The sequence below is a fragment of the Streptomyces erythrochromogenes genome (genome assembly GCF_036170895.1).
Taxonomy (GTDB): domain Bacteria; phylum Actinomycetota; class Actinomycetes; order Streptomycetales; family Streptomycetaceae; genus Streptomyces; species Streptomyces erythrochromogenes.
In genome coordinates this window covers 2,845,387-3,300,353 of sequence record NZ_CP108036.1, presented here as the reverse complement: position 1 = coordinate 3,300,353, position 454,967 = coordinate 2,845,387, and the positions used below count along the sequence as shown (strand labels likewise).

421 protein-coding genes, 3 tRNA genes and 1 riboswitch (2 of these 425 only partly in view) are annotated in these 454,967 nt (G+C 72.0%); of the genes, 256 read left to right on the top strand and 168 right to left on the bottom strand.

The window, feature by feature from the left end; genetic code table 11:
• On the bottom strand, positions 1-53 hold the start of the coding sequence (locus tag OHA91_RS14705) for a DUF4307 domain-containing protein (protein ID WP_328739344.1). The gene continues 361 nt to the left of window position 1, outside the view; the window shows 53 of its 414 coding nt (coding positions 1-53); it begins with the start codon at positions 51-53; its stop codon lies off the left edge, out of view.
• 107 nt (positions 54-160) lie between these two features.
• Here OHA91_RS14705 and mca point away from each other — a divergent pair, with 107 nt between their 5' ends.
• Positions 161-1,042, top strand: a complete 882-nt coding sequence (gene mca, locus OHA91_RS14700) for a mycothiol conjugate amidase Mca (protein WP_031149797.1) — start codon at positions 161-163, stop codon at positions 1,040-1,042.
• A 2-nt stretch (positions 1,043-1,044) separates the two neighbouring features.
• Positions 1,045-1,272, top strand: coding sequence for a hypothetical protein (locus OHA91_RS14695; protein ID WP_031149799.1), 228 nt, complete (start codon positions 1,045-1,047; stop codon positions 1,270-1,272).
• A gap of 614 nt (positions 1,273-1,886) precedes the next feature.
• On the opposite strand, the gene OHA91_RS14690 is transcribed toward OHA91_RS14695, so the two are convergent.
• Positions 1,887-5,171 carry a tetratricopeptide repeat protein gene (locus tag OHA91_RS14690; RefSeq protein WP_328741136.1) on the bottom strand — a complete coding sequence of 1,095 codons (3,285 nt, stop codon included), beginning with the start codon at positions 5,169-5,171 and terminating at the stop codon, positions 1,887-1,889.
• A gap of 244 nt (positions 5,172-5,415) precedes the next feature.
• On the opposite strand from OHA91_RS14690, the gene OHA91_RS14685 reads away from it, so the two are divergent.
• The 6 genes from OHA91_RS14685 (at position 5,416) to OHA91_RS14660 (ending at position 15,800) form a co-directional block, all read left to right on the top strand.
• On the top strand, positions 5,416-6,726 hold the full coding sequence (locus OHA91_RS14685; RefSeq protein ID WP_328739343.1) for a recombinase family protein: 1,311 nt from the start codon (positions 5,416-5,418) through the stop codon (positions 6,724-6,726).
• A gap of 47 nt (positions 6,727-6,773) precedes the next feature.
• Complete coding sequence (locus tag OHA91_RS14680) at positions 6,774-8,840, top strand: thioredoxin domain-containing protein (RefSeq protein WP_328739342.1); 2,067 nt, start codon at positions 6,774-6,776, stop codon at positions 8,838-8,840.
• 242 nt (positions 8,841-9,082) lie between these two features.
• Positions 9,083-10,423, top strand: coding sequence for a glycosyltransferase (locus OHA91_RS14675; RefSeq protein WP_328739341.1), 1,341 nt, complete (start codon positions 9,083-9,085; stop codon positions 10,421-10,423).
• Positions 10,420-12,090 (top strand): ArnT family glycosyltransferase, encoded by a 1,671-nt coding sequence (locus tag OHA91_RS14670; RefSeq protein WP_266498218.1) that lies wholly within the window; start codon positions 10,420-10,422, stop codon positions 12,088-12,090. The genes OHA91_RS14675 and OHA91_RS14670 overlap by 4 nt, the downstream gene beginning before the upstream one ends.
• Before the next feature lie 6 nt (positions 12,091-12,096).
• A complete protein-coding gene (locus OHA91_RS14665) occupies positions 12,097-13,332 on the top strand; it encodes a glycosyltransferase family 2 protein (RefSeq protein ID WP_328739340.1) in 1,236 nt (411 codons plus the stop codon).
• Positions 13,333-13,355: 23 nt separating this feature from the next.
• Positions 13,356-15,800 carry a galactose oxidase-like domain-containing protein gene (locus OHA91_RS14660; RefSeq protein ID WP_328739339.1) on the top strand — a complete coding sequence of 815 codons (2,445 nt, stop codon included), beginning with the start codon at positions 13,356-13,358 and terminating at the stop codon, positions 15,798-15,800.
• A gap of 55 nt (positions 15,801-15,855) precedes the next feature.
• Here the strand turns inward: OHA91_RS14660 and trhA are convergent, their stop codons facing one another.
• Positions 15,856-16,596, bottom strand: coding sequence for a PAQR family membrane homeostasis protein TrhA (gene trhA / locus OHA91_RS14655; RefSeq protein WP_266498214.1), 741 nt, complete (start codon positions 16,594-16,596; stop codon positions 15,856-15,858).
• A gap of 211 nt (positions 16,597-16,807) precedes the next feature.
• Here trhA and OHA91_RS14650 point away from each other — a divergent pair, with 211 nt between their 5' ends.
• Entirely contained in the window at positions 16,808-18,643 is a 1,836-nt protein-coding gene (locus tag OHA91_RS14650) for a phosphoenolpyruvate carboxykinase (GTP) (RefSeq protein WP_031149818.1), read from the top strand.
• Positions 18,644-18,777: 134 nt separating this feature from the next.
• On the opposite strand, the gene OHA91_RS14645 is transcribed toward OHA91_RS14650, so the two are convergent.
• The 4 genes from OHA91_RS14645 to OHA91_RS14630 are packed head-to-tail and all read right to left on the bottom strand — an operon-like array spanning position 18,778 to position 23,265.
• Complete coding sequence (locus OHA91_RS14645; protein ID WP_031149820.1) at positions 18,778-19,389, bottom strand: hypothetical protein; 612 nt, start codon at positions 19,387-19,389, stop codon at positions 18,778-18,780.
• Entirely contained in the window at positions 19,376-20,989 is a 1,614-nt protein-coding gene (locus tag OHA91_RS14640; RefSeq protein WP_328739338.1) for a substrate-binding and vWA domain-containing protein, read from the bottom strand. Before OHA91_RS14640 ends, OHA91_RS14645 begins: the two co-directional genes overlap by 14 nt.
• Positions 20,986-22,173, bottom strand: coding sequence for a toxic anion resistance protein (locus OHA91_RS14635; RefSeq protein ID WP_031149824.1), 1,188 nt, complete (start codon positions 22,171-22,173; stop codon positions 20,986-20,988). The genes OHA91_RS14640 and OHA91_RS14635 overlap by 4 nt, the downstream gene beginning before the upstream one ends.
• A 15-nt stretch (positions 22,174-22,188) precedes the next feature.
• On the bottom strand, positions 22,189-23,265 hold the full coding sequence (locus OHA91_RS14630; RefSeq protein WP_328739337.1) for a substrate-binding domain-containing protein: 1,077 nt from the start codon (positions 23,263-23,265) through the stop codon (positions 22,189-22,191).
• 143 nt (positions 23,266-23,408) lie between these two features.
• Between OHA91_RS14630 and OHA91_RS14625 the strand changes: the two genes are divergently transcribed.
• Positions 23,409-23,849, top strand: a complete 441-nt coding sequence (locus tag OHA91_RS14625) for a hypothetical protein (RefSeq protein WP_328739336.1) — start codon at positions 23,409-23,411, stop codon at positions 23,847-23,849.
• Positions 23,850-23,869: 20 nt separating this feature from the next.
• On the opposite strand, the gene OHA91_RS14620 is transcribed toward OHA91_RS14625, so the two are convergent.
• From OHA91_RS14620 to OHA91_RS14610, 3 genes are all read right to left on the bottom strand, one after another.
• Entirely contained in the window at positions 23,870-24,514 is a 645-nt protein-coding gene (locus OHA91_RS14620; protein WP_328739335.1) for an RDD family protein, read from the bottom strand.
• A gap of 231 nt (positions 24,515-24,745) precedes the next feature.
• A complete protein-coding gene (locus OHA91_RS14615) occupies positions 24,746-25,138 on the bottom strand; it encodes an SCO4983 family protein (protein WP_031149832.1) in 393 nt (130 codons plus the stop codon).
• A gap of 159 nt (positions 25,139-25,297) precedes the next feature.
• Entirely contained in the window at positions 25,298-26,509 is a 1,212-nt protein-coding gene (locus OHA91_RS14610; RefSeq protein WP_031149834.1) for a pyridoxal phosphate-dependent aminotransferase, read from the bottom strand.
• A gap of 418 nt (positions 26,510-26,927) precedes the next feature.
• Here OHA91_RS14610 and OHA91_RS14605 point away from each other — a divergent pair, with 418 nt between their 5' ends.
• From OHA91_RS14605 to OHA91_RS14595, 3 genes are all read left to right on the top strand, one after another.
• The gene (locus tag OHA91_RS14605) at positions 26,928-27,140 is read left to right on the top strand and encodes a hypothetical protein (RefSeq protein WP_031149837.1); all 213 of its coding nucleotides are present in this window, start codon (positions 26,928-26,930) and stop codon (positions 27,138-27,140) included.
• A 1,341-nt stretch (positions 27,141-28,481) separates the two neighbouring features.
• Positions 28,482-28,958 carry a macro domain-containing protein gene (locus OHA91_RS14600; protein WP_328739334.1) on the top strand — a complete coding sequence of 159 codons (477 nt, stop codon included), beginning with the start codon at positions 28,482-28,484 and terminating at the stop codon, positions 28,956-28,958.
• Between the two features lie 99 nt (positions 28,959-29,057).
• Positions 29,058-29,432, top strand: a complete 375-nt coding sequence (locus OHA91_RS14595; protein ID WP_328739333.1) for a hypothetical protein — start codon at positions 29,058-29,060, stop codon at positions 29,430-29,432.
• Between the two features lie 59 nt (positions 29,433-29,491).
• Here the strand turns inward: OHA91_RS14595 and OHA91_RS14590 are convergent, their stop codons facing one another.
• Complete coding sequence (locus OHA91_RS14590; RefSeq protein WP_266498197.1) at positions 29,492-29,950, bottom strand: nitroreductase/quinone reductase family protein; 459 nt, start codon at positions 29,948-29,950, stop codon at positions 29,492-29,494.
• Between the two features lie 106 nt (positions 29,951-30,056).
• Between OHA91_RS14590 and OHA91_RS14585 the strand changes: the two genes are divergently transcribed.
• Positions 30,057-31,016 (top strand): LysR family transcriptional regulator, encoded by a 960-nt coding sequence (locus OHA91_RS14585; RefSeq protein ID WP_031153389.1) that lies wholly within the window; start codon positions 30,057-30,059, stop codon positions 31,014-31,016.
• A gap of 106 nt (positions 31,017-31,122) precedes the next feature.
• Here OHA91_RS14585 and OHA91_RS14580 read toward each other — a convergent pair whose 3' ends face one another.
• Positions 31,123-31,308 (bottom strand): hypothetical protein, encoded by a 186-nt coding sequence (locus OHA91_RS14580; RefSeq protein ID WP_030034983.1) that lies wholly within the window; start codon positions 31,306-31,308, stop codon positions 31,123-31,125.
• 179 nt (positions 31,309-31,487) lie between these two features.
• On the opposite strand from OHA91_RS14580, the gene OHA91_RS14575 reads away from it, so the two are divergent.
• Positions 31,488-32,834 carry a carbohydrate-binding protein gene (locus tag OHA91_RS14575; protein ID WP_031153386.1) on the top strand — a complete coding sequence of 449 codons (1,347 nt, stop codon included), beginning with the start codon at positions 31,488-31,490 and terminating at the stop codon, positions 32,832-32,834.
• An 86-nt stretch (positions 32,835-32,920) separates the two neighbouring features.
• Here OHA91_RS14575 and OHA91_RS14570 read toward each other — a convergent pair whose 3' ends face one another.
• From OHA91_RS14570 to OHA91_RS14560, 3 genes are read right to left on the bottom strand one after another with little or no spacing between them, the layout of a single operon-like run.
• Positions 32,921-33,937, bottom strand: a complete 1,017-nt coding sequence (locus OHA91_RS14570; protein WP_037632972.1) for a YdcF family protein — start codon at positions 33,935-33,937, stop codon at positions 32,921-32,923.
• 23 nt (positions 33,938-33,960) lie between these two features.
• Complete coding sequence (locus tag OHA91_RS14565; RefSeq protein ID WP_328739332.1) at positions 33,961-35,541, bottom strand: N-acyl-D-amino-acid deacylase family protein; 1,581 nt, start codon at positions 35,539-35,541, stop codon at positions 33,961-33,963.
• A 10-nt stretch (positions 35,542-35,551) separates the two neighbouring features.
• A complete protein-coding gene (locus OHA91_RS14560) occupies positions 35,552-36,838 on the bottom strand; it encodes an amino acid deaminase (protein ID WP_031153380.1) in 1,287 nt (428 codons plus the stop codon).
• A gap of 147 nt (positions 36,839-36,985) precedes the next feature.
• Here OHA91_RS14560 and OHA91_RS14555 point away from each other — a divergent pair, with 147 nt between their 5' ends.
• Together OHA91_RS14555 and OHA91_RS14550 are read left to right on the top strand one after the other, a co-directional pair.
• Positions 36,986-37,738, top strand: a complete 753-nt coding sequence (locus OHA91_RS14555; RefSeq protein ID WP_328739331.1) for an IclR family transcriptional regulator — start codon at positions 36,986-36,988, stop codon at positions 37,736-37,738.
• Positions 37,735-38,145 carry a RidA family protein gene (locus tag OHA91_RS14550; protein ID WP_328739330.1) on the top strand — a complete coding sequence of 137 codons (411 nt, stop codon included), beginning with the start codon at positions 37,735-37,737 and terminating at the stop codon, positions 38,143-38,145. The genes OHA91_RS14555 and OHA91_RS14550 overlap by 4 nt, the downstream gene beginning before the upstream one ends.
• A gap of 84 nt (positions 38,146-38,229) precedes the next feature.
• On the opposite strand, the gene OHA91_RS14545 is transcribed toward OHA91_RS14550, so the two are convergent.
• Together OHA91_RS14545 and OHA91_RS14540 are read right to left on the bottom strand one after the other, a co-directional pair.
• Positions 38,230-39,561 (bottom strand): M14 family metallopeptidase, encoded by a 1,332-nt coding sequence (locus OHA91_RS14545; protein ID WP_031153373.1) that lies wholly within the window; start codon positions 39,559-39,561, stop codon positions 38,230-38,232.
• A 125-nt stretch (positions 39,562-39,686) separates the two neighbouring features.
• A complete protein-coding gene (locus tag OHA91_RS14540; protein WP_328739329.1) occupies positions 39,687-41,378 on the bottom strand; it encodes a chitinase in 1,692 nt (563 codons plus the stop codon).
• Positions 41,379-41,838: 460 nt separating this feature from the next.
• On the opposite strand from OHA91_RS14540, the gene OHA91_RS14535 reads away from it, so the two are divergent.
• From OHA91_RS14535 to OHA91_RS14475, 13 genes are all read left to right on the top strand, one after another.
• Positions 41,839-42,747: a hypothetical protein gene (locus tag OHA91_RS14535; RefSeq protein ID WP_408059169.1), complete on the top strand. Its 909-nt coding sequence runs from the start codon at positions 41,839-41,841 to the stop codon at positions 42,745-42,747.
• Positions 42,748-42,797: 50 nt separating this feature from the next.
• Complete coding sequence (gene cpaB / locus OHA91_RS14530) at positions 42,798-43,499, top strand: Flp pilus assembly protein CpaB (RefSeq protein ID WP_328739328.1); 702 nt, start codon at positions 42,798-42,800, stop codon at positions 43,497-43,499.
• A 7-nt stretch (positions 43,500-43,506) separates the two neighbouring features.
• Positions 43,507-44,784 (top strand): AAA family ATPase, encoded by a 1,278-nt coding sequence (locus OHA91_RS14525; protein ID WP_328739327.1) that lies wholly within the window; start codon positions 43,507-43,509, stop codon positions 44,782-44,784.
• Between the two features lie 3 nt (positions 44,785-44,787).
• On the top strand, positions 44,788-45,171 hold the full coding sequence (locus OHA91_RS14520) for a TadE/TadG family type IV pilus assembly protein (protein WP_328739326.1): 384 nt from the start codon (positions 44,788-44,790) through the stop codon (positions 45,169-45,171).
• 1 nt (position 45,172) lies between these two features.
• Positions 45,173-45,568 (top strand): TadE/TadG family type IV pilus assembly protein, encoded by a 396-nt coding sequence (locus OHA91_RS14515; RefSeq protein ID WP_051893320.1) that lies wholly within the window; start codon positions 45,173-45,175, stop codon positions 45,566-45,568.
• Positions 45,565-46,914, top strand: coding sequence for a CpaF family protein (locus OHA91_RS14510; RefSeq protein ID WP_328739325.1), 1,350 nt, complete (start codon positions 45,565-45,567; stop codon positions 46,912-46,914). The genes OHA91_RS14515 and OHA91_RS14510 overlap by 4 nt, the downstream gene beginning before the upstream one ends.
• Positions 46,911-47,849: a type II secretion system F family protein gene (locus tag OHA91_RS14505; RefSeq protein WP_031153362.1), complete on the top strand. Its 939-nt coding sequence runs from the start codon at positions 46,911-46,913 to the stop codon at positions 47,847-47,849. The genes OHA91_RS14510 and OHA91_RS14505 overlap by 4 nt, the downstream gene beginning before the upstream one ends.
• A gap of 13 nt (positions 47,850-47,862) precedes the next feature.
• Positions 47,863-48,753 carry a DUF5936 domain-containing protein gene (locus OHA91_RS14500; protein ID WP_031153360.1) on the top strand — a complete coding sequence of 297 codons (891 nt, stop codon included), beginning with the start codon at positions 47,863-47,865 and terminating at the stop codon, positions 48,751-48,753.
• Positions 48,753-49,466 carry a response regulator gene (locus OHA91_RS14495; RefSeq protein WP_031153358.1) on the top strand — a complete coding sequence of 238 codons (714 nt, stop codon included), beginning with the start codon at positions 48,753-48,755 and terminating at the stop codon, positions 49,464-49,466. The genes OHA91_RS14500 and OHA91_RS14495 overlap by 1 nt, the downstream gene beginning before the upstream one ends.
• A gap of 110 nt (positions 49,467-49,576) precedes the next feature.
• On the top strand, positions 49,577-49,786 hold the full coding sequence (locus OHA91_RS14490; RefSeq protein ID WP_031153356.1) for a hypothetical protein: 210 nt from the start codon (positions 49,577-49,579) through the stop codon (positions 49,784-49,786).
• The gene (locus OHA91_RS14485; RefSeq protein ID WP_031153354.1) at positions 49,786-50,436 is read left to right on the top strand and encodes a pilus assembly protein TadG-related protein; all 651 of its coding nucleotides are present in this window, start codon (positions 49,786-49,788) and stop codon (positions 50,434-50,436) included. Before OHA91_RS14490 ends, OHA91_RS14485 begins: the two co-directional genes overlap by 1 nt.
• A 29-nt stretch (positions 50,437-50,465) precedes the next feature.
• Positions 50,466-51,050: a hypothetical protein gene (locus OHA91_RS14480; RefSeq protein ID WP_031153351.1), complete on the top strand. Its 585-nt coding sequence runs from the start codon at positions 50,466-50,468 to the stop codon at positions 51,048-51,050.
• Between the two features lie 4 nt (positions 51,051-51,054).
• Entirely contained in the window at positions 51,055-51,690 is a 636-nt protein-coding gene (locus OHA91_RS14475; RefSeq protein ID WP_031153349.1) for an OmpA family protein, read from the top strand.
• 1 nt (position 51,691) lies between these two features.
• Here the strand turns inward: OHA91_RS14475 and OHA91_RS14470 are convergent, their stop codons facing one another.
• The 3 genes from OHA91_RS14470 to OHA91_RS14460 form a co-directional block, all read right to left on the bottom strand.
• Positions 51,692-52,024, bottom strand: coding sequence for an SCO4225 family membrane protein (locus OHA91_RS14470; RefSeq protein ID WP_051893319.1), 333 nt, complete (start codon positions 52,022-52,024; stop codon positions 51,692-51,694).
• A gap of 131 nt (positions 52,025-52,155) precedes the next feature.
• The gene (locus OHA91_RS14465) at positions 52,156-52,629 is read right to left on the bottom strand and encodes a carboxymuconolactone decarboxylase family protein (protein ID WP_031153344.1); all 474 of its coding nucleotides are present in this window, start codon (positions 52,627-52,629) and stop codon (positions 52,156-52,158) included.
• Positions 52,630-52,730: 101 nt separating this feature from the next.
• On the bottom strand, positions 52,731-53,258 hold the full coding sequence (locus tag OHA91_RS14460) for a TetR/AcrR family transcriptional regulator (RefSeq protein ID WP_031153342.1): 528 nt from the start codon (positions 53,256-53,258) through the stop codon (positions 52,731-52,733).
• Positions 53,259-53,368: 110 nt separating this feature from the next.
• On the opposite strand from OHA91_RS14460, the gene OHA91_RS14455 reads away from it, so the two are divergent.
• The 4 genes from OHA91_RS14455 to OHA91_RS14440 all read left to right on the top strand — a co-directional run bounded on the left by OHA91_RS14455 (position 53,369) and on the right by OHA91_RS14440 (position 56,858).
• Positions 53,369-53,779, top strand: a complete 411-nt coding sequence (locus OHA91_RS14455; RefSeq protein ID WP_031153340.1) for a nuclear transport factor 2 family protein — start codon at positions 53,369-53,371, stop codon at positions 53,777-53,779.
• 175 nt (positions 53,780-53,954) lie between these two features.
• Complete coding sequence (locus tag OHA91_RS14450) at positions 53,955-54,782, top strand: alpha/beta fold hydrolase (RefSeq protein ID WP_328739324.1); 828 nt, start codon at positions 53,955-53,957, stop codon at positions 54,780-54,782.
• Between the two features lie 347 nt (positions 54,783-55,129).
• A complete protein-coding gene (locus tag OHA91_RS14445; protein ID WP_328739323.1) occupies positions 55,130-56,044 on the top strand; it encodes a hypothetical protein in 915 nt (304 codons plus the stop codon).
• 85 nt (positions 56,045-56,129) lie between these two features.
• Entirely contained in the window at positions 56,130-56,858 is a 729-nt protein-coding gene (locus tag OHA91_RS14440; protein ID WP_328739322.1) for a hypothetical protein, read from the top strand.
• A 208-nt stretch (positions 56,859-57,066) separates the two neighbouring features.
• Here the strand turns inward: OHA91_RS14440 and OHA91_RS14435 are convergent, their stop codons facing one another.
• The gene (locus OHA91_RS14435; protein ID WP_030829799.1) at positions 57,067-57,648 is read right to left on the bottom strand and encodes a TetR/AcrR family transcriptional regulator; all 582 of its coding nucleotides are present in this window, start codon (positions 57,646-57,648) and stop codon (positions 57,067-57,069) included.
• Between the two features lie 125 nt (positions 57,649-57,773).
• Between OHA91_RS14435 and OHA91_RS14430 the strand changes: the two genes are divergently transcribed.
• The 3 genes from OHA91_RS14430 (at position 57,774) to OHA91_RS14420 (ending at position 60,996) form a co-directional block, all read left to right on the top strand.
• A complete protein-coding gene (locus OHA91_RS14430) occupies positions 57,774-59,435 on the top strand; it encodes a DHA2 family efflux MFS transporter permease subunit (RefSeq protein WP_328739321.1) in 1,662 nt (553 codons plus the stop codon).
• Positions 59,436-59,700: 265 nt separating this feature from the next.
• Positions 59,701-60,537 (top strand): polysaccharide deacetylase family protein, encoded by an 837-nt coding sequence (locus OHA91_RS14425; protein WP_328739320.1) that lies wholly within the window; start codon positions 59,701-59,703, stop codon positions 60,535-60,537.
• 129 nt (positions 60,538-60,666) lie between these two features.
• A complete protein-coding gene (locus OHA91_RS14420) occupies positions 60,667-60,996 on the top strand; it encodes a hypothetical protein (RefSeq protein WP_030850475.1) in 330 nt (109 codons plus the stop codon).
• 57 nt (positions 60,997-61,053) lie between these two features.
• Here OHA91_RS14420 and OHA91_RS14415 read toward each other — a convergent pair whose 3' ends face one another.
• Positions 61,054-62,235 (bottom strand): serine hydrolase domain-containing protein, encoded by a 1,182-nt coding sequence (locus tag OHA91_RS14415; RefSeq protein ID WP_051893316.1) that lies wholly within the window; start codon positions 62,233-62,235, stop codon positions 61,054-61,056.
• 145 nt (positions 62,236-62,380) lie between these two features.
• On the opposite strand from OHA91_RS14415, the gene OHA91_RS14410 reads away from it, so the two are divergent.
• Positions 62,381-63,007: a hypothetical protein gene (locus OHA91_RS14410; RefSeq protein WP_328739319.1), complete on the top strand. Its 627-nt coding sequence runs from the start codon at positions 62,381-62,383 to the stop codon at positions 63,005-63,007.
• Between the two features lie 159 nt (positions 63,008-63,166).
• On the opposite strand, the gene OHA91_RS14405 is transcribed toward OHA91_RS14410, so the two are convergent.
• From OHA91_RS14405 to OHA91_RS14395, 3 genes are all read right to left on the bottom strand, one after another.
• A complete protein-coding gene (locus OHA91_RS14405; protein WP_328739318.1) occupies positions 63,167-64,453 on the bottom strand; it encodes an extracellular solute-binding protein in 1,287 nt (428 codons plus the stop codon).
• A 275-nt stretch (positions 64,454-64,728) separates the two neighbouring features.
• Complete coding sequence (locus OHA91_RS14400) at positions 64,729-65,346, bottom strand: SMI1/KNR4 family protein (protein ID WP_031153317.1); 618 nt, start codon at positions 65,344-65,346, stop codon at positions 64,729-64,731.
• A 59-nt stretch (positions 65,347-65,405) separates the two neighbouring features.
• A complete protein-coding gene (locus OHA91_RS14395) occupies positions 65,406-65,762 on the bottom strand; it encodes a DUF192 domain-containing protein (RefSeq protein ID WP_031153314.1) in 357 nt (118 codons plus the stop codon).
• Positions 65,763-65,797: 35 nt separating this feature from the next.
• Between OHA91_RS14395 and OHA91_RS14390 the strand changes: the two genes are divergently transcribed.
• Positions 65,798-66,547: an A24 family peptidase gene (locus tag OHA91_RS14390; protein ID WP_328739317.1), complete on the top strand. Its 750-nt coding sequence runs from the start codon at positions 65,798-65,800 to the stop codon at positions 66,545-66,547.
• A 141-nt stretch (positions 66,548-66,688) separates the two neighbouring features.
• Here the strand turns inward: OHA91_RS14390 and mgrA are convergent, their stop codons facing one another.
• Positions 66,689-67,726: an L-glyceraldehyde 3-phosphate reductase gene (gene mgrA, locus OHA91_RS14385; RefSeq protein WP_328739316.1), complete on the bottom strand. Its 1,038-nt coding sequence runs from the start codon at positions 67,724-67,726 to the stop codon at positions 66,689-66,691.
• A gap of 129 nt (positions 67,727-67,855) precedes the next feature.
• On the opposite strand from mgrA, the gene OHA91_RS14380 reads away from it, so the two are divergent.
• The 6 genes from OHA91_RS14380 to OHA91_RS14355 all read left to right on the top strand — a co-directional run bounded on the left by OHA91_RS14380 (position 67,856) and on the right by OHA91_RS14355 (position 74,342).
• A complete protein-coding gene (locus tag OHA91_RS14380) occupies positions 67,856-68,617 on the top strand; it encodes an isoprenyl transferase (protein WP_030850457.1) in 762 nt (253 codons plus the stop codon).
• A 332-nt stretch (positions 68,618-68,949) separates the two neighbouring features.
• Complete coding sequence (locus OHA91_RS14375) at positions 68,950-70,266, top strand: PhoH family protein (RefSeq protein ID WP_031153308.1); 1,317 nt, start codon at positions 68,950-68,952, stop codon at positions 70,264-70,266.
• A gap of 445 nt (positions 70,267-70,711) precedes the next feature.
• A complete protein-coding gene (locus tag OHA91_RS14370; RefSeq protein ID WP_031153306.1) occupies positions 70,712-71,404 on the top strand; it encodes an aggregation-promoting factor C-terminal-like domain-containing protein in 693 nt (230 codons plus the stop codon).
• 129 nt (positions 71,405-71,533) lie between these two features.
• Positions 71,534-72,910: an AI-2E family transporter gene (locus tag OHA91_RS14365; protein WP_031153304.1), complete on the top strand. Its 1,377-nt coding sequence runs from the start codon at positions 71,534-71,536 to the stop codon at positions 72,908-72,910.
• A gap of 33 nt (positions 72,911-72,943) precedes the next feature.
• Entirely contained in the window at positions 72,944-73,627 is a 684-nt protein-coding gene (locus OHA91_RS14360; protein ID WP_328739315.1) for a hypothetical protein, read from the top strand.
• A 10-nt stretch (positions 73,628-73,637) separates the two neighbouring features.
• Positions 73,638-74,342, top strand: coding sequence for a hypothetical protein (locus OHA91_RS14355; RefSeq protein WP_328739314.1), 705 nt, complete (start codon positions 73,638-73,640; stop codon positions 74,340-74,342).
• A 62-nt stretch (positions 74,343-74,404) separates the two neighbouring features.
• On the opposite strand, the gene OHA91_RS14350 is transcribed toward OHA91_RS14355, so the two are convergent.
• Positions 74,405-74,941: an alkyl hydroperoxide reductase gene (locus OHA91_RS14350; protein WP_266498101.1), complete on the bottom strand. Its 537-nt coding sequence runs from the start codon at positions 74,939-74,941 to the stop codon at positions 74,405-74,407.
• A gap of 3 nt (positions 74,942-74,944) precedes the next feature.
• Positions 74,945-75,499 (bottom strand): peroxiredoxin, encoded by a 555-nt coding sequence (locus tag OHA91_RS14345; RefSeq protein ID WP_030850437.1) that lies wholly within the window; start codon positions 75,497-75,499, stop codon positions 74,945-74,947.
• A 92-nt stretch (positions 75,500-75,591) separates the two neighbouring features.
• Here OHA91_RS14345 and OHA91_RS14340 point away from each other — a divergent pair, with 92 nt between their 5' ends.
• Positions 75,592-76,584 (top strand): hydrogen peroxide-inducible genes activator, encoded by a 993-nt coding sequence (locus tag OHA91_RS14340; protein WP_276566254.1) that lies wholly within the window; start codon positions 75,592-75,594, stop codon positions 76,582-76,584.
• Between the two features lie 54 nt (positions 76,585-76,638).
• Here the strand turns inward: OHA91_RS14340 and OHA91_RS14335 are convergent, their stop codons facing one another.
• From OHA91_RS14335 to OHA91_RS14315, 5 genes are all read right to left on the bottom strand, one after another.
• Positions 76,639-78,993, bottom strand: coding sequence for an FtsX-like permease family protein (locus OHA91_RS14335; protein ID WP_328739313.1), 2,355 nt, complete (start codon positions 78,991-78,993; stop codon positions 76,639-76,641).
• Positions 78,990-79,679: an ABC transporter ATP-binding protein gene (locus tag OHA91_RS14330; protein WP_031153290.1), complete on the bottom strand. Its 690-nt coding sequence runs from the start codon at positions 79,677-79,679 to the stop codon at positions 78,990-78,992. Before OHA91_RS14330 ends, OHA91_RS14335 begins: the two co-directional genes overlap by 4 nt.
• On the bottom strand, positions 79,676-80,200 hold the full coding sequence (locus tag OHA91_RS14325; RefSeq protein ID WP_030850425.1) for a PadR family transcriptional regulator: 525 nt from the start codon (positions 80,198-80,200) through the stop codon (positions 79,676-79,678). Before OHA91_RS14325 ends, OHA91_RS14330 begins: the two co-directional genes overlap by 4 nt.
• Before the next feature lie 107 nt (positions 80,201-80,307).
• Positions 80,308-80,541, bottom strand: a complete 234-nt coding sequence (locus tag OHA91_RS14320) for a hypothetical protein (protein ID WP_031153287.1) — start codon at positions 80,539-80,541, stop codon at positions 80,308-80,310.
• Positions 80,538-81,446, bottom strand: coding sequence for an SPFH domain-containing protein (locus tag OHA91_RS14315; RefSeq protein ID WP_031153285.1), 909 nt, complete (start codon positions 81,444-81,446; stop codon positions 80,538-80,540). The genes OHA91_RS14320 and OHA91_RS14315 overlap by 4 nt, the downstream gene beginning before the upstream one ends.
• 232 nt (positions 81,447-81,678) lie before the next feature.
• Here OHA91_RS14315 and OHA91_RS14310 point away from each other — a divergent pair, with 232 nt between their 5' ends.
• A complete protein-coding gene (locus tag OHA91_RS14310; RefSeq protein WP_328739312.1) occupies positions 81,679-83,961 on the top strand; it encodes a transglycosylase domain-containing protein in 2,283 nt (760 codons plus the stop codon).
• Positions 83,962-84,045: 84 nt separating this feature from the next.
• Here OHA91_RS14310 and OHA91_RS14305 read toward each other — a convergent pair whose 3' ends face one another.
• The 3 genes from OHA91_RS14305 to OHA91_RS14295 form a co-directional block, all read right to left on the bottom strand.
• Positions 84,046-86,277 carry a SpoIIE family protein phosphatase gene (locus tag OHA91_RS14305; RefSeq protein WP_328739311.1) on the bottom strand — a complete coding sequence of 744 codons (2,232 nt, stop codon included), beginning with the start codon at positions 86,275-86,277 and terminating at the stop codon, positions 84,046-84,048.
• Positions 86,278-86,585: 308 nt separating this feature from the next.
• Positions 86,586-87,305, bottom strand: a complete 720-nt coding sequence (gene fomD / locus OHA91_RS14300; RefSeq protein WP_031153277.1) for a cytidylyl-2-hydroxypropylphosphonate hydrolase — start codon at positions 87,303-87,305, stop codon at positions 86,586-86,588.
• A 112-nt stretch (positions 87,306-87,417) separates the two neighbouring features.
• On the bottom strand, positions 87,418-88,821 hold the full coding sequence (locus OHA91_RS14295) for a class II fumarate hydratase (protein ID WP_328739310.1): 1,404 nt from the start codon (positions 88,819-88,821) through the stop codon (positions 87,418-87,420).
• Positions 88,822-88,929: 108 nt separating this feature from the next.
• Here OHA91_RS14295 and OHA91_RS14290 point away from each other — a divergent pair, with 108 nt between their 5' ends.
• Positions 88,930-90,456 (top strand): ricin-type beta-trefoil lectin domain protein, encoded by a 1,527-nt coding sequence (locus tag OHA91_RS14290; protein ID WP_328739309.1) that lies wholly within the window; start codon positions 88,930-88,932, stop codon positions 90,454-90,456.
• Between the two features lie 101 nt (positions 90,457-90,557).
• On the opposite strand, the gene OHA91_RS14285 is transcribed toward OHA91_RS14290, so the two are convergent.
• Complete coding sequence (locus OHA91_RS14285) at positions 90,558-91,325, bottom strand: glycerophosphodiester phosphodiesterase (RefSeq protein ID WP_031153270.1); 768 nt, start codon at positions 91,323-91,325, stop codon at positions 90,558-90,560.
• A 53-nt stretch (positions 91,326-91,378) separates the two neighbouring features.
• Here OHA91_RS14285 and OHA91_RS14280 point away from each other — a divergent pair, with 53 nt between their 5' ends.
• Positions 91,379-91,735 (top strand): hypothetical protein, encoded by a 357-nt coding sequence (locus tag OHA91_RS14280; protein ID WP_328739308.1) that lies wholly within the window; start codon positions 91,379-91,381, stop codon positions 91,733-91,735.
• On the opposite strand, the gene OHA91_RS14275 is transcribed toward OHA91_RS14280, so the two are convergent.
• Both OHA91_RS14275 and OHA91_RS14270 read right to left on the bottom strand, forming a co-directional pair.
• Positions 91,736-92,347 carry a hypothetical protein gene (locus OHA91_RS14275; protein ID WP_328739307.1) on the bottom strand — a complete coding sequence of 204 codons (612 nt, stop codon included), beginning with the start codon at positions 92,345-92,347 and terminating at the stop codon, positions 91,736-91,738. It lies immediately after the preceding gene.
• A 142-nt stretch (positions 92,348-92,489) separates the two neighbouring features.
• Complete coding sequence (locus tag OHA91_RS14270) at positions 92,490-94,154, bottom strand: fumarate hydratase (protein ID WP_031153263.1); 1,665 nt, start codon at positions 94,152-94,154, stop codon at positions 92,490-92,492.
• A 157-nt stretch (positions 94,155-94,311) separates the two neighbouring features.
• On the opposite strand from OHA91_RS14270, the gene OHA91_RS14265 reads away from it, so the two are divergent.
• A complete protein-coding gene (locus OHA91_RS14265; protein WP_031153261.1) occupies positions 94,312-94,971 on the top strand; it encodes a DUF1707 SHOCT-like domain-containing protein in 660 nt (219 codons plus the stop codon).
• A 157-nt stretch (positions 94,972-95,128) separates the two neighbouring features.
• Positions 95,129-95,536 carry a WhiB family transcriptional regulator gene (locus tag OHA91_RS14260; RefSeq protein WP_031153259.1) on the top strand — a complete coding sequence of 136 codons (408 nt, stop codon included), beginning with the start codon at positions 95,129-95,131 and terminating at the stop codon, positions 95,534-95,536.
• 216 nt (positions 95,537-95,752) lie between these two features.
• On the opposite strand, the gene glpX is transcribed toward OHA91_RS14260, so the two are convergent.
• Positions 95,753-96,784, bottom strand: coding sequence for a class II fructose-bisphosphatase (gene glpX / locus OHA91_RS14255; protein ID WP_031153256.1), 1,032 nt, complete (start codon positions 96,782-96,784; stop codon positions 95,753-95,755).
• 249 nt (positions 96,785-97,033) lie between these two features.
• On the opposite strand from glpX, the gene OHA91_RS14250 reads away from it, so the two are divergent.
• Both OHA91_RS14250 and OHA91_RS14245 read left to right on the top strand, forming a co-directional pair.
• On the top strand, positions 97,034-97,552 hold the full coding sequence (locus OHA91_RS14250; protein ID WP_266499838.1) for a DUF4245 domain-containing protein: 519 nt from the start codon (positions 97,034-97,036) through the stop codon (positions 97,550-97,552).
• A 60-nt stretch (positions 97,553-97,612) separates the two neighbouring features.
• On the top strand, positions 97,613-97,912 hold the full coding sequence (locus OHA91_RS14245; RefSeq protein ID WP_328739306.1) for a hypothetical protein: 300 nt from the start codon (positions 97,613-97,615) through the stop codon (positions 97,910-97,912).
• 282 nt (positions 97,913-98,194) lie between these two features.
• Here OHA91_RS14245 and OHA91_RS14240 read toward each other — a convergent pair whose 3' ends face one another.
• The 4 genes from OHA91_RS14240 to OHA91_RS14225 form a co-directional block, all read right to left on the bottom strand.
• Positions 98,195-98,788 (bottom strand): malonic semialdehyde reductase, encoded by a 594-nt coding sequence (locus OHA91_RS14240; RefSeq protein ID WP_031153248.1) that lies wholly within the window; start codon positions 98,786-98,788, stop codon positions 98,195-98,197.
• 98 nt (positions 98,789-98,886) lie between these two features.
• On the bottom strand, positions 98,887-99,105 hold the full coding sequence (locus tag OHA91_RS14235; RefSeq protein ID WP_328739305.1) for an exodeoxyribonuclease VII small subunit: 219 nt from the start codon (positions 99,103-99,105) through the stop codon (positions 98,887-98,889).
• A 54-nt stretch (positions 99,106-99,159) separates the two neighbouring features.
• Positions 99,160-100,464 carry an exodeoxyribonuclease VII large subunit gene (gene xseA / locus OHA91_RS14230; RefSeq protein ID WP_328739304.1) on the bottom strand — a complete coding sequence of 435 codons (1,305 nt, stop codon included), beginning with the start codon at positions 100,462-100,464 and terminating at the stop codon, positions 99,160-99,162.
• Positions 100,465-100,497: 33 nt separating this feature from the next.
• Positions 100,498-101,880 (bottom strand): APC family permease, encoded by a 1,383-nt coding sequence (locus OHA91_RS14225; protein WP_266498064.1) that lies wholly within the window; start codon positions 101,878-101,880, stop codon positions 100,498-100,500.
• 95 nt (positions 101,881-101,975) lie between these two features.
• Between OHA91_RS14225 and OHA91_RS14220 the strand changes: the two genes are divergently transcribed.
• Both OHA91_RS14220 and ppgK read left to right on the top strand, forming a co-directional pair.
• On the top strand, positions 101,976-102,980 hold the full coding sequence (locus OHA91_RS14220) for a 4-hydroxy-3-methylbut-2-enyl diphosphate reductase (protein WP_381626218.1): 1,005 nt from the start codon (positions 101,976-101,978) through the stop codon (positions 102,978-102,980).
• A gap of 21 nt (positions 102,981-103,001) precedes the next feature.
• Positions 103,002-103,739: a polyphosphate--glucose phosphotransferase gene (gene ppgK, locus OHA91_RS14215; protein ID WP_031153238.1), complete on the top strand. Its 738-nt coding sequence runs from the start codon at positions 103,002-103,004 to the stop codon at positions 103,737-103,739.
• Between the two features lie 27 nt (positions 103,740-103,766).
• Here the strand turns inward: ppgK and OHA91_RS14210 are convergent, their stop codons facing one another.
• Positions 103,767-104,204 carry a DUF6542 domain-containing protein gene (locus tag OHA91_RS14210; protein ID WP_381732854.1) on the bottom strand — a complete coding sequence of 146 codons (438 nt, stop codon included), beginning with the start codon at positions 104,202-104,204 and terminating at the stop codon, positions 103,767-103,769.
• 213 nt (positions 104,205-104,417) lie between these two features.
• Here OHA91_RS14210 and ychF point away from each other — a divergent pair, with 213 nt between their 5' ends.
• On the top strand, positions 104,418-105,506 hold the full coding sequence (gene ychF, locus OHA91_RS14205) for a redox-regulated ATPase YchF (RefSeq protein ID WP_031153234.1): 1,089 nt from the start codon (positions 104,418-104,420) through the stop codon (positions 105,504-105,506).
• A 39-nt stretch (positions 105,507-105,545) separates the two neighbouring features.
• On the opposite strand, the gene OHA91_RS14200 is transcribed toward ychF, so the two are convergent.
• From OHA91_RS14200 to OHA91_RS14190, 3 genes are all read right to left on the bottom strand, one after another.
• A complete protein-coding gene (locus tag OHA91_RS14200) occupies positions 105,546-105,845 on the bottom strand; it encodes a type II toxin-antitoxin system RelE family toxin (protein WP_266498054.1) in 300 nt (99 codons plus the stop codon).
• The gene (locus tag OHA91_RS14195) at positions 105,838-106,107 is read right to left on the bottom strand and encodes a type II toxin-antitoxin system Phd/YefM family antitoxin (protein WP_266498053.1); all 270 of its coding nucleotides are present in this window, start codon (positions 106,105-106,107) and stop codon (positions 105,838-105,840) included. Before OHA91_RS14195 ends, OHA91_RS14200 begins: the two co-directional genes overlap by 8 nt.
• Before the next feature lie 258 nt (positions 106,108-106,365).
• Positions 106,366-106,980, bottom strand: coding sequence for an antibiotic biosynthesis monooxygenase (locus OHA91_RS14190; RefSeq protein ID WP_031153228.1), 615 nt, complete (start codon positions 106,978-106,980; stop codon positions 106,366-106,368).
• A gap of 331 nt (positions 106,981-107,311) precedes the next feature.
• On the opposite strand from OHA91_RS14190, the gene OHA91_RS14185 reads away from it, so the two are divergent.
• A complete protein-coding gene (locus OHA91_RS14185) occupies positions 107,312-107,458 on the top strand; it encodes a hypothetical protein (RefSeq protein WP_189972167.1) in 147 nt (48 codons plus the stop codon).
• A 92-nt stretch (positions 107,459-107,550) separates the two neighbouring features.
• Here OHA91_RS14185 and OHA91_RS14180 read toward each other — a convergent pair whose 3' ends face one another.
• On the bottom strand, positions 107,551-108,132 hold the full coding sequence (locus tag OHA91_RS14180) for a Uma2 family endonuclease (RefSeq protein ID WP_031153226.1): 582 nt from the start codon (positions 108,130-108,132) through the stop codon (positions 107,551-107,553).
• Between the two features lie 130 nt (positions 108,133-108,262).
• Here OHA91_RS14180 and OHA91_RS14175 point away from each other — a divergent pair, with 130 nt between their 5' ends.
• From OHA91_RS14175 to OHA91_RS14165, 3 genes are read left to right on the top strand one after another with little or no spacing between them, the layout of a single operon-like run.
• Entirely contained in the window at positions 108,263-108,871 is a 609-nt protein-coding gene (locus tag OHA91_RS14175) for an HdeD family acid-resistance protein (RefSeq protein ID WP_031153224.1), read from the top strand.
• A 55-nt stretch (positions 108,872-108,926) separates the two neighbouring features.
• Positions 108,927-109,307, top strand: a complete 381-nt coding sequence (locus OHA91_RS14170) for a PadR family transcriptional regulator (RefSeq protein ID WP_051893312.1) — start codon at positions 108,927-108,929, stop codon at positions 109,305-109,307.
• Complete coding sequence (locus OHA91_RS14165) at positions 109,304-109,873, top strand: hypothetical protein (RefSeq protein WP_328739303.1); 570 nt, start codon at positions 109,304-109,306, stop codon at positions 109,871-109,873. The genes OHA91_RS14170 and OHA91_RS14165 overlap by 4 nt, the downstream gene beginning before the upstream one ends.
• Positions 109,874-109,901: 28 nt before the next feature.
• Here the strand turns inward: OHA91_RS14165 and OHA91_RS14160 are convergent, their stop codons facing one another.
• Complete coding sequence (locus tag OHA91_RS14160; protein WP_328739302.1) at positions 109,902-110,945, bottom strand: SMP-30/gluconolactonase/LRE family protein; 1,044 nt, start codon at positions 110,943-110,945, stop codon at positions 109,902-109,904.
• Between the two features lie 89 nt (positions 110,946-111,034).
• Between OHA91_RS14160 and OHA91_RS14155 the strand changes: the two genes are divergently transcribed.
• From OHA91_RS14155 to OHA91_RS14140, 4 genes are all read left to right on the top strand, one after another.
• The gene (locus OHA91_RS14155; RefSeq protein WP_209441521.1) at positions 111,035-111,472 is read left to right on the top strand and encodes a MarR family winged helix-turn-helix transcriptional regulator; all 438 of its coding nucleotides are present in this window, start codon (positions 111,035-111,037) and stop codon (positions 111,470-111,472) included.
• Between the two features lie 360 nt (positions 111,473-111,832).
• Positions 111,833-112,873: an alpha/beta hydrolase gene (locus OHA91_RS14150; protein ID WP_245240169.1), complete on the top strand. Its 1,041-nt coding sequence runs from the start codon at positions 111,833-111,835 to the stop codon at positions 112,871-112,873.
• 1,407 nt (positions 112,874-114,280) lie between these two features.
• Positions 114,281-115,327, top strand: a complete 1,047-nt coding sequence (locus OHA91_RS14145; protein ID WP_266498040.1) for an alpha/beta hydrolase — start codon at positions 114,281-114,283, stop codon at positions 115,325-115,327.
• An 8-nt stretch (positions 115,328-115,335) separates the two neighbouring features.
• On the top strand, positions 115,336-116,115 hold the full coding sequence (locus tag OHA91_RS14140) for a trypsin-like serine peptidase (protein ID WP_245240115.1): 780 nt from the start codon (positions 115,336-115,338) through the stop codon (positions 116,113-116,115).
• A 39-nt stretch (positions 116,116-116,154) separates the two neighbouring features.
• On the opposite strand, the gene OHA91_RS14135 is transcribed toward OHA91_RS14140, so the two are convergent.
• The 3 genes from OHA91_RS14135 to OHA91_RS14125 all read right to left on the bottom strand — a co-directional run bounded on the left by OHA91_RS14135 (position 116,155) and on the right by OHA91_RS14125 (position 119,252).
• Positions 116,155-117,093 carry an EamA family transporter gene (locus OHA91_RS14135; protein WP_031151350.1) on the bottom strand — a complete coding sequence of 313 codons (939 nt, stop codon included), beginning with the start codon at positions 117,091-117,093 and terminating at the stop codon, positions 116,155-116,157.
• 44 nt (positions 117,094-117,137) lie between these two features.
• Positions 117,138-117,956: an isocitrate lyase/PEP mutase family protein gene (locus tag OHA91_RS14130; protein WP_266498034.1), complete on the bottom strand. Its 819-nt coding sequence runs from the start codon at positions 117,954-117,956 to the stop codon at positions 117,138-117,140.
• A gap of 183 nt (positions 117,957-118,139) precedes the next feature.
• Positions 118,140-119,252, bottom strand: a complete 1,113-nt coding sequence (locus OHA91_RS14125; RefSeq protein ID WP_266498031.1) for a threonine synthase — start codon at positions 119,250-119,252, stop codon at positions 118,140-118,142.
• A 197-nt stretch (positions 119,253-119,449) separates the two neighbouring features.
• Here OHA91_RS14125 and OHA91_RS14120 point away from each other — a divergent pair, with 197 nt between their 5' ends.
• The 8 genes from OHA91_RS14120 (at position 119,450) to OHA91_RS14085 (ending at position 129,440) form a co-directional block, all read left to right on the top strand.
• Positions 119,450-121,027: a S8 family peptidase gene (locus OHA91_RS14120; RefSeq protein ID WP_328739301.1), complete on the top strand. Its 1,578-nt coding sequence runs from the start codon at positions 119,450-119,452 to the stop codon at positions 121,025-121,027.
• A 161-nt stretch (positions 121,028-121,188) separates the two neighbouring features.
• Complete coding sequence (locus OHA91_RS14115; protein WP_328739300.1) at positions 121,189-122,364, top strand: DUF4190 domain-containing protein; 1,176 nt, start codon at positions 121,189-121,191, stop codon at positions 122,362-122,364.
• 137 nt (positions 122,365-122,501) lie between these two features.
• On the top strand, positions 122,502-123,254 hold the full coding sequence (locus OHA91_RS14110; RefSeq protein WP_031151360.1) for a GntR family transcriptional regulator: 753 nt from the start codon (positions 122,502-122,504) through the stop codon (positions 123,252-123,254).
• A gap of 487 nt (positions 123,255-123,741) precedes the next feature.
• The gene (locus OHA91_RS14105; RefSeq protein ID WP_030664389.1) at positions 123,742-123,927 is read left to right on the top strand and encodes an SPOR domain-containing protein; all 186 of its coding nucleotides are present in this window, start codon (positions 123,742-123,744) and stop codon (positions 123,925-123,927) included.
• A gap of 39 nt (positions 123,928-123,966) precedes the next feature.
• Entirely contained in the window at positions 123,967-124,386 is a 420-nt protein-coding gene (locus tag OHA91_RS14100; protein ID WP_031151362.1) for a (deoxy)nucleoside triphosphate pyrophosphohydrolase, read from the top strand.
• 154 nt (positions 124,387-124,540) lie between these two features.
• Complete coding sequence (locus OHA91_RS14095; RefSeq protein ID WP_031151364.1) at positions 124,541-124,981, top strand: ATP-binding protein; 441 nt, start codon at positions 124,541-124,543, stop codon at positions 124,979-124,981.
• A 197-nt stretch (positions 124,982-125,178) separates the two neighbouring features.
• Positions 125,179-127,809: a SpoIIE family protein phosphatase gene (locus OHA91_RS14090; protein ID WP_167344721.1), complete on the top strand. Its 2,631-nt coding sequence runs from the start codon at positions 125,179-125,181 to the stop codon at positions 127,807-127,809.
• Between the two features lie 242 nt (positions 127,810-128,051).
• The gene (locus OHA91_RS14085) at positions 128,052-129,440 is read left to right on the top strand and encodes a hypothetical protein (RefSeq protein WP_328739299.1); all 1,389 of its coding nucleotides are present in this window, start codon (positions 128,052-128,054) and stop codon (positions 129,438-129,440) included.
• Positions 129,441-129,557: 117 nt separating this feature from the next.
• Here the strand turns inward: OHA91_RS14085 and OHA91_RS14080 are convergent, their stop codons facing one another.
• On the bottom strand, positions 129,558-130,268 hold the full coding sequence (locus OHA91_RS14080) for a PspA/IM30 family protein (protein WP_031151371.1): 711 nt from the start codon (positions 130,266-130,268) through the stop codon (positions 129,558-129,560).
• A 59-nt stretch (positions 130,269-130,327) separates the two neighbouring features.
• Positions 130,328-132,391 carry a TPM domain-containing protein gene (locus tag OHA91_RS14075; protein ID WP_408059237.1) on the bottom strand — a complete coding sequence of 688 codons (2,064 nt, stop codon included), beginning with the start codon at positions 132,389-132,391 and terminating at the stop codon, positions 130,328-130,330.
• Between the two features lie 153 nt (positions 132,392-132,544).
• On the opposite strand from OHA91_RS14075, the gene OHA91_RS14070 reads away from it, so the two are divergent.
• Positions 132,545-132,784: a hypothetical protein gene (locus OHA91_RS14070; protein WP_031151376.1), complete on the top strand. Its 240-nt coding sequence runs from the start codon at positions 132,545-132,547 to the stop codon at positions 132,782-132,784.
• A 54-nt stretch (positions 132,785-132,838) separates the two neighbouring features.
• Here the strand turns inward: OHA91_RS14070 and OHA91_RS14065 are convergent, their stop codons facing one another.
• The 4 genes from OHA91_RS14065 to OHA91_RS14050 all read right to left on the bottom strand — a co-directional run bounded on the left by OHA91_RS14065 (position 132,839) and on the right by OHA91_RS14050 (position 136,672).
• Positions 132,839-133,609 carry a succinate dehydrogenase/fumarate reductase iron-sulfur subunit gene (locus OHA91_RS14065; RefSeq protein WP_031151378.1) on the bottom strand — a complete coding sequence of 257 codons (771 nt, stop codon included), beginning with the start codon at positions 133,607-133,609 and terminating at the stop codon, positions 132,839-132,841.
• Positions 133,606-135,507 (bottom strand): fumarate reductase/succinate dehydrogenase flavoprotein subunit, encoded by a 1,902-nt coding sequence (locus tag OHA91_RS14060; protein WP_031151381.1) that lies wholly within the window; start codon positions 135,505-135,507, stop codon positions 133,606-133,608. Before OHA91_RS14060 ends, OHA91_RS14065 begins: the two co-directional genes overlap by 4 nt.
• 1 nt (position 135,508) lies before the next feature.
• The gene (locus OHA91_RS14055; RefSeq protein WP_031151383.1) at positions 135,509-136,333 is read right to left on the bottom strand and encodes a hypothetical protein; all 825 of its coding nucleotides are present in this window, start codon (positions 136,331-136,333) and stop codon (positions 135,509-135,511) included.
• 114 nt (positions 136,334-136,447) lie between these two features.
• Complete coding sequence (locus OHA91_RS14050) at positions 136,448-136,672, bottom strand: hypothetical protein (protein ID WP_031151385.1); 225 nt, start codon at positions 136,670-136,672, stop codon at positions 136,448-136,450.
• A gap of 348 nt (positions 136,673-137,020) precedes the next feature.
• Between OHA91_RS14050 and OHA91_RS14045 the strand changes: the two genes are divergently transcribed.
• The 17 genes from OHA91_RS14045 to OHA91_RS13965 all read left to right on the top strand — a co-directional run bounded on the left by OHA91_RS14045 (position 137,021) and on the right by OHA91_RS13965 (position 158,918).
• Complete coding sequence (locus tag OHA91_RS14045; RefSeq protein ID WP_328739298.1) at positions 137,021-139,360, top strand: ABC transporter family substrate-binding protein; 2,340 nt, start codon at positions 137,021-137,023, stop codon at positions 139,358-139,360.
• A gap of 334 nt (positions 139,361-139,694) precedes the next feature.
• On the top strand, positions 139,695-141,599 hold the full coding sequence (gene typA, locus OHA91_RS14040) for a translational GTPase TypA (RefSeq protein ID WP_328739297.1): 1,905 nt from the start codon (positions 139,695-139,697) through the stop codon (positions 141,597-141,599).
• 472 nt (positions 141,600-142,071) lie between these two features.
• A complete protein-coding gene (locus OHA91_RS14035; protein ID WP_245240116.1) occupies positions 142,072-143,727 on the top strand; it encodes a peptide ABC transporter substrate-binding protein in 1,656 nt (551 codons plus the stop codon).
• Positions 143,728-143,958: 231 nt separating this feature from the next.
• Positions 143,959-144,852, top strand: a complete 894-nt coding sequence (locus OHA91_RS14030; RefSeq protein WP_234331132.1) for an ABC transporter permease — start codon at positions 143,959-143,961, stop codon at positions 144,850-144,852.
• Between the two features lie 24 nt (positions 144,853-144,876).
• On the top strand, positions 144,877-145,800 hold the full coding sequence (locus tag OHA91_RS14025; protein WP_031151395.1) for an ABC transporter permease: 924 nt from the start codon (positions 144,877-144,879) through the stop codon (positions 145,798-145,800).
• A gap of 9 nt (positions 145,801-145,809) precedes the next feature.
• On the top strand, positions 145,810-146,901 hold the full coding sequence (locus OHA91_RS14020) for an ABC transporter ATP-binding protein (RefSeq protein WP_078959323.1): 1,092 nt from the start codon (positions 145,810-145,812) through the stop codon (positions 146,899-146,901).
• Positions 146,894-147,946: an ABC transporter ATP-binding protein gene (locus tag OHA91_RS14015; RefSeq protein WP_031151400.1), complete on the top strand. Its 1,053-nt coding sequence runs from the start codon at positions 146,894-146,896 to the stop codon at positions 147,944-147,946. The genes OHA91_RS14020 and OHA91_RS14015 overlap by 8 nt, the downstream gene beginning before the upstream one ends.
• Before the next feature lie 142 nt (positions 147,947-148,088).
• A complete protein-coding gene (locus OHA91_RS14010; RefSeq protein ID WP_037632486.1) occupies positions 148,089-149,015 on the top strand; it encodes a GNAT family N-acetyltransferase in 927 nt (308 codons plus the stop codon).
• A 107-nt stretch (positions 149,016-149,122) separates the two neighbouring features.
• Positions 149,123-150,751, top strand: coding sequence for a peptide ABC transporter substrate-binding protein (locus OHA91_RS14005; protein ID WP_031151405.1), 1,629 nt, complete (start codon positions 149,123-149,125; stop codon positions 150,749-150,751).
• A 70-nt stretch (positions 150,752-150,821) separates the two neighbouring features.
• On the top strand, positions 150,822-151,745 hold the full coding sequence (locus OHA91_RS14000; protein WP_031151407.1) for an ABC transporter permease: 924 nt from the start codon (positions 150,822-150,824) through the stop codon (positions 151,743-151,745).
• An 85-nt stretch (positions 151,746-151,830) separates the two neighbouring features.
• Positions 151,831-152,757 carry an ABC transporter permease gene (locus tag OHA91_RS13995; protein ID WP_209441503.1) on the top strand — a complete coding sequence of 309 codons (927 nt, stop codon included), beginning with the start codon at positions 151,831-151,833 and terminating at the stop codon, positions 152,755-152,757.
• A gap of 12 nt (positions 152,758-152,769) precedes the next feature.
• Positions 152,770-153,753, top strand: a complete 984-nt coding sequence (locus tag OHA91_RS13990) for an ABC transporter ATP-binding protein (protein WP_031151411.1) — start codon at positions 152,770-152,772, stop codon at positions 153,751-153,753.
• Positions 153,746-154,810, top strand: a complete 1,065-nt coding sequence (locus tag OHA91_RS13985) for an ABC transporter ATP-binding protein (RefSeq protein WP_031151413.1) — start codon at positions 153,746-153,748, stop codon at positions 154,808-154,810. The genes OHA91_RS13990 and OHA91_RS13985 overlap by 8 nt, the downstream gene beginning before the upstream one ends.
• A gap of 360 nt (positions 154,811-155,170) precedes the next feature.
• A complete protein-coding gene (locus OHA91_RS13980; protein WP_030036986.1) occupies positions 155,171-155,365 on the top strand; it encodes a hypothetical protein in 195 nt (64 codons plus the stop codon).
• An 85-nt stretch (positions 155,366-155,450) separates the two neighbouring features.
• Positions 155,451-156,347 (top strand): N-acetyl-1-D-myo-inositol-2-amino-2-deoxy-alpha-D-glucopyranoside deacetylase, encoded by an 897-nt coding sequence (gene mshB / locus OHA91_RS13975; protein WP_031151417.1) that lies wholly within the window; start codon positions 155,451-155,453, stop codon positions 156,345-156,347.
• Positions 156,344-156,727: a DUF6113 family protein gene (locus tag OHA91_RS13970; RefSeq protein WP_037632487.1), complete on the top strand. Its 384-nt coding sequence runs from the start codon at positions 156,344-156,346 to the stop codon at positions 156,725-156,727. The genes mshB and OHA91_RS13970 overlap by 4 nt, the downstream gene beginning before the upstream one ends.
• Before the next feature lie 205 nt (positions 156,728-156,932).
• Complete coding sequence (locus OHA91_RS13965; protein WP_456293582.1) at positions 156,933-158,918, top strand: hypothetical protein; 1,986 nt, start codon at positions 156,933-156,935, stop codon at positions 158,916-158,918.
• 366 nt (positions 158,919-159,284) lie between these two features.
• Here OHA91_RS13965 and OHA91_RS13960 read toward each other — a convergent pair whose 3' ends face one another.
• Both OHA91_RS13960 and OHA91_RS13955 read right to left on the bottom strand, forming a co-directional pair.
• Positions 159,285-160,010 carry a transglutaminase family protein gene (locus OHA91_RS13960; RefSeq protein WP_245240119.1) on the bottom strand — a complete coding sequence of 242 codons (726 nt, stop codon included), beginning with the start codon at positions 160,008-160,010 and terminating at the stop codon, positions 159,285-159,287.
• Between the two features lie 65 nt (positions 160,011-160,075).
• Complete coding sequence (locus tag OHA91_RS13955) at positions 160,076-161,062, bottom strand: GNAT family N-acetyltransferase (RefSeq protein ID WP_266497992.1); 987 nt, start codon at positions 161,060-161,062, stop codon at positions 160,076-160,078.
• Positions 161,063-161,179: 117 nt separating this feature from the next.
• Between OHA91_RS13955 and fdxA the strand changes: the two genes are divergently transcribed.
• Both fdxA and dapC read left to right on the top strand, forming a co-directional pair.
• Positions 161,180-161,509 (top strand): ferredoxin, encoded by a 330-nt coding sequence (fdxA, locus tag OHA91_RS13950; protein ID WP_030027294.1) that lies wholly within the window; start codon positions 161,180-161,182, stop codon positions 161,507-161,509.
• 109 nt (positions 161,510-161,618) lie between these two features.
• Positions 161,619-162,737 (top strand): succinyldiaminopimelate transaminase, encoded by a 1,119-nt coding sequence (dapC, locus tag OHA91_RS13945; RefSeq protein ID WP_031151428.1) that lies wholly within the window; start codon positions 161,619-161,621, stop codon positions 162,735-162,737.
• A 67-nt stretch (positions 162,738-162,804) separates the two neighbouring features.
• Here dapC and OHA91_RS13940 read toward each other — a convergent pair whose 3' ends face one another.
• Entirely contained in the window at positions 162,805-163,170 is a 366-nt protein-coding gene (locus tag OHA91_RS13940) for a hypothetical protein (protein WP_031151430.1), read from the bottom strand.
• A 245-nt stretch (positions 163,171-163,415) separates the two neighbouring features.
• A complete protein-coding gene (locus tag OHA91_RS13935; RefSeq protein WP_328739295.1) occupies positions 163,416-164,399 on the bottom strand; it encodes a hypothetical protein in 984 nt (327 codons plus the stop codon).
• Positions 164,400-164,486: 87 nt separating this feature from the next.
• Between OHA91_RS13935 and dapE the strand changes: the two genes are divergently transcribed.
• Both dapE and OHA91_RS13925 read left to right on the top strand, forming a co-directional pair.
• Complete coding sequence (gene dapE, locus OHA91_RS13930) at positions 164,487-165,566, top strand: succinyl-diaminopimelate desuccinylase (protein WP_031151436.1); 1,080 nt, start codon at positions 164,487-164,489, stop codon at positions 165,564-165,566.
• Positions 165,567-165,630: 64 nt separating this feature from the next.
• The gene (locus OHA91_RS13925; RefSeq protein ID WP_030962557.1) at positions 165,631-166,389 is read left to right on the top strand and encodes an LOG family protein; all 759 of its coding nucleotides are present in this window, start codon (positions 165,631-165,633) and stop codon (positions 166,387-166,389) included.
• A 272-nt stretch (positions 166,390-166,661) separates the two neighbouring features.
• Here OHA91_RS13925 and folP read toward each other — a convergent pair whose 3' ends face one another.
• Entirely contained in the window at positions 166,662-167,522 is an 861-nt protein-coding gene (folP, locus tag OHA91_RS13920) for a dihydropteroate synthase (RefSeq protein ID WP_031151439.1), read from the bottom strand.
• 76 nt (positions 167,523-167,598) lie between these two features.
• Between folP and OHA91_RS13915 the strand changes: the two genes are divergently transcribed.
• Both OHA91_RS13915 and OHA91_RS13910 read left to right on the top strand, forming a co-directional pair.
• Entirely contained in the window at positions 167,599-167,955 is a 357-nt protein-coding gene (locus OHA91_RS13915; protein WP_266497982.1) for a DivIVA domain-containing protein, read from the top strand.
• On the top strand, positions 167,952-168,530 hold the full coding sequence (locus tag OHA91_RS13910; protein ID WP_328739294.1) for a DNA-3-methyladenine glycosylase I: 579 nt from the start codon (positions 167,952-167,954) through the stop codon (positions 168,528-168,530). The genes OHA91_RS13915 and OHA91_RS13910 overlap by 4 nt, the downstream gene beginning before the upstream one ends.
• A 24-nt stretch (positions 168,531-168,554) precedes the next feature.
• Here the strand turns inward: OHA91_RS13910 and chcB are convergent, their stop codons facing one another.
• On the bottom strand, positions 168,555-169,358 hold the full coding sequence (gene chcB, locus OHA91_RS13905; protein ID WP_031151445.1) for a 2-cyclohexenylcarbonyl CoA isomerase: 804 nt from the start codon (positions 169,356-169,358) through the stop codon (positions 168,555-168,557).
• 333 nt (positions 169,359-169,691) lie between these two features.
• On the opposite strand from chcB, the gene OHA91_RS13900 reads away from it, so the two are divergent.
• Both OHA91_RS13900 and OHA91_RS13895 read left to right on the top strand, forming a co-directional pair.
• Positions 169,692-169,859 (top strand): DUF3117 domain-containing protein, encoded by a 168-nt coding sequence (locus OHA91_RS13900; RefSeq protein WP_003966491.1) that lies wholly within the window; start codon positions 169,692-169,694, stop codon positions 169,857-169,859.
• 126 nt (positions 169,860-169,985) lie between these two features.
• Positions 169,986-170,603 (top strand): hypothetical protein, encoded by a 618-nt coding sequence (locus OHA91_RS13895; protein WP_266497979.1) that lies wholly within the window; start codon positions 169,986-169,988, stop codon positions 170,601-170,603.
• 55 nt (positions 170,604-170,658) lie between these two features.
• Here the strand turns inward: OHA91_RS13895 and OHA91_RS13890 are convergent, their stop codons facing one another.
• On the bottom strand, positions 170,659-171,321 hold the full coding sequence (locus tag OHA91_RS13890; RefSeq protein WP_030032218.1) for an O-methyltransferase: 663 nt from the start codon (positions 171,319-171,321) through the stop codon (positions 170,659-170,661).
• A gap of 177 nt (positions 171,322-171,498) precedes the next feature.
• Between OHA91_RS13890 and sigE the strand changes: the two genes are divergently transcribed.
• The 5 genes from sigE (at position 171,499) to OHA91_RS13865 (ending at position 175,784) form a co-directional block, all read left to right on the top strand.
• A complete protein-coding gene (gene sigE, locus OHA91_RS13885; protein WP_136232968.1) occupies positions 171,499-172,278 on the top strand; it encodes an RNA polymerase sigma factor SigE in 780 nt (259 codons plus the stop codon).
• Positions 172,275-172,943 (top strand): zf-HC2 domain-containing protein, encoded by a 669-nt coding sequence (locus tag OHA91_RS13880; RefSeq protein WP_328739293.1) that lies wholly within the window; start codon positions 172,275-172,277, stop codon positions 172,941-172,943. The genes sigE and OHA91_RS13880 overlap by 4 nt, the downstream gene beginning before the upstream one ends.
• Positions 172,944-172,997: 54 nt before the next feature.
• A complete protein-coding gene (locus tag OHA91_RS13875; protein ID WP_037632489.1) occupies positions 172,998-174,341 on the top strand; it encodes a S1C family serine protease in 1,344 nt (447 codons plus the stop codon).
• A 118-nt stretch (positions 174,342-174,459) separates the two neighbouring features.
• Positions 174,460-174,894, top strand: a complete 435-nt coding sequence (locus tag OHA91_RS13870; RefSeq protein ID WP_328739292.1) for a sec-independent translocase — start codon at positions 174,460-174,462, stop codon at positions 174,892-174,894.
• A gap of 137 nt (positions 174,895-175,031) precedes the next feature.
• Positions 175,032-175,784, top strand: coding sequence for a hypothetical protein (locus OHA91_RS13865; RefSeq protein WP_031151450.1), 753 nt, complete (start codon positions 175,032-175,034; stop codon positions 175,782-175,784).
• 96 nt (positions 175,785-175,880) lie between these two features.
• On the opposite strand, the gene OHA91_RS13860 is transcribed toward OHA91_RS13865, so the two are convergent.
• The 3 genes from OHA91_RS13860 to OHA91_RS13850 all read right to left on the bottom strand — a co-directional run bounded on the left by OHA91_RS13860 (position 175,881) and on the right by OHA91_RS13850 (position 179,037).
• Positions 175,881-176,996 carry an Mrp/NBP35 family ATP-binding protein gene (locus OHA91_RS13860; protein WP_031151453.1) on the bottom strand — a complete coding sequence of 372 codons (1,116 nt, stop codon included), beginning with the start codon at positions 176,994-176,996 and terminating at the stop codon, positions 175,881-175,883.
• An 87-nt stretch (positions 176,997-177,083) separates the two neighbouring features.
• On the bottom strand, positions 177,084-177,680 hold the full coding sequence (locus tag OHA91_RS13855; protein ID WP_051893199.1) for a DUF1003 domain-containing protein: 597 nt from the start codon (positions 177,678-177,680) through the stop codon (positions 177,084-177,086).
• Positions 177,681-177,765: 85 nt separating this feature from the next.
• Positions 177,766-179,037: a magnesium transporter MgtE N-terminal domain-containing protein gene (locus OHA91_RS13850; protein WP_031151459.1), complete on the bottom strand. Its 1,272-nt coding sequence runs from the start codon at positions 179,035-179,037 to the stop codon at positions 177,766-177,768.
• A 187-nt stretch (positions 179,038-179,224) separates the two neighbouring features.
• Between OHA91_RS13850 and OHA91_RS13845 the strand changes: the two genes are divergently transcribed.
• A complete protein-coding gene (locus OHA91_RS13845; protein WP_245240117.1) occupies positions 179,225-180,016 on the top strand; it encodes a hypothetical protein in 792 nt (263 codons plus the stop codon).
• A gap of 25 nt (positions 180,017-180,041) precedes the next feature.
• Here OHA91_RS13845 and OHA91_RS13840 read toward each other — a convergent pair whose 3' ends face one another.
• Positions 180,042-180,557, bottom strand: a complete 516-nt coding sequence (locus OHA91_RS13840) for a hypothetical protein (RefSeq protein ID WP_031151464.1) — start codon at positions 180,555-180,557, stop codon at positions 180,042-180,044.
• A 31-nt stretch (positions 180,558-180,588) separates the two neighbouring features.
• The gene (locus OHA91_RS13835) at positions 180,589-181,704 is read right to left on the bottom strand and encodes a magnesium and cobalt transport protein CorA (protein WP_266497956.1); all 1,116 of its coding nucleotides are present in this window, start codon (positions 181,702-181,704) and stop codon (positions 180,589-180,591) included.
• A gap of 378 nt (positions 181,705-182,082) precedes the next feature.
• Here OHA91_RS13835 and OHA91_RS13830 point away from each other — a divergent pair, with 378 nt between their 5' ends.
• The 4 genes from OHA91_RS13830 to OHA91_RS13815 all read left to right on the top strand — a co-directional run bounded on the left by OHA91_RS13830 (position 182,083) and on the right by OHA91_RS13815 (position 185,020).
• On the top strand, positions 182,083-182,667 hold the full coding sequence (locus OHA91_RS13830) for a suppressor of fused domain protein (protein ID WP_031151470.1): 585 nt from the start codon (positions 182,083-182,085) through the stop codon (positions 182,665-182,667).
• Positions 182,668-182,727: 60 nt separating this feature from the next.
• Positions 182,728-183,372 (top strand): DUF6758 family protein, encoded by a 645-nt coding sequence (locus OHA91_RS13825; protein WP_031151472.1) that lies wholly within the window; start codon positions 182,728-182,730, stop codon positions 183,370-183,372.
• A 102-nt stretch (positions 183,373-183,474) separates the two neighbouring features.
• Complete coding sequence (locus OHA91_RS13820; protein WP_266497952.1) at positions 183,475-184,338, top strand: PHP domain-containing protein; 864 nt, start codon at positions 183,475-183,477, stop codon at positions 184,336-184,338.
• Between the two features lie 76 nt (positions 184,339-184,414).
• A complete protein-coding gene (locus OHA91_RS13815; protein ID WP_266497949.1) occupies positions 184,415-185,020 on the top strand; it encodes a MarC family protein in 606 nt (201 codons plus the stop codon).
• A 75-nt stretch (positions 185,021-185,095) separates the two neighbouring features.
• On the opposite strand, the gene OHA91_RS13810 is transcribed toward OHA91_RS13815, so the two are convergent.
• From OHA91_RS13810 to OHA91_RS13800, 3 genes are all read right to left on the bottom strand, one after another.
• The gene (locus tag OHA91_RS13810; protein ID WP_167344722.1) at positions 185,096-185,248 is read right to left on the bottom strand and encodes a hypothetical protein; all 153 of its coding nucleotides are present in this window, start codon (positions 185,246-185,248) and stop codon (positions 185,096-185,098) included.
• A gap of 96 nt (positions 185,249-185,344) precedes the next feature.
• Positions 185,345-186,202 carry an alpha/beta fold hydrolase gene (locus tag OHA91_RS13805; protein WP_031151480.1) on the bottom strand — a complete coding sequence of 286 codons (858 nt, stop codon included), beginning with the start codon at positions 186,200-186,202 and terminating at the stop codon, positions 185,345-185,347.
• Between the two features lie 101 nt (positions 186,203-186,303).
• Positions 186,304-188,307 (bottom strand): DEAD/DEAH box helicase, encoded by a 2,004-nt coding sequence (locus OHA91_RS13800; protein WP_456293595.1) that lies wholly within the window; start codon positions 188,305-188,307, stop codon positions 186,304-186,306.
• A gap of 471 nt (positions 188,308-188,778) precedes the next feature.
• Here OHA91_RS13800 and OHA91_RS13795 point away from each other — a divergent pair, with 471 nt between their 5' ends.
• A complete protein-coding gene (locus OHA91_RS13795; protein WP_328739290.1) occupies positions 188,779-189,537 on the top strand; it encodes a ferritin-like fold-containing protein in 759 nt (252 codons plus the stop codon).
• Positions 189,538-189,641: 104 nt separating this feature from the next.
• Here OHA91_RS13795 and OHA91_RS13790 read toward each other — a convergent pair whose 3' ends face one another.
• The 4 genes from OHA91_RS13790 to OHA91_RS13775 form a co-directional block, all read right to left on the bottom strand.
• Entirely contained in the window at positions 189,642-189,944 is a 303-nt protein-coding gene (locus OHA91_RS13790) for a hypothetical protein (RefSeq protein WP_031151487.1), read from the bottom strand.
• A 109-nt stretch (positions 189,945-190,053) separates the two neighbouring features.
• On the bottom strand, positions 190,054-190,281 hold the full coding sequence (locus OHA91_RS13785) for a DUF3107 domain-containing protein (protein ID WP_031151489.1): 228 nt from the start codon (positions 190,279-190,281) through the stop codon (positions 190,054-190,056).
• Positions 190,282-190,449: 168 nt separating this feature from the next.
• Positions 190,450-191,088, bottom strand: coding sequence for a TetR/AcrR family transcriptional regulator (locus OHA91_RS13780; RefSeq protein WP_031151491.1), 639 nt, complete (start codon positions 191,086-191,088; stop codon positions 190,450-190,452).
• A gap of 136 nt (positions 191,089-191,224) precedes the next feature.
• Positions 191,225-191,440, bottom strand: coding sequence for a hypothetical protein (locus tag OHA91_RS13775; RefSeq protein ID WP_031151494.1), 216 nt, complete (start codon positions 191,438-191,440; stop codon positions 191,225-191,227).
• Positions 191,441-191,573: 133 nt separating this feature from the next.
• Here OHA91_RS13775 and OHA91_RS13770 point away from each other — a divergent pair, with 133 nt between their 5' ends.
• The 12 genes from OHA91_RS13770 to moeZ all read left to right on the top strand — a co-directional run bounded on the left by OHA91_RS13770 (position 191,574) and on the right by moeZ (position 205,555).
• Positions 191,574-192,569: an alpha/beta fold hydrolase gene (locus tag OHA91_RS13770; protein ID WP_031151495.1), complete on the top strand. Its 996-nt coding sequence runs from the start codon at positions 191,574-191,576 to the stop codon at positions 192,567-192,569.
• A gap of 5 nt (positions 192,570-192,574) precedes the next feature.
• Positions 192,575-194,005 carry a DUF3152 domain-containing protein gene (locus OHA91_RS13765; protein ID WP_031151497.1) on the top strand — a complete coding sequence of 477 codons (1,431 nt, stop codon included), beginning with the start codon at positions 192,575-192,577 and terminating at the stop codon, positions 194,003-194,005.
• 69 nt (positions 194,006-194,074) lie between these two features.
• A complete protein-coding gene (locus tag OHA91_RS13760; protein ID WP_312847296.1) occupies positions 194,075-194,170 on the top strand; it encodes an Ms4533A family Cys-rich leader peptide in 96 nt (31 codons plus the stop codon).
• 185 nt (positions 194,171-194,355) lie between these two features.
• Entirely contained in the window at positions 194,356-196,095 is a 1,740-nt protein-coding gene (locus tag OHA91_RS13755) for an ABC transporter substrate-binding protein (RefSeq protein ID WP_031151500.1), read from the top strand.
• Positions 196,092-197,078 carry an ABC transporter permease gene (locus OHA91_RS13750; protein ID WP_031151502.1) on the top strand — a complete coding sequence of 329 codons (987 nt, stop codon included), beginning with the start codon at positions 196,092-196,094 and terminating at the stop codon, positions 197,076-197,078. The genes OHA91_RS13755 and OHA91_RS13750 overlap by 4 nt, the downstream gene beginning before the upstream one ends.
• Positions 197,075-198,067, top strand: a complete 993-nt coding sequence (locus OHA91_RS13745; protein ID WP_266497935.1) for an ABC transporter permease — start codon at positions 197,075-197,077, stop codon at positions 198,065-198,067. Before OHA91_RS13750 ends, OHA91_RS13745 begins: the two co-directional genes overlap by 4 nt.
• Positions 198,064-199,707, top strand: a complete 1,644-nt coding sequence (locus OHA91_RS13740; protein ID WP_266497932.1) for a dipeptide ABC transporter ATP-binding protein — start codon at positions 198,064-198,066, stop codon at positions 199,705-199,707. The genes OHA91_RS13745 and OHA91_RS13740 overlap by 4 nt, the downstream gene beginning before the upstream one ends.
• Positions 199,708-199,899: 192 nt before the next feature.
• Positions 199,900-201,522, top strand: coding sequence for a GT4 family glycosyltransferase PelF (pelF, locus tag OHA91_RS13735; protein WP_266497929.1), 1,623 nt, complete (start codon positions 199,900-199,902; stop codon positions 201,520-201,522).
• Entirely contained in the window at positions 201,519-202,424 is a 906-nt protein-coding gene (locus OHA91_RS13730) for a hypothetical protein (protein ID WP_328739289.1), read from the top strand. The genes pelF and OHA91_RS13730 overlap by 4 nt, the downstream gene beginning before the upstream one ends.
• A gap of 135 nt (positions 202,425-202,559) precedes the next feature.
• Positions 202,560-203,570 (top strand): NAD-dependent epimerase/dehydratase, encoded by a 1,011-nt coding sequence (locus tag OHA91_RS13725; protein ID WP_031151513.1) that lies wholly within the window; start codon positions 202,560-202,562, stop codon positions 203,568-203,570.
• Positions 203,558-204,313: a spherulation-specific family 4 protein gene (locus OHA91_RS13720; RefSeq protein ID WP_031151516.1), complete on the top strand. Its 756-nt coding sequence runs from the start codon at positions 203,558-203,560 to the stop codon at positions 204,311-204,313. The genes OHA91_RS13725 and OHA91_RS13720 overlap by 13 nt, the downstream gene beginning before the upstream one ends.
• Positions 204,314-204,376: 63 nt before the next feature.
• On the top strand, positions 204,377-205,555 hold the full coding sequence (gene moeZ / locus OHA91_RS13715; RefSeq protein WP_031151519.1) for an adenylyltransferase/sulfurtransferase MoeZ: 1,179 nt from the start codon (positions 204,377-204,379) through the stop codon (positions 205,553-205,555).
• A gap of 97 nt (positions 205,556-205,652) precedes the next feature.
• Here the strand turns inward: moeZ and OHA91_RS13710 are convergent, their stop codons facing one another.
• From OHA91_RS13710 to OHA91_RS13700, 3 genes are all read right to left on the bottom strand, one after another.
• Positions 205,653-207,257, bottom strand: coding sequence for an alpha/beta hydrolase (locus OHA91_RS13710; RefSeq protein WP_266497920.1), 1,605 nt, complete (start codon positions 207,255-207,257; stop codon positions 205,653-205,655).
• 81 nt (positions 207,258-207,338) lie between these two features.
• Positions 207,339-207,734: a protoporphyrinogen/coproporphyrinogen oxidase gene (locus OHA91_RS13705; RefSeq protein WP_031151524.1), complete on the bottom strand. Its 396-nt coding sequence runs from the start codon at positions 207,732-207,734 to the stop codon at positions 207,339-207,341.
• 184 nt (positions 207,735-207,918) lie between these two features.
• Complete coding sequence (locus tag OHA91_RS13700) at positions 207,919-210,726, bottom strand: lysylphosphatidylglycerol synthase domain-containing protein (RefSeq protein ID WP_328739288.1); 2,808 nt, start codon at positions 210,724-210,726, stop codon at positions 207,919-207,921.
• Positions 210,727-210,845: 119 nt separating this feature from the next.
• On the opposite strand from OHA91_RS13700, the gene OHA91_RS13695 reads away from it, so the two are divergent.
• From OHA91_RS13695 to nudC, 5 genes are all read left to right on the top strand, one after another.
• Positions 210,846-211,211 (top strand): MGMT family protein, encoded by a 366-nt coding sequence (locus tag OHA91_RS13695; RefSeq protein ID WP_031151529.1) that lies wholly within the window; start codon positions 210,846-210,848, stop codon positions 211,209-211,211.
• Between the two features lie 267 nt (positions 211,212-211,478).
• The gene (locus OHA91_RS13690; protein WP_408059236.1) at positions 211,479-215,291 is read left to right on the top strand and encodes a UvrD-helicase domain-containing protein; all 3,813 of its coding nucleotides are present in this window, start codon (positions 211,479-211,481) and stop codon (positions 215,289-215,291) included.
• A 71-nt stretch (positions 215,292-215,362) separates the two neighbouring features.
• Complete coding sequence (locus OHA91_RS13685) at positions 215,363-219,040, top strand: ATP-dependent DNA helicase (protein ID WP_328739286.1); 3,678 nt, start codon at positions 215,363-215,365, stop codon at positions 219,038-219,040.
• Positions 219,041-219,049: 9 nt separating this feature from the next.
• A complete protein-coding gene (locus tag OHA91_RS13680) occupies positions 219,050-220,474 on the top strand; it encodes a dipeptidase (RefSeq protein WP_328739285.1) in 1,425 nt (474 codons plus the stop codon).
• Positions 220,475-220,525: 51 nt separating this feature from the next.
• Positions 220,526-221,467, top strand: a complete 942-nt coding sequence (gene nudC / locus OHA91_RS13675; RefSeq protein WP_030962498.1) for an NAD(+) diphosphatase — start codon at positions 220,526-220,528, stop codon at positions 221,465-221,467.
• Between the two features lie 111 nt (positions 221,468-221,578).
• Here nudC and OHA91_RS13670 read toward each other — a convergent pair whose 3' ends face one another.
• Positions 221,579-221,839 (bottom strand): mycoredoxin, encoded by a 261-nt coding sequence (locus OHA91_RS13670; RefSeq protein WP_031151539.1) that lies wholly within the window; start codon positions 221,837-221,839, stop codon positions 221,579-221,581.
• A gap of 170 nt (positions 221,840-222,009) precedes the next feature.
• On the opposite strand from OHA91_RS13670, the gene OHA91_RS13665 reads away from it, so the two are divergent.
• The 5 genes from OHA91_RS13665 to OHA91_RS13645 all read left to right on the top strand — a co-directional run bounded on the left by OHA91_RS13665 (position 222,010) and on the right by OHA91_RS13645 (position 225,852).
• Positions 222,010-224,175, top strand: a complete 2,166-nt coding sequence (locus OHA91_RS13665; RefSeq protein WP_167344723.1) for an ATP-dependent DNA helicase UvrD2 — start codon at positions 222,010-222,012, stop codon at positions 224,173-224,175.
• Between the two features lie 167 nt (positions 224,176-224,342).
• Positions 224,343-224,666 (top strand): hypothetical protein, encoded by a 324-nt coding sequence (locus tag OHA91_RS13660; protein WP_381626056.1) that lies wholly within the window; start codon positions 224,343-224,345, stop codon positions 224,664-224,666.
• 183 nt (positions 224,667-224,849) lie between these two features.
• On the top strand, positions 224,850-225,221 hold the full coding sequence (locus OHA91_RS13655) for a WhiB family transcriptional regulator (protein WP_030029453.1): 372 nt from the start codon (positions 224,850-224,852) through the stop codon (positions 225,219-225,221).
• Positions 225,218-225,547 carry a hypothetical protein gene (locus tag OHA91_RS13650; protein ID WP_031151546.1) on the top strand — a complete coding sequence of 110 codons (330 nt, stop codon included), beginning with the start codon at positions 225,218-225,220 and terminating at the stop codon, positions 225,545-225,547. Before OHA91_RS13655 ends, OHA91_RS13650 begins: the two co-directional genes overlap by 4 nt.
• Before the next feature lie 98 nt (positions 225,548-225,645).
• Entirely contained in the window at positions 225,646-225,852 is a 207-nt protein-coding gene (locus OHA91_RS13645) for a hypothetical protein (protein ID WP_031151548.1), read from the top strand.
• Positions 225,853-225,864: 12 nt separating this feature from the next.
• Here OHA91_RS13645 and OHA91_RS13640 read toward each other — a convergent pair whose 3' ends face one another.
• Together OHA91_RS13640 and OHA91_RS13635 are read right to left on the bottom strand one after the other, a co-directional pair.
• A complete protein-coding gene (locus OHA91_RS13640) occupies positions 225,865-227,193 on the bottom strand; it encodes an ABC1 kinase family protein (RefSeq protein ID WP_031151550.1) in 1,329 nt (442 codons plus the stop codon).
• A gap of 75 nt (positions 227,194-227,268) precedes the next feature.
• On the bottom strand, positions 227,269-228,423 hold the full coding sequence (locus OHA91_RS13635; protein WP_328739284.1) for a ThiF family adenylyltransferase: 1,155 nt from the start codon (positions 228,421-228,423) through the stop codon (positions 227,269-227,271).
• Between the two features lie 224 nt (positions 228,424-228,647).
• On the opposite strand from OHA91_RS13635, the gene OHA91_RS13630 reads away from it, so the two are divergent.
• The 4 genes from OHA91_RS13630 (at position 228,648) to OHA91_RS13615 (ending at position 232,528) form a co-directional block, all read left to right on the top strand.
• A complete protein-coding gene (locus OHA91_RS13630) occupies positions 228,648-229,187 on the top strand; it encodes a M48 metallopeptidase family protein (RefSeq protein ID WP_031151554.1) in 540 nt (179 codons plus the stop codon).
• A gap of 223 nt (positions 229,188-229,410) precedes the next feature.
• On the top strand, positions 229,411-231,054 hold the full coding sequence (locus OHA91_RS13625) for a TerD family protein (protein ID WP_328739283.1): 1,644 nt from the start codon (positions 229,411-229,413) through the stop codon (positions 231,052-231,054).
• Between the two features lie 20 nt (positions 231,055-231,074).
• Positions 231,075-231,755, top strand: a complete 681-nt coding sequence (locus OHA91_RS13620) for an AIM24 family protein (protein ID WP_031151560.1) — start codon at positions 231,075-231,077, stop codon at positions 231,753-231,755.
• A 17-nt stretch (positions 231,756-231,772) separates the two neighbouring features.
• The gene (locus OHA91_RS13615) at positions 231,773-232,528 is read left to right on the top strand and encodes an AIM24 family protein (RefSeq protein WP_031151561.1); all 756 of its coding nucleotides are present in this window, start codon (positions 231,773-231,775) and stop codon (positions 232,526-232,528) included.
• Positions 232,529-232,602: 74 nt separating this feature from the next.
• On the opposite strand, the gene OHA91_RS13610 is transcribed toward OHA91_RS13615, so the two are convergent.
• Entirely contained in the window at positions 232,603-233,136 is a 534-nt protein-coding gene (locus OHA91_RS13610) for an NUDIX hydrolase (RefSeq protein WP_328739282.1), read from the bottom strand.
• Entirely contained in the window at positions 233,133-234,551 is a 1,419-nt protein-coding gene (locus OHA91_RS13605; RefSeq protein ID WP_031151565.1) for a zinc-dependent metalloprotease, read from the bottom strand. Before OHA91_RS13605 ends, OHA91_RS13610 begins: the two co-directional genes overlap by 4 nt.
• A 194-nt stretch (positions 234,552-234,745) precedes the next feature.
• Between OHA91_RS13605 and OHA91_RS13600 the strand changes: the two genes are divergently transcribed.
• The 4 genes from OHA91_RS13600 (at position 234,746) to OHA91_RS13585 (ending at position 238,146) form a co-directional block, all read left to right on the top strand.
• Entirely contained in the window at positions 234,746-235,924 is a 1,179-nt protein-coding gene (locus OHA91_RS13600; RefSeq protein ID WP_031151567.1) for an SDR family oxidoreductase, read from the top strand.
• 100 nt (positions 235,925-236,024) lie between these two features.
• Positions 236,025-236,486, top strand: coding sequence for a molybdenum cofactor biosynthesis protein MoaE (locus OHA91_RS13595; RefSeq protein ID WP_031151569.1), 462 nt, complete (start codon positions 236,025-236,027; stop codon positions 236,484-236,486).
• A 165-nt stretch (positions 236,487-236,651) separates the two neighbouring features.
• Positions 236,652-236,867 carry a hypothetical protein gene (locus OHA91_RS13590; RefSeq protein WP_031151570.1) on the top strand — a complete coding sequence of 72 codons (216 nt, stop codon included), beginning with the start codon at positions 236,652-236,654 and terminating at the stop codon, positions 236,865-236,867.
• A gap of 187 nt (positions 236,868-237,054) precedes the next feature.
• Positions 237,055-238,146, top strand: coding sequence for a YlbL family protein (locus OHA91_RS13585; protein ID WP_031151572.1), 1,092 nt, complete (start codon positions 237,055-237,057; stop codon positions 238,144-238,146).
• A 45-nt stretch (positions 238,147-238,191) separates the two neighbouring features.
• Here OHA91_RS13585 and OHA91_RS13580 read toward each other — a convergent pair whose 3' ends face one another.
• The gene (locus tag OHA91_RS13580) at positions 238,192-238,761 is read right to left on the bottom strand and encodes a PPA1309 family protein (protein ID WP_078959330.1); all 570 of its coding nucleotides are present in this window, start codon (positions 238,759-238,761) and stop codon (positions 238,192-238,194) included.
• A gap of 131 nt (positions 238,762-238,892) precedes the next feature.
• Here OHA91_RS13580 and OHA91_RS13575 point away from each other — a divergent pair, with 131 nt between their 5' ends.
• The 4 genes from OHA91_RS13575 (at position 238,893) to OHA91_RS13560 (ending at position 244,122) form a co-directional block, all read left to right on the top strand.
• A complete protein-coding gene (locus OHA91_RS13575) occupies positions 238,893-241,769 on the top strand; it encodes a UPF0182 family membrane protein (RefSeq protein ID WP_051893190.1) in 2,877 nt (958 codons plus the stop codon).
• A gap of 52 nt (positions 241,770-241,821) precedes the next feature.
• Positions 241,822-241,895: transfer RNA gene (locus OHA91_RS13570), tRNA-Met, on the top strand.
• Between the two features lie 192 nt (positions 241,896-242,087).
• Positions 242,088-243,944 (top strand): tetratricopeptide repeat protein, encoded by a 1,857-nt coding sequence (locus OHA91_RS13565; RefSeq protein ID WP_107064719.1) that lies wholly within the window; start codon positions 242,088-242,090, stop codon positions 243,942-243,944.
• A gap of 104 nt (positions 243,945-244,048) precedes the next feature.
• Positions 244,049-244,122: transfer RNA gene (locus tag OHA91_RS13560), tRNA-Met, on the top strand.
• A 121-nt stretch (positions 244,123-244,243) separates the two neighbouring features.
• Here the strand turns inward: OHA91_RS13560 and OHA91_RS13555 are convergent.
• Positions 244,244-244,660, bottom strand: a complete 417-nt coding sequence (locus OHA91_RS13555; protein WP_031151582.1) for a Fur family transcriptional regulator — start codon at positions 244,658-244,660, stop codon at positions 244,244-244,246.
• 130 nt (positions 244,661-244,790) lie between these two features.
• On the opposite strand from OHA91_RS13555, the gene OHA91_RS13550 reads away from it, so the two are divergent.
• Positions 244,791-246,260, top strand: coding sequence for a catalase (locus tag OHA91_RS13550; RefSeq protein WP_328739281.1), 1,470 nt, complete (start codon positions 244,791-244,793; stop codon positions 246,258-246,260).
• A 69-nt stretch (positions 246,261-246,329) separates the two neighbouring features.
• On the opposite strand, the gene OHA91_RS13545 is transcribed toward OHA91_RS13550, so the two are convergent.
• Both OHA91_RS13545 and hisN read right to left on the bottom strand, forming a co-directional pair.
• A complete protein-coding gene (locus OHA91_RS13545) occupies positions 246,330-246,722 on the bottom strand; it encodes a CBS domain-containing protein (protein WP_031151587.1) in 393 nt (130 codons plus the stop codon).
• Positions 246,723-246,894: 172 nt separating this feature from the next.
• Positions 246,895-247,698, bottom strand: a complete 804-nt coding sequence (gene hisN / locus OHA91_RS13540; RefSeq protein WP_031151589.1) for a histidinol-phosphatase — start codon at positions 247,696-247,698, stop codon at positions 246,895-246,897.
• 156 nt (positions 247,699-247,854) lie between these two features.
• Here hisN and OHA91_RS13535 point away from each other — a divergent pair, with 156 nt between their 5' ends.
• Positions 247,855-248,397 (top strand): TetR/AcrR family transcriptional regulator, encoded by a 543-nt coding sequence (locus tag OHA91_RS13535; RefSeq protein WP_031151592.1) that lies wholly within the window; start codon positions 247,855-247,857, stop codon positions 248,395-248,397.
• Here the strand turns inward: OHA91_RS13535 and OHA91_RS13530 are convergent.
• The 4 genes from OHA91_RS13530 to OHA91_RS13515 form a co-directional block, all read right to left on the bottom strand.
• A complete protein-coding gene (locus OHA91_RS13530) occupies positions 248,363-248,686 on the bottom strand; it encodes a DMT family transporter (RefSeq protein ID WP_030658800.1) in 324 nt (107 codons plus the stop codon). The two genes, OHA91_RS13535 and OHA91_RS13530, sit on opposite strands and share 35 nt — an antisense overlap.
• A 101-nt stretch (positions 248,687-248,787) precedes the next feature.
• On the bottom strand, positions 248,788-249,798 hold the full coding sequence (gene rsgA, locus OHA91_RS13525) for a ribosome small subunit-dependent GTPase A (RefSeq protein ID WP_031151595.1): 1,011 nt from the start codon (positions 249,796-249,798) through the stop codon (positions 248,788-248,790).
• A gap of 8 nt (positions 249,799-249,806) precedes the next feature.
• A complete protein-coding gene (gene aroA / locus OHA91_RS13520; protein WP_328739280.1) occupies positions 249,807-251,165 on the bottom strand; it encodes a 3-phosphoshikimate 1-carboxyvinyltransferase in 1,359 nt (452 codons plus the stop codon).
• Positions 251,166-251,229: 64 nt separating this feature from the next.
• Positions 251,230-251,943 (bottom strand): M50 family metallopeptidase, encoded by a 714-nt coding sequence (locus OHA91_RS13515; protein WP_031151599.1) that lies wholly within the window; start codon positions 251,941-251,943, stop codon positions 251,230-251,232.
• Between the two features lie 53 nt (positions 251,944-251,996).
• Between OHA91_RS13515 and OHA91_RS13510 the strand changes: the two genes are divergently transcribed.
• From OHA91_RS13510 to def, 8 genes are all read left to right on the top strand, one after another.
• Positions 251,997-252,815 carry an SOS response-associated peptidase gene (locus tag OHA91_RS13510; RefSeq protein ID WP_031151602.1) on the top strand — a complete coding sequence of 273 codons (819 nt, stop codon included), beginning with the start codon at positions 251,997-251,999 and terminating at the stop codon, positions 252,813-252,815.
• 25 nt (positions 252,816-252,840) lie between these two features.
• Entirely contained in the window at positions 252,841-253,491 is a 651-nt protein-coding gene (locus tag OHA91_RS13505) for an alpha/beta hydrolase family protein (RefSeq protein ID WP_031151604.1), read from the top strand.
• A gap of 294 nt (positions 253,492-253,785) precedes the next feature.
• Positions 253,786-254,430 (top strand): sigma-70 family RNA polymerase sigma factor, encoded by a 645-nt coding sequence (locus tag OHA91_RS13500; protein WP_031151607.1) that lies wholly within the window; start codon positions 253,786-253,788, stop codon positions 254,428-254,430.
• On the top strand, positions 254,427-254,732 hold the full coding sequence (gene rsrA / locus OHA91_RS13495) for a mycothiol system anti-sigma-R factor (RefSeq protein WP_030658812.1): 306 nt from the start codon (positions 254,427-254,429) through the stop codon (positions 254,730-254,732). Before OHA91_RS13500 ends, rsrA begins: the two co-directional genes overlap by 4 nt.
• 203 nt (positions 254,733-254,935) lie before the next feature.
• Entirely contained in the window at positions 254,936-256,471 is a 1,536-nt protein-coding gene (locus OHA91_RS13490) for an HD-GYP domain-containing protein (protein WP_328739279.1), read from the top strand.
• Positions 256,468-257,727 (top strand): HD domain-containing protein, encoded by a 1,260-nt coding sequence (locus OHA91_RS13485; protein WP_031151609.1) that lies wholly within the window; start codon positions 256,468-256,470, stop codon positions 257,725-257,727. Before OHA91_RS13490 ends, OHA91_RS13485 begins: the two co-directional genes overlap by 4 nt.
• 120 nt (positions 257,728-257,847) lie before the next feature.
• Positions 257,848-258,840, top strand: coding sequence for a tetratricopeptide repeat protein (locus tag OHA91_RS13480; protein ID WP_031151610.1), 993 nt, complete (start codon positions 257,848-257,850; stop codon positions 258,838-258,840).
• Positions 258,841-258,923: 83 nt separating this feature from the next.
• Positions 258,924-259,568, top strand: a complete 645-nt coding sequence (gene def, locus OHA91_RS13475; RefSeq protein ID WP_031151611.1) for a peptide deformylase — start codon at positions 258,924-258,926, stop codon at positions 259,566-259,568.
• Positions 259,569-259,740: 172 nt separating this feature from the next.
• Here def and OHA91_RS13470 read toward each other — a convergent pair whose 3' ends face one another.
• Complete coding sequence (locus OHA91_RS13470; protein WP_031151613.1) at positions 259,741-260,706, bottom strand: helix-turn-helix domain-containing protein; 966 nt, start codon at positions 260,704-260,706, stop codon at positions 259,741-259,743.
• An 81-nt stretch (positions 260,707-260,787) separates the two neighbouring features.
• On the opposite strand from OHA91_RS13470, the gene OHA91_RS13465 reads away from it, so the two are divergent.
• Entirely contained in the window at positions 260,788-261,012 is a 225-nt protein-coding gene (locus OHA91_RS13465; RefSeq protein WP_037632503.1) for a hypothetical protein, read from the top strand.
• Between the two features lie 99 nt (positions 261,013-261,111).
• Here OHA91_RS13465 and OHA91_RS13460 read toward each other — a convergent pair whose 3' ends face one another.
• The 6 genes from OHA91_RS13460 to OHA91_RS13435 form a co-directional block, all read right to left on the bottom strand.
• Entirely contained in the window at positions 261,112-262,128 is a 1,017-nt protein-coding gene (locus OHA91_RS13460; protein WP_031151615.1) for a ribonucleotide-diphosphate reductase subunit beta, read from the bottom strand.
• A complete protein-coding gene (locus tag OHA91_RS13455; RefSeq protein ID WP_031151616.1) occupies positions 262,128-264,509 on the bottom strand; it encodes a ribonucleoside-diphosphate reductase subunit alpha in 2,382 nt (793 codons plus the stop codon). The genes OHA91_RS13460 and OHA91_RS13455 overlap by 1 nt, the downstream gene beginning before the upstream one ends.
• A gap of 134 nt (positions 264,510-264,643) precedes the next feature.
• A riboswitch (cobalamin riboswitch) is annotated at positions 264,644-264,765 on the bottom strand.
• A gap of 51 nt (positions 264,766-264,816) precedes the next feature.
• Positions 264,817-265,314, bottom strand: a complete 498-nt coding sequence (locus OHA91_RS13450; protein WP_328739278.1) for a GNAT family N-acetyltransferase — start codon at positions 265,312-265,314, stop codon at positions 264,817-264,819.
• Positions 265,315-265,479: 165 nt separating this feature from the next.
• Positions 265,480-265,677, bottom strand: a complete 198-nt coding sequence (locus OHA91_RS13445; RefSeq protein ID WP_030016682.1) for a CstA-like transporter-associated (seleno)protein — start codon at positions 265,675-265,677, stop codon at positions 265,480-265,482.
• Positions 265,674-267,920: a carbon starvation CstA family protein gene (locus OHA91_RS13440; RefSeq protein WP_408059167.1), complete on the bottom strand. Its 2,247-nt coding sequence runs from the start codon at positions 267,918-267,920 to the stop codon at positions 265,674-265,676. The genes OHA91_RS13445 and OHA91_RS13440 overlap by 4 nt, the downstream gene beginning before the upstream one ends.
• A gap of 102 nt (positions 267,921-268,022) precedes the next feature.
• Positions 268,023-268,787 carry a GntR family transcriptional regulator gene (locus OHA91_RS13435; protein ID WP_031151618.1) on the bottom strand — a complete coding sequence of 255 codons (765 nt, stop codon included), beginning with the start codon at positions 268,785-268,787 and terminating at the stop codon, positions 268,023-268,025.
• Positions 268,788-269,076: 289 nt separating this feature from the next.
• Here OHA91_RS13435 and OHA91_RS13430 point away from each other — a divergent pair, with 289 nt between their 5' ends.
• From OHA91_RS13430 to OHA91_RS13415, 4 genes are all read left to right on the top strand, one after another.
• Positions 269,077-270,357 (top strand): extracellular solute-binding protein, encoded by a 1,281-nt coding sequence (locus OHA91_RS13430; RefSeq protein ID WP_031151619.1) that lies wholly within the window; start codon positions 269,077-269,079, stop codon positions 270,355-270,357.
• A gap of 127 nt (positions 270,358-270,484) precedes the next feature.
• Positions 270,485-271,504 carry a carbohydrate ABC transporter permease gene (locus tag OHA91_RS13425; RefSeq protein WP_031151620.1) on the top strand — a complete coding sequence of 340 codons (1,020 nt, stop codon included), beginning with the start codon at positions 270,485-270,487 and terminating at the stop codon, positions 271,502-271,504.
• Positions 271,501-272,397 (top strand): carbohydrate ABC transporter permease, encoded by an 897-nt coding sequence (locus OHA91_RS13420; RefSeq protein ID WP_078959332.1) that lies wholly within the window; start codon positions 271,501-271,503, stop codon positions 272,395-272,397. Before OHA91_RS13425 ends, OHA91_RS13420 begins: the two co-directional genes overlap by 4 nt.
• A gap of 7 nt (positions 272,398-272,404) precedes the next feature.
• Entirely contained in the window at positions 272,405-273,907 is a 1,503-nt protein-coding gene (locus OHA91_RS13415; protein ID WP_328739276.1) for a glycoside hydrolase family 3 protein, read from the top strand.
• Positions 273,908-274,025: 118 nt separating this feature from the next.
• On the opposite strand, the gene nagB is transcribed toward OHA91_RS13415, so the two are convergent.
• A complete protein-coding gene (nagB, locus tag OHA91_RS13410; protein WP_328739275.1) occupies positions 274,026-274,811 on the bottom strand; it encodes a glucosamine-6-phosphate deaminase in 786 nt (261 codons plus the stop codon).
• 260 nt (positions 274,812-275,071) lie between these two features.
• Between nagB and OHA91_RS13405 the strand changes: the two genes are divergently transcribed.
• Positions 275,072-275,938 (top strand): leishmanolysin-related zinc metalloendopeptidase, encoded by an 867-nt coding sequence (locus OHA91_RS13405; protein ID WP_266497825.1) that lies wholly within the window; start codon positions 275,072-275,074, stop codon positions 275,936-275,938.
• An 80-nt stretch (positions 275,939-276,018) separates the two neighbouring features.
• Here the strand turns inward: OHA91_RS13405 and OHA91_RS13400 are convergent, their stop codons facing one another.
• A complete protein-coding gene (locus OHA91_RS13400; protein ID WP_031151625.1) occupies positions 276,019-276,780 on the bottom strand; it encodes an SDR family oxidoreductase in 762 nt (253 codons plus the stop codon).
• An 83-nt stretch (positions 276,781-276,863) separates the two neighbouring features.
• Between OHA91_RS13400 and OHA91_RS13395 the strand changes: the two genes are divergently transcribed.
• Positions 276,864-277,454, top strand: a complete 591-nt coding sequence (locus OHA91_RS13395) for a TetR/AcrR family transcriptional regulator (RefSeq protein ID WP_328739274.1) — start codon at positions 276,864-276,866, stop codon at positions 277,452-277,454.
• A 356-nt stretch (positions 277,455-277,810) separates the two neighbouring features.
• Positions 277,811-279,280 carry a sensor histidine kinase gene (locus OHA91_RS13390; RefSeq protein WP_328741133.1) on the top strand — a complete coding sequence of 490 codons (1,470 nt, stop codon included), beginning with the start codon at positions 277,811-277,813 and terminating at the stop codon, positions 279,278-279,280.
• A gap of 171 nt (positions 279,281-279,451) precedes the next feature.
• Here the strand turns inward: OHA91_RS13390 and OHA91_RS13385 are convergent, their stop codons facing one another.
• Entirely contained in the window at positions 279,452-279,709 is a 258-nt protein-coding gene (locus tag OHA91_RS13385) for a WhiB family transcriptional regulator (protein ID WP_003953983.1), read from the bottom strand.
• Positions 279,710-280,032: 323 nt separating this feature from the next.
• Positions 280,033-280,998, bottom strand: coding sequence for a diacylglycerol/lipid kinase family protein (locus OHA91_RS13380; RefSeq protein ID WP_031151628.1), 966 nt, complete (start codon positions 280,996-280,998; stop codon positions 280,033-280,035).
• Between the two features lie 85 nt (positions 280,999-281,083).
• Between OHA91_RS13380 and OHA91_RS13375 the strand changes: the two genes are divergently transcribed.
• Positions 281,084-281,530 (top strand): hypothetical protein, encoded by a 447-nt coding sequence (locus tag OHA91_RS13375; RefSeq protein WP_037632507.1) that lies wholly within the window; start codon positions 281,084-281,086, stop codon positions 281,528-281,530.
• 7 nt (positions 281,531-281,537) lie between these two features.
• On the opposite strand, the gene OHA91_RS13370 is transcribed toward OHA91_RS13375, so the two are convergent.
• The 3 genes from OHA91_RS13370 to OHA91_RS13360 all read right to left on the bottom strand — a co-directional run bounded on the left by OHA91_RS13370 (position 281,538) and on the right by OHA91_RS13360 (position 283,446).
• Positions 281,538-282,548, bottom strand: a complete 1,011-nt coding sequence (locus OHA91_RS13370; RefSeq protein WP_063835548.1) for an RNA polymerase sigma factor SigF — start codon at positions 282,546-282,548, stop codon at positions 281,538-281,540.
• Between the two features lie 11 nt (positions 282,549-282,559).
• On the bottom strand, positions 282,560-282,973 hold the full coding sequence (locus OHA91_RS13365) for an ATP-binding protein (RefSeq protein ID WP_030012703.1): 414 nt from the start codon (positions 282,971-282,973) through the stop codon (positions 282,560-282,562).
• Between the two features lie 212 nt (positions 282,974-283,185).
• Complete coding sequence (locus OHA91_RS13360) at positions 283,186-283,446, bottom strand: UBP-type zinc finger domain-containing protein (protein WP_031151631.1); 261 nt, start codon at positions 283,444-283,446, stop codon at positions 283,186-283,188.
• Positions 283,447-283,501: 55 nt separating this feature from the next.
• Here OHA91_RS13360 and OHA91_RS13355 point away from each other — a divergent pair, with 55 nt between their 5' ends.
• Positions 283,502-285,082 (top strand): Na+/H+ antiporter, encoded by a 1,581-nt coding sequence (locus OHA91_RS13355; RefSeq protein ID WP_031151632.1) that lies wholly within the window; start codon positions 283,502-283,504, stop codon positions 285,080-285,082.
• Positions 285,083-285,138: 56 nt separating this feature from the next.
• Here OHA91_RS13355 and OHA91_RS13350 read toward each other — a convergent pair whose 3' ends face one another.
• The 4 genes from OHA91_RS13350 to OHA91_RS13335 form a co-directional block, all read right to left on the bottom strand.
• Positions 285,139-286,032 carry a 1-aminocyclopropane-1-carboxylate deaminase/D-cysteine desulfhydrase gene (locus tag OHA91_RS13350; RefSeq protein ID WP_328739273.1) on the bottom strand — a complete coding sequence of 298 codons (894 nt, stop codon included), beginning with the start codon at positions 286,030-286,032 and terminating at the stop codon, positions 285,139-285,141.
• 37 nt (positions 286,033-286,069) lie between these two features.
• Positions 286,070-286,660: an N-acetylmuramoyl-L-alanine amidase gene (locus OHA91_RS13345; RefSeq protein WP_031151640.1), complete on the bottom strand. Its 591-nt coding sequence runs from the start codon at positions 286,658-286,660 to the stop codon at positions 286,070-286,072.
• 128 nt (positions 286,661-286,788) lie between these two features.
• Positions 286,789-287,985 carry a globin domain-containing protein gene (locus tag OHA91_RS13340; RefSeq protein WP_328741132.1) on the bottom strand — a complete coding sequence of 399 codons (1,197 nt, stop codon included), beginning with the start codon at positions 287,983-287,985 and terminating at the stop codon, positions 286,789-286,791.
• Between the two features lie 157 nt (positions 287,986-288,142).
• Entirely contained in the window at positions 288,143-288,598 is a 456-nt protein-coding gene (locus tag OHA91_RS13335; protein WP_328739272.1) for an RrF2 family transcriptional regulator, read from the bottom strand.
• Positions 288,599-288,833: 235 nt separating this feature from the next.
• On the opposite strand from OHA91_RS13335, the gene OHA91_RS13330 reads away from it, so the two are divergent.
• The 5 genes from OHA91_RS13330 to OHA91_RS13310 all read left to right on the top strand — a co-directional run bounded on the left by OHA91_RS13330 (position 288,834) and on the right by OHA91_RS13310 (position 292,938).
• The gene (locus tag OHA91_RS13330) at positions 288,834-290,240 is read left to right on the top strand and encodes a family 2B encapsulin nanocompartment shell protein (protein ID WP_031151643.1); all 1,407 of its coding nucleotides are present in this window, start codon (positions 288,834-288,836) and stop codon (positions 290,238-290,240) included.
• A complete protein-coding gene (locus OHA91_RS13325; RefSeq protein ID WP_381626282.1) occupies positions 290,237-291,289 on the top strand; it encodes a family 2 encapsulin nanocompartment cargo protein polyprenyl transferase in 1,053 nt (350 codons plus the stop codon). The genes OHA91_RS13330 and OHA91_RS13325 overlap by 4 nt, the downstream gene beginning before the upstream one ends.
• A gap of 126 nt (positions 291,290-291,415) precedes the next feature.
• Positions 291,416-292,009, top strand: a complete 594-nt coding sequence (locus OHA91_RS13320; RefSeq protein ID WP_031151645.1) for a GNAT family N-acetyltransferase — start codon at positions 291,416-291,418, stop codon at positions 292,007-292,009.
• A 100-nt stretch (positions 292,010-292,109) separates the two neighbouring features.
• Positions 292,110-292,694, top strand: a complete 585-nt coding sequence (locus OHA91_RS13315) for a dihydrofolate reductase family protein (protein WP_031151646.1) — start codon at positions 292,110-292,112, stop codon at positions 292,692-292,694.
• A gap of 43 nt (positions 292,695-292,737) precedes the next feature.
• On the top strand, positions 292,738-292,938 hold the full coding sequence (locus OHA91_RS13310; RefSeq protein WP_031151647.1) for a hypothetical protein: 201 nt from the start codon (positions 292,738-292,740) through the stop codon (positions 292,936-292,938).
• A gap of 1 nt (position 292,939) precedes the next feature.
• Here OHA91_RS13310 and snpA read toward each other — a convergent pair whose 3' ends face one another.
• Positions 292,940-293,608 (bottom strand): snapalysin, encoded by a 669-nt coding sequence (snpA, locus tag OHA91_RS13305; protein ID WP_031151648.1) that lies wholly within the window; start codon positions 293,606-293,608, stop codon positions 292,940-292,942.
• Between the two features lie 210 nt (positions 293,609-293,818).
• Here snpA and OHA91_RS13300 point away from each other — a divergent pair, with 210 nt between their 5' ends.
• Positions 293,819-294,754: a LysR family transcriptional regulator gene (locus tag OHA91_RS13300; protein ID WP_031151649.1), complete on the top strand. Its 936-nt coding sequence runs from the start codon at positions 293,819-293,821 to the stop codon at positions 294,752-294,754.
• Here the strand turns inward: OHA91_RS13300 and OHA91_RS13295 are convergent.
• Complete coding sequence (locus tag OHA91_RS13295; protein ID WP_328741131.1) at positions 294,673-295,590, bottom strand: hypothetical protein; 918 nt, start codon at positions 295,588-295,590, stop codon at positions 294,673-294,675. The two genes, OHA91_RS13300 and OHA91_RS13295, sit on opposite strands and share 82 nt — an antisense overlap.
• 153 nt (positions 295,591-295,743) lie before the next feature.
• Between OHA91_RS13295 and OHA91_RS13290 the strand changes: the two genes are divergently transcribed.
• Both OHA91_RS13290 and OHA91_RS13285 read left to right on the top strand, forming a co-directional pair.
• Positions 295,744-296,685 (top strand): DUF4097 family beta strand repeat-containing protein, encoded by a 942-nt coding sequence (locus OHA91_RS13290; RefSeq protein ID WP_031151651.1) that lies wholly within the window; start codon positions 295,744-295,746, stop codon positions 296,683-296,685.
• 1 nt (position 296,686) lies between these two features.
• Complete coding sequence (locus OHA91_RS13285; RefSeq protein ID WP_031151652.1) at positions 296,687-297,586, top strand: PadR family transcriptional regulator; 900 nt, start codon at positions 296,687-296,689, stop codon at positions 297,584-297,586.
• A gap of 107 nt (positions 297,587-297,693) precedes the next feature.
• Here the strand turns inward: OHA91_RS13285 and OHA91_RS13280 are convergent, their stop codons facing one another.
• The 4 genes from OHA91_RS13280 to OHA91_RS13265 all read right to left on the bottom strand — a co-directional run bounded on the left by OHA91_RS13280 (position 297,694) and on the right by OHA91_RS13265 (position 300,894).
• A complete protein-coding gene (locus OHA91_RS13280) occupies positions 297,694-298,266 on the bottom strand; it encodes a Clp protease N-terminal domain-containing protein (RefSeq protein WP_031151653.1) in 573 nt (190 codons plus the stop codon).
• Positions 298,266-298,475, bottom strand: coding sequence for a helix-turn-helix domain-containing protein (locus tag OHA91_RS13275; protein ID WP_030013034.1), 210 nt, complete (start codon positions 298,473-298,475; stop codon positions 298,266-298,268). The genes OHA91_RS13280 and OHA91_RS13275 overlap by 1 nt, the downstream gene beginning before the upstream one ends.
• Before the next feature lie 57 nt (positions 298,476-298,532).
• Positions 298,533-299,495, bottom strand: a complete 963-nt coding sequence (locus OHA91_RS13270; RefSeq protein WP_328739270.1) for a zinc-binding dehydrogenase — start codon at positions 299,493-299,495, stop codon at positions 298,533-298,535.
• A 196-nt stretch (positions 299,496-299,691) separates the two neighbouring features.
• Entirely contained in the window at positions 299,692-300,894 is a 1,203-nt protein-coding gene (locus tag OHA91_RS13265; protein ID WP_031151655.1) for an NAD(P)-dependent malic enzyme, read from the bottom strand.
• Positions 300,895-301,420: 526 nt separating this feature from the next.
• Between OHA91_RS13265 and OHA91_RS13260 the strand changes: the two genes are divergently transcribed.
• The 3 genes from OHA91_RS13260 to OHA91_RS13250 are packed head-to-tail and all read left to right on the top strand — an operon-like array spanning position 301,421 to position 304,125.
• On the top strand, positions 301,421-302,383 hold the full coding sequence (locus OHA91_RS13260) for an ABC transporter substrate-binding protein (RefSeq protein ID WP_031151656.1): 963 nt from the start codon (positions 301,421-301,423) through the stop codon (positions 302,381-302,383).
• 39 nt (positions 302,384-302,422) lie between these two features.
• On the top strand, positions 302,423-303,364 hold the full coding sequence (locus tag OHA91_RS13255; RefSeq protein WP_031151657.1) for an amino acid ABC transporter permease: 942 nt from the start codon (positions 302,423-302,425) through the stop codon (positions 303,362-303,364).
• Positions 303,364-304,125, top strand: coding sequence for an amino acid ABC transporter ATP-binding protein (locus OHA91_RS13250; protein ID WP_030849853.1), 762 nt, complete (start codon positions 303,364-303,366; stop codon positions 304,123-304,125). Before OHA91_RS13255 ends, OHA91_RS13250 begins: the two co-directional genes overlap by 1 nt.
• 107 nt (positions 304,126-304,232) lie before the next feature.
• Here OHA91_RS13250 and OHA91_RS13245 read toward each other — a convergent pair whose 3' ends face one another.
• A complete protein-coding gene (locus OHA91_RS13245; RefSeq protein ID WP_328739269.1) occupies positions 304,233-305,033 on the bottom strand; it encodes a class I SAM-dependent methyltransferase in 801 nt (266 codons plus the stop codon).
• 82 nt (positions 305,034-305,115) lie between these two features.
• Between OHA91_RS13245 and OHA91_RS13240 the strand changes: the two genes are divergently transcribed.
• Positions 305,116-305,745: a CGNR zinc finger domain-containing protein gene (locus OHA91_RS13240; protein WP_031151659.1), complete on the top strand. Its 630-nt coding sequence runs from the start codon at positions 305,116-305,118 to the stop codon at positions 305,743-305,745.
• On the opposite strand, the gene OHA91_RS13235 is transcribed toward OHA91_RS13240, so the two are convergent.
• A complete protein-coding gene (locus OHA91_RS13235; RefSeq protein WP_031151660.1) occupies positions 305,649-306,071 on the bottom strand; it encodes a S24 family peptidase in 423 nt (140 codons plus the stop codon). The genes OHA91_RS13240 and OHA91_RS13235 overlap by 97 nt on opposite strands.
• Before the next feature lie 171 nt (positions 306,072-306,242).
• Between OHA91_RS13235 and sodN the strand changes: the two genes are divergently transcribed.
• Positions 306,243-306,638, top strand: a complete 396-nt coding sequence (sodN, locus tag OHA91_RS13230) for a superoxide dismutase, Ni (protein ID WP_030036761.1) — start codon at positions 306,243-306,245, stop codon at positions 306,636-306,638.
• A 175-nt stretch (positions 306,639-306,813) separates the two neighbouring features.
• Here sodN and OHA91_RS13225 read toward each other — a convergent pair whose 3' ends face one another.
• Positions 306,814-306,999 carry a DUF6104 family protein gene (locus OHA91_RS13225; protein ID WP_010061466.1) on the bottom strand — a complete coding sequence of 62 codons (186 nt, stop codon included), beginning with the start codon at positions 306,997-306,999 and terminating at the stop codon, positions 306,814-306,816.
• Positions 307,000-307,133: 134 nt separating this feature from the next.
• Here OHA91_RS13225 and OHA91_RS13220 point away from each other — a divergent pair, with 134 nt between their 5' ends.
• The 7 genes from OHA91_RS13220 to fxsT all read left to right on the top strand — a co-directional run bounded on the left by OHA91_RS13220 (position 307,134) and on the right by fxsT (position 320,573).
• Positions 307,134-309,302, top strand: a complete 2,169-nt coding sequence (locus tag OHA91_RS13220; RefSeq protein ID WP_031151661.1) for a VMAP-C domain-containing protein — start codon at positions 307,134-307,136, stop codon at positions 309,300-309,302.
• A gap of 41 nt (positions 309,303-309,343) precedes the next feature.
• Entirely contained in the window at positions 309,344-310,381 is a 1,038-nt protein-coding gene (locus tag OHA91_RS13215) for an AAA family ATPase (protein WP_266497783.1), read from the top strand.
• 6 nt (positions 310,382-310,387) lie between these two features.
• Positions 310,388-313,729 carry an SAV_2336 N-terminal domain-related protein gene (locus OHA91_RS13210; protein WP_328739268.1) on the top strand — a complete coding sequence of 1,114 codons (3,342 nt, stop codon included), beginning with the start codon at positions 310,388-310,390 and terminating at the stop codon, positions 313,727-313,729.
• A 100-nt stretch (positions 313,730-313,829) separates the two neighbouring features.
• Positions 313,830-314,027 (top strand): FxSxx-COOH cyclophane-containing RiPP peptide, encoded by a 198-nt coding sequence (gene fxsA, locus OHA91_RS13205; protein ID WP_031151664.1) that lies wholly within the window; start codon positions 313,830-313,832, stop codon positions 314,025-314,027.
• A 771-nt stretch (positions 314,028-314,798) separates the two neighbouring features.
• Complete coding sequence (locus OHA91_RS13200; protein ID WP_328739267.1) at positions 314,799-316,223, top strand: FxsB family cyclophane-forming radical SAM/SPASM peptide maturase; 1,425 nt, start codon at positions 314,799-314,801, stop codon at positions 316,221-316,223.
• Positions 316,220-317,476, top strand: a complete 1,257-nt coding sequence (locus OHA91_RS13195; protein WP_328739266.1) for an HEXXH motif domain-containing protein — start codon at positions 316,220-316,222, stop codon at positions 317,474-317,476. The genes OHA91_RS13200 and OHA91_RS13195 overlap by 4 nt, the downstream gene beginning before the upstream one ends.
• A 64-nt stretch (positions 317,477-317,540) precedes the next feature.
• Positions 317,541-320,573: an FxSxx-COOH system tetratricopeptide repeat protein gene (fxsT, locus tag OHA91_RS13190; protein ID WP_031151667.1), complete on the top strand. Its 3,033-nt coding sequence runs from the start codon at positions 317,541-317,543 to the stop codon at positions 320,571-320,573.
• 583 nt (positions 320,574-321,156) lie between these two features.
• Here fxsT and OHA91_RS13185 read toward each other — a convergent pair.
• The 5 genes from OHA91_RS13185 to OHA91_RS13165 form a co-directional block, all read right to left on the bottom strand.
• A complete protein-coding gene (locus OHA91_RS13185; protein WP_266497771.1) occupies positions 321,157-321,387 on the bottom strand; it encodes a hypothetical protein in 231 nt (76 codons plus the stop codon).
• Between the two features lie 791 nt (positions 321,388-322,178).
• The gene (locus OHA91_RS13180) at positions 322,179-326,051 is read right to left on the bottom strand and encodes a multifunctional oxoglutarate decarboxylase/oxoglutarate dehydrogenase thiamine pyrophosphate-binding subunit/dihydrolipoyllysine-residue succinyltransferase subunit (RefSeq protein WP_031151669.1); all 3,873 of its coding nucleotides are present in this window, start codon (positions 326,049-326,051) and stop codon (positions 322,179-322,181) included.
• Positions 326,052-326,322: 271 nt separating this feature from the next.
• A complete protein-coding gene (locus OHA91_RS13175) occupies positions 326,323-327,414 on the bottom strand; it encodes a HAMP domain-containing sensor histidine kinase (protein ID WP_381624761.1) in 1,092 nt (363 codons plus the stop codon).
• Complete coding sequence (locus OHA91_RS13170; protein ID WP_030028984.1) at positions 327,411-328,151, bottom strand: response regulator transcription factor; 741 nt, start codon at positions 328,149-328,151, stop codon at positions 327,411-327,413. Before OHA91_RS13170 ends, OHA91_RS13175 begins: the two co-directional genes overlap by 4 nt.
• A gap of 213 nt (positions 328,152-328,364) precedes the next feature.
• Entirely contained in the window at positions 328,365-330,131 is a 1,767-nt protein-coding gene (locus OHA91_RS13165; RefSeq protein ID WP_328739265.1) for a glycoside hydrolase family 3 protein, read from the bottom strand.
• 152 nt (positions 330,132-330,283) lie between these two features.
• Here OHA91_RS13165 and OHA91_RS13160 point away from each other — a divergent pair, with 152 nt between their 5' ends.
• A complete protein-coding gene (locus OHA91_RS13160; RefSeq protein ID WP_031151672.1) occupies positions 330,284-330,919 on the top strand; it encodes a TetR family transcriptional regulator in 636 nt (211 codons plus the stop codon).
• Here OHA91_RS13160 and OHA91_RS13155 read toward each other — a convergent pair.
• Positions 330,906-331,256, bottom strand: coding sequence for a hypothetical protein (locus OHA91_RS13155; RefSeq protein ID WP_328739264.1), 351 nt, complete (start codon positions 331,254-331,256; stop codon positions 330,906-330,908). The genes OHA91_RS13160 and OHA91_RS13155 overlap by 14 nt on opposite strands.
• A gap of 243 nt (positions 331,257-331,499) precedes the next feature.
• On the opposite strand from OHA91_RS13155, the gene OHA91_RS13150 reads away from it, so the two are divergent.
• The 5 genes from OHA91_RS13150 (at position 331,500) to OHA91_RS13130 (ending at position 337,962) form a co-directional block, all read left to right on the top strand.
• Complete coding sequence (locus tag OHA91_RS13150; RefSeq protein WP_328739263.1) at positions 331,500-332,888, top strand: hypothetical protein; 1,389 nt, start codon at positions 331,500-331,502, stop codon at positions 332,886-332,888.
• A 170-nt stretch (positions 332,889-333,058) separates the two neighbouring features.
• Entirely contained in the window at positions 333,059-333,937 is an 879-nt protein-coding gene (locus OHA91_RS13145; protein WP_328739262.1) for a sulfurtransferase, read from the top strand.
• 96 nt (positions 333,938-334,033) lie between these two features.
• Positions 334,034-334,792, top strand: coding sequence for a DUF4097 family beta strand repeat-containing protein (locus OHA91_RS13140; protein ID WP_031151676.1), 759 nt, complete (start codon positions 334,034-334,036; stop codon positions 334,790-334,792).
• Between the two features lie 168 nt (positions 334,793-334,960).
• A complete protein-coding gene (lon, locus tag OHA91_RS13135) occupies positions 334,961-337,384 on the top strand; it encodes an endopeptidase La (protein WP_031151677.1) in 2,424 nt (807 codons plus the stop codon).
• A gap of 137 nt (positions 337,385-337,521) precedes the next feature.
• Positions 337,522-337,962, top strand: coding sequence for a MarR family winged helix-turn-helix transcriptional regulator (locus tag OHA91_RS13130; RefSeq protein ID WP_031151678.1), 441 nt, complete (start codon positions 337,522-337,524; stop codon positions 337,960-337,962).
• 71 nt (positions 337,963-338,033) lie between these two features.
• On the opposite strand, the gene OHA91_RS13125 is transcribed toward OHA91_RS13130, so the two are convergent.
• Positions 338,034-338,807 (bottom strand): protein phosphatase 2C domain-containing protein, encoded by a 774-nt coding sequence (locus tag OHA91_RS13125; RefSeq protein WP_266497749.1) that lies wholly within the window; start codon positions 338,805-338,807, stop codon positions 338,034-338,036.
• Positions 338,808-339,206: 399 nt separating this feature from the next.
• Between OHA91_RS13125 and OHA91_RS13120 the strand changes: the two genes are divergently transcribed.
• From OHA91_RS13120 to OHA91_RS13100, 5 genes are read left to right on the top strand one after another with little or no spacing between them, the layout of a single operon-like run.
• A complete protein-coding gene (locus OHA91_RS13120) occupies positions 339,207-342,248 on the top strand; it encodes a sensor histidine kinase (RefSeq protein WP_328739261.1) in 3,042 nt (1,013 codons plus the stop codon).
• On the top strand, positions 342,245-342,733 hold the full coding sequence (locus tag OHA91_RS13115; protein WP_031151681.1) for a roadblock/LC7 domain-containing protein: 489 nt from the start codon (positions 342,245-342,247) through the stop codon (positions 342,731-342,733). Before OHA91_RS13120 ends, OHA91_RS13115 begins: the two co-directional genes overlap by 4 nt.
• Entirely contained in the window at positions 342,730-343,119 is a 390-nt protein-coding gene (locus OHA91_RS13110; protein WP_031151682.1) for a DUF742 domain-containing protein, read from the top strand. Before OHA91_RS13115 ends, OHA91_RS13110 begins: the two co-directional genes overlap by 4 nt.
• Entirely contained in the window at positions 343,100-343,720 is a 621-nt protein-coding gene (locus tag OHA91_RS13105) for a GTP-binding protein (RefSeq protein WP_031151683.1), read from the top strand. The genes OHA91_RS13110 and OHA91_RS13105 overlap by 20 nt, the downstream gene beginning before the upstream one ends.
• A 12-nt stretch (positions 343,721-343,732) precedes the next feature.
• Entirely contained in the window at positions 343,733-345,028 is a 1,296-nt protein-coding gene (locus OHA91_RS13100) for a styrene monooxygenase/indole monooxygenase family protein (RefSeq protein ID WP_328739260.1), read from the top strand.
• Here the strand turns inward: OHA91_RS13100 and OHA91_RS13095 are convergent.
• A complete protein-coding gene (locus OHA91_RS13095) occupies positions 344,944-346,137 on the bottom strand; it encodes a C40 family peptidase (protein WP_328739259.1) in 1,194 nt (397 codons plus the stop codon). The genes OHA91_RS13100 and OHA91_RS13095 overlap by 85 nt on opposite strands.
• 1,424 nt (positions 346,138-347,561) lie before the next feature.
• On the opposite strand from OHA91_RS13095, the gene OHA91_RS13090 reads away from it, so the two are divergent.
• Together OHA91_RS13090 and OHA91_RS13085 are read left to right on the top strand one after the other, a co-directional pair.
• Positions 347,562-348,317, top strand: coding sequence for a hypothetical protein (locus tag OHA91_RS13090; protein ID WP_328739258.1), 756 nt, complete (start codon positions 347,562-347,564; stop codon positions 348,315-348,317).
• Between the two features lie 81 nt (positions 348,318-348,398).
• The gene (locus OHA91_RS13085) at positions 348,399-348,863 is read left to right on the top strand and encodes a hypothetical protein (protein WP_328739257.1); all 465 of its coding nucleotides are present in this window, start codon (positions 348,399-348,401) and stop codon (positions 348,861-348,863) included.
• Here OHA91_RS13085 and OHA91_RS13080 read toward each other — a convergent pair.
• On the bottom strand, positions 348,829-349,254 hold the full coding sequence (locus OHA91_RS13080) for a hypothetical protein (protein ID WP_158714748.1): 426 nt from the start codon (positions 349,252-349,254) through the stop codon (positions 348,829-348,831). The genes OHA91_RS13085 and OHA91_RS13080 overlap by 35 nt on opposite strands.
• Positions 349,254-349,661 (bottom strand): DUF6325 family protein, encoded by a 408-nt coding sequence (locus OHA91_RS13075; RefSeq protein ID WP_037631829.1) that lies wholly within the window; start codon positions 349,659-349,661, stop codon positions 349,254-349,256. The genes OHA91_RS13080 and OHA91_RS13075 overlap by 1 nt, the downstream gene beginning before the upstream one ends.
• Before the next feature lie 106 nt (positions 349,662-349,767).
• Here OHA91_RS13075 and OHA91_RS13070 point away from each other — a divergent pair, with 106 nt between their 5' ends.
• Positions 349,768-351,138: an FtsW/RodA/SpoVE family cell cycle protein gene (locus OHA91_RS13070; RefSeq protein ID WP_031148200.1), complete on the top strand. Its 1,371-nt coding sequence runs from the start codon at positions 349,768-349,770 to the stop codon at positions 351,136-351,138.
• Positions 351,135-352,604, top strand: a complete 1,470-nt coding sequence (locus OHA91_RS13065) for a penicillin-binding transpeptidase domain-containing protein (protein ID WP_328739256.1) — start codon at positions 351,135-351,137, stop codon at positions 352,602-352,604. Before OHA91_RS13070 ends, OHA91_RS13065 begins: the two co-directional genes overlap by 4 nt.
• 80 nt (positions 352,605-352,684) lie before the next feature.
• On the opposite strand, the gene OHA91_RS13060 is transcribed toward OHA91_RS13065, so the two are convergent.
• The gene (locus OHA91_RS13060) at positions 352,685-353,797 is read right to left on the bottom strand and encodes a ferritin-like domain-containing protein (RefSeq protein ID WP_328739255.1); all 1,113 of its coding nucleotides are present in this window, start codon (positions 353,795-353,797) and stop codon (positions 352,685-352,687) included.
• A gap of 168 nt (positions 353,798-353,965) precedes the next feature.
• Between OHA91_RS13060 and OHA91_RS13055 the strand changes: the two genes are divergently transcribed.
• From OHA91_RS13055 to OHA91_RS13045, 3 genes are all read left to right on the top strand, one after another.
• Entirely contained in the window at positions 353,966-354,895 is a 930-nt protein-coding gene (locus tag OHA91_RS13055; protein WP_031148206.1) for an AurF N-oxygenase family protein, read from the top strand.
• Positions 354,896-355,130: 235 nt separating this feature from the next.
• Positions 355,131-355,844 carry a TetR/AcrR family transcriptional regulator gene (locus OHA91_RS13050; RefSeq protein ID WP_031148208.1) on the top strand — a complete coding sequence of 238 codons (714 nt, stop codon included), beginning with the start codon at positions 355,131-355,133 and terminating at the stop codon, positions 355,842-355,844.
• A 10-nt stretch (positions 355,845-355,854) separates the two neighbouring features.
• Positions 355,855-356,127: a hypothetical protein gene (locus OHA91_RS13045; protein WP_031148210.1), complete on the top strand. Its 273-nt coding sequence runs from the start codon at positions 355,855-355,857 to the stop codon at positions 356,125-356,127.
• Positions 356,128-356,323: 196 nt separating this feature from the next.
• On the opposite strand, the gene OHA91_RS13040 is transcribed toward OHA91_RS13045, so the two are convergent.
• The 3 genes from OHA91_RS13040 to OHA91_RS13030 all read right to left on the bottom strand — a co-directional run bounded on the left by OHA91_RS13040 (position 356,324) and on the right by OHA91_RS13030 (position 359,285).
• Entirely contained in the window at positions 356,324-357,556 is a 1,233-nt protein-coding gene (locus OHA91_RS13040; RefSeq protein ID WP_266499813.1) for a sensor histidine kinase, read from the bottom strand.
• Positions 357,557-357,648: 92 nt separating this feature from the next.
• The gene (locus tag OHA91_RS13035; protein ID WP_328739254.1) at positions 357,649-358,491 is read right to left on the bottom strand and encodes a hypothetical protein; all 843 of its coding nucleotides are present in this window, start codon (positions 358,489-358,491) and stop codon (positions 357,649-357,651) included.
• Positions 358,492-358,652: 161 nt separating this feature from the next.
• Positions 358,653-359,285: a hypothetical protein gene (locus OHA91_RS13030; RefSeq protein ID WP_266497719.1), complete on the bottom strand. Its 633-nt coding sequence runs from the start codon at positions 359,283-359,285 to the stop codon at positions 358,653-358,655.
• Between the two features lie 201 nt (positions 359,286-359,486).
• Between OHA91_RS13030 and OHA91_RS13025 the strand changes: the two genes are divergently transcribed.
• Positions 359,487-360,365: a nuclease-related domain-containing protein gene (locus tag OHA91_RS13025; protein WP_328739253.1), complete on the top strand. Its 879-nt coding sequence runs from the start codon at positions 359,487-359,489 to the stop codon at positions 360,363-360,365.
• A gap of 110 nt (positions 360,366-360,475) precedes the next feature.
• Here the strand turns inward: OHA91_RS13025 and ku are convergent, their stop codons facing one another.
• Positions 360,476-361,624, bottom strand: a complete 1,149-nt coding sequence (ku, locus tag OHA91_RS13020) for a non-homologous end joining protein Ku (RefSeq protein WP_266497715.1) — start codon at positions 361,622-361,624, stop codon at positions 360,476-360,478.
• 31 nt (positions 361,625-361,655) lie between these two features.
• Between ku and ligD the strand changes: the two genes are divergently transcribed.
• Together ligD and OHA91_RS13010 are read left to right on the top strand one after the other, a co-directional pair.
• Positions 361,656-362,552, top strand: coding sequence for a non-homologous end-joining DNA ligase (ligD, locus tag OHA91_RS13015; protein WP_031148222.1), 897 nt, complete (start codon positions 361,656-361,658; stop codon positions 362,550-362,552).
• On the top strand, positions 362,552-363,445 hold the full coding sequence (locus OHA91_RS13010; RefSeq protein WP_266499810.1) for an ATP-dependent DNA ligase: 894 nt from the start codon (positions 362,552-362,554) through the stop codon (positions 363,443-363,445). Before ligD ends, OHA91_RS13010 begins: the two co-directional genes overlap by 1 nt.
• A gap of 48 nt (positions 363,446-363,493) precedes the next feature.
• Here the strand turns inward: OHA91_RS13010 and OHA91_RS13005 are convergent, their stop codons facing one another.
• Both OHA91_RS13005 and OHA91_RS13000 read right to left on the bottom strand, forming a co-directional pair.
• A complete protein-coding gene (locus tag OHA91_RS13005) occupies positions 363,494-363,889 on the bottom strand; it encodes a DUF6479 family protein (protein WP_031148226.1) in 396 nt (131 codons plus the stop codon).
• Positions 363,890-363,912: 23 nt separating this feature from the next.
• Positions 363,913-364,956 (bottom strand): XdhC family protein, encoded by a 1,044-nt coding sequence (locus tag OHA91_RS13000; RefSeq protein ID WP_078959173.1) that lies wholly within the window; start codon positions 364,954-364,956, stop codon positions 363,913-363,915.
• Positions 364,957-365,234: 278 nt separating this feature from the next.
• Between OHA91_RS13000 and OHA91_RS12995 the strand changes: the two genes are divergently transcribed.
• The gene (locus tag OHA91_RS12995) at positions 365,235-365,825 is read left to right on the top strand and encodes a hypothetical protein (RefSeq protein WP_328739252.1); all 591 of its coding nucleotides are present in this window, start codon (positions 365,235-365,237) and stop codon (positions 365,823-365,825) included.
• A 125-nt stretch (positions 365,826-365,950) separates the two neighbouring features.
• On the opposite strand, the gene OHA91_RS12990 is transcribed toward OHA91_RS12995, so the two are convergent.
• Positions 365,951-366,022, bottom strand: a tRNA-Arg gene (locus tag OHA91_RS12990).
• Positions 366,023-366,089: 67 nt separating this feature from the next.
• Here OHA91_RS12990 and OHA91_RS12985 point away from each other — a divergent pair.
• From OHA91_RS12985 to OHA91_RS12865, 25 genes are all read left to right on the top strand, one after another.
• Positions 366,090-366,602, top strand: a complete 513-nt coding sequence (locus OHA91_RS12985; protein WP_078959174.1) for a response regulator — start codon at positions 366,090-366,092, stop codon at positions 366,600-366,602.
• An 82-nt stretch (positions 366,603-366,684) separates the two neighbouring features.
• On the top strand, positions 366,685-367,671 hold the full coding sequence (gene nrtL, locus OHA91_RS12980; RefSeq protein ID WP_266497688.1) for an ArgS-related anticodon-binding protein NrtL: 987 nt from the start codon (positions 366,685-366,687) through the stop codon (positions 367,669-367,671).
• Between the two features lie 19 nt (positions 367,672-367,690).
• The gene (gene lysA / locus OHA91_RS12975; RefSeq protein ID WP_031148235.1) at positions 367,691-369,082 is read left to right on the top strand and encodes a diaminopimelate decarboxylase; all 1,392 of its coding nucleotides are present in this window, start codon (positions 367,691-367,693) and stop codon (positions 369,080-369,082) included.
• Positions 369,083-369,209: 127 nt separating this feature from the next.
• Positions 369,210-370,511 carry a homoserine dehydrogenase gene (locus tag OHA91_RS12970; protein ID WP_030853572.1) on the top strand — a complete coding sequence of 434 codons (1,302 nt, stop codon included), beginning with the start codon at positions 369,210-369,212 and terminating at the stop codon, positions 370,509-370,511.
• A 6-nt stretch (positions 370,512-370,517) separates the two neighbouring features.
• Positions 370,518-371,588 carry a threonine synthase gene (gene thrC / locus OHA91_RS12965; RefSeq protein WP_031148238.1) on the top strand — a complete coding sequence of 357 codons (1,071 nt, stop codon included), beginning with the start codon at positions 370,518-370,520 and terminating at the stop codon, positions 371,586-371,588.
• Between the two features lie 335 nt (positions 371,589-371,923).
• Positions 371,924-372,850 carry a homoserine kinase gene (gene thrB / locus OHA91_RS12960; RefSeq protein WP_030660261.1) on the top strand — a complete coding sequence of 309 codons (927 nt, stop codon included), beginning with the start codon at positions 371,924-371,926 and terminating at the stop codon, positions 372,848-372,850.
• 431 nt (positions 372,851-373,281) lie between these two features.
• Positions 373,282-375,384 (top strand): transcription termination factor Rho, encoded by a 2,103-nt coding sequence (gene rho, locus OHA91_RS12955; RefSeq protein ID WP_328739251.1) that lies wholly within the window; start codon positions 373,282-373,284, stop codon positions 375,382-375,384.
• Positions 375,385-375,744: 360 nt separating this feature from the next.
• Complete coding sequence (locus OHA91_RS12950) at positions 375,745-376,848, top strand: LCP family protein (RefSeq protein ID WP_031148245.1); 1,104 nt, start codon at positions 375,745-375,747, stop codon at positions 376,846-376,848.
• A gap of 195 nt (positions 376,849-377,043) precedes the next feature.
• Positions 377,044-377,262 (top strand): 50S ribosomal protein L31, encoded by a 219-nt coding sequence (gene rpmE / locus OHA91_RS12945; RefSeq protein WP_030008686.1) that lies wholly within the window; start codon positions 377,044-377,046, stop codon positions 377,260-377,262.
• Positions 377,263-377,389: 127 nt separating this feature from the next.
• Positions 377,390-378,469, top strand: coding sequence for a peptide chain release factor 1 (gene prfA, locus OHA91_RS12940; RefSeq protein ID WP_031148248.1), 1,080 nt, complete (start codon positions 377,390-377,392; stop codon positions 378,467-378,469).
• Between the two features lie 48 nt (positions 378,470-378,517).
• Positions 378,518-379,363 carry a peptide chain release factor N(5)-glutamine methyltransferase gene (prmC, locus tag OHA91_RS12935; protein WP_030853584.1) on the top strand — a complete coding sequence of 282 codons (846 nt, stop codon included), beginning with the start codon at positions 378,518-378,520 and terminating at the stop codon, positions 379,361-379,363.
• Between the two features lie 49 nt (positions 379,364-379,412).
• Positions 379,413-380,060: an L-threonylcarbamoyladenylate synthase gene (locus OHA91_RS12930; protein WP_328739250.1), complete on the top strand. Its 648-nt coding sequence runs from the start codon at positions 379,413-379,415 to the stop codon at positions 380,058-380,060.
• Positions 380,057-380,689, top strand: coding sequence for an arsenate reductase/protein-tyrosine-phosphatase family protein (locus OHA91_RS12925; protein ID WP_030853590.1), 633 nt, complete (start codon positions 380,057-380,059; stop codon positions 380,687-380,689). The genes OHA91_RS12930 and OHA91_RS12925 overlap by 4 nt, the downstream gene beginning before the upstream one ends.
• A gap of 385 nt (positions 380,690-381,074) precedes the next feature.
• The gene (locus OHA91_RS12920) at positions 381,075-382,304 is read left to right on the top strand and encodes a serine hydroxymethyltransferase (RefSeq protein ID WP_328739249.1); all 1,230 of its coding nucleotides are present in this window, start codon (positions 381,075-381,077) and stop codon (positions 382,302-382,304) included.
• A gap of 104 nt (positions 382,305-382,408) precedes the next feature.
• Entirely contained in the window at positions 382,409-383,755 is a 1,347-nt protein-coding gene (locus tag OHA91_RS12915) for an MraY family glycosyltransferase (protein ID WP_209441480.1), read from the top strand.
• Positions 383,756-384,332: 577 nt separating this feature from the next.
• The gene (locus tag OHA91_RS12910; RefSeq protein ID WP_031148258.1) at positions 384,333-384,770 is read left to right on the top strand and encodes a hypothetical protein; all 438 of its coding nucleotides are present in this window, start codon (positions 384,333-384,335) and stop codon (positions 384,768-384,770) included.
• A 210-nt stretch (positions 384,771-384,980) separates the two neighbouring features.
• Positions 384,981-385,817, top strand: a complete 837-nt coding sequence (gene atpB, locus OHA91_RS12905; RefSeq protein WP_037631884.1) for a F0F1 ATP synthase subunit A — start codon at positions 384,981-384,983, stop codon at positions 385,815-385,817.
• A gap of 81 nt (positions 385,818-385,898) precedes the next feature.
• The gene (atpE, locus tag OHA91_RS12900; protein ID WP_030768902.1) at positions 385,899-386,129 is read left to right on the top strand and encodes an ATP synthase F0 subunit C; all 231 of its coding nucleotides are present in this window, start codon (positions 385,899-385,901) and stop codon (positions 386,127-386,129) included.
• A 51-nt stretch (positions 386,130-386,180) separates the two neighbouring features.
• Positions 386,181-386,714: a F0F1 ATP synthase subunit B gene (locus OHA91_RS12895; protein ID WP_031148263.1), complete on the top strand. Its 534-nt coding sequence runs from the start codon at positions 386,181-386,183 to the stop codon at positions 386,712-386,714.
• Positions 386,711-387,526 carry a F0F1 ATP synthase subunit delta gene (locus tag OHA91_RS12890; RefSeq protein WP_031148265.1) on the top strand — a complete coding sequence of 272 codons (816 nt, stop codon included), beginning with the start codon at positions 386,711-386,713 and terminating at the stop codon, positions 387,524-387,526. The genes OHA91_RS12895 and OHA91_RS12890 overlap by 4 nt, the downstream gene beginning before the upstream one ends.
• A 129-nt stretch (positions 387,527-387,655) precedes the next feature.
• The gene (atpA, locus tag OHA91_RS12885; protein ID WP_031148267.1) at positions 387,656-389,251 is read left to right on the top strand and encodes a F0F1 ATP synthase subunit alpha; all 1,596 of its coding nucleotides are present in this window, start codon (positions 387,656-387,658) and stop codon (positions 389,249-389,251) included.
• A gap of 20 nt (positions 389,252-389,271) precedes the next feature.
• Positions 389,272-390,189: a F0F1 ATP synthase subunit gamma gene (locus OHA91_RS12880; protein ID WP_031148269.1), complete on the top strand. Its 918-nt coding sequence runs from the start codon at positions 389,272-389,274 to the stop codon at positions 390,187-390,189.
• Positions 390,189-391,631 (top strand): F0F1 ATP synthase subunit beta, encoded by a 1,443-nt coding sequence (gene atpD, locus OHA91_RS12875; protein WP_031148271.1) that lies wholly within the window; start codon positions 390,189-390,191, stop codon positions 391,629-391,631. The genes OHA91_RS12880 and atpD overlap by 1 nt, the downstream gene beginning before the upstream one ends.
• 132 nt (positions 391,632-391,763) lie before the next feature.
• The gene (locus OHA91_RS12870) at positions 391,764-392,135 is read left to right on the top strand and encodes a F0F1 ATP synthase subunit epsilon (protein ID WP_030027381.1); all 372 of its coding nucleotides are present in this window, start codon (positions 391,764-391,766) and stop codon (positions 392,133-392,135) included.
• Positions 392,136-392,298: 163 nt separating this feature from the next.
• On the top strand, positions 392,299-392,745 hold the full coding sequence (locus tag OHA91_RS12865; RefSeq protein WP_030660312.1) for a DUF2550 domain-containing protein: 447 nt from the start codon (positions 392,299-392,301) through the stop codon (positions 392,743-392,745).
• Positions 392,746-392,845: 100 nt separating this feature from the next.
• Here the strand turns inward: OHA91_RS12865 and OHA91_RS12860 are convergent, their stop codons facing one another.
• From OHA91_RS12860 to OHA91_RS12850, 3 genes are all read right to left on the bottom strand, one after another.
• A complete protein-coding gene (locus tag OHA91_RS12860; RefSeq protein WP_266497661.1) occupies positions 392,846-394,747 on the bottom strand; it encodes a glycoside hydrolase family 18 chitinase in 1,902 nt (633 codons plus the stop codon).
• Between the two features lie 125 nt (positions 394,748-394,872).
• Positions 394,873-395,526: a response regulator gene (locus OHA91_RS12855; RefSeq protein ID WP_031148277.1), complete on the bottom strand. Its 654-nt coding sequence runs from the start codon at positions 395,524-395,526 to the stop codon at positions 394,873-394,875.
• A complete protein-coding gene (locus tag OHA91_RS12850) occupies positions 395,523-396,707 on the bottom strand; it encodes a sensor histidine kinase (protein WP_381624895.1) in 1,185 nt (394 codons plus the stop codon). The genes OHA91_RS12855 and OHA91_RS12850 overlap by 4 nt, the downstream gene beginning before the upstream one ends.
• A 163-nt stretch (positions 396,708-396,870) precedes the next feature.
• Between OHA91_RS12850 and OHA91_RS12845 the strand changes: the two genes are divergently transcribed.
• Positions 396,871-397,446: a hypothetical protein gene (locus tag OHA91_RS12845; RefSeq protein ID WP_031148281.1), complete on the top strand. Its 576-nt coding sequence runs from the start codon at positions 396,871-396,873 to the stop codon at positions 397,444-397,446.
• Positions 397,447-397,452: 6 nt separating this feature from the next.
• Here OHA91_RS12845 and OHA91_RS12840 read toward each other — a convergent pair whose 3' ends face one another.
• On the bottom strand, positions 397,453-398,025 hold the full coding sequence (locus OHA91_RS12840) for a cob(I)yrinic acid a,c-diamide adenosyltransferase (protein WP_031148283.1): 573 nt from the start codon (positions 398,023-398,025) through the stop codon (positions 397,453-397,455).
• A gap of 214 nt (positions 398,026-398,239) precedes the next feature.
• Here OHA91_RS12840 and OHA91_RS12835 point away from each other — a divergent pair, with 214 nt between their 5' ends.
• From OHA91_RS12835 to OHA91_RS12825, 3 genes are all read left to right on the top strand, one after another.
• Positions 398,240-399,088: a 3-hydroxyacyl-CoA dehydrogenase family protein gene (locus tag OHA91_RS12835; protein WP_031148285.1), complete on the top strand. Its 849-nt coding sequence runs from the start codon at positions 398,240-398,242 to the stop codon at positions 399,086-399,088.
• 172 nt (positions 399,089-399,260) lie between these two features.
• Positions 399,261-399,584 (top strand): STAS domain-containing protein, encoded by a 324-nt coding sequence (locus OHA91_RS12830; protein WP_031148287.1) that lies wholly within the window; start codon positions 399,261-399,263, stop codon positions 399,582-399,584.
• 191 nt (positions 399,585-399,775) lie between these two features.
• Positions 399,776-402,379, top strand: coding sequence for an ATP-binding protein (locus tag OHA91_RS12825; RefSeq protein ID WP_328739248.1), 2,604 nt, complete (start codon positions 399,776-399,778; stop codon positions 402,377-402,379).
• Positions 402,380-402,431: 52 nt separating this feature from the next.
• Here OHA91_RS12825 and nucS read toward each other — a convergent pair whose 3' ends face one another.
• A complete protein-coding gene (nucS, locus tag OHA91_RS12820; RefSeq protein WP_031148292.1) occupies positions 402,432-403,103 on the bottom strand; it encodes an endonuclease NucS in 672 nt (223 codons plus the stop codon).
• Between the two features lie 219 nt (positions 403,104-403,322).
• On the opposite strand from nucS, the gene OHA91_RS12815 reads away from it, so the two are divergent.
• On the top strand, positions 403,323-403,715 hold the full coding sequence (locus OHA91_RS12815) for an SCO5389 family protein (RefSeq protein ID WP_030037139.1): 393 nt from the start codon (positions 403,323-403,325) through the stop codon (positions 403,713-403,715).
• Positions 403,716-403,738: 23 nt separating this feature from the next.
• Here OHA91_RS12815 and OHA91_RS12810 read toward each other — a convergent pair whose 3' ends face one another.
• Entirely contained in the window at positions 403,739-404,770 is a 1,032-nt protein-coding gene (locus OHA91_RS12810) for an LLM class flavin-dependent oxidoreductase (protein ID WP_031148295.1), read from the bottom strand.
• A 229-nt stretch (positions 404,771-404,999) separates the two neighbouring features.
• On the opposite strand from OHA91_RS12810, the gene OHA91_RS12805 reads away from it, so the two are divergent.
• Positions 405,000-405,326, top strand: a complete 327-nt coding sequence (locus OHA91_RS12805) for a hypothetical protein (protein WP_031148297.1) — start codon at positions 405,000-405,002, stop codon at positions 405,324-405,326.
• A 41-nt stretch (positions 405,327-405,367) separates the two neighbouring features.
• Here OHA91_RS12805 and OHA91_RS12800 read toward each other — a convergent pair whose 3' ends face one another.
• The 7 genes from OHA91_RS12800 to mce all read right to left on the bottom strand — a co-directional run bounded on the left by OHA91_RS12800 (position 405,368) and on the right by mce (position 415,673).
• Positions 405,368-406,204 (bottom strand): ABC transporter permease, encoded by an 837-nt coding sequence (locus OHA91_RS12800; protein WP_031148299.1) that lies wholly within the window; start codon positions 406,202-406,204, stop codon positions 405,368-405,370.
• Complete coding sequence (locus OHA91_RS12795; RefSeq protein ID WP_031148301.1) at positions 406,201-407,316, bottom strand: ABC transporter ATP-binding protein; 1,116 nt, start codon at positions 407,314-407,316, stop codon at positions 406,201-406,203. Before OHA91_RS12795 ends, OHA91_RS12800 begins: the two co-directional genes overlap by 4 nt.
• A 153-nt stretch (positions 407,317-407,469) precedes the next feature.
• Positions 407,470-408,246, bottom strand: coding sequence for an ABC transporter permease (locus OHA91_RS12790; RefSeq protein ID WP_031148303.1), 777 nt, complete (start codon positions 408,244-408,246; stop codon positions 407,470-407,472).
• A 2-nt stretch (positions 408,247-408,248) separates the two neighbouring features.
• Entirely contained in the window at positions 408,249-409,262 is a 1,014-nt protein-coding gene (locus OHA91_RS12785; RefSeq protein ID WP_031148305.1) for an ABC transporter ATP-binding protein, read from the bottom strand.
• Positions 409,263-409,362: 100 nt separating this feature from the next.
• The gene (locus OHA91_RS12780; protein ID WP_030660359.1) at positions 409,363-410,301 is read right to left on the bottom strand and encodes a coiled-coil domain-containing protein; all 939 of its coding nucleotides are present in this window, start codon (positions 410,299-410,301) and stop codon (positions 409,363-409,365) included.
• 196 nt (positions 410,302-410,497) lie between these two features.
• Entirely contained in the window at positions 410,498-415,054 is a 4,557-nt protein-coding gene (gene scy, locus OHA91_RS12775) for a polarized growth protein Scy (protein ID WP_328739247.1), read from the bottom strand.
• A 190-nt stretch (positions 415,055-415,244) separates the two neighbouring features.
• Entirely contained in the window at positions 415,245-415,673 is a 429-nt protein-coding gene (gene mce / locus OHA91_RS12770) for a methylmalonyl-CoA epimerase (protein ID WP_031148310.1), read from the bottom strand.
• Positions 415,674-415,808: 135 nt separating this feature from the next.
• On the opposite strand from mce, the gene OHA91_RS12765 reads away from it, so the two are divergent.
• Together OHA91_RS12765 and meaB are read left to right on the top strand one after the other, a co-directional pair.
• Positions 415,809-417,008 carry an acetyl-CoA C-acetyltransferase gene (locus OHA91_RS12765; RefSeq protein WP_266497642.1) on the top strand — a complete coding sequence of 400 codons (1,200 nt, stop codon included), beginning with the start codon at positions 415,809-415,811 and terminating at the stop codon, positions 417,006-417,008.
• A 77-nt stretch (positions 417,009-417,085) separates the two neighbouring features.
• Positions 417,086-418,066: a methylmalonyl Co-A mutase-associated GTPase MeaB gene (gene meaB, locus OHA91_RS12760; RefSeq protein WP_031148315.1), complete on the top strand. Its 981-nt coding sequence runs from the start codon at positions 417,086-417,088 to the stop codon at positions 418,064-418,066.
• 40 nt (positions 418,067-418,106) lie between these two features.
• Here the strand turns inward: meaB and OHA91_RS12755 are convergent, their stop codons facing one another.
• The 5 genes from OHA91_RS12755 to OHA91_RS12735 all read right to left on the bottom strand — a co-directional run bounded on the left by OHA91_RS12755 (position 418,107) and on the right by OHA91_RS12735 (position 421,449).
• Positions 418,107-418,688: a PepSY domain-containing protein gene (locus tag OHA91_RS12755; RefSeq protein WP_328739246.1), complete on the bottom strand. Its 582-nt coding sequence runs from the start codon at positions 418,686-418,688 to the stop codon at positions 418,107-418,109.
• 116 nt (positions 418,689-418,804) lie between these two features.
• Positions 418,805-419,281, bottom strand: coding sequence for a MarR family winged helix-turn-helix transcriptional regulator (locus OHA91_RS12750; RefSeq protein WP_031148319.1), 477 nt, complete (start codon positions 419,279-419,281; stop codon positions 418,805-418,807).
• A gap of 64 nt (positions 419,282-419,345) precedes the next feature.
• Positions 419,346-420,146, bottom strand: coding sequence for an AIM24 family protein (locus OHA91_RS12745; protein WP_031148321.1), 801 nt, complete (start codon positions 420,144-420,146; stop codon positions 419,346-419,348).
• A gap of 14 nt (positions 420,147-420,160) precedes the next feature.
• Positions 420,161-420,811 (bottom strand): AIM24 family protein, encoded by a 651-nt coding sequence (locus tag OHA91_RS12740; RefSeq protein WP_031148323.1) that lies wholly within the window; start codon positions 420,809-420,811, stop codon positions 420,161-420,163.
• Entirely contained in the window at positions 420,811-421,449 is a 639-nt protein-coding gene (locus OHA91_RS12735) for an AIM24 family protein (protein ID WP_031148325.1), read from the bottom strand. The genes OHA91_RS12740 and OHA91_RS12735 overlap by 1 nt, the downstream gene beginning before the upstream one ends.
• Positions 421,450-421,636: 187 nt before the next feature.
• On the opposite strand from OHA91_RS12735, the gene OHA91_RS12730 reads away from it, so the two are divergent.
• From OHA91_RS12730 to OHA91_RS12710, 5 genes are all read left to right on the top strand, one after another.
• On the top strand, positions 421,637-421,981 hold the full coding sequence (locus OHA91_RS12730) for a DUF3817 domain-containing protein (protein ID WP_031148327.1): 345 nt from the start codon (positions 421,637-421,639) through the stop codon (positions 421,979-421,981).
• Positions 421,978-422,277: an MTH1187 family thiamine-binding protein gene (locus tag OHA91_RS12725; protein WP_031148329.1), complete on the top strand. Its 300-nt coding sequence runs from the start codon at positions 421,978-421,980 to the stop codon at positions 422,275-422,277. Before OHA91_RS12730 ends, OHA91_RS12725 begins: the two co-directional genes overlap by 4 nt.
• Positions 422,278-422,442: 165 nt before the next feature.
• Positions 422,443-423,141 carry a hypothetical protein gene (locus tag OHA91_RS12720; protein ID WP_266497634.1) on the top strand — a complete coding sequence of 233 codons (699 nt, stop codon included), beginning with the start codon at positions 422,443-422,445 and terminating at the stop codon, positions 423,139-423,141.
• Positions 423,138-423,827 carry a DUF4166 domain-containing protein gene (locus tag OHA91_RS12715; protein WP_328739245.1) on the top strand — a complete coding sequence of 230 codons (690 nt, stop codon included), beginning with the start codon at positions 423,138-423,140 and terminating at the stop codon, positions 423,825-423,827. Before OHA91_RS12720 ends, OHA91_RS12715 begins: the two co-directional genes overlap by 4 nt.
• Positions 423,824-424,456, top strand: a complete 633-nt coding sequence (locus OHA91_RS12710; RefSeq protein ID WP_031148335.1) for a TetR/AcrR family transcriptional regulator — start codon at positions 423,824-423,826, stop codon at positions 424,454-424,456. The genes OHA91_RS12715 and OHA91_RS12710 overlap by 4 nt, the downstream gene beginning before the upstream one ends.
• 108 nt (positions 424,457-424,564) lie before the next feature.
• On the opposite strand, the gene OHA91_RS12705 is transcribed toward OHA91_RS12710, so the two are convergent.
• Together OHA91_RS12705 and OHA91_RS12700 are read right to left on the bottom strand one after the other, a co-directional pair.
• Positions 424,565-425,623, bottom strand: coding sequence for a glycoside hydrolase family 6 protein (locus tag OHA91_RS12705; protein ID WP_031148337.1), 1,059 nt, complete (start codon positions 425,621-425,623; stop codon positions 424,565-424,567).
• A 124-nt stretch (positions 425,624-425,747) separates the two neighbouring features.
• Positions 425,748-426,743 carry an ArsR/SmtB family transcription factor gene (locus OHA91_RS12700; protein ID WP_031148339.1) on the bottom strand — a complete coding sequence of 332 codons (996 nt, stop codon included), beginning with the start codon at positions 426,741-426,743 and terminating at the stop codon, positions 425,748-425,750.
• 95 nt (positions 426,744-426,838) lie between these two features.
• Between OHA91_RS12700 and OHA91_RS12695 the strand changes: the two genes are divergently transcribed.
• From OHA91_RS12695 to OHA91_RS12675, 5 genes are all read left to right on the top strand, one after another.
• Positions 426,839-428,092 carry an MFS transporter gene (locus OHA91_RS12695; protein ID WP_408059165.1) on the top strand — a complete coding sequence of 418 codons (1,254 nt, stop codon included), beginning with the start codon at positions 426,839-426,841 and terminating at the stop codon, positions 428,090-428,092.
• Positions 428,093-428,113: 21 nt separating this feature from the next.
• On the top strand, positions 428,114-428,623 hold the full coding sequence (locus OHA91_RS12690; RefSeq protein WP_030853700.1) for a MarR family winged helix-turn-helix transcriptional regulator: 510 nt from the start codon (positions 428,114-428,116) through the stop codon (positions 428,621-428,623).
• A gap of 63 nt (positions 428,624-428,686) precedes the next feature.
• Positions 428,687-429,016, top strand: a complete 330-nt coding sequence (locus OHA91_RS12685) for a DUF3817 domain-containing protein (protein ID WP_031148341.1) — start codon at positions 428,687-428,689, stop codon at positions 429,014-429,016.
• 87 nt (positions 429,017-429,103) lie between these two features.
• Entirely contained in the window at positions 429,104-430,804 is a 1,701-nt protein-coding gene (locus OHA91_RS12680; protein ID WP_328739244.1) for an acyl-CoA mutase large subunit family protein, read from the top strand.
• Positions 430,805-430,866: 62 nt separating this feature from the next.
• A complete protein-coding gene (locus OHA91_RS12675; RefSeq protein WP_031148345.1) occupies positions 430,867-431,262 on the top strand; it encodes a hypothetical protein in 396 nt (131 codons plus the stop codon).
• Between the two features lie 30 nt (positions 431,263-431,292).
• Here the strand turns inward: OHA91_RS12675 and OHA91_RS12670 are convergent, their stop codons facing one another.
• The gene (locus OHA91_RS12670; RefSeq protein WP_031148348.1) at positions 431,293-431,913 is read right to left on the bottom strand and encodes a TetR/AcrR family transcriptional regulator; all 621 of its coding nucleotides are present in this window, start codon (positions 431,911-431,913) and stop codon (positions 431,293-431,295) included.
• Between the two features lie 250 nt (positions 431,914-432,163).
• On the opposite strand from OHA91_RS12670, the gene OHA91_RS12665 reads away from it, so the two are divergent.
• The 4 genes from OHA91_RS12665 to OHA91_RS12650 all read left to right on the top strand — a co-directional run bounded on the left by OHA91_RS12665 (position 432,164) and on the right by OHA91_RS12650 (position 436,374).
• Positions 432,164-433,162, top strand: coding sequence for a tetratricopeptide repeat protein (locus OHA91_RS12665; RefSeq protein WP_078959178.1), 999 nt, complete (start codon positions 432,164-432,166; stop codon positions 433,160-433,162).
• 628 nt (positions 433,163-433,790) lie between these two features.
• Positions 433,791-434,432, top strand: a complete 642-nt coding sequence (locus OHA91_RS12660; protein ID WP_031148352.1) for a DUF6230 family protein — start codon at positions 433,791-433,793, stop codon at positions 434,430-434,432.
• Positions 434,433-434,540: 108 nt separating this feature from the next.
• The gene (locus OHA91_RS12655) at positions 434,541-435,128 is read left to right on the top strand and encodes a DUF6114 domain-containing protein (protein ID WP_031148354.1); all 588 of its coding nucleotides are present in this window, start codon (positions 434,541-434,543) and stop codon (positions 435,126-435,128) included.
• The gene (locus tag OHA91_RS12650; RefSeq protein ID WP_031148357.1) at positions 435,118-436,374 is read left to right on the top strand and encodes a hypothetical protein; all 1,257 of its coding nucleotides are present in this window, start codon (positions 435,118-435,120) and stop codon (positions 436,372-436,374) included. The genes OHA91_RS12655 and OHA91_RS12650 overlap by 11 nt, the downstream gene beginning before the upstream one ends.
• 99 nt (positions 436,375-436,473) lie before the next feature.
• Here the strand turns inward: OHA91_RS12650 and pyk are convergent, their stop codons facing one another.
• The 3 genes from pyk to pta all read right to left on the bottom strand — a co-directional run bounded on the left by pyk (position 436,474) and on the right by pta (position 441,340).
• Entirely contained in the window at positions 436,474-437,904 is a 1,431-nt protein-coding gene (gene pyk / locus OHA91_RS12645; protein ID WP_031148359.1) for a pyruvate kinase, read from the bottom strand.
• A 61-nt stretch (positions 437,905-437,965) separates the two neighbouring features.
• A complete protein-coding gene (locus OHA91_RS12640; protein ID WP_031148361.1) occupies positions 437,966-439,180 on the bottom strand; it encodes an acetate kinase in 1,215 nt (404 codons plus the stop codon).
• A gap of 69 nt (positions 439,181-439,249) precedes the next feature.
• Positions 439,250-441,340: a phosphate acetyltransferase gene (gene pta, locus OHA91_RS12635; RefSeq protein ID WP_031148364.1), complete on the bottom strand. Its 2,091-nt coding sequence runs from the start codon at positions 441,338-441,340 to the stop codon at positions 439,250-439,252.
• 232 nt (positions 441,341-441,572) lie between these two features.
• On the opposite strand from pta, the gene OHA91_RS12630 reads away from it, so the two are divergent.
• The gene (locus OHA91_RS12630) at positions 441,573-442,598 is read left to right on the top strand and encodes an ATP-dependent 6-phosphofructokinase (protein WP_266497611.1); all 1,026 of its coding nucleotides are present in this window, start codon (positions 441,573-441,575) and stop codon (positions 442,596-442,598) included.
• Between the two features lie 133 nt (positions 442,599-442,731).
• Here the strand turns inward: OHA91_RS12630 and OHA91_RS12625 are convergent, their stop codons facing one another.
• Positions 442,732-443,355, bottom strand: a complete 624-nt coding sequence (locus OHA91_RS12625) for a helix-turn-helix domain-containing protein (RefSeq protein ID WP_408059235.1) — start codon at positions 443,353-443,355, stop codon at positions 442,732-442,734.
• Positions 443,356-443,749: 394 nt separating this feature from the next.
• Here OHA91_RS12625 and OHA91_RS12620 point away from each other — a divergent pair, with 394 nt between their 5' ends.
• Positions 443,750-444,142 carry a MerR family transcriptional regulator gene (locus OHA91_RS12620; protein WP_031148372.1) on the top strand — a complete coding sequence of 131 codons (393 nt, stop codon included), beginning with the start codon at positions 443,750-443,752 and terminating at the stop codon, positions 444,140-444,142.
• A gap of 22 nt (positions 444,143-444,164) precedes the next feature.
• Positions 444,165-444,509 carry a thioredoxin family protein gene (locus OHA91_RS12615; protein WP_031148374.1) on the top strand — a complete coding sequence of 115 codons (345 nt, stop codon included), beginning with the start codon at positions 444,165-444,167 and terminating at the stop codon, positions 444,507-444,509.
• Here OHA91_RS12615 and glgB read toward each other — a convergent pair.
• From glgB to OHA91_RS12595, 4 genes are all read right to left on the bottom strand, one after another.
• Complete coding sequence (gene glgB, locus OHA91_RS12610) at positions 444,499-446,787, bottom strand: 1,4-alpha-glucan branching enzyme (protein ID WP_031148376.1); 2,289 nt, start codon at positions 446,785-446,787, stop codon at positions 444,499-444,501. The two genes, OHA91_RS12615 and glgB, sit on opposite strands and share 11 nt — an antisense overlap.
• Positions 446,784-448,235 (bottom strand): maltokinase N-terminal cap-like domain-containing protein, encoded by a 1,452-nt coding sequence (locus OHA91_RS12605; RefSeq protein ID WP_063835520.1) that lies wholly within the window; start codon positions 448,233-448,235, stop codon positions 446,784-446,786. Before OHA91_RS12605 ends, glgB begins: the two co-directional genes overlap by 4 nt.
• 178 nt (positions 448,236-448,413) lie before the next feature.
• Complete coding sequence (gene treS, locus OHA91_RS12600) at positions 448,414-450,132, bottom strand: maltose alpha-D-glucosyltransferase (protein ID WP_031148380.1); 1,719 nt, start codon at positions 450,130-450,132, stop codon at positions 448,414-448,416.
• Complete coding sequence (locus OHA91_RS12595; protein WP_031148382.1) at positions 450,129-452,123, bottom strand: alpha-1,4-glucan--maltose-1-phosphate maltosyltransferase; 1,995 nt, start codon at positions 452,121-452,123, stop codon at positions 450,129-450,131. Before OHA91_RS12595 ends, treS begins: the two co-directional genes overlap by 4 nt.
• Before the next feature lie 874 nt (positions 452,124-452,997).
• On the opposite strand from OHA91_RS12595, the gene glgP reads away from it, so the two are divergent.
• Positions 452,998-454,967, top strand: the 5' portion of a protein-coding gene (glgP, locus tag OHA91_RS12590) for an alpha-glucan family phosphorylase (protein ID WP_031148384.1). Its footprint extends 667 nt past the window's final position; the window shows 1,970 of its 2,637 coding nt (coding positions 1-1,970); the start codon lies at positions 452,998-453,000; its stop codon lies beyond the right edge, outside the window.

The window sequence follows — 454,967 nt, the reverse complement described above, 5'->3', positions numbered from 1 at the left end:
TCCGCCGACCGGCCGTACCGGCCCTCGGGCAGTCCCTCGCGCACCGCGCTCATGATCTTTTCCTCTCGCTGGGGAGGGTGGGTCATCCCTGGAATTTTCCGTCCCCCAGTTCGGTCACTATAGAAGCCGAGTGTCGCGCCGAATCGCAGAGGATCCTGTTTTGACCGAGCAGCTTCGACTGATGGCCGTCCACGCCCACCCCGACGACGAGTCGAGCAAGGGCGCGGCCACGATGGCAAAGTACGTGTCCGAAGGGGTCCCCGTCATGGTCGTGACCTGCACGGGCGGCGAACGGGGCTCCGTACTGAACCCCAAGCTCCAGGGCGACAAGTACATCGAGGAGAACATCCACGAGGTCCGCGCCAAGGAGATGGAGGAGGCCCGCCAGATCCTCGGCGTCGAGCAGGAATGGCTCGGCTACGTCGACTCCGGCCTCCCCGAGGGCGACCCGCTGCCCCCGCTCCCCGAAGGCTGCTTCGCCCTCGCGGACGTCCACGAGGCCGCAGGCGAGCTCGTCAAGAAGATCCGCGCGTTCAAGCCGCAGGTCGTCACCACGTACGACGAGAACGGCGGCTACCCGCACCCCGACCACATCATGACCCACACCATCTCGATGGTGGCCTTCGACGGAGCGGCCGACACCGAGAAGTACCCCGAGGCCGAGTACGGCCCCGCCCACCAGCCGCAGAAGCTGTACTACAACCAGGGCTTCAACAAGCCGCGCACCATCGCCCTGCACGAGGCGATGCTCTCCCGCGGCCTGGACTCCCCCTACGGCGAGTGGCTGGAGCGGTGGAAGGAGTTCGAGCGCAAGGAGCGGACCCTCACCACCCACATCCCCTGCGCGGACTTCTTCGAGATCCGCGACAAGGCCCTCATCGCGCACGCCACCCAGATCGACCCGGACGGCGGCTGGTTCCGCGTCCCCATGGAGGTCCAGAAGGAGGTCTGGCCCACCGAGGAGTACGAGCTCGCGAAGTCGCTCGTCGACACCTCCCTCCCCGAGTCCGACCTCTTCGCGGGCATCCGGGAGAATGCGTAGCTATGAGCGCTACGCAGGCAGCACTGACCCAGCTCCTTCCCCTGGCGGGTGACACCTTCGACAAGAACAAGGTGACGCCCGGCATCCTGGGCTTCCTCGTGTTCGCGGCCCTCGCAATCGGCGTGTGGGCCCTGATGAAGTCCATGAACCGGCACATGGGCCGGGTCGACTTCGAAGAGGCCCCCGAACCGGCCCCCACCGCCACCCCCGCGGCCAAGCCGACCGCGTAGGGCGCCCGCAGGTCCGGGCGGCCCTCCCCGGCCCGCGACACCGGCCACGAGCCGCCCCCGAGTACGCCGCCCCGCCCACGACGGTGGGGCGGCGATCGCGCATGGGCGCACCCCCCTGCCCGCACGGGACGCCAGCCGGGGCCGCGGCCCCCGAGGCCGGACCACGCGGCCCCCGGCGCCGCCACGTCCGGCCGAACCCGTCCGGCCGCCGCCCGGACCCAGCGACCCCGCCGGCCGCCGCCACGCGGCCGCGACGGCCGGCCGAGTCTCTCGGTCCCGCAGGCCGCCGCCCGGACCCTGCCACCCGGCCGGCCGGCTCCGCCGTGCAGCCGTGGCCGGCGAGCCCCGGCGGTCACGCCGGCCGACCCCGCGGCCCCGCCGGCCGTCGCCCGGTGCCAGCAACGGCCGAGCCTTGCGACCCGTCCGGCCGCCGCCCGGGCCCAGCGACCTATGCCCGCCGCCCGGTCGTACAGCCGCAGCCGCCGAGCCTCCGCCACCCCGCCGGCCGGACCGTGCCGCCACCGGGGCGGTGCGAGCCCTGAGCCGCGACCGCCGCCCTGGGGGCGCCGGGGGCGGGGCGAGGGCTGCGCCCCGGGCCGGCCCGGCCGGACCGCTCACCCCCGCGGCACCCCCATGACCTCCCGCGAGTGCAGGTTCGGCACCAGACCCAGCCGCCACGCCTGCCAGCCCTCCGCCGGATCCACACCCCGGCCCAGGATCACCCCGTACGTCTCCAGACAGTCCACCAGCCGGCCGTCACGCGCCGCATGCGGCGCCTCCACCAGCCGCACCAGCTCCACCCGCGCCTCCTCCGGAACCCCCGGCCCCGCCAGACCCACGTACGGCAACAGCGTGCACCGCAGGAACCGCGCCCAGTCCTCCCCGCGCCGGTCCCCGTACGAGATGAACAGCCGCACCGCCTCCTCGCACAACCCCAGCGCCTGCGACAACCGCCCGTTGCCCGCGTCCACCACCGCCAGCTCCAGGCACGTCCACGCCTCACCGTGCGCCAGCCCGATCCGCTGGAAATCCGCCCGCGCATCCACCAGCAACTGCCGGGCGAAACCCGAATTCTTCAGGTTCCCCGTCTGCGCCGCCCGCTGGTCCCGCGTCACCCGACCCGAATGGTGCCGGGCGTGCGCCAACCCGTACACGTCCCGCATCCGCGAGAACATCGTCCGCGCCCGCTCCAGCTCCCGCACCGCCTGGTCCCGCTCGCCGCTCACCTCCAGCGCCTGCCCCAGGTAGTACTGCGTCCACGCCTCCCCGCGCGCGTCCTCCGCCTCCCGATGCCGCGCAAGCGCCTCCCGCAGCCGCTCCACCGCCGGCCCCGGATCCCCGTCCACCACCCGCGCCCGCCCCAGCTGCGTCAGCGCCCAGGCCTCGCCGCGGTCGTCCCGCGTCCGCCCGTACAACTGCAACGCCAGGTCCAACTCCTTCTCCGCCTGCTCCACCTCACCGAACCGCAGGTGCACCTGCCCCAGCTGGAAATGCGCCCACGCCTCCCCGTGCACGCTCTCGCTCTCCCGGTGCAACGCCAGCGACGTCTCCAGCAGCCGCGTCGCCTCCGCCAGATGCGCCAGATCCCGCTCCACCGCCGCCAGCGCGTGCAGACCCCACGCCCGGTCACCCGCCAGCTCCGCCGGCTCCTGCAGCACCAGCGCCTCACGGATGCGCACCGCCGCCTCCGGCAGATTGCCCTGATGGTGCAGCGTGATCCCGAGCGACACCAGCGCCATCGCCGCCCCCGCCTCCTGATGGGCCTCCATGTACTGGTCCACCACCGACGTCAGCGTCGTCCGCGCCTTGTCCAGCTCACCCAGCTGCCGCGCCGCGATACCCGTACGCCACTGCACCGACCGCACCAGCCGCCCCTGCTGCCCCTCCTGGCCCTGCCGACCCGCCGCCACCGCCTGCGTGAGCTCGTCGATCTCACCCAGCCGGTACAGGTCCCCGCGCAGCAGACAGAAGTCGCACAACGCCCCCAGCAGATCCAGCACCGCCTGCTGGTCCACCCCCTCCGAATGCCGCAGCGCCGCCGTGATGAAACTCGACTCGTCGTCCAGCCACCGCAGCGCCGCATCCAGCGAGACGAAACCATGCCCGCCGAACTGGTTCGCCCGCGTCGACATCTTCCCGTCGACCATCCGGATCACCGAGTCCGCCAGCTGCGCATAGTTCCGGATCAGCCGCTCGTGCGCCGCCACCGCCTGCGCCCGGTCCTCGTCCGACGCCAGCCGCGCCGCCGCGTACGCACGCACCGCGTCATGCATCCGGAACCGCTGGCCCCGGACCCGCTCGATCAGCCCCGCCTCCCACAACTCCTCCAGCGTCCGCAACGCCGCCTGCTCCGGTACGTCGGCCAGCGCGGCCGCCGCCGCACCACCCAGCGAGGCCCGCCCCGCCAGCGGCAACCGCCGCAGCAGCAGCCGGGCCGGCTCGGCCAACCGGGCATCCGCCGCCCGCAGCGCCGCCTCCACCGGATGCACCCCGGCCCCGGTCCCGGCCCCGACCCCCTCACCGGCGGGAGCCCCCACACCCGCACCCACCAGTGGAGCCAGCATCCGCAGAGCGAGCGGCAACCCGCCACTCACCCCCACCACCGCAGCCACCCCGGCCGCGGCCCCCTCACCAGCCACCGACTCCGGCGCCGCCGCCCGCACCAGCTCCGCCGCCTCATCCCCGTCCAGCCGCTCCACCGGCAGCTGATGGACCCACGCCGCCAGATCCCCCGGCAGCTCCAACGGCTCCCGCGCCGTCACCAGCACCAGACTCTCCGAACGCTCCGGCACCAGCATCCGCACCTGCGCCGCATCCACCGCATCATCGAGCAGCACCGTCACCGGCAACCCCCGCAAGTGCTGGTGGTACAACTCGCCCAACCGCCTCACCTGCTGCTCCGCCGAAGCACCCTCCCGGAACAACAACTGCTCCCGCGGCGCACCCAGCCGGTTCATCAGGTGCAACAGCGCCTCCCGCGTCGACAGCGGCGCCTCGCCCGGCTCCCCGCTCGGCGAACCACCCCGCATGTCCACCACACACGCACCCCGGAACTGGTCCCGCAGCGCATGCGCCGCCCGCAACGCCAGCGCCGTCCGCCCCACCCCCGGTTCCCCGTGCAACACCACGACCACCGGGCGCGTCTCCGTACTCGCCCGCGCCGCCTGCACCCACTGCGCGATCCGCGTCAGCTCCGCCCGCCGCCCCGCGAACCGGTCCGCCACATCCGGCAACTGCCCGAACGACTGCTCCAGCGCACTGCGCCGCCGGGCCTCCGCACTGCGGTCCGCCCCCCGCAACTGCCCCGCCGTCCGCGCCGACGACAGCGCCACCGGCCGCGGCGCCCGCGCCGCAGCCGCCACCGCACGCTGCTGCTCCAGGAACGGACGTATCCCGCGCACCTCCAGCGCCGACAGCCACTGCAGCTTCAACTGCTCCGCCCCGCCCGGCCGGCCCAGCTCCCCGGCCCGCCGGTTCGCGGCCGGCACGTGCAGCGCCGTCACCTTCGCCACCGTCGCCACCGCCCCCGCGATCCCGACGACGGCGCCCGTCGTCAGCGCCGTACCCGCCGCGACACCCAGCGACAGGTCCGCCCCGACGGCCGCGGCCGCCGCGACCGCGGTCACCAGCACCGCCGTCGACGTGTTCCCCCGCCGGAACGCCTCACCCAGCGACTGGTCCCCGGCCGCCGCCTCGTCCAACGCCCGCACGTACGACTCGTACTCGGGCGCCGCACTCGCGGCGAGCGCGTCCAGTGCCTCCCTGCCGCGCGCCAGCAGCGCCGCCCTGTCCACCACCGCCCCGCCCGCGGCATCCGCCGAGCCCGCCCCCCGCCGGACCGCCTCGTCCACGGCCCGCTCCAACAGACGCTCGGCCTCACCACGATGGCTGTCCCGCATCGGCATCCCCCTCAGAGAGCTCCGGCAACGTGCCCCAAGTGTCCTGCGGGACTCCTCCGCGCGCGAGGGAATCTGAGCTAGTTCAGAGGGAAGCGGTCATTCCTTCGCACGGCCGAGCCGAAACAGACCAACTCCCCTGCACCCAAGGCCGCATGGCGATACGCCCGTTCCCCCGGGCGTAACCCCGCGAGGCGTTCGCGCGTTGTAGCGAACATCGCACCAACTCTCGACGGGGAAACGCTCCATGGACCAGATACCGGTCGCCTCCTACGCCCGAACCTCGCAGGACACCCCCCACCGCGACGCACGCGGCGTACGCCACCAGCACCGCATCAACGAACGCACGGCGCGCGAGCACGGCTGCGTCGTGGTGGCCACCTACACCGACAACGCACGCAACGCAACCAAGGACGACCGGGAACGCCCCGCCTTCGACCACCTCCTCGCCGACCTCCATCGGGGGCACGCCTTCGCGGCCGGGCCGCTGCGGGGCGTCGTAGCGGTCGCGGACGACCGCCTCTACCGCAGGCCCGAGGACTTCATCCGCTTCATGGCGGCGCTCACCTCGGCACCGGGGCGGGTCTACGTGGCCCGGGAGGGCCTGCGAGATCCGTACACCAAGGCCGGACTGCTCCAAGGTGCCGCATGTCTCCAAGGTGCCGCCGCCGAGGGGGAGATGCGCAGCCGCCGGGTCCAGGACTGGCACTGGTCGCGGGCCATGGACGGGCTGCCGCACAGCGGCCCGAGGCCCTTCGGGTGGCTGCCGGACCGGCAGACGCTGCATCCGGTGGAGTCGGAACTCGTCCGCAAGGCGATCGAGGACCGGATCGGCGGGGCCTCCATGGGGCAGGTGGTGCGCGAATGGGATGCGCAGGGGATCACGGGAACTCGTGGGGGTCGTCTGGCCCCCCAATCGGTCACTCAGATCATCACGGCTCCGAGGGTGTGCGGCTTCCGAGCCAACCGGGGCGAGCTGCTGATCGATCCCGACACCGGAAGTCCGCTGGTCGGGGCGTGGCAGGCCATCGTCCCGCCCGAGCAGTGGAGAGCGGTCTGTGCGACCTTCTCGGCCGGAAGCCTCTACATGCACCGGGGTCCGCTCAGTCCACGCCTGACCGGCCGGGCGGCGGGACCGAAGTATCTCGCCACCGGGTTCGTGCGTTGCGGGGGTCGACTTGCGGGAGGCGACGACTGCGGTCAGCTCATGGGAGGCGCCAAGAGCCCGCGCAGTCGCACGAGTCCGTACAACTACATCTGCATCGCAGGGCGTGGCTGTGGTCGGTGTGCCATCAGCGGGCCGCTCGTCGAGGCCGCTATCGAGAGGCTCCTCTTCCCCGAGGAGGGGCAGGGTCGCATCCGGCTGCCGGAACCGATGCGCTTGCGGTGGCAGTCGGGTGAAATGGCTTTCGAAGAGAAGCGGAAGGTGATCGCTTCGGTCTTCGGTCACCTTTTGATCAGACCAGGTAGGAAGGGTTGCGGGACCTGGGACTACTCTCGCGTGGTCCCGGTCTGGAAATGGGCCGATCGCATCAAGGGCGCCGAACCGGCGGCCTGATGGCCAGGTCATGAGCCTCGCACGGGGTGGTGCGGCAGGATGGGCCCATGCCGAATCGCCTTGCGAACGAGACCTCGCCGTACCTGCTCCAGCACGCGGACAACCCCGTCGACTGGTGGCCGTGGTCGCCGGAGGCCTTCGCCGAGGCGCGCGAGCGGGGCGTACCCGTTCTGCTAAGCGTTGGGTATAGCTCTTGTCACTGGTGTCATGTCCTCGCGATCGAGAGTTTCCAAGATGAACTGACCGCCGCATACATGAACGAGCACTTCGTCAACATCAAAGTGGACCGGGAAGAGCGGCCCGACGTCGACGCCGTCTACATGGAAGCCGTGCAGGCCGCCACCGGGCAGGGCGGGTGGCCCATGACCGTCTTCCTCACCGCGGACGCCGAGCCGTTCTACTTCGGGACCTACTTCCCGCCCGAGCCCCGGCACGGGATGCCCTCCTTCATGCAGGTGCTCGAAGGCGTGCGGGCCGCCTGGGTGGGGCGGCCCGAGGAGGTCGCCGAGGTCGCGCAGAAGATCGTGCGGGACCTGGCCGGGCGGCAGCTGGACTACGGGAAGGCCGGGACCCCGGGGGCCGAGGAGCTCGCGCAGGCGCTGCTCGGGCTGACGCGCGAGTACGACGCCGTGCGCGGCGGGTTCGGCGGGGCGCCGAAGTTCCCGCCGTCCATGGTGCTGGAGTTCCTGCTGCGCCATCACGCCCGCACCGGGTCCGAGGGTGCGCTGCAGATGGCCGCCGACACCTGTGAGGCGATGGCGCGCGGCGGGATCTACGACCAGCTCGGCGGCGGGTTCGCGCGGTACTCGGTGGACCGGGAGTGGGTGGTCCCGCACTTCGAGAAGATGCTCTATGACAACGCCCTGCTCTGCCGGGTCTACGCCCACCTGTGGCGGGCCACCGGTTCGGAGCTCGCGCGGCGGGTGGCGCTGGAGACCGCCGACTTCATGGTCCGGGAGCTGCGGACCGCCCAGGGCGGTTTCGCGTCCGCCCTCGACGCCGACAGCGAGGATCCGCTGACCGGCGAGCACGTGGAGGGGGCGTACTACGCCTGGACGCCGGACCGGTTGCGGGAAGTGCTCGGCGAGGACGACGGGGTGCTGGCCGCCGGGTACTTCGGGGTGACCGAGGAGGGCACCTTCGAGCACGGCGCGTCCGTGCTCCAGCTGCCCCAGGACGGGCCGGCGGTGGACGCGGAGCGGATCGCCGGGATCAGGGAGCGGCTGCTGGCGGCGCGGGCGGAGCGGCCCGCGCCGGGGCGGGACGACAAGGTCGTCGCCGCGTGGAACGGCCTGGCCATCGCGGCGTTGGCGGAGTGCGGTGCGTACTTCGATCGGCCCGACCTGGTGGAGCGGGCGACCGAGGCCGCGGACCTGCTGGTGCGGGTGCACTTCGACGCGGCCGCCGGCCGGGCTCCCCGTCTCGCGCGGACCAGCAAGGACGGGCACGTGGGTGCCAACGCGGGGGTGCTGGAGGACTACGGCGACGTCGCGGAGGGTTTCCTCGCCCTGGCGGCGGTGACCGGTGAGGGGGTGTGGCTGGAGTTCGCCGGTTTCCTGCTGGACCTGGTCCTGGACCGCTTCACCGCCGAGGACGGGTCGCTGTACGACACGGCGCACGATGCGGAGAAGCTGATCCGCAGGCCGCAGGATCCGACGGACACGGCCGCGCCGTCCGGGTGGACGGCGGCCGCGGGCGCGCTGCTCTCGTACGCGGCGCACACCGGTTCGGAGGCGCACCGTACGGCGGCGGAGCGGGCACTCGGGGTGGTGCAGGCGCTGGGTCCGCGCGTGCCGCGTTTCATCGGGCACGGGCTGTCGGTGGCCGAGGCGCTGCTGGACGGGCCGCGCGAGGTGGCGGTGGTCGGGCATCCGGAGGATCCGGCGCGGACGGCGCTGCACCGGGCGGCGTTGCTGGGGACGGCTCCTGGTGCGGTGGTGGCGGTGGGGCTGCCGCAGCCCGCGGAGGGCGGCGAGGGGGAGTTCCCTCTTCTGGCCGAGCGCACACTGGTGCACGACCTTCCGGCGGCGTATGTGTGTCGACATTTCGTCTGCGCGCGGCCTACGACGGACCCGGTCGAGCTGGCGGAGCAGTTGGGTGCGGTTCGTCCCTGAAGTGCCCGGAGTGCCGTCAATTCCGTTTGTGTATATGTCGATTCAGAAACACGTATTTCATCGACGCTGAGGCTGGATGTCATGTTCCCTGCCTAATCTCATGGCTTCGGGAGTCACCGGGACGGCGCGCTGGGGGGTGCGTCCGGGGGGAAGCGGGGCGGCGGCGGGCCGGGGGGCCTGCCGCGAGTCTCCGGGGGGTTTTCTGATCGCCGCCTGGGGGTGGCGGGTCTGTGGGGGGCCTTTTGTACACGTCTGTGTTCATTGCTGTCATTTCACTGGCGCTCTTCTGGATGGCCGCGTTCACGCTCTGGTGGCAGATGCACGCGTGGCGGACGCCGGAGACGCTCGCCGCCACGCGCTTCGACCGTCCCGACGGGGAGGGGCGCCTGGCGTTCTCGCTGCTGCTGCCCGCCCGCCACGAGCAGGCGGTGCTGGAGCACACCATCGACCGGCTGCTGGAATCGAGCCACACCGACTACGAGATCATCGTGATCGTCGGGCACGACGACCCCGAGACCGCTGCCGTCGCCGAACGGGCCGCGGCCCGCGAGCCGGCCCGGGTGCGGGTGGTCGTCGACCACCACGAGACGAAGAACAAGCCGAAGGCCCTCAACACCGCCCTGCCGTCCTGCCGCGGCGACATCGTCGGGGTCTTCGACGCCGAGGACCAGGTCCATCCCGAGCTGCTGGCCCACGTCGACCACGCCTTCCGGTCCACCGGTGCCGACGTGGTCCAGGGCGGGGTCCAGCTGATCAACTTCCACTCCAGTTGGTACAGCCTGCGCAACTGCCTGGAGTACTTCTTCTGGTTCCGCTCCCGGCTCCACCTGCACGCCGAGAAGGGGTTCATCCCGCTGGGCGGCAACACCGTCTTCGTCCGCACCGAGGTGCTGCGCGAGGCCGGCGGCTGGGACCAGGACTGCCTGGCCGAGGACTGCGACCTGGGGGTGCGGCTGTCGTCGGTCGGCAAGAAGGTCGTCGTCGCCTACGACTCCGACATGGTGACCCGCGAGGAGACGCCGGGCTCGCTGGTGAGCCTGTTCAAGCAGCGCACCCGCTGGAACCAGGGGTTCCTGCAGGTGTACCGGAAGAAGGACTGGCAGCAGCTGCCCGGCCGGGGCCAGCGCTGGCTCGCCCGCTACACGCTGATGACACCGTTCATGCAGGCGGCGTCGGGTGTGATCATCCCGGTCAACTTCGCCGTCGCGGTCTTCCTCGACGTCCCCGTGGGCATCGCGATCATCACCTTCCTGCCCATGATCACGGCGATGGTGACGTTCGTCTTCGAGATCGTCGGCCTGCACGACTTCGGCCGGCAGTACGGCCTGCGGGTCCGCTTCGTGCACTACGTCAAGCTCGTGGTCGGCGGCCCGTTCTACCAGGTGATGCTCGCGGGCGCAGCGATCCGTGCCGTCTGGCGCGAGCAGCGGGGCCGCAACGAGTGGGAGCTGACCAGTCACACCGGCGCCCATCTGACGACCGTCCCGGCCGTCACCGTCCCGGCCGTCTCCGCAACTGCTTCCGCCTCCGCAACTGCTTCCGCCTCCGCCTCCACCGCGATCCGAGAGGACAGCCGCCAGTGACCGCCACCCTGCCCACGGCCACTGCCCCCGGGCCCGGGACCGAGACCCCGGCCGTCCCCGCCCGGCGCACCGCGGCCGGCGGGCTCGGCGTCCGTCCGGCCCCGCCCGTCCGCCCGCTCGTGCGCTTCCGCTCCTCCCGCCCCGACCTGCTGCTGTGCGGGGCCCTGCTGCTCGTGATCGTCGCCGTCCAGGGCTGGAACATCACGAACTTCCCGACGCTGAGCGACGACGAGGGCACCTACCTGGCCCAGGCGTGGGCGGTCCAGCAGGGCGAGGGCCTGGCCCACTACACGTACTGGTACGACCATCCGCCGCTCGGCTGGATCCAGGTGGCGGCCCTGACGTACCTGCCGTCGCTGTTCGTCCCGGAGTGGATGACCGTCGCACCGATGCGGTTCTCGATGCTCGCGGTGTCCGCCGCCTCCTCGGTGCTGCTGTACGTGCTGGCGCGCCGGCTGTGGCTGCCGCGGTGGGCGGCCGGGCTCGCGATGGCGCTCTTCGGGCTGTCGCCGCTGTCCGTGGTCCTCCAGCGGGAGATCTTCCTCGACAACATCGCCGTGATGTGGATGCTGCTGGCGTTCTGCCTCGCCGCGTCGCCGAACCGCCATCTGTGGCACCACTTCGCCTCCGGGCTGGCGGCCGCCACCGCCGTCCTCACCAAGGAGACGATGCTGGTGGTGCTGCCGGCGCTGCTGGTGACGATGTGGCGGCACAGCCACCGCGACACCAGGAAGTTCGCCGTTACCGGGGCCGTCACCGCCTGTGCGCTGATCGGCCTGTCGTACCCGCTGTACGCCCTGCTCAACGGCGAGTTGCTGCCGGGCTCCGGCCACGTCTCGCTCATCGACGGCATCACCTACCAGATGGGCCGCGAGGGGTCCGGTTTCATCCTCACGCCCGGTTCCGGTTCGAACGGGGTGTTCCGGTCCTGGCTGTACTACGACACCGTCCTGCCGCTCGGCGGTCTGGCCGGCGCGGGGCTGCTGATCGTCACGGTGCGCTGGTCGGTGACCGCCCGGGCGCTGGCCGGTCCGGCGCTCGCCGCCGTCATCCTCGCCGTCGTCGCGATGCGGCCGTCGGGCTACCTGCCCGCGATGTACGTGATCCAGGCGCTGCCGTTCCTCGCCCTGGTCCTGGCGGGCGGCGCGGCCAGCGTCACGCACGCCGTGCTGCGCCGCCGCCGCGGGGCCGGGGCGCGCGGGGTGCGGGTGTGGGTGCGCTGGGCGGTGCTCGGCGTACTGGCCGCGTCGGCGGCCGTGTACGTGCTGCCGCGCTGGTACGAGGGCAACCGCACCGCGCTGACGGTCGACGCGAACGGCCCGTACCGGCAGGCCGCGGCGTGGCTCGGCAGCGAGGTCGCCGACCCCGCGGGGACCCGGGTGCTGCTCGACGACGCGCTCTGGCTGGACGCCGTGCACCACGGTTTCGAGCCGGGGCCGGGCGCCATCTGGTTCTACAAGGCCGACCTGGACCCCGCGGTCACCAAGACCCTGCCGGGCGGCTGGCGGGACATCGACTACGTGGTTTCCTCGCCCACGGTGCGCCGTGACGCGGTGGAGCTGCCCACGGTGAGGGCCGCGCTGGAGCATTCGACCGTGGTGGCCGTCTTCGGTTCGGGTGAGGACCGCATCGAGATCCGCCGCACCGACCGCGAGAGTGGGAGCTGAGCCGCCATGAGCGAGGACCTGTGGTCCCTGCGTGCCCCGGTCGATGCGGAGCAACACGCTCCGCGCGTTGTGGCCGGCAGTGTCACCCTCATCATCCCGACCTTCAACGAGGCAGGGAACATCGTGGAGTTGCTGCGCCGACTCGGGCAGGCGCTCCCGGGCGACCGGCCCTGCGCGGTGCTGTTCGTGGACGACTCCACGGACGACACCCCCGCCGTCATCGAGAAGGCCGCCGCCGACCATCCCTTTCCGGTGTCGGTCCTGCACCGGGAGGTGGCCGAGGGCGGCCTGGGCGGGGCGGTCGTGGAGGGGATCGGGCGGGCGGACACCGACTGGATCGTCGTCATGGACGCCGACCTGCAGCACCCGCCCCACCTGGTCCCGGAACTCGTCGGCGAGGGCGAGCGCACCGGCGCCGACCTCGTGGTCGCCTCCCGCTACATCAGCGGCGGCAGCCGGGCCGGGCTCGCCGGGAGCTACCGCGTCGCGGTGTCCCGCGGTGCGACGTGGCTGACGAAGGGGCTCTTCCCGCGGGCGCTGCGCGGGATCAGCGATCCGATGAGCGGGTTCTTCGCGATGCGCCGCTCGGCGGTGACCGCCGGAGCCCTCGAACCGCTCGGCTACAAGATCTTGTTGGAGCTGGCGGTGCGCTGCCGTCCGGCCGCGGTGGCGGAGGTGCCCTTCGTCTTCCAGGAGCGCTTCGCGGGGGAGTCGAAGTCGACGGCGCGTGAGGGCATGCGCTTCCTGGCGCACCTGGCGTCGTTGCGTTCGGCGGCCCCGCTGGCGCGGATGATCGGCTTCGGGCTGATCGGGCTGACGGGTTTCGTGCCGAACCTGGCGGCGCTGTGGCTGCTGACGGGCGCGGGGATGCACTACCTCCCGGCGGAGATCGTCGCGAACCAGGCCGGGGTGCTGTGGAACTTCGTCCTCATCGAGGTCCTGCTCTTCCGGGAGCGGCGCCGGCACCGTCACTGGGCGGACCGGGTGGGCCGGTTCGCGCTGCTCGCCAACGCCGATCTGCTGCTGCGCATCCCGCTGATCGCGGTGTTCGTCGCCCAGCTCGGGATGGGGGTGCTGCCCGCCACGGCGCTGGCGCTGGTGACCACCTTCGTCCTGCGGTTCGCGGCGACCGAGGCCCTGGTCTATCTGCCGCGCCGTACGTCCCCGGTCGACGGGTCCCGGGTCGATGCGTCCCGGGTCGATGCTTCCCCGTCCGATTCGGGGCGTCACACCAGGAGTTGAGCCGCACAGAAAGGAACCTTTCCATGCGTCCGATCTTCCGGCGGAGGGCGGGGCGGCGTGCCGCACTGCTCGCCGTCGGGGCGATGACCGCGGGTCTGCTGCTCACCGCACCGCAGCAGGCCACGGCCGGTCCGCCCAATCTGCTCTCCAATCCCGGTTTCGAGACCGCCGGCGCCGCCGGCTCCGACATGCCGTCCTGCTGGTCCAAGTCCGGCTGGGGCGACAACGACTTCACCTTCTCGACCGTCGCCGACGCGCACAGCGGCACCAAGGCGATGAAGGTGTCCCTGACCCGTCGGGTGGACGGCGACCGCAAGGCGCTGGTCACCGAGAACACCACGTGTGCGCCGACGGTGACGCCGGGCAGGCAGTACGACCTGTCCGCCTGGTACAAGTCGAACACCCCGGACGTGTCGGTGACGGTGTTCCGCCGTGACACGACGTCGGGCTGGCAGTACTGGACCGACCTGCAGAATCCGCCCGTCAGTGCCGGGTGGGCGCGTACGGAGGTCCGTACGCCGGTCGTCCCGCCGAACACGGACAAGATCGCCTGGGGTCTGTCGGTGTACGGCGTGGGCACGCTCACCTCCGACGACTACGCGCTGGAGGAGGTGGGGGCGGTCCCTCCGCAGCCGGCCTGTTCGGGTACGGCGGAGGAGTGCGCGAAGGGCAAGTGGCAGGTGATCCCGGCGCAGAACCCGGTGCGCTCCATGCACGCGGTCGTGCTGAACGGGGGCACCTCCCAGGCCGGAGGCTCTGGGGGCGGCAAGGTGCTGCTGATCGCGGGCTCGGGCAACGACATCGCGCAGTTCAACGCGGGCACCTTCACGTCCGCCGTCTACGACCCTGCGAACGGGTCGTTCAAGACCATCCCGACGCCGGTCGACATGTTCTGCGCGGGGCACGTGCAGCTGTCGGACGGCCGGGTGCTGGTGATGAGCGGGAACAAGGGCTATCCGTCGGCCGACGGTTCGATCGGCTACCAGGGGCTGAAGGACTCGTACACCTTCGACCCGGTCACCGAGACGTACACGAGGACGAACGACATGAACGGCGGGCACTGGTATCCGTCGGCGACGGTCCTCGGCAACGGTGACGTGATCTCCTTCGGCGGGCTGAAGGAGGACTCCACGGGCAACGTGACCGCGGAGAAGTTCTCGGCGGCGCAGAACAAGTGGCTGCCGATGAACGAGGTCAACCAGACCTGGTCGTACTGGGGCCTGTACCCGTCGATGATCCTGATGCAGGACGGGCGGCTCTTCTACTCGGGCAGCCACACCTTCGGCAACGGCACCCCGGGGACGGGTGCCTCGATCTACGACTACGACGCCAACACCATCACCGACGTGCCGGGCCTGCGCAACAAGGACGAGCGGGACGAGTCGGCGAGCGTGCTGCTGCCCCCGGCCCAGGACCAGCGGGTCCTGACGATCGGCGGCGGCAACAACGAACGCAACCCGGCGGCGAACCGGATCACCGACATCATCGACCTGAAGAAGCCGAGCCCCGCCTACACGGCCGGCCCGGACCTGCCCCAGGGCCTGGTCGACACGGGCACCGGGAAGCGGCCGCAGACCGGCGCCGAGGGCAAGATGTACGTCTCGGCGGTGCTGCTGCCGGACGGCAAGGTGCTGGAGACGGGCGGCGGGCTGCACGACCGGGCCGACCCGGTCTTCGAGGCCTCGTTCTTCGACCCGGCCACCAACAGCTACCAGGCGGGCCTGGCGACCGATCCGATCCCGAGGACCTATCACTCGGCGTCGTTCCTGATGCCCGACGGGCGGGTCATGTCGGTGGGCGACAACCCGGGCAACGGCACCTACAACCACAACGTGTCGATCTACACGCCGCCGTACCTGTTCAAGGGCGCCCGCCCGCAGATCACCTCGGTGATCGACACGCAGTGGGTGTACGGGGACACGCAGCGGATCACCGTGAACCGGCCGATCGCCAAGGCGGAGCTGATCCGCCCGGCGGCGGTGACGCACTCCTCGGACCCGAACCAGCGGTTCGTGGACCTGCCGATGACGGTGGACGGCAACAACATCGACCTGAACGTCACGAGCAACCCCAACCTGGCGCCGCCCGGCTGGTACATGCTCTTCGCGGTCGACGCCAACGGCGTCCCGTCGATCGCGACGTGGGTGCACCTGGGCGGTCCGTCCGCGCTGGCGGCCGCCCAGGAGCAGCCGTCCGCGCACGAGCACACCTTCGCGGACAGGCTGGGGCCGGCCAAGCAGAACCCGGCCCAGCGGGACTCCGTCCCGGTCCCGCCGAGCGTGGCGGGCTGCGACCGGCACTACGGCACGGCCAACGTGTGCGTGCCGACCCGGTTCCCGGCCGAGGTGAAGGCGACGACGAAGGCCCGCTGCGAGTGGCTGGCCTCCCACGCGTACCCGAAGCGCCTGAAGGTCAACGGCAGCGATCCGCTGCGGCTGGACCCTGACGGCGACGGCTACGCCTGCTGAACGCACGGAGGAGGGGCCCGGCCGCGAGGGTGCGGCCGGGCCCCTCCCGGCGGGCTCAGTGCTGGTAGGCGGCGAGCGAGATGCCGACGTAGTGGGCGACGAAGGCCGCGAGGGTCAGCGAGTGGAAGACCTCGTGGAAGCCGAAGAAGCGGGGGGAGGGGTTGGGCCGCTTCATGCCGTAGATGACCCCGCCGACGCTGTAGAGGAGGCCGCCGACGATCACCAGGACGAGGACGGCGATGCCGCCGGTGCGCATGAAGTCGGGCAGGAAGAAGACGGCGGCCCAGCCCATGGCGATGTAGCAGGGGGTGTAGAGCCAGCGCGGGGCGCCGACCCAGAAGACGCGGAAGGCGATGCCGGCGGCGGCCGCGATCCACACCGCCCACAGCAGGGTCCGGCCGGTGGAGGGCGGGAGCAGCAGGACGGTCAGCGGGGTGTAGGTGCCCGCGATGATCAGGAAGATGTTGGCGTGGTCGAGCCGTCGCAGGATGGCTTCGCCGCGCGGGCCCCAGGTCCCGCGGTGGTAGACCGCGCTCACGCCGAAGAGCAGGCAGGCGGTGAGGATGTAGACGCCGCAGGCGACGCGGGCCCGGGTCGAGTCGGTGAAGGCCATCAGCGCGAGGCCGGCGACGACGACGGCGGGGAACATGCCGAGATGGAGCCAGCCGCGCAGCAGCGGCTTGGCCTCGATTGCGGACTCGACGGCTTCCGCGGCCTCGATGACCGGGGAGGCCGCGGCGGCCTCGGGGGCCTCGGGGGCGGGGACGGCGGCGGCGTCAGAAGTCATGCGCGCCATGCTACCTACGGGTCCGTAGGTTTCCGCTCATCCTCTTTACGGAAGATTGACGGACGTGGCAATGCTCACGTGAGAGGCCCTCTGGACATATGCGCACATCCACCGGATGATCAGATGAGTGCGGTCGACACCGGATGAGCGGAGCGCGAAGCGTCCGGGTCGCAGCCCCCACGGGGCCTACACCAAACAAACCCCTCAACAAGGAGCAATCGTGGCGCGCGACAACGCGGCTCCCACCATCCCGACGACTCACCAGGAGCTGATCTCCTGGGTGGACGAGATCGCAGCCCTCACCCAGCCGGACCGCGTCGTCTGGTGCGACGGCTCCGAGGGCGAGTACGAGCGCCTGTGCGAGGAGCTCGTCGCCAAGGGAACGTTCAAGAAGCTCGACGAGACGAAGCGCCCGAACTCCTACTACGCCGCCTCCGACCCCTCCGACGTCGCGCGCGTCGAGGACCGGACCTACATCTGCTCCGAGAAGGAGGAGGACGCGGGCCCGACCAACCACTGGAAGGCCCCGGCGGAGATGAAGGAGATCTTCGCGGGAGAGAAGGGCATCTTCCGCGGCTCCATGAAGGGCCGGACGATGTACGTCGTCCCGTTCTGCATGGGCCCCCTCGGCTCCGAGCTCTCCGCGATCGGCGTCGAGATCACCGACTCCGCCTACGTCGCCGTCGCCATGCGCACCATGACCCGCATGGGCAAGCCCGTCCTCGACGAGCTCGGCACCGACGGCTTCTTCGTCAAGGCCGTCCACACCCTCGGTGCTCCGCTGGCCGAGGGCGAGGCCGACGTGCCGTGGCCGTGCAACACCACCAAGTACATCTCGCACTTCCCCGAGTCCCGTGAGATCTGGTCCTACGGATCCGGCTACGGCGGCAACGCCCTGCTCGGCAAGAAGTGCTACGCCCTGCGCATCGCGTCCGTCATGGCCCGCGACGAGGGCTGGCTCGCCGAGCACATGCTCATCCTCAAGCTCACCCCGCCGGCCGGCGAGGGCGAGGCCGTTGAGCCGACGTACCTTGCCGCCGCCTTCCCGTCCGCCTGTGGCAAGACCAACCTCGCCATGCTGGAGCCCACGATCCCCGGCTGGACGGTCGAGACCATCGGCGACGACATCGCCTGGATGCGCTTCGGCGAGGACGGCCGCCTCTACGCGATCAACCCCGAGGCCGGCTTCTTCGGCGTCGCCCCCGGCACCGGCGAGCACACCAACGCCAACGCCATGAAGACCATGTACGCCAACACCGTCTTCACCAACGTCGCGCTCACCGACGACGGCGACGTCTGGTGGGAGGGCATGACCGAAGAGGCGCCCGCCCACCTGATCGACTGGAAGGGCAACGACTGGACCCCGGAGTCCGCGACCCCGGCCGCCCACCCCAACGCCCGCTTCGCCGTCCCGGCCTCCCAGTGCCCGACGATCGCCGCCGAGTGGGAGGACCCCAAGGGCGTCCCGATCTCCGCGATCCTCTTCGGCGGCCGCCGCGCCTCCGCGGTGCCGCTGGTCACCGAGTCCTTCGACTGGAACCACGGCGTCTTCATCGGCTCGAACATCGCCTCCGAGAAGACCGCCGCCGCCGAGGGCAAGGTCGGCGAGCTGCGCCGCGACCCCTTCGCCATGCTGCCGTTCTGCGGCTACAACATGGGCGACTACATGGCCCACTGGGTCAAGGTCGGCGCCTCCGCGGACGCCGCCAAGCTCCCGAAGATCTACTACGTGAACTGGTTCCGCAAGAACGACGCGGGCAAGTTCGTGTGGCCCGGCTTCGGCGAGAACAGCCGCGTCCTGAAGTGGATCGTCGGCCGCCTCGACGGCACCGCCGAAGGCGTCGAGACCCCCATCGGCATCCTGCCGACCAAGGACTCCCTCGACCTCGACGGCCTGGACCTCCCGGCCGAGGACCTCGACTTCCTCCTCACCGTCGACAAGGAGGTCTGGCGCGAGGAGGCCGCCCTGGTCCCCGAGCACCTCAACACCTACGGCGACCACACTCCCAAGGAGCTGTGGGAGCAGTACCACGCACTCGTGGAGCGCCTGGGCTGAGCCGGGACACGCCCTGAGGAAGGGCACGCCCTGAAACAAGGGCCGATGAACGTGGGAGCCCCCGACCAAGCGGCGTCCCACCGCTGTGGGAGCCCCCGACCAAGCGGCGCCCACCGCAGCACCGACCCGTCCCGTCAGGAGCGTCCGCGCTCCTCCAGGTAGGTCGTGTGCGTCTGCTGACGGCGGGCCTCCACCTCGTGGAGGCCCGCCGTTACGCGTTGCGCCTCCTCGCGCAGGAGCCCCAGCTGCCGCTCCAGATGCCGCTCCGGCGACTCGCCGCCCGGCGCCATCCGGCTCCACCAGCGGGTCCGGTTGTACGCGTCCACGCTCTCCGGCACGTCCTGCCGGACCGCCCGCGACACCGTGTGCACCGCCTCCGGGTCGGCCGCCAGCACATCCGCCACCCACCCCGGCTCCAGCAGCGCCCCGTACAGCTCCAGCAGCTCCGCGAGCGCCTCCCCGGGCCCCGACGGCAGCTCCACCCCGGCGACGTACCCGCGCAGCCGCCCGAAGTCCTCGCGCAGGACCCCGAGCTCCTCACGCGGATCGAAGGGCGGCGGCGCCGTCCGCTCCGGCGGGGCGATCAGCGCGCCCGCCCCGTACAGCCCGGCGACCACCAGCGGCCAGTACGCACCGGCCACCCCGGCCAGGGTGAGGGCCAGCCCGGCCACCCCGCAGGCCGAGCCGGCCAGGTTCTTCCTCGACTCCAGGTACGTCAGGACCCCGGTCGCCCTACTGGTAGCCACGGATCTCCTCGAAGGCTCCGGCCAGCGAACCCTTCCCGCCGGTGGCGTCGAAGAGCCTCCCGCCGGTCAGTTCGGTGATGTGGGTGAGCTCCTTGCGGTCCGAGTCGCCGAACAGCACGGCGAAGACCGGCGTCCGCTTCTGCGCCTGGGGCAGCTTGGCGTAGAAGGAGTCGAAGTGCTCGGCCCCGACGCCCTCGGTGTTCTCGCCGTCCGTCATCAGCACGATCGAGGTGAAGGCGTCGGTGCCGCCCTTGCCGAGCTGCTCGTACGCCGCCTCCAGGCTGCCGTAGACCGCCGTCCCGCCGTCCGGCTCCAGCGACTTCACGTCCCGGCGGATCGCGTCCAGGGCCGGCCCCGGATTGCCCGGCTCCACCACGTGCGTGTTCACCTCCTTCACCTTCGACCCGAAGGGCAGCAGCGTGACCTCCTCGCGGTCCCGGAAGCGCCGACCCGTACCCGAAGCGCCCGTGCCCGTCAGGTCGGTGAGCGCCGACCTCAGCCGCCCGATGCGGTCCTCCTCGCTCATCGAACCCGAGGTGTCCAGCACGTACACCGTCCGCGACGGCCTGCGCAGCTCGTTCTCGTAACTGGCCAGCAGCCCGTCTGCGACGACGCGCGAGCCGGGGAACGGCAGCTCGCGCCGCTTCTCCTGGTCCAGCCCGGCGGCCGGCGCCACCCCGGCCGCGACCGGCCGGCGGAAGGTCTGCCCGGTGATCGCCTGCTGCGCCTGCGGGCCGCGCAGGTAGTCCGTCAGCGCCCGCCCCGCATCACGGGCCCCGGCCGGGGCCGAGGTCAGCAGGGTCAGCGGGTAGTGGGCCGTGACCACACCGTCGCGCGGCCGGACCACCGTCAGCGGGGCGCCGGAGCCCTTCGCGTCACGGTTCATGGACAGCAGCACCGACTCGTAGTTCACCAGCGCGTCCACGTCCCCGCGCTTGCCGTACGCGGCCACGAGCCAGCCCGAGGAGCCCGACGTCAGCTTCTGCCCGGCGAAGAACTCCTTCAGCCGGGGCGTCGCCGCCTTCACGTCCGCGTCGCTCAGCGCCGCCTGCGCCCCCGACAGCCCCGAGGCCACCGAGACCAGCGCGGAGAAACCGGAGTTGGAGCGCACCGGGTCGGTCATCCCGTACGTCAGCTTCCCGGCGGCGACGGCCTCGTGCACCGCCGGCCAGGTCACCTCCCCGGGCTGCCAGCCGAGCCGGGCCAGCGCCTCCGGCTTCACCCCGAGGGCGACGGGCGAGGACATCACCGGGGTCTCGCTGGAGAGCTTTCCGACGGCCTCGGGCCGCAGCCGCAGGTAGTCGTTGGAGGAGAGCCAGATCGCGTCGTACTTGCCGTCGGCCTGCCCGGAGGCGACCTGCTCGGCGGCGTCCAGCGTCCCGGACCACGTGAGCTTCACGGTGACGCCGGTCGTCTTTCGGGCCTGCTCCAGCACCGGCTCCATGTCCGCGAGCTCGCTGGAGGCCAGCACCCGCAGGGTTCCCTCCCGGTGGGCCGTCTCCGCCGGCCCCGCGGGCCCGTCGGAGGTGCAGCCGCTCGCGCCGACGAGCGAGGCGAGGACCAGACCGGCGATCCAGGCGCGGCCCGTACGCCCCCTCACAGGGCACCGCCCTCAAGGGCACCGGCGGTCCGCGTCCGCGCCAGGTACGCCGACGCGTTCTGCAGCTCACCGGCCAGGGACTCCACCGTCGCCGCCATGTTCTCGGTGGCCTGCACCTTGAAGGTGTCGATCGCGTCCAGCGTCTTGTAGATCTGCGCGAAGGCCGTCCGCAGGGTCTCCGCGCCCACCGCCGGATCGGCCGCGATCCGCTGGATCTCGCCGCTCTGCGCGGACAGCATGTCCGCGTTGCCCCGGATCAGGCCCTCCGTGGTTCCCTTCAGGGCGTTGACCTGCTCGATCACCGTGCGCTGGCTCTCCAGCGCCGAGGCCAGCATCACCGCGATGCGCAGCGCCGAGACGGTGGTCGTGGCCGCCCGGTCGACGCCCTTGATCAGCTCGTCGTTGTTGCGCCGGACCACGTCCATCGCCAGGTAGCCCTGGGCGCAGACGGCCAGCTGCGTCAGCAGGTCCTGGTGCTTCTGCCGGAGCGGGAAGAGCACGTCCGCGCGCAGCGCGTCGGCTCCTTGCGGGTCCGTGTGCTCGGTCTCGGCGACCCGCTGGGCGACGGCGCCGTCCAGGGCCTCGGTGAGGACCGCGTACTCCTGGAGCTTGCCCATCGTCTCCCACAGTCGGGAGCGCTCGGTGTGCAGGGCCGCGTTGTCGCGGCGCAGCTCGTCCTGGCCGCTGCGCAGCGCCCCCACGATCCGGTTCAGGGTGGCCTGCGAGGAGGCGTACTTCGCCACGTGGTCGCGGAACCTGTTGCCGCCCGGCAGCTTCGCCAGCAGCTTGCGGGCGCCCTTGACGGGCGTGTCCCGCGGGTCGAGGTCCTCGACCGTGCGCCGCAGCTCGACCAGGGAGCCGGCGACGCGCGCCTGGGCGTCGCCGCCGCCGTCGGAGCCGAGGGAGCGCACGGCCCGCTCCAGCATCCGGTTGGACTGCTGGGCGGCGGTGCGGATGTCGGCCGAGCCGAGTGCGGTGATCTCGCCGATGCGCTGCGCGAACTCGGGGGAGCGGGCGTCGGTCCCGGCGAGCGAGCCGACGTACTCTCCGGCCCTGCGGGCCATCTCGTCGTGGACGCCGTCCTGGAGCGGTACGAGTCCGGCGGCCTGCTCCTTGCGGACGGGGGCGACGGGCTCGGGGGCGCTGAGGACGAGCGGGGTGTCCTCGGGAGGTGTCAAGGTCATGTGTCTGAAGTCCCCCTAGCCCTTGGCGCGCTGGGCGAGCGCCATGAGGATCTTGACGGTGGGTGTGCCGACCTGGCGGATCCCGGTGAGTCCCGGGTTGAGGTGGTCGGCGTGCGGGGCGGTGGCGGCGGTGAACTCGGCCACGCCGTCCTGCGGGCGGAACCCGCGGAGCACGGCCAGCTCGCGCAGTCGCGGATCGGTGGCCAGGACCGAGCCCAGCTCCTTCGCGTCGTCGCTGAGCGGTACGAAGGTGTGCGCCGTGTTCACGGTGGTGTCCGGGTAGAGCACCACCATCTCGCCCGGGTCCTGCTTCTGCAGCAGCAGCGAGGCGACCTGGGACTCGTACACCAGGATCAGCGGCTCGCCGCTGCCGCTGATGAAGGCCCGGAAGGGGTCGTCGCTGCTGGTCTCCAGGGCGCCCTGGACGGAGATCAGCTTGCGCATCAGCGGCGCGGTCCGCTCGATCCCGGCGTCGTCCGCGACGACGCTGTTGCCGTTCGCGACGTTGGAGGCGGCGGCGAGGAAGAGCGCGCCGGAGTTGGAGGAGGCCGGGTCGGTGGTCTTGACGAACACCGTGCCGGTCAGCTCGGCGTGGGCGGAGGAGCCGGGCAGCTGCTGCCAGGTGCGGTCCTCGGCGGCGGCCTTGAGGAAGGGGCCCATCAGCAGGGTCCCGGAGTTCTTGCCGGTCATGGCGGCGAGACCGCCTGCGGCCAGCACCTCGGCCGCGCCCGGCCTGGCGATCACGACGAGCGGGGAGTAGAAGGGCTTGGTCTCCTGGGCTCCCTTGAGCCCGGCGGCCGCCGCGACCTCCTTGGCGGGTTCACTGCTGCCGGGGAAGGCGAAGTCGAAGTCCTTGAGGGCGAGTTGGTCCATCGCCCAGGAGCCCGAGGTCTCCGTCTTCACGATGTAGCCCTTGGCGGCAAGGGCCTTGACGACGTCGGGGTCGCGGAAGAAATCGGACTTCTCCGAACCGATGACGCCACGCACGGTCTTCGTTGCCGTGGATTCTGGGTGTTCCTGCCCCTGCAGTGCGACGTAGAGCGCGCCGCCGATCAGGAGGAGGCCCAGGAGGATTCCTAGGATGCGTCTCACGGGTGCAGCGTGCTCACGGAAACCCACATTCCGCGCCGTCTTGAGTGAACGTCAGGTGTCCAGGCGGTCCCACTTCGAAATGCTGTGTGAGTTCGCGGGTGCTGGTGGGCGGGGCGGCCGCCCGGGAGGATCGGGGCATGGGCGTGAGCGCGTTGAAGTGGCAGGGCTGGCTGGTCGGCCTGGTGACGATCGCCGGGCTGCTGGTGTTCGCCCCGCTGGGCCTGTACGTGTGGGCGAGCGGCGGTGAACCGCAGGAGACGCCGCCGCGGGCGGCGGTCCAGGACGTACGGGTCACCGGCTGCCGTGTCGATCCGGCCAGCCGGCGGGTGGCGGCCGCGGTGGAGGCGACCGGGCGGGCCGAGGGCGCCGGCGCGTACGTCGTGACGGTGGAGTTCCGTGACCGGGCCGAGGCGGATCCGGGGCGGCGGGCCGCCCAGGCGCTGGTGCGGATCCCGGGGGTGGCCCCGGGCGCGACCGAGTACGGGGAGGCGGTCGGCCCGGTGTGGCCGGTGGCGACGGTGCCCTGGTGCGGTGTCGCCGGCGCGGAGTTCACGCGGGCGACCCCGACACCGGGGCTTCCGTAGCCGGTGGGTCGGGTGCCCGGTCAGCCGTTCTTGTTCACCTTGACGACGACGGTGCTGCACACCTTGTCGGCGAAGGTCTGCTTCTTCTCGTCCCACAGCGGCCACAGCCAGCCGAGGTAGCAGGAGATGCTGTCCAGGAAGTGCGCCAGCTTGCGGACGAAGGCCATGCCGAAGCCGAGCGTGGCGCCGTCGGCCTCGCGGTGCAGGCTGATGCCGACGACCTTCTTGCCGATCGTCTGGCCGGTGGTGCCTTCCTTGTAGACCTGGAAGAGGCCCATGCCGATCGTGTACAGGAAGCCGACGAGGCCGAGCACCGCGCCGACGCCGCTCTCGCCGCCGTCGATGGCGACGCCGATGCCGGTGAGCGCGTACATCGGGGCGACGATGATCAGGGCGTCGAGCAGGTACGCGCCGAAGCGCAGGCCCCAGTGGGCCAGCGGCGGCATCCCGACGGGCATGCCGGGCATGCCCGGAGGCGGGTACGCGCCGTAGGCCGGCGGCGGCGGGGTCTGCTGCGGGTAGCCGTACTGGGGGGCCGCGCCCGGCGCCGGCTGCTGCGGGTAGCCGTACTGCGGGGGGACGCCCTGCGGGGCCTGCTGGCCGTAGCCGGGCTGGCCCTGCGGGGGCTGCTGGCCGTACGGGTTGTTCGGATCGCCGAAGCTCATTGGCGCATCTCTCCAGGGTGCTCGATCGGGGACGAAGCGGAGTGGAGGAGATGGTTCATATGAGCGGCCTCCCCCGTGCTGCCGCGATGTTTCAGCCAACATCGTGTTCGGCAGGTCGGGATCTGTCCAATTCATTGCCCGCGCGACGGGCGGCGGGCGGGCCCGGAAAGGGCCTGCCCGAGGGGTCATGGCGCCCGGTCCGGAGCCTCCGCGGCCCCGGACCGGGGCCGTCTAGAGGGCGCCGGCCAGGTCCAGGGACTCCAGGGCGGCGGCGTGCGCGTCCATGCGCTCGGCGGCGAGGATCGCGACGGTGGTGTCGGCGCGGGACGCGGCGACGAGGAGTGCGCGGGCGGCGAGGTCATGGGCGCGCTGGTGCAGCGCGGCGGCGTCCCCCGCGGGGCCCTGGGGTGCCCGGGCCGGCTGGTCCCCGCGCAGCCGGGTCACCTGGGCGGCGATCTCGGCGGCGGCCTCGTCGAGCCCGAGCTCGTCGGTGACGGCGAGGAGGGCCGCGAGGTGGCCGGCGAGCTGGATGCCCAGCGCTTCGCCGCGGCTGCTGTGGGGGTAGTCGACCGTGGTGCCGCCCATGCGCTGGACGACCGGCTTCGTGCGGATCGGCTCGTACATGCGGAGGCCTCCTGCCTGGTCAGGAGACCATCCTACATTGGATTGGTTCTAAAGTTGAGCTGAATCCTGTTGTTGTCCGAGGATGCGCGGTCCGGCGGCTTGATCCGGCTGCCGGCCCGGTGGCCGGTCGGTCGGCCGGTCGGCCGGTCGGGCAGCCGGTCAGGCCTGGCTGTAGCCGTCCAGGAAGTTCCCGATCCGGGTCACGGCGTCGGCCAGGTCCTTGGCGTTGGGCAGGGTCACGATCCGGAAGTGGTCGGGCTCGGGCCAGTTGAAGCCCGTACCGTGCACGACCATGATCTTCTCGGCCCTCAGCAGGTCCAGGACCATCTGCCGGTCGTCCTTGATCTTGTAGACCGTCGGGTCCAGCTTCGGGAAGGCGTACAGCGCGCCCTTCGGCTTCACGCAGGAGACGCCCGGGATCCGGGTGAGCAGGTCGTGCGCGACGTTGCGCTGCTCCAGGATCCGCCCGCCGGGCAGGACCAGGTCCTCGATGGACTGCCGGCCGCCGAGTGCGGTGGCCACCGCGTGCTGCGAGGGCATGTTCGCGCACAGGCGCATGTTCGCGAGGATCGTGAGGCCCTCGATGTAGTCGGTGGCGTGCTTCTTCGGGCCGCACACCGCCATCCAGCCGGCCCGGTAGCCCGCGACCCGGTAGTTCTTGGACAGGCCGTTGAAGGTCAGCGTCAGGACGTCCGGGGCGATGGCGGCCGTGTTGAAGTGCTGGGCGCCGTCGTACAGGATCCGGTCGTAGATCTCGTCCGAGCAGACGATCAGGTTGTGGCGGCGCGCGATGTCCGTCAGCCCGCGCAGCATCTCCTCGTCGTAGACGGCGCCGGTCGGGTTGTTCGGGTTGATGATCACGATCGCCTTGGTGCGGTCGGTGACCTTGCGCTCGATGTCGGCGAGATCCGGCATCCAGTCGGACTGCTCGTCGCAGCGGTAGTGCACGGCCGTGCCGCCGGCCAGGGAGACGGAAGCCGTCCACAGCGGGTAGTCCGGTGCCGGGACCAGTACCTCGTCGCCGTCGTCGAGCAGCGCCTGCATCGACATCGTGATCAGCTCGGAGACGCCGTTGCCGAGGTAGATGTCCTCGACGTCCAGCTCGATGCCCTTGGTCTGGTAGTGCTGCATGACCGCGCGGCGCGCGGACAGCAGGCCCTTCGCGTCGCCGTAGCCGTGGGCGGTGCCCAGGTTGCGGAGCATGTCCTCGAGGATCTCCGGCGGGCACTCGAAGCCGAAGGCCGCGGGGTTGCCGGTGTTGAGCTTGAGGATGCGATGACCTGCTGCTTCGAGCCGCATGGCCTCTTCGAGCACGGGGCCGCGGATCTCGTAGCAGACATTGGCGAGTTTGGTTGACTGGATCACCTGCATGACGGGAGCTTACGGGCCCGGGTGCGGGCTCGACCTGCCTTTTCGCCCGGAGACTCGAAGGTTGTTTTGTCCTGATTGGCGCGATGGGTGGGTGACCGTGCGCTCCTCCCTTGGAATCCGGGGCCGCGGCCGCACTCCGGCCTGCGGAATGGGTGAGGCGAACTCCGGGGAAGCGATGCGTGTTGCCCTCGTCACCTTGGGGGATCGGGGCGGGCGCGGGGTGACTGAGTGTCCGGGTCGAGTGCCCGGGTTGAGTGCGCGGGCTGAGTATGCGGGCTGAGTACGCGCACTCATGCGGCCGCCGGGCCCGCGGGGGAGGGTGGAGTCCTGAACCAGGGCGAGCGATGCGAGCGAGCGAGCGATGCCTGAAGCGGCGGCGAGTGAGGGGCGCGGGGCAGTGGAGTTCCTAGTCGGTGACATGGCGATCACCACGATCGGCACGGATGGCGACGACCGGGCGATCGAGTTCCTGGTCAGGCCGGAGGGAACCCCGGAGGAGGGGCACTTCGCGATCTTCCGCGAGCACGGCCGCGGCTGGGAGGACGCCCGCCTGACCATCGACCCCGCGGCGGGCAGCGTCCCGGTGGCCGCGGTCGAGTGGGCGGTGGAGTTCGCCCGCGAGTACCTCTGAGGGGTACGGGCTCCCCGCGGGCGGGGCCTTCACCCCCGCGGCCCCCGCGCCCCGGGGCGGTGGTTGCCCACCCGCCCCCAGGGTGCGGCGGCGTGGGAGTGCGGCGGAAGCCGGTGGGGCGGGACAGGGAGGGCGCTGCGGTGGTGTGGGGCGGTGTTTCGGCGGGGCGGGATCAGGGATGTGCTGGGGGTTTCCCGTCAGTCCCATCGTCTCTCCGGTTCGTGCCGGCCCGTCAAGGGCGCTCCCTTCGGTCGCGTCGCTTCGCGATGTCGCTGCGCTCCACCCTTGACCGACCGTCCCGCCCCGGAAATCCGAAAGACTGCCGGGAAGCCCCCAGAGGGACGGGCCGGGGGATCAAGACACCATCGGGGCGGTGCCCTGCCCGGGCGGAGCCCGGTGCGCCTCCAATCGCTACGCGCTCCTGCCCGACGGCGTCCGCGGGCCCCTTGGGCTGGACATAGGCCGCCCCAAATCGCTACGCGCTCCTGTCGGAAGGCGTCTGCGAGCCTCTTGGGCTGGACATAGGCCGCCATCGATCGCTACGCGCTTCTCCGAGACTGCGTCCGGCCCTTGTTCGGGGCTGGGAGGGGTGGATTGGAGGGGTGGGAGGGTGATCCATCGGCTGAGTCGATGCCAACCCCCATCAAGGGCGAGGTGGCATCCCACTTGCCCGCCCATATGGGGGCAACTGGGGCAATCTGTCGGCTCTTTGGGGCGCGCATCCACCTACACCTGGATTGGCATCGCCTCAGCCGTCATCTGGCGCTTTTCCTCCCCCAGACCGCCCTCGAACGCCGTCTATGAGGAGCGAATCGGGCCCCTGCGGCCTATTACCAGCCCCAGACGGTCTGCAGTCGCGTGATCGAGGAGCGCGTAGCGATCGATGGCGGCCTATGTCCAGCCGCAGAGGCTGGCAGACGCCGAGCCGTGAGGAGCGCGTAGCGATCTGGGGCGCACCGGGCTCCGCCCGGGCAGGGCGCCGCCCCGATGGTGTCTTGATCCCCCGGCCCGTCCCTTTGGGGGCTTCCCGGCAGTCTTTCGGATTTCCGGGGCGGGACGGGCGGTCAAGGGTGGAGCGCAGCGACATCGCGAAGCGACGCGACGAAGGAGCGCCCTTGAGGGACCGGCACGAACCGGAGAGACGATGGGACTGACGGGAAACCCCCAGCACATCCCTGATCCCGCCCCGCCGAAACACCGCCCCCACACCACCCCGCACACCTCGGGTGCCGGTCCGGCCCGATCGGCCCGATCGGGCTGGACCGCCCGATCGGCCTGCCTTGGTCGCGCTCGGCCCTTATTGCCTTCGGCGTTGTCGGCGGGGCGGCTTACCTTCGGGTCATGAAGCCGTTGAGGATCATCGCGGGGGACGCTACGAGTCCCCAGGCCAAGGGGCCCAAGATCATCGCCCACGTTTGCAACGACCTCGGCGGGTGGGGGAAGGGCTTCGTGCTGGCCGTCTCGAAGCGGTGGCCCGAGCCGGAGGCCGCGTACCGGGCCTGGCACCGGGGGCGCAGTGGCAACGACTTCGGGCTGGGCGCCGTGCAGGTGGTGCGGGTGAAGCCCGACGTGTGGGTGGCCAACATGGTCGGACAGCGCGGGATGCGCATCGGGAGCGGCGGCCCGCCGATCCGCTACGACGCCCTGGAGCGCTGTCTGGCCGCGCTGGCCGGGCATGCCGTGGAGCTGGGCGCGGGCGTGCACATGCCGAGGATCGGCTGTGGGCTCGCGGGCGGCAGCTGGTCGCGGGTCGAGCCGCTGATCACCGGGGCGCTGTGCGAGCGCGGCGTGGCGGTGACCGTCTACGACCACGGCTGATCCGCCACGCCGACGGCTTTCGGAGGATCGATTCTCCGCGGGCGGCCCTCCTAGGGTCGTGCCCGCAGACCTCCCGGTCCCCTCCGAAGGGTTTCCCCGATGAAGCTCCGCAATGCCGCGGCCGCCGCGGTCGCAGCCTGCGCGCTGGTCCTCTCCCTGCCCGGTTCGGCCCTGGCCGCCGAAGGCCAGTTCCACTACAAGTACACGGACGACTTCGGCCAGGAGCAGCGCGTGATCCTGGACGATCCGGACAGCGGCGAGTGCATCAACCTCTACGCCGTCGGCTCCGACGACGTGGAATCCGGCTACGCACCGCAGAACCAGACCGACTCCTGGGCGACCGTCTACGCCGACGCCGACTGCGCGGGCTCCGAGTGGCGGCTGCGCCCCATGGGCCGGCCCGCGACCGACCACCTCAGGGTGCGCTCGGTGCGGTTCGAGGTCCGGGACGAGCCCCGCAAGGGCACCCGCTAGGTCGTCTCTTTCGGATCCTGCCGGGCCCGCGCCGCCCGGCAGGATCCGGAAGAGGCGGCCTAGCGGCCGGGGAGGCGTTCCAGGATCACCAGGGGGATCTCGCGGGGGCGGGCGGCGGCCTGGTCGTCCTCGAAGGGGGGCCAGAGGGCGGTCATCATCTCCCAGTACACCTCCCGTTCCGTCGCGGTGGCGGTGTGCGCCGTCGCCTCGATGACGGCGGCGCCGACCTGGAGGCGGACCTCCGGGTGGGCGGTGAGGTTGCGGTACCAGCGGGGGTGGTCCGGGGCGCCGTCGGCGGAGGCCACGACGAGGAAGCGGCCCTCGTCCTCGCCGTAGATCAGCGGGGTGCGTACCGTGGTGTCCGTGGCGCGGTCGAGCGTGGTGAGCAGCAGGGTGGGGACTCCGTGCCAGAGGTGCCCGTCGGCGCCGGCGGTGCTGACGTAGGCGCGGACATGGTCGAGCTGCGGACCGGGTCGCGGGTCCGTGGGGTGGTCCCAGTCGACTTCGAGTGTGTGCATTTACCTGTCCTTAGGGTTGTGGCCCCCTGGCGGCTAACGAGCATTAACGATTCTGGATGCGTACGACCCATAGCGCACGTCTATAGGTCTGAACCAAGCTCCTCGTATGGATCTGGAGCTGAGGCACCTCAAGATCGTCAGGGCCGTCGCCGACGCCGGCAGCCTGACCCGGGCCGCCACCGCGCTCGGCCTGGCGCAGCCCGCGCTCAGTACGCAGCTGAAGCGGATCGAGCGGGCGCTGGGCGGCATGCTGTTCGTGCGCGGGCGGGAGGGCGTACGGCCCACCGCGCTCGGGGAGCTGGTACTGGAGCGGGCGCGAGTGCTGCTGCCCGCGGTGTGCGAGCTCCAGGAGGAGGCCCAGCGGTTCGCCCGGCAGGGGGCGCCGGGCTACCGCCTCGGCGGGACGCACGGACCGCTCCTCGGCGCACTCGTGGACCGGCTCGCGCGCGGGGAGCCCGGTGTGCCGGTGACGACGTACACCTCCTGGTCGGAGAAGGAGGTCGCCGGGAGCGTCGCCGACGGGCGGCTGGACTTCGCGCTGGTCGGCGTCTGCGGGGAGAGCGCGCCGCCCGAGCCGGGACGGCTCGCCTGGATGGAGGTGGCGCGCGACCCGGTGCACGTGATGCTGGCCGAGGACCACCCGCTGGCCCTGGCCCGGGCCCCGCGGGAGTCGGTGGAGCTGGCCGAGCTGGCCGCCGAGGCGTGGACGGACGTCCCCGGCGACGGGTGCTTCGGCGACTGCTTCGCCGCGGCCTGCGTGCGGGCGGGATTCACGCCCGCCTGCGTCTACGAGACCGACACCGCCTCCTGTGTGCACCTGGTGCAGGTGGGGCGGGCCGTCGGCCTGTGCCGGGCCACCTTCCCGGTGACCCCGGGGGTGGTCACGCGGCCGCTCGCCGGGACGCCGCTGGTGTGGCGGCACGTGCTCGGGTGGCATCCCGCCGCGCGGGTCGCTGCGCGGGCTGCCGATGTGCTGGGCCATGCGAGGGCCGCGCATGCGGAGGCTCTGGCGAGGGCGGCCGGGGGGTCGGGCCTGCGGGCGGCCGCGCCGTCGCCTGCCGCCTAGCCGGGCTGCGGCGGGGCTGGACGAACGGCTCCGCCCCGGACCCGCGCCTCGATCGCCGGCGAGGCTGGAGGGCGGGGCCGGGGCGGGTGGGGCAGCCTTCGGGCGGCTACGGCAGGTAGCGCTCGATGACCTGCGGGCCCTCCTTCTCGATCAACTTGCGGGCCTTCTCGACCCGCTCCGGAGTCGGGTCGTGGCCTGTCGCCATCACGAGGTCCTCGGGGTCGTACGGCCGTTCCCCGCCCGTGAAGAGCCGGTCCGACCGCGTGGGCTGCTCGTCGGGTTCACTGACCATCGCGTACCTCCTACGTATTCCCCTGGCCCCATACTCCGGCCGCCGCCCCATGAACGCACGTCGGCCGCCGCGGGGCCGCGGGCATAACACCGGGGGAGGGGCCAACCGGCAGCTCCCGCGGGCAGGTTCGGATTTCTACGGTTTCCGCAGACCCCCACCGGAAACCGAGGAGATCCCCCATGCTCAAGCGACACGCCCGCGCGGCGTGTACCGCCCTGGCCGCCGCCGGGCTGCTGCTGGCCGGGACGGGCGGCGCCACCGCCGACCCCGCCCCCGCAGTGCCCTCGGCAGCCGCCACCCTGCGCACCGCCGACGCCGCCCCCGAGCTGCTCGCCGCCATGCAGCGCGACCTCGGCCTGACCCCCACGCAGGCCAAGGCCCGTCTCGCACACGAAGCCGAGGCCGGGGCCACCGCCGCCCGCCTCCGGGACCGGCTCGGCGCCGCCTTCGCCGGGGCCTGGGTGGACGGTGCCGACTCCGCCGTACTCACCGTGGCGACGACCCGGGCCGCCGACACCGCCGCGATACGGGCCACCGGGGCCCGGGCGCAGCTCGTCACCCGAGCCCTGGCCGACCTCGACGGAGCCAAGGCCGCCCTGGACCGGGCCGCGGGCCCCGCGACCCCCGTCCGCTACGTCGACCCGCGCTCCAACACGCTCGTCGTGGAGGAGGCCGAGGCGGGGGCCGCCGCCCGGCTGCTCGCCGCCACCGGTACCGACGCGGCCCTGGTCACGGTGGTCCGTACGGCCGAGGCCCCGCGTCCGCTCCACGACCTGCGCGGCGGGGACGCCTACTACATGAACGGCAGCGGCCGCTGCTCCGTCGGGTTCCCCGTGACCAAGGGGACCGTGAACGGCTTCGCCACCGCCGGGCACTGCGGGCGTGCCGGGACCACCACCACCGGGTTCAACCAGGTCGCCCAGGGCTCCTTCCAGGCGTCGGTCTTCCCGGGCAACGACATGGCCTGGGTCGCGGCGAACGCCAACTGGTCCTCGACCCCGTACGTGAAGGGCAGCGGCGGCGCGAACGTGCAGGTCGCCGGCTCGGTGCTGCAGCCGGTCGGGGCGTCGGTGTGCCGGTCCGGCTCGACCACCGGATGGCACTGCGGCACGATCCAGCAGCACAACACCAGCGTCACCTACCCCGAGGGCACCATCTCCGGCGTGACCCGTACGACGGTCTGCGCCGAGCCGGGCGACTCCGGCGGCTCCTACATCTCCGGGAGCCAGGCCCAGGGCGTGACCTCGGGCGGCTCCGGCAACTGCTCCAGCGGCGGGACCACCTTCTTCCAGCCGCTGAACCCGATCCTGTCGGCGTACGGGCTGACCCTCAAGGTCAGCGGAAGCGACCCGGGCCCCGGGCCCGGCCCCGAGCCGGAGCCGGGCGGCACCTGGAAGGCCGGCACCGTCTACGCGGCCGGCGCCACCGTCACCCACGGCGGCTCGACCTACCGCTGCATCCAGGGGCACCAGGCCCAGACGGGCTGGGAGCCGCCGAACGTCCCGGCGCTCTGGCAGCGGGTCTGACGGACCCGCTCGAAGCCGGGAACGGTGCCGTGACTGCCAAGGGGGGAGTCACGGCACCTTCCCCGTTCGCGCGGGGCGGCCGCCGGTCAGACGAGGACCGCGGCCAGCGTGCCGAGCGCACCGAAGACGGCCAGCAGGCCGCAGATCGACAGGTTGACCGTCCGGTGCTCCCAGAAGACCGCGACGAACTCGCGGATGGTGGCGCTCGGCCAGTAGTACTTCGCGGTGGGAGAGCCCAGGACCTGCCCGTTCACGCCGGTCTTGCGCGCCAGCATCGCGGCCCGGAAGGCGTGGAAGTTGTTGGTGACCACCACGCACCGGTAGCCCGGATCGTGGGCCTCCATGATCTGCCGGCTGAAGAGCATGTTCTCCTCGGTCGTGGTGGACCGGTCCTCCAGCACGATGTGCTCCGCCGGCACGCCCTCCGCGATCAGCCAGTCCGCCATCGCCCGGGCCTCCGCGACCTTCTCGTCCGAGCCCTTGCCGCCCGAGACCAGCAGCACCGGCGGCCGGCCGCCGCGGGCCAGTTGGACCTCGTAGATCTGCTGCCCCTTGCGCAGGCGCGAGGCCAGCAGCGGCGGCACGCGGTCCCCGCCGATCAGGCCCGAGCCCAGCATGACCACGTGGTCGACGTCGCCGCGCACCTTGATCCGGCCGTAGAGGTAGGCGTAGCCGAGGAAGCAGAAGAAGACGAAGGAGATGTAGCCGGCGACGACGGTGAGGGTCCCGGCGATGCCGCCCAGTACGGGGGAGCCGACGACGCCGACGAGGACCAGCAGCCCGATCAGAGCGAAGATCGCGAGGCCGGCCAGCAGCGACAGCAGGTTGGCCGGGCGGAAGCCCTCCTTGCGGACCATCGTCATGCCGTTGCGGACGAGGAGGACGCCCAGGGCCAGGATGCCGAACGCCGGTGCGGCGAAGGTGAGCACGACGACCGTGACGGCCGCCCAGAAGGGAAGTTTGGCCACCTGGAGGAAGAGGGCGGAGAAGGCGGTCAGGAAGGTCAGCCCCAGGAGCACGGCGTTGCTGAAGCGGCGCCGGTCCTGTCTGACGCTTATGCAGAACGCGAGGAAGAGCAGGGCGGCGAGGGCGAAGGCGACCATGGCGCCCATCGTAGGCGGCGGATCTACCGGGAAACGTGGCCGGTTCTGCGCACCGACCGGCCTGCCAGCACCTGGGTCCGGTGCCCGTCGCGCATGACGAACCGTCCCGAGATCAGGACGTGCGGGATGCCCGCGGGCAGGGTGCGGGGCCGCTCGTACGTGGAGCCGGCCGCGACCGTGTCGGGGTCGAAGAGGACGAGGTCGGCGCGGTGTCCCACGCGGACCAGGCCCCGGTCGGGCAGGCGCAGCCGCGCCGCGGGCCGGCCGGACAGGTGCGCGACGCACTCCTCCAGGGAGAGCAGGCCGAGTTCGCGGACGTAGTGGCCGAGGTAGTGCGGAAAGGTGCCGTAGGCCCGCGGGTGCGGCTTCGCGCCCTGGAGGATGCCGTCGGAGCCGCCGGTGTGGGCGCGGTGGCGCATGATCGCCCGGACGTTCTCCTCGTGGCCGACGTGCTGGAGGACCGTCGGTGCGAGCCGGTCGCCGATCAGGAGCCGGCGGGCGGTGTCCCAGCCGTCCACGCGGGTGCCGACGTGGGCGGCGTACGCGGGATCGGCGACGCCCGAGACCTCGATCGTCGACCAGTCGACGGGGACGCCGTGGCAGCCGTCGGCGCCCTCGTGCTCCAGGGCGTGGCGGATCCGCTCCGCCAGGGCGTCGTCGCGCAGCCGGGCCAGGACCGCCTCCGGACCGCCCGCGTTCGCCCAACCGGGCAGCAGCGCCACGAGGGTGGTGCAGCCGGGGGTGTACGGGTAGCTGTCCAGGGTGATGTCGGCGCCCGCGTCCAGGGCCGCGTCGAGGAGGGCGAGCAGTGCGCCCGCCCGGCCCTCGTTCTCGCCGAAGTTCATGGTGGCGTGCGCGAGGTGCAGGGCGCAGCCCGCCTCCCGGGTCAGGTCGACCATCTCGGCGTAGGCGGCGAGGGCGCCCCGGCCGTAGCTGCGGTGGTGGGGGCAGTAGTAGCCGCCGTACCGGGCCACCACCCGGCACAGTTCGGTCAGTTCGGCCCCGGAGGCGTACATGCCGGGGGTGTAGGTGAGACCGGAGGACATGCCGACGGCGCCCTGGGCGAGGCCGTCGGCGACGAGGGCGCGCATCCGGTCCAGCTCGGCCGCGGTCGCCGGGCGGTCGTCCCAGCCGACGACGTGGGCGCGGACGGTGCCCTGGGGGACGAGGTAGGCGGCGTTGACGGCGATGCCCTCGCCGCCGAAGCCGCGGTCCAGCCGGTCGAGGTACTCGCCGACCGTGCGCCAGTCGAAGTCGACGTCGTCGCCGGGGCCGTTCCAGCCGGTGATCGCGGCCCGCACCCCGGCGAGGGTCCGGTCGTCGACGGGCGCGTACGACAGGCCGTCCTGGCCCAGGACTTCGAGGGTCACGCCCTGGGCGGCCTTCGCGCTGTGGTCCGGGTCGCGGAGCAGGGCGAGGTCGCTGTGGGCGTGCATGTCCACGAAGCCGGGGGCCAGGGCGAGACCGTGCGCGTCGACGGTCTCGCGGCCGCCGGACAGCCTGCCGACGGCGGCGATCCGGCCCTCGTGGACGCCGACGTCGGCGGTGTACGAGGGGCCGCCCGTGCCGTCGACGACACGGGCGCCCCGGATGACCAGGTCCACCGGCCGGTGCCTAGAAGAAGGTGCGGACGTAGTCGGTGACGGTGCCGTCGGCCTCCACCACCGGGATCAGCGGCCACTTCTCGAAGATCGTGCAGGGGTGGGACATGCCGAGCGCCACCCAGTCGCCGACCTGGACGTCGTCGGCCGATCCGGTCTCCAGCCAGGCGTGCTGGTCGGACAGCTTGACCACGCGGATGCCGGTGGCGGGCCGCTCCTCGCCGGTGAGCGGGTCGCGGACCAGTTCGGCCTCGGGCAGGCCCAGGTCGTAGGCGATGTCGCGCTTGCCCGCGTTGACGAAGGCCTGGGTGGGGGAGGGGCGGGAGACGACCTGGGTCCACAGGCGGAACGCCGGGCGCAGGCCGCCCTCCTCGGGGTGGCGGTTGAAGGGGGTCAGGCGGGTGTACCAGCCGTGGTCGTGGGAGACGTACGCGCCCGAGCGGAGCAGCTTCAGGACGGGCCGGGAGAGCTCGGGGAGCTCGGCGAAGACGTCGGCGACGGCGTCGAACCAGGCGGAGCCGCCGGCGCTGACGACGATCTCTTCGAGGTCGGCCGCGAACCGGCCGGCCTTGTCGAACTCGACGGCGAGGGCGGTCAGCCGGCGCAGGTACGCGTGGACGCGCGCGGGGTCGGCTTCGGGGACCTCGGCCTCGTAGCCGGCCATGCCGACCAGGCGCAGGGTGGTGGTCGCGGCGACCGCGTCGGCGACGGCGCGGCAGTCCTCGTCGGTGCGGGCACCGGTACGGGCGCCCTCGCCGGCACCGAGCTCGACGACGACGTCGACGCGGGCGGGGGCGCCCTGCAGGGCCCGGTCCATGAGCTGTACCCCGCGCACGGAGTCGACGTAGCAGACGAAGCGGAAGCCGGGGTCGGCGGCGAGCTCACCGGCCACCCAGCGCAGCGCGGCCGGATCGACGAGCTCGTTGGCGAGGAAGATCCGCTGGATGCCGAAGGCGCGGTAGACGCGGGCCTGGTGGGGGACGGCGGCGGTGATCCCCCACGCGCCGTGGTCCAGCTGGCGGCGGAAGAGCTGCGGGGACATGCAGGTCTTGCCGTGCGGCGCGAAGGCGAGGTCGTGGCGGGCGGCGTAGGTGCCGAGGGCGGCGAGGTTGTGCTCCAGCGCGTCCGCGTCGAGTGTCAGGACGGGAGTGGTGAACCCGCCGGCGTGCAGGTCCCGGCGCTGGGCCGCGAGCTGCCCGACGGTCAGGCCGTCCGCCTGGGCGTCCGGGGGGAGTCCCTTGAACCGGTGGTCCACCGGCTCGTCGGCGAGGTCCTTGACGGGGTCGCTGGCGCTGGCCATGCGGATGCCTCCCGGGTGTGTTGCGTTGGCTGCAACGGTCGTTGCGTGTACCACTGCATGCTGTCTAACATCCCGGGTGACGGCGGGTCAACGCTGCTCGGTGCGCCGGAGGGCCGGTGGTGCGGCGACCGTGGGAAAGGGCAAGCGATGAGCCAGTCGGTCGAGAAGGCGCTCGGCATCCTGCCGCTGCTCGCGCGGGGGCCCGCCGGACTCGGCGACGTGGCCGGCGCGCTCGGCGTGCACAAGAGCACCGCGCTGCGCCTGCTGCGCACCCTGAACGAGGGCGGGTTCGTCTACCGCTGCCCCGACGGCCGCTACCGCCTCGGCGCGCGCCTCTTCGCGCTCGCCGCCGAGGCCATCGAGAACCTCGACGTCCGCGAGGTCGCCCGCCCCCATCTGGCCGAGCTGAACCAGGCCACCGGGCACACCGTTCACCTCGCCCTGCACCAGGACGACGAGGTCGTGTACGTCGACAAGGTCGACAGCCGCTACCCGGTGCGCATGTACTCCCGTATCGGCCGGCCCGTGCCCCTCACCGTCGCCGCCGTCGCCAAGCTGCTCCTCGCCGACCTCCCCGAGGCCGAACGCCGGGCCCTCGCCCACCGCATCGAGTACCCCCGCTACACCGTCCGCTCCACCCCGGACGCCGAGGCCTTCCTGCGCGAACTGGACCTCGTACGGGAACAGGGCTGGGCCGCCGACCTCGGCGGCCACGAGGAGTCGATCAACTGCCTGGGCGCGCCCGTGCGCGGTCCCGACGGGCGGGTCGTCGCCGCGCTGTCCGTCTCCGCGCCCGGGGTGGTCGTCCCGGCGGAGGGGCTGCTCGAACTGCTGCCGCAGGTGCTGCGCACCGCCGGTGCCATCAGCCAGGACTATTCAGGAGTACAGGAGACAGCGTGACCGAGAAGACCGCCATCACCCCCGCCACCCACACCGCGGCGCCCGCGAAGTTCTCGCACGGCGTACGCAAGGGGAACATCCTGCAGGTCGCCGGCCAGGTCGGTTTCCTCCCGCACGTGGACGGCCGGCCGCCGACCCCCGCGGGTCCGACGCTGCGCGAGCAGACCCTCCAGACGCTGGAGAACGTCCGCTCCGTCCTGGAGGCCGGTGGCGCGGGTTGGGACGACGTGATGATGATCCGCGTCTACCTCACGGACACGGCGCACTTCGCGGAGATGAACGGCATCTACAACGCCTACTTCGAGGAGCAGGGCCTGAAGGAGGCCCCGGCCGCCCGCACCACCGTGTACGTGGGCCTGCCGGACGGGCTGCTCGTCGAGATCGACGCCCTCGCCGTCCTGGGCTGAGGCCCCGCCGCGCGCGAGCGGACGCCCCGCCGCGCGAGGGGGACGCCCCCCTGGCGGCGGGGCGCCCCCCGGTTCAGGTGACGGCTACGAGCAGTACTGGGCTTCCTTGCCGATCGAGCGGTACATGCAGTCCGCGTTCTCCAGCAGCTGGAGCACCGCGTCCTTGTTGCGGGCGGTCTCGCGGTCGATCACCTCGTCCGGCGGGTAGAAGCCGCCGCCGCCGCTCTCCGGGTACATCTCGAAGGTGTAGGAGAAGATCTTCTGGTTGCCCCACAGCCAGTCGTCGATCGTGCCGTCGGTGATGTACAGGTCGCTCGACTGCTCCGGCGTGTAGCCGTTGCTGGCGGCCATGCTGGTGCCGATCTTCTTGTAGACGGCGAGGTCGTCGGCGGTCAGGCCCGGGGCGGTGTCGTTGTAGGTGTAGCCGAAGGGCCACAGCACGAGCTCGCTGTAGGTGTGGAAGTCGATCGCGGCCTTGATCTGCTGCTTGCCGCCGACCACCCGGCTGCGCACGAAGTCCGAGACGACCTTCACCTCGGGTGCCGACTCGGCGGCCGCGCCCCGGTAGGTCTCGGAGCTCTTGCTGCTGCTGGAGCCGCCGCAGCAGCCCCACTTGTAGTTCCAGTTCCGGTTCTCGTCGGTGCCGACGTAGGAGGATCCGGAGTTCGGCTGCCGGTTCTTGCGCCAGGAGCGGTAGGAGCCGGTGGCGATGTCGTATTCGCCGCCGTCGGGGTTGAGGTCCGGGACGATCCAGATCTCGCGGCCGTTGACGGCGTTCGCGACCCGGGAGTCGGTGCCGTACTTGGAGGTGAACTCCTTGAGCAGGTACAGCGCCATCTCGACGGTCAGGTGCTCGCGGGCGTGCTGGTGCGCGGTGAACAGCACCTCGGGCTCGGACTCGTCCGTGGCGACGTTGTCGCTGATCTTGATGGCGAGGAGGTCGCGGCCCTGGTACGACTTGCCGATCACCCGCTTGGAGGCGATCGCCGGGTACTGCGCGACGAGCTGGTTGATCTCGGCGGTCGCCTCGGCGTAGTTGTGGTACTTGGAGTCCGCCGAGGGGAAGTCCATCGGGCTCGCCGCGACACCGGGCAGCGAGCGGTCCGGGGGCCCGGGCAGGGCGGTCAGCTTGTAGCCGAGCGCCTTCAGCTTCTTGGCCTGCATGGTGTCGGCGCTGACCACGACGGTGTGGTCGTCCACCTCGTCGATGGAGACGCCCGTACCGAGCAGGGCGGTGCGGTCGGCGACGGTGGAGGGGCCGTGGATCCGGTACTGGACGATGGCCTCGTCCTGGGTGGCGGTCGACGGGCTGGGCGGTGGCGCCGCTGTCGCACTCATGCCGTAGACGGGTGCGCCGAGCGCGATCGCCAGCAGGGCCGCCGTCAGGCCGGCCCTCCGGCGGGTATGGAGCCGCATGCGTTCTCCTGGGTGGGGAGTGTGGGGGTAGCCGTGCGGACGCGCTCAGCGTCCTCTCGTGGCATGTCCCGGTCAAGGACCTCAGGTGCCGGCCGAACCGATCCGGCCACCCCCACACGTACCGCCTACGGGAGCCCGTGGACCTTGGGACCCACCGAGTTCGACCAAGCACTACCCGCCTTGGCGTCCCAGTTGGTCGACCAGGTCATCGCGCCGCGCAGCCCCGGGTAGGTCTTCGACGGCTTGAAGGATCCGCAGTTCGTGCCGCGGGTCAGGCAGTCCAGGGCGTTGTTGACGACGGTCGGGGAGACGTAGCCGCTGCCCGCGCCGCTGGGGGAGGCCGGCACGCCGATGCCCACCTGGGAGGCGTCGAGGCCGCCCTCCAGCTGGATGCAGGCCAGCGCGGTGAGGAAGTCGACCGAGCCCTGGGAGTAGACCTTGCCGTCGCAGCCGTTCATCGAGCCGCTGTTGTAGTACTGCATGTTGACGACGGTGAGGATGTCCTTGATGTTCAGCGCCGTCTTGAAGTAGCCGCCCTGCGTGGACTGCATGTCGATCGTCTGCGGGGCCATGGTGATGACGAGCGAGGGCCCCGCCTTCGCGGACAGGGCGCGTAGCGCCTGCGTCATGTAGGTGGGGTTGAGGCCGTTCTCCAGGTCGATGTCGATGCCGGTGAAGCCGTACTCCTGCATCAGGGCGTGGGCCGAGTTCGCCAGGTTGGTCGCGGAGGCCGAGTCGTTGACCGTGATGGTCCCCTTCTCGCCGCCGATGGAGAGGATGACCGACTTCCCGGCCGCCTTCTTCGCGGCGATGTCGGCCTTGAACCGGTCGACCGTGTAACCGCCGAGGCCGGCCGAGTCGAGGTTGAAGGTGATGGCGCCGGGCGTGGAGGTGGCGTCGGCGAAGGAGACGGCGATGATGTCGTACTGCGCGGAGACGTCGGAGATCTTCTGGACGGTCGCGCCGTTGTTGAAGTTCTGCCAGTAGCCGGTCAGGGCGTGCTTGGGGACGGCCGGGTTGCCCGGGTTCCCGCCGCCGGTCGTGGTCCCGGTGACGGGTGCGGACTTCGGGCCCTCGCCCGCCGTGTTGTACGCGCTCACCTGGAAGGAGTACGAGGTGGAGGGCGCGAGGCCGGTGACCGGGGTGGAGGTCCCGGACACGGTCTGGACGCGGGCGCCGTCCTGGTAGACGTGGTAGCCGCTCGCGCCGCCGACGGCGTTCCACGAAAGGGTGAGTCCGTTCGCGCTCTGGCCGGAAACAGCGGTCCCGGCCGGTGCGCCCGGGATGCCCGGGCCGGGGTCGGTGCCCCCGCCGCCGTCCGGGCCGAAGACGCTGAAGTCGTCGACGACGTAGGCCGGCTGGCCGTACCAGCCGTGGGTGTAGACGGTGACCTGGGTGGTGGAGGGGCCGGTGGTGAAGGTGGTGGAGAGCTTCTGCCAGCCGCCGCCCGAGCCGGGGGTCCAGGTCGAGACGTCCTGGGTGCCCGTCCCCGTCGCGCCGAGGTAGACGTAGCTGCCCTGCACCTGCGTGCTCAGCGTGTACGTCGAGTTCGGCTTGACCGTGACGGTCTGGCTGCAGCGGGCGTTGTCGGAACCGGCCGGGGTGGCCTTCAGGGCGCCCGCCCCGGAGTGGACGGGCGAGGAGACGGCGGTGCCGCTCCCGCCGGAACAGGACCAGTTGGCGAGACCCGACTCGAAGCCGCCGTTGCGGGCGACGTTGATGTCCGCGGCCTGTGCGGCGCCGGCGGCGAGGGCCGTCAGCGCCCCGGCGGCGACGGTGACGGCGAGCGGCAGGGAGAGGGAGCGTATGCGGTTCACGTGGGCTCCGTGGGGGGAGGTGTGGTGGGGAGGGGAGAGCCGGGCCGTGGGGGGTGGGGCCGACTCACGGCGTGCGCTGCCAAGTTGGTCCAGACCAATCCCCGTGTCAAGAGTCTTCGCAAAGTGGCTTGAAATGGCTGAATGTGCGATCCCTGTTGTCCGGGTTTCCCGTCACCTGTGACCGGTGCCTTACGCACGGGAATCACCAAGCCCCTGACCTGCCAGGGGTGACGCGGTTATGGTGCTGGGGCAAGGGGGGATGGGCGAAGGCCGTCCGCGGTCGCGCAGTGGTGCGTGAGCGCGACGCGGCTGCGACGCGTCCCCGTCGAGCGCGCGAACGTCCGGGCGTACGGGGAGAACGTGGGGGAACGGGGGAATTCGCGTGCCGACCGCCATCGCAGTCACCAGCGACGATCTGGTGCTTCCGGCCCCTGACCGGCACACGCCGGGGGCGGCCCTAATGCACCCGCCCGAACAGCACGACCTGGAGTCCGCACTCGCCGGAACCAGTGCCCTGCTGGAGCGGCACGGCCACCTCGTGGCCCTCGTACCGCCCTGGCTCCCGCGCTCCACCGTCCAGCGGCTGCACACCGTCCGGGCCATCCTGGAAACCGACCGGATCGCGCTGCTCGACATCGATCTGCCGCCGCTGGGCACGGCTCTGCTGGCCCGTCAGCTGCGCCAGCTCAGCGTCTGCGACTTCAGCCCCGGAATCATCGCCTCCGCTGCCCGGCTGCTGTCCCACTACATCTACGCGGGCGCCCTGCTCGGCTCGGTCGCAAAGCTCGACCGGGTCCGCGTGCCCGTCGGGCTCGGGTCGCACGCCCGGTCCTGGTCGCCGAGCGCGCAGTTCGCCGTACTCGCCCACCCGACCCCGCACCTCGCCAAGCTGGGCGCCTCCGGCGGCGGACGCGGCGGGGCCCACGGCGGGTCGCAGCGCGCCGGGTCGCAGCACGGGGGCTCCCGCAGCGGCTCTCCCGGCGGATCCCGGGGCAGCTCTTACGGTGCGGCGCCGGTCCTGCCCGCCGGGCCCGACTTCGCCACCCACCTCACCTTCGCGCGCGGGCAGCTCGCCTCCGACTGGGTCGCCGCCGAACTCGGCCCCGCCTGGCAGGTGCAGGGCGTCATGGAGAACCCGCTGCCGGCTGCCTCACCCGCCTGGTGGGGCACCCCCAAGCTCGTCGAGTTCGCCGCCGGCATCCCCGACCTGTCCGTGCTCTACCAACTGGTCGCCTCGGTCCGCCGCGAGCAGTGCCGCTGGTGCGGCCTCGAACTCATCGGCGACCGATGCGGCTTCTGCGCCGCGCCGCTCACCGCCCCACCGCCGTCCGCGGCGACGCCGGCGAACACCGGCCGCTCCAGACCCTGACCGACGACCGAACGTACGAATGAAGAAAGAACGGCGAGGTAGTACGGCCTATGAACTCACGCCAGCGCCGCGGCGTCATTCTGCTGCTCCTGTCGGTCCTGTGCGCCCTGGGGGCCTTCGCCGGAGTCCTCGTGGTGATCGGCGACGTCAATTCCAAGGTCGGGTCCGAGGTCGTCGCCTACCGCGCCAAGGCCGACATAGCCCCGTACAGCCCGCTGGGGGCCGGCCAGTTCGAGGAGATCAGGATCCCCGAGCGGTGGCTGTCCGACACGGCCGTCACCGACCTCGGCGCGCTCAAGGACAAGATCGCGCTCACCACCCTGAAGAAGGGCTCCCTGCTCCAGACGGACATGTTCGTCGACCGGCCGCAGCTCCAGCCCGGTGAGCAGGAGATCGCCATCATGATCGACGCGGCGACGGGTGTGGCCGGGAAGATCACCTCGGGCGCCAAGGTCAACATCATCGCCACCTTCAAGGGCGCCAAGGACACCGAACCCTCCCGTTCGGTGATCATCGTCGCCAACGCCCGCGTCCTGAACGTCGGCAGGCTCACCGCCCTGGAGAAGGACAGCGACCGCAAGGGCCCCGCCGAGGCCGTCCCCATCACCTTCGCCCTCAGCACCAAGGACACCCAGCGCGTCGCGTACGCCGAGTCCTTCGCCGAGCACGTGCGCCTGGCCCTGGTCGCCCCCGGCACCGACTCCGCGCCCGCCGCCGGCGACCGTACGTACACCCTCGACGGGGACAGGTGAGGCCCGGATGACCACGCGAATCCTTCCCGCGGTCGGCGACCCGGACGCCGCGCGCATCTTCTCCACCCTGCTGAGCCAGCTCCCGTCGGCGGAGCCCTCCCCGTCCGTTCCCGACTCGACCACGCTGCTCGACACCCTCGCCCGGCTCGCCGTCGACTCCCTCGACGAACTCCCCGAGGTGGTCCTCGTCCACGAGCGGATCGGCCCGGTGCCCGCACTGGAGCTCATCCGGGAAGTCGCCCTCCGCTTCCCGGCGGTGGGGGTCGTCCTGGTGTCCTCGGACGCCGGACCGGCGCTCTTCTCCGCCGCCATGGACTCCGGCGCCCGCGGCCTCGTCGGCCTGCCGCTGTCCTACGACGAGCTGGCCGCCCGCGTCCAGGCCGCCGCCCAGTGGTCCGTGGGCGTCCGCCGGCACCTGGGCCGGGGCGCCGCCGACGCCGACGCCCTCACCGGGCCGGGCGGGCGGGTCGTCACGGTCACCGGGGCCAAGGGCGGCGTGGGCACCACCTTCACCGCCGTCCAGTTCGCCCTGGCCGCCGCCGCCTCGGGCCGGCGCACCGCACTGGTCGACATGGACCTCCAGGCCGGCGACGTAGGCTCGTACCTCGACGTGCAGTTCCGGCGGTCCATCGCCGACCTCGCCGGCATCCAGGACGTCTCGCCGCGGGTCCTCCAGGACGCCGTCTACGAGGACCGCACCGGGCTCGCGCTGCTGCTGGCCCCGGCCGACGGCGAACGCGGCGAGGAGGTCGACGACCGGGCCGCCCGCCACATCGTCGGCGCCCTGCGCGGCCGCTACGAGCTCGTCGTCGTCGACTGCGGGACCCAGGTGACCGGAGCCAACGCCGCAGCGGTGGAGATGGCGGACGTCGCGGTCCTGGTCACCACGCCCGACGTGATCGCGGTACGGGCCGCCAAGCGCATGGTCCGGCTGTGGGAGCGGCTCCAGGTCCGCAAGGCCGAGGACACCGCGATGGTCGTCAACCGCTGGAGCAAGCACACCGAGATCCAGCCCGCCCTGATCGAGAAGATCACCAAGACCCGCGCCACCCGCACCCCCGTCCCCGCCGCCTTCAAGGAACTCCAGGCCGTGGTCGACGCGGGCCGCGTCCAGGACCTCGACAACCGCTCGACGGTCAAGCAGGCCCTGTGGACCCTGGCCGGCGAACTCGGCCTCCTGGCCGCCCCGGACACCCCCGCGGCGGCCCCCGCCCCGCCGGGCGGCGCCCTGACCCTGCGCGCCGCGGGCACGGTGTCCCGCCTGCGCCGCGGCCGGGAGGGCTGACGGATGCGCAAGCCCGCCCGGAGAGGGACCCGGGGCGACCGGGGCGACCGGGGCCAGGTGGCGATCGAGTTCGTCGGCACGGTGCCGCTGATCCTGCTCCTGGTGGCGGCGGTGTGGGAGTGCGTACTGATCGGCTACGCCTTCTCCCTGGCGGGCAACGCGGCGGACGAGGCGGCCCGGGCGGGGGCGGTGCACGGGGACGCTGCGTGTGTGGCGGCGGCGAAGGAACACATCGGCGACGCCTGGAGGATGTCCGCCCAGTGCACCGAGTCGGGCGACATCGTCAGGGCCACGGTCCGCCTCAACCTCCCGCTCCTCCACCCGGGTATCGACATCGGCGTCCCCATCGAGGGCGAGGCCGGCTCCCCGAAGGAGAGGGAGGACTGAGATGGACCGGTTGCGGAGAAGGAACTCCACCGGGACGAAGGACCGGGGCCAGGCGGCCCTTGAGTACGTCGGCTTCCTTCCGTTCCTGCTCCTGGTCGCGCTCTGCGGGATCCAGCTGGGCTGGGCCGCTTACGTCGTGCAGCAGGCGCAGACCGCCGCCCGTACGGCGGCGCGCGTCGAGGCCCGCGAGCCCGGTGCCGGAGGGGCCGCCGGCCGTGCGGCGATCAGGGAGGGACTGCGTGGTGCGAGCACACTCATCGACATCGCGAAGTCGCCCGACGCGGTCACGGTCACGGTCACCATCCCGATCAAGTCCATCGTGCCCGGCGTGGGCGGCTCGTCGGTGACACGTACCGCCGTCATGCCCAACGACGACCCCGAGGTGACCGGACCATGAGCCTGCGTTCCCGGGTCAGTACCCCCGACGACCGCCACGGCCCGCGCGAGGACGGCCGGCTGGTCTCCTCCTACCGCGCCAAGCTGCTGGAGGAGATCGACCTCGCCGAGATGTCGGCGCTCGCACCCGCCGAGCGCCGGGCGCGCCTGGAACGCGTACTCGGGCACATCATCAGCCGCGAGGGCCCCGTCCTCTCCACCGTCGAGCGCGCGCAGCTCATCCGCCGCGTCGTCGACGAGGCCCTCGGACTCGGCGTGCTCGAACCGCTCCTCGAAGACGCCTCCATCTCCGAGATCATGGTCAACGGCCCCGACCAGATCTTCGTCGAGCGGGCCGGCCGCGTCGAGCAGCTTCCCATCCGGTTCGCCTCGCACGAGCAGCTCATGCAGACCATCGAGCGCATCGTCTCGACCGTCAACCGCCGCGTCGACGAAGCCAATCCCATGGTCGACGCCCGCCTGCCCAGCGGCGAGCGCGTCAACGTCATCATCCCGCCGCTCTCCCTGACCGGCGCCACCCTCACCATCCGCCGCTTCCCGCGCGCCTTCACCCTGCACGAGATGATCGCCCTCGGCTCCCTCGACGAGCAGATGCTCCTGCTGCTCTCGGGGCTGGTCCAGTCGAAGATGAACGTGATCGTCTCCGGGGCCACCGGCACCGGCAAGACCACCCTCCTCAACGCCCTCTCCGGTCTGATCCCGGAGGGCGAGCGCATCATCACCATCGAGGACTCCGCCGAACTCCAGCTCCAGCAGGCCCACGTCATCCGCCTGGAATCACGCCCGGCGAACGTGGAGGGCAAGGGCCAGATCACCATCCGCGACCTCGTACGCAACTCCCTGCGCATGCGCCCCGACCGCATCATCGTCGGCGAGGTCCGCGGCGGCGAAACCCTCGACATGCTGCAGGCCATGTCCACCGGCCACGACGGCTCGCTGGCCACCGTCCACGCCAACAGCTCCTCCGACGCCCTCACGCGCCTGCAGACCCTGGCCTCCATGTCGGAGGTCGAGATCCCCTTCGAAGCCCTCCAGGACCAGATCAACAGCGCCGTCAACGTCATCGTGCAGCTGACGCGCTTCGGCGACGGCTCGCGCCGCATCACGGAGATCTCCATCCTCGAATCACACGGCCGCGAACCCTTCCGGATCACCACGGTCTGCCGGTTCGCCGCCCAGCCCATGGGCCCGGACGGCCGCGTCCACGGCTACTTCGAGTACTACCCGCTGCCCCGCCGCATCGCCGAACGCCTCTACATGAACAACCAGCCCATCCCGCAGGCCTTCGGCGTCGCGCTGCCCGACGACCCCCTCACCACCCCGCACATCACACGGACCGCCCTGTGAACCCACTGATCCTCCTCACCCTCGGCGTCACGCTGCTGGCCTGCGTACTCGCGGTCGTGGGCCTCCAGGCGTACGCGGCCGGCCGCGCCCAGCACGCCGCCCTCGTCGAACGCCTCTCGGCGAGCGGCCTGCCCGAACCGCTCGGCCGGGTGCGCCGCTTCCGGAAGATCGACCGCCGGCTGCGGCGGACCGCGCTGGGGCGCCGCATCGAGATCAAGCTCGCCGTGACCGGCCTGGACCTGACGGTGGGCGAGTTCTTCGTCTACATGTGCGCGGCCGTCGCCGGACTCTGGATGGTTTCGGCCTCCTTCCTGGCTCCCTTCTTCGGACCGGTGGCCGGGCTGATCGGCCTGTGGGCGGCCAACGCCTTCCTCAACTGGCAGCGCACCAGGCGCACCGAACGGTTCGTCAACCAGCTTCCCGACCTCGCCCGTATCCTCGCCAACGCCACCCAGGCCGGGTTGGCCCTGCGCACGGCCATCGGGATAGCCGCCGAGGAGCTCGACGCCCCTGCGGGCGAGGAACTGGCACGAGTCGCCGACCGGCTCGCCGTGGGCCACTCCATCGAGGAGTCCCTGGGCGAGATCGCCGAACGCCTTCCGTCGCGCGAGCTGGTCGTCCTCGTCTCCACTCTCGTCCTCTCGGCCCGGGCCGGCGGCGCGATCGTGGACAGCCTGCGCAACCTGACGGTGACGCTGGAGCAGCGCAAGGAGACCCGTCGCGAGATCCGCACCCAGCTGTCCCAAGTCACGGTGACGGCCTATCTGGTACCGGTGATGGGCGTCGGCTCGCTGCTGCTGGTGGACACGATGATGCCGGGCGCCCTGGACCGCATGACTGGTTCCGTTATCGGTCAGACCGCGGTCCTGGTGGCCATCGGCCTCTTTGCGCTCGGCTTCGTCCTCATCCGCCGCCTGTCCAAGATCGACGTATGAGGAGGCCGGGATGATCGCTCTGCTTCTGGCATTGGCCGTTGCCCTGTCGGTCCTCGGTGCCTTCCACGGCATCCGGCTCTACCGCGCCGACGTGAAACTACCGACGGATCTGGCGCTCGCCCTGGAGGTCGGCGCGACCCGTACCACCGTGGTCGGCTCCCTCGTCGACAGGGCCGGCATCCGCTACGCCCCGCTGATACTGCGCCTCATGGGCCCCGAACGGGTGGCCCGTAAGCGGCGACAGATCGACAGTGCCGGGAACCCGTCCGGCCTCACCATCGACCGCTATGCGGCCCGCCGAGCCGTCTACGCTTTCCTCGGCGCGATCGGCGCCTTCTCGATGCTTCTCAACGGCCAGCTGATCCTGTCGCTGCTCATGGTCGCCTTCGGCTTCTTCTGGATCGAGGTGGGTCTCTGGTCGGCCATCCGGATCCGCCGCGACCACATCGAGCGGACCCTCCCGGACTTCCTCGACGTCCTCGCCGTTGTGGTGAGCGCTGGTCTGGGATTCCGTCCCGCGCTCGAGCGGGTGGCGGACAAGTACAAGGGCCCGTGGTCCGACGAGATCCGGATCACCCTCCAGCAGATGGCCATGGGAGTCAGCCGTCGGCAGGCGTTCGACGAGCTGCGCCGACGCAACGACTCCGAACAGGTCGCGCAGTTCGTCACGGCCCTCCAGCAGGGTGAGGAACTCGGGTCACCCATCGTCGAGACACTGATCGCGATCGCCGAGGACATGCGCCGCACGGATGCCCAGAACGCTCGCCGCCGGGCAGCGCGGGCTGTCCCGCGGGCGACGCTCGCCGTCACGATGTTCATGCTTCCCGGGACGATGATCCTGCTGATCGGCGGGTTCGTGTACGGAGCGAACGTCGACTTCGGCGCGATGCTCGGGGGCGGCTGATGCAAGTGGTGCCTGCTCCGGTGCCGACCCCGATCCGCGTCCTGGTCGCCGATGCCAACCCGGTCGTCCGGGCCGGCCTGGCGGCGCTGCTGAATGCCATCCCCGACATCGAGGTGGCGGCAGCCGCATCCGACGGGCGCGCGGCTCTTCACATGACGCGCCTGCATACCCCGGATGTGGTTCTCCTGGACGTGCGCATGCCCGGCGTGGACGGCATCTCGGCCCTGCCGCACCTCGTGCAGCTCGCTCCGGTACTGATGCTGACGTACAGCCAGGAATCCGAAATCGTCAGGGAGACCCTGCTCCTCGGTGCGGGTGGCTACCTGGTACACGGCGAATTCACGCCGGACCAGCTGGTCGCGGCAGTAAGGGACGTTCGCGCTGGCCGGGCGCACTTCAGCCCGACGGCGGCGAGCGCGGTCCTCGCCGAGCTACGGGCCTCTTCGCACGCGCAACGAACTGTGGCACAGTCGTCGGAGCACCACCGTCTCAACCGCATTGAATTCGGGCTGAGTTCGCGTGAGGAGGAGGTCATGGATCTCATCGCGTCCGGGATGAGCAACCAGCAGATCGCGGCCACCTGCTTCATCAGCGAGAAGACGGTCAAGAACCACATCAACCGCATCTTCGCGAAGCTCCGGAGCGCGACGCGCAGCGAGGCGATAGCGCGTTGGCTGGGAACCGCCCGTCCAGGGGTGACGGGACATGGGTAGACGGAGTGCGCAGTGGGTCCGTATTTGGGCCCCGGGGCCCTTTGCACCTGCTGGTACCTCGCCGTACCGTCCGCGAATCGACAACGGCGCCGGCCCTGGAGGGGACCCAGATGCAGAATTTCAAGCTGCTCAAGTCGATCGTCGAACGGCAGAACCGACTGCGGGCGGGGCGAGGAGGAGACGAGGGCCAGACGGTCTTCGAGTACCTGGGGATCATCGTGATCATCGTGCTGATCATCGGGGCGATTGTGGGCTCCGGCCTTGCCGCTGCCATCGCCAACGCCATCACGCAGGCCCTGGCGGACATTACGGCCAACTAATGCTCGCGGGGTCGGCGCGCGAACGAGGGCAGGCCTTCCCCGTCTACGTCGTGGTGATCACGGGCCTCCTGTTCGCCGCGTTCGCCTTCGTCGTCGTCGGAATGGCCGGAGCCACCCGCAGCGAGGCGCAGGGGGCTGCGGACGCGGCAGCGCTCGCGGCTGCCCGGGAAGCGCGGGATCGGGCATTCACGGGTGTGGACCTGCTCGCCCTCCAGCAGAGCGACTGGGAGGCGATCCTCGATGGCGACCGCCTGGGTGGGGCAGGGGCATGCGCGAAGGCCTACTCTTTCGCGGCCATGAACGACGCCACCGCGACGTGCCAAGCGAACATCCCGGAGTTTCTGGTTTCGGTGACGACCAATGGCACGGTCGGACGTTCGGTGATTCCCGGCACTGAGGGGATGCACGGCCGAGCTGAGGCCAAGGCCGTGATCGAACCGCAGTGTTCTCTGAAACCGGTTCCGACTCCGACGCCTGCGCCTACGCCGACCCCGACGTCCTCTCCTGACCCTGGAGGCGGCGGTGCCGGAACACCTCCGTCCGTCGGCTTTCGCTGCAAGGGTGGTGTGGCACTCACGGTCGACCCGGCGAAACCCGGTTCGTTGACCCAGCTGGCGAGGAAGCTCTTCAGCGTGCGACTGACCGATTGAAGCGTTCTAGAGACAAGGAAGCGGCGTACATGAGCATTCGGCAGAAGGTGAAGGTCCGTGGGGGAGCGGCCGTAGCGGTTGCGGCGCTCTTGGCCCTCGCGTTGGCCGGATGCGGAGGAAACGAGAAGCCGAAGGAGCAGCAGAAGCCCTCCCCCGGTCAGAACCAGGGGAGCACACCTCAGAAGTCTGCGCCGACGGGGGACGGGAGCCCTGCCCCGGTCGAGGTGATCGCTACGACGCAAGGCCAGTCCGGCATCGTCCTAGAGATCAACTCTGCGGAACGCGACCAGGACGGCTACCTCACCGTCAACGGTCGCATCAAGAACACCGGTTCCACGCCCTTCGCGCAGACAGCTGCTTGGCGGGGCGACGAGAAGACTGCCAGCCCGGCCTCGGTCGCAGGAGCCACCATCGTCGACAACGCAGGCAAGAAGCGGTACTACGTTCTGCGGGACACTGAGGGACGGTGCGCATGCACCACCGGGCTCATGGTGATCAAGGCTGGAGAGTCCATCCCCTTCTTCGCACAGTTCCCCGCACCGCCGACCACCACGACCGAGGTCGTTTTCGGGCTGCCCACGTTCGCCGCGACCCCCATCAAAATCTCCGGGTGACGCCATGACTACACGCCATCGCACCACCGCAGCCTCGGCCGTTGTCGGTCTCGTCATAGCCGGCGTCCATTTCGCCGGCGTCAGCAGCGCGCACGCCGACGACGTCAGTCCGTCCGTACCCCCCGGGACGGAGGCATCCGCATCCGCGCCCGTACCCGTCAAGGCCGACTCCCCCCGCCTCAAGCTCCCGCAGGGCGGTACGCTCGCGCCGCCCAAGGTGCTCGATCTGGTCGAGGTCGTCGAGGACCTCGGCGGTGAGCAGCGGCGGCAGGAGACGAACGAGACCGTCATGATGGCGCTGCAGTCCGAGGTGCTGTTCCCCGAGGACAGTGCCGTGTTCAACGCGCAGGCGGCCGCCCGGATCCAGGCCATCGGGAACGAGATCAACCAGTCCAAGGCGACCCGCATCCGGGTCTTCGGCTTCACCGACGACCAGGGCAGCTACGAGCACGGCAAGGAGTTGTCCAAGCGGCGGGCCGACGCCGTGCACGGCGAGCTGGCCAAGACCGTGACGAACCCGAGCGTCGTCTTCGACGTCCGCGGCTACAGCGAGGACTACCCGATCGCCGACAACGGCACAGAGGAAGGCCGCAAGAAGAACCGCCGGGTGGAGATCACCTTCCCGCGCGGCGCCGGCTGAGTCAGCTCGGCCGCGGTCCGGCGGGCCGCGGCCGCTGCCGGAGGCGGCCGCGGGAGGCCTCCACGATCGTTCCGAGTACGAGGGACTGGACCAGCACGCACAGGACGAGTTCGGTGATGAAGAGCCACGCCGCAGGCTGGCCGTCCCCGTGGATCAGCGCCATGAGCATGAACAGCGGGAACGCGCACAGCGCGGGCAGCACCCACACGAACCCGGGATCCTGGGCGAACAGCGTGACGGCCGTCGCGACGGCGACGGCGACACCGACGAGGCCCAGGTAGATCGCCGAGGCGGGGTTCGCGAAGGTCAGGCGGGCGAGCGTGCGAGCGGTCATCGGTTTCCCCAGGTGGTGTGGACTCCCTCCATGGTCCGCAAGACCCGGGGGCCTGTCCTGAGTACGCGTACCCAGACCGGCGAGGCCGGGGTACGCGTACCGCGCCGTACGGCGCCGACCCGGGGGAGGGGTCAGCCGAACTGTCCCGGCTGGTAGTCGCCGGCCGGCTGCTGGATGATCACGTTCATCCGGTTGTAGGCGTTGATCAGCGCGATGAGGGACACCAGCGCGGCCAGCTGGTCCTCGTCGTGGTACTTGGCGGCGTTCGCCCACGCCTCGTCCGTGACCCCGCCGGCCGCGTCGGCGATGCGCGTGCCCTGTTCGGTCAGCTCCAGGGCCGCCCGCTCGGCGTCGGTGAACACCTTCGCCTCGCGCCAGGCCGCGACCAGGTGGAGGCGCTGCGCGCTCTCCCCGGCGTGTGCGGCGTCCTTGGTGTGCATGTCGGTGCAGAAGCCGCAGCCGTTGATCTGGCTGGCCCGGATCTTCACCAGCTCCTGGGTGGCGGGCGGGAGGGTCGAGTCCGAGACGACCTTGCCCGCGGAGTTGATGTACCTCGCGAACTTGGTGGCGACGGCGTTTCCGTAGAGGTGGAGTCGGGCGTCCATGCTGGTCTCCTGGTCTGCTGCCGTGTCGACGGTTACGCAGCTCTGACGGATGCCATCGGGCGGATGTGACGGCCCACGGTGGCATGCGGAAGTGACCTGCGTCACTGTCGCAGGAGGGTCTCCGCGACCTCGCGCGCCCTGAGGGCCGGTTCCGGGCCGGGGCTCAGGGCCGCCACGGTCGTCGCGCCCTCGACGAGGATCAGCAGCTGGTCGGCGAGCGTGGGCGGGGCCCCGGCCGGGACCAGTTCGGCCAGCAGGGCGCGGAGCTCGGCCTTGTGGACGCGTACGACCTCGGGCGCGGCCTCGCCGAGCTCTCCGTACGCGTTCAGGAACGCGCAGCCCCGGAAATCCGGCTCCGAGAACCACCGCGCCAGCCAGTCGAAGACGGCGGGGACCGGCTCCGCCGCGCCCGCCACCGCCTCGCGCAGGCCGGCCGTCCAGCGCCGGTCGCGGCGTTCGAGGTATGCCGTGACCAGGGATTCCTTCGCCGGGTAGAGCCGGTAGAGGCGCTTGAGGGGCACTCCGGACGTGGTGCGGATGCGGTCCATGCCCACCGCCTGGATGCCGTGGCGGTAGAACAGCTCCTCCGCCGCGTCCAGCAGCCGGGTCCGTGCCTCTTCGTCGTCCATGAGGGCAGCGTAGCCCGATTTCCCTTGCGGCGAGAACGGTCGTTCTCCTAGGGTGGGCGCCACGTGGAGAACGATCGTTCTCCACACCCTCCGACCCGGAAGGATGCACCATGTCCCGTCCGCCCCTGCCCCCCTTCACCGAGGAATCCGCCCGCGCCAAGGTCCAGGCCGCCGAGGACGCCTGGAACAGCCGCGACCCCGAGCGCGTCGCCCTCGCCTACACCGAGGACTCCGTCTGGCGGAACCGCGACCGCTTCCTGGCCGGCCGGGACGAGATCCGCGCGTTCCTCGCCGACAAGTGGGAGCGCGAGCTCGACTACCGGCTGCGCAAGGAGCTGTGGGCCCACACCGGCAACCGCATCTCCGTCCGCTTCGAGTACGAGTGGCACGACGCCTCCGGCCAGTGGTGGCGCAGCCACGGCAACGAGCAGTGGGAGTTCGACGACGACGGCCTGATGCGCCGCCGTGAGGCCAGCATCAACGACGTCCCGATCACCGCCGAGGACCGCCGGATCCTCTGAACGGACGGCTGGGTGCGGGCACTCGGGCGCGGGTCGGGGTCCGAGTACGCCCGGGCCCCGACGAGCCCGACGCCGTTCTGGTCCGCCGCGACCCCGGTTCCGTAGCCGGCCCGTCTGACAAGATGATCAGAGCTCCGCGGGGAGGCCGGCAGGGCATCGGACAGGGGGACCAGGCATGGCTCGGACTCGTGTGAACGGCGTCGACCTCTTCTACGAGATCAAGGGCGAAGGCGAACCGCTCGTGCTCGTCCACGGCTCCTGGACCGACCACCACAGCTGGCACGCCGTCCTGCCGCACCTCACCCGCGCCCACCGCGTGCTCGTCTACGACCGCCGCGGCCACAGCCGCAGCGAGCGCCCGCCGGGCCAGGGCACGCGGGCCCAGGACGAGGACGACCTGGCCGCGCTCGTCGAGATGCTCGGCGCCCCGGTCCACGTGGCCGCGAGTTCCTTCGGCGGGTCGGTCGCGCTCGGCCTCGCCGCCCGGCGGCCCGAACTGCTGCGCAGCCTCGCCGTCCACGAGCCGCCCCTGACCGCCGTCGTGGCCGGCGATCCGGAGCTCGACCGGCTGATGCGCCAGGCGCAGGCCCCCATCGACGCCGTCATGGCGCAGGTGCGTGCGGGCGACTCCGAGGCCGGTGCGCGCCGGTTCGTCGAGGAGGTCGTGTTCGGGCCGGGCGCGTGGGACGGCATGCCCGACCCGGCCCGGCGGACGTTCGTGACCAACGCCCCCACCGCCGCGGACGAACAGGGGGACCCGGACTGGAACACCGTGGACCTCGCCCGGCTGGCCGGTTACGCCGGCCCGGCGATGCTGAGCAAGGGCACCGACAGCCCGCAGTGGTTCGGCGCGATCGTCGACCGGCTCGCGCGGGTGATCCCCGGGGCGCAGGCGCGGACCCTGCGCGGCGAGGGACACGTCCCCCACCTCACCGCCCCGCAGCGCTACGCCGACAACCTCCTCGCCTTCCTCGCCTCGACGAGCTCCGCCCCCAGTCCCTGACCGCCTGGCGGGGTCGGCTCGGAGCGTCCCGCGAGCCCTGCGGCGACGCCCGCACCCGGGGTGAGCCGGACCCGGAGCGGGGTCGGCCGGAGGCGTGTGGCCCGGCCTGAGGGGCATCGGCAAGGTCGAAGCCGGACGCGGGCGCGGACGTGCCGCGAACGGAGGCACCGAAGGTCGCCCCCCGGCCACCAACAGGGTCCCGGAGCGCGAATCGGCCGGAGTCGGCGGTCGCGGCGGCGGCGACGCCATCCGCCCCGGCTCCGACATCTCCGACCCCTTCCACGCCCTGGACAACGGGGTCAGCTGCGGGCAGAGAAGGCCCTGGCCATCTACAACGGGACCTATCCGTGACGTACACCCTCCTTACTGTCGACTTAATCAGCCCCAAGGCCATGGCTCCCGCGCTCGCAGGATGCCTCGGCATCGCGGTCGGCGATGTGGATGTGGCCGACCCCGACGGCGACCCCGACGTCCGGAATTGGGATGCACTCGTTTCGTGCGAACACCGGGCAGTTTTCGGTGATGTCTCGTGGTCGCTGGACATCTACGCCGACGAGCGGGTCGCCCGACGGACGCCGGAGTCCGATCTTGCCGTGAGGTTCGCGAGAGCCGCAGGGACGACCGTCCTGTTTCCCGCCTCGGAGGCGCCTCCCAGCGCCTTCTGGGTGGCGACGCAGGAGGGTTTGCTCACCCGTGCCCGGCTGGAGCTCTCAGACGGCGAACCTCACCGCTATGCGGTGACCGCTGTCGAAGCACCCGTGGCGCAGCTCCCGCGAGCGACTGTCACGCGCTTCGCCGAGATCGTGCGAGAGCAGCGGCCGCCCACTCCGCTGGTCGATTCCTTCGGGGCCTCGGTGGAGCGGATGAGGGAGTCGGCTTCCGAACCGGCGCGGTCCGCCTTCGACGACAGCACGCGCAGCCCCCTGTGGGCTGCGAGGGACAGTCTGGTTGCATGGGAGAGGGTCATCGTGCAGATGGAGTCCGGTTGGGCGCCCTCGGGTTGGTATCCGGCCGAGCTCTATCGTGAGCGCCTCCAGGCGCGCGATGTGCTCGCGGACATCGGGAGCCTCTTGCCCAGTGAGGTGTCTGTTCTGCTTGACGAGACCTTGGAACGGTTGGACGGACGTTTTGCCGCGGCCACAGAGGACGATGAAATGGGCCTCCTGCGCAAAGAGCTGTCCGTGGACACTTCACTCGACCAGGCGCCGACCGGTTGGTGGTGGCACCGCCGCCCGGCCCCCGTACCGTGGGAGCAGACCTGATTCCTCGACTGTCCCCCGGCCGGCCCGAACGCCTCCGGAGCCCGGCGGGAATCGAGCTCAAGTGACCGACCGGACCGCATCCGTCATGTTGAATCGGCTCCGTGCGGTGGAGTGGGTCGGTGACTGGGACCACGTGCTCGCACGCGTCATGTCCCGGCGCGTTCTCATGCGCGAGTACCTGAGGCGCGCCGCCCTGTGGGCGCAGGAGTATTCGGCCGAAAGCGCCTGGCCCTTCTTCGATGTCTCGGAATACGTGGACCCCGGGTTCCGTCTTTCACCCGAAACGGCAGCGGAACTCGACGCGTACCTGGGCCGTGTGCCGGGTTCGGAGATCCGGGAGACGTGTGCGGGCGCCGTACGCCTGGCAGAAATGCGCGAGCAGAACCCGGCCGCGCTGCCCGACCTGCCGGACCTCTATGAACCGCTGGTCCTGTTCTACGAGCGGGGCGGGGAGTTCGTACGGGACAACGCGGGCGGCCTGGACCTGACCGGGGTGTCCTTCCGTCCGGGAACCCCGCAGGGAAACCTGAGCACTCCGCCCTTCCGGGCGCTCAACGAGACGGTGCTCGATGCTCTGGATGCCAGAGGCCGTGTCTCGTACTACGCCGTCGACGGGCCCCAGGCCCTCCTCGTGCGGCGCCGCGTGGTGCGGGGCGAGCGCCACGACGAGCTGTTCGGCCCGGACCTGCGCTGGGAGCCGACGGACCGCCTCCCGGAGACGGAAGAGGCGATCAAGGGTGCAGGCCTGGTCCCGCTGGACGAGATCGCGGCGGCCGAGCTCATCGGTGACGCGGTGGACCGGGCGTCCCGTTAGCCGGATCGTGCGCCGGCCGAGCTGCGCGGTCGGCGCGAACCGGCTCCGTGGGCAGGCCGGCTGGTGAACAGGGTGCCAAGCCGCTCGCCAGGCGGAGTTGACCTCCGCCTTGCTGCAGCCGGTCCTAGACCCCGGTTCCTCTGCGCCCGGGCGTTCGCCTATTCGTTGGTCAGGGGTGGGAGTCGCTCTGAGGGTGGGGCCGGCGCCGCTACGACTCCTCGTGATGCGCCTGCGTGATGAGGTCCGTGGCGACCTCCAGGGCGGCCAGGCGGGTTTCCTCCGGGTCGCCCTCGACGTGCTGGAGGAACATCATTCCGGCGTGCAGCGTGAACAGGGCGCTGACGCAGCGCACCTGGTCCGTCAGCGGGCCGTCCTCCGTGCGCAGCAGCTCCACCAGGCGGTACAGCCGCTTCTTCACGGTCTCGCCGATGCTCAGCTCGCGCGTCGTGGCCTGGTTCTCCTGCATGAAGCGGTACAGGGCGGCGCCCGCCGCCATCGCCTCGCTGTAGCGGCGCAGCACCTCACGCTTGGTCTCCAGGGTGCGCGGCTGCTGCTCCGCCCACTTGATCAGCTCGTCGATGGGACGCGTGACGTCCTCGAAGAGGCTGATGATGATGTCTTCCTTGGTCTTGAAGTGGTAGTACAGCGCCGCCTTCGTGACCTCCAGCCGCTCCGCGATCTCGCGCAGCGACGTCTTCTCGTACCCCTGCTCGACGAAGAGCTCCAGTGCGATGTCCTGGATGCGCTGGCGCGTGTCGCCACGACGGCGCTGCGGACTGCTGCTGGACATGACTCTCCTCGATTACTTACTTGACGCCCGGCAAGTTACGGGTCTACGGTCCCCAGTGTAGTGAACTAGCCGGTCGGCAAGTAAGTGCCGTTCCGGCAGGTAGTACCCAGGGGAGTGGACAGGAAATGGTGGAGACAAGCAAGCCCGCGGAGACCTCGCAGGAGGTGAAGCCACGCAGCGTGCGGGTCGTCCTCATGGCCCTCATGATCGCAATGTTGCTGGCGATGCTCGACAACATGATCATCGGAACGGCGATGCCCACCATCGTCGGCGAGCTCGGCGGCCTGGCGCACCTGTCCTGGGTGGTGACCGCGTACACCCTGGCCACGGCCGCCTCCACCCCCATCTGGGGCAAGATCGGCGACATGTACGGCCGGAAGGGCTCCTTCCTCACCTCGATCGTCATCTTCCTGATCGGCTCCGCGCTCAGCGGCATGGCCCAGGACATGGGCCAGCTCATCGGCTTCCGCGCGATCCAGGGCCTCGGCGCCGGCGGTCTGATGGTCGGCGTCATGGCGATCATCGGCGACCTGATCCCGCCCCGCGAGCGCGGCAAGTACCAGGGCATGATGGCCGGCGTGATGGCCCTCGCCATGATCGGCGGCCCGCTCGTCGGCGGCACCATCACCGACCACATGGGCTGGCGCTGGTCCTTCTACATCAACCTGCCCCTGGGCGCCGTGGCCCTGGCCATGGTGACCGCCGTACTTCACCTGCCCAAGCAGGCCGAACGGCAGCGCCCGAAGATCGACTACCTCGGCGCCGCACTGCTGACCGTCGCGATCACCTCCACCGTCCTGGTCACCACCTGGGGCGGCACCGAATACGACTGGGCCTCCGCCGAGATCATCGCCCTCGTCATCGTCGGCGTGGTGTCGACCGCCGCGTTCCTCTACGCGGAGACCAAGGCGGCCGAGCCGGTCATGCCGCTGCACATCTTCCGCAGCCGCAACTTCACCCTGATGTCCGTGATCGGCTTCCTGGTCGGTTTCGCCATGTTCGGCGGCGTGCTCTACCTCCCGCTGTTCCAGCAGTCGGTCCAGGGCGCCTCCGCCACCAACTCGGGCCTGCTGCTCCTGCCCATGCTGCTCTCGATGATGCTCGTCTCGCTCATCGCGGGACGCGTCACCACCAACAGCGGCAAGTACAAGATCTTCCCGATCGTCGGCGGCGGGCTCATGGTCGTCGGCATGTTCCTCCTCGCCACCATGGACACCGGCACCACCCGCCTCGTGTCCGGCCTCTACATGGCCGTCCTCGGCGCCGGACTCGGCTTCCTGATGCAGATCACCATGCTGGTCGCGCAGAACAGCGTCGAGATGAAGGACATGGGCGTCGCGTCGTCCTCGGCCACCCTCTTCCGTACGCTCGGCGGCTCCTTCGGCGTGGCCCTGATGGGCTCCCTCTTCACCTCCCGGGTCACGGACGCCATGTCCGAGCGCCTGGGCCCGGAGGCCGCCGGAGCCGCAGGCTCCGCCCAGCTGGACGCGGCGAGCCTGGCGAAGCTGCCGGAGGCCGTGCGCGAGGCCTACCAGCACGCGGTCGCCGCCGGCACGCACTCCGCGTTCCTGCTCGGCGCGGCCGTGGCCGTACTGGGCTTCCTGGCGGCCTGGTTCGTCAAGGAGGTCCCGCTGCGGGGCGCGGGTCCGGCCCCGGCCGACGACAAGTCCGCCCCGGCCGGCGGCAAGTCCGTCCCGGCCGACGGCAAGTCCGTCCCGGCCGACGACAAGTCCGCCCCGGCCGAGGCCAAGTCCGCCTCCGCGGCGCAGGAGTCCCTCGCGCACTGACCCGCGCGGACCCCACCGCACACGATCCCGGCCCCGGGGACGCACGCGTCCACCGGGGCCGGGGTCGTTTTCAGCCACGCCCGTCCGGGAAGGAGAGGTGGGCGATCAAGGACCAAAGTCCCATGAGCCCCATCGGTCCTGTCAGTCCCATTACGGGGAATTTATGGGTGATTTGACTGGAACTCCACTGCGGCGACGGACGTCCTGATCCACGGAACGCTCGCACAGCGGAACGCTCGCACAGCGGATGGGGAGTGGACGGTTCATGGGTTTCTCGGCGTACACGAACAAGAAGGGCGTCCGGGCCGGTGCGGCCGTCGTCGCGTCGGCCGTCGCCGTGGCGGCGACGGTCTGGGGGGTGGCGACCCTCGTGGAACCGGGAAGCGCCGGTGCGGCCTCCCGGCAGAACGCGGCCCAGCCGAACGGAACCGACAAGTCCGGCCACGGCCCGGCGGGTCGGCCGGGGGCGCAGCAGGGGATACCCGAGGGCATAGCCCACTCCTCCGAGAGCGGCGGCAACGCCGTCAACATCACCATCGACGACGGCCCCGACCCCCGCTGGACCCCCCAAGTGCTCGACGTACTGCACAAGTACGACGTCAAGGCGACCTTCTGCATGGTCGGACCCCACGCCAAGGCCCACCCCGACCTCGTCAAGAAGGTGGTCGCGGCCGGCCACCGGCTCTGCGACCACACCATGGCCCACGACACGGCCATGGACAAGAAGCCCGTCGACTACCAGGAGCGGCAGATCCTGGACGCGAAGAAGCTCATAGAAGAGGCCGCGGGGGGCGGCGCGAAGGTCGAGTACTACCGGGCCCCCGGCGGCGCGTTCACCCCCGACAGCCGGCGCATCGCCGCCGCGAACGGGATGCGCCCGCTCGGCTGGAACGTCGACACCAAGGACTTCCAGAAGCCCGGCACGGCCGCCATCGTCGACGCCGTCAAGCGCGAGATCGGCAACGGCCCGACCGTCCTCTTCCACGACGGCGGCGGCAACCGCGCCCAGACCGTCGAGGCCCTCGACCGGGTGCTGGCCTGGCTCAGGGACCAGGGCCGGCCGACCGGCTTCCCGGTCCGCACCGCCCCCGACACCCCGTGAGCCGCCGTCCGCCCGGCCGCCCCTGACACGCCGTCCGCCGCGCGAACGGGTGAGGGTCGACGACGCGGACCCGCCCGCGTTGTTACCTGGTCGGGCACGGACGAACGTACGCCCGACCAGGAGGCTCCTGTGGCCATCGCCCCCGGCAAACTGTCCGACCCCGTGGTCGGCGCCCTCGTCACCGCCGTCAACGCGCACGACAAGGACGCCTTCCTGAAGCTGCTGACGGCCGACGCCACCATGTCCGACGACGGGTCGGACCGCGACCTCCACGACTGGGTCGACCGGGAGATCTTCGACTCCAGGGGGCACATGGACGTCCTGTCCGAGTCCGACGGCGGCCGCGCTCTCGTCATCGACTACCGCAACGACACCTGGGGCGAGATGCGCACCGCCTGGCGCTTCACCATCGCCCCCGGCGGCGGCCGCATCAGCCGCTTCGAAACCGGCCAGGCCTGACCCGCACGGGTCGGGCCCACGGGCCCGACCCACAGCGGCCGGGTCCGCCCGCCCGCTCTACAGGCCCCGCGCCACTTCCAGCACCGCCGCCGTCAGGCGCCCGTTCTCCGGGGCCAGCCCGCCCGGGAAGCCGTAGCGGCGGCGCGTGTACCCGTACGCGATCCCCGTGACCGGGTCGGCGAAGCCCTGCGCGCCCGCCGCACCGCAGTGCCCGAAGGCCTGCGGCCCCACCGCGGGCTGCCGCTCGAAGCCCAGCCCGAAGTGGTCCGTCTCCCCGGTCAGGACCTCCTGGCCCGGCGTGTGCAGCCTCGCGACCTCGGCCGCCGTCTCCGGCTTCAGCAGCGCCGCCCGGGCACCCACCTGGCTGATCGCCGCCGCGTACAGGCCCGCGACGCCGCGCGCCGAGCCGATGCCGCCCGCCGAGGCAGGACCGAGCTCCCGCGTCCGCGGGTGGTTGGCGTGGGCGACCAGGTCCATCGGCGGCTCCCGGTGCCAGTTGAAGGCCACCGCCAGCAGCTCGGGCACCGGTCCGTCCGCCGCCTGCGCCGCGGCCTGCTCGGGCGTCGGCAGCATCTCCAGGACCGGCTTCCAGCGGCCCTCCTCCGAGGCCGGGAGCCCCATGTAGAGGTCCAGCCCGTACGGGGCGCGCACGCGCTCCTCGTACAGCTCCTGTATCGACCTGCCCGTCGCGCGCCGCACGACTTCGCCGGTCAGCGCGCCGATCACGAAGGCGTGGTAGCCGTACGCCGTCCCCGGCTCCCAGTACGGCTTCTGGCCGGCCAGCCGCGCGGCGATCAGCGCGTCGTCCGCGATCTCCTCGTAGTCGAAGCCCCCGTCCACGTTGATCAGCCCCGACTGGTGGCTGATCAGCTGGCGCAGCGTCAGCCGCTCCTTGCCGTCCCCGGTGAACTCCGGCCAGTACGCCGACACCGCCCGGTCCAGCTCCAGCGTGCCGTCCTGCACGAGCAGCGCCACCACCAGGTGCGCGGCACCCTTGGTGATCGAGAAGACCCCGCTCAGCGTGTCCCCGTCGGTGTCCTCGCCGGCCCACAGGTCGACGACGCGCCGGCCCTGGTGGTGGACGGCGAGCTGGGCCTCGGGCGAGTGCGGCTCGGCCGCCGCGAACGCCTCGAACTCCTCCCTCACCCGCTCCCACCCGGCCGCCACCGTGCCGTTCACGCCGACGCCCGCACGCGCTCCCGCTCCCGCGCCCGTGCCCGCGTTCTGGTTCCCGCCCATCGCATCCCCCTCGGATCGGATCGTCGTTCCGCTGCTCCCGAACCGAAGTCGATCATCGGATATTCCGGTGGCAGGGGGGCTCCCGTACGGGTGAAAGGCCGCGCGGCGTCGGTTCCGGCCCGCGGCGGGGCCCGTTGGTCCGGGCATGAAGCGCACCCGCACCGCCGCTCTCGCCCTCGCCACGGCCGCCGCGGCCCTCGCCCCCGTCCTCGTCCAGCAGGCCACCGCCGCCGAGGCGGCGATGTACCTCCAGGACCCGGCGGGCGGAGAGAAGACGATGAAGTCGATGTGGACCGAGGACGAAATGCACAAGTTGGAGGGGCAGTTCCGCTTCCACCCCGGCGTCCGGTACAAGACGGTCACCCGCCCCGGCCACGCGGCCGCGCCGGACCACGAGCGCAAGGTCGGCGACCCCAGGACGCTGGCGTGGGAACCCTCGTACGAGTTCGCCTGGTCGGTGTCGGACTCGACCGTGGTGAAGAAGGCGGTGACGGTCAAGGAGGGCGAGCACCCGATCGCCGTGCACGCCGTCCTGCGCCGCGCGGACCGGTCCGCGGTGGCGGAAGTGCGCAAGGAGCTGACCGGGAAGCCGGCGACGGGGCGCGAGAAGGTCGCGGGCGGCAAGCGGATCGCCTGCGACACCGGCGAGTACACGGTGGAATGGTCGGTCACGCGCTCGGGCTACGGGACGCTCCACGGCTCCCTGCGCTGGAACTCCAGCTGCGAGCAGTACCGGACGGCGTTCTCCCAGGACCACGGGAAGCAGCGCTGAGGCTTCCGCCGGGGCCGGCCGCCCCGCGCACCTCGTGAGTGCTCGGCGGGCGACTGGGCCGCGGCCCCGGATCGAGGGCCGTAGTGGCCATGGTGCCGCACGGGGTGGTCTGCGGCCCGGGTCGAAGGTCCCGTGTCGTGGGGGACTTCAGTGCGAACTTCAGTGCTTCTTGGAGGCCTGGGAGGCCTGTGCGGCGATGTCCTCCAGGACGCCCTTGGGGCTGCCGGTCGGTTCCACGGCGCGTCCGATGTTGCGCTTGATGGTGTCGCTGACCGTCACCCAGGACGGGTCGTTGACCGGGTAGAGCTGGGCGCCGCGCAGCGCGTTGAGGAACTGCTGGTCGTTCTTGTCGAGTCCGCCGCCCGCCGGGGTGCGCGAGGCGGTCACGGTGGAAGGCAGCAGGTGGTAGCGGCTGGCGAAGTCCGACAGGTTCTTGTCCTGGTAGACGAAGTCCAGGAACTTGCCGATCTCCGCGCGCTTCCCGTTCTGCTTGAAGGCCATCATCCAGTCGGCCACGCCGACGGTCGGCGGGGTCTCGCCGGTGCCGAGGTCGTCCGAGACGGGCATGGTGGTGGTGACGACGTTGATGCCCTTGGCGCGCGCCTCGTGGGCGAGCGAGGGATAGCCGTTGAGCATGCCGACCTCGCCGCGCGTGAAGGCGGAGAAGGCATCGGCGCGGTTCAGCCGGGACGGTGCCGTGGCGCCCGTGTAGCCGGTCGCGACCATGTTCTCCTTGACCCATTCCCAGGTCTTGATGTTCTGGTCGGAGGCCAGGCTGTAGTTGCCGCTGCTGTCGGCGTAGCCGCCGCCGTTGCTGAGTTCCCAGATCAGCGCCTCGGCGTGCGCCTCCTCGGGCCCCAGCGGCAGGGCGTACGGGTACTTCACGCCCTTGTCCTTGAGCGCCTTGGCGGCGGCCTTGAGGTCGGACCAGGTCTTGGGGGCCTCCTTGACGCCGGCCTTGGTGAACAGGGCCTCGTTGTAGAAGAGCAGGCGGCTGCTCGCGACGAAGGGCAGGCCGTAGAGGGTGTTGCCCACCGAGCCGGCGTCGGCCAGCGGCTGGAGGAAATTCGCCTCGGCGGTGACCGAGAGGAGTTCGTCCGCGGGATAGAGCTGCCCCTGGGCGGCGAAGTCCGAGTACGAGCCCATGAGCGCCATGTCCGGCGCCTTGCCGGCCTTGACCATGCGGGAGACCTCGCGGTCGATGTCGGCCCACGGCAGGAGCTGGACCTCGACCTTGATTCCCGGATTCTCCTCGGTGAAATCAGCCGTCACCTTGTCCCAGAAGGGCTTGGAACTGGTGGCCGGACTGTCGCCGTATTCGGCGACGACCAGTTGCAGCGTGCCTCCGTCACCTGCGTCGTCTCCGGAACCGCCACATCCGGCCAGCGGTATCAGCAGGCCGAGTACGGTCGCGGTGGTGGTCGTGCCGAAAATTCTCCGTCGCACGGGTGTATTCCCCTGAATTTCTTTTGCGTCTCGTTATTACTTATGGGTTGCTCCGAGCCGGGTGATCCCTCGATGGCCCGTTGGCCGGAATTCTCTCCTGTGTGAGGGGTGGTTTTTCCATTGGGGTCGCACTTGTGGTGAATGCTCCAACCGGCGCTTTTCCGGCTGGTGTTTTCCGATATGCGATCGGGAAAGTAGACGCGCGTAGACATGCCGAAAAGCCCGTTTCCCCTCGGGAAACGGGCCGGCAGGCGGGTGGTGGCGGGACCGGTCGGTCAGTCGGTGAATTCGCCCGCGTACGGGTCGGGCTCGCCCGTCTCCGGGTTGCGGCCCTCCTGCCAACGGCGCTGCGCCTTGCGCCAGTGCACGAAGCTCAGGTGCCCGCCGTCCCAGAAGGTGATGCTGACCGGGCTCACGTCGAACTCGTCGGAGCAGAGCAGGTAGAGGAACTCGGCCATGCCGTACGGGTACACGGCGAAGGAGTCGGCGGTGTGCCGGCCGCACACCAGCACCGGCCAGCGGTCCGGATCGGGGTCGGAGGTCAGCCAGCACAGGATGTCCGAGCCGCCCGTGACGCCCCAGGCGATGATCGCCTCCGGGTCCACGTCGAAGGCCGAACGACCGCCCTCCGCCACCCACATCTGCCGGGCGTTCTCCGTCTCCTCGGCCATCTCGGCCGGATCCCACTGCAGCCCGGGCTTGGGCATCGGCAGCAGGATGCTCGCCTCGCCGTTGATGGAGCCGGCGCCGAACCGGCCCATGAACGCGATGAAGTCCGCCGGGAAACGGGTTCCCCACGCCGTCTCGGCCGCGGGCCAGTCGACGTCCTCGTCGGCGCCGTGCGTCGCCGGCATGATCTGCTCCAGCGCCTTGATCCGCGCGTTCTCCGTCATGCCGCTCCCCTGTTGCCCCAGCTCAACCGCCCCAACCTACTGCCGGCGGCGAGCTCCTCCTAGGCGGTGTCCACTTCCAGCGTGGTCCCGGCCGCCAGACCCCAGCCGGCCATGGCGCCCGCCGACGCCTCCAGGACGTGCCGGGCGCGCAGCCGGGGCAGTCCGAGCCGCCCGGGAGCCATGGTGACCACGTCGAGCACGCGCAGGTTCCGGTCCAGGTACGCCACGTCGATCGCGAACCGCATCCGGAAGGTGTGCACGCTCGCCGCGGGGGTCAGCAGCATCGCCCCGTCGATCCCGTCCCGGCCGAGCAGCCCGCGCGTCCTCGCCCGGTAGGAGGCGGCGACCTCCAGCGGGATCGGTGCGGGGTCGGAGCCGACCCGCAACGCGGCGGGACCGTCATGCCAGTGCGCCATGGCGGCCACCCTAGGGGACCGCCTACCTTCACCGGATGGGTGTGGTCGTGATCGTTCTCGCCGCCGGGTACGGCGTGGCCGCCGGGCTGCTGCTGCCGCGCGCCGCCTACCGGCTGTCCGTGGACCCCGGGGACCCCTGGCGGGAGAGCTGCCCGCAGGGGCACCGGCTGCGCGGCTGGCTCGGCCCGGCCCGCTGCCGCCCGCCCCGGACGGAACCCGCCGGGCCGGGGCCGGCGCACGCGTACGGGCCGCGGACCCCGCTCCCGGCCGTCCTCACCGGAGCGGTCTGCGCCCTGATCGCGGCGGCCGTCGGGGTACGGCCCGAGGCGGCGGCGTACGCGGGGCTGGCCCCGCTCCTCGTCCTGCTCGCCCTCGTCGACCGGGCCGTGCACCGGCTGCCCGACGTACTGACCCTGCCGCTCGCGGCGGGGGCGGCCGCGCTGCTCGGGATCGCCGCCCTGCTGCCCGGCTCGGCCGGGTCCTGGCGGCTCGCCCTGCTCGGCGGGGGCGCGCTCGGGGCGGCGTACCTGGTGCTCCATCTGATCAACCCCGCCGGCATGGGCTTCGGCGACGTCAAGCTGGCGCTCTCGCTGGGGGTCGCTCTTGGGTGGTACGGGTGGGGGGTATGGGCGTGGGGGGCCTTCCTGGGCCTCCTCTACGGTGCGCTGTACGGCCTGACGCTGCTCCTGCGCGGCTCCGCGACCCGTGACCAGGGCTTCGCCTTCGGCCCCTTCATGGCGGCCGGCGCACTCACCGGAGTGCTGCTGGGTGGTTTCGGAGCGTAATCGTGGCGCGCCGATGCACGCAGCATGCTTTACGAAGGGTTATGGTGGAACCCCCCCTCGGGCCGGTCCGTATCCCCCCCACGGACCGGCCCGTTTTTTGTTCACCCGTTCCCGGCGCGGGTGTTGGGGCGAAAATGCAGGTCAGCCGCGCTGGGCCCAGATGTTCGTGCCGGGAGTGGACACCGCGAAGGAGTCGATCTCCTTCAGCTCCTCCTCGGAGAGCGGCGCGCCGGCCAGGGCGGCCACGTTCTGCTCCAGCTGCCGGACGCTCGACGCGCCGATCAGGGCCGAGGTCATCCGCTCGTCGCGCAGCACCCACGTGAGCGCGAGCTGGGCCAGGGACTGGCCGCGGTGGGAGGCGATCTCGTTCAGCCCGGCCAGTCGGCGCAGCACGTCGTCCGAGAGCAGGTCGGGGTTGAGCGACTTGCCCTGGGCGGCGCGGGAGTCGGCCGGGATCCCCTTGAGGTACTTGTCGGTCAGCAGGCCCTGCGCGAGCGGCGCGAAGGAGATGCACCCCATGCCGGCGTCCTCCAGGGCGTCCAGCAGGCCGTCCTCCTCCGTCCAGCGGTTGATCATGGAGTAGGAGGGCTGGTGGATGAGCGGGCGCACGCCCATCCCGCGCAGGATCCGCACGGCCTCGGCCGTCTGCTCGGCCGTGTAGGAGGAGACGCCGACGTAGAGCGCCTTGCCCTGCTGGACCGCGGACGCGAGGGCGCCCATGGTCTCCTCCAGCGGGGTCTGCGGGTCGAAGCGGTGCGAGTAGAAGATGTCGACGTAGTCCACGCCCATCCGCTTCAGCGAGGCGTCGAGCGAGCTGAGCAGGTACTTGCGGCTGCCCCACTCGCCGTACGGCCCGGGGTGCATCAGGTAGCCGGCCTTGGTCGAGAGGATCAGCTCGTCGCGGTAGGACGCGAAGTCCTGCGCAAAGATCTTGCCGAAATTCAGCTCGGCCGAGCCGGGCGGCGGTCCGTAGTTGTTCGCGAGGTCGAAGTGGGTGACGCCGAGGTCGAAGGCGCGGCGCAGGATCGCCCGCTGGGACTCCAGAGACCTGTCGTCACCGAAGTTGTGCCAGAGGCCGAGGGAGATGGCGGGGAGCTTGAGGCCGCTGTGGCCGGTGCGCCGGTACTCCATGGAGTCGTAGCGCGAGGGCTCTGCCCGATAGGGATTGGTATCAGTCACGTTGTCCTCCCTATCACGGAGTTGTGACAGACCGAGTTGGGTACCCGATCCCACCGCGCAGTAATGTGGCGGACTCGGGGGAGGGACCGCATTTCGCACGGGGGCAAGGCACGGAGGGGCTGGAAGATCGTGAAGCTGCGCGACCTGGTGTACAGGCTTTACGCACGCCGGGTGGAAGGCCGCCTCGACCATGATGCGGCGCCCAAGCACATCGGCGTCATCCTGGACGGGAACCGCCGCTGGGCTAAGGCGTCCGGAGGTACGACGGAGCAGGGCCACCAGGCCGGAGCCGACAAGATCTCCGAGATGCTCGGCTGGTGCACGGAGACGGACGTCGAGGTCGTCACCCTGTGGATGCTCTCCACGGACAACCTGGACCGGCCCGAGGTCGAGCTCCGCCCGCTGCTCAACATCATCGAGAACACCGTGCGGGGCCTCGCCGCGGACGGCCGCTGGCGCGTCCACCACGTCGGCAACCTGGACATCCTGCCCGCGGGGACGCAGACGGTCCTCAAGGAGGCCGAGCAGGCCACCCACGACGTCGACGGGATACTCGTCAACGTCGCCGTCGGCTACGGCGGCCGCCAGGAGATCGCCGACGCCGTGCGCTCGCTGCTGCTGGAGCACGCGCGGAAGGGCACCTCCTTCGAGGAGCTCGCCGAGATCCTCGACATCGACCACATCGCCGAGCACCTCTACACGCGCGGCCAGCCCGACCCGGACCTCGTGATCCGCACCAGCGGCGAGCAGCGGCTGTCCGGATTCATGCTGTGGCAGAGCGCGCACTCCGAGTACTACTTCTGCGAGGTCTTCTGGCCGGCCTTCCGCAAGGTCGACTTCCTCCGCGCCCTGCGCGACTACGCGGCCCGCCACCGGCGCTACGGCACCTGACGCCGGGTAGGGGGTTCCGGCCGTCCTGGTGCCCCCTCAGCCCCGTCCTCCCCTCCCCTCGAAGCCTTCACCAGGGATTCACCGAGCGTCCGTCATATGCCATGGCATGGCCTGGCCTGATCGGGGAATATCCCTTTCAGGTCGATGCCCGATCCACGGGTGTCGAGTCTCAGCGGACGGCATGGGGTCGTCCGCCCGGGAGGCCCTTTGCACCAGGACGCACGTGCGGTTCGCACGGACGCAGTGGAGGGCCGGAAATCGGCCCTGGCATGGGTGCCGATGACCGGTCCGGTCTTCATGGCCCGACCTCTTCCGAGGGGGTACGTCCTTCCGTGGTGACCAGCACAAAGCGCCGCCTGCCCGACAGGCGGACCTACGTCCTCGACACCAGCGTCCTGCTGGCAGACCCCAACGCGATCTCCCGCTTCGACGAGCACGAGGTCGTGCTCCCGATCGTGGTGATCACCGAGCTGGAGGCAAAGAGGCACCATCCCGAACTCGGCTACTTCGCGCGCCAGGCCCTGCGCCTGCTCGACGACTTCCGGGTTCGCAACGGTCGCCTGGACGCACCCATCCCATTGGGCGATCTGGGCGGCACCCTGCGCGTCGAGCTCAACCACTCCGACCCGGGCGTCCTGCCCGCCGGCTTCCGACTGGGGGACAACGACTCGCGGATCCTCGCCGTCGCCCGCAACCTCCAGGCCGAGGGCTACGACGTCACGGTCGTCTCGAAGGACCTCCCCCTGCGCATCAAGGCCTCCTCCGTGGGCCTGATCGCGGAGGAGTACCGCGCCGAACTCGCCATCACCGACGGCGGCTGGACCGGCATGAGCGAGATCGGCCTCTCCGGGGAGCAGGTCGACCTCCTCTACTCGGAGGAGCGGCTCTACGTACCGGAGGCCGCGGAAATGCCCGTGCACACCGGGCTGGTCCTGCAGTCCGAGCGCGGCAAGGCCCTGGGCCGGGTCACGGCGGACGGCAACGTCAAGCTCGTACGGGGCGACCGCGACGCCTTCGGGCTGCACGGGCGCAGCGCCGAGCAGCGCATCGCGCTGGACCTCCTCCTCGACCCCGAGATCGGGATCATCTCGATGGGAGGCCGGGCCGGCACCGGCAAGTCGGCGCTGGCGCTCTGTGCCGGCCTGGAGGCCGTGCTGGAGCGCAGGCAGCACCAGAAGGTGATGGTCTTCCGGCCGCTGTACGCGGTGGGCGGCCAGGACCTCGGCTACCTGCCCGGTGACGCCTCCGAGAAGATGAGCCCCTGGGCGCAGGCGGTCTTCGACACGCTCTCGTCGGTCGCCGGCCGCGAGGTCATCGAGGAGGTGCTGAACCGCGGGATGCTGGAGGTCCTGCCGCTCACGCACATCCGCGGCCGCTCCCTCCACGACGCCTTCGTGATCGTGGACGAGGCGCAGTCGCTGGAGCGGAACGTCCTGTTGACCGTTCTGTCCCGGATCGGGGCCAATTCGCGGGTCGTTCTGACCCACGACGTCGCCCAGCGGGACAACCTGCGGGTCGGCCGGTACGACGGAGTGGTCGCCGTGGTCGAGAAGCTGAAGGGGCATCCGCTCTTCGCGCACATCACGTTGACGCGATCCGAGCGCTCCCCGATCGCCGCTCTGGTCACCGAGATGCTGGAGACCCTCTGACACGGGTGAGCCCGGCGAGGCCGCGCACCCGGAGGCCGAAACGGTCAAAAACCTCATAGTGGGAAGGTGAGTTGGCGCCGCCCGGCAAAGGCCCGAGAGCCTAGCCGGGCGGCGCCGTGCTGCACAGTCCTTTGATGAAATCGACGACGACATGCCAGGTGTGACCTTTCACACGCAGGGGGGAATTGCCTTGCGGTGTCGAGGTCCGGCAGAGTCTGGTTTCCGTCAGGCCCCGCATACGGCACACCTGTATCTCCCGTGAGGTACGCGCAGCACCACAACTCCACAGCCGATGGCCGTATGCCGCCCGAGTTTCACGCGGCAGCCCCCGCAGGGGAGTTGCCCACGGGCCCGCGCCTCCAGTGACCGTCGAACCACGGAGGCCAGAGTCGAGGGCACTTTTGCGCCCGCGCGGTCACTGCGGACGCTGCTGGAAGGACACCGTGTGAGCCGGATCTCGGTCCGGGGGTTCGCAGTGGCTTCGGCCACCGCGGTCACCACCGTCGGCGCAGTCGTGGGCGTTGCCACCGGCGACCCCACGAACGATCTCGAGACGACCGCGTCCGGGGCGACCCTCCTCGCAGACATCCCGGTCGGCGACCAGGCGCAGGTCCAGAGCGCGTCCCTGACGCAGCAGGCCGACACCATCGCGCACGCCGCCGACGCCGACGCCAAGCGCTCGGCCGAGGAGGCCGCCCGCCTGCAGGCCGCCGAGGACGCCAAGAGCAAGAAGGCCGAGGCGCAGAAGGCCGCTGACGAGAAGGCGAAGAAGGAACGCGAGGAGAAGGAGGTCGCCAGCCGGTCCGCCGCCCGCGACGCCGGTGACTTCGCAGTCCAGAGCTCCTACACGGTCGCTCAGGTCAAGGCCATCGCCCAGCAGATGGTCCCGGCCGGGCAGTTCCAGTGCTTCTCGAAGATCATCAACCAGGAATCCACCTGGAACTACCTGGCCGTGAACAAGTCCTCCGGGGCCTACGGCCTGGTCCAGGCGCTGCCCGGTTCGAAGATGGCCTCGGCCGGCGCGGACTGGCGCACCAACCCCGCCACGCAGATCAAGTGGGGCCTGAACTACATGGAAGACCGCTACGGCAGCCCCTGCGCCGCGTGGACCTTCCACCAGGCCAACGGCTGGTACTGACGGCCGCCGCCGCACCGCGGCGCCACCGCTCGACCCCGAGGAGCCCCGCACCGTCGTACGGTGCGGGGCTCCTCGCGTGTACGGTCGTCGGGGTGTGCCCGTAGACGGGGGGCGGGGGAAGGAAGCGACATGGCGAAGAGGGAAGGCTGGCTCGGCCGGCTGGGCAACAGGCTGACCGAGATGGAGGCGCGGCTCAACGCGCGGCGCGCCGAGGTCGAGGCCGAGACCGGAGGCGAACTGCCGGAGCCGGCACGGCAGGCCGCGGCGGACCCGGCGGCTCCCGCGCGGCCGGACGCCCCGGCGGAGGCGTCCGCGGTCCGGACGGCCGCCCCCGAGCGCTACCAGCGGCCCGAGCGGCCCGATCCGGCGAGCGTGGTCCCGTGGGGCATGCGCGTCGCCGCCGAGGCCAGCTGGCGGCTGCTGCTGCTCGCCGGGATGCTCTGGGTGCTGATGAAGGTGATCAGCGAAGTCCGCCTGGTCGTCCTCGCCTTCGCGGCCGCCATGCTCGTCACCGCGATGCTCCAGCCCTTCGTCGTCCGGCTGCGCAGACTCGGTCTGCCGCGCGGCCTGGCCACGGCCGTCACGGCGGTCCTCGGCTTCGTCGTCATCGGGCTCGTCGGCTGGTTCGTGGTCTGGCAGGTCATGGAGAACCTCGACGACCTCTCCGACCGGGTCCGCGACGGCATCAACGAGCTCAAACTCTGGGCACTGGACAGTCCGTTCCACGTGACCGAGAAGCAGATCAACGACATCGCGAAGAACCTCAGCGAGACCATCGGCACCAACACCGAGCAGATCACCACCGCCGGACTCCAGGGTGTGACGGTCCTCGTCGAGATCCTCACGGGCATGCTGCTCGCGATGTTCTCGACGCTCTTCCTGCTCTACGACGGCAAGCGCATCTGGAACTGGGCGCTCGGCCTGGTCCCGGCGGCGGCCCGCACCGGTGTCGCCGGCGCCGGTCCGCGCGCCTGGCGCACGCTGACCGCGTACGTGCGCGGCACGGTCATCGTCGCGCTCATCGACGCCATCTTCATCGGCCTCGGGCTCTACTTCCTGGACGTGCCGATGGCGGTGCCGCTGGCCGTCTTCATCTTCCTGTTCGCCTTCATCCCGCTGGTCGGCGCGGTGATCTCGGGCGCCCTCGCGGTGGTCGTGGCCCTCGTGACGCAGGGGGTGTTCACCGCCCTGATGGCGCTGCTGGTGGTCCTGGCGGTGCAGCAGATCGAGGGGCACGTGCTCCAGCCCTTCATCCTCGGCCGGGCAGTACGGGTCCACCCGCTCGCGGTGGTGCTCGCGGTGGCCGCCGGCGGGATGATCGCGGGCATCGGCGGAGCGGTGGTGGCCGTTCCGCTGGTGGCCGTCACGAACACGGTGGTGGGATACCTGAGGGCGTACTCGCGGGAACAGCACCACCTCGGGACCGGGATGATCGGCCCGGCCCCGCACGGCTCGACGGCGCTGGGCGTCATGCCCGACGACGACGAGGGCCACAGCAGGCCCTAGGCCCGGGGGGCCGGGCCGGACAGGGGGACAGAGATGATAGGCGAACCGGAGCTCGACGCGGCGTGGGAGACCGACCACGCCGCGCGGCCGGCGGAGGAACTCGCACCACGCGAACGGGAGGCGGGGGGTCCGGGGGCGCGGCGGCCGTGGCTGTGGGCGCTGGGCGGGGCCGCGATCGCCTCCGCGGTGTGGGCGGGCGGGCTGTACGCCTTAGGGGACCGGCTGGCTGCGCCGGAGCTCTCGTACCGGGCCACGGAGAACCTGTGCCAGGACTTCGAGGCGCGGGCACTGAGCAAGATCGGGGGGAACCTGCACCGCTACCGGCCGATGAACCAGCAGAACGACCACCCTGCCGTGCGCGGGGCGATCTGCGTGCTGCAGGACGGTGAGACCACGTCGACCCTCAGAGTGCGGGCGCAGGTCGACCTGCACAAGAAGACCGACCCGGCGGCCGAGTTCGACGTGCCGTCGCTCTGGCTCGCCGCCGAGATCGGCGCTGGGCGCACGGAGGCGGTGCAAGGGCTGGGTGAGCGCGCGGTGCTCCTCGTGGCCCCCGGGGACGCGGTGGTCCAGCTCAAGGTGCTGGACGGCGGCGCGGTGTTCACCATCGAGGCCTTCGGCACCGGCAGTACGGGCAACACCCCGGCCGACACCGCCGCGCTCCAGGCGGCGATGGTCGAGGACGCCCGCGCGCTGTTGGCCGCGCTGAAGAAGTAGGGGGTGTGGGGTGATCGGCGAGCCCGAGCTCGACGGGGCGTGGGAGTCGGCGCGCCCGGCCGAGGTCGCGCAGGACGACGCCGTGCCCGCGCGGGGGCCGTTACGGCCGTGGCAGTGGGTGGCGGCGACGGTCGTGGCCACCTCCGCGCTGTGGGCGGGCGGACTGTACGCCTTCGGGGGGCTGCCGGTGGCGGAGCCGGAGGTCCGGTACGCGGTCACGGACGACCTGTGCGGGCAGTTCAAGGCGCCGGCCCTCGGCCGCGCGGTGGGCGGCTTCACGGACTCCACCTCGAACAAGGCCGGCCGACATCCGGCCATGGACTGGGCGTCGTGCAGCTACGACGGTGACAGCCCGGACGGCTCGGGCGGGTTCTCCTTGATGGTCCTGGTCGAGCTCCACAAGAAGACCGATCCGGGCCCCGAGTTCGCGCTGGGTTCGTACTACGAACGGATCCTCGGTGCCGACGTTCCCTGGGAGGAGATGCCCGGCCTGGGGGAGCAGGCCCTGGTGCGCTCCTCCGAGGCCGGTGAAGGGCTCCAGTTGCGCGTCCGTGACGGAGGCGCGGTGTTCAGCTTCGAGGTGATGTTCTTCGGCTTGAGCGAGGGGGAACCCGGCCTCCGGGGGAAGGAGGCGCCGCCGCCCGACCAGGACGCCCTGACGGCGGCGGCGGTCGAGGACGCGCGGGCGCTGATGGCCGCGCTGCGGAAGGGCTGACGACGACGAGGGCCCCGCGACCGGAATCGGTCGCGGGGCCCTCGTCGCCGTACGGGGTGCTGCTACTCGCCGGCGATGGCGGCCTCGGCGTCGAGGGTGACCGCGACGGCCTGGATCACCGAGGCGATCTTGAAGGCCTCCTGGATCGTCTCGCGGTCGACGCCCGCCTTGCGCAGGACCTGCTCGTGCGAGTCCAGGCACTGGCCGCAGCCGTTGATCGCGGAGACCGCGAGCGACCACAGCTCGAAGTCGACCTTCTCCACGCCCGGGTTGCCGATGACGTTCATCCGCAGGCCCGCGCGCAGGGTGCCGTACTCCGGGTCGGAGAGCAGGTGCCGCGTGCGGTAGAAGACGTTGTTCATCGCCATGACCGCGGCGGCGGACTTGGCGGCGGTGTACGCCTCCGGCGAGAGGTTCGCCTTCGCCTCGGGCTCCAGCTCACGCAGGACGCGCGGGGAGCGGGCGGCGATCGCGCAGGACAGGACCGTGCCCCACAGCTGCTGCTGCGGGAGGTCGCTGTTGCCTATGACCGAGCCGAGGTTCAGCTTCAGGTCCTTGGCGAAGTCCGGGACGGACGCCTTCAGGGAGTCGAGGGACATCCGTCACTCACCGGCCAGCAGCGCGCCGGCGTCGATCGTGGCGTCGCCCTTGTTCCAGTTGCAGGGGCACAGCTCGTCGGTCTGCAGGGCGTCGAGGACCCGCAGGACCTCCTTGGGGTTACGGCCCACGGAGCCGGCGGTCACCATCGAGAACTGGATCTCGTTGTTCGGGTCCACGACGAAGACGGCGCGCATCGGCAGGCCGTCCTCGCCCAGGATGCCCAGCTCGGCGGAGAGCTCGCGCTTGATGTCCGACATCATCGGGAAGGGCAGGTCACGCAGGTCGGCGTGGTCCTTGCGCCAGGCGTGGTGCACGTACTCGGAGTCGAGCGAGAAACCGAGGATCTGCGCGTCGCGGTCGGCGAACTCGTCGTTCAGCTTGCCGAAGGCGGCGATCTCCGTCGGGCACACGAAGGTGAAGTCGAGCGGCCACGCGAAGATGACCTTCCACTTGCCCTCGTAGGTCTTGTGGTCGATCTGCGCGAACTCGGCACCGGCCTCGAGCGAGACGCAGGCGGTCAGGTCGAAGGCGGGGAACTTGTCACCAACAGTGAGCACGCGCTCTCCTTGTTCAATGGGAAAAGACCCCTTTTGGGGGTTTTCCGATGGGGTTGGACGTGTCTCACATGCTGGCACAACCTGCATTGATTATGGAAATAGCTAGTCTTGCTGCGGGTGATCGGAGGTACCTATCAGTGGCTGTGGGTAATAGGGGAGCGAAGCAACCGACTCTCGCTCAGTTGCGCGCCTTCGCGGCCGTCGCCGAGCATCTGCACTTCCGTGACGCCGCCGCGGCCATCGGGATGAGCCAGCCGGCGCTCTCCGGCGCCGTCTCCGCGCTGGAGGAGGCCCTCGGCGTGCAGCTGCTGGAGCGCACCACCCGCAAGGTGCTGCTGTCCCCGGCGGGCGAGCGGATCGCCGCCCGGGCGCAGGTGGTGCTCGACGCCGTCGGCGGGCTGCTGGAGGAGGCCGAGGCGGTACGGGCCCCCTTCACCGGGATGCTGCGGCTCGGGGTGATCCCCACCGTGGCGCCCTACCTGCTGCCGACCGTGCTCGGGCTGTTCCACCGGCGCTATCCGCGGATGGACCTCCAGGTGCACGAGGAGCAGACCGGCTCGCTGCTGGAGGGGCTGGCCGGCGGGCGCCTGGACCTGCTCCTGCTGGCGGTGCCGCTCGGCGTGCCCGGCGTGACCGAACTTCCCCTCTTCGACGAGGACTTCGTCCTGCTCGCCCCCCGGGAGCACGCGCTGGCCGGCCGCCGGGACATCCCGCTCGACGAGCTGCGCGACCTCCAGCTGCTGTTGCTCGACGAGGGCCACTGCCTGCGGGACCAGGCCCTCGACATCTGCCGGGAGGCCGGACGGACCACCGGGGCGGACGTCACCACGACCGCCGCCGGGCTGTCCACGCTCGTACAACTGGTCGCCGGGGGACTGGGGGTGACGCTGTTGCCGCGTACCGCGCTGCGGCTGGAGACCGCCCGCAACGAGTACCTCTCCACCGGCTGCTTCGCCGAACCCGCGCCCTCGCGGCGGATCGCCCTGGCCATGCGCACGGGGACCGCCCGCCAGGAGGAGTTCGAGGCGATCGCCGCCGCCCTCCGCGAAGCCGTACGCCCGCTCCCCGTGTGGCCCACCGACTAGGGGGAGTCGTCGGGCCTCCGGGAACGGGCGTACGGGTTCAGGGGCGTACGGGGATCACTCCGTACGCAGGCCGTCCGGGCGCATCAGGCGCAGCAGCGGCGGCAGGCTGAGCAGGGTCACCGCGGCGACGACGCCCGCGCCGACGCCGGTCATCGCGAGGACCGACGGCCAGTCGATCCGGACCGGCTGGGCGGCCATCGACATCAGGACGGCTCCCAGCCCCACGCCCGCACCGGCCGCAAGCACCAGGCCCACCGTGATCGGCACGGCCGTCTGCCACAGCACCGACAGGCTCAGCGTGGAGCGCTTGGTGCCGAAGGCGACCAGCGAGGACAACAGTTTCCGCCGCTCGCGCAGCTGCTCCAGCTGGGAGACGAACAGGCTCCCGCCGATCAGGACCAGCACGGCAGCCGCCCCGAAGAACAGTCCGGTGCGGATCGAGGAGAAGCCGGCGGCCTGCGTGCTGTCCCGCAGCGTCATCGCCGTGACGAACGGGTCCGTCTTGAAGACGGCGTTGCGCGCCCGGTCCAGGGCGTCCGGACCGGACTCGTCGACCTGGACGAAGATCCGCATGTCCGGGAAGTCGCCGAGCTCCTTCGGCGCGGCCGACGGGGTCACCAGCAGGCCGCTGCGCAGCTGCCCGGTGGGGTCCTCCCGGCTGGGGACCGTGCGGGCGCCCGCCGGGACCTTCCACTTCACCGGGGCGGGGCTCTCGGCCGTCTCGGACTCGTACCGCCTCACGTTGCCGACGAACAGCTCGTCGCCGGGCTCGGCCCTGCCCCCGTAGAAGTCGTCGGTCGAGGTGGAACCGGTCAGGACGAAGGCGTCGCCCTCCTTGCACGATTCGAGCACCGCGACCTCGCCGAGCGCCTCGCAGGTGCCGATGGTGACGTGGACCGTCTCCGCCTCCGCGGGCACCTGGTGGGCCGCCTGCGTGGAGGTCAGCGGGACCGCGCGGGTGACGCCCGGCACGGCGGAGATCCGCTGTGCGAGGCCGTCCATGCTGCTCCGCGCGTCGCTGTGCACCATGACCGCGACGGCGGCCCTGCTGGGATCCTGGCCGGTCGACTTCGTGTAGTCGCCCTCGACGCCCGCGAAGAGCATCTGGAGGGCGATGGCGCCCGCGACGGCCACGGCGATGCCGTTGACGAGGCGGGCGGCGCCGCCGGTGTCGACCTGGAGCCGGCGTACGGCCAGCTGCCAGGAGACCGGGCCGCCGGAGACCTTCCCGACGAAACGCTCCAGCAGCCAGGGAAGCAGGACGGTGATTCCGACCAGCAGCAGCACCACGCCACCGCTGACCTGCCACTGGTTGAACCTGCCGTGGTCGTTGCCGCGGCCGCCCATGGGCAGGAGCAGGCCGATGCCGACGAGCGGGAGGAGCAGCCGCCACCAGATGCGGCGCCGGGAGGGCTTGGCCGTACGGACGACGCCGAGCGGCTCGATGACCACACCGCGCAGCGCGAACAGGGTCACGGCCACCGCCGCCGCGGGCACCGCGACGGCGACCAGGGCGGCCAGCCAGGGCGCCGGGTCGAGGTCGGCGGGGAAGACGCTGCGCTGCCGGAGGCTGACGCTGCCGACCAGGGAGCGGCCGACGGCGAAGAAGCCGGTGCCCAGCACCAGTCCGACCAGGGAGCCGGCCAGTGCCTCGCCGGCCGCGATCCGGCGCACCATCCTGCTGTCGGCGCCGACCAGCCGCAGTGCGGCGAGCCTGCGGTCGCGCCGCTCCCCGCCGAAGCGGACGGCGGTGGCGATGAACACGGCGACGGGCATCAGCAGGGCGACGAAGGTCAGGACGACCATCAGCATGAGGACGGGGTCGAGGCCGTCGCGCTCCGCGTCGTAGCCGAAGGTGGTGACGCGGTCGACGCGGTAGTCGTCGGGGCCGTTCTTGGCGAGGCTGTCGTTGCCGAGGTAGAAGAACAGTTCGCCGGGTCCGACCAGCCCCGGGTCGCCGATGGTCTCGCTGACCGGCCCGTCCAGCCGCTCGCGCAGCAGGGAGCCTTCGGAGGACTCCAGCAGCTCCTCCAGGGCGGGGGAGACGGCCATCTCGCCCGCGCCGGGGATCTTCTTCAGGCCGGGCGGCAGCGGGGCCTGCGGGCCCTCGGCCCGCAGCGCGTACCCCTCGATGTCCTTGCCGCGGTACGTCTGGCTGATCCGGGTGATGAGCAGGGTGTCGGGCCCGGGGGCGTCGGCCCGCTCGGAGCTCATCGTCGACCGCGCGTCGCCGCGCTCGTAGCGCGCGGCCAGGGCACCGGGAATGGCGGTGCTGATCAGCAGCAGCGCGACGCCGAGACCGACGCCGACACCGGTGAGCAGGGTGCGGATCCACCCCTCGCGGCCGCCGCCGAAGGCGAAGCGGGCGCCCATGCCGAGATCGCGGGTCCATACCTGGAGCCGGCTCATACGATCCGCTCCATGTCGCGGGACCTGCCGTCGCGTACGACGATCTCGCGGTCGGAGTAGGCGGCCACGCGCGTCTCGTGCGTGACGAGGACGACGGCGGCGTTCGCGGACCGGGCGGCCTCCGTGAGCAACTGCATGACGAGTTCGCCGTTGAGGGAGTCGAGCGCTCCGGTGGGCTCGTCGGCGAAGATCACCCGGGGGCCGGTGACGAGGGCGCGGGCGACGGCCACGCGCTGCCCCTGGCCGCCGGATATCTCGCCGGGGCGCTTGGCGCCGAGGTCCTCCACCTGGAGCTGCTCCATCCAGTGCAGGGCGGTGCGTTCGGCCTCCTTGCGCTTGACGCCGGTCAGGCGCAGCGGGAGGGCGACGTTCTCCACGCAGGTCAGCTCCGGTACGAGCTGCCCGAACTGGAAGACGAAGCCGAACTCGGTGCGGCGCAGTTCGCTGCGTTCGGCGTCGCTCATGGCGGTGAGCTCGCGGCCGGCGTAGGCGATGGAGCCGGAGTCGGGCGGGACGATCCCGGCGAGGCAGTGCAGCAGGGTGGACTTGCCGGAGCCGGAGGGGCCCATGACGGCGACCACCTCGCCCGCGTGGATGGAGAACTCGGCGCCGTCGAGGGCGTTGGTGGTCCCGTACGCCTTGCGCAGGTCCGTGGCGGCGAGCAGGGAGCCGGCCGGGGCCGTCATCGGCGTACCTCCTGGGCGAGCTGGCCGAGGCGGGCGGCGGTGAGCTCCAGCCACCGCAGGTCCGCTTCGAGGTGGAACAGGGCGTGGTCGCAGACGAGCTGGTCGGCGAGGTCGCCCTTGCGCTTGCGGGTCGTCAGCACGCGCATGAGACGAAGGTGCTCGGCCCGCTGGGTGTCCAGCAGTTCGTCGGCGCGGCGGCCGGTGAGCAGGGCGAGGACGACCTTCGTGTAGAGGGTCGAGTGGAGGTACGGATCCGGCTTCTCGGGCTGGGAGAGCCAGGTCTCGACGTCGGTGATGCCGGCGTCGGTGATGGCGTACCGCTTGCGGTCGGGGCCGCCGCCGCTCTCTATGCCGTCGACCTCGACGAGGCCGTTCTTCAGCAGCCGGGACATGGTCGAGTAGACCTGCCCGTAGGCGAGGGGGCGGTCGTGGCCGAACTTCTCGTCGAAGGCCCGCTTCAGGTCGTAGCCGTGGCGCGGGCCGGCCTCGAGGAGGCCCAGGAGGGTGTGACCGATGGACATGGCAGCGACTATACACCGCGTGTATACGCACTGTGTATAGAAGCCCGGCCTGCGGAAACGCGAAAGCCGCTCCCGTGCGCGGCACGGGAGCGGCTTCTCGGCCGCGGTCAGTTCGTGGGCTTGGGCGGTCGTCCCCGGCGGGGAATGGGGCCCGGGGCGGAGGGGAGCCGGCCGGCCTCGGCGAGGGCCCGGCGGAGCAGGAACTCGATCTGCGCGTTGGCGCTGCGCAGCTCCTCGCCCGCCCAGCGGGCCAGTGCGTCGTACACCTGCGGGTCGAGTCGCAGGAGCACCTGCTTGCGCGCCTGGCGGCCCGTCGGCTTCTCCTCGCCGGAGGGGGTCACTGGTAGAGGGTGCCCGTGTTGAGCACCGGCTGGGCGGCGCGGTCCCCGCACAGGACGACCATCAGGTTCGAGACCATGGCCGCCTTGCGCTCCGAGTCGAGGTCCACGATCTCCTCCTCCGCCAGACGGGTCAGGGCGAGCTCGACCATGCCCACCGCGCCCTCCACGATCTGCTTGCGGGCCGCCACGACGGCGCCCGCCTGCTGGCGCTGGAGCATCGCGGAGGCGATCTCAGGAGCGTACGCGAGATGCGTGAACCGGGACTCGATGATCTGCACACCGGCGGCCTCCACCCGGGCGTGCAGTTCGACCGCGAGCTTCTCGGTGATCTCCTCGGCGTTGCCGCGCAGCGACAGGCCGCCCTCCTCGTGCGCGTCATACGGGTACTCGATCGCGATGTGCCGGACCGCGGCCTCGGTCTGCGTCTCGACGAACTCGGTGAAGTCCTCGACCTCGAAGACGGCCCGCGCCGTGTCCTCGACCCGCCACACCACGACCGCCGCCAGCTCGATCGGGTTGCCGTAGGCGTCGTTGACCTTCAGGACGGCCGTCTCGTGGTTGCGCACCCGGGTGGAGATCTTCTCGCGCGAGGTCAGCGGGTTGACCCAGCGCAGTCCGTCGGCGCGGATGGTGCCGCGGTAGCGGCCGAAGAGCTGGACGACCCGGGCCTCGCCCGGCGCCACCGTGTTGAGCCCGCTCATCGCGATCACGGAGGCGAGGCCCAGGAGCACGCCGGCCACGATCAGGGCCGCCTTGGCGGCGGTCGCCGCCGTCACCGCGCCCGCCACGACCAGACCCGCGCCAGCGAGCAGACCGGCGAGTCCGAGCAGCAGCGCCAGTCCGCCGCCGACGCTGCGCGCCGCGAACTCCCTTACGCCTGCCGGATCGGCTATTTGGTTCGTCATGGTTCGCCCCGTTTCTCTGCACGCGGCCGGTCGAGCCGCTTAGCAAAGTGATATCACTTTTTTGCGAATAGGCAACCCATCGGCTTATGTGAGCGTCGGTTCCTGTGACGTGGGTGCTGATTCTCACGTCCGAAATGACCGGTAATAATCCGAATTGGCCAATCTTTGTCACAGCCTGCGGTGTTAGCTTTCTGAGTTGACGTCGGGGGGGTAATCGAGCGGAGCGGGAGCGATGGGCCGAGCAGAAGTGCGTAAGGCGCAGCAGCGCGGTGCGCGGCGGGCGCCGAGCGGACGCGCGAAGGGCGCCAAGGGGAGCGGGGGTACCGGCAAGCGCACCGGCATACGCCGCTTCTTCACCTGGAAGAAGATCCTGGGAACCTTCTTCGGGGTGATCCTGCTCCTCATGGCCGCGGCGATCGCCCTGTACTTCTCGGTGAACGAACCCACCGACCCCAACAAGCAGGCGACGCTCCAGAGCAACACCTACCGGTGGTCCGACAACTCGATCATGGCCAACACCGGCAAGATGAACCGGGAGATCGTCACCCTCGACAAGATCCCGCAGGACGTCCGCACGGCCTTCATCGCCATCGAGAACAAGTCCTTCTACCAGGACCGCGGCATCGACCTGATGGGTGTGGCCCGAGGTCTTTTCAACACCGTCAGGGGCAAGGGCACGGCCGGTGGTTCGACGATCACCCAGCAGTACGTCAAGAACTACTACCTGACGCAGGACCAGTCGGCGACCCGAAAGCTCAGGGAACTCGTCATCTCCCTCAAGGTCGACCAGCGCATGGAGAAGGACGACATCCTCGCCGGCTACCTGAACACCAACTTCTACGGCCGCAACGCCTATGGCATCCAGGCCGCGGCCCAGGCCTTCTACGGCGTCGACGCCGGACAGCTGACGCTGGAGCAGGGTGCCTACCTGGCCTCAGTCATCCAGGCCCCCAGCCAGTACGACCTGGCGACGGCCGGGCCGAACGGCACGAAGCTGGTCAACATCCGCTTCAACGCCGTCCTCGACAACATGGTTGAGATGGGCAAGCTGGACCCGGAGAAGCGCAAGACCATGACGCTCCCGCCGCCCATCAAGCCCAAGCCCCGGCCGGGCATGGACGGGCAGAAGGGCTACCTGGTCCAGGCGGCCAACGACGAGCTGAACAAGCAGGGCATCACCGACGCGATGATCACGGCGGGCGGCTGGAACATCACGCTCAACGTCGACAAGAACAAGCAGTCGGCGCTGGAGAAGGCGGTCCAGGACGAGCTGGAGTCCAAGCTCGACCGCAAGGACACCAAGGGCAGGCCGCAGGACCAGAGCGTCCAGGCCGGCGCGACCTCCGTGGACCCGAAGACCGGTGCCGTCGTCGCGATGTACGGCGGAGTGGGCCTGGAGGAGAAGTCCGCGAGCAATGCCCTGCGCACGGACTACCAGCCGGGCTCGACCTTCAAGCCGATCGTCCTCGCCTCCGCCCTGGAGAACGCCTCGAACACCCAGGACGGCAAGCCGATCACCCCGAACGCCCTCTACGACGGCACGAGCAAGCGCCCGGTCGTCGGCAGCAAGATCCCGTTCAACCCGCAGAACCAGGACAACACGAACTACGGCAATCCGATGATGACGGTCCAGGAGGCGACCAACTTCTCGGTGAACTCCGTCTACGCGCAGATGATCGTGGACGTGAAGCCGCCCAACGTGAAGAAGACGGCCCTGGAACTCGGCATGCAGGACCGCGAGGGCTGGCCCGAGGACAAGCCGGCCATGGCCCTGGGCACGATGAGCGCGAACACCCTGGAGATGGCGGGCGTCTACGCCACCCTCGACAACCACGGCAAGAAGGTCACGCCGACCATCGTCAAGAAGGCCGAGCACAAGGACCGCGAGTTCACCCCGCAGGAGGCCGTCGGCAGCCAGGCCATCAGCCGCAAGACCGCCGACACCGTCACCAAGGTGCTCCAGGGCGTCGTGGAGGACGAGGGCGGCTCCGGCAACAAGGTCCGCAGCAGCGCCTACCAGGCCGGCGGCAAGACCGGAACCACCGAGTCCAACGTGGCGGCCTGGTTCACCGGCTACACGCCCGAGCTGGTCACTGTCGTCGCCATGTTCGGCGAGGACCCCAACACCCACAACCAGGTCACCCTGACCGGCACCGCCGGCCTCGGGCGCGCGGGCGGATCCAGCTTCCCCGCCTCGATCTGGAAGGCGTACACCCTCGCCGCCCTCAAGGGTGTGGACACCGGCAAGTTCCAGCTGACCGAGGCCGACATGGGCGCCGTGCAGACGCCGTCCCGCAGCGCCTCGCCGTCCGCCTCGCCGAGCCAGTCCTCCAGCGCGCCGGCCGTCACCAACAGCCCGACGCAGTCGCCGACGCAGACGTCGCCGACCCCCACCACGACCAAGACGGGCGGCACGCCCACCGGGACGACGTCTCCGACGGCCACGGCCACGAAGACCAACGGCCCCAAGCCGCCGGACCCGCCGATCCTGGGCCAGGACCCGGGCAACAACTGAGAACACCGCCGCCCCGCAGCCGACAAGGCTGCGGGGCGGCGGCGTTTCACAGGTCCGGTCCGGGCAGGTCCGGTCCGCCGGCGGTCAGCGCCGTTCGCCCGCCCCCGGCAGGGGGAGTTCGAACCAGACGACCTTTCCGCTGCTGAGCCGGGTCGCGCCCCAGCGCCGGGCCAGCCGGTTGACCAGGAACAGGCCGCGGCCGCCCTCGTCGGTGTCCCGCGCGCGGCGCTGGCGGGGCAGCTGCGGGGAGTCGTCGCCGACCTCGCAGCGGAGCACGTCCGTACGCAGCAGACGCAGCGTCACCGGCCGCTCCGCGTACCGGACGGCATTGGTGACGACCTCGCTCACCAGCAGCTCCAGGGAGTCGCTCAGCTCCTCCAGGCCCCACCGGGTCAGCGCCCGGCGGGCGAACCGCCGGGCCCGGCCCGGTGCGGTCTCCTCCGGGTCCAGGAACCAGTACGCGACGTCACTGGGCGCGATGCCGTCGAACCGGGCCGCGAGCAGCGCGATGTCGTCGTCCCGGTCGCCCGGGCCCAGCATGTCCAGCACGTCGTCGCAGAGGGCCTCCAGCGGCGGCGGGTGGTCCAGGCCGGTCAGCTGCGCGGTGGTGGCCAGGCGCTCGCGGAGCTGCTCGATGCCGGTCCACACGTCCCGCAGGCGCGACTCCACCAGGCCGTCGGTGTAGAGCAGCAGGGTGGCCCCGGCGGGCGCGTCCAGCTCCACGGCCTCGAAGTCCACACCGCCGACGCCGATGGGGGCGCCGGGCGGTACGCGCAGCACCTCGGCCCGGCCGCCCAGGTGCAGCAGCACCGGCGGCGGATGGCCGGCGTTGGCGATGGTGATCCGGTGCGCGACGGGGTCGTAGACGGCGTACATGCAGGTGGCCATGCGGTCCGTGCCGAGCCGCTGCGCCTGTTCGTCCAGGTGGTGCAGCACCTCGGCGGGCGGCAGGTCCAGCTGCGCCAGGGTCTGGGCGGTGGTGCGGAGCTGGCCCATGATCGCGGCGGAGGTCATCGAATGGCCCATGACGTCGCCGACGACGAGCGCGACCCGGCTGCCGGGCAGCGGTATGGCGTCGTACCAGTCGCCGCCGACCCGGGCCGTCTCGGCCGCGGGCAGGTAGCGGGAGGCCAGCCGCACCCCGGTGGGCTGCGGCAGGCTGTCGGGCAGCATGGTGCGCTGGAGCTCGTCGGCGATGTACGCCTCGCGGCCGTAGAGGACCGCCTTGTCGATGCCGAGCGCGGTGTGGGTGGCCAGCTGGGCGGCGACCAGCAGGTCGTTCTGCTCGAAGGCCGGGCGCTCGGGACTGCGCAGGAAGACGGCGGCGCCGATCACCCGGCGGCGGCCGCGCAGCGGCGCGAGGACCGCCCGGTTGCCGCGCGGCAGCGGGTGGTCGAGGCCGAGCAGCTCGGGCAGCGCGGCGCGGGCGGCGGCGGAGGACCCGAAGACGGGCCGTACGCCGCGCAGCACCTCGGCGAGCGCGCCGCCGGGCCGGATCTCGCACAGCTCGGCCGCGGGCAGGTCACCCTGCGGTCCGACCAGCGGCAGCTGGCTGAAGTCGAGCTCGCCGGTGGCCCCCGCGGCCCCGGCGAGGTCCATCCCCGCGCCGATGGTGCTGCTGATGTCGGTGAGGTCGTCGATCGGCCGGAGCCGGTCGGTGCGGCGCAGCCTTAAAACGACCGGGCCGACGGGCCGTTCGTCGCCCACCGGGAGCGGGTCGCGCAGGTAGACGAGGATGGCGTCGGAGAAGGTCGGGACGGTGGCCCGGCACAGGCCGAGCACGATCTCGTCGAGGTCGATGCCGCGGGCGATCCGCCGGGTGGCGGCGCCGACGAAGCGCAGCCGGTCCCCCTCGCGGCGCGCGGCGGTCGCGTCCGGACCGCCCCCGCCCGCCGGTGCGGACCCGCCGGCCCCGTGGAGGCCCGCCGTGCCGCCCCCGCCGCCCGCGGCGGCCGGGCCGGCTCCCGCGGGCGGGGCGGAGGCGTCGTGGGCGTCCTCGGCCTCCCGGGGGCGGGCGTTGTCGTGGTCCTGGCCCGGGCCGGAGCCCGCGGCGGCCGGAACCTCCGCCGACGCCGCTCCGCGCGGCCGGGGGAGTCCCGAGGCGGAGCCCGCCGCCGAGCGCGCGGCCCGTACGTCGGAAGCCGCCGCCGCTGCCGCAGCGCCCGGCTCGGCCGCTGGGCCGGCGCCGGTGCCCGCGGCATGCGTGCGTACGGCCTCGGTGGCGGCGATGGGCGCCTTGCCGTGGCCGGCCTCGTCCGTACCTCCGCCGGAGGCGACGGGCTGCGGGCCCTCCTGGGAGGTGGGGTACTCCGTCACGCGTGGAATTCCGTCCGTTTGCGCTCGATGTGCGCTGCACTCAACTCGGTCAGTCGCGGTATACCCGCTCAGCGGCCCGGGCACCATCACCCAGAGGTTCCTCGCTCGAACTTCTCCCCCGGCCTGCGGCCGGGAGCTCCCCGGGCGGGCCCCCCGCCCCGTCGTCGCCTCTCCTCGTGTGCCGACCTCCGGTCAGATCCCGTGTACAGAAAGACACTTGTCGATGTGCGGCCCGATCGCGCCGCCCCGCGTGCGCGACCTCGCGGAGGACGATCCTACGTTTGAACCCCGGGGGCGCATCAAGGGTCTCATGAGGTCATATGCGTCGGGGTGCGGTCCCAGTCCTCGGGCAGGACCGGAATCCTCCAGGCGGGATCCGGCCGCCACTCCTGCCAGCCGGCCGAGAACGGAGCACCCCATTCCTCGATCAACGCGACCGCCGCACGGCCTGCTTGCCTTACCCGCCGTGCCTGCTCACGGCCCATCAGACCGGACCGCTGGGCCTGCGCGAACTCGTCCTCGTCCAGCCACTTCCAGCTGCGGTCGGGGTAGACGGCGATGTCCAGGAAGTGGTCCTCGGAATCCACTCCACCGGCCCATCTCGACCGCGGCGCCTCCAGGTTCACGTACCAGTTCTTGAACGTCCAGCCCGGTCCCCAGAACAGCCAGACCGACCAGGGGTCCCCGGGACGGGCCAGTTTCAGGACACCGCCGCCGAACCAGCGCGAGCGCACGGTCGTGCGCGGCGCGGTGTACCGGGTGGCGAGCGGTTCCTCGTGGACGGGGGTGCCGTCGGCGAGGACCGGCTTGACGCATTCGGTGCCGGGGGCCATCCAGACGGCGAGCACCTCGTCGGTGTCCTGCACCACGGTCACCGGGCGGCAGATGTGCACGGCGCCCTTCAGACCCGGGGCGTGGTCGCGGTAGCGCCACAGGATCTGGTCCCCGGGCGCCCAGCGCGTGCCGCGCGCGGGACCCGGCTGCGCGCCCGGCGCCCGGCCGCTCCCGGGCTTGAAGGTACCTGTCATGCGCAGATCTTAGGGCGGGGGCCCGTACGCCCGCTGCGGTGCAGGTCACGGAGCGGTTCGGGGACGGTGAACGACCGGATCCGGCCCCCGCCCCCGGGGTGGCGGCGACCGGTCAGGGACGCGTCATGCGCAGGACGTCCAGGGCCTCGTCGAGCTGCTCCAGGGTGAGGTCGCCGCGCTCCACGTAGCCGGACTCCAGGACGACCTCCCTGATCGTCCTGCGCTCGGCGAGGGACCTCTTGGCGACCTTCGCGGCCTCCTCGTAGCCGATGTAGCGGTTGAGCGGGGTCACCACGGAGGGCGAGGACTCGGCGTACTCCCTGGCCCGGGCCTCGTCGGCGGTGATCCCGTCGACCGTGCGGTCGGCCAGCAGGCGGCTCGCGCCGGCCAGCAGCCGGATCGATTCGAGGAGGTTCCTGGCCATCACGGGGAGCATCACGTTGAGTTCGAAGTTGCCGGCCGCACCCGCCACCGCGACGGTGGCGTCGTTGCCCATGACCTGAGCGGCGACCATCAGGACGGCCTCCGGAACCACCGGATTGACCTTCCCGGGCATGATCGAGGAGCCGGGCTGGAGGTCAGGGAGGCTGATTTCGGCCAATCCGGTCCGCGGACCGGAGGCCATCCAGCGCAGGTCGTTGCAGATCTTGGTGAGCGATACGGCGACCGTGCGGAGCATTCCCGAGGTCTCCACCAGCGCGTCCCGCGCACCTTGGGCCTCGAAGTGGTTGCGCGCCTCCGTCAGCGGCAGCCCGGTGGCGACCGCCACCTCGGCGATCACGGCGGCCGAGAAGCCGGGCGGGGTGTTGATGCCGGTGCCCACCGCGGTCCCGCCCAGGGGGAGTTCGGCGAGGCGGGGCAGGGACGAGCGCAGCCGCTCGACGCCGTAGCGGATCTGGGCCGCGTAGCCGCCGAACTCCTGGCCGAGGGTGACCGGGGTGGCGTCCATCAGGTGGGTCCGGCCGGCCTTGACCACCCGGTCGAACTCGACCGCCTTGCGCTCCAGCGCGGCGGCGAGGTGCTCCAGCGCCGGGACCAGTTCGTTCGCGACGGCGGCGGTGGCGGCGATGTGGATGGACGACGGGAAGACGTCGTTGGAGCTCTGCGAGGCGTTGACGTGGTCGTTGGGGTGCACGTCCCGGCCCAGGCGCTCGGTGGCCAGGGTGGCGATGACCTCGTTGGCGTTCATGTTGGACGAGGTCCCCGACCCGGTCTGGAAGACGTCCACGGGGAAGTGGTCGTCCCAGCGCCCGTCGGCGACCTCGGCGGCGGCGGACCGGATCGCGTCGGCGACGTCCTGGTCCACCACGCCGAGGCGGGCGTTCACGAGGGCCGCCGCGGCCTTGATCCGGGCGAGGGCCCCGATGTGGGCCCGCTCCAGCCGCTGTCCCGAGAGGGGGAAGTTCTCCACGGCGCGCTGGGTCTGCGCGCGCCACTTGGCGTGCAGCGGCACCCGTACGTCGCCCATGGAGTCGTGTTCCGTCCGGAACCCGTCGGTCTGCTGATCATCTGTCATGTCTGCTGCCTCCTAAAAAAGTTGAGCAATTCTCTTGTCGGCGGTGTTCCCAACTCCCCTACTGACCAGTAAATACCGGGGGTAACACCGATGTCCGGGGAGGCGTCCATGGCACGTGCCCGCACGAAACCCATGCTCAGATCTACCTTCGCCGCCGTCGCGGCGTTCGCGGCCGCCCTGGGGGGTGTCACCGCCGTCACCCCCATGGCCCAGGCGGCCACCACCTCCGGGGTCGTCGCACCCCTCTCGCCCGAGCTGGAGGCGATCCGCGCCGCCGAAGCCGTCAAGATCTACGGCGACCCCGCCGTGCGCCCGCAGGCCGACCGCAAGACCGGCCTGATCTCGCTGGGCGACAGCGAGATCTCGGGCGAGGGCGTCGGCCATTACGACCCGGCGACCAACACGCCGAACAACCAGTGCCACCGCTCGCCCGATGCCGCGATCCACCGCACCGGCATCCCGGCCGACCTCACCTTCAACGTCGCCTGCTCCGGCGGCTACACCGGCAACATCAGGATCGGCGGCAGCAAGCAGTACGCCGACGAACTGGTGCAGAGCGACAGCCTCGCCATCAAGGCCCGCAACACCAGGATCAAGATGGTCCTGCTGGTCGCGGGGGCCAACGACGACCTGCAGTTCGGCCCCGTCATGACCGACTGCGTCACCCGCTGGATCCTCAGCCAGGGCACCTGCGAGCCCAAGTACGCCCCCGGCTGGCAGGCCCGCGTCGACGGCCTGAGGCCCAAGGTGGAGGCCACGGTCGCGGACCTCAGGACGGTCATGCGCGACGCCGGCTACGCCGACGCCGACTACAAGCTCGTCGTGATGGGCTACCCCAGCCCCATCGGCCCCGACTTCCACGACAACCCGGACTTCCCCGGGAAGCTGCCCGGCGGCTGCGCCGGCTACGACTCGGACGCCACCTGGGGCCGCAACTACGCGGTACCCACCTTCGAGAAGGGCATGCGCGCCGCGGCCCTGGCCTCCGGCGCGATCTACCTCGACAACTCGCGCCTCTTCCACGGCCACGAGGTGTGCATGGAGGACACCTGGGCCCGCGGGCTCTACCTGGACCTCGGGGACCACTTCCCCTGGGACGAGAACACCGCCCGCCAGTCCTTCCACCCCAACTACCGCGGACACGGGGCCTTCGCGTCCTGCCTGACCCAGCTCTACGACTCGGGCCTGCGCGAGGCCTCCTGCGCCGATCCCGCGAGCACCGGCAGGCCCGTCCTCCAGGCCGGAGCCTGGGACGACAAGTTCAAACCGCTCAGGAACGAGGCCACCGGCAACTGCCTCGACTCCTTCGGCGGCTCCAGCGCCAACGAGACGAAGATCGTGGGCTGGGACTGCCACAGCGGCCGCAACCAGGGCTGGTGGTACGACACCGCCCGCAAGTCCGTCCACATCGAACTGACCCAGGACCGCTGCCTCGACACCCCCGGCGCCAACTACGGCTCCGGCACCGGCCTGATCATCTGGAACTGCCACGGCGGAGCCAACCAGCAGTTCGTCCGCGACGGCGCCACCCTGCGGCCCGCCGCCGCCCCCGGCATGTGCCTGACCGTGGCCGCCGCCCACGAGCCGCTGCGCCTGCAGAGCTGCAACGGATCCGCGAACCAGCGCTTCGCATAACCGCCCCGCACCGCCAGACCCCCCACGCCCGGCCGGCGCACCCCGGCCGGGTGTTCCCGTACCCGTACCCGTACCCGTGCCCGTGCCCGTACCGGTGCCGGTCACAGGGAGCCCAGGTACTCCCGCACCTCGCGCGGCCGGTTGGTGATCAGGGTGTCCACGCCGAGCCGCACGCACAGCTCCACGTCCTCCGGCTCGTCGACCGTCCACACCCGCACCCGCAGCCCCTTGGCCTTCAGCCGCCCCACCAGCCCCGGATCCTTGCGCACGAGGTCGATGCCCGGCCCGGCATGCCCCGCGAACGGCGGCCGGACCGGCCGCAGCCGCCGCTCGATCAGATAGACGGCGGGCAGGCCGGGCGCCAGCCGGTTCAGCCTGATCAGGGCGTTGCGCGAGAAGCTCATCACCTCGACCAGGCCCGCCGAGCCGTCCGCCAGCCCGTGGTCCTTCAGGACCCGTACGAGCTCCGCCTCCAGCCGGCCACCGGCGCGCGTGGGGTGCTTGGTCTCCACGGCCAGCCCGACGGGCCGGTCGGCGGCAAGCGCCTCCTTCAGCAGGTCCTCGAAGAGCAGCACCTGCGCCCCGCGGTGCTCCTCGCCCTTCCACCTGCCGAAGTCCAGGGCGGACAGCTCCTCGTACGTCATCTCCGAGACCACCCCGCGCCCGTCGGAGGTCCGCTCCACCCGCCGGTCGTGCACGCAGACCAGTTTGTGGTCGGCGGTCAGCCGTACGTCGCATTCGAGGGCGTCGGCACCGTCCGCGACGGCCTGCCGGTAGGCGGCCAGGGTGTGCTCGGGGTGCTCGTGGGAGGCCCCGCGATGGGCGACGACCCGGACGGCGCGGTCGGTACGGAGCTGCGTGTGCGTCATGCCCCCGACGTTATCCGCATGCGCGGGGCGCCCCGGTAGCGCATCCTGCGCGGATGGCGGAACAGCAGATGTACCTGGTCGCACACTGCGAGCCCTGCGAGGAGTGCGTCCGGGAGGAGTGGCAGTTCGTCCGGGACGGCGAGCTGCGCTGGGAGGGCTACGACCACTGCCCCCGGTACAGGACCTACGCCTGCGACCGCGGCCGGGGCGTCCCCCCGCCCTGGATCCGGGAGCGCATCCTCGCCCGCGAAGGCACCGTCCACCTGCCCGTCGGCGGGCCCGGCGGAGTGCCGATCGCGCTGCTGCGCCGGCTGTACGGACTGAGCATCGCCGAGGTCGTCGCCGCGCGGGCGGAGGGGTACCGGGCCACCCCCGTTGAGGCCCGGTACCTGACGGACCCGGCGCCGTGACTACGGCTGCGGCTTCGGCCGGGGGGCCAGCGGGGCCGGGGTGACCTTGAAGCCGCCCTTGGTGACCTCGGTGAAGGGCGCCGGGGCCATGCAGGTGCCCACCGTCGGTTGGGCGACCGAGCCGTCGGGCTTCGCGTCCACGTTCACGATGCCCCACGAGAAGCCCACGCGGTCGGGCGCGCCGCGCTCGCCGTCCTGGATGCTGAGGCCGATCCGCCTGCCCTCCCAGCCGACGTTCGAGCTCCTGACCACCGCGGTGACCGTCGCCGTCCTGCCGCCCGTCACCAAGCAGTCCACCTCGGCCTCGGCGACGGCGGTGACGTTCTCGTCCGGCATCGCGTGGTAGACGGTCACCCGGCCGCGCGCGTCCGTCGGCAGGCCCTGCTCCAGGTTCTCGGCCTTCAGGGGCCTGCTGAACGGCACCGACTCGGCGTCGACCGTGAAGCGGATGTCGTGCGAGGCGGGTACGTACGGGTAGTGCACCGTGCCGCCCCCGTGCACCGAGGCGATCTTCGGCGCGGCCGGGGCCGCCGGGGCGGGGGCGGCCGCCATCAGGGTGCCCAGCAGGGCGGCGGATCCGGCGACGGCCAGGGCGCGCGTGCGGTTCTTCATCGTGAACTCCCGTGTTCCAAAGGCTGATCGGGTACGGGAAGAGCCTCGCCGTCCGGCGCCCCCGGCTCCATCTGCCGATCGGCGGAAACACCCGAGGGGCCCTCTGCCGTTCGGCAGAGGGCCCCTCGTCGCAAGAGCGCTGCTACAGGCCCGGGCCGCGGACCGGGATGTGGGTGAACGTCGGCTCGGGGGCCGGGTTCTGGAAGAAGTCGTTGCCCTTGTCGTCGACCACGATGAAGGCCGGGAAGTCCTCGACCTCGATCTTCCAGACGGCCTCCATGCCGAGCTCCTCGTACTCCAGGACCTCGACCTTCTTGATGCAGTCCTGGGCCAGGCGGGCCGCGGGGCCGCCGATCGAGCCCAGGTAGAAGCCGCCGTGCGCGGCGCACGCGTCCGTCACCTGCTGGGAGCGGTTGCCCTTGGCCAGCATGACCTTCGAGCCGCCCGCCGCCTGGAACTGCTCGACGTAGGAGTCCATGCGGCCGGCCGTGGTCGGGCCGAAGGAGCCCGACGCGTAGCCCTCGGGGGTCTTCGCGGGGCCGGCGTAGTAGACCGGGTGGTCCTTCAGGTACTGCGGCATCTCCGCGCCCGAGTCCAGCAGTTCCTTGATCTTGGCGTGCGCGATGTCGCGCGCCACGACCAGCGGGCCGGTCAGCGACAGACGGGTCTTGACCGGGTGCTTCGTCAGGGTCGCCAGGATGTCGTCCATCGGCTGGTTCAGGTCGATGGAGACGACGTCCGAGGACTCGGACAGGTGCTCGTCCGTGGTCTCCGGCAGGAAGCGCGCCGGGTCCCGCTCCAGCTGCTCCAGGAAGACGCCCTCGGCGGTGATCTTCGCGGTGGCCTGGCGGTCCGCCGAGCAGGACACGGCGATCGCGACGGGCAGGGAGGCGCCGTGGCGGGGCAGGCGCACGACGCGGACGTCGTGGCAGAAGTACTTGCCGCCGAACTGCGCGCCGATGCCGATCTTCTGCGTCAGCTCGAAGACCTGCTGCTCCAGGGCCTCGTCGCGGAAGCCGTGGCCCAGCGGCGAACCCTCGCGGGGCAGCTCGTCCAGGTAGTGCGCGGAGGCGTACTTGGCGGTCTTGAGCGCGTGCTCGGCGGAGGTGCCGCCGACCACGATCGCCAGGTGGTAGGGCGGGCAGGCCGCCGTACCGAGCGAGCGGATCTTCTCCTCCAGGAACTTCATCATGGAGGCCTCGTTGAGGACCGCCTTGGTCTCCTGGTAGAGGAAGGACTTGTTGGCCGAGCCGCCGCCCTTGGCCATGAAGAGGAACTTGTAGGCGCCGCCGTCGGTCGCGTACAGCTCGATCTGCGCGGGCAGGTTCGAGCCGGTGTTCTTCTCCTCCCACATGGTGAGGGGGGCCATCTGCGAGTAGCGCAGGTTCAGGCGGGTGTAGGCGTCGTAGATGCCGCGCGAGAGCGCCGCCTCGTCGCCGCCTTCGGTCAGCACGTTCTGGCCGCGCTTGCCCATGACGATCGCCGTACCCGTGTCCTGGCACATCGGCAGGACGCCGGCCGCGGCGATGTTCGCGTTCTTGAGGAGGTCGAGCGCGACGAACTTGTCGTTCGACGAGGCTTCCGGGTCGTCGATGATGCGGCGCAGCTGCGCGAGGTGCGCGGGGCGCAGGAAGTGCTGGATGTCGTGGATGGCCTCCTCGGCGAGCTTGCGCAGCGCCTCCGGCTCGACCTTGAGGAACGTACGGCCGTCAGCCTCGAAGGTGGACACGCCCTCGGCGGTCACCAGCCGGTAGGGGGTGGTGTCCTCACCCAGGGGCAGCAGGTCGGTGTACGCGAACTCCGGCATTGGGGCCATTCCTCACTCGGCAGACAGCACTGACGACCAAATTGGCAGCGCAGTCCACCAGCGTAGAACCTCCCGCCCGGCGTGTGTTTGTGAGGTAGGGCTCAGTCGGCTGGACTCGGTAGTATCGCGATCTATCGTGTCTCGCTATGCTGGCGTCGTGGACCTGGAAAAGCACCCCGCCGCCCCCGCGCCCGGCCCTGCCGCTCTGCGCGCTTCCGACGCCGACCGGGACCGGATCGCGCAGATCCTCGGCGACGCCCTCGCCGAAGGCAGGCTGACCGCCGAGGAGCATTCCGAGCGCCTGGACACGCTGTACGCGGTCAAGACCGTCGGCGAGCTGGAACAGCTCGTACGGGATCTGCCCGCGCCCGGCGGCGTCCACACCCCGCCCGCGTCCGCGTACGCGGGTGCCGCCACCGGACCGGCCGCCGAGACCATCGTCGCCGTGTGCAGCAGCTCCAGCCGCAAGGGCCGCTGGCGGCCGGGCGCACACACCCGCGCGGTCTCGGTCATGGGTGACATCACCATCGACCTCACCCAGGCGGTCTTCGAGCAGCAGGTCACCGAGATCAACGTGACCTGCGTCCTCGGCAACGTCGAGGTCCTGGTCCCGGAGAACGTCACCCTGCGCGGCTACGGCAGCGGGGTCCTCGGCAACTTCGAGGTGCGCGGCGAGGGCCGCGGCGAGACCGACCCGCAGGCGCCGGTGGTGATCGTCCGGGGCTTCTCCCTGCTCGGCAACATCGAGGCGCGGCCCAAGCTGGGCGCCCGCTTGGTCGACCTGGCGCGCAAGCTGCGCAAGCACCTCGACGGCTGAGACGGCGCCGAGACGGACGGCGGTCCATCCGGATGCGGAGGGTCTCGTTTCGGACGAACCCCGGGTGCCCCGTGGCACCCAGTGCATAGGGGCGCGTACAGCGGGTAGGGACAGGTGCGTCGTCTCTCGCTCACGTATACGTCGTCAGGAGTAGACCGTGCCGCATCCGCCGCATCAGTCCCTGCAGGTAGCCGCCGTGAAGAGCCTTCAGGGTCCTGCGGCACGCCCATCGGCCGTGCCGCAGCCGCGGGTGCCGGCCAGGGCCGAGGACGGCCCCTGGCACGCGGAGGCGGTGTGCCGCCGCGACGAGGCGGGACTGTTCTTCGCGCCGTCCAAGGAGCCCACCGCCGCCCGGCTCTCCCGCGAGGAGGCCGCGAAGCGCGTCTGCGCCCGCTGCCCGGTGATGGTCGCCTGCCGCGAGCACGCGCTGCTCCAGCCCGAGCCGTACGGGGTCTGGGGCGGTCTCACCGCGGCCGAGCGCCGGGTGGTGCTGGCCCGGATGCGGCGCCGCTCCGCCGAGCTGCGGCAGGCCCCGGGGGCGGGGTCGATAGCCGCGGCGGGCTGAGCCGGTCGCCGCTGCCGGCCGAGCCGGTCGCCGACCGGGCAGGCTGCGGTCCGCGTCGCACGCCATCGACGGCCATGGACGGCCATGGACAGCCGCGGACGCCCCGTGGCGTCCCCCACGCCCTCCATGCCCTCCACGCCTCGTACGCGGACACGCGAGAGGGGCGGTCACCCCCGCACAGGGTGACCGCCCCTCTCGCGTTGTGCCCCCGCCTGCTTACTGGGCGCGGTCGAAGTCGATCGCGCTGTACGCGCGCAGCTTCGACAGGCGGTGCGTGGAGTCGATCTTCCGGATGGTGCCGGACTTGGAGCGCATGACCAGCGAGGACGTCGTCGCGGTCTCCGAGCGGTAGTGCACGCCGCGCAGCAGCTCGCCGTCGGTGATGCCGGTGGCGACGAAGAAGACGTTCTCGCCCGAGACCAGGTCGGTCGTGGTGAGCACGCGGTCCAGGTCGTGGCCGGCGTCGAGGGCCTTCTGGCGCTCGGCGTCGTCCTTCGGCCACAGCTTGCCCTGGATCACGCCGCCCAGGCACTTGATCGCGCAGGCCGAGATGATGCCCTCGGGGGTGCCGCCGATGCCCAGGAGCAGGTCCACGCCGGTGCCCTCGCGGGCGGCCATGATGGAGCCGGCGACATCGCCGTCGGAGATGAACTTGATGCGCGCGCCGGTCTCGCGGATCTCCCGGACGATGCCCTCGTGGCGGGGGCGGTCCAGGATGACGACCGTGACGTCCTCGGCGTGCATGCCCTTGGCCTTGGCGACCCGGCGGATGTTCACCGAGACCGGGGCGTTGATGTCGACGAAGTCGGCGGCCTCGGGGCCGGTGACCAGCTTGTCCATGTAGAACACGGCGGACGGGTCGAACATCGTGCCGCGGTCGGCGGCCGCCAGGACGGCGATGGCGTTCGGCATGCCCTTGGCGTTCAGGGTGGTGCCGTCGATCGGGTCGACGGCGATGTCGACCTCGGCACCCGTGCCGTCGCCGACCTGCTCCCCGTTGAAGAGCATCGGGGCTTCGTCCTTCTCGCCCTCGCCGATGACGACGACGCCGTTCATCGAGACGGTGGAGATCAGGGTCCTCATCGCGTTGACCGCGGCGCCGTCCGCGCCGATCTTGTCGCCGCGGCCGACCCACCGGCCGGCGGCCATGGCGGCCGCCTCGGTGACCCGTACGAGTTCGAGCGCGAGGTTGCGGTCGGGGGCCTCCGGAGAGACTTCGAGCTGGGGCGGCAGGTTGTGCTCGGTCATCGGAGCGCACCTTTCTGTACGGCGACGGCCGGGAAGTGAGGGTGCTGGAACTCTATCGGTACGTCGACATATTGAGCAGGGCGGGTCACGTATGAGCGGAATATCGGTCATTCGATTGTCCTGAGCGGACGCCTTGCGTCCCGTGCGGGGACCGGGTGGGGCGAGTCCAGGTTGCGCCGCGCGCCGCGCCCGCGCGACCCCGGCGGTGATCGCCCCCCGCTGATGCGGGACGATGGTGCCGTGGCAGGTATGAAAGGCAAGCAGACGATCTGGGACATGGTCCGGTCGCTGGCGGTGATCGGCGTCGTCGTCGCCGGGATCTACCTCTTCGTCCCGCATGACGACAAGGCCGATCCCACGCGCACGGTGGACTACCGGGTGGAGACCATCACGGCCCGGCGCGCGGCCCCGTACCCGGTGGCCGCCCCCGTGGGCCTCCCGGAGCAGTGGCGCGCGACCTCGGTGACGTACGAGCGCAAGAAGGCCGACGCCTGGCACCTGGGCTTCCTCGACCCGGAGCAGCAGTACGCGGCGGTCGAGCAGTCCACCGACACCTCCGTGAAGTACCTGGAGCGGGTCACCCACAAGGCCACGGCCTCCGGGCAGACGCAGCAGGTCGGCGACACGGCCTGGGAGCGCTGGGACGGCGAGAAGTACGACGCCCTCGTGCGGCGTGAGCAGGGCTACGTCACGGTGGTGACCGGCACCGCCTCCTTCGAGCAGCTCGGCACGCTGGCGGCGGCGCTGGAGTTCAAGCAGGGCCGCTAGGGACGCCTCCTGGTCCTCGGCGGCGCGGCCCTCGCCGGCCATGAACCGCCAGACCGGGGCGTGCCCCAGCATGATCAGGCCGATCAGCATCAGCGCCTCGGCCCGGATCGGCCGCAATCCGAACGGTTCGGCGAGTTCGGGGAAGGCGCCGATCACCGCGATCAGGGCGTGGAGCAGCGCGGCCGCGGCCCGCTGCCAGATCAGGAACCGGTCGCCGCGCGCCCGGGCCGGCAGCCGCAGCGTGCAGACGCAGCCGAACACCGCGAGGACGACGAAGGCCGCCCGCCGGACCTGCGGCTGCTCGGTGCCGCCGATCTGGGGAACAGGCCCATCAGGGCGGGCAGCAGGAACGACGGGTAGATCCCGCCGACGACGCGCCGCAGGGCGGGGTCGCGCATCCGGTCGTGGTGGCTCTGGACGACGTTCCACCACAGCCCGACCAGGGTGGAAGCAGGTGGCGGAGAAGAGTGCGTGGAAGGTGCTGCATCCATGGACGACGAGGGTGGGCAGCACCGGCGCCCCCCCCCCCGCGGCCGTCCCACGCCCGCCGCCCGCCCTTCCCGCCGGGACGGACGTGCGCGAAGGGCCGTGGCCCCCGGTGATCCGGGGGCCACGGCCCGTTTCGCGTGCCTGCTGTGGCGCTCAGACGGTGGTGATGACCTCGTCGAAGGCCAGGCGCGGGGAGCGGTCGAACCAGGCGCCCTCGGCGGCCGGCTTGCCGATGTTGATGACCATGATCGGGGTGTGGTCGGCGTCCAGGAACTCCTTCTGGATGCCGGCGAAGTCGGCGCCGGTCATCGGGCCCGCGGCCAGACCGGCGGCGCGGATGCCGATGATGAAGTACGCGGCCTGCAGCGCGGAGTTCAGCAGCGCGGACTGCTCGCGGACCGGGCGCTCGGAGAAGAACGCGTCCTTGGCCTGCGGGAAGTGCGGAAGCAGCTGCGGGAGCTCCTCGTGGAACTCGTTGTCCGCCGAGAGGATCGCGACCAGCGGGGCGGTCGCGGTCTTGGCGTCGTTGCCCGTGGCCATGTGCTTCACCAGGCGCTCGCGGGCCTCGGGGGAGCGGACCAGGGTGATGCGCAGCGGGGTCTGGTTGAAGGCGGTCGGGCCGAACTTCACCAGGTCGTAGATCGCCTGGACCTGCTCCTCGGTGACCGGCTCCTCGGAGAACGCGTTGGCGGTGCGGGCCTCGCGGAACAGCAGGTCCTGAGCGGCGGGGTCGAGAACGAGAGACATCGGGAAAGCCTTCTTCCGTACGGAGGTGAAGCGATGCCCATGACTCTACGGCCGAAGTAGATGAATTTTCAACTAAACTGCCGTGGCCGTGGCCGGGATCACTCCCCCTCGGCGGCCTCGCGCGCGGCCAGCGCCGAGTCCAGCCGGGCCCGGGCCCCCTCCAGCCAGTGCCGGCACACCTTCGCCAGCTCCTCACCGCGCTCCCAGAGCGCGAGGGAGTCCTCCAGCGAGGTCCCGCCGGCCTCCAGCTTGCGGACGACCTCGATGAGCTCGTCGCGCGCCTGCTCGTACCCCAGCGCCGTTCCGGCCTCTGTCATTCCCGTATCCATCCTCTGTGTGTCGTGCGACCGCGTGATTGCGGCCGTGTGGCGCTACTGCGAAGCCTCGGCCGTGTCCGAGGCGTCGGCCTCCTCCGCCCCCGCCGCCTCCTCCGCCTCCTCCGCCTCCTCCGCCTCCTCCGCCGCGTCCGGCGGGGAGACCTCCACGGAGAACGTGCCCTCCGCGACCCTGGCGCGCAGCACCTCCCGCGCCGACACCTCCTGCGGCGAGCGCACCACGTGACCGTCCGCCCGCTGCAGTACGGCGTACCCGCGCTCCAGCGTCGCGGCCGGCGACAGCGCCACCACCCGGGCCAGCGTGTGGGCGAGCTCCGAGTCGGCCCGGTCCAGCAGGTGCCCCAGCGTGCGCCTGCTGCGCGCCAGCAGAGCGTCCACCTCGTCCTCCCGCATCTCCACCATGCGCTGCGGATGGACGAAGACCGGCCGGCCCAGGGCGTGGGCGAGCCCCCGCTCCTCCCGGTCGAGCAGGGAGTTCACCGCGCGCAGCCCCCGGCCCTGCAACTGCCGTACCCGCTCCAGCTCCTCGCCGACGTCCGGGACCACCTTCTTCGCCGCGTCCGTGGGCGTGGACGCCCTCAGGTCGGCGACCAGGTCCAGCAGCGGGGAGTCCGGCTCGTGGCCGATCGCCGACACCACCGGGGTGCGGGCCGCGGCCACCGCCCGTACGACCTCCTCGTCGGAGAAGGGCAGCAGGTCCTCCACGCTGCCGCCGCCGCGCGCCACGATGATCACGTCGACCTCGTCCAGGGCGTCGAGCTCCTTGACCGCCCGGACCACCTGCGGCACGGCGTGCACGCCCTGCACGGCGACGTTGCGCACCTCGAAGCGGACCGCCGGCCAGCGGCGCCGGGCGTTCTCCAGCACGTCGCGCTCGGCCGCCGAGGCCCGCCCGACCACCAGCCCGATCAGCTGCGGCAGGAAGGGCAGCGGCTTCTTGCGCTCCAGCGCGAAGAGGCCCTCGGCGGCCAGGGAGCGCTTGAGCCGCTCCAGCCGGGCCAGCAGCTCGCCGATGCCCACCGGCCTTATCTCCGTCGCCCGCAGGGACAGCTGCCCGCGCGGGGCGTACCACTCGGGCTTGGCCAGCAGCACGACCCGCGCGCCCTCCGAGACGACGTCCGCGACCTCGTCGTAGACCTGGCGGAAGCAGGTCACGCTGACCGAGATGTCGTGCGAGGGGTCGCGCAGCGTCAGGAAGACCACCCCCGCTCCCGGCCGCCGCGAGAGCTGCGTGATCTGCCCCTCCACCCACACCTGGCCCAGGCGCTCGATCCAGCCCCCGATGAGCCGGGACACCTGGCCCACCGGCAGCGGCGCCTCGGCCGACGTATTCAGACCCATGTGCGCAGGCTATCCGGCGCCGCCGACAGTGTGTCAGGCCCCGGCGCCGGTGTCGCCGGGCAGGTCCCGGCGTCCGCGCTGGACGAAGAGCACCGCCAGGCCCACCGCCAGCCACACCGCACCCACCAGCTGAGCCGTCCGGGACGCCTCGACGATCACGGTGACGGTCACCGCCGCCCCGAGCACCGGGACGACCAGGTGCTTCCACCAGTTCGGCGGCCCCTCCCGGCGCCGGACCACGAACCAGCCCACCACCGAGGCGTGCAACAGGGTGAAGGCCACCAGCGCCCCGACGTCCACCACCGACACCAGGTGGTCGAGCCCGTCGTCGCGCCGGGCCGCCCACACCGCGGCGACCAGCGTCACGGTCGCCGCCACCAGCAGGGCGGCCCGCGGGGTGCCGTCCGAGGTCCGCGCCAGCGCCCGCGGCAGCCGCCGCTCCCGGGCCATGGCGAACACCAGCCGGCCGGCCGCCGCCTGCCCCGCCAGGGCGGCGAAGGCCGCCCCGACCGCCTTGCTGATCGCCACCAGGTCGTGCAGCCAGAAGCCGACCGAGGCCTCCGCCGCGGTGTAGAAGGCCGGGCCCTGCTGCACCGGATCCGCCGCCAGCTCCGCCGCGGACACCGGCATCAGCAGCGCCGCCAGGTAGCTCTGGACGACGAACAGCGTCCCGGCCAGCGCAAGGCAGAACAGCAGCGCCCGCGCCACGCGCTCCGATCCGCCCGTCACCTCCTCGGCGAAGGAGGCGATGGCGTCGAAGCCGAGGTAGGACAGGACCGCCACCGACACCGCGCCCAGCACCGCGGCCGTGCTGAAGCCCAGCGAGCCGTCTCCGGTCAGCGGCGAGAGCCAGCCGCGCCGGGGGCCGTCCTGGACCAGCACGACCGCCGCGGCCACCACGAAGACCAGCAGGACCAGCACCTCCATGACCAGCACGGCGAACCCCACCCGCGCGGCCGCCCGTACGCCCCACAGGTTGAGCGCGGTGGTCACCACGACGGCCAGGGCCGTCCACACCCACCGGGAGACCTCCGGCACCAGCGCGTTCATCGCGATCCCGGAGAAGAGGTACGCGACCGCCGGGATCAGCAGGTAGTCCAGCATCGCCATCCACCCGGCGATCAGCCCCGGCCCCTCGCCCAGGCCCTTGCGGGCGTAGGTGAAGACCGAACCGGCCTGCGGGGCCACCCGCACCATCTGCGCGTAGGAGAAGGCCGTGAAGGCCATCGCGACGGTCGCCACGAGGTAGACCAGGGCGACGGCGCCGTGCGACCTGGCGTCGAGCGTGCCGAAGACCCCGACCGGGGCCATCGGGGCGATGAAGAGCAGCCCGTAGACGACCAGATCTCGGAAGCCGAGACTCCGCCGCAGTGCCGCGGGCGCCGGGGCCCTGCCGGAATCCGTAGCGGACGCCATCAGTCCTCCGGGTGACGGGTGGGACGTTCTTACGGAACCTCCCGGCCAGTCTGTGCCGAACGGGCGACGTTCGGCCTGCTGGAGACCCCCGTACGATGGAGGCTATGACTGCTCCCGCCCCTGCTCCCGCTTCCCGCCGTGTCCTGCTCGCCGCGCCCCGCGGCTACTGCGCGGGCGTGGACCGAGCCGTGATCGCCGTCGAGAAAGCCCTTGAGCAGTACGGGGCGCCGGTGTACGTCCGCCACGAGATCGTGCACAACAAGTACGTCGTCCAGACGCTGGAGCGGAAGGGCGCCATCTTCGTCGAGCGGACGGAGGAGGTGCCCGAGGGCAACATCGTGATGTTCTCCGCGCACGGCGTGGCCCCGGTCGTGCACGACGAGGCGGCGCGCGGCAAGCTCGCGACGATCGACGCCACCTGCCCGCTGGTCACCAAGGTGCACAAGGAAGCCATCCGGTACGCCAACGAGGACTTCGACATCCTCCTCATCGGCCACGAGGGCCACGAGGAGGTCATCGGCACCTCCGGCGAGGCCCCCGACCACATCACCATCGTCGACGGCCCGCACGACGTGGACAAGGTCACCGTCCGCGACGAGTCGAAGGTCGTCTGGCTCTCGCAGACCACGCTGTCGGTCGACGAGACCATGGAGACCGTCGACGCGTTGAAGACGAAGTTCCCGCTGCTCGTCTCGCCGCCGAGCGACGACATCTGCTACGCCACCTCGAACCGCCAGGCCGCCGTCAAGGTGATGGGCGCCGACTCCGACCTGGTCATCGTCGTCGGCTCGAAGAACTCCTCGAACTCGATCCGGCTGGTCGAGGTCGCCAAGGACGCGGGCGCGAAGGCCGCGTACCTCGTCGACTTCGCGAGCGAGATCGACGAGGCCTGGCTGGAGGGCGTCGCCACCGTCGGCCTCACCTCGGGCGCCTCGGTGCCGGAGGTCCTGGTCGAGGAGGTCCTGGAGTGGCTCGCCGCGCGCGGCTACGCGGACGTGGAGATCGTCAAGACGGCGGAGGAGCACATCACCTTCTCCCTGCCCAAGGAGCTCCGCCGCGACCTGCGCGCCGAAGCCGCAGAACTGGTCGCCGACAAGTAACTCGTTTCGTACGGTATGTCCATGCAGATCTTCGGCGTGGACATCGGCGGATCAGGGATCAAGGGCGCTCCCGTGGACCTGGAGCGCGGCGACCTGGCTCAGGAGCGCCACAAGGTGCTGACACCGCAGCCGGCCACCCCCGACGGGGTGGCCGGCTGTGTCGTCGAGGTGGTGCGCCACTTCGACTGGGACGGCCCGGTGGGGGTGACCTTCCCCGGCGTGGTCACGGCGGGCGTCACCCGCACGGCGGCCAACATGGACAAGTCCTGGATCGGCGTCGACACCGCGGCGCTGCTCGCGCGCGAGCTCGACGGCCGGCCCGTCACGGTGCTGAACGACGCGGACGCGGCGGGCGTCGCGGAGATGACGTACGGGGCCGGGCGCGGGCGGGGCGGCACGGTCATCCTGCTCACCCTGGGCACGGGCATCGGGAGCGCCCTCTTCACGGACGGGCGGCTGGTCCCGAACACGGAGCTGGGCCACCTGGAGCTGAAGGGCCACGACGCGGAGACGCGGGCGTCGGTGAAGGCCAAGGAGGACGGGGACCTCACCTGGGAGCGCTGGGCGCACCGGCTGAGCAAGTACATGCAGCACGTGGAGATGCTCTTCTCCCCGGACCTCTTCGTCATCGGCGGCGGCGTCAGCCGCAAGCCGGAGAAGTTCCTGCCCCTGATCGAGGGCGTCCGCGCCGAGATCCTCCCGGCCCGGCTGCAGAACAACGCGGGCATCGTCGGAGCGGCGATGGCGGCGAAGGGGTAGAGGAGCTGGGTAGGGGAGCCGTACCGGTCAGGCGACGCGGCGGGGGACGCGGCGCCGGCCGATGAGCACCGCCTTGCGCACCAGCGCGATGAGGGCGGCCACGAGCGTCCCCGCGTACAGCCATCCGGCGTGCAGGGACAGCGCGGAGACCAGCCCCATCAGCTGTCCGCCGAAGCCGCCGGAGCCGCCCGAGATGGGCCACACCCCGGCGGCGAAGGCGATGGGGACGCCGATCGGCGCGGTGATCAGGTCGGCCGGCCGGACCCAGAGCGCGGTGGCGGCCGCTACGGGCGGGAAGAGCAGCCCGTAGACGAACAGCGAGGAGCCGAAGAGCAGCCAGCAGATCCCGGCGACGAGCACCATGGAGGTGCACGCGAAGAGCCCGCCGCCCAGGCCGGTCAGCCGGGGGCGGGGCATCCGGCGCGCGGGCGCGGGCCGCGGGGCGCCGCCGCCCTGGGCGGGCACGCCCGGGGGCCGCGGGCCCCGGCGCTGGGCCGGGGGTCGCTGCGGGTGAGGGGCCGGTCGCGTCCTGTATTGCTCCACCCCACCAAATTAGGCGGGAGGGCGCCCGGATCCGGGCCCGGACACGCGTACATCGACCGCCACTCATCGGAAAGTAAACTGTCCGGTGGCCCACTCCCGGGCCGCCGCCCCCTCCAGCTACGGGAAGTCGCCAACGTGTCGCTCACGATCGGAATCGTCGGCCTGCCGAATGTCGGCAAGTCGACCCTGTTCAACGCCCTGACCAAGAACGACGTGCTGGCGGCCAACTACCCGTTCGCCACCATCGAGCCGAACGTCGGCGTCGTCGGCGTCCCGGACTCGCGCCTGGCCGTCCTCGCGGGCATCTTCGGCTCGCAGCGCGTCCTCCCGGCGACGGTCGACTTCGTCGACATCGCGGGCATCGTGCGCGGCGCCTCGGAGGGCGAGGGCCTGGGCAACAAGTTCCTCGCGAACATCCGCGAGTCGGACGCCATCTGCCAGGTCATCCGCGCCTTCAAGGACGAGAACGTCGTCCACGTCGACGGCAAGGTCTCGCCCAAGGACGACATCGAGACGATCAACACCGAGCTGATCCTCGCCGACCTCCAGTCGATCGAGAAGGCCGAACCGCGCCTGACCAAGGAGTCCCGCCTCCAGAAGGAGAAGGTCGCGGTCCTCGCGGCCGTCGTCGAGGCCAAGAAGATCCTCGAAGCGGGCGACACCCTCTTCTCCAAGGGCATCACCAAGGGCACGGAGCTGGGCGACCTCCTCCACGAACTCCACCTGCTCACGACGAAGCCCTTCCTGTACGTCTTCAACGTGGACGAGGACGAGCTGACGGACGACGCCTTCAAGGCGGAGCAGTCGGCGCTGGTCGCCCCGGCCGAGGCGATCTTCCTCAACGCCAAGCTGGAGCAGGACCTCTCCGAGCTGGACGACGAGGAGGCCCTCGAGCTCCTCCAGTCGGTCGGCCAGGACGAGCCCGGCCTCGCCACCCTCGGCCGCGTCGGCTTCGCCACGCTGGGCCTGCAGACCTACCTGACGGCCGGCCCGAAGGAAACCCGCGCCTGGACCATCAAGCAGGGCGCCACGGCCCCGGAGGCGGCCGGTGTGATCCACACCGACTTCCAGCGCGGCTTCATCAAGGCCGAGGTCATCTCCTTCGCGGACCTGGTCGACTGCGGCTCGGTGGCCGAGGCCCGCGCCAAGGGCAAGGCCCGCATGGAGGGCAAGGACTACGTCATGCAGGACGGCGACGTGGTCGAGTTCCGCTTCAACGTCTGATCGCGTATCCAGATGCGGCCTGACCTGCGAGGATGGAGGTCAGGCCCTTCTGCTGTCCGCAACAGTCCGCAGGACCGGGAGCGGCCAGGTGTCGTAGACCGTGGAGCGGTGTCCGACCCACACCACCAGCTCCCCGTTGTCGATCGTGTAGACGACACGGTAGTCGCCGACCCGTAGGCGGCGGCGCTCAGGCTGGGATACGAGTGCCGTGGTGTTGAAGCCGAAGGGGTCGCTCTCCAGCTCTGTCAGTCTGGCCAGGATGCGAAGCGCCATGTCGCGCGGGATCTTGCGCAGCTCGGCCTGGGCCTCGGGTCGGAACACCGTGCGGTAGTCACTCACTGCGCGCCAGGGTCTCCCTCATCACGTCCTCGATCGGGACGCCGGCGGCCGGGCTCGCCATGCGCTCGTCGATGATGCGGTTGATCTCGCGCTCTTCCCACTCCTGGTACTTGCGCAGCACCTCGATCGAGACCACGGCGGCGACTTGCTTGCCGCGGCGGGTGATGACAGTGGGCACGTCGTCGCGGTCGGCGCGTTCGACGACTTCGGCCAAGTGGGCGCGTACGTCGCGAATGGACTCTATGTGCAGCGGCTGAGTCATGCCTACCGAGTGTGCCATGTGTACACAACGTGGGTTGCGTGCACTCGTGGTGAGCCGCCGATTGGGTGGCTGATTCCGGGGACGGAGATCCCGCGGCCCTACGGCGTGCAGGGGCACCCGCGTACGAGCCACGCCCCCGGCCGATGGACTGATTTCGCAAGCGTGCAGGTCAGAAGGGGCCGGACTCGTCGAGTTCGCCCCTTCTGCATGCCCATGCCGACTTGGTGCTGACTCGCGATCGCGCAGGCGGAGGCAGGCTCAGGCGTGGGGTACAGCCGTGGCGAGGACCACCTCGAATTCCTCGAGGCTGCGGGTGGTTGCGCGAGCCTTCGCCGTGGCCTCTCCGCGGACCGCCGCGACGGCGCCACGGGATGCCACGAGTGCGTTGCGGTCGGCGTAGAGCGCGCCGACGGCGACTCTGCCGCGGTCGCGATCGATGAGCAGGGAGATGCCGGCCAGTCCGGGAATTTTCTGGATCCTGGGCAGTGAGGTGTCGCGGAACGTGTCCACCAGCAGGTCGATGTCGGCCGGCTCGACGTCCATGTGGACCAGCCGGAACCCCGCGCCTGGCGCGAGTTCCTCTGCGCGCCGGGCGACCGCCGCTTCCCAGTTGTCGACCGTCACGGTCTGCGCGAAGGGTGCCATCATCTCGGCCCGCCGCTTGCTCAGGTTCTCGTAGCTGGCCTGCCGGGAGGCCTCGTCCTCCCACCACGATCCCACCAGGAGCTTGCCGAGCTCGCGGTCGGCGAACAGCCCCATCCCGCGAAAGCCCGGTTGCGCCGACAGCAGCGCACGCCCGTCGGTCCGTAGCGCCTCGGCGACCCCGTCGAGCTCGGCCGGATCACCCGTTGCGTAGATGCTGCGAACGTACATAGCGCCCTTTCCTGCCTTCCGGTGGCCCCGCGCGGGCTCGTTTTCCCACTCCACGCGATGACCGGGGCGGATGGGGGGCGACGCGGCAGGGGCATTCAGGTGAAGAGGTGAGCCGTTGGCCCCTGCTGTTTCCCGTGCTGGGCCGGCGCTGGGCATCTGGTCATCCATCAGTCGTTCGGCCCGCCTGAAGGACGCCGGTGCGCGGTCCAGCGGGACGAGGAGACCGTGACGCTTCACGGTGCTGAGCCTGGCGCGCTACGGCCGAGTCCCTGGAGAGGGCTCTGAGGGAGACATTCCCGAGCCCACGTTGCGCGGTGGCTCCGGGACTCCTGTGCCCGCACCGCACCTCGTCTGGTTCGCGAGCGGCCTTGCTGTGGCGAACGGCGAGCAGGACCCGTGGCCGCTGCCGGCCGAGGGTGGCGACGAAGACATCGCGGCTGAGCTGCGCAGGCACCTCGATTCCGTCGAGACCTCGTAGGCCAGTCCGCAGACAGTCCGCAGGTCAGGAGTGGGCCGCAGACATTCCGCTTCAATGTGTACGCATTCCCGTGCTGACTGGGTGCTGACTTCTCAGGTGCTTCGGGGCGGCGTGAGCTGGTCGAGGTCCAGGTTGACCTGGAAGGGCACCGGGCGCTGGAGGGTGCCCCGGAAGATCCCGGCGGGCGCGTAGGCGCCGGTGGGTTCGTCGAGCTCGTAGACGTGGGCGACGGGTGCCCCGTCCTCGTCCTCGATGCACCAGTAGTGCGGGATGCCGGCCTCCGCGTACTTGCGGAGTTTTACCGTGCGATCGCGATGGGCGGACTCTGGGGATACGGCCTCAACGACGAGCTTCACGTCCTCCGGGGCGTACCAGGTGCGGTCGGGGTCGTAGGGCAGGTTCGTCAGCAAGAGGTCCGGCTCGGGACGGTTGCGGGCATCGAGGCGGATCGTCATTTCCCCCTCGACCTCGAATCCGGCTGGCGCCTGCGCCATGAGCGTGGTGGTCAGGGCGGTGACGAGGCGGCCATGCCAGGACCGCTGGGGCGACATCATGAAGACGAGGGCTCCGTCGATCAGCTCGGTGTGGCGGGGTGCCTCGGGGAGGTGGTCCAGGTCCTCCGCGAACCAGCCTTCCGGGCGCGGCGGGCGCATCCAGTCGGGCAGTGCGGTCATGAGCCGACCCTAGCGATTGCGGCCGGATGAGACGTCGCTTCCGGCGGCCGGACCGGCGACGGAGCCGCGGGTTGCGGGGTACCGGCATAAAATGGGTGTAAAGGTACTTCAGGTGGGTCCGGGAGGCGTGATGTCCGTACATCCCGACGCGGCACCGCAGCGCGCGCAGCATGACCCCGAGGACACGCTCAAGCAGCTCGGGAGTTCCTGGCACTGGGCACTCGGAGTCGCTCTCGCGACCCTGATCCCGGGCATCCTCGTGCTCGTCTGGCCCGACGAGACGCTGCACATCCTGGCCGTGATCATCGGCCTGCAGCTCCTGGTGGCGGGCGGGTTCCGCTTCGTTGCCGCCTTCTCGCACAGCAACGACGCCGGCGGCAGCAGGCTGGCGAGCGTGCTGATCGCGGTCCTGGCCTTCCTGGCCGGCGTCCTCGTGCTGCGGCATCCGATGCAGACGATCGGCGCACTGTCCCTGATCGTCGGCGTGTTCTGGCTGATCACCGGAGTGCTCACGGCCTACGTCGCGATCGCCGACCGCCTCCTCGTCCACCGGGGGCTGCTCTTCGGCCTGGGTGCACTCGGCACCGTCGCCGGAATCGTCGTGCTCTGCTTCCCGGTGGACTCCGCGGTCGCCCTGACACGGCTGCTCGGGCTGTGGCTCGTCCTGCTCGGCGTGTTCGAAGTCGTGATGGCGCTGGTGATGCGTTCCGCCACCCGTCGGGTCACCGCACCGAGATAGCCGACCCCGCCCATTGCCTTGCGGCACAAGCTAGTTGCTGACTATCTTGTGCCGCATGACAAAGGAGCCGCCGGCGACCGGTGACCAACGGCGCAGCCAGCTCCTGCGCGGAGTGCTCGACCTGTGCCTGCTGTCCCTGATCGCCGAACGGCCCAGGTACGGCTTCGAGTTCGCCGAGGCCCTCGCCACCGGCGGACTGGAGCTGGTCAGCGACGGCAGCATCTACCCGCTGCTCGCCAGGATGGAGCGGGCGGGGCTCATCTCCTCGTACCGCGCCCCGTCCCCGAGCGGCGGCGCCCCGCGCAAGTACTACCGGCTGACCGACGCGGGGCACGCCGAGCTCGGCCGCGGCCGGGCCGACTGGCTCGCCTTCGCCGGACCGGTGGGCCGGATCCTGACCGCCACCACGCAATCCACGGGGGAGAACACGGCATGACGAACGCGCAGATACTCGCGGCCTGCCGCAGCAACTGGGAGTACCGCGGGATCGACGACGCGTCCATGCGCGAGATGCTCGACGAGCTCTCCGCGCACCTGGAGGACGCGGAGGCCGCCGGCCGCACCGCACAGGACGTCGTCGGCGGGAACGTACGCACCTTCGCCGCGGCCTGGGCCCGGGCGCGCGCCCCGCTCCCGCGCCGCGTGCTGCGCGCCGCGTCCATCGGCTGCTACTTCGCCGCCTGGGTCCTGCTGATCCCGTACCTGACCCGGTGGACCACTCAGTTGGACGTGACCCCCGGCAACCTCTCCTTCTGGGTGGTCCTCGCCGCGGTCACCGTCGCCTGGAACCTGCGCCGGGGCAGCCTCGGCCTCCTCCGGAGCTGGGGCGTCGCCCTCCTCGTCGCGCTCCCCGCGGGGATCCTGGTCGACTGGCTGGCCGGTGACGGGCCGCTGTTCACGCTGCCGCTGTGGGCGCCGCCGCTCCTGCTGCTGCCCGGGCTGCCGTACGCCGTCGCCGACGCGCGGGCCCGCAAGAACGCCGCTGCCGCCGGCGCCGCCTGACGGCGCGGTCCGGTCCGGTCCGGCCCGGTCAGAGGCCGCGCACCGAAGCCACCGTGAAGGTGGTCGGGGTGCCCGTACCGGGGTTCATGGGGCCGCCCTTGTCGAACTGCGAGCGGACCACCAGGGTGCGTCCCGGGACGTGCGCGAGCGTCGTGGGGATCTGTAGGGACGGGTCCGTGACCGTACGGGTCAGCCCGGCGCGGGTCCCGTCCGCACCGAGCTGCCACCGGGTCAGCGTGTTGGTGACGTTGTGCGCCACGCGCAGGGTGCCGTCCGGGGCGAGGTCGAGGCCGTCGGCGGCCTTCAGGTCCCCGCCGGTGAGGGCGACGCGGCGGACGGCGCCGGTCCGCAGGTCGACCCGGTAGAGGTCGCCCGCCGTCATGTCGACGGTGAGGAGGTAGCGGCCCGCCCGGTCGGAGGTGATGCCGTTGAGGCGGAACGCGCCGGCCGGACGGGGGCGCAGGGCCGGGGTGAGGTCGTAGGCCTCGGTCAGGACGCCGCTGCCGGCTGCCAGTTGCCGCGGGGTCACGCGGTAGATCACGCCCCGGATGCTGTCCGTCAGGTACGCGGTGCCGTCCGGGGTGATGGTGAGGTCGTTCACGAAGCGGGCGGCGGTCCCCGCGGCCACCTCGAAGTGGGCCAACCGGGTCCCGGTCGCGGTGTCGTACACGGCCACGCCCGCGGTGGAGTCCGTGACCCACAGCCGGCCGAGCGCGTCGACCCGCAGGCCGTTGGCCGTGTGGCGGCCGTCGGTGCCGGAGGGCAGGAACACCTCGGCCTCCGCCCGCCCCGGCCGGGCCCGGTAGACCGTGCCGTCCGCGTACGAGCCGACGTAGACCGTGCGCGTGCGGGGGTCCGCGGCTATGCCCTCCGGGTAGACCTTCGCCCCGGGCAGGGTGAAGGCGGTGGATATCCGGGCGCCGCCCGCCGGGCCCCCCGCCCCGGCCAGGGCCGGAGCCGGCGCCGCCGCACCGAGGGCGAGCGTCCCGGCCAGTGCCGCGACCAGGAGCGACTTCTTCGCAGCCGTCCTGTTGGCCTTGTTGTTCGTCTTCGTCATCTTCGTCGTCTTCATCGCCCGCCCCATCGGATGTCCTCTACTGGATAAGTGAAGGCGAATGTATGTTAGAGCTCTAATGCATGCAAGGGTCGTATGATGCCGTCATGACCTCCATGGCCCCCGAGGAGCGCATCGGCTCTCACGTCAAGCGCGCCGAGCAGGCACTCCTCGCGGCGAAGAACGCGGCCTGCAAGCCGGCCGCAGTAACGGTTCCGCAGTACGCGGCACTGCTCTGGCTCGCCGAGAAGCCCGGGATCTCGGCCGCCGCGCTCGCGCGCCTGTGCGGGGTGACCCCGCCGACCATGAACACCGTGCTGAAGAACCTCCAGGAGCGCGGGCTCATCGAGCGGACCCCGCACGAATGGCACCGCAACGTGCTGGAGACCCGGCTCACCGACGAGGGGCGGGCGGTCATGGAACTCGCGGACGCGGGCGCGGTCCGGGTGGAGCGGGCGCTCGCCGCCGCGTTCACCGGGGAGGAGCGGGCGCAGCTCATCGAACTGCTCGGGCGGTGCGCGGAGGCGCTCGACGCCCAGCGGTGAGTCCCCGCCCGCGCGCCTCCCCCATGTTTTTTGCTCGAATTTGGAACTGTGCGGGTGGTTCGCTCATCAGGACTTAGGGGAGACCAGCCGTTCTGCCCTCGGGGGCAGTCAAGACCGTTCGGAGCGAAGTTCGTGCACCAGTACCCGCAGCGCCCGCGGCCTGACGACCAGCCGTCGTACCAGGACCACCCGCCCCAGGGGCATGGCGGCCAGCAGCAGCACACGCAGCAGTACCCGCAGTACCGGCAGGAGCAGCCCTACCAGGAGCGGTACGACCAGCCGCCGTACGGCGAGCCGCCCGCCCCCACCGGGTACCCGCACGACGGTGAGCCCCCGCAGCCCGAGCGGTCCCGGCGCCGAATATGGATCAGCGCCGTGGTCGCCCTCGCGCTGCTCCTCGGCGGCGGCGGTTTCGCCGCCTGGAAGCTCGACTGGTTCTCGGGCAACGGCGAGGCCGTGACCTTCGGCAAGAACCCGCCCCCGGCCGCGGGCAAGTCGGACCCGGGCACACCGGCCGCCGAGGCCAAGCCCTCCGGCGACCCCGACGTGCTGATGCCGACCGGCCCGAAGTCGGACTTCAAGCAGACCACCAAGCTCGACGACGGCACGATCATCGCGAAGACCCGCCTCACGGGCGCGAAGTCCGGCTTCGAGGGCGACGTGTGGGTGTGGGCGCCCAAGGAGTACGACGACCCGAAGTACGCCAAGAGCGGCTTCCCGGTGCTCATCGCGCTTCCCGGCGGCAACGGCTTCCCGGCCAACTACTGGTCCGACCGCAGCCTCGGCCTGCAGAAGGCCATCAGCGAGGGTGCCCAGGCCGGCACCAGCCTGCCGTTCATCGTGATCATGCCGGTGCTCAACCCGGACGCCAAGTACTACTACGACGGCTCCGACATCCCCGGCCAGGCCAAGATGGGGACGTGGATGGCCGAGGACGTCCCGGCCTTCGCCAAGGCCAACTTCCGCACCTACAAGTCCCGTGACGGCTGGGCCTTCATGGGCTCGTCCTCGGGCGCGTTCGTCGGCATGAAGACGGTCCTCCAGCACCCGGACAAGTTCAAGGCCGTCATCGCCAGCGGCGGCGAGATCGTCCCCGACTCCCCGCTGTGGAAGGGCCACCAGGCGGAGATGGACGCGAACAACCCGGAGAAGCTCGCCCAGAAGCTGATCGACACCAAGGGCCCCGAGGTCTACATCAACTTCCAGATCGGCACCAAGGAGTCCGGGAAGGAGCGGATGACGAAGTTCCAGCAGCAGTACGGCAAGGGGCCGATCAAGATGACCATCCGCGACATCCAGAACGGCGAGCACAACGGCTGGCACTACGTCCGGGGCATGAAGGAAGGCTCCCTGGAGTGGATCAGCAAGGTCCTGAAGGCGCCGAAGCCCGAGGCGGGCTGATCGGGGGCGGGGTTCCAGCCCCCTCGGCCCCCACCGCGGGCCCGTGGTTGCCCACCCACCACGAGGCCACGACCTGCCCGGCCGGGAGCGCGAGCCGACGAGCGCGTTGAGGCCGCGGGGCTTTCGGCGGGGCGGGGGCGGAGGCGCGGGGTGGTGTGGGGCGGCGGGGTTTCGGCGGGGCGGCATCAGGGCTGTCTTGGGGGTTTCCCGTCAGTCCCATCGTCTCTCCGGTTCGTGCCGGTCCCTCAAGGCCGCTCCTTCGTCGCGTCGCTGCGCGATGGCCTGCGGCCACCCTTGACCGCCCGTCCCGCCCCGGACATACGAGGACAGCCGGGAACCCCCCAAAGGAACGGGCCGGGCCTTCAAAAGAGAGACGGCCACATCAGTGATGGGCGGGGCGGTCGGGGAAGCGCGTCTAATCGCTACGCGCTCCTGTCGTGAAGCGTCCGCAGGCCTCTTGGGCTGGACATAGGCCGCCATCGATCGCTACGCGCTTCTCCGAGACCGCGTCCGGCCCTTGTTCGGGGCTGGGAGGGGCGGATTTGGGGGGCGGGAGGGCGATCCATCGGCTGAGCCGATGCCAACCCCCATCAAGGGCGAGGTGAGGTCCCAGCCGCCCGCCCAAACAGGTGCAATTGGGGCAATCTGTCGGCTCTTTGGGGTGCGCATCCACCCACACCTGGATTGGCATCGCCTCAGCCGTTATCTGGCGCTTTTCCTCCCCCCAACCGCCCTCGGACGCCCTCCATGAGGAGCGAATCGGGCCTCTGCGGCTTATGGCCAGCCCCAGACGGTCTGCGGACGCGTGATCGAGAAGCGCGTAGCGATCGATGGCGGCCTATGTCCGGCCCAAGAGGCTCGCAGACGCTTCACGACAGGAGCGCGTAGCGATTTGAGGCGCTCCGGGCTCCCGCCCGCGCCCTCCGACGCGCCGTCTCTCTATCGATCGCCCGGCCCGTTCCTTTGGGGGGTTCCCGGCTGTCCTCGTATTTCCGGGGCGGGACGGGCGGTCAAGGGTGGCCGCAGGCCATCGCGCAGCGACGCGACGAAGGAGCGCCCCTGAGGGGCCGGCACGAACCGGAGAGACGATGGGACTGACGGGAAACCCCCAAGACAGCGCTGATGCCGCCCCGCCGAAACCCCGCCGCCCCCCACCTTCCCGCGCCTCTCCCTCCCGGCTCGCCGCCCCGCCCCCGCCCCGCCGCCCCGCCTCACCCCGCCCCGCCCCCCGAGGGCTCGCGTGGTGCTCGACACGTCACTCCCGTCCCAGGCAACCCGGACCGTCGTTCATACCTCTGTAAAGGGTGTAAGGGGGACCGATCGGTCCGGCCCGCGCTCCGAGGTGAGCGCCGGAGAAGGAACGGGACAACAACCGTGCAGCATGACCAGCAAGGCGACGGCAGCCCCATGACCACGGGTCGCCGCCGCCCCCACCGCCTGCGCCTGCTTCTGATCAGCGGCGGTCTCGCGCTCACCCTCGCCGGGGGCGCAGCAGCGTACAAGTTCGGCCTCTTCTCGGACATAGGGGATCCGGTCTCCTTCGGCAAGGTCCAGGAGAAGACGGCCACCGCCTCCGAGGCCCTGCCGGAGGTGCTCATGCCCACCGGTCCGGCGGCCTCGTTCGTCCGCACCAGCCGGCTGCCCGACGGCACCCAGATCGGCAAGGCCACCCTCACGGGCAAGAAGTCCGGCTTCACGGGCGACGTGTGGGTGTGGGTGCCGAAGGAGTACGACGATCCGAAGTACGCCAAGAGCGGCTTCCCGGTCCTGATCTCCCTGCCCGGCGGCCGCGGCTACCCCACGAACTACTGGGGAACGGGCCCGGGCCTCGGCCTGCAGCAGGCGGTCAGCGACGGGGCCCAGTCGGGGAAGAGCCTGCCCTTCATCCTGATCATGCCGGTGACCAACGCGGACACCAAGCACCACTTCGACGGATCGGACATCCCCGGCCAGCCCAAGATGGGCACCTGGATGGCGGATGACGTCCCCGATTTCGCGAAGGCCAATTTCCGCACCTTCACCTCCCGCGACGGGTGGGCCTTCATGGGCTCCTCGGCCGGCGGATTCAACGGCTTCAAGCAGCTCCTGAAGTACCCCGACCGGTTCAAGGCGGCCATCGCGAGCGGCACCGACATCGTGCCCGACTCCCCGCTCTGGAACGGGAACACGCAGGCCATGGACCAGAACAACCCCGAGAAGCTCGCCGCGAAGCTGATCGACACGGGCGGTCCCGACGTCTACATCAACTTCCAGATCGGCACCAAGGAGACCGGTCGCGAGCAGGCCGAGAAGTTCATGAAGGAGTACGGCAAGGGACCCGTGCACACCTCGCTCCAGGTGATCCAGGATGGTGAGCACAACGGAAAGTCGTACGTGCGCGGCATGAGGGAGGGCTCCCTGGAGTGGATCAGCAAGGTGATGAAGGGACCGACACCCGATCCCGGCGTGCGATGAGCACGGTGGTGAAGGGGGCATCGGCGGCCGCCGCCGCGGGCATCGCGGCGGTGTGCGCCATGGCCTTCATGAAGGCGCCCGGCGAGCCGCCGGTGCTCCCCTTCCCCACCGTCGGAGTGCTCATGGCGGGCGGCGAGCACTGGTGCACCGCGAGCGTCGTCGACAGCCCGAAGGGCAATGTCGTCGCCACCGCCGCGCACTGCGTCGCCCCCGCCGGCGAGGACGGACAGCCCGGCGAGGTGGCTCACGACGGCCTGGCCATCGGCGAGCTCTCCTTCGCCCCGGCCTTCTCCGGCGAGGGCGACGGCACCCAGCCGCTGGGGGTGTGGAAGGTCAAGGCGATCCACGTGGACGACCGCTGGACCAAGTGGGGCGAGGACACCGCCGACTTCGCCTTCCTCACCATCGATCCGGACGAGGACGGGCGCAGCGTCCAGGAGGCCGTCGGCGGCCGCGCCGAGGCGCCCAGGCCCGAATGGACCTCCGGTTACGAGCGGGACGTCACCGTCGTCGGCTACCCGGAGTCCGAGCACAACCCGGAGAACAGGCCCGTCTCCTGCACGACGCAGACCCGTCACGACGATGACGACCCCGACATGCTCTACATGAGCTGCGCGGGCTTCTGGACGGGTACGAGCGGCAGCCCGTGGATCGCCGACCGGGGCGGGGCGGATCCCGCCGGGCACCTGATCGGAGTGCTGAGCGGCGGGGACACCGACGTGGACTCGACGGCCGCGCTGTTCGACGAGCGGGCGAAGGCGCTGTACGAGCGGGCCGCACGGGACTGAGCGCCCCGTGCCCCAGCACCCCGGGTTCCAGCCCCGCCGCTACCGCTTCCTGCGCTCCGTGCTGACGATCACGACCACCGCCGCCACGACGATCGCGCCGCCGACCAGGATCGGCCAGGTCAGGGCCTCGTCGAGGATGAGCGCGCCGAGGGCGACGGCGACGACCGGATTGACGTACGCGTAGGTGGCCACCAGGGACAGCGGCGCTGCCTGCAGGAGCCACACGTACGCGGTGAAACCGACGAGCGAGCCGAAGAGGACCAGGTAGCCCAGGGCCAGCCAGGAGGCGGTGGAGAAGGACGCGGGGTCCAGACCGCGGTGCTCGCCGCGCAGCAGGCCGACGACCACGCCCGCGATTCCGCCGGCGAGCATCTGGTAGGCGCTGCCCGTGAAGGGATTGCCGGGCAGGGACAGCTTCGAGGCGGAGAAGGACCCCAGGGACCACAGCACCGACGCCACCACCACCAGCAGCACCCCCGACAGCCGTACGGTGCCGCTCAGCCCGGGGCTGGTCAGTACCGCGAGCCCGGCGAGGCCGACGAGCACCCCGGCCAGGGTGCGGGCCGGGGGCCGGTCCCCGGTGGCCGTTCGCAGCACCACGACCCACATGGGCACCGCCGCCACCAGCAGTGCGGCCAGGCCGGACGGCACGGAGGTCTCGGCGAGCACGACCAGGCCGTTGCCGCCGAGGATCAGCAGCAGGCCGACCAGGACCGCCGAGCCGAGCTGCGCCCGGGTGGCCCGGAGCGCGGCCGGCCCGTGGCGCCAGGCGACCATGGCGGCCAGCAGCAGGCCGGCGGTGACGAAGCGGGCTCCCGCGGAGAGGAAGGGCGGCATCGTCTCGACGACGATCCGGATGCCGAGGTAGGTCGAGCCCCACACGACGTAGACGAGGGCCAGTGCGGTCCAGACCGCTCCGGTGATCCTGCCGTGCGAGGTGGCCGCGGCTCTGCCGTCCACCGGGGTTGAGGTGCTCATGCCCGGATCCTATGGTCGTTGGCCCATGCAGGCATCTGGGTGTCTCAGTCCTTGAGCAGGTTGTTCAGCTCGCCGTACGGGAGCGATCGCGCGAGCGATCCGTAGGTCCCCTCGGTGATCAGCTCTTCGGCGGCGCGGCGGACGAGCGCGTACGCCGCTTCGGCCACCCAGGAGCCGAGGCTGACGCGGGAGACGCCGAGGGTGCCGAGGGCGGCGACGGTCGGGGCGTCGGGGCCGAGGAGGATGTTGAGGGGGGCGTCGATGCCCTTGGCCAGCTCGGCGACGACGGCCGGGTCGAGGACGCCGGGCACGAAGACGCCGCTGGCTCCCGCCCGGAGGTAGGCGGTGGCGCGGGCGAGGGTCTCGTCGAGGCGGTCGGCGGGCTCGCCCAGGCCCTTGAGGTAGGTGTCGATCCGGGCGTTGATGTAGAGCGGGACCCCGGCGGCGTCGGCCGCGGCGCGGGCGGCCGCCAGGCGCTCGGCCTGCTCGGCGGGGGCGCGGGTGCCGTCCTCGATGTTGATCCCGACCGCGCCGGCGGCGATGACCCCCGCGACGGTCTCGCCGACGGCGGCCGGGTCTGCGCCGAAGCCGCCCTCGATGTCGGCGGTGACCGGCACGGACACGGCGGCGGTCACGCGGGCGATCAGGTCGAGGGCGCGGTCGCGGGCGAGCGCGTCGCCGTCCGGCGAGCCGAGGGACCAGGCGACGCCCGCGCTGGTGGTGGCGACGGCGGGGGCGCCGGTGGCCTCCACGATGCGGGCGCTCGCGACGTCCCAGGCGTTCGCCAGGGCGAGGGGGGCGGCGGGGGTGTGCAGCGCGGCGAACGCGGTGGCTTTGGCGGCGAGGCCGATGTGGGTGCTCATGCCGTCAGTTGAACAGACGGGGTGGGGCGGGGGCTCGCGGATTTCCGACCTCTGCCTTGGCGCTGGCGCTGGCTCGGCGGATTCGGGGGCTGCCGGTGCGTGGCCGGGTGCGGCGCCGTTGCGGGGGCTCCCCCCCCGGGCCCCCGCGCCTCAAAACGCCGGCGGGGCTGGGATTCGGGGCGGCTACGGGGCCAGGCCCGTTTTCGCGCCCGCGCCGCAGAGGGGGATGACCGCCGTGCGGCCCTGCAAGGGGTCGGTCGCGGACGTGGGGCCCACCGCCGCCCAGCAGGCCGCGGCCGTCGGTTCCACGAAGAGGCCGCGCCGGGCCAGGTCCCGCTGGGCCTCGCGCAGCCGGTCGTCCGGAACCGTCACGAAGGTGCCGCCGGATTCCCGGACCGCGGCCAGGATCTGGCGGGCGCGCGGCGGCGCAGGGATCGCGATCCCCTCGGCCAGGGTCGGCCGCTGTTCCACCGGAGCGGCATCGTCCGAGCCCGCCGCGAACGCCTCCGCGAGCGGGGCCACCGCCTCCGACTGGACCGCGATCAGGGCCGGCGGCCTGACGCCGCGTCGGGCCAGCTCCTGCGTCGCCAGCGCGGCCCCGAGCAGCAGCGTGCCGTTGCCCACCGGGACCACCAGCGCCTCGGGCAGCCGCCGGCCCATCTCCTCCCACACCTCGTACACGTAGGTCTTGGTCCCGTGCAGGAAGTACGGGTTGAACACGTGGCTCGCGTAGAAGACGCCGGGGGCGTCCGCCTCCTTGCGGGCGGCCAGTGCCGCGGCCTCGCGGCCGCCCGGGACCACCCGGACGACCGCGCCGTGTGCCCGCATCTGCTCGGTCTTCTTCTCCGATGTCCCCTCGGGCACGAAGATTTCGCAGTCGAGGCCGGCCCGTGCGCAGTACGCCGCCACCGACGTCCCGGCGTTGCCGCTGCTGTCCGCCACGACGCGCTGCGGCGCCAGCCGGCGGGCGAGCTCCACGAGCATCACGGCGCCCCGGTCCTTGAAGGACAGGGTCGGCATCAGGAAGTCGAGCTTGGCGTGAACCCGTTCCCCGAGCGGGATCAGCGGAGTGTGCCCCTCCGCCAGGGAGATGGAGAACGCCCCCGGCAGCGGCAGCACCGGCCCGTACCGCCACAGCGAGTTCGGTCCGGCGGACGGTTCGAGCGCCGCGTCCGGGTCCGGCGTGAAATCGAGGTCCCAGGGCCCGCCGCACAGAGGGCACCCCCAAGGAGCGGTCCGGACGTCGGCGCGTGTACCGTCCTCGGAGCAGACGTAACCGGGGGGTGCGTGCGTCATGTGCGGAGCGCCTTTGGTCGGTCATGGCCGGGGTATGGCACGGATGTTACGCGTTCGTTGTCCTCTTGTCGGGTCGTGCCGAGGGTGGGTCAACCTTTCGGAGGCGACCGCCCGTTGGGCCATCTGCGTTGTCATGGCCACGCTTGCGAGGCTCCGCCGACCCCCGCAATGCACCACCTAAGAGGAGGACCCGTCACATGCCAGTGATGCGTCACAGGCGCCGGAAGATCGCCGGTATCAGCGCGACCGCGGTCGTGGCCCTCGCACTGGGCTCGGCCGCCGCCGCACTGCCCGCCTCGGCCGCCGACAGCGGTGCGCGGGGCGTGGTCCAGAACGCCGGGGCCCCCGGGACCGTGCCCAACAGCTACATCGTGACGCTGAAGGACACCGCGCCCCGCTCGACCACCGCGAGCGGCAAGCTCGTCGCCAAGAAGTACGGCGCGAAGATCGACCGGACCTACAGCGCGGCCCTCAACGGCTACTCCGTCGAGGTCTCCCAGGCGCAGGCCGAGAAGCTCGCCGGGGACCCGGCGGTCCAGTCGGTCGTGCAGAACCGCACCTTCACCGTCAACGCCACGCAGCCCGGCCCGCCGTCCTGGGGCCTGGACCGCGTCGACCAGCGCGCGCTGCCGCTGAACCAGAGCTACACCTACCCGGACAAGGCGGGCGAGGGCGTCACCGCGTACGTCCTCGACACCGGTGTCCGCATCACGCACCAGGACTTCGGCGGGCGCGCCTCCTACGGCTACGACGCCATCGACAACGACAACACCGCCCAGGACGGCCACGGCCACGGCACGCACGTCGCCGGCACCGTCGCGGGCGGAGCGTACGGCGTGGCCAAGAAGGCCAAGATCGTCGGCGTCCGCGTCCTCGACAACAACGGCTCCGGCACGACCGCCCAGGTCGTCGCCGGCATCGACTGGGTGACCCGCAACGCCGTCAAGCCGGCCGTCGCCAACATGTCCCTCGGCGGCGGCGCGGACACCGCGCTCGACACGGCCGTCCGCAACTCCATAGCCTCCGGCATCACCTACGCCGTGGCCGCGGGCAACGAGTCGGCCAACGCCTCCACCAAGTCCCCGGCGCGCGTCGCCGAGGCGATCACCGTCGGCGCCACCACGAACACCGACGCCAAGGCGAGCTACTCCAACTACGGCGCGGCCCTGGACATCTTCGCGCCGGGCTCCTCCATCACCTCCGCGTGGGGTACGGGCGACTACGCGACCAACACCATCAACGGCACCTCGATGGCCACGCCGCACGTCGCGGGCGCGGCCGCCGTCTACCTGTCGCAGAACCCGGCCAGCACCCCGGCCCAGGTGGCCACGGCGCTGATCGGCTCCGCGACCCCGAACGTGGTGGGCGGCCCCGGTACCGGTTCGCCGAACCGCCTGCTCCACGTCACCGCCTTGGGCCCCGTCCCGCCGGGCAAGCGCTTCGAGAACACCACCGACCGCGCGATCGGCGACAAGGCGACCGTCGAGTCCTCGATCGCCGTCAGCGGTGTGGTGGGCAGCGCCCCGACGACGCTGAAGGTCCCGGTCGACATCAAGCACACGTACATCGGTGACCTGAAGGTCGACCTGGTCGCGCCCGACGGCACCGTCTACACGCTGCACAACCGCTCCGGCGAGGGCGCCGACAACATCATCAGGACCTTCACGGTGAACGCCTCCTCCGAGACGGCGCCGAACGGCACGTGGAAGCTCCGGGTGAACGACAACTCCGACGGCGACACCGGGAAGATCGATTCCTGGGCCCTGCAGTTCTGAGGAGCGAAGCAGGCAGCGGTGATTGAGCCGTGAGGAAACAGCGGGGGCGACCGATTGCCGGTCGCCCCCGCTGCGTACTATTCGCGCATCCGTTCGCGCCCGCCGTGGTGCCACCTGGTGCCCCGCGATGCCCTCTGCCACCTGCGATGGAGTCCGACCCCTTGAGCATCCCGCCGAGTCCTCCTCCCGGACCGGGCCACTCCTGGCCCCCGCCGTCGTCGCAGCCGGGGTGGGGATGGGGACCGCCGCTCGGCCACGGGTCGCAGCCGCCGGCGCTCAACGGCTTCGCCCTCGCCTCGCTCCTCGCCGGACTGCTCTGCTTCCCGCCGCTCGGCATCGCCTTCGGCATCGCGGCGCTCGTGCAGATCGCGAAGAAGGGCGACCGGGGCAAGGTCCTGGCGATCACGGGGCTCGTGGTCTCCGTCGTGATGACGGGCGTGATGGTCTTCGCCCTCGGCCGGTTGGCGGAGGCGGCTCCCGGCCGGCTCGACGGGCTGACCGAGTACACCGAAGTCGAGGGCGAACTCAGGGACATCGACGACCTGAAGGCGGGCGACTGCTTCAACGTCCCCGGCGGGGACCTGTTCGACGAGCGGCCCCTCATGTACGCGGTCGACTGCTCCCGCGTGCACCACGGCGAGGTCACCGCGTCGAGGACGGTGGGCGCCGCGGACGCCCCCGATTCGAGCGAGGCCGACCGGGCGTGGGAGGACGCCTGCTGGAAGGCCCAGGACGAGTACGCGATGGACACCTGGGCCCTGCCCGAGTTCGCGGAGATGTTCTACTACGCGCCCTCGCGCCAGTCCTGGCGGGAGGGGGACCGGCGGCTGCTGTGCGTGATCGGCACGACGGAGGAGGAGTGGCGCGGCAGCCTGCGCCGGGACGCGGGCATGCTGAAGCCGGAGCAGGCGGCCTTCCTGCGGGCGGCCAACGGCGTGGAGTTCGTCATGAGCCGGCCGCCCGAGGAGGACGTCGACGACGCGCTCCAGAAGCACCAGGCGTGGGCGCGCGAGATGCATGCGGCGCTGGGCGAGGAGGCGAAGGTCCTCCAGCAGGACGCGACCCGGCCGGGGCTGGAGAAGGCCGCTCCGGCGCAGCTCAAGGAGATCGAGGCGGCCCGCGCGGCCTGGCAGCGCGCCTCCCAGGCGCGGACGGGGACGGAGTTCGACCGGCTGTGGGACCGGGCGCTGGCTGCGATGTCCCTGGAGACGGAGAAGGCGCTGCGCGGCGCGTACGGGCTTTCGACGGAGGTTCCGCGGTGGCTGGAGGACAGCCCGGAGGACACGGAGGACCCGGAGGTCGGGTCCGCCCGGCTGCCCTCGTCGCGGTCGGTGTGACGTCTCCGGGGTAACGCGCGGTAACGGGTTTGAGTGACCTGGCTTCATCACTTCGGGTGAAACTCTGGCCCTTGCTTGCGGTCTACAACCGTCGGTTGCCAGGGTGTAGCTGTCTGTCAACCTGATGGGAGTGGCCAGTGACTTTCGGTGAGCAGCCGGCCTATCTGCGCGTGGCCGGGGATCTTCGACGGCAGATCGTCGACGGTTCTCTGCCCCCGCACGCCCGGCTCCCCTCTCAGGCACGCATCCGCGAGGAGTACGGGGTCTCCGACACCGTGGCCCTGGAGGCGCGCAAGGTCCTCATGGCGGAGGGACTGGTCGAGGGCCGGTCCGGGTCCGGTACGTACGTGCGCGAGCAGCCGGTGCCGCGGCGGGTGGCCCGCTCCGGCTACCGCACGGGCGGCTCTTCGACGCCGTTCCGGCAGGAGCAGGCCGACTCCGGCGCGCGGGGGACGTGGGAGTCGAGCAGCGAACAGGCGGGCGCGCCCGCGGAGATCGCGAAGCGGCTCGGCATCGAGCCGGGCGAGCGGGTGATGCGGACGCGGTACGTCTTCCGCGACGCGGGCGAGGCGATGATGCTCTCGACCTCCTGGGAGCCCCTTGCGGTGACCGGGCGGACCCCGGTGATGCTGCCCGAGGAGGGCCCGCTGGGCGGTTCCGGAGTCGTCGACCGGATGGCCGCGATCGACGTCGTCGTCGACAACATGGTGGAGGAAGTCGGCGCGCGGCCCGGCCTGGCGGAGGAGCTCGTCCTGCTCGGCGGGGTCCCGGGGCACGTGGTGCTGGTGATCGGCCGCACCTACTTCGCCTCGGGCCGCGCGGTGGAGACGGCCGACGTGGTCGTCCCGGCCGACCGCTACCGCCTGGCGTACCACCTTCCGGTGCGCTAGCCGGCCAACGCGGCCAACCGGCCAACCGCCCGGCGTCGCGGATGGCGGCCGGGCGGCGACCGTCGGGCTCGCCGGATCCGGCGACCCGGCGGGTTTCGGCGCGATGGTGATCGCGGCCGGCCGTCCCGAGCTGCGCCTTCCGCGGGCGGGCCTGGCGGCCGCGCCGCCCCCGGCGGCGCCGCAGCTGCGGCCGGAACCGCCCTGTTCCCGGGCCCTCGGGCCGCCCGGACGACCGGTTCCCCCGAAGCTACCTGCGGGTATATCCGTACGCAGGAAGGCAGGGGGCCCGCAGTCCCTTCCCCGGCGCCCGGCGTGCGCCCTGTTCGGACCGGCGCGCGCGGCGCACTCGTACGCATGGCCGGATGCGTACGCCTGCCAGGTATCTCTTCGTGAAAAACCGTATCCGCTCCGTAAAGGTCGGGCGTAAGGTCGGGCATATGCGCAATGCGGTTTCCCGGGCAGATACGTCGGCGGAAGGTGAAACGCGATGAACGACAGCGGTGCACTGCTTCCGTGGCTGGTCATACGTCAGGACGACAACGGCAACCGCTACCGGGTGGGCCGGTACGCCACCCGGGCCGAGGCCCAGAAGGTCGCCGACAGTCTCGACGACCGAGGACACAAGCAGCTCTACTGGGTCGAGCGGATCGGTCAGACCGCCACGATGAACTGAGCTGAGCGGCGCCTCACGGCGCTGGCATAGGCTCCGCCCATGACTGTACGAGTGGTCGTGGGCGGAGCCCTTTGTCATGAGGGGCGCCTGCTGGCCGCCCGCCGCAGCGCACCGCCGGAGCTCGCCGGACGCTGGGAGCTGCCGGGCGGGAAGGCCGAACCGGGTGAGTCCGTCCCCGAGGCCCTGGTGCGCGAACTGCGCGAGGAGCTCGGCGTGGAGACCGAGCCGCTGGAGCGGATCCCGGGGGAGTGGCCGCTGAAGCCCGGGCTGGTCCTGCACGTGTGGACGGCGCGGCTGCTCTCCGGGGTGCCGGCGCCGCTGGAGGACCACGACGAACTGCGCTGGCTGGGGCCGGAGGAACTGGAGTCGGTGGACTGGCTCGACCAGGACCGTCCCGCGGTCGCCGAAGCCGGCCGCCGGCTGCGCGCGGACGGCGGCGGGAGCGGCGGGGGCGCGTGACGCTCGCGTTCTAGGCCGTCTGCGCCACACTGCGCCGGTGGGTTCGGGATCGAGTGGTACGACGCCCTGAATATCGGGTATGTCGCTATTAATCCCTATCTCGTCCCTCTTTCGTCCCAGACGAACCGGACTGGGGTCGCTGCTGGCCCGGGAAGTGATCGGCGTGATCGACACAGACGGTGAGTGCGCCGAGTGGGCCTTCCCCGCCGAGCCCGGCGCCGTCCGCACCGCCCGCCACGCCGTCCGCGGAACCCTGCACGAGTGGGGCCTCGAAGCCGTCGGCGATGTGACCGTCCTGCTGGTCAGCGAGCTGGTGACCAATTCCCTGCGCTACGCCTCCGGCCCCATCGGCGTCCGCCTGATACGGCGGAATCCGGCCGCCCAGGGCCCCGCGGACACCCCCGCCGGCGGTCCCGCACTGCTTGTGGAGATCTCCGATCCGCTTCCGGATCCGCCCCGCGAGCGGGTGGCGGACTCGGAGGACGAGGGGGGCCGCGGACTGCACCTCGTGGCCGCCTCCTCGCAGCGGTGGGGAACACGTCACGGGAAAACAGGGAAGACTGTGTGGTTCGAGTTGGCTCTTCCTGGTGAGTAACAAGGTGAGCGGTGGCGGGGGACCCCCCGCGGCGCCTCCCGGCGGTCGCCGGGAAGGGGGCCGGGGGAGATCGCGCGACATGGCTTGAAATCATCGAGACCGTGCTGTGATCGTGAACGCCGTGCCGTCCGGGGTCGTGGTGCTGAATACTGCCGTCATGGCCGGTCCGGTTGCGGTGAGCTGGAGGGGACGGTCGCGTGAGCGAAATACCTGCGCAGGCACATCAGGCCGACGTGCCTCGGGAGACATGGCACGACGCCCTGTGGCACAGCAGTCCGCCTGGCTCGATATATGACTACATAAAGGTCGCATCCTTCTCGATCGGACCCGACGGGTTCATCGACCAGTGGAGCCTGCGCGCCGAGGAGCTCTTCGGACTGACGGCCGCTCAGACCGTCGGGCGCGACCCGGTCGACGCCTTCATGCCCCCCGAGTTGCGCCCGGACGCCCACCGCAAGGTCGCCGAGATCCTCGACGGCAAGGAGTGGACCGGCCTGATCCCCTTCCGGATCCCGGGCGGGAACGGCGCGCACGGCGTGGCCGAGATCTATGTGATGCCCACCCAGACCGAAACCGCGGAACGGGCCGCCCTCTGCGTCGTCGTCGACGTACGCGCGCTGCGCCGCATCGAATCCGACCTTGCCGCTTCACAAGCCATATTCGGCCAATCTCCCTTCGGCTTCCTGCTCTTCGGCACGGACCTCACCGTGCAACGGGCCAACCGGCGCTTCGCCACCGTCTTCGGCGGCACCGCCGAGACGCACCGCGGCCGCACCGTCCACGACTACCTGCCCGCGCACGAGGCGGACCGGATGGCGGATGCCCTGCGCCGGGTGCTGGACACCGGCGACGCGGTCACCGACCTCCGGATCACCGGATCCACCCCGCGCAGCCGGGAGAACCGCCACTGGTCCATCAACCTCTACCGCGTGCACGGCGGCAGCGGCCGCCCCATCGGTGTCGCCGGCATCGGCACGGACGTCACCCGCCGCCACCTCGCCGCCCGCGAGGCCGCCGGGGTCCGGCGCAATCTCGCCCTCCTCAACGAGGCCGGGCACCGCATCGGGAACTCCCTCGACCTGGAGACCACCGCCAGGGAACTCCTCGACGTCACCGTCCCGGGCTTCTGCGACCTGGCCGCCGTCGACCTCTACCAGGGGCTGCTGCTCGGCGACGACGACCGGCCCGCACGGCCCCAGGGGCCCGGCGTGCCCAGCCTGCCCGGCCAGGGTCCGGCCCGCACGCCGTCCGCCGCGCTGCGCCGGGTGGCCTTCGCCTCCGCCGTCTCCGACGCCCCGCTGTCCGGCCCGGGCGCCCTGGTCGCCGTCGGCGACATCCACCGCTATCCGGCGGCCTCGCCGGGCGCGCTCGCCCTGCGCACGGCGCGGCCGCGGCTGATCGAGGGCGGAGGACCGGAAGACCTCGTGCAGTCCACCCTGGTGGTGCCGATGGTCGCCCACGACACCGTGGTCGGGCTCGCGCAGTTCTCCCGTACGAAGGGCAGTGAGCCCTTCGGCGAACGGGACCGGGCGGTGGCCGTGGAACTGGCCGCCCGGGCCGCGGTGTGCATCGACAACGCGCGCCTGTACCGGCGCGAGCACGAGCGGGCGCTGATCCTGCAGCGCAGCCTGCTGCCCCCCGGCGACCCGGAGGCGGCGGGCCTGGACATCGCCTGCCGCTACCTGCCGGGCAACGCGGCGACCGAGGTCGGCGGCGACTGGTTCGACGTCATCGAACTGCCCGGGCACCGCACGGCGCTGGTCGTCGGCGACGTCATGGGCCGGGGCCTGCGGGCCGCCGTCGCCATGGGCGAACTGCGCACCGCCGTACGGACCCTGGCCCTGCTGGACCTCGAACCGGCGGAGGTGCTGACCGCGCTCGACGAGATCGCGCGCGGGCTCGGCGCACCCGGCGGCTCCCAGCAGGCCTCCCGGGCGGCCCTGCACTCCCGGGACTCGGACCGCTCGGAGGTGTACCTCGCCACCTGCGTGTACGCGGTCTACGACCCGGTGACGCGGCGCTGCACCATCGCCAACGCCGGCCACATGCCGCCGGTGCTGGTGTCGCCGAACCAGGCCGGCCGGGGCGAGGACCGGGAGCCCATGCCCGCCCTGCTGCTGGAGGTGCCGCCCGGGCTGCCGCTCGGGGTGGGCGGGGAGCCGTTCGAGGAGGTCGAGGTCGAACTCCCCGAGGGCGCCCTGCTCGCCCTGTACACCGACGGGCTCGTGGAGTCCCGGGACCATCCCCTGGAGGAGGGCCTGCGCGGTCTGCGCGCCGCGCTCGCGGACCCGGTCCGCCCTCTGGAGGACGTCTGCGACCACGTGTTGAACACCCTGGACACCCGGCACGGCGAGGACGACATCGCCCTGCTGATGGCCCGGGTGCAGGGCCTGCCCGTGGACGCGGTCGGGGACTGGCAGCTGCCGCGCGAGGCCCGGTCGGTGGGCCGGGCGCGGGAACTGGCCCGGGCCAAGCTGCCGGCGTGGGGCCTGGAGGGCCTGCTGGACACCACCGAGCTGCTGGTCAGCGAACTCGTCACCAACGCACTGCGCTACGGCGAGGGCGAGATCCGGCTCAGGCTGCTGCTGGACCGGACGCTGGTGTGCGAGGTGTGGGACGCGAACCTGGTCCAGCCGCGGCGCCGGCGCGCCCGCGACACCGACGAGGGCGGCCGGGGCCTCCAGCTGGTGGGCCTGCTGTCCGCCGGGTGGGGCACCCGGCGCACCCACCGCGGCAAGACCGTGTGGTTCGAGCTGCCGCTGCCGGGCGCGGCGGAGGAGGGCGTCACGGAACTCTCTGCGGAACAACTCCTCAACATGTACGGCTGACAGCCAGAGGGCCGGGTTGCCGAGTACGGCGAGCTGCGTCACGGCTAACGGGGTCCGCCCGCCAGGGCGGACCCCGTTAGCGCGTCGTCGCCCGTTCGCGCGTCTTCATGCTCCCTCCGGGCGGTCCGCCCGCCCGTACGGATCACGCCGGGGAGCCGACGGCTGTTGCGCGTGGTCGGCTGAGCTCGGCTGGTTGCGGTCCCCTGACGGCCGGCCGTACACAGCAGAAGAAGGAGTCCCGAATGTCTCGTCAGCATGTCCCGGCCGTCCTCGGCCTCGTGGCGGGCGCGCTGGTGGCGGTCCCCGCCCCGGCCGCGCACGCCGCCACGGTGCAGGTGCGCTGCTCGGTCCCGGATCTCGTCGCGGCGATCAACGCCGCGAACAGCTCACCGGGGCCGGACACGCTCCGGCTGGCGCGCAAGTGCACGTACGAGCTGACGGCGCCGGACCCCGTGAACCCCGGCAACGGGCTGCCGGTGATCGCAAGTGAGATCACCATCGACGGGAGTGGGGCCACGATCAGGCGGGACGGGCGAGAGGACAACGTGCCGAAGTTCCGGATCCTCTTCGTCGGACCGACGGGAAACCTCACGCTCACCCGCACGACGATCAGTGGTGGCTTCGCCACGGACTGCCCTGCTTTTCCCGACCCCCCGGGTCTGGCCTGCGGCGGCGGCATCTCCAACACCGGAACGATGAAGGTGACCCGCAGCAAGTTCATCGGCAACACGTCCCAGTCCGACGTGTTCGCCCAGGGCGGCGCCATCGACAGCCCCGGCACCGGCAGCGTGAGCGAGACCGAGGTCACCGCGAACCACGTCATCTACAGCGGGAGCGCGACCGGCGGAGCCGCCGCCGGCGGCGCCATCGCGAACGACGGTCCTCTGACGGTCACCCGCTCCCGGCTGACCGGGAACACCGCGACCGTCACCAAGGACACCCAGAGCACCGCCTTCGCGGCCGGCATCATCAGCTTCGCCGAGACGACCGTCGAGGACACGGTCATCCGCAAGAACCGTTCCTTCGCCCCCGGGGGATTCGCGCGCGCCGCCGTCGCCAACGGCATCCCGCAGCCCGGCAGGCTGACCGTGACCGGCGGCGCCGTCAGCGACAACACCTCGGACGCTCCGCACGGTGTCGCCCAGGGCGGTGGCATCGCGAACAACGGCCTGATGACCGTGAGCAGGGTGGAGATCAGCGGCAACCGGGCGGTGGCCAAGGACGGCACTGCGCGCGGTGGTGGCGTCCGCGTCGGCCCCTTCGGCGCACTCGACCTGATCGACAGCCGCATCACCGGTAACACCGTCGACGCTGAGAACGGCACGGCTCAGGGCGCCGGCCTCGACAACCCCGACGGCGGCACCCTGACGGCCAGGCGCAACAAGGTTCTCCGGAACACAGCCACCGCGAAGAACGGCACGGCTCAGGGCGGCGGCCTCTACCACGCCGGGGGACCCGAGGGGCTGGGCACCACCACGCTGGAGGAGAACACCATCACGCGCAACCGGGCGGGCGACGGCGGCGGCATCTTCAAGGCGTCCGGCCTCCTGACCCTGAACGGCGATGTCATTCGCAACAACCAGCCGAACAACTGCAGCCCGACCGGTGCCGTCCCGGGCTGCACCGGCTGACGGTCGGCCGAAGGCAGTTCACGTCGTCGGGCTGCGACGACATCGGGTGGCGGGCCTCCCCACACCGGCCGGAGACTGTCCGACCGGTGTGGGAAGCAACCGGCGAACCTCCAGGACCTAGGCCTGCTTCAGGGCGGCCAGGCGGGCCTCGATCTCGCTGCGGCGGTCCAGGTCGTCCAGGGACTCGAACTGCGCGTCCAAGGAGGACGCGGCCAGCTCCTGCTTGCCCAGGGCCATCGCCTCCTCCCGCCGCACCTTCTCCTCGAAGCGGCTCAGGTCGCTCGTCGGGTCCATGACGTCGATGTTCTTCACCGCGTCCAGCATCGTGTTCTGCGCCTCGGCGGTGCGGGCCCGGGCCACCAGCTCGTCCCGCTTCGCCTGGAGCTCCGTCAGCTTGTTCCTCATCGAGTCCAGGCCCGACTTGAGCTTGCCGACGACCTCCGTCTGCGCGGCGATCGTCGGCTCCGCCGTCTGCGCCTCCTTCTCCGACTGCAACTGCCGGCCCAGTGCCACCTTCGCCAGGTTGTCGAACCGGTCGGCCTCCGCAGCGGCCCCCGACGCCCTCAGCTCGTCCGCCTTCCGGCTCGCGGCCAGGGCCTTGGAACCCCACTCGGACGCCGCGTCCACGTCCTCCTTGTGGTCCGCCTCCAGCATCCGCAGGTTGCCGATCGTCGTCGCGACCGCCTGGTCCGCCTCCGAGATGTTGTTGCTGTAGTCCCGGATCAGCTGGTCCAGCATCTTCTGCGGGTCCTCCGCCTGGTCCAGCAGCGCATTGATGTTGGCCTTGGCGAGCTGGGTGACCCGGCCGAGGATGGTCTGCTTGCTCATGATGGGTCTCTCCTGGTGGGGGATGGACTGTCCGGTACGGGACCCGCGCCGCGGGAGGTTCAGAAGCGGCCGCCGCCGCCCATGCGGCCCCGGGTGCCGCCGCCTCCGAAGGAGCCGGGGCCGCTGCCACCGCCGCCGCCGAATCCGCCGAAGCCCCCACCGCCCCCGCCGCCGCCGAAACCGCCTCCGCCGAATCCGCCACCGCCCCGGCCGCCCCGCAGGATCTCGCCGAGGATGATCCCGCCCAGTACGGCGCCGCCCTGCCCGCCGCCGCGCCGGCCCGCGTACGGGTCCTGGTACGCCCGTACGTCCTGCTCCGCCAGCTGCTGTGCCTGCCGCGCCAGCGCATCCGCCTGCTGGGCCTCCGCCAGCGCCTCCGACGGGTCGCCCGCCGCCAGCGCCCCGGCCCGCTCCAGATGCCGGCCCGCCTCCGCCAGCCGCGTGCGGGCCTGGCTGCCCACCGCGCCCCGGCTGGTGGTGATGTAGTCCGTCGCCGCGCCGATCGCACTGCGCGCCGCGAGCATCGCCCGGTCGAGCAGGGCCGCCGCCCGCTGCCGGCCCGACTCCCGCTCCCGGGCCCCGGCGAGGGCCTCGTCGAGCGCCGCGTCGGCCTCCTCCACCCGGCGCAGGGCGTCGATCGGGTCGTAGCGGCCCGCCGCCTCCTCCTGCCGGACGTCGGCCAGTACGGCCTCGGCCCGGCCGATGCGCCCGCGCAGGTCGGCTGTCGAGGTGCCCTCCGCCGTGCCGGTCAGCAGCCCGCGGGCGTCCGCGAGGTCGGTCTCCGTCTCGGTCAGCGCGCCCGGCAGCTTGCCGGCCGCCTCCGCCAGCTCCTGCGCCCGCCGCTCGACCGCGTCCATCAGGGTCGCCGCCTGGTCCACCGCGCCCTCGGCGGACCGTACGTGCACGGCCGCCGTGCCGTTCTCGCCCGCGTCGACGGCCGCGTGGGCCAGGCCCAGGTTGGTCGCCGCGAACAGCAGCCGGTCCTTGGCCTGCTCGGGGTTGGAGGAGACCGCCGCGGAAGCGGAGTCCGCGTACTGCCGGGCCAGCGCGGTCAGGGTCGCCTCGGCGGTGGTGGTGCGGCCGGTCAGCTCCAGATAGTGCTCCTCCACGGCCGCCAGGGCCTGCGGGGCGTTCTTCTCCATGTCCCGCAGCCGGTCGAAGTCCGCCGCCTGGGCGTCGAGCCGCCGGTTCGCCTCGGTGCAGCGGGCGACGATCTCGTCCAGCATCCGGCGCCGGGTCGCGTCGTCCTCCGGATAGGCGTCGTCGAGCTGCTGGCGCAGCCGGAAGGCGTGCGTCAGCTCGCCCTTGGCGTACTCCACGGCCGCGATGAACGGGGCGGCCGCCTCCTCGCCGAACTGCGCGGTGGCGAAACCCAGTTCCTCGGAGCTGGTGCGGACCGCGTCGTCCGTCTCCACCAGCAGGGACTTCGCCCGGCCGTCCAGCTCCGGCAGCGGCAGGCGGTCCGGCGCCCCCTCGGGCCAGCCCGGCCCGGTCGTCGTACCGCGGCCGCCGGCCGCGGCGTCCCTGCGCCTGCGCCGGGTGTACGCGTACACGCCGAGCGCCCCGGCCGCGCCGACCGCGACCACCGGGAGCACGTAGTCCCCGGCGCCGCTCCCGCCGCTGCCGCCGCCGGGGTCGGCCGGGCCGGGGGTGATGGTCGGCGCCGGCACGGGCTGCCCGCCGAGGACCGCGTCGTAGCCGTTCGCCGCGCCGATCGCCGCGCCCGCCCAGTCGTTCTGCCGCAGGGCCGGCTCGATCGCGGTCCGCGCCACCTCCGCCAGCTGCCGCTCGGTGAAACCGGAGTCGACATCGGCCGAATAGGCGTACTGGCGGTCCCCGGTGGCCACCGCCAGCAGGACGTCGTCCCGGCCGAGGCCGTTGCGCTGCGCGGTGGCGTCCGCCCAGCTCTGGGCGGAGCGCCCGGAGAAGTCCTGCACGTACGCCACGAAGAGCTGGATCTTCCGGTCGGCGTACAGCTTGTCGAGGGCGGCGGTGACGTCGGACTTCCGCTCGCCGAGCGCGCCGACGAGGTCGGTGATCTGCCCCTGCCGCTCCAGGGCGACGGGGTCCTCGGCCCGTGCGGGCGGGGCCTGCGCGAAGCCCCAGCCGCCGAGCGCCAGCAGTCCGGCGGCCAGGGCGAGCCCGGCCCGTGCGAGTGCTCTGCTGCGCGGCTCGGTTCTCGGCGGGATCACATTTGGGAGGGTATGAGTGCTTCACTGCGCCCGCATCCGGAGCAAGGGGCAGTGACCCGGCCGGAGGGTGCTCGTTGCCAGGCCATGAAGAAGATCATGACTGCGGCCGTGCTCACCGTGGCCGCACTCGGCCTCGCCGCCCCCGCCCACGCCGACAACGACTCCAACTTCGGGGGCGGGGTGAACGCGGCCAACAACTGGAACTTCACCGCGGCCGCCGTCTGCCTCCAAGAGGTGGCCGTGGTCCCCGTACTCGGCGACTACGTGTCGGACCACGCGAACAACTGCTCCAACGGCAACGTCATCGACCACTCCGGCCGCTGACCGGCGGGGGCCGGGGTCCTCCCGCGGAGGCACCCCGGCCCCGCCTCCCGTCCGTCAGCCCTTCCGGCGCCCGATCTTGCTGCCGAGCCAGACCAACGGGTCGTACTTGCGGTCCACCGCCCGCTCCTTCAGCGGGATCAGCGCGTTGTCGGTGATCTTGATGCCCTCGGGACAGACCTCCGTACAGCACTTGGTGATGTTGCAGTAGCCGAGCCCGTGCTCCTCCTGCGCGGTCCGCTTGCGGTCGAGGCCCGCGTCCGAGGCCGCGTCCAGGGGGTGCATGTCCAGCTCCGCCACCCGCATCAGGAAGCGCGGACCGGCGAAGGCGGGCTTGTTCTCCTCGTGGTCACGCACCACGTGGCAGGTGTCCTGGCACAGGAAGCACTCGATGCACTTGCGGAACTCCTGCGAGCGCTCCACGTCGATCTGCTGCATCCGGTACGCGCCCGGGGCCACCCCCTCCGGCGGCACGAAGGCGGGGACCTCCCGCGCCTTGCGATAGTTGAAGGACACGTCCGTGACCAGGTCCCGGACCACGGGGAAGGCACGCAGCGGCGTGATCGTGATCGTCTCGGTCCGCTCGAAGGTGGACATGCGCGTCATGCACATCAGCCGCGGCCGGCCGTTGACCTCCGCGCTGCACGAGCCGCACTTGCCCGCCTTGCAGTTCCAGCGCACCGCCAGGTCGGCCGCCTGGGTGGCCTGGAGCCGGTGGACGATGTCGAGGACCACTTCACCGTCGTGCACCTCGACCGTGAAGTCCCGCAGGTCCCCGCCCTCCGCGTCGCCCCGCCAGATCCGGAAGCTCGCGTCGTACGTGCTCATTCGTACAGCTCCTCTTCGGCGAGGTACTTGACCAGCTCTTCCTTGTCGAACAGTGCGAGCAGGTCGGGGCGGATGGGGTCGGTGCGGGTCCGGACCAGTTCGATCCGGTCGGCCGCCGGGTCCGCCGGTACGGGGGCCACCGGCCGGCACAGCAGGTTCACCGGGCGCCAGGTCCGCTCCATCGCCGGGCAGTCCTCGCGGGTGTGCCCGCCCCGGCTCTCGGTGCGCTCCAGGGCAGCGCGGGCCACGCATTCGCTGACCAGCAGCATGTTCCGCAGGTCCAGGGCGAGGTGCCAGCCCGGGTTGAACTGCCGGTGGCCCTCGACGCCGGCCCGGGAGGCCCGTACGCGCAGGGTCGCGAGCCGCTCCAGGGCCTCGGCCATCTCGCCCTCCCGGCGGATGATGCCGACGAGGTCGTTCATGGTCGTCTGGAGTTCCTGGTGGAGGGTGTACGGGTTCTCCGCGCCCTCGGCGGCGTGGAACGGAGCCAGCGCCTCCACGGCCGCCGCGTCGATCTCGGCCTGGGAGACGGCCGGGCGCCCGGAAGGCGAGGCGGCGTACTCGGCGGCGTGCAGCCCGGCCCGCCGCCCGAAGACCAGCAGGTCGGACAGGGAGTTCCCGCCGAGCCGGTTCGAGCCGTGCATCCCGCCCGCGACCTCACCGGCCGCGAACAGCCCCGGCACCCCGACGGTGGCCGCGGTCTCGGAGTCGACGGCGATGCCGCCCATCACGTAGTGGCAGGTCGGGCCGACCTCCATCGGCTCCGCCGTGATGTCCACGTCCGCCAGCTCCTTGAACTGGTGGTACATGGACGGCAGCCGCCGCCTGATCCTCTCGGCCGGCATCCGCGTGGACACGTCGAGGAAGACCCCGCCGTGCGGGGAGCCACGACCGGCCTTCACCTCGGAGTTGATCGCCCGCGCCACCTCGTCGCGGGGCAGCAGCTCGGGCGGGCGCCGGTTGTGGTCCGGGTCCTCGTACCAGCGGTCGCCCTCCTCCTCCGACTCCGCGTACTTCTCCTTGAAGACGTCGGGGACGTAGTCGAACATGAACCGCTTGCCCTCGGAGTTGCGCAGCACCCCGCCGTCGCCGCGCACGGACTCGGTGACGAGGATCCCCTTCACCGACGGCGGCCAGACCATGCCGGTCGGGTGGAACTGCACGAACTCCATGTTGAGCAGGGGGGCACCCGCGAGGAGGGCCAGCGCGTGGCCGTCGCCGGTGTACTCCCAGGAGTTGGAGGTGGTCTTGAAGGACTTGCCGATGCCGCCCGTGGCCAGGACCACGGCCGGCGCCTCCAGCACGAAGAAGCGGCCGGACTCGCGCTCGTAGCAGAAGGCCCCCGAGACCCTCCGCCCCTCCTTCAGCACCCTCGTGACGGTGCACTCCTGGAAGACCTTGAGCCGGGCCTCGTAGTCCCCGCACTCCTTGAAGTCCTCCTGCTGGAGGGCGACGATCTTCTGCTGGAGGGTGCGGATCAGCTCCAGGCCGGTGCGGTCGCCGACGTGCGCGAGGCGGGGGTACTCGTGTCCGCCGAAGTTGCGCTGGGAGATCTTCCCGTCGGGCGTGCGGTCGAAGAGCGCGCCCCAGGTCTCCAACTCCCAGACCCGGTCCGGGGCCTCCTTGGCGTGGAGCTCCGCCATCCGCCACTGATTGAGGAACTTCCCTCCGCGCATGGTGTCGCGGAAGTGCACCTGCCAGTTGTCGCCCTCGTTGACGTTGCCCATGGAGGCGGCGATCCCGCCCTCCGCCATCACCGTATGGGCCTTGCCGAACAGGGACTTGCAGATCACGGCGGTACGGGCGCCCCGCTCGCGGGCCTCGATCGCGGCCCGCAGCCCCGCGCCACCCGCGCCGACCACGACCACGTCCCACTGCTGCCGTTCCACTTGAGCCATCTCAGAAGATCCTCGGGTCGGTGAAGGCGCCGCTGGCCAGCAGGTACACGTAGAAGTCGCACAGGGCCACGCTGATCAGGGAGGCCCAGGCCAGTTGCATGTGGCGGGAGTTGAGCCGGCTGATCCAGCCCCAGAGGCGGTAGCGCACCGGGTGCTTCGAGAAGTGCTTGAGCCGGCCGCCCATGATGTGGCGGCAGGAGTGGCAGGACAGCGTGTAGGCCCAGATCAGCGCGATGTTGACCAGGAACAGCAGGGTTCCGAGGCCCATGTGGCCCCAGTCGTAGTGCTCGTCGCGGAAGGTCAGCACGGTGTCGTACGTGAGGATGCCCGCCACCGGGATCGCCGCGTAGAAGAAGTACCGGTGGGCGTTCTGGAGGATCAGCGGGAAGCGGGTCTCGCCGGTGTACTTCGCGTGCGGCTCGGCGACGGCGCAGGCGGGCGGTGAGGCCCAGAAGCCCCGGTAGTAGGCCTTGCGGTAGTAGTAGCAGGTCAGCCGGAAGCCGAGCGGGAAGACCAGGATCAGCAGCGCGGGGGACAGGCCCCACCAGCTGCCGAAGAGGTCCCAGTTGGGGCCGCCGCGCATCTCCTCGCAGTTCTCCGCCAGGCACGGGGAGTAGAACGGGGAGACGTAGGGGGCCGCGTAGTAGTCGGCGTTCGCGAAGGCCCGCCAGGTCGAGTAGACGATGAAGGCGAGCAGCCCGGCGGCGGTGCCCGCGGGGGCCAGCCACCACCGGTCGGTCCGCAGGTGCCGGGCCGCGATCGCGGCCCGCGAGGCGTCGTGGACGCCGCCGGGCCGCTGCTGGGGTCGTTCCGTGCCTGTGGCCAAAGAGGACTCCGGTAGGAGTGATGAGGGGACGCTCCCGCACCGGGCCGGTCGCGGGGCGGCCGGGCCGGTACGGGGGTGCGGGGCGGACGGTGTGCGGATCGCGCAGGGGCGGCGTCAGGGCGCGCGGCGATCGCGGGCGCCGAGGCCCTCGTCGTCGGAGTCCGTCCAGAGCGCGCTGTCGTAGGGGGTGTCCGGGACCGTCACCATTCGGGACGGGTCCGGCGCCGCCGACGCGGGCTTCCCGCGCGTGGCCGCGGCCTGCTGCTCCAGCCGCTCGACCTTGCGCGTCAGCTCGTCGAGGTTGCGTCGTACAGCGGTCAGGTCGTCTTGCAGGGACATGATTTGCCCTCATTTCCGCCAGGGTGCGGTGGCAACGCTCATGTGCGCCTGCGAGTGTCGCGCTTCACGTCCCCGGTTGTGAAGGGACGTGCAGCGATTGCGGGCGCGCAGGCGCGAACTGTGCGCCCCTCCCTGCCCCCCATTCTCATCCCTCTCCCGGGGGAACGCGCTCTCGCCGCGCAAGCGGGATTGGTCCGCACGGGTGGGGTTCGCGGCGTGGCGAGAGGCGGCTGCGAAGGGTGCGGAGCGCCGTCGATTTCAGTGGATTCCGGCAGCCGGTGTGATCAGCTCCATATACCGCCGAACGTGATCATGCTTCCCCCAAGCCCCGCCCCGGAGGTACCACCCATGTCCCAGAGAAGGCGCAGGTCCTTGGCGCTCCTGACCTCGGGAGTCCTCGCACTGCCGCTGCTCACGGGCTGCGGCGCGGGTGACGACGAGGGCGGCCCGGCCGCCGCAGGGCAGGACATCGCCACGACCACCCGCGACAAGGTCGCGGACGGGGGCGTGCTGCGGTGGGCGGTGGACGCCCTTCCGGACACCCTCAACGCCTTCCAGGCCGACGCGGACGCCGCCACCAGCAGGATCGCGGGAGCCGTGCTGCCGCACCTGTTCGTGCTGGACGCCAAGGGACGGCCGGTGGCCAATCCCGACTACCTGGAGAAGGCCGAGGTCATCGAGCGGGAGCCCAAGCAGGTCGTCCTGTACAAGCTGAACCAGCAGGCCGTGTGGAGCGACGGGCGGGAGATCGGCGCCCCCGACTTCGTGGCCCAGTGGCGGGCCCTGAACGGCAAGGACTCGGCGTACTGGACGGCGCGCAACGCCGGCTACGAGCGCATCGAGAAGATCGAGAAGGGCAAGACGGACCTGGAGGTCAGGGTCACCTTCAGCAAGCCGTACGTGGACTGGCGCTCGCTGTTCTCCCCGCTCTACCCCAAGCAGGTCACCGGGACCCCGGACGCCTTCAACGAGGGCGCCCGCGGCACTCTGAAGGTCACGGCGGGGCCCTTCGCCCTCGGGGCGATCGACAAGAAGACCGGCACCGCAGCCCTGACGCGCAACCCGCGCTGGTGGGGCCGGCAGGCCAAGCTGGACACGCTGGTCCTGACGGCGGTGCCCCGCGCCGAGCGACCGGCGGCGCTGGCCGCCGGGAAGCTCGACCTGGCGGAGATCGACCGCTCGGGGGCCGACCGCATCGCGCTGGCCCGCCGGGAGGCCTCCGGCAAGGGCGGCGCGGGTGCGGGCGGGGCCCCGGCGCACGGCCCGGGCGCCGCGATGACCCCGGCGCAGGCCACGCTGTCGTGGGCGACCGCCTTCGGTGCGGACGAGGAGAAGGCGGCGCAGGAGAAGGAGTCGCGCACCAAGCACACCGAGTCGGTGAAGCGGTACGCCGACGAGCAGAAGGCCCTGCGGGGCTTCAGGGTCCGCAAGTCCCTGGAGCCCGCGTACACGCAGCTCGCGATGAACGGGGCGTCCGGCCCGCTCGCGGACGAGCGGGTGCGCCGGGCGGTCGCCCGCGCCCTGGACCGCCAGGCGCTGGCCGAACTCGTGCTCAAGCCGCTGGGCCTGCCGGCGAAGCCGGTCGGCAGCCACGTGGCCCTGGCCGGGCAGCAGGCGTACGCCGACAACAGCGACGCCCTCGGCGGCCAGGACGCCAAGGCGGCCCAGGCCCTCCTCGCCGACGCCGGCTGGCGCCGCGGCGGCAAGCTCACCGAGCCGGCCGCCGCCAAGGCCGGCCCGGAGAGCGCGCCGCAGGACGACGGCAAGACCCCCGCGGGCCCGGGCACCGGGAACGACGGCCTCTACATCGTGGGCCAGGACGACGGGGCCAACGGCGACGGCGCGGGCACGCCGGACGGCACGGCCGCCGGGGCCGACGGCAAGGCACCCGGCGCCGACACCGCCGCCTCCCCGGGGGACGGCGAGCGGGACCGCGTCTCCCCGGTGCTGGCACCCGCTCCCTTCGGGGCCCAGCAGCAGGCCTCCCTCCTGGCCCAGGCGGCCATGGCCCGCCCCGTCGACGACGCCAAGCGCAGCGCGGCCCGGGACGGCGACGCGGCCGACCCCGCCAAGGGCTCCCCGGCCCCGGCCCCGGCCAAGCAGGCCGGCCGTACCTCCGGCAACATGCTCGCCAAGGACGGCAAGGCGCTCACCCTGCGCTTCGTCCTCCCGGCCGGACCCGGCTCGGAGTCCCTGCGCACCGTCGGTGAGCGGATCTCCCAGATGCTCCGCAAGCTCGGGGTGAACACCGAGACGACCAAGGTGGCCGACGACAGCTTCTTCAAGGACCACATCGCCTCGGGCCAGTACGACCTGGCGCTGTACTCCTGGCCGGCGACGGCCTTCCCCGCCACCGACGCCCGGCCGATCTTCGCCAAGCCGGAGCCGGCGGCGGACGGCTCGCTCCTCGTCGAACAGAACTACACGCGGGTCGGCACCGACCACATCGACCAGCTCTTCGACCAGGCCCTCGGGGAGCTGGACGAGGCGCAGTCCCGCGAGCTGGTGCGCAAGGCCGACGCCCGGATCTGGGCCGCGGCCGGTTCGATCCCGCTCTTCCAGCGCCCGGAGCTGGTGGCCGTCAAGCCCGGCCTGGTCAACGCCGGCGCCTTCGGGCTCGGAGCCCCCCGCTACCAGGACATCGGCTGGAAGAAGGCGGCGACCGCCAAGGAAAAGAAGAAGAAGTAGCCGCGGCGAAGATGTGGTGACAAAGCGGTGCCTGTCAGGTTGACCCACGGGTCACAAGCTCAGATGTGACTCAAGTCCCTTGCCCGCCGGAACCCCGGCGGGCAAGGTCGTGCATACCCGTTGACCCGCATGATTTCCCGCAGGAACGGCGGTCCGAGCACCCCACCTCGCGCTCGGCCGCACTCATTCCTCCGGCCTCTTGACAGACCCCCCGGCAGGCGGTTCCCGCCATTCGACGTACCATGGGGTAAGGCCGTGGCAGGTTTTCGCCCGGTCGAGGCGCGCGTGCCAGGCCGTACGCGACGCCATCCACGATCCCGGGAGAAGCGCCGAAGTGCCCACGCGCCACGACATCCGTAACGTCGCCATCGTCGCCCACGTCGACCATGGCAAGACGACCATCGTCGACGCCATGCTCAAGCAGGCCGGTGCCTTCGCCGCCCACCAGCAGCTCGACGACCGCATGATGGACTCGAACGACCTGGAGCGTGAGAAGGGCATCACGATCCTCGCCAAGAACACGGCGGTGAAGTATCACCCCAAGGACGGCGGGGCCCCGATCACGATCAACATCATCGACACCCCCGGCCACGCCGACTTCGGTGGCGAGGTCGAGCGCGGTCTGTCGATGGTCGACGCCGTCGTCCTGCTGGTGGACGCCTCCGAGGGTCCGCTGCCCCAGACCCGCTTCGTCCTGCGCAAGGCCCTCCAGGCCCGGATGCCCGTCATCCTCTGCATCAACAAGACGGACCGCCCGGACTCCCGGATCGACGAGGTCGTCAACGAGACCTACGACCTGTTCCTGGACCTGGACGCCGACGAGGACCAGATCGAGTTCCCGATCGTCTACGCCTGCGGCCGTGACGGCATCGCCTCGCTGACCAAGCCGGAGGACGGCACCGTCCCCGCCGACAGCGAGAACCTGGAGCCGTTCTTCTCCACCATCCTGGAGCACGTCCCGGCCCCGACGTACGACGAGGAAGCGCCCCTCCAGGCGCACGTCACCAACCTCGACGCCGACAACTTCCTCGGCCGTATCGCGCTGCTGCGCGTCGAGCAGGGCGAGCTGCGCAAGGGCCAGACGGTCGCGTGGATCAAGCGTGACGGCAGCATCTCCAACGTCCGCATCACCGAGCTGATGATGACCGAGGCGCTCACCCGCAAGCCGGCCGAGGTCGCCGGCCCCGGTGACATCTGCGCCGTCGCCGGTATCCCCGAGATCATGATCGGCGAGACCCTGGCCGACCCGGAGAACCCGATCGCGCTGCCGCTGATCACGGTGGACGAGCCGGCCATCTCCATGGTCATCGGCACCAACACCTCCCCGATGGTCGGCCGCGGCGGCTCCGGCAAGGGCGCGGACGCCAAGTCCGCGGTCAAGGACCGCAAGGTCACCGCCCGCCAGGTCAAGGACCGCCTCGACCGCGAGCTGATCGGTAACGTCTCGCTGCGCGTGCTCGACACCGAGCGCCCGGACGCCTGGGAGGTCCAGGGCCGCGGTGAGCTCGCGCTGGCGATCCTCGTCGAGCAGATGCGCCGCGAGGGCTTCGAGCTGACCATCGGCAAGCCGCAGGTCGTCACCCGCGAGGTCGACGGCAAGGTGCACGAGCCGGTCGAGCGCATGACGATCGACGTGCCCGAGGAGCACATGGGCGCCGTCACGCAGCTCATGGGCGTCCGCAAGGGCCGCATGGACAACATGTCGAACCACGGCTCCGGCTGGGTCCGCATGGAGTTCGTCGTTCCGTCCCGCGGCCTGATCGGCTTCCGTACGGAGTTCCTGACGCAGACCCGCGGCACCGGCATCGGCCACTCGATCCACGAGGGCCACGAGCCGTGGTTCGGCCAGCTGGTCACCCGTAACAACGGCTCCCTGGTCGCCGACCGCGCCGGTGCGGTCACCGCGTTCGCGATGACCAACCTCCAGGAGCGCGGCGTCCTGTTCACCGACCCCGGCACCGAGGTGTACGAGGGCATGATCGTCGGCGAGAACTCGCGCGCCGACGACATGGACGTGAACATCACCAAGGAGAAGAAGCTCACCAACATGCGCTCCTCCTCGGCCGACACGTTCGAGGCGATCGTCCCGCCGCGCAAGCTCTCCCTGGAGCAGTCCCTGGAGTTCTGCCGCGACGACGAGTGCGTCGAGGTGACCCCGGAGGCCGTCCGCATCCGCAAGGTCGTCCTGGACCAGAAGGAGCGCTCGCGCACCGCGTCGCGCGCCAAGTCCGCCAAGTAGTAACCGCGTTCAGGCTGCCCGACCCGGGTTTGCTCGGGCGGCGGCCGCGGCGGCCGTAGTCGGCCGCCGGGGTGCGGGAAAACAGCAGCCCCTCCCCTCACGGAGTCCGTGAGGGGAGGGGCTGTTCGCTTTTGTCAAGCGGATTTTTGCGTTCAGGTGTCCGCATACCGACCGTGACACTCCGGATGATGAGCTAACCGTCCGTTTCGCACGTGTCTGTCTCCTATCCGTTTGTCCGGATTTCGGGTTTCTGCCGCGGATCGATGTTGTGAAAACGAGACCACTTAAGTGTGGTTTACGGCCTGGCGGTACTTGAGGATGGCTCCATTGAGCTCGGGTCAATGGGTCACGCGATGTGGGGATCGCGCCGACTCACGAGCACACTATGGGCAGGAAACCATTCGCCGTCAGGGGTGTCGGCGAGGTTTTCATGCCCCTCAAGTCGATCAGTGGACTCATGAGGAGGAAACCCATGCGCGGTGCCAAGAGCGCCAAGTGGGTCGTGGGCGCGGTTGTCGTCGCCCTGGCCGCTACCGCCTGTGGCGGCGGTGACGGTGACAGCAAGGACAAGGGCAACGCTGCCGGCGGCGGTACGTTCCGCCTGGGCAGCACGGAGCCGGACACCATCGACCCGGGGCGCGCCCACGAGTCCACGGGCATCCTGCTGTCGAACGCCCTGTTCACCGGCCTGTACTCGAACACGCCGGACGGCCTGGCCGAGCCCGCGCTGGCCGAGTCGGCCAGCTCGGACGAGGGTTGCACCTCCTGGACCTTCAAGGTCAAGGCGGACACCAAGTTCTCCAACGGCGAGGTCGTCGACGCCGAGGCGTTCGCCCGCGGTTGGGCGCGTTCCGCGCACAAGGCCGCCGCGTCCGACGTGGCGTACCACTTCGCCGGCATCAAGGGTTACGCGGAGCTGCAGGACGGCTCGGCCAAGACCTTCTCCGGTGTCACCACCCCGGACCCGCACACCATCAAGGTCGACCTGTCCAAGGCCGACTGCGAGTTCGTGCTGAAGACGGCGCACACCGCCTACAGCCCGGTCCCGAAGGTCGCCAAGGTCGGCGAAGAGGACAAGGCGTTCGGCGAGGCCCCCGTCGGCAACGGCCCGTTCAAGATGGACGGCAGCTGGGAGCACAACAAGGCCATCAACCTCGTCCGCAACGACGACTACGGCCTGACGAAGGCGAAGCTGGACAAGGTCCAGGTCACCCTCCTCAACGACAAGACCGCGCACCAGCTCGAGTACGACGGCTTCCAGGCCGGCACCTTCGACTACGCGCACATCCCGACGCCGATGCTGAAGACGGCCGAGGCGAAGTTCAAGCCGCAGAACAAGTGGTTCGCCAAGGACACCAACGGCATGAACTGGGTTCTGCCGATCGGTGACAACGGCCCGACCAACAACAAGGACGCCCGTCTGGCGATCTCCTACGCGATCGACCGCCAGGCCATCGCCAAGGGTGTCTTCCAGGGCTTCCAGACCCCGTCGACGACCATCGTGCCGCCGGCGTTCCCGAAGGCGTACCAGAAGGACCTGTGCACCTCCTGCGTCAAGCAGGACGTCGCCAAGGCCAAGGAGCACGCCGAGAAGGGCGGCCTGAAGCCGGGCACGGAGATCAAGTTCTCCTTCAACACCGGTGCGGGCCACGAAGAGTGGGTCCAGGCCGTCGCGCGTCAGCTCGAGGACGTCCTCGGCCTGAAGGTCAAGCTGGACGGCAAGGACTTCCCGGGTCTGCTCAAGGAGCAGCAGGGTACCCAGGCCACCGGCCTCTACCGCTTCGCGTGGGGTGCGGACTACCCGACCCCGGAGAACTTCCTGTTCCCGCTCCTGCACTCGGAGTCGATGAACAAGGACGCCGAGGGCAACGTGGTCGGTGACAACCGCGCCCGTTACAACAACCCCGAGTTCGACAAGCTGATCGACACGGCCCGCGCCACCAAGGACGAGGCCGCGCGTATCGCGCTGTACAAGCAGGCCGAGAAGATGGCCATGGAGGACATGGCCCTCATCCCGACCTTCAACCGTTCCCAGTTCCGCCTGATGGCGACCGACAAGTTCAACGGTCTGGACGACATCAACTTCAACGAGGACCCGATCCTCGAGAAGATCTCGCTCAAGAAGTAATCGGTTCGGACGGTATATCCGTCAGGAGCGAACGTGCCGCGGCCCCCGGGTGACCGGTGGGCCGCGGCCCCGCTCGGCAGGCCGTTTTTACTTCGGCACCCCTCACATCCGCGGGCAATCCCCGCAGGCCGAGAGCCGGCCCGTTCCTTGGGCCGGAGGCCGCTGCTCCCAGAAGCGGCCAGGTAGAGAGGCACAAACATGGGAAGGTACGTCGCCCGTCGCCTCGGGCAGATGGTCATAGTCCTCATCGGCGCGACCATGGTTCTGTTCGCTTGTCTTTTCGTTCTCCCCGGTGACCCCGTGGGCTCGATCGCAGGCAGCGACAAGGCTCGTGACCCAGCGGTGGTCGCGGAGCTCAAGGCGCGGTACGGGCTCGACAAGTCGCTGCCCGAGCAGTATGTGAACTACGTGTCGAAGGTCGCGACCGGAGACCTCGGCGAGGACTTCATCCAGCGCCGCGAGGTGTCCGAGATCCTCGGCCCCAAGCTGGCGAACACCGCGAAGCTGGCCCTGCTGGCCATCGCTCTCGTGACGGTGTTCGGTATGGGCGTCGGCATCATCGCCGCCCTGTACAGATACAGCATCTTGGACATGGCCACGACATTCTTTACGACCATGGCGGTGGGATTCCCAACGTTCGTGATCGGCATGCTGCTCATGAAGTGGTTCGCGGTCGAGCTCCAGTGGTTCCCGCAGCTCGGTGGAGACAAGCTCGAAGGCATGGTCCTGCCCGCGGTCACCCTCGCCATCACCGACATCGCGTTCGTCGCCCGCCTGACCCGCGGCACGATGCTCGAGGTGCTGCGCGCGGACTACGTGAAGACCGCCGTGGCCAAGGGACTTCCGCGCCGTCGCGTGCTGTTCAAGCACGTGCTCCGCAACTCGTCCATCCCGGTCGTCACCTACCTGGGCATCTCGTTCGGCGCACTTCTCGGTGGCGCGCTCATCACCGAGGCGATCTTCAACTGGGACGGTGTCGGTCTGGCACTGGTTCAGGCGATCCAGCAGCAGAACAACCCGATCGTGATCGGTGTGGTGACCTACAGCGTCGCCATCTTCGTCGTCCTCAGCCTCATCGTGGACCTGCTGTACGCGGCCCTCGACCCGCGTATCCGCCTCAGCTGACCGCCCCCCAAGGAGGATTTCCTCATGTCTGAGCTCGTCAAGAGCCCGGCGATCGGGGACGAGAGCCCCGTGCCGGCCGCCCCGGCCGCCCCTGAAGCAAGCCCCAAGCAGCTCACCCAGTGGGCCGAGATCCGCCACCGCTTCGTCCAGAACAAGCTGGCCGTCGTCGGTCTCGTGATCATCTGCCTGCTGTTCATCACCGCGATCTTCGGCAACATGTTCGCGCCGTTCGACCCCGGCGCGCAGGACCTGGAGAACACCCTCCAGTCGCCCAACGGCACGCACTGGCTGGGCACCGACGCCCTGGGCCGCGACATGTTCTCGCGCCTCATAGCCGGTACCCGCGTGGCCATGTTCGTCGGCCTCGCCTCGATCTTCTTCGCCGTGCTGATCGGTGTCGCCCTCGGCGCCATCGCCGGCTACTTCGCCGGTTTCGCCGACACCCTCGTCATGCGCATCGCGGACGTCTTCCTCGCGTTCCCGCTGATGATCGGTGCCGTCGTCATCATCCTGGTCACCGGCCGCGGTATCACGCCGGTGATCATCTCGCTCGCGGTCTTCTCGTGGGCGACCGTTTCCCGACTGCTGCGCAGCTCGATCCTGTCGGTGCGAGAGATGGACTACGTCCACGCGGCCAAGGCGCTCGGCGCCAGCGGCGGCCGGATCGTCCGCACGCACATCCTGCCCAACTCGCTGACCCCCGTCCTGGTCTACGCGACGTTCAACGTCGGTACCACGATCATCGGCGTCGCGGCCCTCTCCTTCCTCGGCGCCGGTGTCCCGGTCGACGTCCCGGAGTGGGGCAACATGCTGGCGGCCGGTCAGGCCTTCATCGGCGTCCACGACTACCTGTGGCTGTACCCCAGCCTCTTCGTCGTCGTCACCGTGCTCGGCTTCGCCTTCGTCGGCGACGGCCTGCGCGACGCGCTCGACCCGAAGCTGCGGTAGGGCCGCCCGATGCTCCGAGACAACATCAGCAAGCAGGACGAAGGTGGCGGCGTGACGACGTCGGAGATTCTCAGCGTTGCGGAGACGGGCGGCGGGTCCGCCGTGCCGCTGCTGGAGGTGGACAACCTCCAGGTCGAGTTCAAGACCCGTGACGGGGTCGCCAAGGCCGTCAACGGCGTGAGCTACAGCGTCAGCGCCGGCGAGACCCTCGCCGTGCTCGGCGAGTCCGGCTCCGGCAAGTCCGTCACCGCGCAGGCGATCATGGGCATCCTCGACAGCCCGCCCGGACGGGTCGCCGGCGGCGAGGTGCGCTTCCACGGCCGGGACATCCTCAAGATGTCCGACGAGGAGCGCCGCAAGCTCCGCGGCGACAAGATGGCGATGATCTTCCAGGACGCGCTGTCCTCCCTGAACCCGGTCTACTCGGTGGGCGACCAGCTCGGCGAGATGTTCCGCGTCCACCGCGGCATGTCCAAGAAGGACTCGAAGGCCAAGGCCATCGAGCTCATGGACCGCGTGAAGATCCCCGCCGCCAAGGCGCGCGTGGGCGACTACCCGCACCAGTTCTCCGGCGGTATGCGCCAGCGCATCATGATCGCCATGGCGCTGGCGCTGGAGCCGGACCTGATCATCGCCGACGAGCCCACCACGGCTCTCGACGTGACCGTCCAGGCCCAGGTCATGGACCTGCTCGCGGAGCTCCAGCGCGAGATGAACATGGGTCTGATCCTGATCACCCACGACCTCGGCGTGGTCGCCGACGTCGCGGACAAGATCGCGGTCATGTACGCGGGCCGGATCGTCGAGACCGCTCCGGTCCACGAGATCTACAAGCGCCCCTCGCACCCGTACACCCGGGGCCTGCTCGACTCGATCCCGCGCCTGGACCAGAAGGGCCAGGAGCTGTACGCGATCAAGGGCCTGCCGCCCAACCTGCTCCGCATCCCGGCGGGCTGTGCCTTCAGCCCCCGGTGCCCCAAGGCGCAGGACATCTGCCGTACGGAGATCCCGGTCCTGCACCCGGTCACCGAGCAGGACGGCACCGAACTGCCCGGCCGCGGCAGCGCGTGCCACTTCTGGAAGGACCAGATCCATGGCTGAGCTCAGCAAGACGACCACCGAGCGCGAGCCGATCCTCCAGGTCCGCAACCTGGTCAAGCACTTCCCGCTGACCCAGGGCATCCTGTTCAAGAAGCAGGTCGGTGCGGTCAAGGCCGTCGACGGTGTGTCCTTCGACCTGTACCAGGGCGAGACCCTCGGCATCGTCGGTGAGTCCGGCTGTGGCAAGTCCACGGTCGCCAAGCTCCTGATGAACCTCGAGCGGGCCACCGCCGGCGAGGTCTTCTACAAGGGCCAGGACATCACCAAGCTGTCCGGCCGCGCGCTGAAGGCCGTGCGCCGCAACATCCAGATGGTGTTCCAGGACCCGTACACCTCGCTGAACCCGCGCATGACGGTCGGCGACATCATCGGGGAGACCTTCGAGATCCACCCCGAGGTGGCCCCGAAGGGCGACCGGCGCCGCAAGGTCCAGGAGCTCCTGGACGTCGTGGGCCTGAACCCGGAGTACATCAACCGCTACCCGCACCAGTTCTCCGGCGGTCAGCGCCAGCGCATCGGCATCGCCCGCGGCCTCGCGCTCAACCCGGAGATCATCATCTGCGACGAGCCGGTCTCCGCGCTCGACGTGTCGGTGCAGGCGCAGGTCATCAACCTGATGGAGAAGCTGCAGGACGAGTTCAACCTGTCCTACATCTTCATCGCGCACGACCTCTCGATCGTCCGGCACATCTCGGACCGCGTCGGCGTCATGTACCTCGGCAAGATGGCCGAGATCGGCACCGACGCCGAGATCTACGAGCACCCGACGCACCCCTACACCCAGGCGCTGCTGTCTGCGGTCCCGGTCCCGGACCCCGAGGTCCGCGAGTCCCGCGAGCGCATCATCCTCACCGGTGACGTCCCGTCCCCGGCCAACCCGCCGTCGGGCTGCCGCTTCCGCACCCGCTGCTGGAAGGCCCAGGACAAGTGCTCCACCGAGGAGCCGCTGCTGGCGATCCCGGAGCGCTTCAAGGGCGTCAACACCCTGGCGGCGCACGAGTCGGCGTGCCACTTCGCCGAGGAGAAGGCCATCCTGGCGGTCTGATCCACGCACGCTCCACGAAAGCGGCCGGTTCCCGGTGCCTCACGGCGCCGGGGACCGGCCGCTTTCCGTGTGCCGTGAAGTGCCCACCCGTGCCGGGCGGAAACCGGTTGCGACCCCGGGATCCCGGGCCGAGAGTGACGCAATGACCATCACCGTACGGCCCGCCGGCCCCGGGGACGCGGCTGACATCTGCGCCCTGCTCAACGCCGTCGACGTGATCGAGATCGGCCGACCCGAAACCGACCTCGGCACCGTCGAGTCCGACCTCAACGCACCCGACGTGGACCTCGCCACCGACTCCTGGCTCGCCTTCGAGGACGGCCGGCTCGTCGCCTACGCCCTCGTCTGGGCGGACTCCGGACCGGGCCGCGTCGACGGCGACCACTACGTGCTGCCCGGCCACCACGAGGCCGCGGTCCTGCTGCTGGAGCGCATGGAGGACCGGGCCCGTGAGATCAACGCCGGGCCGGGCGTCCTGCGCCTCCAGCTCAACGTGGAGCCCACCATCGACCTCGCCCTCCTCTCCGGACGCGGCTACCGCACCATCCGCCGCTACCAGGTCATGACGCGCTCCCTGTCCGCGGCCGCCGACCTCGCACCCACCCCGCCCGAGGGGCTCGCCCTGCGCCACTGCGGCGCCGACGAGGCCGACCGCCACCGGGCCCACGCCCTGGTCGAGGAGACCTTCGCCGCCCACTTCGGCCATGTGGACCGCCCGTACGAGACCTGGCTGGACCACATCGAGGGCCGCGGGCTCGACTGGTCGCTGGTGTGGATCGCGAGCCTGCCCGGCGAGGGCGACGTCGCCGTGCTGCTCACCCGGGACGACCGCACGAGCATGGCCTGGGTGAGCCACATAGGCGTGCGCAAGGACGTGCGCGGCCGGGGCGTCGGCGGCTTCCTGCTGCGCCACGGCTTCGCCGCCTACGCGGCGCGCGGCCGGGACACCATCGGCCTCGGCGTGGACACCCACAACGCGACCGGCGCACTCGCGCTCTACGAGGCGCACGGCATGGCCCTGCACTACGGCGTCGACGCCTGGGAGCTGGCTTTGCACCCCCAGGGGTGACAGGGGCGGGACGCGCGGGTGCAATCGGTCCAACCGTGCGTGTGCGGCACCCCTCATAGGGTGACATTGGCCCCTAAGTGAGTCTTGGGAGCCATAGGAGGCACTCCATGCGCGGAGCCACCCACGCCAAGTGGGCCGCATGTGCGGTGGCCGTCGCCCTCGCGGCGACGGCCTGCGGCGGCGGGAGCGACAGCGGCGGAGGCGGCGAGGCAGGAATCATCAGCTCGTCGTGGGGTGACCCGCAGAACCCGCTGGAGCCCGCCAACACCAACGAGGTGCAGGGCGGCAAGGTCCTCGACATGCTCTTCCGCGGCCTCAAGCGCTACGACCCCGAGACCGGCGAGGCCAAGAACATGCTCGCCGAGTCCATCCAGACGACGGACAGTCAGAACTTCACCGTCACGCTGAAGGACGGCTGGAAGTTCAGCAACGACGAGCCGGTCACCGCGCAGTCCTTCGTGGACGCCTGGAACTACGGCGCGGACGTGCGCAACAAGCAGAACAACTCACCGTTCTTCTCCGACATCGTCGGCTACGACGACGTGCACCCGGCGTCCGGCGAACCCAAGTCCAAGACGATGTCCGGACTGGTGGTCAAGGATCCCAAGACCTTCACCGTCGCCCTCAAGGACAAGTTCTCCACCTGGCCCGAGACCCTCGGCTACCAGGCCTTCTCCCCGCTTCCCAAGGCCTTCTTCACCGACCACACCGCCTGGCTGGACAAGCCGATCGGCAACGGCCCGTACACGGTGGACTCGTACACCAAGGGCACCGGCATGAAGCTGCGCAAGTGGGACGCGTACCCCGGTGAGGACAAGGCGCAGAACGGCGGGGTGGACCTGAAGGTCTACACCGACAACAACACCGCCTACACCGACCTGATCTCCGGCAACCTCGACCTCGTCGACGACGTCCCGGCGCAGCAGCTGAAGAACGTCAAGAACGACCTCGGCGACCGGTACATCAACCAGCCGGCCCTCATCATCCAGACCCTCACCTTCCCGCTGTACGACCCGCAGTGGAGCAAGCCGGGCACGGAGAAGGTCCGCCAGGGCATCTCGCGGGCCATCAACCGAGACGAGATCACCCAGCAGATCTTCCGGGAGACCCGGACGCCCGCCAAGGACTGGACCTCGCCGGCCCTCGGCGAGAAGGGCGGCTTCTCCGCCACGGCCTGCGGCGACGCCTGCGTCTACGACCCGGCCGAGGCCAAGAAGCTCATCCAGGAGGGCGGCGGGCTGCCCGGCGGGAAGGTCACGCTGACCTCCAACGTGGACACCGGCTCGCACCGCGACTGGATGGACGCCGTCTGCAACAGCGTCAACAACGCGCTGGGGGAGGGCCCGGTCTGCACGGTCAACCCGGTCGGCACCTTCGCCGACTTCCGCAACCAGCAGAGCAGCTACAAGCTGACGGGCCCCTTCCGCTCGGGCTGGCAGGCCGACTACCCGCTGATCCAGAACTTCCTGCAGCCGCTCTACTACACCGGCGCCTCCTCCAACTACGGGAAGTTCAGCAACAAGGAGTTCGACGACCTCGTCGACCAGGCGAACCGGGAGAGCGACCCGGCCAAGGCGATCGCCAGCTTCCAGGAGTCGGAGAAGATCCTCGCCGAGCAGATGCCGTCCATCCCGCTCTGGTACCAGAACGGCAGCGCCGGCTACTCCGAGCGCCTCGAGGACGTCTCCCTCAACCAGTTCAGCGTCCCGGTCTACGACCAGATCAAGGTCATCTGACCCTCACCCGGATCCCGGCCCCCCGCCCCGCGGGGGGCCCGCCGCGCCCGCCAACAGCATGGAGCACTCCATGGGACGTTATGTGATCCGGCGGCTGCTCCAGATGATCCCGGTGTTCATCGGCAGCACGTTCCTGATCTTCTTCATGGTGTACGCGCTCGGTGACCCGGTCGCGGCCCTCTTCGGTGACAAGGCCCCCGACCCCGCCACCGCCGCCCGCATCCGCAAGGACCTCTACCTCGACCAGCCCCTGTGGAAGCAGTACCTCCACTACATGGGCCAGATCTTCAAGGGCGACTTCGGCACCGCCTTCAACGGACAGTCCGTCACCGAGCTGATGGCCAGCGCCTTCCCCGTCACCCTGCGCCTGACCCTGGTCGCCATCTTCTTCGAGATCGTCATCGGCATCACCCTCGGCGTGATCAGCGGCCTGCGCCGCGGAAAGAGCGTCGACACCTCCGTGCTCGTGCTCACCCTCGTGGTCATCTCGGTGCCCACCTTCGTGACGGGCTACCTGCTCCAGTACCTCTTCGGCGTCAAATGGGGATGGGTGAGGCCCACGGTCTCCCCGGACGCACCGCTGAACGAGCTGATCCTGCCCGGCATCGTCCTCGCGCTGGTCTCCCTCGCCTACGTCACGCGCCTGTCCCGCACCTCCATCGCCGAGAACGTCAAGGCCGACTACGTCCGCACCGCCACCGCCAAGGGCCTGCCCCGCAGCCGGGTCGTCACCCGCCACCTGCTGCGCAACTCCCTGATCCCGGTGGTCACCTTCATCGGGACCGACATCGGCGCCCTGATGGGCGGCGCCATCGTCACCGAGCGGATCTTCAACATCCACGGCGTCGGCTACCAGCTCTACCAGGGCATCCTGCGCAACAACTCGCCCACGGTCGTCGGCTTCGTGACCATCCTCGTCATCGTCTTCCTGCTGGCGAACCTGCTCGTCGACCTGCTCTACGCGGTCCTGGACCCGAGGATCCGTTATGCCTGATCCCGAGCGCCCCGAACCCGGCGGCTACGACCCGGTCGGCCCCCGCCCGAAGGAGGCGGTCTCGCCCACGGGCCAGGGGGGACCCATGGATCTCGCGCTGGACGAGGCCGAGAGCATCGAAGGCATCGAGAAGACCGCCGGACCGGGCGCCTCCGGCCCCCGGGAGCGGGCCCGCTCCCTGTGGTCCGACGCCTGGCACCAACTGCGCCGCAACCCCGTGTTCATCCTCTCCTCGCTGCTCATCCTCTTCCTCGTCGTCATCTCGATCTGGCCGCAGCTCATCGCGAGCGGCGACCCCCTCCAGTGCGACCTCTCCAAGTCCCAGCAGGGCTCCGCCCCCGGGCACCCCTTCGGCTACGACACCCAGGGCTGCGACGTCTACACGCGCACCGTCTACGGAGCCCGCGCCTCCATCACCGTGGGCGTCTGCGCCACCCTCGGCGCCGCCCTGCTCGGCGCCGCCCTCGGCGGCCTCGCCGGCTTCTTCGGCGGCTGGGGGGACTCCCTGCTCTCCCGCGTCGCCGACATCTTCTTCGGCATCCCGGTCGTCCTCGGCGGCCTGGTCTTCCTGTCGGTCGTCACCAGCACCACCGTCTGGCCCGTGGTCGGCTTCATCGTGCTCCTGGGCTGGCCGCAGATCGCCCGCATCGCCCGCGGCTCGGTGATCACCGCCAAACAGAACGACTACGTCCAGGCCGCCCGGGCCCTGGGCGCCGGCAACGCCCGGATGCTGCTGCGGCACGTGGCGCCCAACGCCGTCGCCCCCGTCATCGTCGTCGCCACGATCGCCCTCGGTACGTACATCGCCCTGGAGGCGACCTTGTCCTTCCTCGGCGTCGGTCTGCGCCCGCCCACCGTCTCCTGGGGCATCGACATCTCCAACGCGGCCTCGCAGATCCGCAACGCCCCGCACATGCTGCTGTGGCCCGCGGGAGCGCTGAGCATCACGGTGCTCGCCTTCATCATGCTCGGCGACGCGGTGCGCGACGCCCTCGACCCCAAGCTGCGCTGAGGAGCCCCGTACATGCTGCTCGAGGTCCGCGACCTGCACGTGGAATTCAAGACGCGCGACGGAGTCGCGAAGGCGGTCAACGGGGTCGACTACTCGGTGGACGAGGGCGAGACGCTGGCCGTGCTCGGCGAGTCCGGCTCCGGCAAGTCCGTGACCGCGCAGGCCGTGATGGGGATCCTGGACGTGCCGCCGGGCCGGATCGCCGGCGGCGAGATCCTCTTCAAGGGCCGCGACCTGCTGAAGATGAAGGAGGACGAGCGGCGCAGGATCCGCGGCGCCGAGATGGCGATGGTCTTCCAGGACGCGCTGTCCTCCCTGAACCCGGTGCTGACCGTCGGCAAGCAGCTCGGCGAGATGTACGAGGTCCACCGAGGGATGTCCCGCAAGGACGCCCGGACCAAGGCCGTCGAGCTCATGGACCGGGTGAAGATCCCGGCGGCGAAACAGCGGGTGGGGGACTACCCGCACCAGTTCTCCGGCGGCATGCGCCAACGCATCATGATCGCCATGGCGATGGCGCTGGAGCCCTCGCTGATCATCGCCGACGAGCCGACGACGGCCCTGGACGTCACCGTCCAGGCGCAGGTGATGGACCTGCTGGCCGAGCTCCAGCGGGAACTCAACATGGGCCTCATCCTGATCACCCACGACCTCGGCGTGGTCGCCGACGTCGCCGACAAGATCGCGGTCATGTACGCCGGCCGGATCGTCGAGGCGGCCCCCGTCCACGAGATCTACAAGGCGCCCGCGCACCCGTACACGCGCGGCCTGCTGGACTCCATCCCGCGCCTGGACCAGAAGGGCCAGGAGCTGTACGCGATCAAGGGCCTGCCGCCCAACCTGCTCCGCATCCCGCCCGGCTGCGCCTTCAACCCGCGCTGCCCGATGGCGCAGGACGTATGCCGCAGCGACGTCCCGCCGCTGTACCCGGTGACCGAGTCGCCCGTGGCGCGGGCCAGCGCCTGCCACTTCTGGAAGGAGTGCCTCCATGGCTGAGCCCCTTCTGGAAGTGAAGGACCTGGTCAAGCACTACCCGCTGACCCGGGGCGTCCTCTTCAAGAAGCAGGTCGGCGCGGTCAAGGCCGTCGACGGGGTCTCCTTCGGCCTGCACGCGGGCGAGACCCTGGGCATCGTGGGGGAGTCCGGCTGCGGCAAGTCCACCGTCGCCAAGATGCTGGTCAACCTGGAACGGCCGACCGCGGGTTCGATCGCGTACAAGGGCGAGGACATCAGCCGGCTGTCGGGGCGCGCGCTGAAGGCCGTGCGCCGCAACATCCAGATGGTGTTCCAGGACCCGTACACCTCGCTGAACCCGCGCATGACGGTCGGCGACATCATCGGGGAGCCGTACGAGATCCACCCCGAGGTGGCCCCGAAGGGCGACCGGCGCCGCAAGGTCCAGGAGCTGCTGGACGTCGTCGGCCTGAACCCGGAGTACATCAACCGCTACCCCCACCAGTTCTCCGGGGGCCAGCGCCAGCGCATCGGCATCGCCCGCGGCCTGGCCCTCCAGCCCGAGATCATCGTCGCCGACGAGCCGGTCTCCGCCCTGGACGTCTCCGTCCAGGCGCAGGTCGTCAACCTGCTGGAGAAGCTCCAGGACGAGTTCGGCCTGTCCTACGTCTTCATCGCGCACGACCTCTCGATCGTCCGGCACATCTCCGACCGGGTCGGCGTCATGTACCTCGGCCGGATCGTCGAGATCGGCACCGACACCGAGATCTACGAGCACCCGACCCACCCGTACACGCAGGCACTGCTTTCGGCCGTACCGGTCCCGGACCCGCAGGCCCGCGCCCACCGCGAGCGGATCATCCTGTCCGGCGACGTCCCGTCCCCGGCCAACCCGCCGTCGGGCTGCCGCTTCCGCACCCGCTGCTGGAAGGCGCAGGACCGCTGCGCGACGGAGGTTCCGCTGCTGGCGGTCCCCGAAGTGTTCACCTCCGGTCCGGCGGCGCATCCTTCGGCGTGCCACTTCGCGGCGGAGAAGCGGGTGGTCCCGCACGTGCCGCCGGAAGGGCCCGACGGACCCGGGGGACAGGACGCCGGCTGAGACGCTCACCCCATCGATCGATGATTTCCGGCCACCCGTCGTGTTCCGGCTGCGGGGGCGGCCGCGGTTTCCCAACGCGGTTTACCTGCGGGCAACTTGACCGTTTCTGCCCCGAGATCTGGGGCATGCAGCCTGGGTGCTGTGCGGCCGTGCGGGTGCCGACAGCCGGCCGGGGGGCGTAAACGCTCCCCGGCCGGCCTTTCCGTGACCCCGCCCATGCGCGGCATGCGCCCCTTGTGCTGCCGGATTTCGATCGATGCGCTGGCACGGATAGTTATGATCCGTAGCGCACGGTGGGTATGACTCTCGCCGAGCACGAATACGCGTACCGATGTCCGCTCGACGTGGAGGTGAAACGCCGTGGCACTCTCGATCTCTGCCGTGGTGCTGCTGGCGATCATCGTTTTCCTGCTGGTCCGCCGGGCGGGCCTGAAGGCGGGACACGCGGTGGTCTGTGTGCTGCTCGGCTTCTACCTGGCGAGTTCCACCATCGCCCCGACCCTCAGCCAGCTCACCTCGAACGTGGCGAGCATGATCAGCGGCATCAAGTTCTAGAGGGTGTCGCTGCGGTCGGCGCCGGGGCCCGCCGGGCAGGGCGGGCAGGCCGGGACCGGCGCGGGGCACCCCCTACGCTAGGCCCATGAACGGTCTTCCCGCCCGTCGTCTGCTCTTCGTGCACGCGCACCCCGACGACGAGTCGATCAACAACGGCGTCACCATGGCCAAGTACGCGGCCCAGGGCGCCCACGTCGCGTTGGTGACCTGCACCCTGGGCGAGGAGGGCGAGGTCATCCCGCCCGGCCTCGCCCACCTGGCGGCCGACCGCGACGACACCCTCGGCACCCACCGGATCGGCGAGCTCGCCGCCGCCATGGCCGAACTGGGCGTCCACGACCACCGGTTCCTCGGCGGCCCCGGCCGCTTCCGCGACTCCGGGATGATGGGCGCCCCGCAGAACCGCCGCCCGGAGGCCTTCTGGTCCGCCGACGTGGACGAGGCCGCCGCGTACCTCGTGGAGGTGATCCGGGAGCTGCGCCCGCAGGTGCTCGTCACCTACGACCCGGACGGCGGCTACGGGCACCCGGACCACATCCAGGCCCACCGCGTGGCCATGCGCGCCGCCGAACTGGCCGCGGAGACCGCGTACCGGCGCGACCTCGGGGACCCCCACACGATCGGGAAGATCTACTGGAACCGCGTCCCGCTCTCGGTGGTCGAGGAGGGCTTCGCCCGGCTGGCCGCCGCCGGGGCCGGGGTGTCCTTCCCCGGACTGGCCTCGCCCGAGGACGTACCGGGGGTCGTCGACGACGGGCGGATCACCGCCGAGATCGACGCCGACGAGTCCCTCGTGGCGGCCAAGACCGCCGCCATGCGCGCCCACGCCACCCAGATCGCCGTGGACGGACCCTTCTTCGCCCTCTCCAACGACCTGGCGCAGCCGCTGTTCGCGCGCGAGTACTACGAACTGGTCGAGGGCCGGCCGGGCGCCGCGGCGGGCGAGCGCGAACACGACCTCTTCGCGGGGGTGGAGGCGTGACCGGCACCCTGACGGCGGGCCGGATCGCCGGCTGCCTGGGCCTGCTGGTGCTGGGCGCGCTGACCGGCGCGGCCGGCTGGCTGGTCGTGGACCTGTGGTTCCCCGGCGGGCTGCTGCTCGCGCTGCTGGCCCTCTTCGGTCTGTTCCTCGGCGGCCGGATCGCCCTGGGGACCGGCCTCGGGGTGGGCGGTGGCGCGGTCGGCTGGTTCCTCTCCTACGTGATGCTCGGCGTCCCGCGCCCCGAGGGGGACTTCCTCCTCAGTTCGTCCGGAATCGGCATGTACGCCTACCTTTTGGGCGGAACGGTGGTGGCTGTGATGTGTGCCACGATCAGCCTTCCGGCCGATCGGCCGGTTTCGGCCTCCCGGCCCGTCAAGTGACGTGGTGTCGGACCTCGTAGGGAGTCCGGCCGAGGTGTGCGGGCGGCGGCTCTCGTGGCGCTTCAGGGGGGTTTGGCGGGCCCTGTGAGGAACCCCTGATTCGCCGCGGTCAGTTGCGCGCGGGCGGCGGCCAGTATGGTGGACGGGCCGCCGAGCTGCCCGCGCACGGTATGACGGGCGGCGGAGCCAACCGGGAGAACCTGCCTTGAGTCGTGAAACCGACAGTTCGTCCTCCGGGCCCAAGGGGCACGGTGGAGCCGCTTACCCCTCGGGTACGCCGCCGTACGGAACCGGCCAGTACCCGTCCACGACTGTGCCACCCGGGCCTGGCGCGGCGACCGCCCCGGAGGAGAACCCTGTGACCTCGAATCCGTCCACGCCCGAATCCGACGGGCCCAAGACCGAGACGACCCTGACGACCCGCATCCGGATCAACATCCCGGGTTCGCGACCGATCCCGCCGGTGGTCGTGCGCAAGTCGATGGGCACCAACTCCGGCACGTCCGGCGGCGGGTCTGCGACCCCGCCGGCGCCGGAGCGGGGGCCCGGACAGCAGGACGGGCCCCCGCCCGCGCAGCGCCCGGGGCCCCGGCCGACCCGTGTCGAGGCCGCGCCGGAGCCGGACCCGGCCCCGGCGCAGGCCGAGGAGTCGGCCAGCAACTGGTTCGCGCCCCGCAAGCCGCCCGCCGCCGCCCCCGCGCCCGCCGCGCAGATGCCGCAGGCCGCTCCGCCGCCGCTCGCCCAGCGCGTGCCCGGTGCGACGCCGACCCCGCCGCCCGTGCCGGGCGCCGGCTTCGCGCCCCCGCAGCACTTCCAGGCCCCGCCGGAGCCGGACGCCGCGTACGCGACGCCGCGCACCCCGGCGCCGCCCGTCGCCGAGTACGGCACCGGCTACGCCCAGCCGCAGGCGCCCGCCCCGGCGGCCCCGATGCCCGGCGGCCCCGGCGTCGGAGCGACCCAGGGCTTCCCGGCGTACGGCACCGACCACGGCGACGGCGGCCCGTCCACCGAGGCGTTCCCCGTCTACGACAGCCACTCCGGCGGCCCCGCCGGACCCACCACCGGCGGCCCCGGCTTCGGCTCCGGCCCCGCCGGCGGCGGCCCGTCCGCCGCGGATGCCGCGGGCTGGCCCGGCCCCGACCTGGACGGCCCGCTGCCCGCCCCCGTACCGGCGCCCGCGCCGGCCGCGCCCCGGGCCACGCCGCCCGCGGACAAGAAGCCCGCCGCGAAGCCCGCCGCGAAGCCCGCCAAGAAGGGCCGCTCCAAGCTGGTCCTCGTGGGCGGCGGCATCGTGGCGCTCGTCGGCGTGGCCTACGGCGCCGGGCTGCTCCTGAACCACTCCGACGTCCCCAAGGGCACCACCGTCCTCGGCGTCGACATCAGCGGCAGCCGCGACGACGCCGTCTCCAAGCTCCAGACGGCCTTCGGCACCCGTGCCGGGGCCCCGATCCAGCTGACCGTCGGCGGCAAGCCGGTCGAGCTGAAGCCCGACAAGGCCGGCCTGACCCTGGACGCCCAGACCACCGTCCGCAACGCGGCCGGCAGCGACTACAACCCGATCACAGTCATCGGCTCCCTCCTCGGCAACGAGCGGGTCGCCGACGCCGTGATGCCCGTCGACGAGGAGAAGCTCCAGGTCGCGCTCCAGGAACTCGCCGGCACGGCGGGCTCCGTCACCGAGGGCACGATCACGTTCGAAGGCGGCAAGGCCGTCGCGGTCCCCGGCAAGGCGGGCACCACCCTGGACGTGGACGGCTCCGTCGACCTCGTCACCAAGGCCTTCCGCGACCAGGTCGGCACCGGCAAGGCGGCCGTCGTGCAGCTGCCGACCGTCACCAAGGAACCGGTCGTGGGCCAGGCCGAACTCGATCGCGCGATGAAGGAGTTCGCCGAGCCGGCGATGTCCGCCAACGCCACCGTCAAGGCCGGCGCCAAGTCCATCGCCTTCGGCAAGCTGTCGCTGCCCAAGATCCTCAGCATGCAGGCCGTGGACGGCCGCCTCACGGAGAAGTTCGACCTGGAGGCGCTCAAGGCGACCTACGGGAACACCTTCGACGGCGTCATGATCACCCGCGGCACCGGTGCCAAGACGGCGGTCACCCCGCAGGACGTCGCCGGTGCGCTCGGCAAGGCCCTGCGCGGCAAGACCGCGGCCGAGCGGACCGTGGTCATCGACACCAACCCGAGCTGAGGCACGGCACGAAGGTGCCCCCGTCCGGACCCCCGGACGGGGGCACCGTCGTGCGCACGGCCCGCGAGAAGGGCCGGCTCTGAAGGCCCGCACCACCGCCGGGGCTCCTGCCCCGGACCCCGGTTCCGGCGGGGCCGGGTGTATGCCGGGGCGATCCCCGCGGGCGCCGAACGCACCGCCGCCGTACCTGCCGACCCCGAGGGCCGTCCGGCGCCCGAGGAGACGCCCCGGCGTGCGCCCGTACCGGTGGAGCCCCGTCCCGGTGGGACCACCGGCCTCGCCGGAGCCCCCGGGCGCCCCGCCGCGGGCCGGGCCGCACCCCGCCTCCCCGGCCCGGCCGGAACCGGCGCCCTGCCGGGGCAGCGGTCAGTTCAGCAGGGCGCGCGCCGAGACGGCCTCGGCGCGGATGCGGGCCGCCGCGTCGGTGTCCACGGCCGACACCACCTCGGCGTACGCGTCCAGCTCGGCCGCGCCCTCCCGGAAGGAGCCCCGCTCCACCAGCAGCCGCGCCCGCTCGTAGCGCAGCGACGCCGGATGCGACGGCAGCAGCAGCGACAGCTCCAGCGCCCACAGGGCCACACCCGACTGCTCCGGGCGGGTCGAGGCCCAGGCCCGGATGTTGGTCAGGATCCGCAGCACGATGTCCAGCGTCCTGGCCGGCGTTCGGGGCCCCGAGGCCAGCTCCGCCGGTCCCGTGCCCAGGGAGGCGCCGCCCGCGAACGGGTCCACCACCACGCCCTCCTCCGGGTCGCCGAAGCCCACCACGAAGTGCCCCGGCAGTCCCAGCCCGTACACGGGCGCGCCCGCCCGCCGGGCGACCTCCAGCCACACCACCGACAGCAGGATCGGCAGGCCGCGCCGGCGCCGCAGCACCTCGTGCAGCAGCGAGGACGACAGCCGCTCGTAGTCCGCCGGGGTGCCGTGGAAACCGAGGCGCCCGCCCAGCAGTTCCGTCACCGCCGAGGCCCACGCCGGCCCGCCCCGCAGGCCGTACGGCAGCATCCCGGCCAGCCGGTCCAGTTCGATCTGCGCCCAGTCCATGGCGCGTTCGTCCAGCTCCGGGTCGGCCTCCGCCGCCAGCAGCAGGCACATCAGCGCCAGGTCGGGCCGCTCCGCCCGGGCCTCCGCCGCGAACTGCTCCCGGCGCTCCGGCGTGCTCACGGGGCCGCCCGGAAGTGGTGGTAGGTGTGGTGCGTCGCGAAGCCCAGCCCCTCGTACAGCGCCAGCGCCCCCGGATTGTCCGTCTCGACCTGCAGCCACGCCGCCGAAGCGCCCTCCTCCAGCGCGCGCCGAGCCAGGGCGGCCATCACCGCCGTCGCGAGCCCCTCACGCCGGTGTTCCGGATCGACCGTCACCGCCGCGAAGCCGGCCCACCGGCCGTCCACCACGCACCGTCCGATCGCCCGCCCGCCGGGCAGCGAGGCGAACCAGACCGACGGCCCCTCCACCAGGACCCTCCGGGCCACGTCCGGGTCGGAGACCCTCCCGTAGCGCCCGAGCCACTCCTCGTCCGGGACACGGGTCAACGTCACGGACCCGCTCGCGGGCGCGTCCACGTCGCCCACCGGGGCCAGCGCCCCGATCCGCACGTCCGCCGACACCTCGGACACCCAGCCCCGGCTTTCCAGCTCCGCGCAGAGCAGCTCCTGCGTTCCGGCGGCCCCGGTGGCGGCCTGCACATAGGCCGGAAGTCCTCGTTCCGCATACCAGGAGGTCACTCGCGCGAGTGCATCGTCCAGCGGTATGCCCGGGTCGCCGGTCGGCAGCACGGAGTTGGCCCGCCGGGTGAACCCGGCGGCCGCCCGCAGCGTCCACGCGCCCAGCTGCTCGCTCTCCAGCGGCTGCCAGGCCCGCGCCGAGACCCTCGTCAGCTCCTCGAAGGAGGCCGCCGGACCCCGCCGCCGGGCCGGCGCCGCGGGCACGACCTTGCCCGCCACCAGCGAGGATTCCGGGATGCGGACGGACTGCCCGCTCTTCTTTGTGATCAGCAGCACACCCTGGTCCCAGGATGTGAGAACGCCGACCGTGTCCGTGAACTCGGGTGATCCGCTCAGTCCGGTCTCCACCCGTCGTACAGAGACACGTTTACCCACGTCAGCCGGGGTGATTCGGACCTCCAGCAGCCCTCCGGCAGTGATTTCCACAGCTCTGTCCGCCCCTCCTGTTCGGATCGTGCCCGGGAACGGAGATACTAGGTGCGGGCATCGACGACGCCGCGCTCCCGCGCGATATGGAAAGCCCTACCGAGGAGGAACGAGAGCGTGACCTACGTCATCGCGGAGCCTTGTGTCGACGTCAAGGACAAGGCATGCATCGAAGAGTGCCCCGTCGACTGCATCTACGAGGGCCAGCGGTCCCTGTACATCCACCCGGACGAGTGCGTCGACTGTGGTGCGTGTGAGCCGGTCTGCCCGGTCGAGGCCATCTTCTACGAGGACGACACTCCGGAAGAGTGGAAGGACTACTACAAGGCGAACGTCGAGTTCTTCGACGAGCTCGGTTCGCCCGGTGGTGCCTCCAAGCTGGGCCTGATCGAGCGCGACCACCCCTTCGTCGCGGGGCTGCCCGCCGGCATCAACGGCGAGCACTGACCTTTCACGGCAGAAGCGCCCCCCGGTCCCGTACGGCCTCTCCGCCGCACGGGACCGCGGTGTTTTCCGACCCGCTACCAGCCAGTACCGAGAGAGAGCAGAGACCACCGTGGCCGCAGTATCCGACCGTCTTCCCGCCTTCCCCTGGGACAAGCTGGAGCCGTACAAGAAGACGGCGGCGGCCCACCCGGACGGCATCGTCGACCTGTCCGTCGGCACGCCCGTGGACCCGGTCCCGCAGCTGATCAGGCAGGCCCTGATCGAAGCCGCCGACTCCCCGGGCTACCCGACGGTGTGGGGCACCGAGGCCCTGCGCGACGCCATCACGGGCTGGCTGCGCGGCCGGCTCGGCGCGAGCGCCGCCGGGCACCGCAACGTCCTGCCGGTCGTGGGCTCGAAGGAGCTGGTGGCCTGGCTGCCGACCCAGCTCGGGCTCGGCGCCGGCGACAAGGTCGCCTACCCGCGCCTCGCCTACCCGACGTACGAGGTCGGCGCGCGGCTGTGCGGCGCCGAGGCGGTCGTCTACGACGCTGAGACATTTGCGAGTGACCCCGCGGGGGCCGGGCTCGACCCGGCCGGCGTGAAGCTGCTCTGGCTCAACTCCCCGTCCAACCCCACCGGCAAGGTCCTCGGCAAGGACGAGCTCGTGCGGATCGTGGCCTGGGCGCGGGAGCACGGGATCCTGCTCTTCAGCGACGAGTGCTACCTGGAGCTGGGCTGGGAGGCCGAGCCCGTCTCCGTCCTCCACGACGACGTGTGCGGCGGCTCCTACGAAGGCATCGTCGCGGTCCACTCCCTCTCCAAGCGCTCCAACCTGGCGGGTTACCGGGCGGCCTTCATCGCCGGTGACGCGGACGTGCTCGGCGAGCTGCTGGAGATCCGCAAGCACGGCGGCATGATGACCCCCGCCCCGGTGCAGGCGGCCACGGTGGCGGCGCTCGGCGACGACCGGCACGTGGCGGAGCAGCGCGAGCGCTACGCGGCCCGCCGTGCGGCGCTCCGCGCGGCCCTGGAGGCGCACGGCTTCCGCGTCGAGCACAGCGAGGCGAGCCTCTACCTGTGGGTGACCCGGGACGAGCCCTGCTGGGACACCGTCGCCCACCTCGCGGACCTGGGCATCCTGGTCGCGCCGGGCGACTTCTACGGCGAGGCGGGCGCCCGCTTCGTGCGCGTGGCGTTCACCGCCACCGACGAGCGCGTGGAGGCGGCGGTCAAGCGCCTCGGCTGACCGGCCCGTGACAGCCCGAGGGGGCCGGGAGTGCGAAACTCCCGGCCCCCTCGGTGTTTCCCGGGTGTCAGCCCTGCAGCGCGCCGCCGGGCAGTCCCGCCGGCAGGACACCGCCCACGGGCAGTGCGGAGACCGGCAGATCCTGCGTGGTGGGCAGGCCGCCGAGCAGACCGCCCGCCTGGCCGGCGAGGTCGGATGCGGGGGCCGGCAGGGACTTGGTGGCGGCGCCCGCATTGCCGAGGGCGTCGGTGGCCGTTCCGGTGGCCGTCTCGGCGGTCGCCGCAGGGGCGTCCGTTGCGGTGAGTGCGCCCAGCTGCGGCACGGACTCCAGACCGGCGGCGTTGGCCGCGCCGGCCGCACCGACCACGGGCGCTGCCCCGGCTGCGACGAGCAGCGCGGCACGGGCGATCCGACGGGTCAGGGGGAGGGACATGATGCTCCTAAGCGGTAGCGGCTGAGTACGGCCTGACTAACCGCTCGTGGGGCGGGTGGGGTTGCGGCGCCACCGGGTAAAGGATCGGTAACGCATCGTTTAATCGGCTTCCGCGACAAGAGCATTGGATGCGCGCCGACCAGGGGTTTCCGTCCGTTCCCGGGGTGCGGGGCGCGGTGGTGATCACCCCCGCAGGGGTGATCATTCGTACGCGCTGCCGGGCGCTCCCCGCTGACCCGTGCGGATCAGCGGGCCATGAAGATCCGCACCTCGCCGGGGGCCGCACCGTAGGGATCGCCGTCGCCGTTCTTCGCGCCGGCGTCCCCCTTGTCCCGCCACCGGCCCCGGTCCTTGCCCGCGACCCAGCCGCGCAGGTCGTAGGAGACCCTGGCGATGCCCATCTCGCGGGAGTTGGCCACCGCCCAGTGGGCCATCGCCCGGCTGCGGCGGATCGCGGCCTCGCCCGACTCCTGCTTCTCCACCATCGTGATCTCGGGCTCCTCGACCGCCCTGCCCCCGCCGCCGTTGCGGCCGGCCTGGCCGCCCTGGCCGCCCTGCGGGCCGAAGGTGTGCATCCCGTCCTTGCCGAAGATCCGCACCAGGCCCTCCCGCACCTTCTCCGGGTCGCCCGGCTGCGTGGGCGCCGGCCCGCCGCAGTCCAGACTGCCGCCGGCGGCGAAGGCCGCGGTCAGCACGGTCGCGTCCGGCTCGTGCTTGGCGTAGGCCTGCGGGTAACCGCTGCGCTGCACCTTCTGCGCGGCCACCGTCAGCGGCAGCCGCGAGTACCCCGGCACGTCGACGAGGTGGTCGTAGAAGATCCCGGCCGAATAGACCGGGTCCGTGATCTGCTCCGGCGTGCCCCAGCCCATCGACGGCCGCTGCTGGAAGAGGCCCAGCGAGTCCCGGTCGCCGTGGTCGAGGTTGCGCAGGGCCGACTCCTGCATGGCGGTCGCAAGGGCGATGGTGACGGCCCGGTCGGGCAGCCCCTTGGCGATGCCGACGGCGGCTATCGTCGCCGCGTTCGCCGCCTGCTCCGGCGACATCTCGTACTTTTCGGATTCGCCGTCACGGCCGGACGCATCCGCACTGGCGACGCAGAAGGGCGCGCCACCGCCGACCGAGGCGCGCTGCACGGCGAAGTACCCGATCACCGAAAGGAGAACGAGCAGGCCGACGACCACACGCAGCGGCCTGCGGCGGCGAGGACGGGGATCACGGATCTCGGACACGCGGCCCACCGTACTTGAGGCATATGGCGCGTCCACCGGCCGGACGAGGGACGCTTCGCCACACCCCGGGGCGTTAGGGTCAGTTCCATGTCCGAATCCGAGCTGGACCTCACCCTGGACGCCGCCGAGCTGACCGCCCGGCTCGTCGACATCCCTTCCGTGAGCGGCGACGAGAAGGTACTCGCCGACCTCGTGGAACACGCGCTGCGCGGCCTTCCCCACCTCACCGTGGACCGCTTCGGCAACAACGTCGTCGCCCGTACGAGCCTGGGCCGCGCCGAGCGCGTCGTACTCGCCGGCCACCTCGACACGGTGCCGATCGCCGACAACGTCCCCTCGCGCCTCGACGAGAACGACGTCCTGTGGGGCTGTGGCACCACCGACATGAAGTCCGGCGTCGCCGTGCAGCTGCGCATCGCCGCGACCGTGCCCGAGCCGAACCGCGACCTCACCTTCGTCTTCTACGACCAGGAGGAGGTCGCCGCCGACCTCAACGGGCTCGGCAAGGTCGCCGAGGCCCACCCCGACTGGCTCACGGGTGACTTCGCGGTCCTGCTGGAGCCCTCGAACGCCGAGGTCGAGGGCGGCTGCCAGGGCACGCTCCGCGTCCTGCTGCGCACGTCCGGCGAGCGCGCCCACTCCGCCCGCAGCTGGATGGGCTCCAACGCCATCCACGCGGCGAGCCCGATCCTCGCCCGGCTGGCGGCGTACGAGCCCCGCAAGCCCGTCATCGACGGCCTGGAGTACCACGAGGGCCTCAACGCGGTCCGCATCGAGGGCGGCGTCGCCAACAACGTCATCCCCGACGCCTGCACCGTGACGGTCAACTTCCGCTTCGCCCCGGACCGCAGCATGGACGACGCGATCGCCCACGTCCGGGAGGTCTTCGCGGACTGCGGCGTCGACGAGTTCGTGATCGACGACTTCTCCGGCGGCGCCCTCCCCGGCCTCTCCCACCCGGCCGCGGCCGCGTTCATGGAGGCGGTCGGCGGCCGGGCGATGCCGAAGTTCGGCTGGACCGACGTCTCCCGCTTCAGCGCGCTGGGCGTTCCGGCGGTGAACTACGGTCCGGGCGACGCCCTGCTGGCCCACAAGGTGGACGAGCGGGTGGAGACGAAGGCGATCCTGCACTGCGAGGAACGACTCCGCGCCTGGCTGACCTCCTGAATTCCGCTTCTCGTCACCTTTGTGCGCCTACCCTGATCCAACGATCAGCAGGAGGGAGCACATCATGGGCAACCCCGAAGGCAACGCTCGTCGTCGGCCCGAGGAGCAGCAGCTCGGGCCGGTGCTGAGGCGGCGCAGCCAGGTGCAGGCGGGCAGTACGACGGACCAGCGGCTGCTGGACTCCGCCGGGCCCTCCGAGTGGGTGCACACCGATCCCTGGCGGGTCCTGCGCATCCAGTCGGAGTTCATCGAGGGCTTCGGCACGCTGGCCGAGCTGCCGCCCGCGATCAGCGTGTTCGGCTCGGCCCGCACCCCGGAGGGCTCGCCCGAGTACGAGGCGGGCGTGCGGATCGGCGGCGCGCTGGTCGACGCCGGGTTCGCGGTGATCACCGGCGGCGGTCCGGGAGCGATGGAGGCGGCCAACAAGGGCGCCCGCGAGGCGAGCGGGATCTCGGTCGGCCTCGGCATCGAGCTCCCCTTCGAGCAGGGGCTCAACCAGCACGTCGATCTCGGCCTGAACTTCCGGTACTTCTTCGTCCGCAAGACGATGTTCGTGAAGTACAGCCAGGGCTTCGTCGTGCTGCCCGGCGGCCTCGGCACGCTGGACGAGCTGTTCGAGGCGCTGACCCTCGTCCAGACCCAGAAGATCACCCGCTTCCCCATCGTGCTGTTCGGCACGGAGTACTGGAGCGGGCTCGTCGACTGGCTGAGGGGCACGGTGATCGCCCAGGGCAAGGCCTCGGAGAAGGACCTCTACCTCTTCCACGTCACCGACGACGTGGACGAGGCGATCGCCCTGGTGACGAAGGAAGTCGGGAAGTAGGACCCTCCGCGGGCCGGCCGGGCCGGCCCGCGGGATCTCCTTCCCGACGCCGCTCTCGCGCGGTTCGGCGCCGGGGCGCCTCACCGGCTTCGGGCGGCTGCGCCGGCCTCCGGCCGTCGGGGCTCAGGCCAGGCCGCGGCGGGCGACGGCCGGCGGCCGGTGGCCCTGGATGGAGCTGACCATGCCTCCTTCCCGACGCCGCTCTCGCGCGGTTCGGCGCCGGGGCGCCTCACCGGCTTCGGGCGGCTGCGCCGGCCTCCGGCCGTCGGGGCTCAGGCCAGGCCGCGGCGGGCGACGGCCGGCGGCCGGTGGCCCTGGATGGAGCTGACCATGTCCAGGATCTGCCGGGTCTCCGCGACCTCGTGGACGCGGTAGACCTGCGCGCCCAGCCAGGCCGAGACGGCCGTGGTGGCCAGGGTGCCCAGCAGCCGCTCCTTGACCGGCTTGTCGAGGGTCTCGCCGACGAAGTCCTTGTTCGACAGGGAGACCAGGACCGGCCAGCCGGTCGCCGTCATCTCCTCCAGCCGTCGGGTCGCCTCCAGCGAGTGGCGGGTGTTCTTCCCGAAGTCGTGCCCGGGGTCGATCATGATCGCGTCCCGGCGGACGCCGAGGGCCGCGGCGCGTTCGGCGAGCCCGACCGTGACCCGCAGGATGTCCTCCATCACGTCCTCGTACGCGATCCGGTGCGGCCGGGTGCGCGGCTCGACCTCGCCGGCGTGCGTGCAGACCAGGCCGACGCCGTGGCGCGCCGCGACCTCGGCCAGCTTGTGGTCCACCCCGCCCCACGCGTCGTTCAGCAGGTCGGCCCCGGCCTCGCACACGGCCTCGCCGACCTCGTGCCGCCAGGTGTCCACGCTGATCACCACGTCCGGGTGGCGGCGCCGCACCTCGGCCACGAAGCCGACCGTGCGCCGCGCCTCCTCGGCCGCGTCCACGTGCTCGCCCGGGCCCGCCTTCACCCCGCCGATGTCGATGATCGCGGCGCCCTCGGCGACTGCCTGCTCGACCCGGTCCAGCGCGGGCTCGTCGCGGAACGTCGCGCCCTGGTCGTAGAAGGAGTCCGGAGTCCGGTTCACGATGGCCATGATCACCGGCTCGTGGGTGTCGAACTCGCGCCTGCCCAGTCGCAGCATCCTGGTCTTTCCTCCTTCGGCGGCCCTCGCGCCTCGCCAGCGACCTTAACCTGGTGGCCGGAGTCTCTCAGGGGAGTTGATCGTGTTCTTCTTCTTGATGATCGCGCTGGTCGTGGTCGTGGCAGCGGTCACCCTCGCCGTGATCGGCGGCGGCTCGGAGGCGGTCCTGCCGGAAGCGGAGCCGGACCGGGTGGCCGACGGGCTGCCGGAGACCCGGCCCGTGGTCCGGGCGGACATCGACGCGCTGCGCCTGCCCGTCGCGCCGCGCGGCTACCGGATGGCCGAGGTGGACGACGTACTGGAACGGCTCGCCGCGGAGCTCGCAGATCGGGACGCGAGGATCGCCCTGCTGACGGGAACGGCGTCGCCCGCGTCCGCGGCCCCGCAGGACGCCTCCGGCCCGGTCGACCTCAGCAAGCACGGTGAGCGGTGAGCGGGCCCGTGGCGGGCCCGGACGGCCTGCTGCGCTGCCCCTGGGGGCTGTCCACGCCCGACTACATCGCCTACCACGACTCCGAATGGGGCCGTCCGGTCCACGGCGACGACGCCCTCTACGAGCGGCTGTGCCTGGAGGCCTTCCAGTCGGGGCTGTCCTGGCTGACGATCCTGCGCCGGCGCGAGGGCTTCCGTAAGGCCTTCTCGGACTTCTCCATCGCGGCCGTCGCCGGATTCGGCGACGCGGACGCGGAGCGGCTGCTGGCCGACGAGGGGATCATCCGCAACCGGGCCAAGATCGAGGCGACCCTGGCCAACGCGAAGGTCCTCGCCGGTTGGGAGTCCGGTGAGCTGGACGCCCTGATCTGGTCCCACGCCCCGGAGGAGCCCGGCCCCGCCCCGCGCACGGTCACCGAGGTCCCGGCGGTCACCCCGGAGTCCACCGCCCTCGCCAGGGCACTCAAGAAGGCCGGCATCCGCTTCGTCGGCCCGACGACCGCCTACGCCCTGATGCAGGCGTGCGGGCTGGTCAACGACCACCTGGCCGCCTGCGCCCTGCGCGACCCCGCATAGGGCCGCGCGGGACGGCAGCGCGGGTCAGCGGCCGAGGTACTTCGGCGGCTGCTTCGCCAGGAAGGCCTGGACGGCGATGGAGTGGTCCTCGGAGGCCCCCGCGCGGGTCTGCAGCACGTCCTCGTGGACCAGGGACTCCGCCAGCGTGTGGGAGGCCCCGTAGGCGAGGGACTCCTTCAGCGCGGCGTAGGCGACCGTGGGGCCCGCGGCCAGCGCGCGGGCCACGGCCTCGGCCTCGGCGTGCAGGGAGTCCGAGGGCACCAGGCGGTTGACGATGCCGAGCTCGTACGCCTCCTGCGCCTTGACCGAACGCGGGAAGAGCAGCAGGTCCGAGGCGCGGGAGGCGCCGATCAGGCGGGGCAGCGTCCACGAGACCCCGGAGTCGGCGGTGAGGGCCACGCCGGCGAACGAGGTGTTGAAGGAGGCGGTGTCGGCGACGACCCGGAAGTCGGCCGCCAGCGCGAAACCGAAGCCGGCCCCGGCCGCCACGCCGTTGACGCCGGCCACCACGGGCTTCTGCATCTCGGTGAGCGCCCGCACGATCGGGTTGTAGTGCTCCTTGACCGTGTTCATGGTCAGCGAGGAGCCGCTCTCACGGTCCGCCGCGAGGTTGCCGATGTGCTCCTTGAGGTCCTGGCCCACGCAGAAGGCCCGGTTCCCGGCGGCGGTCAGCAGGACCGCCCGGACCGCGGTGTCCCCGGCCGCCGCCACCACCGCGTCCCGCAGGGCGACCTTGGCCTCGGTGTTCATCGCGTTCATCGCGTCGGGACGGTTGATCGTGATGGTCGCGAGTCCGTCGGTCACTTCGTAGAGCACACTGTCGGCCATGGCAGGGGGTCCCCCTTCGTCGCGGGCTTGGCTACCGGCCGGTACCGGCCGGTGCAAGGGTCAGCATGGCGGACCGGAACAGGCGCGCACATGTGATGTGCGTCAAAGAAAGCCGGAGCCGTTCCCCAGGTGCGGCGGCGAAGTATCGCAGGCGGATCCCCGAAATGAGTGGTTTTGGCCGAGCGCGTTGCCCAAGCGTTCACGGGTGATGTTGGTCATCGGGTCCTGACATGCGGGATAATGGCTGGGAAGCAATGTGTTCGATGCCGGGTATTAGGCGCCTGAACGGGGCCGTCGGCTGACGATGAGCTGGTTTCAGGAAGGGGAACGAGCATGGCGGCCATGAAGCCGCGGACGGGCGACGGCCCGCTCGAGGTCACCAAGGAGGGGCGGGGCATCGTCATGCGCGTACCGCTCGAGGGCGGCGGTCGGCTTGTCGTCGAGCTGACCCCCGATGAGGCGGACGCCCTGGGTGACGCCCTGAAGAAGGTCGTCGGCTGACCCGCTGACAGCACTTCCACCTTCTGCTTTCGCATTCTCTGCGCTGCCCCGACCGCGATCAGCGGCCGGGGCAGCGTTGTGTCGTGTCCGAGGACCCTCGTCCCCAGCATCCCGGCGGAGCCGCACGTGACCTTCTCCCCGCCCGCGCCGCCGGCCTTCGCCGACTGCACCACGCGCCAGAAGGCGGCCCGCGTCCTGTCCGACGTACTGGCGCCGGCGAACCTCGTGGTCGCCCTGCTCCTGCTCGTCGGGTGGCACAGCACCGGGTCGTGGACGGGGCTCGGCTGGGGCCTGCTCGCCGCCCTGTTCTGCGGCGTCGTCCCGATCGGGATCATCGCCGCCGGGGTCAGGCGGGGGGCGCTGACCGACCAGCACATCCGGGTGCGGCGCCAGCGGGTCGTGCCGATGGCGCTGAGCCTGGTCTCCGTCCTGGCCGGGGTCGCCCTGCTGCGCGTACTGGGCGCTCCGGCGGACGTCTTCGCGCTCGTCGTCGCGATGCTCGTGGGCCTGGTCTCGTCCCTGCTGGTGACGGTGGGCTGGCAGATATCCATCCACATGTCGGTGGCGGGCGGCACCGTGATGATCCTGGTACTCGTCTTCGGCCCGGCCGTCCTCCCGGCGGCCGCGGTCGCCGCCGCCGTCGGCTGGTCCCGCCTGGCGCTGCGGGCGCACACCCCGGCCCAGCTGCTCGCCGGCACCGCCCTGGGCGGCACGGCGGCACTCACCTTCGCGCTCCTGAGCTGACCTGGGTCCTGTCGTCAAAGCAGGGCGGGCCAGGCGGGACTTCGACGACAGCGCCTCAGCGGCGCACGGCGCACAGCAGGCCGTCGCCCACCGGGAGCAGCGCGGCCTCCAGCGCCGGGCTCTCCCGGACGCTGCGCAGCAGCTCGCGGACGCGGAGCACCTCCACCGGCTGGGCCGCGGAGTCGACCGTACGGCCGTCTGAGAAGACCCCTTCGAAGCACACCAGCCCGCCGGGGCGCAGCAGACGCAACGATTCAGCGAGGTAGTCGAGGGACTCGGTCGGGTCCCCGTCGCAGAAGACGAGGTCGTACCCGCCGTCGGCGAGGCGAGGCAGGACGTCGAGGGCGCGGCCGGGGATGAAGCGGGCGCGGTTGCCCGCGAAGCCGGCGGCGCGGAAGGCCTGGCGGGCGAAGGCCTGCCGGTCTGCTTCGGGATCCACCGTGGTCAGCACCCCGTCGGGGCGCATCCCGTGCAGGAGGTGGATGCCGGAGACGCCGGTTCCGGTGCCGATCTCGGCGACCGCCTTGGCGTCCGCGGTGGCGGCCAGCAGGCGCAGCGCGGCGCCGGTCCCGGGGGAGACGGACCGCAGGCCCGCTTCCCTGGACCGGTCGCGGGCCCATCGCAGAGCGTCGTCCTCGGCGACAAACGCGTCGGCGAACGCCCAGCTCGTCTGCCGGTTGCCGGTAATGACCCTCTCCTGTCCCCATAGTTGGCGCAACGGTGACTGTATCCGTTGACGTCGGGAACCCGCAGATGGGACCGGGCGTTGTGAGGGGTGGAGGCGGGACGAGAAGGACGGCGCCGGGCAGATCGGCGGCGTGGACCGCCCCGGGGCCTAAGGCTTGCGTAAAGATACTGCAAAAACCCTTATCCGGAGCTGACAGAGGGGGTGGCTATGGTAGGGACTCCACTGGACACCACCAGAGCCGACAGGGGAGGTGCGGCTGCGCCTGTGGATCGTGGGGGCGTGTTCAGACGCCTCTTCTGGTCGGCGGGTGAGCCGAAATCCGTGACCTACATTGCTGACCGCTTCCACACCGCAGACACCGCAACCACCGCGACCTTTGCCGCAGATGCGGGATCGCAGGCGTGGACCCCTCCCTCGTGGGAGGAGATCGTCAGCACGCACAGCGCGCGGGTCTACCGCCTTGCCTACCGTCTGACGGGCAACCAGCACGACGCCGAGGACCTCACCCAGGAGGTCTTCGTCCGCGTCTTCCGCTCGCTGTCCACGTACACGCCCGGCACGTTCGAGGGCTGGCTGCACCGCATCACCACGAACCTGTTCCTGGACATGGTCCGCCGCAAGCAGCGGATCCGCTTCGACGCGCTCGCCGACGACGCCGCCGAGCGGCTCCCGAGCCGTGAGCCGTCCCCCCAGCAGGTCCTCCACGACACGCACTTCGACGCGGACGTCCAGCAGGCGCTGGACACCCTCGCCCCCGAGTTCCGCGCGGCCGTCGTGCTGTGCGACATCGAGGGCCTGTCCTACGAGGAGATCGCCGCGACGCTCGGCGTGAAGCTCGGCACCGTCCGCAGCCGTATTCACCGAGGCCGTTCGCACCTGCGCAAGGCGCTCAAGCACCGGTCCCCCTCGGCCCGGGCCGAGCAGCGGGCGCTGGCCGGCGTGGGGACGGGTGCGCCGGACGCCGGGAGAGAGGGCGGAGCCGAGTGACCGGAGCCAGTCCTTCCCCTGCCGAACAGCATCTGGGCGACCGGCTTGCCGCACTGGTGGACGGCGAGCTGAAGCACGACGCCCGCGAGCGGGTCCTGGCGCACCTGGCGACCTGCGCCAAGTGCAAGGCCGAGGCCGACGCCCAGCGCCGTCTCAAGACCATGTTCGTGGAGAGCGCGCCGCCGCCGCTGTCCGAGGGCCTGCTCGCGCGCCTCCAGGGGCTCCCGGGGGGCGGTCTCGACCGCCCGGCCGGCCCGCTGGGTCCACCGGGACCGGGCCCCGCCGAACCCGACCCCTTCGAGGCCTTCGCGTACGGGCTGCCCGTGGCCGCCGCCACGCGGCCGCAGCAGGAGGGCTTCCGCATCCACGAGGTGGGCCGTCCGCGCCGCCGGTTCGCCTTCGTCGCCGCCGGAGCGGTGTCGCTGGCCGCCCTCGCACTGGGCGGCACGCTGCCGCTGGAGGGCACGGAACCGAACGGCCGGGGGGATTCCCCGGCGCCCGCCTCCAGGCCCGGTCCCGCCCTGCCCGTGACCGACGCGGCGGTCCGTGACCGGCTGCCCACTCCCGCGGCCGTACCGAGCCTCCTGACGGCCGTGGCGAGCCCGCTGCCGCCACCCCAGCCCTCCCCACCGGGCTCGGCGCGTCCGGTCTCCCTGCTGCGCTGACCGGGGACCTGGTTGAATCGGCCGGACATGCGCACAGGTACGCGGGGAGCGCCGATGGCCGACAGGCAGCAGACCGACCCGGCTCCACAGTGGTGGAGCCGGCCCGAGGGCACGGCCGACAGCCGTCGTGACGGGGTTCCCGCCCCGCGCCCCGAGACCCGCGACGGCGGCGGTGAGCACGGAGCCGAGGGGGACGGGGCCGCCGGGCAGGCGGCCCCCACCCAGGAGGCGCCGGCCCACGAGGTCCGGTACGACCCCTGGGGTGCACAGCCCCTCCAGGTCGTGGACCGGGGCCGGGACCGGCGCGGGTTCCGGCTGTGGCAGGTCGCGGCCCTCGCCGCCGCCACCGCGCTGCTCGCCGGCGGCATCGGCGGCTACGTCGGCGTGCTCGCCGAGCGGCAGAGCAGCACCAGGCTGGAACTGCCCCAGGCGGCCGTCGCGGACAAGGGCCGGGCGCCCGACAGCGTCGCCGGGATCGCGGCCACCGCGCTGCCCGGGGTGGTCACCCTGCACGTGCGGGGCGCGAAGAGCAGCGGCACGGGCACCGGCTTCGTGCTGGACCCGCAGGGGCACATCCTGACCAACAACCACGTTGTCGCCGACGCCAAGGAGATAGCGGTCACCTTCAGCACCGGCGAGAGCGTCACCGCCGAGCTGGTCGGCCGCGACTCCGGCTACGACCTGGCCGTGGTCAAGGTCAGCGGGGTGCGCGGGCTGCGGCCGCTCAGCCTGGGCAACTCCGAGAACGTGAAGGTCGGCGACCCGGTCGTGGCCATCGGCGCGCCCTTCGACCTCTCCAACACGGTCACCGCGGGCATCATCAGCGCCACCGGCAGGCCCGTCACCGCGGGCGGCGACAAGGGAGACGGCAGCGACATCAGCTACGTCGACGCGCTCCAGACCGACGCCCCCATCAACCCCGGGAACTCCGGCGGCCCCCTCCTGGACGCCAGGGCGCACGTCGTCGGCATCAACAGCGCGATCCGCGGCGCCGACAAGGACGACCCCGACCGGCAGGGCGGCTCCATCGGCCTGGGCTTCGCCATCCCCATCAACCAGGGCAAGCGCGTCGCCGAGGAGCTCATCGCCACGGGCCGCGCCACGCACCCGGTCATCGGGGTCACCCTCGACATGGACTACACGGGCGACGGGGCCCGGGTGGGGGACAAGGGCGAGGACGGCAAGCCGTCCGTGACCGCCGGCGGACCGGGCGCGCGCGCCGGTATCAAGCCCGGCGACGTGATCACCAAGGTGGACGGGCAGCGGGTCCGCGGCGGCGACGAGCTGATCATCAAGATCCGGGCCCACCGCCCGGGCGATCCGCTCACCCTCACCGTGCTGCGCGACGGCCGGGAGCGCACGCTGGACGTTGTCCTCGGGTCGGCGAACGGCTCATGATCTCGGGATGGCCGGGGGGTGAAACCCTCACGGGTCCGGGACGTGTGTAGGGGCCCGCGGGCAAGGCCGGGTACCGTGTGTTCGGGCCCGAAGTGACAGAGAGCCGAGGAGCGGCAAGGTGTTCAACGACATAGGCGCACTCGAACTCGTCACGATCGTGGTTCTGGCCATTCTCGTCTTCGGCCCGGACAAGCTTCCGAAGGTCATTCAGGACGTGACGGGCTTCATCCGCAAGGTCCGGGCGTTCTCCGACAGCGCCAAGCACGACATCCGCTCCGAACTCGGACCGGACTTCAAGGACTTCGAGTTCGAGGACCTGAATCCGAAGACCTTCATCCGCAAGCAGCTCTCGGAGAACGAGGACCTCAAGGAGATCCGCACCAGCTTCGATCTCCGCAAGGAGCTGAACGACGTCTCGGACGCCGTCAACAACCCGACGCCCGATTCCGCACCGACCGCCCCGTCCGCCGCCGCCGCCGGTCCGGACCTGCTGAAGAAGCCCGCGGCCCCGGCTTCCGAGCAGCGCGTGCGCTTCGACGCCGACGCCACCTGACCCAGCCTGCCCGGCGATCCGGGGTCCGATGGCTATCCTCCATCTGTCCGGATCGCGGGACGCCCGAGGGAGGGGGTCCCCCCAGCGCAGCGAGGGGGAGGGCCGTTCCGGACCCCACGGAACGAGAGGCCGCCCACATGGAGACGACGAGCAGCAGCCTGGTAGGGGCGCAGACCGCCGAGGCACCCGCCGCCGCGGACGCCGCGCAGGAACCCCATACAGGTCCGCATACGAGCCCGCATACCGGCGACCCGGCCGAGGCGCAGCAGCCGGAGGCCGCCGCCCCCGTGCCGGCGGCCCGCCGGACGGCCGAGGGCTTCCTTGCGGCGGACTTCCCCTGGTACGGGCTGGACGGAGCCTTCACCGGCCCCCGCCGGCTCATGCAGGTCGGCACCGCCGCCGACGGAACGGTGGAGCACGGCTCCACCGGCCACGGCGACGAGCCCTCCGCCCGGGGCGAGATCGCCACCGGCGAGAAGGAACGCTTCGCGGTGGTCATCACCGTGGCGAGCAACCCGCTGCGCCGCAGCAGCGACGGCACCGGCGTCCTGGAGGCCACCTCGGTCTCCTCGGCCGCCTGGCTGGCCGGCTCCGGGCTGCTGGCCTACAGCTGGCCCGGACAGATGGACCACGCCCTGCGCAACGACTGGCTCGACCAGCAGACCGAGGCCGCGTGGGAGCTCGCCGACGACCTCGACGGCGAGGACTGGTCCACGCTGTCGCTGCCCGTGGACGGGGAGCCGACGACCTTCCACTACCGCGAGTCCGAGTTCGGCTGGGTGCTGGCCGGCTCCACCGGCAGCGGCGTCCACCTGGGCGCCTACGGCCGCGGCATGAGCGCCTACGGCCTCGGCTTCGCGGCCATCTCGGACCTCGGCACGTACGAGTAGCCGTACGCGGCCGGGTGCGGCTCACGGCTACGGCCCTCGGGTACGCGGAAGGGCACCGCCGGCCGGCGGTGCCCTTCCGCGTACCCCGGAGGGGGCCTAGAACTTGTTGCGCGGGGTGATGCCCAGGGACATGCCCGACAGGCCGCGGGCGCGGCCGCCCAGCTTGCCCGCGATCGAGCGCAGGGCCGCGCCGGCCGGCGAGTCCGGGTCGGACAGGACGACGGGCTTGCCCTCGTCGCCGCCCTCGCGCAGCCGGACGTCGATCGGGATCGAGCCCAGCACCGGCACCGTGGCGCCGACGGTCTTGGTCAGCCCGTCGGCGACCTTCTGGCCACCGCCCGAGCCGAAGACGTCCACCATCTCGTCGCAGTGCGGGCACGGCAGGCCCGACATGTTCTCGACGACGCCGACGATCTTCTGGTGGGTCTGCACGGCGATCGAACCGGCCCGCTCGGCCACCTCGGCAGCGGCCTGCTGCGGGGTGGTGACGACCAGGATCTCCGCGTTCGGCACGAGCTGGGCCACGGAGATCGCGATGTCGCCCGTACCCGGCGGCAGGTCCAGCAGCAGCACGTCCAGGTCGCCCCAGAAGACGTCGGCCAGGAACTGCTGGAGGGCCCGGTGCAGCATCGGACCGCGCCACACGACCGGCGCGTTGCCCGGGGTGAACATGCCGATGGAGATGACCTTCACGCCGTGCGCGGACGGCGGCATGATCATGTTCTCGACCTGGGTGGGACGGCCGTCCACGCCCAGCATGCGGGGCACGCTGTGGCCGTAGATGTCCGCGTCGACCACGCCGACCTTCAGGCCGTCCGCCGCCATCGCCGCGGCCAGGTTGACCGTGACGGAGGACTTGCCGACGCCGCCCTTGCCCGAGGCGACCGCGTACACGCGGGTCAGCGAGCCCGGCTTGGCGAAGGGCACCTCGCGCTCGGCGGTACCGCCGCGCAGCGTGGCCGCCAGGTCCTTGCGCTGCTCGTCGCTCATCACGTCCAGCGACACCGAAACGGAGGTGACACCGGCGACCTTCTCGACCGCCTCGGTCACGTTCTTGGTGATCGTCTCGCGCATGGGACAGCCCGACACGGTCAGGTAGACCGTGACTGCGACCGTGCCGCCGTCACCGATCTCCACCGATTTGACCATGCCGAGCTCGGTGATCGGCCGGTGGATCTCGGGGTCGTTCACCGTCGCCAGAGCGTCCAGGATCGCGTCCTGCTCAGGCACGGCGGCGGAGCTTGTGTCGGTAGCCATGCCCCGATGGTACGGCTCGGTAGCACGCCTCGGGAAAGCCGCTCAGCGGTCGCCTTCATCACGTTCCGCCGGGAATAGACGCCGCTCGTCCATCTCCTTGATCAGGTCCTGGAACTCCGACCTGATCCAGTCACGCGTGGCGACCTCGCCGAGGCCCATGCGCAGCGCCGCGATCTCCCGCGTCAGGTACTCCGTGTCGGCGATGGACCGCTCGTTCTGCTTGCGGTCCTGCTCGTGGGTGACCCGGTCGCGGTCGTCCTGCCGGTTCTGCGCGAGCAGGATCAGCGGAGCGGCGTAGGAGGCCTGGAGCGACAGCATCAGCGTCAGGAAGATGAAGGGGTACGGGTCGAACCGCAGGTCGTCCGGCGCGAAGATGTTCCACAGCACCCAGACGATGATGACCAGGGTCATCCAGACGATGAACCGGCCCGTGCCCAGGAACCGCGCCACCCGCTCGGAGAGCCGCCCGAAGGCCTCCGGATCGTACTCGGGCAGCAGGGACCGGCGCGGCGCCCGCGGCAGGTCCAGACGCACCCGCGAGCGCGTCAGTGCGCTCGACCCGGTGCCCGAGGACTTCGCCGCGCGCTCGCCGGAACGTTCCGCCGCCTCCGCCGCCAGCCCGTGCTCGCGCGCCTGCATCCGTGCCTGCTCGCGCCGCTCCCGGATCTGCTCACGGCGCCGCTCTCGCGCCTGCTCGCCACGCCCCCGGTCGAAGCGCCCTCGCTCAGCGGCCACCGACGGCCTCCTCGGAATGGAATTCCGTCTCCCGCCAGTCGTCCGGCAGCAGGTGGTCCAGTACGTCGTCCACGGTCACCGCGCCCAGCAGCGACCCGCCCTCGTCGACCACCGGCACCGCGACCATGTTGTAGGCGGCCAGGTGCGTGGTCACCGCGGGCAGCGAGGCGTTCGGCCGCAGCGGCGGCAGGTCCGTGTCCACGATCGAGCTGACCAGGGTGAACGGAGGGTCCCGCAGCAGCCGCTGGAAGTGCACCGTGCCCAGGTACTTGCCCGTCGGCGTCTCGTCCGGCGGCCGGCACACGTACACCTGCGCCGCCAGCGCCGGCGACAGGTCCGCCTGCCGTACGCGGGCCAGCGCGTCCGCGACCGTGGCGTCCGGGCGCAGCACGATCGGCTCGGTGGTCATCAGACCGCCGGCGGTGTTCTCCTCGTAGGACAGCAGGCGGCGCACGTCGGCCGCGTCGTCCGGCTGCATCAGCGTCAGCAGCCGCTCCTTGTCGTCCTCCGGCAGCTCCGACAGCAGGTCGGCCGCGTCGTCCGGGTCCATCGCCTCCAGGACGTCCGCGGCGCGCTCCTCCTTGAGCTTGCCGAGGATCTCCACCTGCTCGTCCTCGGGCAGCTCCTCCAGCACGTCCGCGAGCCGGTCGTCGTCGAGGGCGTTGGCCACCTCGGCGCGCCGCTTCGGCGTCAGGTGGTGCAGGACGTTCGCCACGTCGGCCGGGCGCATCTGCTCGAAGGTGGCGACCAGGTTCTCGGCGCCCTGCCCGTGCTCCTCCAGCGAGAAGCCCGTCACGGCCGACCACTCCACCGTCAGGGCCTCGCCGCGCCGGCGCAGCGCACCCGACTTGCCCTTCCGGACGAAGATCCGGTCGATCTCCCAGTCCCGGCGGGCCGGCAGCTGCTGGATGGCCACGTCCAGGACGGTGACCTCCTCGCCGCTGGCGACCAGCGTCACCCGCCGGTCCAGCAGTTCGCCCAGGACCAGCCGCTCGGTGGGGCGCTGCTCGAAGCGCCGCATGTTGATGACACCGGTGGTGATGACCTGCCCGGACTCGACTCCCGTGACGCGTGTCATCGGCAGGAAGATCCGGCGCCGGCTGACCACCTCGACCACCAGGCCCAGCAGCCGCGGCGGGCGGCCGCCGACCCGCAGCATCGCGACGAGGTCGCGGACGCGGCCCACCTGGTCGCCGTTGGGATCGAAGACGGGCACACCCGACAGATGCGAGACGAAGATCCGCGGGGCGCCTGCAGCCATCCGAGCGCCTCCTAGAGCGTCTGTCGACAGTCCTGCCGCCCCTCAGGCTAGCCCGTGCCGCAGCCAAGCGTCCTGGTGGGGAGGTCCGCCCGGGGCCGGGCGGACCCCGGGGAGCGGTCTCGGGCCGCGACACACGGACGGGTACGCTGCCTGCTGCCCGCAGACGAACGACGAGAGGCACCTGCTCGTGACCGCCTACTTCCCCGCCGCGCGGCTGCGCCGGGCCGCCTTCATCGGTGTGCTGTGCGCGGGCCTCGCCGTGACCGGTACGGGTTGCGGGGACGACCCGGACGAGGGCACGAACGGCGTCGGCAAGCTCACCGCCGACAAGATCGAGGCGAAGGCGAAGGCGGCCGCGGGCGATGCCGAATCGGTACACCTGTCCGGCACGCTGGTGAGCGGCGGCAAGGCCTTCACCGTCGACATGCGGCTGAAGTCGGACGGCGGCTCGGGCGAGGTGAAGTCGAAGGACGACACCTTCCAGCTGCTGCGCGTGGGCGAGCAGCTCTACCTGAAGGCCAGCGCGGCGTTCTGGGGCCAGACCGACTCGGCCGGCAAGCTCGGCGACAAGTACGTGAAGGTGCCCGAGGGCGACCCCTCCTACAAGCAGTTCCGCGGCTTCACCGACATGGACGTCCTGCTGGACGGGCTGCTGGGCCTGGAGGGCAAGCTCGCCAAGGGCTCCTACACCAAGGTCGGGCACACCCGCGCGGTCCAGGTCACGGCGGACGAGGGCAAGGGCGGCAAGCTCTCGGTGTCCCTGGAGGGGACCCCGTACCCGCTGCTCATGGAGCGGGCCGGCGGCGCCGGCCGGGTGGAACTCGCGGAGTGGGGCAAGCCGTTCCAGCTCGACCCGCCCGCGCAGGACCAGACGGTCGACTACGGCAGCCAGCTGCCGACGACCAAGGGGGAGGGCGGCGAGCCCGCCCCGGCCGCCTCCAAGGGCTCCGGCCAGGGCGCGAACCCCACCAAGCCGTAGGGGTGTCCCGGGCGTGTCGCGCCGGTCAGCCCCGGGCGGCCTTCTTCCGCTTCAGCAGGAGCTTCGGCAGGGCCGCCGGGACCGGGCGGCGGGTCGTCGCCGGGGAGCCCAGCGGGGCCGCGGCCAGCGAGCCGTCCGGCAGGGCGGACCGCACCGACTCCGGCTCCAGCCGCAGCAGCCGGCACTCCCGCGCCCACCGCTCGGTCATGTCCTCCGAGTCGGGCGCGTTCAGCCGCTTGCCCTTGAGCTCGGCGACGGCCGCCTGCCACTCCTCGCCGCGGGGCGGGAGCTCCCGTACGGCCGCTGTCCAGGCCACCAGCCGGCCGCCCTTGTCCTTGCTCCGCACGGTCACCTCGGCGCTCGCGCCGTCCGCCAGCCCGGGGAACGGCTGCTCGCCGGGCCCGTCGCCCAGCACGTGGGCGGCACCGTCCACCCAGGCGTGCCACAGGGCGCGGTCGGCCCCGGCGCCGCGGACCCAGATCAGGCCGGACTTCTTGGTGGCCTCCTCGACGAGGGCCAGGTCGAGCGCGCTGAGAGTCATGCGCACAGGTTAGGGGGTCGCCCCCCGCCCGCTACAGCCAGCCGTGGCGGCGCAGGGCGCGGTGGATGGTGAAGCAGGCGCCGAAGATCGTCGCCATCACCATCGGGTAGCCGTACTCCCACCGGAGTTCGGGCATGTGGTCGAAGTTCATCCCGTACACACCGCAGATCATCGTCGGCACGGCGATGATGGCCGCCCAGGAAGTGATCTTGCGCATGTCCTCGTTCTGGGCGACCGTCGCCTGCGCGAGATTGGCCTGCAGGATCGAGTTCAGGAGCTCGTCGAAGCCCACCACCTGCTCGTGCACCCGCGCGAGGTGGTCGGCCACGTCCCGGAAGTACTTCTGGATGTCCGGGTCCACCAGCCGCATCGGCCGCTCGCTCAGCAGCTCCATCGGACGCAGCAGCGGCGAGACCGCCCGCTTGAACTCCAGCACCTCGCGCTTGAGCTGGTAGATCCGGCCCGCGTCGCCGCCGCGCGCACTGCCCTTGGCGGGAGCCGCGAAGACATCGCTCTCCACCTCGTCGATGTCGTCCTGCATCGCCGCCGCGACCGCGATGTACCCGTCGACGACGTGGTCGGCGATGGAGTGCAGGACGGCCGAGGGCCCCTTGGACAGGAGCTCCGGGTCGTCCTGGAGGCGGTGGCGCAGACCCTTGAGGGAGCCCTGCCCGCCGTGCCGGACGGTGATGACGAAGTCGGGGCCCGTGAAACACATCACCTCGCCCGTCTCCACCACCTCGCTGGTGGCGGTCAGTTCGGCGTGCTCCACGTAGTGGATGGTCTTGAAGACGGTGAAGAGGGTGTCGTCGTAACGCTCCAGCTTCGGCCGCTGGTGCGCGTGCACCGCGTCCTCCACGGCCAGCGGGTGCAGGCCGAAGGTGGCGGCGATCCCCGCGAACTCGGCCTCCGTCGGCTCGTGCAGGCCGATCCAGACGAAGCCGCCGTCCTCGCGGACCCGGCGGATCGCCTCACGGGGCGTCAGACACGCCGGCCCCAGTACCCGGCGGCCGTCGCGGTACACGGCGCAGTCGACCACCGCGCTGCTCGCCGACGGGTCGCGGGTCGCGTCGTAGCCGGGCTGTACGGGGGTGGACTTGCGCAGGGACGGGCGGACGGCCGCACGCAGGTAGGGCAGCATCGACATGGCAGGCTCCTTCGCGCGCACGGCTGCGGACCGTACGGGTGGGAGACCCTCCAGCACCGCGGGCGGGCAGGGCCCGGGCAGGCGGGAGGGAACAGGACGGGAAGACAGACGTTCTGCCGTCGCTCTTCTACTGATCAGAAGATCACAGGGGGCGGGAAACGCCCGCCGGAGAAGCGGAAGAGCGATTGGTACTGCACGATCGACTTCGGTCCACCGCAGCCCCACCTCCTCCGGCCGGTCCCCCGTAGGGGACGTCCTGTCTCCGGGGCCTTGAAACAACGCTTCTGCGTGCGGCCCCGAACAGCTGTCAACACTATCAGCCGACGGATGGTCAAGACCCGCCCTTTACCCGGCTGATACGAGTTCTATGCTCGTTTCATGGCAGAAATTCTGGCCCTCGTCGAGGCCCGGCTGCGCACCGCGTTCGGTGAACCCGACGCCCGCGCCGCCGTCACCTTCCTGGGCACCGACCGCATCGAGGTACTCCGCTTCGCCGAGGGCGACCTCGTGCGGTACGCGACCCTCGGGATGTCCGCGCACCCGATGACCGATCCGACCGCCGTGGTCGCCGACCCCGTACGGGGCCCGCGCGCCGAACTGGTGCTGACCGTACGGGGAGGGCTGGCGGACACCGACAAACTCCTCAGGCCGCTCGCGGTGCTGGCCGCCTCCCCGCAGGTCGAGGGGCTGGTCGTGGCTCCGGGGGCCTCGCTCGACGTGGGCGAGCCGCTGTGGGAGGGGGCGCCGTTCAGCTCCGTCCTCGTGGCGGAACCGGGCGGTCTGGTCGAGGACCTGGAACTCGACGAGCCCCTGGACCCGGTGCGGTTCCTGCCGCTGCTGCCGATGACGGCGAACGAGGCCGCCTGGAAGCGGGTCCACGGTGCGGCCGCCCTCCAGGAGCGCTGGCTCGCGCGCGGAACGGACCTGCGGGACCCTCTGCGCAGCGCCGTCGCACTGGACTGACAGCCCGGACGGGTGACCATGCCTTGACTGGCGGCCGGGCGGGGAGGAGCGTGGCTACCTATGAGGGGTGAACCAACTTGCCCGAAGTGCGGTGGCCGGGTCAGGGCGCCCGGACTCTTCTCCGACTCCTGGCAGTGCGCGGTGCACGGCGCTGTCCACCCCATGCAACCCGTCATCCCGCCGAGCGTGGAGGGCCTGGGCGTGGTCGTGCACCGGGCGCGCGTGCCGGTGTGGATGCCCTGGCCGCTGCCGCTCGGATGGCTGTTCACCGGGGTGGCGTCCGCCGGTGACGACCGCAGCGGGGGCCGGGCGACGGTGGTCGCCTGCTCGGGTCCCGGACCGGTGGGCGGCATGGGGGAGCTGCTGCTGATCGCGGAGGAACTGGGCGTCGGCCTGGGCGCGCGGTACGCGGGGATCGACGGCCTCGACCCGGGCCGGTCCATCAACATGGCCGGGCCGCCCCACACCAAGGTGGTCGCGGCGGGCCGGCCGACACCGCTGTGGCACGTGGGCGGAGGCCCGGACGACCGGGCCGTCTTCGCCGGCGAGGCGCGCGGCCTGTGGCTGTGGGCGATCGTCTGGCCGCAGCAGTCCGGCCTCCTGCTGTACGACGAGCTGGTCCTGACCGACCTGCGCGAAGGGGGCGCCGAGGTCGAACTCCTGCCGTGCGGGGCCCTGAGCCCGCGCATCCTGGGTCCCGTGTAGGCCGCCGCGGGCGTCCCCGCGTAGATCCTTCCGGCGAAAGCGGACCTTCCGCCCGGTTATCCTGGGGTGTCCCCCCGTCCGTACGACCCATGGAGTTCGGCTGTGCGCATCGACCTGCACGCCCACTCCACGGCATCCGACGGTACGGACACCCCCGCCGAGCTGGTGCGCAATGCCGCCGCCGCCGGGCTGGACGTGGTCGCGCTGACCGACCACGACACCGTCGGCGGGTACGGCGAGGCCCTCGCCGCCCTTCCCGCCGGACTGACGCTGGTGACCGGCGCCGAGCTGTCCTGCCGGCTCGACGGGATCGGCGTGCACATGCTCGCCTACCTCTTCGATCCCGAGGAGCCCGAGTTCGCCCGCGAGCGGGAACTCGTCCGGGACGACCGGGTCCCGCGGGCCCGGACCATGGTCGGCAAGCTGCAGGACCTCGGCGTGGGCATCACCTGGGAACGGGTGGCGCGGATCGCCGGTGACGGCTCGGTCGGCCGGCCGCACATCGCCACCGCCCTCGTCGAGCTGGGCGTCGTGCCCACCGTCTCGGACGCCTTCACGCCGGACTGGCTCGCCGACGGCGGCCGCGCGTACGCCGAGAAGCACGAGCTAGACCCCTTCGACGCCGTACGCCTGGTCAAGGCGGCCGGCGGCGTCACCGTCCTCGCGCACCCCGCCGCCGTCAAGCGCGGCCGGTGCGTGCCGGAGTCCGCGATAGCCGAGCTGGCGGCCGCGGGCCTGGACGGCATCGAGGTGGACCACATGGACCACGACGCCGACACCCGCGCGCGCCTGCGCGCTCTGGCGGGGGACCTCGGGCTGCTGGCCACCGGCTCCAGCGACTACCACGGCAGCCGCAAGACCTGCCGCCTGGGCGAGTACACCACCGACCCCGAGATCTACGGCGAGATCACGCGCCGCGCGACCGGGGCCTTCCCCGTGCCGGGCGCCGGCGGACTCGGGCGCTGACCGGCCACTTCGCGGCCCGCTCGACCCGTCCCTGACTTCTTCTTCGCGACACCCCTCTCTCCTGCAAGGCATCACTGTGTTCGACTTCGCCGTCTTCGGATCCCTTTTTCTCACCCTTTTTGTGATTATGGACCCCCCGGGGATCACGCCGATCTTCCTGGCGCTGACCTCCGGCCGTCCCGTCAAGGTGCAGCGCCGCATGGCCTGGCAGGCCGTCTGCGTGGCCTTCGGCGTCATCGCGGTCTTCGGCATCTGCGGTCAGCAGATCCTCGACTACCTGCACGTCTCCGTCCCGGCGCTGATGATCGCCGGTGGTCTGCTGCTCCTGCTCATCGCGCTCGACCTGCTCACCGGCAAGACCGACGAGCCCAAGCAGACCAAGGACGTGAACGTCGCCCTGGTCCCGCTCGGCATGCCGCTGCTGGCCGGGCCCGGTGCGATCGTCTCCGTCATCCTCGCCGTCCAGAAGGCGGACGGGTCGGCCGGCCAGATCTCCGTCTGGGCCGCGATCATCGCCATGCACGTCGTGCTGTGGATCACCATGCGCTACTCGCTGGTGATCATCCGGGTCATCAAGGACGGCGGCGTCGTCCTCGTGACCCGGCTCGCCGGCATGATGCTGTCGGCGATCGCCGTCCAGCAGATCATCAACGGCGTGCTCCAGGTCGTCCAGGGCGCCTGACCGCCTGCGACCTCGGTCACGCGAACGCCCCCGCACCGGTCCCGGTGCGGGGGCGTGAACGTTTCGCGCGGAGCGTCAGATGGACGCACTCTCGGCCGGTCGGATCAGGATGCGCTGGCCGACGTACGCGGCCTGCTGCACGATCCGGTTGACGGAGGCCGCGTCCACGACGGTGCTGTCCACGGCGGTCCCGTCGACGTCGTCCAGGCGCAGAATCTCGAAGCGCATGGGGCTTCTCCCTTCGTCAGTGTTCTCCTTGCACTGGTTCAACGAAGTGTAGGCCGCAATCATTCCCTACGCTAAGGAAATTTTTTCACTGGCTAACTACATGCCGGTGGCGGAGTCCCAGAACGAGGCCAGCGCGGCGGCCGTCGTCGCCGGATCCTCGGCGTTCGGGGAGTGCTCGGCCCCCGGGACGACCACCCGCCGAGCACCGAGCCGCTCGGCCATCGCGTCCATCAGCGGGACCGGCCAGGCGTAGTCCACCGCGCCGGACAGCACCAGCTTGGGAAGCGCCACCCGGCTCAGTTCGTCCACCCGATCGGGCTCGCAGATCAGCGCCCGGCCCGTGACGACCAGCTGCTCGGGGACGGTGGCCAGCCACCGCTCGCGCAGGAAGTGCGTCAGCTCGGGGGAGTCCTGGGCCGCGTCCTGCGGGTCGTGCGCCCGCATCGCCGCCCAGATCCCCGGCATGTCGTCGCCCATCGCCTCCAAAGCGGCGACCAGCAGCTTCGTACGCGCCTGCTGCTCCTCGGCGATCGCCGCCGGCCCGCTGCTCAGCAGCGTGAGCGAGGCGAACGGCGACGGGTCGCGCAGCACGGCGGCTCGCGAGATCAGCCCGCCCAGCGAGTGCCCGACGAGGTGCACGCGGTCCACGTCCAGGGCCCTGACCTGCGCGAGGACGTCGCCCGCCAGCTCCTCCAGGCCGTACGCCGACTCCTCGCGCGGGCCGGGCGTCTCGTACTGGCCGCGTCCGTCGACGGCGACCACCCGGTAGCCGGCGGCGGCCAGCGGCTCCAGCAGGCCGATGAAGTCCTCCTTGCTGCCCGTGAAGCCGGGGACCAGCAGGGCGGTGCCGCGGACCGGCTCGCCGGCCTCGTGCACGGCGAAGGGACCGCGGTCGGTGGACAGGCGGTACGCACGGGCGGCGGACGGCAGCGTGAGGCGCGGGGGCTTGCTCATGGCCCGAGGTTACCGGCCCGTAGATTCCGGCACGGCCCGGGTACGCCGACGGCCCCGGCCCCCTCGAAAGGGGACCGGGACCGTCGACGCGGTGCCGGGTCCTACGCCTCGGGCGCGGCCGCGACCTTGCGGGTGCGGGTGCGCTTCGGCTTGGCCGGGGCCTCCTCGGCCACGGCGGCGGCCTCGGTGGCGACCGGAGCGGCCTCGGCGACCTTGCGGGTGCGCGTGCGCTTCGGCTTGGCCGGGGCCTCCTCGGCCACGGCGGCGGCCTCGGCGGCGACCGGAGCGGCCTCCGCGACCTTGCGGGTACGGGTGCGCTTCGGCTTGGCCGGGGCCTCCTCGGCCACGGCAACCGCCGGGGCCTCGGCGACCGGGGTCACCGGCGCGGCCACGGCCTTGCGGGTGCGGCGCGCCCGGACCGGCTCGACGGGCGGGGCCATCTGGAAGTCCGGCTCCGGAGCCGACTCCACGACCCGGCGCGGGCGTCGCGCCCGGACGGGCGCCGGCTCGACGAGCGGGGCCATCTGGAAGTCCGGCTCCGGGGCGCTCTCCACGACCTTGCGGGTGCGGGCGCGCCGCGGCTTGGCCGGGGCCTCCTCGGCGACCGGGGCCACCTCGGCCGCGGGAGCCGCAGCCACGCGAGCCTCGGCCACCGGGGCCTCGGCCACTGCCGCCGGGGCGGACTGCACCGGCACCGCACCCACACGGGTCCGGCGGCGGCGCGGCCTGCGCGGCTCGTCGCCGGCCGGTGCCTGCGGGGCCTCGGCCACCGGGGACACGGCGTCCTGCTCGGCGCCGAGCTCGGACCCGCCCCGCGTACGGCGGCGCTGCCGCGGCGTACGGGTACGGGCAGGACGCTCCTCGGTCACCGTGGCGGCCTGCGCGGAGCGGCCGCCACGGCCACCGCGGCCGCCGGTCTCGCCCAGGTCCTCCAGGTCCTCGGCCTTCAGGCCGGCCCGCGTGCGCTCGGCGCGCGGCAGGATGCCCTTGGTGCCGGCCGGGATGTTCAGCTGCTCGAACAGGTGCGGCGACGTGGAGTACGTCTCGACCGGCTCGTGGAAGTCCAGCTCCAGCGCCTTGTTGATCAGCTGCCAGCGCGGGATGTCGTCCCAGTCGACCAGGGTGACGGCGATGCCCTTGTTGCCCGCGCGGCCGGTACGGCCCACGCGGTGCAGGAAGGTCTTCTCGTCCTCCGGCGTCTGGTAGTTGATGACGTGGGTCACGCCCTCGACGTCGATGCCGCGCGCGGCGACGTCGGTGCACACCAGTACGTCGACCTTGCCGTTGCGGAACGCGCGCAGGGCCTGCTCGCGCGCGCCCTGGCCCAGGTCGCCGTGGACGGCGCCGGACGCGAAGCCGCGCCGCTCCAGCTGCTCGGCGATGTCGGCCGCCGTGCGCTTGGTACGGCAGAAGATCATGGCCAGGCCACGGCCCTCGGCCTGCAGGATGCGGGAGACCAGCTCCGGCTTGTCCATGTTGTGCGCACGGAAGACGTGCTGCGCGATGTTGGCGACGGTCGCGCCCTCGCCGTCCTCGGAGACGGCGCGGATGTGCGTCGGCTGCGTCATGTACCGGCGGGCCAGGCCGATGACCGCGCCCGGCATGGTCGCCGAGAACAGCATCGTCTGACGCTTCGGGGGCAGGTAGGCCATGATCTTCTCGACGTCGGGCAGGAAGCCCAGGTCGAGCATCTCGTCGGCCTCGTCGAGGACGAGCGCACGGACGCGCGACAGGTCGAGCTTGCGCTGCCCGGCCAGGTCGAGCAGGCGGCCCGGGGTGCCGACGATCACGTCGACGCCCTTGTTGAGGGCCTCGACCTGCGGCTCGTAGGCGCGGCCGCCGTATATGGCCAGGACGCGGACGTTGCGGACCTTGCCGGCGGTCAGGAGGTCGTTGGTGACCTGGGTGCACAGCTCGCGGGTCGGAACCACCACGAGGGCCTGCGGGGCGTCGGTCAGCTGGTCGGGCGTGGCCCGGCCGGCCTCGACGTCCGCGGGGACGACGACCCGCTCCAGCAGGGGAAGGCCGAAACCGAGCGTCTTGCCGGTTCCGGTCTTGGCCTGGCCGATGACGTCCGTGCCGGAGAGGGCGACGGGGAGGGTCATCTCCTGGATGGGGAAGGGGGACACGATGCCGACGGCCTCAAGGGCTTCGGCAGTCTCGGGAAAGATCCCGAGGTCTCGGAACGTAGTCAGGGTGCTGCCTCTTCTGTGAGACGCGGCGCGAGGCGGCGAGGGGGGTCCTACCGTGCTGTGCTTGCAGTACTGCCACGTACGAAGCTGCGCGGGACCACTGGCCTTCGCTCAAGCGCATCTGCCGCTGAGGGGGCCCCTCGTGGGAGGCGGTACGCATGGACGTACGCACCACACCGAGGGCGGTCGGTTGGAGCCGATCGGGCCACCGACCGGGCATCCTCATTCGGATGGCCCGCCGAGTATTCGGCAGGCGCATTACCACTGTACCCCGGAATCGCGCAGGTGTGTCGGGTGAATTCACCGGGTAGGTGGGTTTAGGTGGACAGGCTGGGAGTAGACGTGGTGCCTTGAGGGGCCATTCGGCGGGCTATTGTGCGGAGCATGCCGACCGTAGAAAACGCCTCGCCCGCCGACGACAGCAACCCCGCCGAGGCCACGTGGATCGCCTCGCAGGACTGGGCGACCGCATCTGCCTCGCCGCAGTACCGGGCCGCCGTCGTGGACCTGCTCGGCGCGCTCGCCTACGGGGAGCTCGCGGCCTTCGAGCGCCTCGCGGAGGACGCGAAGCTCGCGCCCACCCTGGACGACAAGGCCGAGCTCGCCGCGATGGCCTCCGCCGAATTCCATCACTTCGAGCGGCTCCGGGACCGCCTCACGAAGATCGAGGCCGAGCCCACCGCCGCCATGGAGCCCTTCGCGCAGGGCGTCGACGCCTTCCACCGCCAGACCGCCCCGTCGGACTGGCTGGAGGGCCTGGTCAAGGCGTACGTCGGCGACTCCATCGCCAGTGACTTCTACCGCGAGGTCGCCTCGCACCTGGACACCGACACCCGCGCCCTCGTGCTCGGTGTGCTCGACGACACCGGCCACGGCAACTTCGCCGTCGAGAAGGTGCGCGCCGCGATCGAGGCCGACCCCCGCTGCGGCGGCCGGCTCGCGCTGTGGGCGCGCCGCCTGATGGGCGAGGCCCTCTCGCAGGCCCAGCGCGTGGTCGCCGAACGCGACGCGCTCTCGACCATGCTGGTCGGCGGCGTCGACGGGATGGCGGCCGGCTTCGACCTCGCGGCCGTCGGCGAGATGTTCACCCGCATCACCAAGGCCCACACCAAGCGGATGGCGGCCCTCGGCCTCGCCGCCTGACCGGACCCTCCCGTACGTACGTCGGCCCCGGCGCGCCAAGTGCGCGCCGGGGCCGACGTACGTACGTGGTCGGGGAAGCGGGCCTCACGGGCCGGCTTCAGGGGTCACCCCCGCGACGGGAGCGAAAACGGAGTCCTGTGGGGACGCCTGCGGGGCCCGTGGGCCGGACGGAGCAGCAGCGACAGCACCACGGCCGACACCAGCACCGCGCCGACGAACGTCGCCAACAGGGTGTTGTGTCCCGGGCCCAGCGCGAAGTGGGTGAGATAGGCGCCGAACAGCGCTCCCACCACCCCGCTGACCAGCACCACGCGCCGAGAAGGAAGTCGGGGCTCGAGCCCTCGGACGGCTGCGGCGGACAGGGCGAGCCCCAGCAGTGCGGCGCCGAGCACTTCCATCAGCAGCATCAGGTCTCTCCCATACGTCAGGGCAAACCGGGTCACTGCGGTCCTACCCGAAGCGGAAGAAAGAGAAACGGCCCGGTGGAATCAACCACCGGGCCGTTTCGGACAGTTCTCAGAGCGCTCCGAAACCGACCTTGCGCGCGGTCGGCTCACCCAGGTCGACGTACGACAGACGGTCGGACGGCACCAGGACCTTGCGGCCCTTGTTGTCGGTGAGGCTCAGCAGGGGCGCCTGGCCGGACAGCGCGGCGGCGACGATGCCCTCCAGCTCCTCGGCGCTCAGGTCGCTCTCCAGCACGATCTCCCGGGGTGCGTGCTGCACGCCGATCTTGACCTCCACGGCTTTGTCCCTCCGACGATCCGGTTCGCGCGATCAGCCGCGCCGTACGCGGTCCACATTAGCCCGGAGAGGGGATGCGGACCGCGCAGAGCGGACACGCTCGCAGCGAACACCGGCGGGACGTCGCCGGAGCCGCGCCGCGGTGACGGCGTGACGGCCGTCGGGCCGTCAGGATTCAGTGCCGTGCAGCGGGAAGCCGGCGATGCCGCGCCAGGCGAGCGAGGTGAGCAGGCCGACCGCCGTCTCGCGGGCGACCGGGCTCTCGCTGGAGAGCCAGTAGCGGGCCACCACCTGCGAGACCCCGCCCAGGCCCACGGCCAGCAGCATCGACTCGTCCTTGGACAGGCCGGTGTCCTCGGCGATGACGTCGGAGATCGCCTCCGCGCACTGGAGCGAGACGCGGTCGACGCGCTCGCGCACCGCGGGCTCGTTCGTCAGGTCGGACTCGAAGACCAGCCGGAAGGCGCCGCCCTCGTCCTCCACGTACGCGAAGTAGGCGTCCATGGTGGCGGCCACGCGCAGCTTGTTGTCCGTCGTCGACGCGAGAGCCGTGCGCACGGACAGCAGCAGCGCCTCGCAGTGCTGGTCCAGCAGGGCCAGGTACAGGTCGAGCTTGCCCGGGAAGTGCTGGTAGAGCACCGGCTTGCTCACCCCGGCGCGCTCGGCGATGTCGTCCATCGCGGCCGCGTGGTAACCCTGGGCGACGAACACCTCCTGGGCCGCGCCCAGCAGCTGGTTGCGCCGGGCCCGGCGCGGCAGTCGCGTGCCCCGCGGACGCGCTGCCTCGGTCTGCTCGATGGCTGTCACGCCGCCTCCCACTTTCTCTCGGAACACAGGCGCTCTGCGCCGCGCCGCCATCGTACTTTTCGGTAACCGAATCTGGGGGGTCCAAGCCGAGTTTTCTCGCGGTACGGACGGCCCGGAGGTGCTGGTCAGCGGTCGGTCAGCGGTAGTCGTCCTCGTCCAGCTGCACCACGCGCGCCTGCTCGGCGGCGTCGCCGTCCGCGGCCTGGCCCGCCTCGCGGCCGGCGTCGGGGTCGTCCTCGCCAGGCCGGAGATCGGCCTGCTGCTCCGCCACATCCGCCTCGGGCGCCTCAGGATCGAGGGATTCCGGAAACCGCTCCCGGAAGGTGTCCGGCTCCGCAGGGTCGACAGTCATTGCCGCTCCCCTCGCTTCCTTGTGTCACTTACGAGCCTAGGAGGATCGCGGGGGCACCGCTATGCGGATCCGCGATGAGACTGTGACCGCGAACACAACAAGTGGAACGTGATCGTCTCGTAACATTGCCCGCATGTCTTCGACCGAGCTGCCGGGCGTACGGTCCGCCGCCGAACCGTCCTCCCCCCTGGGAGCGGTCCGGCTGGCCGACGGGGAGCAGCTGCGCACCGCCGTGCTGCCCGGGCTGGAACTGGCCGTCCGGGTGCGCCCGCCCCGACGCGACGGCCTGCCGCCCGCCCTCTTCGTGCACGGCCTGGGCGGCTCCTCGCAGAACTGGTCGGCGCTCATGGAGCAGCTGGCGGACACCGTCGACGGCGAGGCCGTGGACCTGCCCGGCTTCGGCTGGTCCCCGCCGCCCGCCGACCGCGACTACTCCGTCACCGCGCTCGCGCGGGCCGTCATCCGCCACCTCGACGCCGCCGGGCGCGGGCCGGTCCACCTCTTCGGGAACTCCCTGGGCGGCGCCGTCTCCACCCGGGTCGCGGCCGTCCGCCCCGACCTCGTGCGCACCCTGACGCTGGTCTCGCCCGCCCTCCCCGAGCTGCGCGTGCAGCGGTCGGCCGTGCCGACCGCGCTCCTGGCCCTGCCCGGGGTGGCCGCCCTCTTCAGCCGGATGATGCAGGGCCTCAGCGCGGAACAGCGCACCCGTGGGGTGACGGACCTCTGTTACGGAGACCCCTCCCGGGTGACTCCGGAAGGGTTCCGCAACGCCGTGGAGGAGATGGAGCGCCGGATGGCGCTCCCGTACTTCTGGGACGCGATGACCCGCACCTCGCGCGGCATCGTCGACGCCTACACCCTCGGCGGCCAGCACGGACTGTGGCGGCAGGCGCAGCGGGTGCTCGCCCCGTCCCTGCTGGTCTACGGTGGCCGGGACCAACTGGTCTCGTACCGCATGGCGCACAGGGCGGCCGCGGCCTTCCGGGGTTCGCGGCTGCTGACCCTGCCCGAGGCCGGGCACGTGGCGATGATGGAGTACCCCGAGGTGGTGGCCGCCGCCTTCACGGAGCTGCTGCGCGATACCCGCGCAGGGGCTGCGGACCGGGACACCGAAGACGGCAGGGGCTGAGAGCCGTGGGACGACACAGTCGAAAATCCGGGGCGCCCGCTCCGGAGTCCGCTCCGGCGCCGGCGCCTGCAGCAGCGCGCCCGCAGGCGCAGCCGGGTACCGCCGCGTACGACGACCGGTCCGCGTACGACGCGTTCGGCAACGACGTCTTCGGCAACGACGACCCGTTCGCCGGGTGGCCCGAGACGACCGTCACGCACCACGGATACGTGTCCCAGGACCGCCCCGCCGCCGGAGCGCGCGACGGCGGCCACCCCCAGCAGTACGAGACCGGCGGCGCCTGGGGTGCCGGACCCGACTCCGTGTACGGGGACTGGCGCGGCGTACCCCGCCCGCGCTCCGGTGACGACCCCGCGCCCGCGGCGAGGGCGGCGGCCCCCGCCGCCCCGCGGGACTACGACACGCCGGCCTTCGGCACGCCCGCGGTGGGCTTCCCGCAGGTCACGTTCGAAGAGCCGGCCCCCCGGGCGCCCGAGCCCGCACCCGCTGCCGCGCCGGACCCCGTCACCTCCACCGGCTCGCACCGCCTCGTGCCCGGCCCCCGGGTGCCGGCCGATCCCGTCGAGGAGCGGCCCGCCTCCGGCCGCGGCAAGAAGGCCCTGACGTACACCGGCATGGCCGCGGCCGCGGTCACCACCGTCCTCGCGGTGGTCGTCGCCGGCCAGGCGTTCCTCGACACGGACGCCGAGGAGACCAGGGCCGGCGCGCCCGCCGCCACGGAGAAGGAGCGCAGCGACACGGCTGCCTCCCGCTCCGACGGCCGGCCGACCCCGAACGGCGGCGCGGCCGCACCCGTCGCGCCGTCCGCCGCCGCGCCCGCACCCGCGCCGGAGCTGACGTACGAACAGCAGATGGCCGCGCAGCTGCCCCTCGACCCGAAGCTCACCGGGCCCGGCACCTTCGACACCGTGCCGGGCGTGGCCAAGGGCCCCGGCAAGGGCAAGGTCGTGCGCTACCGCGTCGACGTCGAGCAGGGCCTGGGCCTGGACCCGATGCTCTTCGCCGAGGCCGTCCACCGCACTCTCAACGACGACCGCAGCTGGGGCCACGGCGGCACGAAGACCTTCGAGCGGGTACCGGGCGGCGAGGCGGACTTCGTGATCACCCTCGCCAGCCCCGGCACCACCGGCGTCTGGTGCGCCAAGTCCGACCTCGACACCGTCGTCGGCAACGTGTCCTGCGACTCGGCGAAGACCGAGCGCGTGATGATCAACGCCTTCCGGTGGGCCCAGGGGTCCGAGACCTACGGTCCGGACCAGATGTTCGCCTACCGCCAGATGCTCATCAACCACGAGGTCGGCCACCGGCTCGGCCACGGCCACGTCAACTGCCGCACCCCCGGAGCGCTCGCCCCGGTCATGCAGCAGCAGACCAAGTCCCTCAACCTCGACGGCATCCAGTGCAGGCCCAACCCCTGGGCGTTCCCCGGGAATTGAGGCAGCGCCCGGTCAACGGGCCGGTGGTCGCGTTGACAAGGTGTCCGATCATCGGCCATCGTTCTCCGCATGTCGCACCGCCACACCCTGACCGCGAGCGCCGCCATTGAGCTGGCGCTCCTCGGTGTGGCCGCGCACAGCGTGGCCGACATCTTCTGTCGCTGACGCCGGCCCGACCGCGCAGCGACCCTTCTCGTCCCTTTCGTGACGCCGCCGCGCCCGGGCACGCCCATGCCCGCAGGCGCGGCCTCCTCCTGTTCGGTGCCGGTCCGGTACCGCCGCTGATCGCTGATCGCCGCCCCTCGCGTGGCCCTTGTCGTTCTTCCTTCACGCCGAGAGGTCCTTCTCCGATGCCCAGTCAGTCCCACATATCGCGCCGCGTGGCCGCGGCCGCCGTCAGCCTCGTACTGGCCGGGGGCGCCGCCGCCTGCGGTCCCAAGGGCGGCGCGGACGGGGCCGGTGCCGCCGACGGCAAGCCCGGCGCCGCGGGTGCTCCGCAGAAGGGCGGCACCCTGACCGTCCTCAACTCCGAGCCGCAGAACGACTTCGACCCGGCCCGGCTCTACACCTCGGGCGGCGGAAACGTTCCCTCGCTGGTCTTCCGCACCCTGACCACCCGCAACCGCGAGGACGGCGCGGCCGGCACCAAGGTCGTGCCCGACCTGGCCACCGACACCGGCCGGCCCAACGCCGACGCCACCGAGTGGACCTACACCCTCAAGGACGGCCTCAAGTACGAGGACGGCTCCCCGATCACCACCGCCGACATCAAGTACGGCATCGAGCGGTCCTTCGCCGCCGAGCTGTCGGGCGGAGCCCCGTACCTGCGCGACTGGCTGGTCGGCGGCGAGTCGTACGAGGGCCCCTACAAGGACGGCGGCAAGGGGCTCGACTCGATCGTCGTGCCCGACGCGAAGACGATCGTCTTCAAACTGCGCAAGCCCGAGGGCGAGTTCCCCTTCGTCGCCACGCAGACGCAGTTCGCCCCCGTCCCCAAGGCCAAGGACACCGGGGCCAAGTACGAGGAGCACCCGGTCTCCTCCGGCCCCTACAAGGTCGTCAAGAACGAGAACGACGGCGAGCACCTCAGCCTGGAGCGCAACGAGCACTGGGACGAGAAGACCGACGAGGAGCGCAAGGCCTACCCGGACAGGATCGACGTCCGCTCCGGTCTCGACTCCGCCGTCATCAACCAGCGCCTGACCACCAGCGCCGGCCCCGACGCGGCCGCCATCACCACCGACACCAACCTCGGCCCGGCGGAGCTCGCGCAGATCGGCGACAACAAGGAGCTCGCCGGCCGCGTCGGCACCGGCCACTTCGGCTACATCAACTACATCGCCTTCAACCCGAAGGTCGCGCCCTTCGACAACCCGAAGGTCCGCCAGGCCGTCTCCCACGCGATCAACCGCACCAGCGTGGTCAACGCCGCCGGCGGCTCCGCGCTGGCCGAGCCCGCCACCACCTTCCTGCCCGAGCGCGAGGCCTTCGGCTTCGCCCCGTACGACCACTTCCCGGCGGGCAGGACCGGCGACCCGGCCAAGGCGAAGGAACTGCTGAAGGAAGCTGGCTTCCCCGACGGCCTCACCGTCACCCTGACCCACTCCACCGCGCAGAACCGCCAGACCAGCCCCGAGGTCGCCACCGCCGTCCAGCAGGCGCTCGCCGCCGCCGGCATCACCGTCAAGCTGGAGGGCCTGGAGAACAACGCCTTCAACGAGCGGCGCTGGGACGCCAAGAACACCCCCGGCTTCTTCCTCTCCCGCTGGGGCGCCGACTGGCCGTCCGGCGGCCCCTTCCTCGCGCCCATCTTCGACGGCCGGCAGATCGTGACCGGCGGCTCCAACTACAACCACGCGCAGCTCGACGACCCGGCCGTCAACGCCGAGATCGACGAGATCGCCAAGCTGACCGACCTCGCCGCGGCCGGCAAGCGCTGGGGAGCCCTCGACAAGAAGATCGGCGAGCAGGCCCTCACCGTGCCGCTCTTCCACCCGGTCTACAAGCGGCTCGTCGGCAAGGACGTCAAGAACGTCGTCATCAGCGACTGGACCGGCGTCCTCGACATCTCGCAGGTCGCGGTCAAGTGAGCATCGCCCTCGAACGGTCCGCGCCGGCACCCGGGGCCGTCCCCCCGGGCGCCGGCGCCGGACGCCAGGTGTGGCGGCGGCTGCGCCGACGGCCCTCCGCCGTCGCGGCCGCCGCCGTCCTGGCCCTGCTCGTCCTTCTCGCCCTCGCCGCCCCGCTGCTCGCGCAGCTCACCGGCCAGGACCCGAACACGTACCACGACGACCTCGTGGACTCCGCCCGCGGCGGCGTCCCGACCGGCTCCTTCGGCGGCATCTCCGCCGACCACTGGCTCGGCGTCGAGCCGGGCACCGGCCGCGACCTGTTCACCCGGCTCCTCTACGGAGCGCGCGTCTCGCTGCTCGTCGCCCTCGGCGCGGTCGCCGTGCAGACGTTCGTCGGCGTCGCCGTCGGACTCGCCGCCGCACTCGGCGGGCGCATCGCCGGCCAGCTCATCGGGCGGTTCACCGACGTCATGATCGCGCTGCCGATGCTGGTCATCGGCATCGCCCTCACCGCCGTCGTCCCGCCCGACTTCCCCCGCCCGCTGCTGCTCGTCCTCATCATCGGACTGCTCGACTGGGGCGGCACCGCCCGGATGGTGCGCGCCCAGGCCCTCGCCCTGCGCGGCCTCGACTTCGTGGACGCCGCCCGGCTCTCCGGAGGGGGAGGCAGGCTGCGCATCGCCCGCCGCGAGCTGCTGCCCTCGCTGGCCGCACCCGTGATCACCTACGCCGCGATCAAGGTGCCCACCGCCATCGTGGCCGAGGCCTCGCTGTCCTTCCTGGGCGTCGGCGTGAAGCCGCCCACGCCCTCCTGGGGGCAGATGCTCTCCAGCGCCCAGACCTGGTTCCGCGCCGACCCGGCCTACGTCCTGCTCCCCGCCGGGCTGCTCTTCGCCACCGTGCTCGCCTTCACCGTGCTCGGCGACGCCGTCCGCACGGCACTCGACCCGCGCGAAGGCTCCCGCCTGCGGGTCGGCACCAGAAAGGAGCGCAAGGGGTGACCCGCTTCGTACTCAAACGGACCGGCGGCGCACTGCTCGTGCTGCTCGCCCTGTCCGTCATCGTCTACTCCCTCTTCTACCTGGCCCCCGGCGACCCCGCCCGCCTCGCCTGCGGCGAGCGCTGCAACCCGCAGCAGATCGCGCAGGTCCGCGAACAGCTCGGGCTGAACGAGTCCTCCGTCGCCCAGTACCTGCACTTCCTCCAGGGGCTGGTGGCCGGCCGCGACCACTCCGCCGGCGCCGGGCTGGTCCTGCACTGCGACGCGCCCTGCCTGGGCCTCTCGTACCAGACCGACCAGCAGGTCACCGAGCTGATCCTGACCAGGCTGCCCGCCACCCTGTCGCTCGCGCTGGGAGCCCTGGCGATCTGGCTGCTGGTCGGCGTCGGCACCGGACTGCTGTCCGCGCTGCGCCGCGGCGGCATCACCGAACGCCTGCTGACCGTCCTCACCCTCGCCGGGACCGGCACCCCCGTCTTCATCCTCGGGCTGCTGCTGCTCATGGCGGTCTGCGCGTACCTCCAGTGGCTGCCGTTCCCGACGTACGTGCCGCTGACCGAAGACCCCGAGCAGTGGGCCTGGAACCTGCTGCTGCCATGGCTCACGCTCGGCCTCTTCGAGAGCGCCAAGTACGCTCGGCTCACGCGCAGTTCGACCCTGGAGACACTCGCCGAGGACCACATCCGCACCTTCCGCGCCTACGGGGTGGGGGAGCGGGCCCTGGTCACCCGGCACGCGGTGCGCGGCGCCGTCGCCCCCGTGATCGCCCTCAGCGCCGTCGACTTCGGCACGATGATCGGCGGCGCGGTGCTGACGGAATCGCTGTTCGGGATCCCCGGACTCGGCAAGACCCTCATCGACGCGGTGCGGGTCGTGGACCTGCCCGTGGTCGTGGGCGTCGTCCTGGCGATCGGCACGGCCGTGGTCGTCGCGGGCGCCGTCGCCGACCTGCTGTACGCGGCCGCGGACCGAAGGGTGGCCCTCGCATGACGCAGACGCTGGTGGAGGTCGCCGCTCTCACGGTCGACTTCCCCGTCGGCGGCGCCGACGCGTACGTACGGGCCGTGGACGGGGTCTCCTTCACCCTGGAGGCGGGCCGCGCCCTGGGCATCGTGGGCGAGTCCGGCAGCGGCAAGTCCACCGTGGCCGCCGCCCTGCTCGGCCTGCACCGCGGCACGGGCGCGCGGCTGTCCGGCACCGTCCGGGTCGGCGGCACCGACGTGGCCGCGGCCGCACCCGCCGAGCTGCGCCGCCTGCGCGGCGGGACGGCCGCCATGGTCTTCCAGGACCCGCTCAGCTCCCTGGACCCGTACCTCGCCATCGGCGACCAGATCGCCGAGGTCCACCGGATCCACTCGGGCGCCTCCCGGCGGGCCGCCCGCGCCCGGGCCGTCGAGGTGCTCGACAGGGTGGGCATCGCGGACGCCGTGCGCCGCTCCCGTGCGCGGCCGCACGAGTTCAGCGGCGGCATGCGGCAGCGGGCCCTCATCGCGATGGCGCTGGCCTGCGAGCCGCGGCTGTTGATCGCCGACGAGCCGACCACCGCGCTGGACGTCACCGTCCAGGCCCAGATCCTGGACCTGCTGCACGGGCTGCGCGAGGAGCGCGGACTCGGCCTGCTGCTGGTCACCCACGACGTGGGCGTGGCCGCGGAGAGCGTGGACGAGCTGCTGGTGATGCGGGACGGCTCCGCCGTGGAACGCGGGCCGGTGGCCTCCGTGCTGGCCGCACCGGCCGAGCCGTACACGCGTGCGCTGCTGGCGGCGGTGCCGAGGCTGGACGGGCCGCGCCGCACCCCGGACCCCGCCCCGGCCCCGGCGTCGGACGGCACCACCGAGCCCGTCGTCGAAGCCGTCGGACTGCGCCGGGAGTTCGGCCGGCGCGGGCGCCGGGTCGCCGCCGTCGCCGGGGTGTCCCTCGCCGTGCGCGCCGGGGAGACCCTCGGCATCGTCGGCGAGAGCGGCTCCGGCAAGAGCACGCTCGGGCGGATGCTCGTCGGACTGGTGGAGCCCGACTCCGGCCAGGTCCGGCACGGGGGCGTCCCCGCCACCGGGATCACGGACGGGGTGCAGATGGTCTTCCAGGACCCGGTCTCCTCCCTCAACCCGCGCCGCTCCATCGGCGAGTCCGTCGCCGACCCGCTGCGCGCGGCCGGGGAACGGGACGAGGCGGCCCTGCGCGCCCGCGTCGGGGAACTGCTGGAGCGCGTCGGGCTGGAGGCCGGGCACTACGACCGCTACCCGCACGAGTTCAGCGGCGGCCAGCGCCAGCGGGTCGGCATCGCCCGGGCGCTGGCGCCCCGGCCCCGGCTGATCGTCTGCGACGAGCCCGTCTCGGCCCTCGACGTGACCACGCAGGCGCAGGTCACCGCCCTGCTGGCGGAACTCCAGCGGGAGTTCGGCATCGCCCTGGTCTTCATCGCGCACGACCTGGCCGTGGTCCGGCAGGTCAGCGACAGGGTCGCCGTCATGCGGGCCGGCGAGATCGTGGAGGAGGGCCCGGTGGACGAGGTGTACGACCGTCCGGCCCACCCCTACACGCGCCGACTGCTGGCCGCCGTGCCGGCACTCGACCCGGGGCTGGCCGCGGAACGCCGCACGTCGCGCCAGGAGGCCTTCGCCACCGCCTAGTTCAGGCCCTTCGGGGCTGTACTTCTAGCGTGCTCGAACGCGAACCGTACGGGAAAGTTACGACTCTTCACCCCTTCCGGTGGCGCGACGGACAACCGTCCGTCGCGCCTTCGGCATATCCGCTTGAGTTCTCCCGCGGCGGGTCGCCTGACCGACGGCGACCGCCTGAACGGGAGATCGGGGGTGCCACTCGTGCGGATCGGACTGCTCACGGAAGGTGGTTATCCGTATGCGACGGGCGAGGCCAGGCTGTGGTGCGACCGGCTCGTGCGCGGACTCCCGCAGCACGAGTTCGAGCTCTACGCGCTGAGCCGCAGCGCCGAGCAGGAGCGCGCCCGGATCCCGCTGCCCGAGCACGTCACCCACGTCCGCACGGCGCCCCTGTGGACCCCCGCCGACGACGGGCGGACCTACTCCCGGCGTGAGCGCCGACGGTTCGCCGACTGCTTCAAGGAGCTGGTCCACGGGATCTGCACCGGCGCCCCGGACCCCTTCGCCGCCGGGCTGTACGGGCTCGCCGGCCTCGCCCGCGAACAGGGCGGGCTCTACGCGGCGCTGCGCTCCGAGTCCGCGGTGCGGGCCCTGGAGGCCGCCTGCCGGGCCCCGGGCGCGAGCCGCACCGTACAGGCGGCGCACGTGGCAGACCTGCTGGAGTTCGTGGACGAACTGGAGCGCATGCTGCGGCCGCTGTCCCTCGGCTGGTACGAGGAGGACGCCCGGGGCGAGGGCCTCGGCGCGGTCGACGTCTGCCACGCGACCGCGGGCGGGGTGGCGGCGCTCCCCGGTCTGCTGGCCAAACGCTTCTTCGGGGTCCCGCTGCTGGTCACCGAGTACGGGGTACAGCTGCGCGCCCACTACCTGTCCCACCTCGGCGTCGGGCGGGGCGAGGAGCCCCGCCCCGCCGTACGGGCCCTGCTCGCCGCCTTCCACCTGCGGCTGGCCTCCGAGATCTACGCCCGGGCCGACTTCCTGACCCCCGGCAACGCCCACGCCCGGCGCTGGCAGGAGCGGTGCGGCGCCACCCGCGACCGGCTGCGGACCGTCTACCCGGGGATGGAGGCGGACCGATTCGCCACCGTGGGGGAGTCCGCCGACCGCGGCGACCCCGATGCGCTCGTGTGGGTCGGCCGGGTGGAGCCCGCCAAGGACCTCATCGCCCTGCTCCACGCCTTCGCCGAGGTCAGAAGGGCCGAGCCGCGCGCCCGGCTGCGGATCTTCGCCACGGCGGTGGACCCCGGCTACCTCGTCGACTGCCGTTCCCTCGCCGCGCAGCTGTTCCCCGACGAGGCCGCCGACAGCGTCACCGTCGGGGAGAATCCGGTCGCCTTCGAGGAGATCGGCGGACCGGAGGCCCCCTCCGCGGCCGAGGCGTACGGCGCCGGACGGGTCGTCGTGCTGTCCTCCGTGATCGAGGGCTTCCCCATCACCCTCGCCGAGGCGATGCTCTGCGGGCGCGCCACCGTCTCCACCGACGTGGGCGCGGTCTGCGAGGTCATCGGCGGCACCGGGCTCGTCGTCCCGCCGCGCAACCCCCGGGCGCTCGCCGAAGCCTGCCTGACCCTGCTCGGGGACGCCGAGCGGGCGGAGCGCCTCGGAGCCGCAGCCCGGGCACGTGCCCTGGAGCTGTTCACCGTCGAGCAGAACGTCGCCGCCTTCCAGGAGATCTACCTGCGGCTGCTGGCCAAGGGCTCCCAAAGGCCCGACGGCGGCGGCATCCCCTTCGCCCGGCCCCCGGAGGCGCGGGTGCCAGGGCACTGGACCAGCCCGACCTGGGCCAAGCCCGCACCGGACCCGACCTCGGAGGCCGCCGTATGACCACCGTCGACCCCGACACCGCAGCCCCACCGTCGCCGGCGGCCGACAGGGTGCGCCGGCGGGCCGCGGGAGATCCCGTCAAGGCCCTGCTGCACCGGCACCGCGAGCTGTGCGAGCGGGCCGTGGACCCCCTGGAGATCGCCGCCGGGCTGGAGGCCCACGGCATCACCGACCGCACCGCCGCACGCTTCCGCCACCGGGACGTCTTCTCCCTCGCCGAGGAGCTGTACGCCCGCAGCCCGCGCGGGGAGGTGCCCGCCGCCGCGCCGGCCCTGGTCCCGGCCGGGCCCTCCGCCTACCGCGCCTTCGGCTGCGCGCTGCTGCCCGGGGCCCTCGCCGCATCCGCGGCCGCCGCGGACCAGGCGTGGGCCGGACCCGCCGCCGTCGCCGCCACCGTCGCCGCACTGGTGTGGCCGGGGCGGGCCGCCGGGGGCCGCTTCCCCTGGCTCGCGCACCTGCTCGCCGCCGTCGTCGCCGGCTGGGCCGCGTACCGGTACGGCACCGCCCTCGCGGTCGGCCTCGCGCTGGCCGTCGCCCCCGGGCACCTGCTCGCCGCGGCCTTCGCGGCCGGGGGCCGGGCCCGGCTCGGCGGGAGCCGCGCCCTGGAGGACTTCGCCGACCGGGCCCGCCCGCTGCTGTTCGCGGCCGTCGCGGGCTTCATCGGGGCCGCCGCCGGGGCCGCCGCGCTCGCCGGCGCACCGCTCCCGGTGGCCGTGCCGCTCGCCCTGCTGCTCTTCCTGACCCGGCTGCTGCTGCGGCACGGATCCCGCCGCGGACCCGTCGCCGCCGCACTGGCCCTCGCCCTGATCCCGGTCCCGGCGGCGGCCCCCGCCGCCGCGGCCGCCCTCCTCGTCCACACCGTCCTCGCCCTGTCGCGCGCATCCGCGCACGCGCGCCCATGACGGCCCCCGGGACCACCACAGCCCTCAGGGGGTGTCGACGCCGAGGCGCTCTGCCCGTACCCCGCCCCATCCGTCCACCCGTCCGCAAGGAGAAACAGACATGACCGGCCAGCCAACCAATCAAGGGGTCACGCGATGAGGGTGCTGCTGATCGGAGCCAACGGATACCTCGGCCGCTACGTCGCCGACCGGCTGCTCGCCGACCCGGCCGTCCAGCTCACCGCGCTCGGCCGCGGCGACGACGCCGACGTCCGTTTCGACCTCGCCACCGGCAGCCCCGGAGCGCTCACGCGCTTCCTCGACGCCGTCCACCCGGGCGTCGTCATCAACTGCGCCGGAGCCACCCGGGGCGGGGCCCGCGAGCTCACCCGGCACAACACCGTCGCCGTCGCGACGATCTGCGAGTCCCTGCGCCGCAGCGGCTGCGGGGCCCGGCTCGTACAGCTCGGCTGCGCCGCCGAGTACGGGCCCAGCCAGCCCGGATCCTCCACGGCCGAGGACGCCGTCCCGAGACCCGGCGGACCGTACGGCGTCAGCAAACTGGCCGCCACCGAGCTGGTGCTCGGCTCCGGGCTGGACGCCGTCGTGCTGCGGATCTTCTCGCCCGTCGGGCCGGGCACCCCCGCCGGGTCCCCGCTCGGCCGGCTCGCCGAGGCCATGCGCCGCGCGATGCAGTCCGGCGACGGCGAGCTCAAGCTCAGCGGGCTCGGCGTGCAGCGCGACTTCGTCGATGTACGGGACGTGGCGCGAGCCGTGCACGCCGCATCCCTGTCCGCCGCCCAGGGCGTGGTGAACATCGGCACCGGCCGCGCCGTCCGGCTGCGCGACGCGGCCGCCGTTTTGGCGCGGGTCGCCGGGTACGGAGGAGCCCTGCACGAGCTGGACGTGCCGCACGGCGGACCCCAGCACGCGCACGGGCACCCCGGCCGCGCGGCCGGGCTCGCCTCCATCGGGTCCCCCCGTTCCGAGGCCACCGCCGAGCAGATGGCCGCCGCGGCACCCCAGCCGTACCCCTACCCCGACGGCTGCGGGGCCTGGCAGCAGGCGGACGTGCGTACCGCCCGCGACCGGCTCGGCTGGCGGCCCCGGATCAACCTGGAGGAGTCCCTCGCGGACATCTGGATGGAGGCGGCGTGCCGCATCTGACCACTCCGCCGGGGGCCCTGACGGCCGCCGCGACCGGGGCGGGCCGCCTCGGACTGGGCATCCCCGGCTACGCGCACCCGCTGCTCGCCCCCGTGGAGTGGGCCGAGCTCACCCGCCCCGGCACCCCGCTGCACTGGGCCGTGCTGAACGTGACGGACGGCCCGGGCGGGCGGCCCGATCCGCACTGCACCGAAGCGGCCGCGAAGCTGCACGCCGCGGGCGGCACGGTCCTCGGCCATCTCGCGATGCGGGACGGATCGCGCTCCTTCGGGGAGCTGGTCTCCGACGCCCACCGCTTTCGGGACTGGTACGGCGTCGGCGGCTTCTACCTCGCCGACGCCCCGGCCGACCGGGCGGACCTGGAACCGGTGCGCCGGGTCGTCGACACCCTGCGCGGCCTGGGCGAGGACCTGCGGATCGTCCTCGGGCACGGCACGCACCCGTACGAGGGCTACGCGGAGGCCGCCGACCAGCTGGTCACCTTCTCCGGGGCCTGGGCCGACTACCGCTGGTCGCAGGTGGCGGAGTGGACGGCGGAGTACCCGCCGGAGCGGTTCTGCCACCTGGTCCACGGGGTGCCGCGCACGCACCTGGAGGAGGCGATGAGGGTCGCCCGCTGGCAGGGCGCCGGCACGATCTGGTTCACCGACCGCCGCGCGGTCGGGGACCGTGACCCCTGGGCCTCGATGCCCGGGTACTGGGACGAAATCGTCTCACGCATCGGGACAGGTGTCTTGGAATGAAGACGGGCGTGGCAGTGTTACGGAGAGAACCACCGTTAAGTCGTCACCATCTACGGAGTCCCCGTGTCGCTGCCACCCCTGGTCGAGCCGGCTGCTGAGCTCACCGTTGACGAGGTCCGTCGGTACTCCCGTCACCTGATCATCCCGGACGTCGGGATGGACGGCCAGAAGCGCCTGAAGAACGCCAAGGTGCTGGCCGTGGGCGCGGGCGGCCTCGGCTCGCCCGCCCTCATGTACCTGGCCGCGGCCGGCGTCGGCACGCTGGGCATCGTGGAGTTCGACGAGGTCGACGAGTCGAACCTGCAGCGCCAGATCATCCACAGCCAGTCGGACATCGGCCGCTCCAAGGCCGAGTCCGCCCGCGACAGCGTGCTGGGCATCAACCCGTACGTGAACGTGGTCCTTCACGAAGAGCGGCTCGAGGCCGAGAACGTGATGGAGATCTTCAGCCAGTACGACCTCATCGTCGACGGCACGGACAACTTCGCCACGCGCTATCTCGTCAACGACGCCTGCGTGCTGCTGAACAAGCCGTACGTGTGGGGTTCGATCTACCGCTTCGACGGCCAGGCCTCGGTCTTCTGGTCCGAGCACGGCCCGTGCTACCGCTGCCTCTACCCCGAGCCCCCGCCGCCGGGCATGGTCCCGAGCTGCGCCGAGGGCGGCGTCCTGGGCGTGCTCTGCGCGTCCATCGGCTCCATCCAGGTCACCGAGGCCATCAAGGTGCTCACGGGCGTCGGCGAGCCGCTGGTCGGCCGTCTGATGATCTACGACGCCCTGGAGATGCAGTACCGCCAGGTCAAGGTCCGCAAGGACCCCGACTGCGCGGTCTGCGGCCCGAACGCGACCGTCAAGGAGCTCATCGACTACGAGGCCTTCTGCGGCGTCGTGTCGGAGGAGGCCCAGGAGGCGGCCGCCGGCTCCACGATCACTCCGAAGCAGCTCAAGGAGTGGATCGACAGCGAGGAGCCGATCGAGATCATCGACGTCCGCGAGATCAACGAGTACGAGATCGTCTCGATCCCCGGCGCGAAGCTGATCCCCAAGGGCGAGTTCCTGATGGGCACCGCCCTCCAGGACCTCCCGCAGGACAAGCGCATCGTCTTGCACTGCAAGACGGGTGTCCGCAGTGCGGAAGTCCTCGCGGTCCTGAAGTCCGCGGGCTTCGCCGACGCGGTGCACGTCGGCGGCGGCGTCATCGGCTGGGTCCACCAGATCGAGCCCGAGAAGCCGGTCTACTGATCCGTCCACGAAGGGGCCGTACCCGCACGCTCGCCGCGGGTACGGCCCCTTCGTGCTGCCGCTGTGGGCCGGGCACCGGAGCCGGCACCGGCCCCGGTCAGGCGCCGAGGGGTTCCACCGGGGCTGACGGTTGCGCGGGGGACTGCGAGGCGTCGGGGGGCGGGGTGCACACCGTGTTCGCGGGCGGCACCTTTCCCTCCAGCAGGTAGGAGTTCACGGCGCCCTGCACGCACGGGTCGCCGCTGTTGTACGCCCCGTGCCCCTCGCCCTTGTACGTGAGCTCCACGCCGACACCGGGGCCCAGCCGCTCGACCATCTTGCGGGCGCCCTCGTACGGGGTGGCCGGGTCGCCCGTGTTGCCGATCACCAGGATCGGGTCGGCCCCCGGGGCGGAGACGTCCGGGGTCGACGCGGTCCCCGGGACCGGCCAGCCCGTGCAGCCCATCATGGCCCAGCCGAGGAAGTCCCCGAAGACCGGAGACGCGGCGCGGAAGGCGGGCAGCTTCGCCTCCGTCTGCTCCAGGGTGTAGCGGTCCTTGGAGTCGACGCAGTTGATCGCGGTGTTGGCGGCGCCGATGTTGCTGTAGTTGCCGTTCTGGTCACGGCCGTTGAGGGCGTCGGACAGGGCCATCAGCAGCTGCCCCTGGCCGCCCTCCGCCTCGTCCAGCCCCTGCTCCAGCAGCGGCCAGAGCTCCTGGGAGTAGAGGGCCTGGGCGATGCCGTTGGTGGCCGAGGACTCGGTCAGCATCCGGTCGCCGATGCCCGGGACGGGTTTGGCGGCCAGCTGCTTCTGGAGCTTGATGATGTTGTCCTCGATCTCCTTGGCGGTGCTGCCCTGCAGCCGGCACTCGTCACCCCGGTCCACGCAGTCCTGCGCGAAGTTGCCGAGGGCCAGTTGGAAGCCCTTGGCCTGGCCGAGCGCGCCCTCCTCGGAGGTGGCGGTCGGGTCGACGACGGCGTCGAAGACGGCCCGGCCGACCCTGTCCGGGAAGAGGTGGGCGTAGACCCCGCCGAGCTCGGTCCCGTAGGAGATCCCGAAGTAGTTGAGCTTCTCGTCGCCGAGGGCCTGGCGGATCCGGTCGAGGTCGCGGGCCGCGTTCTCGGTGCCGACGTGCGGGAGCACCTTCCCGGAGTTCGCCTCGCAGGCCTGCTGGTACTTGCGGGTGTTGTCCAGGTACTCCTTCACCGCCGCCGGGGTGTCGGGGGAGGAGTTCGAGGCGTAGTACGCGTCGAGCTGCTTGTCGTCCAGGCACAGGACGGGGGCGCTGCGGCCCACCCCGCGCGGGTCGAAGCTCACGAGGTCGTAGCGCTCGCGCAGGGCCTCGTACTCCTTGGCGGCGCCGGGCAGCGTGGTGATCCCGGATCCGCCGGGGCCGCCGAAGTTGAACACGAGCGAGCCGAGGCGCTCGTCCTGGTTCCTGGCCTTCGCCCGGATCAGAGCGAGAGGAATCGTTTCTCCTTCGGGGTCCGCGTAGTCGAGCGGCACGTGGAGCGTGGCGCACTGCCACCCCTTGGGCGGCGCCTGCCCGCCCCCCTCGGCGGCCGTCGGAGCCTCGCAGTCCCCCCACTTCAGGGGTGGCGCCCCCTCGGTGCCGCCCGCCTTGGGCGTCTTCTCCTCCCCGCTGTCGGAACAGCCACTGGTACTGGCCGCCCCGGCCACGAGAGCGACGGCGACGGCGACCCGCAGGAGGTATCTGGGCATGTCACCATCCTGCGCGCCCCCGTCCGCCCCCGCCCGCGCGCTGACCCGTTCGGGTCGGCCGGGAGCGGTCCGTGTTTGCTCCTACGCCGCTTCCGCCTCCGCCAGTGCCTGCCGGGCGGCAGTGCGGCCCGTCGCCACGCATGCCGCCACGCCCACGCCCTCGTAGGCGGCGCCGCACAGCCCGAGGCCCGGGAGCTTCGCGGCCGCCTCGCGGATGTCGCGCACGCGGTCGTGGTGGCCGACGGCGTACTGCGGCAGGCCCCGGTCCCAGCGGGTCACCCGCGCCGCGACGGGCTCGCCCAGCGGCCCCACCGCCTGGCGGAGCTCGGTGATCGCGGTGCGGATCAGGTGCCGGTCCGGGCGGGCCGGCAGGTCGTCCTCGCCGAACCGGCCGACCGAGGCGCGCAGGACGAAGGCGTCCGGGGCCGCGGAGCGCAGCCACGCCCACTTGTCGGACAGGAAGGACACCGCCTTCACGGCTCCGCCCCCGGACCCCCGCGCCTCAATCGCCGGCGGGGCTGGAATACCCGGCCCCGCCGTGCCCGGTGCGGGCCGACAGCCACCACTTCCTGCCCCGCCGGCGCTGGAGGCGCGGGCGCGGAGCGCCGTGCGGGTACGGGCGGGCGGGCAGGCCCGGCAATTCCGCAGACCCAGCCGGAGGCTAGATCGCTTCCTTGCGGGTCAGGAAGTTGAACGAGATCCACCCCGGCAGCACCGGCAGCCAGAACGTCATCAGGCGGAACAGCAGCACCGCCGAGATCGCGACCTCCTTCTCCAGCCCCGCCGCGATCAGCCCCAGCGTCAACGTGGTCTCCACCGCGCCCATGCCGCCCGGCGTCGGAGCGGCCGAACCGAGCGCGTTGCCCGCCAGGAACACCACCGCGATGCTCGCGTAGCTGATGGCCTCGCCGCCCCCGAACGCCCTGATCGACGCGTCCAGGCACATCACGAAGCAGCCCGTCAGCAGCAGCATCCCGCCGATGCCCGTCACCAGCTTCTTCGGCCGCTGGAGCACGTCCAGCATGCGCGGCACCACGCCCGCGAACAGCGCCCGCACCCGCGTGACCACGAACTTCCGCATGAACGGGACCGCCGTCACCACCAGCACCAGCACCGCCACCGTCAGCAGCCCCGCGATGACCGCCCGGGACGGGGTCATCTCCGGGGTCTTCTCGGTTCCGGTCAGGTAGCCGAAGGACAGCAGCAGCAGGATGTGGCTGGCCAGCCCGAACAGCTGCGAGGCACCCACGCTCGCGACCGCCAGCCCCGGCCGGACGCCCGCCCGCTGCAGGAAGCGCGTGTTCAGCGCGACGCCGCCGACCGCCGCCGGGGCCACCAGCTTCACGAACGACCCGGCCACCTGCGCGACCACGGTCCGCGGGAACGACACCCGCTCCGGCACGAAGCCCAGCAGGCTCATCGCCGCCGCGAGGTAGCTGAGGGCCGAGAAGGCGAGCGCCGCCCCGACCCAGCCCCACTGCGCCTCGCCGATGATCGTCCCGAAATCCACGTGCGCCAGCTGCGTGAGCAGGAAGTACGCACCGAACGCGCCCGCGATGAACGACACCAGGGTCCGCGGCCGGATCCGCTCCAGCCGGGCCGGCTCCACCGGTGCCTGCGGGCGGATCAGCAGCACCTGCTGGCGGATCTGGCTCAGCAGGTCCTCCTCGCGGGCCTCGTCCAGCGCGTCGTCGAGGGCCCTCTTCTCCGCCTTGCGTTCGGCTGCGGCCGAGGTCGGGGCCGGGGCGGCCGCGGATCCCGCCTCGCGCGCGGCCTTCGCCGCCCGAGAGGACTCCAGTACGGCCTCCCGTTCGCGCTCCGCCCGCTCCCGGGCCAGCTTGCGCAGCGTCGCCCGCGTGGAACGGCTCAGCGCGATCGGCTGGAGCAGCGGCAGGCAGCCCGCCACGATGTCCGGGCCGAGCACCGACACCGCCGAGGCCACCGAGCGCTCCGCGCCGACCCGCAGGCCGAGGGTGGCCAGCAGCTGCGCGACGTCCATCCGGAGCACCAGGTCGCCGGCCGCGATCTCGCCGCCCCGCAGGTCGGTGAGGATGACGTTGCCGGAACGATCCACCACGAGCGCGTCCCCGGTCAGCCTGCGGTGCGCGATCCGCCGCGACTGCAGGGCGCGCACCTGCTCCCAGGCGTTGCGGGTCAGCTCGTCGGTGATCTCCTCGTCGGGGAGGGAGTCCAGGGTCCGGCCGCCCAGGTGCTCGTACACGAGCATCACCGCGTCCGGACCCAGCTCGGACGTGGCGATCAGCTTCGGCGCGTTCGCCCCGGCCGCGATGGCCGCGTACGCGAGGAGCGCCTCCTGCTCCAGGGCCTGCCGCAGCGACTGCAGGCTGCGGCGGGTGGTGATGCCGCGCAGGGTGAGCCGGCGCCAGACCCGGTAGAAGAAGCCCTGGGCCTGCTGCTCCCGGTCGACGACGGTGACGTCGAGCGGAGGACCGTCCTCCAGGGTGACGTGGTAGCGCCGGCCGCGGTCACCGGTCTCGGACGCCTCGGGGCCCTCGGGCCCCTCGGCGCGCATGGCGCTGACCGGCTGGAAGCCGACGCGGCGCAGCCCGGCGAGGAGGTTCTGCCCGGTGGGGCGCACGTTGGGGGAGCCGACGGCGTAGAGGGTGCCGTAGGCCACGCTCCAGCCGATCAGCACGGTGAGGATGATCGAGAAGGGGGTGGTGTAGCCGTTGACCAGCATGGTGAGCGCGTTGAGCAGCAGGACCACCCACAGCGCGACGCGCCAGTGGGGTCTGCGGGTCATGCCCACCGCGGTCATGTAGGCGATCACGGGCGCGAGGTAGCCGTGCACGGGATCGGTCAGGGCCCCGCCGCCCGCGGGACGGGTCAGGGCGTCCTGGATGGTGCCGGGGGCGGCCTGGGAGACCCACAGGTCGGTGGCCAGGGTGACGCCGTGCGCGAGGACGGCGGCGAGCACGCCGTCGGCGATGCGCAGCCCGTCGCGTTTGATCAGCCGCTCGATGGCGAAGGCGACGGGGAGCAGCAGCACCGCGATGCTGGAGACCAGCGCCGCGACCTTGATCAACAGGTCCGGCGCCTGGCCGGTGCCCTTGCTGATGTCCTCCTCGAGGCCGACGGTGGTGCCGTGGGCGAAGGCGGCGATGCCGAGCAGGACGGCGATGCCGAGGATGCCGACGAGGAGGCGTACGAGGTCGGAGGGCCGGTGCACGCGGGCGGCGAGCAGCGGTTCGTCGACCTCGACCCGGTCGGCGTCGGTCGGGGCGTGGCCGTGCGGGGCCTCCGCGTCCTCGTCGCCGTCGGCGCCGTTGTCGTCGGTGCCGGGGGTACGGCCGGCCGGCAGGCCCGGCGCGAGGTCCTCGGGGCGGTTCTGCGGACGGGAGGCGGGGCCGTCGTCAGGGCGCGCGCCATCGTCCCCCGCCGCGCCTTCCGGAGGGCTCACACCCTGCTCCTTCGTCGTCACATCCGTCTCTTCTTGATCACGTATCACCAGTCACCGCCCGGAAGATGGTGGCACGGACCGAGGGGCCGTCGGGGCATCAGGGTGCGCGCCGGTCCGGAACCACAACTTCCACCGACGGGTGGCCGGCGTACTGCACCATGTGCTGAATGAGTGAGGAGCTGCCCGCGTACGCGGAGCGCGTACTGGAGGCCGTCGAGCGTATTCCGCCCGGCCGGGTGATGACATACGGGGACGTCGCCGAATGGCTCGACGAGGGAGGGCCGCGCCAGGTCGGGCGTGTCATGGCACTGTACGGGGGAGCCGTGCCCTGGTGGCGCGTGGTGCGGTCGGACGGCCTGCCGCTGCCCGGCCACGAGGCGCGCGCCCTGGAGCACTACCGGGCGGAGGCCACGCCGCTGCGCCTGACGACCGGCGGCGATCCCCGCCTGGACATGCGCCGGGCACGCTGGGACGGATCCCCCGCACAGGACGGCGGCGAGGACCCCGGAGAGGTCCCCGGACGGGACGGCTGACGCGACGAGGCTCACACCTGACAGCTTCCGCCATGCGGCGCCGGGGCGGGCGATCGGGCGACCGTGCGAACGCCCGTCCGGGCTACCCGGGGGGACTGCGCGGCACGCGCCGGTTGCCGTAGCGTTGCCTCTTCGGCTTCCGCGCGAGCCGTCACGGCAGCACCGCCACACCCCGCAGACCCACCAGGACCGGCACCTCACGTGATCACCTCTTCCTCGGACCGCACCGAACGGCGGCGTACGCGGACCCCCGACGCGTACCGCCTCGTGCGCACCGGGCCGGAACGGGTGGATCCCCCTGTGCTGGACGCAGCGCAGCGGGCTGTGGTTGACCATCCGGGCGGACCACTGCTCGTGCTGGCCGGACCGGGCACCGGGAAGACGACCACGCTGGTCGAGGCCGTCGCCGCCCGCGTCGAAGCGGGTACGGACCCCTCCCGGATCCTGATCCTCACCTTCAGCCGCAAGGCGGCGGTCGAACTGCGCGACCGGGCCGCCCTGCGGCTCGGCGGTGCGCGCGCCCCGCAGGCCACCACCTTCCACTCCTTCTGCTACGGCCTGGTCCGCGCCCACCAGGACACCGACCTCTTCGCCGACCCGCTGCGGCTGCTGTCCGGCCCCGAGCAGGACGTGATGGTCCGCACCCTCCTGGAGGGCCAGCGCCGGATCCGCTCGATCCGCTGGCCGGACGACCTGCGGGCCGCGCTGACCACGCGCGGTTTCGCCGACGAGGTCCGGGCGGTCCTCGCCCGCGCCCGCGAGCTGGGCCTCGGCCCCACGGCCCTCGCCGACTTCGCCGACCGCATCGGCCGCCCCGACTGGAAGGCCGCGGCGGCCTTCCTCTCCGAGTACCTCGACGTCCTGGACATACAGGGCACGCTGGACTACGCGGAACTCCTGCACCGCGCGGTCCTCCTCGCCGAGCGGACGCCGTCGCTGGCCTCGGCCTACGACGCGATCTTCGTGGACGAGTACCAGGACACGGACGCCTCGCAGCTGCGGCTGCTGCGGGCCCTGACCGGGCGCGGCGGCACGCTGGTCGCCTTCGGCGATCCGGACCAGTCGATCTACGCCTTCCGCGGCGCCGACATCAACAACGTGCTGGACTTCGAGTCCGCCTTCCCCGGCGCGCAGGTCAGGGCCCTGACGGTGGGCCGCCGCTCCGGCGCGGCCCTCCTGGAGGCGACCCGCCTGCTCACGACCCGCATGCCGCTGCCCCGCCTCCCCGCGGCCGCGGTCCGCGCGCACCGCGCCCTCCGGGCCACGCGGGAGGGCGGCCGGGTGGAGGTCTTCACGTACCCGACGGCCGGCGCCGAGCTGGACAACATCGCCGACATCCTGCGCCGGGCCCACCTGGAGGACGGCGTGCCGTGGCAGGACATGGCCGTCCTGGTCCGCGCCGGCGGCCGCACCCTCCCGGCGATGCGCCGCGCCCTGATCGCGGCGGGAGTCCCGGTCGAGACCGACGGCACGGACACCCCCCTCCGCCACGAACCGGCCGTGGCCCCCCTCCTGACGGCCCTCCGCCTCACCGCCACCCCGCCCCCCGCCACTGCGGGCGAGCCCGCCCCGGAGCCGGACCCGGAGGCCGCCTCCCTCGGCGGGCCAGGCCTGCAGCGTGACCTCGCGGCCGCGGCCGCGGGCCTCGCCCTGCCCGCTGCCGCGGGCGTCCTGCGGGGCGTTCCCGCCCCGGAGCCGCACGACCCCGGCGCGTCCCCCGAACCCGGGCCCGCCCCGGAGCCGCACGACCCCGGCGCGTCCCCCGAAGCCGGGCCCGCCCCGGAGCCGCACGACCCCGGCGCGTCCCCCGAAGCCGGGCCCGCCCCGGAGCCGCACGACCCCGGCGCGTCCCCCGAAGCCGGGCCCGCCGGCCCGTCCGCCCCGGCCGACGGCCCGTTGACCGCTGCTGCCGCAGGCCAGGCCGTTCCGGCGGCGGACCTCGCCGACGGATCCCCGGCCGCAGGCCGGGCCCGGCCCGCTGCCGCGGGCGTCCCGGGCCCGGCCGTCGCGGACGGCCCGTCCGCGGAGGCTGCACCGGCCGACGGCCCGCGAGAGGCGGACCTCGCTGTCGCGGGCGGGCCCGCCCCGGAGCCGCAGCACGCGGACGCGGACGCCGCCCCGGCCGCAGGCGCCGCACCGACTGCCGTCGCCGACCCGGCCGCCGAGGCCGAGCCGGGCGGGCCCGGTGCGGCGTACGGGTCCGAGACCGACGAGGGGGTCGAGGCCGCGCTCATGCTGCTCGCCTCGCCGCTCGGCGGGATGGACTCCGCCGATCTGCGGCGGCTCGGCCGCGCCCTGCGCGACGAGGAGCGCGCCGCGGGCGTCAAGGTGCCCGCGCCCTCCGACGTCCTGCTCGCCCGCGCCCTCGCCGAGCCCGAGCGCCTCACCGCGCACGACCCCGCCTACGCCCGCGGCGCGCAGCGCCTCGGCCTGCTCCTGCGCAAGGCCCGCGAGCTCCTCCAGGGCGGCGGCACAGCCGAAGAGGCCCTGTGGATCCTCTGGGACGGCACGCCATGGCCCGACCGGCTGGAACGCCAGGCCCGCCGCGGCGGCCCGGCCGGCCGCAACGCCGACCGCGACCTCGACGCCGTCTGCGCCCTCTTCGACACCGCCGCCCGCGCCGAGGAGCGCACCGGCGGCAGCGGCGCGCTCAACTTCCTCGAACAACTGGAGGCGGAGGACATCGCCGCCGACACGTTGACGGCCCGCACCACCCGCCCCGACGCGGTCCGGCTGATGACCGCCCACCGCTCCAAGGGCCTGGAGTGGTCCCTCGTCGTCGTCGCGGGCGTCCAGGAGGGCCTGTGGCCCGACCTCCGCCGCCGCGGCTCCCTCCTGGAGGCCGACCGCATCGGCCGCGACGGCCTCGCCGAACCCCTCACCCCCGGCGCCCTCCTCGCCGAGGAACGACGCCTCTTCTACGTCGCCGCCACCCGCGCCCGCGACCGCCTCGTCGTCACCGCCGTCAAGGCCCCCGCCGAGGACGGCGACCAGCCCTCCCGCCTGCTCACCGAGCTCGGAGTCACCCCGAAGGACGTCACCGGCCGGCCCCGCCGCCCCCTCGCCGTCCCGGCGCTCGTCGCCGAGCTGCGCGCCACCACCGTCGACCCGGACGCCTCGCCCGCCCTGCGCGACGCCGCCGCCCGCCGCCTCGCCCGCCTCGCCGCGCTCACCGACGACGAGGACCGCCCCCTGGTCCCCGCCGCGCACCCGCAGCGCTGGTGGGGCCTGTACGAGCCCACCCGCAGCAGCGTCCCGCTCCGCGACCGGGACCGGCCCGTCGCCCTCTCCGGCAGCGCCCTGGACCAGCTCGCCAACACCTGCTCCCTCCAGTGGTTCCTCGGCCGCGAGGTCAAGGCCGACGCACCGTCCACCGCCGCCCAGGGCTTCGGCAACGTCGTCCACGTCCTCGCCGACGAGGTCGCCTCCGGCCGCACCCCCGCCGACCTGGCGGTCCTCATGGAACGCCTCGACACGGTGTGGGACGCCCTCGCCTTCGACGCACCCTGGAAATCGGCCCAGGAGAAGGAGAACGCCCGCGCCGCCCTCGAACGCTTCCTGCGCTGGCACACCACCGACCGCGGGGGCCGGGAGGCCGTGGCCACGGAGCACGAGTTCGACGTCACGCTCGAAGCCGGCGACGTCGCCGTCCGCGTCCGCGGCTCCATGGACCGCGTCGAGGCGGACCCGCAGGGGCGCGCGTATGTCGTGGACTTCAAGACCGGGAAGTCCGCGCCCACCAAGGACGAGGTCGCCCGCCACCCCCAGCTCGCCGTCTACCAGCTCGCCGTCCGCGAGGGCGCCGTCGACGAGGTCTTCGACGGAGTGCGCCCCGCACCCGGCGGCGCCGAGCTCGTCCAGCTCCGCCAGGGCGCCGCGCAGCGCGACGGCGGCGAAACGGTCCCCAGGGTCCAGGCCCAGCAGCCGCTCGACGGGGAGTGGGTCGGCGACCTGCTCGCCACCGCCGCCGGCCGGGTCCTGGACGAGCGGTTCGCGCCCGCCGCGGGCCGCCACTGCGACCACTGCTCCTTCCGCAGCTCGTGCAGCGCCCGCCCGGAGGGCCGCCAGACCGTCGAGTGAGCCCCCGGTCGGGCGGGAGCTCGGCGGTCGGGGCGGTCGGGGCTGTCGGTGGGGGCGGCTAGCCTTTTTACGTGTCCGCGCGTGCATCCGTACTGAGCGATCCCGAGCAGCTCAAAGAGCTCCTCGGGATCCCTTTCACGCCCGAACAGATGGCCTGCGTCACCGCCCCGGCCGCCCCGCAGGTCGTCGTCGCCGGCGCCGGATCCGGCAAGACCACCGTCATGGCCGCCCGCGTGGTCTGGCTCGTCGGCACCGGCGCGGTCGCGCCCGAGCAGGTCCTCGGCCTCACCTTCACCAACAAGGCCGCCGGCGAACTGTCCGAGCGCGTACGCACCGCCCTGGCCCGGGCCGGCATCACCGACCCGGACCCCTCCCCGGCCGACGCCGCGGCGGCCGGCGGGGAGCCGCGCATCTCCACCTACCACGCCTTCGCCGGCCAGCTCCTCAAGGACCACGGCCTGCGCATCGGCCTGGAGCCCAGCTCCCGCCTCCTCGCCGACGCCACCCGCTTCCAGCTCGCCGCGAAGGTGCTGCGCGACGCCCCCGGCCCGTACCCCTCGCTCACCAAGTCCGTCCCCGACCTCGTCGGAGACCTCCTCGCCCTCGACGCGGAGCTCTCCGAGCACCTGGTCGACCCCGAGCGGCTGCGCCTCCACGACACCGCGCTGCTGGACGTGCTCGCCGGCACCCGGCTCACCAACGAGGACCTGCGCAAGGTCCCCGAGGCCGTGCGCGGCCGCCTCGAACTGCTGGAGCTCGTCGGCCGCTACCGGGCCGCCAAGCGCTCCCGCGACCTCTTCGACTTCAGCGACCAGATAGCCCTCTCCGCGCAGCTCGCCACGACCCGGCCCGAGGTCGGCGCGCTGCTGCGCGAGGAGTTCCGGGTGGTCCTGCTCGACGAGTACCAGGACACCTCCGTCGCACAGCGGCTGCTGCTGTCCGGCCTGTTCGGCGCGGGCTCCGGCCACGCCGTCACCGCCGTCGGCGACCCCTGCCAGGCGATCTACGGCTGGCGCGGGGCCTCCGTGGCCAACCTCGACGACTTCCCCGAGCACTTCCCGCACGCCGACGGCACCCCCGCCACCCGCCTCTCCCTCAGCGAGAACCGGCGCAGCGGCGGCCGCCTCCTGGACCTCGCCAACGGGCTCGCCGCCCCGCTGCGCGCCATGCACGAGGGAGTGGAGGCACTGCGCCCGGCGCCCGGGGCGGAGCGCGCCGGGCAGGTCCGCTGCGCCCTGCTGGAGACCCACGCCCAGGAGCTCGACTGGGTCGCCGACTCCGTCGCCCATCTCGTGCGCACGGGCACGGAGCCGCGCGAGATCGCCGTCCTGTGCCGGTCCGCCGGTGACTTCGCGCAGATCCAGGCCGTGCTGGTGGACCGGGACGTGCCGGTGGAGGTCGTCGGCCTGTCCGGGCTGCTGCACCTGCCCGAGGTCGCCGACCTCGTGGCCGTCTGCGAGGTCCTCCAGGACCCTGGCGCCAACGCCTCCCTCGTCCGGCTCCTCATCGGCCCGCGCTGGCGGATCGGCGCGCGCGACCTGGCCCTGCTGGGCCGCCGGGCGCGGCTGCTGGTGGGCCGGACGCCGGCCGGGGCCGACCCCGACGAACGGCTGGCGGCGGCCGTGGAGGGCGTGGACCCGGCCGAGATCGTGTCCCTGGCCGACGCCCTGGAGACCTTCCTCGACGGCGCCGGACAGACCCCGGACGACCTCCCCTTCTCCGCGGAGGCCCGAGTCCGCTTCGCGCACCTCGCGCAGGAGCTCCGCGACCTGCGCCGGTCCCTCGCCGACCCGCTGATGGACGTCCTGCACCGGGTGCTGTCCGCCACCGGCCTCGAAGTGGAACTGTCCGCCTCCCCGCACGCGCTGGCGGCCCGCCGGCGCGAGACCCTGTCGAACTTCATGGACGTCGCGGCCGGTTTCGCCGCGCTCGACGGCGAAGCCTCGCTGCTTGCCTTCCTGGCGTTCCTGCGCACGGCCGCCCAGTACGAGAAGGGCCTCGACCACGCCCTGCCGGGCGGCGAGAACACCGTGAAGGTCCTCACCGCCCACAAGTCCAAGGGCCTGGAGTGGGACGTGGTGGTGGTCCCCGACCTGTGCGCGGGCTCCTTCCCGAAGGAGAAGGCCCCGGAAGCCTGGACCTCGTACGCGAAGGTCCTCCCGTACGCGCTGCGCGGCGACGCCCCCACCCTGCCCGCGGACCCGGCCTGGACCTCGGCCGGCCTGAAGTCCTTCAAGGCCGCCCTCAAGCACCACAAGTCGGTGGAGGAGCTCCGCCTCGGCTACGTGACCTTCACCCGGCCGCGGTCCCTGCTGCTGGCCTCGGGCCACTGGTGGGGCCCGACCCAGAAGAAGCGCCGCGGCCCGTCGGAGTTCCTCACCGCGCTGTACGAGCACTGCGTCGCCGGCTTCGGCGAGATCGACGCCTGGGCGGACGAGCCCGAGCCGTCCGCGGAGAACCCGGCCCTCGCGGGCGGATCCACGGCCGAGCACTCCTGGCCGCTCCCGCTCGACCCGCACTCCCTCACCCTGCGCCGCGAGGCCGCCGCGCTGGTCGAGTCCTACCTGGCGACCCAGCCCCCGCCCGAACCGGACGACGCCTACCTGTGGCCCCCGGACTGCGAGGACCCCGCCTACGACGACGAGCCCTGGCCCGCCGACCCCGGCCCCGCCGAGGGCTGGGACCCCGACCCCCTCCGGGGCGACCCCGGACCGGCGGGCGGGGGCGACGACCCCTGGGACGACGCCGACCGGGCCGCGGGCCCGGGCCCCCGTGCCGTGCCCCGGCCCCGGGACTCGTGGGCCGACGAGGCCTGGGCCGCCGACCCCGCGGCGCAGCCGGGCGTGCCCGACGTGCCCGCGGCCGAGCAGCACTCCGTGCCGCGGCCCGGTGGCTCGCGGTCCGCCGACCCGGCGGCCCGGCCCGGCCCGCCCGGCCCCGGCGGCGGGGGCGCCGTGGCCCCGGCCGGGGGCCAGGGCCTCTCGGGCGGCCCCGCCGGAGGCGTGCGGCTCACGCCCGAGGAGGCGCGGGCGATCGCCTCCTGGGACCGGGACCTCGACGCCCTGGAGGGCGAGCTCCGCCGTGCCCGCGCGGCCGTCCGCGACGTGGAGCTGCCCCCCGCCCTCTCCGCCAGCCAGCTGCTCCGGCTCGCCGCCGACGAGCAGGGCTTCGTGCGCGACCTCGCCCGCCCCATGCCCAAGCCCCCGCAGCCCGCGGCCCGCCAGGGCACCCGCTTCCACGCCTGGGTCGAGTCCCGCTTCGACGAGCTCCCGCTCCCCTTCCTCGACGTCCTCGACCCCGTCGCCGACCTCCCCGGCGCCGACTCCGGCCAGGAGATCGCCGACGAGGCCGACCTCGACGCCCTCAAGGCCGCCTTCGAGCGCAGCCCGTACGCGGACCGCCCGCCCCACCGCATGGAGGCCCCGGTCCAGCTCACCCTCGCCGGCCGCGTCATCCGCGGCCGGATCGACGCCGTCTACAAGGCCACCGACGAGAACGGCGATGACGCCTACGAGATCGTCGACTGGAAGACCGGCCGGACCACCGAGGCCGATCCGCTCCAGCTCGCCGTCTACCGCCTGGCCTGGGCCGAGGCCACGAACACCCCGCTCGACCGGGTCGCCGCAGCCTTCCTCCACGTCCGCAGCGGCCGTGTGATCCGCCCGCGCAACCTCCCCGGCAGAGCCCGTCTTGAGCGGATCCTCCAAGGCGAATCGGGCCCCGACGGTGACCACCAGGCGGACGGCTAGGCTCGGGGCATGAGCGACACCCAGCCGGACAGCGTCGTCCGCACGTACATCGACACCCACCGCGCCGCGTTCCTCGACGACCTGGCCGAGTGGCTGCGCATCCCCTCCGTCTCGGCCCAGCCCGAGCACGCGGACGACGTGCGCCGCAGCGCCGAATGGCTCGCGGCGAAGCTCAAGGAGACCGGCTTCCCGGTCGCCGAGGTCTGGGAGACCGGCGGCGCCCCCGCCGTCCACGCGCACTGGCCGAGCGAGGACCCGGACGCCCCGACCGTCCTCGTGTACGGCCACCACGACGTGCAGCCCGCCGCCCTCGCCGACGGCTGGCACACCGACCCGTTCGAGCCGGTGGTCCAGGGCGGCCGCATGTACGCGCGCGGCGCCGCCGACGACAAGGGCCAGGTGTTCTTCCACACCCTGGGCGTGCGGGCGCACCTGGCGGCCGCCGGCGCCGCCGCCCCCGCCGTGCACCTGAAGCTGATCGTCGAGGGCGAGGAGGAGTCCGGCTCCGCCCACTTCCGCGAGCTCGTCGAGGCCCGCGCCGCCGAGCTCGCCGCCGACGTCGTGATCGTCTCCGACACCGGCATGTGGTCCGAGACCACCCCCACCGTCTGCACCGGCATGCGGGGCGTCGCCGACTGCGAGATCGACCTTCACGGTCCCGACCAGGACATCCACTCCGGCGCCTTCGGCGGAGCCGTGCCCAACCCGGCCACCGCCGCCGCCCGCCTGGTCGCGGCCCTGCACGACGCCGACGGCAAGGTCACCGTCCCCGGCTTCTACGACGGCATCGCCGAGCTCACCGACGCGGAGCGCGCGCTCATCGCCGAGCTGCCCTTCGACGAGTCCGAGTGGCTGCGTACGGCCAAGTCCCACGCGGCGGCCGGCGAGGCCGGCTACTCCACCCTGGAGCGGGTCTGGGCCCGCCCGACGGCCGAGGTCAACGGTATCGGCGGCGGCTACCAGGGCCCCGGCGGGAAGACCATCGTGCCCTCCTCCGCCCACGTGAAGCTGTCGTTCCGCCTGGTGTCCGGGCAGGACCCGTACGAGGTCGAGGCGGCCGTCAGGGAATGGGTCGCGGCCCGGATCCCGGACGGGATCCGCCACTCCATCACCTTCGGCGCACCGACCCGCCCGTGCCTGACCCCGCTGGACCACCCCGCCCTGCAGTCCGTCGTACGGTCCATGGGCCGGGCCTTCGGCCAGAAGATCCGCTTCACCCGCGAGGGCGGCTCCGGACCCGCGGCCGACCTCCAGGACGTCCTCGGCGCGCCCGTCCTCTTCCTCGGCATCTCGGTGCCGTCCGACGGCTGGCACGCGCCGAACGAGAAGGTCGAGCTGGACCTGCTGCTCAAGGGCGTCGAGACGGCCGCGTACCTCTGGGGGGACCTGGCCGACGGCCTCCGCGGCCACCGCACGCCCCGCACACCCGCCTGACCGGCGCACACACCTGTCGTACCGAGCCTGCCTGTCCCACCACCGGGGGAGTTGGAAGTACCAGTGAGCACCCATACCGAGCGACCTCTCTCGCTCACCGCGCCGAGCGGGATCGACCGTGCCGCGCACCACCGCCTCGACGAGGCCTGGCTCGCCGCCGCCTGGAGCCACCCGACGACCCGCGTCTTCGTCGTCTCCGGCGGCCAGGTGCTGATCGACGACACCCCCGACGGCGGCACCGGCATCGTGATGACCCCGGCCTTCGAGGCCCCGGTCACCGAGACCCACCGCTACTTCCTGGGCACGGACGAGGACGGCGTACGGTACTTCGCGCTGCAGAAGGACGCCCTGCCCGGCCGCATGGACCAGTCGGCCCGCCCGGCCGGCCTGCGCGAGGCCGGACTGCTGCTGAACGACCGCGACGCCGGGCTGATGGTCAACGCGGTGGCCCTGGAGAACTGGCAGCGGATGCACCGCTTCTGCTCCCGCTGCGGGGAGCGCACGGTGGTCGCGGCCGCAGGGCACATCCGGCGCTGCCCGGGCTGCGGCGCCGAGCACTACCCGCGCACCGACCCCGCCGTGATCATGCTGGTCACCGACGAGCACGACCGCGCGCTGCTGGGCCGACAGGTGCACTGGCCGGAGGGCCGCTTCTCGACCCTCGCCGGGTTCGTGGAGCCGGGCGAGTCGATCGAGCAGTCCGTCGTGCGCGAGGTGTGGGAGGAGGCGGGCGTCAGGGTCGGGCGGGTCGAGTACGTGGCCAGCCAGCCGTGGCCGTTCCCGTACAGCCTGATGCTGGGCTTCAACGCCCGTGCCACCAGCTCCGAGATCACCGTGGACGGCGAGGAGATCCAGGAGGCCCGCTGGTTCTCCCGCGACGAGCTGCGCGCGGCGTTCGAGTCGGGCGAGGTGCTGCCCCCGTCCGGGATCTCCATCGCGGCCCGGTTGGTCGAGCTGTGGTACGGCGAACCGCTGCCCAAGGCCGCGGCTTAACGGCCGTCAGCGGCATGACGTCCGTCACACGGTCCGGCGTCCGTGCCCGGTGCAAGCGGAAGGCCCCCGCCTCGGAAGGCGGGGGCCTGCTGCGGACGGCAGAGAGTCCACTCAGACGGCGAGGGCCTGCTTCACCTGGGCCAGGCTCGGGTTCGTCATGACGGACTCGTTGCCGGCGGAGGACTTCACGAGCACCGTGGGCACCGTCTGGTTCCCGCCGTTGGCCTTCTCGACGAACGCCGCGGACTCCGGGTCGAGCTCGATGTTGATCTCGTTGTACGCGATGCCTTCCCGGTCCAGCTGGGTCTTCAGCCGACGGCAGTAGCCGCACCAGGTCGTGCTGTACATCGTGACGGTGCCCGTGTCCTGCATGGTGCGCTCTCCTTCGTGAGGGCTCGGTGGTCCGAGTACTCGAACGTACGCGACCGCACGGCCATTCCCGTACGTGCACATCCGTACCGCCGGTGTGACCGATACGACGAATCCGCACCGCCTGTGGACGGATTTCCCGCCCGGCTCACGCGACCTGGCAGCATGGCGGAGTGACAGCAGCAACGCACTCCTCCCCCTTCCCCGCCGACGCGGACTCGGCCGACGCGGTGCTCCTGGGCCTCGACCCGGAGCAGCGCGAGGTCGCGACGACCCTGCGCGGGCCGGTGTGCGTGCTGGCCGGCGCCGGTACCGGCAAGACCCGGGCGATCACCCACCGCATCGCCTACGGCGTACGGTCGGGGCAGCTCATGCCCGCCAGTGTGCTCGCCGTCACCTTCACCAACCGGGCCGCCGGTGAGATGCGCGGCCGCCTGCGCGCACTCGGCGCGGGCGGGGTCCAGGCCCGGACCTTCCACTCGGCCGCCCTGCGCCAGCTCCAGTACTTCTGGCCGAAAGCCATCGGCGGGGACGTGCCCCGGCTGCTGGAGCGCAAGATCCAGTTCGTCGCCGAGGCCGGCGCCCGCTGCCGCATCCGCCTCGACCGCGGTGAGCTGCGCGACGTGACCGGCGAGATCGAGTGGGCCAAGGTCACCCAGACGGTGCCCGCCGACTATCCGGCGGCCGCCCTCAAGGCGGGCCGCGAGGCCCCCCGGGACATGGCCGAGATCGCCCAGATCTACGGGACGTACGAACAGCTCAAGCGCGACCGCGGAATGATCGACTTCGAGGACGTGCTGCTCCTGACCGTCGGCATCCTCCAGGACCGCCACGACATCGCCGAGCAGATCCGCGGCCAGTACCAGCACTTCGTCGTCGACGAGTACCAGGACGTCAGCCCGCTCCAGCAGCGGCTGCTCGACCTGTGGCTCGGCGAGCGCGACAGCCTCTGCGTCGTCGGCGACGCCAGCCAGACCATCTACTCCTTCACCGGCGCCACCCCCGACCACCTGCTGAACTTCCGCACGCGCCACCCGCAGGCCACCGTGGTCAAGCTGGTCCGCGACTACCGTTCCACCCCCCAGGTGGTGCACCTCGCCAACGGGCTCCTGAGCCAGGCCAGCGGGCGGGCCGCAGAGCACCGCCTGGAGCTCGTCTCCCAGCGCGAGAGCGGCCCCGACCCGGTCTACGCAGAGTACGCGGACGAGCCCGCCGAGGCCGAGGGCGTCGCCCGCCGGATCCGCGACCTGATCGCCGCGGGCGTGCCGGCGGGCGAGATCGCCGTGCTCTTCCGCATCAACGCCCAGTCCGAGGTCTACGAGCAGGCCCTCGCCGACGCCGGGGTGCCCTACCAGCTGCGCGGGGCCGAGCGGTTCTTCGAGCGCCAGGAGGTCCAGAAGGCCATCCTCGCGCTGCGCGGAGCAGCCCGTTCCGGCGGGAACGACCCACTGCTGGAGGATGTCGTGGACCTGGGCTCCCAGGTCCGTGCGGTGCTCAGCTCCACCGGCTGGACCACCGAGCCGCCGGCCGGTTCCGGCGCCGTGCGCGACCAGTGGGAATCGGTGGCCGCGCTGCTCCGGCTCGCCGAGGACTTCGCCCGCACCCGGCCCGGCGCCACCCTGGCGGACCTCACGGTCGAGCTGGACGAGCGCAGGGCCGCCCAGCACGCCCCGACCGTCCAGGGCGTCACCCTGGCCTCGCTGCACGCGGCGAAGGGCCTGGAGTGGGACGCCGTGTTCCTCGTCGGCCTCACCGACGGCATGATCCCGATCACTTACGCCAAGACCGACGAACAGGTGGAGGAGGAGCGGCGGCTGCTCTACGTCGGCGTCACCCGGGCCCGCCTGCACCTGACCCTCTCCTGGGCGCTCTCCCGCGCCCCCGGGGGAAGGGCCTCCCGGCGCCCCAGCCGCTTCCTGAACGGCCTGCGGCCGGGCTCCGCGGCCCCGGCGGCCCGGACGGGCTCCGCGGGCGAGCGCGGGGCCCCCAAGCGCGGCCGCCGCGGCCCGGTTCGGTGCCGGGTCTGCGGCAGGACGCTGACCGAGGCGGGCGAGCTGAAGCTGATGCGCTGCGAGGACTGTCCGTCCGACATGGACGAGGGCCTCTACGAGCGGCTGCGGGACTGGCGTGCCGCCCGGTCGAAGGAGCAGGGCCTGCCCGCCTACTGCGTCTTCACCGACAAGACACTGATGGCGATCGCGGAGGCCGCGCCCGCCGAGGCGGGGGAGCTGTCGATGATCTCCGGGGTGGGTGGCCGCAAGCTTGACCGGTACGGAGCCGATGTCCTGGCCATCTGTGCAGGTCAGGAGCCGGGGGGCGAGGATTCTGACGACGCGTAGAAACTCGTCGGAAAAATAGTTTGCACATGCCCAGCGAAGACCCATAGGTTCTTAGCAACGGAAACGGTGGCTTCTCCGAAGCCCTGGATCCGTGCTGTACTTATCCGAATACGCATGGGACAGGCCCTCGGGCCGAGTCCCCGAGACGCCGAGAGGAGGCGAGACCAGTGACCAGCTTCATGACCTTCACCAAAATGACCGATCGCTCGGTCGATGCCTCCTGCCTGCTCGGTTCCGTCTCCGCTCTGGGTACCGGTGCGTCCGCGATTTCCGCCGGCCGCCCCGCCCTGCTCGCGACCCTTGCGGTCAGCGAGCGCAATGAGCGACCGACCCAGGCACCGGTGGCAGTACTGGCAGCAGAAGCACAGGCGCATGGCGCCTATGGATTTGCCGCCGCGGCCGGTGCCGGATCCCTGACGAAGCAGACGAAGCAGCAGCACCACCTGATGTGGGCCTTCCGTGGGCTCGAACCCTGGAGTGATCCAGCCTGATCGCATGATCAGGCCGGCGCCTTCAGGGCCGCGGAACCCCACCCGGGATCCGCGGCCCTTCTGTTTGTCCCCGACCGGGGGCCACGACAGAGAAGGGGCCTCGGGACTGGCAGAACCAGGTACCAGCCGCAACCGGCCGACCGGCCGGAACGACTAGCCGAACAAGACGAGGAAGAAAACACCGTGCAACTCGAAGCGCACGCCCCGTCCGTACCGCAGACCCAAACGATCTCCCCGCCCGCAGTCCCGGAGGACCACACCTTGACCCCGCTCACCGCGCTGACCGCGCTCGACGACGCCATCGAGAACCTCGGCGTCCCGGTTCCCTGCCGCACCTTCGACCCCGAGGTCTTCTTCGCCGAGTCCCCGGCCGACGTCGAGTACGCCAAGTCCCTCTGCCGCACCTGCCCGCTGGTCGAGGCCTGCCTCGCCGGAGCGGTCGAGCGCCGCGAGCCCTGGGGTGTCTGGGGTGGCGAGCTCTTCGTCCAGGGTGTCGTCGTAGCCCGGAAGCGCCCCCGTGGCCGTCCGCGCAAGAACCCGGTTGTCTCGGCATGACCGCCATCGGAACCATCGACCGCCCCCTGACGCACGACCCCCTGAAGCAGGCCCTCATGACCGCCCACACCACGAGCGAGCAGCCCCACGGCGCCGCCCACGCAGACTTCATCACCGCCGGCGCGATCACCTCGCGTCAGAACAGGACCCGCGAAATGCAACTCATCCCAGAAGCCCTGGCTCGCGCCCATATGGACGACCGCATGCGCGAGGCGGACGCAGAGCGTCACGCCCTCCGCCTGGTCGCCGCGCGCCGCATGCAGCGGCGAGCCGAGCGCGTCTCGATGCGCGCCCGGCGCGCACTGGCCATGGCCGTCATGCACTAAGAGCTGAAAGCAGCATCCCGGGGGGACCGGTCCGAACGGACCGGTCCCCCCGGTGCGTTGCGCGGGCCCGGCCGCCCCGGCGGAGGTATCGTCCGGAGGTGGACCAGCCGACTCCCCAGCCCGACCCGTCGGAATCCGAGGCCCAGCCCGTCGTCTGCGCGCGCTGCGGCAAAGAGTCCCCCGGCGGGGCCCCGCCCACCTGGACCTGTTCGGTGGAGAACGGGACCAGAGAGTACTTCTGCGTCGAATGCGCCCGCGCCAACCTCAGATCGATCGAGGGCAGGCTCGACTCCTCCTGGTGGTGACGGCCCGAGCCGTCACTCGGCGGACGCGAACCCGGGCAGCCAGGTGTCCAGTTCGTCGCGCAGCCGCACCGTCGCGCCCAGCTGGCACAGCACGCCGATGGTGCTCAGCGTCACCCGGTGGATCAGCAGGTACGAGGGCGGCAGGTTGATCTGCCGGCCCAACTGGTGCGCGGGAGAGCGCGGATCGGCGATCCGCGCCGCCTGACCGCGCAGCCACGGACGGGTGAAGGTGAACTCCTCGGCCTCGGCGGGCTCGATGATCGGCTTCAGGTAGTCCAGCACGGCGTCCGGGTCCAGCTCGACGGACTCCTTCACGAACCCCTCGGCGCACAAGTGGCCGTAGACCCCCTCGGCATCGCCGTCCAGCGTCATCCGCAGGGACCTGCCGATGGGCTTGGGCCAGCCCCCGGGCAGCCGGTCGACCGTGCCGAAGTCCAGGACGCCCAGCCGCATCCGGCCGTCCGCCCCCGCTATCAGCCGGAAGTTGCCCGGGTGCGGATCGGCGTGCAGCAGACCCGTGCGCGCGGGACCGGAGAAGAGGAAGCGGGCCAGCAGCTGCCCGGCGCGGTCGCGCTCCTCCTCGGTGCCGTCGGCGATCACCTCCGACAGCGGGGTCCCGTCCATCCACTCGGTCACGAGCACCTGGTCGCCCTGGTGCACGACGTCGGGGACGACCACGTCCGGGTCGTCCACGAAGGCGTCCGCGTGCGTCCGCTGGGCCTCGGCCTCCAGCTCGTAGTCGAGCTCCTCCGAGACCCGGTCGCGCAACTCCTTGATCAGCGGCTTGATCTCCATGCCGGGAACCAGCGGACCCAGCAGCCCCGCGAACCGGCCCAGCTGCTTCAGGTCCGACAGCAGCGCCTCGCCGGCCCCCGGGTACTGGACCTTGACCGCCACCTGCCTGCCGTCGTGCCACACCGCCCGGTGCACCTGCCCGATCGAGGCCGCCGCGGCCGGCTTGTCCTCGAACTCCTCGAACAGGTCACGCCAGTCCGCACCCAGACGGTCCGCCAGCACCTGGTGCACCGTCGCCGCGGGCAGCGGCGGGGCCGCCTCCTGGAGCTTGGTCAGCGCCGCCCGGTAGGGCCCCGCGACCTCCTCGGGCAGCGCCGACTCGAAGACCGACAGGGCCTGCCCGAACTTCATTGCACCGCCCTTCAGTTCCCCGAGAGTGCGGAACAACTGCTCGGCGGTGCGCTGCTGGAGCTCGCGCGCCACGATCTCGGCGGACTTGCCACCGATCCGCTTGCCCAGGCCCCAGGTGACCCGACCCGCGATGCCGATCGGCAGCGCGGCCAGCTTGACGGTACGGGTGACCGCCTTCCGGGGAAGATCAGACATGCCGCCCCCTCCATTTCCCAGACAGCTGCGCCGCAAGCGGCGGTTCGGCAGAAACCTCGGTCCCGAAGCATCCTGTCACGGCCCTCCCGGCGGGTTGGCTCCCGATCCTCTTCCCGGGGCCCGTCCGGCCGGCTGGAGCCGCTGCGCGGGTTCTGCGGCCGCGCCGCAGGGGCAGTCGGGGTGGGGGCGGACCGGAGCCGCCTCCCAGTGGAGGGCGGGCAGGGCCGCCTCCCAGCGGGAGCCGGTGGAGGCGGGCAGCTGCCCGTCGAGGAAGGCGAGGGCGTGGGCCGCGGCCAGCCCGGCCACCGCCGTGGACAGGCCCAGGTCGCAGGAGGCGCTCCCGCGGCGGCGGTGCGACGAGCGCCACTGGACGAGCATCCTCGGCCAGGCCGCGTCCCGGTCCACACGCTCGCGCTCCATGCACCCGGCGCACGCGGTCGTGCCCGGCAGCACCAGCGGCCCCACCAGACCCGTCCCCTCCACCACCCCCGCGTACAGGTGGGGAATCCCGGAGGTGACCCAGTCGGCCGCGGTGTCCGGATCCGGGGCCCAGGCGTGCAGCCCGTCCCTCGGTGCGACCACCACCAGGGCCAGCCCGGGCTCCGGCCCCTCCTCCTCGCCGGCCCGCGGACCCGGACCCGGGGCCGCGGAGCGGACCACGGCCGCCGCGGCCTCGGTCCGCATCCGGCCCACACTCGCGGGACCCAGCCCGCCCGGCGCCACATCGGCCGGCTCCACCCGGCCCCCGTCGAGCACCTCGACCCGCCCCACGCCCGCTCCCGCCAGGACCGCCGCGATCACGGTGCCCACCCGGCCGCTCCCGCGCACCCGGACCCGTATCGCCCGGCGCGCCGCGATCCCCCGTAAGTCCCCGCCGGGCTCCCGGTGGACCAGCGAGAGCGAACCCAGGTCCGGGCCCAGCCGCTCCAATGCCTCCGGATGCCTGCGCAGGGCCTGCGCCCGCGGGCCGCCCGCGCCGGCGTCGTCGAGCAGACCGGCCCCCGCCAGCCGCCTGACCAGAGCGTCGGCCAGGCCGTCCGGCAGTCCCATCCGCGTGGCCTCGGCCCGCAACAGGTCCATCCCCCGCGTCCCGTCGATCCGGTCGATGAGCGCGCCCGTCGCCGTGTCCACGGGCCCGAGCACCACCGCATGCGCCGGAGTCACCCCGAACTGCACCGTCTGCAGATCCCGCCAGGCCCGTGCCAGTGCCGGCTTCACCCTCGGAAACATGTCCCGACCCCCTCGATATCCGTGCGGACTCGCGCCGCCCCATTTCCCGCTCCCCGGCAACAGTGCCCCTCCGCCGGAATCCGCGCAGAAATTTGTCCACAGGCAGGAGGTATTCGGCATATGAGATGAAGAGCAATGCCTCTTCGGACACCGGCTGCGAACCACCCGTGTTCGAACCCCGGACGAGCGGGACTTCCGCCGCCGACACCGGGTAACGTCGTGGCGTGTCCGCCGACCCACCGCAGCGCGCCGTCGAAGTCCGCCGGAGCGCGCGCCGCCGCAGGACCGTATCCGCCTATCGCGAGGGTGACCGTACGGTCGTCCTCATCCCTGCCCGGATGTCCGAGGCCGAGGAGCAGCGCTGGGTGGGCGTCATGCTCGACAAGCTGGCCGCCCAGGAGAGTAAACGCACCCTCGGGGACGCGGAACTCACCGAACGCGCCGAGCGTTTGTCCGAGCAGTACTTCGACGGCCGCGCCCGCCCCCGCTCGGTCCGCTGGGTCACCAACCAGAACACCCGCTGGGGCTCCTGCACCCCGGCCGAGGGCAGCATCCGGCTCTCGCACCGCCTCCAGGGCATGCCGGAGTACGTCGTCGACTACGTGCTCCTGCACGAGCTGGCCCACCTCCTCGTGCCCGGCCACGGCCCCCGCTTCTGGGAGCTGCTGGAGGCGTACCCGCGCACCGAGCGGGCCCGGGGCTACCTGGAGGGCGTGGTCGCGGCCGAGCGCCTGCCGAAGGTTCCCACCGCCCGCGAGGAGTGACCCCCCGCCGGAGCGGACCGGCGGGCCTGCCTGCGACCACCCTCCAGCCGCCTGCGGACCGCCCTCCAGCCGCCTGCGGACCACCCTCGGACCGCCCCCGTACCACCCGTCATGTCACACACCGTGATGTGTACCGGGTTGGTACCGGCTTGGCCGGATGTCGGCAGATGCCGTTAGCCTGTGCGGCACGAATGCTCAGTCGGGATGGGGGACGTCGTTACGTATGGCAAGGGAATTCCAACGCGGCCACAAGGCCAAGGTCAGTGATCTCACGGCGGGCACCGATCTGTACGTAGGCGTCCAGATCGCCGGGCCCGGACTCACCTTCGACATCAGCTGTTTCGGCCTGGACGCCAATGAACAGCTCTCGGACGACCGTTACTTCGTCTTCTTCAATCAGCCGAAGTCGCCGGAAGAGTCCATTCAGCTGCTCGGCGCGCAGTCCGGTGACACGGAATCCTTCCGGGTGACCCTGGACCGTGTTCCGGCGTCGATCCACAAGCTGTCCTTCACCGCCACCCTCGACGGCGCCGGACAGATGTCGCAGATCGGCCCGGGCTACATCCGGATCGTGGCCGGCGGCGAAGAGGTGGTCCGGTACGCGTTCACCGGTTCGGAGTTCAGCACCGAGCGGGCCGTGATGCTCGGCGACTTCTACCTGAAGGACGTGTGGCGCTTCGCCGCCGTCGGCCAGGGCTTCGACGGCGGGCTCGACGCCCTCCTGAGGAACTTCGGCGGCGAGGTCGCCGAGGAGCAGCCGCAGCAGCAGGCCCCGGCGGCCGGCGGCCCCGGCTTCGCCCCGCCGCCGCAGGCGGCCGCCCCCGCTCCGGCCCCGTCCTTCGGCGCCCCCGCTCCGGCTCCGGCCCCGCAGGCCCCGGCTCCCGCACCGTCCTTCGGCGCGCCCGCCCCGGCTCCCGCGCCCGCACCGGCCGCCCCCCAGCCGCCGCAGTACCCGCAGCCCGCGGCTCCGGCCCCGGTGCACGCCGCGCCCACCATGGCCGCGCCCATCGCCCCGCCGGCCCCCGCCCCGTACGGCCAGCCGCCGCAGCAGCCCTCTTACGGCCAGGTCCCCGGCCAGGTGCCGCCGCCCGCCCCGGCCCCCGCCGCCTACGGGCAGCAGCCGGGCTACGGTCAGGTCCCGGGCCAGGTACCGGGGCAGGTCCCCGGCCAGCAGCCCGGCTACGCCCCGCAGGCCGCCGCCCCCGCGGCCGGCCTCGCCGCGGCCCTCCAGCCGTACAAGGAGGCCCCGACCGGCGCCCGCTGGACCCCGCAGAACCAGCAGCTCATGCGCGTCGACCTCTCGATGGGCGGCCAGGCCGTCCTCGCCCGCCAGGGCAGCATGGTCCTGTACCAGGGCAAGGTCGACTTCAGCTACAAGGGCGCCGGCTTCGCCGGCCGCATCGTCGGCAACGCCACCGGCCAGGAGATGCAGCTGATGCGCTGCACCGGCCGCGGCCAGGTCTTCCTCGCCGAGAACGGCGCGCACCTGCACGCCATCGAGCTCCAGGGCGACGCCATCTGCGTCTCCGCGGAGAACGTCCTCGCCTTCGACGAGTCCCTCCAGCACGAGGTCCGCCGGATCGAGGGCCACGGCATCCCCGGCGGCGCCCTGTTCACCATGCAGTTCCAGGGCACCGGCACGGTGATCGTCAAGACCCACGGCATCCCGGTCGTCCTGCCCGTCACCCCGACCACCTTCGCGGACAGCAACGCCATCGTGGCGTGGTCGGCCGCCTCGCAGGTGATCATCTCCAGCCAGGTCCGGCTGCGGCGCAACGCCTACCCCGGCCACAGCGGGGAGACCGTGAACCTCCAGTTCCGCGGCGCTCCCGGCAACTTCATCGTCGTCCAGCCGTACGAGGTCTGAGGGAGCCCGACATGAACGCAATGAACCAGCAGCTCGCGGGCTTCGCCCCGACCCCGGTCACGGCCCGCATGGAGAACCACGGGCGGTCGATGCTCAAGGTCGCCATGCAGAGCGGCCAGGACCTCTTCGCCCGCACCGGCTCGATGGTCGCCTACGAGGGCTTCGTGCAGTACGAGCCCAACCCGCCGGCCGTCCGCCAGATGGCCTCGCAGTGGGTCACGGGCGAGGGCGCCCCCCTGATGAAGTGCACCGGCGACGGCCTCCTGTACCTCGCCGACTACGGCGCCGACGTCGTCGTCATCAACCTGAACAACGACTCGCTGTCGGTCAACGGCACCAACCTGCTCGCCTTCGACGCGCACCTCCAGTGGGGCGTCGAGCGGGTCAAGGGCCTGGCGAAGTTCGCAGGCCAGGGCCTGTTCAACGTCCAGGTCGCGGGCACCGGCTGGGTCGCCCTGACCTCGCGCGGCACCCCGATCGTGGTCGACTGCGGCCGCGGCGAGGACGAGACGTACGTCGACCCCGACGCGCTCGTCGCCTGGTCGCCGAACCTGAAGGTCAAGGGGAAGCGCAGCTTCAAGGCCTCGTCCATGCTCGGCCGGGGCAGCGGAGAGGCCTACCAGATGGCCTTCTCCGGCCAGGGCATCGTCGTCGTACAGCCCAGCGAGGACAGCACCGACCGGCTCCGGGCCCGGGGCTGAGGGGGAGCGGACACATCATGCAGAGCGCACTTTTCGCCCACGCCGAGGCGCAGTCCCAGGACCGGTACACCGTCCAGAACCCGCAGCTGCTGCGGGTCTCGCTGACGGGCTCCGACGACGTACTCGCCCGCAAGGGCGCGATGGTCGCCTACCAGGGGCTCATCGACTTCGACGGCGAGTACCAGAGCGCGGGCCAGCGCAACGCCCGCCGCCGCACCGGCGAGGGCCTGGACCTCATGCGCTGCTCCGGGCAGGGCACGGTCTACCTCGCCAACCTGGCCCAGTACGTCCACGTCGTGGACGTCGACCAGGAAGGCCTCACCGTCGACAGCAGCTACGTCCTGGCCCTGGACTCCACCCTGCACACCGAGGTCATCGCGGTGGACAGCCAGTACGGAATCTCCGGATCCGGCAAGTACCAGCTCAACATCTCCGGCCGCGGCAAGGTCGCCCTGATGACCTCAGGGCAGCCGCTGATGATGCACGTCACGCCCGACAAGTACGTCAACGTCGACGCGGACGCCATCGTCGCCTGGTCCACCTCGCTGCGGGTGCAGATGCAGGCCCAGACGCACTCCAGCGGCGTCTGGCGGCGCCGCGGCAACACCGGCGAGGGCTGGGAACTCAGCTTCCTCGGCACCGGTATCGCGCTGGTGCAGCCCAGCGAGGCGCTGCCGCCGCAGAACGCCCAGATCGGACAGGGCGTCGCCGCGCAGTTCGGCATGGGCCAGCAGGGCGCCCATGCCCAGAACCAGAACAACGCCTGGAACTGACAACGCCCGGAACCGACCCGGGACGGCGAAAGGGGCGGCCCCCGTACGGGACCGCCCCTTCGTCGTGCCCGGACTCAGCACGCGGCGAGCCGCGCCAGCGTCGCCTCCAACAGCAGGACGACCGAGGTGTCGGCCACCGAGGCCACCTCCTCGTACGGGAACCAGCGCACGTCCAGGGACTCCTCGCTGACCTCCGCCACCGCGCCGGCCGGGGCCAGCGCCGCGTACTGCACGTCCAGGTGCCAGTTGCAGGGCGCCGGGATGGCGTGCCGGTCCAGACGCACCGGGCCGCCGGGCACCAGGGCCAGACCGTGCTCGATGCCGGACTCCTCGCGGGCCTCGCGCAGGGCCACGTCCGCCATCGTCGTGTCACCGGGCTCGCAGTGGCCGCCCATCTGCAGCCACATGCCCAGCTTCTTGTGCAGGGTCAGCAGCACCCGCTTCCCCACCGGGTCGATCACGAGCGCGCTGCCCGTGACGTGCCCCGCCTCGCAGGGCTTGTAGACCCCGTCCGGGTGGGCGGCCAGGTGCTCCAGGTAGAGGTCGCGCAGCTCGGTCTGGTCCTCGTAGCCCTTCAGGACCAGGACCGCGTCGTCGTAGAGGCTCACTTGTTCTCTTCGCCCTCGCCGTCGCCCTGCTGACCGCGCTTCTCGGCCGCCTCGCCGAGCATCTTGTCGATCTCGGAGAAGTCCAGCTGCTCGCGGTGCACGAAGCCGTCCGGGTCGTCCAGGTCGGAGGCCGTCGGCAGCATGTCCGGGTGCTCCCACAGCCCGTCGCGGCCGTCCACACCGCGCGCGTCGGTCAGCGAGGCCCACAGACGGGAGGCGTCGCGCAGCCGGCGCGGCCGCAGCTCCAGGCCGATCAGCGTCGCGAAGGTCTGCTCCGCCGGGCCGCCCGAGGCGCGCCGCCGGCGCATGGTCTCGCGCATCGCGTCCGCCGAGGTCAGCCGCGGCTTGGCCGCCTCGTGCACCACCGCGTCGACCCAGCCCTCGACCAGCGCGAGCGCCGTCTCCAGGCGGGCCAGGGCGGCCTTCTGCTCGGGGGTGTCCTGCGGCTGGAACATGCCGCCCTGCAGGGCCTCCTGCAGCTGCTCCGGGTTGGACGGGTCCAGCTGCCCGACCACGTCCTCCAGCTTCGAGGTGTCCACCTTGATGCCGCGGGCGTAGCCCTCGACGGCTCCGAACAGGTGCGAGCGCAGCCACGGGACGTGCGCGAAGAGCCGGGCGTGGGCCGCCTCGCGCAGCGCCAGGTACAGCCGCACCTCGTCCGAGGGAACGCCCAGGTCCTTGCCGAAGCCCTCGATGTTCAGCGGGAGCAGCGCGGCCTTGCCCGCCGGGCCCAGCGGCAGCCCGATGTCGGTCGAGCCGACGACCTCGCCGGCGAGGACGCCGACGGCCTGCCCGATCTGCTGGCCGAACATGGCCCCGCCCATGGAGCGCATCATGCCCAGCAGCGGGCCCGCCATGGCCTGCATCTCCTCGGGCAGCACGCTGCCCATGGCCGCGCCGACCCGCTCGGCGACCGGGTCCACGAGCTCCTTCCACACCGGCAGGGTGGCCTCGACCCACTCGGCGCGGCTCCACGCCACGGCCGTGGTGGCACCGGAGGGCAGCGAGGTCACGCCGTCCAGCCAGTGGTCGGCCAGGCGCACGGCCTCCTCGACGGCCGACTTCTCGGCGATGCCGACGCTCGTGTCCTTCACGCCGTCCGCCGTGCCCTGCGCGACGGTCTGGCGGGCGATGTCCTTGGCCATGTCCCAGTTCACGGGACCGCCCTCGTAGCTGAGCATCTGGCCGAGCTGCTGGAAGGCCGCACCGAGGTCGTTCGGGTTCATCGAACCGAACATCGCGGCGAACGGATTGTCCGCGCCCCCGGGGCCACCGGCGCCCGGCAGCCCCATGCCGGGGAACCCGAAGGGATTCGCGGGGCCGCCCTGACCGCCCTGGTTGCCCTTCTTCTTGCCTTCGTCGCCGTTGTCCGGCTCCTCCGGCGGAAGGCCGAATCCGAATGGGGTGTCGCTCACGGGTTTCCTCGGCTCGTAGGGCCGCCGGCGGGAGCCGACGGGCAATGGTCCCGACAACACCACCCAGCGTAGACACCGGAGCCCGCATCCGGGCTCGGTGCTCCGCCGACTCCTGGGCTGCGGCAGGATGGACATCACCTGGTGGGTACGCGTCACGGCGCGTCCCTACTGAAGACAACCGCTGGAGACGCCCGGTGAGTTCCCCAGATCCGCACGTTTCGGATAAGCGCAGCCGCGCTGCGCAGGACGACGACCGCCCCGAGCACGGCGACGGCGCCTCCGGCGTTCGCCCGCCGCGAAACCCGGAAAGCCCGCGCCGGCCCAGCCCCGTGATCGCGGTGACCGGCGCCGCCTCGGGCGTCGGTGCGGCCCTCGTGAGCCGCCTCGCCGCCTCCGACGAGGTCAAGCAGGTCGTCGCCATCGACGAGCGGCGCGGGGACTGCGCGGCCGCGCAGTGGCACGTACTCGACGTACGGGACCCCGCGATCGCCGAGAAGCTGCGCGGCGCGGACGTCGTCGTCCACCTCGCCCTCGACCTCGACCTGGAGACGGACCCGGCGGCCCGTACGGCGTACAACGTGCGCGGGACCCAGACCGTCCTCACGGCGGCCGCCGCGGCCGGCGTGCACCGCGTCGTGCTGTGCACCTCCGCGATGGTCTACGGGGCCCTGCCCGACAACGACATCCCGCTGTCGGAGGACTCCGAGCTGCGGGCCACCGCCGAGGCGACCGGCGTCGGCGACCTGCTGGAGATCGAGCGCCTCGGCCGCCGGGCGCCCCGCGCGCACCCCGGGCTCAACGTCACCGTGGTCCGCCCCGCGGTCCTGGTCGGCGGCACCGACACCGCCCTGACCCGGTACTTCGAGTCCCCGCGCCTGCTCGTGGTCGCGGGATCCCGTCCCACCTGGCAGTTCTGCCATGTGGAGGACCTGGTCAGCGCCCTGGAGTACGCGGCCCTGGAGAAGGTCGAGGGCGAGCTGGCCGTGGGCTGCGAGGGGTGGCTGGAGCAGGAGGAGGTCGAGGAGCTGAGCGGCATCCGCCGCATGGAGCTGCCCTCGGCGGTCGCGCTGGGCGCCGCGGCCCGCCTGCACCGCATCGGCCTGACCCCGTCCCCGGCCGGCGACCTCGCGTACACGATGCACCCCTGGGTGGTCAGCGTCAGCGGCCTGCACGCGGCCGGCTGGCGGCCGCGCTGGACCAACGAGGAGGTGCTCGCCGAGCTCCTCCAGGAGGTCGCGGGCCGCCACACCGTCGCGGGCCGCAGGCTGGGCCGCAGGGACGCCGCCACGGCCGCCGGAGCGGCGGGCGCGACGGTGGCGCTGCTGGGCGCGGCCGCCGCGGTCCGCCTGGCCCGCAAGCGCCGCGGGATCTGATCCCGCGGCGCCGGTTCTGTAGGAGGCTCCCAAGGCCGGGGCCGCGGGCCGGGCGATTCAGCTATTTCGCCATGTCAGCGGCTAGGGCACGATGGACGGTATGGCACCGCACTTCGACCACCCCGGCGAGCAGGCCGCCCAGGACCCCGTCCGGCTGCTCGAGATCCGCGAAACCCCGCTCTCGATCGACGAGGTCTTCCGGGCCGTCGGCGACGACGCCACGGGAGGCACGACGCTCTTCGTCGGCACGGTGCGCAACCACGACGGCGGGGCGGACGTCGAGTCGCTCGGCTACTCCTGCCACCCGACGGCGGAGGCCGAGATGCGCCGGATCGCCGAGCGCGTCGTGGCCAAGTACCCGGTCCGCGCCCTGGCCGCCGTGCACCGCGTGGGAGACCTCAGCGTCGGCGACCTGGCCGTGGTCGTCGCGGTCTCCTGCCCGCACCGCGGGGAGGCCTTCGAGGCCTGCCGGATGCTGATCGACGACCTCAAGCACGAAGTCCCGATCTGGAAGCACCAGACCTTCGCCGACGGCTCCGAGGAGTGGGTCGGCGCCTGCTGACGGCACCGGCCGGGCAGGCCGACCCCGGTTGCGGAGCGTGATCGACGGGAGGGTACCCTCACACCCGTTCGGCCGCGCAACACGCCCTCGATTTGCGTAACCCCCCTACGGGCACGAGCGTTGAAGCCACCAACGGAACGCACTTCGGGGTAGGGAGGCACGCCCATGGCATCTCTGGCGTGGTTGCTGATTCCGCTTGTCGCCGCGATCGGCGCGGCGATATGGGGCAGCTGGGCGGCACGCGACCGCACGCAAGGCGACATATCCGAGCTCGCGGGCTACGCACGGTTCCGTGAAGCCATGGGCAACGGCCAGGGTCACGGCAACGCCGACCAGGTCAGGGCGAAGGCCGAGGCGGCTTCCGCCTCCGACGCCGTCTGACGCCGTCCGACGCCGTCCGACCCGGCGCGGGGCGTCCCGCCCCGCTCCCTTCCACCCCGCTCCCTCCCGCTCCGCACCGCGCACCCCGTGAGATCCCGCTGAGATTTCGCTGAGAGTTTCGCGCACGGACCCCGTACGGACCGGCCCCGAGGGCCGCTCGCCGGGGCCGTCCCGTACTGTCGGATCCATGCCACGCCGCACCGCGACGATGCTCGCCTCCACCCTGGTGCTGTTCGCGCTGCTCTGCGCAGGGGTGTTCATCAAGGTCCCGTACTCCGAGATGAGCCCCGGCCCGACCGTGAACACGCTCGGGGACTCGCAGGGCGCGCCGGTCCTCAACATCTCGGGGCGCAAGACGTACCCGACCAGCGGTCACCTCAACATGACGACGGTGCGCGTCACGGGCGCCGACTACGAGATGAACCTGGTGGAGGCCGTCTACGGGTGGCTGGCCGGCGACAACATCGTCGTCCCGCACGAGAACCTCTACCCGAACGGCAAGACCGACGCGGAGTCCACCCAGGAGAACGCCGAGGAGTTCAGCCAGTCGCAGCAGAGCGCCAAGGTCGCGGCGCTCAAGCAGCTGGGCATCCCGGTCACGCCCCGCGTGATCGTCGCCTCCGTGGTCAAGGACAGCCCCTCCGAGGGCCGGCTGCACGCCGGCGACGTGGTCAAGGCCGTGGACGGCGCCCCCGTCACCGCCCCCGAGGACGTGGCCAAGCTCGTCACCAAGCACAAGCCCGGCGAACCGGTCGAGTTCACCATCGTGCCCGCCGCCGACGCCGCCGCGGCGGCGAAGGCCGGCCGCGAGCCCACCGGCACCTCCAAGGTCACGGTCACCGCCGGCAAGGCGGAGGGCGACGGCCGTGCCATCGTCGGCATCCGGGCCGGCAGCGACCACACCTTCCCGTTCACGATCGACATCAAGCTCGCCGACGTCGGCGGCCCGAGCGCCGGGCTGATGTTCGCGCTGGGCATCGTCGACAAGCTGACCCCGGAGGACCTGACCGGCGGGAAGTTCGTCGCCGGCACCGGCACCATCGACGACGCCGGCAAGGTCGGTCCCATCGGCGGCATCCAGATGAAGACCATCGGCGCCCGCAAGGCCGGCGCGGAGTACTTCCTCACCCCCGCAGACAACTGCGCCTCCGCGGCCTCCAACGTGCCGGACGGGCTGACGCTGGTGAAGGTCTCCACCATCGACGACGCCACGAAGTCGCTGCAGAAGATCAGCAGGGGGGACACGGCCGGGCTGCCGCAGTGCAGCGCCAAGCCCTGACCGGTCCGCCTCCCCGGCCCAGCCGGCAAGCTCCGAAAGGGCGGCCTAGGCGAAGGTCGCGGCCAGGGCCTCGGCCAGGCCCGGCACCAGGCCCCCGCCGGTGAGGACCTCCGTCGAGGAGTCCTTCTCGCGCAGCCGTACGGCGGACTCCCGCGAGCCGTCGCGCAGCACGGCCACGGTGAGCCGGACCTCCTGCCGCTCCGGGTGGGAGGCGACCCACTTCGACAGCTGCTTGTCGCTCAGGCCCTCCGGTACGGAGGCCTCCGCGGACGGCGGCAGCATCAGGCGCTCGACGGTCAGCGCACACCCGACAACGGCGTCGGGCCAGGCGATGGTGCCCAGGAACTTGTCGAGGGGGGTCCCGGACGGGACCGTGTCCTGCTCGATCGGGGTGAGGGAGCTCTTGCCGGCGTCGTCCTTGTCGAGGCCGAGCTGGGAGGCCAGGCGCGGCTCCTGCTTCTTGAGCCGGGCGGTGTCGACCAGCGCGAACAGCCGCGCGGGCTTGTCCCAGCCGAGGCCGGCCGCGTACTCGTCGATCTCGAGACAGGCGCGGGTCAGCGGGCTGGCCGCCATGGGGGTGCCGGGGGAAGGCGAAACGTTGGACATGGACAACATCCTGCCTCCTTTCCGCCCCATACCGGGAACTGACCGGAGCCTCAGTAAGTTGCATGAATGGGCTCTACGATCGGGGGTCCGTTCAATACCAGTACTCAGCGACTTTCGAGGTGCGCACCTTGGCTTTCCAGATGCCGGACCGCGGCGGAGGCCCTTCCGGGCCACGGATGAGAGTCGGACGCCCCTCCCGGCGTGCTCGCACTCTCCTCATGACCTTGGGCGTGCTGGCCGTCCTGGGAATGCTCTTCATCATGTTCGCTGGCTTCTGGACGGACTGGCTCTGGTTCCGCTCCGTGAAGTACTCCACCGTCTTCACCACCACGCTGTGGACCAAGATCGGCCTCTTCGCCGTCTTCGGCCTGCTGATGGCCGGTGCGGTCGGGCTGAACATCTGGCTGGCGCACCGGCTGCGGCCGCCGCTCAGCGCGATGTCGATGGAGCAGCAGAGCCTCGACCGCTACCGGATGAGCATCGCCCCGTACAAGAAGTGGCTGCTCCTGGGCATCTCGGTGCTCGTCGGCCTGATCGCCGGAGCCTCGGCGGCCGGTCAGTGGAAGACCTGGCTCATGTACGTGAACGGGGTGCCCTTCGGCACGAAGGACCCCCAGTTCCACATGGACGTGTCCTTCTACACCTTCGACCTGCCCTGGTACCGCTTCCTGCTGGGCTTCGGCTTCGCCGCCGTCGTCCTGTCGGTGATCGCCGCGACCGTCGTGCACTACCTGTACGGCGGACTGCGCGTGACCAGCCCGGGCGCCCGGGCCACCGCGGCCGCGACCGGGCACCTCTCGGTGCTCCTCGGCCTCTTCGTCACGCTCAAGGCGGTCGCGTACTGGCTCGACCGGTACGGCCTCGCCGTGAAGTCCAGCGACTTCAAGGCCGCCGACAACTGGACGGGCCTGCGGTACGTCGACGCCAACGCCTACCTGCCGGCGAAGACGATCCTCGTCGCCATCGCCGCGATCTGCGCCGTGCTGTTCTTCGCGACGCTGTGGCGCCGCACCTGGCAGCTGCCGGTGATCGGCTTCGGCCTGATGGTGCTCTCGGCGATCCTGATCGGCGGGCTCTACCCGGCGATCGTGCAGAAGTTCCAGGTCCAGCCGAACGAGCAGGCCAAGGAATCCCCGTACGTCCAGAAGAACATCAAGGCGACGCGCGACGCCTACGGGATCGCCGGCGCCGAGGTCAAGGACTACCCGGGCGTGCCGCAGACCGAGGACCGCACCAAGCTGCGGTCGGCGGCCGACACCACGGCCAGCCTGCGCCTCCTCGACCCGAACATCGTCTCGCCCGCCTTCCAGCAGCTGCAGCAGGTCAAGGGCTACTACGCCTTCCCGTCCACGCTCGCCGTCGACCGGTACAGCGGCCAGGACACGGTCATCGGCCTGCGTGAGCTGAACATCGGCGGCATCCCGAAGAACAACTGGATCAACGACCACTTCAAGTACACGCACGGCTACGGCGTGGTCGCGGCCAAGGGCACCACCGTGAAGGACGGCGCCCCCGACTTCACCCAGTCCGACCTGCCCTCCAAGGGGATGTTCGGCACGGACTTCGAGCAGCGGATCTACTACGGCGAGCAGACGAAGCAGTACTCGATCGTCGGCGGGCCGCAGAAGGAGCTCGACTACTCGGACGACAAGGGCGAGAAGGAGACCAGCTACAAGGGCGACTCCGGCGTCAACCTGGACAACCCGGTCAACCGGGCCGCCTACGCGCTGAGCTTCAGCGAGCCGCAGATCCTGTACTCGGGAGCCATCGGCGAGGGCTCGCGGATCCTCTACAACCGCACGCCCAAGCAGCGCGTCGAGGCCGTCGCCCCGTGGCTGACCATCGACGGCGCCCCCTACCCGGCCGTGATCGACGGCCGGATCAAGTGGATCGTCGACGCCTACACGACCACCAACGGCTACCCGTACGCCTCGCGCACCACGCTGGGCCAGAGCACCGCGGACTCGCTGACCAACAGCCAGCGCGCGGTGGTCGCCCAGGAGAACCAGGTCAACTACATCCGCAACTCGGTGAAGGCGACCGTCGACGCGTACGACGGCTCGGTCGACCTGTACCAGTGGGACACCCAGGACCCGGTCCTGAAGACGTGGATGAAGGCGTTCCCGGGCACGGTGAAGCCCAAGAGCGAGATCGACAAGCCGCTCATGGACCACCTCCGCTACCCGCAGGACCTCTTCAAGGTCCAGCGCGAGTTGCTGACGCGGTACCACGTCACCGACCCGCAGACCTTCCTCAGCGGCAGTGAGGCCTGGGCCGTCCCGGACGACCCGACGACCAAGGCCGGCACGGCGGTTCCGCCGTACTACCTGTCGATGAAGATGCCGGAGCAGAAGGAGAAGGACCAGGTCTTCTCGCTCACGACGACCTTCACGCCGAACGAGCGGCCCAACCTGAGCGCCTTCATGTCGGTCAACGCCGATCCGGGCACCGCGGACTACGGCAAGATCCGCATCCTGAAGATGCCCACCAGCAAGCCGCCGGAGGGCCCCGGCCAGGTGCAGAGCAAGTTCCAGTCCGAACCGAAGATCGCCGAGTCCATCCGCCTGCTGCGCGGTGGTGACTCGGAGATCGAGTACGGCAACCTGCTCGCGGTGCCGCTCGACGGCGGGATGCTCTATGTCGAACCGGTCTACGTCCGCAGTTCCGGCCTCAAGTACCCGCTGCTGCGCAAGGTGCTGGTGACCTACGGAAACCAGACCGCCTTCGAGGACACCCTGGAGAAGGCGCTGAACGTGGTCTTCGGGGCCGAGGCCCCGACCACGCCGGTGCCGCCGGCCCAGCCGCCGGGCGAGGGCACCGTCACGCCCCCGACCAACCAGGACCCGACGGTCAAGGCGGCCCTCTCAGACGCCCAGAAGGCGATCGAGGAGGCCGAGAAGGCCAGGCAGGCCGGTGACTGGGCGGCCTTCGGCAAGGCCCAGGACGACATCAAGGCCGCGCTGAAGCGGGCGATCGAGGCGGAGGCGAAGGCCACGCCCCCTCCCTCGGGCGGCTGATGATCAAAGAGTGAGGGTTCCGTCCCGCGTCGTGATACTGTGGTTTCACCGACGCGGGGTGGAGCAGCTCGGTAGCTCGCTGGGCTCATAACCCAGAGGTCGCAGGTTCAAATCCTGTCCCCGCTACTGAAAACGAAGGCCCGGATCCATGGGATCCGGGCCTTCGTCATGTCCGGACGGGACACGCGGTAGCTGAGGTGGGTGAGTTGGGGCAGGAGCGTGTTTGACTTACCTCACTGTGGGCATGTCGACAAAACGCTGTAGTGACCTCACTGACTGCGACATACCAGGTGTACGCGGGTAGCAGGTGATGCGACGATGGGATTTATGGGGGACAGGTCAACTCTGCTGGAGACAGGGCGGTTTGTGAGGGCGCAGGCCGAAGCGGGCACAGGAGCCAACGAGTCGGCACCCGTTGCCGACACGCAGACCGCGCTGACCGATGCGGATTTCGCACAGGAGATGTTCGCCGAGACCGACGCGGCGAGCGACGCCGAGCTGGAGGCCCGGCACCGGGTGGCCGCCGACAAGGGCGACCCCGGTGCCATGAGCGTGCTCGGCGCGCTGCTGCTGCGCCGCGGAGACCTGGACGGCGCCGAGCCGTACCTGCGCGGGGCCACCGCCGAGGGGGACCGCGCCGCCGCCAACAACCTGGGCGTCCTGCTGCTCCAGCGGGGCTACCCCGAGGAGGCCGCCGGCTGGTGGCGGGTCGCCGCCGTGGCCGGCTCCGCGCCCGCCGCGCACGCCCTGGGCCGTCACTTCCGCGAGCGCGGGGACGAGCCGGCCGCCGAGTACTGGCTGCGCCAGGCGGCGGAATCCGGCCACGCACTGGGCGCGTACGGGCTGGCCGACCTGCTGGAGCACCGCGGGGACAAGGGCATTGAGCGGTGGTTCCGCGCCGCCGCCGAACAGGGTCACCGCGAGGCCGCCTACCGGCTGGCGAGGCACCTGCGCAAGGGCGACCCCGCCGAGGCCGAGCAGTGGTACCGCCAGGCCGCCGCCCGCGGGCACCGGCGCGCGGCGCTGCACCTGGGCGCCCTGCTGGAGGCGCGCGGGGAGCTCAAGGAGGCCGGGCGCTGGTACCTGACCTCCGCCAAGCAGGGTGAGGCGCGGGCCGCGTGCGCGCTCGGCTTCCTGCTGCGCGACGCCGGCGACGAGGAGAGCGCGGCCGCGTGGTGGCACAGGGCGGCGAAGGACGGCGACGGCAACGCCGCGAACGCCCTGGGCGCGCTGCACGCCGCGCGGGGCGAGACCCAGACCGCGGAGCGCTGGTACCGGACCGCCATGGACGCCGGAGATCAAAACGGGGCGTACAACCTTGCTTTGCTGTGCGCCGCACAGGACCGGACCGCGCAGGCCGAGCAGTGGTACCGGCGCGCCGCCTACGCCGGCCACCGCGAAGCGGCCAACGCGCTGGCCATCATGCTGCTCCAGGTCGGCGACGCGGCGGGCGCGGAGCCGTGGTTCTCGAAGGCCGCGGAGGCGGGCAGCGTCGACGCAGCCTTCAACCTCGGCATCCTCTTCGCCAGCCGCGACGAGGACCGCACGGCGCTGAAGTGGTACGAGCGGGCCGCCTCGGCCGGCCACACCGACGCCGCCCTCCAGGTCGGCATCGCGCTGGTGCGGGACGGGGAGGAGCGGGCCGCCGAGCGGCACCTGCGGTGCGCGGCGGGCGGCGGCAGCGCAGAGGCGGCGTTCCGCCTGGCCGCGCTGCTGGAGTCGCTGGCTCCGCCGCCGGAGCCGCCGGCGCTGGGCGAGCCGGTGGGCAGCGCCCCGCGCACCGAGAGCGAGGAGTGGTACGAGCGGGCCGCCGAGCTGGGGCACCGCCGGGCCCAGGTGCGCGTCGGCATGCTGGCGGCCGCCCGCGGCGACATGGAGTCGGCTGCCCGCTGGTACCGGGAGGCGGCCGAGGCCGGGTCCCGCAACGGCGCGTTCAACCTGGGCCTGCTGCTGGCCCGCGAGGGGAGCGAGCCGGAGGCGGCCCTGTGGTGGACGCGCGCGGCGGTGGCCGGCCACGGCCGCGCCGCCCTGCGGCTGGGGCTGCTGGCGGCCCGCCACGGCGACCTCGCGGAGGGCCAGAAGTGGTGCGCCCGCGCCATGGAACTGGGGCCCGCGGAGGTCTCGGAGCGCGCGGCCCGGCTGCGCGAGGCCCTGGCGGAGGAACTCTCGGCGTGAACCGGGTGCGGGGCCGGGCCGGGGCCCCGGCCGGACCCCCGCTCGCCCCCCGGTTAACCGATTTGCATCTGCCGGGGGCCTTCACGTAACGTTGGGTTCACCGACGCGGGGTGGAGCAGCTCGGTAGCTCGCTGGGCTCATAACCCAGAGGTCGCAGGTTCAAATCCTGTCCCCGCTACTGAAGACTCAGGGCCCGGATCCAATGGATCCGGGCCCTGAGTCGTTTCCATGGGCGAAGTGCCCGGGGATGCGCAAAGGCCCGGACCCCGCAGGGGGCCGGGCCTTTCTGTCGTCCGGTATCAGGCGCTCGCGCAGTTCGGGCAGACGCCGCGGTAGGTGACCTCGACCGCCGACACGACGAAGCCGAAGCGCTCCGAGTCGGGCAGGTCGGCCAGCGGGTTGCCCGCGGGGTGGACGTCGCGGATGGCGCCGCACTGCGCGCAGACCAGGTGCTGGTGCGGCCGGTGGGCGTTCGGGTCGTACCGCTTGGCGCGCCGGTCCGTGGCGACCTCCAGGACCTCGCCGAGGGAAACGAGCTCGCCCAACGTGTTGTAGACGGTCGCGCGCGAGATCTCGGGCAGCTTGGCCACGGCGCGTGCGTGCACCTCGTCGGCCGTCAGGTGCACGTGGTCACCGTCGAGCACCTCGGCCACGACGCGCCGCTGTGCCGTCATGCGCCAGCCGCGTCCGCGAAGTCGTTCCAGCAGGTCACTCATAGACATCAGCCTAACAGCGAGGGGATTCGGTGTAACTCCCGAACCAGTGCGGAATTGGATGCTTACTTGACTTAGACAAAGTCCATCGTAGGATCGAGTACGGCAAAGGCCAAGGACAGGACACGCAGCAATGACGCAGGAGGCGCACGTGACGCAGGGACCGCTCACCACGGAGGCCGGGGCGCCGGTGGCCGACAACCAGAACAGCGAGACGGCCGGCTTCGGCGGTCCCGTTCTGGTCCAGGACCAGCTCCTGCTGGAGAAGCTCGCGCACTTCAACCGCGAGCGCATCCCGGAGCGCGTGGTGCACGCCCGCGGCGCCGGCGCGTACGGCACCTTCACGCTGACCCGTGACGTCTCGCAGTGGACCCGTGCCGCCTTCCTGTCCGAGGTCGGCAAGCAGACCGAGACCTTCCTGCGCTTCTCCACCGTCGCGGGCAACCTGGGCAGCGCCGACGCGGTGCGCGACCCCCGCGGCTGGGCGCTGAAGTTCTACACCGAAGAGGGCAACTACGACCTCGTCGGCAACAACACCCCGGTGTTCTTCATCAAGGACGCCATCAAGTTCCCCGACTTCATCCACACCCAGAAGCGCGACCCGTACACGGGCTCGCAGGAGGCGGACAACGTCTGGGACTTCTGGGGCCTGTCGCCCGAGTCCACGCACCAGGTGACCTGGCTGTTCGGCGACCGCGGCATCCCGGCTTCCTACCGCCACATGAACGGCTACGGCTCGCACACGTTCCAGTGGAACAACGAGGCCGGCGAAGTCTTCTGGGTCAAGTACCACTTCAAGACCGACCAGGGCATCAAGAACCTCACTCAGGCCGAGGCCAACCGGCTGGCCGGCGAGGACCCGGACTCCCACCAGCGCGACCTGCGCGAGGCCATCGAGCGCGGCGACTTCCCCACCTGGACCGTGCAGGTCCAGATCATGCCCGCGGCCGACGCCGCGACCTACCGCTTCAACCCGTTCGACCTCACCAAGGTGTGGCCGCACGAGGACTACCCGCCGATCGAGATCGGCAAGCTGGAGCTCAACCGCAACCCGGAGAACGTCTTCGCCGAGGTCGAGCAGTCCGTCTTCAGCCCGGCGCACTTCGTTCCCGGCATCGGTCCGTCCCCGGACAAGATGCTCCAGGGCCGCCTCTTCGGCTACGGCGACGCCCACCGCTACCGCGTCGGCATCAACGCCGACCACCTGCCGGTGAACCGTCCGCACGCCACCGAGGCGCGCACCAACTCCCGTGACGGCCACCTGTACGACGGCCGCCACAAGGGTGCGAAGAACTACGAGCCGAACAGCTTCGGCGGCCCGCACGAGACCGGCCGCCCGCTGTGGCAGCCGGTCGCGGTCACCGGTGGCACGGGCAACCACGCCGCCCCCGTGCACAGCGAGGACAACGACTTCGTCCAGGCCGGCAACCTCTACCGCCTGTACTCCGAGGACGAGAAGGGCCGTCTGATCGATAACCTCTCCGGCTTCATCGCCAAGGTCTCCCGCGACGACATCGTCGAGCGCGCGATCGACAACTTCCGCCAGGCGGACGGCGACTTCGGCAAGCGCCTCGAAGCCGCGGTCCAGGCCCTCCGCGCCTGACGGGGACCGCTTGCCGTAGCAGGACGCCGGGCCGCAGACCTCTTCGCAGGTCTGCGGCCCGGCGCCGTTTCACGCGGAGACCGCGCGCCGCGCCGGGACCCAGCAGCGGATGACGTCGCGCACGGACACGATGCCCACCGGTCCGCCGTGCTCCAGCACGATCAGGTGCCGGAAACCGCCGTGGGCCATGGCCTCGGCGGCTTCCTGCAGCGTTGCGTCGGGAGTGCAGAAGACGACGTTGTTGGTGGTGTGCGCACCCACCGACTCCCGGTCGGGATCGTGGCCCGCGCCGATCGAGTTGAGGATGTCGCGCTCGGTCAGGATGCCGATTCCGCTGTGGTCGGGGTCGAGGACGACGGCCGCGCCGACGCGCCGGCCGGACATCAGGCAGGCCGCCTGCCGGAGGGTGTGTGCGGGTCCGAGGGTGAGGATCACGGTGCTCATTGCGTCACGGACGAGCATGAAGAGAGCCACCTCCTGGGGTGAGTCCCCCGCTTGGGTGGGTGCACAGCGCGAAGTCGCCTCCAGTGAAACGCTTCACAAAGGCACAAGCGGGGGGGATTCTCAGATTCCCACGGACCGGGAGGGCCAGCAAGGAGGCGTGCGAAAGGAGCGCGCCCGGCGCACGGGTGTGTCAGGCGCGCGGGCGGAGCAGGTCGAGCATCTCCTCGTGGAGCAGTCCGTTCGACGCCGCAGCGTTCCCGCCGTGCACGCCGTCGACCCCGTCAAGGCTGGTGAAGCGGCCGCCCGCCTCCTGGACCACGACCGCGACGGCCGCCATGTCCCACAGGTTCAGTTCCGGCTCGGCGCACAGGTCCAGGGAGCCCTCCGCGACCATCATGTACGGCCAGAAGTCTCCGTAGCCGCGGGTGCGCCAGCACGCCCGGGTCAGGTCCAGGAAGCCGGGCAGCCGCCCCTGCTCCTCCCAGCCGCTCAGCGAGGAGTACGCGAACGAGGCGTCGCCCAGCCCGCCCACCCGGGACACACCGATCGGGGTGGGCTCGCCGAGCGCGCCGCCCGAGTACGCGCCGCCACCCTGTGACGCCCACCAGCGACGGCCCAGCGCCGGCGCGGACACCACGCCGACCACGGGGCGGAACACGCCGTCCTCGCCCTCCGCCATCAGGGAGATCAGGGTCGCCCAGACGGGGACCCCGCGCACGTAGTTCTTCGTACCGTCGATCGGGTCCACGACCCAGCGGCGCGGGCCGCTGCCCCTGAGCCCGTACTCCTCGCCCAGGATGGCGTCGTCGGGCCGGGCCGCCGTGATGCCGGCCCGGACGACCTCCTCCGCGGCCTTGTCCGCCTCGCTCACCGGGGTCATGTCCGGCTTCGTCTCGACCTTCAGGTCGAGGGCGCGGAACCGCTCCATCGTGGCGACGTCCGCCGCGTCGGCGAGTTCGAGGGCAAGGCGCAGGTCATCGTCATACTCGGGCATGCCCGAACAGTAGCGAGACTCCCCGACCCCGGCCAACGAGGTCCACACTGCGGCCGGCCGGGCGCGGCCGGACGAGCCCCTTGACAGCCGATGCGCCCTTGACAGGGTCTGGCGCCCCGTCAACTCTGGCCGGAGAACCGAGGCGGGGAGGCGCGGATGCCGGCAGCCCGGGAGTCCTTGCTGGACGCGGCGGCAGCGGCGCTCTCGGCGCGCCCCTGGCCGGACGTCCGGATGGTCGACGTGGCCGCCGCGGCCGGGGTGTCGCGGCAGACCCTCTACAACGAGTTCGGCGGCAAGGCGGGCCTGGGCCGCGCCCTGGTCCGGCGCGAGGCCGACCGGTACCTGGAAGGGGTGGACCGGGTCCTGTCCACCCCGGTCCGGGCCCCCGAGCGGCTCGCCGCGGTCGCGGAGTGGACCGTACGGGCCGCCCGCGCGCACCCCCTCGTACGGGCCCTGCTCACCGGCAGCTGGGGGCCGGGCCTGCCCGCCGCGGGCAGGCGCGAACCGGGGCCCGGTGAGCTCGCCCGGACGGTGCGCGACCGGGCGGCCGCCGCGCTCACGCCGGGCGAGGGGCCGCAGCGGTGCGAGCTGGCGGTGCGGCTCGCCCTCTCCTACGTGATCGCGCCGGGGGAGGAACCGGGTCCGGGGGAGCTGATCGGGCTGCTCAGTGCGCCGATCCGGACAGCTGGAGCCCGATGACCCCCAGGATGACCAGCGTGATCGAGACGAGTTTGAGGGTGGAGACCAGGTCGCCGAGGAAGACCATGCCGTAGATAGCGGTACCGGCCGCGCCGATGCCCGTCCAGACCGCGTACGCCGGGCCCACGTCCAGCTTCTTGAGGGCCAGCGTCAGCAGGCCGAAGCTGCCGAGCGCGAAGCAGGCGAAGGCGACGGTCGGCCACAGTCGGGTGAATCCGTGGGAGAGCTTGAGGCAGACCGCGAAACCGGTCTCCAGGAGTCCGGCGACGACGACCAGCAGCCACGCCATGGCGAATGCCTCCCCGCGTCATGTGACATCGCGTCACTTGGTGCGATTATGCACTTATCCAGACAGGTCCCCCGACAAACACGGCATGCCCGCCGGGTCGGTCAGTCGCCCTCGCGGCGCTCCCGCGTCGCCAGCAGCCGCCGCAGCGAATAGAGCCGCGCCGGATCCGCGTGGCCGTCCTCCACCCACTTGTCGAGCGCGCAGTCCTGCTCGTCGTGGCTGCACGCGCGCGGGCACTCCTCCGTACCGGGCACCAGGTCCGGGAAGGCCAGGATCACCCGGGACGGGTCCACGTGGTGCAGGCCGAAGGAACGCACGCCCGGGGTGTCGATGACCCAGCCGTCGCCCGAGGGCAGCGGCAGCGCCAGCGCCGAGGTGGTCGTGTGCCGGCCGCGGCCGGTGACCGCGTTCACGTGCCCGGTGGCACGCTGGCGGCCCTCGGCGACCAGCGAGTTCACCAGGGTGGTCTTCCCGACGCCGGAGTGGCCGACGAAGGCGGTGATCCGGCCGGTCAGACGCTCGCGGACCCGCTCGGCCGCGTCGCCGGCGGCCAGCTCCTCGCGGTTGGTGACCACGTAGTTCAGGCCGAACGTCGAGTAGATCTCCAGGATCTTGTCCGCGGAGGTCAGGTCGGACTTGGTCAGCACCAGCAGCGGCTCCAGCCCGGCGTCGTACGCCGCCACCAGGCAGCGGTCGATCATCCGGGGCCGCGGCTCCGGATCGGCCAGGGCGGTGACGATCGCCAGCTGGTCGGCGTTGGCGACCACCACCCGCTCGTACGGGTCGTCGTCGTCCGCGGTGCGCCGCAGGACGGACTTGCGCTCCTCGATCCGCACGATGCGGGCCAAGGTGTCCTTCTTGCCGGACAGGTCACCGACGATCCAGACCAGGTCGCCCACGACCGCCGCCTTGCGGCCCAGCTCCCGGGACTTCATCGCGGTGATCGTGCGCCCGTCGACCAGGCAGGTCAGCCGGCCGCGGTCGACGGTCAGGACGAAGCCCTCGGAGGCGTCCTCGTGCTTGGGCCGGATGTTCGTCCGGGGCCGGTTGCCCTTGGGGTTGGGGCGCTGGCGGATGTCGTCCTCGTCGGTGTTCTTGCCGTACCTGCGCATGACGTGCCCTACGCTCCCGCACCCGCTTCGGGTCCCGAGTCCCCGGCCAGCATGTCCGTCCACATCTTCGGGAAGTCCGGCAGGGTCTTCGCGGTCGTGGCCACGTTCTCGATCTGCACGCCCTCCACGGCCAGGCCGATCACCGCACCCGCGGTGGCCATCCGGTGGTCCTCGTACGTGTGGAACACCCCGCCGTGCATCCGGCGCGGCCGGATGCGCAGGCCGTCCTCGGTCTCGGTGACGTCGCCGCCGAGCGCGTTGATCTCCTTGGTCAGCGCGGCCAGCCGGTCCGTCTCGTGCAGCCGCAGGTGGGCGACCCCGCGCAGCACCGACTCGGAATCGGCCAGGGCCGCCACCGCCGCGATGCCCGGGGTGAGCTCGCCGACCTCGCTCAGGTCCACGTCGATGCCGTGGATCTTGCCGGTGCCGGTGAAGACCAGCCCCGCGTCCGTCAGTTCGCAGGACCCGCCCATCTCCGTGAAGATCCGGCGCAGCGCGTCACCGGGCTGCGTGGTGCGGCGCGGCCAGTCGGGAACGGTGACCGTGCCGCCCGTGATCAGGGCCGCGGCCAGGAAGGGCTGCGCATTGGACAGGTCCGGCTCCACGACCATGTCGCGGCCGAGCAGGGCGCCCGGGGCGACCCGCCACACGTCCTTCTCGCCGCCGGCCTCGGGGGTGTCCACCTGGACGCCCGCGGCGCGCAGCATCTCCACGGTCATCCGGATGTGCGGCATCGACGGCAGGTTGCCGCCCACGTGCCGGACCTCGACGCCCTGGTTGAACCGCGGGGCCGAGAGCAGCAGCGCGGAGACGAACTGGGAGGAGTTGCTGGCGTCGATCTCGACCGTGCCGCCCTCCAGCGCCCCGCCGCCCTGGACGGTCATGGGCAGCGCGCCCCGGCCGTCGTCGTCGATCCGGGCGCCGAGCGTGCGCAGGGCGGTGATGACCTGGCCGAGCGGGCGCTCGTAGGAGCGCGGGTCGCCGTCGAAGCGGATGTCGCCGTCGGCGAGGGTGGCGACGGGCGGCAGGAAGCGCATGACCGTCCCGGCGTTGCCGACGTCCACCGTCGTCGGGCCGTGCAGCGCCGCCGGGATGACCCGCCAGGCCTCGCCGCTCGCGCCGGCGCCGGCGGAGCTGGAGGAGACGGTCTCCTCGATGCCCACGCCCATCGCGCGCAGCGCGTCCGACATCAGCTGGGAGTCGCGCGAGCGCAGCGGGCGGCGCACCCAGCCCGGCTCGGAGGCGAGGGCGGCGAGCACGAGGGCGCGGTTGGTGACCGATTTGGACCCCGGCACCGTGACGGTGGCGTGGACGGTCCCATCGGCGAGCGGAGCGGGCCAGAGGGCAGGGGCGGGGGTCTCGGTCATGGCCCCCACTTTAGTGGCTTCCTCCGGGCCCGGATCTTGATCGCCCTCCGGTCTCAGAGGGTGGTCACAGGCCGAGCAGCCAGCGGCCGCCGCCGACCAGCGAGCACAGCGCGACGACGTGGAAGAAGAGCAGCCACACCACGGGGTGCAAGTGGGTGAGGCGTCCCAGCTGGTCGGCGTCGGAATCGGGCGCGCCGCCGCCCCGCCGCTTGGCGCCCAGCTCGAAGACCGGCCGGACCCCGCCCAGCAGCAGGAACCACACGACGAGGTAGGCGAAGCCCGCCTGCACCTCGGCCGGGGTCAGCCAGGACACCAGCAGGAAGGTTCCGCCGGTCAGGACCACCGTCAGCGCCCCGTACGCGTTCCGGATCATCACGAGCATGGCCACCAGCAGGGCCGTGGCCGCCCACAGGAGCAGCGTGATCCGGTGCGCCGACAGCAGGGCCGCCCCGCCGAGGCCGAGCAGTGAGGGCGCGGTGTAGCCGCCGGCCGCGGTCAGGACCATCCCCAGCCCCGTCGGCTTGCCCCGGCTGACGGTGACCCCGCTGGTGTCGGAGTGCAGGCGTATCCCGCTCAGCCGGCGCCCGGTGAGCAGCGCCAGCAGGCCGTGCCCGCCCTCGTGCGCGATGGTGATGGCATTGCGCGACAGCCGCCACAGCGGGCGGGGCCCCACAGCGGCCAGCGCGACCACGCCGGTCGCTATCACCAGCCACTGCTCCGGTGCGGTCTGTATGCCCGTGAGCCGGTCCCACAGGCCGGCCGTCGTGCTGCTGTCCATGAGGTGGCGGACTCCTTGCGGTGGTGTGCGGGGGACATGGCAGTGTGGCAGCCATGTGCGGACGGTATGCAGCCAGTCGTGGACCGCAGGACCTCGTGGAGGCCTTCGGCATCGAGAAGTGGGAGCCGGAGGAGGCCCTGGCCCCCGACTTCAACGTGGCGCCGACGAAGGAGGTCCACGTCGTCCTCGACCGCCCTGTGAAGGACGCTTCGCACCCGCGTCCGGTTCGCCAGCTGCGCGTCCTGAAATGGGGACTCGTGCCCTCCTGGGCCAAGAACCCCGACGGCGCCGCCCGGATGATCAACGCCCGGTCGGAGACCCTGCACGAGAAGCCGTCCTTCCGCCGGGCGTTCGCGCAGCGCCGCTGCATCATCCCCGCCGACGGCTACTACGAGTGGGTCACCGCCCACGACGAGCGGCAGCTGGAGGTGGAGGGCAGGAAGAAGCGGGCCCGCAAGCAGCCCTACTTCGTGCTCCCCGCCGACGGCTCCCTGTTCGCCATGGCCGGCATATACGAGTTCTGGCGCGACCGGACCCTGCCCGACGAGCACCCCCTCGCCTGGTGGGTGACCTGCTCGGTGATCACCACCGAGGCCGAGACGGGGCCGCTGGGCGTCGCCCCCGCCGAAGGACCGCGCACGCTGTCCGAGATCCACCCGCGGATGCCGCTGATGCTCACCCCCGACCGCTGGGACGCCTGGCTGGACCCCGCGAACACCGACACCGAGGGCTCCCTGCGGGAGCTGCTCGCGCCGCCGCCGGGCGGCCTGATGCGCGCCTACCCGGTGTCCACGGCGGTGAGCAGCGTGCGCAACAACGGGCCGGAACTGCTGACGGAGCTGGCCGCGCCGGAGGAGGGCACCCTCTTCTGACCGGCCGGGACGGCACGATGGGGGCATGACCACGCGTACCGAGAGTGTCGACACCCCGGCGGGCGAGGCCCGCATCACCTGGCACACCGCTCCCGGGGCCCGGCTCGTCCTCGCCGTGAGCCACGGAGCCGGCGGCGGCATCGAGGCCCGGGACCTGCAGGCGCTGGCCGCCGCCCTGCCCGCCCGCGGGATCACGGTGGCGCTCGTCGAACAGCCCTGGCGGGTCGCCGGGAAGAAGGTCGCCGCCGCGCCCAAGGTGCTGGACGAGGGCTGGCGCGGGCTGTGGCCGGCGCTCACCCGACCCGGGCTGCCCGTGGTCGCGGGCGGGCGCAGCGCCGGGGCCCGCGTGGCCTGCCGCACCGCCGCGGAACTGGACGCCGCCGGGGTACTGGCCCTGGCGTTCCCGCTGCACCCGCCGGGCCGGCCCGAGAAGTCCCGCGCCGAGGAGCTCACCGGCGCGGGCCGGCCCGCCCTCGTGGTCCAGGGCGGCCGGGACCCCTTCGGCCGTCCCGAGGAGTTCCCGGCGCCGGGCGGGAGGCACCCGTACGAGCTCGTGGAGGTGGCCCACGGCGATCACGGGTTCGCCGTGCCGAAGAAGGCCGCCACCACCCAGGAGGAGGCACTGCGGACGATCACCGACGCGGTCGGGGAGTGGCTCGCGCGGCTCACCGCGTGACGCGGACCACACCTGCAGGTTCCGGCCCGTCGAAGGCCGAAAACCCGTGGCGCGCCGGGGAATGCGCCGCCCCGCGCCTCTGTTGTCTCGGATGTCGGTACGTACGGAACGTCGGAGGAGAGGGAGCGCATGACCCAGGTCATCAGCCAGAACCGTCCGCAGGCCGCTGACCTGGACTGGACGGTGCTGCCCGCCCCCAAGCGCAGCCCGCTTCGGGCGGCGGGGGGCCGGGAAGGTCGACTATTCTCCGATTCGAGCGGATCCGCTTTCGGAGCCGCCACGCAGTCGGAGGAGGTGGGTCCTGTCGCTGGGACCGACGAAGGCCACGCGGAGGAGACGACCCTGGAGCGCAACGCGCGCTTCGAACGGGACGCCCTCGGCTACCTCGACCAGATGTACTCGGCCGCGCTGCGCATGACGCGCAACCCGGCCGACGCCGAGGACCTGGTCCAGGAGACGTACGCGAAGGCGTACGCGTCCTTCCACCAGTTCCGCGAGGGCACCAACCTGAAGGCGTGGCTGTACCGCATCCTGACCAACACGTTCATCAACTCCTACCGCAAGAAGCAGCGCGAGCCGCAGCGCAGCGCCGCGGAGGAGATCGAGGACTGGCAGCTGGCGCGCGCCGAGTCGCACATGTCGACCGGACTGCGCTCGGCCGAGTCGCAGGCGCTCGACCACCTGCCCGACTCGGATGTGAAGGAAGCGCTGCAGGCCATTCCGGAAGAGTTCCGCATCGCGGTCTATCTTGCAGACGTAGAGGGCTTTGCGTACAAGGAGATCGCGGACATCATGGGTACACCCATCGGAACGGTCATGTCGCGACTGCACCGTGGCCGCCGTCAACTCCGCGGAATGCTGGAGGACTACGCCCGTGAGCGCGGGCTGGTTCCCGCGGGCGCGGGCGAGGCGAACGACCGGAAAGGCGCGGGCTCATGAGTTGCGGAGAGCCGCACGAGACAGAGTGCTCTGAGGTCCTGGACCACCTGTACGAGTTCCTCGACCATGAGATGCCCGACAGCGACTGCACGAAGTTCGAGACCCACTTCGGCGAGTGCAACCCCTGTCTGGAGAAGTACGGCCTGGAACAGGCCGTGAAGAAGCTGGTCAAGCGCTGCTGCGGGTCGGACGACGTGCCGACCGACCTGCGGTCGAAGGTGATGGGCCGGATCGAGCTGATCCGGTCGGGGCAGGCGGTGCCCGACCACGACGTCACCGCCGACAATCCCGCGCCCGGCTGACCGCTCCGGTATCCGTCGAACGGCTGAACACCCGCCCCCGGAAGATCAGTTCATTCACCCGAATGTGCTAATCCGGGGGCGTCCGCATGGCGCAATACGAAAATGCGGCCCGCCCCGCTCCGGGCCCACCTATTCTCCCCAATCGGTACCGGTTCGATTCGGCACCGGCACCCGGCTTGAACGGCCCAGGGGAGGAGAGCGCCATGCGGGATCTTCCGCCGGCCGCGCGCGGATTCGTCCTCAGTGCCGTCCTGGCGGCACTCGCCTGCACCGCCCCGGCCCTGACGGATCCCGCCACGCCCTGGCCGGCCGTCATCCTCCTCGCCGTGCTCTACCTCGGCTGCGAACTCGTGAAGCTCTGCCCGCTGCCGGGCGGGCGGGTGCCCGAGGGCACCGGCTCCTTCCTCCCCGTGGTGCTCGCCGCCGTCTTCCTGCTGCCGCCCGCCGCCGCCGCGCTCGTGGCGCTGCCCGGAGGCTTCGCCGCCACCGTGGTCCGGCGGCCCGCCACGGTGCGCCGGGTGTGGCACGGAGCCCAGCAGGCCATCGGCGCATGGGCGGCGGGACAGGTTTTCCGGCTGCTGGACGGCCCGGCCGCGCTCGGCGGAGGGCTCTCCTCCGGGGCCGGGCACCCCGGGTGGCCGGCCGACTTCCCCTACGCGATGCTCCCCGCGACGGCGGCGGCCACCGCCTTCTGCCTGGTGGTCACCGCGCTCGACGGGGGCATCCTGGCCGCCGCCGAGCGCAGGCCCGCCGCCACCGCCTGGCACGGCCTGGTCGCCGGCTCCCTCGCCCCGCACTGCGTCCACGGCCTCGCCGGCCTGATGATGGCCGTCATGTGGCGCAGCCCGTACGGGGTCCCGGCCGCGCTGCTCGTCCTGCTGCCGATGTACGTCTCCTGCTGGGTCTTCGCCCAGTACCAGCGCGAGCGCGCCGCCCACCAGGCCACCATCCGGGCCCTCGTCCAGGCCGTCGACATCAAGGACCGCTACACGCGCGGCCACAGCGAACGGGTCGGCCAGGCCTCCACCATGATCGCCCGCGAGCTGGGGATGGCCGAGGACCGGCTGGAAGTGGTGCGCATCGCCGGCATCCTGCACGACGTCGGCAAGCTCGGCGTCCCGACCCGGCTGCTGCGCAAGGACGGTCCGCTCACCCCGCAGGAGCGCCGGATCATCGAGCTGCACCCCGAGTACGGGCACGAGATGGTGCGCGGCATCGGCTTCCTGGGCGAGGCCAGGTCCGCGATCCTGCACCACCACGAACGGGTCGACGGCACCGGCTATCCGTACGGGCTGACCGGCGAGCAGATCCCGGTGCTGGCCCGGGTGGTGGCGGTGGCCGACGCCTTCGACGCCATGACCTCGACCCGCTCGTACAGCCGGGCCCGGCCGGTGCCCACCGCCCTCGCCGAGCTGGAGCGGTGCGCGGGGGCCCAGTTCGATCCGGCGATGGTGCGGGCCCTGACGGACGCGATCGGCCGACACGGCTGGCACCCGGTGGTCACCTCGGACGACGACCTCCAGGTGATCAGTTCCGCCGCCGGGGGCCCCGCCGGGGCTCCCACCGCGGCGGCGGAGCCGGCCGCGCCGCACGGCCAGGGCTCCCGGCCGGGCCCCGGCCCTGGTCCCGCCCGCGGTTCCGCTTCCGGTCCCGGTCCCGGTGTTCCGGCGGGCCGCCGGGCCGGTGCGGGGCCGAGCGGCGCCGAGGACCCGTTCCCGCCCGCCCGGGGCGGGCGGTGAGGGGGGCCGCCGCCTGGGCCGTGCACGCCGCGGCCGGGGCGCTCGCCGCCGTCGCCCTGGCCCACACCCTGTGGCACGGCCTGGCCGAACCCGGGGCCGCCCTGGCCTTCGGCACCCTGGTCGCCGTCGGCGAACTCGCCCGCAGGGACCGGCCGGGCGCCCCCGACCACCAGGGCGCCCCGCTCGGCTCGGCCGGCGCCCTCGCCTACGCCCTGCTCGGCCAGAACGCCGGCCGGCCGACCCACCACGGGGTCCTGGAGACCGTCGCCGTCGTCGCCGCGGCCGCCCTCGCCGGGATCGTCCCGCACGTGGCCCGCGGCCGCGGGCCCGCCGCCGACCACCTGGCCCGCCGGGTGCTCACCGTCGCCTTCGCCGCCGCCTGCTTCCAGCCGCTCTACAACTCCGGCCTGCTGGAGGAGCGGGTCGGCCAGGGACCGTACCTCGTCGTCTTCCTGCTGCTCCTGCTGGGCCTCACCGCCCTGTGCGACGCCGTGCTCGCCACCGCTCTCGGCGGTGCCCGCACGGGCCGCCCGTACGGGCCCCTGCTGCGCGACGGGCTCCGCGCCCAGCTCGGCATCGGCCCGGCGATCTGCGCCACCGGCGTCGTCATCGCGCTCGGCGCGGCCGTCGCGGGCCTGTGGGCCATCCCCGTCTTCAGCGTGCCGCTCCTGCTGACCCAGCTGTCCTTCCACCGGATCACCGCGATCCGCACCACCTACCGCCAGACCATCACCTCCCTGGCCCGGGCCACCGAGATCGCCGGGTACACCCCGCCGGGCCACTCCCGCCGTGTCGCGGCCCTGAGCTGCGCCGTCGGCCGGGAGCTGGGCCTGTCGGAGCGGGAGCTCACGGTGCTGGAGTACGCCGCCCTGATGCACGACATCGGCCAGCTCTCCCTGGTCGACCCGGTGCCGGACGGGGCCACCGCCGAGCTGCCCGCCGCCGAGGCCCGCCGGATCGCCGGGCTGGGCGGGGAGGTGGCCCGGCAGACCGGGGTGCCCGCCGAGGTCGCCGTGGTGGTGGAGCGGCAGGCGGACCCGTACCGGGAGCAGCCCCCGCTCGCCCGCATCGTGCGCGCGGTCAACGCGTACGACGACCTCGTCGGCGGGAGTCGTCACCCGGGCGGCTCACTGGCCGCTCTGGAACAGCTCCGTCTGGGGACCGGGCACGATTACCAGCCGGAGGTCGTCGAATGCCTGGCGAGGGTTCTGGCCAGGGGCGGACGTGGCAGAGTGGTGCCCGTCCCACCGGGGTAACCCATGGGTAATGAGCGGCCGTCCGAGTGGGCATGGTTGGATGCCAGTAAGAGTGTCCGCAAGGCTGCACCGTAGTCCCCCAGCCACCGCTGGGAGGGTGCCCCCAGGCAGGCGGGAATCGTGAGGATCTTCGGGAAGGTACGGCATCGGCCCTCCGCCTCGTGGCGGCAGGCCACCGACCGCGCGTTCACGCTGATCGGCGACGGGCGGTACGAGGACGCCGGCGCGCTTCTGACCAGAGCCGCGGACCTGGAGCCCTGGCTCTCCGAGTCCTGGTTCAACCTGGCCCTGCTGCACAAGTTCCGGCACGACTGGGAGCAGGCGAGGGCCGCCGGACTGCGCGCCGTGGCGCTGCTGGACCGCGAGACCGGCGCCCCGGACTGGTGGAACGTCGGGATCGCCGCCACCGCGCTCCAGGACTGGCCACTGGCCCGGCGGGCCTGGCAGGCGTACGGCCTGAAGGTGCCCGGCGACCCCCACGGCAGCGGGAACGGCGAACCGGTCGGCATGGAACTCGGCAGCGCCGCCGTGCGGCTCTCGCCGGAGGGCGAGGCCGAGGTGGTGTGGGGCCGCAGGCTGGATCCGGCCCGCCTGGAGGTCCTGTCGATCCCGCTGCCCTCCTCGGGGCGGCGCTGGGGCGAGGTCGTTCTCCACGACGGGGTCCCGCACGGCGAGCGGGTGACCGCGGCAGGCCCCTCGTACCCGGTGTTCGACGAGATCGAGCTGTGGGCGCCCTCGCCGGTGCCGACCTGGGTGGTGCTGCTGGAGGCGGCCACCGAGGCGGACCGCGACGCGCTGGAGCAGCTGGCCTCGGACGCGGGCTTCGCCGCCGAGGACTGGTCCTCGTCGGTGCGGCTGCTGTGCCGGACCTGCTCGGAGAGCGAGATGCCGAGCGACGAGGGCGACGGCGAGCACCTGGATCCACACGACCACAGCGAGCCGGGACACCCCGGGCCGCTGGGGCACCGTACGGCCGGCTCCGGCTCCCTGTGGGTGCCGGAGCGCGAATGCGGCATCGCCGCGCCGGCCGGACTCGTGCGCGGACTCCTCGACGGCTGGGTCGCCGACAGCCCGGACAGCCGCGAGTGGCGGGATCTCGAAGAAGTCTGCTGAAACGGGGCCGTAGGCTGTACGGGCACATCGGTGGCCATCGGCGATCACCGGTGACCGGGACTTACGGAAGGCGTACGGCGGACATGGCGCAGCAGGAGAACCAGGTTGTCGATGGTGGCGAGGTCGTGAACGACGGGTACGTCGTGGACACCGAGGACTGTGAGGCGCGCGAGCTGGCCCACCGGGAGCGTGGCACCGCCCGCCCCATCACGGTCGTCGGCAACCCGGTCCTGCACCGCGAGTGCAAGGACGTCACCGAGTTCGGCGACGAGCTGGCCCAGCTGATCGACGACATGTTCGCCAGCCAGAAGGCCGCCGAGGGCGTGGGCCTGGCCGCGAACCAGATCGGCGTGGACGCCAAGGTCTTCGTCTATGACTGCCCGGACGACGAGGGAGTGCGCCACACCGGTGTCGTGGTCAACCCGAAGCTCGTCGAGCTCCCGGCCGGCTCGCGGGTGCTGGACGACTCCAACGAGGGCTGCCTGTCCGTCCCGACGGCGTACGCCTCGCTGGCCCGCCCGGACTACGCCGAGGTCGAGGGCCAGGACGCCCAGGGCAACCCGATCAAGGTCCGCGGCACCGGCTACTTCGCCCGCTGCCTGCAGCACGAGACCGACCACCTGTACGGCTACCTGTACATCGACCGGCTCTCGAAGCGGGACCGCAAGGACGCCCTGCGCCAGATGGCGGAGGGCACCCCGCGCTACGAGACCGTCCCCAACGCCTAGGCCGTCTCTTTCGGATCTTGTCGGTAGAGCCCGCGTCGTCCGGTGCCGTGCATCGCAAGGCGGAGGGGCGCCCGAGTACTGGACGTACTCGGGCGCCCCGACAACGCGGCGAGGTGCGGTGCTGGGCGGCGCGGGCCCGGCAAGATCCGAAAGAGAGGGCCTGGGCCTCGTCCTAAGCGGCCTGCGGGCCCCGGAAGGCACGCCTGAAGGCGTTCGGCGTGGTGCCCAGGGTCCGCAGGAAGTGGTGGCGCAGGGCCGCCGCGTTGCCGAAGCCCGAGCGGCCGGCGATCGCGTCGACCGTGTGGTCGGTGGACTCCAGCAACTCCTGCGCGAGCAGCACCCGCTGGCGCAGCACCCACTTGTACGGGGTGGTGCCGGTCTCCTGGAGGAAGCGGCGGGCGAAGGTCCGCGGCGACATGTGCGCGCGCTCCGCGAGCTGCTCGACGGTGATCTCCTCGTCCAGGTGGCGGCCCATCCACTGGATCACCTCGCCCACCGTGTCGCAGGACGTGCGCGGCAGCGGCCGCTGGATGTACTGCGCCTGCCCGCCGTCCCGGTGCGGCGGCACGACCATCCGCCGCGCGATGGCGTTGGCCACCTCGGCGCCGTGCTCCTGGCGCACCACGTGCAGGCAGGCGTCGATGCCGGAGGCGGTGCCGGCCGAGGTGATCACGGGGCCCTCGTCGACGTAGAGCACGTCCGGGTCGACCCGCGCCCGCGGGAAGCGCCGGGCCAGGGCCGGCGCGTGCATCCAGTGCGTGGTGCAGCGCCGGCCGTCCAGCAGCCCGGCAGCCCCCAGCACGTACGCCCCGCTGCACACGCTGAGCACCCGCGCGCCGCGCTCCACGCCGCGGCGCAGCGCGGCCAGGAGCGGCTCCGGGTAGGTGCGCTCGGAGGCGTTGCGGAAGGCGGGCACGCAGATCAGGTCGGCGCTCTCCAGCCGCTCCGGCCCGTGGGCGGGGGCGAACGCGAAACCGGTCCCCGACATGGTCAGGGGGCCGTCCTCCGCCGCGCACACCGCGTAGTCGTAGACCGGCAGCCCGTGGTCGCTGCGGTCGATCCCGAAGACCTCGCAGAAGATCCCGAACTCGAAGGGGGCGACTTCGTCGAGGAGGGCCACGGCCACGTTGTTCAGCATGGATCCAGTGTGGCAGTAATTCACTCTTTCATGGCAGTCCTGCCACTCGCGGGGTTGCGCGGACGGAGAGACAGTGGAGACATGAACACGTTCCTGAGCTACCTCGCCGTCCTCGCCGTCGCCACCCTGCTGCTCGCCCCCGCCCTCTACGGGGCCCTGCGCGAGCGGCGCATCGACCGGCAGCTGCGGGCCGCCCGGACCCGGCTCGTGTGGCTGCCGCGGCAGAAGGCGGGCGGCATGCCGCCCACCCCGCGCCGGCACGGCCCGCGGTCCGCTGCCTGGCGCCGCGGGCGCCTCGCCCACTGAGCCCCGCCGACGCCCTCCCGCAGGCGTCCCCACCGCCCCGGAACGCGAAGAGCCGGGACGCGATCACCTCGCGTCCCGGCTCTCGGTGCACCTGCGGGACTAGAAGTCCTCGTCCAGGTCGACCGTGCCCTCGACCGCGACCTGGTAGGCCGACGGACGGCGCTCGAAGAAGTTCGTCAGCTCCTGGACACCCTGCAGCTCCATGAAGGAGAACGGGTTCTGCGAGCCGTACACCGGCGGGAAGCCGAGACGGACCAGGCGCTGGTCCGCGACGCACTCCAGGTACTCGCGCATCGACTCGGTGTTCATGCCCGGCAGGCCGTCGCCGCACAGGTCGCGGCCGAACTGCAGCTCCGCCTCCACGGCTTCCTTCAGCATGTCGGTGACCTGCTGCTGGAGGGCGTCGTCGAAGAGCTCGGGCTCCTCCTTGCGGACCGTGTCCACGACCTCGAAGGCGAAGTTCATGTGCATGGTCTCGTCACGGAACACCCAGTTGGTGCCGGTGGCCAGGCCGTGCAGCAGGCCGCGCGAGCGGAACCAGTACACGTACGCGAAGGCGCCGTAGAAGAACAGGCCCTCGATGCACGCCGCGAAGCAGATCAGGTTCAGCAGGAAGCGGCGGCGGTCGGCGGCCGTCTCCAGGCGCTCGATCTTCTCGACCGAGTCCATCCACTTGAAGCAGAACTGCGCCTTCTCGCGGATGGAGGGGATCTCCTCGACCGCGTCGAAGGCGGCCGCGCGGTCGTCCGGGTCGGGCAGGTAGGTGTCGAGCAGCGTCAGATAGAACTGGACGTGCACGGCCTCCTCGAACAGCTGGCGCGACAGGTACAGGCGCGCCTCCGGGGAGTTGATGTGCTTGTAGAGCGTCAGCACCAGGTTGTTCGAGACGATCGAGTCGCCGGTCGCGAAGAACGCGACCAGGCGGCCGATCATGTGCTGCTCGGCGGGCGTCAGCTTCGCGAGGTCCGCGACGTCCGAGTGGAGGTCGACCTCCTCCACCGTCCACGTGTTCTTGATCGCGTCCCGGTAGCGCTCGTAGAAGTCCGGGTAGCGCATGGGGCGGAGCGTGAGCTCGAAGCCCGGGTCCAGGAGGTTCTTGTTGTCGGTGGAGCTCATTACTGGCAGGCCTCGCAGGACTCGGGGTTCTCAAGGGAGCAGGCCAGGGCATCGGCGTCGACGGCCTGCGGGAGCGCCACCGGAGCGGCGGTGGCGGCCTGCGCGGCGCGGGCGATCTTCGTCGCCGGGCGCGAACGCAGGTAGTACGTGGTCTTCAGGCCCTGCTTCCAGGCGTACGCGTACATCGAGCTGAGCTTGCCGATGGTGGGCGTCTCCAGGAACAGGTTCAGCGACTGCGACTGGTCCAGGAACGGCGTACGGGCCGCCGCCATGTCGATCAGGCCGCGCTGCGGGATCTCCCACGCCGTGCGGTACAGCTCGCGGACCTCGGCCGGGATCCAGCCGAAGCCCTGGACCGAGCCGGAGGAGTCGCGCAGCGCCTCACGGGTCTGGGCGTCCCACACGCCGAGCTGCTTGAGCTCCTCCACCAGGTAGCCGTTCACCTGGAGGAACTCGCCCGACAGGGTCTCGCGCTTGAACAGGTTGGAGACCTGCGGCTCGATGCACTCGTACACGCCGGCGATCGAGGCGATGGTCGCCGTCGGGGCGATGGCGAGGAGCAGGGAGTTGCGCATGCCGGTCTCGGCGACGCGGGCGCGCAGCGCGTCCCAGCGCTCCGGCCAGTTCAGCTCGACGTCGTAGTGGTCCGGGTGCAGGACGCCGCGCGCGGTGCGGGTCTGCTCCCAGGCCGGCAGCGGGCCGCTGCGCTCGGCCAGGTCGCAGGAGGCCTCGTACGCGGCCAGCATGATGCGCTCGGAGAGCTTGGTCGACAGGGCCTTCGCCTCGGGGGAGTCGAAGGGCAGCTTCAGCTTGAAGAAGACGTCCTGGAGGCCCATCGCGCCCAGGCCGACCGGGCGCCAGCGGGCGTTGGAGCGGCCGGCCTGCTCGGTCGGGTAGAAGTTGATGTCCACGACGCGGTCGAGGAAGGTGACGGCGGTGCGGACGGTCTCGTCGATCCGCTCCCAGTCGATCTCGCCGTCCACGACGAAGGCGCCGAGGTTGACCGAGCCGAGGTTGCAGACGGCCGTCTCGCCGTCGTTGGTGACCTCGATGATCTCGGTGCACAGGTTCGAGGAGTGGACGACGGTGCCCGGCTCGGCGGTCTGGTTCGCCGTGCGGTTGGAGGCGTCCTTGAAGGTCATCCAGCCCTGGCCGGTCTGCGCGAGGGTGCGCATCATCCGGCCGTACAGGTCGCGGGCCGGCATGGTCTTGCGGGCCAGTCCGTCGGCCTCGGCCTTGCGGTAGGCGGCGTCGAACTCGTCGCCCCACAGGTCGACCAGCTCGGGCACGTCGGCCGGGGAGAACAGCGACCACTCGGCGTCGGCGTTCACGCGGCGCATGAACTCGTCCGGCACCCAGTGGGCGAGGTTCAGGTTGTGGGTGCGGCGCTGGTCCTCACCGGTGTTGTCGCGGAGCTCCAGGAACTCCTCGATGTCCGCGTGCCAGGTCTCCAGGTAGACCGCGGCGGCGCCCTTGCGGCGGCCGCCCTGGTTCACGGCGGCGACGGAGGCGTCGAGCGTCTTCAGGAACGGCACGATGCCGTTGGAGTGGCCGTTGGTGCCGCGGATCAGCGAACCGCGGGCGCGGATGCGGGAGTACGACAGGCCGATGCCGCCCGCGTGCTTCGACAGGCGCGCGACCTGGTGGTAGCGGTCGTAGATCGAGTCGAGCTCGTCCAGCGGGGAGTCCAGCAGGTAGCAGGAGGACATCTGCGGGTGCCGGGTGCCGGAGTTGAAGAGCGTGGGGGAGGAGGGCAGGTAGTCGAGGCGGCTCATCAGCCGGTACAGCGAGGCCACCTCCTCGACGGCCTGGACGCTCTCGTCCGCGGCGAGGCCGCAGGCCACGCGCAGCATGAAGAACTGCGGGGTCTCGATGACCTGACGGGTGATCGGGTGGCGCAGCAGGTAGCGGCTGTGCAGGGTGCGCAGGCCGAAGAAGCCGAAGCGGTCGTCGGCGCCCTCGGCGAGGGTGTGCTCGACCAGCGCGTCCAGGCGGCTCGCGTGCGTGCGCACGAACTCGGCGGTGCGGTCGGCGATGAGGCCCTCGCGGTGGCCGACCTCGACGGAGGCGGAGAACGAGGTGGAGCCCTGGCTCGCGGCCTCGTCGCGCACGGCCAGCGTCAGCAGGCGGGCGGCGAGCTTCGAGTACGCGGGGTCCTCGGAGATGAGCCCGGCGGCGGACTCGGTGGCCAGCCCGCGCAGTTCGGCCTCGTCGGCGGCGGAGCTGCGGCCGCGGAGCGCGGCGGCAGCGACGCGGCCGGGGTCGGTGTCGGGGAGGTCCGCCGTAAGTTCGGTGAGGGTACGCAGCAGCGTGGCCCCCGGGCCCTCGGTGTTGTCGCCAGAAACGGACTCGGCGCGCGGTGCGGAAGGCGCGATGGTCACGGCGGGAGCTCTCCCTCGCTCGGCCCGGTCATCGGCGGCGGGCGCGGGCGCATGCGGGCGTGGCAGGAGGGCACACCGCACGGCGTCCACCGGCCCAACCGCGAGGCCCGGACGTGTCGGCACCCGGGTCGGTCGATCCGGGCGCGCTGTCGGCAGGTCATCGGACTTGGTGTCCGGATGCCGGACACTTCATACCGTTGCGGGACAGTTCCGGATTCACACCGGATTCCCCTGCGGCGACAGCAGGCATGAGCATACATGTGGGGGGGCGCCGATGCGCGACCCCCCACATGTTGTGTCGGCGTGGCTACAGCTTGAGTCGATACGTGAGCAGTGTCAGGCCCTCGATGGGCGCCCAGTCCCGCTCCGGAGTGCGTACGAAGCCCAGGCGCGCGTAGATCCGGTGGGCCCCGGCCATGCTCCGCTGGGTGGAGAGGACGACGCCCGTGACGCCCTCGACGGCCCGCGCACGCTCGATGCACGCCCGCACCAGGGCCTCGCCGGCGCCCTGGCCGCGGGCCGCGTGGGCCACCGCCAGCATCCGGAACTCGGCCTCGTCCGGGCCGGCGATGTCGGCGAGCGGGCTGCCGGGTGCGGCGAAGGTCACCCCGCCGAGCACCTGCCCGTCGCGCTCGGCGACGAGCACCTCGGCCAGTGCGGCCCGCCCGGCCACGTCGCGGAGCACGTTGAGGTAGGCGTTGTCCTCGTTGAAGTCCAGGTGCCCGTCGGCGAGGTAGGCCTGCGCCGTGATCTCGCCCAGCGTCTCGTAGTCGGCGGGCACCGCCGTTCTGATCACCATGTCCATGCGGTCGAGTGTGCAGGACGGGTGTCGGGGCCCGGCGCCGTCGTCGGGGGCAGCACCGCCCCGACCCCGTCGGCCGCACCCTTCAGACCGAGCCCCTCGAGGACGGGGTGCGCTGAGGACGCCGAAGGGCCCCGCCGCGTCGTGCGGCGGGGCCCTTCGCATGTGTCAGCAGCAGCGGAAGCCCTCGCGGGGGTCCGCCTCGCGGGCGTCCGTGCGGGCGCGTTCGAAGGCGCGGCGGGTGAGGACCTCCGCGTCCGGGTCGTGGGAGCGGGCGTGGGCGACGTACCGGTCGTACGCGGCCTCCCCGGAGAACTCCCGTACGTAGAACCTGGCCCTGGCCAGCACGCTCCGTACGGTGCTCACCCCACCGGCTCCTTGACCTGCCCGCCGCCGGAATCGCGGTCGGCCGCGGCGGCGAGCCGGGCCCGCTCCTCGGCGGTCGCGATCAGGCCGGCCGGGGCGACGATCTTCGACTCGGTCCACGGGACCTCGGAGAGCTTCGCCGACCCCGGGTCGCGGACGGCCTTGACGCAGGTGCGGAGCGCGTCCGCGAGGACCACGATGATCAGCACCGCGAAGAGGGCGCACAGCACGCCGTCCACCGTGGCGTTGGTGACGATCGTGTGCATGTCGTCCATGTTCTTGGCCGGGGCCAGGACCTTGTCGGCGTCGATGCCCGCCTGGTACTTGTCGCGCTGGGCGAAGAAGCCGACCTTCACGTCCTCGGAGAAGACCTTCTGGTAGCTGGCGGTGAGGGTCACCGTGGCGTCCCAGACCAGCGGGACGCCCGTAACCCAGGCCCACTTGAGCCGGCCGGACTTCACCAGCAGCGTGGTGCAGACGGCCAGCGCGACCGCGGCCAGCAGCTGGTTGGCGATGCCGAAGAGCGGGAAGAGCTGGTTGATGCCGCCCAGCGGGTCCTTGATGCCGACCCACAGGAAGTAGCCCCACGCGCCGACCACGATCGCGCTCGCGAACCACACGCCGGGCTTCCAGCTGACGTCCTTGAAGGACTTGTGGACGTTGCCGAGGGTGTCCTGGAGCATGAACCGGCCCACGCGGGTGCCCGCGTCGAGCGTCGTCAGGATGAAGAGCGCCTCGAACATGATCGCGAAGTGGTACCAGAAGGCCTTCATCCCGGCGCCGCCGATGACGGAGGAGAAGATCTCCGACATTCCGAGTGCGAAGGTCGGCGCGCCGCCCGTACGGGACAGCAGGCTGGCTTCCTCGACGTCCTTGGCGGCCTGGGTGAGCGCCTCGGGCGAGATGGCGAAGCCGAAGTTCGTCACCGCCTGCGAGGCGGACTCGACCGTGGTGCCGATGATCCCGGGAGGGGAGTTCACCGCGAAGAAGAGGCCGGGCTCGATGATGCAGGCAGCGATGATCGCCATGACGGCGACGAACGACTCGGTCAGCATGGCGCCGTAGCCGATCATGCGGACCTGGGTCTCCTTCTGGATCATCTTCGGGGTGGTGCCCGAGGAGACCAGGGCGTGGAAGCCCGAGAGCGCGCCGCACGCGATGGTGATGAAGACGAACGGGAACATCGACCCGGCGAAGACCGGGCCGTCGCCGCGGGCCGCGAAGTCGGTGATCGAGGGCATCTTCAGCGTCGGCATCGCGATGACCACGCCGATCGCGAGGAGCGCGATGGTGCCGACCTTCATGAAGGTGGAGAGGTAGTCGCGGGGCGCGAGCAGCATCCACACCGGCAGGACCGACGCCAGGAAGCCGTACACCACCATCCAGATGACGAGCGTCTCCTTCTCCAGGGTGAAGGTCCCGGCGAAGGAGGACTCGGCGACCCAGCCGCCCGCGACGATGGCGAGCAGCAGCAGGGCGACACCGATGAGGGAGACCTCGGTGACCCGGCCCGGCCGCAGGACGCGCAGGTAGAAGCCCATGAAGACGGCGATCGGGATGGTCATGCCGATGGAGAAGACGCCCCAGGGCGAGTGCGCCAGGGCGTTGACGATGACCAGGGCCAGCACCGCCAGCAGGATGATCATGATGGCGAACACGGCGACCAGGGCGGCGGCTCCGCCCACGGGGCCGATCTCGTCCCGCGCCATCTGGCCGAGCGAACGGCCGTCGCGGCGGGTGGAGAAGAACAGCGTCACCATGTCCTGGACGGCGCCGGCGAAGATCACGCCCGCGACGATCCAGATGGTTCCGGGCAGGTAGCCCATCTGCGCGGCGAGCACGGGCCCGACGAGCGGGCCGGCGCCGGCGACGGCGGCGAAGTGGTGGCCGAAGAGAACGCGGCGGTCGGTGGGATGGAAGTCGACACCGTTGTCAAGGCGTTCGGCGGGAGTGGCCCGCGTCGCGTCGACCTTCAGTACGCGGTGCGCGATGAAGCGGGCGTAGAAGCGGTAGGCGATGGCGTACGAGCCCAGGGCCGCGGCGAGCAGCCAGGCCGCGGAGATCTCCTCGCCGCGCGAGAGCGCCAGCACGCCCCAGCCGATGGCGCCGACGAGTCCGACGAGGACCCACACGGCGATGGACTTGGGGGAGGGCGAGCCCGATGGGGTTGCCGGACTCGCCGTGGCCCGTTGTGTACCTGTTGCTTCCGGTTCAGGCATGATCCTGGTCCCCTCGTCGATCATCTGCGTAAGCAGGCGGAATCTACGGGGGATTGCCTGGTGAACGTAAGACCCCGTCCGCATTCCGGTCTCGGAATTCCGGTGCGCGGGGCGGGGTCACGGGTGTCAGGCGGCGGGGCGCTTGAGCCTGGCGACGAACTTGTAGCGGTCGCCGCGGTACACCGACCGCACCCACTCCACCGGTTCGCCGTCGGCGTCCAGGGAGTGCCGGGAGAGCATCAGCATCGGCAGCCCGACGTCGGTGCCGAGCAGGCCGGCCTCGCGCGGGGTGGCCAGCGAGGTCTCGATCGTCTCCTCGGCCTCCGCCAGGTGGACGTCGTACACCTCGGCGAGGGCGGTGTAGAGGGAGGTGTACTTGGCGAGCGACCGGCGCAGCGCGGGGAAGCGCTTGGCCGAGAGGTGCGTGGTCTCGATGGCCATCGGCTCGCCGCTGGCCAGGCGCAGCCGCTCGATGCGCAGCACCCGCCCCCCGGTGTTGATCTTGAGTAGTCCGGCGAGGGTGTCGTCCGCGGTCACGTAGCCGATGTCGAGGAGCTGCGAGGTCGGCTCCAGGCCCTGGGCCCGCATGTCCTCCGTGTAGGAGGTCAGTTGCAGGGCCTGGGAGACCTTGGGCTTGGCGACGAAGGTGCCTTTGCCCTGGATCCGCTCCAGTCGTCCCTCTACGACCAGTTCCTGGAGGGCCTGGCGGACCGTGGTCCGCGAGGTGTCGAATTCGGCCGCGAGCGTGCGCTCCGGCGGTACCGGGGTGCCGGGCGGCAGCGTCTCCGTCATGTCGAGCAAGTGCCGCTTGAGTCGGTAGTACTTGGGTACACGTGCCGTGCGAGTGGCTGCCCCGCCGTCCGGCTCCGTGAGTGCCCCTTCGGTGGCCATCGCCGCCCGCCTTCCCGACTCCAGTTTCGCTGCCGTCACCGGCTCCTCCGATATGTGCGGTCACATGGTGACACGACTGGGGGTACAGGCCTTCTCTCTCCCCAGGTGTCGGTCCGATAACGGACCGGGCACCCGCTCATTAGACCCTTGACACCCCTAAAGGTCTAGGCCAAGCTCCAGCTACTGGTCTACACCAATATGGATCAGATCCCAGCCCCACGGCAGTACTTCGCGTATGTCACCGCGGCGGGCAAGGGAAGTGCAGGCAGGCATCCCTGAGGAGGGTGGCGTGAAGCGCAAGCTCATCGCGGCGGTCGGTGTCGCGGGCATGATGGTCGGACTCGCGGCGTGTGGCAATGGGGACGACGACAAGGCCAAGGCCGACGCGGGTCCCAAGGAGATCACCGTCTGGGTCATGGACGGCTCCGCGCCGAAGGCCTGGATCGACGAGGTCAACAAGGAGTTCTCGGCCAAGCACCCCGGTGTGACGGTCAAGGTCGAGGAGCAGAAGTGGACCGGCATCCAGGAGAAGGTCACCACGGCCCTCTCCGAGAACAACCCTCCGGACGTTCTTGAGCTCGGCAACACCCAGACCGCCGGCTACGCGGTCACCGGCGGTCTCGCCGACCTGACGAAGGACAAGGCCGCCCTCGGCGCCGACGCCTGGCAGAAGAGCATGCTCGCCTCGGCCGAGGTCGACGGCAAGCTCTACTCCGCCCCCTGGTACGCCGCCAACCGCGTCGTCGTCTACGACAAGAAGGCCTTCGCCAAGGCCGGCGTCACCCCGCCCACCACCCGCGACGAGTGGATCGCCGGCCTGGAGAAGCTGAAGGCGGCCGACCCGGCCACCCAGCCCATCTACCTCCCGGGCCAGAGCTGGTACGTCCTCGCCGGCCTCATCTGGGACGAGGGCGGCGACCTCGCCGTCAAGGACGGCGCCAAGTGGAAGGGCGGCCTCGGGACCCCGCAGGCCGGCGCCGCGATGGAGTTCTACAAGAAGCTCCAGTCCTACTCCACCGCCCCGAAGGACAAGGACGAGGCCAACCCGCAGCAGTCCACCGACATCGTCCCCAAGGGCGGCGTCGCCTCCTGGATCGGTCTCGGCTGGGAGGCCGGCGGTGCCGAGAAGGCGCTGAAGGACGCGGGCAAGGAAGCCGACTTCGGCTACTTCCCGATCCCGGGCAAGACCGCGGACAAGACCAGCACCGTCTTCCTCGGCGGCTCGAACCTCGCCGTGGCCGAGCGCTCCAAGAACAAGGAGCTCGCCAAGGAGTGGCTGGCCCTCGCCGCCGGCAAGGACCAGATGACCAAGTACGCCGCCGAGACCAAGGGCGCGCTGCTCCCGAACCAGGCCGCGGCCAACTTCACCCCCGCCGCGGGCTCCTTCGCCGAGGCCATGGGCAAGGCCGGCGTCAACGGCAAGATCACCCCGGTCACTGCGGGCTGGGCGAACGTCGAGACCGAGCCGAACCCCATCAAGGAGTTCATGACCAAGGTCCTGAAGGGTGAGGACGCGGCCAAGGCCGGTGCCGAGGCGGACGCGGAGATCGCCAAGCGCATCAACAAGTAGTCCCGCCCCGCAGTACCCGCACGACCCAGCAGTGTGAACGCACCGGGGAGTGCGGCAGGTGCCCGGACACCCGCCGCGCCCCCGGTCGCGCATTTGACTCCACAGTCAACCGCGAGGAAGCCAAGCCATGACCGTGCACTCCCAGGGAGCGGTGACCAGCGCTCCACAGGACGCACCACCGAAGTCCGCCGGACGGCCCCAGACGCCGGCCCCAGCAACCGGCGCCAGCCATACGCCGCCTCGCGGAGGCAGGAAGTCGCTCCCCTCGGGGTGGCTGCCCTATCTGCTGGTCGCACCCGCGGTGCTCGCCCTCGCGACGCTCCTGCTGTACCCGCTGATCAAGAACGTGATCCTGTCCCTCCAGGACATCAACAAGGTCGAGTTCATCCAGCGGAAGTACCCCTTCGCGGGACTCGACAACTACACCGAGCTCCTCGGTGACTCGGCCTTCTGGACCGTCGTCGTCCGCAGCTTCGCCTTCACGCTGGCCAACGTCGCGCTGATCATGGTGCTGGGAAGCCTCATCGGCATCCTGCTGAACAAGCTCGGCACGAAGATGCGCCTGGTTTTGTCGATGGCGCTGGTGATGGCCTGGGCCATGCCGATCGTCGCCTCGGTACAGGTCTTCCGCTGGCTGTTCGACGAGCAGTTCGGCGTCATGAACTGGGTCATGCGCACCGCCGGCTTCTCCGGCTACGAACAGCACAACTGGATGGAGACCGGCCTCTCCACCATGGTGATCGTCACGATCCTGGTGGTCTGGGGCTCCATCCCCTTCGTCGCCCTCAACATGTACGCCGGCCTCACCACGGTCGGCGCCGAGCTGTACGAGGCCGCCCGCATGGACGGCGCCAACGGCTGGCAGACCTTCTGGAAGATCGTTTTCCCGAACCTGAAGCCCTTCTTCCTCATCACCACCTTCCTTGAGGTGATCTGGGTGTTCAAGGCCTTCACCCAGGTCTACGCGATGAACAAGGGCGGCCCGGACCGCGCCTCCGAGATCCTGCCGGTCTTCGCCTACGTCGAGGGCCAGAGCCAGGCCCACTACGGCCTCGCCGCCGCGATCTCCGTCCTGACGATCGTGATCCTCGTGATCGTCATGTCCTTCTACTTCCGCCTGATCCTGAAGCAGGAGGAGGAGCAGTGAGCACGAGCACGACCACCGCCCCGAAGCCCGCGGCTCCCGAGGGGCCCGCACAGCAGCTCCGTACCCGCCGCCCGGTGCGCCCCGGAGCCGTGGCCAAGAACCTCGGCGCGCTCCTGCTCGCCCTGGTCTTCGTCTTCCCCGTGTACTGGATGTTCTCGTCGGCCCTCAAGCCGGCCGACCAGATGCTCACGAAGGACCCCGTCTTCGTCTTCACGCCGACGCTGGACAACTTCGGCAAGGCCACCGGGGTCGAGAACTTCTGGACGTACGTCACCAACAGCGTCCTGGTCACCGTCGGCGCCGTGGTGCTGGCCCTGCTCGTCGCCCTCGCCGCGAGCTTCGCCATCGCCCGCATGAGGTTCAAGGGCCGCAAGGGCCTGGTCCTCACCGTGATGATGGCCCAGATGGCCCCCTGGGAGGTCATGGTCATCGCGATGTACATGATCGCCCGCGACGGCGAGCTGCTGAACAGCCTCCCGCTGCTGACCGCCATCTACTTCGTGATGATCCTCCCCTTCACCATCTGGACCCTGCGCGGCTTCATCGCCGCCGTCCCGGTGACCCTGGAGGAGGCCGCCCAGATCGACGGCTGCACCCGCGGCCAGGCCTTCCGCAAGGTGATCTTCCCGCTGCTGGCCCCCGGCCTGATGTCCACCTCGCTCTTCGGCTTCATCACCGCCTGGAACGAGTTCGCCATGGTCCTGATCCTCAACAAGGACAAGACCGCGCAGACCCTGCCCCTGTGGCTGACCGAGTTCATGTCCGCCTTCGGCAACGACTGGGGCGCCACCATGGCCGCTTCCTCGCTCTTCGCGGTCCCGGTCCTGCTCATCTTCATCTTCCTCCAGCGCAAGGCAGTCGGCGGCATGACCGCCGGCGCCGTGAAGGGATGACGCCGTCATGACTGTCCTTGCGCACCGCGCCACCGCCTCCGACGAGGTGACCCGCGACGCCCTCGCCGTCCTCCAGCCCGGCTTCGAGGGCACCACCGCCCCGGCCTGGCTGCTCCGCAGGATCGGCGAAGGCCTCACCTCGGTGGGCCTGTTCGGCCGCAACATCGCCTCGCCCGAGCAGCTGGCCGCGCTGACCGCGCAGCTGCGCGCCGAACGTGACGACGTGCTCGTCGCCATCGACGAGGAGGGCGGTGACGTCACCCGCCTGGAGGTCCGGGGCGGCTCGTCCTTCCCGGGCAACCTGGCCCTCGGTGCCGTCGACGACACCCGCCTGACCCGGGACGTCGCCCACGAGCTGGGCCGCCGCCTCGCCGAGTGCGGGGTCAACCTCAACTGGGCCCCCTCCGCCGACGTCAACTCCAACCCGGACAACCCGGTCATCGGCGTACGGTCCTTCGGTGCCGACACCCACCTCGCCGCCCGGCACACCGCCGCCTACGTCGAGGGCCTCCAGGCCGCCGGCGTCGCCGCCTGCACCAAGCACTTCCCGGGCCACGGCGACACCAACGTCGACTCCCACCACGCCCTGCCGCGCATCGACGTGGACCTCGACACCCTCGCCGCACGGGAACTCGTACCGTTCAAGGCCGCCATCGAGGCCGGGACGAAGGCCGTGATGAGCGCCCACATCCTGGTGCCCGCCCTCGACCCGACCCGCCCGGCCACGCTCAGCCCGCAGATCCTGACCGGCCTGCTGCGCAAGGAGCTCGGCTACGAGGGCCTCATCGTCACCGACGGCATGGAGATGCACGCCATCGCCGGGACGTACGGGATCGAGCGCGGCTCGGTCCTGGCCATCGCGGCGGGCGCCGACGCCATCTGCGTCGGCGGCGGACTCGCCGACGAGGACACCGTCCTGCGGCTGCGCGACGCGCTGGTCGCGGCCGTACGCGAGGGCACGCTCCCGCAGGATCGGCTCGCCGACGCCGCCGCCCGGGTCCGTGCGCTGGCCGCGTGGACCCTGGGGGCCCGGCCGGACGCGCGGCCGGAGGGGAGCCGCGCGTCCGGCATCGGCCTGACCGCCGCCCGCCGGGCCCTCGTCGTCACCGGCTCGGCGGGCCCGCTGACCGGCCCGTACGTCGCGACCCTGACCCCGGTCGCGAACATCGCCGTCGGCGACGAGACTCCGTGGGGCCCGGCCGCCGAGCTGGCCGAGCTGCTGCCCGGCACCGCTTCGGGCCTCTACCCGCAGGGCGCCACGGCCGGGGAGATCCTGGCCGCCGCGGGGGAGCGCACCGTCGTCGCGGTGGTCCGGGACGCGCACCGCCACCCGTGGATGACCGAGGTGCTGGACGACCTGGTCGAGGCCCGGCCGGACACGGTGGTCGTCGAGATGGGGCTGCCGCGCGCCGAGCCGCGCGGGGCCCTGCACATCGCCACGCACGGCGCCGCGCGCGTCTGCGGCCGCGCCGCCGCCGAGGTCGTCGCGGGGGCCGTCACGGGGGTGTGACGCGCCGCGGAACCGGAGCCGGGCACCTTGTCACAGGGGTGGTGCCCGGCTCCGCCGCGTACGCGCAAGGGCCGGGCTCCCCCGAGGGAGTGCCCGGCCCTTCGCCCGCTGTCGGGGACTACAGCCCCTGCCAGGACGGCTTGTTGGCGTAGGTGTGGCGGAAGTAGTCGGCCAGCTTGAGCTTCGAGGCGGCGGCCTCGTCCACGACGACGGTCGCGTGGCGGTGCAACTGCAGCGCGGACGCCGGTACCAGGGCGGACAGCGGACCCTCGACGGTCTGCGCGACGGCCTCGGCCTTGCCCTCGCCAGTGGCCAGCAGCACCAGGTGGCGGGCGTCGAGGATGGTGCCGATGCCCTGGGTGATGACGTGGTGCGGCACCTGCTCCAGGTCGTCGTCGAAGAAGCGCGCGTTGTCCACGCGGGTCTGCTCCGTCAGCGTCTTGATGCGGGTGCGCGAGGCCAGGGACGAGCAGGGCTCGTTGAAGCCGATGTGCCCGTCCGTGCCGATCCCCAGCAGCTGGAGGTCCACACCGCCGGCCTCGGCCAGGGCCCGGTCGTAGGCCTCGCACGCGGCGACGATGTCCTCGGCCGAACCGTCGGGGCCCATGAAGGACGCCTCGGTCAGACCGAGGGGCTCGACGACCTCGCGCAGGACGACGGCGCGGTAGGACTCGGGGTGCCCGGCCGGCAGGCCGACGTACTCGTCGAGCTGGCATATCCGGGCCGCGGAGGCGTCGACCTCACCCGCCCCGACCTTGCGCGTGAGGGCCTCGTAGACGGGCAGCGGGGTAGAGCCGGTCGCCACGCCGAGCAGGGCGTCGGGCTTGCGGCGCACCAGGGCCGCCATGGCCTCCGCGATGAGCTCGCCGCCTGCCTTGGCGTCCGGGACGATGACAACTTCCACGCGGGGCCTGCCGATCTGGAGTGGGTGGTGTGGTATAGACCAATCTAGCAGAGGGAGCCGGGTGCGGCGGGGGTCCCGCCGCTTTCCATGGTGATCCCGATCCCGGCGTCAGGCCTCCCGGGCGGTCACCCGGGCGGCCGATGCGGTGCACCGTGCTACAGCCGGTCTGGCCTGCTCTTGGTTGCCCTGTCTACAACTCCTTTGTCGCATAAGGTGGCTTTGGTAGGTAAATCGTGCTATGTGCGATTGGAGTGGTAGTCATGGCCAGGCACCCGACCTACGCCTTCGAGAGTTACAGAGCAGTGGCGAGCGCCACGCGCGCCGCCGATCTCGCCGAGACCACCTCCCCGTTCCAGATCGAGGTGCGCTTCGTCGGCGGGTTGACCAACAACCAGAAGGACGTCTTCGCCGAGGCGGCCGAGCGCTGGGCGCGGGTCATCGTCGGTGACCTGGAGACCGCGATCATCCGCGACTTCAGCGGCGACGTGATCATCGACGACATCCTGATCGACGCCGAAGGTGTGTTCCTCGACGGAGTCTTCGGCGTCCTCGGGGAAGCGGGTCCGCGCATCTTCCGGCCCCAGACGGCGCTCGCCGGGGCGGGTCTGCCGGCGAAGGCCGTCATGCGGTTCGACAAGGCCGACCTCGGCCAGATGGAGGACGACGGCTCGCTGCTCGACGTCATCACCCACGAGATGGGCCACTGCCTCGGCATCACCGGGCTGGTCTGGAGCGCCTTCGGCCTGCTGAAGGACTTCCCCGGCACCAACCCCACCTTCGTCGGCCCCGGCGCCATGGCGGAGTTCGGCGTACTCATGGGGGCCGGACCGCCCCGGCCGGTGCCGGTCGCCAACGTCGGCGGCCCGGGCAGTGCGGGCAGCCACTGGCGGGAGAGGGTCTTCCGTACCGAGCTGATGACGCCTACCATCGCCGCGGCCGGCAACCCGCTGAGCCGGCTCACGGCGGCGAGCCTCGGGGACATCGGCTACGAGGTCGACCTCGACGGTGCGGAGGCCTACGAACTGCCCGACCTCATGGCGGTCGAGGCAGCCGGCGAAGAGCCCGAGGCCCCGCGCGGCATCGTGCTCCCGACCGTTCCCAGCTCCATCCCCTCCGAACGGCCGTAGCGCCGTCCGACCGTTGCTGCTGCCGTGACCGGGAAGGTTCACCGGGTCACGACGCCCGGCGAACCTTCCCGGCCGCAGCACTAGATCAGTGCCAGCTGCAGGCCGCCCGTGGCGTCCAGGTGCTGGCCCGTGACCCAGCGGGAGTCCGCCGAGGCCAGGAAGGCCACCACGTCCGCCACCTCCTCCGCCGTGCCCACCCGGTGGAAGACCGAGCGGGCGGCCAGGTGGGTCCGGGTCGCGGGATCGGCGAGCAGGGCCGCGTTCAGGTCCGTCTCGGTGATCCCCGGCCCCACCGAGTTCACGGTGATCCCCCGCGGGGCGAGTTCGGCGGCCAGCGAGCGCGTCATGGCGTTCGCCGCGCCCTTCGCCATGACCGTCGCGAGGATCGCCGGCAGCGCGAGGTCCGGGGTGCCGGTCACGTTCACGATCCGGCCGCCGTCCCGCAGCCGCGCCAGCCCGCGCTGGATCACGAAGAACGGCGCCTTGGCGTTCAGCGCGTGCGCCCGGTCGTAGGCCTCCTCGTCGGTGTCCCCGATCCCCGCGAAGATCGCCGCCCCCGCGTTGTTGACGAGGATGTCCACGGCCTCGGTGCGTGCGGGATGGGCCTCGTACGCCGCCCAGAGGGCCTCTGCGTCCCCCGGCACCCCGAGCTCGGCCCCGATCGCGAAGGCCCGTCCGCCGGCCGCCCCGATCGCCGCCACGGTCTCCTCGGCCGCCGCCGCGTTGCGGCCGTAGTGCACCGCCACCAGCGCCCCGTCGCGTGCCAGCCGCTCCGCCACGGCCCGGCCGATGCCCCGGCTGCCGCCCGTGACCAGTGCCGTCTTCCCTTCGAGCACGCCCATGACGCGCCCCCCTCCGAAATCGCTAGTGATCGCTACAGAAAGGACCGTATCAGATTCCTTAGCGCCCGCTATAGAATGTGTGGATGGTGACCGGACAGCGCGGCAGGCCCCGCTCCTTCGACCGTGACGCCGCCCTCGACAAGGCGATGACGGCCTTCTGGGAGCGCGGCTACGAGGCGACCTCGATCTCCGACCTGACCGCCTCCATCGGCATCAGCGCGCCCAGCCTCTACGCGGCCTTCGGCGACAAGCGCAAGCTCTTCGACGAGGTCGTCGCGGTCTACGCGAGCCGCTACGGCGACTTCGCCGGCGTGGCACTGGCCGAGGAGCCCACCGCCCGCGCCGCCGTGGAGCGCATCCTGCGCGAGGCGGCCGAGGTTTATACCGACCCGGCCCACCCGCCGGGCTGCATGGTGATCAGCGCGGCGATCAACACCACCTCGGAGGAGGTGGCCCGGGCGCTGCGGATGCGGCGCAACGCCGGCCTGGAGCTCTTCGAGCGCCGGATCCGCGCCGACTTCGCCACCGGAGCGCTGCCCCCGGACACGGACGCGCGGGCGCTGGCCCGGTACGCCGGGGCCGTGCTTCAGGGGATGTCCCAGCAGTCGCGCGACGGGGCGACCCGGGAAGAGCTGGAGGCGGTGGCGGAGCGGGCCCTGCTGGCCTGGCCGTGAAAGGCCCCGAAAATTCCTCTGGGCCACGGTGCAGGACGGGACCCTCAACCCGTCCGGCACCGTAGCCCGGAGTACTTACGGCCGTCAGGTGTGCGGTTCCCGGCGGCCGGTGAGAGGTGCCTGCGCGGTCAGGGCAGAGCGCGCGGCTACCTCGATCCGTCCTCCTGTGCGGGGAGGGCGGAGACTCTAAGTCAATTCTGGACTAGACCATTCTGTTCTGTCCATCCAATGACGGTAGCTGGAAACCCGTCACTTCCTCCAACACTACGCGGCCCGTGCCCCTCCTGGATACTCCTGAGTACCGGCGTGGGCAAAGTCATCGTGCGTACCCGGGGTACGCTCGCAACGTGCCCTCCATGAACGACCTCGTACGCCAGCACACCGCTCTCGGAGAAACCGACCTGGAGTGGCTCCACCTGCTGGTCTCGGAGTGGCAGCTGCTCTCCGACCTGTCCTTCGCCGACCTCGTGCTGTGGGTGCCCACCCTCGACGGCACCCGCTACGTCTCGGTCGCCCAGATGCGCCCGAACACCGGCCCCACCTCGTACCAGGACGACATGGTCGGCCACCTGGTGCCGCGCGGCCGCCGCCCGCTGCTGGACGCCGCGCTCGACGAGGGCCGCATCGTGCGCGAGGGCGACCCCGAGTGGCGCGAGGAGGTACCGGTCCGCGTCGAGTCGATCCCCGTCCGCCGCGAAGGACGGGTACTGGGAGTGATCGCCCGCAACACCAACCTGCTCACTGTGCGTACACCCAGCCGGCTGGAGCTGACCTACCTCCAGTCCGCCTCGGACCTCGCGCAGATGATCGCGGCGGGCTCCTTCCCCTTCCCCGGCCAGCAGGTCGACATGGACGCCTCCCCGCGCGTCGGGGACGGCCTGATCCGGCTCGACGCCGACGGCGTGGTCACCTACGCGTCCCCGAACGCGCTCTCCGCCTACCACCGCCTCGGCCTCGCCTCCGACCTGGTCGGCCAGGACCTCGGCGCCACCACCGCCGAACTCGCACCGTTCCGCGGCCCGGTCGACGAGGCGCTGGTCAAGCTCGCCAGCGGCTGGGCCCCGCGCGAGACAGAGGTCGAGGGCAACGGGGGCGTCATCCAGCTGCGCGCCATCCCCCTCAAGCCGAAGGGGACCCGGATCGGCTCCCTGGTGCTCTGCCGCGACGTCACCGAACTGCGCCGTCGCGAACGTGAACTGATCACCAAGGACGCGACCATCCGGGAGATCCACCACCGGGTGAAGAACAACCTGCAGACCGTGGCCGCACTGTTGCGGCTCCAGGCCCGCCGAATGGATTCGCCCCAGGGCCGCGAGGCGCTCAACGAAGCCGTGCGCCGTGTCGGTTCGATCGCGATCGTGCACGAGACGCTCTCTCAGAACCTCGACGAGCGGGTCGAGTTCGACGAGATCGCCGACCGCGTGATCGCGATGGTCTCGGAGATCTCGCCGGGCAGGGTCGACTGCCGGCGCACCGGCCGCTTCGGGATCCTGGACGCGGAGGTCGCCACCCCGCTGTCGATGGTGCTCACGGAGATCCTGCAGAACGCCCTGGAGCACGCCTTCACCCAGGGGGAGCGGGGCACCGTGGAGGTGGCCGCACTGCGCAGCGGAACCGGCCGCAAGGACGGGCGGCTGCTGATCACCGTGCTCGACGACGGCAACGGCCTGCCCGAGGGGTTCGACCCCCAGCGGGCCGGCAACCTCGGACTGCAGATCGTACGGACCCTCGTGGAGGGGGAGCTCGGCGGCACCTTCGACATGGTCCGGGCCGAGCCGCGCGGCACCAAGGTCGTCCTCGACCTGCCGTCCAGCCCGCAGAAGTAGCAGCCGAAGGGTGACTCAGCGTGAGCGACGGCCTGCGGGCCGCGCGCACGGAGAGTAGTCCTGCAGCAGCACTGAGCCCCGGACCGAATGCTTCGGTCCGGGGCTCAAGAGCACGTTGCTGAGCGCTTCTTCGGTTACTGCGCGCTGCGCGTCGAGGCTCGAAAGTCGTTGTCAGGCGCTGGCGTTGCGCGCCCGGTTGCGAGCGGCGCGGCGCTTCATGGCGCGGCGCTCGTCCTCGCTGAGACCGCCCCAGACGCCGGAGTCCTGACCGGACTCGAGCGCCCACTGCAGGCACTGCTCCATGACGGGGCAACGGCGGCAGACGGCCTTGGCTTCCTCGATCTGCAGCAGCGCAGGACCGGTGTTGCCGATGGGGAAGAAGAGTTCCGGGTCTTCCTCGCGGCAAACGGCGTTGTGACGCCAGTCCATGGCTGCTCCATCTCCTTGTATTGCGGGCACTTTGCTTGTGAATGTGAACGCTTTCACGAATCCCCCCGTGAGGGAAGGGCGACCGCCCGGTTTCACGCGGGTGATCAGTCAGAGATTCGTGGAGGGGTTCTGGCGGTCTGTGTGGGTGCCGGTTCTGCGGGCTGTCCCGATCGCCATGAAGAGATTCGCAAACCTCGGACGGGGATACAACCCCTTCCGGAAAGTTTTTTTTGATTCGTCGGTGTCTACTAGGTCACAGCCCTACATCGTGAGGGTGGACCGGCGTGTAAACGTTCGAGTGAAAGGCCTGCGGGCCCTTCTACTCACACAATCACACGCAGTGCACGGCGTACGCCTGTGAACCGAACGCTGGTGCGCAGTCCGAGGTGATCACCGTCCATCTGGAACGGGAGGGGAACCTTCGAATGCAAGGTGAAGTCGGTCAGATCGTGCAGAGACACCGCATGCTTGCCGTGCGGACCCCGCTCAGGAGTGGAGGTCAGGAGCTGTGTCGCGTACCGGGCGACGGCCGGAGTTGACAAACGGTTGAGCGCCAATACGTCAAGTGCGGTATCGAACGACGCCTCCGGAGAGGCGTAAAGCGGACGATTCCCCAGATACGTCCACGGCGAGGTGTTGCACACTATCGACAGCACCAGTCCCGTCACCGGATCGGCTCCAGGGCGCTCCAGCGTGACCGTCCCGTGTCGGCGGTTGGGCTCCTCCCAGAACTGGCGCATCAGCTGTCGTACATACAGGGCGTGCGTCGAACGCTTGCCGCGTTCCCGCTGCTGCTCGACCCGCCCCACGACACCCGCGTCGAACCCGAAGCCCGCGCAGAAGGTGAACCAGCGCGCCGGAACCGACTCGTCCTCCGTGCCGGGCGTGCCTGCCGCCAGACCCAGGCCGACCGTCCGCTCGCGCTCCTCGCGCAGCGCGTCCAGCAGCGCGCCCGTCGCCTCGACCGCGTCGTTCGGCAGCCCCAGGGCACGGGCGAACACATTGGTGGAGCCGCCGGGGACCACCGCCAGCCGGGGCAGCCGGTCCGGATCGGGCCCGTTGTGCAGGAGCCCGTTCACCACCTCGTTGACCGTGCCGTCGCCGCCCAGGGCGACCACCAGGTCCAGCCCCTCGTGCGCGGCCTTGCGCCCCAGGTCCCGGGCGTGCCCGCGGTACTCGGTGGTGACCGCCTCCAGCTTCATCTCGCTGGCCAGGGCATGGATCAGGACGTCGCGCGTGCGCGCACTGGTGGTCGTCGCTGCTGGGTTGGCCACGAGAAGTGCACGCATGAGCGCCAGACTACCCACCCCTTCACGAGCGGACCCTACTGCCCGTCCCCTCCGGCCTCCGCCGGGGCGCCGCTACCCTGCATGGGTGAGTAAGAAGCAGCCCGCGAAGGCCCCCGCCCCCACCGTCGAAGCGCCCACCGCGCTGCCCCGCCGGCTGACCGCCGCGGCCGCGCTCACGGCCCTGGAGGGGCTGGCCCTCGCCGGCCTCGGCGTGTACATGCTGTTCGTCGGCATCGCCGGAGACCCCGACTCCCCGCAGCAGGCCGAGACGGGCGGCATCACCCTGCTCGCGCTCGCCGCGCTGCCGCTGATCGCCGCGCGCGGACTGCGCCTGGGCCGCCGCTGGAGCCGCGGCCCGGCACTGATCACCCAGCTGATGGCGCTGCCGGTGGCCTGGACGCTCTACACCACCGGCGGTGCCATGACCGCCGCCGCCGCGGCCCTCGCGGTGGCCGCGGTGGCCGTCGTCGCACTCCTCGTGAACCCGACGGCGACCGAGGCCCTCGGCATCGGAGGGCCTTCCTCCTCCTGAGCCCCGCTCACTCCTCGACGAGGAGCTTCTCGCGGAGCTGGGCGAGGGTGCGGGCCAGCAGGCGGGAGACGTGCATCTGGGAGATGCCGACCTCCTGCGCGATCTGCGACTGCGTCATGTTGCCGAAGAACCGAAGCAGCAGGATCCGCTTCTCCCGCGGCGGCAGCCCCTCCAGCAGCGGCTTGAGGGACTCGCGGTACTCGACGCCCTCCAGGGCCTCGTCCTCCGCGCCCAGGGTGTCCGCGACTGCCGGCGACTCGTCGTCGGTGTCCGGGACGTCCAGGGAGAGCGTGCTGTAGGCATTGGCCGATTCCAGCCCCTCCAGCACCTCCTCCTCGGAGATGCCCAGCCGCTCGGCCAGCTCGTGCACCGTCGGCGAGCGCCCGTGCTGCTGGGACAGCTCGGCCGTGGCCGTCGTCAGCGAGAGCCGCAGCTCCTGCAGGCGCCGGGGCACCCGTACCGCCCAGCCCTTGTCACGGAAGTGGCGCTTGATCTCGCCGACCACCGTGGGCGTGGCGTACGTGGAGAACTCGACTCCGCGGTCCGGGTCGAACCGGTCCACCGACTTGATGAGGCCGATCGTCGCGACCTGGGTCAGGTCGTCCAGCGGCTCACCGCGGTTGCGGAAGCGCCGCGCCAGGTGCTCGACCAGGGGCAGGTGCATACGTACGAGCCGGTTGCGCAGCTCCGCCTTCTCCGGCGAGCCGTCGGGCAGCGCCCGCAGCTCGACGAACAGGCCCCGCGCGCTGCTGCGGTCGCGCGGATCGGGCAGCGGCGCAGGCGCCGAAGACACCGGGAACCCCGCCGCCGGGGCCGGCGCAGCGGCCTCCGGTGGCTGTACCGGCTGTGATTGGTCGTGCTGGTTCTCGCTCATAGGGCCCGCCCGTCGCTCCGCCGAGTCCAAAAAGCCGTCTTCCGCATCCGCGTCAGCCGGGTGCGGCCGGGCGTGCTGCTGCTCCGGGATGCCGCCGTCGACCTCGTGCCGTACCCGGGGCCGATCCCCGCCCCGCACCGGGATCTCCCCGCCGCTCACGCCGGGCCTGGCCCCGCGCCGCGTTGTTTGTAGAGGCTGATGCTCACCGTCCGGTTCTCCTCGACCGTGGCCTCGACCTTGCCGGCCAGCGCCGACAGGACCGTCCAGGCGAACGTGTCACGCTCCGGCGCGCGCCCGTCCGTGGTCGGTGCCGAGACGGTCACCTCCAGCGAATCGTCGATCAGCCGGAAGACGCAGCTGAGGACGGAGCCCGGCACGGCCTGCTGGAGCAGGATCGCGCAGGCCTCGTCCACCGCGATGCGGAGATCCTCGATTTCGTCGAGGGTGAAGTCCAAACGTGCCGCGAGGCCGGCCGTGGCCGTCCGCAGCACCGACAGGTAGGCACCCGCAGCGGGCAGCCGGACTTCCACGAAGTCCTGAGTCCCGGGCTCGCCTGCGATCTGGGACACCCTCACCTCCAAGGTGGTACGAGCTCTTTTCGCCGGTGACGCTACCGCGATCCGGGCGATCGTGTCGCGGCACCCCTCGTGACGCCCGCTGTGAGCACCGAGCACCTTGCCCTGCGGCCAGTGACTGATGGTAAGCCCATGGGTACGCACAGTGGCTAGAGGTCTGCGGGGGTCAAATCGGGGGAACCGGCGGAGGGTTGAACTACCCCGCCTCAGACGATCGAACCGTCCACGAAACACCATCGCCAGGTCTCGCCCGGCTCGAAGCTCCGCATGACCGGATGGCCGCTCTCGTCGTGGTGCGCCGTCGCGTGCCGGAACGGCGAGGAATCGCAGCACGCCACGTGCCCGCACCCCAGGCACATCCGCAGCTGCACCGGGTGGCTGCCGACCGCCAGACATTCGGCGCAGGTCTGTGCAGACGGGACCGGCTCGGGGCGCGGCAGTTCGGCAACGTGGGTGCACTCGCTCATGATGGCCAGCGTACGGCCAGGGTGCGGGCGCGCGACGACGGAGGACGGATCTTCGATGGACGTATTGCAGCTGGTGGCGCTCGTCGCGGGCAGCGCGGCCGTGGCGGGACTCGCCCGCCGCACACCGGTGCCCGCGCCCCTGCTGCTGGTCGCCGCCGGTCTGGCCGCCTCGTACGTCCCGGGCGTGCCGGACTACACCCTCGACCCGCACATCGTGCTGCCGCTGCTGCTCCCGCCGCTGCTGTACACGGCCGCGGTGGACAGCTCGTACCTGGACCTGCGCGCCAACATCCGGCCGATCGCGATGCTGTCGGTCGGCTACGTGCTCTTCGCGACGGTCGTCGTCGGGTACGCGGCGTACCTGCTGGTGCCCGGGCTGTCCCTGCCGGTGGCGCTGGTGCTGGGCGCGGTGATCGCGCCGCCCGACGCCGTCGCCGCCACGGCGATCGCCCGCAAGCTGCGGCTGCCGAACCGGCTGACGACCATCCTGCAGGGTGAGTCCCTGGTCAACGACGCCACCGCGATCACCGCGTACAAGGTGGCGCTGGCGGCGGCCGTCGGGGTGAGCGCCGGCTGGGCGGGCGGCATCGCGGAGTTCCTGCTGGCCTCGGTGGGCGGGGTCGGCGTCGGCCTGCTGCTGATGGTGCCGATCCACCAGCTGCGCAAACGGATGAAGGAACCCCTGCTCCAGAACACCCTCTCGCTGCTGATCCCCTTCGTGGCGTACGCGGCGGCCGAGCGGGTGCACGCGTCCGGTGTGCTCGCGGTGGTCGTGGTCGCGCTGTACCTCGGGCACCGCAACTGGCAGGTCGACTTCGCCACCCGGCTCCAGGAGGAGGCGGTGTGGAAGATGGTCGCCTTCATCCTGGAGTCGGTCGTCTTCGCGCTGATCGGCCTCCAGCTGGCGGTGGTCCTCACCGGGCTGGGGGAGTACCAGGGCATGGACGCGGCCTGGTACGCGGTCGCCGTCTTCCTCGTGGTGGTGGTGGCCCGCTTCGTGTGGGTGTTCCCGGCGACCTTCGTGCCGCGCGGGCTGTCGAGGCGTATCCGGGAACGGGAGCCGGACACCGACTGGAAGTCCCCGGTGATCGTGGGCTGGGCCGGGATGCGGGGTGTGGTGTCGCTGGCCATCGCCTTCTCCGTGCCGATCTCGGTGCCGCACCGGAACCTGATCCTCTTCCTGACCTTCACGACGGTCATCGGGACGCTGGTGGTGCAGGGGCTGACGCTGCCGCCGCTGATCAGGGCGCTGAAGCTGCCGCCCAAGGACGTGCAGGCCGAGACGCTGGCGGAGGCGCAGGCGCAGAGCGAGGCCTCGCGGGCGGCGGAGGAGCGGCTGGCGGAACTGCTGGAGGAGCCGGAGAACTCCACGCTGCCGCCGCCGCTGGCGGACCGGCTGCGGACGGTGCTGGAACGGCGTCGCAACGCCGTGTGGGAACGGCTGGGCGAGGTCAATCCGCTGACGGGGGAGTCGGCGGACGACATCTACCGGCGGCTCGCGGGGGAGATGATCGAGGCGGAGCGGGAGGTCTTCGTCGCGCTGCGGGACGGCCGGCGGATCGACGACGAGATGCTGCGGGTGCTGTTGCGCAGGCTGGACCTGGAGGAGGCGGCGGCATACCGCGAGTCGACGTAGCCCCTGCGGGGTGCCCGGCCGGGGTGCCGCGCGGACACCGCCCCCGGCGGCTCCGGCTACGGGCGGCCGGTGATGATCGCGGTGACGGTCGTGCCGGGTGGGAAGGCGTCGGCCTGGGTGAGGGTGGTCAGGGCCCAGAGGAGTTTGGCGACGTAGATCCGTTCCACCGGGAAGCCGTGGCGGGAGGCGAAGTCGGCGGCGAAGGACTCCAGCGCGGCCGGGACACGGGCGTACCCGCCGTGGTGGAAGTCCTCGGCCAGGGACCAGTCGCCGACCGGGCCGCCGTACGCCTCGGCCTGGAGGGAACGTATCTCCGCGGACAGGAAGCCGCCGGCCAGGACGGGCACGCCCAGTGCCCGCTGCCCGGGGGCGAGGCCCGCGGCCAGGCCCGCCAGGGTGCCGCCGGTGCCGCAGGCCACCGCCGCCACATCGGTGAGGCCGCGGAGCTCGCGGCCCAGCTCGGCGCAGCCCGCGAGGGCGAGGGCGTTGCTGCCGCCCTCCGGGACGACGTACGCCCCGCTCGCGCCCGCCTCGTCCAGCAGCGGGGCCAGTGCCTGCGGGTCGGCCTTGGCGCGGTAGCGCGAGCGGCAGACGAAGTGCAGGCGCATGCCGTCCGCCGCGCACCGGGCGAGGGAGTCGTTCAGGGGCCGGCCGGCCAGCTCGTCGCCGCGCACGATGCCGACCGTCCCGAGGCCCAGCAGCCGCCCGGCGGCCGCGGTGGCCCGCAGGTGGTTCGAGTACGCGCCGCCGAAGGTGACGAGCCGGTCGTGCCCCGCCTCCAGGGCCGCGCGCAGGTTCGGGGCGAGCTTGCGCCACTTGTTGCCGGGCAGCTCGGGATGGACGAGGTCGTCCCGCTTCAACAGCAGCCGCACGCCGTGCGCGGCGAACCGCTCGTCCACCGCCTCGACGAGCGGGGACGGCGGCCGCGGCTGCAGTTCGGGGTGGTCCACCAGGCCATTGTCCCCGGACAGGGCCTGGTGGGAGCGGTCACTTCAGGCGTTCGGCGATGCGGTCGCGGAGGGAGTCCATCGTGAAGCCGCGGGGGTCGACCTTGCCCGGTTGCCATTCGCGGTGGCCGATGACCGAGCGGGCCGTCCAGCGGTGGACCCGGCACAGGGCCGCCGCCGCGCGGGCGATGGCGTCGATCTGCGCCGGGGGCCACGGGTCCTCGCCGTCGCCGAGGTTCACGCACTCGAAGCCGTAGAAGTGGCGGTTGCCGTCGGTGGTCGCCTCGTTGTCCGGGGGGAGCCGCCGTTCGGCGATCACCGCCGCCAGGACGTCGGGGTCGCCCAGGCCGGCGTGGTTGGCGCGGCCGTAGCCGACCAGGTGGACGCGGCCGTCCTTGCCGATCACCCCGTGGCAGAGCGGTCCCGGGAGGGCGTTGTGGCCGTCCCGGCAGAGCTCCACGGAGTACGCGGTGCCGCGCGTGACGGTGTGGTGGATCATCACCCCGTGCAGCGGGCCCCACGGCCCCTTGTGGTTGCGGTTGTGGGTGCGCCAGGCGCCGACCTCGACGACGGTCAGGCCTTCGTTCCTCAGTGCGTTGATGAACCGGTCCGCGGACATGGGTGCGGCCATGGCCGCCTCCCTTCGTGCGGTGCGCGATGGACACCCCATGTGTCCGAATCGTCACTCTCCGGTTTAGTGGAGGCGGCCCTTCCGCGGCTAGTGTTTTCGTACGGCGAGCGAGCGGATCCGGACAGGCGTCACGCGGAGGCGAGCCACAGGTCCGGGCCGAACACCTCGTAGTGGATGTCGGCGGCCGGCACGCCCTTGGCGATCAGCTGCTCGCGCACGGACCGCATGAAGGGGAGCGGCCCGCACAGGTACGCCCGGGTGCCCGGGGCGACGGGTACGTCCGACAGGTCCATCAGGCCCGTGCCGTCGCCCGGCTCCGCCTCCTCCTCGTACCAGAACCGGGCCGAGGCGTCGGCCAGCTTGTGGGTCAGGGCCCGGTGGTCGGCCCGCAGCGGGTGGTCCGCGGGGGAGCGGTCGGCGTGCAGCACCGTCACCGGCGCCGTGTATGCGGTCTCGGCCAGGTGCTCCAGCATCGAGAGCATCGGCGTGCAGCCGATGCCCGCCGAGGCGAGCAGGACCGGGGCTCCGGAGTCCTGCAGGACCAGGTCGCCGTACGGGGCCGAGACCCGCAGGGTGTGGCCCGGGTGGACGCGGGCGTGCAGGTGGTTGGAGACCTCGCCGTCGGGGCCCGCGGCGGCCGGGCCGTGGACCCGCTTGACGGTGATCGCGCGGACCGCGGAGCCGGGCGGGCCGGACAGGCTGTACTGGCGGATCTGCCGGGCTCCGTCGGGCAGTTCGACCTGGACGGAGACGTACTGGCCGGGCAGGTGCGCGGGCGCGGGGGCGCCGTCGGCGGGGGCGATGCGGAAGGTGGCGCAGTCGGCCGTCTCCTCCGAGCGGCCGGTGACGGTCCACTCGCGCCACACGTCGCCGGCGGCGATCCGGTGGCCGGCGTAGAGGCGCTCCTCGATGGCCGCGAGGGCGTTCGCCATCAGCCAGTAGACCTCGTCCCAGGCCTGGGCGACGTCGGGCGTGACGGCCTCGCCGAGGATCTCGGCGATCGCCTCGAAGAGGTGCCGGTGGACGACCGCGTACTGCTCGCGGGTGACGCCGAGGCTGGCGTGCTTGTGCGCGATGCGGCCGAGCATCACGTCGGGGCGGGTGTCCGGGTGCGCGACGAGGTGGGTCGCGAAGGCGGCGATGGAGCCGGCGAGCGCCTGCTTCTGGAGGCCCGCGTTCTGGTTGCCCCGGTTGAAGAGGTCGCGGAGCAGCTCCGGGTGGGCCGCGAAGAGCTTCGCGTAGAAGAGCTCCGTTATGTCGCCGATGGCCGCTCCGACGGCGGGCAGGGTGGCTCGGACGGTCGCGGTCGACTTCTCGGACAGCATGGGGAACTCCTCGCGTGGTGGAACCATTAATTGGCATCTTAGATGCGTATTTTTGATCGCAGAGGCCCGTCGCGGTGCGGACTTCTGTTCGAACTCCCGTCGGGTGGAGGCTATGGGGTCCGGCGGGCGGTGGTAACCGGCCATTCGGCCCTGGTGGTCAGGGCCCTTCGGCCCCTGTGGGCGCCCTGCTCGAAATGCCGAGGAGGAGCGGGCCCGTCGGCGCGGCCACCAGGTCGTTCACCGTCAGCGGGTCCAGTTCGGCGAAGAACGCCTCCTGGGCCCGGCGCAGTGCGCCGCGCAGTACGCAGGCGCCGCGCAGCGGGCAGGGGGTGGTGCCCTCGCAGTCGACGACGTCGCCGGCGCCCTCCAGCTCGCGCACCACCGCGCCCACGGAGGCGCCCCGTCCGGTCGAGGTCAGGGTGAGCCCCCCGCCGCGCCCGCGCCGCGCCTCGACCAGGCCGAGATGCTGCAGCCTGGCGACCACTTTGGCGGTGTGGGTGTACGGGACCTCCATCGTCGCCGCCACGTCGCGCGTGGTCGGGAGGTCCGTCTCCTCGACGGCCAGGCGCATCAGCGTGCGCAGCGCCAGGTCGGTGAATCGGGTCAGCCGCATGGGATCACCGTAGAAAATTCGCATCCCAGATACAAATTAAAGCTCGTCCGGGGTCGCGGCTTGGCCGAAACCGATGGGGTGTGAAGGACTCCCGCGGCCTGCGGCGAGGAGTTCGATCCGAGAGAGTGCCCCGCCCCCGGCGGAGTAGTCCCACCCTTTTGTGTAATGGTCCCACCACGTTGCGTGCTGAAAGGCTGCCTCCTGCAGACCCATGGAGTGATCGAAAGGGAAAGACATGTCGGTCCAGGCAGGTTCCGAGTCCGAGGCCCAGACACCGCAGCGCAGTCTGGGGACGGCGGCCGCAAGGAACTTGGCAACCACGACCAAGTCCGCGCCGCAGATGCAGGAGATCACTTCGCGGTGGCTGCTGAAGGCGCTGCCGTGGGTGTCGGTCCAGGGTGGCACCTACCGGGTGAACCGGCGGCTGAGCTACTCGGTCGGCAACGGCGTCGTGGAGTTCGTCAAGACCGGGACCCAGGTCCAGGTGATCCCGGCCGAGCTCGGCGAACTCCCGCTCCTGCGCGACTACGAGGACCTCGACGTCCTCGGCGAACTCGCCCAGCGGTGCCGGCAGGTCGACTTCGAGGCCGGCCAGGAGCTCACCTCCTTCGGCAGCCCCTCCGACGAGGTCTTCCTGCTCGCGCACGGCCGCATCGACCAGATCGGCCCGGGCCCCTACGGGGACGACGCCGTCCTGCGGACCGTGGCCGACGGCGCCTACTTCGGCGAGGACGCCCTCGTCGATGAAGAATCGATTTGGGAGTACACCGCCCGCGCCGCCACCCCCGGCACCGCACTCACCCTGTCCCGGCAGGACTTCCAACTGCTGGCCGACCGGGTCCCCTCGCTGCGCGAGCACCTGGACCGCGTACGCGCCATGCCCGCCCAGCGCACCAACAAGTACGGCGAGGCGGAGATCGACCTCTCGGCCGGCCACCAGGGCGAGGCCGTCCTGCCCGGCACCTTCGTGGACTACGAGGCCCGCCCGCGCGAGTACGAGCTCTCCATCGCCCAGACGGTCCTGCGCGTGCACACCCGCGTCGCCGACCTCTACAACCAGCCGATGAACCAGACCGAGCAGCAGTTGCGGCTCACGGTCGAGGCGCTGCGCGAGCGCCAGGAGCACGAGATGCTCAACAACCGCGACTTCGGCCTGCTCCACAACGCCGACTACGACCAGCGCATCCAGCCGCACGACGGCGGCCCCACCCCCGACGACATGGACCAGCTGCTCAGCATGCGGCGCGGCTCCAAGCTCTTCCTGGCGCACCCCAAGGCGATCGCCGCCTTCGGCCGCGAGTGCAACAAGCGCGGGATCCACCCGGAGACGGTCGACGTCGACGGCACCCGGGTGACCACCTGGCGCGGAGTGCCGATCTTCCCGAGCAACAAGATCCCGATCAGCGACGCCCGCACCACCTCCATCCTGTGCATGCGCACCGGTGAGGACGAGCAGGGCGTGATCGGCCTGCACCAGCCGGGCATCCCGGACGAGATCGAGCCGAGCCTGTCGGTCCGCTTCATGGGGATCAGCGAGCAGGCGATCATCTCCTACCTGGTCACCGCGTACTTCTCCGCGGCGGTGCTGGTGCCGGACGCGCTCGGCGTGCTGGAGAACGTCGAGATCGGCCGTTGGCGCTGAGCGCGGTGAACGCGATCGCGACCGGCGAGGGCCAGGAGGCCGCGGCCCTCCTGGAACGAACGAGAGAAACGGTCAACCCGGAACTGCGCCGCACCGTCGAGAGCCTGCCGGGCGGGATGCGGCGCGTGGCCATGTACCACTTCGGCTGGGAGCACGCGGACGGCACCCCGGCCGAGGGCAGCCCCGGCAAGGCCATCCGGCCCGCCCTGGTGCTCGCCGCCGCCCAGGCCCTGCTGGGCCAGGACGGCGGCCCGGTCGACCACGCCGTACCGGCCGCGGTCGCGGTGGAGCTGGCGCACAACTTCACGCTGCTCCACGACGACGTCATCGACAAGGACGTCCGCCGGCGCGGCCGGGCCACCGCCTGGACGGTCTTCGGGACGCCGGACGCGATCATCACGGGCGACGCCATGATGGCGCTCGCGCAGCGACTGCTCGCGGACGATCCGCACCCCGCCGCCGCGGCGGCCTCGTCCCGGCTCTCGGCCTGCATCATCGAGCTGTGCGCGGGCCAGCAGGCCGACTGCGCCTTCGAGCAGCGTCCGGACGTCTCGCTCGACGAGTGCCTGACCATGGCGACGGCCAAGACCGGGGCGCTGCTGGGCTGCGCGTGCGCGCTGGGCGCGCTGTACGCGGGAGCCGGACCGGACGAGGTCGACGCCATGGACGCCTTCGGCCGGGAGGCGGGCCTGGCCTTCCAGCTGATCGACGACCTGATCGGCATCTGGGGGGACCCGGGGCACACCGGCAAGTCCGCCGGGGCCGACCTGATCGCCCGCAAGAAGTCCCTGCCGGTCGTGGCCGCCCTCACCTCGGGCACCGCGGCGGGCCGGGAACTTGCCGACCTGTACGCGGGTCCCATGACCGGGGACGACGTGCTCCGGGCGGCCGACGCGGTGGAGCGGGCCGGCGGGCGCGACTGGGCCCAGGCCCAGGCCGCGGACCGGATGGGCCGCGCGGTCCAACAGCTGTCCCGGGCCGTTCCGGACCTCGGGGCGGCGGGCGGGCTGCTGGCGCTGGCGGAGTTCGTGACGCGCCGTACGCGGTGATCGCAGGCGGGAAACGGGGGGAGGCCCGTTCCGGCACCGCAGGGTGCCGGAACGGGCCTTACCGCATTGACGTGCCAACTCTAGGATCGCTGACGGTTGTTGACCGTTGAGCGAAGGGTGTGACCAGTGGCGCTGGAGATACGTCAGGCGGATCAGTCGGACCGGGACGCGGTGGCGCGGCTGCTCGACGAGGCCTTCCGCACCGACCCGGTGAGCAGCTGGGTCTTCCCGGACCCGGAGCACCGGGCCGCCGTGCACGGGAGGTTCCTGGGCGTCTTCGTGGACGTCGCGCTGGCCGAGGGCCGGATCGACTACGCGGTGGACGGCTCGGCGGCGGCGCTGTGGCTGCGGATTCCGGCGGGTGAGCCGGAGGGCGAGGACGAGGTCCCGGCGAAGATGCGGGCCGTGGCCGATCCGGACAACGAGCGGTGCGAGCTGGTGGGGCGGCTGACGGGCGCGGTGCACCCGACGTCCGAGGAGCACGAGTACCTGCTGATGATCGCGGTCGCCCCGGGCCGGCAGGGAGAGGGGCTGGGTACCGAGCTGATGCGGCCGGTACTGGAGCGCTGCGACCGCGAGGGCGTGCCGGCGTACCTGGAGGCGAGCAGCGAGCGCAGCAAGGGGCTGTACGAGCGGCTCGGCTGGGAGTTCACCGGCGAGGCGGTGCGCCTGCCGGACGGGCCGCTGATGTGGCCGATGTGGCGCAAGCCCCGGGGGTGACGGCTGCCGGCGGATGCGGGAGCTTGCGTAACCACTTCACCTGAAGTACTTTACTCGGCGTGCCCCGGTGCGGCGGCACTGTCCGACGAAAGAGAATCGCTTGCGCAAGCTCACGTACTTCATCGCCACCACCGTCGACGGGTTCATCGGTGCCCCGGACGGCGACGGCGATTTCTTCTACGGCCACCTCGATGCCGAGTTCGTCGAGCACCTCAAGGCCGAGTACCCGGAGACCATCGCCGCCCAGGGGCGCGCACAGCTCGGGATCGCCGACACCCCGCCGAAGCGCTTCGACGCGGTCCTCATGGGGCGCGCCACCTACGAGCCGGGCCTCAAGGCGGGCATGGCCAGCCCCTACGGCCACCTGCCCGAGCAGTACGTCGTCTCGCGCTCCCTCACCACCTCGCCCGACCCGCAGGTGCAGCTGATCAGCGGCGACGTGGCGGCCCGGGTCCGTGAGCTCAAGGCCCGGGACGGGCTCGGCATCTGGCTCTGCGGCGGCGCGGACCTGGCCACCCAGCTGATCGACGAGATCGACGAGTTCGTCGTGAAGACCTACCCCGTCTTCGCGGGCACCGGCATGCCGATGACGCGCGCCGGCTTCGGGGTGCGGCCCCTGGAGCTCACCGGGGTCACCACCCTCGGCGGCGGCCAGATCGTCAGCACCTACGTCCGCAAGGGCTGACCCGCGGACCGCGGACATGCGGAAACCGGCCTACCGTGGAGGTATGGCCGGTGAACAGCAGCACGCGCACGAGACCGTGGCCCCGCAGGCCGGGCACGAACAGCAGACGTGCCCGGCGTGCGGGCTCCGCGTCGACACGGTGGTCAGGCGGCGCAAGTCACTCGGGGTCTTCATCCCGGTGTGGAGCCGGGGTCCCTGCCGGAACCCCGACTGCACGGACTACCGGGAGCACGAGGGGCGGTGACTCAGCCCGCGGAGGCGAGTTCCTTCGTGCCCAGGCCGGAGGCGAAGCCGTTGGCCCAGAGCTGGTTGACGCGCGTCCGCTCGGCGGAGTTCGGGGTGGCGTTCTGGCACGAGGTGCCCGGGCCGCCGCCCGACATCAGCTCGCTGCACGGGCCCGAGTAGTGGTCCGGCAGACCCAGCACGTGGCCGGTCTCGTGCGAGGTCACCCGGGTGGAGTTGTACTGCTGGTTCTGCCGGTAGTCGAGGAAGATGTAGCCCCGGCCGTGCCCGTCCGTGCTCGCGTACGAGCCGCGCGAGTCGTTGCCCTCGCGGTATGAGAAGTTCCCGCCGGAGGACACCTCCTGCAGCTTCACGTTGCTGACCGAGCTGTTCCAGATGCGGGTGGAGTTGGCTATCTGGGTACGGAAGCTCGGCGCGTTGCGGGTGTTGTAGGTGACGGTGACGGCGAGGGCGCCCGGGTTCGCGGCACGCTGCTCGGCGACCGAGCGCTGCACGGCCTCGAAGAAGGCGCGGTTGGCGGCCTCGTTCTCCGGCGAGCGCTCGTACGCCGCGAAGCTCGCGGCATTGCCGACGGGGGCGGGCGCGGCGGCGGCGGTGGGGACGGCGCCGAGGGTGGCGGCGAGACCGATGCCGACGGCGGTCGCCAGCAGGGCCTTACGGGAGTGGCGCATGTGGGGGAGCTCCTACTCGTCCGGTGCGGTGGGGGGTGGGTCGTTCGGTACCGGAGTCTGCGGGAGCGGAACGGGCCGGCGGATGATGTCACTGGCCGATAGCGCCGTCCTATCGGGAAGATTTCGACAGCCCAACTAGCATGAGAATGGCGGGATTCGGGGGGCTATCGGTGGCTGGTGCGGTCCACGGGCCCGGCCTACCCTCGGGGCATGGAGCTTGAGGTCAGGCACCTGCGCGCGCTGTGCGCCATCGCCGACGCCGGCAGCCTGCACAAGGCCGCCCGGCAACTCGGCGTGAGCCAGCCCTCGTTGACGACCCAGTTGCGCCGTATCGAACGGGCCCTGGACGGCGAGCTGTTCCTGCGCGAGCGGACCGGCTGCCGGCCCACTCCTTTCGGCCGCACCGTGCTGGGCCGGGCCCGGCCGCTTCTCGCCGACATGGCCGCGCTGGTGGCGGAGGCCCGGGCGCAGGCCCACGGCCCGCGGCTGCGCATCGGCTCGACGGCCAGCCGGGCGCTCCCGGGATGGCTGCGGCGCCTCCACCGGCGGCTGCCGGACACCGAGACCTCCCTCCTGGTGGACGTCTCGGCGAACGCGCTGCTCAGGATGGTCGCCGCCGGGCAGCTGGACGTGGCGTTCGTGCACGAGGTGGAGGGCAGCCCGCTGCGGGTGCCCGAGGGGCTCCAGACGCACGTGCTGATGGAGCGGGAGCCGCAGTTCGTCTCGATGCCGAGGGACCATCCCGCCGCGAGACAGGAGATCGTCTCCTTACGGGACCTGGCCGCGGACCGCTGGGCGGTGGATCCGTCGGTCGACGGTGAATGGGACGGCCTGCGCAGGGTCTTCGCCGGGGCCGGGCTCGACCCGCCGGTACTGCACACCGATTACCACACGGCGACCTCGCTGATCATCTCCGGCGAGGCGGTCGCACCCTGCCAGCCGACCTCCGGGCCGCGCGAGGACATGGCGATCCGGCCGCTGTGCGGGGACCCCCTGGCCGTGCGGCTGCTCCTGGCGACCCGTCCGGGCGCACATGCCGAGGTCTACGAGGACCTCCGCGCGGCCTACCGCGAGGCGGCCCTGCGCACGCCCCCGTACCGGGCGTGGCTGCACCACCACGCGAGCCCTCTGCTGGAGGCCGCCTGACCCGGCCCCCGGCGAGCCCCGGCAGGCTGACTCCGGGCGCGCGCCCGGTCGTAGGCCAGCGAGAGGGCGCCCTGGGCCAGTAGGAAGGCGCCCGCCGCGGCCCACGCCGGGCTCCGGCGCCGGGCCGCCCACGCCAGGAGCGGAGCCCCCGCGGCGACCTGGGCCGCACCCAGCCGCCGGGCCCTCGGACCGCGGACCCACGGGCCCAGCGGGCCCCCCTCCACCACGTCGAGCCGGGCCCGCAGGGCGTCGCGCCGGCCCGACCACTCCAGCGCCTCGACGCCCGGCGCCATCCGGGCCGCGCCCCGCAGTCGGTCGGCCGGTTCGCCCGGCGTCAGGCCGGGCGGCAGGGTCAGCCCGGCGCGGGTCAGCAGCGCGGTCAGCCCGCGCAGCCGGGCCGGGCCGTCCACGCCCGGCGCGGAGTCGGGGCGGGTGAGCCGCTCCAGCTCCTCCAGGTCGAGTACGGGATCCAGCCCGAGCCGCGCCGCCAGGGTCCGCATCGCGTCGGGATCGCCGGACGGCCGCCCGGCGGCGTCCCACTCCTGGGAAACGGTCCGCCGGAAGCCGCCGGCCAGCGAGAACCCGGCTCTGCCGCCCTCCCACCACAGGCCCAGCACCGGCCAGTCGGTGCCGACGGCGATCGTCGAACCCCAGCCGGAGAACGCCTCGGCCGCGCCCTCCTCGCCCGCCAGCCACGGCTTGTCCTCGGGAACGAGCACCGTCCACGCGCCGGCCGGGGCGAGCAGCAGGCGCAGGCGCAGCAGGTGCGCGGGGGAGCGTGCGGCGAGCGGTTCGGCGCGGCAGAGGAGCAGCCCGCCGGTCGGGGGCCCGGAAATTGACATGCTCACACACTAAGGCAAATCACCCCCAAATGGCGGATTGCGACACGATGCTTGACTTCACCCAACCGCGATATATCGTGTTCTCAGAAGACGCGATATGTTGCGTGCGTCGAGCCTGTCCGTGAACGCACGAGGAGGATCAGCACCATGTCAGAGCAGTCGTCCCAGCCGTCGCGGTCGACGTGGCACTTCGCCGAACCGCAGAAGCTCACCTTCGAGGAGCCGGTGACCGAGCTCCGCGTACGCGTCGTCAGTGGAACGGTGAACGTGGTCGCCGCCGAGGAGGGCCCGGCCCGCCTGGAGGTGACCGAGGTCGACGGACCGCCCCTGTACGTCGTGCAGGAGGGCGGCACCCTCACCGTCTCCTACGAGGACGTGCCCTGGAACGGCTCCCAGGGCCTCAAGCAGTGGTTCGAGGACAAGCCCTGGAAGGCCTGGTCCGGTTCCTCGTCCTCCGGCCGCAAGGTGTGGGAGCGCCGCGCGGCGGTCACCCTCACCGTGCCCGCCGCCACCCGCGTCCACGTCGCCACGGTCGACGCCGCGGCCTTCGTGTCCGGCATCTCCGCCGAAACCGACGTCAAGGGGGTCTCCGGCGACGCCACGCTGGTCGGACTGTCCGGCCGGGTCAAGGCGCACACCGTTTCCGGCAGCGTCGAGGCCCAGTCCGTCACCGGCGACCTCGGCTTCCACTCGGTCTCCGGCGGCCTGACCGTCGTGGACGGCGCGGGCGTGAGCGTGCGCGCCGACTCGGTCAGCGGCGACATGCTGATCGACCTGGACCCCGGCCCGGACGCCGAGCGCCCCGTCGACATCGCCCTGAACTCCGTCTCCGGCCAGGTCGCCATCCGCCTCCCGCACCCCGCCGACGCCCGCGTCGAGGCCAACACCGCCACCGGCGGCGTCTCCAACGCCTTCGAGGACCTGCGGGTCTCCGGCCAGCTCGGCGCCAAGCGGATCACCGGCACCCTCGGTTCCGGCGCCGGCACCCTGCGGGCCACCACCGTCTCCGGCGGCATCGCCCTGCTGCGCCGCCCGCAGGCCGACCCCGACGCCCCCGCCCCGCTCGCGCTCGACAAGAAGGTGCTCTGACATGCCGCCCGTCTTCGCCCACGGCCGCCTCCGCCTCTACCTCCTCAAGCTGCTGGACGAGGCCCCGCGCCACGGCTACGAGGTGATCCGCCTGCTGGAGGAGCGCTTCCAGGGCCTCTACGCCCCCTCGGCGGGCACGGTCTACCCGCGCCTGTCGAAGCTGGAGGCGGAGGGCCTGGTCACGTACGCCACCGAGGGCGGGCGCAAGGTGTACTCCATCACCGAGGCCGGCCGCGCCGAGCTGGCCGACCGCGGCGGCGAGCTGGCCGACCTGGAGCTGGAGATCCGCGACTCGGTCACCGAACTGGCCGCCGAGATCCGCAGCGACGTCCGGGGCGCGGCGGGCGACCTGCGGCGCGAGATGCGGGCGGCGGCCTCCGCGTCGGCGACCCAGGTGGGCGAGGACGATTCCTGGAAGGCGGCCAAGGAGGAGCTGCGCAAGGCCAGGCAGGAGTGGAAGGAGCAGGCCCGCCGGGCGAAGGACGAGAGCCGCCGGGCCCGCGAGGAGGCGCAGACGGCCCGACGCCAGGCCAAGGAGGCCCAGGACCGGGCCCGCGAGGAGGTCCAGCGCATCGCGGGCCAGCTCCAGGAGCAGTTCGCCAAGTCCGGCGGCGTCCTGGGAGGTCTGGCCGGCGCCTGGCTCGGTGGCGGCACCCACGGCGCCGGCGCGGCGGGCAGGCCCGATGCGGCGGACGCGGGCCGGGCTTCGGGCTGGGCCGCGGACCTGGCGCCGACCGGCGACCCGGCCCGCGACCTGGACCGGCTCCTGGACCGCTTCCGCGACGAGGTGCGCGACGCCGCGCGGGACCACGGGGTGACCGCGGCCCGGGTGGCCGAGGCCCGCGACCACCTCGCGGCCGCCGTGGCCCGGCTGGCAACGACGCTCGGCGCCAAGCCGTAGCCCGACCGCGCCGCCGCTGCCGGGGCGCCGCCCCGGACCCCGCGCCTCGAACTCCCCCAGCTACCGCTGGGAGGTGCCCCCCTGGCGAGGCCGAAGGACCGGGGCGGCTACGCCGCGAGGCGCGTCTCCGCCGTGGCGTAGGTGATGCCGTGGTCCGTCAGGACCTCGGAGGTGGTGCCGGGGCGGGAGAGCAGGGCCAGCAGCAGGTGCAGGGTGCCGATGTGGTGGTCCTTGCGGCCCAGCGCGATGCGCAGGGACTGCTCCAGCACCTTCTTCGAGCCCTCGGTGAAGGGGACGTGGCGGCTGCCGCCGCGGTCGTCCGGCTCGGCGCGCCCCAGGGCCGAGCGGAGCGAGGAGCCCAGGGTCCGCCGGCGCGGCGCGGGCGCCGCGAGGGCGCCTTCGCCGTGGGTCTCCTCGATCCGGGAGACGATCTCGGTGAGGTCGATGCCGAGTCCGGCGAGCGCCTCCTCGTCCGCCCTGGACATGCCGCCCCGGCGGCGGGCCGCCGCGAGGTCGGCGGCCACCGCCGCGCGGTCCACGCCGAGGGGGTCCAGGGCGCCCAGGGCCAGCAGGGACAGCAGCAGGTGCTCCTCGGTGACGGTGGCAGCCCGGGCCTGCCGGGCCTCGGCCACCGCCCCGGTCACGGTCGACCGGGCGTCACGGGTGAAGCGTTCGAACATCAGAGCCTCCCGTACTTCTTGTGCACGGCCTGCCGGCTGACGCCGAGCTCGGCCGCGATCTCCTGCCAGGACCAGCCCTGCGCGCGGGCGCTGCGTACCTGTACGGCCTCCAGCTGCTCCAGCAGCCTGCGGAGGGCGGCCACGGCACGCAGGCCCACGCGCGGGTCCCGGTCACCGGCCCGCTCGGCGAGATCAGTGGCTTCGGTCATGCATGTCAATGTAGGTTGACGCGGGAGCCTCGTCAACCCCAGTTGACATCGAGAGGGTCAGGGCTTGAGGACGATCTTGCCGAAGAGGTCGCCCGACGCGAGCTTCTCGAAGCCCTCGCGCGCCCGGTCCAGCGGCAGGACCTCGTCGATCACCGGCCGCAGCCCGGTCGTGGCGCAGAAGGCGAGGAGGTCCTCCAGCTCGTCCTTCGAGCCCATCGTCGAGCCGACGACCTTCAGCTCCAGGAAGAAGATCCGGGTCAGCTCGGCGTGCGCCGGGCGGTCCCCGCTCGTGGCGCCGGAGATCACCAGGGTGCCGCCGGGACGCAGGGACTTCACCGAATGGGACCAGGTGGCGGCACCCACGGTCTCGATCACCGCGTCCACCCGCTGCGGCAGCCGCGCACCCGGCTCGAACGCCTCGACCGCGCCGAGCTCCACGGCCCGCTTGCGCTTGGCCTCGTCGCGGCTGGTGGCGAAGACCCGCAGGCCCGCCGCCTTGCCGAGGGCGATCGCGGCGGTCGCGACCCCGCCGCCGGCACCCTGGACCAGGACGGAGTCCCCGGGGCGGACCCCGGCGTTGGTGAACAGCATCCGGTACGCGGTCAGCCAGGCCGTCGGAAGGCAGGCGGCCTCCTCGAAGGACAGCTCGGCGGGCTTGCGCAGGACGTTCCAGGCGGGGACGGTCACCTGCTCGGCGAAGGTCCCCTGGTAGCGCTCGGTCAGGATCGAGCGGGGCTCTTCCGGGCCGACCCCGTAGCCGCTCTGGCCGATCACGGAGTGCAGGACGACCTCGTTGCCGTCCTGGTCGATCCCGGCCGCGTCGCAGCCGAGGATCATCGGGAGGCTCTCCTCGCCGAGGCCGACCCCGCGCAGCGACCACAGGTCGTGGTGGTTGAGGGAGGCGGCCTTGACGTTCACGGTCACCCAGCCGGGGCGGGCCTCGGGCGCGGGGCGGTCGCCCAGCACAAGGCCGTTCAGCGGCTGGTCACGGTCGATTCGGGCGGCATAGGCAGCGAACATGCGGCGACGCTACCGCTCGGTAGGTCCCCGTTCCAGACCTCCCGCGACCGCACGGGTGAGGCCTTCGTCGCACCCCGCCCGCTCCCGCGGCCGACAGGGCCCGCCGGGGCCGCACCGCGCGAGCGCCGCACACACGCGAAGAGGCCCGGCCGGAGTGGATCCGGTCGGGCCTCTTCGCGTACTGCTCCGGTCCGTGTCAGACCAGGCGGGCCACGCCGTCGGCCTTGGCCGCGGCGGCGACGGCCGCGGCGACCGCCTCCGCGACGCGCTCGTCGAACGGCGAGGGGATCACGTAGTCGGCGGCGAGCTCGTCACCGACGACACCGGCGATGGCGTCGGCGGCGGCGATCTTCATGCCCTCGGTGATCCGGGTGGCGCGCACCTTGAAGGCGCCCGCGAAGATGCCCGGGAACGCCAGCACGTTGTTGATCTGGTTCGGGAAGTCCGAACGGCCCGTGGCCACGACCGCCGCGTACTTGTGCGCGACGTCCGGGTGGACCTCCGGGTTCGGGTTGGCCATGGCGAAGACGAACGCGTCCTTCGCCATGGTGGCCACCGCCTCCTCGGCGACGGAGCCGCCGGAGACGCCGATGAACACGTCCGCGCCGGCGAGGGCCTGCTCCAGCGAGCCGGTCTGGCCCGTCTTGTTGGTCAGGCCCGCGATCTCCGCCTTGACGTCCGTCAGATCGGAGCGGTCCGCCGACACGACGCCCTTGCGGTCGGTGACGCAGACATCGCCGATGCCCGCGTCCACGAGGATCTTGGCGATGGCGATGCCCGCCGCGCCCGCGCCCGCGATCACGGCGCGCAGGTCGCCGAGGGTGCGACCCGTGAGCTTGGCGGCGTTGCGCAGCGCGGCCAGCGTCACGATGGCCGTGCCGTGCTGGTCGTCGTGGAAGATCGGGATGTCCAGCGCCTCCTGGAGGCGCCGCTCGATCTCGAAGCAGCGGGGGGCGGAGATGTCCTCCAGGTTCACCCCGCCGAAGGAGGGCGCCAGACGGATGACCGTCTCGACGATCTCGTCGGTGTCCTTGGTGGCGAGCGCGATCGGGACCGCGTCGACACCGCCGAACTGCTTGAAGAGGATGGCCTTGCCCTCCATCACGGGGAGGGAGGCTTCCGGGCCGATGTCACCGAGGCCGAGCACGGCCGTACCGTCGGTGACGACGGCGACCACGTTGGACTTCCAGGTGTACTCGTTCACCAGCTCCGGCTGCTCGGCGATGGCGGTGCACACCTTCGCCACGCCCGGGGTGTACGCCAGGGACAGGTCGTCCTTGTCGTTCACCGGAACGGTTGCCTGGATGGCCATCTTGCCGCCCCGGTGCAGTGCGAACACCGCGTCGGGGTTGTTGTCCGTCGCACTGTCGCTGCGAGGGTTGACGATCTCCGCTGCCACTTCGTGTGACCCCTTAATTCCTTTTGTTCGTTGAGGGTGGCCACTCCTGGTTAAGGGGTGGGCGGGCACCGCGTCCGTACTCCGCATCGACGGTTGGCCCGTCTCCGCGAAGGGGAGGTTCGTACGCGCGGGCGCGCCGCACGCGCGCCCTGAGCCCCGGATGAGGGGTGTAAGGATCTGTTCTACCCGAAGAACGCTCGCTCAGACGAGTCGATTCCGGCTCAACCGTAGGTCAACTGCCCGCCTTTTGGCGAAAAGTCCAAACCTTCGCGTCCGGTGGGCGAGACGCTCCGTAGAAACTGCGCTCAAAAGGCCTGGTCACGGCAGTATCTGCGGCCTCGAACCCCCTTGCCCGCAGTCCTGTTGGCCTACCCGTGTCGCCCGTTATGCGATTTTGACCTGACGGGCAGCCTGAATGTCTCAGTCCGAATGGCAAGATGCCGTAATCACACAAGGTCGCGACACTCGATGGTGCGTGTCCGACCGTTTTTCGATGCTTTTCCACCCCTGTCGGAGGAACGAAGCCATGACCGCAAGCACCACCCGTCGTACGACCGCCGCCCGGTCCCGGATCGCCGCGGTCGGCGCGATCGCGGTCGCCGGCGCCCTGATCCTCACCGGTTGTGGCGACCAGACCGACAAGGCGTCGTCGACCCCGTCGGGTGCGGCGAACAACAGCAGCGCGCCGCTCTTCTCGAAGCTCCCGAAGAAGATCCAGGACGCCGGTGTGATCAAGGTCGGCACCGACGCGACCTACGCGCCGATGGAGTTCACCGAGGGTGGCAAGATCGTCGGCGTCGACCCCGACGTGGCGGCGGCCCTGAGCAAGCAGCTCGGCGTCCAGTTCAAGTTCGAGTCGGGCACCTTCGACACGCTGATCGGCAGCATGCAGACCGGCCGCAGCGACCTGGTCATGTCCTCCCTCACCGACACCAAGGCCCGTCAGGAGGGCCTGGACGACAAGGGCGCCAAGACCGGTGCCGGCGTCGACTTCGTCGACTACTTCTCCGCCTCGACCGGCATCCTGGTCAAGAAGGGCAACCCGCAGGGCATCAAGACCCTCGACGACCTGTGCGGCAAGACGGTCGCCGTCCAGCGCGGCACCACGTACGAGGAGTCCGCGAAGACCCAGGCCGAGAAGTGCAAGACGGACGGCAAGGGTGAGCTCAAGGTCGAGTCCTTCCCGACCGACGCCGAGGCCCAGACCCGCGTGAAGGCCGGTGGCGCCGCCGCCGACCTGAACGACTCCCCGGTCGCCGCGTACATCGCGCAGACCGCCGGCGGCGGCAACGACTTCGAGGCCATCGCCAACCCGACCGACGCCGGCCTCTTCGGCATCGCGGTGGACAAGAAGAACACCGAGCTGCGCGACGCGCTCAAGGAAGCCCTCGACGCGATCATCAAGGACGGCACCTACAAGGCCGCCCTGGACAAGTGGAACGCCGGTTCCGGCGCCGTGACCGAGGCCAAGATCAACGCCGGTTCCTGACCTCCGCGTACCACCGCAGCACACTGAAGGGCAGTCACTGTGACTGACAAGCTCGACAAGGACCCGGGTCCGGCGGACACCCCGCCGGCCGGTTCCGTCCCCCCCGAGGCGATCCGTGCCATCCCGGTCCGCCACTACGGCCGCTGGATCAGTGCCGTGGTCGTCATCGGCCTGGTCGTGGCGCTCATCGTCGCCTTCTCCCAGGGCAACGTGCGCTGGGCGACCGTGCCGGAGAAGCTGTTCGACCCCTCGATCCTCCGAGGCGTCGTCAACACGATCTGGATCAGCGTCACCGCCATGGCCCTGGGCCTGGCGCTCGGCGTCCTCTTCGCCGTCATGCGGCTCTCGAAGAACCCGGTGACCAGCACCATCGCCTGGTTCTACATCTGGCTCTTCCGCGGCACCCCGGTGTACGTGCAGCTCCTCATCTGGTTCAACCTCGCCCTGATCTTCCCGATCCTGAACCTCGGGTTCTACAAGGACGAGATGACCCAGGTCATGACGCCGTTCCTGGCGGCCCTGCTGGGTCTGGGCCTCAACGAGGGCGCGTACATGGCGGAGATCGTCCGTGCCGGCATCCAGTCGGTCGACGAGGGCCAGACCGAGGCCTCGCACGCGCTGGGCATGACCCGGACGCAGACCATGCGCCGCGTCGTCCTGCCGCAGGCCATGCGGGTGATCGTGCCTCCGTCGGGCAACGAGTTCATCAACATGCTCAAGACGTCGTCGCTCGTCGTCGCCGTGCAGTACTTCGACCTGCTGCGCGCGGCCCAGGACATCGCCTCGACCTCGTTCGCGGTCATGGAGATGTTCTTCGTCGCCTCGATCTGGTACCTCGCGCTGACCAGCGTGTTCAGCGTCGGCCAGTACTACCTGGAGCGCCGCTACGCCCGTGGTGCGCTCCGGACCCTGCCGCCCACGCCGCTGCAGAAGATCAAGGCGAAGCTGTCCAGCTTCTCGAACAGCAAGGCGGTGGCCTGATGACTGCCATGGTGAAGGCCGAGGGCGTCCACAAGTCCTACGGTGCGGCGCACATCCTCAAGGGCATCGACCTGGAGGTCGCCCCGCGTGAGGTCTTCTGCCTGGTCGGCCCGTCCGGCTCCGGCAAGTCGACCTTCCTGCGGTGCATCAACCACCTGGAGCAGATCAACGCCGGACGGCTGTACGTCGACGGGGACCTCGTCGGCTACCGCCAGAAGGGCGACAAGCTCTACGAGCTGAAGGACAGCGAGGTCGCGGCCCAGCGCCGGGACATCGGCATGGTCTTCCAGCGCTTCAACCTGTTCCCGCACATGACGGCCATAGAGAACGTCATGGAAGCGCCGGTCATGGTGAAGGGCGAGTCCAAGGCGGTGGCGCGCGAGCGTGCCGTCCGCCTCCTGGACCGGGTGGGCCTGGGCGAGAAGGGCGGGAACTACCCCTCCCAGCTCTCCGGCGGCCAGCAGCAGCGCGTGGCGATCGCCCGCGCGCTCGCCATGGAGCCGAAGCTGATGCTCTTCGACGAGCCCACCTCCGCCCTCGACCCCGAGCTGGTCGGTGACGTCCTGGACGTCATGCGGGACCTCGCCGAGTCGGGCATGACCATGATCGTGGTCACCCACGAGATGGGCTTCGCCCGCGAGGTCGGCGACAACCTCGTCTTCATGGACGGCGGCGTAGTCGTCGAGTCGGGTCACCCGCGCGAGGTGCTGGGCAACCCCCAGCACGAGCGGACGAAGGCGTTCCTTTCCAAGGTGCTGTAGTCGGCGGCGCCGGCCGCCGCACGCGGACACGGCCGAGGGGCGGTACGGGAATCCGTACCGCCCCTCGGCCGTGTCCGCGTGCTGCTTCCGCCCCCGTCCCGGATTCCCTACTTCAGACCCAGGACCAGCGCGTCGGAGGGCGAGCGCCAGACCGTACGGGCCTCCGCGAAGCCCGCGGCGCGCAGGGTCTCGGCGTGCCAGGCCGCGGAGGGGGTGTCGCCGTCGGCGTGCTCCCCGTAGATCTCGAAGCGGCGGGCGGTGGGCTCGGCCAGCGCCGGGTCGGCGGCGGCCAGGGCCCACCATTCGCGCCAGTCCACCGCCCCGGACGCCTTGGCCCGGTCCATGCCGGCGTGCCGGTGGGCGCGCTCGGCGGCGTTGATGCGGGGGGTGGCCGGGTCGGGCATGTGGTCGGCGTTCATGAACGCCCCGCCGGGGACCAGCAGCGGGGCGAGCTGCCCGTACAGCACGGCCAGGTCCTTGCTGTGCAGCCAGTGCAGGGCGGTGGCGGTCAGGATGACGTCGTAGCCTTCGCGGCCGTCGTGCGGGAGGGCCGAGCGCCACTCGGGGTCCTTGAGGTCGGCGGTCACGAACGAGACCCGCTCGTCCCCGCAGAAGTGGCCCCGGGCGATGGTCAACAGCGCGGGGTCGAGATCGACGCCCGTACTGGTGGCTCCCGGGAACCGCTTGAGGACGCGGTCCGTAATACTTCCCGTACCGCATGCGAGATCCAGCACCCGGGGGGTGGGTCCCACCAGTGCCTCGACCATGTCCAGCATCACCCGGAACCGCTCCTCGCGGTCGGGCATGTACCACTCCTGCTGGCGGTCCCAGCTGTCCTGCCAGGCCTGCCAGTCGGTACCGGTCCGCCCCGCGCCGGTCGTGTCCGCCGTGTCCGTCGCATCCGCCATCCCGAACCCCTCCCTACGTAATACCCTCGAAGACGTCTCAGCTGTTACGAGAGACATTAATCCGCAGCCGTAAGGACTACAAGTGGAACTGGCCCATTACTCGGACTTCGCCGTGCGCCTGGTCAACACCGAGGAGCCGGCCCGCAACAAGGACGCGCTCACTTCGGTGGACGCCGTCCGCGCCCTGTTCGGCGCCAGCCAGCAGATGGCACGCCGCGTCACGGACACCGACATCACCCGCTTCCGCAACGTGCGCGGCCGGCTGCGGGCCGTCTTCGAGGCCGCCGACGGCGGCGACCACGTCCTCGCGGTCGACCTGCTGAACTCGCTGCTCATGGAGTTCCCCGTCAGCCCCCAGGTCTCCGGCCACGAGACCCTCGACGACGACGGCCGCCCCGACTGGCACATCCACCTCGCCGAACACCCCTCGAACGCCTCGGCCGGCTACGCCGCCATGGCCGCGATGGGATTGGCCTTCGCCCTCACCGAGCACGGCCCCGACCGCCTCGGCCTGTGCCAGGCCGCGCCCTGCCGCAACGCCTACCTCGACACCTCCACCAACCGCTCCCGGCGCTACTGCTCGGACCGCTGCGCCACCAGGGCGAACGTGGCCGCCTACCGCGCCCGCAAGCGGCTGGAGGCCGAGGCGTCGGCCCGCAGCACCCGCAGCGACGAGGCCGCCCAGGACAGCCGGGCCCTCAGCGAGCGCTGATCCTCCTCGCGCGGCCGGAACCGCAGGACCGCCGTCGCCAGCACCAGCTCCCCGGGCACCGCCCCGTAGACGGTGCTGTCGCCGGTCTCGTTGTACGGGTTGTCGCCCAGCACCCACCAGGAGCCGCCGGGCCGCCGCTCCACCGCGCGCTTGACCACGAGCAGGTCCTGCTGGAACGGATGGCGCAGCACCACGATGTCGCCCGGCCGGACGACGGCCCCGTAGCGGACCACGAGCCGGTCCCCGTCCAGCAGCGTGGGCACCATCGACGGGCCCGTCACCTCCACCACCTCGAACCGCCTGCGCGGGCGGGCGCTCTCCACCATGCGTGTCCTCCTCGTCACTCCCGCATGCTGCCGCACGGCTCCGTACATTCGCTCACCGGTCCGGCCGTGACCCTGGACTTTTGTCCTAAGCCCATGGGGGCGCCCGCGAAATCCGGTTCTCCAGCGAGTAATGTCCCCCTTGAGAAGACGATCACGAGGAGGACAAACTCCATGCTTTCCCGCCTCTTCGCCCCCAAGGCGAAGGTCTCCGCCCACTGCGACCTGCCGTGCGGCGTGTACGACCCTGCCCAGGCCCGCATCGAGGCCGAGTCCGTCAAGGCCGTGCAGGAGAAGTACCAGGCCAACGACGACGCCGATTTCCGCGCGCGCGCCATCACCATCAAGGAGCAGCGCGCCGAGCTCGCCAAGCACCACGTCTCGGTGCTGTGGAGCGACTACTTCAAGCCGCCGCACTTCGAGAAGTACCCGCAGCTGCACACCCTGGTCAACGACACCCTGAAGGCCCTCTCGGCCGCCAAGGCGTCGAACGACCCGGCGACCGGCCAGAAGGCCCTCGACCTCATCGCCGAGATCGACCGCATCTTCTGGGAGACCAAGGCCGCCTGAGCCTTGCCCTCCACGCAGAGGGGCCCGTCCGCAGCAGCGGACGGGCCCCTCCGGCGTACCGGACACAAGTCGCTTCGGCGTCCCGGCGGTCGGCGCCCGTCCGGGCGTCCCCGATTCGGGCGTCCCCGATTCGGCCAAAACCGGACCGCCCCGTCGAAGGGCGCGACCAACCCGACTACTCGTCCTCGTCGTCCTCGTCGTCCAGCCGGGCCAGCCAGGTGGCCAGGCGCTCCACCGGGACCTCGAAGTCCGGGTTCAGGTCGACGAAGGTGCGCAGCTGCTCGGCGAGCCACTCGAAGGTGACCTCCTCCTCGCCGCGCCGCTTCTCCAGCTCCTCGATGCCGCGATCGGTGAAGTACAAGTCGGGCTCCGTGCCGTGATGTGGATGTGCAGGGAATGTTTCCCGCCAGGATAATCCGCGGCGCCCGGGAGACCTCCCGTGCCCGGTACCGCCGACGCTAGCCTGGACGTCCGACGAGCGGGCGGGGGGCGTGGATGACCGACGGGCGCACGACCGGGACGGCGCGCGCCTTCGAGCTCCTCGAACCCCTCGTCCAAGCGGCGACGGTACGCGTCCACGCCCCGCCGGGCGGGTATGACAACCCCGGCAGCCATCGGACCGGTCCCACGTGGGGGAGCGGTTTCTTCATCGCCCCCGGCTGGGTCCTGACGTGCGCGCACGTGGTCGGCGAAGGGGGTGCCGCCGTGCGTCTGACAGGCCGCGAGGTCGGCATCACCTTCCACTCCGGCAGACCGCGCCCCGGCGGACCCGGCGCGCCCGGCGCCGTCACCGGGACCGTCACCGGGCGCGTGGAGTGCGTACTGCCCGAGCGCCTGGAGGAACGGCGGCCCGGCCGGCACGCCCTGTGGGACCTCCCCGACCTGGCCCTGGTCCGGGTCCTGGCCCCCGTCTCCCACGCCTGCGTCTGGCTCACCGACCGCTCCCGGCCGCGCTTCGACGAGGTCGCCTACTTCGGCTGCACCGAGGACCTCGGCACCCCCGAGATCACCGGCCGCACCACCCGGCTGCGCGGCACCGCCGGGAACGGCGCCGCCATCCGGCTCGCCGACGACGACGAGATCGACCCCGGCATGTCCGGCGGGCCCGTCGTGGACCTGGCCCGCGGCGAGGTCGTCGGCGTCGTCAAGGCCCGCCGCCAGACGGGCGGCGGCGGACTCGCCGTCTCCGTCGTACAGCTGCGCACCCTCCCGATGGCCGCGCGCGGGCAGGTCGGGCTCTACCGCCGGATCATGCAGGCCCACGACCTGTACCACTACGACCAGCACCTCAGCGACCTCGACAACCGCCGCACCTGGACCGACGTGCACGGCGAACTCCCCCCGCAGGAGCGCGACCCGTACGGCGGGCGGGGCCGGCTCACCCCCGGAGAACGCACCACCCTGTGCGGACTCCTGGCCGAACTGCCCCCGCCGAGCTCCTCCGAGGCCGTACGCGCCCTGGTCGAGGCCGTCCGCGGCGAGGAACCGGACCCGCAGCCGCCGGCCCCGCTGAGCTGGCGCGACGGCCTGGGCCTGCTCCACGACCCGCCGGGCGGGACCGGCGAGGCCGCGGCCATGCTCCGCTACGCCACCGACGTCAGCGTGGCCGACTACCGCGAGCCCCCGACACCGGGCGCCGACGAGGAACTGTGGGACTGGGTACGGGCCACGGCCGAGAGGCTCTGGCGGCCGCTGCGGCGCGAACTCGGCGAGCGCCACGAGCGGGGCCTCGCCGAGCGGGAGCGCCGCCGCCGGGCCCCGGCCGGCCGGACCGCGGGCGGCCCGGCCCGGCGGGCCGGCGGACTGCCGCCCGGGGCCTCCGTCCTGCTGGAGGTGTGGGCGCACGGCTGGGAGCACCTCTACGACTGGCGGGTCTCCGTGCTGGCGGGCCCGGCCCACCCCGGGCGGCTGACCCCCGTGGACTCGGGCGTACGGGCCACCGTGGCGGACCTGCCGGAGCGGTTGCGGGCCCCGCTCGCCGAAGCCTTCCGGCGGTGCGACACCCACGTGGCGGCGGCCCTGCTCGAAGTGGCCGTGGCCCCCGAACTGTTCGGGCTCGCGGTCGAGGACTGGGTGGTGGCCGGCGGCGTACCGCTGGGCGTGCAGCGGCCGGTGGTGCTGCGCCACCCCGGCGGCACTGACGGCCACGCTCCGGGCAGCCACCCGGCCGGCCCGGCCGACCACGCTCCGGACACCCACCCGGCGGACCACGAGGGCAGCCGGGCCGCCGCCCGGTGGGCCCGGGTACAGGCGGGACCGCTCCAGGACGAACGGGCCGACTGCGCGGGCGGCCGCCCGCGCGCCCCCTCCGCCACATGGCTGTCGGGCCTGCCCGACACCACCGTCCCGGTGCACTGCCGGGCCGCCGACCAGGAGCCCACACTGGGGTCCCTGCACGCGGTACGGGACGCCGGCTACGGGGTGGCCGTGACCCGCAGGCCGCCACCGGACCCCGGGGTGTCGTGCGCGCCGTTCCACCGCGGGCTGCGGGAGGAACTGGCCGACGCGGGGCGGGCGGAGGTGCTGCCGCTGCGGTTCCAGACGTTGCGGGGACGGGCGTACGGGGCGGACCCCGACGCCTACTGGGCGGCAGGGGCGGGGCTGGTGTGGGAGGACCCGGCACGGCCGCTGCCGGACGTCGAGCCGCTCCACGGCGACCTGTGACGGCGCCCGGCCCGGCGGATTCGAGGGAGGGAACACGCACCATGAACGACGACTGGCTCATCTACCGCGGCGTCGGCGAGCCCCACGACGGCATCGACGCCCTGCCCGACCCGCCGCCCTGGAGGGACTTCGACGGCGGGCCCGTCGTGGAGCCGGGCCCCGCGGCCGCGGCCGCCGAGGGCAACGTCGCCCGCCGGCTCGGAGCCCACCGGCAGGCCGCCGAACTGCACCGGCCGGAGCCCGAGGAACTGGAGGCGATCAACGCGGCGCTGTACCTTCGGCGGCCGCTGCTCGTCACCGGCCTCCCCGGAACCGGGAAGTCCACCCTCGCGCACTCCGTCGCCCACGAGCTGAAGCTGGGACGGGTGCTGCGCTGGCCGGTGGTCTCGCGGACCGTGCTCCAGGACGGGCTCTACCGCTACGACGCCCTCGCCCGGCTCCAGGACGTGCAGCTCGCGGCCGGCGGCGCGGGGGCGGACGGCGGGGCCCCGGGCACGCTGCCCGGCGCCGTCCCCGGCATCGGGAAGTACATCCGGCTCGGTCCCCTGGGCACCGCCCTGCTGCCCACCGCACGACCCCGCGTGCTCCTCGTCGACGAGCTCGACAAGAGCGACATAGACCTCCCCAACGACCTCCTGAACGTCCTGGAGGAAGGGGAGTTCGCCCTCCCCGAGCTGGAGCGCGTCGCCGACGCCCAGCCCGAGGTCGAGGTCCTCACCGACGACGGGACGAAGGCGACCGTGCGGGGCGGCCGGGTCCGCTGCCGGGCCTTCCCCTTCATCATCCTGACCAGCAACGGCGAGCGGGACTTCCCCGCCGCCCTGCTGCGGCGCTGCATCCAGCTCAAACTCGGGCAGCCCGGCGAGAAGCGGCTGGCCACCATGGTCCGCGCCCACCTCGGCGAGGAGGCCGCCCGGCTCGGCGGCGACCTGATCCGCGAGTTCCTGGGCCGCTCCCAGTCCGAGCTGGTCGCCGCCGACCAGCTCCTCAACGCCGTCTACCTCACCCACTACGCCTCCCCGGCGACCCGGGAGGACCTCGCTGACCTCCTCATCCAGCGCCTCGACCGCCCGAGGTGACCGGCCGTGTCCGAGCCCGCCGAACCCGCCGAACCCCCCTGCGCCGTCGAACCCTCCTGCGCCGCCGCCGCGGCGCCGCCCGCCGAGCCCGGTGTCCGTGAACTGGCCGCCCTGCTGCGGGCCGCCGGGCTCGACCCGTCCGCCGAGGAACTCGCCGACGCCCTCTGGCTCGCCGGGCACATCCGCGGCCCCGGACCCGCCCTGCCGGCAGCCCCGGGGGCCGGCCCGGAAGCCGAGCCCGAGGATCCCGCCGCGGAACCCGTGGAGCCCGTACGCGCGGAGGCGGACACCGAGGACCCGGTGCGGCTCTACGCCCCCGGGGCGCACCCCGCCGCAGAGGCCGAGGGCGGGACGCCCGAGGAGTCGCCCGAGGAGTACGGAGTGCCCGTACGCGTGCCCGGGGCCGCCGCCCTGCCCCGCATCCTCGACGTCCAGCGGGCCCTGCGCGCCCTCCAGCGGCACCGCCCGCCCGCCCCGCCCACCCGGCTGGTGATCGACGAGGGCGCCACCGCCGACGCCAGCGCCCGCGCCCTCGGGCTGCTCATCCCCGTGCTCCGCCCGGAGAACCGGCGCGAGGCGACCGTACGGCTCGTGATGGACGCCTCGCCCTCGATGGCCGTCTGGCAGGACATGTTCGAGGAACTGCGCACCGTCTGCGAGCGGTTGGGGGCCTTCCGGGACGTCCAGGTGCACTACCTGCACCGCCGCCCGGACGGCACGGCAGCGCTCGGACGCGGCCCCGGCCCCGGTTCCGCACTGCGCTCCGGGGACCAGCTGCGGGACCCGACCGGCCGCGCCCTGACCATGGTGGTCTCCGACTGCGCCGGCCCGCTGTGGCGCGAGGGGGCGGCGCAGCGGCTGCTGTACCGCTGGGCCGAATGCACCCCCTGCATGGTGGTCCAGCCCCTGCCGCAGCGACTGTGGGGGCGCAGCTGGCTGCCGACCGAGCGGGGCACCCTCGCCCGGCTGGAGGGCGCCGGGCAGAAGCTGCGGTTCCGGCCGGACCGGCCGGCGCCGCCCGGGCGGCCCACGGGCGGGATCGCCGTGCCGGTGCTGCCGCCCAGCCCGACCGCCCTCGGGGCGTGGGCCCGGCTCGTCGCCGGCCTCGGCACCGGGCCGGTCGCCGCCGAGGTGGGCCGCGTACGGGCCGGCCACCCGGCCGCGCCAGTCCCCCCACCGCCCGCCGTCCGCCCGCCGCGGGAACTCGTGGCACGGTTCCGCTCCTCGGCCGCGCCCCGCGCCGTACAGCTGGCCGTGTACCTGTCGGCGGCCCCGCTGACGCTGCCCGTGATGCGGCTGGTGCAGCGCACGATGCTGCCGGACTCCGAGCCGTCGGACCTGGCGGAAGTGCTGCTCAGCGGGCTGCTGAGGCGCAGCGGCCCGGGCCCGGGGCACTGGTACGAGTTCGTGCCCGGGGTGCAGGACGTCCTGCTGGGGCCACTGGGACGGGACGAGGCAGCGCTGGTCCTCAAGCACTGCTCGGAGTACGTACGGGCACACTTCGGGGCGGGCGTACGCAACTTCCCCGCGCTCGCGGTCGCCCAGCTGACCGGCGTGGGGCCGGCGGTGGCGGCCCCCGGGCCGGACGACGGGGAAGGGGCCCCCGAGGGGCGGCTCCCGCAGGCCTTCGCACAGGTTTCGGCCAAAGTCGTACGCCGCTACCTGCCCGGCATGCCGCAGGACGGGCGGCCGGTACGGGAACCCGCGGCGGCCCCCCTGATCGCACGGGCGGGGGCGGTGCGCGCCGCCCGGGACCGGCTCGCGGACGCGGACGCCGACGGCGACACGGGCGCACGGGCCCTGCACGAGGCCGTGGCGGTCCTGCGGCGGGCGGTGACGGCCCCGGCCGGACCCGCGGACCCGCCGGAGGAGGCCGAGACGGAACTGGCGGGGGCGCTGCTGCGGCTGTGGGCGGCCGAACGGGACCTCGCACTCCTCGCCGAGGCGGAGCGGGCCGTGACCGGGCTGCGGACCGCCGCGGCGTGCGCGGTGCGCGGGCGGGTGCTGTACGAGCGGGCGCTCGCCGCCGGCCCGGACCCCGAACTCCTCGCGGCGGCGGACCGAGAGTTCGCGGCCGCGGCCGCCTCGGCCGACCCCGAGCTGCGGCGGGACTGCGCGGTACGGCGGGCCGAGACCCTGATCCGGCTCGGCGGGCTGCGCGAGGACTCGGGCGCGCTGCGCGCGGCCCGCGCGGCCCTCGAACCCCTGGCGGGCCCCGTTCCCGGCGGTGACCCCGGCCCGGACCCGCAGGCGCCCCCCGAGACGAACCCGGAGCCGCATCCCGGTCCGTCTCCCGAGCTGCACCTGGCCCTCGGCCGGGTCCTGCTGGCCCTCCTGCCCCGCACCCCCGACCCGGCCGAGCGCACCGCCCTGGCCGAGGAGGCGGCGGCCCGCCTGACCGCGGTCCTGGCCGCCCCGCCGGCCGGGACCGGCCGCGCCGGGACGGGGGCCGCGCAGGTGCGCGTGGAACTGGCCGACGCACTGCGCCACCTGCCCGCCCGGCTGGAGGAGGCCGCCGCGCAGCTGGCCGCCGCCCTGGAGGAGACCGGCGGGGACCCGGAGCTGCGGGTGGCCGCCCTGCTGTGCCTGGCCCGGGTGCACCGCGAGCGGCACGCGCGCGACGCCGACCCGGCGGCCCTGGAGGACGCGGCCGAGGCGTACGGCCGCGCCCGCAGGCTCGTACCCCGCGACGGGGAGGCCTTCCGGGAACTCCTGCCCGAGTGGGGGGACGTACTCCTGGACCGGGCCCGCAGCGTCGGCGGCCGCCGGTTCACCGGGGCGGCCGTCCGCGTGCTGCGCGAGAGCCGGGCGGCGGTCCCGCAGTCCGACCCCGGAGCCGCGCACCGGCTGATGCGGCTGGCCACCGGGCTGCGGCTGCGGCACGCCTACGAGAGGGACGCGGTCGACCTGCGGGAGGCGGAGTACCTGCTGGAACTGGCCGTCCGCAACGGCCGCGGCCCGATGGAACGGGCCCGCGCCTGGCGGGACCACGGCGACGTGCAGCAGGAGATCCACGGCCACACGCGGGCCGCGGACCGCCTCGACCGGGCGGCCGAGTCCTACCGGCTGGCCTGGCGGGCCGCCCTTGAGGCCGACCGCGAGGGCCGCGACGACCATGAGGGCCGCGAGGAACACGACGGCCGGGCGGGGCGCGAGGACACCGCGCTGCGCCTGGCCGCGCGCGTGCAGGAATCCCGCGGGGAGGTGCTGGAGCGGCTCGCACGGCCCAGGGCCGCCCTGGAGGAGTACCGCTCGGCGCTCCAGCTCTGGAAGCGGATCGGCACCGACCCCGACGGGCGCTCCGAGGGGCTCCGTGCGCGCGTACGGGCCCTGGAGGCGGGGCAGTGACCACCCGGCCGCGGGCACGGGCCGCTGTTTCCGCCGACCGGCCCGGGGGAAAAGGCAGGGAACCGTCCGGAATGCGACGCGACATGGGGAGCGGCGGCACATGGTGACGAAACGTCAGGACATGGCGCCGGCCTCCGCCCCGGGATGCCCGGGGCGACTGCCGGACCTCTCCGGGCTCGACCTGGCCGCGCTGCGCGGGATCGACCATCCCGTGCTGGCCGAGGTGATCGAAGGCCTGGTCGAACGCGTGACCCACCCGGCCGAAATCCTCAACGCCTTCGACTCCAGCGCGGCCTGACCTTCGGCTCCCGCCGGGGTGGCGGTTCTCGCGGGGCGGCTTCGGCCGCTCGGCTCCTGCCGGGGTGGATGGTATCCGTGGGGCGGGATGGATGGGGTGGGGCGGTGCCCCGCCGGAGTGTCTCCTCGGCTCGGCGCGTGCGGGTGTGTCGCGGCGAGGCGGCCGGGGTTGCGCGCTCGTCCTGCGGGGACACTCCGCCGTGTCCCCACCCCACGCCGGCGCTCCGGTGCTTTCGGAACCGGGCTCGTACTGCTGGAGCGGGGACGGGGAGGGGTGTCCCCGCAGGACGAGCGCGCAACCACCCCGCACAACCGAGAAGTGCCCGCCTGGCGCGAGCCGAGGAGACACCCCTCCGCGGCACCGCGACCGGCCCGCACCGGGCCCGGATCCCGGTCTGTAGGAGTTCGAGGGCTGGCCCTCAAGCTGCTGCCCCCGCGGGAGCGGAGGGGCGCCGTGCCCGGATCCCGGTCTGTAGGAGTTCGAGGGCTGGCCCTCAAGCTGCTGCCCCCGCGGGAGCGGAGGGGCGCCGTGCCCGGATCCCGGTCTGTAGGAGTTCGAGGGCTGGCCCTCAAGCTGCTGCCCCCGCGGGAGCGGATGGGCACCGTGCCCGGATCCCGGTTCGCAGGAGTTCGAGGGCCGGCCCTCAAGCTGCTGCCCCCGCGGGAGCGGACGGGTTGACCACTTTCCGCCGTTAGCCGGGACCGGCGGAAGGGCAGGGATGGACCGTCCGCCGGGGCGCCCCCGGCGGTGGGGCGGGGAGGGAGCGCGGCGATGCGGCGAGCGATCACGAGCGGCTCCGCGCTGCCCGCGCCCGTCGCCCCCGGCCCGGCCGGGCCGGCGGGCCCCGCGCCACACGCGGGCGTCGAGCCCCACGAGGCGCGCGCGCCGCACGCGGGTCCCGTCGCGGGACCGGGCCCCACGCCGCAGCCGGATCCCGCCCGGGACCCGGGCTCCGCCCGGCACGCGAGCCGGCACGCCCGCAACGCCCCCTGGCCCTACACCCGGCTCGACGTCGCCGCCGCGCGGGCCGCAGGACACCCGCCCCATCCCATCCGGCAGTTCGTCCTCAAGACCCGCAGCCGCTGCAACCTCGCCTGCACCTACTGCTACGTCTACGAGATGGCCGACCAGGGCTGGCGCGACCAGCCCGTCGCCATGGCCCCCGCCACCACCGCCCGAGCCGCGCAGCGGATCGCCGAGCACGCCGCCGCCCACGACCTGCCCCGCGTCGACCTCGTCCTGCACGGCGGCGAACCCCTCCTCACCGCCCCCGCCGTACTGGCCGCGCCCGTGGAGGCCGTACGCGCCGCCCTCGCCGCCACCACCCCCCGCACCCGGATCACCGCCACCGTCCAGACCAACGGCACCCTGATCACCCGCGGCCGCCTCAGCGCCCTGGCCGCCGCCGGGATCCGCGTCGGCGTCAGCCTCGACGGAGGACTGCCCGCGCACAACACCCGCCGCGTCGACCACGCCGGACACCCCGGCTTCGGCGCCGCCGCACGCGGCCTGCGCCTGCTCGCACGCCACCCCGACAGCTACGCCGGCGTGCTCTGCGTCATCGACCTCGACCAGGACCCGGTCGAGACCTACGAGTCCCTGCTCGCCTTCGCCCCGCCCACCGTCGGCCTGCTGCTCCCGCTCGCCAACTGGAGCGCCCCGCCGCCCCCCGGCCCCGCCCGCCGCCCCGGCGGGACCCCGTACGCCGACTGGCTCCTCGCCGTCTTCGAGCGCTGGTGGCACGACGGAGCACGACGCACCCGCATCCGCCTCTTCGAGGAGATCATCGCCCTGCTGCTCGGCCTGCCCGCCACCACCGAGACCCTCGGGCTCGCGCCCGCCGCCACCGCCGTCATCGAGACCGACGGCTCCATCGAACAGGCCGATTCGCTGAAATCCGCGTACGAGGGGGCCGCAGCCACCGGCATGGCCCTCGACACCCACAGCTTCGACCAGCTCCTCGAACACCCCGGCTTCGCCGCCCGACAGCTCGGGCGGGACGCGCTCGCCGCCGGATGCCGCGCCTGCGAACTCGTCGAGGTGTGCGGCGGCGGCCACTACCCGCACCGCTACCGCGCCGGCGAGGGCTTCCGGCAGCCGTCCGTCTACTGCGCCGACCTCCAGGTCCTGATCCGGCACATCGCCACCGCCGTACAGCACGCCGCCGCCGCCCACCCCCCGGCGGCCGCCTCATGACCGCCGCCCTCGCCGCCTTCACCGTGTCCTCCCGCACCCTGCGCGCCCTCGCCTCCACCGAGCCCTCCCCGGACGGCACCCGCCTGGTCCGCGACGTACGCCGCTCCAAGCGCCTGGTCCTGCTCCGCGCCGTACTCGACGCCGCCCCCTGCGGCAGCTCCGGCCAGACCGCCGACCACTGGGCCCTGCTGGAGGAGGCCGAACGCCACGACCCGGCCGCCGTACGCGACGTACTGCACTACCCCGCCACCGGCGTCTGGGCCGAGGAAACCCTGCGCCGGCTGCACGCCCCCTTCGGCCCGCCGCCCGACCTCGCCCACCTCGGCGCCCTCGCCGCGGCCGCCGCCCTGCGCGCCCGGATCCCCTTCACCCACACCCTGCGGCCCGTGCACGGCCGCCTCGTCCTGCCCACGCTCGGCCTGCTGCGCCCGGACCGCCCCGGCCCGCTCGTCCTCACCGAACGCTCCTGGGACCCCGAAGACCCCGCCACACTGCCCCTGCACGCGCTCCCCGGAGGCCGCACCGCCCTCGACGACCTCGACCCCTACCGGGCACCCGGCCCCGCACAGCCCGCACCCCTGCGCCCCGCCCGCCGCCTCACCCCCAAGGGCCACAAACGGTGGGACACCCAGTGGTCCGGCGCCCTCACCCTCCTCCAGCGCTACGACACCGTCCGCGCGGAGGAGACCGTACAACTGCTGCGCTCCCTCGTACCGCTGGCCGGCGGGTCCCGCTCCAGCGGCGCCACCCTCCCCGCGGCCGCCGGCTCCGTACTCGCCCGCGCGCAGGCCCCGCCCGCCCTCGCCGCGACCCTCGTCCACGAGGTCCAGCACGGCAAACTGACCGCCCTCGCCGACGTCCTGACCCTGCACACCGCCGACGCCGCGCCCCGCCACTGGGCCCCCTGGCGCAGCGACCCCCGCCCCCTGGAGGGACTCCTGCACGGCGCCTACGCCCACCTGGCCCTGGCCGGGTACTGGCAGCGCGCCGCCCTCTACGGAGCACGCGGCGCCTGGGCCCAGCACGCCCGGATCCGCGCCCAGGTCGCCGCCGTCCTGCCCGCCCTGCGCGCACACGACCGACTCACCTCCGCGGGCCGGGAGTTCACCGACGCGATGGCCTCCGCCGAACGGGCCATGGACGAGCTCCCGCCCCCCGGTGACCAGCACACCGCGGCCCGTCGCGCGGTCGACCGCGAGCGCCGCGCCTGGTGCGAGGCACACCCCGAACTCGCCCCGTTCGCACAGGTCTGACGGACCGTCCGCTGCGGTACCTTTTCAGTCCCGTCCACTGCCCGCAGCCCAGGGAGACGGCCGCATGACCACCGGTAGCCGGCAGGACCGCGAATCGGCGCAACAGCCCCAGCAGCCACCCCAGCCCCAGCGGCCGCAGCGCTTCGTCATCAGCTTCGCGGGCTTCAACCGTCCCTGGGCCGTGTGGATCGCCCACCGCCTGGAAGAACACGGCCACCGCGTCGCCCTCCAGCGCTGGGACCCGCAGAGCAGCCCCGGCCTCACCCAGGCCCTCGACGACCTCGCCCGCTCCGGCAGCCGCGTCCTCCTCGTCCTCAGCGAACGCTACTTCTCCGCCGGCACCCACACCGACGACGAGTGGAACACCGCCCTGCGCGCCGTCACCGACGACCACCCGGACCGGTTCGCCGCCGTCTGCCTCACCGACGCACCCCTGCCCAGCGCCGTCGCCGTACTGGAGAAGACCGACCTGTGGGGCCTCGACGCGTACGAGGCCGAATACCGCGTCCTGCGTCGCCTCGAACTGCCCACCGACCGCATCGGCACCGAAACCGGCCGCCGCGGCCCCCGCTTCCCCAACGACCCGCCCGAGATCTGGGGCCGCGTCCCCCGCCGCAACCCCCGCTTCACCGGCCGCAACGACGTCATCGGCACCCTGCGCCAGGCCCTCGCCGAAGCCCCGCCCGGCGCGTCCACCGTCACCCTCCTCGGCCTCTCCGGCGTCGGCAAGACACAGGTCGCCACCGAGTACGCCTACCGATTCGCCTCCGAGTACGACGTCGTGTGGTGGGTCCCCGCCGAGGACCGCCCCACCCTCCGCGAACGCCTCGCCGACCTCGCTCCCGCCCTCGGCCTCCCGCGCGGCGCCGGCAGCTACGGCGAGCAGATCAGGGCAGTCCTCGAAGCGCTGCGCCGCGGAACCCCGTACAGCCGCTGGCTGATGGTCTTCGACGGCTGCGACAACCCCGACGACCTGATCGACCTGCTGCCCTCCGGCGGCGCCGGCGACGTCATCATCACCTCCCGCAACCGCGAATGGGCCGCCCGGCACACCAGCCTCGTCGAGGTCCCCCTCTACGCCCGCCCCGAGTCGATCACCTTCATCCGCCGCCGCGCCCTGCGCCTCACCGCCGACGAGGCCGACCAGCTCGCCGAGGCCCTGGAGGACTACCCGCTCGCCCTCGACCAGACCGCCGGCTGGCTCGCCGACTCCCCGCTGCCCGTCGGCGACTACCTCGCCCTGCTCCAGCGCCGGATGGACTCCCGCGAGGCCGTCGCCGTCTCCGACGACTACCCGCTGCCCTTCCCCACGGCCCTCGCCATACTCCTCAACAACGTCCGGGAGAACTTCCCCGACGCCCTTGCCCTGCTGCGGCTGTTCGTGTTCTTCGCCCCCGGTCCCGTCCCGCTGCGCCTCCTGCGCGAATTCCCCGCCGACGACGTGCCCGAACAGCTCGCCGGCCTCATCAACGACCAGATCCGGTGGAACGGCGCCCTCAACAAGCTCGTCCAGTTCTCCGTCGTACGGCTGGAGTACTCCGACCTCCCCGTGGAGGAGGGCGGCGGCGGACTGGAGACCGTACAACTGCACCGCATGGTCCACGGCATCGTCCGCGAGAACCTCTCCGAGGAAGAGGCCGAACCCCTCGCCCGGGCCGTCCGCCAGGTCCTCGCCGCAGCCGACCCCGGCCGGCCCTCCGACTCCCGGCTCTGGCCCCGCTACGCCGAACTCGTCCCCCACCTCACCCCCTCAGGAGTCATCACCAGCAGCAACCCGCGGATCCAGAACTTCCTGCTCCACTGCCTGCGCTACCTGATCCTCGCCGGCGAATACCGCACCTGCCTGCGGCTCTGCGAGGAGACCGACCAGATCTGGCGCGCCCGGCTCGGCGATGACCACCCCAAGGTCCGGGAGCTCAGCTACCAGTACGGGAACTCCCTGCGCAACCTCGGCCTGTTCCGCCGCGCCGAGATCCTCACCAGGGCCGTCGCCGACCGGCTCACCGGGGAACGCGGCGACCAGGACCTGGAGAGCCTGCGCGCCACCAGCGCCTACGGCGGCGTCCTGCTGTGCATCGCCAAGTTCGAACCAGCCCGCGAGATCTTCGAGCACTGCCTGGCCACCTACCGCGAACTGCTCGGCGAGGACGACTCCATCACCCTCGACGCACAGAACAACCTCGCCGCGACCTACCGCCTCCTCGGCCGCTACCAGGACGCCTACGACCTCGACCTGGACACCCTGCGCCGCCGCGAACGCGTCCTGATGCCCCTGCACATCTCCACCCTCGCCTCCGGCATCGCCTGCGCCATGGGACTGCGGCTCATGGGCCGCTACAGGGAGGCCCAGACCCGGCAGGAACAGGGCGTCAAGCTCAACACCCAGGTGCTGGGACTCGGCCACCCCCAGACCCTGCGCGCCGAGCACAACCTCGGCCTGTGCCTGCGCCGCTCCGGCGACATCCCCGGCGCGGGCCTGCGCCTGCGCACCGTCTGGGAACGCGCGACGCGCGTCTTCGGCGTGGACTACCCGTGGACCCTGATGGTCGCCTCCGACTACGCCACCTACCTCAGGGAGTACGGCGACATCGGCGAGGCCCGCCGCATCTCCGAAGACGTCGTCCGCGGCTACCAGTCGCAGCTCGGCCTCGCCCACCCGTACAGCATCGGCACCGTCGGCAACCTCGGCCTGGTCCTGCGCGCACAGGGCGAACGCGCCGAGGGCCTCTCCCTCGCCGAGCAGGCGCTGGTGGGCATGCGGGGCGCGCTCGGCAGCCGGCACCCCTGGACGCTGGGCTGCGCCCTCAACGCCACCGGACACCGCAACATCACCGGGCGGCTGGAGGACGCCCTGGACCTCAGCCGGGAAACCCTGCGGACCGCGGAACGGGTCCTGGGCCCCGACCACCCGATGACGCTGAGCGCCCAGATCGCCCTGGCCGCGGACCTGCGGTCCGTACGCGAGGACACGGAGGCGGGCAAACACGAGGACGCGGGCATCAAGGGCCTGACCCGCACCCTGGGCGCCCAACACGTCCACACGGTCTCGGCGAAGCAACGAGCCCGCCCGTACTGGGACTTCGAACCCCAGCCGTAGGCGGGGGGTGGGCGCGACGGGCGCGGGGGAGCGGGGTGTACGAGCCCACGCGCACTCGGCGCCTTCACCCCCGCGGCCCCCGCGCCCCGGGCCGGCGGCTGCCCACCCGCCCCCTCGGGAGTGGGGCGCGAGACGACGGCCTGCCGGACGGCGTACGGAGCAGGCGAACTCCGTACGGGCGTGCCGCCTCGCAGCACAACGGCTTCGGCGAGGCCGATCTGCGTACCCGGCAGTCAGTGATGTGCTGGGGGTTTCCCGGCAGTCCCATCGTCTCTCCGTGTCGTGCCGGTCCCTCAAGGGCGCTCCCTTCGGTCGCGTCGCTACGCGATGTCGCTGCGCTCCACCCTTGACCGCCCGTCCCGCCCCGGAAATCCGAAAGACTGCCGGGAAGCCCCCAAAGGGACGGGCCGGGGGATCAAGACACCATCGGGGCGATCAGCGCTGCCCGGGCGGAGCCCGGTGCGCCCCACATCGCTACGCGCTCCTGCCGGAAGGCGTCCGCAGGTCTCTTGGGCTGGGCATAAGCCGCCATCGATCGCTACGCGCTTCTCCCTGCCCGCGTCCGCAGACCGCCTGGGGCTGGTCAGGTGTTTTGCCCCGGGTGGAGTTCGGCTGACTCGATGTTGGCGACTGCTGTGGAGAATTCGCGGCCGGACGGGCCCCGGATGTAGGCCAGCTCCACCCAGTGGGGATGGACGGAGTGCGAGACGTCCTCGTTGATCACGGCCATGAGCTCGCCCTCGACCCCGGACGCGATATCGCGCACACGGCGGCGCAGCAGGTGATGAGGCAGGTATTCGTACCGGTCAGTCATCCGATGATTCCTCGAAGGAGGAAGCGAAGCGTTCCCATCCGACGCGGGCGCGTTCGAGGAGCTGCTGACTGAGGGCGGGCACCTGGCTTGGGTCGTGGAAGGGACCTCCGCCACGTCGATCGCAATGGGCCGCTCTGCCACGGCGTCGCAACCTGCGGAAATACGCGCACTCCCGCTGCGAGTCAGCGTAGAGAAGCCGCCGTATGCGGACGAATCCTTTTCCGTGCTCCTCCCAGCCCCGAACGAGGGGCGGACGCGGTCTCGGAGAAGCGCGTAGCGATCGATGGCGGCCTATGTCCAGCCACAGGGGCCTGCGGACGCTTCACGACAGGAGCGCGTAGCGATTAGACGCGCTTCGCCGACCGCCCCGCGCATCGCTGATGTGGCCGTCCCTGAAAAGAAAGGCCCGGCCCGTTCCTTTGGGGGGTTCCCGGCTGTCCTCGTATGTCCGGGGCGGGACGGGCGGTCAAGGGTGGCCGTAGGCCATCGCGCAGCGACGCGACGAAGGAGCGCCCTTGAGGGGTCGGCGCGAACCGGAGAGACGATGGGACTGACGGGAAACCCCCAAGACAGCTCTGATGCCGCCTCGTACGGACACCGTCCCGGTACCGCGCCGTACTTCCTGGCTCGCCGCCATCGGCCCAGCCGCGCTCCGACCCCGCCGCGCCCCGGGGGTGGGTGGGCGGCCACCGGCCGGCAGGCCGGGGCCGCGGGGGTGAAGGCCCCGGGTGCCGGGGGAAGCCGGAAGGCCCGGCCCCCTTGGGGGCCGGGCCTTCCTGGTGCTGCCGGGGTTACGCCTCGAAGACCTCGTTCAGGAGGAGCTGCTGCTCCGCCTGGTGGCGCTTCGCGGAGCCCACCGCCGGGGACGAGCCGTGCGGGCGCGAGATGCGCCGCAGGCGCTCGCCCGCCGGGACGTCCGCACCGACCGCCAGGTCGAGGTGGTCGATCAGGTTCAGCGCGATGAACGGCCACGCACCCTGGTTCGCCGGCTCCTCCTGCGCCCAGATGTACTTCGCCGCGTTCGGGAACTTGGCGATCTCGGCCTGGAGCTCGGCACCCGGGAGCGGGTACAGGCGCTCGATGCGGATGATCGCGGTGTCCGTGATGCCGCGCTTCTCGCGCTCGGCCTCCAGGTCGTAGTAGACCTTGCCGGCGCAGAAGACGACCTTGCGGACGGCGTTCGCGTCCACGGTGGTGTCACCGATGACCGGACGGAACGAACCGCTCGTGAACTCCTCCGCCTTCGACGCCGCGGCCTTCAGACGCAGCATCGACTTCGGGGTGAAGACGATGAGCGGCTTGTGGTGCGGGTTGTGGACCTGCCAGCGCAGGAGGTGGAAGTAGTTGGACGGGAGGGTGGGCATGGCCACCGTCATGTTGTCCTGCGCGCACATCTGCAGGAAGCGCTCGGGGCGCGCGGACGAGTGGTCCGGGCCCTGGCCCTCGTAGCCGTGCGGGAGGAGCAGGGTGACGCCGGAGGTCTGGCCCCACTTCTGCTCGGCCGAGGAGATGAACTCGTCGACGACGGTCTGCGCGCCGTTGACGAAGTCACCGAACTGGGCCTCCCACAGGACCAGCGCGTCCGGACGGGCCAGCGAGTAGCCGTACTCGAAGCCCATGGCCGCGTACTCGGAGAGCAGCGAGTCGTAGACGTTGTAGCGGGCCTGGTCCTCGGACAGGTAGAGGAGCGGGGTGTAGTCCTCGCCCGTCTCCCGGTCGATGAGGACCGCGTGGCGCTGGCCGAAGGTGCCGCGGCGGGAGTCCTGGCCGGACAGCCGGACCGGGGTGCCCTCCATGAGCAGCGAGCCGAAGGCGAGGGTCTCGCCCATGCCCCAGTCGATGGTGCCCTCGTCGATCATCGCCGCGCGGCGCTGCAGCTGCGGCAGCAGGCGCGGGTGGACGGTGACGCCCTCGGGGATGGTGACCTGGGACTCGGCGATCCGCTTGACGACGTCCTGGGAGATCGCGGTGTTGACCTTGACCGGGAATTCCTGCGCGGTCTGCGCGGGCGCGACCGGGGCGCCGACGGCCGGGGCCGTGGCGGCCTCGCGGACCTCCGCGAAGACCTTCTCCAGCTGGCCCTGGAAGTCCTGGAGCGCCTGCTCGGCCTCTTCCAGGGTGATGTCGCCACGACCGATGAGGGACTCGGTGTAGAGCTTGCGCACCGAGCGCTTCTTGTCGATCAGGTCATACATCAGCGGCTGGGTGAAGGCCGGGTTGTCGGACTCGTTGTGGCCGCGGCGGCGGTAGCAGATGAGGTCGATGACCACGTCCTTGTTGAACGCCTGGCGGAACTCGAAGGCGAGCCGCGCGACGCGGACGACGGCCTCCGGGTCGTCGCCGTTCACGTGGAAGATCGGCGCCTCGATCATGCGGGCCACGTCGGTCGCGTACATCGAGGAACGCGAGGACTCCGGGGCGGCGGTGAAGCCGACCTGGTTGTTGATGACCACGTGCACGGTGCCGCCGGTGCGGTAGCCGCGCAGCTGCGACATGTTCAGCGTCTCGGCGACGACGCCCTGGCCGGCGAAGGCCGCGTCGCCGTGGAGCGCGAGCGGGAGGACCGTGAAGTCCGTGCCGCCCTTGTTGATGACGTCCTGCTTGGCGCGGGCGACACCCTCCAGGACCGGGTCGACCGCCTCTAGGTGGGAGGGGTTCGCGACGAGCGAGACCTTGATCTGCTCGCCGTCGAGGCCGGTGAAGGTGCCCTCGGCGCCCAGGTGGTACTTGACGTCGCCGGAGCCGTGCATGGACTTCGGGTCGAGGTTGCCCTCGAACTCGCGGAAGATCTGCGCGTACGACTTGCCGACGATGTTCGCGAGCACGTTCAGGCGGCCGCGGTGGGCCATGCCGATGACGACCTCTTCGAGGCGGGCCTCGGCGGCCGAGTCGATGACGGCGTCGAGCAGCGGGATGACGGACTCGCCGCCCTCCAGGGAGAAGCGCTTCTGGCCGACGTACTTCGTCTGCAGGAAGGTCTCGAAGGCCTCCGCCGCGTTCAGGCGGCGCAGGATGCGCAGCTGCTCCTCGCGCTCCGGCTTGGTGTGCGGGCGCTCGATGCGGTCCTGGATCCAGCGGCGCTGCTTCGGGTCCTGGATGTGCATGAACTCGACGCCGGTGGTGCGGCAGTACGAGTCGCGCAGGACGCCGAGGATGTCGCGCAGCTTCATCATGGACTTGCCGGAGAAGCCGCCGACGGCGAACTCGCGCTCCAGGTCCCACAGGGTGAGGCCGTGCTCGGTGATGTCGAGGTCGGGGTGCTTGCGCTGCTTGTACTCGAGCGGGTCGGTGTCGGCCATGACGTGGCCGCGGACCCGGTAGGAGTGGATCAGCTCGAAGACGCGGGCGGCCTTCGTGACGTCGTCGTCGTGCGAGGCGTCGATGTCGCGGTTCCAGCGGACCGGCTCGTACGGGATGCGCAGCGACTCGAAGACGGAGTCGTAGAAGCCGTTCTCGCCGAGGAGCAGGTTCGCGACGATGCGCAGGAACTCGCCGGAGGCCGCACCCTGGATGACCCGGTGGTCGTAGGTCGAGGTCAGGGTCATGACCTTGGAGATGCCCAGCTTGTTCAGGGTGTCCTGCGAGGTGCCCTGGAACTCGGCGGGGTAGTCCATGGAGCCGACGCCCATGATGACCGACTGTCCGGGCATCAGGCGGGGCACGGAGTGGACGGTGCCCAGGCCGCCGGGGTTGGTCAGGGAGCACGTCACGCCGGTGAAGTCGTCCATCGTCAGCTTGCCGACGCGGGCGCGGCGGACGATGTCCTCGTAGGCCTGCCAGAACTCGAAGAAGTTGAGGGTCTCGGCCTTCTTGATGCCGGCGACGACGAGCTGGCGGTCGCCGTTGGGCTTCACCAGGTCGATGGCGAGGCCGAAGTTCACGTGGTCGGGCTTGACCAGGGTCGGCTTGCCGTCCTTCTCCGCGAAGGAGTAGTTCATCGACGGCATGGCCTTGATGGCCTGGACCATGGCGTAGCCGATGAGGTGCGTGAAGGAGATCTTCCCGCCCCGGGCCCGCTTCAGGTGGTTGTTGATGACGATGCGGTTGTCGAACAGCAGCTTCACCGGGACGGCGCGGACGGACGTGGCCGTCGGGACGTCGAGGGAGGCGTTCATGTTCTTGGCCACGGCAGCCGCCGGGCCGCGGAGCGTCACCAGCTCGGGGCCCGCGGGGGCCTCGGTGGCGGGCGCGGCCTTCTGCGGGGCTACGGAGGCGGGAGCGGGCGCGGCCGGTGCGGCGGCCGGGGCCTGGGAGGTGACAGTCACAGCAGGGGCACCAGAGGGGATGGCAGGAGCAGGGGCAGGAGCTGACACAGGCGGAGGAGTCGGCGTCGCGGTGTGCGCGGGCGCGGCGTCCGCCGCCCCCGTGGCGGCGTCGGCGACCTGCGGGGTCCTGGCGACGGCGGTGGCGGCCTGTGCGGAGGCGCCGTCCGTCGGCGTGGACTTATCGGGACCGGCCGACGTCACCGGAGCGGCAGCGCCCCCCGGCTTGTAGTCGGCGAAGAAGTCCCACCAGGCGCGGTCGACCGACTGCGGGTCCTGGAGGTACTGCTGATAGATCTCGTCGACGAGCCACTCATTCGCGCCGAAGCCTGAGGCAGGGTTCTTCCCGCCCTCTGCTGCTTCGGTCGTGGTGCTCGAGTTACTGGGGGACTGTGGCGACACGGCGGCAACCGCCCTCTTCCGCTTCACAAGGTATGGACAGCGGGAATAAAGGCTACGCCTCCTGGACCGCTGCATGCAGGCCGGGCGGGACTTACGTCGTGCAGGTCACATCGAACGGCGGGTTTCATGACGTGGAATGGCGGGAAACCAGCCTGGTTCGGGTAGGGGGCACCGAGGTTGCGGCCCCCTTGGCTTCGCACCCCTGACGGACCCCGGGTACGTGTGGCCGAGATCATGTCCTTCCCAGTCGAACCCTACGTCAACACGGGACCTACGAGCTGCCCGGAAGCGTGACGAGGATGCGGCAGCCACGTGACGATTCGGCCACCCCGATCCGGCCGCCGTGCAGCTCCACGGCCCAGCGGGCGATCGCCAGGCCCAGTCCGGTGCCGCCGTCGCCGCCCCGGGCGCTGCCCCGGTTGAACCGCTCGAAGACCCGGTGGCGCTCGGCCTCCGGGATGCCGGGGCCCTCGTCCCGGACCTCCAGCACCAGGTCCCCGGGCGTCTCGCCGGCCCGGGCGCGGACCGTGACCCGCCCGTGCGGCGGGCTGTGCTTGACCGCGTTGTCGATCAGGTTGGCCACCACCTGGTGCAGCCGCTCGGCGTCGGCGTACGCGCACAGGTCGGGCGGGAAGACGTCCAGGTGCAGGTGGACGTCGTTGCGGGTGTGTCCGCCGGAGCCGGAGAGCAGCCCCGGCCGGCCGGAGGCCGCCAGCCCCGACTCCTTCAGCACCCCGGACAGGTACGGCCAGACCTCGAAGCGGCGGGCCTTCAGCGGCACGACCCCGTTGTCCACCCGGGACAGGTCCAGCAGGGTCTCCACGAGCCGGCCGAGGCGCTCGGTCTGCTTCAGCATGGTGCGCATGGTCTCCGGGTCGGCGGCCGAGACCCCGTCGACGACGTTCTCCAGCACCGCCCGCAGCGCGGCGATCGGTGTGCGCAGCTCGTGCGAGACGTTGGCGACGAGTTCCTTGCGGTGCCGGTCCACGGCCTCCAGGTCGTCCGCCATCAGGTTGATCGTGGAGGCCAGGTCGCCCAGCTCGTCGCGGCGTCCGGCGCCCCGCACCCGCCGCGTGAAATCGCCGTGGGATATCGCCCGGGCCACCGTCGTCATGTCGTCCAGCGGCGCCGTCAGGCTGTGCGCCACGAACTGGGTGATCAGCATCGAGGCGATCACCGAGAAGACGGTGATGAACCGCAGCTCGGTGTCGGTGCGCAGGGCCACCAGCAGCAGGCCGGTCGTGATGAAGACCGAGACGACCACCAGCGTGCCGAGCTTGGTCTTGATCGAGAACGGCGAGAAGGGCCGCAGCCCTCCGGTGGGCCGCTGGCGCTGGCGTGGCCCCTCCGCCCGGCCGTTCACGGCTGGGCCGGCGTCTCCAGGGCGTACCCGACGCCGTGGACCGTACGGATCCGCTCGGCGCCGATCTTCCGCCGCAGGGCCTTGATGTGGCTGTCGACCGTACGGGTCCCGGACGCGTCGGCCCAGTCCCAGACCTCCGCCAGCAGCTGCTCCCGGGAGAGCACGGCCCGCGGTGTCCCGGCCAGGCACACCAGCAGGTCGAACTCGGTCGGGGTCAGGTGGACGTCCTCGGTCTGCACCCGGACCCGGCGCTGCGCGTGGTCGATCTCCAGGTCGCCCAGGCGCAGGGTGGCGCCGCGCGGGGTGTGGGCGGCGATCGTGGCCCGCTCCACCCGCCGCAGCAGGACGTGGACGCGCGCGGCCAGCTCGCGCATGGAGAACGGCTTCGTCATGTAGTCGTCGGCGCCGACGCCCAGCCCGACCAGCATGTCGGTCTCGTCGTCCCGGGCGGTGAGCATCAGCACCGGGACCGGGCGCTGTGCCTGGACCCGGCGGCAGACCTCCAGCCCGTCGAAGCCGGGCAGCATGACGTCGAGGACCAGCAGCTCGGGCAGCCAGCTCTCCGCCGCGGCGACGGCCGCGGGACCGTCGGTGGCCGTCTGTACCTGGAAGCCCTCGGCGCGCAGCCGGGCCGCGATGGCCTCCGCGATGGTGCGGTCGTCCTCGACGACGAGCACACGCCGCTGGGCGCCGGGTGTTGCCGCGGCGCCGGTGTGGGTGGTGTGTGTCTGTTCCATGTCCGCCCCTGAAGATCCCGCTGAATGGGGTGCAGCGTAGAGGAGGCTCCGGCCTGCGGCTACGTGGGGTTCGGACACGGCATATGCGCTGGACCTGAGTAAATGGAATGGGTTGTACCGGGTGCCGGACCCCCCACGGGACCGGCACCCGGCGGGTGGGGCGGTCAGGTGCCCCACCGGCTTCGGCCTCGTCGGATCCCTTTTGGAGGGGGCCTACAAGGCCAGTCCGTGGCCGTGGGGGAAGACCGGGTCGTGAGTGTCGTTCGGCACATCGGGGCGGGATGCCGCGACCGCCGCCATCGAACGCGGGAGCTCGAAGGGCAGGCGTCCCTCGGCGGCGGCCCGGCCGAAGGCCACGTCGAGTAGCGCGGAGTCGGACGCTCCGTAGTCGGCGACCAGTGCCGCCGCGCGTTCGGCGATCTCCGGGACGACGGCCGCCCGCTCCAGGTTGATGCAGACCAGGGTGGGGACGCGGTCCAGGAGGGCCAGGATCGCGCCCAGCTCCGGCTCGGGGAAGGCCAGGGAGCCGGAGTGGAAGTAGGACTCGAAGAGGTTCTCCCGCGGCTCGTACGGGGTCCGCAGCCGCAGTACGGCCAGGTCGGCGGCGGCCGGGTCGGCGACGACCTCGCCGTACGCGGCGGCCACGGCCGCGTCCACGCCCCGCACGTACAGCTTCGGCCGGGCGGCGAGCGGGAGCAGGCCCCGGGGGTTGGTGAGGACGGTCAGGGAGCGCCGCTGGGCGGCGGCGCCGAGCGCGGTGAAGTCGGCCCGGCCGACGGTCTCCTCGGCCGCGTCGGGGTCCACGTACGGGTCCTCGAACAGGCCGAGCGTGAACTTCTCGCGCAGCAGGCGGCGCACGGACGCGTCGATCCGGGACTGCGGGACGCGGCCCGAGCGGACCAGCTCCACGACGACCTCGGGGCACTGCTCGCCGCCGAACTGGTCGCAGCCGGCCTCCAGGGCGCGGGCCGCCCGTTCGGCCGGGCTCAGGTGCTCCAGGCCCCACGCGCGGGCCGGGTGCTTCTGCCCGAAGATCGTGGCGTCGTTGAGCAGGCCCCAGTCGGTGCACACGATGCCGTCGAAGCCGAGCTCCTCCCGGAGCAGGCCGGTGACCACGCCCTTGTTGAAGCCGAAGCCGACCTCCTCCCAGTCGGTGCCGACCGGCTGGCCGTAGTACGGCATCATCTGCGCGCATCCGGCGGCTATCGCCGCCTTGAAGGGCTCCAGATGGTGTTCGCGCATGCCGCCCGGATAGACCTGCTCCTTGCCGTGCGCGAAGTGCGGGTCCTCGCCGTCCTTCTGGGGGCCGCCGCCGGGGAAGTGCTTGACCATCGCGGAGACCGAGCCGGGCCCGAGCGCCGGGCCCTGCAGCCCGCGTACGTAGGCGCGTACGAGCTCGGCGGTCAGGCGGGCGTCGGAGCCGAAGGTGCCGGACTGGCGGGCCCAGCGGGGCTCGCTGGCCAGGTCGATCTGTGGGTGCAGGGCAACGCGGAAGCCGACGGCGAGGTACTCGCGGCGGACGGTGTCGGCGAACCGGTGGACGAGCTCGGGGTCGCCGATGGCGGCCAGCCCGAGGGCCTCCGGCCAGGCGGAGAAGGCGCCGGCGTTGAAGGAGGCGCCGGGGTTGTCGGTGAAGGTGTGGCGCGGGTCGGTGGACAGGGTGACGGGGATGCCCAGGCGGGTGCCGGCGGCCATCTCCTGGACGGCGTTCTGCCACCGGGCCATCTCGCGGGCCCCGTGGGAGCCGAGCAGGTTGAAGTGGGTGACGAAGCGGTCCTCGACCAGCTCGGGCGTGGTGAGGGGGAGCATCGAGCCGTCGGTCTCGGTGACCGGGGTGCCGTCCGCGTTCATCATCAGCATCGAGTGGAAGAGCTGGCCGGCCTTCTCCTCCAGGGTCATGCGGGAAAGCAGGTCCTCCACGCGCCGGGCGACGGGCAGCGAGGCGTCCTGGTACTCGGGTCTGTCGGGGCTGGCGTTCATGACGGCTCCTGGACGGCGTGACCGGCGGCGGATCGGCGGCGGATCGGCAGGGTCAACGTAGAGCCGAAAACCATGTGACTGCTAGGTTTTCGCGAGTGGCGCAGGTCACAAGGTCTGGATGGCCCGGGGTGGACCGTGCTTAGGGTGTCCGCATGGCACAGGACAGGCCGAGAACGGCCGCGAAGGGCTCGGCGCGGGGGACCTACGCCGTCGGCGACGCCCGACGGCAGAAGATCCTCGACACCGCGGTCGAGCACTTCGCGCTGTGGGGCTTCCACGCCTCCTCGCTGGCCCGGATCGCCGCCGCCTGCGGGATCACCCAGGGCGGGCTGCTGCACCACTTCCGCAGCAAGGAGGACCTGCTGCTGTCGGTCCTGGCCCAGAGCGAGCAGCACGACGTGGAGCGGCTGTTCGCCGAGCCGCCGGAATCGGTCGCCGCCCACTTCGCCACCGTCGTCGCCCTCGCCGAGGACAACGAGCGCCGGCCCGGCCTCGTCCGCATGTTCCACACCCTCGTCGGCGAGGCTGCCAACCCCGGCCACCCCGCACACGCGTACTTCAGGCAGCGCTACGCCCGGGTGCTCGACCACACCGTGGAACTGCTTCAGGCGGGCGTCGCCCGCGGGGAACTGCGCCCGGGCACCGACTGCGAGGCCGCCGGCCGGGAGATCCTCGCCGTCATGGACGGCCTCCAGATCCAGTGGGTGCTGGCGCCCGCGAGCGTGGACATGCCGGCCCGGCTGCGCGGGTTCCTGGACCGGCTGCTGCGGGACCTCAGCCCTGCGTGAACGGCGGCAGCGCGTCCGCCACCTTCACCAGGGCCGGCGGCAGGGAACCCTGCTCGCCCGCGACCTCGTACCCGCCGTGCACGAAGGCGTAGAAGAACCCGTCGTAGATCTTCGGACCGCCCGTAGCGATCCGGGGCTGACGGGCGAAGTCCGCCTCCCGGAGAGCCGTGCGCAGGGCCGCCAGCTCCTGTTCCGACAGCTTCCCCGTGCCCTCCGGCTCCGCCTTCGCGTCCAGCCGGGACCACGAGCCGTCGCCCTTCACGATGACGGTGTGGGTCTCGCCCGCGAAGCCCCCGCTGCGGGTGACCCGGACCAGGGTCTCGCCGGGGGCGGGCACCGCACTCGTGCTCGCGCCCGGGCTCCGGCTGGGGCTCGGGCTCGCGGCGGGGCCCGTGCTCGCGCCAGCGCTCGTACTCGCACTCGTGCCCGGCCCCGCGGAGCCCTTCGGCGGCGCGTCGTCGGCGCCCCCGGAACCGGACGGTCCGCACCCCGCCAGGACCACCGCACCCAGAAGTACCGCCGCCACTGCCCGGAACGCGCGCACACCCACCTCCGCAGCCACTCGGGTCCACCCCCGAGTATGGAGTCCGCACCCCCGATCCGACAGCTTCAGGAGGCCGCCATCAGACGCATCGCGCCATGGCGCCTGCTGCCGCCGCTGATCGCCGCGGTCCTGGGCCTGTGGGGCCTGGAGCGCGGCGGCAGCATGTGGCGCGACGAGTCCGTCACCTGGCAGGTGGCGCACCGCACCCCCGGCGCGATCCTGGAGCTCCTCGGCCGGGTCGACGCCGTGCACGGCCTGTACTACGCCCTCATGCACGGCGTGTTCCAGGCCTGGGACGGCGGCCTGTGGGCGCTGCGGCTGCCCTCCGTCGCGGCCACCGCCCTCGCCGCCGCGGGCGTGGCCGCCGTCGCGCACCGGCTCGTCGGGGAGCGGGCCGCGCTGATCTCCGGCTGCGCGTACGCCGTACTGCCGCCCGTCCAGATGTACGCCCAGGAAGGCCGCTCGTACGCGCTGGTCGCGGCCGCCGTGGTGTGGGCGACGTACCTGATGCTCCGCGAGCGGTGGATCGCCTACACCGTCGTGCTGCTGATCGGCTGCTGGCTGCACGAGTTCGCCGCGCTGGCACTGCTCGCCCACGCCTTCACCGCCCGCGGCGCGCGCGGCTGGCGCTGGAGCGCCGCGACCGTCGTCGTCCTGCTGCTGCCGCTCGCCGCGGTCGGCGTGCGCCAGGCCCACCAGCAGCTCGGCTGGCTGGGCCGGCCGAGCTGGCAGGACTGGGCCGCGTACGCCGTGGTGGGCGCAGCCTCCCTCCTGCTCGCCCGGGGCGCCCCGAAGGACCTCGTACGGGTGGCGCTGCCCCTCGTCCTGTTGCCGCCCGGACTGCTCATGGCGGTCTCCCTGCTCAACCCCTGGTACGTCGACCGGTACGTGCTCTACGCGCTGGCCGGGCCCGCCCTGCTGGCCGGCGCACGGCTGGCCGCCGCCCGCGGATGGTGGCCGTGGGTGCTGGCGGGCGCCCTCCTCGTACCGTTCGGCATCTGGTCGGCGTGGCTGCGCACCCCGGAGAGCCGCAAGGACGACGTCCTCGCGGTGGCCGCCGCGGTGCGGGAGCGGGCCCGCCCGGGGGACGCGGTGGTGTTCATGCCCTCCCGCAGGCGCGAGTGGCTGCTGTCCTCGCCGGACGTCCGCGCAGGCCTGCGCGACGTCGCCCTCGCCGACGGGCCGGCCGCCTCGCACAGCCTCCAGGGCACCGAGCTGTCCCCGGAGCGGATCCGCGCGGCCCTGCTCGCCTCGCCCCGGGTGATCGCCCTGCAGGACCCGCCGGGGCAGCCGCTGGACCCGTACCCGCGCGAGGGGGCCAAGCGGGAGGTGCTGGCCGGCCGCTTCGACCTCTGCTCGGTCACCGAAGTACGGGGCGCCCGGGTCGCCGTCTACGCCCGCCCGGGCGGCTGCGACACCCCCTAGCGGGTGCCTTGCCGATGGTGCCGGGCCAGGGCCAGGGCGGGGGGCGGGACGGGGGCGGATGCGGGCCCGGCGGGGCCGCGCCGGAGGATGGGGGCGACCGCGTCGCACAGCCGGCGGGCCGCACCGCCCCCGCGGGCGGGGCCCGCCGAGCCCTCAGGAGGTGCTGCCGTATGCCCACGTCCGACAACCCCGCGCCCCGCGAGCCCGGGCCCGCGAACCCCGGACCGCTGGTCGGGGCCGACTGGCTCGCCGACCGGCTGGGCGACCCCGGACTGGTCGTCTTCGACGCCTCCGTCGGCGCCCACCGCGCCGCCGGCCGGCGCATCCCGGGCGCCCGCCCCTTCGATCTCGACGGAGCCCTCTCCGACCACGCCGCCCCCGCCCCGCACACCATGCCCGGCCCCGCCGCCCTCACCGAGGCGCTCCGCGCCCTGGGCCTCCACGACACCGACACCGTCGTCGTCTACGACGGCGCCGGCGTCTACTCCAGCGCCCGCGCCTGGTGGATGCTGCGCGCCATGGGCTTCGACCGGGCCGCCGTCCTCGACGGGGGACTGCCCGCCTGGACGGCCGCCGGCCTGCCCGTCGAGGCCGCCGGCCCCGAGTACGGGGGCCCGCGCGGCTCCTTCACCGCCCGGCCCCGCCCAGGACTGCTGATCGACGCCGAGGCCGTCGCAGCGGCCCTGGCCGACCCGGCCGCGGCCGTCCTGGACGCGCGTACCCGCGACCGCTTCGAGGGCACCGCACCCGAACCCCGTCCTGGCCTGCGCGGCGGCCACATGCCGGGCGCGGCCAGCCTCCCGTTCGGCGAACTCCAGCGCCCCGACGGCCTGATGCGCCCGGCCGGGGAACTCCGCGCGGCCTTCGAGGCGGCCGCGGGCGGCCGCGAACGCCTCCGCTTCAGCTGCGGCTCCGGGGTGACCGCCTGCGTACTGGCCCTCGGCGCCGACCTCGTCGGCTACCGGGACCTGGCGGTGTACGACGGCTCCTGGAGCGAATGGGGCCTGCCCTCGCCCCAGCGCCCGGTCGTCACCGGCCCGGGCCGCTGACGACGCCCACCGGTGCGGGGCCCGGGGGATAGCCCGACATCCGATCCGGGTACCGGCACCATCGGCCGCGCGGCGCCGGCCCCGGAGGATCGGTGCATGACTTCCCACACCACGGCGGCCCGGGCCGCCCGCGCCGCGGCCGTCGCCCTCGCGGCCGGCCTCGTCCTGGCCGGTTGCTCCTTCGTCGACGGCCCGCGCAGGACGGCTCGCGCCGACACGACGGTCACCGAGGCGGTCACCGCCGTCGAGGTGACCGGCACCCGGGCCGGGTCGATCGAAGTCACCCCGGGCACCGGTCCCGGCGTCACGGTCCGCCGTACCGTCCACTACCGCGGCGACACCGCCCCCACGCCCGGCCAGCAGGTCAGCGGGGGCGTGCTCACCTTCACCGACGGGTGCTCCGCGAGCTGCTCCATCGACTACCGCCTGGAGGTCCCCGCCTCCGCGAAGGTCACGCTGGAGAGCGACAGCGGCGACATCACCGTGACGGGCGTCGCGGCCGCCGAGGTGGAGGCCGACTCCGGCGACGTCCGGGCCGAGGCCGTCGCCGGACCCCTGAAGATCAGCACCAGTTCGGGCGAGATCACAGCCACCGGCCTGTCCGGCCCGAGCGCGTCGGTGCACTCGGACTCGGGCGACACGCGCCTGGACTTCGCGAAGGCCCCCTCCTCGGTGCTCGCCGAGACCACCTCCGGCGACGTCAGCCTGAAGGTGCCCGAGGCCCCCTACCGCCTCTCGGTCTCCACCACCTCCGGCGCCCGCGACGTCACCCTCCCCGACGACGCCTCGGCCACCTCCCGGCTCTCGGCGAAGACCACCTCGGGCGACGTCCGCATCTCCCCCCTGAACGGCTGAACAGCTGCACCTCGCCCGTGTGGCGGGGGCGGCTCCTGGCAGCGCCCACTGACATCCGGCTGTGTCCCCGAACTGCGTTCGCCCCCGGCGAACGGGGGTTGGGGAACATTCAAGGGGCGCAGATGCATTGAGTCCGCATAGCTCAACTTCACTGCCGGAGGGAAGATCATGGCTTCGACGTCCGTAACGCTCACCCTGCCCGTGCTGCCGCTCGACGACGAGGTCGTGCTGCCCGGAATGGTCGTCCCGCTGGACCTGTCCGACGCCGAGGTGCGCGGAGCCGTCGAGGCGGCCCAGGCCGCGGCGGGCCGGGCACAGCTCCCGGCGGCAGCCGGGGGAGGCAAGCCCCGGGTACTGCTCGTGCCGCGGATCGACGGCAAGTACGCCGCGACCGGTGTGCTCGGAACCGTCGAGCAGGTCGGCCGCCTCTCCGGCGGCGACCCCGGCGCACTCATCCGCGGCCTCGGCCGCGTCCGTATCGGCGCCGGAACCACCGGGCCCGGAGCGGCGCTCTGGGTCGAGGGCGAGACCGTGGACGAGACCGTCCCCGACCCGCTGCCGGGCGCCGTCGCCGAGCTCGTCAAGGAGTACAAGGCCCTCGCCACCAGCTGGCTCAAGAAGCGCGGGGCCTGGCAGGTCGTGGACCGCGTCCAGCAGATCGAAGGGGTGTCCGCCCTCGCCGACAACTCCGGGTACTCGCCGTTCCTGACGGTCGAGCAGAAGGTCGAACTCCTGGAGACGGCCGACCCGGTCGCCCGCCTCAAGCTCGCCGTCAAGGCGCTCAGCGACCACCTCGCCGAACAGGACGTGGCCGAGTCCATCGCCAAGGACGTCCAGGACGGCGTCGACAAGCAGCAGCGCGAGTTCCTGCTCCGCCGCCAGCTGGAGGCCGTACGCAAGGAACTGCGCGAGCTGAACGGCGAGAAGGACGGCGAGGAGTCCGACGACTACCGCGCCCGCGTCGAGGCCGCCGACCTCCCCGAGAAGGTCCGGGAGGCCGCGCTCAAGGAAGTCGACAAGCTGGAGCGGTCCAGCGACCAGAGCCCCGAGGGCTCCTGGATCCGCACCTGGCTCGACACCGTCCTCGAACTGCCCTGGAACGAGCGCACCGAGGACCAGTACGACATCCAGGGCGCCCGGGCGGTACTGGACGCCGAACACGCGGGCCTGAGCGACGTGAAGGACCGCATCACCGAGTACCTGGCCGTGCGCAAGCGCCGCAGCGAGCGCGGCATGGGCGTCATCGGGGGCCGCCGAGGGGGCGCCGTCCTCGCGCTCGTGGGCCCGCCCGGTGTCGGCAAGACCTCGCTCGGCGAGAGCGTGGCCCACGCCATGGGCCGCAAGTTCGTCCGCGTCGCGCTCGGCGGCGTACGGGACGAGGCCGAGGTGCGCGGCCACCGCAGGACCTACGTCGGCGCCCTGCCCGGCCGCATCGTCCGGGCCATCAAGGAAGCCGGATCCATGAACCCCGTGGTCCTGCTCGACGAGATCGACAAGGTCGGCTCCGACTACCGCGGCGACCCCGCGGCCGCCCTCCTGGAGGTCCTCGACCCGGCCCAGAACCACACCTTCCGGGACCACTACCTGGAGGTCGAGCTGGACCTGAGCGATGTCGTCTTCCTGGCCACCGCCAACGTGCTGGAGGCCATCCCGGAGGCCCTCGCCGACCGCATGGAACTCGTCCGCCTCGACGGCTACACCGAGGACGAGAAGGTCGTCATCGCCCGCGACCACCTGCTGCCCCGCCAGCTGGAGCGCGCCGGGCTCGCCGCCGACGAGGTGGTCCTGGAGGAGGACGCCCTGCGCAAGCTGGCCGGGGAGTACACCCGCGAGGCGGGCGTACGCACCCTGGAGCGGGCCGTCGCCCGCCTGCTGCGCAAGGTCGCCGCCCAGCACGAGCTGGGCGAGCGCGAGCTCCCGTACCGCATCGGGGCCGACGAGCTGCGCAGCCTGATCGGACGCCCGCACCACGTGCCCGAGTCCGCCCAGGACCCGGCCGAACGGCGCACCGCCGTCCCCGGCGTGGCCACCGGCCTCGCGGTCACCGGCGCGGGCGGCGACGTGCTGTTCGTGGAGGCCTCGCTGGCCGACCCGGAAACCGGCGCGGCCGGACTGACCCTCACCGGCCAGCTCGGCGACGTGATGAAGGAGTCGGCGCAGATCGCGCTGAGCTTCCTGCGCTCGCACGGCGCCGAACTGGAACTCCCCGTCGCCGACCTGAAGGACCGGGGCGTGCACATCCACTTCCCGGCGGGCGCCGTGCCCAAGGACGGCCCGAGCGCGGGCATCACCATGACCACCGCCCTCGCCTCGCTGCTCTCCGGGCGCCAGGTGCGCACGGACGTCGCCATGACCGGCGAGGTCTCGCTGACCGGGCGGGTCCTGCCGATCGGCGGGGTCAAGCAGAAGCTGCTCGCCGCCCACCGGGCGGGCCTGACCACCGTGATCATCCCGAAGCGCAACGAGGCCGATCTGGACGACGTCCCGGCTGAGGTGCTGGAGGGGCTGGAGGTGCACCCGGTGACCGATGTCCGCCAGGTGCTGGAGCTCGCCCTGGACGGGGCACAGGTGCCGGTCACCGCCGTCGCCTGACGGCTGCACCGCTCTCCGGACTGCTCCCGGACGGCCCGGGGTCCCGCTGCGGCGGGGCCCCGGGCCGTCCGCGCACCCGCTGCGAAATACTGGGCCCCCACCCACCGGGGTGCCACACATCGAAGAAGGAGCGGGACGTGCACGGGAGTGAAGACCAGGAGTTCCTTGCCCTGGAGCGGGAGCTGTCCGTCTTCCTCCGGCGGGCCCGCGCCTCCTCCGGCGAGATGGCCCGCGAGCTCCACCCCGAGCTGGAGCCCGCCGCGTACGGGCTCCTCGTACGACTGGAAGCGGCCGGCCGGCAGCGGGCCACCGAACTCGCCGCCTACTTCGGCGTCGGCAAGGCCACCATGAGCCGGCAGCTGCGGGCGCTGGAGGTCCTGGGCCTGGTCGCCCGCGAGCAGGACCCCGCCGACGGCCGGGCCTTCCTCGTCGGGCTCACCGAGGAGGGACGCGAGCGCTTCCTGCGGGTACGGGGCGCGCGGCGCGAGCAGTACATGCGCAAGCTCGCCGGCTGGGACCGCGGCGAGGTGGCGGAACTGGCCCGCCTGCTGCACCAGTTGAACGCGGGCGCCGAGTAACGCCGTCCCAGGGCCCGTCGGCGCCGCCCAGGGCTGCGCCGGCGGCATCCCAGGGCTGCGCCGGCGGCACTTCAGAGCTCCGCGTAGACCGCCGACGCGTCGTCGTGCCGCTTGTACCGGCCCGGCGGGCGGGCCGGGTCGGACTCGACGGCGCGGACCCGGCCGATCAGGCCCTCCGCACCCTCCTTCCGCAGCACCGCCAGGCACTCGGCCCAGTCGCCCTCCCCGAACGTGTCCGTCCACCGGCTCGCCCCGTCCGTGAGCGCGGCCACCGCCCGCACCCGCCCCCGCGGGGTGCGCCCCGTGACCGCCCGGGCCGCCACCGCCGGATCCGCGGCCGCCGTGAAGAACCCGCCCTCGGCGTTGCGCAGGGCGTCCGTAGCCGCCACCGAGCGCAGCACCTCGCGCGGCACCCGGTCCAGCCGGTCGTCGAGCACGGCCGTCACCTCGCCCCCGGGCGCCTGGAGGAGGAGTACGGAGTCCGAGAGCACGAGGTGCTCCACGTACGCCTCGTCCCAGCGGACCACGACCACCGTCGCCTGCGGGGTGCGGACGTGAGAAAGGTCACAGGTGTCGCGATGGGTCTCGGCCGTGGCGCGGACGGCCTCGGCCAGGATCCGGTCCAGCGGCATGTCGCGCCGCGATCCGGACAGTTCGGTCAATCGGCCGCCGAGCCGGGCCGTGAACCACGGCACTCCGTGCACGCACCCGACGTCGCCCGCCGGCGGGGTGACCCCGTCGAGGGCCACGAGGACTCCGCCTCCCGAAGCGGGCGCCGACGCCGACACCCAGTCCTCATTGGGGCGTTCCTGACTGCCGGGGGCGGTGGCGAGGTCGATGCGCATACGGACATTCTGTCCGGCGGAGGCTCCGAGGACGGGGTCGGTGCGGACCAGGAGGGGAGAGGTGGGCGGCCCCTGCACGCGAGGCGTCCCGGGGGCGGGCCGGCAAGGCCCCGGCCCGGGAGGGCCGATGTGGGCGGGCATACTGCCAAAGGCCGCATCGATCTTTCAACCGCCTGTCCACGGAGCCGCTCTGGGGCCGGGTGCCCGAGTTGGTCGCCAACTCATCCGTGATGTTCACTCGTTCGAGTGGCCGGGTGGGCGATGTGCGGCTCTCTCCCCAACACGCTGCAAAGGTCTGAGGCGGTACGAGGGGGCAGGGGGCGTTTACTTGTTGACCGGCCGTTACCTCGGCCACACGAGTAGACGAGCAAAAGCACACGTACAGGATTGCGAGCACCGGTGCAGAAGAAGCGGTCTCGGAAGAACGGCACCGCCGCCGAAGGCCCGGCCCCCGCAGGACGCCGCGTCCGCGTGCGCAGCCGGCTGGTCGTCGGCGTCGCCGTCGCGGGACTCACCGTCCTCGCGGCCGGCACCCCCGCCGTCGTCACCGCCGCGAGGGAGCTGAACGACTCACAGCGGCTGGTCACCCTCGCGGAGCAGACCGGCCAGATCCTCACCCTCACGCACGTCCTCGCCGACGAGCGCGACGCCGTCGTCGAGTACGCCGCCAAGGGCCGGCCCGGCGCCGCCAAGGGCGGCCTCCAGGAACGCATCCTGCGTACCGACCGGCAGATCGCCGAGGCCGCCGCCGAGGTCGACGAACCCCTCGCCGTGGCCCTCGCCCGCGTCGCGTCCGTCCGCACCGAAGCCATCGACGGCAAGGGCACCGCCCTCGCCGCCCACCAGGCCTACACCGGCGTCATCAGCGAACTCCTCGCCCCGGGCACCCGGCTCGCCGAGCTGACCCCGCCGCGCGCCGAGGCCGCCCTCGCCACCACCCGCCCGCTGGCGCCCCTGGGCCAGGCCGTGGAACAGGCCTCGGCCACCCGCGGACTGCTGCTCGGCGCGCTGGCCGTCCCCCGCGGCGAGCAGCCCCCCGGCTCGGCCACGGTCGACGAACTCACCGCCGCCGCCCAGCGCTCGCGCGTACGGGAGCAGGCCGCCCTCGACGACTTCGCGCGGGTCGCCCGGCCCGACGTACGCCAGACCCTCGCCGCCACCGTCACCGGCCCCGAGGTCAAGGCCGCCGACGACTACCTCAAGCGGCTCACCGACCGGCCCACCCTGACCACCCCCGACCGCAAGACCGACGGCGCCGCCGTCGGCACCGCGCTCACCTCGCGCATCGACCGGATGCGCACCGTAGAGGCCACCCTCGCCGGAGAACGGGCCTCCGCCCTCGCCTCCCTGCGCGACGACGACGTGACCCGGCTGGAGATCCTCGTCGCCCTGCTCGGCCTGCTGTTCCTCGTCGCCGTGGGCTTCGCCACCGCCGTCGCGCGCTCGCTGACCCGCCCGCTGTCGGTCCTGCGGCGCGGCGCGGAGCGGCTGGCGACGCCCGAGGGCTCGGTGGAACCGGTGCGGTTCACCGGCCGCAACGACGAGTTCGCCGAGGTCGTCCGGCACCTGAACGCCGTACGCGACCAGACGGTCTCCCTGCACACCCGGATCGCCGGCCTCGACGCCGACCGGCGCCGCATCATCGGCCGCAACGAGGCGCTCGCCTCCGGCCGGGAGGTGCTCGAAGAGGAGCTGACGAAGCTGCGCGCGGGGCTGGAGGAGCACCGCCGCATCATGTCGACGACCTCCGTCTCGCTGTCGCTGCGCACGCTGGGCCTGGTGGAACGCCAGCTCGCCGTCATCGAGGAGCTGGAGTCCAGGGAACAGGACCCCGACCGGCTCGCGACCCTCTTCAAGCTGGACCACCTGGCGACCGTGATGCGCCGCCACAACGAGAACCTGCTGGTCCTCGCCGGGCAGGAGCACGGCCACGGGCAGGGCCTGCCGGTGGCGCTGGTCGACGTGATGCGGGCCGCCGTCAGCGAGATCGAGCGCTACGAGCGCGTCGACCTCGCGGCGCTGCCCTCGTACACGCAGGTCGCCGGGCACGCTGCCGACGACATCTCGCACGTGCTCGCCGAACTGCTGGAGAACGCCACGACGTTCTCCCCGCCGGACGTCAAGGTGAAGGTGTCGGGCTGGACGCTCGACAACGGCGACGTGGTGCTCTCCGTCGTCGACGAGGGCATCGGCGTCACCGAAGACCGCCTGGAGGCGCTGAACGCCCGGCTGTCCACGCCCGAGGCGTACGACGAGGAGCCCGAGGAGGAACACGGCCTGGGCCTCGGCCTGTACGTGGCCGGGCGGCTCGCGGCCCGGCACGGGGTCACCGCGGAGCTGCGCGGCGCGCGGCACGGGGGCACGGAGGCCCTGGTGGTCGTCCCCGCGGCGCTGCTGCCCGCCACCCCCCCGGCCTCGCCCGTCCACACCCTGGCCACCCCGGGCGCGCCCTCGCTGCACCTGCCGGGCGTGATAGCGGAGGCGAACGAGAACACCCTCCCGACCCGTCGGCGCGGTGCGCACGCCGCGCCCGAGGCCGCCGCGGCCGACCCGAGCCAGGAGCCTGCGGCGCCGGACCCGGCGGCCCCGGACCTCACCGATGCCGCCGAGCCGGTCCTCCCGGCCGAGCCGGTCACGCCGGTCACCCTGGCCGAGGCCCTGGCGGCCCCGCCGGAGGCCGGCCTTCCGTCGCCGGACGAGGTGTTCACCGCCGCCCCGGCCGTGGACGCCCCTCCGGCCGACCAGGTCTTCACCGCCGCCCCGGCCGTGGACGCCCCGCCCGCGGACCAGGTCTTCACCGCTGCCCCGGCCGTGGACGCCCCGCCCGCGGACCAGGTCTTCACCGCCGCCCCGGCCGTGGACGCCCCTCCGGCCGACCACGTCTTCACGGCCGCCCCGGCCGCCGAAGCCTCGCCCGCGGACGTGCCCCCGGCCGACCAGGTGGTCACCGCCGAGCCCCCCGCAGGGGAGCAGCTGCTCGCACGCATCGTCCACGACACGGACCCGGCCGACTTCACGCTGCCGGATCCCGCCGAGGCAAACCCCGCCGAGCCCCCCGCAGGGGGCCCGGCCGACCAGACGTTCACTGCCGAGCCCCCCGCAGGGGACCACGCACACACCCCTGCCGAGGCCGACTGGCTCCCCCGCCAGGGCAGCCACCCCGCCGACCCCGCCGACGGCGGCGGCCCCGTCACCGACAAGGGCCTGCCGAAGCGCACCCCGCGGACCGTCGCCGCCCCGCGCAGGGAGGACGTACGGCCCCAGCCGCCGCGCCGGGTCGACGCCGAAGAACTGCGGCGCCGGCTCGGGGGCTTCTACCAGGGAGCCCAGGACGGCCGGCGCGTCGTCGCCGCCGAGTTCGCACAGGACCTGGAGCAGGGCCCGGGGCAGGGACAGAGCAATACCGACCAGGGGGACAGCGCACAGGAGGCACGCACATGACCGCGCCCAGTACGTACGGACTGAGCACCCAGGCCCGCAACCTGCAGTGGCTGCTGACCGACCTGGTCGAGGAGGTGCCCGGCGTCAACTCCGTCGCCGTCGTCTCCTCGGACGGGCTGCTGCTCCTGTCCTCCGACCCCGGAGCGGGCGGCGCGGAGGAACCGCGGGCGACGCCGAGGCCCAAGGGGCCACGGGGAGCGTCCGCCGACCTCGCCACCATCGTCTCCGGGCTCGGCAGCCTCACCACGGGGGCGGCCGCCCTCATGGAGTTCGGCGCCGTCAAGCAGACCATGGTGGCGATGGAGAACGGCTCGGTCTTCGTCATGGCCATCAGCGACGGCTCACTCCTGGGCGTGCACGCCACGCCCGACTGCGACATGAGCGTCGTCGCCTACCACATGGCCCTGTTCGTCGGCCGCGCCGGACACGTCCTGACCCCCGAAGTCCGCAGTGAACTGCGCCAGTCGATGGAGAACACCCCGTGAGGAGACCGGCCGCCGACCGACTCCCGATACGCGGAGCCGACCGCCGTCCCGCCCGCGTCCGCCCGTACTCCCTGACGGGCGGCCGGACACGGTTCACCCAGGTCCTGAACGTCGAGACGTTCGTCGCCGCCCTGGACACCAAGGCGTCCGAGCCGCAGAAGCCCGACCGCATGCCCGAGATGCCCGCCATCGTCGAGGTCTGCCGGCGCATGCGCACGATCGCCGAGATCGCCGCGCTGCTGAAGCTGCCGCTCGGTGTGGTCCGCGTCCTGGTCAGCGACCTCGCCGACCAGGGCAGGATCCGTGTCTACGGAACGGGCAACGGCTCCGGCCGGCCCGAACGCGCGCTGCTGGAAAGGGTGCTCGGTGGTCTTCGCCGTCTCTGACAGAACGGGGGTGGACGACGAACCGGTCCAGCCCTGGCAGTACGACCGCTCCCGCGCACCCGTCGCCGTCAAGGTGCTGGTCGCGGGTGGCTTCGGGGTCGGCAAGACCACCTTCGTCTCCTCCGTCTCCGAGATCACCCCGCTGCGCACCGAGGCGGTGATGACCCAGGCCAGCGTCCCGACCGACGACCTGACCGGCACCCCGGACAAGCACACCACCACCGTCGCCATGGACTTCGGCCGCGTCACCCTCGACGACGACCTCGTCCTCTACGTGTACGGGACCCCGGGCCAGGAACGGTTCTGGTTCATGTGGGACGACCTGGTGCGCGGCGCCATCGGCGGGCTCGTCATGGCCGACACCCGCCGCCTGCGCGACTGCTTCCCCGCCCTCGACTACTTCGAGAGCTCCGGGCTGCCGTACGCCGTCGCCGTCAACCACTTCGAGGGCTCGCAGTCGTACGAGCCCGAGGACGTGCGCGAGGCGCTCAGCGTCCCGCCCCACGTACCCGTGGTGATCATGGACGCGAGAGAGCGCCGGACGGTGATCGAATCCCTGCTGGCGCTGGTGGGCCACGCCCTCGACAGCACTCCCGAATAGAGGACTTGAGAGATGCGCAGGATACTTGTCGTCGGAGCCGGCCAGTCCGGACTCCAGCTCGCCCTCGGACTCCAGGCGAAGGGGTACGAGGTCACCCTCATGTCCAACCGGACCGCGGACGAGATCCGCACCGGTCGGGTCATGTCCACCCAGTGCATGTTCGACACCGCGCTCCAACACGAGCGCGACCTCGGGATCAACTTCTGGGAGCAGCAGGCCCCGAAGATCGAGGGCCTCGGCGTCTCGGTCGCCGCGCCCGACGGCAGCCGGCCCATCGACTGGCTCGGCCGGCTCAAGGGCTACGCGCAGTCCGTGGACCAGCGCGTGAAGATGTCCGGCTGGCTGGACACCTTCGCGCAGCGCGGCGGGCAGCTCGTCATCCACGGGGCGTCCGTCGCCGACCTCGACTACTTCTCCCGCACCTACGACCTGGTGCTGATCGCCGCCGGCAAGGGCGAGCTGGTGTCGATGTTCGGACGGGACGCGGCGCGTTCCCCCTACGACGCCCCGCAGCGCGCGCTGGCCGTCTCCTACGTCCACGGGCTCGGCCCGCGCCCCGAGCACCCCGAGACGGAAGCGGTCCGCTGCAACCTCGTCCCGGGCGTCGGCGAGCTGTTCGTCATGCCGACCCTGACGACCTCGGGGCGGGCGGACATCCTCTTCTGGGAGGGCGTCCCCGGCGGTCCGCTGGACGTCTTCAACGGCGTCAAGGACCCGGCGGAGCACCTGGCGCTCACGCTGGGGCTGATGGAGAAGTACACGCCGTGGGAGTACGCCCGGGCGACGAAGGTGGAGCTGACGGACGCGGGCGGCACGCTCGCCGGCCGGTACGCGCCGGTCGTCCGCAACCCGATCGGACGCCTTCCCGGCGGCGGGCTCGTCCTCGGCGTGGCCGACGTGGTCGTCGCCAACGACCCGATCACGGGCCAGGGCTCGAACTCGGCGTCCAAGTGCGCGGCCTCCTACCTCTCCTCGATCCTCATGCACGGGGACAACCCGTTCGACGAGGCGTGGATGAAGGCGACCTTCGACAAGTACTGGTTCACCACGGGCAAGCCGGTGACCCAGTGGACGAACGCGATGCTGGGCGTGCCGCCGGAGCACGTGCTCAACCTGATCGGCGCGGCCGGGCAGCTCCAGCCGGTGGCGAATCGATTCGCTAACGGCTTCGACAACCCGGCCGACTTCGACGCGTACTTCTACGATCCCGAGGACGCGGCGGACTACCTGGCCGAGGTGGCCTCCTCCGTCCCCGCTCCTGCCCCCGCCTCCGGTGCCTCGGCCGTGGGCGCCTCCTCGGCGGAGTAACCGGCGTCGTCCCCCGCCGCCGCCCCCGAGGCCTCGGGCAGCGGCGGCGGGGTGAACTCCGCCAGCGGCTTCCCCTCCGGGTCCGGCCGCACCGCCCCGAGCAGCGGGTTCGCGGCGATCGGCGAGACCTTCACGACGGCCCCCGGCCGCGGCGCCTGGATCACCTTGCCGTCACCGACGTACAGGCCCACGTGCGTGGCCTTGGGGAAGTAGACCACCAGGTCCCCCGGCCGCAGCTGGTCCAGCGGCACCCTCGGCAGCTGCGCCCACTGCTCCTGGCTGGTCCGCGGAATGCTCCGTCCGGCGTGCGCCCAGGCCTGTGAGGTGAGGCCCGAGCAGTCGAAGGACCCGGGCCCCTCCGCGCCCCAGACGTACGGCTTCCCGATCTGGGCCGCCGCGTACGTGAGGGCCGCGCCACCGGCGGCCGTGGGGGTGCCCGTGCGGGTGGGGAGGGCCCCGGAGGTCACCAGCTCCCGCTGCGCCGCCGCGGTCTGCTCCGCCTCGCGCGCCCCGAGCCGCGTCAGTTGCTCCGGAGTCAGCGAAGCCAGCAGCCGCTCGACCTGCTTGAGCTGCGAGGCGACCTCCTCCTTCTGGACCTTCTGCCGAGCGGCCAGCGTCTGCCGCGTGTCCAGGGCCTTGCGGGCCCGTACCGCGAGCGCGTCGGCCTTCTTCTCGCCCCGCGCGAGACGGCTCAGCGCCGCGGCCCGGCGGGCGCCCTCGCGGGCGGCCAGCCGACGCTGCTCCAGGGCCGCCTGCGGGTTCCCCGCCAGCAGCATCCGGGCGTAGGGGGACAGGCCCTGGCCGCCCTGGTACTGCTCGCGGGCGAGCCGCCCGGCGAGGGCCCGCTCGGAGTCGAGGGCCGTACGGGCCCTGCCGAGCTCGGCGGCCCGCGACCGCTCCTCCCGCCGGCCCGCCTCCAGGGCGTCCTCCGTGGTCTTGTACGCCTCGGAGGCCTCCTCCGCCTTCTGATAGAGCCCCTGCAGGCGGGTGAGCAGCACGCCGACGTTTTCCCCTTCGGGCAGACCGGGCTCGGCGCCGGCGCCCTGGACCGGTCCGGCGACGAGGAGCGCTACGGCGATGCAGGCAGCGCGAAGCCCCCGATATGACATGGGATCACCTCCGAGACCGCCGATGCTGCCACGCCCGGTATGACAAATTGCCCAGCGGAGTCGGCCGGTCGAAAGGAGCCACCCGGTTGGCGGCGCGCCGGGCCGGGTCGGGCCGGGTCGGGTCGGGGCAGGACGGGTCGGGACGGGAGCGCGGCGGGTCGGGAGCGTGGCGGGTCGGAGCACGGCGGGGTCGGGAGCGGGGCGGGTCGGGAGTGCGGCGGGTCGGGAGTGCGGCGGGGTCGGAGCGTGGCGGGTCGGGAGTGCGGCGGAAGCCGATGGGGCGGGGGCGGGGAGGCGCGGGGTGGTGGTGTGGGGGCGGGATCCGAGGACTCGGTGGTCAGTGACGTGCTGGGGGTTTCCCGTCAGTCCCATCGTCTCTCCGGTTCGTGCCGGTCCCTCAAGGGCGCTCCCTTCGGTCGCGTCGCTTCGCGATGGCCTTCGGCCACCCTTGACCGCCCGTCCCGCCCCGGAAATCCGAAAGACTGCCGGGAAGCCCCCAAAGGAACGGGCCGGGCCTTCAAAAGAGAGACGGCCACATCAGCGATGGGCGGGGCGGTCGGGGAGCGCCCCAAATCGCTACGCGCTCCTCACGGCTCGGCGTCTGCCAGCCTCTTGGGCTGGACATAGGCCGCCATCGATCGCTACGCGCTCCTCGATCACGCGACTGCAGACCGTCTGGGGCTGGTCAGAGGCCGCAGGGGCCCGATTCGCTCCTCGTGGACGGCGTTCGAGGGCGGTTGGGGGGAGGAAAAGCGCCGGATGACGGCTGAGGCGATGCCAATCCAGGCGTGGGTGGATGCGCACCCCAAAGAGCCGACAGATTGCCCTAATTGCACCTGTTTATGCGCGCGGCTGCGACCTCACCTCGGGCTTGATGGGGGTTGGCATCGGCTCAGCCGATGGATGGGCCTCCCGCCCCTCCAATCCACCCCTCCCAGCCCCGAACAAGGGCCGGACGCGGTCTCGGAGAAGCGCGTAGCGATCGATGGCGGCCTATGTCCAGCCCCTGACGGCTCGCAGACGCTTAAACGGCAGGAGCGCGTAGCGATTTGGGGCGCTCCGGGCTCCGCCCGGGCAGGGCACCGCCCCGATGGTGTCTTGATCCCCCGGCCCGTCCCTTTGGGGGCTTCCCGGCAGTCTTTCGGATTTCCGGGGCGGGACGGGCGGTCAAGGGTGGCCGAAGGCCATCGCGCAGCGACGCGACCGAAGGGAGCGCCCTTGAGGGACCGGCACGAACCGGAGAGACGATGGGACTGACGGGAAACCCCCAGCACATCCCTGATCCCGCCCCGCCGCCCCACACCACCGCCCCGCCGCCCCACACCGCCGCCCCACACCACCGCCCCGCCGTCCCACCCCACCCCCACCCCACCCCCGGAAATCGGTTCGGTCGGCGTCCCGGAGGCGTGCGATGCTGCCTGGCGATGATGACCTTTTCTGCACGTCGCACCACCGTTTCCGCCGTCGCCGTCGCCGTTGTCGCGGTCGGCCTCTCCGTACTGTCGGGCTGCAAGGGGGGCCCGAGTGGGGCGGGCGCCCCGGCGCCCGCGTCCTCCTCCGCCGTGCCCACCTCCTCCGCCGCGCCCGTCGCCGGTGCGTTCGAGCCCGAGCAGGCTCTTGCCGAGGCCGAGAAGACGCCCTACGCGGCGTCCATCAAGGGCGTCACCGAGGCCGCCGGGCGTGAGATGTCGACCATGACCGGCCGGTCCAACCTCGGCACCTCGTTCACCGGCCGCGCGGAGATCCGTTCCACCGGTCTGTGGATGGAGACCGTCACGACCGCCGACGCCAACTACGTCCGCAACCGCACCCAGGAGGGCAGCGGCTGGGTGAAGGCGCCGCGCTCCCCGGACAACGAGGCGAACTACGCCGGCTACGCCAAACTGCTCCTCGCCGCCGGCCCCTCCGCCAAGAAGGGCATGGAGAACCGGGGCGGGGTCCCCGCGTACCACCTTGCCGGGCACCTCGACCTAGACCAGGTGGCCTCTATCGACCCGCGCACCCACCGTTCGATGAAGGCCAAGGGGGTCACCGGCTTCGACATCGACCAGTGGATCGACAGCCAGGGCCGGACGGTCCGCTTCGAGCAGCGCATGGAAATGCGCGGCACGCAGGCCGTCAACAAGATCGACTTCAGTGAGTTCGGCCCAGTCGAGACCTTCGCCGCGCCCCAGGGGTGACGTCCTCGCTGTGACGGTCCCGTTGCCGGAGGTGTGGGTTCCATCACGGCCGGCGGGCAGCCCGCCTGATGGACTCGGCCGATGGCGCTCCTCCTCCTGCTGCTCGTTCCGGCCGGGCTGCTCGCGACCCCGGCTCTCCTCGGCTCCGGCCTCGCCGCCCTCATCCGTTCCGGCCGGCGCGGGTGGCTCACGGCCCTCGCCGGTCTGCTGGGCGCCTGCGCGGTCGGCTTCTACACGTGGGGGCTGCTCCACGTGGCCGGCGCGGTCCTGGAGGCGGAGGACGGCGGGGCCTGGTCGTCGCCGCTGCCGCCCTGCCGAACGGCTGCCACGGGGGAGCGGGTGGCGCACGTCGTCGACTACACGGTGAGCTACGTGCCGCTCGGCTTCGTCTGCGAGACCACGGGCGGCGGGGGCTACGACTCCGGCTCCGTCCCGGGGTACGTCAACCCGGCCGCCCTGGGCTTCGGGCTGGCCGGCGTCGCGGCCGTGGCCGCGGGGCGCCGTGCGGCCGTCAGCCGTTCAGCAGCCGGGCCTTCGCCGTCGTGAACTCCTGCGGGGTCAGGAGGCCCTGGCGGGCCAGGTCGGCCAGTTGGCGCAGTTCCGCGGCCAGGCCGGCGGGGGCTGCCGGGCCGGGCTCCGGGTGGGTGTCCCAGTACGCCGCGTCGATGGGCTCCGGCTCCGGTTCGTAGTCGGGATCGGGCTCCGGCTCGGGCTCGGGCTCGTCCATCGGGTCCGGTTCGGGCTCCTCCAGCAGGTCCGGCTCCGCCGCCCGGACCGCCCGGGCGAGCAGGCCCCGGTGCGGGGGCTCCTCCGGCCGCACCGCGCCCGCCGCCTCCTGCGCCGCGCCCGACGCCCGTGCCAGCAGGCCCCGCAGCAGGGGGGATCCCGCCGGGCGGCTGGCCGCGCGGACCGTCACTCCCCTCGGTCGGATGAACATCAGGCCACCCCTGCCCGGGGGTCCGCCGGGACCCGGTCCGGCGGGATGCGGACCGAGCCCACGATCCGCCCGCCCGCCGCCCGTACGGCGATCGCGGCGTCCTCGGCCCAGACGTGCTCGACGACCAGCAGCAGCGCGCAGCTGCCGCGTTCCAGCAGGTCCGCCGCCTCGTGCACGTCCTCCGGTCCGATCAGCCGGGCCGCGTCCCGTCCCGTCAGCAGGCCGTGCAGTTCCACGAACTCGTCGAACTCGGCCGCGAGGACCTCGCCCGACGCCGTCTTCGTCGCGACGAGTCCGTCGATCAGCCGGACCACGCCCGTCTTGCGCAGCCCCATCACGGCCTCGACGGCCGGTACCCGCAGCTGCTCCTCCGGGAAGGCGAGGACGATGAATTCCACAGGCCCCATGCGCCTCGGCCCCTCACTTTCGACACTTTCGACCGTTTGTGACGACTCTTCGGCACACTATGACATAAGCGGACATACCATCCGCCAGCTTGCTACGTTTCGGGGTATGACCGCTCTGACGGCGAAGGTGGCGGAGCCCTCCCCGCCCCCGCCACCCCAAGCCGGCGCGCCCAAACGCAGGGGGGTCGAGCTGGCGCTCCTCGCGGGCGCCGTCCTGATCTCCGTACTCGGTCACCTCCACGTCGGCCTGGCGACCACCGGCCGCATCCCCGACCCCGCCGACCGGTACGCCATCGGCCTCGCCGCGGCCGCGCTGCTCGCGCACCTCGCCGTCCGGCTCCGGGCCCCGTACGCCGACCCCCTCGTGCTCCCCATCGCCGTCCTGCTCAACGGGCTCGGCCTGGTCCTCATCCAGCGCCTCGACGCGACCACCCCCGGCCACCCCACCGCCGACGGCCAGCTCCTGTGGTCCGCCCTCGGCGTGGTGCTCTTCGTCCTCGTCGTGGCGCTGCTCCGCGACCACCGGGTGCTCCAGCGCTACGCGTACCTGTCCGTCGCCACCGCCCTGGCGCTGATGCTGGTGCCCGTCTTCTTCCCGGCGGTCAACGGCGCGCACATCTGGATCCGGTTCGCCGGACTGTCCTTCCAGCCGGGGGAGTTCGCCAAGATCCTGCTCGCCGTGTTCTTCGCCGCCTACCTCGCCGCGAACCGCACCGCCCTGGCCCTGACCGGCCGCCGGCTCTTCTGGAAGCTGCGGCTCCTGCCCGGCCGCGTACTCGGCCCGATCCTCGCGATCTGGCTGCTCAGCGTCGGCCTGCTCGTCCTGGAACGCGACCTCGGCACCTCGATGCTGTTCTTCGGCCTCTTCGTGATCATGCTGTTCACCGCCACCGGGCGGATCGGCTGGATCGCGATCGGACTGCTGCTCGCCGCCCTCGGCGCGTACGCCGTCGGGACCTTCGAGCCGCACGTGAACAGCCGCGTGGACGACTGGCTGAATCCTTTCGCCTCCATCGAACGCGGCGAGGGCCCCGGCCAGCTCGCCCAGTCCCTCTTCGCCTTCGGCGCCGGAGGCCTCCTCGGATCCGGCCTCGGCCACGGCCAGTCCTTCCTCATCGGATTCGCCGCCAAGTCGGACTTCATCCTCGCCACCGCCGGCGAGGAGCTCGGACTCGTCGGCCTCACTGCGATCCTGCTCCTCTACGGGCTCCTCGTCGCCCGCGGTTTCCGCGCCGGCCTCGCCCTGCGCGACCCCTTCGGCCGGCTGCTCGCCACCGGCCTCGCCTCGATCGTCGCGCTCCAGGTGTTCGTCATCGCGGGCGGCGTCACCGGGCTGATCCCGCTCACCGGCATGGCCATGCCCTTCCTGGCCCAGGGCGGCTCCTCCGTCGTCACCAACTGGATCATCGTCGCCCTGCTGGTCCGACTCAGCGACTGCGCGCGCAGACCCCGTCCCGCGCAGGAGGCGGCCGAGTGATCCGCTACATCCGCTGGTGCGCGTACTTCTGCGCGCTGCTGCTCCTCGCCCTGCTGGTCAACATCGCCCGCGTGCAGGTCTGGGAGTCCGCGGCCTACGGCGCGAACCCGGCCAACAAGCGCGCCGCCATCGAGCGTTACGCCGAGCCGCGCGGGGACATCCTCGTCGACGGACGACCCGTCACGGGCTCCCGCGACAGCGGCCAGCTGCTGCGCTACGAGCGGACCTACACCCACGGTCCGCTCTACGCCCCCGTCACCGGGTTCTCCTCCCAGACGTACGGGACCAGCTTCGTCGAGCGCGCCGAGGACGCCGTCCTGTCGGGCACGGACCCCGGGCTGTCGGCGTTCCCGCTCTGGTACGACCTGGCCCGCGGCCGCCCGGCCGGCGGGAACGCCGCCACCACCGTCCGCGCCGCCGTACAGCGGGCCGCGTACGCCGGACTCGGCGGCAAGCGCGGGGCGGTGGCCGCCCTCGAACCGGCCACCGGGAAGATCCTCGCGCTGGTCAGCAGCCCCTCGTACGACCCCTCCGTGCTCTCGGGGACGGGCACGCAGGCGAAGGGGGCCTGGACGGCGCTGAACGAGGACCCCGCCAGGCCGATGCTCAACCGGGCGCTGCGCGAGACGTACCCGCCCGGCTCCACCTTCAAGATCGTGACGGCGGCGGCGGCCCTCGACGCGGGCGTGGTCACCGACGTGGACGCGCCCACCCGGACCCCGGACCCCTACCCGCTGCCCGGGACCAGCACCCTGCTGCCGAACGCGGCCACGGGCTGCGAGGACGCCTCCATGGCCGAGGCCGTGCAGTGGTCGTGCAACACGGTGATGGCGAAGATCGGGGTGCAGGTCGGGCTGCGCGGCATGGTGGACGCGGCGCGCCGCTTCGGCTTCAACACGGAGGGGCTGCGGGTGCCCTCGTGGGTGTCCCGGTCGAACTTCGACACCGACATGAGCCTGGACCAGCTGGCCCTCTCCTCGATCGGGCAGTTCAACACCACGGCGACACCGCTCCAGATGGCGATGGTGGCCGCGGCCGTCGCGAACGGCGGCGAGCTGGCCTCCCCGTACCTGGTGGAACGGACGACCCAGGACGACGGTTCCCCGGTCCGGCGCGGCGACCGGCGCAGCCTCGGGCGGGCGATGAATCCGGCCACCGCGCTGCGGATGCAGGAGCTGATGGTGAAGGTGGTGGAGAACGGCACCGGCAAGAACGCGGCGATCCCGGGCGCGGTGGTCGGCGGCAAGACCGGCACCGCCCAGCACGGCGTCGGCAACGCGGGGACCCCGTACGCCTGGTTCATCTCCTGGGCCCGCACCGAGGGCGCGGCCCTGCCGGCGGTCGCGGTCGCGGTGGTGGTGGAGGACGCGTCGGCGAACCGGGGCGACATCAGCGGCAACGGCGCCGCGGCCCCCATCGCGCGGGCGGTGATGGAGGCGGCGCTGCGCGCGAAGCCCTCGGCGTAGGCCGCCCCGGCCCCCGGACCCCTCAGACCCCCGGACGCCCCGGGGCCCCGGGCGCCCAGGACAGCCCGGCGTGCGCGGCTTCAGCGGGGAGCGTCGCTGCCCTCCCGGATGGCGGCCTCGACCTCCGCCACCCGCTCCGACTCCTCGGCCGCGAAGCGCTCGCGGTCGAGGGCCTCGGCGATCTCCTCGTCCTGGCTCATCAGCAGGTCGAGGTTGGAGTCGCCCATGTGGAAGACGCCCAGGTCCACGTACGCCCTCTGGAGCCGTTCGCCCCACAGCCCGATGTCCTTCACGCACGGCACGATCCGGCTGAACAGCAGCTTGCGGAACAGGTGCAGGAACTCGGACTGCTCGCTGAGCCGCTCCGCCTCCTTCGCCGGGATGCCGAAGTTCTCCAGCACTTCCACCCCGAGCAGCCGGTCCCGCATCAGATAGCAGCCCTCGATCACGAACTCCTCGCGCTCGCGCCGTTCCGCGTCCGTCAGCTGCCGGTAGTAGTCGCGCAGCGCCATCCGCCCGAAGGCCACGTGCCGGGCCTCGTCCTGCATCACGTACGCCAGCAGCTGCTTGGGCAGCGGCTTGGTCGTCGTGTCCCGGATCAGGCCGAAGGAGGCCAGTGCCAGCCCCTCGATGAGCACCTGCATGCCCAGGTAGGGCATGTCCCAGCGGGAGTCGCGCAGGGTGTCGCCGAGCAGCCCCTGGAGGCTGTCGTTGACCGGGTACAGCATCCCGACCTTCTCGTGCAGGAAGCGCCCGAAGATCTCGGCGTGCCGGGCCTCGTCCATGGTCTGCGTGGCCGAGTAGAACTTCGCGTCGAGGTCCGGAACGGATTCGACGATGCGCGCCGCGCACACCATCGCGCCCTGTTCGCCGTGGAGGAACTGGCTGAAGTTCCAGGCGGTGTAGTGCTGGCGCAGGTCGCCCCTGTCCTTCTCGGTGAGCTTGGCCCAGTGCCGCGTGCCGTACAGCGGCAGGGCCTCGTCGGGGGTGCCCAGCGGATCGTAGGGGTCCACCTCGATGTCCCAGTCGATGCGCTTGGCGCCGTCCCACTGCTTGTCCTTGCCCTTCTGGTAGAGGGCGAGGAGCCGCTCGCGGCCGTCGTCGTACTCCCAGCTGAAGCGGGCGGAGCCGGAGGCGGGGATCTGCCAGACGGCCTCGCCCGGGTCCTCGGTGTAGAGCTCGTGCGTCGACACTGACGCCCCCTCGTCTCACGTACTGCGGTGCAGGACCGGACAGTTGGCAGGGTCACACGTTGGTAGACGCGGGGTCAACAAGTCGTGCGCGGGGGATTGACGACCTTGCTGACAAGCAGTCTCATAAGCAGTGACCGCCGGTAACTCGACGACGAGGTGTCCGAAGCCATGACGACCGTGACCGAACGAGCCGCGCTCAGGGACGCCCTCGGCCTCCTCAAGGACCGGGAGCAGATAGCCGAGCGCCTGCTGGAATCCTCGGCCAAGCACTCCTTCGACCCCGACAAGGAACTCGACTGGGACGCACCCATGGTCGAGGGGAAGTACTACTGGCCGCCCGAACTGCTCTCCCTCTACGACACCCCGCTCTGGAAGAAAATGGGCGAGGAGCAGCGCATCGACCTCTCCCGCCACGAGGCGGCCGCGCTCGGCTCCCTCGGCATCTGGTTCGAGATCATCCTCATGCAGCTGATGGTCCGCCACATCTACGACAAGTCGCTGACCAGCAAGCACGTGCGGTACGCGCTCACCGAGATCGCCGACGAGTGCCGCCACTCGATGATGTTCGCCCGCATGATCCAGCAGAGCGGCAGCCCCGAGTACCCCGTCTCCCGCCTCAACCACAACCTCGCGCGGATCCTGAAGACCGTCTCCACCACCCCCGGTTCCTTCGCCTGCACCCTGCTCGGCGAGGAGATCCTCGACTGGATGCAGCGCCTGACCTTCCCGGACGAGCGCATCCAGCCGCTGGTGCGCGGCGTCACCCGGATCCACGTCATCGAGGAGGCCCGGCACGTCCGGTACGCGCGTGAGGAACTGCGCCGCCAGATGCTGACGGCCCCGCGCTGGGAGCAGGAACTCACCCGGATCAGCTGCGGCGAGGCCGCGCGCGTCTTCTCCCTCGCCTTCGTGAACCCGGCCGTGTACGACAACGTCGGACTGGACCGCCGCGAAGCGGTCGCCCAGGTCCGGGCCAGCGGACACCGCCGCGAGGTCATGCAGACCGGAGCCAAGCGGCTCACCGACTTCCTCGACGACATCGGCGTACTGCGCGGCGTCGGCCGGAAGCTGTGGCAGAGCTCGGGGCTGCTGGCGTAGGGAGCGGCGGGGGAGGGGCCGGGGCCCCGGGCCCGGGGCCCCGGCGGAGGGATCGGACGAGGGATCGGGCTCAGGACGTGGCCGGGGGATCGGGCGAGGGATCGGGCTCAGGACGTGGCCGGGGGATCGGGCGAGGGATCGGGCTCAGGACGTGGCCGGGGGATCGGGCGAGGGATCGGGCCGGGACTTCGCGGACGCCGGCCGCGGGCGGCCGCACGCGGGCTACCCTGCGGTCATGACCGTACGCGCGTACCGCAGGCTGAGCGTCGAGGAGCGGCGGGCCCAACTCCTCGACGCGGCCCTCTCGCTGTTCGCGCACAGGGCTCCGGAGGAGGTCTCGCTCGACGACGTCGCGGAGGCCGCCGGGGTCTCGCGCCCGCTCGTCTACCGCTACTTCCCCGGCGGCAAGCAGCAGCTCTACGAGGCGGCCCTGCGCTCGGCGGCCGACCTCCTCGAACTCTGCTTCGCCGAACCCCAGCAGGGCCCCCTGACCCGGCGGCTGTCCCGGGCCCTCGACCGCTACCTCGCGTTCGTCGACGAACACGACACCGGCTTCGCGGCCCTCCTCCAGGGCGGCAGCGTCGTGGAGACCTCCCGCACGACGGCGACCGTCGACGGCATCCGGCGGTCCGCGGCCGAGCAGATCCTCCTCCACCTGGGTGTTCCGACACCCGGGCCCCGGCTGCGCATGATGGTCCGCACCTGGATCACGGCGGTCGAGGCCGCCTCCCTCATATGGATCGACGAGGGCAAGCAGCCCGAGGTCGACACCCTCCGCGACTGGCTGCTCGACCAGTTCATCGCCCTGCTGACGGCCACCGCCGCCACGGATCCGGAGACCGCGGCCGCCGCCCGGGCCGCCCTGGCCATGGAATCGGCGGACGGCCCGGTGGGGGACCTGGCCCGGCGTGTGATGCCGGTGGTCTCCGAGGCCGCCCACCTGCTGTGACACTGGTGGGGTGAGAAGCGAACCGACCCCGTTCGAGGGCGGCCCGATGGACGGCCGGGTCCTCCCGATCCTGACCGGCCCGACCGGACACCCGCCGAAGTGGTACGAGATTCCCGTCCCGACGCCGGACGGCCCGCCGACGGTGCTGCTGTACGAACGCGTCCCGTCGGGCTACTCGAAGCGGCTGGGCCTGCAGAAGGGCTGGAAGTACGCGTTCCGCCCCTCGGGCACCAAGCCGCGACCCCGCTGGCCCTGGACCAAGACCCCCCGCCCCCAGGACTGACCCCGGGCCCCGGCCCCGCTCGGTCCCGGCCTTGGGCCCGCGCGGCCCGGTCCAGGTGTCGGCCGTGCCTCAGGCCGAGAACGGTTCCGGTTCCGGCGCCGGAACCGGCCGGCGGCCCGGTGAGCCGGGCAGGGGCACGCGTCCGCATTCGCCCGGCGGCGGATCGGCGGTTGCCGGGCGACCCCCGAGCTCTCCCCTAGGAACCCGGGAGGGTGAGGACCGCCAGGCCGCCGCCGCCCTCCGCGGAGCGGAAGCGCAGCGTCGCGCCGATCGCCTCCGCCTGGCCCGCGGCGATGGTCAGGCCCAGCCCGTGCCCCTTTCCACCGCTGCGGAAGCGCTGCGGGCCGTGCGCCAGCAGGTAGTCCGGGAAGCCGTCCCCGTGGTCCCGTACGGTCACCACCTGCCCGTCCACCGTCATCACCACCGGCTGCCGCCCGTGCTGATGGGCGTTGGCCACCAGGTTCCCCAGGACCCGCTCCAGCCGGCGCCGGTCCGTCTCCACGTGGGCGTCCCGCAGGACGACCACCTCCGTGTCCGTTCCCGAGGCCCGCACCACGCGCCGGGCCAGCCGCCCCAGCTGGTGCAGGTCCGTCTCCACCGCCTCGCTGCCCGAGTCCAGCCGGGAGATCTCCAGCAGGTCCTCCGTCAGCTGCCGCATCGTCCGCACCCGTTCGCGCACCAGCTCCGTCGGCCGGCCCTCCGGAAGCAGCTCCGACGCCGCCTGCAGTCCGGTCAGCGGCGTGCGCAGCTCATGGGCCACGTCCGCCGTGAACCTCCGCTCGCTCTCCAGCTTCGACTGCAGGCTCCCCGCCATCGTGTCCAGCGCCCCGGCCACCGTCGCCACTTCGTCCTGGCGCCGCGACGGGTCCTTCGTCCGCGGGTCGTCCACCCGGGCGTCGAGGTCGCCCTGCGTGATCCGCCGCGCCACGGTCGCCGTCTGGTGCAGCCGCCGCGTCACCCGGGTCACCGCGAAGGCGCCCACGAGCAGCGTCCCGCCGATCGCCAGCACCGACGACCCGATGATCGCGTTGTCCAGTCCGCTGATGGTGCGGGCGCTCTGCCCGTAGTCGATGGTGGTCGCCAGGGCCCGGCCGTCCGCCGGGCCGGCCGCCCACATCGTCGGGCGGCCGCGGTACTCCGCCACCACCGTCCCCCGGCGTCCGCCGGCCGCGAGCGCCCGCAGCTCCGGCGGCAGCCCCACCGGGTCCAGTCCGGAACCGGGCGGCAGGGGCTCGCCCGTCTCGTACCGGTCCGTGACCTCGCTCAGCTTGCCCAGCGCCTTCTCCCGCGCCGTGGCCACCGTCTGGCGGGTCACCTCCACGTGCACGAGCGCGCCGAGCACGGCTGCCAATGAGCAGCACATCACCGCGATGAAGCACGCCGACTTCCATGTCAGCGTGGCCGTCCAGGCGGGCAGCCGCGGCCGCAGGCGCTGCAGCCGTGACCGCCGCCCGGCTCGCGCCCGGTCCTCGCTCCCGCCTTCGCTCCCGTTCCCGCCCCTGCCCCTGCTCTCGTGCACGGTCACGGCCGGTCCGGTCCGGGACCGCCGCCGGTACCGGGCCCCGGACCGCCACCGGCGCCGGTACCGGGCCCCGGACCGCCACCGCCACCGGCGCCGGATCCGGGACCTCGGTCCTCCGGGCCCTGCGGGTTCGCGGGCACCCGTACGATCTGCTCCCGCGTCGGCAGCATGGTGCGCTGCTTCTCCTCCCAGGACCAGGCGGTTACCAACTCGTAGCCGCGGTTCCCGCTGGGCACCCGCAGCACCACGTCCCGGCCGGCCAGCTCCACCGAGACGACGGTCTGCGTGGTCGCCATGATCCGGTTGAGCCGCCCGTCGCGGTCGGCCGTGTAGACCCGTACGGACATCATCTTGTCCGGGAACTCGATGCCCACGATCAGCTCGTCCTTGCCGTCGCCCGTGAGGTCCCGGTAGTACGGCGCCAGCACCGGGCACGACTCGGGTTCCGCGGCCCCGTTCTTGCAGGCCTTGATCGCCGCCGCCGTCTCGGCCGGCATCCCGTCGGCCCCGACACCGGTCTTCGGGTGGGCCCGCAGCTCCGCCTGGACGAGGGCCACCGGATCGACCGCGTGCACGTCCTGGTCGCGGACGGGAGGGATCCCCTTCACGTACTCCGGCGGGGCGCCGGCCGGATCGGCCGGCGGTACCGTCGCCCCCAGGCGGTCGGGCCACAGGTGTACGGGCCCGCTCGCGGTCGCGGTCGCTCCGGCGCCGACCAGGCCGCCGGTGTCGCCGCAGCCTGCCAGCAGCGGGAGTACGGCGAGGAGCAGCAACGCGGCGCGCGCGGGAGCGGGAGCGCGGGAGCGGCGGCGCGCGGCACCGCCGGAAACGAACCTCTTCACGGCCCCCCTGTTCACAGCCCCCGTGCCCTTCTGCGCGCGTTACGACGCCGGTCGATCGCATCCACCATATGCGGAGGTGCGCCCCTTTTGCCCCGGCCGACCTCCGGTGGCCGGAGCGCGGGCGAGCGGGCCGTCCGTGCGAAGGGGTGTACGGGCGTCGGTCAGCCGTCCGTGCGTCCCCGGCGCAGCATGGCGAAGCCGAGCCCGGCCGCACCCACGGCGGCGATGCCACCGCCCGCGGCGAGCAGCAGCATGCCGTCGCCCGGCCCGTCGGCCAGAGTACTCAGCCGCCGGCCCTCGGCGGACGCGGCCTCCAGGGCGCGGGTGTCGCCGGCGGCGGCCCGCTGCTCCGCCGAGACCGGGACGATCTGCCCGTCACGGGTACCCGTCTTGTGCCCGTCGCCCGCGACGGCGTGCCCGCCGCTCTGCGCAGGGGCGTCGCCCACCCAGGAGGTCAGGCGGCCCGCGGGGTCCAGAGCGGCGTGCAGGTCACCGGAGGCGCCGATGTCCGTGACCCCGTCACGGCTGGTCAGGGTGGTCGCCTTGGCGCCGTCGGCGGCCAGGATGTCGGCCTGGTAGGCGCCCTTGGCGGTCCGGTAGATCTTGGCCGTGGACACGCCGTCGGCCAGCGAGAGGCTCTTGACCAGGGTCCGCTGCGGGGCCGAGGCGTGCGCCGACGAGGCCGCCGGGACCCCTTCCGCCAGAGCCGCGGCGGCGGGCAGCGCCAGCAGGCTGCCGGCACAGGCGGTCACGGCGGCGGCGCGAACGAGAGTGCGGCGGCGGACGGTGCTCACGGGAAGTCCTTCTGGCTGGTGTGTCGGTGTCCTGGTCGGGGCCTGGCGTCTCCAGGTGCGACAAACCTAGGCGGCGGCCGTTGCGGCGACACCCCGTTCGTGTAACAGCGAAGTCGCAAGCTTCCGTCGGAGTCGTTACACAACCGAGGGATTGCCGTGCGGCGCCCCGGCTGCTCACATGGACGGCGGGGGTGAGGGTGAATGCGCGGACTCAAGGTACTGCCCAGCGGCCGGCCCGGACGCGGCCGACTGTACGTCAACCTGCCCGACGGGCAGGCGGTCGCCTGGTACGACCGCCAGGCCAACCGGATCAGCGTCCTCGCGGACGACCACCGCGAAGCCGTCCTGGCCGTGCTGCGGCCCTACCTGAGCGGCGCGGTGTCCATCGGGCCGCCACCGGTCCCCACCGCGGCCGAGATGCGCCGCCTCGCCATGCCGCCGGATGCGGACCTGGCTCCGAACCGCCCCGGCGAGACCCTGCTGGCCGAGCTGGAACACGGCACCGCGGGCACCCGGTACCGGCACCGGCTGCGCCAGGACCTGACGGCTCAGCAGCGGATGGGCGACGCCTTCGACGCCCTGGAGCCCGACGGTTGGCGGACCGTGCACTGCGTCCCGCTCCCGGGCTTCGGCCGCATCGACCACCTGGTCATCGGCCCGGCCGGGATCTTCTGCGTTCGTACGGTCCCGGGGCGCCGGCAGCGCGCGGTGGTCGGCGACCTGCTGCTCACGGTCGGCCGCGCCGAACCCCGCCCGGACCCGCGCTGGGTCCGCGGCGCGGCGGCCCGCGCGACCGCGGTCCTGGACGCGAAGGTCACCCCGGCCCTGGCCGTGGTCGACGCCTCCCGCCTGCAGACCGCCCCGACGGTCCGCGACATCCGAATCCTCCAGCCGCCGACCGCGACCCCGGACCTCGTCGCCTCCCCGACGGCCCTCAAGCGCCCTGACGTCGAAGCCCTGTTCGCCCAGGCCCGCGACACCCGAACCTGGCTACCGCCGACCCCGCCGACCCCGCCGACCCGCTCCCGTCCCGCTCCGGCCCCGCCGGGCCGCCCCCGATCCGGCCCCGCCGGCGCTTGAGCCGCGGGGTCCGGGACGGGAACCACGGAGAACGGTGAAAGGGCGGGGCCGGTGCGGGGCGGGGAGAGGGCGCCGCAGGCCCCCCGCCCGCCCTCTCGCCGGAGCGCCCCTCAGGCAGAGGCCCGCTTCCGCGGCGCCGCGGCCTTCTTCGCCCCCGCTGCCGTACCGGCCTTCTTCGCACTCGCCGCCGACGTCGACTTGGTAGCAGTCGACTTGGTCGTTCCCGACTTCGCGGTGGTCGATTTGGCCGAGGTCGACTTGGCCGTCCCCGACTTGGCGGTGGTGGACTTCTTCTTCGACGTGGTCTTCGCGGCCGCCGCGGTCTTCTTCGCCGAAGCCGCGGTCGACTTCTTCCCGCCGACCGCCTTCGGCGCAGCCGATGTCTTCCGGCCCGCCCCACCCCGCCGCCGCATCGGCGTGACCTCGGCCCCTGCCCCTGCCCCGGCTTCGGCGTCGTCCTCCGCCCCGCCCCCACCCTCGCCCCGCGAGGCCTTCGCCGCCCGCACGCTCTTCTCCAGCGCCGCCATCAGGTCGATCACCTGCCCGCCGGCCGGTTCCACCGTCGCCTCCGCCGGCTCGAACGCCCCACCCGCCTTGGCCGCGATCATCGCCTCCACGGCATCCCGGTAGTCGTCGTGCAGCGACGCCAGCTCCACCTCGCCCAGCGTCGCCATCAGCGCGTCCGCCAGGTCGAGTTCGGCGTCCCGCACCGTCACGTCCACGTCCGGAGCGACCCCCTCCGGCGCCCGGATCTCGTCCGGCCACAGCAGACCGTGCATCGCGATGACGTCGTCGACGACCCGCAGCATGCCCAGCCGCTCCCGCCCCCGCAGCGCGAACTTGGCGATCGCGACCTTCCGGCTCCGCTTCAGCGCCTCCCGCAGCAGGGTGTACGGCTTCGCCGCCGTCGCCCCGTTCGCCGCCAGGTAGTACGCCGCGTCCATCTGCAGCGGATCGATCTCCTCGGCGGGCACGAACGACATGATCTCGATCGTCTTCGCCGTGGCGAGCGGCAGCTGCGCCAGGTCCTCGTCCGTGATCGGGATGACGGACCCGTCCGCCTCCTCGTACCCCTTGCCGATCTCGGCGCCCGACACCTCCTCGCCGTCCAGCTCGCACACCTTGCGGTAGCGGATCCGGCCGCCGTCGGCGAGGTGGATCTGACGGAAGGAGATCGAGTGGCTCTCGGTGGCGTTCACGAGCTTGATCGGAATGCTGACGAGGCCGAAGGAGATCGCTCCGTTCCAGATGGATCGCACGGTTCCTCCTGTTTCGTGGCAGTCTCATCGTATGACGCCGATCACATTGGTGGAGGGCCGTCGCATCGCGCTCAGCAACCTCGACAAGGTCCTCTACCCGGAGACCGGCTTCACGAAGGGCGAGGTGCTGCACTACTACGCCACCGTCGCGGAGCCCCTGCTCGCCCAGATCCACGACCGGGCGGTGTCCTTCCTGCGCTATCCGGACGGACCGGAAGGCCAGCTGTTCTTCACCAAGAACCCGCCGCCCGGCGCACCCGACTGGGTGAGGACCACCTCCGTGCCCCGCTCCGAGGACCCCTCCGCCGAACAGGTGGTCGTCGCCGACATGGCCACCCTCATGTGGTCCGCCAACCTCGTCGTCGAGTTCCACATCCACCAGTGGCCGGCCGGCAGCCCCGCCGTCGCCGACCGCATGGTCCTCGACCTCGACCCCGGCGCGCCCGCGTCCGTCGTCGAGTGCAGCGCCGCCGCACTGTGGCTGCGCGAGCGCCTGGCCGCCGACGGCCTCGACGCCTACCCCAAGACCTCCGGCTCCAAGGGCCTGCACCTGGCCGTGCCCCTGGAGCCGACCCCGTCCGCGCAGGTGTCCGCGTACGCGAAGCAGCTCGCCCAGGAGGCCGAGCGCGAGCTCCCCGACCTCGTGGTCCACCGCATGGCCAAGGCCCTGCGCCCCGGCAAGGTCTTCGTCGACCACAGCCAGAACGCCGCCGCCAAGACCACCGCCGCCGCCTACACCCTGCGCGCGCGGGCCCGCCCCACCGTCTCCGCACCCGTGTCCTGGGCGGAGGTCGAAGCCTGCCGCACCCCCGCCGACCTGGTCTTCCTCGCCGACGACATCGGGCCGCGGCTCGTCCGCGACGGCGACCTCTTCGCCCCGCTGGCCGACCCCGCGCGGGGCCGCCCGCTCCCGAGGGCCCGGCCGTGATCCGCGTCGCGCTGGCCACCGCCGTACGCACCCTGCCGCGCGGGGCGGGGCTGGCGTACGAGCCGAAGTTCGACGGGCACCGGCTGGTCGTCGCACGCTCGGCGGCCGGCGTGGTGCTCCAGGCCCGCTCCGGGCGGATCGTCACCAGCGCGTTCCCGGACCTGGCCGCGGCCGCGCTGCAGTTGCCCGCCGGTACGGTCCTCGACGGCGAGGTGGTGGTCTGGCACGCGGGCCGCACGGACTTCGCGCTGGTGCAGCGGCGGGCGGCGGCCACCGCCGCGCGGGCCGCCGTGCTGGCGCAGAGCCTGCCGGCCTCGTACGCCGCCTTCGACGTGCTGGAACTGGCCGGGTTGGACGTGCGCGCCCGCCCGTACGAACGCCGCCGGGCCCTCCTCGTCGACCTGCTCCTACCCCTCGGGCCGCCGCTCCAGCCGGTCCCGATGACGACCGACCCGGAACTGGCCGCCACCTGGTACGAGACGCTCCCCGCCAGCGGCATCGAGGGCCTCGTCGTCAAAAGGCTGGACCAGGCCTACCCGGCCGGGCGGCGCGGCTGGCAGAAGCTGCGGCACACCGACGTCCGGGACGCGGCGGTGGTCGGTTACACCGGCACCCCGCGCCGGCCGCTCGCCCTGGTGCTCGTCCTGCCGGTCGGGGACGAGACCCCGCTGGTGTCGAGCCCACTGACGGCGGCGCTGCGCCGGGAGGTGGCCGAGGCCGCCGCCGCGCGCGGGGACGCCGAGGCGCCGGCCACCGCCACCACCACCGTCACCGCCATCGGGCTCGGGGAGGTCCCCTACCACGCCCTGGACCCGCCGCTCACGGCGGAGGTCCGGCACACCTCGGCCCGGCACCCGCCGCCGGAGGTGCTGCGGCTGCGGACAGACCTCTGACCCGCGCGGGAGGCGCGGGCCAGGTCGTCCTTGGGCCGTGTCGTTGGGTCAGGCGTGCGCCCCGCGCCCGGCGTCCGGGGGAGCCCCGGGCTGCGGGTGCGGCCCCGGGCCTTCGGGCAGCTTGTAACCGGACTCGCGCTCCTTGCGGACCTCGTCCGGGTGGCTGGAGGTGGTGGAGCCGAAGTTCCCGTAGCCCTGCATCTCGTGCGGTCTCAGGCCGCCCTCGGGGATCTCCACCTGGTCCCGCTCCTCGCGGACCTCGTAGACGGCTCCGCCGTTGGGCAGGTGGGGCTGCTCCTCGGCGGCGGGCGGCGGCGGTTCCTTGGCCCGGACCCGCTGGCCCAGCTTGAAGCCGCCGAGCAGCATGCCGGCGACGACGATGCCGACGACGAGAAACCACACGATGTCCCAGGCGACCGGGTCCACGCTCAGGATCATGTCCATAGGGACATTTTCTACATGACCCATCAAATCGCGCCTGTCGGGGGAGCGGATCCCGGTGCGTGAATCCCTGCCCCGGTGCCGTCGGGGACGTTGACCGGTCCGTCACTGTCCCGAAGCGCACCCCCCTTGCGCGCCCCCAGCACCCCGAGGATCTCGGCGCAGATCGCCAGCGCGGTCTCCGCCGGCGTGCGGGCGCCGAGGTCGAGCCCGATAGGCCCGTGCACCCGGGCCAGCTCCGCCTCGGTGACCCCGGCGGCGAGCAGCCCCTCCCGCCGGCGCGCGGTCGTACGCCGCGACCCGAGCGCCCCGATGTACGGGACCCCCGCGGCCAGCGCCGCCCGCAGCGTCGGCACGTCGAACTGCTCGTCGTGGCTCAGCATGACCACGCATGCGGCGTCCCGGCGGGCTTCGATCACCTCGACAGCCGGCCCGGCGGCCTCGACCCGTACCGCCTCCCAGCCCAGCAGCAGCGCCTGCCGCTCGATGATGGCGGCCAACTCGCCACCGCCGCCGATGACCACGTACGGGGCCGACGGGTGCGCCTCGACCAGCACCAGGCCGGACGCCCCGTACAGGGCGTCCCGCCCGGCCCGCCGCGTGGCCAGCAGCTCCCCGGCCCGCCGTCCGGCATCGTCGCCCGGCACGGCGGTGGCCCGTACGACCTCGCTGGACGCCCGGTCGGCGGCCTCGTTCAGCCGGGTCACCAACGCCACCCCGACGCCCGCGCCGAGCAGTTCCCACCACTCGGCGGGAATCGCCGCGAGCGGCTGGAGCAGCACCTCGGCCTGTCCGCCGCAGGTCAGCTTCGCCGCCACTGCCTCGTCCCCGGCCACGGACACCTCGCACACCCGCGCGGTGGCCCCGGGGGCCATGGCCACGGCCTCGGCGACGAGCTCGGCGTCGAAGACCCCGCGGTACAGGCTGCCGACGCACTCCCCCCGCGCATCGACGAGCACGGCCCCGGCGGGATCCCGCGGCCCGAAGCCCTGCTCGGTGACGGGCCGGGCCAGATAGCCCGCCCGCCCCTCGGCCAACCACTGCCGGGCCGTCTCCACCAGCTCACGCATCGTGCCGCCCCATCCACTCCGAGCTCTCCCGCAAAGCGCCAGGTCAGCGGCACGATGCGGCCTCACCACCCACCTTAGGCAGGGCCTTGCCCCCCACCCACCCCCCAAACCCACAGCATCCCCGGCCCACCCCTCGTACGGACCACCGGAACCGGGGGGCCCGACGTGCAACACTGCCCCACAGCTCTGCCATTGGGGGGACCATGGACGAAGTAGCCCGCGTCGTCATCGCTGCCGGACGCCTCGCAGTCGAGCCGCGAAGCCGACGGTGGGCCCACATGTCCCTGTGTGTGCTCGACGCCGTCTTCTCGATCAACGCCGACTACGACCGTCACACGGCCCCGACCTGCCACCGCTACGCGACCTGGGCCGGCATCAGCCCGTACCTCCCGACCTCCGACGAACAGCCGCTCAGCCGGTTCGTGACCCAGGTCCGCACCGCAGGCGTGGAGGACTTCTCGGCACACGTCCTGCGGAACCGCCAGCGCACGCGGGCACATCACGGCGCCCCACGAAAGGCGGAGGCCGCCCTCGGCTACGCCGAGATCCTGACGGCCCACGGACTGAACACCCTCGCCGAAGCCGATGCGCTCCTCGCCGACACGGACCGCCTGAAGTCCGCCGAACGCCACCTCGCCGGCACCCCCGGCCACGGCTCGGGCGCCCGCCTCGCCTACCTGTGGATGCTGGTAGGCGCCGACGACCGCATCAAGCCGGACCGCATGATCCTCCGCTGGCTGCAAGGCGTACTGCACCGCCCGGTGACCACACCGGAAGCAACCCGCCTGGTCAAGGAGGCGGCGACCCAACTGGGTTGCACCCCCTGGGAACTCGACCACGCGATCTGGAACACCCAACGCACCCCTTGACGCATGGCCTTTCCAGTCCCCCGGGTGGGATCGTGGTGCACAGGGCGGTAGTTGGCTGCACATACGCGAAGACCCCGTCTCAGCGTTGCCGCTGATGGCGGGGTCTTTGGGCACTTCCTGCGAAGTGCCCCCGGCAGGATTCGAACCTGCGCACACGGCTCCGGAGGCCGTTGCTCTATCCCCTGAGCTACGGGGGCGCGTCGCTTGTGGTGCGGCGACGGGTTGAACACTACCAGCTTCCATGGGGTGATCAGGAACCTGTTTGTGGGGGAAGGGGGAGTCGGTCGCCCGCACGGGGTGGAAGTGGCAAAAACCCGGACGCGGGGGCCCGTGCCGACCTACTCTCGAGTTGTGCCAGGCGTCTCTGGCCGGGTCCTCGTTGTCGACGACAACAAGGTCATCCGGCAGCTGATCAAGGTCAATCTCGAGCTGGAGGGCTTCGAGGTCGTGACCGCGAACGATGGTGCCGAGTGCCTGGACGTGGTGCACCGGGTGTGTCCCGATGTGATCACCCTTGATGTGGTCATGCCGCGCCTGGACGGGTTCGGGGCCGCCGCGCAGTTGCGGGCCGATCCGCGGACCCAGGACGTGCCCGTCGCCATCGTCAGCGCCTGCACGCAGCACGAGGTCGAAGCCGGGATCGCGGCCGGCGTCGACGCGTTCCTCGCCAAGCCCTTCGAGCCCACCGAGCTCGTACGCGTCGTCCGCCGGCTCGTAGAGCGCAAGGACCGGCGCGACGGGAGGAAAGGGGCTCCCGCCGGGAGAGGTCGCGGCTGAGTCGCGGTCGGTCCCCGGGGCCTGCTGTTCACATGGCGAAACCCTTCGCGGGATGACCGGGCGTCTCGCCTAGGCTGGTCCCGTGACCCCCGCAGACCTCTCCCGTTGCGTCGTACGCGCCGTGCGCTGCGCCGTCGCCGACGGGGAGCTCGTCGCAGGTGCGGCCGTGCCCGAGCGGGTCGTCGTCGAGCGGACCCGGCCCGGCGGGGTGGGGGACTACGCCAGCCCCGTCGCCTTCCAGGTAGCCAAGGCCGCCGGACGCCCGCCCCGTGACGTGGCCGGCGTACTGGCCCGCCGGCTCGGCGCCGAGCCCGGCATCGAACGCGTCGAGGTCACCGGAGCCGGGTTCCTCAACTTCGTGCTGCCCGCCCCCTCCGCGCCCGCGGTCATCACCGACGCGATCATTCGCGACATCGTCATCCGGGACGTCCGCGGGGGCGCCGCCCACGTCGTCCCCGCCGACGAGAGCGGGCTCGGGCTGCGCGAGCGCGTCGTGCGACGGAGTGTCCTGCGGCTCCTGTGCGTCCAGGGTGGCGCCCCCACCGAGACAGTCGCCCCCGTCGCCCCCGTCGCCCCCGTCGCCAAGCGCGACGGTGACGTCCTCGCCCGCTACGGGGCCGACGCCGCCTGCTGGGCGATGCTCGCCACGCCCGCCCGCGAGACCCCTTCCTTCTGCGACGCGCAGCTGCTCGTACAGGGCGAGGCGAGCGAGTTCTTCCGGGTGCGGTACGCCCACGCGCGCAGCCGGGCCCTCGTTCGGAACGCCGAGCAGCTGGGCTTCCACCCGGAAGCGGGCGATGTCGACGACGCCCCCGCCCTGCTGCGCCTCCTCGCCGACCACCCCCTCGTACTCGAGGCCGCCGCGCACCACCGCGCGCCCGAGCGGCTCACCCGGAACCTCGTCGAGCTGGCCGACGCGCTGCTCGACTTCCAGTACCGCGTACTGCCCCAGGGGGACGAGAAACCCTCGGCCGCCCACCGCGCCCGGCTGGCACTCGCCGAAGCCGCCGGGACGGTGCTGGCCGGCGGCCTGGCCCTGCTCGGCATGGACGCACCCGAACGCCTATGAACCGCGAAGAGAGAAACCGATGAGCCGTTCCGCGCACCCCGCCGGCCCCCGCCACGCCGACGTCCTGCCCGAAGGGCACTACTCCCCGCCGCCCGCCGACCTGAACGCGCTCGACGAGAAGGTCTGGGCCCGCACCGTACGGCGCGAGGACGACGGCGTCGTCTCCGTCGGCGGCATCGAAGTCACCAAGCTCGCCGAGGAGTTCGGTACGCCCGCGTACTTCCTGGACGAGGACGACTTCCGGGCCCGCTGCCGGGCCTGGGCGACCGCCTTCGGCAAGGACGCCGACGTCTTCTACGCAGGGAAGGCGTTCCTCTCCAAGGCCGTCGTGAAGTGGCTGAAGGAAGAGGGGCTCAACGTGGACGTGTGCTCCGGCGGGGAGCTGAGCACAGCCCTCGCCGCCGGGATGCCCGCCGCACGCATCGCCTTCCACGGCAACAACAAGTCCGAGAACGAGATCCGCCGGGCCGTCGAGGCGGGGGTCGGGCGCATCGTGCTCGACTCCTTCCAGGAGATCGCCCGCGTCGCGCACATCGCCCGCGAGCTCGGCGTACGCCAGCCCGTGCAGATCCGCGTGACCGTCGGCGTCGAGGCGCACACGCACGAGTTCATCGCCACCGCCCACGAGGACCAGAAGTTCGGCATCGCCGTCGCGGACGGGTCCGCCGCCGAGGCCGTGCGCCGCGCCCTCGGGCACGACTCGCTGGAGCTGTTGGGCGTCCACTCCCACATCGGCTCGCAGATCTTCGACATGGCCGGCTTCGAGGTCTCCGCCAAGCGCGTCGTGCGGCTGCTCGCCGCCGTCCGCGACGAGCACGGCGTCGAACTGCCCGAGATCGACCTCGGCGGCGGCCTCGGCATCGCCTACACCTCGAACGACGACCCCCGCGAGCCGCACGAGATCGCCAAGGCGCTCACCGAGATCGTGGCCCGCGAGTGCGAGAGCGCCGGGCTGCGCGCCCCCCGCATCTCCGTCGAGCCCGGCCGCGCCATCGTCGGCCCCACTGCGTTCACGCTGTACGAGGTGGGGACCATCAAGCCGCTCGAAGGGCTGCGTACCTACGTCAGCGTCGACGGCGGGATGTCCGACAACATTCGTACGGCGCTCTACGACGCCGAATACTCCATCGCGCTCGTATCCCGTACTTCCGATGCCGAGCCGATGCTCGTGCGCGTCGTCGGCAAGCACTGCGAGAGCGGTGACATCGTCGTGAAGGACGCGTTCCTGCCGGCCGACCTGGCGCCCGGCGACCTCCTCGCCGTGCCCGCGACCGGCGCGTACTGCCGCTCCATGGCCAGCAACTACAACCACGCGCTCCGCCCGCCCGTGGTCGCCGTGCGTGACGGACAGGCGCGAGTGATCGTTCGCCGCGAGACGGAGGAAGATCTCCTGCGACTCGACGTCGGATAATGAAATAGGTGTCTCACTCAATGGACCGAAGATGGAAAGTGCTGTCCATTGAGTGAGACTGGTTCACACCCCGCGCGCAAACCGTGCGCGGGGTAATGATGGAAGATCGAAAGGCGTAGGTCGAATGATGCGTACGCGTCCGCTGAAGGTGGCGCTGCTGGGCTGTGGAGTGGTCGGCTCAGAGGTGGCTCGCATCATGACGACGCACGCCGACGACCTCACGCAGAGGATCGGCGCGCCCGTCGAGCTCGCCGGCGTGGCCGTGCGCCGCCCCTCCAAGGTGCGCGAGGGCATCGATCCCGCGCTGATCACCACCGACGCGACCGCCCTCCTCAAACGCGGTGACATCGACATCGCCATCGAGGTCATCGGCGGCATCGAGCCGGCCCGCACCCTGATCACCACCGCCTTCGAGCACGGCATCTCGGTGGTCTCCGCGAACAAGGCGCTGCTCGCCCAGGACGGCGCCGCGCTGCACGCCGCCGCCGAGCAGGCCGGGCTCGACCTCTACTACGAGGCCGCCGTCGCCGGCGCCATCCCGCTGATCCGCCCGCTGCGCGAGTCCCTCGCCGGCGACAAGATCAACCGTGTGATGGGCATCGTCAACGGCACGACGAACTTCATCCTCGACAAGATGGACTCGACCGGCGCCGGCTACCAGGAGGCGCTCGACGAGGCCACCGCCCTCGGGTACGCCGAGGCCGACCCGACCGCCGACGTCGAGGGCTACGACGCCGCCGCCAAGGCCGCGATCCTGGCCGGCATCGCCTTCCACACCCGCGTCCGCCTGGACGACGTGTACCGCGAGGGCATGACCGAGGTCAGCGCCGCGGACTTCGCCTCCGCCAAGCGGATGGGCTGCACCATCAAGCTCCTCGCCATCCTGGAGCGCGCCGCGGACGGCGAGTCCGTCACCGCCCGCGTCCACCCGGCGATGATCCCGCTCAGCCACCCGCTCGCCTCCGTCCGCGAGGCGTACAACGCCGTCTTCGTGGAGGCGGACGCCGCCGGGCGGCTGATGTTCTACGGGCCCGGTGCGGGCGGCGCCCCGACCGCGTCCGCGGTCCTCGGCGACCTCGTCGCCGTCGCCCGCAACAAGCTCGCCGAGGCAACGGGGCCCGGCGAGTCGGCGTACACCCAGCTGCCGGTCAGCCCCATGGGCGACGTCGTCACCCGCTACCACATCAGCCTCGATGTGGCCGACAAGCCGGGCGTCCTCGCCCAGGTGGCGACGACGTTCGCGGAGCACGGTGTGTCCATCGACACCGTCCGGCAGCAGGGTCGTCCAGACGGGGTCGGCAAGGAGGCCTCCCTCGTCGTCGTCACCCACCGCGCCGCCGACGCCGCCCTCTCCGGGACCGTCGAGGCGCTGCGGAAGCTGGACACCGTCCGCGGTGTCGCCAGCATCATGCGTGTTGAAGGGGAGTAAGGACCCATGAGCAGCAATCGCACCCACCAGTGGCGCGGGATCATCGAGGAGTACCGGGACCGCCTGCCGGTCACGGACACGACTCCGGTGGTCACGCTCCGCGAGGGTGGCACTCCCCTCGTCCCCGCACAGGTGCTGTCCGAGCGCACCGGATGCGAGGTGCACCTCAAGGTCGAGGGGGCGAACCCCACCGGGTCCTTCAAGGACCGCGGCATGACCATGGCGATCACCAGGGCCAAGGAGGAGGGCGCGAAGGCCGTCATCTGCGCCTCCACCGGCAACACTTCGGCCTCCGCCGCCGCCTACGCGGTGCGCGCCGGAATGGTCTGCGCGGTGCTCGTGCCCCGCGGCAAGATCGCGCTGGGCAAGATGGGCCAGGCCCTCGTGCACGGCGCCAAGATCCTCCAGGTGGACGGCAACTTCGACGACTGCCTGGACCTCGCCCGCGCGCTGTCGGACAACTACCCGGTGGCGCTGGTCAATTCCGTCAACCCGGTGCGGATCGAGGGCCAGAAGACGGCCGCGTTCGAGATCGTCGACGCGCTCGGCGACGCCCCGGACGTGCACGTGCTGCCGGTGGGCAACGCGGGCAACATCACCGCGTACTGGAAGGGGTTCAAGGAGTACAAGGCCGACGGCCTGGCCTCCCGTACGCCCCGCGTGTGGGGTTTTCAGGCCTCCGGTTCCGCGCCCATCGTGCGCGGCGAGGTCGTCAAGGAGCCGCACACCGTCGCCACCGCGATCCGCATCGGCAACCCGGCCTCCTGGGACTACGCGCTGCAGGCGCGGGACGAGTCGGGCGGTTTCATCGACGAGGTGACGGACCGCCAGATCCTCGCCGCCTACCGGCTGTTGGCCGCTCAGGAGGGTGTCTTCGTCGAGCCCGCCTCGGCCGCGTCCGTGGCAGGTCTGCTCAAGGCCGCCGAGCTGGGCCTGGTGGACCCGGGTCAGCGGATCGTGTGCACCGTCACCGGCAACGGCCTCAAGGACCCCGACTGGGCGGTCGCCGGCGCTCCGCAGCCGGTCACCGTTCCGGTGGACGCCGAAGCCGCCGCGGTGCGCCTCGGCCTGGTCTGAGCGCACGACCGCGTGAGCCGGGTTCCGGAGGGTCCCGAGTGCCGTGACGGCACTCCCGGGGCCCTCCGAACCCGGCAACTCACCTCGTACGACGACAAAAGTGCGGCCGAAGCGGGTCCAACCCGGTCGAAGCCCGCGACACGCATCGTGCGCCTCCTGTGCGCCCTATGTCGCGAGAGAACCTTCCTTCGATACGCTGTACTTACATCCGCCACCGCGCATATGACTGCGGTGCTGCCCCGAGGGCCTTCGGGTGTCGTACGTTCTCCAGTACATTCACAGCGAGCCAGCGAAGAGCGAAGTTCTCGCACAGTCACAAGGAGTGTCATCGGACGATGGCCGGTCCAGCGTTCCGCGCCGCCGCCGTACGGGTGCGCGTCCCCGCCAGCAGTGCCAACCTCGGCCCCGGCTTCGACGCCCTGGGCCTGGCCCTGGGCCTCTACGACGACGTCGTCGTACGGGTGGCCGACTCCGGCCTGAACATCGACATCGCGGGTGAGGGCGCCGACACCCTCCCGCGGGACGAGAGCCACCTGCTCGTACGCTCCATGCGCACCGCCTTCGACCTGCTGGGCGGCCAGCCGCGCGGCCTCGAGGTCGTCTGCGCCAACAGGATCCCGCACGGCCGGGGCCTCGGCTCCTCGTCCGCCGCCATCTGCGCCGGCATCGTCGCCGCCCGCGCCGTCACCATAGGCGGCGAGGCGAAGCTCGACGACGCGGCGCTCCTGGAGCTCGCCACCGAGATCGAGGGCCACCCCGACAACGTCGCGGCCTGCCTGCTCGGCGGGTTCACGCTGGCGTGGATGGACGGGGGCAGTGCCCGGGCGATCCGGATGGAGCCCGCCGAATCCATCGTTCCGGTGGTCTTCGTACCTTCCCGGCCGGTCCTCACGGAGACGGCGCGCGGCCTGCTGCCGCGCACCGTCCCGCACGTGGACGCGGCCGTCAACGCAGGCCGCGCGGGCCTGCTCGTGGAAGCCCTGACCAGGCGTCCCGAGCTGCTGCTGCCGGCCACCGAAGACCGGCTCCACCAGGAGTACCGGTCCCCGGCGATGCCCGAGAGCGTGGCACTCGTCAACCGACTGCGGGCGGACGGCATCCCCGCGGTCATCTCCGGCGCGGGCCCCACGGTCCTCGCGCTGGTCGACAACGACGCGGCCGACAAGGTCGCGCAGCTCGCGGGCGAGGGGTGGGCGGCCAACCGGCTCGCCCTCGACGCCGCGGGCGCGAGCGTACTTCCGCTGGGAACCCAGGGCGGCTAGGTCCTGCTCTTCGAGCAGGACCAGTCGGCCAGGGGCGGGCGGCCAGGGCAGGCCGCCCGCGCGGAAGCGCGCGATTGCCGGTGATTGAGAGGGGGAATATCTATTGGATCCGGTAGTGTTAGTCTCAAGTGCGCATCGGAAGCCGCCATGGCTCGGTGCTCAGTGTCCCCATCCGGGACCACATTTCTTCCGGGAGCCTCCCCGACTGCTTTGATCGCTTCCAGCAGTTTCGAGCACGCTCCGGAATCGGCGTGATTTTCCCACGCTTTCAGCTCGGGGGCTTCTCGCCGGAACCCACGCACGTTTCTTTCCGCCGTATCTCTATCGGCGGACCACCGCCCCGGCACGGTCCACACCTAGGGCCGTTGTCGGACAGCACAACCGGTCGCCGAGCCAGACAGGCCGACGTCCGCTCCAGGGAAGGACCCTTCGTGAGCGACACCACCGATCTGATGGGCGCTGCCGACAGCTCTGTCGACACCAGTGCCCCCGCCGCGGGCGCCGCGCCCAAGCGTCGACGCACCGGCACCGGCCTTGACGGCATGGTCCTCGCCGAGCTGCAGCAGGTCGCGTCGGGCCTCGGCATCAGGGGCACCGCGCGTATGCGCAAGAGCCAGCTGATCGAGGTCATCAAGGAGGCGCAGGCGGGCAGCGGTGCCCCCAAGGCCGCCGCCGCCGCGGACACCGCCGAGGCCAAGCCGAAGCGCCGTGCCACCAGCAAGGCCCGTACGGCTGCCGCCGACGCCGCGCCGGCGGAGGCCCCCGCCGAGAAGCCCGCCGCGCAGGCGCAGATCGAGATTCCGGGCCAGCCGGCAGGCGGCCCCTCCCGCTCGAGCGCAGCCGAGAGCGGGGGAGAGGATGCCCCGGTCGGCGAGCGCCGCCGCCGTCGCGCCACGGCCCCCTCCGGCAGCCCGGAGGGCTCGGCCCCCGTCTCCGTACAGGTCGAGCAGAAGGCCGACACGGCCACCGCCACCGCGCCCGCCGAGCCCAAGGCCGAGGCCGCCACCGCGGTCTCCGCCGGCCAGGCCCAGGGCCAGGACGGCGAGGGCCGCGGCCGCCGCGACCGCCGGGAGCGCGGCGACCGCCAGCGCGACCGCCGCGACCGTGGCGCCAAGGCCGACGAGCAGGGCCAGGGCGGCCAGGCCCCGGGCCAGCCCGCGCAGGGCGGTCAGGGAGGCGGCCGTCAGGACCGCGCCGACCGTCAGGACCGCCAGCAGCAGGGCGGCCGTGGTCAGGGCCAGGGCCAGGGCCAGCAGGGCCGCCAGGACGCAGGCCCGCAGGACGACTTCGACGACGAGGGCGGCCGTCGTGGCCGTCGCGGCCGCTACCGCGACCGCCGTGGCCGCCGTGGCCGCGACGAGTTCGCGCCGAACGAGCCGCAGGTCGCCGACGACGACGTGCTGATCCCCGTCGCGGGCATCCTCGACATCCTGGACAACTACGCGTTCATCCGGACCTCGGGCTACCTGCCCGGCCCCAACGACGTGTACGTCTCCCTCGCCCAGGTCCGCAAGGCGGGTCTGCGCAAGGGCGACCACACCACGGGTGCCGTGCGCCAGCCCAAGGACGGCGAGCGCCGCGAGAAGTTCAACGCCCTGGTGCGCCTCGACTCGGTGAACGGCATGGCGCCCGAATCCGGCCGCGGCCGACCGGAGTTCCAGAAGCTGACGCCCCTGTACCCGCAGGACCGGCTGCGCCTGGAGACCGACCCGGGCGTGCTGACCACCCGCATCATCGACCTCGTGTCGCCGATCGGAAAGGGCCAGCGCGGCCTGATCGTGGCCCCGCCGAAGACCGGCAAGACCATGATCATGCAGGCGATCGCCAACGCGATCACCACGAACAACCCCGAGTGCCACCTGATGGTCGTCCTGGTCGACGAGCGTCCGGAAGAGGTCACCGACATGCAGCGGTCGGTCAAGGGCGAGGTCATCTCCTCGACCTTCGACCGCCCGGCCGAGGACCACACCACCGTCGCCGAGCTGGCCATCGAGCGCGCCAAGCGTCTCGTCGAGCTGGGTCACGACGTGGTCGTCCTGCTGGACTCCATCACCCGTCTGGGCCGCGCGTACAACCTCGCGGCGCCCGCCTCCGGCCGCATCCTGTCCGGTGGTGTCGACTCGACCGCGCTGTACCCGCCGAAGCGCTTCTTCGGTGCCGCGCGCAACATCGAGGACGGCGGCTCGCTGACCATCCTGGCCACCGCGCTGGTCGACACCGGCTCGCGCATGGACGAGGTGATCTTCGAGGAGTTCAAGGGCACCGGCAACATGGAGCTCAAGCTCGACCGGAAGCTCGCCGACAAGCGCATCTTCCCGGCCGTCGACGTCGACCCGTCGGGCACCCGCAAGGAGGAGATCCTCCTCAACGCGGAAGAGCTCGCCATCGTCTGGAAGCTGCGCCGGGTGCTGCACGCGCTGGACTCGCAGCAGGCGATCGAACTGCTCCTCGACAAGATGAAGCAGACGAAGTCGAACGCCGAGTTCCTGATGCAGATCGCGAAGACGACCCCGTCGGGCAAGAACGACGACTGAGGTCCGTCGGCCGGCGTCCCGCGCCGGTCGTGAGGCATCGCCACAGCAGCCCCCGCCGCACGCCGCGGCGGGGGCTGCCGTGCTTTCCCCCGGCGCCCGGAGCGCCTGGGGAGGGCGTCCGGGTGCTGTGCGAGCTTCGCCACATCACACCCGTTGTGCGGCTTTCGCCGCGTGTCTCGAAACCGCAGGTGAGGAAGGCGCTACGCAGAGTTTTGTCCCAGTTCGTACGCAAGTGGTGGCCGTACGGGGGTTGCGGCGGCCGTGGAACCCTTCAAGACATTCGCCCGTCTGTGTCAGAGGGCCGCGGGTGGACGGCGGGCCGGTACGGACCCGGGGACCGGACTCAGGACTGAGGAGACCATGACCGAGGACAGCAAGGGCCGCGGCCGGCGCGCCACGGGCCGGCGCCGACGCAAACCGGCGACGCGCCGCAGGGCCCTCGTCATGGCCGCGTGGTGCGCCGCCGCGGTGGTCCTGCTGGGCGGGGCGGGCCTGGGCTACTTCTACTTCAAGCTCAACGGCAACCTGAAGACGGTCGACATCGACCAGGCGCTGGGCATCGACCGCCCGGCGAACGTCGACAACGGCTCGATGGACATACTCGTCCTCGGCTCCGACTCCCGAGGCGGCGCCAACGGCGCGTACGGCCAGGACGACGGCGGCTCCGCCCGCTCCGACACCGCGATGGTCGTCCACCTGTACGAGGGCCACCAGAAGGCCAGCGTCGTGTCCATACCCCGAGACACCATGACCAGCCGCCCCGAATGCGCCGTCGGCGGCAGGGGGAAGACCGACCCCGGCGGCCGTCGCAAGCAGTTCAACGAGGCCTACACCGTCGGCGGCGCCGCCTGCGCGGTCAAGACCGTCGAGAAGATGTCGGGGATCCGCATGGACCACTACATCGAGGTCGACTTCACCGGCTTCAAGAAGATCATCGACACCCTCGGCGGGGTCGAGGTCACCACCACCAAGCCGATCAAGGACGACTACAGCCACCTGGACCTCCCCGCCGGCCCCAACAAGCTGAACGGCGAGCAGGCCCTCGGCCTGGTCCGCACCCGCCACGGCGTCGGGGACGGCGGCGACCTCGGCCGAATACAGCTGCAGCAGGCCTTCATCAAGGCGCTGATCAAGCAGGTCAAGGGCGTCGGCGTGTTCGACAACCCCAAGAAGCTGCTCGACCTCGCCGACGCCGGGACCAAGGCGCTCACCACCGACAAGGCGCTCGGCGACGTGAAGTCCCTCGCCGGCTTCGCCCAGAGCCTCCAGGGCATCGACGCCGGCGACATGCAGATGATCACCCTGCCGGTGACCGCGGACGCACTCGACGCGAACCGCGTCGCGCCCCTGCAGAAGGAGTCCAAGATGGTCTGGGACGCCCTGCTGGCCGACCGGCCGATCCCCGCCGAGGCCACCGCGAACTCCACCGGGGACAAGAGCGCGGCCGGGACCGTCGTCCAGTAGGCGGGGGCTCGCGGGCGTCCCGGGAGGCCGCCGGAACGGACCGCGGAATAGACCGGCGCCCCCTCCCGTTGAGGGTGATGTCCTCAGAATTTTGACAGGCAGCCCGGTCCTGGCAGACTGGTCTGTCGGCCCCGGTTCACGCAGTGCGCAATTCGGCTCCTGCGACCCGGCGCCCTCCCGAATCTAGGAGACACCTTGAAGCGCGATGTTCACCCCGAGTACGTCGAGACCGCGGTCAGCTGCACCTGCGGCGCGTCGTTCACGACCCGTAGCACCCTGACCGAGGGCACCATCCGTGCCGAGGTCTGCTCCGAGTGCCACCCGTTCTACACGGGCAAGCAGAAGATCCTCGACACCGGTGGCCGTGTGGCCCGCTTCGAGGCGCGCTTCGGCAAGGGCGCGGCCAAGAAGTAGCGCGACCCAGGCGCCGGTCTCCGGCCGCCCCCTGTCCACTCGGGGGCGGCCGGACCGGCGCCTTTGTCGTCGTTCAAGCCCGTCACCCCGTGCAGTCCCCCCGCACTTTCACCACAGGAGTCCCCCGATGTTCGAGGCGGTCGAGGAACTGGTTGGCGAACACGCCGACCTCGAGAAGCAGCTCGCCGACCCTTCGGTCCACTCCGATCAGGCCAACGCGCGCAAGCTGAACAAGCGCTACGCGGAGCTGACCCCGATCATCGCTACCTTCCGTGCCTGGAAGCAGACCGGCGAGGACATCGAGACGGCGAAGGAGTTCGCGGCCGACGACCCGGACTTCGCCGCCGAGGTCAAGGAGCTGACCCAGCAGCGCGAGGAGCTCACCGAGAAGCTCCGCCTGCTGCTCGTCCCGCGCGACCCCAGCGACGACAAGGACGTGCTCCTCGAGGTCAAGGCGGGCGCGGGCGGCGACGAGTCGGCCCTGTTCGCCGGCGACCTGCTGCGCATGTACCTGCGCTACGCCGAGCGCGTGGGCTGGAAGACCGAGATCATCGACGCCACCGAGTCCGAGCTCGGCGGCTACAAGGACGTCCAGGTCTCCGTCCGCACCAAGGGCGGCAACGGCGCCACCGAGCCCGGCCAGGGCGTGTGGGCCCGCCTGAAGTACGAGGGCGGCGTGCACCGCGTCCAGCGCGTTCCGGCCACCGAGTCCCAGGGCCGCATCCACACCTCCGCCGCCGGCGTGCTCGTCACCCCGGAGGCCGAGGAGGTCGAGGTCGAGATCAACATGAACGACCTCCGCATCGACGTGTACCGCTCCTCCGGCCCCGGCGGCCAGTCCGTCAACACCACCGACTCGGCCGTGCGCATCACGCACATCCCGACCGGTGTGGTCGCCTCCTGCCAGAACGAGAAGAGCCAGCTCCAGAACAAGGAGCAGGCCATGCGCATCCTGCGGTCGCGCCTGCTGGCCGCCGCCCAGGAGGCCGCCGAGCAGGAGGCCTCCGACGTGCGCCGCAGCCAGGTCCGCTCCGTGGACCGGTCCGAGAAGATCCGTACGTACAACTTCCCGGAGAACCGGATCTCGGACCACCGCACCGGCTTCAAGGCGTACAACTTGGACCAGGTGCTCGACGGCGACCTCGACTCGGTCATCCAGGCCTGCGTGGACACCGACTCCGCGGCCAAGCTAGCCGCCGCGAACTGACCGGAACCCGCTTCACCCCCCCGTACGACAGCAGCCCGGAGGACCAGCGTGAACTTGCTGCTTGCCGAGGTGGCCCAGGCCACCCAGCGGCTGGCCGCCGCCGGCGTGCCCTCACCGCGCTTCGACGCGGAGGAGCTCGCAGCCTTCGTGCACGGCGTCAAACGGGGGGAACTGCACCACGTCAAGGACGCGGACTTCGACGCCCGCTACTGGGAGGCCGTCGCCCGCCGCGAGGCGCGCGAGCCGCTCCAGCACATCACCGGGCGCGCCTTCTTCCGGTACCTGGAGCTCCAGGTCGGGCCCGGGGTCTTCGTGCCCCGGCCCGAGACCGAGTCGGTCGTGGACTGGGCCATACAGGCCGTCCGGGCGATGGACGTCGTCGAGCCGCTGATCGTCGACCTGTGCACCGGATCCGGTGCGATCGCGCTGGCCATGGCCCAGGAGGTGCCGCGCTCGCGCGTGCACGCGGTCGAGCTGTCCGAGGACGCCCTGCGGTGGACCCGCAAGAACGCCGAGGGCTCCCGGGTCACCGTCCACCAGGGCGACGCCCTGAGCGCGCTGCCCGAGCTCGACGGCCAGGTCGACCTGGTCATCTCCAACCCTCCGTACATCCCGCTCACCGAGTGGGAGTACGTGGCGCCCGAGGCCCGCGACCACGACCCGGAGATGGCGCTCTTCTCCGGCGAGGACGGCCTCGACACCATCCGGGGCCTCGAACGCACCGCCCACCGGCTGCTGCGCCCCGGCGGCATCGTCGTCGTCGAGCACGCCGACACGCAGGGCGGCCAGGTCCCGTGGATCTTCGCCGAGGAACGGGGCTGGGCCGACGCGGCCGACCACCCCGACCTCAACAACCGCCCGCGCTTCGCCACCGCCCGCAAGGCACTGCCGTGACCGGCGCGACGACCCCCGCCCCCACCCTGCTGCACGAGGAGGCCCGCTGATGGCCCGGCGATACGACTGCAACGACGCGACGGACCGCAAGACGGGTCTGCGCGAAGCCGCATCCGCCGTGCGCCGCGGCGAGCTCGTCGTGCTGCCCACCGACACCCTGTACGGGATCGGCGCGGACGCCTTCAGCCCGGAGGCCGTGCACGACCTGCTCGCCGCCAAGGGGCGCGGCCGCGGCATGCCCACCCCGGTGCTCATCGGATCCCCGAACACCCTGCACGGCCTCGTCACGGACTTCTCCGAGCAGGCCTGGGAGCTCGTCGACGCCTTCTGGCCCGGTGCGCTGACGCTGGTCGCCAAGCACCAGCCCTCGCTGGCGTGGGACCTGGGCGACACCCGGGGCACCGTGGCCGTGCGCATGCCGCTGCACCCCGTCGCCATCGAGCTGCTGACGGAGGTCGGCCCGATGGCGGTGTCCTCGGCCAACCTCTCCGGGCACCCGGCTCCCGAGGACTGCGACGCGGCGCGCGAGATGCTCGGCGACTCGGTGTCGGTCTACCTGGACGGCGGTCCGACGCCCGGCATCGAGCCGTCGTCGATCGTCGACGTCACGGGGAAGGTTCCCGTGCTGCTGCGCGAGGGGGCGCTGAGCGCCGACCAGCTGCGGGAGGTCGTACCCGACCTCGAGGTGGCCCCGTGAGCCCTGAGGGGCGTGGCATAGCAGGGGGAAACACTTTCCGCATACTCCACGTCAGCACGGGCAACGTGTGCCGCTCGCCGATCACCGAGCGGCTGACCCGGCACGCCCTCTCGCACCGCCTCGGCGGCCCCGTCGGCGGCGACCTCATCGTGGAGAGCGCCGGCACGTGGGGCCACGAGGGCGCCCCGATGGAGGCGAACGCGGCCGCCGTGCTGGAGGACTTCGGGGCGGACGCGTCCGGGTTCACCGGCCGCGAGCTGCTGGACGAGCACGTCATACGCGCCGACCTGGTGCTGACCGCCACGCGCGACCACCGTGCGCAGGTCATCTCGATGGGGCATTCGGCGGGGCTGCGCACCTTCACGCTCAAGGAGTTCACCCGGCTGGTCCGGGCCATAGACCCGGCCACGCTGCCGCCGCTGGACGACGGCATGGCGGAGCGGGCGCGGGCGCTCGTACGGGCCGCCGCGGCGCTGCGCGGGTGGCTGCTGGCGCCGTCGCCCGACGCGGACGAGGTCTACGACCCGTACGGCGCCCCCATCACCTTCTTCCGCTCCATCGGCGACGAGATCAACCAGGCGCTGGACCCCGTGGTGACGGCCCTGACGGGCGTGACGGCCCGCCGCTGACTCCGGCGGCCGGAGGCCGGCGCAGCGGGCCGATGCCCGGGAGGCCCCCCGGGGCCGAGCGGTGTGAGGTGCGCGTCGGGGAGGTGCTCGACCAGGCGCTGGACCCCGTGGTGACGGCCCTGACGGGCGTGACGGCCCGCCGCTGACTCCGGCGGCCGGAGGTCGGCGCAGCGGGCCGATGCCCGGGAGGCCCCCCGGGGCCGAGCGGTGTGAGGTGCGCGTCGGGGAGGTGCTCGACCGGGCGCTGGACCCCGTGGTGACGGCTCTGACGGGTGTGACGGCCCGCCGGTGACTCCGGCGGCCGGAGGGGCGGCGGTGCCGCGAGGCGTGACGGGCGGGCCGGGCCTACAGTGGCTGGTACCCGGTACCCCCCTGGAGTCGCGCCATGAGCGTCATCACCCAGCCCACGGACCTGCTGCGCCGGCAGGACCCGCAGATGGCCGACGTACTCGCCGGGGAGGGCCGCAGGCAGGCCGGCACGCTGCAGCTGAGCGCCGCGGAGAACTTCACCTCGACGGCCGTCCTGACGGCGCTGGGGTCCCCGCTCGCCAACAAGTACGCCGAGGGCTACCCCGGCGCCCGCTACCACGGCGGCTGCGAGTACGCCGACCTGGCCGAGCAGATCGCCGTCGAGCGGGCCAAGGCGCTGTTCGGGACCGAGCACGCGAACGTGCAGCCGCATTCCGGATCCTCGGCCGTCCTGGCCGCCTACGCGGCGCTGCTGCGGCCGGGGGACACCGTGCTGGCGATGGGGCTCCCGTACGGGGGACACCTCACGCACGGCTCGCCCGCCAACTCCTCGGGCCAGTGGTTCACCTTCGTCGGTTACGGGGTCGACGCCGGGACGGGCCTCATCGACTACCGGCAGGTGCAGGACCTCGCCCGGGCGCACCGGCCCAAGGCCATCGTGTGCGGGTCCATCTCCTACCCCCGCCACCCCGAGTACTCGGCCTTCCGGGAGATCGCCGACGAGGTCGGGGCGTATCTGATCGCCGATGCCGCGCATCCCATCGGGCTGGTGGCCGGCGGGGCCGCGCCGAGTCCGGTGCCCTACGCCGACGTCGTCTGCGCGACCACGCACAAGGTGCTGCGCGGGCCGCGCGGCGGGATGGTCCTGTGCGGCGCCGAGTTCGCCGAGCGCATCGACCGGGCGGTGTTCCCCTTCACCCAGGGCGGGGCCCAGATGCACACCATCGCCGCCAAGGCGGTGGCCTTCGGCGAGGCGGCCCGGCCGGCCTTCGCCACCTACGCCCACCGCGTGGTCTCCAATGCCCGGGCGCTGGCCGGGGCGCTGGAGGAGCGCGGGTTCACGATCACCACCGGCGGCACCGACACGCACATGATCACCGCCGACCCGGCGCCGCTGGGCGTGGACGGCCCGACCGCCCGCGGCCGGCTGGCCGCCGCCGGCATCGTGCTGGACACGTGCGTGCTGCCGTACGGGGACCAGCGGGGCGTACGGCTGGGGACGGCCGCCGTGACCACCCAGGGGATGGGGGAGCCGCAGATGCTCCGGATCGCGGAGCTGTTCGCCGCCGCGCTGCACGGGGACGCCGCGCAGACACGTTCGGAGGTCGGCGAGCTCACAGCAGGATTTCCCCCTTACGGGGAGTAAATGGGACAAGAGGGGTGTAGTGGAACCGGTATACCGACCCCTCGCGTCCTCGGTGGAGGGGACATCGCAGCTAATGTGTGGGGCTGAGATGGCCGGCGATACATCTGGGGCAGCCAGTGCGTGAATATCTGCTGACGCTTTGCGTCACGGTCGCGGTGACCTACCTGCTGACCGGGCCCGTGCGGAAGTTCGCGATCGCGGCCGGGGCCATGCCGGAGATCCGCGCCCGCGACGTGCACCGCGAGCCGACGCCGCGCCTCGGCGGGATCGCGATGTTCGGCGGCCTGTGCGCGGGCCTGCTGGTCGCGGACCACCTGCAGAACCTCAACGCGGTCTTCGAGAAGTCGAACGAACCGCGGGCACTGCTCTCCGGCGCCGCCCTGATCTGGCTGATCGGCGTACTGGACGACAAGTTCGAGATCGACGCTCTGATCAAGCTCGGCGCGCAGATGATCTCCGCCGGCGTGATGGTCATGCAGGGCCTGACGATCCTGTGGATCCCGGTCCCGTTCATCGGCACGGTCCCGCTCACCCAGTGGCAGGGCAACCTGCTCACGGTGGCGCTCGTCGTCATCACCATCAACGCGGTGAACTTCGTGGACGGCCTCGACGGCCTCGCCGCGGGCATGGTCTGCATCGCCGCCGCCGCGCTCTTCCTGTACGCCTACCGGATCTGGTTCGGCTACGGGATCGAGTCCGCGGCCCCCGCGACCCTGTTCGCCGCGATCCTGATGGGCATGTGCCTGGGCTTCCTGCCGCACAACATGCACCCGGCGCGGATCTTCATGGGCGACTCCGGCTCGATGCTCATCGGACTGGTCCTGGCCGCCGCGGCGATCTCCCTGACGGGTCAGGTGGACCCGGACGCGCTGGCCCTGTTCGCCGGTGGTGAGCGCAACGCGACGCACGCGATGCTGCCCGCCTACATCCCGCTGATCCTGCCCCTGACGGTCATCGCGATCCCGATGGCGGACCTGATCCTGGCCATCGTGCGGCGTACGTGGAACGGCCAGTCGCCGTTCGCGGCCGACCGCGGGCACCTGCACCACCGGCTGCTGGAACTCGGCCACTCGCACAGCCGCGCGGTCCTGATCATGTACTTCTGGTCCGGCCTGATCGCCTTCGGCACTGTCGCCTACTCCGTGCACTCCACCGCGATGTGGATCGTGCTGGTGATCGCCGTGCTCAGCGCGGTGGGCCTGTTCCTGCTGCTCCTGCCGCGCTTCACGCCGCGCACGCCGGCCTGGGCCGAGCGCCTGGTCCCGCCGCGCTACCGGCACTCCGCACGCGCGGCCGAGGCGGCCGCGGAGGCGGCCGCACAGGACGCGTCGGGCGCCGAACCCCAGCCCGCCAGGCCGATCGCCGCGGGCGTCTCGGGCGTCAACGGCGCAACCGCCGTGGGCCCCCGTTCGCGCTTCCCCGAGCGGCGCAAGGCTGAATCCACCCGCTGACATCCCGGGCAAACGGCGCCCCCGCCTTCCCTGGCACACGGCACCCCGGGCCTGTTCTCGTGCGCGACCCGGACCAGTGCCCGTAAGTGCCCGATCGGTCAAAAGGGATGTTCATTGCCATAGATGTCCGAGTGTCCGGACGTCCTGCGGGTCCCCCGAACCGGACGTCCGGAACGGGCATCAAGAACATCGGTTGCTGATCCGATCGACGATTTCATCGGCGCGGGCCCGTGCGGAAGCAGGGGCCCGCGCTGCCGTGCGCGGTCAAGGCCGCGCGTCCGTCAGCCTCGATCGTGCTCGTTGATGACGGCTGCCGTTTCAGCCCCAAAGCCGCACTACCAGACATTCCGCCGGGGTGGGGTGCACACACGCGCAGGGTCACTCTCATGTGTGACAGTCGGCACACCCAGCAGGTAAAGCTCTCATCAAATAGTTTGTGATACCGTTCACTAAACCCGGCGACAGAGCCGAAGGACCGTAGTGCGACGGTCTCTCGGCCCGAGGTTCTCTCTCGGACCGGGCTTACGCTCGTCCCGTACGAGTCCAGTGCCCCCACCACCACGCGGAGCAAACCGCCATGCGGTCAGATGACGTCCGATCCCTCCTGCAAGCCGCCGTGCCCACGGCCATCGCCGGCGCACTCGCCGCGTTGATCAGCGGGCTTGTCGTCGGCGGCAAGGGTGCGGTCGGAGCGGTCGTCGCGACGCTGGTCGTGATCCTGTTCATGGGCATCGGATTCGTCGTTCTGCAGCGCACGGCGAAATCGCTTCCGCACCTCTTCCAGGCCATGGGGCTCATGCTCTACACGGCCCAGATCCTGCTGCTTTTCGTGTTTGTCGCGGCGTTCAAGAACACCACCCTGTTCAACCCCAAGGCGTTCGCGATCACGCTCGTGGCGACCACCCTCGTGTGGATCGCCGCGCAGACCCGCGCGCACATGAAGGCCAAGATCCTTTACGTCGAACCGGACTCGACGACGGGCAACAAGCCCGAAAATCCGGGACCTAAGACGTGAAGGGTAGGGCCGGGATAAGTGGGCGTTCGAGATCCTGCTATCGTCCGGTGCCAACTGCGGCATTGCGGGCGCGGGCATCTGAGCTGACGCCTGTCCCATCGCGAGGCTCGATGCCTGATCGCCGCCCCATCATTCGTAACACCAGTCCAGTGCCGAACAGCGGCTGCTCGCCGCGCCGACACAACGAGGTTGCCGTACCTATGCGCCACGCTGAAGGAGCCCGCGGTGAGTGCTGACCCGACGACGGTGCTCGCCTTCGAGACCGACTGCCACATCTTCGACGGTTGTGGCTTCCCGGCTCCCGGCCTGCACTCGTTCCTGTTCCAGCCGATCTTCGGCGACGCGGACAGCAACTTCTACTTCAACAAGACGATGCTCCTGGCCCTGCTGGGCTCGGTCATCATCGTCGGCTTCTTCTGGATGGCTTTCCGGAAGCCGAAGGTCGTCCCGGGCAAGCTGCAGATGGTCGCTGAGGCCGGATACGACTTCGTGCGCCGCGGCATCGTCTACGAGACGCTGGGCAAGAAGGAGGGCGAGAAGTACGTCCCCTTCATGGTCTCGCTGTTCTTCCTCGTCTGGATCCTCAACGTCTGGTCGATCGTCCCGCTGGCCCAGTTCCCGGTGACGTCGATCATCTCGTACCCGGCCATCCTCGCGCTGATCGTCTACGTCATCTGGATGTCGGTGACCTTCAAGCGTCACGGCTTCGTCGGTGGCTTCAAGAACCTCACGGGCTACGACAAGTCGCTGGGCGCCGTCCTGCCGATGGTCATGGTCATCGAGTTCTTCTCGAACGTCCTGGTCCGTCCGTTCACGCACGCCGTGCGACTGTTCGCGAACATGTTCGCCGGTCACACCCTGCTGCTGCTCTTCACCATCGCCAGCTGGTACCTGCTGAACGGCATCGGTATCGCCTACGCCGGCGTCTCGTTCGTCATGGTGCTCGTGATGACGGCCTTCGAGCTGTTCATCCAGGCCGTCCAGGCGTACGTCTTCGTCCTCCTGGCCTGCAGCTTCATCCAGGGCGCGCTGGCCGAACACCACTGAGTCGGGCTCGCTCCCCTCAGACCCCCGTATTCGTCCGGTGGCCAACCCCCACCGGTCCGTGAAAGAGAAGGAAGAACTGGCATGTCCCAGACCCTTGCTGCCGTCACCGGCTCCCTCGGCTCCATCGGTTACGGTCTCGCGGCCATCGGCCCCGGCGTCGGCGTCGGCATCATCTTCGGTAACGGCACCCAGGCTCTTGCTCGTCAGCCCGAGGCGGCCGGCCTGATCCGCGCCAACCAGATCCTCGGCTTCGCCTTCTGTGAGGCGCTCGCCCTCATCGGTCTGGTCATGCCGTTCGTCTACGGCCCGTGATCTTCGGATCCACGACCAGCCCACTAGACGAAAGGCACTGAAGTGAACCTCATGGTTCTCGCGGCTGAGGGCGGGGAAAACCCCCTCATCCCGCCGATCCCCGAGCTCGTCATCGGTCTGATCGCCTTCGTCATCGTCTTCGGTTTCCTCGCGAAGAAGCTCCTCCCGAACATCAACAAGGTTCTGGAAGAGCGCCGTGAGGCCATCGAGGGCGGTATCGAGAAGGCGGAAGCCGCTCAGACCGAGGCCCAGAGCGTGCTGGAGCAGTACAAGGCCCAGCTCGCCGAGGCCCGGCACGAGGCCGCGCGCCTGCGCCAGGAAGCGCTGGAGCAGGGCACTGCGCTGAAGGAAGAACTGCGCGCAGAGGGCCAGCGGCAGCGTGAGGAGATCATCGCTGCCGGCCACGCCCAGATCGCCGCAGACCGCAAGGCCGCCTCTCAGGCGCTGCGTCAGGACGTCGGCAAGCTTGCCACCGACCTGGCCGGCAAGCTCGTCGGCGAGTCCCTCGAGGACCACGCCCGGCAGAGCCGCACCATCGACCGCTTCCTCAGCGAGCTTGAGGAGAAGGCCGAGGCGGCCCGATGAACGGAGCGAGCCGCGAGGCGCTGGCCTCCGCGCGCGAGCGTCTCGACGCGCTGACGGACAACACGTCCGTCGACGTGGCGAAGCTCGCCGGTGAGCTGGCCGCTGTCACCGCGCTGCTCGACCGTGAGGTCTCGCTGCGTCGGGTCATCACGGACCCGGCGCAGGCCGGCGAGGCCAAGGCCGAGCTCGTCGCTCGGCTGCTCGGCGGTCAGGTCGGCGGGGAGACCCTCGACCTGGTGTCCGGCATGGCCCGGTCCCGCTGGTCGCAGTCCCGCGACCTGGTGGACTCGCTGGAGGAGCTGGCGGCCACCGCCGACCTCACGGCGGCCCAGCAGGCCGACGCGCTCGACAACGTCGAGGACGAGGTCTTCCGCTTCGGCCGGATCGTGTCCTCGAACACCGAGCTGCGTGCCGCGCTGACCGACCGCGCGGCGACCGCCTCCGCCAAGAGCCAGCTGCTGCGCAGCCTGCTCGGCGGCAAGGTGAACGCCGTCACCGAGCGCCTGGTGATCCGTCTTGTCACGCACCCGCGTGGACGTAGCCTGGAAGCGGGACTCGAGTCCCTTTCCAAGCTCGCCGCCGAGCGCCGTGACCGCATGGTCGCCACCGTGACCAGTGCGGTTCCGCTCAGCGACGTGCAGAAGCAGCGTCTCGGCGCGGTGCTGGCCAAGCTGTACGGCCGCCAGATGCACCTGAACCTCGACGTGGACCCCGAGGTCCTCGGCGGGATCTCGGTGCGCGTCGGCGACGAGGTCATCGACGGCACCATCGCGGACCGCCTCGCAGAGGCGTCCCGCCGCATGGCCGGCTGACCAGCCACCAAAAGTACAAAGCATTCCTAGCGGCCCGGTTGGGCCGTGCAGAACTTGCAGAAGATTCCTGGGGGTCACCCCCAGACCCCTAAGAAGCTTCAGGCCCAACAAGGAGAGCAGGGAACCCAGATGGCGGAGCTCACGATCCGGCCGGAGGAGATCCGGGACGCACTGGAGACCTTTGTCCAGTCGTACCAGCCGGACGCGGCCTCGCGCGAGGAGGTCGGAACGGTCAGCGTTGCCGGCGACGGCATCGCGAAGGTGGAGGGCCTGCCCTCCGCCATGGCGAACGAGCTGCTGAAGTTCGAGGACGGCACCCTCGGTCTCGCCCTCAACCTCGAGGAGCGCGAGATCGGTGCGATCGTCCTCGGCGAGTTCAGCGGTATCGAGGAGGGCCAGCCGGTGCAGCGCACCGGTGAGGTTCTCTCCGTAGGCGTCGGCGAGGGCTACCTCGGCCGCGTTGTCGACCCGCTCGGCAACCCGATCGACGGCCTCGGCGAGATCGCGACCGAAGGCCGCCGCGCCCTCGAGCTGCAGGCCCCGGGCGTCATGGTCCGTAAGTCGGTGCACGAGCCCATGCAGACCGGCTACAAGGCCGTCGACGCGATGGTGCCGATCGGCCGTGGCCAGCGTCAGCTGATCATCGGTGACCGTCAGACCGGCAAGACCGCTCTGGCCGTCGACACGATCATCAACCAGCGCGACAACTGGCGCTCGGGCGACGTGAACAAGCAGGTCCGCTGCATCTACGTCGCCATCGGCCAGAAGGGCTCGACCATCGCGTCCGTTCGCGGCGCCCTGGAAGAGGCCGGCGCGCTCGAGTACACGACGATCGTCGCCGCCCCGGCGTCCGACCCGGCCGGCTTCAAGTACCTGGCGCCGTACACCGGTTCCGCCATCGGCCAGCACTGGATGTACGCCGGCAAGCACGTCCTGATCATCTTCGACGACCTGTCGAAGCAGGCCGACGCCTACCGCGCCGTCTCGCTGCTGCTGCGCCGCCCGCCGGGCCGCGAGGCCTACCCGGGTGACGTCTTCTACCTGCACTCCCGTCTGCTGGAGCGCTGCGCGAAGCTGTCCGACGACATGGGCGCCGGTTCGATGACCGGTCTGCCGATCGTCGAGACCAAGGCGAACGACGTGTCGGCGTTCATCCCGACCAACGTCATCTCCATCACCGACGGCCAGTGCTTCCTGGAGTCCGACCTGTTCAACGCGGGCCAGCGCCCGGCGCTGAACGTCGGTATCTCGGTCTCCCGCGTCGGTGGCTCCGCCCAGCACAAGGCCATGAAGCAGGTTTCCGGCCGTCTGCGCGTCGACCTGGCCCAGTACCGCGAGCTGGAGGCGTTCGCCGCCTTCGGTTCCGACCTGGACGCCGCGTCGAAGGCTTCGCTGGAGCGCGGCAAGCGCATGGTCGAGCTGCTGAAGCAGGGCCAGTACCAGCCGATGCCCGTCGAGGAGCAGGTCGTCTCCGTCTGGGCCGGCACCACCGGCAAGATGGACGACGTCCCGGTCGCCGACATCCGTCGCTTCGAGTCGGAGCTGCTGGAGCACCTGCGCCGCGAGCGCAAGGACCTCCTCACCTCCATCGCCGACGGCGGCAAGATGTCGGACGACACCCTGGGCTCGATCGCTGACGCCATCGCCGCCTTCAAGCGCCAGTTCGAGACCTCGGACGGCAAGCTCCTGGGCGAGGACGTGCCGGCCGTCAACGTCTCCAAGTGACGACGGAAGGGACCTGACTCATGGGAGCGCAGCTCCGGGTCTACAAGCGTCGCATCCGTGCCATCACGGCGACCAAGAAGATCACCAAGGCGATGGAGATGATCGCCGCCTCGCGCATCGTCAAGGCGCAGCGCAAGGTGGCGGCGTCGATGCCGTACGCGACCGAGCTCACCCGTGCGGTGACCGCGGTGGCGACCGGTTCGAACAACAAGCACGCCCTGACCACCGAGGTCGAGGCGCCGACCCGCGCCGCGATCGTGCTCATCACGAGCGACCGCGGTCTGGCCGGCGGCTACTCCTCGAACGCCATCAAGCAGGCGGACCGGCTCACCGAGCGGCTGCAGGCCGAGGGCAAGGAGGTCGACGCGTACATCGTCGGCCGCAAGGGTGTCGCCTACTACGGGTTCCGTGAGCGCAAGGTCACGGAGTCGTGGACCGGCTTCACCGACAGCCCGGCCTACGCCGACGCCAAGCGCGTCGCGGCGCCGCTGATCGAGGCCATCCAGCTGGACACGGCCGAGGGTGGCGTCGACGAGCTGCACATCGTCTACACGGAATTCGTGTCGATGATGACGCAGAACGCGGTGGACGGACGGATGCTGCCGCTCAGCCTCGACAAGGCTGCGGAGGAGGACGGTGCGAAGGGCGAGATCCTTCCGCTGTTCGACTTCGAGCCGTCGGCGGAGGACGTCCTCGACGCCCTGCTGCCGCGCTACGTCGAGAGCCGTATCTACAACGCACTGCTGCAGTCGGCCGCTTCCGAGCACGCCGCCCGCCGCCGCGCGATGAAGTCGGCGACCGACAACGCCGGAGACCTCATCAAGAGCCTCTCCCGGCTTGCCAACGCGGCCCGCCAGGCCGAAATCACCCAGGAAATCAGCGAGATCGTCGGTGGCGCCAGCGCCATGGCCGACGCGACCGCGGGGAGTGACAAGTAATGACGACCTCTGTTGAGACGGCCGCCGCCACGGGCCGCGTCGCCCGGGTCATCGGCCCGGTCGTCGACGTGGAGTTCCCCGTCGACGCGATGCCCGACATCTACAACGCGCTGAAGGTCCAGGTCGCCGACCCGGCCGAGGACGGCGCGCTCAAGACGCTGACCCTTGAGGTCGCCCAGCACCTGGGTGACGGCATGGTCCGCACGATCTCCATGCAGCCCACCGACGGTCTGGTCCGCCAGGCCCCGGTGACCGACACGGGCGAGGGCATCACCGTCCCCGTCGGTGACTTCACCAAGGGCAAGGTCTTCAACACCCTGGGTGAGGTGCTGAACTACCCGGAGGCCAACGCCGAGGTCACCGAGCGCTGGCCCATCCACCGCAAGGCCCCGAGCTTCGACGAGCTCGAGTCCAAGACGGAGATGTTCGAGACCGGCGTCAAGGTCATCGACCTTCTCACCCCGTACGTCAAGGGTGGAAAGATCGGTCTGTTCGGTGGTGCCGGTGTCGGCAAGACCGTTCTGATCCAGGAAATGATCTACCGCGTCGCCAACAACCACGACGGTGTGTCGGTCTTCGCGGGCGTCGGTGAGCGCACCCGTGAGGGCAACGACCTCATCGAGGAGATGGGCGACTCGGGCGTCATCGACAAGACGGCCCTCGTCTTCGGCCAGATGGACGAGCCCCCGGGCACTCGTCTGCGCGTCGCCCTGGCCGGTCTGACCATGGCGGAGTACTTCCGCGATGTTCAGAAGCAGGACGTGCTCTTCTTCATCGACAACATCTTCCGGTACACCCAGGCGGGTTCCGAGGTGTCGACCCTGCTCGGCCGTATGCCCTCCGCGGTGGGTTACCAGCCGAACCTGGCCGACGAGATGGGTCTCCTCCAGGAGCGCATCACCTCGACCCGTGGTCACTCGATCACCTCGATGCAGGCGATCTACGTCCCCGCGGACGACCTGACCGACCCGGCGCCGGCGACCACCTTCGCCCACCTCGACGCGACGACGGTTCTCTCCCGTCCGATCTCCGAGAAGGGCATCTACCCGGCCGTGGACCCGCTGGACTCCACGTCCCGCATCCTCGACCCGCGGTACATCGCGGCGGACCACTACGCGGCCGCCATGCGTGTCAAGGGGATCCTGCAGAAGTACAAGGACCTCCAGGACATCATCGCGATCCTCGGTATCGACGAGCTGGGCGAGGAGGACAAGCTCGTTGTCCACCGTGCCCGTCGCGTCGAGCGCTTCCTGTCGCAGAACACCCACGTCGCCAAGCAGTTCACCGGCGTGGACGGTTCGGACGTTCCGCTCGACGAGTCGATCACCGCGTTCAACGCGATCTGCGACGGTGAGTACGACCACTTCCCCGAGCAGGCGTTCTTCATGTGCGGTGGCATCGAGGACCTGAAGGCCAACGCCAAGGAGCTGGGCGTCTCCTGATCCGGCGCGCTCCGCGAGGAGCGCATCCGGTTCGACGGAGAGGGGCGGGTGTGTCCCGTCCCTCTCCCCACGCCCATTAGAATTTGACCCAACACCCGGCCGACCCGCCGGGTGGTGACCCGAGGAGCCACCTTGGCTGCTGAGCTGCACGTCGAGCTGGTCGCGGCGGACCGCAATGTCTGGTCCGGCGAGGCCACCCTTGTTGTCGCCCGCACCACGTCCGGCGACATCGGCGTCATGCCCGGTCACCAGCCGCTTCTCGGTGTGCTGGAATCGGGCCCGGTGACCATCCGCACCAGCGAGGGCAACACTGTCATCGCCGCGGTGCACGGCGGATTCATCTCGTTCGCGGACAACAAGCTGTCCTTGCTGGCCGAGATCGCCGAGCTCGCGGACGAGATCGATGTCCAGCGTGCGGAGCGGGCACTGGAGCGCGCGAAGGCGGAGGCCGACGCGGCCGCCGAGCGTCGCGCGGATGTCCGGCTGCGCGCCGTAACGGGCTGACCGCCCGTCGGAGTTTCAACCGCTGAGTCCCGTGGGGCGACCTTCGGGACTCGGCAGACCTCAGCCGCGGTCCGTTCTGGAATTTTCCAGACCGGGTCGCGGCTGAGGCGATGCAGGTCCGTTTTTTCTCATGCGTATTCGATGAGCGAGGAGGTCGGTGAAGATGCTCCTCGCTCTGCTTGTGAGCGGCCTGGTCGTAGCCCTGGTGGTGATCGGGCTGTTCGTCTTCGGACTGCGCCGCAGACTGATCCAGCGGTCCGGCGGAACCTTCGACTGCAGCATGCGCTGGGGTGTGTCCGAGGAACCGGACATCTCCGGCAAGGGCTGGGTCTACGGGGTCGCGCGCTACAGCGGTGACCGGATCGAGTGGTTCCGGGTGTTCTCGTACTCCCCGCGGCCGCGCCGACTGCTGGAGCGGTCCTCCATCGAGGTGCTGGCCCGCCGCGCCCCGGAGGGCGAGGAGGAGCTGGCCCTGCTGTCCGACGCCGTCGTGCTCGGCTGTCTCCACCGGGGGACCCGCCTGGAGCTGGCGATGAGCGAGGACGCGCTGACGGGCTTCCTGGCGTGGCTGGAGGCGGCTCCGCCCGGCCAGCGGGTGAACGTCGCCTAGAGGCCCGGTACGACGGCCCCGTACCCCGGCGGGGTACGGCGAGACGGCATGAAGAAGCCGGGGAGACGGGGGCGGACCCGTCTCCCCGGCTTCCGTCTGCCTACTGGAGCCCGGTGTGGACCGCGTTCGCGAGCTCACCGTTGGTGGTGTCGCCGCTGAACTCCCAGTAGAAGGCTCCCCTGAGGCCCTGCTGCTTGGCCCAGGTCATCTTGCCGGCGATGGTGGCGGGGGTGTCGTAGCTCCACCAGTTGCTGCCGCACTTGGCGTAGGCCGTGCCGGCGACGGTGCCGGTGGCCGGGCAGCTGTTCCTGAGCACCTTGTAGTCCTCGATGCCCTGCTCGTACGTGCCCGGGGCCGGTCCGGTGGCGGTGCCGCCGGGGGTGGCCTGGGTGACGCCGGTCCAGCCGCGGCCGTAGAAGCCGATGCCGAGGTTGAGCTTCGAGCCGGGCACGCCCTTGGCCTTGAGCTTGGCGATGGCGTCGGCCGAGTTGAAGCCGGCCTGCGGGATGCCCGCGTACGAGGTCAGCGGGGAGTGCGGGGCGGTCGGACCCTGGGCCGCCCACGCGCCGAAGAAGTCGTACGTCATGACGTTGTAGAAGTCGGTGTACTGCGCGGCGCCCGCGTAGTCGGCCTTGTCGATCTTGCCGCCGTCCGAGGCGTCGGCGGTGATGGCCGCGGTGACCAGGTTGTTCGCGCCGAACCGGGCCTTCACGGCCTGCATCAGGTTCTTGAAGGCGGCCGGGCCGCTGCTGTCGCAGGACAGGCCGCAGGCGTTGGGGTACTCCCAGTCCAGGTCGATGCCGTCGAAGACGTCGGCCCAGCGCGGGTCCTCGACCAGGTTGTAGCAGGACTGGGCGAAGGCGGTCGGGTTGGCGGCGGCCTGCGGGAAGCCGCCGGACCAGGTCCAGCCGCCGAAGGACCACAGCACCTTGATGTTCGGGTACTGCTTCTTCAGCTTGCGCAGCTGGTTGAAGTTGCCGCGCAGCGGCTGGTCCCAGGTGTCGGCGACGCCGTCGACGCTCTGGTCGGCGGTGTAGGCCTTGTCGTAGTCGGCGTAGGCGTCACCGATCGTGCACTGGCCGTTCTGGACGTTGCCGAAGGCGTAGTTGATGTGCGTGATCTTGCCCGCCGTACCCGAGGTGACCAGGTTCTTCACGTGGTAGTTGCGTCCGTAGACGCCCCAGTTGGTGAAGTAGCCGAGCTTGACCTTGTCGCCCGGGTCCGGGGGCACGGTCCCGCCGGTCGTGGTGACCGTGGTGGAGCCGGAGGAGGGGCCGGTCTGGTCGATGGTGTCGCGTGCGGTGACGCTGTAGGTGTACGTCGTGCCCTTGGTCAGGCCCGAGTCCGCGTAGCTGGTCCCGGTGACGGTGGCGATCTTGGCGGAGCCCCGGTAGACGTCGTAGTTCTTGACGCCCTTGTCGTCGGTGGCCGGGGTCCAGGTCAGGGTCAGCGAGGTGTCGGCGACGTTGCTCGCGGCGGGGGCGCCGGGAGCGGTGGGGGGATTGTCGCCGGGCTGGGTGCCGCCGTCGCAGGAGGCGCCGTTGATCTTGCAGCCGCCGGGCGCGCCGGAGCCGGTGCCGTTGAAGCCGAAGCTGGCGGTCGCCCCGGGGGCGAGGGTGCCGTTCCAGCCGACGTTCTTGGCCGTCCAGTGGGTGCCCGAGCCGGTCACGGTGGCGTCCCAGGCCGAGGTGACCGAGGTGCCCGCCGGGTAGTCCCACTCCACGGTCCAGCTGCTGAGCGTGGTGGTGCCAGTGTTCTTCACCACCCACTTGCCCTCGAAGCCGGAACCCCAGTCGGAGACCTTGGTGTACGTCGCGGTCGCGGACGCGGCGGCCTGGGCCGGGCCTGCCAGGGCCACGAGCCCGGTGACGGGAAGGGCGAGCACGGCGACGACCGCCGCGACTCGGGTGAAGAACCGGGTGCGCCTGGTGGGGGGTGGGGATGCTGTGCTCAAGGGTGATCCTCCGTAGGTCCGTCGCGGTCGTGGGGCCGACTTCGACATGGGGGTGGGACCTGCGCCGCCCGTGAGCACGCTTTGTCATGGCACGCTCACCACAGTGTTGCCGTGAGAGTAGAAAGGTCTGGACCAACCGTCAAGAGGTCCAGACCGGTGCCGCCCGTCGTCCGTCAGATGCCCAACTCCTGCGCCAGGACCGCCGCTTGGAGTCGGCTGCGCAGCTCCAGCTTGCCCAGCAGGCGACTGACGTGCGTCTTCGCCGTCGCCTCCGCCATGCCCAGGCGTTCGGCGATCTCGGCGTTCGACAGTCCCTCTCCCAGCGCCGCCAGCACCTCCCGCTCGCGCGGGGTGAGGGAGGCGACCGCCGCCGCCCGCTCCGGCGACGGACCGGTGCGCGCCGGACGCGGCGCCGCGAACTCCGCGATCAGCCGCCTGGTGACCGCCGGGGCGATCAGGCCCTCCCCGCGCGCGACGGTCCGTACGGCCGCCATCAGCTCCGCCGCGTCCGCGTTCTTCAGCAGGAAGCCCGAGGCGCCCGCCCGCAGCGCCCCGAAGACGTACTCGTCGAGGTCGAAGGTGGTCAGCACCAGCACGTCCGCCAGACCCTCCTCGACCACCTGGCGGGTCGCCGACACCCCGTCGAGCCGGGGCATCTGCACGTCCATGAGGACGAGATCCGGCCGCAGCTCCCGGGCCAGGCGCACCGCCTCCTCCCCGTCGGCCGCCTCGCCCACCACCTCGATGTCGCCCGCGCTGCGCAGGATGAGCACCAGCCCGGCCCGCACCGCGGCCTGGTCCTCGGCCACCACCACCCGGATGGTCACATCTCCACCGCCTTCTCCTCGGCGGGCAGGATCGCCCGCACGTGCCACACGCTGCCGGCCCGACCCGCCGTGAACTTCCCGCCCAGCAGTTCCGTCCGCTCCCTCATGCCGATCAGCCCGGCGCCCGAACCCGGCGCGCGGGGCCCCGGGCGCTCCCCGTAGGGCGAGTCCACCACCACGCTCAGCAGCCCGTCCTCGTGCGCCACGCGGACCGTCACCGTGCCGGGGGCCGCGTGCTTGAGTGCGTTGGTCAGGGACTCCTGGACGATCCGGTACGCGGCCAGCTCCACGGGGGCCGCCGCCGGCTCCCCGGACGGCCGGTCGTCGTGCAGTACGAAGGTGAGCCCGCTCGCCGAGCCGTTGGTCCCGGCCTGCCCGATCAGGGCGTCGAGGCCGTCCAGCGAGGGCACCGCGACCGCCTCCTGATCGCCCCCGGCGTCCCGCAGCAGCCCGATCAGGCGGCGCATCTCGGCCAGCCCCTGCACGCTGTTCTCGCGGATCACGCCGAGCGCGTCGCGGCTGGTCGCGGCCGTGTCGATGGAGAGCGCGGCGGTCGAGTGGATGGCGATCGCGGAGAGGTGGTTGGCCACCATGTCGTGCAGCTCGCGGGCCATCCGGGCGCGCTCGGCGGCCACGGCCTGACTACGGTCCATTTCGGCCAGCAGCGCCGTCTGCTCGGCGCGCAGCCGGGCGGCCTCGGCGGCCTCGCGGTGGTTGCGCAGGGTGGCTCCGGTCAGCGCCGGGGCGAAGCTCACGATGCCGGTGACCGCGCCGATCAGCAGGGCCTGCGGGGTGCGCAGCCAGGCCAGCGAGGCGATGGTGACGACGACGGTGATCAGGCCGGTGGTCACCGGGAGCCGCCGGGCCATGGCCGGTTTCCCGTACACGACGGCCGCGTACATCAGGTCGGTGAAGATCACGACGGTGGCGAGGCTGCCGACGGTGAACTGGTCGGCGATCACCCCCACCGTGCCGACGGTCAGGGTCACCTGCGGTGCGGTGCGGCGCAACAGCTCCATCGCGCCGAGCACCACGAGGGGCACCAGGGCGGCCCAGGCCGGCAGCGAGCCGCGCCCGGGGCTGCTGTAGACGCCGAGAGACCAGAACACGAGGCCCGCGGCGACGCTGACCACCGCGAGGAGGACGTCGTCACGGTGGGGGCGCAGGCTCTTCTCGGTCACGGTCCCATCCAACAGGGTGTACGTGCCCCGCACCTCGGCGGAGCGGCCGAGGTGCGGGTACATCGAAGGGTGCAGACACACATGGTCATTCGCGACGACGAATCGGGCGGCGGCGGACGGGAGCCTTGAGGGGAACGACCAAACCGAGCGGACGGAGAGTCCCGTGATCGTCGCGCTGATCATCGCCTGTGAGATCGGCTTCTGGGTCCTGCTGGCGGCGGGACTCGCCCTGCGCTACCTCGCGAAGATGCCACGGCTGGGGGCCGCGGTCCTGCTGTGCGAGCCGCTGATGGAGCTGGTGCTGCTCGTCGTCACCACGATGGACCTGAAGAACGGCGCCGAGCCGGACTGGAAGCACGGCGTGGCCGCCCTCTACATCGGCTACACCGTCGCGTACGGCCACTACACGATCAAATGGCTCGACGGGCACGCCGCCCACCGGCTGGCCGGAGGCCCCAAGCCGGCCGGTGCCGGCTACGGGAAGGCCCGGGTCGCGCACGAGTGGAAGCTGTGGACCCGGACCGTCCTCGCCGCCGCCGTCGGCGTCGGCCTGCTCCAGGCGGCGATCTGGTACGTGGGCGACGCGGGCGACATCAGCTCGCTGCGGGCGTGGCAGTCCGGCGCCCTGCGGGCGGTCGCCATCCACGCGCTCGTCGCGGTCGGCTACACGGTGTGGCCGCCGAAGGCGCCCGCGGGCGCCGACGAGGAGCAGCCCTCCCTGGCCCGCTCCGAGCGCTGACCCCGCCTACCGCTCGCCGCCCGGCACCCACAGCACGTCCCCGACCTCCTTGTTGGCCACCCGGGCCAGGATGAACAGGAGGTCGGAGAGGCGGTTGAGATAGGTGGCGGTGAGCGGGTTCATCGACTCCCCGTGGACCTCCAGCGCCGCCCACGTCGACCGCTCGGCGCGCCGGACCACCGTGCAGGCCTGGTGCAGCAGGGCCGCGCCGGGAGTGCCGCCGGGCAGGATGAAGCTGCGCAGCTTCTCCACCTGCTCCAGGAAGAGGTCGCAGTCGGCCTCCAGCTTGTCGACGTAGAACTGCTCCACGCGCAGCGGCGGGTACTCCGGGTTCTCGACGACCGGGGTGCACAGGTCCGCGCCCACGTCGAACAGGTCGTTCTGCACCCGCACCAGGACCTTCACGACCTCGGCGGGCAGGGCGCCCAGCGCGATGGCCGTCCCGATGGCCGCGTTGGCCTCGTTGGCGTCGGCGTACGCGGAGATCCGCAGGTCGGTCTTGGCCGTGCGGCTCATGTCGCCCAGGGCGGTCGTGCCCTTGTCGCCGGTACGGGTGTAGATGCGCGTGAGGTTCACCATGCGGCCAGGGTAGACGGGCCCGCCGGGCGCGCGGCGGCGCCGGCGACGCGCGAACTGTGAGGCAGCGCACCGGTCATGGGCCGTACCGGTGTGATGTCCGTCATCTGAGACGTGACGCGTGTTACTTCGCGGTCACACCGCACCCCCCGGGCGCTAGTCTCCGCCGGAGTGGCTACGAAGCCGTGCCGTATTTGAGAACAACGAGGGGTGTGCAGTGGCTGGGAAGCTCGCCGTCATCGGTGCGGGACTCATGGGTTCCGGGATCGCTCAGGTCTCCGCTCAGGCGGGATGGGACGTCGTGCTGCGCGACGTCACCGACGCCGCGCTGACCCGGGGCACGGACGGGATCAAGGCCTCGTACGACAAGTTCGTCTCCAAGGGCAAGCTGACCGCCGAGGACGCCGAGGCGGCGCTCGCCCGCATCACGACGACCACCGACCTGGACGCCGTCGCCGACGTCGACATCGTGGTGGAAGCGGCCTTCGAGAAGATCGAGATCAAGCACGAGATCTTCCGCGCCCTCGACAAGATCGTGCGCGACGACGCCATCCTCGCCTCCAACACCTCCGCCATCCCGATCACCAAGATCGCGGCCGTGACGGAGCGTCCGGAGCGGGTCGTCGGCGCGCACTTCTTCTCGCCCGTCCCGATGATGCAGCTGTGCGAGCTGGTCCGCGGCTACAAGACGAGCGACGAAACCCTCGCCACCACCCGGGCGTTCGCCGAGTCCGTCGGCAAGACCTGCATCGTCGTCAACCGCGACGTCGCCGGCTTCGTGACGACCCGTCTGATCTCCGCGCTGGTCGTCGAGGCCGCCAAGCTGTACGAATCGGGCGTCGCCTCCGCCGAGGACATCGACATCGCCTGCAAGCTGGGCTTCGGTCACGCGATGGGCCCGCTGGCCACCGCCGACCTCACGGGCGTCGACATCCTGCTGCACGCCACCAGCAACATCTACACCGAGTCCCAGGACGAGAAGTTCGCGCCGCCGGAGCTCATGCGCCGCATGGTGGACGCCGGGGACATCGGCCGCAAGAGCGGCCAGGGTTTCTACAAGCACTGAGAGCGGTCCAGCCACTGAGCGCCATCGTTCGAATGCCTTCACCCGTCAGGGTGAATTAGGTATCGGTTCGCTCACGGTCGGCAACTTCCCTGCCCGTGCGGCAGTCAGTTGCAGTGAGAGTTGCCGACCACGGGCCAGTTGCCATACGTACGCAGTACTGCCGGGAGTACACATGCACATCAGGGGCGACCACGCCGAACTCGCTGTCGGGGGCCGCCTCGACGTGCGCAGCGCGGCGGACGCCCGTACGGTCCTCCACACCGCCCTCGACGACGGCCAGGGCGACCTCGTGCTCGACCTCACCGGGCTCGACTCCTGGGACGCGACCGGCCTCGGCGTGATCATGGGCGCGCACCGGAGGGCCGGCCGGACCGGACGACGCCTCGTCCTGCGCGGGGTGCCTCCGCAGATGCAGCGGCTGCTCGTCGCGACCCGGCTGCACCGGATCCTCGCGATCGAGGGCGGCCTGGAAGCCGAGTCCCTCCCCAGGGTCTGACCCGCAAGCCGCTGACCTTTGCATTTCCTGCGGAAAGTAACGGTCCGGTGGTGATCGAGCCCCTGCGGTTTCCCGCACGCCCGGCCACGGTCTAGGGTTCGGGCGGAAACCGGACCAGTGGCGACAGCGGGTGCGCGACGGCCGGGCGGTACGACGGCGAGGCGCGCGGCCCGCGATCGGGGGACTGGGTCATGGACCGTACACAGGGGCAGAGCGAGCGGGACGAGCAGGCCGCGGGCGGCACCGCGCCGCCCGCCTCCGCGCCCGCGTCCCCCGCGTCGGCGTCGCCCGCGTCCGCCGGGCCCGCGCGGGTCGTCACCCTGACCGCCGGCGACTTCACCCTCACCGTCAACCCCGTCGACGGCAGCGAGATCGAACCGCTGCGGCCGGGCACCGAGCGCGCCCGCCCCGCCAAGCGCGACGCCGCGGCCCGCGCGGCCCGGGACACCGCCGCCAGACCGCCCGTACTGCCGGGCTCCCCGATATCCGCCCGGCCCCTGCTCGCCCGGGACGAGGAGCTGGAGCGGCTCGTCCGGCTCCTGGGCCGCGGCCGCTCGGTCCGCCTGACCGGCCCGTCCGGGTCCGGCCGCAGCGCACTGCTCGACGCGGTCGCCGCCCAGTGCGCGGGCGTCGCGCCCGACGGTGTCGTACGGCTCAGCGGCCACGGGCACCAGCAGCCCGGGGAACTGCTCCACGCGCTCTACGCGACCGTGTACGACGCCCCGCGGGAACGCCCCGAACGCGACGAGCTCCTCGCCCGCGTGCGCGACATCGGGGCCGTCGTCCTCCTCGACGACCTGGAGATGGGCGGGAGCGCTCTCGACGAGCTGCTGCGCGCCACCCCCGAATGCGCCTACCTGCTGGCGGCCACTCCCGACACCAAGGCCCCCTCCGACGACTCCCACATCGAAGAGGTCTTCCTCACCGGCCTCGGCAAGGCCGACTGCGTGCTCCTGCTGGAGGCGGGCCTCGGACGCCCGCTGACGGACGAGGAGGCCGCCTGGGCGGGCGACCTGAGGTTCGCCTCCGAGGGCCTGCCGCTGCGCTTCGTGCAGGCCGCCGCGATGCTGCGCCAGCGCGACGAGCTCAACCACAGCGGCGAGGACGACGACGAGGAGGAGCCGGGCGTCTTCGAGGAGCGCCCGCGCGACAGCGGAGTGGTCCCGCTGCCGACGCTCGCCGAGGGCGCGGCCCCGGCGGAGCTGCTGGCGTCGCGGGTCAGCGAGTCGGCCCGGGCGGCCCTGCGGATCGCGTGCGCGCTGGGCGGCGAACTGCCGCACCACGCCCACCTGCCGGCGCTCGTGGGGGACACCCACGCCGACACGGCGGTGGCCGAACTGCTGGCCTGCGGGCTGCTGACGCCCGTCGGGACGCGCTACCGGCTGGCCGCCGGCGTCGCCCGCCAGCTGGAGGACGTCGGCTACGGGGACACCGCGTCGGAGGAGGCCCGTACGGCCGCCCGGCACTACGCCTGGTGGACCGGTCACGCCTCGGTGGTCCCGGAGCGGGTGGCGGCGGAGGCGGACGCGGTGCTCGCGGCGCTGGCCGGCGCGGACGTGGTGGCGGCGGCGGTGCTGGCGCGTACGGCCGCCCCCGCCTTCGCGGCCTCGCTGCACTGGGAGGCCTGGGAGCGGGTGCTGCGCTCGGGGGCCGAGGCCGCGCGCAAGGCGGGAGAGGTCGCCGAGCAGGCGTACTTCCACCACGAGCTCGGGGTGCTCGCCCTGTGCGAGGGGCGGCTCGACCGGGCCCGCGCCGAGCTGGAGACCTCGATCGGGCTGCGGGGCGCGCTCGCCGACAAGCGGGGCACCGTGGCGGGCCGGCGGGCGCTGGCGCTGGTCGTGGACCGTGAGGTCGCTGGGGCGACGGCATCGCCGCCGCTGCGCCTGGAAGCGCCCGCGGCGGCCTCGGAGGCCGTGACCGTGGCGACCCCGGCCACCGAGGCGGCGACCGTGGCGACCCCGGCCGCCGAGGCCGTGACCGTGGCGACCCCGGCCGCCCGCAAGACCCCCGCCACCCCGGCGACCCCGGCCACCCGGGCGACCCCGGCCGTTCGGCCGGCTGCGGCCGTCCGGACCTCCCCGGCCACCCGCCCGGCTCCGGCCCTCCCCGCCTCGCCGCTGACCGCCGGGGCGCCCGCGGCCCCCGCCGCTGCTCCGGTCCCGGTTTCCGCCGAGGCGGTCACGCGGATGACCCCGGTGGTGCCCGTGACCCAGGGCTCGGAGCCGCCCACGACGCTGTCGGCGGTGTTCGAGGACGCCTTCCCGCTGTCGCCGAAGCAGGACGCACCCGCCCCCGCGGCCCCGGTTCCCGCCGCGCCGCCCCGCCGGGACGCAGGCCGCCGCAAGCTCGTGATGCTGGCCGCCGCGGGAGCGCTGACCGCGGTGGCGCTGGGCACGGTCGTCAGCTTCGCGATGAGCTCCTCGGACAGTGAGCCGCCCGCGCAGGGGCCGGCCGTGTCCTCGACCCCGGAGGCCTCCAGGACGCCCTCGACGGCCCAGGAGACCGGAGGGAACGATCCTGCGCCGGAGCAGCCCGCGACGGCCCCCTCGCAGGGTTCCACGGCTCCGGCCCCGGGTGCGAGCCTCGCCCCGGCCCCCGGCCGCACTCCCGGCCGTACCCCGTCCCGGCGCCCCTCCACGACGCCCCCGAACTCCCAGGCGCCGACGTCCTCTTCGGCCCCGACGAACTCCCAGACGCCGACCCAGGAGCCGACGGAGACCGCTGCGCCGACTCCCACGGAAACCGGCACGGTGACGGGCACGGCCACCGCCACCTCGCCGGTCGTCACCCCCTGAAACGCCGACGGCTCCGTCCGGGAGGACGGAGCCGTTTCGTTTCAACGGGGGGTCAGAACAGGCGGAGCTTGTCGTCCTCGATGCCGCGCAGGGCGTTGTAGTCCAGGACCACGCAGTCCATCCCGCGGTCCGTCGCCAGCACCTTCGCCTGCGGCTTGATCTCCTGCGCGGCGAAGACGCCGCGGACCGGGGCCAGGTGCGGATCGCGGTTGAGCAGCTCCAGGTAGCGGGTCAGCTGCTCCACGCCGTCGATCTCGCCGCGGCGCTTGATCTCCACCGCCACCGTCGCGCCCGAGGCGTCCCGGCACAGGATGTCGACCGGGCCGATCGCCGTCATGTACTCGCGGCGGATCAGGGTGTAACCCTCGCCCAGGGTCTCGATGCGGTCGGCGAGCAGCTCCTGGAGGTGCGCCTCCACGCCGTCCTTGATGAGACCCGGGTCGGTGCCGAGCTCGTGGGAGGAGTCGTGGAGGACTTCTTCCATGGTGATGATGAGCTTCTCGCCCGCCTTGTTGACGACCGTCCACACGCCGGCGTCGTCCCCGCTCCCCTCTTTGAGGGTGCACGGAGGCGACATCCAGTTGAGCGGTTTGTACGCCCGGTCGTCCGCGTGGATCGAGACACTGCCGTCGGCCTTCACGAGGATCAGACGGGGTGCCGAGGGCAGGTGGGCGGTGAGCCGGCCCGCATAGTCGACGGAGCAGCGGGCAATCACGAGACGCATGGTCGGCAACGCTACTCGACCTACGGCCCTCCACGCGATTCGCCCCTGAAAGCCCCGTTCGCCGATGGCGCGTTGTATGCGCATTCTCCTGGTGCGTCACCCAGCGGGCGCCTACCGTGGTGAGCGGGAGGTTGTCGAGCGTGCACTCTGCGTCGCGATCTCCTTCCCTGCCCGTAAGACTCCGGCAACCAGTCAGCCGGGGTCGCGAGAGGAGAACCCATGTCGCTCGACGTCTCACCGGCCCTACTCGAACAGGCCGAGCGAGGCGAGGTCGACGAAGCCGCTTTCGTCGACTGCGTCCGGACCTCCCTGCCCTTCGCATGGGAGATGATCAGCTCGCTGGTGGCCCAGCTGAAGGTGGACGGCGGACAGTTCGCCGACAACCAGACGCCGCCGCCCGACGAGCAGGCGCGTGGGCAGCTGTTGCGCGCACTCGCTAGTGACGCGATACGCGGTGCGCTGCAGCGGCACTTCGGAGTGCGCCTGGCATTCCAGAACTGTCACCGGGTGGCGGTCTTCCCGCTGGATCCCTCGGTGGACGACCGGCTGGCCAAGTTCACTTCGATCCGCGGTCAGCTGCTCAACCAGTCGCCGGAACTGCGGGACTGCTGAGCCGAGGCCCGAGCCGGTAGATCTCAGCCGAGACGGGGCAGGACTTCGGCGCCGAGTCGTCGTACGTTCTCCTCCGTCGCGGCGAGATCTCCGGAGCCCTCCGTCAGGAGGGCGAAGCGCGTGATGCCCGTGCGCGCCGAGGTGGCCGCCAGGCGGTCCGCCGCCAGCTCCGGGGTGCCCACCGGATGCAGGTCGCACAGCAGTTCCGTGTAGGCGACGGGATCCCGCATCGCGCGCACGCGGCCGTCCACGGTCACGTGCGCGTCCAGGCCCAGCCTGAGCCAGCCCGGCATGGACTTCAGCAGGGTCTCGCGCGCGCCGGCGGTGCTGTCCGCGATCTGGCACACCCCGGCGGAGACGTGCCCGGCCGCGGCGACGTGCTCGGGGGAGTGGCCCGCCGCCAGCGCCGTGCTGCGCCACAGTGCGACCATCTCGGCCTTGTTCTCGTCCCCGCAGTGCATGCCCAGCAGCATCGGCAGCCCGCGCCGCGCGGCCATCCGCACCGACGACGGCGAGGTGCAGGCCACGATGACCTCCGGCCCCGACCCGTCCCCGTCCAGGGCCTCCGACGGCCGCGGTACGACGGCCACCTCGCGGAAGGCGTACCGTTCCCCGGCGGCGCCCACCCGCGCCTCGGTGAGCCATCGGCGCAGCAGGTCCAGGGACTCCGGGAAGCCGTTCTCGTAGGCGTCCAGGCCGCCTCCGAAGACCTCCAGGTCCACCCACGGCCCGCCGCGCCCCACCCCCAGGGTGAAACGGCCGCCCGACGCCACGTGCAGCAGCGCCGCCTGCTCCCCGAGGGCGACCGGGTGCGTGCTCGGCAGCACGCTCACCGCCGTACCCACCCGCAGCCGGCGGGTCCGGCCCAGCAGCAGGCCCGCCAGGGTCACCGCCGACGGGCAGACCCCGTACGGAACGAAGTGGTGCTCGGCCAGCCAGACCGAGTCGAGCCCGGCCTCCTCCGCCACCTCCGCGGTCCGCACCGCCCGGTGCAGTGCCTCGCCCTGTCCCTGGCCCGGGAACTGGGCCGCCAGTACAAATGCTCCTACGCGCATCGCCTTCATCCTCCTCGCGACTGACGCGGCCTCCCCAGGTGGACCGGTTCTTCCTATGGCAACAACGTCTGACACGTGCCAAAGGCACGGGCTGACACGAAAGTTATTGGGATTGTCGGGCCAGTACCGGTCATCGGCCCGTCCCCCCGTAGACACCCTGCGGGTACCCGGCCTCGCTGCGCGTAGTCTGGAAGAAAGTCACTGCCGTCGGCTCATCCGTGAGGTATACGTGTCACCGCGCAACAACCGCCCGAGGGGCGGCGAGAACCCGGACGACCGCCCCGGTATCGGCCTGGACCGCTTCGGGCTGGAGCGCACCGAGGAGTACCAGGGCGAGGACTGGAAGGTCAGACACGTCGCGGGCGCGAGCGCGGCGGGCAAGCGCTACCGCTGCCCCGGCTGCGACCAGGAGATCCCCTCCGGCACCCCCCACCTGGTGGCCTGGCCCGAGTACGGCGGCGTGGACGACCGGCGGCACTGGCACAAGGCCTGCTGGAACGCGAAGGACCGCCGCACCACGAAGGTGCAGCGGTCCCGCAACGCGCCGAAGTACTGACCCCGGCGGCGACGCGCCGGCCGGCCGGGACAGGACGCGGCCTAGACGTCCCGGCGGCCGACCATCACGTACGAGGCGGCCACGGCCGCTCCCGTGATCAGCACGACGAGCAGCAGGTTGGAGAGGTTGCTCGGCGCCGCGCCCAGGTCACCGCCCTCCTCCATCCCGAACAGCTGGCTCAGCGCCACCGGGACGTTGCGCTGGAGGATCTCCTGACCGATGGGGGCCACCGCCTCCCAGACCATGAGCATGGCCCCCAGCACCGGCGGCAGCGTGACCACGCCGAGCATGACGGCGATCGCCCCCGCCGAGTGCCGCACCAGCGCGCCGATCGCGAGGGCGAGCACGCCGAGCAGGGTGACGTAGAGGCAGCCGGCCGCGGCGCCCAGCCACTCGTCGGCCTCGTGCCGGCCGGCGGCGGCCCCGCCGTGGGCGAGCGAGGCGGCGATCCCGACCACGAAGACGGACAGCGTCGTGGCGACGAAGGCCGTGATGCTGAAGACGAGGTACTTCGCGGTGAGCACCCGGAAGCGGTCGGGGGCGGCGGTGAACGTCGTCCGCACCAGTCCGGTGGCGTGCTCCGAGGAGATGGTCAGCACACCGAGGACCATCACGGCGACCTGGCCGACCATCAGGCCGAAGAGGGCGGGCGTGGTGAAGGAGATCGACTCGTAGTCCCGGTCCACCGTCTGCGCGACGAAGAGCAGCCCGATGCCGACGACGGTCAGCACGAGCGCGCCCAGCGTCCACAGGGTGGAGCGGATCGAGATCAGCTTGGTCCACTCCGAGGCGAGGGCGTGCCCCAGGTGCGGCCGCGGCGAGGGCAGCGGAGAGCTGTAGCTCCGCGGCCGGTCCGGCGTCGTGGTCGTCTGGGTCATCGGGTGTCCTCTGGGGCTTCCTTGGCGGCGCTCGCGAGCTCGCCGGGATTGCTGGGCATCAGGAAGGGCTTCCCGCCCGCGCCGGGGGGCGGCGGGGCGAAGAAGCCCGCCTGCGGGACCTCGGGGGCCGCCTGCTCGTCCTCCCAGGCCGGGAGGGCCAGCGGGTCCTGTTCCCACAGCTCGGCCCGCGGGTCGTCGGTGGAGGTGTACTCGACGGCGGACTGAGTCATCCGCATGTACGCCTCCTCCAGCGAGGCATGGTGCGGGGACAGCTCCCACAGCCGCACGCCGGCCGCGTGCGCGAGGTCGCAGATGCGGGGCAGCTCCAGCCCGGTCACGCGCAGTGCTCCGTCGGGCTCCTGGAGGACCCGGCCGCCCGCCTTGGTGAGGGCCGTACCCAACGCGTCCCGGCCATCGGGATCGGTGTCGGCCGCACGCACCCGAGCGAATCCGGCCGAGTTGTGCGCGATGAACTCCTGCGTTCCCATGTCGGCCAGCAGCCGTCCGCGGCCGATGACGATCAGGTGGTCGGCGGTCAGCGCCATCTCGCTCATCAGGTGCGAGGAGACGAAGACGGTGCGGCCCTCGGCGGCGAGCCGGCGCATGAGGTTGCGGACCCAGAGGATGCCCTCGGGGTCGAGCCCGTTGACCGGCTCGTCGAACAGGAGCACCTGTGGGTCGCCGAGCAGCGCCGTGGCGATGCCGAGGCGCTGGCCCATGCCGAGCGAGAAGCCCTTCGTACGCTGCCGGGCCGCGTCCTGGAGGCCGACGACGGCCAGCACCTCGTCCACCCGCTTCTCCGGGATCCCGGAGAGCTGGGCGATGGACAGCAGGTGGGTGCGGGCCCGGCGGCCGCCGTGCACGGCCTTGGCGTCGAGGAGGGCCCCGACGTGCCGCTGGGCGTTCGGCAGCTCCCGGAAGGGGAAGCCGTTGATCGTGACATGACCGGAAGTGGGTCGGTCCAGGCCGAGGATCATGCGCATGGTCGTGGACTTCCCGGAGCCGTTCGGCCCCAGGAATCCCGTCACGTGACCCGGCTTGACCTGGAAGGACAACTGGTCGACGGCGGTCTTGGCGCCGTAGCGCTTGGTCAGGCCGACTGCCTCGATCATCTTGCTGCCCCTTACCAGGCCGGGACGACTCTCGCCCGTGTAAGGGTTAAGAGGATAGCGAGGATCCTACGGTTCCGCCCCGGGCCGGATCCCTGACCCGTCCCCGAGGCCGACCCTGGAATCACCCGTAGTCCTTCCGGAGGGCGCCGGCCGTCAGGCGTCCCTCTTGCTGAGGACGAGATGGCCCCCGAGTGCCGCGGCTGCCGCCCACAGGACCATGATCCCGAGACCGCCCCACGGGCCGTAGGGCGCGTCAGAGGGGCCGACGGGGGAGGGCACGGTCTGCATGATCGCGGACCCGGCCTGGTTGGGCAGGTAGTAGGCGATCTTGCGGGTGGCGTCGACCAGGCTGAGGACGATGGGCAGGATCAGGACGAAGGTGATCAGGATCGAGATCGCGGCGGCGGTGTTGCGCAGCATCATCGACACACCCATCGCGAACACCGCGAGCAGCGCCATGTACAGGCCGACGCCGATCACCGCGCGCAGGACGTTCTCCTCGCCGAGCGTGGTGCGGTGCTCACCGAGGAGGGCCTGGCCGAGGAAGAAAGACAGGAATCCGGTCGCGAGGCCGACCACCAGCACGAGGGCGGTCGCCACGGCGAGCTTCCCCAGCAGCAGGGAGCCACGCACCGGAACGGCGGCGAGGGAACTGCGGATCATGCCGGTGCTGTACTCGCTGCCGACCACCATGGCCCCGAAGATGAGCACCGCCACCTGGCCGAAGAGCATCCCGGAGAAGCTCATCTGGGTGGCGTCGAAGGCGATCTGCTCCGGCTCCGGCATGGAGTCGAAGGTCGCGTTGACCACGGCGCACAGACCGGCGCCCATGGCGACGGTCACCAGGAGCGCGGTGGCGAGCGTCCAGCTGGTGGAGGCCACGGTGCGGATCTTGGTCCACTCGGACGTGAGGACGGCGGAGAAGGCCATGGTCACTGCCCGCCCTTGCGCGTGGAGTCGGTGGCGTCGAAGCCGGCGCCCCAGGCGGGGACGTCGGCCGGCCGGGCCGGGTTGTCGCTGGCCGCGCCGGGTGCGCCCGGTGCGTGGGCGTGGTACTCGACGGAGTCCGCCGTCATGCGCATGAACGCTTCCTCCAGTGAAGCCCGTTGCGGGCTGAGTTCGTGCAGCACGATCTGGTGCCGGGCGGCCAGCTCGCCGAGCTGCTCCGCGCCCACGCCGTCGATCTCCAGCGTGCCGGTGGCGGGGACGCCGACGGCGTCGATCCCGGCCTCGTGCAGGACGTCCTTGAGCCGCTCCTGCTGCGGCGAGCGCATCCGGACGTAACTGCGGGAGTTCTGGTGAATGAAATCAGCCATAGAGGTATCGGCCAGTAGTCGTCCCTGTCCGATGACGATCAAATGGTCTGCAGTGAGGGCCATTTCGCTCATCAGGTGGGAGGACACGAAGATCGTGCGTCCCTCTGCCGCCAGGCCCTTCATCAGATTGCGGATCCAGAGAATTCCTTCGGGATCCAGACCATTGACGGGCTCGTCGAACATGAGGATCTGCGGATCGCCCAGCAATGCGGCGGCGATTCCAAGCCGTTGGCCCATGCCCAGCGAAAATCCTTTGGACTTCTTCTTGGCCACGGGCGTCAGTCCGACCAGGTCCAGCACCTCGGCGACCCGGCGCTGCGGGATGCCGTTCGACTGGGCCAGACAGAGAAGGTTGTTGTAGGCGCTGCGGCCACCGTGCATGGCCTTCGCGTCCAGTAGCGCCCCGACGTGCTTGAGCGGCTCCCGGAGCTCCCGGTAGCGCTGGCCGTAGATGCGGACCGCACCGCTGGTCGGGTTGTCGAGGTCGAGCATCATGCGCATCGTCGTGGACTTGCCGGCCCCGTTGGGGCCGAGGAAGCCGGTCACCACCCCCGGTTTGACCTGGAAGCTGAGATTGTCGACCGCTGTCTTCGCACCGAATCGTTTGGTGAGGCCATCGAGCTCGATCATGCGGTCACGCTAGAACGCCCGAGGGCCCTACGCCACCTCAAATGGGTGACATAGGGCCCTCGATCAGGCTCAATGGCTACCTGGGGGTCATGCCCCGTGGTCAGCGGCTCTGCTGCGCCGGCACGCCGCGGGTGACCGGCTCGTCGTCCACGATCGGGTTGGCCGCCGCGACGGCCGCGCCGGTGAGCGTCGCCAGCATCTCGCGGACGTTGGTCAGCTGCGCGTTGATCGAGTCGCGGCGGTTGGTGAGCGCCGCCAGCTCGCGCTCGGACTCGCTGCGGATGCGGTCGGCCTTGGCGTTCGCGTCGGCCACGATGTCCTCGGCCTGGCGCTGCGCGGTCTCCACGGTCTGGCGGGCCCGGCGCTCGGCGTCCGTACGCAGCTTCTCGGCCTCCAGGCGCAGCTGCTCGGCGCGGTGCTCGATCTCCGCGAGACGCTTCTCGGCCTTGGCCTGGCGGGAGGCCAGGTCGCGCTCGGACTGCTCGCGGCGCTTGGCCAGGTTGGTCTCGAAGTCCGCGGCGGCCTGGGCGGCCTTGGCGCGGGTCTCCTCGAACAGGGCGTCGGCCTCCTCGCGCTTGGAGGCCGCGTCCTTCTGGGCCTCGGCGCGCAGGGTGGCGGCGTCGCCCTTGGCCTTCTCGACGATGCGGACGCCCTCGTCCTCCGCCTTCGACTTGCGGTCGGCCGCGAACGACTCGGCGTCGTTGCGCACCTGCTGGGCGGCCGACTCGGCGAGCTCGCGGTGCTGCTCGGCCGCGCGACGGGCCTCCTCGCGCAGGTCCTTCGCCTCCTCCTCGGCCAGCCGGAGGATCTTCTCGACCCGGGCGCCGAGACCCGCGTACGACGGCTCCGCGTCGTTCACCTGGGCCTGGGCGTTCTGCGTCTCGAGGTGCAGCTCCTCGATCCGCTTTTCCAGAGAGTTGATACGTCCAAGGGCGCTGTCGCGGTCGGAGACCAGCTTGGTAATGCGGTCGTCCACCTGACCGCGGTCATAACCACGCCGCACGAGCTCGAAGCCGAAGGGGGAGGAAGTGTCGCTCATGGGGTTCCTGTCGAATGAGACCGATGAGGTGCTACGTGAGGTGTTAAGGGGAATCCTAGGCGCCCAGACGGCGTGTCATCGAGTCAATCCGCGTTTGATCTGGACAATGACACCCCTTTTGAGTGGCAAGGCGGCGGAATGCTTGTCACCCGTTCGCCTGAACCTTCATCAGGTGCGCACATCCCGGACCGCTTGGCTACCCCTCCGACGACTTGCCACCCGAACGAGTGGAACCTGCGGACACTCCGGCTTTCGCACCCCCCGAGCCCTGGCCGCCGACCGTGGGCTTTCCGCCACCCGAAGGCGCCTCGAATGATTCCAACGCCTCAAGAACGTCCTGGACACGGGAGATCTCCCCCTGAATGTCCTGCCGCCGACGGACCAGGACCTCCAGCTCGCGGCGCCCCTCCTCGACGAGGCGTTCGGCCTCCGCCTTGGCCTCCGCCAGGGCCTTCTCGGCCTCCCGGGCCAGCTCGGCCTTCTTCTGCTCGGCCTCCTTGAGCAGCGCCTCCGCCTTGCGGACCGCCGCGATGCGCACCTTGCTCGCCTCGCTGCTCGCGTCCGACAGCAGCTCCTTGGCCTTAGCCTCGGCCTCGACGCTCTGCTCGGTCGCCGCGCGCACCAGCTTGTCCACGCGCTCGCCGGCCGACTTCATCTGCTCGGCCGACTCCCGGCGGGCCCGCTCGTGGAGCTCCTCGACCTCGCCCTCGACGCGGCCCCGCAGCTCCTCCGCCCGCTCCCTTATGGCCGCGGCGTCCGTGCGCGCGCCGACCAGCAGCTCGTTCGCGTCCGTACGGGCCTTCTCCACCAGGGAGTTGCCCTCGACGGTCGCCTCCGAGGTGATACGCGCCGCCTCCTTGCGGGCCGCGTCGACCATGGCGTCGGCCTGCTCCTCGGCCGCCGTGGTGGCGGCGAGGGCCTGCTTCTGCGCGTCGACGATGAGGTTGTCGGCCTCGGTGGCCGCCTCGGTGATGAGGCGGTCGACCTGCTCCGCGGCCTCGCTGCGGCGCTTGTTCGCCTCCTCGCGGGCCTCGTCCAGCAGCCGCTCGGACTCCGTACGGGCCTCCGCGCGGGTGCGCTCCGCCGCGGCGGCGGCCTCCGCCTTGACCCGCTCGGCCTCCGACCGGGTGCGGGTCGCGTGCTCCTGCGCCGAGGACAGCGCCTCCGATGCGTCGGCGCGCAGCCGCTCCGCCTCGGACGCCGCCTCGCCGACCGTGCGCTCGTTGTCCTTGCGGGTCTGCTCGGTGAGCTTGTCCGCCTCGGACGCCGCCTCGGTGATGAGCCGGTCCGCCTGCTCGGCCGCCTCGGTGCGCAGCCGGTTCGCCTCGGCGCGCGCCTCGTCCAGCATCTGCTCGGCGTCGCGTTCGGCGCCGGCCAGGGTCTCGTTGGCCGCGACCGTGACGCGGTCCGCCTCCGCGGTGGCCTCGCCGATGATCCGGCCGCCCTCCGCGCGGGCGTCGTCCAGGACCCGGGCCGCGTCGGCGCGCAGCCGCTCGGCCTCCGCAGCGGCCTCGCCGATCGTGGCCTCGTTGGCCACACGGGTCTCGTCGATGAGCCGGTCGCCCTCGGCACGCGAGTCGACCATGATCTTCGCGGCGTCCCGCTCGGCGCTCGCCAGCGTCTCGGCCGCCTGCGACTTCAGCCGTGCCGCCTGGGTGGTGAGGCGTTCGGCCTCTTCCGCCGCCTCGCCCACGGTGGCCGCGTTCGCGGCGCGGGTCTCCTCGATGAGGCGGTCCGCCTCCGCCGAGGCCTCGGTGATGAGCCGGTCGACCTGCTCGGCGGCCTCGGTACGCAGCCGGTTGCCCTCGGCCCGGGCCTCGTCCAGCGTCGCCGCGGCCGCGGTGCGGACGGCCTCGGCGGCCTCCGCCGCCTCGGTGGTGAGCCGGGCGGCCTCCGCCTCGGCATCGGCGACCATGGCCGCGTTCGCCGCGCGGGTCTCCTCGGTGATCCGCTCGGCCTCGGCCGCAGCCTCGGCCGTGATCAGCACTCCCTCGGTGCGCGAGGCCTCCAGGGACTCCGCCGCCTCGCCGCGGATGCGGTTCGCGTCGTCGCGGGCGTCGGCCCGGGTACGGGCGGCGTCCCGCTCGGACGCGGCCAGCGCGTCCGTGGCCTCGGTGCGCACCCGCTGCGCGTACTCGGCGGTGTCGGCGCGCAGCTGCTCCGCCTCGGCGATCGCCTCGCCGACGGTCCGCTCCGCCAGCGCCTTCGCCGCGTCCGTCTCGGCGCGCGCCTCGGTGCGGATCCGGCCCGCGTCCTCGGTGGCACGCTCCCGCTCCGCGTAGGCGTCGGAACGGACCCGGGCGGCCTCTTCCTCCGCCTCCGTCTTCGTGCGCTCCGCCACGTGCTCGGCGGCGCTGCGCAGCCCGGAGATCTCCTCCTCGGCCTGCTCGTGCAGCCCGGCCACGGAGTCGCGCACCTGCTGGGCGGTGGCCTCGGCCGCCGACACCAGCTCGGACGCGCGCTTCTCGGCCTCCTCGGTCAGGCGGGCCGCCTCGGCCTGCGCCTCCTCCGAGCGGCGGCGGGCCGCGGCCAGCAGCTCCTCGCTCTGCTCGCGGGCCTGCGCCCGCTCCTGGTCGGCGTCGGTCCGGGCCGACGCCAGGGTCTCCTCGGACTCCCGGCGGCGCCGGGCGGCCTCCTCCTGTGCGGCGGCCAGCGCCTCGGCGGCCTCCTCGGCGACCCGCTCGGCCGCCGCCTTCGCCTCCGCGCGCAGCCGGTCCGCGGTCTCCTGGGCCTCGGAGCGCACGCGCTCCGCCTCGGCCTCGGCCTCGCCGCGCAGCCGTACGGCGACCTGCTCGGCCTCCGCGCGCACCCGGCCGGCGTCCTGCGCCGCCTCTGTGCGCAGCTGGTCGGCCTCCGCCTCGGACTGCGTCCGGAGCGTGCGGATGCGTTCCGCCGACTCGGCGCGCAGCCGGTCGTTCTCCTCGGTCGTCTCGCGGCGGATGTTCTCCGCGGCCGTACGGGCGTCGCGCAGCGTCTGCTCGGCCGTGGTCAGCCGGCTCTCGGCCTCCGTGTGCAGCCGTACGAGCTCCTCGTCGGCCTCCGCCCGCTTCGCGGCCAGGGCCTGCTCGGTCTCCTCGCGCCGCGCGAGGGCCGCGGCGTCCGCCTCGGCGCGGACCGCCGCGGCCTGCTCCTCGGCCTCGCCGCGCAGGCGCTCGGCCTCGGCGCGGGTGCGCTCCAGGGTTTCCTCGGCCTGCTTGCGCAGGGTGCCGGCCCGCTCGACCGCCTCGGCGCGGACCCGCTCGCTCTCGGTGGTCGCCCCGCCGCGCAGCTCGTCCGCGTCCGACTTGGCCTTGCCGAGCAGTTCCTCGGCGGTCTTGGCCGCCTCCTCGATCTGCTGGACCGCCTCGCGGCGGGCCTCGCCGCGGATCCGCTCGCCCTCGGCGACGGCCTCCGCGCGCAGCTGCTCGGCCTCGCCGCGCAGCCGCCGGGCCTCCTCCTGGAGCTCGACCGTGCGGGCCCGGTACTCCTCGGTGTCGTCCTTCGCGGCGCCCTTGAGCTCGTCCGCCGTCGTCGCGGCCTGCAGGCGCAGCCGGTCGGCCTCGGCCTCGGCCTCGCGGCGGATCCGCTCGGCCTCCTCGGACGCGGCGCGGGTGGTGGCGCGGGCGTCCTCCGAGGCCTTGTTCAGTACGTCCTCCGCCGTGCGGGCGGCCTTCGCCAGCTGCGCGGCCATGTCCTCGGCCGCGGCCGTACGGGCCTGCTCGCCGGCCTCGGTGCGCTGCCGCTCGGCGTCCGCGCGGGCGTCGGCCAGGGCCTGCTCGGCCTCGGCCTTGAGGAGTTCGGCCTCCTTGGTGGCCTCGCCGACCAGCCGGGCGACCTGCTCCTTGGCGGTGCGGGTGCGCTGCTCGTTGACGGACTCAGCCGATGCGAGCTGGCGCGCCGCGCTCTCCTTGGCCTCCGCGAGGACCTTCTCGGCCTCGGCGCGGGCCTCGCGCAGCGCGGAGTCGGCCTCCTGCACGCGGGATTCGGCGATCCGGCCCAGGTCCAGGGTCTGCTGGCGGGTCTGCTCGGCCTCGGCGGAGCTGGTGGAACGCAGCCGCTCGGCGTGCTGGGCGGCCTCCTGCGCCTGCGTGGAGGCGGCCGTCAGCAGCCGCTCGGCCTCCTTGCGGGCGCGCAGCAGCGTGGCCTCGGCCTCGGCCCGGCCGGCCTCGGAGGCCTCGGCGAGCCGGCGCCGGGTCTCCTCGGCGATCCGGGCGGCCTCGGCGCGGGCCGCGTTCAGGGACTGCTCGGCCTCGGCGCGGGACTCCTCCATGAGGCGGCGCGCCTGGGCCTCGGTACGGGCCCGCAGCTGCTCCGCCCAGGCCACGTTCTCGTTGACGTGCGCCTCGACGGTCTGGCGGCGCTCGTTGAGCTCCTGGTCCAGCCGCTGGCGGCGGTTGACGGCCTCGCTGTGCAGCTCGGCCTGCAGGCGCGCCTGGTGCTCGGCGTGCTCCTGGAGGATGCGCTGGGTCTGCGCCCGCGCGTCGCGCAGCTCGCGCTCGGCGTCGGAGCGCATCTGGTCGGCCTGGATCTGGGCATTGCGGAGCAGCTGCTCCGCCTGGTACCCCATGTCCGCACCGTCGTAGGCAGGACGGGACGCGAGGGCCCGGCGTACCTCGTGGAGCTTGGCGCGCAGCACCTCGACCTGGTATCCCAGGTCCTCAGCGTGCTGGACGGCCTTCCCGCGCTCCTTCTTCAGCCGCTCCATCTCGGCCTCGAAGCGCGAGAGATGGTCGGCCTCGGCCTGATGGCTCTCCTGGCTTTCGTAGCCCCGCACAGCGCGGTCCCATCCGTCCCCTGGTCGCAAGCTCACTCCCAATGAGCATCGCTCGCCCGCTGAACGACGCCCCCGGGGGAATGGTGTCAGATACCGGGGCAGGGGTCACAGGCCCCGACCCTCTCCGCACCGAACCCCGGCCGAGCCATGGCCACTCTACCGGCCGGGGAATCGGGCCATCAGTGGTCCATCAATGGTCGGGGCCGGAGGTGACCAGTTCGGTCAGGACGCCGTGGCAGTCCTTGGGGTGCAGGAAGGTGATCGAGGAGCCCATCGAACCGGTGCGGGGCTGGTCGTAGAGCACGCGGACGCCCTTGCCGCGGATGGCCTCCGAGTCGCCCCGGACGTCCTCGGTGCCGAAGGCGATGTGGTGCACGCCCTCGCCGTTCTTGGCGAGCCACTTGCCCACGGCGGAGTCCTCGCGGGTGGGCTCCAGGAGCTGGATGTAGGAGGCGCCGCCGTCGGAGGTTTCGTTGATCTTCAACATGGCCTCGCGGACGCCCTGCTCCTCGTTGACCTCGGTGTGGAACACCTCGAAGCCGTACGTGGCACGGTAGAACTCGACAGTCTTGTCCAGGTCGAAGCAGGCGATCCCGATGTGGTCGATTCTTGTCAGCATGGGGACAGTGCACCGCTGAAGGGGGTCGTCACGCAACGTGCGCGCGATCACACCGGCAGCCCGGTGACCGCTGCGGTACCGCCCAGTACATTCACGTAAACCCTCGTTCACTCCTCATCCAAGGGGCTGTGCCTCATGTCCGGATCGAACAACACCACTTCCGTGATCGTCGCCGGGGCCCGCACGCCCATGGGGCGGCTGCTCGGCTCGCTGAAGTCCTTCTCGGGTGCCGACCTCGGCGGCTTCGCCATCAAGTCCGCGCTGGAGCGGGCCGGGATCTCCGGCGACCAGGTCCAGTACGTGATCATGGGCCAGGTGCTCCAGGCCGGCGCGGGCCAGATCCCCGCCCGCCAGGCGGCGGTCAAGGCCGGCATCCCGATGAACGTGCCGGCCCTGACCATCAACAAGGTGTGCCTCTCGGGCCTGGACGCGATCGCGCTGGCCGACCAGCTGATCCGCGCGGGCGAGTTCGACATCGTGGTCGCGGGCGGCCAGGAGTCGATGACGAACGCCCCGCACCTGCTGCCGAAGTCCCGCGATGGCTACAAGTACGGCGCGGTCGAGATGCTGGACGCGATGGCCTACGACGGCCTCACCGACGCCTTCGAGAACATCGCGATGGGCGAGTCCACCGAGAAGCACAACACCCGCCTGGGCATCGAGCGCGGCCCTCAGGACGAGTTCGCCGCGGCCTCGCACCAGCGTGCCGCCGCCGCCCAGAAGAACGGTGTCTTCGAGGCCGAGATCACCCCGGTCGAGATCCCGCAGCGCAAGGGCGACCCGGTGATCTTCTCGACGGACGAGGGCATCCGCCCCGAGACCACGGTGGAGTCGCTCGGCAAGCTGCGTCCCGCCTTCGCCAAGGACGGCACGATCACCGCGGGCACGTCCTCGCAGATCAGCGACGGCGCGGCCGCCGTGGTCGTGATGAGCAGGGCGAAGGCCGAGGAGCTCGGCCTGGAGTGGATCGCGGAGATCGGCGCCCACGGCAACGTGGCCGGCCCGGACAACTCGCTCCAGTCGCAGCCGTCGAACGCGATCCTGCACGCCCTGAAGAAGGAGGGCCTGGAGGTCTCCGACCTGGACCTCATCGAGATCAACGAGGCCTTCGCCGCGGTCGCCGTGCAGTCAATGAAGGACCTGGGCGTGACCCCGGAAAAGGTGAACGTCAACGGTGGCGCCATCGCCCTGGGCCACCCGATCGGCATGTCCGGCGCCCGCGTCGTGCTGCACCTGGCGCTGGAGCTGAAGCGCCGCGGCGGCGGGGTCGGCGCGGCCGCGCTGTGCGGCGGCGGCGGCCAGGGTGACGCGCTGATCGTCCGCGTCGCCAAGTAGGCAGCCCGGCCGCCGGGCCCGCACCCGGCCCGGCGGCCCGCACGTATCCCGTACGAGAACCGAGGAGCGCAGCACGTATGACGGCGGTGGACGTCCCCCAGCTGGTGGCCCAGGCGCGGGAGGGCCGGCCGAGAGCGGTGGCCCGGCTGATCTCGCTGGTGGAGGGGGCGTCCCCGCAGCTGCGCGAGGTGATGGCCGCGCTGGCCCCGCTGACGGGCGGGGCGTACGTGGTGGGCCTGACGGGGTCGCCGGGCGTGGGCAAGTCGACCTCGACCTCGGCGCTGGTGTCCGCGTACCGCCGGGCCGGCAAGCGCGTGGGCGTCCTCGCCGTCGACCCGTCCTCGCCCTTCTCGGGCGGGGCGCTGCTCGGTGACCGGGTGCGGATGTCGGACCACGCCTCGGACCCGGGGGTCTACATCCGCTCCATGGCCACCCGCGGCCACCTGGGCGGGCTCGCCTGGGCCGCCCCGCAGGCGATCCGGGTGCTGGACGCCGCCGGGTGCGACGTGATCCTGGTCGAGACGGTCGGGGTCGGGCAGTCGGAGGTGGAGATCGCCTCGCAGGCGGACACCTCGGTGGTGCTGCTGGCTCCCGGGATGGGCGACGGGATCCAGGCCGCGAAGGCGGGGATCCTGGAGATCGGCGACGTGTACGTGGTCAACAAGGCGGACCGGGACGGCGCGGACGCGACCGCCCGGGAGCTGAACCACATGCTGGGGCTGGGCGAGGCGCGCGGCCGGGACGACTGGCGGCCGCCGATCGTGAAGACGGTCGCGGCCCGCGGCCAGGGCATCGACGAGGTCGTCGAGGCGCTGGAGAAGCACCGGGCGTGGATGGACGAGCGCGGGGTGCTCGCCGAGCGGCGGGCGGCGCGGGCCGCGCGGGAGGTCGAAACGATCGCCGTCACCGCGCTGCGGGCGCGGATGGCGGACGTCCACGGCGACGCGCACCTGGGCGCGCTGGCCGCCAGGGTCGCCGAGGGTGAGCTGGACCCGTACGCGGCGGCCGACGCCCTCCTGGCAACCCTCACGGAGACTCAGGACCAGGCCCGGGCCTAGGGTCGGGCCTCTTCGCGGCTCGGCGGGGCGGGGTGCTGCCTCAGTTGTTGCCGTCCCCGTCCCCGTCTCCGTCGTCGTCCGAGTCCGCATCGGAGCCGGACTGGGTGACCTTGCCCGTGGTGGGGTCCACCTGGGCGTCCCAGGTCTTCCCGTCCTTGCCCTTGACCTCGACGTGCCAGGAGGCGGTGCCGTCGTCGTCGTCCCATTCGACGGTCGTGACCTGTCCGGGGTGGGCGGCCAGGGCCGCCTTCATCGCCTGCTGGGCGGTGACCTTGGCGGAGACCAGGGCCTTGTTCTCGGCGGCGTTCTCGTCGGTGTCCCGGTTCTGCCCGGTGACCGAGCCGCTCGCGGACACTTCGAGTTCGGCGTGGCCCTTGCCGTCCTTGCCGATCACGTCGACGTGCCAGACGGATCCGTCCTTGTCGAGGGACTCGATCACGCCCGGATAGTGCTTCAGGGCGGCCGCGGCGGCGCTCTCCGCCGTCACGTCGGCGCGCGCGGCGACGGGGGCCGCGGCGGCGGTTCTCGCCGGGTCGGCGGCGGCCGCTGTCGCGACCGCCACCGGACCTCCGGTCATCAGGACGACGGCCGTGGCAGCGGAGACGTACCTGGTGCGCTTCATGGCTGGACCTCCTCAGGCCGGCCAGGGCGCTTCCGGTTGCCCGGCGGCGGCCGGCAGCGGGCGGACACCGCCCATTGTCCGGCCGGCCGCCCCGCGGGGCGCGCCGAGCGCCCCGCTCAGACCTTGCCGCGGGTGCCGCGCAGGTGCTCCGCCACCGGGGTCAGCGAGGCGCGCAGCGCCGCCAGGGCCTCCGGCGGCAGCAGGTCGATGAAGTGCTGGCGGACGGACGCCACGTGGTGCGGGGCGACCTTCCGCATCGTCTCCATGCCCTCGTCCGTGAGCACCGCGTACAGGCCGCGGCGGTCGGACTCGCAGTTGACCCGGCGGACCAGGCCGGCCGCCTCCATGCGGGTGATCTGGTGCGACAGCCGGCTCTTGGACTGCAGGGTGGCCGTCGCCAGATCGCTCATGCGCATCCGGTGGTCCTGCGACTCCGAGAGGTTCACGAGGATCTCGTAGTCGTTGTTGGTGAGTCCGAAGGGCTGGAGATCCTTTTCCAGCTGGTGCATGAGCAGCCTGCTGACGTCCAGGTGGGTGCGCCAGGCGCACTGCTCCGCGTCGGTGAGCCAGCGCGTGGCCGTCTCGGTCTCCATGGTCTCCATGAATGAACTCTACCTAAAAAGTTGAATTGCGTACAAAGGTCGAAAGTCCCGGTCGTCACAGTCCCAGGCGGCGCTGGAAATCACCCAGCTGTCCCGGCATCCGCGGCACGCCCATCTGCCCCAGGGGTCCCTGGCCGGCACCCGGCACGCCCTGCGCGTTGCCCGTGGCCGCCCCCGCGCCCACCGCGCCGATCGACTGCTCGGCCATCAGCATCTCCGAGGACTGCAGCAGCACCGTCCCCGCTCCGACGAACTCGAACTGGTGTTCCTCGCCCGAGGTGCCGCCGATGCCGGTCAGCGAACGCAGTCCGCCCATCACGCCGGACATGTAGCCGTGATCGTAATGGTGACAGGGAGACGGGCAGTCCGCCCAGCCGACGAGCGCCTGGGGGTCCACGCGCAGCGGCGGCTCCATGAACACCACCGGCCCGTTCGAGGCCGCCACGAACTTCCCGGTCCCGATCAGCGTCAGGAAGCCCGGGACGATCGACTGCTTCAGGGCGAGCGAGGGCTGGTACGCGAGCAGGTTGCCCGAGCGGATCGTCAGGTTGCCGTTGTCCAGGTCGTACGAGTTCACGTCGAAGGCCCGGTCGGCCAGCAGCATCTTGCCCTGGCCCTCGGCGACCACCCAGTCGCTGGCGTGCAGCGGGGAGTGGAAGCTGGTGCGCAGCAGGCGGTCGAAGCGCCCGTTCCCGATGCCGTTGAACTCGATGCGCCCGTAGTACGAGATCATCTTGCCCTTCTGCAGGAACCACTGGCTCCCCTTGAGCTCCACGCAGAAGGTGTAGGCGTTCACGTTGTCGTCGGAGGGCAGCGTGTACGGGTCGAAGACCGTCGGGCCGCCGGGCCCGCCCATCACGGGGCCAAAGTTCACAGCTTCTCCTCGGAGGCCTGTACGTACACCGCGCCCTGGCCGGACAGTTCCAGCTGGAACGCCTCGCCCGAGCCGCGCCCCACCATGTCCCGCCACCCGAGGGCGGTGGAGAGCTTGTTCCTGACGTCCCCGTGGTGGGCCACGTAGGCCTGCGGGTCCACGTGGACCGGACGGTTGGGGGTGATGGGGAGTTCGATGACCCCGCCGTGGGCCATCACGGCGACCGAGCCGTGGCCCTTGAGGGTGGTGGTGAACAGGCCTTGGCCGCTCACCTGGCCGCGGACCATGCCCATGACCCCGCCCTGCGAGCCCATGAACATCGTGCCCTGCTGGAGGGTGCCGTCGAAGGCGAGCAGCCGGTCGGCCTCCACGTAGAGGGTCTCGCCGGTCAGGTTGATCACCTGGATGTGGTGGCCGCCGTGGCCGAACATCACGGTGCCGCTGCCCTCGACCGTCATCAGCGGGGTCTGCTCGTTCGCCACGCGGCGCCCGATCATGCCCATGACCCCGCCCTGACCGCCCGTCAGGCTCGGGGTGAAGGAGACGTCGCCGCGGTACGCGAGCATCGCGCCGCGCTGGCTGAACATCCTCTGGCCCGGGACGACCTGGGCCTCGACCATCTTCGAGTTGATCTCGCGGAACGGCATCAGATGTCGCCCCCGACGGTGTTGCGCTCGCTCGGCTGCACGTAGACCAGGCCCTCGCCCTCGAAGCGGATCTGGAACGCCTCGCCGGAGCCCTCGCCGATCAGCGTGCGGAAGGTCACACCGGACTGGAAGGACTGCTGGAGGTTGCCGGTGTGCGCGATGTACGCCCCCGGGTCGACGGACAGCGGGTACTGGGCGCTCACGCGCAGCACCACGGCCGGACCGTCGGAGACGATCGCCGCCTGGCCCGAGCCCTCGACCGTCGTGGTGAACAGACCGTTGCCCGTCGAGGCGCCGCGCAGTCCGGTGAAGGTGGTGCCGGTGCGCAGGCCGGCGTCGGTGCACAGCAGGTTGCTGGACTCGACGTAGAGCTTCTCGCCGCGCAGATTGACCAGATTGATCTCACTTGCGCGGTCGGCGAAGAAGCAGGTGCCGTGCCCCTGTACCTCCATCACCGTCATCTGTTCGCCGGTCAGCCGGCGGGTCACCATCCCGCGGAGGCCTTCGCCACCGCCGGACATCTTCTTGAAGGCCATCTGCCCGTCGTACGCGACCATGGAGCCGTTCTTCGCTTTCACGGCGTCCCCGGTCAGGTCGACGGCCAGCACCTTGCTGCCTTGGAGTCGGAACTGAGCCACGGGATGACGTTATCGGCAGCGGGCGGACCCGAACAGAGTCCCGTGGCCGGATATATGACACACCCGGGCGTTTGGGAGCGATCCCGGTACGGTCCGGCCCGGGCCGGCGGGGAGGGGCCGGGTCAAGATCCCGTAAAGCTGCTGAGACACTGGAGGCGACCCTGGCCTCCACCCCCGAAGGTTCCACGTGGACATCAAGACCGCCTCCGCCCTGCACCGCCTGCGCCTCGTCTCCGTCCCGGAGGCGCTGTCGTTCCCGGCCCTGCTGATCTTCGGCTCGCTGCTGAGCCGGGTCTCGGACATCGACTACCTGCTGATGCCGCTGGGAATCCTGCACGCGATCCTGTTCATGGTCTACTCGGTGCTGCTGCTGGACGTGTGGTACAAGGCGAAGTGGCCTTTCAAGAAGGCCCTGTTCTTCTTCGTCCTCTCCGTGGTACCGCTGGGTGGCCTCTACGGCGACAAGCTGCTCAAGCGCGAAGAGGCCGACAGCGTGGTCGCGGCCCGCGCCCGTGAGGCGGCCCAGGCGTGATCGTCGCGTTCTCGGTGACCCCGCTCGGCGTCGGTGAAGAGGTCGGGGAGTACGTCGCCGACGCGGTCCGCGTGGTCCGCGAGTCCGGGCTGGCGAACCGCACCGACGCGATGTTCACCACCATCGAGGGTGAGTCCTGGGACGAGGTCATGGACGTCGTCCGGCGCGCGGTGGCGGCGGTCGAGGAGCGGGCGCCGCGGGTGTCCGTGATCATCAAGGCCGACATCCGCCCCGGCGTCACCGACGGCATCACCTCGAAGGTCGAGACGGTGGAACGCCACCTCGCGCAGGGCTGAACCGCCCGCCCCCGTACACCCGAAGCGCCCCTGGCCCAGCCGGCCGGGGGCGCTTTCGCATGCCCGGCCCCAATCCGTGTGACCGGCCTCACGGTTGAGCGATCGCTCAAACTGGCCTAGTGTCCCGGTTGAGCGATCGCTCAAAACGCGGGAACGGGGGTGGACGTGAGCCTGTACGTCGAGACGTTCGTCCGGGCCGGGATGGACGAGCTGTGGGAACGCAGCCAGGATCCGGCCCAGCACCAGCGGTGGGACCTGAGGTTCACCTCCATCCACTACCTCCCGCGGTCCGAGGGCGAGCCGCAGCGGTTCCGGTACGCGACCCGCGTACTGCCCTTCGTCTCCGTCGACGGGACCGGCGTCTCCGCGGGGGAGCGCCGCCGGCCCGACGGGACCAGGGTGTCGGCCCTGCGGTTCGCCTCGGACCATCCGCTGTCCCTGCTCGCGGAAGGCAGCGGGTACTGGCGCTACGTCCCCGACGGCGACGGCATCCGCTTCCTCACCGGCTACGACTACCGGCCCCGCTGGGGCCGCTTCGGGGCCCTGGCCGACCGGCTCGTCTTCCGGCCGCTCATGGGCTGGGCCACCGCCTGGTCCTTCGACAGGCTGCGGCTGTGGTGCGAACGCGGAACCCCGCCGGGCCTCGCCCTCGCCCGGACCGCCGGCGAGAGCGCCCTGCGCGTCCTGCTGTCCGCGGCCGCCCTGCTGTACGCCCCGGCGGCCCCGGCCCTGCTCGTCGTGGCCGCCGCGCTGCTGCTGCCGCCGCTGCCCGGCACCCCGGCAGCCCGCCGCTGCCTGCGCACCCCGCCCGGCCGCACCCCCGTCGCCGCACCCCGTCTGCTCAGCACCCTGGAGCCGTCATGACCTCCATCTTCCGGACCCACATGGGCGCCGACTTCGACCGTCTGCACCCGCAGATCCAGCGCCGGTTCTCGGTCGGGCTGGAGAGCGGTGAGGGCTGCGTCGGCCGCGGCACCATGGAGCGGATATGGCACGGCGGCAGCTTCGTGAAGCCCTTCCTCCGGCTCGGCGGGACGCGCAACATCCTGGTGCCGCGCGAGGGCCGCGACATCCCCTTCGTCATAGAGAACCTCCCGTACCTCGACTCCTTCGGCCGGGAGACCGTCACCTTCGTGCGCACCTTCCGGCTGCCCGACGGGCCGCACCGGTTCGACGCCACGATGGTGCACAGCCCTGAACGAGACTGCGTCCTCGACTACCTGGGCACGCACCAGCACCTCGCCAGCGACCTGCACATGAGCGCCGAGCCCGACGGTTCGCTGCTCATCCGCTCCGGTGAGCACCGCTTCCGCGAGGGGCCCGTCGACGTCCGCGTCCCCGACCTCATCGGCGGCGACGCCGAGGTGCGCGAGTCCTTCGACGACGCCACCGGCCGGTTCCGGATCAGGGTGCGCGTGGTCAACCGCCGCTTCGGGCCGCTCTTCGGGTACGAGGGCTCCTTCACCGCGAGTTACGTCGACGCCCGCGAACGGTGGGCGACCGGGCTCTTCGGCGACCTGCGGCCGGTCCGCGAGGAGGTCCGGGCGTGAGCGCGGCCACCAAGGAGAAGCTCCTCGAAGGAGCCCTGCGCACGCTCGTCGAGCAGGGCATCGCCAAGGCCTCGGCCCGCACCATCGCGGCCACCGCCGGGGTCGGCCAGGGGCTGATCTTCTACCACTTCGGCTCCGTCGAGGAACTGCTCGCCGCCGCCTGCCGGTACGGGGCCGAGCAGCGGGTGGCCCGCTACCGGGACCGGCTCGCGGGGCTGGGCAGCCTCACGGAACTGTTGGAGTTCGCCCGCGCGATGCACGCCGAGGAGCGGGAGGCCGGGCACGTCGCCGTGCTCGGGCAGCTGCTGGCCGCAGGTCAGAACTCGCCCGCCCTCGCGGCCGCCACCGCCGCCGGACTCGGCCTGTGGATCGAGGAGCTGGAGGCGGTGCTCACCCGGCTGCTCGCGGCGACCCCGCTCGACGGGTTCGCCGACCCCGCGGGGCTCGCCCGGGCCACCGCCGCCTCCTTCGTGGGCATCGAGCTGTACGAGGCGGTGGACCCGCAGGGCGCCGGCCGGGCGTTCGACGCCCTGGAGCAGCTCGCCGGACTGGCCGCGGTGTTGGAGGGCCTGGGCCCCCTGAGCCAGCGCGCGGTACGCCACGGCCTGCGCCGCGGCACCCGGACCTGACGCTCCCCGTGCGGCGAGGGGCGGTGCCGAGCCTCGCGGGGCCCGGGGGCACCTCCCCGGCGGTAGCCGGGGAGGGGAGGGGAGGGGATGGGACTTCGCGGACGCGGCCTATGGGACGTCCCGCGCGCGGCGGGCCAGGCCGAGGGCCTGTTCGGGCCACCAGGTGCCGGCCGCCGGGCCGCCGCGGCAGGTCCCGTCGGACTCGCCCGGCCGCTTCACCCAGAGGTACGCGTCGACGAGCGGGTCGCCGGTCCGGTCGGTCGGCGGCGTGCCGAGGGCGCGGCCCGGCGGGTTGCAGGAGGCCCGCTCGCGGTCGCCCGGCAGGGGCCCCTCGCCGTTGCGGCCGGTGTCGACGACGAAGTGCCGGCCCTTGACCGCCCGGGAGAGCTTCGCGCCGTAGGCCCGGACGGCCGCGTCCGGCTGGAACCCGGAGACGTTGAGGGCGAAGCCGTCGGCGCGGTCGAGCCCCGCTTCGCGGAGGGGGCCGGCGAGGTCGGCCGGGTCGCGGATCCACCCCGGATCGCCGGCGTCCAGATAGACCTTCGTATGGCGGTTCTTCTTGAGCCGGTCGACGGCTTCGGAGAGCAGCCGCAGGCGCTCGGCGCGGTGCTCGGCGCGCACGCAGCCGTCGACGGCGTGCGCCACGGCGTGCGGCTCCAGGACGACGAGGGCCCGGGCGTCGCCGATGGCATCGGCGAAGGCGCCGATCCAGCCGCGGTAGGCGCGGGCGTCGGCGGCGCCCCCGACGGGCAGCTGCCCGCAGTCGCGGTGCGGGATGTTGTGCGCGGCGAGCACCAGGGTCCGCCCGGAGGCCTTCGCGGCCGCGCTGGCCCGGCGGATCCCGGGGCCGGGATCGCCGGGCCGTCCCCACAGCGCGACCGGCCGGTCCGCGATCCGGCGCAGCACCTGGGCGTCGGCGTAGCGGCCCGTCGCCTCCCAGGCCGCGACCTGCCGGGCGGCCTCGCTGTTCGGGTCCACCCAGAAGGAGGACTCGCCCTCGGCGGCGCCCTCGGCGGCGGCCGGCGCGGCGGCCCCGGGACCGGCGGCGGGGCTGCGCGGCCCGGGCTCCGGTGCGGTGGAGCAGGCGGGGGCCGCCGCGAGCAGCAGGAGGAGGCCGAGGACGGCAGCGGGCCTGGGGCGGCGCGGCCTGGGAGCGACGGATGGCATCCGGATTCCTCGCGACGAAGGGTCGGGCGGCAGACCGTGAGGCGGTGAGGCGGTAAGGATGTACGACCGGAATATGGTGACATGACGGATAGTCGGCTCGGCCGCGCGACACCGCCCGCGCCGGTCAGCCGGCGGCGTCCCCCGTGGTGAGGGCGATGGCCAGGGGGGTGCGTTCGTAGAGCACCTGGTGGCCCCGGCGGGCGGAGATGAGCAGGCCCGCCGCGTGCAGGACCCCCAGGTGCGCCGAGACGGTGGAGGGTGCCAGGCCGAGGCGGTGGGCCAGGGCCGTGGTGGACGCCGGTTCGTCCAGCGCGCACAGCACGTCCGCCCGGGCCCGGCCCAGCAGCCGGGCCAGCGCGGTCGGCGTGTCCTCGCCCGCCGGGGTCCACAGGGCGCCGATGCCGCGGGCCGGATAGACGACGGTCGGCTGCCAGGGCGGGTCGAAGCCGCCCGCGATCTGCGGCCAGACGAAGGCGCTCGGCATGAGCAGCAGCCCCTGGCCGCCCAGGACGCGGTCGTGGTGGCTGGGGCGCTCGATGGTGAGGGTGAGCGACGCCGCGTCCCAGGAGAGATCGGGGTGCAGGCCGTCGAAGAGGGACTCCAGCCCGCCGGCGGCCAGACGGCGCGTATGGAAGAGGATGTCCGCCTCCAGCAGCGCCCGCAGCCGCGGCCAGTGCGGCTCGACCAGCGCGCCCCAGGCCCGCTCCAGCAGATCGGCCAGCTCCCGCACCGACCGCGCCGGATCCGCGAGGAGGGCCCGGCCGAGGTCGCTGTCGAGCGCGCCCGGCGTGCAGGCCAGCGACTTGCGCATGTCCTCGAGCGCCGCGGCCGGATCGGCCGCGCGGATCACCGCGAGCTCCTCCTCGAAGGAGACGCCCGGACCGCTCGGCGGCGGGCTGATGAAGTCGGTGCTGTGCCCCCGGCGCGGCATCAGCAGCCACAGCGGCCGCAGGTCCAGCCCGTCGGCTGCGGCCCGGCTCCGCCGGAGCCACGGCAGGTGGTAGCCCTGCCGGTCCGGGCGGCTCAGAGTGCGGATCGCCTCCTGCGTCTCCCAGGCCGGCGACAGCGCGAACCGGCACCGCAGCAGGTCCGCGTGCCCGAAACGATGGTGCAAACCCATGCCGCACCCTCTCGCACGCGCCCGACCGCTCCGCCCGACATTCGTCCCGGGCCGAATCTCTACGCCGGCCAGCCTAGGCCCCCGACGCTGCCGTCATGCCAACCGTCACCCAGGCCCGGGCCGAAGCGGGCTCCGCCGGCTACCTCACCGTCTTCCGGACCCCCGAGTTCCCCGCCGTCTTCGCCGCGCACCTGATGTCCGTACTCGGCCTGGTCGTCGCCGAGATCTCCCTCTCCGTCCTCGTCTACCGCCTCACCGGCTCGCCCCTGATGAGCGCGCTCACCTTCGCCCTCGGCTTCCTCCCCTACGCACTCGGCGGCACCCTCCTCGCCGGGGTCGCCGACCGCCGCCCCGCCCGCCCGGTGCTCGTCACCTGCGACCTCGTCTGCGCGGCCTGCGCCGCGGCCATGGTGCTGCCCGCCACCCCCGTCGCCGTGCTCCTCGTCCTGCGCTGCGCGATGGCCTTCGTGGCACCCCTCTTCCAGGGCACGCGCAACGCCTCCCTCCCCGACGTCCTCGGATCCGGCGACGCCTACGTCCTGGGCCGCTCGCTGCTGCGCATGGTCGCCCAGAGCGCCCAGCTCATCGGCTTCGGCCTCGGCGGCCTGCTGCTCACCGTCCTCGCCCCGCGCGCCGCCATCGCGCTGACCGCCGCCGGATTCCTCGGCTCGGCCCTCCTGCTGCGGCTGGGCACCCGGGCCCGGCCCGCACGGACGGCCGTCCGCACCTCCCCGCTCGCCGGGATGCGGGCCGTCCTGGGCCGGCGCCGGCTGCGGGCGCTCACCCTCCTGTTCTGGCTGCCGCCCGTCTTCCTCGTCGTACCCGAGGCGCTGCTCGCCGCGTACGCCGACGGCATCGGCGCCGGGACCGCCGTCCTCGGCCTGATGATGTGCGCCATGCCCGTGGGCACCCTCGCCGGAGAGCTCTGGGCGGGCTCCGCGCTGAGCGCGCGGACGCGCTCGCGGATCGTCGCCCCGCTGGCCGCCGCCGGCCTGCTGCCGTTCCTCCTCTACGCGGGCCGGCCGGGCGTGCCCCTCGCCCTGATCGCACTGCTGCTCGCCGGGCTGGCCCACGCCTACACCCTGGGGCTGGACCAGTGGTACGTGGACGCCGTCCCCGACGAGCTGCGCGGCCGGGCGATGACCCTGCTCAGCACGGGCCTGATGACCCTCCAGGGAGCGGGCATGGCCCTGGCCGGGCTCGCCGCAGAGTTCTTCCCGGTGCACGTGGTCGTCACGGGGTCCGGGGTGCTCGGAACCGCCGTCGTCCTGGCGCTCCTGGCCGAACTCCGTTCCGCCGTCCGGCAGGAGGAGCGACTGAGGGATGAGACGGCCCCCGCCGTGAAGTGACCTCCCGGTAGGGTCGGACGCGTGCCCAAGCCGCTCAGCCTTCCCTTCGACCCCATCGCCCGCGCCGACGAGCTCTGGCAGCAGCGCTGGGGGCCCGTGCCCTCGATGGCCGCGATCACCTCGATCATGCGCGCCCACCAGATCCTGCTCGGCGAGGTCGACGCGGTCGTCAAGCCGTACGGGCTGACCTTCGCACGCTACGAGGCGCTGGTGCTGCTCACCTTCTCCAAGGCGGGCGAGCTGCCGATGTCGAAGATCGGCGAGAGGCTGATGGTCCACCCCACCTCGGTGACCAACACCGTGGACCGGCTGGTGCGGTCCGGGCTGGTCGCCAAGCGGCCCAATCCGAACGACGGCCGCGGCACCCTCGCCTCCATCACGGAGAAGGGCCGGGAGGTCGTCGAGGCCGCCACCAAGGACCTGATGGCGATCGACTTCGGCCTCGGAGCGTACGACGCCGAGGAGTGCGGGGAGATCTTCGCCCTGCTCCGCCCGCTGCGCGTGGCCGCCGCGGACTTCGACGAGTCCTGACCCCGTCCCGCGATCCCGGGGCCGCGTCAAGATCGAGCAAAACGGACGGTTACGCTCGTCGGCATGAAACGAAGCGTGCTGACCCGCTACCGCGTCATGGCCTACGTGACCGCGGTCATGCTCCTGATCCTCTGCGCCTGCATGGTGGCGAAGTACGGCTTCGACACCGGTGCCGATCTCACCTTCGTGGTGTCGCAGACCCACGGTGTGCTCTTCATGATCTACCTGGTCTTCGCCTTCGACCTGGGGTCCAAGGCGAAGTGGCCCTTCGGCAAGCTCCTGTGGGTGCTCGTGTCGGGCACCATTCCGCTGGCCGCCTTCTTCGTCGAGCGCAAGATCCGCGCCGAGGTGGAGCCCCTGGTCAGCGACTCGCTCGCGACCGCGAAGGCCTGACGACGAGGCGAGCGTCACCCACCCCCGGGACGACTCCCGGGGGTTTCCCATCGACATTTACTAGGACGTCCTAGTAAATTCGTGGGTATGGACGCTGACGCCATCGAGGAGGGCCGCCGTCGCTGGCAGGCCCGTTATGACAAGGCCCGCAAGCGCGAGGCAGACTTCACCACGCTCTCCGGCGATGAGGTCGAACCCGTCTACGGGCCCCGGCCCGGCGACGCGTACGAGGGCTTCGAGCGGATCGGCTGGCCGGGGGAGTACCCGTACACGCGCGGCCTGCACGCCACCGGCTACCGCGGCCGGACCTGGACCATCCGCCAGTTCGCCGGCTTCGGGAACGCCGAGCAGACGAACGAGCGCTACAAGATGATCCTGGCCGCCGGCGGCGGCGGGCTCTCCGTCGCCTTCGACATGCCGACCCTCATGGGCCGCGACTCCGACGACCCCCGCTCCCTCGGCGAGGTCGGACACTGCGGCGTCGCCATCGACTCCGCCGCCGACATGGAGGTCCTCTTCAAGGACATCCCCCTCGGCGACGTCACGACCTCCATGACGATCTCGGGCCCCGCCGTGCCCGCCTTCTGCATGTACCTCGTCGCCGCCGAGCGCCAGGGCGTGGACCCCGCCGTGCTGAACGGCACGCTGCAGACGGACATCTTCAAGGAGTACATCGCCCAGAAGGAATGGCTCTTCGAACCGGAGCCGCACCTGCGCCTCATCGGCGACCTCATGGAGTACTGCGCGAAGGGCATCCCGGCCTACAAGCCGCTGTCCGTCTCCGGCTACCACATCCGCGAGGCCGGGGCCACGGCCGCGCAGGAGCTCGCCTACACCCTCGCCGACGGCTTCGGCTACGTGGAGCTGGGCCTCTCCCGCGGCCTGGACGTCGACCACTTCGCCTCCGGGCTCTCCTTCTTCTTCGACGCGCACCTCGACTTCTTCGAGGAGATCGCCAAGTTCCGCGCGGCCCGCCGGATCTGGGCGCGCTGGATGAAGGAGGTCTACGGGGCCAAGAACGAGAAGTCGATGTGGCTGCGCTTCCACACGCAGACCGCCGGCGTCTCCCTCACCGCGCAGCAGCCGTACAACAACGTCGTACGCACCGCCGTGGAGGCCCTCGCTGCCGTCCTCGGCGGAACCAACTCGCTGCACACCAACGCCCTCGACGAGACCCTCGCGCTGCCGAGCGAGCAGGCGGCCGAGATCGCCCTGCGCACCCAGCAGGTGCTGATGGAGGAGACCGGCGTCGCCAACGTGGCGGACCCGCTGGGCGGCTCCTGGTTCGTCGAGCAGCTCACCGACCGCATCGAGGCCGACGCCGAGCGGATCTTCGAGCAGATCAAGGAGCGCGGCCTGCGCGCCCACCCCGACGGGCAGCACCCCATCGGGCCGATCACCTCGGGCATCCTGCGCGGCATCGAGGACGGCTGGTTCACCGGCGAGATCGCCGAGTCGGCCTTCCAGTACCAGCGCTCCCTGGAGAAGGGTGACAAGCGGGTCGTCGGCGTCAACGTCCACCACGGATCCGTCACCGGCGACCTGGAGATCCTGCGGGTCAGCCACGAGGTGGAGCGCGAGCAGGTCCGCGCCCTCGCCGACCGCAAGACCCACCGCGACGACGCCAAGGTCGCCGCGTCCCTCAAGGACATGCTGGACGCCGCCCGCGACGGCTCGAACATGATCCCCGCCATGCTGGACGCGGTGCGCGCCGAGGCCACGCTGGGCGAGATCTGCAACACCCTGCGCGACGAGTGGGGCACCTACACGGAGCCCCCGGGCTTCTAGGGCCGGGCCCGGCCCCGGGAATTCGCGTGGAAGGCCGGTCATGGCGCCCGTACGGTGGCGCCATGACCGGCCTTCCCGTTTCCGTGCCCGGTGTCAGCGCCCGCGTGGTGATGCAGACCGGCTGCGGGCCGTACGCGTACATCGTCGTGGACTTCGAACCGCCCGGCCCCGACGGCGCGTCGGAGTTCCTGCACACCGTGTCCGACGACCGGCTGCCGCACGAGTTCCTGCCCGCGGTGTGGGACGGGATCCGGGAGGGGCTGGGCGGGGTGGCGGCCGTGGCGGTCCTCACCGACGGGGGCTTTCACGAGGTCGACTCCCGCGACCAGGGCTACCGGCTCGCCGGGCGCTACGCCGGGATGGCCGCGCTCGCGGCCGCCGGCCTGGGGGAACCGCCGGCGGATCGGGGCCGGCAGATCCGGGTGAACTGGCCGGGCAAACCCCGGGCCGGGACGTGACCGGCTCCGCCGGGGCGCGGCCGGACGGGCTCAGGCCGCGGCCGGGCCGCGCAGGCCGTGCATCAGGAGGGCGGTGAAGGTGGCCACCCAGAGCTCGTCCACCGGCTCGGAGCTCACCAGGGCGCGGTGCACCACGGTGCCCGCGATCACGTCGAAGATCAGGTCCGTGGTCCGGCCCGCCAGGAACTCGTCCTCCTCGTAGGGGAGTTCGCCGCGGGCCTGGGCCCGTTCGCGACCCAGTACGACGAGACGTTTCTGCCGGTCCACGATCGCCGACCGGATCCGGTCGCGCAGGGCCTCGTCCCGGGTGGACTCGGAGACGACCGCCATCAGGGCCGTACGGGCCTCCGGGCGCCGCAGCAGCTCCGCGAAGCGCAGGACCACGTACTCGATGTCGGCTTCCAGGGAGCCCCGATCCGGCAGTTCGAGCGCGTCGAAGAGCTCCGCGACCGCGTCCACGACCAGCTCGCTCTTGCCCGCCCAGCGCCGGTACAGGGTGGTCTTGGCGACGCCCGCGCGGGCCGAGACGTCGCCCATCGTCAGCTTCGACCAGCCCAGCTCGACCAGCGCGTCCCGGGTGGCGGCGAGGATGGCGGCGTCCGCGGCCGCGCTGCGGGGGCGACCGGTGCGGCCGGGGCTGGGGTTGCGCATGGCCGAGACCATACCCGTCGGTAGCCGAACGGGCCGCTGTGGTTCAGATCACGGGCGTCGCGGGGGCGCGCAGGGCCTCTGGGAGAGTTACGCTACGGCTCGTAGCGTAAGAGCGACAACCACGCGAAGAGCTACGGGCGCCAGGTGGGGACCCGGCGCCGCCCAGCAACACGATCGCGGCGGATACGACTGCACGGCCAATTCACGCGATCTTTTTCGTCGGCGCGCGCACACGGGGGAGGATGTACGCATGCAGCCCAGAAACATGTCCATGAGCGGCGTCGTCGACCTCGCCGCGGTGAAGGCGGCCGGCGAGGCCAAGGCCAAGGCCGAGCAGGCCCGCGCCGAAGCGGCGCGACAGGCCGCTCAGGGTGGCGGGGCCGGTCCGGCCGCCGACGCCGTCCCGCCCTCGGCGCTCGTCTTCGACGTCGACGAGGCCGGTTTTGAACGCGACGTGCTCCAGCTCTCCGCCGAGGTCCCGGTCGTCCTGGACTTCTGGGCCGAGTGGTGCCAGCCGTGCAAGCAGCTCAGCCCGCTCCTGGAGCGCCTGACCGTCGAGGCGAACGGCCGCCTCGTGCTGGCCAAGGTGGACGTCGACGCCAACCAGATGCTGATGCAGCAGTTCCAGATCCAGGGCATCCCGGCCGTCTTCGCCGTGGTCGCCGGTCAGGTGCTGCCGCTCTTCCAGGGCGTCGCCCCCGAGCAGCAGATCCGCGACACCCTCGCCCAACTGGTCCAGGTGGCCGAGGAGCGCTTCGGGATCATCGGCCTCGACGTGGATGCGAACGCCGAGGGAGCCGCCGAGTCCGCACCGGTCGAGGCCCCGGCCGGTCCGTACGACGCGCTGCTGGAGGCGGCCGTCGTCGCACTGGACGCCGGCGACCTCGGTGGCGCGGTGCAGGCGTACAAGAACGTACTCGCGGACGACCCGGGCAACACCGAGGCCAAGCTGGGTCTGGCCCAGGCCGAGCTGCTCGCCCGGGTCCAGCACATGAACCCGCAGGAGGTGCGCGCAGCCGCGGCCGCGAACCCGCGCGACCCGGCGGCGCAGATCGCCGCGGCCGACCTGGATCTGGTGGGCGGTCACGTGGAGGACGCCTTCGGCCGCCTCGTGGACACCGTGAAGGTCACGTTCGGTGACGATCGCGATGCGGTGCGCCTGCGACTGCTCGAACTGTTCGAGGTCATCGGCGCCGACGACCCGAGGGTGACGGCGGCGCGGACGGCGCTGGCGCGGGTGCTCTTCTAGGGCGGCTCCGGTCCGGCTCCGCAGCCGCTCCGCGCCGGTCCCGGGAAGGGTCCCGGACGTCGTCGGGCGGCCGCCGATTTGTTGACACGTAGATAAACAGCGGCCGCGCTTTGCCAAAACTTGGCAATCGCGGCCGCTGTTACTCGCAGTAAATCGAACCCCGTGAACTGTCCGGTGTGTTCACCCTTTTGCCGTTCTGTCATGGCCCCGGGTGGCACCCTGCGTTGCCGACGGACGGTTACAGGCAGCATTCAGGTTATCTGGCCGTTACCCGCCAGTAACGAACCCCCTTGTGCCCCGGCCGGGAATGGACCACGATCGGCGACGCTCGGTCCTTCCCGCAGAGCCGCTCACTCGGAGCCGCGGTGGAGGGTCCCCACCGAGCCGGCCGGTGGCAGTGGCACCGGACGTGGGACAGGGGGGTCTCTGCCACGTGGGCGGGGCCTGTCCTCCAGGTTGCGCGAACGCGTGGCCCAGTGGTTGTCGCTCGGGGGTGAACGCCGGTGTATCGGACGTGGCACGGCCGCGGCCCGGCCGCCTGCGCTCCTTCCCGAGGACGTAGCACTTCTCCCATCCCAGGACGGGCACGGCCCGGACCGGAGATGTACGTCCGAGAAGGAGGAACGAAATGAGTTCTCAGGTTCGTGGCGGGACCAGATGGAAGCGCTTCGCGCTCGTCATGGTGCCGAGCATCGCGGCCACGGCCGCGGTCGGTGTGGGTCTGGCGCAGGGTGCCCTCGCGGCGTCCTTCAGCGTCTCCGGCCAGGACTTCAAGGTCTCGGCCGACAAGCTCGACGGTGACAACCTCATCCAGTACGGCGGCATCGCCGAGGGGCACGACCTCAAGGGCAATGCGCAGCACCACCCGGTGACCATCTCCGGGTTCAGCCACGCCGAGATCACCAACATGTGCCAGTCGCTGGTGACCCCGACGCCGCTCGGCAACATCACGCTGCAGCTGCGCACCGGCCACAAGGGCAAGCCGGCCGTCGCCGACAACATCTACCTGGATGTTGCGGAGCTCGACACCGACGCCGAGTTCAAGAACCTGGACATCGGTGTCGCGGTCGGCGACCCGAACCACAAGACGAAGCCGCAGGCCGGTACGGTCAGCAGCCCGTACGCGTTCTCGCAGCGCGCCGACAAGGCGATCCTGACGAACGTGCGCCAGAAGGCGTGGGCGACCACGGCGGGCACGTTCAAGCTGCCCGACCTGAAGCTGCGTCTGCTCGGCGGCGACAAGCCGTGCTACCAGGACATCAAGGACTGATCCGGTCCTGGTGAATGACCGGACGGGCGGGCGGCGACGGCCGTCCCCGTCCGCCCGTCCGGGCTCCACAGAGTTCTCCGTACCACCGTTTCCAGGGAGCTGTTGTCCATGAACCCCCAGGCCCCGGTTTACGTTCGCGCAGAAGACGACGCCTGGCTCACCGTGGTGTATTACCACTTCCGCGCGTGGCGCGGTCGCCGTCCCTTCTGGGCCGGGCTGTTCACGCTCCTCGGTGGCTTCCCGATCGCGTACTTCCCGTATGCGGACCTCCGGCTGGGCAACGTCAGTCTCGCGATGGCCACCACGGGTGGTGCCGGCGCACTGATCATCGGTGTACTGCTGATCACGCTGGGCCTGGCCCTCTGGTTCCAGCAGACCATCCGGGTCTTCGCCGGAGTCGCCTCGATCCTGCTGGCCCTGGTGTCCCTACCGGTGTCCAACCTCGGCGGTTTCGGGATGGGCTTCATCCTCTCCCTCGTCGGCGGCGCCCTCGCGCTGTCGTGGGCGCCGGGACAGCCGGTGGACGAGGAGCCCGCGGTCCAGCAGCCGACGGTACAGCAGCCGGCCGTGGTCGCCCTGGGCAAGACGGACGCGACGCCGGGCGGCCTGGACATCCCCGGTCCCCGCGAGACGGAGACGGCACACGCGAGCGAGACGACTGCCCACGCCGATGGCGGGAGGAACAGTGCGGGGTGACGAGACGCAGCGGGGCGTGGCCCCAGGCGCAGAGTCCCGTGAGAGGAAGGGCCCGCGACACGCGGCGCCCAGGAAGTCCCTGCTGAACAAGATCCAGATACCCGTCGGCAAGACGATGGCGCTGGCGGCGATGCCGACGGCCGTGTTCGTCGGGATGGGCATGGCGCCCAAACTGGCCGTGGCCGACGACAAGGAGATCCCCTTCGCGCCCGGGCCGTGTGTGACGCGGTCCGACGAGCCGGCGGAGACCGAGTCGAAGTCCCCGTCCCCCACGCCCTCGAAGACGGCCTCGCCGAGCGCCTCGCCCAGCGCGTCGCCCGCACCGTCCACGGCCGCGAAGCCGAAGACGAGCGCCACCCCGTCGGCGACCAAGTCCCCGTCGGCGAACGCCCCGGCCCCGGCCACCACACCGGCGCCGGCACCGACCGAGTCCGCGAACCCGCTGGACCCCCTCGGCGTGGGCGACAAGCTCAAGGACCTCATCGACGGGCTGGGCCAGCCGCTCAAGGACACGAAGGCGACCCCGACGCCCGCGGCCACGCCCTCCACGACCGCCAAGCCGACCCCGGACCCGGCCGCGGACGCGATCCGGGACGCCGCCAAGCAGGCGGGCGCCACGGTCGAGGAGCTGCCCGACGAGGTCAAGGACACCGTCAAGAAGCCCAAGGACGAGAAGCCCAAGGAAGAGGGCGACGAGGACAAGGGCGACGAGGACGAGGCCAAGGACGAGGCGACGAAGGACCCGGACGGGAAGGAACCCTTCCCCTGCCCGACCTACGACGCCGAGGCCCTGGCCAACGCCGAGCTGGAGCAGGGCATCCCGCTCCTGCCCGACGAGCCCTGGTACCTCGACAGCTCCCTGCTGACCCTCTACGGCCTCGACTACCACGGCATCGTCGAGGTGAAGACCGCCAGCGGCAAGGTCAAGAAGGTCCTGAAGTTCACGGCGGACTCGCTGGACATCAAGGACCTGTACCAGACGGTCGGCAAGGGCGGGAACGTCGCCCACCTGAAGTCGCGTCCGGGCTCCACGTCCAAGATCCGCGGCGGCACGGTGACGATGTACACCGAGAGCCTCAAGGGGAAGCTGTTCGGTCTGATCCCGATCGAGTTCACCCCGAACAGCCCGCCGCCCCTGAACGTCCCGTTCGCGTTCTTCACGGACGTCCAGGTCGTCCAGGCGGCTCAGTTCGGCGGCACTCTGACCGTGCCGGGCCTGAAGAACTACATCGGCCCGCCCGAGTAGGCAGCAGGCGGTACGGACACACCGAGGGCGGCACCCCGCATCACTGCGGGGTGCCGCCCTCGGTCTCTGTGCGGCAGAGTCTGTTGCGGTGCGACGGCGTCAGGCGCGGTCGACGCCACCCAGGTGGTGCACCCGGACCATGTTGGTGGTGCCGGGGACGCCGGGGGGCGAGCCGGCGGTGATGATCATGGTGTCGCCCTCGTTGTAGCGGCCCAGCTTGAGCAGCTCGCCGTCCACCAGGTCGACCATGGCGTCGGTGGTGTCCACGTGCGGGACGATGTACGACTCGACGCCCCAGCTCAGCGTGAGCTGGTTGCGGGTGTTGACGTCCGTGGTGAAGGCCAGGATCTGCTGCGTGGCGCGGTAGCGCGACAGGCGGCGGGCGGTGTCCCCGGACTGGGTGAAGGCGATGAGCGCCTGGCCGTCCAGGAAGTCCGCGATCTCGCAGGCCGCGCGGGCCACGGAGCCGCCCTGGGTGCGCGGCTTCTTGCCCGGGACCAGTGGCTGGAGGCCCTTGGACAGGAGCTCCTCCTCGGCCGCCGTGACGATCTTCGACATCGTCTTGACGGTCTCGATCGGGTAGGCGCCCACGGAGGACTCGGCCGACAGCATGACCGCGTCCGCGCCGTCGAGGATCGCGTTGGCGACGTCGGACGCCTCCGCGCGCGTCGGGCGGGAGTTGGTGATCATCGACTCCATCATCTGGGTCGCGACGATCACCGGCTTGGCGTTGCGGCGGCACATCTCGATGAGCCGCTTCTGGACCATCGGGACCTTCTCGAGCGGGTACTCGACGGCGAGGTCGCCGCGGGCCACCATGACCGCGTCGAAGGCGGCGACCACGGCCTCCATGTTCTCGACGGCCTGCGGCTTCTCCACCTTGGCGATGACGGGGACCCGGCGGCCCTCCTCGTCCATGACCCGGTGCACGTCCTTGACGTCGTTGGCGTCGCGGACGAAGGACAGGGCGACCATGTCGCAGCCCATCCGCAGGGCGAAGCGGAGGTCGTCGACGTCCTTCTCCGACAGGGCGGGGACGTTCACGGCGGCACCCGGCAGGTTGATGCCCTTGTGGTCCGAGATGACACCGCCCTCGATGACGATGGTCCTGACCCGGGGGCCTTCGACCTCCGTCACCCGGAGCTCGACGTTGCCGTCGTTGATCAGGACCTGGTCGCCCTTGGCGACGTCGCCCGGGAGACCCTTGTAGGTGGTGCCGCAGATGGACTTGTCGCCCGGGACGTCCTCGGTGGTGATGGTGAACTCGTCACCGCGCACCAGCTCGACGGGACCTTCGGCGAAGGTCTCCAGACGGATCTTCGGACCCTGGAGGTCGGCGAGGACGCCGACGGCGCGCCCGGTGTCTTCGGAGACCTGCCGGACGCGGTCGTACCGCTCCTGGTGTTCTGCCTGGGACCCGTGGCTGAAGTTGAATCGGGCCACGTTCATACCTGCCTCGATGAGCGCTTTCAGCTGCTCATACGAGTCGACGGCGGGGCCCAGCGTGCAGACAATTTTGGAACGGCGCATGACTGGATCCTATCGGTTTGTTTCGCAGCGGAATATTCCGTCTGGTGGAAAGTCCAAGTGACTACTCGGTAACCAGCGCGTACGCCTGGGTGGCGATCTCCAGTTCCTCATCCGTGGGGACCACCGCCACGGCCACCCGGGCATAGTCCGCCGAAACCAGTCGCGGCTGCGGGGAACGCGCCGCATTGGCTTCGAGATCCAGCGCCAGGCCCAGCTCGGCCAGGCCGTCCAGCGCGGCCTCCCGGACCTGGTGGGCGTTCTCGCCGACCCCGGCCGTGAACGCCACCGCGTCCACCCGCCCGAGGACCGCCGAGTAGGCCCCGATGTACTTCTTCAGCCGGTGGACGTAGGTGGCGAAGGCCAGCCGCGCCGCCTCGTCGCCCTCGCCCGCGCGCCGCAGCACCTCGCGCATGTCGTTGTCGCCGCACATGCCCAGCAGACCGCTCTTCTTGTTCAGGAGCGAATCGATCTCGTCCACCGAGAGGCCGCCCACCCGCGCCAGGTGGAAGACGACCGCCGGGTCGAGATCGCCCGAGCGGGTGCCCATGACCAGCCCCTCCAGCGGGGTCATGCCCATGGACGTCTCCACGCAGAGCCCGCCCCGCACGGCCGAGGCGGAGGCGCCGTTGCCCAGGTGCAGCACGATCACGTTCACGTCCTCCACCGGCTTGCCGAGCAGGGCGGCCGTCGCCCGCGAGACGTAGGCGTGGGAGGTGCCGTGGAAGCCGTACCGCCGGACGGAGTACGCGTCGGCGACCTGGGCGTCGATCGCGTACCGGGCCACGTACTCCGGCATCGTCGAGTGGAAGGCGGTGTCGAAGACGGCGACCTGGGGGATGTCCGCGCGCAGCGAGCGCGCCACCTCGATGCCCGTGACGTTCGCCGGGTTGTGCAGCGGCGCCAGGGGGATCAGGTTCCGGATCTCCGCGAGCACCTCGTCGTCGATCACCGTCGGCCGGGTGAACCGCGTCCCGCCGTGCACCACCCGGTGCCCCACCGCGGCCAGCTCGGGGGAGTCCAGGCCCATCCCGTCGGCGGCGAGCTCGCCGGCCACGGCCTTCAGCGCGGCCTCGTGGTCCGCGATCGGGCCGACGTGCTCGCGCTTGCCGCCGGCCGAGGCAGGACCGGTCAGCGGCTCGTGCACCAGCCGGGAGGTCTCCTCGCCGATCCGCTCCACCAGGCCGACGGCCAGACGCGACCGGTCCGCCATGTCGAGGAGCTGGTACTTGACCGACGAGGAGCCGGAGTTGAGGACGAGTACGCGCGATGCGGTCACGGTGGAGGTCTTTCCTTGTCGCGGGCGATGAGGGGAGGGAGGCGGCGGGGCGGGGAGGGCAGCCGGGCGTCAGGCGCCGGCGGCGGGTCCCGGTGCGCCCTGCGCCTGGATCGCCGTGATGGCCACGGTGGTGACGATGTCCTGGACGAGGGCGCCGCGCGAGAGGTCGTTGACGGGCTTGCGCAGACCCTGGAGCACCGGGCCGACCGCGACCGCGCCCGCCGAACGCTGCACGGCCTTGTACGTGTTGTTGCCCGTGTTGAGGTCGGGGAAGATCAGCACCGTCGCGCGGCCGGCCACCTCGGACCCGGGCAGCTTCGTCGCGGCGACCGAGGGCTCCACGGCCGCGTCGTACTGGATCGGACCCTCGACGGCCAGGTCGGGGCGCTGCTCGCGGACGATCTCGGTGGCCTTGCGCACCTTGTCGACGTCCGCGCCGGAACCGGAGGTGCCGGTCGAGTACGAGAGCATCGCGATCCGAGGCTCGACGCCGAAGGAGGCGGCGGTGGCGGCCGACTGGACCGCGATGTCCGCGAGTTGCTCGGCGTTCGGGTCCGGGTTGACCGCGCAGTCTCCGTATACGAGCACCCGGTCGGCCAGGCACATGAAGAAGACCGAGGAGACGATGGACGCCTCCGGCTTGGTCTTGATGATTTCGAAGGCCGGGCGGATGGTCGCCGCGGTGGAGTGCACCGAGCCGGAGACCATGCCGTCGGACAGGCCCCGCTGGACCATCAGGGTGCCGAAGTAGTTGACGTCGGTGACGACGTCATGGGCCAGCTCGACGGTCATGCCCTTGTGGGCGCGGACCTCGGCGTAGTACTCGGCGAAACCCTCCCGCAGCGGGGAGGTGGCCGGGTCGATGAGCTGCGCGCCCGAGATGTCGACGCCGAGGTCGCCGGCCTTCTTCAGGATCGCCTGCTCGTCGCCCAGCAGGGTCAGGTCGCAGACGCCCCGGCGCAGCACCACGTCCGCGGCGCGCAGCACGCGCTCCTCGGTGCCCTCGGGCAGCACGACGCGGCGCCGGTCGGAGCGGGCCCGCTCCAGCAGCTCGTGCTCGAACATCATCGGGGTGACGCGCTCCGAGCGGGCCACCGAGAGCAGGCCGCGCAGCTCGCCGGTGTCCACGTGGCGTTCGAAGAGACCGAGCGCGGTCTCCAGCTTGCGCGGGGTCGCGGAGTTCAACCGGCTCTGCAGCGAGAAGAGTTCGGCGGCGGTCGGGAAGCTGTTGCCGGCCACCGACACCACGGGCGTGCCCGGCGCCAGCTTCGAGGCCAGCGTCAGGACGTCCTTGCTCGGCCGCTCGTTCAGGGTGAGCAGCACGCCCGCGATCGGCGGGGTGCCGGAGGCGTGCGCGGCGAGCGCGCCGACCACGAGGTCCGAGCGGTCGCCGGGGGTCACGACCAGGCAGCCGGGGGTCAGGGCGTTCAGGAAGTTCGGCAGCATCGCGCCCCCGAAGACGAAGTCCAGGGCGTCGCGGGCCAGGCCCGCCTCGTCGCCGAGGAGCACCTCGCCGCCGAGTGCCCGGGTGATCTGGGCGACGGTCGGGGCGGACAGCGACTTGTCGTCCGGCAGGACGTAGCAGGGCACGGGGAGGCGGGCCGCCAGCCGCTCGGCTATGAGGTCGCGGTCCTCCGCGGCCACCCGGTTGACGACCATCGCGACGACGTGGCAGCCCAGGCTCTCGTACGCGCGGTAGGCGTTGCGGGCCTCGGCGCGCACGGCCTCGGCGGGGTGCTTGGTGCCGCCCACGACGGGGACGACGACCGCGCCCAGCTCGTTGGCGAGGCGGGCGTTGAGCGCCAGCTCGTCGGGGAGGTTGGTCTCGGCGTAGTCGGTGCCGAGGACGAGCACGACCTCGTAGTCGCGGGCCAGCCGGTGGTAACGGTCGACGAGCTGCGAGACCAGCTCGTCGGTGCCCTTCTCGGCCAGGATCGCCGAGGCCTCGCGGTACTCCATCCCGTAGGCCGTCGAGGCGTCCTGGTCGATCCGGTAGCGGGCCTTGAGGAGGTCGAAGAGGCGGTCGGGTGCGTCGTGGAGCAACGGCCGGTAGACGCCGACCCGGCCGGTCTGCCGGGTCAGGAGCTCCATGATCCCGAGTTCGACGACCTGCCGGCCGTCCCCCCGCTCGATGCCGGTCACGTACACGCTGCGCGTCACGCGTGCTCTCCGTCTCTTCGTGTGGTCGATTGACCCGGTTGGGATGGGCTGCCCTCTTGACAATACCTCCGCCAATGGATAGGGCGCCCCCTGGAACTCAGGCCCGGTCCGGGGGGTCCAAAGGCCCTCCGGGCGAGTGGCGCGGAGCGCGCCCCACCCCGCGAGCATGGAACAATCGGACAGGCGGCATCAATACGCCCTTCATATGTACGGGAGCAGGAGACACAGCACGATGCGTATCGGAGTTCTCACCGCAGGCGGAGACTGCCCGGGCCTCAACGCTGTCATCCGGTCGGTCGTACACCGTGCCGTCGTCGGGCACGGGGACGAGGTCATCGGTTTCGAGGACGGCTTCAAGGGTCTCCTCGACGGTCACTTCCGCCCCCTCGACATCAACGCCGTCAGCGGCATCCTCGCCCGCGGCGGCACGATCCTCGGCTCGGCGCGCATGGAGCGGGCCCGCCTTCACGAGGCCGCCGAGAACGCGCAGGAGCTGGCCACCCGCTACGGCATCGACGCCCTGATCCCGATCGGCGGCGAAGGCACCCTGACCGCGGCCCGGATGCTGTCCGACGCCGGGATGCCGGTCGTCGGCGTGCCGAAGACCATCGACAACGACATCTCCTCCACCGACCGCACCTTCGGCTTCGACACCGCCGTCATGGTCGCCACCGAGGCCATCGACCGCCTCAAGACCACCGCCGAGTCGCACCAGCGCGTGATGGTCGTCGAGGTCATGGGCCGTCACGCGGGCTGGATCGCCCTGGAGTCCGGCATGGCCGGCGGCGCCCACGGGATCTGCCTGCCGGAGCGCCCCTTCGAGGTGGACGCCCTGGTCAAGATGGTCGAGGAACGCTTCTCCCGCGGAAAGAAGTTCGCCGTCATCTGCGTCGCCGAGGGCGCGCACCCGGCCGAGGGATCCATGCCGTACGAGAAGGGCGCGATCGACGCCTACGGCCACGAGCGCTTCGCCGGCATCGGCAACCGCCTCGCCATCGAGCTGGAGCACCGCCTGGGCAAGGAGGCCCGCCCGGTCATCCTGGGCCACGTCCAGCGCGGCGGCACCCCGACGGCCTACGACCGCGTCCTCGCGACCCGCTTCGGCTGGCACGCCGTGGAGGCGGTCCACCGCGGCGCGTACGGCAACATGACCGCCCTGCGCGGCTCCGACATCGTGATGGCCCCGCTCGCCCACGCGGTCACCGAGCTGAAGACCGTCCCCGAGGGCCGCATGTACGAGGCCGAGTCGGTCTTCTGACCCTCCCGGCCGGGACCGAATCCCCTGCCGGACCGGGCCCTTCGGCCCCATTCCTCCGCCGGACGGACCGCAGGGCGCCGCCGCGGCGCCGCTGCGCACCCCGGCCGCCCGGACCACTGCCGGACCGGAGGTCCTAGGCCGCACCGCCCGCGAGCCGCCAGAAGCGGTCCACGATCCCGGTGAGGAAGTCCCGGCCCGCGTCCCCGTTGCCGGCCTCGCCCTGGCCGCCGCCCCAGCTGAGCGTCGCCACCATCCGGGACTGGTACTCCCCGTGCAGCTGGTCCAGCACCCGCTCCAGGTGCTGCTTGGGGATCGGCAGCAGCTTGCCGAGCGGCTTCACGTACGCCTGCCAGCGCGTGGTGACCGCGCTGCGCAGCAGCTCCGCCAGCTCCTCGTGCTTGCCCGTCGCCGTCACGAACTGGGCCAGGGTGAGACCGAGCACGGTGGCGAGGGCGGCGGACTGCCGCTCGTTGCCCCTCCAGCGTCCGGTGTCCTCCATCTTCTGGTAGGAGCTGGTCTCCAGGCCGATCCGCCGGGCCAGTTCGTCCGCGGCCAGCCCCCGGGCCATCCGGTGCTCCCGCAACGTGACCGGCTCGGCGAGCAGTTCGCCCGGCGAGCACCACAGGACGCCCGCGAGCGCCGTGAGCTCGGCGGACGACGGTGATATCTCGCCACGCTCCCAGGCCATCACCGTCTCGGGCGCGACGACGAGTCCGTACTGGGCACGCAGGCCGTAGGCGACATGTCCGGGAGCCATGCCCAGGGCCGCGCGCAGGCGCCGCGCGGCGGGGGCATTGAATGGTGGGCTGGAGTGCACACCGCACACCGTAGAAGTGGCCAGGCTTCGCCGCCTACAGACCAAACAAACAAGCCCATACCTCGTAGGAACGTCCTATGAAGTAAGGGGCTTTTGGCGAGTTTTCCGGCGACTGTCCGGTAACCGGTGCGCCAGGGGGCCTCGAAGATCCAGTACTGCGTACGGTTCCAGCCAACTTGCCGTGACGCAATACCCCTCACACGGCCTCCACGGAATGTGAACCGGAACCCCTTCCCGTACGTGGTTCCTGTGGGGCCCTCGCCCACGGGGGTGGCGAGGGCCCCACCCGTGCACCGCTTGCCTTGACGTCGGCGTCAACGCATACGGTCGGGCCATGCGCATCGGCGAACTGGCGAAACGGGCCGGGACCAGCACCCGGACGCTCCGGTACTACGAGGCGCGCGGGCTGCTGCCCGCGCGGCGTGCCGACAACGGCCACCGGACCTACGACGAGGACGACCTGCGGCTGCTGCGGGAGATCCGCACGCTCCGGGACTTCGGCTTCGAACTGGAGGAGACCCGGCCCTTCGTGGAGTGCCTGCGGGCCGGCCACCCGGCCGGGGACTCCTGCCCCGCCTCGCTCGCCGTGTACCGGCGCAAGCTCACCGAGCTGGACGACCTGATCGGCCGGCTCGCAGACGTACGGGACCAGGTCGCGCGGCAGCTCGCCGGCGCGGAGGAGGCGGCCGGCGAGGCCGCCGCCCCGCGCTGCGAGATGACGCCCTGACCCACACGAGAGAGGAACCGAGATGGTGCACGCACACGGTGTGGCCGAGGTGACCGACGCCGACTTCGAGGCCGAGGTCCTCGGCGAGCGCGGCAGGGCCGTCCTCGTCCAGTTCACCGCGGACTGGTGCGGCCCCTGCCGCCAGCTCGCCCCGGTGCTGTCCGCGATCGCGACCGAGGAGGCCGGCCGCCTGAAGGTCGTGCAGATCGACGCGGACCGCAACCCCGAGACCCTGACCCGGTACGGGGTGCTGTCCACGCCGACCCTGCTCGTCTTCCGCGACGGCGAACCCGTTCGCCAGATGGTCGGCGCCCGGCCCAAGCGCCTCCTCCTCCGGGAGCTGGAGGACGAGCTCGCTACGGCCTGAGCCAGATCGTCGCCAGCGGCGGCAGCGTCATCCGCAGGCTCGCCGGGCGGCCCTGGGCCGGCACCGGCTCGGGCCGCAGCGGCTGCCCGTGGTGCACTCCGCTGCCGCCGTAGGCCTCCAGGTCGGTGTTGAGGACCTCGCGCCACAGGGGCACCTCCTCCGGCACCCCGATCCGGTAGCCGTGCCGGACCACCGGAGAGAAGTTGGACACCGCCAGCAGCTGCGAGCCGTCCTGGGCGTACCGCAGGAAGGCGAAGACGTTGTCCTCCGCCGCGTCCGCCTCCACCCAGGCGAAGCCCTCCGGCACGGTGTCGCGCTCCCACAGCGCCGGAGCCGCCGCATACGTCCGGTTCAGGTCCCGCACGAGATCGCGCACGCCCCGGTGGTCGCCGGCCGCCGCGTAGGAGGAGTCCAGCAGCCACCAGTCCGGCCCGTAGCTCTCCGACCACTCCGATCCCTGGGCGAACTCCTGCCCCATGAAGAGCAGTTGCTTGCCGGGGTGGGCCCACATGAAGCCCAGGTACGCCCGGTGCGCGGCCCGCTGCTGCCACCAGTCGCCCCCGGGCATCTTCGACACCAGCGAGCGCTTGCCGTGCACCACCTCGTCGTGCGAGATCGGCAGCACGTAGTTCTCGCTGAAGGCGTAGATCATCCCGAATGTCATGTCGTGGTGGTGGTACTTGCGGTGCACCGACTCCTTCGACATGTAGCGCAGGGTGTCGTGCATCCAGCCCATGTTCCACTTCAGGCCGAAGCCCAGCCCGCCGCCGTCCGTCGGCCGGGTCACGCCGTTCCAGGCCGTGGACTCCTCCGCGATGGTGACCACCCCCGGGCAGCGCCGGTACACCGTGGCGTTCATCTCCTGCAGGAAGGCCACCGCGTCCAGGTTCTCCCGCCCGCCGTGCTCGTTGGGCGTCCACTCGCCCTCGTTCCGCGAGTAGTCCAGGTAGAGCATCGAGGCCACCGCGTCCACGCGCAGCCCGTCCACGTGGAACTCCTCGCACCAGTAGACGGCGTTGGCGACGAGGAAGTTGCGGACCTCCTTGCGCCCGTAGTCGAACTCCAGCGTCCCCCAGTCCGGGTGCGCGGCCCGCCGCGGGTCCTGGTGCTCGTACAGCGGCCGCCCGTCGAACTCCGCGAGCGCCCAGTCGTCCCGCGGGAAGTGCGCCGGCACCCAGTCGACGATCACGCCGATCCCGGCCCGGTGCAGCGAGTCCACGAGGAAGCGGAAGTCGTCCGGGGTGCCCATCCGCGAGGTCGGCGCGTAGAAGCCGGTGACCTGGTACCCCCACGAGCCGCCGAAGGGGTGCTCGGCGACCGGCATCATCTCCACGTGCGTGAAGCCCAGCTCCTTGACGTACGAGGGGAGCTGTTCGGCGAGCTGCCGGTAGGAGAGCCCGGGCCGCCAGGACGCCAGGTGCAGCTCGTACACGGAGAAGGGGGCCTGGTGCGGGGCGCGGGCGCCGCGCCGCGCCATCCACTCCGTGTCCTGCCACTCGTACTGCGAGGCCGCGACCACCGAGGCGTTCGCCGGAGGGACCTCCGCGGACCGCGCCATCGGGTCGGCGCGCAGGGTGTGGCTGCCGTCCGGGCGCGTGATGTCGTACTTGTAGAGGGTCCCGGCACCCACCCCGGGCAGGAAGAGCTCCCAGACGCCGCTCGACCCGAGCGAGCGCATCGGATAGGCGACGGAGTCCCAGTACGAGAAGTCCCCGCTGACCCGGACCCCCTGCGCGTTCGGAGCCCACACCGTGAACCGGGTCCCGGCCACGCCCTGGTGCTCCATCGGCTCGGCGCCCAGCGCCGTCCACAGCCGCTCGTGGCGGCCCTCGCCGATCAGGTGCAGGTCCAGTTCGCCGAGGGAGGGCAGGAACCGGTAGGGGTCGTGGACCTCGATCTCGTCGCTCTCGTACGCCACCAGCAGCCGGTAGTCCGGCACCGCGGTCAGCGGCAGCAGCCCGGAGAACAGCCCGTCGCCGTCGTCGTGGAGCTCGGCCCGCAGCCCCTTGGCGATGACCGTGACCGCCTTGGCGTGCGGGCGCAGCACCCGGAAGGCCACCCCGCCGCGCTGGGTGCGCGCACCCAGCACCGCGTGCGGGTCGTGGTGGCGGCCCTCCAGCAGCCTGGCCCGTTCCCCTGCGGCGAGCGCCGGCGCCGGCCGGACCCCGTGCGGAGGGGCGGCGCGGCGGGCCCGGGGCGTGCGTGGCTTCTTGGCCGCCGCCGGGGCGGTTGCGGTTTCGTCGCGGACGGTCGGTGACGGCTGTCGTGCGGCGCTCACGCGAGCGGCCTCCTCGGGGGCTTCGGGTGGGGGTGCGGGTGGGGTGAGAGCGCGCCCGGGGCGGGCGGGGTCGGCGGCACGCGGTGGGCGGGCCGCGCGGGTTCCGAGAGCCGCCGGATCGCGGCCATCGGGACGTGCAGCCAGTCGGGGCGGTGCCGGGACTCGTAACGGGCCTCGTACACCGCCTTGTCGGTCTCGTACGCCCGCAGCAGCACGGGATCCTCGCGCGGGTCCCGGCCGGTGGTGCGGGCGTAGCCCTCGCAGAACGCGGCCCGGCAGTCGTCGGCCCAGGCGGGGGCGAACGGCCGGTGCGAGCGGGCGGCGTAGTCGAAGGAACGCAGTATCCCGGCGATGTCGCGCACCGCCGGTTCGGGACGGCGCCGGTCGGCCAGCGGCCGGGCCGGCTCGCCCTCGAAGTCGATCAACGACCAGCTGCCGTCGAGGGTGCGCAGGGTCTGACCCAGATGGAGGTCGCCGTGGATGCGCTGGGCGGCCACCCCCGTACCGCGGGACGCGGCCAGCGCGTCGAAGGCCCCCCGCAGCCCGGCCTCGTAGGGCCGCAGCGCCGGCACCTCCCGGGCGGTGGCGGCCAGCCGCGCCGTCATCCCGGCGGCCAGCCGGGCGGTCTGCTCCGGGCCGAGCGCGACGGTGGGCAGGGCGGCGGCGAGCGCGCTGTGCACCTCGGCGGTGGCCCGGCCGAGCGCGTGCGCCTCGGCGGTGAAGTCCTCCCCGGCGCCGAGCCGGCGCAGCGCGAGCTGCCAGCCGTCGTCGGAGCCGCGCAGGTACGGCTGGAGCACGCCCAGGGTCAGCGGTTCGCCGCCGGGCGGCTCGGCCTCGTACCAGGCGACGGGCGCCGGCACCCGCGTGCAGCCGGCGGCGGCCAGCGCCCTGGGCAGCTCCAGGTCCGGATTGACCCCGGGACCGACCCGGCGGAACACCTTCAGGATGAACGAATCTCCGTAGATGAGGGAGGAGTTCGTCTGTTCCCCGGACAGCGGCCGGGGCGTGAGCCCGGCCGGGACCGGCGTGGCGGGATCCCGGTCGAAGCGCAGCGGGCCGAGCACGCCGGGCGAGCGCAGCCGCTCCAGCAGCATCGCCGCGAGCCGGGGGTCGCCCAGGGCCTCGTAGACCGCCCGGCCCGCGTACGGCCCGTCCTCGGCGTGGCCGATCAGGGTGGGCGCGAGGGCGGGCGGCAGGGACGGGCGGATGCCCAGCAGCAGCTGGTAGCAGTCCCCGTCCACGTCGAGCAGTACGTGCAGCAGTCCGGGGGTGGATCCGGGGGGCAGCAGGTCGGCCGCCGAGACGGTCGTGAGTCTGCTGATGGCCCGCCCCTTGCCCGCGAACCAGCGCTGTGCGGGCAGCCAGGCCCGCAGCATCGGTTCCAGCGGGGCGATCCCGGCGGCCCGGTCGGCCGTCAGCCGGCTCCGGGCGGATGCAGCCTCCGACATGGCGTCGCGTCCTTTCCCCGGGCCGTCACAGAATGCGCAGAGTGTCCCGGATGCGCGGCAGTTGCTTCTCCGGCATGTGCGAGTGTCGGGTCAGGATGATCCGTACAGGGGCGGGCGATTGACCCATTCGAGCCGCCCGCCCCCTGGTTGAGGCGTGGTCCGCCTGTGGCCGTGCCGGCTATTCGGCGCGGCGGTCACCGCGCTGTTCGGCACGCAGCCGGAACCAGTAGAAGCCGTGTCCCGCCAGGGTCAGCAGGTAGGGCCATTCGCCGATCGGCGGGAAGCGCACGTCGCCCGTGAGCTCCACCGGTACCCGCCCGTTGAACGACTGCAGGTCCAGCTCGGTGGGCTGCGCGAAGCGCGAGAAGTTGTGCACGCACAGCACCAGGTCGTCCCCGTACTCGCGCAGGAACGCGAGCACCGCCGGGTTGGACGACTGCAGTTCGGTGTACGAGCCGAGGCCGAAGGCCGGGTTCGCCTTGCGGATCTCGATCAGTCGGCGGGTCCAGTGCAGCAGTGAGGAGGGCGACGCCATGGCCGCCTCGACATTGGTGACCTGGTACCCGTGGACCGGGTCCATGATGACCGGCAGGTTCAGCCTGCCCGGATCGCACGAGGAGAAACCGGCGTTGCGGTCCGGGGTCCACTGCATGGGGGTGCGGACGCCGTCGCGGTCGCCCAGCCAGATGTTGTCGCCCATGCCGATCTCGTCGCCGTAGTACAGCACCGGCGAGCCCGGCAGCGACAGCAGCAGGGCGGTGAACAGCTCCATCTGGTTGCGGTCGTTGTCCAGGAGCGGGGCGAGCCGGCGCCGGATGCCGATGTTGGCCCGCATCCGCGGGTCCTTGGCGTACTCGGCGTACATGTAGTCGCGCTCTTCGTCCGTGACCATTTCGAGCGTGAGCTCGTCGTGGTTGCGCAGGAAGATGCCCCACTGGCAGTTCTTCGGGATGGCCGGCGTCTTGGCCAGGATCTCGGAGACCGGGTAGCGGGACTCTCTTCGCACGGCCATGAAGATGCGCGGCATGACGGGGAAGTGGAACGCCATGTGGCACTCGTCCCCGCCCTTGGCGAAGTCCCCGAAGTAGTCGACGACGTCCTCGGGCCACTGGTTGGCCTCGGCGAGCAGCACCGTGTCCGGGTAGTGGGCGTCGATCTCCGCCCGGACTCTCTTGAGCAGCTGGTGGGTGCGCGGGAGGTTCTCGCAGTTGGTGCCCTCCTCGGCGTACAGGTAGGGCACGGCGTCGAGGCGGAAGCCGTCGATGCCGAGGTCCAGCCAGAAGCGGAGGGCGGAGATGATCTCCTCCTGGACGGCCGGGTTCTCGAAGTTCAGGTCCGGCTGGTGGGAGAAGAAGCGGTGCCAGTAGTACTGCTTGCGGACCGGGTCGTACGTCCAGTTCGACGTCTCGGTGTCGACGAAGATGATCCGGGCGTCCTGGTACTGCTTGTCGTTGTCGGCCCACATGTAGTAGTCGCCGTAGGGGCCGTCCGGGTCCTTGCGCGACTGCTGGAACCACTCGTGCTGGTCGCTGGTGTGGTTCATGACGAAGTCGATGATCACCCGCATGCCGCGGGTGTGCGCGGCGTCCACGAACTCCACGAAGTCGGCCAGGTCGCCGAACTCGGGCAGCACCGAGGTGTAGTCGGAGACGTCGTAGCCCCCGTCGCGCAGGGGCGAGGCGAAGAACGGCGGCAGCCAGAGGCAGTCGACGCCGAGCCACTGGAGGTAGTCCAGTTTGGCGGTGAGGCCCTTGAGGTCCCCCACGCCGTCGCCGTTGCTGTCGTGGAAGGAGCGGACGAGGACCTCGTAGAAGACGGCCCGCTTGAACCAGTCGGGATCGCGGTCCTTGGCGGGGGTGTCCTCGAAGGTGTCGTGGACGGGATCGTTGATCATCATGTGGTGGGTGACCCTCCGGTGGGCGGGGACGGTCGCAGAGCGGCCAGGACGTGCGCGGGCGTGCGGCCCGGCTCTAGGCGCACGTAGTTCGCCCTGCCCCAGTGATAGGTCTCGCCGGTGAGCTCGTCGCGCACCGCGAGGGACCCGTGCCAGTCGAGGCCGAGTACCGGCATGTCCAACGAGACCGTCGCCTCCTGGGTGTGGTGCGGATCGAGGTTGACGACCACCAGTACGGAATTGGCGCCCGCGTGCTTCGAATAGGCGATCACCTGTTCGTTGTCGGTCGAGTGGAAGTGGATGTCGCGCAGCTGCTGGAGGGCGGGGTTGCGCCGGCGCAGCCGGTTCAGGGCGGTGATCAGCGGGGCGATGGTGCGGCCCTCGCGGTCGGCGGCGGCCCAGTCGCGTGGCCGGAACTCGTACTTCTCGGAGTTCAGGTACTCCTCGCTGCCCTCGCGCACCGGGGTGTTCTCGCAGAGCTCGTAGCCGGAGTAGATCCCCCAGGCGGGGGACAGGGTGGCGGCGAGGACCGCGCGCACCTCGAAGGCGGGACGGCCGCCCTTCTGGAGGTACTCGTGCAGGATGTCGGGCGTATTGACGAAGAAGTTCGGCCGCATCACCGAGGCGGACGGGGTGGCGGAGAGCTCGGTCAGGTACTCGGTCAGCTCGGCCTTGGTGTTGCGCCAGGTGAAGTAGGTGTACGACTGCTGGAAGCCGACGGCGGCGAGTGCGCGCATCATCGCCGGCCGGGTGAAGGCCTCCGCCAGGAAGATCACGTCCGGGTCGGACTTGTTGATGTCCGCGATCACCTTCTGCCAGAAGACGACCGGCTTGGTGTGCGGGTTGTCGACCCGGAAGATGCGGACCCCGTGGTCCATCCAGTGCCGCAGGATCCGGCAGGTCTCCTCGACGATGCCGGCCATGTCGGTGTCGAAGTGGACCGGGTAGATGTCCTGGTACTTCTTCGGCGGGTTCTCGGCGTACGCGATCGTCCCGTCGGCGCGGTGGCGGAACCACTCCGGGTGCTTCTCCACCCACGGGTGGTCGGGGGAGCACTGGAGGGCGAAGTCCAGCGCGATCTCCATGCCCAGCTCGCGGGCGCGCGCGACGAAGGCGTCGAAGTCCTCGATGGTGCCCAGTTCGGGGTGGACCGCCTCGTGCCCGCCCTCGGTGGAGCCGATGGCCCACGGCACACCCGGATCCCAACTCCCTGCGGACAGCGTGTTGTTGGGGCCTTTGCGGTAGGTGCTGCCGATCGGGTGGATGGGCGGCAGGTAGACCACGTCGAAGCCCATCGCGGCGATCGCGGGCAGCCGCTCCGCCGCGGTCCGGAAGGTGCCGCTGACCGGGGCCTCGCCGGGCTCCAGCACCGCGCCCTCGGAGCGCGGGAACATCTCGTACCAGGAACCGAAGAGGGCACGCTTGCGCTCGACGAGGAGCGGCAGCGGCTTGGAGGCGGTGACCAGCTCCCGGTAGGGGCGCTTGGCGAGCGCGGCGCCCACGGCGGGGGCGAGCGCGGCCTCGTACCGCTCGGCGGCCGGGAGGTCCTCGTCCCGCATGATCCGGGCGGCGGCCAGGACGGCTTCGCGGCCGTCGCGCTTGGGGATCCGGGCGGCGGCCCGCTCGTAGAGCTCGGCGCCCTCCAGCAGCACGAGCCCGGTGTCGATCCCGGCGGGGATCTTGATCGCGGCATGCGCCCGCCAGGTGCCCACCGGGTCGCTCCAGGCCTCGACGGTGTACGTCCACCTCCCCTCGACCTCGGCGGAGACCCGGGCGCCCCACCGGTCGGTGCCGGGGGCGAGTTCGCTCAGCGGCACGGGGGGCCGCAGCCGCCCCTTCGGATCACGCAGGACGATGTGGGCGGCTACGGCGTCGTGCCCTTCGCGGAACACGGTGGCCGAGATCTCGAAGACCTCGTCCACGACCGCCTTGGCGGGTCTGGCGCCGCAGTCGACGGCGGGGCGGACGTCCAGCACGGGAATGCGACCGATCATGATGGGATCACCTGGGGGCAGTTCGCGGGGCTCGGTGACAACAGGCCAGCCGGTATCACGACTGGTAGTGCACGCTCTGTTCGCTCTGTTTCTAGCCGCTCAGTGGACGGCTGGGCTGCGGGCATGGCCGCTCCTGTCCGCGTTCACTCGGGTGGCGGGGAGAGGGTTTGTGGGCGGGTGCGCCGTGCGTGTACCACGTGTACCCGGGGAGCCCTTCCCACTCTCACCCCGCCCAATCCGCGCACTTGGTTAACTACTCGTACGTAGTGGAACGGGCAATACCAAGGCCCGGCTCGACATCCGGCGGGGCTCCGTCAAGTCGGCTGGGACTAGGTGACGTAGAGGGCCGGCACACCGGTCCCACCCGTCTCCGGGAGCCCCTCGGGAACCACCCGCGCGGGGGTACGGGAGACAGCCGCTCACTCCCTCCTGAGGTGGGAGGGCCCCCTGTTGCAGGGGGGCTTGTGACATCTGGCCGAAGATGGCCCCCGCGGCTCCCCGCTCCTGCACGCGGACGCCGCCCCGGGCCGTCGTGCCCGCCCTGGCCTGTCGTCAAAGTCCCGCCTGGCCCGCGACGTCCGGCACCGCACCCCATCCCCCAGGCTCCGTCCGGGGGGACCCCCAGATTGTCGGGGCGCCCGAGTACGTCCGGTGCCCGGGCGCCCCTCCGCCTCGCGATGGTTCCCCTGGGCCCTGCGGCCTGGGGAGACCCCATGGCGCCGGACGCCGCGGGCCTGACCGGCGCTACTTCGACGACAGGACCTAGGCGCCATGGCCGGAATGCGGGGGCGTCGCTAGCCTTCCCGGGGTGATGCGCGGGTGCACAGCGTGGTGCGGCCGCTCCGATCCGCAATCCCCTGCGAAGGTGGAACGTGTGAAGGCTATCCGTCGATTCACCGTGCGCCCCGTCCTCCCGGAGTCCCTGCTGCCGCTCACCGATCTCGCGCGCAATCTGCGCTGGTCGTGGCACGCCGAGACCCGCGAACTCTTCCAATCCGTCGACCCCGAGGGCTGGCAGGCCGCGGGCGGAGATCCCGTCCGGCTGCTCGGCTCCGTCTCCGCCGCCAGGCTCGAGGAACTGGCCGCAGACCGCCGGTTCCTGCGGCGCCTGGCCGTCGCCGCCGCCGACCTCGATGACTACGTGAACGGCGGGAGGTGGTACCAGAGCCGCGAGAACGGCACGGAACTGCCCGCCGCCATCGCCTACTTCTCTCCCGAGTTCGGGATCACCGCCGCCCTGCCCCAGTACTCCGGCGGCCTCGGCATCCTCGCCGGGGACCACCTGAAGGCCGCCAGCGACCTCGGAGTCCCGCTCATCGGCGTGGGACTCCTCTACCGGCACGGCTACTTCCGCCAGTCGCTCTCCCGCGACGGCTGGCAGCAGGAGCACTATCCGGTCCTCGACCCCAACGAACTTCCGCTCGGCCTGCTCCGCCATGACGACGGCACACCCGCCCGCGTCTCGCTGACCCTGCCCGGCGGCCGCGCCCTGCACGCCCACATCTGGCAGGCGCGCGTCGGCCGCGTGCCGCTGCTCCTCCTGGACTCCGACGTCGAGGACAACGACGCCGCGGCCCGCGAGGTGACCGACCGGCTCTACGGCGGCGGCAGCGACCACCGGTTGCTCCAGGAGATGCTGCTGGGCATCGGCGGGGTGCGCGCGGTGCGCGCGTACTGCGGGATCAGCGGCCACCCCGAGCCCGAGGTCTTCCACACCAACGAGGGCCACGCCGGCTTCCTGGGCCTCGAACGCATAAGGGAACTGGAGCGGGAGCAGGGCCTCGGCTTCGACGCCGCCGTCGAGGCGGTGCGCGCCGGGACCGTGTTCACCACGCACACCCCCGTCCCGGCCGGGATCGACCGCTTCGAGCGGAGCCTGGTCGCCCGGCACTTCGGCGACGGCGGTGAGCTGGCCGGCGTACCGGTCGACCGGATCCTGGAGCTGGGCGCCGAATCCTTCCCCGGGGGCGACCCCGGCGTGTTCAACATGGCGGTGATGGGGCTGCGGCTGGCCCAGCGGGCCAACGGGGTGTCCACCCTGCACGGCGCGGTCAGCCGGGAGATGTTCGCCGGCCTGTGGCCCGGCTTCGACCCGGCCGACGTGCCCATCACCTCCGTGACCAACGGGGTCCACGCCCCGACCTGGGTGGCCCCCGAGGTGGTCCGGCTCGGCGCCCGCCAGATCGGCGCCGGCCGCACCGAGGACGCCCTGTCGGTCGGCGGCTCCCGCCGCTGGGACGCGGTCGCCGACATCCCCGACCAGGACGTGTGGGACCTGCGCCGGGTGCTGCGCGAGCAGCTGGTGCAGGAGGTACGGGACCGGCTGCGGGCCTCGTGGCTCCAGCGCGGGGCCGCCGCGGCCGAACTGGGCTGGGTGGACTCCGTCCTCGACCCCGACGTGCTGACCATCGGCTTCGCCCGGCGCGTGCCCTCGTACAAGCGGCTGACGCTGATGCTGCGCGACCCGGACCGGCTGCGCAGGCTGCTGCTGGACCCGGAGCGGCCGGTGCAGATCGTCGTCGCGGGCAAGGCGCACCCGGCCGACGACGGCGGGAAGCGGCTGGTGCAGGAGCTGGTGCGGTTCGCGGACGACCCGCGGGTGCGGCACCGGATCGTCTTCCTGCCCGACTACGGCATGGCCATGGCGCAGAAGCTCTACCCGGGCTGCGACGTCTGGCTCAACAACCCGCTGCGCCCGCTGGAGGCGTGCGGCACGAGCGGCATGAAGGCCGCGCTGAACGGCTGTCTGAACCTGTCCGTGCTGGACGGGTGGTGGGACGAGTGGTTCGAGCCGGACTTCGGCTGGGCCATCCCGACCGCCGACGGGCTCGGCGCGGACGAGGA

Excerpts from the sequence above, each read along its gene's own strand:
- OHA91_RS14695 (WP_031149799.1), top strand. The coding sequence starts at position 1,045 with ATGAGCGCTACGCAGGCAGCACTGACCCAGCTCCTTCCCCTGGCGGGT.
- OHA91_RS14690 (WP_328741136.1), bottom strand. The coding sequence starts at position 5,171 with ATGCGGGACAGCCATCGTGGTGAGGCCGAGCGTCTGTTGGAGCGGGCC.
- OHA91_RS14685 (WP_328739343.1), top strand. The coding sequence starts at position 5,416 with ATGGACCAGATACCGGTCGCCTCCTACGCCCGAACCTCGCAGGACACC.
- OHA91_RS14680 (WP_328739342.1), top strand. The coding sequence starts at position 6,774 with ATGCCGAATCGCCTTGCGAACGAGACCTCGCCGTACCTGCTCCAGCAC.
- OHA91_RS14665 (WP_328739340.1), top strand. The coding sequence starts at position 12,097 with ATGAGCGAGGACCTGTGGTCCCTGCGTGCCCCGGTCGATGCGGAGCAA.
- OHA91_RS14660 (WP_328739339.1), top strand. The coding sequence starts at position 13,356 with ATGCGTCCGATCTTCCGGCGGAGGGCGGGGCGGCGTGCCGCACTGCTC.
- trhA (WP_266498214.1), bottom strand. The coding sequence starts at position 16,596 with ATGGCGCGCATGACTTCTGACGCCGCCGCCGTCCCCGCCCCCGAGGCC.
- OHA91_RS14635 (WP_031149824.1), bottom strand. The coding sequence starts at position 22,173 with ATGACCTTGACACCTCCCGAGGACACCCCGCTCGTCCTCAGCGCCCCC.
- OHA91_RS14620 (WP_328739335.1), bottom strand. The coding sequence starts at position 24,514 with ATGAGCTTCGGCGATCCGAACAACCCGTACGGCCAGCAGCCCCCGCAG.
- OHA91_RS14615 (WP_031149832.1), bottom strand. The coding sequence starts at position 25,138 with ATGTACGAGCCGATCCGCACGAAGCCGGTCGTCCAGCGCATGGGCGGC.
- OHA91_RS14610 (WP_031149834.1), bottom strand. The coding sequence starts at position 26,509 with ATGCAGGTGATCCAGTCAACCAAACTCGCCAATGTCTGCTACGAGATC.
- OHA91_RS14605 (WP_031149837.1), top strand. The coding sequence starts at position 26,928 with ATGGCGATCACCACGATCGGCACGGATGGCGACGACCGGGCGATCGAG.
- OHA91_RS14600 (WP_328739334.1), top strand. The coding sequence starts at position 28,482 with ATGAAGCCGTTGAGGATCATCGCGGGGGACGCTACGAGTCCCCAGGCC.
- OHA91_RS14595 (WP_328739333.1), top strand. The coding sequence starts at position 29,058 with ATGAAGCTCCGCAATGCCGCGGCCGCCGCGGTCGCAGCCTGCGCGCTG.
- OHA91_RS14590 (WP_266498197.1), bottom strand. The coding sequence starts at position 29,950 with ATGCACACACTCGAAGTCGACTGGGACCACCCCACGGACCCGCGACCC.
- OHA91_RS14585 (WP_031153389.1), top strand. The coding sequence starts at position 30,057 with ATGGATCTGGAGCTGAGGCACCTCAAGATCGTCAGGGCCGTCGCCGAC.
- OHA91_RS14580 (WP_030034983.1), bottom strand. The coding sequence starts at position 31,308 with ATGGTCAGTGAACCCGACGAGCAGCCCACGCGGTCGGACCGGCTCTTC.
- OHA91_RS14575 (WP_031153386.1), top strand. The coding sequence starts at position 31,488 with ATGCTCAAGCGACACGCCCGCGCGGCGTGTACCGCCCTGGCCGCCGCC.
- OHA91_RS14570 (WP_037632972.1), bottom strand. The coding sequence starts at position 33,937 with ATGGTCGCCTTCGCCCTCGCCGCCCTGCTCTTCCTCGCGTTCTGCATA.
- OHA91_RS14560 (WP_031153380.1), bottom strand. The coding sequence starts at position 36,838 with ATGGCCAGCGCCAGCGACCCCGTCAAGGACCTCGCCGACGAGCCGGTG.
- OHA91_RS14555 (WP_328739331.1), top strand. The coding sequence starts at position 36,986 with ATGAGCCAGTCGGTCGAGAAGGCGCTCGGCATCCTGCCGCTGCTCGCG.
- OHA91_RS14545 (WP_031153373.1), bottom strand. The coding sequence starts at position 39,561 with ATGCGGCTCCATACCCGCCGGAGGGCCGGCCTGACGGCGGCCCTGCTG.
- OHA91_RS14535 (WP_408059169.1), top strand. The coding sequence starts at position 41,839 with ATGCACCCGCCCGAACAGCACGACCTGGAGTCCGCACTCGCCGGAACC.
- cpaB (WP_328739328.1), top strand. The coding sequence starts at position 42,798 with ATGAACTCACGCCAGCGCCGCGGCGTCATTCTGCTGCTCCTGTCGGTC.
- OHA91_RS14525 (WP_328739327.1), top strand. The coding sequence starts at position 43,507 with ATGACCACGCGAATCCTTCCCGCGGTCGGCGACCCGGACGCCGCGCGC.
- OHA91_RS14520 (WP_328739326.1), top strand. The coding sequence starts at position 44,788 with ATGCGCAAGCCCGCCCGGAGAGGGACCCGGGGCGACCGGGGCGACCGG.
- OHA91_RS14515 (WP_051893320.1), top strand. The coding sequence starts at position 45,173 with ATGGACCGGTTGCGGAGAAGGAACTCCACCGGGACGAAGGACCGGGGC.
- OHA91_RS14510 (WP_328739325.1), top strand. The coding sequence starts at position 45,565 with ATGAGCCTGCGTTCCCGGGTCAGTACCCCCGACGACCGCCACGGCCCG.
- OHA91_RS14495 (WP_031153358.1), top strand. The coding sequence starts at position 48,753 with ATGCAAGTGGTGCCTGCTCCGGTGCCGACCCCGATCCGCGTCCTGGTC.
- OHA91_RS14490 (WP_031153356.1), top strand. The coding sequence starts at position 49,577 with ATGCAGAATTTCAAGCTGCTCAAGTCGATCGTCGAACGGCAGAACCGA.
- OHA91_RS14485 (WP_031153354.1), top strand. The coding sequence starts at position 49,786 with ATGCTCGCGGGGTCGGCGCGCGAACGAGGGCAGGCCTTCCCCGTCTAC.
- OHA91_RS14480 (WP_031153351.1), top strand. The coding sequence starts at position 50,466 with ATGAGCATTCGGCAGAAGGTGAAGGTCCGTGGGGGAGCGGCCGTAGCG.
- OHA91_RS14475 (WP_031153349.1), top strand. The coding sequence starts at position 51,055 with ATGACTACACGCCATCGCACCACCGCAGCCTCGGCCGTTGTCGGTCTC.
- OHA91_RS14470 (WP_051893319.1), bottom strand. The coding sequence starts at position 52,024 with ATGACCGCTCGCACGCTCGCCCGCCTGACCTTCGCGAACCCCGCCTCG.
- OHA91_RS14465 (WP_031153344.1), bottom strand. The coding sequence starts at position 52,629 with ATGGACGCCCGACTCCACCTCTACGGAAACGCCGTCGCCACCAAGTTC.
- OHA91_RS14460 (WP_031153342.1), bottom strand. The coding sequence starts at position 53,258 with ATGGACGACGAAGAGGCACGGACCCGGCTGCTGGACGCGGCGGAGGAG.
- OHA91_RS14455 (WP_031153340.1), top strand. The coding sequence starts at position 53,369 with ATGTCCCGTCCGCCCCTGCCCCCCTTCACCGAGGAATCCGCCCGCGCC.
- OHA91_RS14450 (WP_328739324.1), top strand. The coding sequence starts at position 53,955 with ATGGCTCGGACTCGTGTGAACGGCGTCGACCTCTTCTACGAGATCAAG.
- OHA91_RS14440 (WP_328739322.1), top strand. The coding sequence starts at position 56,130 with ATGTTGAATCGGCTCCGTGCGGTGGAGTGGGTCGGTGACTGGGACCAC.
- OHA91_RS14435 (WP_030829799.1), bottom strand. The coding sequence starts at position 57,648 with ATGTCCAGCAGCAGTCCGCAGCGCCGTCGTGGCGACACGCGCCAGCGC.
- OHA91_RS14430 (WP_328739321.1), top strand. The coding sequence starts at position 57,774 with ATGGTGGAGACAAGCAAGCCCGCGGAGACCTCGCAGGAGGTGAAGCCA.
- OHA91_RS14425 (WP_328739320.1), top strand. The coding sequence starts at position 59,701 with ATGGGTTTCTCGGCGTACACGAACAAGAAGGGCGTCCGGGCCGGTGCG.
- OHA91_RS14415 (WP_051893316.1), bottom strand. The coding sequence starts at position 62,235 with ATGGGCGGGAACCAGAACGCGGGCACGGGCGCGGGAGCGGGAGCGCGT.
- OHA91_RS14410 (WP_328739319.1), top strand. The coding sequence starts at position 62,381 with ATGAAGCGCACCCGCACCGCCGCTCTCGCCCTCGCCACGGCCGCCGCG.
- OHA91_RS14400 (WP_031153317.1), bottom strand. The coding sequence starts at position 65,346 with ATGACGGAGAACGCGCGGATCAAGGCGCTGGAGCAGATCATGCCGGCG.
- OHA91_RS14395 (WP_031153314.1), bottom strand. The coding sequence starts at position 65,762 with ATGGCGCACTGGCATGACGGTCCCGCCGCGTTGCGGGTCGGCTCCGAC.
- OHA91_RS14390 (WP_328739317.1), top strand. The coding sequence starts at position 65,798 with ATGGGTGTGGTCGTGATCGTTCTCGCCGCCGGGTACGGCGTGGCCGCC.
- OHA91_RS14365 (WP_031153304.1), top strand. The coding sequence starts at position 71,534 with ATGGCGAAGAGGGAAGGCTGGCTCGGCCGGCTGGGCAACAGGCTGACC.
- OHA91_RS14360 (WP_328739315.1), top strand. The coding sequence starts at position 72,944 with ATGATAGGCGAACCGGAGCTCGACGCGGCGTGGGAGACCGACCACGCC.
- OHA91_RS14350 (WP_266498101.1), bottom strand. The coding sequence starts at position 74,941 with ATGTCCCTCGACTCCCTGAAGGCGTCCGTCCCGGACTTCGCCAAGGAC.
- OHA91_RS14340 (WP_276566254.1), top strand. The coding sequence starts at position 75,592 with ATGGAAATAGCTAGTCTTGCTGCGGGTGATCGGAGGTACCTATCAGTG.
- OHA91_RS14335 (WP_328739313.1), bottom strand. The coding sequence starts at position 78,993 with ATGAGCCGGCTCCAGGTATGGACCCGCGATCTCGGCATGGGCGCCCGC.
- OHA91_RS14330 (WP_031153290.1), bottom strand. The coding sequence starts at position 79,679 with ATGACGGCCCCGGCCGGCTCCCTGCTCGCCGCCACGGACCTGCGCAAG.
- OHA91_RS14325 (WP_030850425.1), bottom strand. The coding sequence starts at position 80,200 with ATGTCCATCGGTCACACCCTCCTGGGCCTCCTCGAGGCCGGCCCGCGC.
- OHA91_RS14315 (WP_031153285.1), bottom strand. The coding sequence starts at position 81,446 with ATGACGAACCAAATAGCCGATCCGGCAGGCGTAAGGGAGTTCGCGGCG.
- OHA91_RS14310 (WP_328739312.1), top strand. The coding sequence starts at position 81,679 with ATGGGCCGAGCAGAAGTGCGTAAGGCGCAGCAGCGCGGTGCGCGGCGG.
- fomD (WP_031153277.1), bottom strand. The coding sequence starts at position 87,305 with ATGACAGGTACCTTCAAGCCCGGGAGCGGCCGGGCGCCGGGCGCGCAG.
- OHA91_RS14295 (WP_328739310.1), bottom strand. The coding sequence starts at position 88,821 with ATGACAGATGATCAGCAGACCGACGGGTTCCGGACGGAACACGACTCC.
- OHA91_RS14290 (WP_328739309.1), top strand. The coding sequence starts at position 88,930 with ATGGCACGTGCCCGCACGAAACCCATGCTCAGATCTACCTTCGCCGCC.
- OHA91_RS14285 (WP_031153270.1), bottom strand. The coding sequence starts at position 91,325 with ATGACGCACACGCAGCTCCGTACCGACCGCGCCGTCCGGGTCGTCGCC.
- OHA91_RS14280 (WP_328739308.1), top strand. The coding sequence starts at position 91,379 with ATGGCGGAACAGCAGATGTACCTGGTCGCACACTGCGAGCCCTGCGAG.
- OHA91_RS14275 (WP_328739307.1), bottom strand. The coding sequence starts at position 92,347 with ATGAAGAACCGCACGCGCGCCCTGGCCGTCGCCGGATCCGCCGCCCTG.
- OHA91_RS14270 (WP_031153263.1), bottom strand. The coding sequence starts at position 94,154 with ATGCCGGAGTTCGCGTACACCGACCTGCTGCCCCTGGGTGAGGACACC.
- glpX (WP_031153256.1), bottom strand. The coding sequence starts at position 96,784 with ATGACCGAGCACAACCTGCCGCCCCAGCTCGAAGTCTCTCCGGAGGCC.
- OHA91_RS14250 (WP_266499838.1), top strand. The coding sequence starts at position 97,034 with ATGAAAGGCAAGCAGACGATCTGGGACATGGTCCGGTCGCTGGCGGTG.
- OHA91_RS14240 (WP_031153248.1), bottom strand. The coding sequence starts at position 98,788 with ATGTCTCTCGTTCTCGACCCCGCCGCTCAGGACCTGCTGTTCCGCGAG.
- OHA91_RS14235 (WP_328739305.1), bottom strand. The coding sequence starts at position 99,105 with ATGACAGAGGCCGGAACGGCGCTGGGGTACGAGCAGGCGCGCGACGAG.
- xseA (WP_328739304.1), bottom strand. The coding sequence starts at position 100,464 with ATGGGTCTGAATACGTCGGCCGAGGCGCCGCTGCCGGTGGGCCAGGTG.
- OHA91_RS14225 (WP_266498064.1), bottom strand. The coding sequence starts at position 101,880 with ATGGCGTCCGCTACGGATTCCGGCAGGGCCCCGGCGCCCGCGGCACTG.
- OHA91_RS14220 (WP_381626218.1), top strand. The coding sequence starts at position 101,976 with ATGGAGGCTATGACTGCTCCCGCCCCTGCTCCCGCTTCCCGCCGTGTC.
- ppgK (WP_031153238.1), top strand. The coding sequence starts at position 103,002 with ATGCAGATCTTCGGCGTGGACATCGGCGGATCAGGGATCAAGGGCGCT.
- OHA91_RS14195 (WP_266498053.1), bottom strand. The coding sequence starts at position 106,107 with ATGACTCAGCCGCTGCACATAGAGTCCATTCGCGACGTACGCGCCCAC.
- OHA91_RS14190 (WP_031153228.1), bottom strand. The coding sequence starts at position 106,980 with ATGTACGTTCGCAGCATCTACGCAACGGGTGATCCGGCCGAGCTCGAC.
- OHA91_RS14180 (WP_031153226.1), bottom strand. The coding sequence starts at position 108,132 with ATGACCGCACTGCCCGACTGGATGCGCCCGCCGCGCCCGGAAGGCTGG.
- OHA91_RS14175 (WP_031153224.1), top strand. The coding sequence starts at position 108,263 with ATGTCCGTACATCCCGACGCGGCACCGCAGCGCGCGCAGCATGACCCC.
- OHA91_RS14170 (WP_051893312.1), top strand. The coding sequence starts at position 108,927 with ATGACAAAGGAGCCGCCGGCGACCGGTGACCAACGGCGCAGCCAGCTC.
- OHA91_RS14165 (WP_328739303.1), top strand. The coding sequence starts at position 109,304 with ATGACGAACGCGCAGATACTCGCGGCCTGCCGCAGCAACTGGGAGTAC.
- OHA91_RS14160 (WP_328739302.1), bottom strand. The coding sequence starts at position 110,945 with ATGAAGACGACGAAGATGACGAAGACGAACAACAAGGCCAACAGGACG.
- OHA91_RS14155 (WP_209441521.1), top strand. The coding sequence starts at position 111,035 with ATGACCTCCATGGCCCCCGAGGAGCGCATCGGCTCTCACGTCAAGCGC.
- OHA91_RS14145 (WP_266498040.1), top strand. The coding sequence starts at position 114,281 with ATGACCACGGGTCGCCGCCGCCCCCACCGCCTGCGCCTGCTTCTGATC.
- OHA91_RS14135 (WP_031151350.1), bottom strand. The coding sequence starts at position 117,093 with ATGAGCACCTCAACCCCGGTGGACGGCAGAGCCGCGGCCACCTCGCAC.
- OHA91_RS14130 (WP_266498034.1), bottom strand. The coding sequence starts at position 117,956 with ATGAGCACCCACATCGGCCTCGCCGCCAAAGCCACCGCGTTCGCCGCG.
- OHA91_RS14125 (WP_266498031.1), bottom strand. The coding sequence starts at position 119,252 with ATGACGCACGCACCCCCCGGTTACGTCTGCTCCGAGGACGGTACACGC.
- OHA91_RS14120 (WP_328739301.1), top strand. The coding sequence starts at position 119,450 with ATGCCAGTGATGCGTCACAGGCGCCGGAAGATCGCCGGTATCAGCGCG.
- OHA91_RS14105 (WP_030664389.1), top strand. The coding sequence starts at position 123,742 with ATGAACGACAGCGGTGCACTGCTTCCGTGGCTGGTCATACGTCAGGAC.
- OHA91_RS14100 (WP_031151362.1), top strand. The coding sequence starts at position 123,967 with ATGACTGTACGAGTGGTCGTGGGCGGAGCCCTTTGTCATGAGGGGCGC.
- OHA91_RS14085 (WP_328739299.1), top strand. The coding sequence starts at position 128,052 with ATGTCTCGTCAGCATGTCCCGGCCGTCCTCGGCCTCGTGGCGGGCGCG.
- OHA91_RS14080 (WP_031151371.1), bottom strand. The coding sequence starts at position 130,268 with ATGAGCAAGCAGACCATCCTCGGCCGGGTCACCCAGCTCGCCAAGGCC.
- OHA91_RS14070 (WP_031151376.1), top strand. The coding sequence starts at position 132,545 with ATGAAGAAGATCATGACTGCGGCCGTGCTCACCGTGGCCGCACTCGGC.
- OHA91_RS14065 (WP_031151378.1), bottom strand. The coding sequence starts at position 133,609 with ATGAGCACGTACGACGCGAGCTTCCGGATCTGGCGGGGCGACGCGGAG.
- OHA91_RS14060 (WP_031151381.1), bottom strand. The coding sequence starts at position 135,507 with ATGGCTCAAGTGGAACGGCAGCAGTGGGACGTGGTCGTGGTCGGCGCG.
- OHA91_RS14050 (WP_031151385.1), bottom strand. The coding sequence starts at position 136,672 with ATGTCCCTGCAAGACGACCTGACCGCTGTACGACGCAACCTCGACGAG.
- OHA91_RS14045 (WP_328739298.1), top strand. The coding sequence starts at position 137,021 with ATGTCCCAGAGAAGGCGCAGGTCCTTGGCGCTCCTGACCTCGGGAGTC.
- OHA91_RS14035 (WP_245240116.1), top strand. The coding sequence starts at position 142,072 with ATGCGCGGTGCCAAGAGCGCCAAGTGGGTCGTGGGCGCGGTTGTCGTC.
- OHA91_RS14030 (WP_234331132.1), top strand. The coding sequence starts at position 143,959 with ATGGTCATAGTCCTCATCGGCGCGACCATGGTTCTGTTCGCTTGTCTT.
- OHA91_RS14025 (WP_031151395.1), top strand. The coding sequence starts at position 144,877 with ATGTCTGAGCTCGTCAAGAGCCCGGCGATCGGGGACGAGAGCCCCGTG.
- OHA91_RS14020 (WP_078959323.1), top strand. The coding sequence starts at position 145,810 with ATGCTCCGAGACAACATCAGCAAGCAGGACGAAGGTGGCGGCGTGACG.
- OHA91_RS14015 (WP_031151400.1), top strand. The coding sequence starts at position 146,894 with ATGGCTGAGCTCAGCAAGACGACCACCGAGCGCGAGCCGATCCTCCAG.
- OHA91_RS14010 (WP_037632486.1), top strand. The coding sequence starts at position 148,089 with ATGACCATCACCGTACGGCCCGCCGGCCCCGGGGACGCGGCTGACATC.
- OHA91_RS14005 (WP_031151405.1), top strand. The coding sequence starts at position 149,123 with ATGCGCGGAGCCACCCACGCCAAGTGGGCCGCATGTGCGGTGGCCGTC.
- OHA91_RS14000 (WP_031151407.1), top strand. The coding sequence starts at position 150,822 with ATGGGACGTTATGTGATCCGGCGGCTGCTCCAGATGATCCCGGTGTTC.
- OHA91_RS13995 (WP_209441503.1), top strand. The coding sequence starts at position 151,831 with ATGGATCTCGCGCTGGACGAGGCCGAGAGCATCGAAGGCATCGAGAAG.
- OHA91_RS13990 (WP_031151411.1), top strand. The coding sequence starts at position 152,770 with ATGCTGCTCGAGGTCCGCGACCTGCACGTGGAATTCAAGACGCGCGAC.
- OHA91_RS13985 (WP_031151413.1), top strand. The coding sequence starts at position 153,746 with ATGGCTGAGCCCCTTCTGGAAGTGAAGGACCTGGTCAAGCACTACCCG.
- mshB (WP_031151417.1), top strand. The coding sequence starts at position 155,451 with ATGAACGGTCTTCCCGCCCGTCGTCTGCTCTTCGTGCACGCGCACCCC.
- OHA91_RS13960 (WP_245240119.1), bottom strand. The coding sequence starts at position 160,010 with ATGTGCCTGCTGCTGGCGGCGGAGGCCGACCCGGAGCTGGACGAACGC.
- OHA91_RS13940 (WP_031151430.1), bottom strand. The coding sequence starts at position 163,170 with ATGTCCCTCCCCCTGACCCGTCGGATCGCCCGTGCCGCGCTGCTCGTC.
- dapE (WP_031151436.1), top strand. The coding sequence starts at position 164,487 with ATGTCCGAATCCGAGCTGGACCTCACCCTGGACGCCGCCGAGCTGACC.
- OHA91_RS13925 (WP_030962557.1), top strand. The coding sequence starts at position 165,631 with ATGGGCAACCCCGAAGGCAACGCTCGTCGTCGGCCCGAGGAGCAGCAG.
- folP (WP_031151439.1), bottom strand. The coding sequence starts at position 167,522 with ATGCTGCGACTGGGCAGGCGCGAGTTCGACACCCACGAGCCGGTGATC.
- chcB (WP_031151445.1), bottom strand. The coding sequence starts at position 169,358 with ATGGCCGACAGTGTGCTCTACGAAGTGACCGACGGACTCGCGACCATC.
- OHA91_RS13900 (WP_003966491.1), top strand. The coding sequence starts at position 169,692 with ATGGCGGCCATGAAGCCGCGGACGGGCGACGGCCCGCTCGAGGTCACC.
- sigE (WP_136232968.1), top strand. The coding sequence starts at position 171,499 with ATGGTAGGGACTCCACTGGACACCACCAGAGCCGACAGGGGAGGTGCG.
- OHA91_RS13875 (WP_037632489.1), top strand. The coding sequence starts at position 172,998 with ATGGCCGACAGGCAGCAGACCGACCCGGCTCCACAGTGGTGGAGCCGG.
- OHA91_RS13865 (WP_031151450.1), top strand. The coding sequence starts at position 175,032 with ATGGAGACGACGAGCAGCAGCCTGGTAGGGGCGCAGACCGCCGAGGCA.
- OHA91_RS13855 (WP_051893199.1), bottom strand. The coding sequence starts at position 177,680 with ATGCAGGCGCGCGAGCACGGGCTGGCGGCGGAGGCGGCGGAACGTTCC.
- OHA91_RS13850 (WP_031151459.1), bottom strand. The coding sequence starts at position 179,037 with ATGGCTGCAGGCGCCCCGCGGATCTTCGTCTCGCATCTGTCGGGTGTG.
- OHA91_RS13840 (WP_031151464.1), bottom strand. The coding sequence starts at position 180,557 with ATGACTCTCAGCGCGCTCGACCTGGCCCTCGTCGAGGAGGCCACCAAG.
- OHA91_RS13835 (WP_266497956.1), bottom strand. The coding sequence starts at position 181,704 with ATGTCGATGCTGCCCTACCTGCGTGCGGCCGTCCGCCCGTCCCTGCGC.
- OHA91_RS13830 (WP_031151470.1), top strand. The coding sequence starts at position 182,083 with ATGGCAGAAATTCTGGCCCTCGTCGAGGCCCGGCTGCGCACCGCGTTC.
- OHA91_RS13825 (WP_031151472.1), top strand. The coding sequence starts at position 182,728 with ATGAGGGGTGAACCAACTTGCCCGAAGTGCGGTGGCCGGGTCAGGGCG.
- OHA91_RS13810 (WP_167344722.1), bottom strand. The coding sequence starts at position 185,248 with ATGCGCTTCGAGATTCTGCGCCTGGACGACGTCGACGGGACCGCCGTG.
- OHA91_RS13805 (WP_031151480.1), bottom strand. The coding sequence starts at position 186,202 with ATGAGCAAGCCCCCGCGCCTCACGCTGCCGTCCGCCGCCCGTGCGTAC.
- OHA91_RS13800 (WP_456293595.1), bottom strand. The coding sequence starts at position 188,307 with ATGACCCTCCCCGTCGCCCTCTCCGGCACGGACGTCATCGGCCAGGCC.
- OHA91_RS13795 (WP_328739290.1), top strand. The coding sequence starts at position 188,779 with ATGCCGACCGTAGAAAACGCCTCGCCCGCCGACGACAGCAACCCCGCC.
- OHA91_RS13790 (WP_031151487.1), bottom strand. The coding sequence starts at position 189,944 with ATGCTGCTGATGGAAGTGCTCGGCGCCGCACTGCTGGGGCTCGCCCTG.
- OHA91_RS13775 (WP_031151494.1), bottom strand. The coding sequence starts at position 191,440 with ATGACTGTCGACCCTGCGGAGCCGGACACCTTCCGGGAGCGGTTTCCG.
- OHA91_RS13770 (WP_031151495.1), top strand. The coding sequence starts at position 191,574 with ATGTCTTCGACCGAGCTGCCGGGCGTACGGTCCGCCGCCGAACCGTCC.
- OHA91_RS13760 (WP_312847296.1), top strand. The coding sequence starts at position 194,075 with ATGTCGCACCGCCACACCCTGACCGCGAGCGCCGCCATTGAGCTGGCG.
- OHA91_RS13755 (WP_031151500.1), top strand. The coding sequence starts at position 194,356 with ATGCCCAGTCAGTCCCACATATCGCGCCGCGTGGCCGCGGCCGCCGTC.
- OHA91_RS13740 (WP_266497932.1), top strand. The coding sequence starts at position 198,064 with ATGACGCAGACGCTGGTGGAGGTCGCCGCTCTCACGGTCGACTTCCCC.
- OHA91_RS13730 (WP_328739289.1), top strand. The coding sequence starts at position 201,519 with ATGACCACCGTCGACCCCGACACCGCAGCCCCACCGTCGCCGGCGGCC.
- OHA91_RS13725 (WP_031151513.1), top strand. The coding sequence starts at position 202,560 with ATGAGGGTGCTGCTGATCGGAGCCAACGGATACCTCGGCCGCTACGTC.
- OHA91_RS13710 (WP_266497920.1), bottom strand. The coding sequence starts at position 207,257 with ATGCCCAGATACCTCCTGCGGGTCGCCGTCGCCGTCGCTCTCGTGGCC.
- OHA91_RS13695 (WP_031151529.1), top strand. The coding sequence starts at position 210,846 with ATGAGTGAGGAGCTGCCCGCGTACGCGGAGCGCGTACTGGAGGCCGTC.
- OHA91_RS13680 (WP_328739285.1), top strand. The coding sequence starts at position 219,050 with ATGAGCGACACCCAGCCGGACAGCGTCGTCCGCACGTACATCGACACC.
- OHA91_RS13670 (WP_031151539.1), bottom strand. The coding sequence starts at position 221,839 with ATGCAGGACACGGGCACCGTCACGATGTACAGCACGACCTGGTGCGGC.
- OHA91_RS13650 (WP_031151546.1), top strand. The coding sequence starts at position 225,218 with ATGACCGCCATCGGAACCATCGACCGCCCCCTGACGCACGACCCCCTG.
- OHA91_RS13640 (WP_031151550.1), bottom strand. The coding sequence starts at position 227,193 with ATGTCTGATCTTCCCCGGAAGGCGGTCACCCGTACCGTCAAGCTGGCC.
- OHA91_RS13635 (WP_328739284.1), bottom strand. The coding sequence starts at position 228,423 with ATGTTTCCGAGGGTGAAGCCGGCACTGGCACGGGCCTGGCGGGATCTG.
- OHA91_RS13625 (WP_328739283.1), top strand. The coding sequence starts at position 229,411 with ATGGCAAGGGAATTCCAACGCGGCCACAAGGCCAAGGTCAGTGATCTC.
- OHA91_RS13620 (WP_031151560.1), top strand. The coding sequence starts at position 231,075 with ATGAACCAGCAGCTCGCGGGCTTCGCCCCGACCCCGGTCACGGCCCGC.
- OHA91_RS13615 (WP_031151561.1), top strand. The coding sequence starts at position 231,773 with ATGCAGAGCGCACTTTTCGCCCACGCCGAGGCGCAGTCCCAGGACCGG.
- OHA91_RS13595 (WP_031151569.1), top strand. The coding sequence starts at position 236,025 with ATGGCACCGCACTTCGACCACCCCGGCGAGCAGGCCGCCCAGGACCCC.
- OHA91_RS13590 (WP_031151570.1), top strand. The coding sequence starts at position 236,652 with ATGGCATCTCTGGCGTGGTTGCTGATTCCGCTTGTCGCCGCGATCGGC.
- OHA91_RS13585 (WP_031151572.1), top strand. The coding sequence starts at position 237,055 with ATGCCACGCCGCACCGCGACGATGCTCGCCTCCACCCTGGTGCTGTTC.
- OHA91_RS13580 (WP_078959330.1), bottom strand. The coding sequence starts at position 238,761 with ATGTTGTCCATGTCCAACGTTTCGCCTTCCCCCGGCACCCCCATGGCG.
- OHA91_RS13575 (WP_051893190.1), top strand. The coding sequence starts at position 238,893 with ATGCCGGACCGCGGCGGAGGCCCTTCCGGGCCACGGATGAGAGTCGGA.
- OHA91_RS13565 (WP_107064719.1), top strand. The coding sequence starts at position 242,088 with ATGGGATTTATGGGGGACAGGTCAACTCTGCTGGAGACAGGGCGGTTT.
- OHA91_RS13555 (WP_031151582.1), bottom strand. The coding sequence starts at position 244,660 with ATGAGTGACCTGCTGGAACGACTTCGCGGACGCGGCTGGCGCATGACG.
- OHA91_RS13550 (WP_328739281.1), top strand. The coding sequence starts at position 244,791 with ATGACGCAGGAGGCGCACGTGACGCAGGGACCGCTCACCACGGAGGCC.
- OHA91_RS13545 (WP_031151587.1), bottom strand. The coding sequence starts at position 246,722 with ATGCTCGTCCGTGACGCAATGAGCACCGTGATCCTCACCCTCGGACCC.
- hisN (WP_031151589.1), bottom strand. The coding sequence starts at position 247,698 with ATGCCCGAGTATGACGATGACCTGCGCCTTGCCCTCGAACTCGCCGAC.
- OHA91_RS13535 (WP_031151592.1), top strand. The coding sequence starts at position 247,855 with ATGCCGGCAGCCCGGGAGTCCTTGCTGGACGCGGCGGCAGCGGCGCTC.
- OHA91_RS13530 (WP_030658800.1), bottom strand. The coding sequence starts at position 248,686 with ATGGCGTGGCTGCTGGTCGTCGTCGCCGGACTCCTGGAGACCGGTTTC.
- rsgA (WP_031151595.1), bottom strand. The coding sequence starts at position 249,798 with ATGCGCAGGTACGGCAAGAACACCGACGAGGACGACATCCGCCAGCGC.
- aroA (WP_328739280.1), bottom strand. The coding sequence starts at position 251,165 with ATGACCGAGACCCCCGCCCCTGCCCTCTGGCCCGCTCCGCTCGCCGAT.
- OHA91_RS13515 (WP_031151599.1), bottom strand. The coding sequence starts at position 251,943 with ATGGACAGCAGCACGACGGCCGGCCTGTGGGACCGGCTCACGGGCATA.
- OHA91_RS13510 (WP_031151602.1), top strand. The coding sequence starts at position 251,997 with ATGTGCGGACGGTATGCAGCCAGTCGTGGACCGCAGGACCTCGTGGAG.
- OHA91_RS13505 (WP_031151604.1), top strand. The coding sequence starts at position 252,841 with ATGACCACGCGTACCGAGAGTGTCGACACCCCGGCGGGCGAGGCCCGC.
- rsrA (WP_030658812.1), top strand. The coding sequence starts at position 254,427 with ATGAGTTGCGGAGAGCCGCACGAGACAGAGTGCTCTGAGGTCCTGGAC.
- OHA91_RS13490 (WP_328739279.1), top strand. The coding sequence starts at position 254,936 with ATGCGGGATCTTCCGCCGGCCGCGCGCGGATTCGTCCTCAGTGCCGTC.
- def (WP_031151611.1), top strand. The coding sequence starts at position 258,924 with ATGGCGCAGCAGGAGAACCAGGTTGTCGATGGTGGCGAGGTCGTGAAC.
- OHA91_RS13470 (WP_031151613.1), bottom strand. The coding sequence starts at position 260,706 with ATGCTGAACAACGTGGCCGTGGCCCTCCTCGACGAAGTCGCCCCCTTC.
- OHA91_RS13465 (WP_037632503.1), top strand. The coding sequence starts at position 260,788 with ATGAACACGTTCCTGAGCTACCTCGCCGTCCTCGCCGTCGCCACCCTG.
- OHA91_RS13460 (WP_031151615.1), bottom strand. The coding sequence starts at position 262,128 with ATGAGCTCCACCGACAACAAGAACCTCCTGGACCCGGGCTTCGAGCTC.
- OHA91_RS13450 (WP_328739278.1), bottom strand. The coding sequence starts at position 265,314 with ATGGACATGGTGATCAGAACGGCGGTGCCCGCCGACTACGAGACGCTG.
- OHA91_RS13440 (WP_408059167.1), bottom strand. The coding sequence starts at position 267,920 with ATGATCGACGAGGGGACCAGGATCATGCCTGAACCGGAAGCAACAGGT.
- OHA91_RS13435 (WP_031151618.1), bottom strand. The coding sequence starts at position 268,787 with ATGGCCACCGAAGGGGCACTCACGGAGCCGGACGGCGGGGCAGCCACT.
- OHA91_RS13425 (WP_031151620.1), top strand. The coding sequence starts at position 270,485 with ATGACCGTGCACTCCCAGGGAGCGGTGACCAGCGCTCCACAGGACGCA.
- OHA91_RS13415 (WP_328739276.1), top strand. The coding sequence starts at position 272,405 with ATGACTGTCCTTGCGCACCGCGCCACCGCCTCCGACGAGGTGACCCGC.
- OHA91_RS13405 (WP_266497825.1), top strand. The coding sequence starts at position 275,072 with ATGGCCAGGCACCCGACCTACGCCTTCGAGAGTTACAGAGCAGTGGCG.
- OHA91_RS13400 (WP_031151625.1), bottom strand. The coding sequence starts at position 276,780 with ATGGGCGTGCTCGAAGGGAAGACGGCACTGGTCACGGGCGGCAGCCGG.
- OHA91_RS13395 (WP_328739274.1), top strand. The coding sequence starts at position 276,864 with ATGGTGACCGGACAGCGCGGCAGGCCCCGCTCCTTCGACCGTGACGCC.
- OHA91_RS13390 (WP_328741133.1), top strand. The coding sequence starts at position 277,811 with ATGAACGACCTCGTACGCCAGCACACCGCTCTCGGAGAAACCGACCTG.
- OHA91_RS13385 (WP_003953983.1), bottom strand. The coding sequence starts at position 279,709 with ATGGACTGGCGTCACAACGCCGTTTGCCGCGAGGAAGACCCGGAACTC.
- OHA91_RS13380 (WP_031151628.1), bottom strand. The coding sequence starts at position 280,998 with ATGCGTGCACTTCTCGTGGCCAACCCAGCAGCGACGACCACCAGTGCG.
- OHA91_RS13360 (WP_031151631.1), bottom strand. The coding sequence starts at position 283,446 with ATGAGCGAGTGCACCCACGTTGCCGAACTGCCGCGCCCCGAGCCGGTC.
- OHA91_RS13355 (WP_031151632.1), top strand. The coding sequence starts at position 283,502 with ATGGACGTATTGCAGCTGGTGGCGCTCGTCGCGGGCAGCGCGGCCGTG.
- OHA91_RS13345 (WP_031151640.1), bottom strand. The coding sequence starts at position 286,660 with ATGGCCGCACCCATGTCCGCGGACCGGTTCATCAACGCACTGAGGAAC.
- OHA91_RS13340 (WP_328741132.1), bottom strand. The coding sequence starts at position 287,985 with ATGCTGTCCGAGAAGTCGACCGCGACCGTCCGAGCCACCCTGCCCGCC.
- OHA91_RS13335 (WP_328739272.1), bottom strand. The coding sequence starts at position 288,598 with ATGCGGCTGACCCGATTCACCGACCTGGCGCTGCGCACGCTGATGCGC.
- OHA91_RS13330 (WP_031151643.1), top strand. The coding sequence starts at position 288,834 with ATGTCGGTCCAGGCAGGTTCCGAGTCCGAGGCCCAGACACCGCAGCGC.
- OHA91_RS13310 (WP_031151647.1), top strand. The coding sequence starts at position 292,738 with ATGGCCGGTGAACAGCAGCACGCGCACGAGACCGTGGCCCCGCAGGCC.
- snpA (WP_031151648.1), bottom strand. The coding sequence starts at position 293,608 with ATGCGCCACTCCCGTAAGGCCCTGCTGGCGACCGCCGTCGGCATCGGT.
- OHA91_RS13300 (WP_031151649.1), top strand. The coding sequence starts at position 293,819 with ATGGAGCTTGAGGTCAGGCACCTGCGCGCGCTGTGCGCCATCGCCGAC.
- OHA91_RS13290 (WP_031151651.1), top strand. The coding sequence starts at position 295,744 with ATGTCAGAGCAGTCGTCCCAGCCGTCGCGGTCGACGTGGCACTTCGCC.
- OHA91_RS13285 (WP_031151652.1), top strand. The coding sequence starts at position 296,687 with ATGCCGCCCGTCTTCGCCCACGGCCGCCTCCGCCTCTACCTCCTCAAG.
- OHA91_RS13280 (WP_031151653.1), bottom strand. The coding sequence starts at position 298,266 with ATGTTCGAACGCTTCACCCGTGACGCCCGGTCGACCGTGACCGGGGCG.
- OHA91_RS13275 (WP_030013034.1), bottom strand. The coding sequence starts at position 298,475 with ATGACCGAAGCCACTGATCTCGCCGAGCGGGCCGGTGACCGGGACCCG.
- OHA91_RS13270 (WP_328739270.1), bottom strand. The coding sequence starts at position 299,495 with ATGTTCGCTGCCTATGCCGCCCGAATCGACCGTGACCAGCCGCTGAAC.
- OHA91_RS13260 (WP_031151656.1), top strand. The coding sequence starts at position 301,421 with ATGACCGCAAGCACCACCCGTCGTACGACCGCCGCCCGGTCCCGGATC.
- OHA91_RS13250 (WP_030849853.1), top strand. The coding sequence starts at position 303,364 with ATGACTGCCATGGTGAAGGCCGAGGGCGTCCACAAGTCCTACGGTGCG.
- OHA91_RS13245 (WP_328739269.1), bottom strand. The coding sequence starts at position 305,033 with ATGGCGGATGCGACGGACACGGCGGACACGACCGGCGCGGGGCGGACC.
- OHA91_RS13235 (WP_031151660.1), bottom strand. The coding sequence starts at position 306,071 with ATGGTGGAGAGCGCCCGCCCGCGCAGGCGGTTCGAGGTGGTGGAGGTG.
- sodN (WP_030036761.1), top strand. The coding sequence starts at position 306,243 with ATGCTTTCCCGCCTCTTCGCCCCCAAGGCGAAGGTCTCCGCCCACTGC.
- OHA91_RS13220 (WP_031151661.1), top strand. The coding sequence starts at position 307,134 with ATGACCGACGGGCGCACGACCGGGACGGCGCGCGCCTTCGAGCTCCTC.
- OHA91_RS13215 (WP_266497783.1), top strand. The coding sequence starts at position 309,344 with ATGAACGACGACTGGCTCATCTACCGCGGCGTCGGCGAGCCCCACGAC.
- fxsA (WP_031151664.1), top strand. The coding sequence starts at position 313,830 with ATGGTGACGAAACGTCAGGACATGGCGCCGGCCTCCGCCCCGGGATGC.
- OHA91_RS13200 (WP_328739267.1), top strand. The coding sequence starts at position 314,799 with ATGCGGCGAGCGATCACGAGCGGCTCCGCGCTGCCCGCGCCCGTCGCC.
- OHA91_RS13195 (WP_328739266.1), top strand. The coding sequence starts at position 316,220 with ATGACCGCCGCCCTCGCCGCCTTCACCGTGTCCTCCCGCACCCTGCGC.
- fxsT (WP_031151667.1), top strand. The coding sequence starts at position 317,541 with ATGACCACCGGTAGCCGGCAGGACCGCGAATCGGCGCAACAGCCCCAG.
- OHA91_RS13185 (WP_266497771.1), bottom strand. The coding sequence starts at position 321,387 with ATGACTGACCGGTACGAATACCTGCCTCATCACCTGCTGCGCCGCCGT.
- OHA91_RS13170 (WP_030028984.1), bottom strand. The coding sequence starts at position 328,151 with ATGGAACAGACACACACCACCCACACCGGCGCCGCGGCAACACCCGGC.
- OHA91_RS13165 (WP_328739265.1), bottom strand. The coding sequence starts at position 330,131 with ATGAACGCCAGCCCCGACAGACCCGAGTACCAGGACGCCTCGCTGCCC.
- OHA91_RS13160 (WP_031151672.1), top strand. The coding sequence starts at position 330,284 with ATGGCACAGGACAGGCCGAGAACGGCCGCGAAGGGCTCGGCGCGGGGG.
- OHA91_RS13150 (WP_328739263.1), top strand. The coding sequence starts at position 331,500 with ATGGAGTCCGCACCCCCGATCCGACAGCTTCAGGAGGCCGCCATCAGA.
- OHA91_RS13145 (WP_328739262.1), top strand. The coding sequence starts at position 333,059 with ATGCCCACGTCCGACAACCCCGCGCCCCGCGAGCCCGGGCCCGCGAAC.
- OHA91_RS13140 (WP_031151676.1), top strand. The coding sequence starts at position 334,034 with ATGACTTCCCACACCACGGCGGCCCGGGCCGCCCGCGCCGCGGCCGTC.
- lon (WP_031151677.1), top strand. The coding sequence starts at position 334,961 with ATGGCTTCGACGTCCGTAACGCTCACCCTGCCCGTGCTGCCGCTCGAC.
- OHA91_RS13125 (WP_266497749.1), bottom strand. The coding sequence starts at position 338,807 with ATGCGCATCGACCTCGCCACCGCCCCCGGCAGTCAGGAACGCCCCAAT.
- OHA91_RS13115 (WP_031151681.1), top strand. The coding sequence starts at position 342,245 with ATGACCGCGCCCAGTACGTACGGACTGAGCACCCAGGCCCGCAACCTG.
- OHA91_RS13100 (WP_328739260.1), top strand. The coding sequence starts at position 343,733 with ATGCGCAGGATACTTGTCGTCGGAGCCGGCCAGTCCGGACTCCAGCTC.
- OHA91_RS13095 (WP_328739259.1), bottom strand. The coding sequence starts at position 346,137 with ATGTCATATCGGGGGCTTCGCGCTGCCTGCATCGCCGTAGCGCTCCTC.
- OHA91_RS13090 (WP_328739258.1), top strand. The coding sequence starts at position 347,562 with ATGATGACCTTTTCTGCACGTCGCACCACCGTTTCCGCCGTCGCCGTC.
- OHA91_RS13085 (WP_328739257.1), top strand. The coding sequence starts at position 348,399 with ATGGCGCTCCTCCTCCTGCTGCTCGTTCCGGCCGGGCTGCTCGCGACC.
- OHA91_RS13080 (WP_158714748.1), bottom strand. The coding sequence starts at position 349,254 with ATGTTCATCCGACCGAGGGGAGTGACGGTCCGCGCGGCCAGCCGCCCG.
- OHA91_RS13075 (WP_037631829.1), bottom strand. The coding sequence starts at position 349,661 with ATGGGGCCTGTGGAATTCATCGTCCTCGCCTTCCCGGAGGAGCAGCTG.
- OHA91_RS13070 (WP_031148200.1), top strand. The coding sequence starts at position 349,768 with ATGACCGCTCTGACGGCGAAGGTGGCGGAGCCCTCCCCGCCCCCGCCA.
- OHA91_RS13055 (WP_031148206.1), top strand. The coding sequence starts at position 353,966 with ATGACGACCGTGACCGAACGAGCCGCGCTCAGGGACGCCCTCGGCCTC.
- OHA91_RS13050 (WP_031148208.1), top strand. The coding sequence starts at position 355,131 with ATGACCGTACGCGCGTACCGCAGGCTGAGCGTCGAGGAGCGGCGGGCC.
- OHA91_RS13025 (WP_328739253.1), top strand. The coding sequence starts at position 359,487 with ATGCGCGGACTCAAGGTACTGCCCAGCGGCCGGCCCGGACGCGGCCGA.
- ligD (WP_031148222.1), top strand. The coding sequence starts at position 361,656 with ATGACGCCGATCACATTGGTGGAGGGCCGTCGCATCGCGCTCAGCAAC.
- OHA91_RS13005 (WP_031148226.1), bottom strand. The coding sequence starts at position 363,889 with ATGGACATGATCCTGAGCGTGGACCCGGTCGCCTGGGACATCGTGTGG.
- OHA91_RS13000 (WP_078959173.1), bottom strand. The coding sequence starts at position 364,956 with ATGCGTGAGCTGGTGGAGACGGCCCGGCAGTGGTTGGCCGAGGGGCGG.
- OHA91_RS12995 (WP_328739252.1), top strand. The coding sequence starts at position 365,235 with ATGTCCCTGTGTGTGCTCGACGCCGTCTTCTCGATCAACGCCGACTAC.
- lysA (WP_031148235.1), top strand. The coding sequence starts at position 367,691 with ATGAGCCGTTCCGCGCACCCCGCCGGCCCCCGCCACGCCGACGTCCTG.
- OHA91_RS12970 (WP_030853572.1), top strand. The coding sequence starts at position 369,210 with ATGCGTACGCGTCCGCTGAAGGTGGCGCTGCTGGGCTGTGGAGTGGTC.
- thrC (WP_031148238.1), top strand. The coding sequence starts at position 370,518 with ATGAGCAGCAATCGCACCCACCAGTGGCGCGGGATCATCGAGGAGTAC.
- thrB (WP_030660261.1), top strand. The coding sequence starts at position 371,924 with ATGGCCGGTCCAGCGTTCCGCGCCGCCGCCGTACGGGTGCGCGTCCCC.
- OHA91_RS12950 (WP_031148245.1), top strand. The coding sequence starts at position 375,745 with ATGACCGAGGACAGCAAGGGCCGCGGCCGGCGCGCCACGGGCCGGCGC.
- prfA (WP_031148248.1), top strand. The coding sequence starts at position 377,390 with ATGTTCGAGGCGGTCGAGGAACTGGTTGGCGAACACGCCGACCTCGAG.
- OHA91_RS12930 (WP_328739250.1), top strand. The coding sequence starts at position 379,413 with ATGGCCCGGCGATACGACTGCAACGACGCGACGGACCGCAAGACGGGT.
- OHA91_RS12920 (WP_328739249.1), top strand. The coding sequence starts at position 381,075 with ATGAGCGTCATCACCCAGCCCACGGACCTGCTGCGCCGGCAGGACCCG.
- OHA91_RS12910 (WP_031148258.1), top strand. The coding sequence starts at position 384,333 with ATGCGGTCAGATGACGTCCGATCCCTCCTGCAAGCCGCCGTGCCCACG.
- atpE (WP_030768902.1), top strand. The coding sequence starts at position 385,899 with ATGTCCCAGACCCTTGCTGCCGTCACCGGCTCCCTCGGCTCCATCGGT.
- OHA91_RS12895 (WP_031148263.1), top strand. The coding sequence starts at position 386,181 with ATGGTTCTCGCGGCTGAGGGCGGGGAAAACCCCCTCATCCCGCCGATC.
- OHA91_RS12890 (WP_031148265.1), top strand. The coding sequence starts at position 386,711 with ATGAACGGAGCGAGCCGCGAGGCGCTGGCCTCCGCGCGCGAGCGTCTC.
- atpA (WP_031148267.1), top strand. The coding sequence starts at position 387,656 with ATGGCGGAGCTCACGATCCGGCCGGAGGAGATCCGGGACGCACTGGAG.
- OHA91_RS12880 (WP_031148269.1), top strand. The coding sequence starts at position 389,272 with ATGGGAGCGCAGCTCCGGGTCTACAAGCGTCGCATCCGTGCCATCACG.
- atpD (WP_031148271.1), top strand. The coding sequence starts at position 390,189 with ATGACGACCTCTGTTGAGACGGCCGCCGCCACGGGCCGCGTCGCCCGG.
- OHA91_RS12865 (WP_030660312.1), top strand. The coding sequence starts at position 392,299 with ATGCTCCTCGCTCTGCTTGTGAGCGGCCTGGTCGTAGCCCTGGTGGTG.
- OHA91_RS12860 (WP_266497661.1), bottom strand. The coding sequence starts at position 394,747 with ATGTCGAAGTCGGCCCCACGACCGCGACGGACCTACGGAGGATCACCC.
- OHA91_RS12840 (WP_031148283.1), bottom strand. The coding sequence starts at position 398,025 with ATGGTGAACCTCACGCGCATCTACACCCGTACCGGCGACAAGGGCACG.
- OHA91_RS12830 (WP_031148287.1), top strand. The coding sequence starts at position 399,261 with ATGCACATCAGGGGCGACCACGCCGAACTCGCTGTCGGGGGCCGCCTC.
- OHA91_RS12825 (WP_328739248.1), top strand. The coding sequence starts at position 399,776 with ATGGACCGTACACAGGGGCAGAGCGAGCGGGACGAGCAGGCCGCGGGC.
- nucS (WP_031148292.1), bottom strand. The coding sequence starts at position 403,103 with ATGCGTCTCGTGATTGCCCGCTGCTCCGTCGACTATGCGGGCCGGCTC.
- OHA91_RS12815 (WP_030037139.1), top strand. The coding sequence starts at position 403,323 with ATGTCGCTCGACGTCTCACCGGCCCTACTCGAACAGGCCGAGCGAGGC.
- OHA91_RS12810 (WP_031148295.1), bottom strand. The coding sequence starts at position 404,770 with ATGCGCGTAGGAGCATTTGTACTGGCGGCCCAGTTCCCGGGCCAGGGA.
- OHA91_RS12800 (WP_031148299.1), bottom strand. The coding sequence starts at position 406,204 with ATGACCCAGACGACCACGACGCCGGACCGGCCGCGGAGCTACAGCTCT.
- OHA91_RS12795 (WP_031148301.1), bottom strand. The coding sequence starts at position 407,316 with ATGATCGAGGCAGTCGGCCTGACCAAGCGCTACGGCGCCAAGACCGCC.
- OHA91_RS12790 (WP_031148303.1), bottom strand. The coding sequence starts at position 408,246 with ATGGCCTTCTCCGCCGTCCTCACGTCCGAGTGGACCAAGATCCGCACC.
- OHA91_RS12785 (WP_031148305.1), bottom strand. The coding sequence starts at position 409,262 with ATGATCGAGCTCGATGGCCTCACCAAACGATTCGGTGCGAAGACAGCG.
- OHA91_RS12780 (WP_030660359.1), bottom strand. The coding sequence starts at position 410,301 with ATGAGCGACACTTCCTCCCCCTTCGGCTTCGAGCTCGTGCGGCGTGGT.
- mce (WP_031148310.1), bottom strand. The coding sequence starts at position 415,673 with ATGCTGACAAGAATCGACCACATCGGGATCGCCTGCTTCGACCTGGAC.
- OHA91_RS12765 (WP_266497642.1), top strand. The coding sequence starts at position 415,809 with ATGTCCGGATCGAACAACACCACTTCCGTGATCGTCGCCGGGGCCCGC.
- meaB (WP_031148315.1), top strand. The coding sequence starts at position 417,086 with ATGACGGCGGTGGACGTCCCCCAGCTGGTGGCCCAGGCGCGGGAGGGC.
- OHA91_RS12755 (WP_328739246.1), bottom strand. The coding sequence starts at position 418,688 with ATGAAGCGCACCAGGTACGTCTCCGCTGCCACGGCCGTCGTCCTGATG.
- OHA91_RS12750 (WP_031148319.1), bottom strand. The coding sequence starts at position 419,281 with ATGGAGACCGAGACGGCCACGCGCTGGCTCACCGACGCGGAGCAGTGC.
- OHA91_RS12745 (WP_031148321.1), bottom strand. The coding sequence starts at position 420,146 with ATGGGCGGGCCCGGCGGCCCGACGGTCTTCGACCCGTACACGCTGCCC.
- OHA91_RS12740 (WP_031148323.1), bottom strand. The coding sequence starts at position 420,811 with ATGCCGTTCCGCGAGATCAACTCGAAGATGGTCGAGGCCCAGGTCGTC.
- OHA91_RS12715 (WP_328739245.1), top strand. The coding sequence starts at position 423,138 with ATGACCTCCATCTTCCGGACCCACATGGGCGCCGACTTCGACCGTCTG.
- OHA91_RS12705 (WP_031148337.1), bottom strand. The coding sequence starts at position 425,623 with ATGCCATCCGTCGCTCCCAGGCCGCGCCGCCCCAGGCCCGCTGCCGTC.
- OHA91_RS12700 (WP_031148339.1), bottom strand. The coding sequence starts at position 426,743 with ATGGGTTTGCACCATCGTTTCGGGCACGCGGACCTGCTGCGGTGCCGG.
- OHA91_RS12695 (WP_408059165.1), top strand. The coding sequence starts at position 426,839 with ATGCCAACCGTCACCCAGGCCCGGGCCGAAGCGGGCTCCGCCGGCTAC.
- OHA91_RS12685 (WP_031148341.1), top strand. The coding sequence starts at position 428,687 with ATGAAACGAAGCGTGCTGACCCGCTACCGCGTCATGGCCTACGTGACC.
- OHA91_RS12680 (WP_328739244.1), top strand. The coding sequence starts at position 429,104 with ATGGACGCTGACGCCATCGAGGAGGGCCGCCGTCGCTGGCAGGCCCGT.
- OHA91_RS12675 (WP_031148345.1), top strand. The coding sequence starts at position 430,867 with ATGACCGGCCTTCCCGTTTCCGTGCCCGGTGTCAGCGCCCGCGTGGTG.
- OHA91_RS12670 (WP_031148348.1), bottom strand. The coding sequence starts at position 431,913 with ATGCGCAACCCCAGCCCCGGCCGCACCGGTCGCCCCCGCAGCGCGGCC.
- OHA91_RS12665 (WP_078959178.1), top strand. The coding sequence starts at position 432,164 with ATGCAGCCCAGAAACATGTCCATGAGCGGCGTCGTCGACCTCGCCGCG.
- OHA91_RS12660 (WP_031148352.1), top strand. The coding sequence starts at position 433,791 with ATGAGTTCTCAGGTTCGTGGCGGGACCAGATGGAAGCGCTTCGCGCTC.
- OHA91_RS12655 (WP_031148354.1), top strand. The coding sequence starts at position 434,541 with ATGAACCCCCAGGCCCCGGTTTACGTTCGCGCAGAAGACGACGCCTGG.
- pyk (WP_031148359.1), bottom strand. The coding sequence starts at position 437,904 with ATGCGCCGTTCCAAAATTGTCTGCACGCTGGGCCCCGCCGTCGACTCG.
- OHA91_RS12630 (WP_266497611.1), top strand. The coding sequence starts at position 441,573 with ATGCGTATCGGAGTTCTCACCGCAGGCGGAGACTGCCCGGGCCTCAAC.
- OHA91_RS12625 (WP_408059235.1), bottom strand. The coding sequence starts at position 443,355 with ATGGCTCCCGGACATGTCGCCTACGGCCTGCGTGCCCAGTACGGACTC.
- OHA91_RS12620 (WP_031148372.1), top strand. The coding sequence starts at position 443,750 with ATGCGCATCGGCGAACTGGCGAAACGGGCCGGGACCAGCACCCGGACG.
- OHA91_RS12615 (WP_031148374.1), top strand. The coding sequence starts at position 444,165 with ATGGTGCACGCACACGGTGTGGCCGAGGTGACCGACGCCGACTTCGAG.
- OHA91_RS12605 (WP_063835520.1), bottom strand. The coding sequence starts at position 448,235 with ATGTCGGAGGCTGCATCCGCCCGGAGCCGGCTGACGGCCGACCGGGCC.
- treS (WP_031148380.1), bottom strand. The coding sequence starts at position 450,132 with ATGATGATCAACGATCCCGTCCACGACACCTTCGAGGACACCCCCGCC.
- OHA91_RS12595 (WP_031148382.1), bottom strand. The coding sequence starts at position 452,123 with ATGATCGGTCGCATTCCCGTGCTGGACGTCCGCCCCGCCGTCGACTGC.